354 protein-coding genes, 17 tRNA genes and 2 pseudogenes (1 of these 373 cut by a window edge) are annotated in these 379,755 nt (G+C 59.1%); 123 read left to right on the forward strand and 250 right to left on the reverse strand.

Going from position 1 to position 379,755, the window contains the following annotated elements:
• The 8 genes from ytfR to pcsA form a co-directional block, all read right to left on the reverse strand.
• Positions 1 to 23: the 5' portion of a galactofuranose ABC transporter, ATP-binding protein YtfR gene (gene ytfR / locus GDN47_RS21065; RefSeq protein WP_152094189.1), read on the reverse strand. 1,501 nt of this gene lie to the left of the window's left edge; the window shows 23 of its 1,524 coding nt (coding positions 1–23); its start codon is at positions 21 to 23; its stop codon lies off the left edge, out of view.
• Positions 24 to 154: 131 nt separating this feature from the next.
• Positions 155 to 1,117 carry a galactofuranose ABC transporter, galactofuranose-binding protein YtfQ gene (gene ytfQ, locus GDN47_RS21070; protein WP_069612140.1) on the reverse strand — a complete coding sequence of 321 codons (963 nt, stop codon included), beginning with the start codon at positions 1,115 to 1,117 and terminating at the stop codon, positions 155 to 157.
• Between the two features lie 144 nt (positions 1,118 to 1,261).
• A complete protein-coding gene (locus tag GDN47_RS21075) occupies positions 1,262 to 2,338 on the reverse strand; it encodes a BMP family ABC transporter substrate-binding protein (RefSeq protein WP_069612139.1) in 1,077 nt (358 codons plus the stop codon).
• 53 nt (positions 2,339 to 2,391) lie between these two features.
• Entirely contained in the window at positions 2,392 to 3,312 is a 921-nt protein-coding gene (locus tag GDN47_RS21080) for an ABC transporter permease (RefSeq protein ID WP_113352558.1), read from the reverse strand.
• Positions 3,309 to 4,394 carry an ABC transporter permease gene (locus tag GDN47_RS21085; RefSeq protein WP_145320113.1) on the reverse strand — a complete coding sequence of 362 codons (1,086 nt, stop codon included), beginning with the start codon at positions 4,392 to 4,394 and terminating at the stop codon, positions 3,309 to 3,311. The genes GDN47_RS21080 and GDN47_RS21085 overlap by 4 nt, the downstream gene beginning before the upstream one ends.
• Positions 4,384 to 5,958 (reverse strand): ABC transporter ATP-binding protein, encoded by a 1,575-nt coding sequence (locus GDN47_RS21090; protein WP_152094190.1) that lies wholly within the window; start codon positions 5,956 to 5,958, stop codon positions 4,384 to 4,386. Before GDN47_RS21090 ends, GDN47_RS21085 begins: the two co-directional genes overlap by 11 nt.
• A 41-nt stretch (positions 5,959 to 5,999) precedes the next feature.
• Positions 6,000 to 6,983 carry a quinone oxidoreductase family protein gene (locus GDN47_RS21095; protein ID WP_152094191.1) on the reverse strand — a complete coding sequence of 328 codons (984 nt, stop codon included), beginning with the start codon at positions 6,981 to 6,983 and terminating at the stop codon, positions 6,000 to 6,002.
• 12 nt (positions 6,984 to 6,995) lie between these two features.
• Complete coding sequence (gene pcsA, locus GDN47_RS21100; RefSeq protein ID WP_145320117.1) at positions 6,996 to 7,721, reverse strand: phosphatidylcholine synthase; 726 nt, start codon at positions 7,719 to 7,721, stop codon at positions 6,996 to 6,998.
• 212 nt (positions 7,722 to 7,933) lie between these two features.
• Here pcsA and GDN47_RS21105 point away from each other — a divergent pair, with 212 nt between their 5' ends.
• Positions 7,934 to 9,136 carry a UbiH/UbiF family hydroxylase gene (locus GDN47_RS21105; protein WP_145320119.1) on the forward strand — a complete coding sequence of 401 codons (1,203 nt, stop codon included), beginning with the start codon at positions 7,934 to 7,936 and terminating at the stop codon, positions 9,134 to 9,136.
• Here GDN47_RS21105 and GDN47_RS21110 read toward each other — a convergent pair.
• On the reverse strand, positions 9,113 to 10,075 hold the full coding sequence (locus GDN47_RS21110) for an AEC family transporter (RefSeq protein ID WP_113352562.1): 963 nt from the start codon (positions 10,073 to 10,075) through the stop codon (positions 9,113 to 9,115). The two genes, GDN47_RS21105 and GDN47_RS21110, sit on opposite strands and share 24 nt — an antisense overlap.
• Positions 10,076 to 10,138: 63 nt before the next feature.
• Positions 10,139 to 10,906 carry a cytochrome c biogenesis CcdA family protein gene (locus GDN47_RS21115; protein ID WP_145320121.1) on the reverse strand — a complete coding sequence of 256 codons (768 nt, stop codon included), beginning with the start codon at positions 10,904 to 10,906 and terminating at the stop codon, positions 10,139 to 10,141.
• 282 nt (positions 10,907 to 11,188) lie between these two features.
• Between GDN47_RS21115 and GDN47_RS21120 the strand changes: the two genes are divergently transcribed.
• Complete coding sequence (locus GDN47_RS21120) at positions 11,189 to 11,467, forward strand: PsiF family protein (RefSeq protein ID WP_113333747.1); 279 nt, start codon at positions 11,189 to 11,191, stop codon at positions 11,465 to 11,467.
• 818 nt (positions 11,468 to 12,285) lie between these two features.
• On the opposite strand, the gene GDN47_RS21125 is transcribed toward GDN47_RS21120, so the two are convergent.
• The 3 genes from GDN47_RS21125 to GDN47_RS21135 all read right to left on the reverse strand — a co-directional run bounded on the left by GDN47_RS21125 (position 12,286) and on the right by GDN47_RS21135 (position 14,217).
• The gene (locus GDN47_RS21125) at positions 12,286 to 12,489 is read right to left on the reverse strand and encodes a hypothetical protein (RefSeq protein ID WP_113333746.1); all 204 of its coding nucleotides are present in this window, start codon (positions 12,487 to 12,489) and stop codon (positions 12,286 to 12,288) included.
• A gap of 494 nt (positions 12,490 to 12,983) precedes the next feature.
• Positions 12,984 to 13,460, reverse strand: a complete 477-nt coding sequence (locus GDN47_RS21130; protein WP_113333745.1) for a hypothetical protein — start codon at positions 13,458 to 13,460, stop codon at positions 12,984 to 12,986.
• Positions 13,461 to 14,141: 681 nt separating this feature from the next.
• A tRNA-Lys gene (locus GDN47_RS21135) sits at positions 14,142 to 14,217 on the reverse strand.
• Between the two features lie 377 nt (positions 14,218 to 14,594).
• On the opposite strand from GDN47_RS21135, the gene GDN47_RS21140 reads away from it, so the two are divergent.
• The 3 genes from GDN47_RS21140 (at position 14,595) to GDN47_RS21150 (ending at position 16,062) form a co-directional block, all read left to right on the forward strand.
• Positions 14,595 to 14,852 carry a GlsB/YeaQ/YmgE family stress response membrane protein gene (locus GDN47_RS21140; RefSeq protein ID WP_095434844.1) on the forward strand — a complete coding sequence of 86 codons (258 nt, stop codon included), beginning with the start codon at positions 14,595 to 14,597 and terminating at the stop codon, positions 14,850 to 14,852.
• Between the two features lie 191 nt (positions 14,853 to 15,043).
• Positions 15,044 to 15,250 carry a hypothetical protein gene (locus GDN47_RS21145; protein ID WP_095434843.1) on the forward strand — a complete coding sequence of 69 codons (207 nt, stop codon included), beginning with the start codon at positions 15,044 to 15,046 and terminating at the stop codon, positions 15,248 to 15,250.
• A 197-nt stretch (positions 15,251 to 15,447) separates the two neighbouring features.
• Positions 15,448 to 16,062, forward strand: coding sequence for a GntR family transcriptional regulator (locus tag GDN47_RS21150; protein ID WP_113352566.1), 615 nt, complete (start codon positions 15,448 to 15,450; stop codon positions 16,060 to 16,062).
• A 53-nt stretch (positions 16,063 to 16,115) separates the two neighbouring features.
• Here GDN47_RS21150 and GDN47_RS21155 read toward each other — a convergent pair whose 3' ends face one another.
• The 5 genes from GDN47_RS21155 to cysG all read right to left on the reverse strand — a co-directional run bounded on the left by GDN47_RS21155 (position 16,116) and on the right by cysG (position 21,149).
• Positions 16,116 to 16,928 (reverse strand): ferredoxin--NADP reductase, encoded by an 813-nt coding sequence (locus GDN47_RS21155; RefSeq protein ID WP_069612125.1) that lies wholly within the window; start codon positions 16,926 to 16,928, stop codon positions 16,116 to 16,118.
• Between the two features lie 245 nt (positions 16,929 to 17,173).
• Positions 17,174 to 17,686, reverse strand: coding sequence for a DUF934 domain-containing protein (locus GDN47_RS21160; protein WP_145320127.1), 513 nt, complete (start codon positions 17,684 to 17,686; stop codon positions 17,174 to 17,176).
• A gap of 11 nt (positions 17,687 to 17,697) precedes the next feature.
• Positions 17,698 to 19,377: a nitrite/sulfite reductase gene (locus GDN47_RS21165; protein ID WP_152094192.1), complete on the reverse strand. Its 1,680-nt coding sequence runs from the start codon at positions 19,375 to 19,377 to the stop codon at positions 17,698 to 17,700.
• 17 nt (positions 19,378 to 19,394) lie between these two features.
• A complete protein-coding gene (locus GDN47_RS21170; protein ID WP_015339836.1) occupies positions 19,395 to 19,709 on the reverse strand; it encodes a DUF2849 domain-containing protein in 315 nt (104 codons plus the stop codon).
• A gap of 3 nt (positions 19,710 to 19,712) precedes the next feature.
• Positions 19,713 to 21,149, reverse strand: coding sequence for a siroheme synthase CysG (gene cysG / locus GDN47_RS21175; protein ID WP_152094193.1), 1,437 nt, complete (start codon positions 21,147 to 21,149; stop codon positions 19,713 to 19,715).
• 295 nt (positions 21,150 to 21,444) lie between these two features.
• Here cysG and GDN47_RS21180 point away from each other — a divergent pair, with 295 nt between their 5' ends.
• Both GDN47_RS21180 and mazG read left to right on the forward strand, forming a co-directional pair.
• Positions 21,445 to 22,032 (forward strand): deaminase, encoded by a 588-nt coding sequence (locus GDN47_RS21180; protein ID WP_145320133.1) that lies wholly within the window; start codon positions 21,445 to 21,447, stop codon positions 22,030 to 22,032.
• 22 nt (positions 22,033 to 22,054) lie between these two features.
• Complete coding sequence (gene mazG / locus GDN47_RS21185; protein WP_152094194.1) at positions 22,055 to 22,903, forward strand: nucleoside triphosphate pyrophosphohydrolase; 849 nt, start codon at positions 22,055 to 22,057, stop codon at positions 22,901 to 22,903.
• 5 nt (positions 22,904 to 22,908) lie between these two features.
• Here the strand turns inward: mazG and hflX are convergent, their stop codons facing one another.
• The 8 genes from hflX to dusB all read right to left on the reverse strand — a co-directional run bounded on the left by hflX (position 22,909) and on the right by dusB (position 33,124).
• Positions 22,909 to 24,243 (reverse strand): GTPase HflX, encoded by a 1,335-nt coding sequence (hflX, locus tag GDN47_RS21190; RefSeq protein WP_113352571.1) that lies wholly within the window; start codon positions 24,241 to 24,243, stop codon positions 22,909 to 22,911.
• A gap of 78 nt (positions 24,244 to 24,321) precedes the next feature.
• Positions 24,322 to 24,564, reverse strand: a complete 243-nt coding sequence (gene hfq, locus GDN47_RS21195) for an RNA chaperone Hfq (RefSeq protein WP_003539403.1) — start codon at positions 24,562 to 24,564, stop codon at positions 24,322 to 24,324.
• 107 nt (positions 24,565 to 24,671) lie between these two features.
• Positions 24,672 to 25,535 carry a D-amino-acid transaminase gene (locus tag GDN47_RS21200; protein WP_152094195.1) on the reverse strand — a complete coding sequence of 288 codons (864 nt, stop codon included), beginning with the start codon at positions 25,533 to 25,535 and terminating at the stop codon, positions 24,672 to 24,674.
• A gap of 49 nt (positions 25,536 to 25,584) precedes the next feature.
• A complete protein-coding gene (ntrX, locus tag GDN47_RS21205; RefSeq protein ID WP_113352573.1) occupies positions 25,585 to 26,949 on the reverse strand; it encodes a nitrogen assimilation response regulator NtrX in 1,365 nt (454 codons plus the stop codon).
• Positions 26,939 to 29,212, reverse strand: a complete 2,274-nt coding sequence (locus tag GDN47_RS21210; RefSeq protein WP_113333736.1) for a sensor histidine kinase NtrY-like — start codon at positions 29,210 to 29,212, stop codon at positions 26,939 to 26,941. Before GDN47_RS21210 ends, ntrX begins: the two co-directional genes overlap by 11 nt.
• A gap of 281 nt (positions 29,213 to 29,493) precedes the next feature.
• The gene (gene ntrC / locus GDN47_RS21215) at positions 29,494 to 30,945 is read right to left on the reverse strand and encodes a nitrogen regulation protein NR(I) (RefSeq protein WP_113352575.1); all 1,452 of its coding nucleotides are present in this window, start codon (positions 30,943 to 30,945) and stop codon (positions 29,494 to 29,496) included.
• On the reverse strand, positions 30,942 to 32,099 hold the full coding sequence (locus GDN47_RS21220) for a two-component system sensor histidine kinase NtrB (RefSeq protein WP_113352576.1): 1,158 nt from the start codon (positions 32,097 to 32,099) through the stop codon (positions 30,942 to 30,944). The genes ntrC and GDN47_RS21220 overlap by 4 nt, the downstream gene beginning before the upstream one ends.
• Positions 32,096 to 33,124 carry a tRNA dihydrouridine synthase DusB gene (gene dusB, locus GDN47_RS21225; RefSeq protein WP_152094196.1) on the reverse strand — a complete coding sequence of 343 codons (1,029 nt, stop codon included), beginning with the start codon at positions 33,122 to 33,124 and terminating at the stop codon, positions 32,096 to 32,098. The genes GDN47_RS21220 and dusB overlap by 4 nt, the downstream gene beginning before the upstream one ends.
• Positions 33,125 to 33,342: 218 nt before the next feature.
• Here dusB and GDN47_RS21230 point away from each other — a divergent pair, with 218 nt between their 5' ends.
• The gene (locus tag GDN47_RS21230; RefSeq protein WP_152094197.1) at positions 33,343 to 34,563 is read left to right on the forward strand and encodes a bifunctional 2-C-methyl-D-erythritol 4-phosphate cytidylyltransferase/2-C-methyl-D-erythritol 2,4-cyclodiphosphate synthase; all 1,221 of its coding nucleotides are present in this window, start codon (positions 33,343 to 33,345) and stop codon (positions 34,561 to 34,563) included.
• On the forward strand, positions 34,563 to 35,057 hold the full coding sequence (locus GDN47_RS21235) for a CinA family protein (RefSeq protein ID WP_371865525.1): 495 nt from the start codon (positions 34,563 to 34,565) through the stop codon (positions 35,055 to 35,057). Before GDN47_RS21230 ends, GDN47_RS21235 begins: the two co-directional genes overlap by 1 nt.
• A gap of 12 nt (positions 35,058 to 35,069) precedes the next feature.
• On the opposite strand, the gene GDN47_RS21240 is transcribed toward GDN47_RS21235, so the two are convergent.
• The 15 genes from GDN47_RS21240 to GDN47_RS21310 all read right to left on the reverse strand — a co-directional run bounded on the left by GDN47_RS21240 (position 35,070) and on the right by GDN47_RS21310 (position 48,328).
• Entirely contained in the window at positions 35,070 to 35,516 is a 447-nt protein-coding gene (locus GDN47_RS21240; RefSeq protein ID WP_113333733.1) for a type II toxin-antitoxin system RatA family toxin, read from the reverse strand.
• Between the two features lie 9 nt (positions 35,517 to 35,525).
• Positions 35,526 to 36,119, reverse strand: a complete 594-nt coding sequence (locus GDN47_RS21245; protein ID WP_152094198.1) for a P-loop NTPase family protein — start codon at positions 36,117 to 36,119, stop codon at positions 35,526 to 35,528.
• Between the two features lie 9 nt (positions 36,120 to 36,128).
• The gene (locus GDN47_RS21250; RefSeq protein WP_152094199.1) at positions 36,129 to 36,722 is read right to left on the reverse strand and encodes a P-loop NTPase family protein; all 594 of its coding nucleotides are present in this window, start codon (positions 36,720 to 36,722) and stop codon (positions 36,129 to 36,131) included.
• A gap of 154 nt (positions 36,723 to 36,876) precedes the next feature.
• Positions 36,877 to 37,848, reverse strand: a complete 972-nt coding sequence (gene lipA, locus GDN47_RS21255; RefSeq protein ID WP_113333730.1) for a lipoyl synthase — start codon at positions 37,846 to 37,848, stop codon at positions 36,877 to 36,879.
• Between the two features lie 36 nt (positions 37,849 to 37,884).
• Positions 37,885 to 38,133: a GlsB/YeaQ/YmgE family stress response membrane protein gene (locus GDN47_RS21260; RefSeq protein WP_092715509.1), complete on the reverse strand. Its 249-nt coding sequence runs from the start codon at positions 38,131 to 38,133 to the stop codon at positions 37,885 to 37,887.
• 68 nt (positions 38,134 to 38,201) lie between these two features.
• The gene (locus GDN47_RS21265) at positions 38,202 to 38,456 is read right to left on the reverse strand and encodes a GlsB/YeaQ/YmgE family stress response membrane protein (protein WP_152094200.1); all 255 of its coding nucleotides are present in this window, start codon (positions 38,454 to 38,456) and stop codon (positions 38,202 to 38,204) included.
• Positions 38,457 to 38,511: 55 nt separating this feature from the next.
• Entirely contained in the window at positions 38,512 to 39,957 is a 1,446-nt protein-coding gene (gene lpdA, locus GDN47_RS21270) for a dihydrolipoyl dehydrogenase (protein ID WP_152094201.1), read from the reverse strand.
• A gap of 52 nt (positions 39,958 to 40,009) precedes the next feature.
• On the reverse strand, positions 40,010 to 40,651 hold the full coding sequence (locus GDN47_RS21275; protein WP_069612108.1) for an SGNH/GDSL hydrolase family protein: 642 nt from the start codon (positions 40,649 to 40,651) through the stop codon (positions 40,010 to 40,012).
• A 25-nt stretch (positions 40,652 to 40,676) separates the two neighbouring features.
• A complete protein-coding gene (locus GDN47_RS21280; protein ID WP_145631277.1) occupies positions 40,677 to 42,035 on the reverse strand; it encodes a pyruvate dehydrogenase complex dihydrolipoamide acetyltransferase in 1,359 nt (452 codons plus the stop codon).
• A gap of 15 nt (positions 42,036 to 42,050) precedes the next feature.
• A complete protein-coding gene (locus tag GDN47_RS21285; protein WP_113333725.1) occupies positions 42,051 to 43,433 on the reverse strand; it encodes a pyruvate dehydrogenase complex E1 component subunit beta in 1,383 nt (460 codons plus the stop codon).
• Positions 43,434 to 43,449: 16 nt separating this feature from the next.
• Positions 43,450 to 44,493, reverse strand: a complete 1,044-nt coding sequence (gene pdhA, locus GDN47_RS21290; protein WP_113333724.1) for a pyruvate dehydrogenase (acetyl-transferring) E1 component subunit alpha — start codon at positions 44,491 to 44,493, stop codon at positions 43,450 to 43,452.
• 157 nt (positions 44,494 to 44,650) lie between these two features.
• Positions 44,651 to 44,962 carry an FtsB family cell division protein gene (locus GDN47_RS21295; RefSeq protein ID WP_113333723.1) on the reverse strand — a complete coding sequence of 104 codons (312 nt, stop codon included), beginning with the start codon at positions 44,960 to 44,962 and terminating at the stop codon, positions 44,651 to 44,653.
• A gap of 218 nt (positions 44,963 to 45,180) precedes the next feature.
• The gene (gene eno / locus GDN47_RS21300) at positions 45,181 to 46,455 is read right to left on the reverse strand and encodes a phosphopyruvate hydratase (protein WP_152094202.1); all 1,275 of its coding nucleotides are present in this window, start codon (positions 46,453 to 46,455) and stop codon (positions 45,181 to 45,183) included.
• Positions 46,456 to 46,604: 149 nt separating this feature from the next.
• The gene (gene kdsA, locus GDN47_RS21305) at positions 46,605 to 47,444 is read right to left on the reverse strand and encodes a 3-deoxy-8-phosphooctulonate synthase (protein WP_113333722.1); all 840 of its coding nucleotides are present in this window, start codon (positions 47,442 to 47,444) and stop codon (positions 46,605 to 46,607) included.
• Positions 47,441 to 48,328 carry a VOC family protein gene (locus GDN47_RS21310; RefSeq protein WP_152094203.1) on the reverse strand — a complete coding sequence of 296 codons (888 nt, stop codon included), beginning with the start codon at positions 48,326 to 48,328 and terminating at the stop codon, positions 47,441 to 47,443. The genes kdsA and GDN47_RS21310 overlap by 4 nt, the downstream gene beginning before the upstream one ends.
• A gap of 419 nt (positions 48,329 to 48,747) precedes the next feature.
• On the opposite strand from GDN47_RS21310, the gene lexA reads away from it, so the two are divergent.
• Positions 48,748 to 49,470, forward strand: a complete 723-nt coding sequence (gene lexA / locus GDN47_RS21315; protein ID WP_112338327.1) for a transcriptional repressor LexA — start codon at positions 48,748 to 48,750, stop codon at positions 49,468 to 49,470.
• On the opposite strand, the gene GDN47_RS21320 is transcribed toward lexA, so the two are convergent.
• Positions 49,451 to 51,928 (reverse strand): ComEC/Rec2 family competence protein, encoded by a 2,478-nt coding sequence (locus tag GDN47_RS21320; protein WP_233790047.1) that lies wholly within the window; start codon positions 51,926 to 51,928, stop codon positions 49,451 to 49,453. The genes lexA and GDN47_RS21320 overlap by 20 nt on opposite strands.
• 281 nt (positions 51,929 to 52,209) lie before the next feature.
• Between GDN47_RS21320 and gltA the strand changes: the two genes are divergently transcribed.
• Positions 52,210 to 53,499 carry a citrate synthase gene (gene gltA, locus GDN47_RS21325; RefSeq protein ID WP_015339806.1) on the forward strand — a complete coding sequence of 430 codons (1,290 nt, stop codon included), beginning with the start codon at positions 52,210 to 52,212 and terminating at the stop codon, positions 53,497 to 53,499.
• 27 nt (positions 53,500 to 53,526) lie between these two features.
• On the opposite strand, the gene lpxB is transcribed toward gltA, so the two are convergent.
• From lpxB to GDN47_RS21415, 18 genes are all read right to left on the reverse strand, one after another.
• Entirely contained in the window at positions 53,527 to 54,708 is a 1,182-nt protein-coding gene (gene lpxB, locus GDN47_RS21330; RefSeq protein WP_152094204.1) for a lipid-A-disaccharide synthase, read from the reverse strand.
• Entirely contained in the window at positions 54,705 to 55,586 is an 882-nt protein-coding gene (locus tag GDN47_RS21335) for an LpxI family protein (RefSeq protein ID WP_152094205.1), read from the reverse strand. The genes lpxB and GDN47_RS21335 overlap by 4 nt, the downstream gene beginning before the upstream one ends.
• 1 nt (position 55,587) lies before the next feature.
• Positions 55,588 to 56,403, reverse strand: a complete 816-nt coding sequence (gene lpxA, locus GDN47_RS21340) for an acyl-ACP--UDP-N-acetylglucosamine O-acyltransferase (protein ID WP_095434809.1) — start codon at positions 56,401 to 56,403, stop codon at positions 55,588 to 55,590.
• Positions 56,400 to 56,873 carry a 3-hydroxyacyl-ACP dehydratase FabZ gene (gene fabZ, locus GDN47_RS21345; protein WP_069612095.1) on the reverse strand — a complete coding sequence of 158 codons (474 nt, stop codon included), beginning with the start codon at positions 56,871 to 56,873 and terminating at the stop codon, positions 56,400 to 56,402. The genes lpxA and fabZ overlap by 4 nt, the downstream gene beginning before the upstream one ends.
• A complete protein-coding gene (gene lpxD / locus GDN47_RS21350) occupies positions 56,866 to 57,933 on the reverse strand; it encodes a UDP-3-O-(3-hydroxymyristoyl)glucosamine N-acyltransferase (protein ID WP_152094206.1) in 1,068 nt (355 codons plus the stop codon). Before lpxD ends, fabZ begins: the two co-directional genes overlap by 8 nt.
• Before the next feature lie 51 nt (positions 57,934 to 57,984).
• Positions 57,985 to 60,318 carry an outer membrane protein assembly factor BamA gene (bamA, locus tag GDN47_RS21355; protein WP_113333716.1) on the reverse strand — a complete coding sequence of 778 codons (2,334 nt, stop codon included), beginning with the start codon at positions 60,316 to 60,318 and terminating at the stop codon, positions 57,985 to 57,987.
• Positions 60,319 to 60,515: 197 nt separating this feature from the next.
• Positions 60,516 to 62,189, reverse strand: coding sequence for an RIP metalloprotease RseP (rseP, locus tag GDN47_RS32760; protein WP_113333715.1), 1,674 nt, complete (start codon positions 62,187 to 62,189; stop codon positions 60,516 to 60,518).
• A 125-nt stretch (positions 62,190 to 62,314) separates the two neighbouring features.
• The gene (locus GDN47_RS21365; protein ID WP_113352593.1) at positions 62,315 to 63,148 is read right to left on the reverse strand and encodes a phosphatidate cytidylyltransferase; all 834 of its coding nucleotides are present in this window, start codon (positions 63,146 to 63,148) and stop codon (positions 62,315 to 62,317) included.
• Positions 63,148 to 63,936 carry an isoprenyl transferase gene (locus GDN47_RS21370; RefSeq protein ID WP_267904831.1) on the reverse strand — a complete coding sequence of 263 codons (789 nt, stop codon included), beginning with the start codon at positions 63,934 to 63,936 and terminating at the stop codon, positions 63,148 to 63,150. The genes GDN47_RS21365 and GDN47_RS21370 overlap by 1 nt, the downstream gene beginning before the upstream one ends.
• Before the next feature lie 67 nt (positions 63,937 to 64,003).
• Positions 64,004 to 64,564, reverse strand: a complete 561-nt coding sequence (gene frr / locus GDN47_RS21375) for a ribosome recycling factor (protein ID WP_095434804.1) — start codon at positions 64,562 to 64,564, stop codon at positions 64,004 to 64,006.
• A 56-nt stretch (positions 64,565 to 64,620) separates the two neighbouring features.
• Entirely contained in the window at positions 64,621 to 65,340 is a 720-nt protein-coding gene (gene pyrH, locus GDN47_RS21380; RefSeq protein ID WP_113333713.1) for a UMP kinase, read from the reverse strand.
• 238 nt (positions 65,341 to 65,578) lie between these two features.
• Positions 65,579 to 66,505 (reverse strand): translation elongation factor Ts, encoded by a 927-nt coding sequence (gene tsf, locus GDN47_RS21385; RefSeq protein WP_069612087.1) that lies wholly within the window; start codon positions 66,503 to 66,505, stop codon positions 65,579 to 65,581.
• A 272-nt stretch (positions 66,506 to 66,777) separates the two neighbouring features.
• Positions 66,778 to 67,545 (reverse strand): 30S ribosomal protein S2, encoded by a 768-nt coding sequence (rpsB, locus tag GDN47_RS21390; RefSeq protein WP_047633284.1) that lies wholly within the window; start codon positions 67,543 to 67,545, stop codon positions 66,778 to 66,780.
• Between the two features lie 189 nt (positions 67,546 to 67,734).
• Complete coding sequence (locus GDN47_RS21395) at positions 67,735 to 68,841, reverse strand: substrate-binding domain-containing protein (protein ID WP_113389600.1); 1,107 nt, start codon at positions 68,839 to 68,841, stop codon at positions 67,735 to 67,737.
• The gene (locus GDN47_RS21400; RefSeq protein ID WP_152094207.1) at positions 68,841 to 69,458 is read right to left on the reverse strand and encodes a 5-bromo-4-chloroindolyl phosphate hydrolysis family protein; all 618 of its coding nucleotides are present in this window, start codon (positions 69,456 to 69,458) and stop codon (positions 68,841 to 68,843) included. The genes GDN47_RS21395 and GDN47_RS21400 overlap by 1 nt, the downstream gene beginning before the upstream one ends.
• A 109-nt stretch (positions 69,459 to 69,567) precedes the next feature.
• The gene (locus tag GDN47_RS21405; RefSeq protein WP_152094208.1) at positions 69,568 to 71,142 is read right to left on the reverse strand and encodes a substrate-binding domain-containing protein; all 1,575 of its coding nucleotides are present in this window, start codon (positions 71,140 to 71,142) and stop codon (positions 69,568 to 69,570) included.
• Positions 71,143 to 71,146: 4 nt separating this feature from the next.
• Positions 71,147 to 72,226 (reverse strand): toxic anion resistance protein, encoded by a 1,080-nt coding sequence (locus GDN47_RS21410; protein WP_152094209.1) that lies wholly within the window; start codon positions 72,224 to 72,226, stop codon positions 71,147 to 71,149.
• 203 nt (positions 72,227 to 72,429) lie between these two features.
• Positions 72,430 to 73,257 carry a cell envelope integrity EipB family protein gene (locus GDN47_RS21415; protein ID WP_113333708.1) on the reverse strand — a complete coding sequence of 276 codons (828 nt, stop codon included), beginning with the start codon at positions 73,255 to 73,257 and terminating at the stop codon, positions 72,430 to 72,432.
• Positions 73,258 to 73,392: 135 nt separating this feature from the next.
• On the opposite strand from GDN47_RS21415, the gene GDN47_RS21420 reads away from it, so the two are divergent.
• From GDN47_RS21420 to GDN47_RS21435, 4 genes are all read left to right on the forward strand, one after another.
• Entirely contained in the window at positions 73,393 to 73,860 is a 468-nt protein-coding gene (locus tag GDN47_RS21420; RefSeq protein ID WP_092715564.1) for a RidA family protein, read from the forward strand.
• Positions 73,860 to 74,579, forward strand: coding sequence for a glycerophosphodiester phosphodiesterase (locus tag GDN47_RS21425; RefSeq protein ID WP_112721370.1), 720 nt, complete (start codon positions 73,860 to 73,862; stop codon positions 74,577 to 74,579). Before GDN47_RS21420 ends, GDN47_RS21425 begins: the two co-directional genes overlap by 1 nt.
• A 123-nt stretch (positions 74,580 to 74,702) precedes the next feature.
• Positions 74,703 to 75,890, forward strand: coding sequence for a GNAT family N-acetyltransferase (locus GDN47_RS21430; protein WP_113333707.1), 1,188 nt, complete (start codon positions 74,703 to 74,705; stop codon positions 75,888 to 75,890).
• A gap of 41 nt (positions 75,891 to 75,931) precedes the next feature.
• Positions 75,932 to 76,360: an HIT family protein gene (locus GDN47_RS21435; RefSeq protein WP_113333706.1), complete on the forward strand. Its 429-nt coding sequence runs from the start codon at positions 75,932 to 75,934 to the stop codon at positions 76,358 to 76,360.
• A gap of 108 nt (positions 76,361 to 76,468) precedes the next feature.
• Here the strand turns inward: GDN47_RS21435 and clpA are convergent, their stop codons facing one another.
• The 5 genes from clpA to cysE all read right to left on the reverse strand — a co-directional run bounded on the left by clpA (position 76,469) and on the right by cysE (position 81,563).
• Positions 76,469 to 79,003: an ATP-dependent Clp protease ATP-binding subunit ClpA gene (clpA, locus tag GDN47_RS21440; RefSeq protein WP_113333705.1), complete on the reverse strand. Its 2,535-nt coding sequence runs from the start codon at positions 79,001 to 79,003 to the stop codon at positions 76,469 to 76,471.
• A 10-nt stretch (positions 79,004 to 79,013) separates the two neighbouring features.
• The gene (gene clpS / locus GDN47_RS21445) at positions 79,014 to 79,367 is read right to left on the reverse strand and encodes an ATP-dependent Clp protease adapter ClpS (RefSeq protein ID WP_069612294.1); all 354 of its coding nucleotides are present in this window, start codon (positions 79,365 to 79,367) and stop codon (positions 79,014 to 79,016) included.
• Positions 79,368 to 79,653: 286 nt separating this feature from the next.
• Entirely contained in the window at positions 79,654 to 80,019 is a 366-nt protein-coding gene (locus GDN47_RS21450; RefSeq protein ID WP_069612075.1) for a phasin family protein, read from the reverse strand.
• Positions 80,020 to 80,371: 352 nt separating this feature from the next.
• On the reverse strand, positions 80,372 to 80,575 hold the full coding sequence (locus tag GDN47_RS21455; RefSeq protein WP_015339784.1) for a DUF3126 family protein: 204 nt from the start codon (positions 80,573 to 80,575) through the stop codon (positions 80,372 to 80,374).
• 124 nt (positions 80,576 to 80,699) lie between these two features.
• Positions 80,700 to 81,563 (reverse strand): serine O-acetyltransferase, encoded by an 864-nt coding sequence (gene cysE, locus GDN47_RS21460; RefSeq protein WP_113333704.1) that lies wholly within the window; start codon positions 81,561 to 81,563, stop codon positions 80,700 to 80,702.
• A 76-nt stretch (positions 81,564 to 81,639) separates the two neighbouring features.
• Between cysE and GDN47_RS21465 the strand changes: the two genes are divergently transcribed.
• Positions 81,640 to 82,440 carry an enoyl-CoA hydratase-related protein gene (locus GDN47_RS21465; RefSeq protein ID WP_113333703.1) on the forward strand — a complete coding sequence of 267 codons (801 nt, stop codon included), beginning with the start codon at positions 81,640 to 81,642 and terminating at the stop codon, positions 82,438 to 82,440.
• Position 82,441: 1 nt separating this feature from the next.
• On the opposite strand, the gene GDN47_RS21470 is transcribed toward GDN47_RS21465, so the two are convergent.
• Positions 82,442 to 83,227 carry an alpha/beta fold hydrolase gene (locus GDN47_RS21470; RefSeq protein WP_113333702.1) on the reverse strand — a complete coding sequence of 262 codons (786 nt, stop codon included), beginning with the start codon at positions 83,225 to 83,227 and terminating at the stop codon, positions 82,442 to 82,444.
• Between the two features lie 201 nt (positions 83,228 to 83,428).
• On the opposite strand from GDN47_RS21470, the gene GDN47_RS21475 reads away from it, so the two are divergent.
• Entirely contained in the window at positions 83,429 to 83,674 is a 246-nt protein-coding gene (locus GDN47_RS21475; RefSeq protein WP_047454665.1) for a zinc-finger domain-containing protein, read from the forward strand.
• Positions 83,675 to 83,703: 29 nt separating this feature from the next.
• Entirely contained in the window at positions 83,704 to 84,867 is a 1,164-nt protein-coding gene (locus GDN47_RS21480) for an FAD-dependent monooxygenase (protein WP_152094210.1), read from the forward strand.
• Here the strand turns inward: GDN47_RS21480 and GDN47_RS21485 are convergent, their stop codons facing one another.
• Positions 84,868 to 86,058, reverse strand: a complete 1,191-nt coding sequence (locus GDN47_RS21485) for a cystathionine beta-lyase (protein ID WP_113333700.1) — start codon at positions 86,056 to 86,058, stop codon at positions 84,868 to 84,870.
• Positions 86,059 to 86,430: 372 nt separating this feature from the next.
• On the opposite strand from GDN47_RS21485, the gene GDN47_RS21490 reads away from it, so the two are divergent.
• The 5 genes from GDN47_RS21490 (at position 86,431) to GDN47_RS32100 (ending at position 91,096) form a co-directional block, all read left to right on the forward strand.
• Positions 86,431 to 87,456 (forward strand): amino acid ABC transporter substrate-binding protein, encoded by a 1,026-nt coding sequence (locus GDN47_RS21490; RefSeq protein WP_112721375.1) that lies wholly within the window; start codon positions 86,431 to 86,433, stop codon positions 87,454 to 87,456.
• A 94-nt stretch (positions 87,457 to 87,550) separates the two neighbouring features.
• Entirely contained in the window at positions 87,551 to 88,744 is a 1,194-nt protein-coding gene (locus tag GDN47_RS21495; protein ID WP_069612068.1) for an amino acid ABC transporter permease, read from the forward strand.
• Position 88,745: 1 nt separating this feature from the next.
• Positions 88,746 to 89,900: an amino acid ABC transporter permease gene (locus GDN47_RS21500; protein ID WP_113333698.1), complete on the forward strand. Its 1,155-nt coding sequence runs from the start codon at positions 88,746 to 88,748 to the stop codon at positions 89,898 to 89,900.
• Between the two features lie 19 nt (positions 89,901 to 89,919).
• Positions 89,920 to 90,693, forward strand: coding sequence for an amino acid ABC transporter ATP-binding protein (locus GDN47_RS21505; RefSeq protein WP_095434785.1), 774 nt, complete (start codon positions 89,920 to 89,922; stop codon positions 90,691 to 90,693).
• A gap of 241 nt (positions 90,694 to 90,934) precedes the next feature.
• Positions 90,935 to 91,096, forward strand: coding sequence for a hypothetical protein (locus GDN47_RS32100; RefSeq protein ID WP_173002538.1), 162 nt, complete (start codon positions 90,935 to 90,937; stop codon positions 91,094 to 91,096).
• A gap of 80 nt (positions 91,097 to 91,176) precedes the next feature.
• On the opposite strand, the gene GDN47_RS21510 is transcribed toward GDN47_RS32100, so the two are convergent.
• The 5 genes from GDN47_RS21510 to GDN47_RS21530 all read right to left on the reverse strand — a co-directional run bounded on the left by GDN47_RS21510 (position 91,177) and on the right by GDN47_RS21530 (position 93,144).
• Positions 91,177 to 91,253: transfer RNA gene (locus GDN47_RS21510), tRNA-Arg, on the reverse strand.
• An 88-nt stretch (positions 91,254 to 91,341) separates the two neighbouring features.
• Positions 91,342 to 91,647: an ETC complex I subunit gene (locus tag GDN47_RS21515; protein ID WP_069612065.1), complete on the reverse strand. Its 306-nt coding sequence runs from the start codon at positions 91,645 to 91,647 to the stop codon at positions 91,342 to 91,344.
• Between the two features lie 179 nt (positions 91,648 to 91,826).
• Positions 91,827 to 91,903, reverse strand: a tRNA-Pro gene (locus GDN47_RS21520).
• Between the two features lie 148 nt (positions 91,904 to 92,051).
• Entirely contained in the window at positions 92,052 to 92,564 is a 513-nt protein-coding gene (locus tag GDN47_RS21525; RefSeq protein ID WP_152094211.1) for a DUF192 domain-containing protein, read from the reverse strand.
• Position 92,565: 1 nt separating this feature from the next.
• Positions 92,566 to 93,144, reverse strand: a complete 579-nt coding sequence (locus GDN47_RS21530; RefSeq protein WP_112721378.1) for a cold-shock protein — start codon at positions 93,142 to 93,144, stop codon at positions 92,566 to 92,568.
• A gap of 198 nt (positions 93,145 to 93,342) precedes the next feature.
• Between GDN47_RS21530 and GDN47_RS21535 the strand changes: the two genes are divergently transcribed.
• The 5 genes from GDN47_RS21535 to GDN47_RS21555 all read left to right on the forward strand — a co-directional run bounded on the left by GDN47_RS21535 (position 93,343) and on the right by GDN47_RS21555 (position 95,395).
• Positions 93,343 to 93,783: a VOC family protein gene (locus tag GDN47_RS21535; RefSeq protein ID WP_069612062.1), complete on the forward strand. Its 441-nt coding sequence runs from the start codon at positions 93,343 to 93,345 to the stop codon at positions 93,781 to 93,783.
• 203 nt (positions 93,784 to 93,986) lie between these two features.
• On the forward strand, positions 93,987 to 94,784 hold the full coding sequence (locus GDN47_RS21540) for a hypothetical protein (protein ID WP_152094212.1): 798 nt from the start codon (positions 93,987 to 93,989) through the stop codon (positions 94,782 to 94,784).
• A gap of 174 nt (positions 94,785 to 94,958) precedes the next feature.
• A tRNA-Glu gene (locus GDN47_RS21545) sits at positions 94,959 to 95,033 on the forward strand.
• Positions 95,034 to 95,117: 84 nt separating this feature from the next.
• A tRNA-Glu gene (locus GDN47_RS21550) sits at positions 95,118 to 95,192 on the forward strand.
• Positions 95,193 to 95,320: 128 nt separating this feature from the next.
• Positions 95,321 to 95,395, forward strand: a tRNA-Glu gene (locus GDN47_RS21555).
• A 75-nt stretch (positions 95,396 to 95,470) separates the two neighbouring features.
• Here the strand turns inward: GDN47_RS21555 and recJ are convergent.
• The 4 genes from recJ to GDN47_RS21575 all read right to left on the reverse strand — a co-directional run bounded on the left by recJ (position 95,471) and on the right by GDN47_RS21575 (position 100,603).
• Positions 95,471 to 97,276, reverse strand: coding sequence for a single-stranded-DNA-specific exonuclease RecJ (recJ, locus tag GDN47_RS21560; protein ID WP_371865526.1), 1,806 nt, complete (start codon positions 97,274 to 97,276; stop codon positions 95,471 to 95,473).
• A 54-nt stretch (positions 97,277 to 97,330) separates the two neighbouring features.
• Complete coding sequence (locus GDN47_RS21565; RefSeq protein WP_113333694.1) at positions 97,331 to 98,650, reverse strand: homoserine dehydrogenase; 1,320 nt, start codon at positions 98,648 to 98,650, stop codon at positions 97,331 to 97,333.
• 57 nt (positions 98,651 to 98,707) lie between these two features.
• Positions 98,708 to 99,928, reverse strand: coding sequence for an LL-diaminopimelate aminotransferase (locus GDN47_RS21570; RefSeq protein ID WP_095434780.1), 1,221 nt, complete (start codon positions 99,926 to 99,928; stop codon positions 98,708 to 98,710).
• Positions 99,929 to 100,150: 222 nt separating this feature from the next.
• Positions 100,151 to 100,603 (reverse strand): gas vesicle protein GvpG, encoded by a 453-nt coding sequence (locus GDN47_RS21575; protein WP_152094214.1) that lies wholly within the window; start codon positions 100,601 to 100,603, stop codon positions 100,151 to 100,153.
• Positions 100,604 to 100,763: 160 nt separating this feature from the next.
• Here GDN47_RS21575 and GDN47_RS21580 point away from each other — a divergent pair, with 160 nt between their 5' ends.
• The 7 genes from GDN47_RS21580 to GDN47_RS21610 all read left to right on the forward strand — a co-directional run bounded on the left by GDN47_RS21580 (position 100,764) and on the right by GDN47_RS21610 (position 108,470).
• Entirely contained in the window at positions 100,764 to 102,611 is a 1,848-nt protein-coding gene (locus tag GDN47_RS21580) for a PHA/PHB synthase family protein (protein WP_152094215.1), read from the forward strand.
• Between the two features lie 11 nt (positions 102,612 to 102,622).
• Positions 102,623 to 103,369, forward strand: coding sequence for a DNA/RNA nuclease SfsA (sfsA, locus tag GDN47_RS21585; protein ID WP_113352610.1), 747 nt, complete (start codon positions 102,623 to 102,625; stop codon positions 103,367 to 103,369).
• A gap of 2 nt (positions 103,370 to 103,371) precedes the next feature.
• Positions 103,372 to 104,208 carry a type I methionyl aminopeptidase gene (gene map / locus GDN47_RS21590; RefSeq protein WP_106997750.1) on the forward strand — a complete coding sequence of 279 codons (837 nt, stop codon included), beginning with the start codon at positions 103,372 to 103,374 and terminating at the stop codon, positions 104,206 to 104,208.
• A 42-nt stretch (positions 104,209 to 104,250) separates the two neighbouring features.
• Positions 104,251 to 105,066: a RadC family protein gene (gene radC / locus GDN47_RS21595; protein ID WP_233790049.1), complete on the forward strand. Its 816-nt coding sequence runs from the start codon at positions 104,251 to 104,253 to the stop codon at positions 105,064 to 105,066.
• Positions 105,067 to 105,327: 261 nt separating this feature from the next.
• Positions 105,328 to 105,924 carry a dual specificity protein phosphatase family protein gene (locus tag GDN47_RS21600; protein ID WP_113333688.1) on the forward strand — a complete coding sequence of 199 codons (597 nt, stop codon included), beginning with the start codon at positions 105,328 to 105,330 and terminating at the stop codon, positions 105,922 to 105,924.
• 107 nt (positions 105,925 to 106,031) lie between these two features.
• Positions 106,032 to 107,435 (forward strand): Si-specific NAD(P)(+) transhydrogenase, encoded by a 1,404-nt coding sequence (gene sthA, locus GDN47_RS21605; RefSeq protein WP_113333687.1) that lies wholly within the window; start codon positions 106,032 to 106,034, stop codon positions 107,433 to 107,435.
• 225 nt (positions 107,436 to 107,660) lie between these two features.
• Positions 107,661 to 108,470, forward strand: a complete 810-nt coding sequence (locus GDN47_RS21610; RefSeq protein ID WP_113352685.1) for a phytanoyl-CoA dioxygenase family protein — start codon at positions 107,661 to 107,663, stop codon at positions 108,468 to 108,470.
• A gap of 141 nt (positions 108,471 to 108,611) precedes the next feature.
• Here GDN47_RS21610 and tig read toward each other — a convergent pair whose 3' ends face one another.
• From tig to GDN47_RS21630, 4 genes are all read right to left on the reverse strand, one after another.
• Positions 108,612 to 110,102 (reverse strand): trigger factor, encoded by a 1,491-nt coding sequence (gene tig, locus GDN47_RS21615; protein WP_113333686.1) that lies wholly within the window; start codon positions 110,100 to 110,102, stop codon positions 108,612 to 108,614.
• Between the two features lie 279 nt (positions 110,103 to 110,381).
• A tRNA-Leu gene (locus tag GDN47_RS21620) sits at positions 110,382 to 110,466 on the reverse strand.
• Positions 110,467 to 110,611: 145 nt separating this feature from the next.
• The gene (locus GDN47_RS21625) at positions 110,612 to 111,226 is read right to left on the reverse strand and encodes a GDYXXLXY domain-containing protein (RefSeq protein ID WP_113333684.1); all 615 of its coding nucleotides are present in this window, start codon (positions 111,224 to 111,226) and stop codon (positions 110,612 to 110,614) included.
• Positions 111,223 to 112,362 carry a DUF2157 domain-containing protein gene (locus tag GDN47_RS21630; protein WP_152094217.1) on the reverse strand — a complete coding sequence of 380 codons (1,140 nt, stop codon included), beginning with the start codon at positions 112,360 to 112,362 and terminating at the stop codon, positions 111,223 to 111,225. Before GDN47_RS21630 ends, GDN47_RS21625 begins: the two co-directional genes overlap by 4 nt.
• Positions 112,363 to 113,234: 872 nt before the next feature.
• On the opposite strand from GDN47_RS21630, the gene GDN47_RS21640 reads away from it, so the two are divergent.
• The 4 genes from GDN47_RS21640 to trmFO all read left to right on the forward strand — a co-directional run bounded on the left by GDN47_RS21640 (position 113,235) and on the right by trmFO (position 116,019).
• A complete protein-coding gene (locus GDN47_RS21640; RefSeq protein ID WP_081615319.1) occupies positions 113,235 to 113,381 on the forward strand; it encodes a DUF1127 domain-containing protein in 147 nt (48 codons plus the stop codon).
• 302 nt (positions 113,382 to 113,683) lie between these two features.
• Positions 113,684 to 113,827: a DUF1127 domain-containing protein gene (locus tag GDN47_RS21645; RefSeq protein WP_069611985.1), complete on the forward strand. Its 144-nt coding sequence runs from the start codon at positions 113,684 to 113,686 to the stop codon at positions 113,825 to 113,827.
• 281 nt (positions 113,828 to 114,108) lie between these two features.
• Positions 114,109 to 114,465 carry a VOC family protein gene (locus tag GDN47_RS21650; RefSeq protein WP_113333681.1) on the forward strand — a complete coding sequence of 119 codons (357 nt, stop codon included), beginning with the start codon at positions 114,109 to 114,111 and terminating at the stop codon, positions 114,463 to 114,465.
• A 117-nt stretch (positions 114,466 to 114,582) separates the two neighbouring features.
• Positions 114,583 to 116,019: a methylenetetrahydrofolate--tRNA-(uracil(54)-C(5))-methyltransferase (FADH(2)-oxidizing) TrmFO gene (gene trmFO, locus GDN47_RS21655; protein WP_152094219.1), complete on the forward strand. Its 1,437-nt coding sequence runs from the start codon at positions 114,583 to 114,585 to the stop codon at positions 116,017 to 116,019.
• Positions 116,020 to 116,052: 33 nt separating this feature from the next.
• On the opposite strand, the gene GDN47_RS21660 is transcribed toward trmFO, so the two are convergent.
• The 5 genes from GDN47_RS21660 to yajC all read right to left on the reverse strand — a co-directional run bounded on the left by GDN47_RS21660 (position 116,053) and on the right by yajC (position 120,909).
• Positions 116,053 to 116,514 carry a hypothetical protein gene (locus GDN47_RS21660; RefSeq protein WP_152094220.1) on the reverse strand — a complete coding sequence of 154 codons (462 nt, stop codon included), beginning with the start codon at positions 116,512 to 116,514 and terminating at the stop codon, positions 116,053 to 116,055.
• A 75-nt stretch (positions 116,515 to 116,589) separates the two neighbouring features.
• Entirely contained in the window at positions 116,590 to 117,450 is an 861-nt protein-coding gene (locus GDN47_RS21665) for a phytoene/squalene synthase family protein (protein ID WP_152094221.1), read from the reverse strand.
• A 17-nt stretch (positions 117,451 to 117,467) separates the two neighbouring features.
• The gene (locus GDN47_RS21670; RefSeq protein ID WP_069611981.1) at positions 117,468 to 117,854 is read right to left on the reverse strand and encodes an Mth938-like domain-containing protein; all 387 of its coding nucleotides are present in this window, start codon (positions 117,852 to 117,854) and stop codon (positions 117,468 to 117,470) included.
• Positions 117,855 to 117,858: 4 nt separating this feature from the next.
• Complete coding sequence (gene secDF, locus GDN47_RS21675) at positions 117,859 to 120,402, reverse strand: protein translocase subunit SecDF (RefSeq protein WP_152094222.1); 2,544 nt, start codon at positions 120,400 to 120,402, stop codon at positions 117,859 to 117,861.
• A 159-nt stretch (positions 120,403 to 120,561) separates the two neighbouring features.
• Positions 120,562 to 120,909: a preprotein translocase subunit YajC gene (yajC, locus tag GDN47_RS21680; protein WP_047634659.1), complete on the reverse strand. Its 348-nt coding sequence runs from the start codon at positions 120,907 to 120,909 to the stop codon at positions 120,562 to 120,564.
• Between the two features lie 206 nt (positions 120,910 to 121,115).
• Between yajC and GDN47_RS21685 the strand changes: the two genes are divergently transcribed.
• On the forward strand, positions 121,116 to 121,988 hold the full coding sequence (locus tag GDN47_RS21685; RefSeq protein WP_152094223.1) for an ATP-binding protein: 873 nt from the start codon (positions 121,116 to 121,118) through the stop codon (positions 121,986 to 121,988).
• 77 nt (positions 121,989 to 122,065) lie between these two features.
• Here the strand turns inward: GDN47_RS21685 and GDN47_RS21690 are convergent, their stop codons facing one another.
• The 13 genes from GDN47_RS21690 to GDN47_RS21750 form a co-directional block, all read right to left on the reverse strand.
• On the reverse strand, positions 122,066 to 123,754 hold the full coding sequence (locus GDN47_RS21690) for a peptidoglycan DD-metalloendopeptidase family protein (RefSeq protein ID WP_152094224.1): 1,689 nt from the start codon (positions 123,752 to 123,754) through the stop codon (positions 122,066 to 122,068).
• A 170-nt stretch (positions 123,755 to 123,924) separates the two neighbouring features.
• Positions 123,925 to 124,578, reverse strand: a complete 654-nt coding sequence (locus GDN47_RS21695; protein WP_069611978.1) for a protein-L-isoaspartate(D-aspartate) O-methyltransferase — start codon at positions 124,576 to 124,578, stop codon at positions 123,925 to 123,927.
• A 4-nt stretch (positions 124,579 to 124,582) separates the two neighbouring features.
• Positions 124,583 to 125,347: a 5'/3'-nucleotidase SurE gene (surE, locus tag GDN47_RS21700; protein WP_069611977.1), complete on the reverse strand. Its 765-nt coding sequence runs from the start codon at positions 125,345 to 125,347 to the stop codon at positions 124,583 to 124,585.
• A 15-nt stretch (positions 125,348 to 125,362) separates the two neighbouring features.
• Positions 125,363 to 126,646, reverse strand: coding sequence for a serine--tRNA ligase (gene serS / locus GDN47_RS21705; protein WP_152094225.1), 1,284 nt, complete (start codon positions 126,644 to 126,646; stop codon positions 125,363 to 125,365).
• Between the two features lie 107 nt (positions 126,647 to 126,753).
• The gene (tatC, locus tag GDN47_RS21710; protein ID WP_113333673.1) at positions 126,754 to 127,575 is read right to left on the reverse strand and encodes a twin-arginine translocase subunit TatC; all 822 of its coding nucleotides are present in this window, start codon (positions 127,573 to 127,575) and stop codon (positions 126,754 to 126,756) included.
• Positions 127,572 to 128,297, reverse strand: coding sequence for a Sec-independent protein translocase protein TatB (tatB, locus tag GDN47_RS21715; RefSeq protein WP_152094226.1), 726 nt, complete (start codon positions 128,295 to 128,297; stop codon positions 127,572 to 127,574). The genes tatC and tatB overlap by 4 nt, the downstream gene beginning before the upstream one ends.
• A gap of 54 nt (positions 128,298 to 128,351) precedes the next feature.
• Positions 128,352 to 128,558, reverse strand: a complete 207-nt coding sequence (locus GDN47_RS21720) for a twin-arginine translocase TatA/TatE family subunit (protein ID WP_069611973.1) — start codon at positions 128,556 to 128,558, stop codon at positions 128,352 to 128,354.
• A gap of 244 nt (positions 128,559 to 128,802) precedes the next feature.
• The gene (gene scpB, locus GDN47_RS21725; RefSeq protein ID WP_152096194.1) at positions 128,803 to 129,495 is read right to left on the reverse strand and encodes an SMC-Scp complex subunit ScpB; all 693 of its coding nucleotides are present in this window, start codon (positions 129,493 to 129,495) and stop codon (positions 128,803 to 128,805) included.
• 46 nt (positions 129,496 to 129,541) lie between these two features.
• Positions 129,542 to 130,339, reverse strand: a complete 798-nt coding sequence (locus GDN47_RS21730) for a segregation and condensation protein A (RefSeq protein WP_069612288.1) — start codon at positions 130,337 to 130,339, stop codon at positions 129,542 to 129,544.
• Positions 130,340 to 130,413: 74 nt separating this feature from the next.
• On the reverse strand, positions 130,414 to 131,427 hold the full coding sequence (nagZ, locus tag GDN47_RS21735; protein ID WP_152094227.1) for a beta-N-acetylhexosaminidase: 1,014 nt from the start codon (positions 131,425 to 131,427) through the stop codon (positions 130,414 to 130,416).
• Positions 131,428 to 131,551: 124 nt separating this feature from the next.
• A complete protein-coding gene (locus tag GDN47_RS21740) occupies positions 131,552 to 134,323 on the reverse strand; it encodes an SPOR domain-containing protein (protein ID WP_152094228.1) in 2,772 nt (923 codons plus the stop codon).
• A 61-nt stretch (positions 134,324 to 134,384) separates the two neighbouring features.
• Complete coding sequence (gene argS, locus GDN47_RS21745; protein ID WP_152094229.1) at positions 134,385 to 136,145, reverse strand: arginine--tRNA ligase; 1,761 nt, start codon at positions 136,143 to 136,145, stop codon at positions 134,385 to 134,387.
• 55 nt (positions 136,146 to 136,200) lie between these two features.
• Positions 136,201 to 137,418, reverse strand: a complete 1,218-nt coding sequence (locus GDN47_RS21750) for a deoxyguanosinetriphosphate triphosphohydrolase (protein WP_152094230.1) — start codon at positions 137,416 to 137,418, stop codon at positions 136,201 to 136,203.
• 310 nt (positions 137,419 to 137,728) lie between these two features.
• Here GDN47_RS21750 and erpA point away from each other — a divergent pair, with 310 nt between their 5' ends.
• Positions 137,729 to 138,061, forward strand: a complete 333-nt coding sequence (gene erpA / locus GDN47_RS21755) for an iron-sulfur cluster insertion protein ErpA (protein ID WP_113333492.1) — start codon at positions 137,729 to 137,731, stop codon at positions 138,059 to 138,061.
• Positions 138,062 to 138,190: 129 nt separating this feature from the next.
• Entirely contained in the window at positions 138,191 to 138,982 is a 792-nt protein-coding gene (gene xth, locus GDN47_RS21760; protein WP_152094231.1) for an exodeoxyribonuclease III, read from the forward strand.
• Between the two features lie 63 nt (positions 138,983 to 139,045).
• Here xth and exoR read toward each other — a convergent pair whose 3' ends face one another.
• The 5 genes from exoR to GDN47_RS21785 form a co-directional block, all read right to left on the reverse strand.
• The gene (exoR, locus tag GDN47_RS21765) at positions 139,046 to 139,849 is read right to left on the reverse strand and encodes an exopolysaccharide production regulator ExoR (RefSeq protein ID WP_069611965.1); all 804 of its coding nucleotides are present in this window, start codon (positions 139,847 to 139,849) and stop codon (positions 139,046 to 139,048) included.
• A gap of 683 nt (positions 139,850 to 140,532) precedes the next feature.
• Positions 140,533 to 141,792 (reverse strand): OmpP1/FadL family transporter, encoded by a 1,260-nt coding sequence (locus tag GDN47_RS21770; RefSeq protein WP_145320243.1) that lies wholly within the window; start codon positions 141,790 to 141,792, stop codon positions 140,533 to 140,535.
• A gap of 471 nt (positions 141,793 to 142,263) precedes the next feature.
• Entirely contained in the window at positions 142,264 to 145,107 is a 2,844-nt protein-coding gene (locus tag GDN47_RS21775) for a valine--tRNA ligase (protein WP_113333495.1), read from the reverse strand.
• Positions 145,108 to 145,229: 122 nt separating this feature from the next.
• The gene (locus GDN47_RS21780; protein ID WP_173002539.1) at positions 145,230 to 146,102 is read right to left on the reverse strand and encodes a DUF2497 domain-containing protein; all 873 of its coding nucleotides are present in this window, start codon (positions 146,100 to 146,102) and stop codon (positions 145,230 to 145,232) included.
• 258 nt (positions 146,103 to 146,360) lie between these two features.
• Positions 146,361 to 147,011: a protein-L-isoaspartate O-methyltransferase family protein gene (locus tag GDN47_RS21785; RefSeq protein WP_152094233.1), complete on the reverse strand. Its 651-nt coding sequence runs from the start codon at positions 147,009 to 147,011 to the stop codon at positions 146,361 to 146,363.
• A gap of 450 nt (positions 147,012 to 147,461) precedes the next feature.
• Between GDN47_RS21785 and GDN47_RS21790 the strand changes: the two genes are divergently transcribed.
• Complete coding sequence (locus GDN47_RS21790; RefSeq protein ID WP_113333497.1) at positions 147,462 to 147,902, forward strand: Rap1a/Tai family immunity protein; 441 nt, start codon at positions 147,462 to 147,464, stop codon at positions 147,900 to 147,902.
• Between the two features lie 888 nt (positions 147,903 to 148,790).
• On the opposite strand, the gene GDN47_RS21795 is transcribed toward GDN47_RS21790, so the two are convergent.
• Positions 148,791 to 148,864: transfer RNA gene (locus tag GDN47_RS21795), tRNA-Cys, on the reverse strand.
• Between the two features lie 181 nt (positions 148,865 to 149,045).
• Between GDN47_RS21795 and GDN47_RS21800 the strand changes: the two genes are divergently transcribed.
• From GDN47_RS21800 to GDN47_RS32615, 3 genes are all read left to right on the forward strand, one after another.
• Positions 149,046 to 149,240, forward strand: a complete 195-nt coding sequence (locus GDN47_RS21800; protein WP_197044209.1) for a GNAT family protein — start codon at positions 149,046 to 149,048, stop codon at positions 149,238 to 149,240.
• Positions 149,241 to 150,075: 835 nt separating this feature from the next.
• Positions 150,076 to 151,182: a porin gene (locus GDN47_RS21805; RefSeq protein ID WP_069611958.1), complete on the forward strand. Its 1,107-nt coding sequence runs from the start codon at positions 150,076 to 150,078 to the stop codon at positions 151,180 to 151,182.
• A 369-nt stretch (positions 151,183 to 151,551) separates the two neighbouring features.
• A complete protein-coding gene (locus tag GDN47_RS32615) occupies positions 151,552 to 151,686 on the forward strand; it encodes a hypothetical protein (protein WP_267904833.1) in 135 nt (44 codons plus the stop codon).
• A 198-nt stretch (positions 151,687 to 151,884) separates the two neighbouring features.
• Here the strand turns inward: GDN47_RS32615 and GDN47_RS21815 are convergent, their stop codons facing one another.
• The 3 genes from GDN47_RS21815 to GDN47_RS21825 form a co-directional block, all read right to left on the reverse strand.
• On the reverse strand, positions 151,885 to 152,070 hold the full coding sequence (locus GDN47_RS21815; RefSeq protein ID WP_069611956.1) for a hypothetical protein: 186 nt from the start codon (positions 152,068 to 152,070) through the stop codon (positions 151,885 to 151,887).
• A gap of 311 nt (positions 152,071 to 152,381) precedes the next feature.
• Positions 152,382 to 152,786 (reverse strand): DoxX family protein, encoded by a 405-nt coding sequence (locus GDN47_RS21820; protein WP_152094234.1) that lies wholly within the window; start codon positions 152,784 to 152,786, stop codon positions 152,382 to 152,384.
• A 297-nt stretch (positions 152,787 to 153,083) separates the two neighbouring features.
• A tRNA-Asn gene (locus GDN47_RS21825) sits at positions 153,084 to 153,158 on the reverse strand.
• Positions 153,159 to 153,274: 116 nt separating this feature from the next.
• On the opposite strand from GDN47_RS21825, the gene GDN47_RS21830 reads away from it, so the two are divergent.
• A complete protein-coding gene (locus tag GDN47_RS21830; protein WP_152094317.1) occupies positions 153,275 to 153,586 on the forward strand; it encodes a hypothetical protein in 312 nt (103 codons plus the stop codon).
• Positions 153,587 to 153,596: 10 nt separating this feature from the next.
• Here the strand turns inward: GDN47_RS21830 and GDN47_RS21835 are convergent, their stop codons facing one another.
• Positions 153,597 to 154,154, reverse strand: coding sequence for a sugar O-acetyltransferase (locus GDN47_RS21835; protein WP_113389583.1), 558 nt, complete (start codon positions 154,152 to 154,154; stop codon positions 153,597 to 153,599).
• 326 nt (positions 154,155 to 154,480) lie between these two features.
• On the opposite strand from GDN47_RS21835, the gene GDN47_RS21840 reads away from it, so the two are divergent.
• The 3 genes from GDN47_RS21840 (at position 154,481) to GDN47_RS21850 (ending at position 157,738) form a co-directional block, all read left to right on the forward strand.
• Entirely contained in the window at positions 154,481 to 155,833 is a 1,353-nt protein-coding gene (locus GDN47_RS21840) for an extracellular solute-binding protein (RefSeq protein WP_113389582.1), read from the forward strand.
• Positions 155,834 to 155,931: 98 nt separating this feature from the next.
• Positions 155,932 to 156,816, forward strand: a complete 885-nt coding sequence (locus GDN47_RS21845; RefSeq protein ID WP_152094235.1) for an ABC transporter permease subunit — start codon at positions 155,932 to 155,934, stop codon at positions 156,814 to 156,816.
• 7 nt (positions 156,817 to 156,823) lie between these two features.
• The gene (locus tag GDN47_RS21850) at positions 156,824 to 157,738 is read left to right on the forward strand and encodes an ABC transporter permease subunit (protein ID WP_152094236.1); all 915 of its coding nucleotides are present in this window, start codon (positions 156,824 to 156,826) and stop codon (positions 157,736 to 157,738) included.
• 333 nt (positions 157,739 to 158,071) lie between these two features.
• On the opposite strand, the gene GDN47_RS21855 is transcribed toward GDN47_RS21850, so the two are convergent.
• On the reverse strand, positions 158,072 to 159,184 hold the full coding sequence (locus GDN47_RS21855) for a sn-glycerol-3-phosphate import ATP-binding protein UgpC (protein ID WP_113333504.1): 1,113 nt from the start codon (positions 159,182 to 159,184) through the stop codon (positions 158,072 to 158,074).
• 249 nt (positions 159,185 to 159,433) lie between these two features.
• Between GDN47_RS21855 and GDN47_RS21860 the strand changes: the two genes are divergently transcribed.
• Positions 159,434 to 160,891, forward strand: coding sequence for a cryptochrome/photolyase family protein (locus GDN47_RS21860; protein WP_152094237.1), 1,458 nt, complete (start codon positions 159,434 to 159,436; stop codon positions 160,889 to 160,891).
• 3 nt (positions 160,892 to 160,894) lie between these two features.
• On the opposite strand, the gene GDN47_RS21865 is transcribed toward GDN47_RS21860, so the two are convergent.
• Entirely contained in the window at positions 160,895 to 161,725 is an 831-nt protein-coding gene (locus GDN47_RS21865) for an SDR family NAD(P)-dependent oxidoreductase (protein WP_152094238.1), read from the reverse strand.
• 295 nt (positions 161,726 to 162,020) lie between these two features.
• Here GDN47_RS21865 and GDN47_RS21870 point away from each other — a divergent pair, with 295 nt between their 5' ends.
• From GDN47_RS21870 to GDN47_RS21890, 5 genes are all read left to right on the forward strand, one after another.
• Positions 162,021 to 163,061 carry a cysteine synthase A gene (locus GDN47_RS21870; protein ID WP_152094239.1) on the forward strand — a complete coding sequence of 347 codons (1,041 nt, stop codon included), beginning with the start codon at positions 162,021 to 162,023 and terminating at the stop codon, positions 163,059 to 163,061.
• A 4-nt stretch (positions 163,062 to 163,065) separates the two neighbouring features.
• Positions 163,066 to 163,803, forward strand: coding sequence for an alanyl-tRNA editing protein (locus GDN47_RS21875; RefSeq protein ID WP_113333508.1), 738 nt, complete (start codon positions 163,066 to 163,068; stop codon positions 163,801 to 163,803).
• A gap of 60 nt (positions 163,804 to 163,863) precedes the next feature.
• Positions 163,864 to 164,721 carry a 3-mercaptopyruvate sulfurtransferase gene (sseA, locus tag GDN47_RS21880; RefSeq protein WP_152094240.1) on the forward strand — a complete coding sequence of 286 codons (858 nt, stop codon included), beginning with the start codon at positions 163,864 to 163,866 and terminating at the stop codon, positions 164,719 to 164,721.
• On the forward strand, positions 164,676 to 165,290 hold the full coding sequence (locus tag GDN47_RS21885; protein ID WP_145631801.1) for a GNAT family N-acetyltransferase: 615 nt from the start codon (positions 164,676 to 164,678) through the stop codon (positions 165,288 to 165,290). The genes sseA and GDN47_RS21885 overlap by 46 nt, the downstream gene beginning before the upstream one ends.
• Positions 165,291 to 165,371: 81 nt before the next feature.
• Positions 165,372 to 165,881 (forward strand): DUF1203 domain-containing protein, encoded by a 510-nt coding sequence (locus GDN47_RS21890; protein WP_113333548.1) that lies wholly within the window; start codon positions 165,372 to 165,374, stop codon positions 165,879 to 165,881.
• Between the two features lie 17 nt (positions 165,882 to 165,898).
• Here GDN47_RS21890 and ald read toward each other — a convergent pair whose 3' ends face one another.
• The gene (ald, locus tag GDN47_RS21895; protein WP_152094241.1) at positions 165,899 to 167,017 is read right to left on the reverse strand and encodes an alanine dehydrogenase; all 1,119 of its coding nucleotides are present in this window, start codon (positions 167,015 to 167,017) and stop codon (positions 165,899 to 165,901) included.
• 152 nt (positions 167,018 to 167,169) lie between these two features.
• Here ald and GDN47_RS21900 point away from each other — a divergent pair, with 152 nt between their 5' ends.
• Positions 167,170 to 167,631 carry an Lrp/AsnC family transcriptional regulator gene (locus GDN47_RS21900; protein ID WP_075852386.1) on the forward strand — a complete coding sequence of 154 codons (462 nt, stop codon included), beginning with the start codon at positions 167,170 to 167,172 and terminating at the stop codon, positions 167,629 to 167,631.
• 6 nt (positions 167,632 to 167,637) lie between these two features.
• Here GDN47_RS21900 and GDN47_RS21905 read toward each other — a convergent pair whose 3' ends face one another.
• A complete protein-coding gene (locus tag GDN47_RS21905; RefSeq protein WP_152094242.1) occupies positions 167,638 to 168,441 on the reverse strand; it encodes an endonuclease/exonuclease/phosphatase family protein in 804 nt (267 codons plus the stop codon).
• A gap of 159 nt (positions 168,442 to 168,600) precedes the next feature.
• Between GDN47_RS21905 and GDN47_RS21910 the strand changes: the two genes are divergently transcribed.
• Together GDN47_RS21910 and GDN47_RS21915 are read left to right on the forward strand one after the other, a co-directional pair.
• Positions 168,601 to 168,960, forward strand: coding sequence for a PilZ domain-containing protein (locus GDN47_RS21910; protein WP_145320271.1), 360 nt, complete (start codon positions 168,601 to 168,603; stop codon positions 168,958 to 168,960).
• A gap of 137 nt (positions 168,961 to 169,097) precedes the next feature.
• A complete protein-coding gene (locus GDN47_RS21915; RefSeq protein ID WP_152094243.1) occupies positions 169,098 to 171,086 on the forward strand; it encodes a bifunctional 2',3'-cyclic-nucleotide 2'-phosphodiesterase/3'-nucleotidase in 1,989 nt (662 codons plus the stop codon).
• 46 nt (positions 171,087 to 171,132) lie between these two features.
• On the opposite strand, the gene GDN47_RS21920 is transcribed toward GDN47_RS21915, so the two are convergent.
• Entirely contained in the window at positions 171,133 to 172,101 is a 969-nt protein-coding gene (locus GDN47_RS21920; RefSeq protein ID WP_113333513.1) for a LysR family transcriptional regulator, read from the reverse strand.
• 136 nt (positions 172,102 to 172,237) lie between these two features.
• Between GDN47_RS21920 and GDN47_RS21925 the strand changes: the two genes are divergently transcribed.
• Positions 172,238 to 172,852: an FMN-dependent NADH-azoreductase gene (locus GDN47_RS21925; protein ID WP_113333514.1), complete on the forward strand. Its 615-nt coding sequence runs from the start codon at positions 172,238 to 172,240 to the stop codon at positions 172,850 to 172,852.
• A 53-nt stretch (positions 172,853 to 172,905) separates the two neighbouring features.
• On the opposite strand, the gene GDN47_RS21930 is transcribed toward GDN47_RS21925, so the two are convergent.
• Positions 172,906 to 173,487, reverse strand: a complete 582-nt coding sequence (locus GDN47_RS21930) for a TetR/AcrR family transcriptional regulator (RefSeq protein ID WP_113352691.1) — start codon at positions 173,485 to 173,487, stop codon at positions 172,906 to 172,908.
• 105 nt (positions 173,488 to 173,592) lie between these two features.
• On the opposite strand from GDN47_RS21930, the gene GDN47_RS21935 reads away from it, so the two are divergent.
• Entirely contained in the window at positions 173,593 to 174,369 is a 777-nt protein-coding gene (locus tag GDN47_RS21935) for an SDR family NAD(P)-dependent oxidoreductase (protein ID WP_152094244.1), read from the forward strand.
• A gap of 106 nt (positions 174,370 to 174,475) precedes the next feature.
• Here the strand turns inward: GDN47_RS21935 and GDN47_RS21940 are convergent, their stop codons facing one another.
• Together GDN47_RS21940 and ilvA are read right to left on the reverse strand one after the other, a co-directional pair.
• Positions 174,476 to 174,814: an HlyU family transcriptional regulator gene (locus GDN47_RS21940; protein ID WP_152094245.1), complete on the reverse strand. Its 339-nt coding sequence runs from the start codon at positions 174,812 to 174,814 to the stop codon at positions 174,476 to 174,478.
• 37 nt (positions 174,815 to 174,851) lie between these two features.
• Positions 174,852 to 176,066 (reverse strand): threonine ammonia-lyase, encoded by a 1,215-nt coding sequence (ilvA, locus tag GDN47_RS21945; protein WP_233790059.1) that lies wholly within the window; start codon positions 176,064 to 176,066, stop codon positions 174,852 to 174,854.
• 391 nt (positions 176,067 to 176,457) lie between these two features.
• Between ilvA and GDN47_RS21950 the strand changes: the two genes are divergently transcribed.
• Positions 176,458 to 176,799: a hypothetical protein gene (locus tag GDN47_RS21950; RefSeq protein ID WP_069611935.1), complete on the forward strand. Its 342-nt coding sequence runs from the start codon at positions 176,458 to 176,460 to the stop codon at positions 176,797 to 176,799.
• 88 nt (positions 176,800 to 176,887) lie between these two features.
• Positions 176,888 to 176,973, forward strand: a tRNA-Leu gene (locus GDN47_RS21955).
• An 80-nt stretch (positions 176,974 to 177,053) separates the two neighbouring features.
• Here GDN47_RS21955 and wrbA read toward each other — a convergent pair.
• Positions 177,054 to 177,653, reverse strand: coding sequence for an NAD(P)H:quinone oxidoreductase type IV (gene wrbA / locus GDN47_RS21960; RefSeq protein ID WP_152094247.1), 600 nt, complete (start codon positions 177,651 to 177,653; stop codon positions 177,054 to 177,056).
• Between the two features lie 240 nt (positions 177,654 to 177,893).
• Here wrbA and GDN47_RS21965 point away from each other — a divergent pair, with 240 nt between their 5' ends.
• From GDN47_RS21965 to GDN47_RS21990, 6 genes are all read left to right on the forward strand, one after another.
• Positions 177,894 to 178,667: a competence/damage-inducible protein A gene (locus tag GDN47_RS21965; protein ID WP_152094248.1), complete on the forward strand. Its 774-nt coding sequence runs from the start codon at positions 177,894 to 177,896 to the stop codon at positions 178,665 to 178,667.
• 115 nt (positions 178,668 to 178,782) lie between these two features.
• Positions 178,783 to 179,628 carry a universal stress protein gene (locus tag GDN47_RS21970; RefSeq protein WP_152094249.1) on the forward strand — a complete coding sequence of 282 codons (846 nt, stop codon included), beginning with the start codon at positions 178,783 to 178,785 and terminating at the stop codon, positions 179,626 to 179,628.
• 314 nt (positions 179,629 to 179,942) lie between these two features.
• On the forward strand, positions 179,943 to 180,440 hold the full coding sequence (gene gpt, locus GDN47_RS21975) for a xanthine phosphoribosyltransferase (RefSeq protein ID WP_069611931.1): 498 nt from the start codon (positions 179,943 to 179,945) through the stop codon (positions 180,438 to 180,440).
• Positions 180,441 to 181,212: 772 nt separating this feature from the next.
• Positions 181,213 to 185,010 (forward strand): vitamin B12-dependent ribonucleotide reductase, encoded by a 3,798-nt coding sequence (locus tag GDN47_RS21980; RefSeq protein WP_152094250.1) that lies wholly within the window; start codon positions 181,213 to 181,215, stop codon positions 185,008 to 185,010.
• Between the two features lie 378 nt (positions 185,011 to 185,388).
• The gene (locus GDN47_RS21985; RefSeq protein WP_113352651.1) at positions 185,389 to 186,123 is read left to right on the forward strand and encodes a phosphotransferase enzyme family protein; all 735 of its coding nucleotides are present in this window, start codon (positions 185,389 to 185,391) and stop codon (positions 186,121 to 186,123) included.
• Between the two features lie 266 nt (positions 186,124 to 186,389).
• Positions 186,390 to 187,388 (forward strand): acyltransferase family protein, encoded by a 999-nt coding sequence (locus GDN47_RS21990; protein WP_233790052.1) that lies wholly within the window; start codon positions 186,390 to 186,392, stop codon positions 187,386 to 187,388.
• A 52-nt stretch (positions 187,389 to 187,440) separates the two neighbouring features.
• Here the strand turns inward: GDN47_RS21990 and GDN47_RS21995 are convergent, their stop codons facing one another.
• Entirely contained in the window at positions 187,441 to 188,910 is a 1,470-nt protein-coding gene (locus tag GDN47_RS21995) for an alpha/beta fold hydrolase (protein ID WP_233790054.1), read from the reverse strand.
• On the opposite strand from GDN47_RS21995, the gene GDN47_RS22000 reads away from it, so the two are divergent.
• A complete protein-coding gene (locus tag GDN47_RS22000) occupies positions 188,872 to 190,494 on the forward strand; it encodes an ABC-F family ATP-binding cassette domain-containing protein (RefSeq protein ID WP_152094251.1) in 1,623 nt (540 codons plus the stop codon). The two genes, GDN47_RS21995 and GDN47_RS22000, sit on opposite strands and share 39 nt — an antisense overlap.
• Positions 190,495 to 190,512: 18 nt before the next feature.
• Here the strand turns inward: GDN47_RS22000 and GDN47_RS22005 are convergent, their stop codons facing one another.
• The 5 genes from GDN47_RS22005 to GDN47_RS22025 all read right to left on the reverse strand — a co-directional run bounded on the left by GDN47_RS22005 (position 190,513) and on the right by GDN47_RS22025 (position 196,801).
• Positions 190,513 to 191,526, reverse strand: a complete 1,014-nt coding sequence (locus GDN47_RS22005; protein ID WP_152094252.1) for an OmpA family protein — start codon at positions 191,524 to 191,526, stop codon at positions 190,513 to 190,515.
• Positions 191,520 to 192,452: a hypothetical protein gene (locus GDN47_RS22010; protein WP_152094253.1), complete on the reverse strand. Its 933-nt coding sequence runs from the start codon at positions 192,450 to 192,452 to the stop codon at positions 191,520 to 191,522. The genes GDN47_RS22005 and GDN47_RS22010 overlap by 7 nt, the downstream gene beginning before the upstream one ends.
• Entirely contained in the window at positions 192,452 to 193,270 is an 819-nt protein-coding gene (locus GDN47_RS22015; protein WP_113352658.1) for a hypothetical protein, read from the reverse strand. The genes GDN47_RS22010 and GDN47_RS22015 overlap by 1 nt, the downstream gene beginning before the upstream one ends.
• On the reverse strand, positions 193,248 to 194,696 hold the full coding sequence (locus GDN47_RS22020) for a hypothetical protein (protein WP_152094254.1): 1,449 nt from the start codon (positions 194,694 to 194,696) through the stop codon (positions 193,248 to 193,250). Before GDN47_RS22020 ends, GDN47_RS22015 begins: the two co-directional genes overlap by 23 nt.
• Positions 194,697 to 194,887: 191 nt before the next feature.
• A complete protein-coding gene (locus GDN47_RS22025; protein WP_152094255.1) occupies positions 194,888 to 196,801 on the reverse strand; it encodes an AfsR/SARP family transcriptional regulator in 1,914 nt (637 codons plus the stop codon).
• Positions 196,802 to 197,031: 230 nt separating this feature from the next.
• Here GDN47_RS22025 and GDN47_RS22030 point away from each other — a divergent pair, with 230 nt between their 5' ends.
• From GDN47_RS22030 to GDN47_RS22055, 6 genes are all read left to right on the forward strand, one after another.
• Complete coding sequence (locus tag GDN47_RS22030) at positions 197,032 to 198,048, forward strand: ketopantoate reductase family protein (protein WP_152094256.1); 1,017 nt, start codon at positions 197,032 to 197,034, stop codon at positions 198,046 to 198,048.
• Between the two features lie 181 nt (positions 198,049 to 198,229).
• A complete protein-coding gene (locus GDN47_RS22035) occupies positions 198,230 to 198,457 on the forward strand; it encodes a hypothetical protein (protein ID WP_152094257.1) in 228 nt (75 codons plus the stop codon).
• Positions 198,458 to 198,467: 10 nt separating this feature from the next.
• Positions 198,468 to 199,409 carry a 4-hydroxy-tetrahydrodipicolinate synthase gene (dapA, locus tag GDN47_RS22040; RefSeq protein ID WP_152094258.1) on the forward strand — a complete coding sequence of 314 codons (942 nt, stop codon included), beginning with the start codon at positions 198,468 to 198,470 and terminating at the stop codon, positions 199,407 to 199,409.
• A 144-nt stretch (positions 199,410 to 199,553) separates the two neighbouring features.
• Positions 199,554 to 199,748, forward strand: a complete 195-nt coding sequence (locus GDN47_RS22045) for a hypothetical protein (RefSeq protein ID WP_152094259.1) — start codon at positions 199,554 to 199,556, stop codon at positions 199,746 to 199,748.
• Between the two features lie 32 nt (positions 199,749 to 199,780).
• Positions 199,781 to 200,050, forward strand: coding sequence for a hypothetical protein (locus GDN47_RS22050; protein ID WP_113352664.1), 270 nt, complete (start codon positions 199,781 to 199,783; stop codon positions 200,048 to 200,050).
• Positions 200,051 to 200,145: 95 nt separating this feature from the next.
• Positions 200,146 to 200,454 carry a DUF1883 domain-containing protein gene (locus GDN47_RS22055; protein ID WP_113333532.1) on the forward strand — a complete coding sequence of 103 codons (309 nt, stop codon included), beginning with the start codon at positions 200,146 to 200,148 and terminating at the stop codon, positions 200,452 to 200,454.
• A 32-nt stretch (positions 200,455 to 200,486) separates the two neighbouring features.
• Here GDN47_RS22055 and GDN47_RS22060 read toward each other — a convergent pair whose 3' ends face one another.
• Complete coding sequence (locus GDN47_RS22060) at positions 200,487 to 201,803, reverse strand: replication-associated recombination protein A (protein ID WP_112341028.1); 1,317 nt, start codon at positions 201,801 to 201,803, stop codon at positions 200,487 to 200,489.
• Positions 201,800 to 203,203, reverse strand: a complete 1,404-nt coding sequence (locus GDN47_RS22065) for a DegQ family serine endoprotease (protein WP_113333533.1) — start codon at positions 203,201 to 203,203, stop codon at positions 201,800 to 201,802. Before GDN47_RS22065 ends, GDN47_RS22060 begins: the two co-directional genes overlap by 4 nt.
• A 174-nt stretch (positions 203,204 to 203,377) precedes the next feature.
• Between GDN47_RS22065 and GDN47_RS22070 the strand changes: the two genes are divergently transcribed.
• Complete coding sequence (locus tag GDN47_RS22070; RefSeq protein WP_113333554.1) at positions 203,378 to 203,725, forward strand: lysozyme inhibitor LprI family protein; 348 nt, start codon at positions 203,378 to 203,380, stop codon at positions 203,723 to 203,725.
• A 194-nt stretch (positions 203,726 to 203,919) separates the two neighbouring features.
• Here the strand turns inward: GDN47_RS22070 and ilvD are convergent, their stop codons facing one another.
• Entirely contained in the window at positions 203,920 to 205,758 is a 1,839-nt protein-coding gene (gene ilvD / locus GDN47_RS22075; RefSeq protein ID WP_113389571.1) for a dihydroxy-acid dehydratase, read from the reverse strand.
• A 338-nt stretch (positions 205,759 to 206,096) separates the two neighbouring features.
• Here ilvD and msrP point away from each other — a divergent pair, with 338 nt between their 5' ends.
• Both msrP and msrQ read left to right on the forward strand, forming a co-directional pair.
• A complete protein-coding gene (gene msrP, locus GDN47_RS22080; RefSeq protein WP_145320306.1) occupies positions 206,097 to 207,047 on the forward strand; it encodes a protein-methionine-sulfoxide reductase catalytic subunit MsrP in 951 nt (316 codons plus the stop codon).
• Positions 207,044 to 207,700, forward strand: a complete 657-nt coding sequence (gene msrQ, locus GDN47_RS22085) for a protein-methionine-sulfoxide reductase heme-binding subunit MsrQ (protein WP_152094260.1) — start codon at positions 207,044 to 207,046, stop codon at positions 207,698 to 207,700. Before msrP ends, msrQ begins: the two co-directional genes overlap by 4 nt.
• A gap of 27 nt (positions 207,701 to 207,727) precedes the next feature.
• Here msrQ and GDN47_RS22090 read toward each other — a convergent pair whose 3' ends face one another.
• From GDN47_RS22090 to rpsL, 36 genes are all read right to left on the reverse strand, one after another.
• Positions 207,728 to 208,618, reverse strand: a complete 891-nt coding sequence (locus tag GDN47_RS22090) for an efflux RND transporter periplasmic adaptor subunit (protein ID WP_113333537.1) — start codon at positions 208,616 to 208,618, stop codon at positions 207,728 to 207,730.
• Positions 208,615 to 208,824: a DUF1656 domain-containing protein gene (locus GDN47_RS22095; protein WP_092715835.1), complete on the reverse strand. Its 210-nt coding sequence runs from the start codon at positions 208,822 to 208,824 to the stop codon at positions 208,615 to 208,617. The genes GDN47_RS22090 and GDN47_RS22095 overlap by 4 nt, the downstream gene beginning before the upstream one ends.
• A gap of 4 nt (positions 208,825 to 208,828) precedes the next feature.
• Positions 208,829 to 210,901, reverse strand: a complete 2,073-nt coding sequence (locus GDN47_RS22100; RefSeq protein WP_152094261.1) for an FUSC family protein — start codon at positions 210,899 to 210,901, stop codon at positions 208,829 to 208,831.
• Complete coding sequence (locus GDN47_RS22105; protein WP_113352670.1) at positions 210,898 to 211,368, reverse strand: MarR family winged helix-turn-helix transcriptional regulator; 471 nt, start codon at positions 211,366 to 211,368, stop codon at positions 210,898 to 210,900. The genes GDN47_RS22100 and GDN47_RS22105 overlap by 4 nt, the downstream gene beginning before the upstream one ends.
• A gap of 188 nt (positions 211,369 to 211,556) precedes the next feature.
• Positions 211,557 to 211,967 carry a ribosomal maturation YjgA family protein gene (locus tag GDN47_RS22110; RefSeq protein ID WP_113333540.1) on the reverse strand — a complete coding sequence of 137 codons (411 nt, stop codon included), beginning with the start codon at positions 211,965 to 211,967 and terminating at the stop codon, positions 211,557 to 211,559.
• A gap of 171 nt (positions 211,968 to 212,138) precedes the next feature.
• Positions 212,139 to 212,561: a 50S ribosomal protein L17 gene (gene rplQ, locus GDN47_RS22115; RefSeq protein WP_069611907.1), complete on the reverse strand. Its 423-nt coding sequence runs from the start codon at positions 212,559 to 212,561 to the stop codon at positions 212,139 to 212,141.
• 48 nt (positions 212,562 to 212,609) lie between these two features.
• Positions 212,610 to 213,620, reverse strand: a complete 1,011-nt coding sequence (locus GDN47_RS22120; protein ID WP_047634789.1) for a DNA-directed RNA polymerase subunit alpha — start codon at positions 213,618 to 213,620, stop codon at positions 212,610 to 212,612.
• A 103-nt stretch (positions 213,621 to 213,723) separates the two neighbouring features.
• Entirely contained in the window at positions 213,724 to 214,113 is a 390-nt protein-coding gene (gene rpsK, locus GDN47_RS22125) for a 30S ribosomal protein S11 (protein ID WP_004118426.1), read from the reverse strand.
• A 131-nt stretch (positions 214,114 to 214,244) separates the two neighbouring features.
• Positions 214,245 to 214,613, reverse strand: a complete 369-nt coding sequence (gene rpsM / locus GDN47_RS22130) for a 30S ribosomal protein S13 (RefSeq protein WP_004118424.1) — start codon at positions 214,611 to 214,613, stop codon at positions 214,245 to 214,247.
• Between the two features lie 217 nt (positions 214,614 to 214,830).
• Complete coding sequence (locus GDN47_RS22135) at positions 214,831 to 215,481, reverse strand: adenylate kinase (protein ID WP_113333541.1); 651 nt, start codon at positions 215,479 to 215,481, stop codon at positions 214,831 to 214,833.
• Positions 215,478 to 216,818, reverse strand: coding sequence for a preprotein translocase subunit SecY (gene secY, locus GDN47_RS22140; RefSeq protein WP_069611905.1), 1,341 nt, complete (start codon positions 216,816 to 216,818; stop codon positions 215,478 to 215,480). Before secY ends, GDN47_RS22135 begins: the two co-directional genes overlap by 4 nt.
• A gap of 226 nt (positions 216,819 to 217,044) precedes the next feature.
• The gene (rplO, locus tag GDN47_RS22145) at positions 217,045 to 217,515 is read right to left on the reverse strand and encodes a 50S ribosomal protein L15 (RefSeq protein WP_069611904.1); all 471 of its coding nucleotides are present in this window, start codon (positions 217,513 to 217,515) and stop codon (positions 217,045 to 217,047) included.
• A gap of 17 nt (positions 217,516 to 217,532) precedes the next feature.
• Entirely contained in the window at positions 217,533 to 217,745 is a 213-nt protein-coding gene (gene rpmD, locus GDN47_RS22150) for a 50S ribosomal protein L30 (protein WP_007690786.1), read from the reverse strand.
• Positions 217,746 to 217,758: 13 nt separating this feature from the next.
• Positions 217,759 to 218,328, reverse strand: coding sequence for a 30S ribosomal protein S5 (rpsE, locus tag GDN47_RS22155; RefSeq protein ID WP_004118414.1), 570 nt, complete (start codon positions 218,326 to 218,328; stop codon positions 217,759 to 217,761).
• A gap of 130 nt (positions 218,329 to 218,458) precedes the next feature.
• The gene (gene rplR / locus GDN47_RS22160) at positions 218,459 to 218,821 is read right to left on the reverse strand and encodes a 50S ribosomal protein L18 (protein WP_113333543.1); all 363 of its coding nucleotides are present in this window, start codon (positions 218,819 to 218,821) and stop codon (positions 218,459 to 218,461) included.
• Between the two features lie 12 nt (positions 218,822 to 218,833).
• Positions 218,834 to 219,367, reverse strand: coding sequence for a 50S ribosomal protein L6 (gene rplF, locus GDN47_RS22165; RefSeq protein WP_069611902.1), 534 nt, complete (start codon positions 219,365 to 219,367; stop codon positions 218,834 to 218,836).
• Positions 219,368 to 219,410: 43 nt separating this feature from the next.
• Positions 219,411 to 219,809, reverse strand: coding sequence for a 30S ribosomal protein S8 (rpsH, locus tag GDN47_RS22170; protein WP_015339607.1), 399 nt, complete (start codon positions 219,807 to 219,809; stop codon positions 219,411 to 219,413).
• 12 nt (positions 219,810 to 219,821) lie between these two features.
• A complete protein-coding gene (gene rpsN / locus GDN47_RS22175; protein ID WP_004118406.1) occupies positions 219,822 to 220,127 on the reverse strand; it encodes a 30S ribosomal protein S14 in 306 nt (101 codons plus the stop codon).
• A 33-nt stretch (positions 220,128 to 220,160) separates the two neighbouring features.
• On the reverse strand, positions 220,161 to 220,718 hold the full coding sequence (gene rplE, locus GDN47_RS22180) for a 50S ribosomal protein L5 (protein WP_069611901.1): 558 nt from the start codon (positions 220,716 to 220,718) through the stop codon (positions 220,161 to 220,163).
• Complete coding sequence (gene rplX, locus GDN47_RS22185) at positions 220,711 to 221,019, reverse strand: 50S ribosomal protein L24 (RefSeq protein ID WP_069611900.1); 309 nt, start codon at positions 221,017 to 221,019, stop codon at positions 220,711 to 220,713. Before rplX ends, rplE begins: the two co-directional genes overlap by 8 nt.
• An 11-nt stretch (positions 221,020 to 221,030) precedes the next feature.
• The gene (gene rplN, locus GDN47_RS22190) at positions 221,031 to 221,399 is read right to left on the reverse strand and encodes a 50S ribosomal protein L14 (protein ID WP_003573790.1); all 369 of its coding nucleotides are present in this window, start codon (positions 221,397 to 221,399) and stop codon (positions 221,031 to 221,033) included.
• A 227-nt stretch (positions 221,400 to 221,626) separates the two neighbouring features.
• Entirely contained in the window at positions 221,627 to 221,866 is a 240-nt protein-coding gene (rpsQ, locus tag GDN47_RS22195; RefSeq protein ID WP_069611899.1) for a 30S ribosomal protein S17, read from the reverse strand.
• Between the two features lie 12 nt (positions 221,867 to 221,878).
• The gene (gene rpmC, locus GDN47_RS22200) at positions 221,879 to 222,079 is read right to left on the reverse strand and encodes a 50S ribosomal protein L29 (RefSeq protein ID WP_007690763.1); all 201 of its coding nucleotides are present in this window, start codon (positions 222,077 to 222,079) and stop codon (positions 221,879 to 221,881) included.
• A gap of 11 nt (positions 222,080 to 222,090) precedes the next feature.
• Positions 222,091 to 222,504, reverse strand: a complete 414-nt coding sequence (gene rplP, locus GDN47_RS22205) for a 50S ribosomal protein L16 (RefSeq protein ID WP_004118395.1) — start codon at positions 222,502 to 222,504, stop codon at positions 222,091 to 222,093.
• A gap of 36 nt (positions 222,505 to 222,540) precedes the next feature.
• Complete coding sequence (gene rpsC, locus GDN47_RS22210) at positions 222,541 to 223,266, reverse strand: 30S ribosomal protein S3 (RefSeq protein ID WP_004118393.1); 726 nt, start codon at positions 223,264 to 223,266, stop codon at positions 222,541 to 222,543.
• Entirely contained in the window at positions 223,266 to 223,655 is a 390-nt protein-coding gene (gene rplV / locus GDN47_RS22215) for a 50S ribosomal protein L22 (RefSeq protein WP_004118391.1), read from the reverse strand. Before rplV ends, rpsC begins: the two co-directional genes overlap by 1 nt.
• Before the next feature lie 2 nt (positions 223,656 to 223,657).
• Positions 223,658 to 223,936: a 30S ribosomal protein S19 gene (gene rpsS, locus GDN47_RS22220; protein ID WP_037199970.1), complete on the reverse strand. Its 279-nt coding sequence runs from the start codon at positions 223,934 to 223,936 to the stop codon at positions 223,658 to 223,660.
• A 15-nt stretch (positions 223,937 to 223,951) separates the two neighbouring features.
• Positions 223,952 to 224,788 (reverse strand): 50S ribosomal protein L2, encoded by an 837-nt coding sequence (rplB, locus tag GDN47_RS22225; protein WP_069611898.1) that lies wholly within the window; start codon positions 224,786 to 224,788, stop codon positions 223,952 to 223,954.
• A gap of 11 nt (positions 224,789 to 224,799) precedes the next feature.
• A complete protein-coding gene (locus tag GDN47_RS22230; protein WP_015339600.1) occupies positions 224,800 to 225,093 on the reverse strand; it encodes a 50S ribosomal protein L23 in 294 nt (97 codons plus the stop codon).
• Entirely contained in the window at positions 225,090 to 225,710 is a 621-nt protein-coding gene (gene rplD / locus GDN47_RS22235; protein WP_015339599.1) for a 50S ribosomal protein L4, read from the reverse strand. Before rplD ends, GDN47_RS22230 begins: the two co-directional genes overlap by 4 nt.
• A 13-nt stretch (positions 225,711 to 225,723) precedes the next feature.
• Positions 225,724 to 226,365: a 50S ribosomal protein L3 gene (gene rplC / locus GDN47_RS22240; protein WP_075852342.1), complete on the reverse strand. Its 642-nt coding sequence runs from the start codon at positions 226,363 to 226,365 to the stop codon at positions 225,724 to 225,726.
• Between the two features lie 39 nt (positions 226,366 to 226,404).
• Positions 226,405 to 226,713, reverse strand: coding sequence for a 30S ribosomal protein S10 (gene rpsJ / locus GDN47_RS22245; RefSeq protein WP_003547547.1), 309 nt, complete (start codon positions 226,711 to 226,713; stop codon positions 226,405 to 226,407).
• A 308-nt stretch (positions 226,714 to 227,021) separates the two neighbouring features.
• On the reverse strand, positions 227,022 to 228,197 hold the full coding sequence (gene tuf, locus GDN47_RS22250; RefSeq protein WP_152094262.1) for an elongation factor Tu: 1,176 nt from the start codon (positions 228,195 to 228,197) through the stop codon (positions 227,022 to 227,024).
• 66 nt (positions 228,198 to 228,263) lie between these two features.
• Positions 228,264 to 230,363, reverse strand: a complete 2,100-nt coding sequence (gene fusA, locus GDN47_RS22255; RefSeq protein WP_106997622.1) for an elongation factor G — start codon at positions 230,361 to 230,363, stop codon at positions 228,264 to 228,266.
• A 30-nt stretch (positions 230,364 to 230,393) separates the two neighbouring features.
• Positions 230,394 to 230,864 carry a 30S ribosomal protein S7 gene (gene rpsG / locus GDN47_RS22260; RefSeq protein WP_069614847.1) on the reverse strand — a complete coding sequence of 157 codons (471 nt, stop codon included), beginning with the start codon at positions 230,862 to 230,864 and terminating at the stop codon, positions 230,394 to 230,396.
• 81 nt (positions 230,865 to 230,945) lie between these two features.
• Positions 230,946 to 231,317 (reverse strand): 30S ribosomal protein S12, encoded by a 372-nt coding sequence (gene rpsL / locus GDN47_RS22265; protein ID WP_003507760.1) that lies wholly within the window; start codon positions 231,315 to 231,317, stop codon positions 230,946 to 230,948.
• A 508-nt stretch (positions 231,318 to 231,825) separates the two neighbouring features.
• Here rpsL and GDN47_RS22270 point away from each other — a divergent pair.
• On the forward strand, positions 231,826 to 232,119 hold the full coding sequence (locus GDN47_RS22270; protein WP_152094263.1) for a transcriptional regulator: 294 nt from the start codon (positions 231,826 to 231,828) through the stop codon (positions 232,117 to 232,119).
• Positions 232,120 to 232,233: 114 nt separating this feature from the next.
• Here the strand turns inward: GDN47_RS22270 and rpoC are convergent, their stop codons facing one another.
• From rpoC to GDN47_RS22330, 12 genes are all read right to left on the reverse strand, one after another.
• Positions 232,234 to 236,442 carry a DNA-directed RNA polymerase subunit beta' gene (gene rpoC / locus GDN47_RS22275; protein ID WP_113353738.1) on the reverse strand — a complete coding sequence of 1,403 codons (4,209 nt, stop codon included), beginning with the start codon at positions 236,440 to 236,442 and terminating at the stop codon, positions 232,234 to 232,236.
• A gap of 176 nt (positions 236,443 to 236,618) precedes the next feature.
• Entirely contained in the window at positions 236,619 to 240,761 is a 4,143-nt protein-coding gene (rpoB, locus tag GDN47_RS22280; protein ID WP_152094264.1) for a DNA-directed RNA polymerase subunit beta, read from the reverse strand.
• A gap of 262 nt (positions 240,762 to 241,023) precedes the next feature.
• Positions 241,024 to 241,407, reverse strand: a complete 384-nt coding sequence (rplL, locus tag GDN47_RS22285) for a 50S ribosomal protein L7/L12 (protein ID WP_069614844.1) — start codon at positions 241,405 to 241,407, stop codon at positions 241,024 to 241,026.
• 58 nt (positions 241,408 to 241,465) lie between these two features.
• Entirely contained in the window at positions 241,466 to 241,984 is a 519-nt protein-coding gene (rplJ, locus tag GDN47_RS22290) for a 50S ribosomal protein L10 (protein ID WP_047637052.1), read from the reverse strand.
• A 329-nt stretch (positions 241,985 to 242,313) separates the two neighbouring features.
• Positions 242,314 to 243,012: a 50S ribosomal protein L1 gene (gene rplA, locus GDN47_RS22295; RefSeq protein ID WP_069614843.1), complete on the reverse strand. Its 699-nt coding sequence runs from the start codon at positions 243,010 to 243,012 to the stop codon at positions 242,314 to 242,316.
• A 4-nt stretch (positions 243,013 to 243,016) separates the two neighbouring features.
• Positions 243,017 to 243,448 carry a 50S ribosomal protein L11 gene (gene rplK, locus GDN47_RS22300; RefSeq protein ID WP_069614842.1) on the reverse strand — a complete coding sequence of 144 codons (432 nt, stop codon included), beginning with the start codon at positions 243,446 to 243,448 and terminating at the stop codon, positions 243,017 to 243,019.
• Between the two features lie 213 nt (positions 243,449 to 243,661).
• Complete coding sequence (gene nusG / locus GDN47_RS22305) at positions 243,662 to 244,192, reverse strand: transcription termination/antitermination protein NusG (protein ID WP_004123460.1); 531 nt, start codon at positions 244,190 to 244,192, stop codon at positions 243,662 to 243,664.
• 18 nt (positions 244,193 to 244,210) lie between these two features.
• Positions 244,211 to 244,411 carry a preprotein translocase subunit SecE gene (gene secE, locus GDN47_RS22310; RefSeq protein WP_069614841.1) on the reverse strand — a complete coding sequence of 67 codons (201 nt, stop codon included), beginning with the start codon at positions 244,409 to 244,411 and terminating at the stop codon, positions 244,211 to 244,213.
• A gap of 195 nt (positions 244,412 to 244,606) precedes the next feature.
• Positions 244,607 to 244,682, reverse strand: a tRNA-Trp gene (locus GDN47_RS22315).
• Positions 244,683 to 244,893: 211 nt separating this feature from the next.
• Positions 244,894 to 245,772: a 3-deoxy-manno-octulosonate cytidylyltransferase gene (locus GDN47_RS22320; protein WP_173002540.1), complete on the reverse strand. Its 879-nt coding sequence runs from the start codon at positions 245,770 to 245,772 to the stop codon at positions 244,894 to 244,896.
• A 5-nt stretch (positions 245,773 to 245,777) separates the two neighbouring features.
• Positions 245,778 to 246,464, reverse strand: coding sequence for a glycosyltransferase family protein (locus tag GDN47_RS22325; RefSeq protein WP_069614840.1), 687 nt, complete (start codon positions 246,462 to 246,464; stop codon positions 245,778 to 245,780).
• Between the two features lie 329 nt (positions 246,465 to 246,793).
• Complete coding sequence (locus GDN47_RS22330) at positions 246,794 to 247,687, reverse strand: NAD-dependent epimerase/dehydratase family protein (protein WP_152094265.1); 894 nt, start codon at positions 247,685 to 247,687, stop codon at positions 246,794 to 246,796.
• A gap of 155 nt (positions 247,688 to 247,842) precedes the next feature.
• On the opposite strand from GDN47_RS22330, the gene GDN47_RS22335 reads away from it, so the two are divergent.
• The gene (locus GDN47_RS22335; protein WP_152094266.1) at positions 247,843 to 248,373 is read left to right on the forward strand and encodes a GrpB family protein; all 531 of its coding nucleotides are present in this window, start codon (positions 247,843 to 247,845) and stop codon (positions 248,371 to 248,373) included.
• Positions 248,374 to 248,386: 13 nt separating this feature from the next.
• Here GDN47_RS22335 and GDN47_RS22340 read toward each other — a convergent pair whose 3' ends face one another.
• From GDN47_RS22340 to GDN47_RS22360, 5 genes are all read right to left on the reverse strand, one after another.
• Positions 248,387 to 248,896 carry an ATP-binding protein gene (locus GDN47_RS22340; RefSeq protein ID WP_152094267.1) on the reverse strand — a complete coding sequence of 170 codons (510 nt, stop codon included), beginning with the start codon at positions 248,894 to 248,896 and terminating at the stop codon, positions 248,387 to 248,389.
• Positions 248,897 to 248,967: 71 nt separating this feature from the next.
• The gene (gene tuf / locus GDN47_RS22345; RefSeq protein WP_095434658.1) at positions 248,968 to 250,143 is read right to left on the reverse strand and encodes an elongation factor Tu; all 1,176 of its coding nucleotides are present in this window, start codon (positions 250,141 to 250,143) and stop codon (positions 248,968 to 248,970) included.
• A gap of 400 nt (positions 250,144 to 250,543) precedes the next feature.
• Positions 250,544 to 250,972, reverse strand: a complete 429-nt coding sequence (locus GDN47_RS22350; RefSeq protein ID WP_113328929.1) for a DUF3597 domain-containing protein — start codon at positions 250,970 to 250,972, stop codon at positions 250,544 to 250,546.
• A gap of 202 nt (positions 250,973 to 251,174) precedes the next feature.
• Positions 251,175 to 251,248: transfer RNA gene (locus tag GDN47_RS22355), tRNA-Gly, on the reverse strand.
• 25 nt (positions 251,249 to 251,273) lie between these two features.
• Positions 251,274 to 251,358: transfer RNA gene (locus GDN47_RS22360), tRNA-Tyr, on the reverse strand.
• 199 nt (positions 251,359 to 251,557) lie between these two features.
• Here GDN47_RS22360 and rlmB point away from each other — a divergent pair.
• Both rlmB and GDN47_RS22370 read left to right on the forward strand, forming a co-directional pair.
• Positions 251,558 to 252,466, forward strand: a complete 909-nt coding sequence (gene rlmB / locus GDN47_RS22365; protein WP_152094268.1) for a 23S rRNA (guanosine(2251)-2'-O)-methyltransferase RlmB — start codon at positions 251,558 to 251,560, stop codon at positions 252,464 to 252,466.
• A gap of 40 nt (positions 252,467 to 252,506) precedes the next feature.
• Positions 252,507 to 253,196, forward strand: a complete 690-nt coding sequence (locus GDN47_RS22370) for an AprI/Inh family metalloprotease inhibitor (RefSeq protein WP_152094269.1) — start codon at positions 252,507 to 252,509, stop codon at positions 253,194 to 253,196.
• A gap of 58 nt (positions 253,197 to 253,254) precedes the next feature.
• On the opposite strand, the gene GDN47_RS22375 is transcribed toward GDN47_RS22370, so the two are convergent.
• The 3 genes from GDN47_RS22375 to GDN47_RS22385 all read right to left on the reverse strand — a co-directional run bounded on the left by GDN47_RS22375 (position 253,255) and on the right by GDN47_RS22385 (position 254,173).
• Positions 253,255 to 253,548 (reverse strand): hypothetical protein, encoded by a 294-nt coding sequence (locus tag GDN47_RS22375; RefSeq protein ID WP_152094270.1) that lies wholly within the window; start codon positions 253,546 to 253,548, stop codon positions 253,255 to 253,257.
• A gap of 146 nt (positions 253,549 to 253,694) precedes the next feature.
• Complete coding sequence (locus GDN47_RS22380; RefSeq protein ID WP_069614918.1) at positions 253,695 to 253,964, reverse strand: hypothetical protein; 270 nt, start codon at positions 253,962 to 253,964, stop codon at positions 253,695 to 253,697.
• Positions 253,965 to 254,097: 133 nt separating this feature from the next.
• Positions 254,098 to 254,173, reverse strand: a tRNA-Thr gene (locus tag GDN47_RS22385).
• 158 nt (positions 254,174 to 254,331) lie between these two features.
• On the opposite strand from GDN47_RS22385, the gene GDN47_RS22390 reads away from it, so the two are divergent.
• Positions 254,332 to 255,105 carry an NAD kinase gene (locus GDN47_RS22390; protein ID WP_113351540.1) on the forward strand — a complete coding sequence of 258 codons (774 nt, stop codon included), beginning with the start codon at positions 254,332 to 254,334 and terminating at the stop codon, positions 255,103 to 255,105.
• A 106-nt stretch (positions 255,106 to 255,211) separates the two neighbouring features.
• Here GDN47_RS22390 and prfB read toward each other — a convergent pair.
• From prfB to GDN47_RS22405, 3 genes are all read right to left on the reverse strand, one after another.
• Positions 255,212 to 256,343 (reverse strand): peptide chain release factor 2 gene (gene prfB / locus GDN47_RS22395; RefSeq protein WP_152094271.1). Its coding sequence is split into 2 segments (ribosomal slippage): positions 255,212 to 256,273 and positions 256,275 to 256,343, totalling 1,131 coding nucleotides; the frame shifts between segments, so codons are not numbered across the junction.
• Between the two features lie 122 nt (positions 256,344 to 256,465).
• A complete protein-coding gene (locus GDN47_RS22400; RefSeq protein WP_152094272.1) occupies positions 256,466 to 258,928 on the reverse strand; it encodes a penicillin-binding protein 1A in 2,463 nt (820 codons plus the stop codon).
• Positions 258,929 to 259,185: 257 nt separating this feature from the next.
• Positions 259,186 to 260,436, reverse strand: coding sequence for an N-acetylmuramoyl-L-alanine amidase (locus GDN47_RS22405; RefSeq protein ID WP_371865527.1), 1,251 nt, complete (start codon positions 260,434 to 260,436; stop codon positions 259,186 to 259,188).
• A 640-nt stretch (positions 260,437 to 261,076) separates the two neighbouring features.
• Here GDN47_RS22405 and GDN47_RS22410 point away from each other — a divergent pair.
• Complete coding sequence (locus tag GDN47_RS22410) at positions 261,077 to 263,986, forward strand: Rne/Rng family ribonuclease (protein WP_152094274.1); 2,910 nt, start codon at positions 261,077 to 261,079, stop codon at positions 263,984 to 263,986.
• Positions 263,987 to 264,156: 170 nt separating this feature from the next.
• Here the strand turns inward: GDN47_RS22410 and GDN47_RS22415 are convergent, their stop codons facing one another.
• Complete coding sequence (locus tag GDN47_RS22415) at positions 264,157 to 265,314, reverse strand: pyridoxal phosphate-dependent aminotransferase (RefSeq protein ID WP_113329126.1); 1,158 nt, start codon at positions 265,312 to 265,314, stop codon at positions 264,157 to 264,159.
• Between the two features lie 212 nt (positions 265,315 to 265,526).
• On the opposite strand from GDN47_RS22415, the gene GDN47_RS22420 reads away from it, so the two are divergent.
• From GDN47_RS22420 to GDN47_RS22450, 7 genes are all read left to right on the forward strand, one after another.
• Positions 265,527 to 266,294 (forward strand): DsbA family protein, encoded by a 768-nt coding sequence (locus GDN47_RS22420; RefSeq protein ID WP_152094275.1) that lies wholly within the window; start codon positions 265,527 to 265,529, stop codon positions 266,292 to 266,294.
• A gap of 208 nt (positions 266,295 to 266,502) precedes the next feature.
• The gene (aroQ, locus tag GDN47_RS22425; RefSeq protein ID WP_069614924.1) at positions 266,503 to 266,940 is read left to right on the forward strand and encodes a type II 3-dehydroquinate dehydratase; all 438 of its coding nucleotides are present in this window, start codon (positions 266,503 to 266,505) and stop codon (positions 266,938 to 266,940) included.
• Positions 266,941 to 266,964: 24 nt separating this feature from the next.
• Positions 266,965 to 267,438, forward strand: a complete 474-nt coding sequence (gene accB, locus GDN47_RS22430) for an acetyl-CoA carboxylase biotin carboxyl carrier protein (RefSeq protein WP_069614925.1) — start codon at positions 266,965 to 266,967, stop codon at positions 267,436 to 267,438.
• 10 nt (positions 267,439 to 267,448) lie between these two features.
• Positions 267,449 to 268,801 carry an acetyl-CoA carboxylase biotin carboxylase subunit gene (gene accC, locus GDN47_RS22435; RefSeq protein ID WP_173002541.1) on the forward strand — a complete coding sequence of 451 codons (1,353 nt, stop codon included), beginning with the start codon at positions 267,449 to 267,451 and terminating at the stop codon, positions 268,799 to 268,801.
• 3 nt (positions 268,802 to 268,804) lie between these two features.
• On the forward strand, positions 268,805 to 269,449 hold the full coding sequence (gene aat / locus GDN47_RS22440) for a leucyl/phenylalanyl-tRNA--protein transferase (protein ID WP_152094276.1): 645 nt from the start codon (positions 268,805 to 268,807) through the stop codon (positions 269,447 to 269,449).
• Between the two features lie 49 nt (positions 269,450 to 269,498).
• On the forward strand, positions 269,499 to 270,458 hold the full coding sequence (locus tag GDN47_RS22445; protein WP_145320339.1) for a DUF2167 domain-containing protein: 960 nt from the start codon (positions 269,499 to 269,501) through the stop codon (positions 270,456 to 270,458).
• A gap of 337 nt (positions 270,459 to 270,795) precedes the next feature.
• Positions 270,796 to 271,431 carry a DUF1062 domain-containing protein gene (locus GDN47_RS22450; RefSeq protein ID WP_152094277.1) on the forward strand — a complete coding sequence of 212 codons (636 nt, stop codon included), beginning with the start codon at positions 270,796 to 270,798 and terminating at the stop codon, positions 271,429 to 271,431.
• Positions 271,432 to 271,497: 66 nt separating this feature from the next.
• Here GDN47_RS22450 and GDN47_RS22455 read toward each other — a convergent pair whose 3' ends face one another.
• The 6 genes from GDN47_RS22455 to GDN47_RS22480 all read right to left on the reverse strand — a co-directional run bounded on the left by GDN47_RS22455 (position 271,498) and on the right by GDN47_RS22480 (position 275,644).
• The gene (locus GDN47_RS22455) at positions 271,498 to 271,938 is read right to left on the reverse strand and encodes a DUF2155 domain-containing protein (RefSeq protein ID WP_069614929.1); all 441 of its coding nucleotides are present in this window, start codon (positions 271,936 to 271,938) and stop codon (positions 271,498 to 271,500) included.
• Positions 271,939 to 272,041: 103 nt separating this feature from the next.
• Positions 272,042 to 272,440: an NADH:ubiquinone oxidoreductase subunit NDUFA12 gene (locus GDN47_RS22460; protein WP_152094278.1), complete on the reverse strand. Its 399-nt coding sequence runs from the start codon at positions 272,438 to 272,440 to the stop codon at positions 272,042 to 272,044.
• A gap of 106 nt (positions 272,441 to 272,546) precedes the next feature.
• Positions 272,547 to 273,014, reverse strand: a complete 468-nt coding sequence (locus GDN47_RS22465) for a GNAT family N-acetyltransferase (protein ID WP_152094279.1) — start codon at positions 273,012 to 273,014, stop codon at positions 272,547 to 272,549.
• Positions 273,015 to 273,034: 20 nt separating this feature from the next.
• Positions 273,035 to 273,538: a GNAT family N-acetyltransferase gene (locus GDN47_RS22470; RefSeq protein WP_113351548.1), complete on the reverse strand. Its 504-nt coding sequence runs from the start codon at positions 273,536 to 273,538 to the stop codon at positions 273,035 to 273,037.
• A 3-nt stretch (positions 273,539 to 273,541) separates the two neighbouring features.
• Positions 273,542 to 275,047, reverse strand: a complete 1,506-nt coding sequence (gatB, locus tag GDN47_RS22475) for an Asp-tRNA(Asn)/Glu-tRNA(Gln) amidotransferase subunit GatB (protein WP_152094280.1) — start codon at positions 275,045 to 275,047, stop codon at positions 273,542 to 273,544.
• 87 nt (positions 275,048 to 275,134) lie between these two features.
• Complete coding sequence (locus tag GDN47_RS22480) at positions 275,135 to 275,644, reverse strand: GNAT family N-acetyltransferase (RefSeq protein WP_152094281.1); 510 nt, start codon at positions 275,642 to 275,644, stop codon at positions 275,135 to 275,137.
• Between the two features lie 300 nt (positions 275,645 to 275,944).
• Here GDN47_RS22480 and GDN47_RS22485 point away from each other — a divergent pair, with 300 nt between their 5' ends.
• Entirely contained in the window at positions 275,945 to 276,202 is a 258-nt protein-coding gene (locus tag GDN47_RS22485; RefSeq protein WP_152094282.1) for a YjhX family toxin, read from the forward strand.
• Between the two features lie 61 nt (positions 276,203 to 276,263).
• Here the strand turns inward: GDN47_RS22485 and GDN47_RS22490 are convergent, their stop codons facing one another.
• The 4 genes from GDN47_RS22490 to GDN47_RS22505 all read right to left on the reverse strand — a co-directional run bounded on the left by GDN47_RS22490 (position 276,264) and on the right by GDN47_RS22505 (position 281,105).
• Positions 276,264 to 278,264 carry a DUF4139 domain-containing protein gene (locus GDN47_RS22490; protein ID WP_152094283.1) on the reverse strand — a complete coding sequence of 667 codons (2,001 nt, stop codon included), beginning with the start codon at positions 278,262 to 278,264 and terminating at the stop codon, positions 276,264 to 276,266.
• Positions 278,265 to 278,480: 216 nt separating this feature from the next.
• Positions 278,481 to 279,962, reverse strand: coding sequence for an Asp-tRNA(Asn)/Glu-tRNA(Gln) amidotransferase subunit GatA (gene gatA, locus GDN47_RS22495; protein WP_152094284.1), 1,482 nt, complete (start codon positions 279,960 to 279,962; stop codon positions 278,481 to 278,483).
• A 57-nt stretch (positions 279,963 to 280,019) separates the two neighbouring features.
• On the reverse strand, positions 280,020 to 280,307 hold the full coding sequence (gene gatC / locus GDN47_RS22500; protein WP_015339557.1) for an Asp-tRNA(Asn)/Glu-tRNA(Gln) amidotransferase subunit GatC: 288 nt from the start codon (positions 280,305 to 280,307) through the stop codon (positions 280,020 to 280,022).
• An 87-nt stretch (positions 280,308 to 280,394) separates the two neighbouring features.
• Complete coding sequence (locus GDN47_RS22505) at positions 280,395 to 281,105, reverse strand: metal-dependent hydrolase (protein ID WP_113328949.1); 711 nt, start codon at positions 281,103 to 281,105, stop codon at positions 280,395 to 280,397.
• A gap of 117 nt (positions 281,106 to 281,222) precedes the next feature.
• Here GDN47_RS22505 and ruvX point away from each other — a divergent pair, with 117 nt between their 5' ends.
• Positions 281,223 to 281,720, forward strand: a complete 498-nt coding sequence (ruvX, locus tag GDN47_RS22510; protein WP_152094285.1) for a Holliday junction resolvase RuvX — start codon at positions 281,223 to 281,225, stop codon at positions 281,718 to 281,720.
• Here ruvX and GDN47_RS22515 read toward each other — a convergent pair.
• The 5 genes and pseudogenes from GDN47_RS22515 to GDN47_RS22535 all read right to left on the reverse strand — a co-directional run bounded on the left by GDN47_RS22515 (position 281,654) and on the right by GDN47_RS22535 (position 285,377).
• Positions 281,654 to 281,989 carry a DUF6105 family protein gene (locus tag GDN47_RS22515; protein WP_152094286.1) on the reverse strand — a complete coding sequence of 112 codons (336 nt, stop codon included), beginning with the start codon at positions 281,987 to 281,989 and terminating at the stop codon, positions 281,654 to 281,656. The genes ruvX and GDN47_RS22515 overlap by 67 nt on opposite strands.
• 299 nt (positions 281,990 to 282,288) lie before the next feature.
• Entirely contained in the window at positions 282,289 to 282,945 is a 657-nt protein-coding gene (locus tag GDN47_RS22520) for a TetR/AcrR family transcriptional regulator (protein ID WP_152094287.1), read from the reverse strand.
• Positions 282,946 to 283,099: 154 nt separating this feature from the next.
• Positions 283,100 to 283,321: pseudogene (locus tag GDN47_RS22525) on the reverse strand (type II toxin-antitoxin system RelE/ParE family toxin); the annotation flags it as partial.
• 67 nt (positions 283,322 to 283,388) lie between these two features.
• On the reverse strand, positions 283,389 to 283,634 hold the full coding sequence (locus GDN47_RS22530) for a type II toxin-antitoxin system ParD family antitoxin (RefSeq protein WP_152094288.1): 246 nt from the start codon (positions 283,632 to 283,634) through the stop codon (positions 283,389 to 283,391).
• Between the two features lie 84 nt (positions 283,635 to 283,718).
• Positions 283,719 to 285,377 (reverse strand): acyl-CoA dehydrogenase family protein, encoded by a 1,659-nt coding sequence (locus GDN47_RS22535; protein WP_145320363.1) that lies wholly within the window; start codon positions 285,375 to 285,377, stop codon positions 283,719 to 283,721.
• 185 nt (positions 285,378 to 285,562) lie between these two features.
• Here GDN47_RS22535 and GDN47_RS22540 point away from each other — a divergent pair, with 185 nt between their 5' ends.
• From GDN47_RS22540 to rpmG, 10 genes are all read left to right on the forward strand, one after another.
• Positions 285,563 to 286,519, forward strand: coding sequence for an aspartate carbamoyltransferase catalytic subunit (locus GDN47_RS22540; RefSeq protein ID WP_069614943.1), 957 nt, complete (start codon positions 285,563 to 285,565; stop codon positions 286,517 to 286,519).
• Positions 286,516 to 287,805 carry a dihydroorotase gene (locus tag GDN47_RS22545; protein WP_152094289.1) on the forward strand — a complete coding sequence of 430 codons (1,290 nt, stop codon included), beginning with the start codon at positions 286,516 to 286,518 and terminating at the stop codon, positions 287,803 to 287,805. Before GDN47_RS22540 ends, GDN47_RS22545 begins: the two co-directional genes overlap by 4 nt.
• Before the next feature lie 34 nt (positions 287,806 to 287,839).
• On the forward strand, positions 287,840 to 288,457 hold the full coding sequence (gene plsY / locus GDN47_RS22550; RefSeq protein ID WP_113328955.1) for a glycerol-3-phosphate 1-O-acyltransferase PlsY: 618 nt from the start codon (positions 287,840 to 287,842) through the stop codon (positions 288,455 to 288,457).
• Entirely contained in the window at positions 288,457 to 289,605 is a 1,149-nt protein-coding gene (gene dprA, locus GDN47_RS22555) for a DNA-processing protein DprA (RefSeq protein WP_152094290.1), read from the forward strand. Before plsY ends, dprA begins: the two co-directional genes overlap by 1 nt.
• Before the next feature lie 279 nt (positions 289,606 to 289,884).
• Positions 289,885 to 292,557, forward strand: a complete 2,673-nt coding sequence (topA, locus tag GDN47_RS22560; RefSeq protein WP_152094319.1) for a type I DNA topoisomerase — start codon at positions 289,885 to 289,887, stop codon at positions 292,555 to 292,557.
• A gap of 92 nt (positions 292,558 to 292,649) precedes the next feature.
• The gene (rnr, locus tag GDN47_RS22565; RefSeq protein WP_371865528.1) at positions 292,650 to 294,932 is read left to right on the forward strand and encodes a ribonuclease R; all 2,283 of its coding nucleotides are present in this window, start codon (positions 292,650 to 292,652) and stop codon (positions 294,930 to 294,932) included.
• Positions 294,933 to 294,964: 32 nt separating this feature from the next.
• On the forward strand, positions 294,965 to 295,420 hold the full coding sequence (locus tag GDN47_RS22570; protein WP_152094292.1) for a DUF983 domain-containing protein: 456 nt from the start codon (positions 294,965 to 294,967) through the stop codon (positions 295,418 to 295,420).
• Positions 295,421 to 295,455: 35 nt separating this feature from the next.
• Entirely contained in the window at positions 295,456 to 295,734 is a 279-nt protein-coding gene (locus GDN47_RS22575; RefSeq protein WP_113328959.1) for a hypothetical protein, read from the forward strand.
• The gene (locus tag GDN47_RS22580; RefSeq protein WP_069614950.1) at positions 295,727 to 296,911 is read left to right on the forward strand and encodes an MFS transporter; all 1,185 of its coding nucleotides are present in this window, start codon (positions 295,727 to 295,729) and stop codon (positions 296,909 to 296,911) included. Before GDN47_RS22575 ends, GDN47_RS22580 begins: the two co-directional genes overlap by 8 nt.
• A 96-nt stretch (positions 296,912 to 297,007) precedes the next feature.
• A complete protein-coding gene (gene rpmG, locus GDN47_RS22585) occupies positions 297,008 to 297,175 on the forward strand; it encodes a 50S ribosomal protein L33 (protein ID WP_003587245.1) in 168 nt (55 codons plus the stop codon).
• A gap of 824 nt (positions 297,176 to 297,999) precedes the next feature.
• Here the strand turns inward: rpmG and GDN47_RS22590 are convergent.
• A complete protein-coding gene (locus tag GDN47_RS22590) occupies positions 298,000 to 299,373 on the reverse strand; it encodes a PleD family two-component system response regulator (protein ID WP_113328961.1) in 1,374 nt (457 codons plus the stop codon).
• Positions 299,374 to 299,389: 16 nt separating this feature from the next.
• On the reverse strand, positions 299,390 to 299,761 hold the full coding sequence (locus GDN47_RS22595; RefSeq protein WP_028754034.1) for a response regulator: 372 nt from the start codon (positions 299,759 to 299,761) through the stop codon (positions 299,390 to 299,392).
• 131 nt (positions 299,762 to 299,892) lie between these two features.
• Here GDN47_RS22595 and GDN47_RS22600 point away from each other — a divergent pair, with 131 nt between their 5' ends.
• Together GDN47_RS22600 and GDN47_RS22605 are read left to right on the forward strand one after the other, a co-directional pair.
• On the forward strand, positions 299,893 to 300,201 hold the full coding sequence (locus GDN47_RS22600) for a DUF3572 domain-containing protein (RefSeq protein WP_069614952.1): 309 nt from the start codon (positions 299,893 to 299,895) through the stop codon (positions 300,199 to 300,201).
• Between the two features lie 2 nt (positions 300,202 to 300,203).
• The gene (locus tag GDN47_RS22605; RefSeq protein WP_152094293.1) at positions 300,204 to 300,851 is read left to right on the forward strand and encodes a hypothetical protein; all 648 of its coding nucleotides are present in this window, start codon (positions 300,204 to 300,206) and stop codon (positions 300,849 to 300,851) included.
• A gap of 17 nt (positions 300,852 to 300,868) precedes the next feature.
• On the opposite strand, the gene GDN47_RS22610 is transcribed toward GDN47_RS22605, so the two are convergent.
• On the reverse strand, positions 300,869 to 301,447 hold the full coding sequence (locus GDN47_RS22610; protein WP_069614954.1) for a GNAT family N-acetyltransferase: 579 nt from the start codon (positions 301,445 to 301,447) through the stop codon (positions 300,869 to 300,871).
• A gap of 83 nt (positions 301,448 to 301,530) precedes the next feature.
• Between GDN47_RS22610 and GDN47_RS22615 the strand changes: the two genes are divergently transcribed.
• The 3 genes from GDN47_RS22615 (at position 301,531) to GDN47_RS22625 (ending at position 305,520) form a co-directional block, all read left to right on the forward strand.
• Positions 301,531 to 302,820 (forward strand): DNA polymerase IV, encoded by a 1,290-nt coding sequence (locus GDN47_RS22615; protein ID WP_152094294.1) that lies wholly within the window; start codon positions 301,531 to 301,533, stop codon positions 302,818 to 302,820.
• A 190-nt stretch (positions 302,821 to 303,010) separates the two neighbouring features.
• Entirely contained in the window at positions 303,011 to 304,054 is a 1,044-nt protein-coding gene (locus GDN47_RS22620; RefSeq protein WP_113328963.1) for a glycoside hydrolase family 25 protein, read from the forward strand.
• A 194-nt stretch (positions 304,055 to 304,248) separates the two neighbouring features.
• A complete protein-coding gene (locus GDN47_RS22625) occupies positions 304,249 to 305,520 on the forward strand; it encodes a L,D-transpeptidase family protein (protein ID WP_152094295.1) in 1,272 nt (423 codons plus the stop codon).
• A 62-nt stretch (positions 305,521 to 305,582) separates the two neighbouring features.
• On the opposite strand, the gene dnaE is transcribed toward GDN47_RS22625, so the two are convergent.
• Positions 305,583 to 309,077: a DNA polymerase III subunit alpha gene (gene dnaE, locus GDN47_RS22630; protein WP_152094296.1), complete on the reverse strand. Its 3,495-nt coding sequence runs from the start codon at positions 309,075 to 309,077 to the stop codon at positions 305,583 to 305,585.
• A 356-nt stretch (positions 309,078 to 309,433) separates the two neighbouring features.
• Here dnaE and GDN47_RS22635 point away from each other — a divergent pair, with 356 nt between their 5' ends.
• Positions 309,434 to 310,021, forward strand: a complete 588-nt coding sequence (locus GDN47_RS22635; protein ID WP_145631379.1) for a hypothetical protein — start codon at positions 309,434 to 309,436, stop codon at positions 310,019 to 310,021.
• A gap of 79 nt (positions 310,022 to 310,100) precedes the next feature.
• Entirely contained in the window at positions 310,101 to 310,568 is a 468-nt protein-coding gene (locus GDN47_RS22640; protein WP_152094297.1) for a DUF5680 domain-containing protein, read from the forward strand.
• A 7-nt stretch (positions 310,569 to 310,575) separates the two neighbouring features.
• Here GDN47_RS22640 and GDN47_RS22645 read toward each other — a convergent pair whose 3' ends face one another.
• The 26 genes and pseudogenes from GDN47_RS22645 to GDN47_RS22770 form a co-directional block, all read right to left on the reverse strand.
• A complete protein-coding gene (locus GDN47_RS22645; RefSeq protein ID WP_113328967.1) occupies positions 310,576 to 311,259 on the reverse strand; it encodes an ABC transporter ATP-binding protein in 684 nt (227 codons plus the stop codon).
• A gap of 14 nt (positions 311,260 to 311,273) precedes the next feature.
• Positions 311,274 to 312,584, reverse strand: coding sequence for a lipoprotein-releasing ABC transporter permease subunit (locus GDN47_RS22650; protein WP_152094298.1), 1,311 nt, complete (start codon positions 312,582 to 312,584; stop codon positions 311,274 to 311,276).
• A gap of 26 nt (positions 312,585 to 312,610) precedes the next feature.
• On the reverse strand, positions 312,611 to 313,933 hold the full coding sequence (gene proS / locus GDN47_RS22655) for a proline--tRNA ligase (RefSeq protein WP_152094299.1): 1,323 nt from the start codon (positions 313,931 to 313,933) through the stop codon (positions 312,611 to 312,613).
• A 622-nt stretch (positions 313,934 to 314,555) separates the two neighbouring features.
• Entirely contained in the window at positions 314,556 to 314,831 is a 276-nt protein-coding gene (locus GDN47_RS22660; RefSeq protein WP_069614963.1) for a DUF1467 family protein, read from the reverse strand.
• 146 nt (positions 314,832 to 314,977) lie between these two features.
• Positions 314,978 to 315,382: a methylmalonyl-CoA epimerase gene (gene mce / locus GDN47_RS22665; protein WP_113328970.1), complete on the reverse strand. Its 405-nt coding sequence runs from the start codon at positions 315,380 to 315,382 to the stop codon at positions 314,978 to 314,980.
• A 24-nt stretch (positions 315,383 to 315,406) separates the two neighbouring features.
• A complete protein-coding gene (locus tag GDN47_RS22670; RefSeq protein WP_113328971.1) occupies positions 315,407 to 317,080 on the reverse strand; it encodes a ribonuclease J in 1,674 nt (557 codons plus the stop codon).
• A gap of 14 nt (positions 317,081 to 317,094) precedes the next feature.
• Positions 317,095 to 317,859, reverse strand: coding sequence for a biotin--[acetyl-CoA-carboxylase] ligase (locus GDN47_RS22675; protein WP_113328972.1), 765 nt, complete (start codon positions 317,857 to 317,859; stop codon positions 317,095 to 317,097).
• Positions 317,859 to 319,301: an NADH-quinone oxidoreductase subunit NuoN gene (nuoN, locus tag GDN47_RS22680; RefSeq protein ID WP_113328973.1), complete on the reverse strand. Its 1,443-nt coding sequence runs from the start codon at positions 319,299 to 319,301 to the stop codon at positions 317,859 to 317,861. The genes GDN47_RS22675 and nuoN overlap by 1 nt, the downstream gene beginning before the upstream one ends.
• An 18-nt stretch (positions 319,302 to 319,319) precedes the next feature.
• Positions 319,320 to 320,831: an NADH-quinone oxidoreductase subunit M gene (locus tag GDN47_RS22685; protein ID WP_152094300.1), complete on the reverse strand. Its 1,512-nt coding sequence runs from the start codon at positions 320,829 to 320,831 to the stop codon at positions 319,320 to 319,322.
• Positions 320,831 to 322,825, reverse strand: a complete 1,995-nt coding sequence (nuoL, locus tag GDN47_RS22690; RefSeq protein ID WP_113328975.1) for an NADH-quinone oxidoreductase subunit L — start codon at positions 322,823 to 322,825, stop codon at positions 320,831 to 320,833. The genes GDN47_RS22685 and nuoL overlap by 1 nt, the downstream gene beginning before the upstream one ends.
• A 7-nt stretch (positions 322,826 to 322,832) precedes the next feature.
• Positions 322,833 to 323,141, reverse strand: coding sequence for an NADH-quinone oxidoreductase subunit NuoK (nuoK, locus tag GDN47_RS22695; RefSeq protein ID WP_007689961.1), 309 nt, complete (start codon positions 323,139 to 323,141; stop codon positions 322,833 to 322,835).
• A 31-nt stretch (positions 323,142 to 323,172) separates the two neighbouring features.
• The gene (locus tag GDN47_RS22700) at positions 323,173 to 323,787 is read right to left on the reverse strand and encodes an NADH-quinone oxidoreductase subunit J (protein ID WP_152094301.1); all 615 of its coding nucleotides are present in this window, start codon (positions 323,785 to 323,787) and stop codon (positions 323,173 to 323,175) included.
• 149 nt (positions 323,788 to 323,936) lie between these two features.
• Positions 323,937 to 324,428, reverse strand: coding sequence for an NADH-quinone oxidoreductase subunit NuoI (nuoI, locus tag GDN47_RS22705; protein ID WP_112511122.1), 492 nt, complete (start codon positions 324,426 to 324,428; stop codon positions 323,937 to 323,939).
• Positions 324,429 to 324,468: 40 nt separating this feature from the next.
• Complete coding sequence (gene nuoH / locus GDN47_RS22710; protein WP_047627053.1) at positions 324,469 to 325,512, reverse strand: NADH-quinone oxidoreductase subunit NuoH; 1,044 nt, start codon at positions 325,510 to 325,512, stop codon at positions 324,469 to 324,471.
• Between the two features lie 12 nt (positions 325,513 to 325,524).
• Positions 325,525 to 327,606, reverse strand: coding sequence for an NADH-quinone oxidoreductase subunit NuoG (gene nuoG / locus GDN47_RS22715; protein ID WP_145631399.1), 2,082 nt, complete (start codon positions 327,604 to 327,606; stop codon positions 325,525 to 325,527).
• 242 nt (positions 327,607 to 327,848) lie between these two features.
• Positions 327,849 to 328,607, reverse strand: a complete 759-nt coding sequence (locus GDN47_RS22720) for a helix-hairpin-helix domain-containing protein (RefSeq protein WP_113328978.1) — start codon at positions 328,605 to 328,607, stop codon at positions 327,849 to 327,851.
• Positions 328,608 to 328,616: 9 nt separating this feature from the next.
• A complete protein-coding gene (gene nuoF, locus GDN47_RS22725; RefSeq protein ID WP_069614974.1) occupies positions 328,617 to 329,921 on the reverse strand; it encodes an NADH-quinone oxidoreductase subunit NuoF in 1,305 nt (434 codons plus the stop codon).
• 10 nt (positions 329,922 to 329,931) lie between these two features.
• On the reverse strand, positions 329,932 to 331,053 hold the full coding sequence (locus GDN47_RS22730) for an NADH-quinone oxidoreductase subunit E (RefSeq protein ID WP_152094302.1): 1,122 nt from the start codon (positions 331,051 to 331,053) through the stop codon (positions 329,932 to 329,934).
• 15 nt (positions 331,054 to 331,068) lie between these two features.
• Positions 331,069 to 331,386: a hypothetical protein gene (locus GDN47_RS22735; protein WP_113328980.1), complete on the reverse strand. Its 318-nt coding sequence runs from the start codon at positions 331,384 to 331,386 to the stop codon at positions 331,069 to 331,071.
• On the reverse strand, positions 331,386 to 332,576 hold the full coding sequence (locus GDN47_RS22740) for an NADH-quinone oxidoreductase subunit D (RefSeq protein WP_152094303.1): 1,191 nt from the start codon (positions 332,574 to 332,576) through the stop codon (positions 331,386 to 331,388). Before GDN47_RS22740 ends, GDN47_RS22735 begins: the two co-directional genes overlap by 1 nt.
• A gap of 60 nt (positions 332,577 to 332,636) precedes the next feature.
• Positions 332,637 to 333,031 (reverse strand): annotated as a pseudogene (locus GDN47_RS32225) (four helix bundle protein).
• A gap of 30 nt (positions 333,032 to 333,061) precedes the next feature.
• Complete coding sequence (locus tag GDN47_RS22750; protein ID WP_152094305.1) at positions 333,062 to 333,664, reverse strand: NADH-quinone oxidoreductase subunit C; 603 nt, start codon at positions 333,662 to 333,664, stop codon at positions 333,062 to 333,064.
• Between the two features lie 18 nt (positions 333,665 to 333,682).
• Positions 333,683 to 334,264, reverse strand: a complete 582-nt coding sequence (locus GDN47_RS22755) for a NuoB/complex I 20 kDa subunit family protein (RefSeq protein ID WP_015339504.1) — start codon at positions 334,262 to 334,264, stop codon at positions 333,683 to 333,685.
• Complete coding sequence (locus GDN47_RS22760; RefSeq protein ID WP_028754004.1) at positions 334,255 to 334,620, reverse strand: NADH-quinone oxidoreductase subunit A; 366 nt, start codon at positions 334,618 to 334,620, stop codon at positions 334,255 to 334,257. Before GDN47_RS22760 ends, GDN47_RS22755 begins: the two co-directional genes overlap by 10 nt.
• A 258-nt stretch (positions 334,621 to 334,878) precedes the next feature.
• Positions 334,879 to 334,955 (reverse strand) — tRNA-Asp (locus tag GDN47_RS22765).
• Between the two features lie 48 nt (positions 334,956 to 335,003).
• Positions 335,004 to 335,080 (reverse strand) — tRNA-Asp (locus GDN47_RS22770).
• Positions 335,081 to 335,471: 391 nt separating this feature from the next.
• Here GDN47_RS22770 and GDN47_RS22775 point away from each other — a divergent pair.
• Positions 335,472 to 335,547, forward strand: a tRNA-Val gene (locus GDN47_RS22775).
• Between the two features lie 362 nt (positions 335,548 to 335,909).
• Here GDN47_RS22775 and GDN47_RS22780 read toward each other — a convergent pair.
• The 7 genes from GDN47_RS22780 to GDN47_RS22810 form a co-directional block, all read right to left on the reverse strand.
• Positions 335,910 to 337,205, reverse strand: coding sequence for a capsule polysaccharide biogenesis protein (locus GDN47_RS22780; protein WP_152094306.1), 1,296 nt, complete (start codon positions 337,203 to 337,205; stop codon positions 335,910 to 335,912).
• A complete protein-coding gene (locus tag GDN47_RS22785) occupies positions 337,202 to 338,779 on the reverse strand; it encodes an LTA synthase family protein (protein WP_152094307.1) in 1,578 nt (525 codons plus the stop codon). Before GDN47_RS22785 ends, GDN47_RS22780 begins: the two co-directional genes overlap by 4 nt.
• A gap of 131 nt (positions 338,780 to 338,910) precedes the next feature.
• Positions 338,911 to 339,765: an SDR family oxidoreductase gene (locus GDN47_RS22790; RefSeq protein ID WP_152094308.1), complete on the reverse strand. Its 855-nt coding sequence runs from the start codon at positions 339,763 to 339,765 to the stop codon at positions 338,911 to 338,913.
• Positions 339,766 to 339,783: 18 nt separating this feature from the next.
• A complete protein-coding gene (locus GDN47_RS22795; RefSeq protein ID WP_233790062.1) occupies positions 339,784 to 341,142 on the reverse strand; it encodes an aminotransferase class I/II-fold pyridoxal phosphate-dependent enzyme in 1,359 nt (452 codons plus the stop codon).
• A gap of 62 nt (positions 341,143 to 341,204) precedes the next feature.
• A complete protein-coding gene (locus GDN47_RS22800; protein WP_152094310.1) occupies positions 341,205 to 348,668 on the reverse strand; it encodes a type I polyketide synthase in 7,464 nt (2,487 codons plus the stop codon).
• 342 nt (positions 348,669 to 349,010) lie between these two features.
• The gene (locus tag GDN47_RS22805; RefSeq protein ID WP_152094311.1) at positions 349,011 to 350,189 is read right to left on the reverse strand and encodes a polysaccharide biosynthesis/export family protein; all 1,179 of its coding nucleotides are present in this window, start codon (positions 350,187 to 350,189) and stop codon (positions 349,011 to 349,013) included.
• A 103-nt stretch (positions 350,190 to 350,292) separates the two neighbouring features.
• A complete protein-coding gene (locus GDN47_RS22810; protein ID WP_145320417.1) occupies positions 350,293 to 350,526 on the reverse strand; it encodes a hypothetical protein in 234 nt (77 codons plus the stop codon).
• Positions 350,527 to 350,828: 302 nt separating this feature from the next.
• Between GDN47_RS22810 and GDN47_RS22815 the strand changes: the two genes are divergently transcribed.
• From GDN47_RS22815 to GDN47_RS22845, 7 genes are all read left to right on the forward strand, one after another.
• Positions 350,829 to 351,665: a class I SAM-dependent methyltransferase gene (locus GDN47_RS22815; protein ID WP_152094312.1), complete on the forward strand. Its 837-nt coding sequence runs from the start codon at positions 350,829 to 350,831 to the stop codon at positions 351,663 to 351,665.
• 140 nt (positions 351,666 to 351,805) lie between these two features.
• On the forward strand, positions 351,806 to 352,870 hold the full coding sequence (locus GDN47_RS22820; RefSeq protein WP_069616301.1) for a hypothetical protein: 1,065 nt from the start codon (positions 351,806 to 351,808) through the stop codon (positions 352,868 to 352,870).
• Position 352,871: 1 nt separating this feature from the next.
• Complete coding sequence (locus tag GDN47_RS22825; protein ID WP_152094313.1) at positions 352,872 to 354,152, forward strand: KpsE/RkpR family capsule polysaccharide export protein; 1,281 nt, start codon at positions 352,872 to 352,874, stop codon at positions 354,150 to 354,152.
• 13 nt (positions 354,153 to 354,165) lie between these two features.
• Positions 354,166 to 354,819, forward strand: a complete 654-nt coding sequence (locus tag GDN47_RS22830) for an ABC transporter ATP-binding protein (RefSeq protein ID WP_069616299.1) — start codon at positions 354,166 to 354,168, stop codon at positions 354,817 to 354,819.
• 95 nt (positions 354,820 to 354,914) lie between these two features.
• Positions 354,915 to 356,114 (forward strand): KpsE/RkpR family capsule polysaccharide export protein, encoded by a 1,200-nt coding sequence (locus GDN47_RS22835; protein ID WP_233788738.1) that lies wholly within the window; start codon positions 354,915 to 354,917, stop codon positions 356,112 to 356,114.
• 17 nt (positions 356,115 to 356,131) lie between these two features.
• Positions 356,132 to 357,238, forward strand: coding sequence for a hypothetical protein (locus GDN47_RS22840; protein WP_113328990.1), 1,107 nt, complete (start codon positions 356,132 to 356,134; stop codon positions 357,236 to 357,238).
• A 56-nt stretch (positions 357,239 to 357,294) separates the two neighbouring features.
• The gene (locus GDN47_RS22845) at positions 357,295 to 359,478 is read left to right on the forward strand and encodes a glycosyltransferase family 2 protein (RefSeq protein ID WP_113328991.1); all 2,184 of its coding nucleotides are present in this window, start codon (positions 357,295 to 357,297) and stop codon (positions 359,476 to 359,478) included.
• A 17-nt stretch (positions 359,479 to 359,495) separates the two neighbouring features.
• Here the strand turns inward: GDN47_RS22845 and GDN47_RS22850 are convergent, their stop codons facing one another.
• Positions 359,496 to 362,951, reverse strand: coding sequence for an ATP-binding protein (locus GDN47_RS22850; RefSeq protein ID WP_152094314.1), 3,456 nt, complete (start codon positions 362,949 to 362,951; stop codon positions 359,496 to 359,498).
• On the reverse strand, positions 362,951 to 364,186 hold the full coding sequence (locus GDN47_RS22855) for a metallophosphoesterase family protein (RefSeq protein ID WP_113328993.1): 1,236 nt from the start codon (positions 364,184 to 364,186) through the stop codon (positions 362,951 to 362,953). Before GDN47_RS22855 ends, GDN47_RS22850 begins: the two co-directional genes overlap by 1 nt.
• 219 nt (positions 364,187 to 364,405) lie before the next feature.
• On the opposite strand from GDN47_RS22855, the gene GDN47_RS22860 reads away from it, so the two are divergent.
• Positions 364,406 to 365,392: an aldo/keto reductase gene (locus GDN47_RS22860; RefSeq protein WP_113390755.1), complete on the forward strand. Its 987-nt coding sequence runs from the start codon at positions 364,406 to 364,408 to the stop codon at positions 365,390 to 365,392.
• A gap of 146 nt (positions 365,393 to 365,538) precedes the next feature.
• The gene (locus GDN47_RS22865) at positions 365,539 to 366,276 is read left to right on the forward strand and encodes an SDR family oxidoreductase (RefSeq protein WP_113351597.1); all 738 of its coding nucleotides are present in this window, start codon (positions 365,539 to 365,541) and stop codon (positions 366,274 to 366,276) included.
• Between the two features lie 144 nt (positions 366,277 to 366,420).
• Here GDN47_RS22865 and GDN47_RS22870 read toward each other — a convergent pair whose 3' ends face one another.
• The gene (locus GDN47_RS22870; RefSeq protein ID WP_113390754.1) at positions 366,421 to 366,939 is read right to left on the reverse strand and encodes a winged helix-turn-helix transcriptional regulator; all 519 of its coding nucleotides are present in this window, start codon (positions 366,937 to 366,939) and stop codon (positions 366,421 to 366,423) included.
• Between the two features lie 89 nt (positions 366,940 to 367,028).
• Between GDN47_RS22870 and GDN47_RS22875 the strand changes: the two genes are divergently transcribed.
• Positions 367,029 to 367,670 (forward strand): dihydrofolate reductase family protein, encoded by a 642-nt coding sequence (locus tag GDN47_RS22875; RefSeq protein ID WP_145631435.1) that lies wholly within the window; start codon positions 367,029 to 367,031, stop codon positions 367,668 to 367,670.
• 217 nt (positions 367,671 to 367,887) lie between these two features.
• On the opposite strand, the gene hupB is transcribed toward GDN47_RS22875, so the two are convergent.
• From hupB to clpP, 4 genes are all read right to left on the reverse strand, one after another.
• Complete coding sequence (gene hupB, locus GDN47_RS22880) at positions 367,888 to 368,163, reverse strand: DNA-binding protein HupB (protein WP_015339480.1); 276 nt, start codon at positions 368,161 to 368,163, stop codon at positions 367,888 to 367,890.
• Between the two features lie 203 nt (positions 368,164 to 368,366).
• Positions 368,367 to 370,787: an endopeptidase La gene (lon, locus tag GDN47_RS22885; protein ID WP_113328997.1), complete on the reverse strand. Its 2,421-nt coding sequence runs from the start codon at positions 370,785 to 370,787 to the stop codon at positions 368,367 to 368,369.
• Between the two features lie 420 nt (positions 370,788 to 371,207).
• Complete coding sequence (gene clpX, locus GDN47_RS22890) at positions 371,208 to 372,485, reverse strand: ATP-dependent Clp protease ATP-binding subunit ClpX (RefSeq protein WP_047627083.1); 1,278 nt, start codon at positions 372,483 to 372,485, stop codon at positions 371,208 to 371,210.
• A gap of 298 nt (positions 372,486 to 372,783) precedes the next feature.
• Entirely contained in the window at positions 372,784 to 373,416 is a 633-nt protein-coding gene (gene clpP / locus GDN47_RS22895; RefSeq protein WP_015339477.1) for an ATP-dependent Clp endopeptidase proteolytic subunit ClpP, read from the reverse strand.
• A 403-nt stretch (positions 373,417 to 373,819) separates the two neighbouring features.
• Between clpP and GDN47_RS22900 the strand changes: the two genes are divergently transcribed.
• Positions 373,820 to 375,073 carry a GGDEF domain-containing protein gene (locus GDN47_RS22900; protein ID WP_173002543.1) on the forward strand — a complete coding sequence of 418 codons (1,254 nt, stop codon included), beginning with the start codon at positions 373,820 to 373,822 and terminating at the stop codon, positions 375,071 to 375,073.
• A 139-nt stretch (positions 375,074 to 375,212) separates the two neighbouring features.
• Here GDN47_RS22900 and pstB read toward each other — a convergent pair whose 3' ends face one another.
• The 5 genes from pstB to GDN47_RS22925 form a co-directional block, all read right to left on the reverse strand.
• Positions 375,213 to 376,049: a phosphate ABC transporter ATP-binding protein PstB gene (pstB, locus tag GDN47_RS22905; RefSeq protein WP_095434490.1), complete on the reverse strand. Its 837-nt coding sequence runs from the start codon at positions 376,047 to 376,049 to the stop codon at positions 375,213 to 375,215.
• A gap of 29 nt (positions 376,050 to 376,078) precedes the next feature.
• Positions 376,079 to 376,930 (reverse strand): phosphate ABC transporter permease PstA, encoded by an 852-nt coding sequence (gene pstA / locus GDN47_RS22910; RefSeq protein ID WP_113328999.1) that lies wholly within the window; start codon positions 376,928 to 376,930, stop codon positions 376,079 to 376,081.
• A 10-nt stretch (positions 376,931 to 376,940) separates the two neighbouring features.
• On the reverse strand, positions 376,941 to 377,912 hold the full coding sequence (pstC, locus tag GDN47_RS22915) for a phosphate ABC transporter permease subunit PstC (RefSeq protein ID WP_113354732.1): 972 nt from the start codon (positions 377,910 to 377,912) through the stop codon (positions 376,941 to 376,943).
• A 76-nt stretch (positions 377,913 to 377,988) separates the two neighbouring features.
• The gene (pstS, locus tag GDN47_RS22920; RefSeq protein WP_113329001.1) at positions 377,989 to 379,014 is read right to left on the reverse strand and encodes a phosphate ABC transporter substrate-binding protein PstS; all 1,026 of its coding nucleotides are present in this window, start codon (positions 379,012 to 379,014) and stop codon (positions 377,989 to 377,991) included.
• A 263-nt stretch (positions 379,015 to 379,277) separates the two neighbouring features.
• Positions 379,278 to 379,622: a cupin domain-containing protein gene (locus tag GDN47_RS22925; protein ID WP_113329002.1), complete on the reverse strand. Its 345-nt coding sequence runs from the start codon at positions 379,620 to 379,622 to the stop codon at positions 379,278 to 379,280.
• Between the last annotated feature and the right edge of the window lie 133 nt (positions 379,623 to 379,755).

Here is a 379,755-nt window from a genome sequence, read left to right on the forward strand (position 1 = left end):
AGTCGCTCTACGTCGTGAGCCATGAAGCGCGAATTTCCTTGGAATGAATCAAATTGCGAAAGCGATAGCCGGCGCATTCTACGGGTGCGCCGGCATCTTGCACACGATATCGCACCGGCGCGGCATTGCCGATTCGGTGCGATGGGCTTTCGTCTTAGTAGCCGAGGTCCTTCTTCTGCTCGTAGACCTTCTGCGGATCATCGGCCTGCGTGTAGAGCTTGGATTCCGTCTGGATCCACTTCGGCGGCTCTTTCTTGGTCTTCAGGTAGGCATCGAGTGCATCGAAGGCCGGACCAGCCATGTTCGGCGTCAGCTCCACGGTTGCGTTGGCTTCACCGGCAGCCATGGCCTTGAAGAGATCCGGAACCGAATCGATCGACACGGTCAGGATGTCCTTGCCCGGCTTCAGGCCGGCTTCCTTGATAGCCTGAATGGCGCCGACGGCCATATCGTCGTTGTGAGCGTAGAGCGCGCAGATATCCTTGCCGCCGTTTTCAGCCTTCAGGAAGCTTTCCATGACTTCCTTGCCCTTGGCGCGAGTGAAATCGCCGGTCTGGCTGCGAACGATCTTCAGGTTGTCATGACCCTTGATGGCTTCCTCGAAGCCCTTCTTGCGGGCGATGGCCGGCGAGGAACCGGTCGTGCCCTGCAACTCGACGATGTTGCACTTCTTGTCGCCGACTGTCTTCACGAGCCAGTCGCCGGCAACCTTGCCTTCATGAACCAGGTCAGACGTGACAGCCGTCAGATAAAGGTCCTTCGGCGCGGCGACCGTGCGGTCAAGCAGAATGACCGGGATCTTTGCTTCCTTGGCTTCCTTCAGAACGGCATCCCAGCCGGTTTCGACGACGGGCGCCAGCAGGATCGCATCGACACCCTGCGCGATGAACGAGCGGATCGCCTTGATCTGGTTTTCCTGCTTCTGCTGCGCGTCAGCGAATTTCAGGTCGATGCCGCGCTTCTTGGCTTCCTGCTTGGTCAACGTGGTCTCAGCCGCGCGCCAGCCAGACTCCGAACCAATTTGCGAGAAGCCGACAACCAGGTCTTTAGCCGACGCCGACGTAAACATGCAGGCAGCGAGAATCGTAGCACTAACGAGTGCGGTCTTAAACTTCATGATTATCTCCCAAAGGCCATCTCCTCAGGCCCGCCGTCAAAAAATCATATAGTAATACTTTTGTAAATCGACATTCGATGATGCAGCGCAACAAAAAAGGGCGCCCGAGGCACCCTTTTCTCAACTTTAACTATTCGCCTGAGATTACTTCGAAGCCGGCAGCTTGTCGTCCACGCCTTCGATGTAGAAATTCATGCCGAGCAGCGTGCCGTCGTCAGCCTTTTCACCGGCCTTCAGCCAGGGCGTGCCGTCCTGCTTGTTGATCGGGCCGGTGAAGGGCGCGAGCTCGCCGGATTTGATCTTGGCTTCGGTTTCCTGGGCCATCTTCTTCACGTCGTCGGGCATGTTCGTATAGTCGGCCATCTTCAGGATACCGTCCTTGAGGCCGTCCCAGCTCTGTTCGGACTTCCAGGTGCCGTCGAGCAGTGCGTGAACGCGCTTGGAGTAGTAGTTGCCCCAGGTGTCGACAATCGCCGTCAGCTGTGCCTTCGGGCCAGCCTTGATCATGTCGGAGGCCTGGCCGAAAGCATGGATGCCGCGCTCTTCAGCCACCTGCATCGGCGCCGTCGTATCGGTGTGCTGCGTCAGGATATCGACGCCCTGGTCGACCATGGCCTTGGCGGCGTCAGCTTCCTTGCCCGGGTCGAACCAGGTGTTGACCCATACGACCTTCAGCTTGAAGCTCGGGTCGATCGAGCGGGCGCCCTGTTCGAAGGAGTTGATGCCCATCACGACTTCCGGAATCGGGAAGGACGCGATGTAGGCGGCACCATGGTTTTTCGACATCTTGGCGGCGATCTGGCCGAGGATATAGCGGCCTTCATAGAAGCGCGAGTTATAGGTCGCGAGATTCGGACCGCTCTTGAAGCCGGTCGCATGCTCGAACTTCACTTTCGGGAACTTGGCGGCAACCTTGACGGTCGCGTCCATAAAGCCGAACGAAGTGGAGAAGATCAGCGAGCAGCCGGAGCGAGCGAGACGCTCGATGGCGCGCTCGGCATCAGGGCCTTCCGGTACGTTTTCGAGATAAGGCGTCTCGATCTTGTTGCCGAATTCCTTCTGGATCTGCTGACGGCCGAGATCATGCGCCTGCGAATAGCCGCCGTCCGTGTGCGAACCGACATAGACGAAGCAGACCTTGGTCGGTGCTGCTTCTGCAGCGGCAGCGAAACCAACGATGGCGGCCGCTGTCGTTGTGAGGGCGAGTGCTAGTTTTTTCATGGTTACCCCTACTGGTTTGACATGTTTTGCAGAAATCGGTCCGGCCGTTGCAATCAACGCTCCGGAACGAAGGCCTTGCCGAGCGACGCTGGCGTGTTGATCAAGGTCGCACGGCGATTTTGAGAGATGATGACGAGAACCACAATAGTCGACGCATAGGGCAGCATCGACAGGAATTGCGAGGGAATGCCGACGCCGAAGCCCTGCGCATGGAACTGTAGGATCGTTACGGCGCCGAAGAGATAACCGCCGGCCAGAACACGCATCGGCCGCCAGGAGGCGAAGACGACGAGCGCCAGCGTCACCCAACCGCGGCCGGCCGACATGTTCTCCACCCATTGCGGCGTGTAGACGAGCGATAGCTGCGCGCCGGCAAGCCCGGCGCAGGCGCCACCGAACATCACAGCGAGATAGCGCGTGCGAATGACGTCGATGCCGAGCGCATGGGCGGAGCCATGGCTGTCGCCGACGGCACGCAGTTTCAGGCCGGCGCGGCTGCGGAAGAGGAACCAATTCACGCCGATCAGAAGCGCGATTGAGAGGTAGAAGGTCAGATCCTGCTTGAACAGCACCGAGCCGATCAGCGGAATATCCGACAGGAACGGGAAGACGATCTCGTGCAGCTGGACGCCAGGCACGCTGACATAGCCTTCACCGATCATGCCGGAAAGGCCGAGCCCCAGGATGGTCAGCGCCAGACCGGTCGCCACCTGGTTCGTCACCAGCGTCAGAGTGAGGAAGCCGAACAGCAGCGAGAAGAGCGCACCGGCAATGATACCGGTCAGCAGGCCGACATAGGGCGATCCGCTCATCTGCGCGCCGACAAAAGCGGCGACGGCGCCGATAATCATCATGCCTTCGACGCCGAGGTTGAGGACGCCCGAGCGCTCCACCACCAATTCGCCGAGGCCAGCGATAACGAGCGGCGTCGATGCGGTGATGATCGTCAGGAGGATTGCTTCGAAAACGCTCATGCCGCACCTCCACGGACTCGCGACCAGATCACACGGATTTTGTAATAGATCAGTGTGTCGCAGGAGAGCACGAAAAATAGCAAGAGGCCCTGGAAAACGCTGGCCGCCTTGGCTGATATCCCCGGCGATAATTGCGCGGCTTCACCACCGAGATAGGTCAGCGCCAGCACCAGACCGGAAAGGATGGCTCCGAGCGGATTGAGGCGCGCAAGAAAGGCGACGATGATGGCGGTGAAACCGTAACCCGGCGAGATCGCCGGCTGCAGATGGCCGATGGATCCCGAAACTTCGGATATGCCGGCCAATCCCGAGAGCGCTCCCGAAACGAGGAAGGCGAACCAGACCATTTTCCGCGAGGAAAAGCCGGCAAAACGCCCTGCCCGCGCCGACTGGCCGAGGACGCTTATCTCAAAGCCTTTCAGCGTATATTTCATAACGAACCAGGCAAGGATCGCCGCGATAACGGCAAAGACGATGCCCCAATGCGCGCGCCCGGAATCCTCCCAGATCGCCGGCAGAACGGCTTCCGGCGGAAAATCGATGCTCTGGGGGAAATTATGGCCCTGCGGATCGCGCCACGGCCCGCGCGACAACCAATCGAGGAACAGTTGCGCAATATAGACAAGCATCAGGCTTGTCAGGATCTCATTGGTATTGAAATGCGCCTTCAAAAGCGCGGGAATGGCGGCATAGAGTGCACCGCCGATGGCGCCGGCGATCAGCATCAAAGGCAGGATCATCGGCGAATGCCAATCAGTGAAGACGATCGGGATGAATGATCCGGCGATTGCGCCCATCGTGAACTGGCCTTCGGCACCGATATTCCAATTGTTGGAACGGTAGCAGAGGCATAGGCCGACGGCGATCAGGATCAGCGGCCCCGCCTTGATCGCCAATTCGTGCAGCGACCACACTTCCAGCAGAGGCTCGACAAAAAAGGCGTCGAGCGCCTCGACGGGATCCTTGCCCATGACGGCGAACATGATGGTGCCTGCGATCAGCGCCAATGCGAGAGCAAGTAACGGCGACAGGAAGCCGAACAGCTTCGAGACCTGCGGGCGCTTTTCGAGTTCAATGCGCATGTGCAGGCTCCGAATGCGTCTTCGATTCATGCAGCCCGCCCATCAGCAGGCCGATCTTTTCGCGCGTCAACTCGCCGGCCGGATAGGACGGTGACAGCCGCCCTTCCGAAATGACGGCAATATCGGTCGCGACTTCAAAAATCTCATCCAGATCCTGGCTGATGACGAGCACGGCCGAGCCGTCGCGGGCGAGATCGACCAGTGCCTGGCGGATGCGGCTCGCAGCGCCGGCATCGACGCCCCAGGTCGGCTGGTTGACGACGAGCACGCTTGGCTGGCGATCCAGTTCGCGGCCGACGATGAACTTCTGCAGATTGCCGCCGGACAAGGCGCCGGCAGCCGGATCCTCGCCGCTCTTGCGCACATCCATCGCCTCGCAGATGCGCTTCGTCGCCTGCTTGACCGCGCCGTGCCTGATGACGTTGAAGAAGCCACCACCCAGAAACGACTTGCGGTCCGACTGATGCCTGGCGAGCACGAGGTTATCCGACAGCTTCAATGCGGATACCGCAGCATGACCGTGGCGTTCCTCCGGCACGAAACCTGCGCCGATCAGTCGGCGCGCATTAATGCCCTTGGTGCCGACGGACTTGCCGCGCAATTGGACGAGATCATCTGCCGCGACTGTATATTCGCCGGAAATAACATCGAACAATTCGCCTTGGCCGTTACCGGCAACCCCGGCAATCGCCAGGATCTCGCCGGCGCGCACACGCAGGGAAACGTCCTTCAGTGCCATGACAAACGGGGTTCGCGCAGGTGCCGAAAGACCGGCAATCTCCAGAAGAATATCTCCCTTCGCACCGAGGCCCTCGTGCTGCACGCTGGCGACATCGTTGCCGACCATCATACGAGCGAGCGAACCGGTCGTTTCCTGGCGCGGATCGCAGGCGCCCGTAACTTTGCCGTGGCGCAGGACGGTGGCGCGCGAACAGATGCGCTGCACCTCCTCCAGCCGATGGCTGATGTAAAGCACCGAGCGTCCTTCGTCTCTCAACTTAAACAGGGTCTCGAAAAGGCGATCGGCTTCCTGCGGTGTCAAAACGGAGGTTGGCTCGTCAAGAATGATCAGTTTGGGGTTTTGCAGAAGCGCCCGCACGATCTCGATGCGCTGGCGTTCGCCAACCGAAAGATCGGCGACATGTGCATTCGGATCGAGCGGCAAGCCATAGGCGTGAGAGAGCTTTGCGGCTTCCTCGGAAATTTTTGCGAGCGGGATATTGCTGTCGAGCGAGAGCGCTATATTTTCCGCGACAGTCAGCGCTTCGAACAAAGAAAAATGCTGAAATACCATGCCGATGCCGAGCTTGCGCGCCGTGCCCGGCGCGTCGATCGACACAGGTTGCCCTTGCCAGACGATCTGTCCATGCGACGGTTCGAGCACGCCGAACAGCATCTTGACGAGCGTGGATTTCCCTGCGCCGTTTTCTCCGAGGAGAGCGTGAATTTCTCCCGGCTGGATTTCAAGATCGATTTCGTTGCAAGCAGTAAAACTGCCGAACAGTTTCGTCAGTTTGCGAACCGACAATAGTGCACCGGTTGCCGGCGCATCGGATGACGACACGTTCCCCTCATTTCCTTCCCACCGTCCTGCCCTTTACGGATCTATGGGATCAGTAGTGTAGTTCCACTCGTTTTCCTGGCTTCCAAATCCGCGTGCGCGCGCCCTGCATCAACAAGCGGATAAGTTTGATGAATATTGATACGCACTTTGCTGCTTTGCACAACAGCAAATAACGCCTTTGCACTGGCTCTCAACTCCTCAGCTGTGCCGACATAGGCAAAAAGGCTCGGCCGAGTGGCAAAGAGCGAGCCCTTCTGATTGAGGATGGCAAGATTGAAATTCTCGATCGGGCCGGAAGACTGACCGAAGGTGACCCACATCCCGCGCGGCTTCAGGCAATCGAGCGACTGCGGAAACGTGTCCTTGCCCACCGAGTCATAGACGACATCGACACCCTTGCCTCCGGTAATCTCGCGGACACGCTCGGCAAAATTCTCTTTGCTGTAGTCGATGACGTGGTCGTAGCCGTGCGCCAGCGCTAGTTCGACCTTTTCGGCGGAACCGGCAGTGCCGATGACGGTTTGGGCGCCGAGAGCCTTAGCCCATTGGCCGGCAATCAGGCCAACACCGCCTGCAGCCGCATGAAACAACAGCGTCGTTCCAGGACCAACCTTGAAGGTGCGGTTCAGCAGATACTCGGCCGTCATGCCCTTCAGCATCATGGATGCCGCGGTTTCAAGCGGAATATCATCGGGCACTTTGACCAGATGCCGGGTCTCGATGTTGCGTTCGATGCTGTAGGCGCCATCACTGCCGGCATAGGCAACGCGATCGCCGACGGCAAAATCGGTTACGCCAGGCCCGACTTCGGTGATCGTTCCCGCAGCTTCCTTACCGAGCGGCAATGGAAATTGAGGCGCCTTGTAAAGGCCTGAGCGAAAATAGACATCGATAAAGTTGAGGCCGATCGCGGCGTGACGAAGCTGCACCTCACCCGCGCCGGGAGGCGGCAAATCCACCTCCTCCAGCTTCATGACCTCCGGACCGCCATTTTCATGAATACGGATAGCCTTGGTCTTCTTCATGATGCACAATCCTTACTGACGTCCGAGGGACGGGAAAAACTGCAGCACGGCACCGATGCAATAAAGATAAATCCCGCTGACGATGAACAGGACAACCGCCCATTGCGGCATGACGAAATGCATCAGCAGCGAATAGATGCCAAGCGCCGACCAGAAGAGAAATATGCCAAGGTTCAACGGCCGCAAGCGCTTGACGCGCACGGGATGAAGAAAATTGATCGGCAGGAAGGTCAGGACGACGGAAACGCCGACGAGGATGATGGCTGTCGTGGCGCTGGCGCCGATGACGAAAAGCGTGAAAATCACCATGTTCCAGACCACCGGAAAGCCGGAGAAGAAATATTCGTCCGTCTTCATGCCGGTATCGGCGTAATAGATGGCACTGGAAACCACGATCATGCCGGCGGCGACAAACGACCAGGGCTCGCCGATCATACCGCTCTCATAGAGCGCGAAGGCCGGCAGGAGCACGTAGGTGACGTAATCGATGATGTTGTCGAGCGTGTCGCCGGACCAGTTTGGCAGAACTTCCTTCACGCGGACCTTGCGCGCGATCGGCCCGTCTATGCCATCGACCAGCAGCGCCAGGCCAAGCCACCAGAACATATCGACGAAGCGATGTTCCGACGCCGCGACGACACCGAGAAAGGCGAGAAACGATCCGGATGCCGTCAGTATATGAACGGAGAAAGCACGCATCTCCGCATAAGGCACCCGCTTGTAATTGAAGATTTTCATCCGCCCCACGACTCGTCAGCTTATTCACCTGCCCCGGCAGGCGGTTTTTCTTGCTAATATGCATCCTTTGGTCGGCATCGCCAGCGCAAAAGCGTTCATTGCGGCACGCTAGCGCGACTCACTGTCATTTTCACCCGTTGCGATGTTTCATCCCATGGATTTCAACAGGCTAAGCGCTTATTTTCAGAACCAAAGGCAATTGAGGCATCGATATGAAGCAGATTGAAGTGGCCGTTATCGGCGGTGGACTCGCCGGCATGATCACGGCTTTCGCGCTGGCACGCGGCGGAAGATCCGTCGCCCTTGTCGTGGCGCCGCACAGCAAGGCCGACAAGCGGACGACGGCGCTGATGGATCAGTCGATCCGCTTTCTGGAACGCCTGACGCTGTGGGACAGGATCGTACCTTCAGCCGCGCCGCTGACGACGATGCGCATCATAGACGGCACATCGCGACTGTTGCGGGCGCCGACCGTCTCGTTCCGATCGTCCGAAATCGGCCTGGATGCCTTCGGCTACAATATTCCGAATTCCGTGTTGCTCGACAATCTCAGCCAAGCCATCGAAGCGGAAGGCAATGTCAGCCGCATCGAAGCCACGGCTTCCGAGATCACCTTCGGCGATGATGGCGTATCGATTACCCTCGACAATGGCGATTCGATCGATGCGGCATTCGTCGTCGGCGCGGACGGCCGCAATTCGATGGTGCGAGAGACGCTCGGAATCAAGACCAAGGGCTGGTCCTATCCGCAATCGGCAATGGTTCTGAATTTTTCGCATAGCCTGTCGCATCAGAACATCTCCACGGAATTCCATACCGAAAGCGGTCCGTTTACGCAGGTGCCTCTGCCCGGCCGGCGCTCCAGCCTCGTCTGGGTTCAGAAGCCGGCCGAAGCGGCAGCCAACGCAGAGAAGTCGCTCGAAGAACTCGGCCGACTGGTCGAGGAGCGGATGCAATCGATGCTCGGCCAGGTCACGATCGAGGACAGCGTGCAGGTCTGGCCCCTTTCAGGCATGACAGCCTATCGCTTCGGCAAAGGCCGCGCCGCGCTGATCGGCGAAGCAGCCCATGTCTTCCCCCCAATCGGCGCGCAGGGCCTCAATCTCAGCCTTCGCGATATCCTGGCGCTGACGGATATTCTCTGCACGCGGGGGGACCAGCCGATCCCGGCCACATCGGGCGATAGTTTCGACCGCAAGAGACGTGCTGACATCATCAGCCGCACGGCAAGCGTCGATCTTCTCAATCGTTCGCTGCTGTCGGACTTCCTGCCGGTACAGATGCTGCGCGCGGCAGGCCTGCATGTGCTTTCGGCCATTGCTCCGCTGCGCAACATCGTCATGCGCGAGGGTATCGAACCGGGTGGCGGCCTGCGCAACTTTTCGTCGGCATTACGGGAAAAGCTGCGCCGGTAAGGTGCCGGACTTTATCAGATAGAGCACCAGCGAAACCGTCACCACGGAACAGGCCGTGGTGATCAGGATGGTAGCGGAGGCCCGCTCCTGCCAGACACCATATTGCTGGCCGATGACGAAGACGTTCGTTGCCGTCGGCAACGCCGCCAGCAATACGGCCGCCTCGATCCAGATCGGATCGAAGCCGCCGACAGCTTGCAGGACGACATAGACGACCAATGGATGCAGGATGAGCTTTGCCGGCACGATATAGCCGATCTCGACTGGAACCCGCTTCAGCGGACGCAGCGCGAGCGTTACCCCCATGGCAAATAGTGCACAAGGTGCAGCCGCTTGTGCGAGATAATTGACAAATCGCTCGAAGGCGATCGGTTGGTGCAGCGATAACGCAGCCACGACAAAACCCAGCGCTGTCGACAGGATGAAAGGGTGCAGCAGTACCTTCCGGGCGATATCGGCAGCAACGCGCCATGGCGATCGCTTGTCGCCGCCTTCCAGCGCCATCAGGGCAGGCGCGACAATGAAATGCAGTGCGTTTTCAAAGCACACGATCAGCGCTACCGGAACCGCGGCCCGTTCGCCGAGCGCCAGTAGCGCAAGCCCCGGCCCCATGTAGCCGATATTGCCATAGGCGCCGGCAAAGGCCTGGATAGTGCTGTCGGCAAGCGAATTGCGGCGCAGGAAGTGGCCGATCAGGAACAGCAGCAGGAAAATCGAGTAAGTCGCGGCGATATCGGTGGCGATGAAGTCGATCCGAGTCAGCTGTTCGATCGGCGTCTGCGAAACGAGCCTGAAGAACAGCGCCGGCAATGCTGCGTAGATAATGAACGTATTCAGCCAGCCGAGCGCTTCTGCCGGCTGCTTTGTAATGCGCGCGGCAACATAGCCGATCAGGATCAGACCGAAGAATGGCAGCAGCAGACCAACAATATCAGCCATGGGGGTCAGCCATCGGGCATATTCCATTTGCCGGGAAAAAGAAGGCGGAAGGTATTGCCCGACTTAGCCGATTTTCATCAGGATTGGAAAGGTTTGCTGAAACCAGATCGCCATGTCGCTCACATAGCCGAAGATGAAAGCGAGACCTGTCAGCACTAGAAGCCCGCCCATGATCTTTTCGACCGTGCCGAGATGGCGGCGGAAGCGGGAGAGAAAGCGCATGAAGGCGCCGGAAAAGCCGGCGGCGATCCAGAAGGGGATGGCAAGCCCGAGCGAATAGACGGCAAGCAGGCCCGCACCGGCTCCCACCGTTTCACGCGAGGCGGCAATGCCGAGGATGGCGCCAAGCACCGGGCCGATGCAAGGCGTCCAGCCGAAAGCAAAGGCAAGGCCCATGATATAAGCGCCCGTCAGTGTCGCCGGCTTGCCGCCGCTCTGGAAGCGCGCCTCCCGGGCGAGAAGGCCGATGCGGAAGACGCCGAGGAAGTTCAGCCCCATGATGACGATGATCAAACCGCCGATCTTGGCGAGAATATCGAGGTGCTGGCGCAAAAGCATGCCGATCGAGGACGCACCGGCGCCGAGCGCGACAAATACGGTGGCAAATCCCAAGGTGAAGAACAGTGCCGACATCAGCACATTGCCGCGAACGCTCGGGCCAGGAACACTCGGGCCTCCCGCTACCGCTGCACCGCCTCCGCGAAACTGCTCGACCGAGATTCCCGCCATGTAGCAGAGATAGGGCGGCACGAGCGGCAGCACGCAGGGTGAAAGAAACGAAAGCGCTCCGGCGAGCAAGGCACTCAGAAGCGAGATATCGGCAAGCGACACGATGGACTCCGGCTATGTCATTCCGGCTCCCTTCCTAACGGTGCTGGAATCGGAAAGCCAATCACCTTTTCGAGCAGGCCCTGTCTTGCCTTAAAGTTGACGGAATTGAGAGACCTTCAGACTATTGCAAAATCTCGATTTCGCCCGATTTTCCGGGCGTGACCAAGGGTCGCGGAGCCGGCTGATGAACGAATTGCTTTTGTAAAAATATTGGTTCAAGCTGTTGATGTTCGTCGAACAACGTACATTCCACCCCAGCTACTCAGCGGAGGAAAAGCCCCCATGCGTATTGCTACTATGTTCACGACTGCAGCCTTTGTCGCACTCTTCAGCGTAAGTGCCATGGCACAAACGGCGACCACCCCCAGCACGACCACGACAACCCCGAGCGCAACGACGTCGACCCCGTCGACGACAAATACGATGAAGCCGAAGGCAACGAAGCCTGCCCAAACCGCCGTTTCAAAGGCATGTTCGGCTCAGGCTGACGCCAAGGGTCTGCATGGAAAGGCACGTGCCAAGTTCCGAAGCGATTGCAAGAAGAACGGCGGCAAGGCCTAAAACTCGTTTCATTCTCGAATCGTGGTCAACTTTGCCGTCCAGCTGGCGGTAGAGTTGACCACTACGGCGCTCCCATCAAATAATCCCGACGGAAAGACCGAGCTGCGGCGTCTGAACGCTGTTTGCTTGCGACGATCGCTTGTGCTGCGATCCTTTAGTCGGACATATCCTGTTGTTCTCGCCGAATTCCGGACGGAAAACCGTTGTCGCCTTTTCTAAGATGACCTTGCAGGCTAGTGCCATTGATGCCGGCCGGCGTGAGTGTGCGTTATCCGGCTATCACCCGCTCATTGTCGACTTCGATTGCGGGCTTGGCTCTCTCGCAGCCATAGCAACGTTCTGCAATAAACGAGACAAACCCGGGAAACCGACTGACATTACAGTCCATCCCTATCCGGTCAAATCAATAGACGGAGCAGGAAGTTGAGACCCGCCATAAACCCTCCCCCTTCGGAAGCAGCATCGCAGACTAACTATCTGACAGCCTGTCTTTTCGCCCTGGAACCCTCCATCGAGAGCCTGGTTGCTGCGGCGATGAAATCCGGCTGGAAGCGCGAATATGTTCTTCTTGCCATCATGGCCATCGCGCTGAACGACGGCGGCACAAACCCATCGTCACCTAAGTCGTTGCATTCATGAATGATGGAGAATGAAGTCGGTGACGCAAACAGCAACGTCACTTCAGAAACGATGATCGTATCGCGATCGTCGCTGCGCTACTTTTGCCGGACTGCGCGATTATCTTTCCATGAGAAACGGCGCATGACGCGCGCGAGCAGCCATCCGACATCGGTGTATCGCTCAGACGTCCCTGGGGCTCATGCGTCCCTAGGCTTACGCTCTTTTGTCACCGGATCGACTTTACCCTCGGCAAGCCTGTTGCGGGGATCGGCAACGAGCGAAGCCTCGTCCTTTTCTTTATTCAGCCGGTCGTCCTTACGGATCTCGCTATGCTGTATCTTCGCCAGGGCTTGCTTCTTCTCACGTCCACCATGCGATTCACTTTGTCGATCCTGTGCCAAGATGCGCCTCCTGTCTTTTCAAAAGGGAACTCACTTGATGCGATTAGGTTCCGATGGAAATAACGACACCATCATAGTCAGCGATCTCTCATCCGACTGCCGAGCGAATTTCGGAGGATTTTCGTCTTTGGAAGCGGCAAAGCGCCACCTCACTGTACTTTTAGCGACAGATAATATAATAATGCGACGATAGACGTGAAACGAATCATGAATTTCATGCGTTTAAGCTTCACTGCCATGTGAGGAAGCTGATCATGACGTCGGTCGAACGGAAGAAGCTCGCGCGGCTTGTTATGTTGAAACTGCTACCGATCTTCGGTGGCCTCACCGCGGTTGCGGTCGTCGCACTTTCCACAATCGCATAATCCCGCAATCGCACTCATAATCCCGCAATCCTATAGGCATTGGCCACGGAACATGCATCGACGTTGCTCGACCATAAGCGATCGCCGATCTTGAATCAGGGTGCTCTTAATATTTCGCCTGCCCAAAGGTCAGGAGCAGTCGGTGCTGTCGACTGAAAATGAATAGTCCCTGCCCTTCAGCTGATAAATGTAATTCGCCAGAGATGCTTCGCCGGAACTGAACTTCGGTAACAGGAAGTCGCAGAGGTCAGTGAGCTGTGCGGATTTGACGAGAGGCGGATCGAAATCGTCATCATCGTCGAGATCGTAGAAATAGCTGTAGATGTGATCGGTGAGATCTATCTTTGTCAGCGTGGTCTTTTGATCGATCTTCTTAGGTAAATCCTTGTTGGCGAAGATCACCGGATAGCGCTCCGAAAGGAAGGGAACCACTAACCGCTCGGTCACCGGTGTGGTCATCGCGATTCCTAAAAGCGGCAGCAGCCTCAAGGCTATCGGAAGCCTCCTGCCCGCGATCAATCCGGCCAAAAGTCCCAAGGATACCAGCAACCCACAAACGGTCGCATAAATCTCCCATAGTGACAGCTCTGCCACGAATTCCATCATTCGCCTGTAGTCTTCACCAACAATCTTATTGATGAAGCTATGGTACTACCAAATCGAGATTCGTCACCAGCCAATTCCGGCCAAATCTCATCAACAACCTGTGCGTTATGCCTGAAAAACGAAAGCACGTCGCGAGCCGAGGCCATCAATCCATGAGATTTGGCAATGCGGAAACGACTGCGAAGGCTGCCGGGCCGTGCGGCCTTCGGCTCGCCTCATGAGCGATCTAATGAATCAGCTTCGCGACCTCGGGGACCGTTTGGATCGCGCTCTCGTGCCGTCCGGAAGTCAACCCGATGATTACAGCAACTGCGGCGACCATTATGTAAATAATCGTCCCTTTCGGCTTTCGATCCGATAAGCAACGCCTCGTCGACTCTAATGAACGCGGATGGTCAGACATCTTGATCCTTTGGTATTAAGAGCGCTCATTTAGTAGATCAGCGGCGCCGGATAAATATCTCGATTCGCGCATCTCCCCTGCAGGCAGCGAATACCGGGCTATTCTTGCGTCTGGGTTGCACGGCAAAATTGGCTGTTCCTGTCTGTGTGCCGCATCTGGCCAGGTGCTTTATCCGCGTAACGTCGATATCACTGGAAAATCGAGCAATACAAAAGCCCGCGACCTTCGTCCTAGGGACGTTCGGTTACCTATCTCTTCGGGCTGGACAATCGGATTTTTGGTGAGAGCGATGGGATTCGAACCCATGACCTACTGATTAAAAGTCAGTTGCTCTACCGACTGAGCTACGCTCTCCCTCTCCGCTGGCAGAAGCTGCCCCGGTTGGAAGTGCGCGGAACATATGCAGACGCCCTATTGCGGTCAACCCATAAAATTGCGGTTGTCAGTGGCCGAGGATGCTTTTCCTCACCTCACTACCCCTGAACGACGGCATCGAGCCGAGGAAGTTGCCTATTATTAAGGAAAATCAGAAATCCGGCACCGTACGCGGATGAGCTCCAACAAGGCAAACGCTTCTCAAAGACCCAAACAACCGTAACAATTTCCCATAATAATCAGGGTTGCAATGAACGGATCGATCGGCTCGCCATCCGCAACAGTTGGGGTGCGAATCGTTTTTGGTGTATATCAGTTATTGTTAACAACCTGTCGGGCCCTCAGGAGGTTCTTTTATGGAAGACGCAAACGTCGGTTGGATTGCAGCAATTATCATCGGCGGCCTAGCTGGCTGGTTCGCCGAGATGATCATGAAAAGCAACACGGGCATAATCATGAACATCATCCTCGGCATTGTCGGCGCGCTCGTTGCCAGCTGGCTTTTCCGTACGCTCGGCATCGTCCTGCCGTTCCATGTATGGCTGAACTACCTGATTACAGGTTTCATCGGCGCCTGCATCCTGATTTTCGTCGGCCGACTGATCAGACGTTAGCAGCGCATCGGGCTGCGAAAACCCGAATTGGGAAGAGGAAAAAAGGGAAGGCGGGCCAAACCGCCTTCCCTTTTTTGTTGCGCTCACTCGGTGAGACGCAAGACAGCGAAAATGCGCCGAGGCTTTTGAGGCCTTTCCAAGCGCGACCTCGACGCTATCTACCAAAAGGGAACCGAAAGGAGGTTGGAAACATGACGGAAAACGCCAATCGGACAACCACCCGCAAAGTCATCCGCGGCCGCCCCTACAGCATTGCCGAGTTTGCACGGAAATATCGCCTCGATGATGCGGAGGCAAAACGCCTCTTCTACAAGTTCGGCCCGTCGTCCACCGAACTGGACCTGCTCATGGCTGCCAAACGAAGGCCGCCCAGCCTTGCAACCGCAATCGGTCGATAACGCACGGCTTTCCCAGCCAGGCTTGCGAAATGCCCCCGAGATCGGCGACTGCAAAGCGACGAGCCCGCAGACACGATAGTCAGCGGCACGGCCATGACGCATGGCTTTGCAATATACTGATATATCACGTCCGGTTGCCTTCGGAGATGCTAAATGACACTGTGTGCCACTCAAGCATAAGCCGGACGCAGCCTCGAATGCAGAATTCGCTTAGCCATCTTGCCTATCTCGCGTTGGAATACGCGATCGTGACGCTTGCGTTGAAGCCAGGCGCCCTCGTCACCGAAAAGCAGCTGATCGAAGTGGCCGAGCATGGGCGAACACCGGTGCGCGAGGCAATCCAGAAACTTGCATGGCAGGGATTGATCCATGTGCGGCCGCGCGTCGGCCTGCAAATCGCGGAGATTCGCCCCGAAGACCATCAATATGTCATGCAGGTGAGACGTGAATTGGAGCCAATTGCGGCCGCGCTCGCCGCCACCCATGCCGATCAGCAGCAGCGCGAGCAGTTGGAGGAATGCGCCCGCCTGATGACGGAGTGTGCCGTTACCGGCGACCTTCCCGGCTTTTTCGCTGCCGATAAGGCCTTCGATGAAATTCTCGAAGCCGCCTGCCCCAACAACTTCATCACAGCGGCGCTCGCAACCGTGCAGACGCACGCACGCCGTCTGTGGTATTCCACTGGAACGCATGATCGCATGGGCCTGGCGATCGCCATGCATGTCCAGGCCATCGAAGCCATTCGGGGCGGTGATGCCAAGGCGGCCGAGACTGCAATGGCATCACTCATCGATTACCTCAGCGGCACATGAAAAAAGGCGACCCCGTTACCAAAGCCGCCTTTCATTCCGGATTTAGGGGCCGATCAGCCGACGAAAGCGCGCTCGATGACGAACTCGGCCGGATTGTTGTTGGCACCCTCGTTCAGGCCAGCCTTTTCGAGCAGCGACTTGGTGTCCTTCAGCATGGCAGAGGAGCCGCAGATCATGCCGCGATCGATCGCGGGATCCAGCGGCGGCACGCCGAGATCGCTGAAAAGCTTGCCGTTCTCGATGAGATCGGTAATGCGGCCCTTGAAGGGGAATTCCTCGCGGGTCACGGTGGCATAATGACGTAGCTTGTCGCCGACGACTTCGCTCAACAGCTCGTCGTTGCGGATTTCCTCGACGAGATCGAAGCCGTATTTCAGCTCAGCAACATCGCGCGTGGTATGGGTGAGGATGACCTCCTCATACTTCTCATAGGTCTCCGGGTCGCGGATGAGGCTCGCAAATGGTGCAATGCCGGTGCCGGTGGAGAACATGTAGAGACGGCGGCCAGGGGTCAGCGCGTCCAGAACCAGCGTACCGGTCGGCTTCTTGCGCATCAGTACTTCATCGCCCGGCTTGATGTTCTGCAGGTGCGACGTCAGCGGACCGTCCGGCACCTTGATGGAAAAGAATTCAAGCTCATCGGCCCAGGCAGGGCTCGCGATCGAATAGGCGCGATACAGCGGCTTGCCCTCGACCATCAGGCCGATCATGGCGAACTCGCCTGAACGGAAGCGGAAGCCCTGCGGCCGGGTCATGGTGAAACGAAAGAGCCGGTCGGTATAATGCGTGACGCTCAGCACCTTCTCGGCGAAGACGCCTGCGGGTACTGCTGAAGCAAATTCATCTGTCTTTGCGGGGGCGTTCATTCTGTCTCGGATCCCGTATTAGTCTTACGCGTTTTCCTGGGCACGTTTTTCCCGGCAGGCTCATTTCGCGACGCTGATATAATAATATAGCCGGTTTTGAAAGGCATTCCATTCCAACCGGCAGTACAGGACTGAAATATGCATTTTTCAGTCAAGTTTCCAGATTGCCGACATTATATCCTTCGAGAGGCTTGAATACGGCAATCCGACACTGTCAAATTGCCGCAACAGTGAGCCTTTCCACATCAGGCCGACTTTGCCGGCAATCGCCGCCAGCTATAGGCCTGTCCGCCTTCGGCACGCCGAGCGGTCGGCTGATAATAGTGCGGAATGCCCGGAAGGCGATTTTCCGACAGGCGCTTCAGCGCTGTTGCGTTGGTGACGGCGAAACTATCGATACCCACGCGCAGCATCAGCGGAATCTGATCGATCAGCACGTCGCCAACCGCACGCAGCTCATTGGCATAGCCGAGGCGCTGACGCAGCAGCGACGCATGGCTGAAGGCGCGGCCATCGTTGAATGCCGGAAACGCGACCGCGACGATATCGAGACGGTCGAGATAGGGCTGCAGCCGGGTTACGTCATCGGCAGGCTTGATGAGAACGCCGAGGCCGGCTTCGTTGCTCTCTTCCGCCTTCGCGATCAGTGCATCAAGGCTAAGCAGAGGCTTCTGCGTCTCGGTCGCCTTGACCTCATCGGTCTCGATGACCCACGGATCATTGTCGACGAAACCTGTTTCACGCCAGATCTTTGTCACGGTCAATCTCCTTACGCCGCTTCCGCTGCCGACGAGGACGCGCCGTAGAGCGCCGTCTTGAACGGCTGCGGCCCGACACGACGGTAGGCGGTCAGGAAGGTTTCGGAGGGATCCAGACGAAGACCGAGATAGGTATCGACGATGGTTTCGATGGCGTCGGTCACCTTGTCGGGCTCGAAGCCGCGACCGATGATCTCGCCGATCGAGGTGTTTTCGTCGCCGGAGCCGCCGAGCGTGATCTGATAGAGTTCCGCACCCTTCTTCTCGACGCCGAGCAAGCCGATATGGCCGACATGGTGGTGGCCGCAGGCATTGATGCAGCCGGAAATCTTGATCTTCAGCTCGCCGATCTCCGCCTGGCGCTCTGCCGAACCGAAACGCCTGGAGATCTCCTGCGCGACCGGAATGGAGCGGGCATTGGCAAGAGCGCAATAATCGAGACCGGGACAAGCGATAATATCCGTGATCAGGCCGGCATTCGCCGTTTCCAGGCCGTTGGCCACCAGACCGCGATAAACGGCCTCGAGATCGGCCAGTGCCACATGCGGCAGGATGAGATTCTGCTCATGGCTGACGCGGATTTCGTCGAAGGCATATTCCTCGGCGATATCCGCGACAGCTTCCATCTGGACATCCGTCGCATCGCCAGGAATGCCGCCGATCGGCTTCAGCGAGATTGTCACCATGCCGTAATCGGGGTTCTTGTGGGGCTGCACATTCTGCTGCACCCAGCGCGCAAAAGCCGGATCGGCCTTCTTCCAGCGTGCCAGGCTTTCCCAACCTTCTGGGCGCTCTGGCAGCGCCGGTGGTGCAAAATAGGCTGAGATTGCCTGAACGTCGGCTTCCGGCAGCTTCAGTTCGGTGTCTCGCAGCTTGTCGAACTCGGCCTCGACCTGACGCGCCAGTTCTTCGGCGCCGGTTTCATGCACGAGGATTTTGATACGGGCCTTGTACTTGTTGTCGCGGCGGCCATGCAGATTGTAAACGCGCATGATCGCCGTGGTGTAGGATAGGAGATCCTCTTCCGGCAGGAAGTCACGGATGAGCTTGGCAACCAGGGGCGTGCGCCCCTGCCCGCCTCCGACGTAAACGGCAAAGCCGATCTCGCCCTTCTCATTCTTCTTCAGATGCAGGCCAATATCATGCACCTGGATCGCGGCGCGGTCGCGCTCGGCGCCGGTGACGGCGATCTTGAACTTGCGCGGCAGGAAGGAAAATTCCGGATGAACGGACGACCACTGGCGGAGGATTTCGGCGTAGGGTCTGGGATCAGCAACTTCATCAGCCGCAGCGCCGGCGAAATGATCGGCCGTCACGTTGCGAATGCAATTGCCCGAAGTCTGGATCGCGTGCATCTCGACGGAGGCCAAATCGGCCAGTGCATCGGGCATCTCGGAAAGTTTCGGCCAGTTGAACTGCAGATTCTGGCGCGTGGTGAAGTGGCCATAGCCGCGGTCATAGGTGCGCGCGATATGGGCGAGCATGCGCATCTGACGCGAGCTCAGCGTCCCATAGGGAATAGCGATCCGCAGCATATAGGCATGCAGCTGCAGATAGACGCCGTTCATCAAGCGCAACGGCTTGAAGGCATCTTCCGAAAGCTCACCCGAGAGGCGTCGCTCCACCTGATCGCGGAACTGGGCAACCCGTTCCGCAACAAAGGCGTGGTCGAATTCATCGTAACGATACATGACTTCCTCGGGACTTCTCAGACTGCAATGAAATCGGGATCGGCCGCGGCATAGCCCGGCGCATATTCCATGGTGGGGCCTTCGGCGCGGATGCGCTCGCGCAGGCGCAGCGGCCAAAGCTTGCCGCCGGTTTCCTGCACGTCGATCAGATTGACATCGACGACCTTGTTGTCAGCATAGGCCTGCTTGCCGATCGCTTCCAGTGCGGCTTCCGCTTCCGCATGGCGAGCGACCAGCGCCTCCTGCAGCGATGTCACCCACTCACCATTTGCGTTCAGCCAGACGGCGACGCCATCGGTGAGCCGGTTTGCGGTCAAAACCTTGTCGACCATCAATCAGTTCCTTGCATAGTCTTGAGCAGCGGTCTCGCGACGGACCAGCGGCTCGGATTGCTCAAAATTCGCACCGGCGACGGCATCGCCGATGATGACCATGACCGGCCCGCTCAACTCATCGCGGTGCTCGAGATCAGGAAGATCTCGTAAAATACCATGCATCAGGCGACGATCGCGCCGGCTTGCATTTTCGATGATGGCGACGGTCGTCTCGGGCGGCAGACCGGCTTGCATCAGGCGGCCGGCAACGGAAGCAGCAACGGTGCGTCCCATATATACAGCGATGGTGGCGCCAGATACGGCCAAACTCGCCCAATCGGGCAACACATCGCCTGTGAGATCGTGACCCGTTGTGAAGACCAAGGACGACGCAACGCCGCGCAACGTCAGCGGCAATTCGAAATCGGCAGCAGCGGCGAAAGCCGAGGTGATGCCGGGAACAATCTCATAGCCGATGCCGGCAGCGCGCAGAGCCGCCATTTCTTCGCCGGCACGGCCGTAAACCAGCGGATCGCCGGACTTCAGCCGCACAACGCGCTTGCCTTCACGGCCGAGCTGCACCAGCAGATCGTTGATCTCTTCCTGCGACTTGCTGTGGCACCCCTTGCGCTTGCCAACGGAGAGGCGCTCCGCATCGCGGCGGCCCATGTCGACGATCGCCTGCGGCACCAGCGCGTCATAGACGATGACATCGGCTTCCATCATGACGCGCTGTGCGCGTAGCGTCAGGAGATCTTCCGCGCCAGGACCTGCGCCGACCAGCCAGATACGGCCCTCGATTTCACACGACGACCGCAGCAACTCATCCGCCGCCCGCTCCGCCTGCGCGACATGGCCTGCATTGACGGCATCGGCGACCGGTCCGGAAAAGAACTGCCGCCAGAAGACGCGGCGAGCAACGCCACGCGCCACGAAACGCTCAACCGGCTTGCGATAGCGCGTCGCCAGTTCCGCCAGCTTGCCGAGCGACGGCGACAGCATCTGGTCGATCTGCGCGCGGATCATCTGCGCCAGGACAGGACCGGCGCCTTCCGTGCCGATGGCAACGGCCACAGGAGCGCGATTGACCAGCGCAGGCGTGTAGAAATCGCAATAGTCGGGCTGGTCGACGGCGTTTGCCGGGATGCGCTCAGCGCGAGCCGCATCGACGATCGCACGATCCGCCTCGGCATCGCCGGTGGCGGCAAAGACAAGCGTCGCGCCTTTGACCTGATCGGGTGAAAAATCGCCGCGTACGGTTTCGATGCGGTTGGCGATGAGGAAAGCGTGATAATCAGCCTCCGGCGCCTGCGCAAAGGCAACGACTTTCGCCTGCGTGTTCAAAAGCAGCCGCACCTTGGCAAAAGCTTCGTCACCATTGCCGAAAACAGCCGCCATCCTTCCTTCCACGCGGAAGAAAGCGGGAAACACCGAAAGCTGTTCAGTCCTGGGAGGCATCACTATTCCACTTCGAGATTTGGCGAATATCGCCCCTGCGGCCAAGAGATTGAAGAAACAGAAATTCTAATGCCCATGCATGCGCGTATTCTTTTGCTCGACACGACAAGGATTTGAGCAAAACTCACCAGGCGAGCAGATTGCAATAAGCCTATAAAATCTATAGATTTTTATGACTCGGCCCCGTTGCCGAGCTGCTTTATTGCTTGTGGTAAACATAGTCTTTAAGTTATTTACGCATACCGCAGCATTTGCAATCCCGATAGACTGCAGCGAAAATCGTTGGAGAAAACCCTTGTCTGACAATAGCATCGCTGCACGCCTCCTCAACGTCGTCGAGCATGACATCCTGCCCCTGACCCGCAAAGGCGTCGCGGCCGGCAACAAGATTTTCGGCGCAGCCATCCTGCGCAAGTCCGATCTCTCGCTCGTCATCGCGGAAACCAACAATGAACTGGAAAACCCGCTCTGGCATGGCGAGGTTCACACCCTCAAGCGCTTCTACGAACTCGGCGAAAAGCCCGCGACCAAGGATTTAATCTTCCTGTCCACGCATGAGCCCTGCACCATGTGCATGTCGGCGATCACCTGGGCGGGCTTCGACAATTTCTACTATTTCTTCAGCCACGAGGACTCCCGGGATGCCTTCGCGATCCCGCACGATCTCAAGATCCTGAAAGAAGTCTTCGGTCTGGAGCCGGGTGGCTATCGCCGCCAAAATGCATTCTGGAACAGCTTTGCCATTTCCGACCTCGTGGAGACGGAAGACGATCCGCGTAAAGGCGAGCTGAAGGACCAGACGGCGCGCATCAAGCAAGCCTATGCCGATCTTTCCGAGAACTACCAGGCATCGAAGAGCGGCAACGACATCCCCTTGAAGTGACAGAGCAAAACTTGAGGCAACGATGGAAGCATCGCGAGACATTTCCCGTCTGATCGAGATCATGGCGGCGCTGCGAAACCCGGAGAGTGGTTGCCCCTGGGATATCGTCCAGACCTTCGAGACCATCAAGCCCTATACGATCGAAGAGGCCTACGAGGTCGCGGATGCGATCGAGCGCAAAGATAATGACGATCTTTGCGACGAGCTCGGCGATCTCCTTCTGCAGGTCGTTTTCCATGCGCGGATCGCCGAGGAGGCCGGCGCATTTTCCTTCGGGGATGTCGTGCATGCGATCACCCGCAAGATGATCCGCCGCCATCCGCATGTCTTCGCCGTCTCGGACGCCAAGACCGAGGATGCGGTGACGCTGCAATGGGATCGGATCAAGGCCGAGGAGAAGCGCGAACGGGCCGAACGGCGGGCGACGAGTGGCATCACCGAAGATTTCAAGGCCGGCTTCCTGGGCTCGGTGCAGCGGACCTTCCCTGCCCTGACCGAAGCCTTGAAACTGCAGGAGCGCGCCGCCAAGGTCGGTTTCGACTGGTCTGCGCCGGAGCCGATCCTCGACAAGATCGAAGAGGAGATCGGAGAATTGCGGGCAGCCCTTGCAAGCGGCGACAAGGCCAAGGTCAGTGATGAACTCGGCGATCTGATCTTCGCCGTCGTGAATATCGGCCGGCATGTGAACGCCGATCCAGAACAGGCGCTACGCGGCACAAACACCAAGTTCCGCCGCCGCTTCCATCATATCGAAACGACGCTCGAGGCTGAAGGCGAGACGCTGGAAGGCGCCTCGCTGGAGCGGATGGAAGAGATCTGGCAGTCGGCAAAAGCTATCGAGCGGCAGCTTGCCGGAGTCAAAACGGCCTAAAACACCTATTCCCAGTCTTCGCGCTGCGGCTTCGGACCGTTGCCCATGCGCCGTTCCAATTCAGCCGCTTCGGTCTCTGTCAGGCGAACGTCGAGCGTGACCGTGCCGTCCTCGTTGTCTTCGCGGTTGTCGACGACGGCATGATTGTAAAGCCAGGGCAGCAGCGCCAGCTTTTCGACGGGCAAGGTGATCGTCGTTTCCGTCAGCACGCCGGAGAGGCGCCGGCTGATTTCGTCCATCAGACGATCGACGCCCTCGCCTGTTATCGCTGAGACGGCAATGACGTTTTCCGCGGTCGACGCCTTCTGGACGATGGCGTCATGCGCTTCCGGCTCAAGGCGGTCGATCTTGTTCCAGACCTCGAGGATGCGCTCGGCGCCTTCGGCCTCGCCAATGCCGAGATCGCCGAGAATACGCATGACATCTGCACTCTGGGCCTGATTGTCATCATCGGAGAGGTCCCGCACATGCAAGATCAGGTCAGCTTCCAGCACCTCTTCCAGCGTCGCGCGGAAGGCGGCCACCAGGTGAGTCGGAAGGTCGGAAATGAAGCCGACGGTGTCTGAGAGAATGACGGTACGGCCATGCGGCAGCTTCATGCGGCGCAGCGTCGGATCGAGCGTCGCAAACAGCATGTCTTCCGCCAGTACGCCGGCGCCGGTGATGCGGTTGAACAGCGTCGATTTGCCGGCATTGGTATAGCCGACGAGAGCCACGATCGGATGCGGCACCTTTTTGCGCTTGGCGCGATGAAGCTGGCGGGTACGAACCACCTGCTCCAGTTCCCGCTCCAGCCGGATGATCCGCTCCTGCAGCATGCGCCGGTCGGCTTCGATCTGGGTTTCACCCGGGCCGCCCATGAAGCCCGCACCGCCGCGCTGGCGTTCAAGGTGGGTCCAGCTTCGAACCAGCCGGCCCTTCTGATAGTTCAGATGCGCCAGCTCGACCTGCAGCGTACCTTCCTTGGTGGAGGCGCGGCGGCCGAAGATTTCGAGGATGAGGCCGGTGCGGTCGATGACCTTGGCGTTCCATGCCTTTTCAAGATTGCGCTGCTGCACCGGCGTCAGAGGATGATCGACGATGACGAGGCCGGCGTTGAACTCATCGAGCAGCGCGAGGATTTCTTCGATCTTGCCGGTCCCCAGCAGGGTTGCCGGTCGCGGATCGTTGATCGGAACGATAGAGCCGTTGACGACATCGAGGTCGATGGCGAGCGCAAGGCCTTTGGCCTCTTCCAGCCGGCTTTCGGGCGGTCGAGTGACAGAGATGGCATTGTCGGCTTGAGCTGTCCGTGCAGCACGCGCCTGCTTCAATACAGGCACGACGACAACAGCGCGCATATCATCCCGGTGTTTTACGGTCTCCGGAATGAGGGAATCATTTTTGGTATCGCGTGTCGTGATAACGGCAAGTCCCAGTTAGGATGCGGCTTCTTCGCTCTCGAACATCTGCATCGGCTGACCCGGCATGATCGTCGAGATCGCATGCTTGTACACGAGCTGCGAATGGCCATCACGGCGGAGCAGGACGCAGAAATTGTCGAATGAGGTTACGACACCTGTGAGCTTCACGCCGTTAATCAAGAAAATCGTGAGTGAAATCTTTTGCTTGCGAACAGTATTGAGAAACAAGTCCTGCAAGTTCTGAGAACGTTCCGCCATCGCGCCGCTTCTTTCTTTTTTGCCGACCTGAGCCGGTTGAATGTCATGGTATACAGAGGTCCCGGACGGGAGATACCCTCATTCTCTCCCCCCAGCGAATGTTGGTATCAAATCGCAGTCTTTTCCGCAACGTCGAAAAAGGCTTCACGAATTTTCTGTGACATGCTGCCCGGATGACCGTTCGCTATCGTCTCTCCATCGATAGAAACGACCGGAAAACAGATACTTGTCGCCGCGGTGATGAAGACTTCGCGGGCCTTCATCATCTCCTCGACCGAGAAGAATCGCTCGACGATCGTCACATCGAGCTTGGCTGCGACGTCCATTAGCGTCGTCCGGGTGATGCCGCGCAGGATGCCGTGCTCGGCGGGGCGAGTAACGAGATTTCCGTCATGATCGACGATCCAGACGTTGGTGGCCGCACCTTCCTTCACCATGCCATTGTGGTCGATATAAATCGCCTCCTGGGCGCCGGCCTCCTTCGCCTGCTGGCGGGCCATGGCGTTCGGAAGCAAGCCCACGGACTTGATATCCACCCTATCCCAGCGATTGTCGCGGATGGTGATCACCTTGATGCCGTTGGCGTTCTTCTTGGCAATCACGGACTGATCGGTGCTCTTGGCAGTGACGACGATCGAGGACGGCGTGCCGGCCGGCGGAAAGACGTGATCGCGGCGGGCGACGCCACGCGTCACCTGCAGGTAGAACAGGCCATTGCGGACATGATTGCGGCGCAGCGTCTCGCGAATCACCAGCACCAATGCCTGACGCGTCATCGGCCAGGCGATTCGTAGCTCGCTCAGCGAACGGTTGAGGCGATCGAGATGGCGCGTCAGGTCGACAATCACGCCATGGCGGACCTCGCAAACCTCGTAGACCCCATCGGCGAACTGATAGCCGCGATCCTCAATATGCACCATGGCATCGCTGTGCTTGACGTAGCGACCGTTGACATAAGCTATTCTCGGCATGGAAGCCCCTGATCCGAATTCTGTGATGTTTGAAATGTCGGGCGGCTGATCAGACGCCCAACGACTTCAGCTTGCGATGCAGCGCCGAGCGCTCCATGCCGACAAATTCTGCCGTGCGCGAGATATTGCCCCCGAAGCGGTTGATCTGAGCGATGAGATAATCGCGCTCGAACATTTCGCGGGCTTCGCGCAGCGGTAATGTCATGATGTGATAATCGTTCTTGGCGGAGACCTTCGGCAGCATATCGCCAAGGTCGGTCGGCAGCATTTCCGCCGTGATCGGCGTTTCCGCCCCATCGGAACGCGCCAGGATCATCAGCCGCTCGATATTGTTGCGAAGCTGGCGGATATTGCCTGGCCAGTCGTGCGCCTGCAGCACGGCCATGGCATCGTCGCCGATCCGGCGCGGACGGATACCCGCCTGTTCCGAAATTTGGCGCATAAGCTGATCGACGAGGAAGGGGATATCTTCGCGGCGCTCGGCAAGAGCCGGCACGCGCACAGGCACGACGGCGAGGCGATGATAGAGATCTTCGCGGAACAGCCCCTCGGCAATGCGGCTCTCGAGGTTATAGGCGGTAGACGAGATGATGCGCACATCCACCTTGACGCGCTTGGAACCGCCGACGCGCTCGAACTGCTGGTCAACGAGCACGCGCAGGATCTTATTCTGCGTCTCGCGCGGCATTTCACCGACTTCGTCGAGATAAAGAATGCCGCGATGAGCCTCCTCCAAGGCACCGATCTTGCGCGCCTGGCCCGGCGAGCCTTCGGTGCCGAACAGGGCGATTTCCATGCGCTCCGGCGTAATGGTGGCGGCATTCAGCGCCACGAACGGACCATTGGCACGCGCCGACTTCTTGTGGATCATGCGGGCCACGAGCTCCTTGCCGGAGCCTGACGGGCCGAAGATCATGATGCGGCTGTTGGTCGGCGATACCTTGTCGATCGTCTGGCGCAGCTGCGAAACGGCGACCGAGGTGCCGATCAGTTCCACAGCGTCGCCGGTGCGGCGCTTCAACTCGGAAACCTCACGCTTCAGCTTGGAATTTTCGAGCGCGCGCTCGGCGATCAGGATCAGGCGATCGGCCTTGAACGGCTTTTCGATGAAATCGAAAGCGCCGCGCTTGATGGCGGAGACGGCCGTCTCGATATTGCCGTGACCGGAGATCATGACGACTGGCAGCTCTGGATGGCGCGCCTTGATCTCGTCCAATAGCGCCAGACCATCGAGCTTGCTGCCCTGCATCCAGATATCGAGGAAGATGAGCCGCGGCGCACGATCGGAAATCGCGGCGAGCGCGCTGTCGCTGTCATGCGCAGTGCGGGTTTCGTGGCCCTCATCCGAAAGAATTCCCGAAACGATTTCGCGAATGTCTTCCTCGTCATCCACTACGAGAATGTCAGATGCCATAGACGCTTTCCTTGTCACTTGCTGTCGGGGCGACGGCGGCTTGCTCACGGCGCGGCAGATGCACGCGGATCATGGCCCCCCTGCCCTGGTCGAAATCGGCCGGCGCGTCGTGGAGTTCGATCTGCCCGCCATGGTCTTCAATGATCTTCTTGACGATGGCGAGGCCGAGGCCGGTGCCCTTCTCGCGCATCGTCATGTAGGGTTCGAGAATGCTGTGCCGGTTCTCGACCGGCAGACCGCGGCCATTGTCGATGACATCGACCGTGAAGCGGTCGCGATCCGGGTCCAGAGACGAACGCACCAGGATTTTCGGCTGCTCGCGCGCTTGATCGCTCGGTACACCCTCGATCGCCTCAACGGCATTCTTGATGAGGTTGCCGAAGGCCTGGCCGAGCATACGGGCATCGAACATGCCTTCCAGCCGTTCGTCGCCCAACTCGCGCTCGAATTTGACGTGATTGTTGCCCATTTCGCGCAGGAAGACGGCATCGCGCAGAATATCGCGCAGATCGGTTGGCTCCATGGTCGGCTTCGGCATACGGGCGAAGGAGGAGAACTCGTCGACCATGCGGCCGATATCGCCTACCTGCCGGATGATAGTATCCGTGCATTGGTCGAAAACCGGGCGGTCGGCGTCGGCGATATTCTTGCCGAAACGGCGGCGGATGCGCTCGGCCGACAGCTGAATGGGCGTCAACGGGTTTTTGATCTCATGCGCGATACGGCGTGCAACGTCGGCCCAGGCCGTCGAACGCTGCGCGATAACCAGATCGGTGATGTCGTCGAGGGTAATAACATAGGATTCATTGGCGTCACGCGATTCCTCGCGCGTCACCTGAACACTAAGCGTGCGTACCGTTCCGCCGCGAACAAGACTGATCTGCTTGCGGAAATCGCTGCGATGGCGCGTTGTCGCCTCGGTAACGACCTGCTCGACCTCGGGGGCGATCTCCGACAAGTTCTTGCCGATTAGTTCGTCGCTTTTGAGCGTCAGCAGATCTTCGGCGGAGGTGTTGACGATGGTGATACGCCGATCATGCTCGACGCCGATCACCGCTGCCGTCACACCCGAAAGCACGGCTTCAATGAAGCGGCGGCGATCGTCGACTTCATCCTTCGCTTCCAGAATCTCATCGCGCTGGGTACGAATTTCGGAAATCATCTTGTTGAAGGTGCGCGAGAGACTGCCGACATCGCCATCGGCCGAGCGTACCGGCACCAGCACGTTCATGTTGCCCGAGGCAACATTGTCTGCGGCGCTGATGAGAAGGCGGATCGGCCGCACAATGCGGTCAGCGATCGCAATCGCGGTCCAGATTGCCGCCAAAAGCACGATCAGAGCAAAGCCGATATAGAGGACGGCGAAGGCAATCTGAAGCGACATGCGGCCGGCTTCCATCGCCTTGTATTCGACGGTGTTGTCTTCAACCATACGCATGGCATTCATGACGCGTGGGTCGACAGCGCGCACGGTGTAGAGGAACGAACCCGGAAGCTCGTCCAGCTTGATGACCGCGCCGACGAGGTTGGTCACACCGGGCGGGATGAGCGTCGGCTGGCCATTGGCTGAAGAGTCCAACGCATCCTTCGGGATGGCCGGCAGTGGGCGTTCGGTCTTGATATCGGCCTGGACGATAGCGGTGCCATCGCGCCGCACCAGAAAGGCGCCCAGCAAGCCGCGTCCCCGCGCCTGCCGGGTCATCAGATCGGCAAAACCGGTGCGATCGAGGTTGAAGAGCGAGCGATTCCGTTCCAGATCGTTCGCCATCGAGACGGTCTGGCCCTGAAGATAGCTCGCATTCTCCATCAAATAGGCCTGCGCGACGTTCTGCGAGGAGCTGATGATCTGCTGCGTGCGCACGCCGAACCAGCGATCCAGACCGACATTGAGCGTCAGGCTGGCAACGATGGCGACGAGGATCGCCGGCGTGATCGCGACGATCGAGAAAAGAACGACGATGCGTATATGCAGGCGGGCTGCCGCACGGCCACGGCTGCGCGCCTTCATCAGCCGCGCCACTTCACGAGCGATCAGAGCAATCAGCCCCAGCACGAACAGGCCGTTAATGACGACAGAGGTGAAGACGACCGAGGAGGTCGGGGCAATCGGGGTCAACCCGAGAAGCATCAACAAGGTCGCGATAGCGCACAAAAGCGCACCGCCGGCCAAGATCAGACCAGGTAGGGCAAAGGAAGCACGACGGTCCGTCACCTTAACAACCGTCTCGTCGCTCGCCGCCGGCGACACCGCGTCCTGCATCATTCCCATCAATCTCCACGCCCGAGCGACGGTCGGCGCCCTGGTCGAATCGCACAGCGCTATGGCACGGGTGCGAGAGACAGGCAGAGGCGGAAACTGTCGTTCGGTTTCGCGCTGAAGCGAAACCTTTATTTCACGTCACTTCTGCAACATGTTGAAAAACCAGACGAACTCCTGTTCCTACAAGAGCGGCCAGATGAATCGCCACCGCAAAAACGACGAATCTGCTGCGTGACCTTTAAGCAACGCATTGTGGCGAAAATGCAACGCATGGGATTGCATTGTCAAGCCGTGCGGGAGCTTCTGTAAACCGAAACACCCAGTTCTCTGATCTTTTTGCGCAGCGTATTGCGGTTGAGGCCCAAAAGATCGGCCGCCTTGATCTGATTGCCGCGTGTGGCGGTCAAGGCGGCGAGAATCAACGGGTATTCCATTTCGGTCAATACGCGGTCGTAGAGGCCCGGCGGCGGCAGGTTCTCACCGAAACTGGCGAAATAGGTCCGCATGTTCTCCTCCACCGCCTGCGCAATGGTCATGGAGCCGGTGCGGACCGGGCCTTTCTCGATCGGGCTGTCGGGCACGTCGGCACGCAGCTCCGCTTCGATGATCTCCTTGGTGATGACATCCTGCGGGTAAAGCGCCATCAGCCGGCGGATAAGATTTTCCAGCTCGCGAACGTTGCCGGGCCAGGGATAGGCCTTCATGAGTTCGAGCGCTTCCTGATCGAAACGCTTGGAACCAAGCCCCTCTTTCTCAGCCTGCTGGATGAAATGACGCACCAGATCGGGAATATCCTCGGCACGATCGCGCAGCGGCGGCAGACGTAGCGGCACGACGTTGAGGCGGTAATAGAGATCCTCACGGAAGAGGCCTTGATTGATCGCCTGCTTCAGGTCCTTGTTGGTGGCGGCAACGATGCGGACGTCAGTGCGGATCGGGGTACGGCCGCCGACGGTGGTATATTCGCCCTGCTGCAGCACGCGCAGCAGGCGCGTTTGCGCATCCATCGGCATATCGCCGATTTCGTCGAGGAACAGCGTGCCGCCTTCTGCCTGCTCGAAGCGGCCCGTCGAACGGGTCTGCGCGCCGGTGAAGGCACCCTTCTCGTGGCCGAACAGTTCGGATTCGATCAGGTCGCGCGGGATGGCCGCCATGTTGATGGCCACAAAGGGACCGTTACGGCGCTTGCCGTAATCATGCAGAGCGCGCGCCACCAGTTCCTTACCGGTACCGGATTCGCCGGTGATCATCAGCGTCAAATCGGTCTGCATCAGGCGTGCGAGCACGCGGTAGATTTCCTGCATCGCGGCGGATCGGCCGACGAGCGGCATACCGTCCTGCATGTCGTCATCGATTTTTGCCGGCTTGCGCTTCGGCTCCGACAGCGCGCGACCGACGATCGCGATCAGCTCGGTCAGGTCGAAGGGCTTCGGGAGATAGTCGTAGGCGCCCTTCTCCGATGCCTTGATGGCCGTCATGAAGGTGTTCTGCGCACTCATGACCAGAACAGGCAGATCCGGCCTCGCTTTTTTGATGCGCGGCAGCAGATCGAAGGCGTTTTCGTCGGGCATGACGACGTCGGTTACGACAAGGTCGCCTTCGCCGGCGGAGACCCAACGCCAGAGCGTGGCGGCGTTCGATGTGATGCGTACATCGTAACCCGCGCGGCTCAAAGCCTGGTTGAGCACGGTGCGGATGGCCGCATCGTCATCGGCGACAAGGATCGTGGCTGTCATCGAGTAGTCCCTGTAGAGTTCGGAAGTGGGGCATCTTCTGAGGTGATGCCCTTGGAGGCAGGCATCAAAACACGGAAAGTGGTACGATGGTTCTGGCTGTCGCATTCGACGATGCCGCCGTGGTCGCCGATGATCTTGGCAACCAGCGCAAGGCCGAGACCGGTTCCGTTCGTCTTGGTGGTGATGAACGGATCGAAAAGATGCGGCACGAGATCGGCCGGCACGCCCGGACCATTGTCGATGACGCAGAATTCCAGCGGCAGCGAGATCTTCTCGCGCGTGCCGGCGACCGAAAGCCGGATGCCGGGGCGATAGGCCGTCGTCAGCATGATCTCGCCATCCTGACGGTCGCCCACCGCTTCAGCGGCGTTCTTTACCAGATTGAGGAAGACCTGCACGAGCTGATCCCGGTTTGCGAAAACCGCCGGCAGAGAGGGGTCGTAATTCTCCGAAATCTTGATATTTCGGGCAAAGCCGGCCTTGGCGACGGCCTTCACATGATCGAGCACGGAATGGATATTGACGGGAACGCGATCGACGGGCCGTTCATCGGAGAAAACCTCCATACGGTCGACCAGCGAGACGATGCGATCCGTCTCGTCGCAGATGAGGCGCGTTAGCGCGCGATCGTCGTCCTCGACCGATTGTTCGAGCAACTGCGCGGCGCCGCGAATACCTGACAGCGGGTTCTTGATCTCATGCGCCAGCATGGAGGCAAGGCCCGTGACCGAGCGGGCTGCGGCACGATGTGTCAGCTGCCGGTCGATCTTGTCGGCCATGGAGCGCTCCTGGAACACCACCACCACAGAGCCGGGGTCGCTGGAAACCGGCGCAACATAGAGATCGACCAGCTTGTCCTGTCCGAGACGTGGCGAGCTCAGATCGACGCGATATTCATTCACTGGTGCGCGGCGTTCGCGCACCTGATCGATCAGCGCCAGCAAAGGGCTGCCGAAAGGGATGAAGCTGGAGATCTTGTAGCGCGACAGATGCGACGCGCTGGCACCAAAGAAAGCTTCCGCCTCCCAGTTGGCAAAGGCAATGAGGCCGGCCTCGTCGACCATGACGACGGGGTTCTGGATCGCATTGAGAACGGCCATGGCCACGGAGTTGGCCGGGCTATCACCGGCACCGGAGCTGGATTTCGAAGTCATGCAGCCTCCTGAATGCGGTGAGCGAGATCAGCGCCTGCCTGCAGCGCGGCTCGGAAGGATACAGCAACCTCGCCGCTCTCTTTCGACGTCATGATCTTTGCCTTGTCGGCGCCCATTGTCGCCGGCGCATAGCGGTCGAGATACCAGGCGAGATGCTTGCGGGCATGGCGAATGCCGACCGCCTCGCCATAGAACTCCAGCATCATGCGATAATGTTCGAGCGCGATCTCGACGATCTCATCGCGGCTGGGCTCGCGATGCCCTGCCAGCACACCCGCATGCCATGGACGGCCCTGGCAGCCACGGCCGATCATGACGGCGTCAGCGCCGGAGCGACGTAGGATTTCCTGCGCGTCCTCAACCGTTTCGACATCGCCATTGGCGACAAGCGGAATGGAGATCGCGTCGCGCACGGCGCGGATCGCATCCCAATCCGCCCTGCCCTCGTAGAACTGCATGCGCGTGCGGCCATGAATGGTGACGAGTTGAACACCGGCCTCTTCGGCGCGCCGCGCGATATAAGGCGCATTGACGGAATTCTCGTCCCAGCCCAGCCGCATCTTCAGCGTCACGGGGATGTCCACCGCACTTACGGTCGCTTCTATCAATGTCAGCGCATGGTCCGGGTCACGCATCAGCGCCGAACCGGAATAGCCGCCAATCACCTTCTTGGCTGGACATCCCATATTGATATCGATGATATCGGCGCCATTATCCGCGGCGATCTTTGCAGCCTCGGCCATCCAACGCGCTTCACGGCCCGCGAGCTGCACCATATGCGGCTTCAAGCCGGCGCTCTTCAAACGCGCCCAGGATTCGGCAGTATCCTGAACTAGCTCACGACTAGCGACCATTTCCGTGACGACCAGGCCGGCGCCATAGCGTAAAGCCAGCTGCCGGAAAGGAAGATCGGTCACGCCCGACATCGGCGCCAGGATCACGCGATTCCGGATGGATACGGAGCCGATGGAAAATGGAGCTGCAAGCTTGGAAGAAAGCAAATGATTATCTTTCGGGCACACCATACATCTGCACTATTTTTAGACACGCTTTGAAAGTTTGCCAAGGGGTTTCGAAGAATCCCGATATTTTTTGGGCAGATGCTGGAAAATAATCGGTCGAGGCGATAGACCCTGCTGGAGCAGGATCCCGTTTTGGCGATCTATTTAGCATGTGCTTATCCAAAAGCTCTACGCTTTTCAAAGCCATGCCGCAGACGGAGCCTTTCATCCTTCGGGGGTTTATGACGCAAATGCATTCAAAGCAACCGCTGTCGGTGGGAATCGTGATCGTTGCCGCCGGGCGCGGCGAGCGGGCTGGCTCTCCGGAAGAAGGCCCCAAGCAATATCGCCCGATCGGCGGCAGAGCGGTTATTGCGCATACGCTTGAAAAATTCGTGACATGGCCGCAGGCATCAAAGATCGTCGTCGTCATCCACCGCGATGATGAGGGGCTGCTGGGCGCGGCGCTGAAGCAGGTTTCAGGCCTGCCTGAGATCAAGATCGCCTTCGGTGGGGCGACTCGCCAGCAATCCGTGCTTGCCGGGCTGCGCGCGTTGAGAGATAGCGATGTCACACACGTGATGATCCACGATGCCGTGCGCCCGTTCTTCGATCATGATCTGCTCGACCGAGTGGCCTCAGCGCTCGCGGGTGGCGCGCCAGCGGTGCTGCCGGCCATGCCTGTCACCGACACGCTGAAGCGCGGCAACATGGAAGGGCTCGTTGTCGACACCGTGCCTCGCGCCGGGCTTCATGCCGCCCAAACGCCGCAATCCTTCCGCTTGGCCGATATTCTCGCCGCGCATGAAAAGGCCGAAGCCGACGGCAAGATTGATTTCACCGACGATGCGGCAATCGCGGAATGGTGTAACCTACCGGTGACATTGGTGATCGGCAGCGCCGACAATGTGAAGCTGACGATCAAGAGGGATATTGCCATGGCCGATGAAAAGCTCAGTGCCGCGCTGCTGCCGGACGTGCGCACCGGCAACGGCTATGACGTCCACCAGCTGGAGCCCGGCGATGGCGTTACCCTCTGTGGCGTGTTCATTCCGCATGACCAGAAGCTGAAGGGGCATTCGGACGCTGATGTTGCCCTGCACGCGCTGACGGACGCGCTTCTTGCCACCTGCGGCGCCGGCGATATTGGCGATCATTTTCCGCCCTCCGATCCGCAATGGAAGGGTGCACCGTCGCGCATCTTCATCGAGCACGCGGCAAAGATCGTGCGCGAACGCGGCGGCACTATCATGAATGCGGATGTCTCGCTGATCGCCGAGGCGCCGAAGGTCGGGCCGCATCGTGACGTCATGCGCGCCAAGCTTTCCGAATTCCTCGGCATCAGCATCGATCGGTGTTCGGTCAAGGCAACGACAAACGAGAAGATCGGCTTCGTCGGCCGCCGCGAAGGCATCGCCGCCATTGCGACAGCCACCGTCGTCTATCGCGGAGGCAAGGCATAATGCACTTTCCCGATGAGATTATCGCGCTTGCGCAAAAGATCGTGGCTGACTTCACCGCAAAAGGCTGGATGGTCGCGACGGCAGAATCCTGCACCGGCGGGTTAATTGCTGGCGCTCTCACCGAGATTCCAGGTTCGTCTGCCGTGGTCGATCGCGGCTTCGTCACATACACCAATACCGCCAAGATGGAGATGCTCGGCGTTCAGGAGCAGACGCTAGCGCAATTCGGTGCGGTGTCGAAGGAAACGGCGCTGCAGATGGTGCATGGCGCCCTCTTCCGCTCTCGAGCCGATTTTGCTGTAGCGGTCACGGGTATCGCCGGTCCCGGCGGCGGCTCCGCGGAAAAGCCCGTCGGGCTCGTTCATCTGGCCGCCAAGGCGCGAAGTGGCGGGATCATCCATCGTGAAATGCGCTACAGCGACATCGGCCGCGACAAGGTTCGGCTCGCCACGTTACGGACGGCATTGGAGATGCTTGTCACGCTCGCTCAATGAGCGGGAGCGGCTTCAAGCATAGATTTTGTTCGCGCGCGTCTCAAAGGCATCCGTGAACATGCGGAAGGCCCGATCGAACATCGATCCCATCAAAGCACCGAGAATACGGCTCTTGAACTCGTAGTCGATGAAGAAGTCGATGACGCTGCCGCCATTCTCCGCCGGCTGAAAGCGCCAGCGATTGTCGAGATACTTGAACGGTCCATCGATGTATTTCACGTCGATCGCGCGATCCGCTTTGTTCAGCAGCACCTGTGTGGTGAACGTCTCGCGGATGGCCTTATACCCGACCGTCATATCGGCAACGAGCAAGGTCTTACCGTCCCGTTCCTTGCGGCTGCGAACCGTGAGCGCGTCACAAAGCGGCAGGAATTCCGGATAACGCTCCACATCGGCGACGAGGTCGAACATCTGGTCGGGCGAATGCGGAACGGGGCGATGGGTTTCGAACTGAGGCATGAGCCGCAATTAAGCAGGACGACAGAGAAGATCAAGAAGCTGACGCATTTCACCACGGGATTTCAGCTGTAAAACCGGCACATTGGGGCCGTGCTCGGCAAGCCCGGCAAGGACTCTAGGCGTGAATTTTTCCTCAAATGTCCAAATAAAGCGCAGAAACTCCCAATCGACTTTCTCGATGCAGCCCGGTGCCATTTCCGGGCGCGTGCGGCCCATCCACTTGATCCAGCGAGAAACAGCACCCCAGATGCATAGTAGGCGAGGCATCCGCACCCATATGACCAAATCAGTACGCGGCAGGCGTATGTCGAATGTCGAGGGATTGGTCCCGTCCATGATCCACCGTTCGCCCTGCACCTTGGCGACGATGATGGCGCGCTGCTCGTCCCTATCGCGCTGAACCCAGCCCGGCAGCCACAGAACGTCACGATCGATCGAGACATAGGCAAGGCCAAAGCGGGCGGCAATCTTCTGCGAGAGGGTTGATTTGCCACCGCCGGAGCAGCCCATGACAAGGATGCGATTTGCACGGCGGATATGCTCAGCGGCTACCTCAAGGTCGCGTATCTCGCTGCGCAACGGCGGCACCAAAAGCTGATCCATGACGGCCTCTCAGATATTGCTTCGGAGACGCGAAAGCAGGTCTTCGCCGTCGCGGTAGGATTTCAGCGTCACGACAGGCACATTGCGGCCGTGTCGTTCGAGCATCTCCTGAAACTGCGGCGCTTCGTCATGCTCGAATGTCCAGATATAACGAAGGAATTTCCAATCCAGCCGCTCTGGGCATCCGGGCGCCATCTCGGGCCGCGACCGGCCGCGGTAGCGCAGCCAGCGCGAAATCACACCGCGGAGTGCCACGTATCGCGGTGAGCGTCGCCATATGACGAGGTCGGTGCGCGGCAGCCGCAAGGGCAAGGTTCCGGGGCTGTTGCCGTCCATGATCCAGCGCGGTCCGGCAACCGCCTGTTCGATCAGCGCGATGGCTTCCGGGCGCGGGCGCGATTTCCAGCCGGGCAGCCAGAAGATATCGCGATCCATCGAAACATAGGTCAACCCACGCAGCGACGCGATGGCCTGCGCGAGCGTGCTCTTGCCTGTGCCGGAACACCCTATGATGAGAATACGATCTGCTTTTTCGAAGATGCGTGCCGCCTCATCGATATCGACGGCACGGACGAGCGCATGCGGCGCGACGATCTGCTCCACGGTCCAGCTCCATAATCGAATCGAAAGTGCCAATACCGGTAACAAACGGCGGCGTGTTCCCTAGGTCGCGTCGATGACAAATAAATGACGGAACAACGAAAAACCGCGGCGCACTCGCCGCGGCTCGATCAAAGGCAAATTCATCCGGCCGGGCTTATTCGGCGGCCAGCAGCAGCTTCTTTTCGCGAGCAGCGCGCAGCCGCTCGAAATCATCGCCGGCATGATGGGACGAGCGCGTCAGCGGGCTGGAAGCGACCATCAGGAAGCCCTTGCTGTAGGCCACCGTCTCATAGGACTTGAACTCTTCCGGCGTGACGAAGCTCATGACCTGATGATGCTTGCGCGTCGGCTGCAGATACTGGCCGATGGTCAGGAAGTCAACGTCAGCGGTGCGCAGATCGTCCATCAGCTGCAGCACTTCATTCCGCTCCTCGCCGAGACCGACCATGATGCCGGACTTGGTGAACATGGTGGGGTCCAGTTCCTTGACCCGCTGCAGCAGGCGGACGGAATGGAAGTAACGAGCACCAGGGCGAACCGTCAGGTAGTTGCCGGGCACAGTTTCTAGATTGTGGTTGAAGACGTCCGGCTTGGCGGCGACGACGCGCTCCAAAGCGCCCGGCTTCTTCAAAAAGTCCGGCGTCAGGATCTCGATCGTGGTCGAAGGCGAAGCGGCGCGGATCGCCCAGATGACTTTCTCGAAGTGCTCGGCGCCGCCGTCTTCCAGATCGTCGCGGTCGACGGAGGTGATGACCACGTGGCTAAGGCCCATCTGCTTGACGGCCTTGGCGACGTTTTCCGGCTCGGCCATATCGAGCGCATTCGGCTTGCCGGTCGCGACATTGCAGAAGGCGCAGGCACGTGTGCAGATCTCACCCATGATCATGAAGGTGGCGTGCTTCTTATCCCAGCACTCGCCGATATTCGGGCAGCCGGCCTCTTCGCACACCGTGACGAGCTTGTGCTCCTTCACGATCGAGCGGGTTTCGGCATAGCCCTTCGATGTCGGCGCCTTCACGCGGATCCAGTCCGGCTTGCGCATGACTTCCGTATCCGGCCGATGCGCCTTTTCCGGGTGTCGCACGCGCTTTGCGTCCGGGTTGATCGTGTCGAGAATCGTGACCATGGAACGTCTACTTTCCGCCGCTTGAAATACGGCCCTTCATCGCCGAGCGAATTTGGCGAGGAATATCAGAATGCATGCACCGATGAAACCGGTGATGAAAAAGCCGAGCCGGCCGCCGGGAACGCCGACATGCAGGGCCACCAAAAGCCCCGCAGCAACGACCGAACCGGCAATGCCGAGGATGATGTTCAGGATGATGCCGTAGCGCGCATCCATCAGCTTGCCCGCGAGCCAGCCCGCAAGACCGCCGATGATGATCAGACCCAGCCAACCGACACTTTCCATTAAACCCTCGTTTCAAGCGCCCTTCAGGACAATCCTGCCGAACACCACGTGCCTCTTACGACGATGCCCTAGACGATCAATCTCGCCAACAGCGCCACGATGATCGCGCCTACCGTGGCATGGATGATCTCCACGACAAGCGCATTTTGAATGCCGAGCGATATCCCGAAATAATGGAACAGGAAACCACCCACGAAAGCGCCGATCACGCCGCTCACCAGGCAACTGATGAGCCCACCGCCTCCAACGATCAGGCTCGCGAGAAAACCCGCGACCAGGCCGATGAGAAGAAAGACGATCCAACCTTCCGCCGTGATAGACATGTTGATTTCCCTTCCTGTTTTCCACCCCTTGGATAAAGGGCATGGCAGGAAATTATCAAGCGTTCAGCACCCGGCCGTAGGCGTCCAGTACGGCTTCCTTCATCGTTTCCGAAACGGTCGGATGCGGGAAGATCGTGTGCATCAGCTCTTCTTCCGTCGTCTCGAGGTTCATGGCGACCACGAAGCCTTGAATGAGTTCGGTCACTTCTGCACCGACCATATGCGCACCAAGCAGTTCGCCGGTCTTCCTGTCGAAGATGACCTTGCAGAGGCCCTGATCCTCGCCGAGAGCGATCGCCTTGCCGTTGGCAACGAAGGAGAAGCGGCCGACGCGGATATCGCGGCCGAGTTCCTTGGCCTTGGCTTCGGTCAGGCCGACGGAGGCAACCTGCGGCTGGCAATAGGTGCAGCCCGGAACCTTGCCCTTGTCGGTGGGATGAACATTCGGCAGACCGGCGATCTTCTCGATGCAGACGACGCCCTCGTGTTCAGCCTTGTGGGCGAGCATCGGCGGGCCGGCAACGTCGCCGATGGCGTAAATGCCGGGGACATTAGTCTTGCCGTAGCCATCGATGACGACGCAGCCACGGTCGGTCTTCACGCCGAGCGCCTCGAGGCCGAGGTTCTCGATATTGCCCTGCACGCCAACCGCGGAGATCATCCGGTCGGCAACGATCTGCTGCACCTTGCCGTCTTCCGTCTCGACATGAGCGGTGATGCTGTTGGCCGCCTTATCGACCTTCGTGACCTTCGCCTTGGTGAAGATCTTCAGGCCGCGCTTTTCGAGCTGCTTGCGAGCGATGCCGGAGATTTCGGCATCTTCAACCGGCATGATCGTCGGCATGACTTCGACGACGGTAACGTCGACGCCCATGGAGCGATAGAAGCTCGCGAATTCGATGCCGATCGCGCCCGAGCCCATGACGAGCAGCGACTTCGGCAGGAAATCCGGTTTCAGCGCTTCGAAATAAGTCCAGATCAGCTTGCCATCGGGCTCGATGCCGGGCAGCGCGCGCGGACGGGCGCCGGTCGCGACGATGATGTGCTTGGCGGTGTAGGTGCCCTCGCCCTTGACGTTCTTCGGCACCGGATGCTGCGGCTCGACGACCGGCTTGGTCGACTTGCCGACGACGATTTCGCCGGGCTTGGTGATCTTGGCTTCGCCCCAGATCACATCGACCTTGTTCTTCTTCATCAGGAAGCCGACGCCGGTGTTCAAGCGGGCGGAAACGCCGCGCGACCGGGCGACGACTGCCTTCACATCCGCGCTCACCTTGCCTTCGAGAACAAGGCCGTAATCTTTCAGATGGTTGGAATGATCGAGAATTTCGGCCGAACGGAGCAGCGCCTTTGTCGGAATGCAGCCCCAGTTCAAGCAGATGCCGCCCAGGTGCTCACGCTCGACGATCGCGGTCTTCAGGCCAAGCTGGCCGGCGCGCACGGCGGCGACATAACCGCCCGGACCGGAGCCGATGATAATGACGTCGTAATTCTCAGCCATGTGTTTCCTGCCTTAATCGTGGCGGCGGATCGGAGCCGGCGCCTTAAATCTATTAGAGACCGAGCATCATCCGCACGATCGGCTCGAGGCCGCGACCGAGCGCCCGGGTGTTTTCCGCATCGAGATGGACGCCATCGAGCGGCGTGGTGACGGCGACCGTATTGGCATCGAAAAAGCCACAGCCCAGTTCGTCTGCCAGATCGCTGTAGAGCGTCGGCAGCTTGCTGGATTCCTTGACCGCGCCCAGAAAACTGGCCGCAAAAGCGGCATTGGCTGTCTCGGTGATTGCCGGCGGGGCGACGATGAGGATATCGGGCACCTCGTAGTCGAACCCCCAGGCATGATTGCGCACGAGCTGGACCAAGCGGCTGATGCCCTGCAGAGCGGCAAAGGCCGAACCGGCGACAACCGGCTTCATGTCGTTGGTGCCGAGCATGATGATGACGAGATCGAGCGGATTGTGGGTCTGCAGGATCGTCGGCAGGATTCTCGCGCCATTGCGGTCGCAATCGGCGAGATGATCGTCGAACGCCGTCGTGCGGCCGTTCAATCCTTCCGGGATCACGCGCACTTGGTTGCCGAGCGCCTTTTGCAAGACACTCGGCCACCGATCTTCATAGGCATGACGGCCAACCGTTTCGGCACTGTAGCCCCATGTCAGCGAGTCGCCGTAACACAGAACAGTCTTGGTCATTCATGCCTCCGTGTCACAACAAGGCTCAGACGAGCATCCCCATCGGATTTTCGATGTAGCCCTTGAAGGCTGCCAGAAGCTCGGCACCGAGCGCACCGTCGACGGCGCGGTGGTCGGTCGACAGCGTGACGGTCATCACGTTGGCAATTACCATTTCGCCCTTCTTGACGATGACGCGCTGCTCGCCAGCGCCGACAGCCAGAATGGTCGCATGCGGCGGGTTGACGACGGCGGCGAAGTTCTTGACGCCCATCATTCCCATGTTCGACACCGCAGTCGTACCGCCCTGATACTCCTCGGGCTTCAGCTTGCGCTCCTTGGCGCGCTTGCCGTAGTCCTTCATCTCGTTGGAGATGGTGGAGAGCGTCTTCTGCTCGGCGCTGCGAATGATCGGCGTGATCAGGCCGCCCGGAATGGAGACGGCTACGCCGACATCGGCATGCTTGTGCTTAACCATGGCGCTGTCGGTCCAGGAGACGTTGGCATCCGGAACGTCGCGCAGTGCCAGCGCCAGTGCCTTGATGACCATGTCGTTGACCGAGAGCTTGTAGGCCGGCACGCCGTCCTTCGACTTCGGAGCGGAATCATTGAGCTGCGTACGGAGCGCCAACAGCGCGTCGAGTTCGCAATCGACCGAGACATAGAAGTGCGGGATCGTCTGCTTGGATTCCTGCAAGCGCTTGGCGATCGTCTTGCGCATGCCGTCATGCGGCACGAGCTCGTAGGAGCCCTGCTCGAACAGCTTGAGCACAGCATCGTCGGACATGCCCTTCGCAGCGGCCGGAGCAGCAGCGGCCGGCTGTGCAGCCGGTGCGGCAGCAGGAGCAGCCTTTGCCGTGCCGCCGGAAACGGCAGCTTCGATATCCTTCTTGACCACACGACCATGCGGGCCGGTGCCGGAAACTGCGGTCACATCGATGCCGGCTTCCTTGGCAAGACGGCGAGCGAGCGGCGAAGCGAAGGTGCGATGACCGTCGTTCGCTGCCGCAGCCGATGCAGCGGGAGCCGGGGCGGGTGCGGCAGGAGCAGAAACGCTTGCCGAAGCCGGGGCCGCAGCAGGTGCTGCTTCCGCCTTCGGAGCTTCCTTCGCAGCCGGAGCAGCAGCGGCGCCAGCGCCAGACGCAGCAGCGGCGACATCCTCGCCATCGGCGGCCAGCACGGCGATCAGGGCATTGACCTTGACGCCTTCGGTGCCGGCAGGAACGACGATCTTGGCGACGGTGCCCTCATCGACAGCCTCGACTTCCATCGTTGCCTTGTCAGTCTCGATCTCGGCGATGACATCGCCGGACTTGATCTTGTCGCCTTCCTTGACCAGCCATTTGGCGAGGTTGCCCTCTTCCATGGTCGGCGAGAGGGCAGGCATGGTGATGTTGATAGGCATCGATGAGCCCTCCCCTTATTTGTAGCAAACGGCCTTCACCGCATCGACCACTTCGGCGACGCTCGGAAGCGCCAGCTTTTCGAGGTTGGCGGCGTATGGCATGGGTACGTCCTTGCCGGCGATCGTCAGGATCGGCGCATCGAGATAGTCGAAAGCCTGCTGCATGACGCGAGTGGCGATTTCCGTGCCGACGGAGGACTGCGGGTAGCCTTCCTCGACGGTGACCAGGCGGCCGGTCTTCTTGACCGATTCGATGATCGTCGGAAGATCCATCGGGCGAATGGTGCGCAGGTCGATGAGTTCGACATCGATGCCCTGGGCTTCCAGCTCGGCGACGGCCTTGGTGGCATAGGTCATGCCGATGCCGAAGGAGACGACGGTAACGTCCTTGCCCGGGCGATGAATGCGGGCCTTGCCGATCGGCAGAACGAAATTATCCAGCTTCGGCACATCGAAATGCTGACCGTAGAGAATTTCGTTTTCAAGGAAGATGACCGGGTTCGGATCGCGGATGGCAGCCTTGAGCAGGCCTTTGGCGTCGGCTGCCGTGTAGGGCATGACGACCTTAAGGCCCGGAATGTGGCTGTACCAAGCGGCATAATCCTGGCTGTGCTGAGCGCCGACGCGGGCAGCAGCACCGTTCGGACCGCGGAAGACGATCGGAGCGCCCATCTGGCCACCGGACATGTAGAGCGTCTTGGCGGCGGAGTTGATGATCTGGTCGATCGCCTGCATGGCGAAGTTGAAGGTCATGAACTCGACGATCGGGCGGAGGCCGGCCATCGCAGCACCGACACCGATACCGGCAAAGCCGTGCTCGGTGATCGGGGTGTCGATCACACGGCGTGCGCCGAATTCCTGAAGCAGACCCTGGGTCACCTTGTAGGCGCCCTGATATTCGGCGACTTCTTCACCCATGACGAAGACGTCCGGGTTGGCGCGCATTTCTTCGGCCATGGCATCGCGCAGCGCTTCACGCACCGTCATCGACACCATTTCGGTGCCGGCCGGAATTTCCGGGTCAGCAGGAGCAGCGGTCTTCGGCTGAGCCGGAACCGGTGCAGCAGGTGCCGGAGCAGCAGCGGCAGGCGCCTCGGTCTTTGCCGGTTCGGCGGCAGGTGCAGCCTTGGCGGACGAAATGGCGTCAGCGGATTCGCCGTCCTGCAAGAGGATGGCGATCTTGGTGTTGACCTTGACGCCTTCGGTGCCGGCGTCGATCAGCAGCTTGCCGATCGTGCCTTCGTCGACGGCTTCCACTTCCATGGTGGCCTTGTCGGTTTCGATTTCGGCAATGACGTCACCGGAAACGACCTTATCGCCTTCCTTCTTGAGCCATTTCGAAAGGGTACCCTCTTCCATCGTCGGAGAAAGGGCGGGCATGAGAATGTCGATGGGCATAGTGTCCCTCCCCGATTTAGAGCAGAATGTCGGTGTAGAGCTCGGATGCATCCGGCTCTGGATCGTTCTGGGCGAAATCGGCGCTGTCGGCGACGATGTCGCGGACATCCTTGTCGATATCCTTCAGATCGTCTTCGGTTGCCCAGCCCTTTTCGAGCAGGCGGATACGGACCTGCTCGATCGGGTCGTGCTCGGAGCGCATCTTCTGCACTTCATCCTTGGAACGGTACTTCGCCGGGTCGGACATGGAGTGACCGCGGTAGCGGTAGGTCAACATTTCCAGAATGATCGGGCCTTTGCCGGAGCGGCAATGCGCAACGGCTTCGTCAGCCGCAGCCTTGACGGCGCGAACGTCCATGCCGTCGACCTGGATACCGGGAATGCCAAAGGAGGCGCCGCGCTTGGAGAAATCGGCCTGCGCGGTGGCGCGAGCCGTCGAGGTGCCCATGGCGTAGCGGTTGTTTTCGATCACGAAGATCACGGGCAGCTTCCAGAGCTGCGCCATGTTGAAGCTTTCGTAGACCTGGCCCTGGTTGGCGGCGCCGTCACCGAAATAGGCGACGCTGACATTGTCATTGCCGCGGTACCAATTGGCAAAGCCGAGACCGGTGCCAAGCGAAACCTGGGCGCCGACGATGCCGTGGCCGCCGTAGAAATTCTTTTCCTTGGAGAACATGTGCATGGAGCCGCCCTTCCCTCGGGAATAGCCGCCCTGGCGTCCGGTGAGCTCGGCCATGACGCCACGGGCGCTCATGCCGGTCGCCAGCATATGGCCGTGGTCGCGATAGCCGGTGATGACCTGATCGCCATCCTTCAGCGCCATCTGCATGCCGACAACGACAGCTTCCTGGCCGATGTAAAGGTGACAGAAGCCGCCGATGAAGCCCATGCCGTAAAGCTGGCCGGCCTTCTCTTCGAAGCGGCGGATCAGGAGCATCTCACGATAAGCCTTGAGCTCCGCATCACGATCGAAATCTGCGATCGGGCCGCCATTGGTTTCCTTGGCAGGCCTTGATGCTGTCTTACGGCTGGAAACGGTCGCGTTTTTTCGCGGCGCCATTCAACCCTCCCTGTGTGAGTAGCCTCGTTTTATGGTGAGGCGTAACATAGGGAAGATTGCCCGCCACAGCAATGCTATAATTGCATGGCTCATATTCTTCGCAAGTCATTGATATAACTTACAAAAACGCGATTAACCGAAATTCGGTTAATTATGGCTATTTGTTGAAGATGACGATCTCGTTCGCTTTGGAATAGGTCAACTGATAGCGTGCATACTGATCGAGCATATCCTTATCCAGAGAGCCGTCACTCAACAGCGCGACCTCCTTTTCAAGGTGTTCGCGTTTGGCGACGAGATCAGCCAATTCCTTGGCGCGGTCGAGGCGACGCTGCTCGAAAACTTCGGTCGCCTTCAGGCCGTAATCACCATGAATGCAATGATAACCGAAGTAGCTCACGAAAGCGATGGTGATGGCGGGAAGGATGAGACGGCCGAACCTTCTCTTCTTATGATACTTTGTCCACATACTCGCTCGTCACGCTCTGGCTTTACGCGATCTCCCCAAAGCCAATGCGCTTCGAACAAGATCACATCAAATCAAACACCTAGAGCTAATTTAACCCGTAGAGATTAACCGTCCGTTGACTCTAACAGTCGGGACCAACAAAAAACCGCGCCCGAAGGCGCGGTTCAATCCAAGTAATAATTTTGCCGTGGATCCGGATGGATCCTACAGGTCAGATATCAGCCACGAAGGATGGAGCGGCCGGCATATTTTGCCTGTGGGCCGAGTGCTTCCTCGATGCGGATGAGCTGGTTGTACTTGGCAAGACGGTCGGAACGCGACAGCGAGCCGGTCTTGATCTGGCCGCAGTTGGTGGCAACGGCGAGATCGGCGATCGTGGAATCTTCCGTTTCGCCCGAGCGGTGCGACATGACGGCGGTGTAGTTGGCCTTGTGTGCGGTTTCGACGGCGTCGAGAGTTTCGGTCAGCGAGCCGATCTGGTTGACCTTGACGAGGATCGAGTTGGCAACGCCCATGCGGATACCGTCGCGCAGGCGAGCGGAGTTGGTGACGAACAGGTCGTCGCCGACGAGCTGGGTCTTCTTGCCGATCAGGTCAGTCAGGGTCTTCCAGCCTTCCCAGTCGTCTTCAGCCATGCCGTCTTCGATCGATACGATCGGGTACTTGGCTGCCAGTTCTGCGAGGTATTCAGCCATGGCGCCGGATTCCAGCGTGCGGCCTTCGCCTTCGAGAACGTACTTACCGTCCTTGAAGAATTCGGTCGAGGCACAATCGAGGCCGAGAGCGATTTCGTCGCCCGGCTTATAGCCCGCCTTTTCGATGGACTTCATGATGAAGTCGAGAGCTGCCGGCGCGCTGGAAAGGCCGGGTGCGAAACCGCCTTCGTCACCGACGTTGGTGTTATGGCCCTGCGATGCCAGTTCCTTCTTCAGAACGTGGAAGACTTCCGAACCCATGCGGACGGCTTCGCGGATCGAATCTGCACCGATCGGCAGGATCATGAATTCCTGGAAGTCGATCGGGTTATCGGCGTGAGCACCGCCGTTGATGATGTTCATCATCGGGACCGGCAGCAGACGGACGTGAGCGCCGCCGACATAGCGGTAGAGCGGCAGGTTGGCGCTCTGGGCAGCAGCCTTGGCGACGGCGAGCGAGACGCCGAGGATAGCGTTGGCGCCGAGGCGCGATTTGTTCGGCGTGCCGTCAAGCTCGATCATGATATTGTCGAGCTGGATCTGGTTTTCGGCGTCCATGCCGCCGATGGCGTCGAAGATTTCCGAATTGACGGCTTCGACGGCCTTCTCGACACCCTTGCCATGGTAGCGCTTGCCGCCGTCGCGAAGCTCGACGGCTTCATGCGCGCCGGTCGATGCGCCCGACGGAACCGCCGCGCGGCCCAAGCTGCCATCTTCGAGGTAGACATCGACTTCGACAGTCGGATTGCCACGGCTGTCGAGTATCTCGCGGGCGATAATGTCGGTGATTGCGGTCATGATAGCTTCCTGCTCGCTGGTTTATAAATCGATTTAAATCGTCTTAATCGAAGGCGCGGAAATTACAATGGCGATCCGCGCCGCGATTTGGCATTCCTGAAGGCCGCGTAAAGCAAATTCATGTCAGCCTGTTGAATGCCTGATATTTCTTAAGCCTTAGCCACGGCGTCAAAGGCCAGAAGCTTCTCCAGAAGCCGCGGCATATCCTTCAAATAGACCATGTTTGGGCCGTCGGACGGTGCATTGTCGGGATCCTCATGCGTCTCCACGAAGAGACCGGCAACGCCGACAGCGACGGCCGCGCGCGCCAACGTCTCGACGAAGCGGCGGTCGCCGCCGGTCGAACCGCCCTGCCCGCCCGGTTGCTGCACGGAATGGGTCGCATCGAAGATGACGGGCGCGCCCATCGCCGCCATGATCGGCAGCGAGCGCATATCCGAGACCAGCGTGTTGTAGCCGAAGGAGGCACCGCGCTCGCAGAGAAGAATATTCGGGTTGCCGCTATCGTTCAGCTTGGCAAGCACGTTCTTCATGTCCCACGGCGCCAAGAACTGGCCTTTCTTGACGTTGACCACGCGGCCGGTCTTGGCGGCTGCAACCAAAAGATCGGTCTGGCGTGACAGAAAAGCAGGGATCTGCAGGATATCGACCGTCTTGGAAACGATGGCGCACTGCTCTTCCGTATGGATATCGGTCAGAACCGGAAAGCCATATTCCTTCTTCAGGTCTTCAAAGACTTCCAGCGCCTTTTCCAGGCCGATGCCACGCTTGCCTGACAGCGATGTGCGGTTCGCCTTGTCGAAGGAGGACTTGTAGACAAGGCCGATGCCCAGCTTGCCGCAGAGTTCCTTCAGGACGCCGGCAACCATGAACGCATGGTCGCGGCTTTCCATCTGGCAGGGGCCGGCAATCAGCGACAGCTTTGCAGTATTGGAAAAGAGGACCTTGGAGGCACCCTCGCCGACGGTGACTTCCGAATTCGTGCTCATATTATCTCCTCAAAGGCGAACAATGCGCCCTGACCGGGTGCCAACCTCGCCAATAGACGATTGTTCTTACGCGTATAGGTGACGCCGTTAGCAGTGAAATGCGACGATGTCACGGAAAGATCGCGCGTTTTGAAAAGGATTGCACGTGCTCTGAGCCCCGGATCATTCGTGCGAACAGGTAGATCATAGAATGCCTCCATTCCTTCCGGCGTCAAAATCTCCAGATCGGCATTGGCAGCCTTGATCGTCAGGCCAAAGGAATGCTCCATAATGCGCGGGCCACCGACAAGCTCCTCGAAGAAGCCGCGATAGGCCGCCGGCTTCGGCGCGCAAAGCGCTACCCGCGCGATACCAGTCACGCCGTTTTCGTGACGCTCGAGCACGCTGCGGTCAGCCGGCAGCGGATTGATGCGCTGACAGCAGAAAGCGAGAAAATCCGGCGCGCGCAGGTCGGCGGCGAAGGCAAGACGAAAGCCGGCCGTGGTTTCCGTCCCATCCGGCATCTTCATGGGACGGGAGAAATCCAGCATCTGCCCCGCAGAAATCGCAGCTGCTTTGAAGCGCTCGTCATCCGCCACCGCATCATCCGTACCGAATACCACGGCCGAAAAGCCATTTTCGCCGACCCGGAAGCGATAAGCCTGGTCACGAGCAACGAAAACGTTGCCATCTAAGATGCTCTTTTCGCACTGCTCCGTCGATGCCACGCCCAGAGGCTCTAAATAGGTTTTATCGGCAAGAAAGACGCAGGCATTCTGTGTGCCAAAGGGATGGCGCGCATCCGGAGCCACTGTAAAACCGAGCTTGCCGAGGCGCTCGCGTGCCAGAGCGATATCGACGGTCGGCAGCACGAGATGATCCAGCGGATGCGGAGACGAAATCATGGCTTCTCCTGTTTGCTTGCCGAAGCAGATTTGCGCCCATCCCCCGCGCAATTCAAGATGGAAGCATGGAACACCCGGAGCACACGACATGGATCGAAGGCAATCTCGCAAACGTGATTGCTGATTCTCTGCCATGGCCGGCTCATGCAGTCGCGCGGCATGTCCATCCAAATGCTCGGCGCACGGGCTCAACGACAAAGTCTTGGAAGCGAGTAGAACGACATTTCTCTTATTTTTCTGGAAGTTAACGGAGCTATAGCGCGCCGATGTTCCGAGCCGATCCATTCGCAAATCGTAATTATTTAACTGACCCTACAAGGCTTTACCGAAATTTAAGTGCTTGCGGAACACATATGGAACATATAGTGTCCGTTCTGGATTTGTTTCACGGCTTTTCTTGATTCTGGGGTTCCAAGACGATGTTGACGCGCAAGCAGCAGGAACTGCTTCTCTTCATTCACGAACGCATGAAGGAATCCGGTGTTCCGCCATCCTTCGACGAGATGAAGGATGCACTGGATTTGGCATCCAAATCCGGCATCCATCGCCTGATCACGGCGCTGGAGGAGCGGGGCTTTATCCGCCGGCTGCCGAACCGGGCCAGAGCGCTCGAAGTCATCAAGCTTCCCGACGCCTATAATCCGAGCCTGCAGCAGCGCCGCGGCTTTTCTCCGAGCGTTATCGAAGGCAGCCTCGGAAAGCCGCAGCCCGTTGCCCCGCCCGCTCCGTCGAAGGTGGCAAATGACGATCACAATGGCTCGGCGTCGGTGCCCGTAATGGGCCGGATCGCTGCCGGTGTTCCGATTTCTGCCATCCAGAACAATACGCACGACATCACTGTTCCCGCCGACATGCTCGGCTCCGGCGAACATTATGCGCTTGAAGTTCGTGGGGATTCGATGATCGATGCCGGCATCTTCGACGGCGATACGGTCATCATCCGCAATTCGACGACGGCCAATCCCGGCGACATCGTCGTGGCGCTGGTCGATGACGAAGAGGCGACACTGAAGCGCTTCCGTCGCAAGGGTGCTTCCATCGCGCTTGAGGCCGCAAACCCGGCATACGAAACCCGCATCTTCGGACCGGATCGCGTGAAGGTCCAAGGCAAGCTCGTTGGCCTTATTCGCCGCTATCACTGACCGGTGAATTGTCGATGGCGGGTGACGTGGGCGCAATTGCCGCGTCGAATTTGCCGGTGCGCCAATCGTAGGTTCGATGCCTGGTCCAGGGACGCTGCGGGTTCTCGAATGCGGCTGAGATAATGGGCTTGTCTGCGGTAAGCACCATTTCGATGGAGCCGGTTTTGCGCAATGTCGCACCGGTTATGAGCATCGCTCCGGAACGGCAATGGTCGAGCCGTAGCCGGATTGGCGTCACGATAATGTTCCCCGTGTCGCAAGCCGCTGGCAGGTAGGCCGCGTTTTCGATAGTGACCAATATCGCGCCGTTTTCAAGCATGGCCGCGCACCATGCTCCTTTCTGGCAGGCGAAACTGCCTTGCATGGTGCGGTCCAAGGCTTCTTCCATTGCGATACGGACCGCCTTCTGTTCTTCACTGTTCAATCGCTTATAACGATCTGCCTTGCCGATTTGTGGAAGTCGGCTGTCAGCCGGGAGCATGGTCGGAGGCTGATGGTCCGCCGCAACCAGTGCCTTTTGCCATTGTTCGAAAATGAAGGCCTGCGGTCTCTCGCGATTGGTCGCGAGTATATCGTCCTGGCGCAATGCGACCAGAACGCCATCTTCGGAGATCATCAGGTCGGGTTTCGGTACGCCAGATCCGAATGCCGCCAAGCCCATGGACAAGAGCGATAATAGCAGGCCCAGATGACGAAGCCGGGTCCGCAATATGCTCATGATCAGGAAGCCGATAATGAATGTCGGCATCAGCCAGGCCGGCTGGCGACCGAAGGTAATGTCGCCTCCCCAACCAGCTACGGTTCTTGCGATCATGATAACGAGTTCCAGTCCCTCGCCGGTTACTTTCCAGAAAGGCCCGTCGAGACCGAGCGGCATGAGCAGCATCGCCGCCATGCCGAATGGCATGACGATAAAGGAGACGATGGGCATAGCAGCGAGATTGGCGGCGAGCCCATATGTCGCCAATCGGTGAAAATGCTCGATCGAGAAGATAGCCGTCGACGCGCCGCCGATGAACGAGGTCGACGTCACGCCTGCGAAGAAGCGCATGACGAACAATAGCGGACTTAATAGACGGACGCGCGGCAAAATGTTTTCGCGATGTCGCCGCCGCTTCCATAGCGAATAGCCCGACACCAGCGCCAGTGTCGCCGCATAGGACATCTGGAAGCTCGGACCGAGGACTTGCGACGGCGACAGTACAAGAATGATGATCGCTGAAAGTGCGACATTGCGCAGACTGATCGATGGCCGATCGAAAAGCACGGCCACAAGCATGATCGCCATCATGATGAAGGCGCGCTCGGCGGATACACCGAAGCCGGAGATGAGATAATAGGCCGTTACAGTGAGAAGCGCGCCGAGGGCTGCGAACTTCTTGGTCGGCCAAGCCTGCGCGACACCGGGAAACAGGCTGAACAAGTAGCGTAGGCCAATGTAGAAAATGCCGGCCGACAACGCCATGTTCAGACCGGAAATTGCAATGATATGGGTCAGGCCGGCAATTCTCAGCGCTTCCGTCGTATCCTTGGAGATTGCGCGTCTCTCATCGGTGACAAGCGCCGCGGCAAAGGGGCCGGTATCTCCCGGCAAGGTTTGCCTGATCCTGTCGCCTATGCTGTTGCGCAGGCCAGCAAGCCAAATATCGGCCGCATCCAATAAGGAGCCGGCCGCGTTGTCACCGGATGGCGACAGCAATTCCGGTGTTCCGTAGGCAAAGCCGTTCGCACCGATACCGTTGAAATAAGAACTGAAGGCGAAATCGTTGAGACCAAGCAAGGCCGGTCCGGCCGGCGGCGTCAACCGCGCCCTACCCTGGATGCGATCACCGAGATCGAACGGCTCCGCCTGCTTGCGCACGAAGATCGTAACCCGCTGCGGCGCGCGGCGAATGGAAGGTTTTTCCGTTGCCTCGACGCGAACGACATAGCGCCAGCGTCCATTGTCATAGGATTCCCGTCGTTCGATCTGACCGGTCACGGTCGTGGTCACGGCCGAATCGAGCATGACGGTAGAAACCCGCCAGCTCTCGCATTGCGCCAGCGCCATGCCCAGGCAAAGGAGCATGCCTGCAAAAAGCAGATGGCGAAACAGCCTGCCTGCCTCCCGCATGAGCGCAAAGCCACAGGTGAAGACCAACAGGCCTGCAAGAACAGCCTGTGGAGGCGGATCGCTGCCAGCCTTGAACCAGAAAATTGCACCAAGGCCCATATAGATCGGCGCAAGCAGGACCGCGCGACCATGGGCCGCCTCCTCTTCGATCAATCTGAAGGTGCTAAGCCGAATGCGGCTTGATACCCGCAATAGCCGGGATGTCAGCCGCGTCTGGTCCTGCGTCCGTTCCCGTCGCTGCACTTCGGCGGGCAACATATTCGTGGCAACAACAGGGCGAGGCTGCGAGAGCGCAGCAACGTCCCCACCCTCTTTCCGCTGCTCGGATGCCTCCAAATTAGGCACTCGCCGCCGTCCCCACGCAAAACTACAGCTTTTGCGCGATTTTTGCCGTTAGCAGGCGATGAATTCAACCAAAATCGACGCAAACAGGGCTCAATTGGGCCGGTTTCGCCGCCTAGCATAATTAGAGGCGCTTCTGCAGTGCCCAAAAGTTGATACTGCATTGCACAATTCAGCGTTAGGATAACTTGGCATTAGGCTCGGGATCATATAGCTAGTCGGTAGTCGCTTAACCTTTTGGCGCTTTTTATGGCGTCAATCCCGCCAAATCTTGGAGGATCAGCATGACGGAACAAAGCGCGAAACTAACTTGGGGTGAAAAGACGGTGGACCTGCCGGTCAAGACCGGAACCATCGGCCCGAGTGTCATTGATATTGGTGCCCTTTATAAGAACACCTCCACTTTCACTTACGATCCTGGTTTCACCTCCACCGCGTCGTGCGAGTCGAGCATTACCTACATCGATGGCGACGAAGGCGTTCTGCTGCACCGCGGCTATCCGATCGATCAGCTGGCCGAACACGGCGATTTCCTCGAAGTTTGCTACCTCCTTCTCTACGGTGAACTGCCGACGGCAGCGCAGAAGAAGGACTTCGACTATCGCGTGACCCACCATACGATGGTGCACGAGCAGATGTCGCGCTTCTTCACCGGCTTCCGCCGCGACGCACATCCGATGGCCGTCATGTGCGGCTGCGTTGGCGCGCTTTCCGCCTTTTATCACGACTCGACCGACATTACGGATCCGCACCAGCGCATGGTCGCAAGCCTGCGCATGATCGCCAAGATGCCGACGCTCGCCGCCATGGCGTACAAGTACCATATCGGCCAGCCCTTTGTTTACCCGAAGAACGACCTCGACTACGCGTCAAACTTCCTGCGTATGTGCTTTGCGGTTCCGTGCGAAGAATACGTCGTCAATCCGGTGCTTGCCCGCGCCATGGACCGCATCTTTATCCTGCATGCCGATCACGAGCAGAACGCTTCGACGTCGACGGTTCGTCTGGCAGGCTCTTCCGGCGCCAATCCGTTTGCCTGTATTGCTGCAGGCATTGCCTGCCTCTGGGGACCGGCTCACGGCGGCGCCAACGAAGCTGCGCTGAACATGCTGAACGAAATCGGCACGGTCGACCGCATTCCGGAATTCATCGCCCGCGCCAAGGACAAGAACGACCCGTTCCGCCTGATGGGTTTCGGCCACCGCGTCTACAAGAACTACGACCCGCGCGCCAAGATCATGCAGAAGACGGCGCACGAGGTTCTCGGCGAGCTCGGCATCAAGGACGATCCGCTGCTCGACATCGCGATCGAACTGGAGCGTATCGCTCTGACCGATGAATATTTCATCGAGAAGAAGCTGTATCCGAACGTCGATTTCTATTCCGGCATCACGCTGAAGGCTCTCGGCTTCCCCACGACCATGTTCACCGTTCTTTTTGCTCTTGCCCGCACCGTCGGCTGGATCGCACAGTGGAACGAAATGATCGAGGATCCGCATCAGCGCATCGGCCGTCCGCGCCAGCTCTACACCGGCGCTCCGCTGCGCGAATATGTACCTGTTTCCAAGCGCTAAGCTTCGGTATTGAAACAAAAAAACCGGTCAGAGATGACCGGTTTTTTTATGGGCTAGAACGTCCAGAACAATCTGCGCAGCCTTGTCGCCAGGCGGCTCCTCCGTCTGCATCCGTTCCCAGACCAGATCGTAGCCAGCAAGCATCGCCGCACGCTCCGGCGTATCGCTCGACAGGCGCTCCATATAACGAGCCAGCATGCCCGGCCGCAGAACATCGTTGATGAGCTCAGGCAGTACAGCATAGTCGGCGATGAGGTTCGGCAAGGCGGCCGTCCAGATCTTGATGCGCGACAGCACGAATTTCGCCAGCCATTCCGTCTTATAGGTCGAGACGACCGGAACGCCCGCAAGCCCCAGCTCCAGGATTACGGTTCCGGAGGCTGCCATAGCGGCATCCGCCTTAGCAAAGGCACTCCATTTGGCATCCTGGCCGACGAGTATATCCGGCTTGACCTGCCAATTGGCGGTCAAAGAGCGAACCACCGCCTCCTGCCGCGGCACGGTCGGTAGCAGAAAACAAACACTATCATTTCTCCGGCTAAGTTCTTCGGTAGCCCGCTCAAAAACCGGAAGGAGTTGCCGGATCTCCGATGCACGCGATCCAGGCAAAAGCAGGATCGTCTTCACCACATCGGCGCCGGCCAGACTGCGCAAGGCGCGCTGACGTCGTGTCTCCACAAGATTGGCATCGACCGTCAAGCGGTGGCCGACATAAGTGGTTGCGGGACCGCCCAGGCGCTTCATGGCAGCAGGCTCGAACGGCAAGACGGCCAGCACATGGTCGACATAGGCGAGCATCTGCTGCGCGCGATATTCCTTCCACGCCCATACGCTGGGGCAGACGTAATCGATAACTGGCAGATCGGGCAAAGCCTTGCGCACCCGCTTGGCAACGCGATGCGTGAAATCGGGGCTGTCGATGATCACAAGCACGTCCGGCTTTGCAGCAATAATCGCATCCGCCGTCTGCCGGATGCGGGCCAGCAGCTTCGGCAATCGCTTGATAACCTGAATGAAACCCATGATCGAGAGTTCGGAATAATCGAAGAGCGAGCGCAGCCCCTGCGCCTCCAGCGCCTCGCCGCCGACCCCCACCAGCTCGACCGGACCATCATGGCGTCGCTTCAGGGCCGCGACGAGATCGCCGCCCAGCAGATCGCCGGAGACTTCACCGGCAACAACGGCAAGCTTCAAGGGCGCGCTGCTCACATGAAGCCCTCCGCGCTCAGGCCACGATCGATGCCGCAGACGAAAATGCCGGCCTCATCGGCAGCGGCGATCACAGCCTGGCGATCGAGAATCAAAGCTCGGCCAGCTTCGACGGCGACACCAGCCAACCCTGCCTTCTTGGCATTCAACATCGTGGAGACGCCGATGGACGGCAAGTCGGCCCGGATATCCTGCTGCGGCTTGCAGAGCTTGACGAGCACGCCGCGCCGACGGGTTGAAATGCGCCCAGCCGCGCGCAGCTCGGCAACCCGCTCGATCATCTTGTCCGTGCCTTCGGCACCTTCAAGCGCAACGACACGGCCGCCGACGCTGACCGCGCCCTGCCCCACATCCAGAAATCCCAGCGCATCGGCCGCCTTCGCACCCTGTGCAATATCGTGCAGATCCTCTTCCGCTGGCGAGAATTTTCCAAGCGGCCCGGTCGTCGCCAAAAGGTCGGGCGCGATTTCATGCGCGCCAACGACGCGAACGCCACCGGCTTCGATCAGGCGAATGACCATCTGCAGGACGGCATTGTCACCGCCCGAAAGAAGAGTGCGGATGGTCGAGGGCAATTCCCTAATGACGCGCCAGGTCGGATGCACCTGCCGCCAGGAGGGGCGCCGCGCCACGCCGCCCGACATGACGACGCGATCGACGCCATGTCGGCGGAACATTGCTTCGAGACCGGCAAAATTGCCGACACCGAGATTGGCATGATCGAAGGTGGACCAATCGCGGTCCGCCTCGTCAGTCAAAGCGATGATGACGGGGTTTTCACCGGCCTGCCGGGCGGCGTCAGCGACATAAACCGGCAAAAGGCCGCTCCCCGCGATGATCGCCAGCCTGCCTTTTTCGTTTTGGCCGGTCGAAACCACCTCAGGCCTTGCCGCGATTGGGCGACGATAGTGCGCGATCGCTATCGGCAGCGATGAAATCGAGAATCTCCATCGCTTCCTTGCAGTCCGCATATTCATCACGGATGGAGGCTGCATTATCGCGAACCGAACCTTCGGCCTCAAAGATGCTCTTGTAAGCCCGTCGAACCCGATGAATGACAGCGCGATCTATGCCCGCGCGCGTCATGCCGACGACATTCAGCCCGGAGAGCACGCCCGGATTTCCGTTCAGCATGCCATAGGGAATGACATCATAGCTCGCAGCCGTAAGACCACCAATGAAGGCCTGGCGGCCGATACGGGTGAACTGGTGCACCGCGCAGCCGCCGCCAAGAATGGCGCGATCTTCGATGGTGACATGTCCGGCCAACATGACGTTATTCGACATGATGACATTGTTTCCGACGCGGCAGTCGTGAGCGACATGCGAGTTGGCAAGGAACAGGTTGTTGTTGCCGACAATCGTCCTGCCGCCGTAATCGGCCGTACCGGTATTGATCGTCACGCCTTCGCGGATCGTGCAGTTCTCGCCGACATCAAGCGTCGTTTCCTCGCCGTGATGATGGACGCTCTGCGGATCGCCACCGACAACAGCCATCGGAAAGATCTTCGTTCCCTTGCCGATTGTCGTACGACCGGTCACAACGGCATTATTGAGCAACTGAATATCGTCATGCAACACAACCTTGGGACCGACATAGCAGAACGGGCCGACAACAACATTCTCGCCGATGACCGCGCCGTCTTCGACAACCGCCAGCTTATGGATGCGGGCGCTCTTTGCGATGCTGCTCATGCCTGTTCCTGATCCTTCCGTACGATCATCGCACCGATATCGGCCTCGGCGACCAGCGAACCGTCAACCTTGGCATCGCAATGGAACTTCCAGATGGTCCCACGCTGCTTCTGCTTGACGACGTGGAATTCGACACGGTCGCCCGGAACGACCGGCCTGCGGAAGCGGGCGTTGTCGATCGTCATGAAGTAAACGAGGTTACCGCCGATGCCGTCCTTGCGGGCGCAGATCGCACCGGCCGTTTGCGCCATTCCCTCGATGAGCAACACGCCCGGCATGATCGGCGATTCCGGGAAATGTCCGGTAAATTGCGGCTCGTTCGCCGTCACGTTCTTGATGCCGATCGCGGAATTATCGCTATCGATCTCGATGATCTTGTCGACCATCAAGAAGGGGTAGCGATGCGGCAAAAGCTTCATAATTTCAATGATGTCAGCCGACGACAGCGACGTCTTGGCTTCCTCAGTCATGCTCCGCACTCCCGTCTTTCTTGTCTCTGGCTCCTGACCGCTTCGCGATCTCCGCCGATTCCCTTAGAAAATCCCATAGCGGCCGCGCAGGAAGACCCGCATAGCGCTCGCCCGCCGGGATGCTGTTCATCACGCCGCTCTTGGCACCGATCTGCACGCCGTCGCCAATGTGGATATGCCCGTTGAGGCCCGCCTGCCCGCCGATCTGCACGCCATCGCCGATCACCGTGCTGCCGGCAATGCCGACCTGGCTGACGATAGCACAGTGGCGACCGATGCGGACGTTATGTCCGATCTGGACCTGATTGTCGATCTTCGTACCTTCGCCGATCACGGTATCATCCATGGTGCCGCGATCGATCGTTGTATTGGCGCCAATCTCGACATTGTCCTGGATGATGACGCGGCCGATCTGCACGATCTTGACCATGCCGCGCGGTCCCGGCGCATAGCCAAAACCGTCCTGGCCGATGCGCGTGCCATTGTGGATGATGACGCCATTGCCGATATAGGCACAGAGCACGCTCGCTCCGCCGCCGATACTGCAATTGCGCCCGATCTTGACACCCGGCCCGATGAGGGCGTTAGGCCCGATATAGGTCCCCTCGCCGATCTCCGCACCAGGGCCGACGATCGCACCGGGCTCGATGCCGATATTGGCCTCCAGCTTAGCGGTCGCATCGATGGTCGCAGCGGGGGAAATCACGAGCGGATTCGCCGTGAACGTAACCGGCCGCATGGCTTGAGGATGCAGCAGCGCACCGGCAATGGCGAAATCCGTATGCGGCTTCTTCGACAGAAGGACCGGGATGTGATCGGGAACGAAAGACTTCAGTGCCGGAAGGCAAATGATGGCTGAAGCCTTGCAAGTCTCCAGCTCGGCGCGATTCTTTCGGGAAAGGATATAACAAACGTCACCCTCGCCTGCCCGATAGACGGGAGCGATAGATCTGATGACGACCTCGGAAGAGGCCGTATCAGCCAGTTCCGCCCCAAGATGCTCAGCCAGTTGTTTCAAGCTGACGCCACCATGGGGCGGGAAAAAACCAGTATGTTCCATAAGCACCAGCTCCAGAACGGTGTTCAAGCCCGCAGTTCTGGACTGCCGATATCAGAACTGGTTGGCGATGCCAAACCGGAAATTCTCGGTCTTGTCGTAATCTTCCTTCAAGACCGGCACGGCGTAGTCAACACGGATGACACCGAACGGCGACGACCAGATCAGACCGGCACCGAGCGATGCACGGATCGAGCTGTCGTTATGAAGCGTATCGCCAAAGAGATTCGCCTTGTTGCCGTAGAGCGTGCCTGCATCAGCGAAGGCTGCGATACGCAGGCCGATATCCTGGGGAACGCCCGGCATCGGCATGCTCGCTTCAGCCGAAGCGGTGAAGTAGGTCGTACCACCGAGCGGATCGCCATGCGACGAACGCGGACCGATACCAGCATTCTCGAAGCCGCGGATTTCACGGCCGCCGAGCGTAAACTGATCGAAGACGTTCAGCTTGCCATTCGTCGGCATCACGTAGCCGGCACCCACCGTCAGCGAGCCGATGATATCGGCTTCGTCGCTGATCATCTGGTAGTAACGAGCCTTACCGCTCAACTTGTAGAAGTCAGAATCGCCGCCGAGGCCCGCAAATTCATGCGTGAACTTGGCGATGATGCCTTCACGCGGAAGGTTCTGATCATCAAGTGTGTTGTAGGTGAAGGTCTGCGAAACCGTCGACTGTACCCACGGACCGTTCTCAACAAGGTTGAGATACGGAGCCGAAAGGTTGTTCTGCCAATCGTTCGTGCCGTCGTAAGTCAAGCGCTTGTAGTTGTAGCGCAGTGTCGTTGCCAGGTTCTCGGTAATCGGCGCGGTGACGCGCAGCGAGAAGCCTTCTTCCGAATAGTCGTAGTAATCGTCGCTCGACGTCTGGTTCTTGAAGATATCGAAACCGGCAGCCAGACGATAACCGAGGAAATAAGGCTCAGTGAACGAGATGTTGTAGGTACGATTACCTTCCGTACCGGCACCTGCGGCGAGGCGGATATACTGACCGCGACCGAGGAAGTTCTTTTCTTCAACTGAAGCTTCCAGAAGCAAGCCGCCATTGTTGCCAACGGCGTAACCGGCGCCGATACCGAAGGAGCCCGTCGGCTGGTCTTCGACGTTGACGATGACGACGACGCGGTCCGGAGCACTGCCCTGAGCCGTCGAGATATCGACCTTGGTGAAATAGCCGAGCGCGTCGAGGCGACGCTTCGCACGCGTGATCATTTCCTGGTTGAAGGCATCGCCTTCGTTCAGGTCGAACTCGCGGCGGATGACGTAGTCACGCGTGCGGGTGTTGCCACGGATTTCGATACGCTCGACATAGGCGCGCTCGCCCTGGTCGACCAGATATTCGATGCCGATGGTGTGGCCGGACAGATCGCGGTTACCGCGCGGCGTGATGCGGGCGAACGGATAGCCGGCAGCCGCGACGCGCTTGGAAATGTTCTCGATCGAAGTCTGGATATCCTTGGCGCTGTAGACATCGCCCTTGTGGGTGATGACAAGGCCTTTCAGCTCGTCGGCATTGATACCTTCGACGGTCGAGATGACGTTGATATCGCCGTAAGTATAACGCGGACCTTCGTCGACGTTGAAATTCAGCGTGTATTCGTTGCTCTGCTCGTTCAGCGTCGCATCGGCACTGACGACACGGAAGTCGGCATAACCGTGATTGTAGTAGAACTGACGCAGCTGATCCTGGTCGGCCTGCAGACGTTCGGGGCTGTAGACGTCCTTGCGCGTCAGGAACGACAGGAAGTTGCTCTTTTTCGTGCCGATGACCGAAGCAAGGCGACCGCTGCCATAGGCCTGGTTGCCCGAGAAATTGATTTTGTCGATCTTGGTACGCTCGCCCTCGTTGATGACGAAAGCCACGTTCAGACGACCTGGCGCGACCTCGGCGGTCTGCGTCGTCACCTGCACATCGTTACGACCGATGGATGCATAGGCATCCTTGATGGTCTTGACGTCAGCCTGAACGGTCGCCTCGTTATACGGGCCGGCAGCGTGCGTCTGGACGATACCCTGAAGCTTGTCGTCCTTGATCTTTCGGTTGCCGTTGAAGACTACGGCGTTGATGAGCTTGTTTTCGCTGACCGATACAACCAGCGTGCTACCCGAAACGGTAATGTGGACATCAGAGAAATATCCGGTGGCATAGAGCTGCTTCACCGAAGCATCAATGTCACTGGCGGAGAAGCTCTTGCCGGGCTTGATCGTGATATTATCGCGAACGGCTGTCTCGCCGACGCGTCCAGCACCGCGAACGTCAACCCGCTGAATAACAGCTGCTTCAGCGACAGAAGCAGAGGCAAGGGTGATCACACCAGCGCCCGACGCAACAACACCTGCAGACAGCGCTACCGCCGACACTGCGTTCAAAAATTTTGAACCAGCCTTCATTTCACTTCTTACCTTTTTTCAATCGTCCCCAGCCCCGAGCGAACCCGATTCCGGCCACGTGTGTCGTTTTACCCGCTTTTGACATACAAGCAAGGGAGCACGTTAATTTCTGTTTACTTCATTTCAAAGCGTGGCTCATTCGCCACTACGGCTTTGAAACATCGTAAATAAATCGTAATTTTCCTCTCGTCGCCCCACTAGCCTATTCTGGAACTAATATCGTTCCAGGTTGCAAACACCATGAGTGATAGCACCATCGCAAATCCAATCCGGAAAGCGATATCCTGCGCTCGTGCACCCAGAGGTTTTCCCCTTACGGCTTCAATCGCATAGAACATCAGATGGCCGCCATCAAGTACCGGGACGGGCATCAAATTTAATAACCCTATTGAAACAGAAAGTATGGCGGCGAATTGGAGCACCGCGGCAAAACCCAGAGTTGCCATTTGCCCGGAGAGTTGTGCAACCCGGATCGGCCCGCCGAGCTGATCGGCCTTCATATATCCGCCGATGACGTTGCCGAGATATTCGAAAGTGCCGGAAACGATACTGCCAGTCTGCTTCACACCTTCGGTAAGCGCCTGCAGCGGCCCATAAGCCTCGTAACGCAGCCTGATCGGCTTCTGACCATCGCTGATGCCGATCGTGGCAATCTCCGTCCGTGCGCCGAAGACATCGGTCTCCTCCGACTTTCTCGGCGTCACCGATACGTCACGGGTCTGGCCATTACGCTCGATCGACAGTGCCATGGGCTTGTCGGCATGGGCAGCCGCATAACGCTGCACTTCGCCGATAGAGCCGATCTCCCGTCCATCCACAGAAAGAATGCGGTCACCAAGTTCCAAGCCCGCCGTCTGAGCCGGACTGTCAGCCCCAATCGACGCGATCAACGGATCGATCGGGGCGATGCCGATGCTGCCGACATCCTTCTTGTTTCCGGATGCGTCCGTATCCGTCAATGTTGCGGTCACGATCGGCAAATCGCGGATCACGCCATCGCGCTGGATAGTCAGCACGATGCTCTTGCCGGGGCGCTCGGCGATATGACGGCCGATATCGTAATAAGTAGCGGCATTATTGCCATCGACAGCAATCAGACGGTCTCCTGCCTGCACACCGGCCTTTGCCGCCGGTCCGGCCGGTTCCACCGCAGTCACCACCGGATCGACGAGCGCGATACCGATACGACCCATTTCCATCTTGTTGCCGAACTGATCGGTGTCCTCGACCAGTTTCGGAACGATCCGGAAATCGCGATTCTGGCCGTCGCGGTCGACGGTCAGTACGATAGTGCGGCCCGGGCGCAGGCCGACATAGCGCTGCACTTCATCGAAAGTCGTCACCTTGTTGCCATCGACGGCGATCAGGCGGTCGCCTGGCTCGATGCCAGCCTCCGCGGCAGCACCGTCGCGCGTCACCATGGCCACGACCGGATCGGCAACCGTGCGGCCGTAAACGCTGAAAAGGACTGCGAAGATTACAATGGCGAGCAGGAAATTGGCGATCGGTCCGGCCGCAACGGTTGCAGCCCGCTTCCAGAGCCTGGCTCCGGCGAAGGATTGGGCGCGCTCCTCCTCCGTCATCGCCGAGAGCTGATCCACATCGGTCTTGCTGGAGGCGTCCTCGTCGCCGAAGAATCGCACATAACCGCCGAGCGGAATGAGGGAGAGCTTCCAGCGCGTACCGTGTGTATCGGTAAATCCGGCAATCTCCGGCCCGAAGCCGATCGAAAAAGCCATGATGCGAATGCCCGACCAACGACCGACCAGATAGTGGCCCATCTCGTGCACAAAAACGAGCAACGACAGCACAAAGACAAATGTGATGACGTTGTTCGTCAAGAAACCGATGAAGCCAGCCGCGCTACCCATGCAACGATCCTGTTCGTGTTAGAGCGGTTCAGCTTTCACGGAAGCTCCGAACCATTCCATCTTTCTGTTTTCTCGCAATTCCAGACGGAAAACCGCTGCGCACTTTTCCTGGAATTGCTCCAGTATCAGACCCCGAGCAGAACGCCGCCCAATGAAAAGGTCTCGCCGCTCATTGTCAGCGTTATTACGATAGCCAACAAAAACGCTGCAAAACAAGCAAAAATTAGTCCATCGACCCGATCCATGACGCCGCCATGTCCGGGAATCAGATGGCTCGAGTCTTTCACACCAAACTTGCGCTTGACGAACGATTCGAACAGGTCACCGATCTGACTGCAGACGGAAAGCACCAGGGCAAGAAGAGGAATCCACAGGTCTTCGGCTGAAAAGAAGCTCCACACGACCGCCGTTCCCGCGATGACGGCCGCGATAGCACCGCCGATGGCGCCCGACCAGGTCTTGCCCGGCGATATGCTCGGCGCAAGCTTCGGCCCCCCGATAGCGCGGCCGACGAAATAGGCAAAGATGTCCGTCGCCCATACCGTGGCAAAGACGAACAGCATCAGCACGAAGCCGCGAAAATCGTCATCACGGATCTCGGCAAGGGCAATTGCCGTCAATCCGGAATAGAATATGCCGCCCGGCAGCCACCAGCTCTTTCCACGTATGGCGACCATGATCGCGGTAACAGCAACGAAGGCGGCCAGAACCTCGATGGAGTAGACGGATTCGCTCAATGCCGTCGCACCGGCGATCAATACGAGCCCAAGCCAGCCGAGCGCGTTTCCCTGAGGATCGCGGCCATGCAGATCCGATATCGTCGACCATTCATAATAGACGAGCAGACCGATCACGGCGGCCAGCAGACGAAAGCCTGAGCCGCCATACCAGGTGGCAGCAAGAACGATGGCAGCGAGAATGATGCCGGAAATAATGCGCAGCCTGAGTTCGCGGCTCATCAGGACCCCACGGCCGCCGCCTGCTTGGCGGAAAGGCCGCCGAAACGCCGGTCGCGCGCAGCATATTTCTCCAGCGCGGAGAAGAAGAGCTCGCGGCTGAAATCGGGCCAATAATCCGGCACGAACATGAATTCCGAATAAGCGGCCTGCCAGAGCAGGAAATTCGAAAGCCGCTCCTCGCCGCTCGTGCGGATGATGAGATCGGGATCAGGAATACCGGCGGTGTCCAGACGGGCATCGACCAGCTCCGGAGTGATATCCTGCGGGCGCAGCCGCCCGGCCTCGACATCCTTTGCAAGGCCGGCAAAGGCACGTGTGATTTCGTCGCGCGAGCCGTAATTGAAGGCGATGACCAGAGTCAGAGCCGTGTTGTTCCTGGTGGTCTCCTCCGCCTCGATCAGCAAGGGCAGGATATCACCGCGCAGGCCGCTGCGATCGCCGATGACGCGGATGCGCACATTCTGGCGATGAAGCTCGGCAAGGTCCCTCCGGATGAAGGCCTTGAGGAGGCCGAGGAGATCGCTCACCTCCGCCTCGGGCCGGCGCCAGTTCTCCGAGGAGAAGGCGAACAGCGTCAGATATTTTATGCCGATATCGCCGGCAGCCCGCACCGTCTCCCGAACCGCCTCCACGCCCTTGCGGTGGCCCATGGTGCGCGGCAGACCGCGCGCATTGGCCCAGCGTCCGTTGCCATCCATGATGATGGCAACGTGTTCAGGTACGACAGAGAACGTAGGAGCTGACATATGGGTCCGGTTTCGTTCGGCGGAAAGATGCTCTGGCCTCATAATCTAGGGCGCAGCCACCGCTTTCAATATTGCGAAAATCGAAAGCGCGATACTCCCCAGCATGCGATCAGACGTGCATGATTTCCTTTTCTTTGTCGGCTAGCAAGCGGTCGATTTCCGAAATCGTCTCATCCGTCATCTTCTGCACACGTTCAGAGAGAGAGCGGCTCTCGTCCTGACCGATTACGCCATCCTTTTCGGCCTTTTTGAGGCCATCCATGCCATCGCGGCGCACGTGGCGAATCGCCACCTTCGCCTTTTCGGCGTATTCATGCGCGACCTTCACCAGCGAACGGCGACGCTCTTCGTTGAGTTCCGGCAGCGGGATGCGCAGGTTCTGGCCATCGACGATCGGATTGAGACCGAGATTGGATTCGCGGATGGCACGCTCGACAGCGCTGACCATCGATTTGTCCCACACCGACACAGTCAGCATGCGCGGCTCCGGCACGGTGATATTGGCCACCTGGTTCAGCGGCATGCGCGAGCCGTAGGCTTCGATCGTCACAGGATCGAGGATGTTGGCGGATGCGCGCCCGGTGCGCAGTGATGCGATATCGCTCTTGAATGCCGCAATGGCGCCATCCATGCGGCGCTTCAGTTCCTTGAGATCGCTGGCTTCACTCATGTCTATACTCCCCTGTAATGAGGCGACACCGGGGCTGACCCGGCGTCACAGGAATGTCAGTTGTCTGATACGATGGTCTTGCGGCCGCCGCCGGTCAAGATTTCCGCAAAGCCGCCCTTCTCGTGTATGGAGAAGACGACGATCGGAATGGAATTTTCGCGTGCAAGCGCCACGGCGGCGACGTCCATGACGGCCAGTCCCTTTTCGAGCACCTGACTATGGGTCAGATGATCGAAGCGTTCTGCATCGGGGAACTTCTTCGGATCGGCGGAATAGATGCCATCGACCTGCGTTCCCTTGAAGATCGCTTCAGCGCCCATTTCGGCGGCGCGCAGCGCGGCTGCGGAATCCGTCGTGAAGAAGGGATTGCCGGTGCCACCGGCGAAGATGACCACGCGGCCGAGCGAAAGATGGTAGAGCGTGGCGCGCTGCGAGAAGCTTTCGCAGATTTCCGGCATGGAGATGGCCGAGAGCACGACGGTATCGATATTGAGCTTGCGCAGCGAGGTCGCCAGCGCCAGCGCATTGATGACCGTGCCGAGCATGCCCATGTGGTCGCCGGTCACCCGGTCGCCGCCCTTGGAGGCCACGGCTACCCCGCGGAAGATATTGCCGCCGCCAACCACGACGCCGACTTCAACACCCATTTCGCGCGCCTGTGCGATATCACCGGCAATCCGGTCCGCGACCGTGACATCGATACCAAAACCCTGGCTGCCCATCAGAGCTTCACCAGAGGCCTTGAGCAACACGCGCTTGTAGATCGGCTGGGACATCGTAGCTCCTTGAAGTGATCACCGGGGGAATGATTGTGAAAGCCGGATACACGAAGGGCACCGCGTTGTCACGCGATGCCCATACGTTTTCCCTGATATGGTTTCACCAAACCGGAATATGTCCCTTTTCGACCGTGCTTTTCCGCACTTCTTCAAATTGCGGAAAAGCCCTATCGTTTTGTTTCCTTACGCATTCCGAACGGAAAACCGCTACGCACTTTTCCTGGAAATGCTCAGATCAGCCCTTGGCGACAGCCGCAACTTCTGCGGCGAAGTCGCTTTCTTCCTTTTCGACGCCTTCGCCGAGCAGCAGACGGGCCATGCCGGTGATTTCGATCGGGGCACCGGCGGTCTTTTCAGCTTCCTTGAGGGCAGCACCGACCGTCAGGTCCGGATTGATGACGAAAGCCTGCGAGAGAAGAGCGACTTCCTCGAAGAACTTGCGCATACGGCCTTCGACCATCTTTTCGATGATGGCTTCCGGCTTGCCGGATTCGCGGGACTGTTCGATGAAGACGTTGCGTTCGCGCTCGGCGACGGCTGCGTCGACTTCTTCGGCGCGGATAGCCAGCGGGTTCGTAGCAGCGATGTGCATGGCGATCTGGCGGCCGATCGAGGTCAGAACAGCCTTGTCACCGACCGACTTCAGGGCGACCAGAACGCCGAGCTTGCCGATACCGTCGCCAGCAGCGTTATGGATGTAGGTCGCCACAACGCCATGCTCGACTTCCAGCTTGGCGGCACGACGGAGCGTCATGTTCTCGCCGATGGTAGCAATCGCGTCCTTGATGGCGTCGGCGACCGGCTTGCCGGATGCGGGATAGGTCGCAGCCGAAATGGCTTCAACGGTACCGTCGGTGGACAGCGCAACTTCGGCAATGCCGCGAGCGAGGTCCTGGAAGGCATCGTTACGGGCAACGAAGTCGGTTTCGGAATTGAGCTCGACAACAACGGCCTTGTGACCAGCGCCGGCAATGGCGATCAGGCCTTCAGCGGCGGTGCGGCCGGACTTCTTGTCGGCCTTGGAGATGCCCTTGGCGCGCAGCCAGTCGATCGCGGCTTCGATATCGCCGTTCGTCTCGGTCAGCGCCTTCTTGCAGTCCATCATGCCTGCGCCAGACTTTTCGCGCAGTTCTTTCACCAGTGCAGCCGTAATCTCGGTCATAAGCTTCCTCTTGTCGGTTCATACGGTGCGGCAAACGGCTTGAGCCGAAGCGGCACCGATTTGAGGGACGAAATGTACCCGTAAGTATGACAGCGTTATGAAACCGCGTCATACTGTGGAATTCTTGATTGGAACATGCCTGGATTTTCCGCCCAGGCGAGGCGTTATCAAAAACGCGATAAGGCCGCTCGAACTTCTTGAAGTCGCAAACGGCCTTATCCCGGATATCAATGCGCTTGGGCGGGCAATCTTCTGCCCGCCACTTGGCGCGATCAGGCTTCGGTGCCGTCCGCCAGGGTCGGCTCGACCGGAGCTTCTTCGGAAGCGCCGAGGTCACGGCCCGATGCGCTCTGCTGGCGAGCGATACCGTCGATGGCAGCGCGCGAGATCAGGTCGCAGTAAAGAGCGATGGCGCGCGAGGCGTCGTCGTTGCCCGGGATCGGATAGTCGATCAGGTCCGGATCGCAGTTCGAGTCGATGATGGCGACGACCGGGATGCCGAGGCGCTTGGCTTCGTCGATTGCGATCTTTTCCTTGTTGGTGTCGATGATGAACATCAGGTCCGGCGTGCCGCCCATGTCCTTGATACCGCCGAGGGCCTTGTCGAGCTTTTCGCGCTCGCGCTCGAGGTTCAGACGCTCCTTCTTGGTGAAGCCCTGGGCTTCGCCGGAGAGGATTTCGTCGAGCTTGCGCAGGCGCTGGATCGAGTTGGAGATCGTCTTCCAGTTAGTCATCATGCCGCCGAGCCAGCGGGCGTTGACGTAGTACTGAGCCGAACGCTTCGCGCTGTCGGCGATCAGTTCGGACGCCTGGCGCTTGGTGCCGACGAACAGAACGCGGCCGCCGCGGGCAACGGTGTCGCTGACAACCTGCAGAGCGCGGCTCAGCATCGGAACCGTCTGGGCGAGGTCGATGATGTGGATGTTGTTACGATCGCCGAAAATGTACGGCTTCATCTTCGGGTTCCAGCGGTGCGTCTGGTGGCCGAAGTGAACACCTGCTTCGAGAAGCTGGCGCATAGAAAAATCGGGCAATGCCATGCCTTTGTATCCTTTTCCGGTTGAACCTCCGCAAGGCGAACAGCATCCTCTTCGAGAATGCCACCGGGCGGAAAAATCCGGATTTCTCCCGGACAATCCCATGCCTTACGTGTGGAATGCGGGTGCCCATACCTTCGATTCGCTTGGAATGCAAGGCTTTTGGATCAAAAAAACAATCTCGCCATGCCCTCAGCTGGCCAATTTATCAAGAAGCGCCAGCATGACATTGGCATCCGGCATAGGCAATACGGCATCGATCTCGGCCGGCAGCAGGCCGGCGATGGCATTGTCGGCATCGCCGGTCGCGGTGCCGAGCGGTCCGCGGAAACCGTGCCTGGTCCAGGCGAGCTCCTGCAATCGCGGGCTGACGAGAGCTTCGATCATGCGATCGACCTGTTCGTCGATCGCGATCAACGGATGCGCGGAATAGACGGTTGGATGCGGATAGAGCACGACGGGCTTGGCGCTGTTGCTCGCCTGAACCCTCTTCCAACGCTGCGGATCGGCGATGATCCATTCCACCAGCTGATTCTCATAGCCGACGATCATCGGTTCGCCGCCAATGCCGCCCGCGAGATACTGTTCGAACAACTTGCCCGACGAAGACGACTTGAAACCCATGTTGCGGAAGATCGCCTGGGCCTTGTCCCCGAACTGCGCCAGAGCGTCCGGACTCGCGACGTTGCCGCTCAGGAGGCTCAGTACCAGGCCGGAAAACATGAAGCCGGAATTGGAGCGATTCGGATCGGTCGACACGATTCGGGCCTGGCCATAGAGCGAGTTGACACCGAGCTTCGACCAGTTCGTGCCGGCAAGCACGGCATCCAGCAGCGCCTTGAGATCAAGCTGGTGCTGCCCCTCCGGCGTCGTGTTGACGAGCCCCGCCTTGGTCAATCCATCGACGACCGGCTGCCAGGAATAGACGACGACGGGCGTGTTGAGGATGACGCGGTCGTTGCGGATCTTAATGCTATTCTGCCGGGCGATATCGACCATGATCGACGAGGATGGCCAGAGGAAGGCGGGATTCTGCGACAGAAGCGCCTGCTCCCGCACCATTTCCACGGAGCCTGCGACGCGGCTGTTGATCTCAAGGCCATGACTGTGCAGTGCCGATACCACGTCGGCATCGGCAAGGAATGCCTCCTTCTCGCCGCCGATGAAGCCGAAGAGCTTGGTGCTGTTGCCGAGCAGCCCTTGCAGCTCCGGCCTGTCCTTGACGGCGAAATAGCCTCCGGTCCCTGCGACCCCGGCGGCAAGAAGCCCTACTCCAAAAGCGCGGCGAGAAATGGCCATCAGCGTCCTATATCCTCTTTGAGTGAGGCCTGTATGAGGCGCAGCTCCGTATCAAGCGTATCGAGCCTGTCTTCGATCAGGCTGTCGGAATAGTGTACGAAAGCATCTTCCAGTTTGGTCAGAACGAGACCGACCTCCTGAAGGCGCGCAACATCCGGCTGGCGTTTCGCTTCGATGACGGCAAAGCCCTCCGCCACCTCCGCGGCCCGCGGCAGATAGTAGCTGAGGAACCGCCTGACGGTGCCGGCGCTTTCCGGATTGGCTTCCACCTTCGCAAAGACGTCCGCGGCGATCTCCGCCAGATGCCGCACCCGTTTTGCCACATCCTTGCTGCCGATCTGGTTCGCCGATGCTTCCAGCCTTTCGGCCGCGGGAGCAGCCGTGCTCAACAGGTCGCGGGCGAACTCCAGACGCCCCCTGCCGATCGCCTTCGCATCCAGCCCCTCGAACATGCGCTTAGGTGCAAGGATGAAAATCAGGCCGACGAAGACCAAAAGACCGATGATGGCGGCAATCCATATCGGCATGCCGGCAAGAAAGCTGAGCACGGGAACGACGATCGCGGCAGCAAGCCCCGCCACGATCCAATTCCAGTCATTGCCGAACCAATTGCGCATTATCGTCCTAGAGCAATTCCAGCAAAAGTGCGAAGCGGTTTTACGTCCGGAATTGCGTGAAAACAAAGAGATAGAGCATTTCTGTGACTCCGTTCAGAACAGAAATGCTCTAGTTATAGCCGCGCACCGCCCGGAATGCGCTGACCAGATCACCACGGCCGTCGAAGACGCGCGCCGAGGTCTCCTGCGCGAGGGCATCGAGCTGCCGCTTGTCGGCATCGCCGAAGGTGATGCCGAACACTGGCACATGCGGGCTTACAGATGCCCAGCGGCTCATGAAATAGCCATTCCCATCATCGGATTTTCCATCCGTCATGATGACGATCGCGGGCAAGTAGGATGACAGCTCTTGCGTCGACTTCATCCAGTCGAGCGCCTTGCTCGCACAGGCATACATATCAGTACCTCCACCCGCATGCTGACGCGAGACCCTTTCGACCAACATCTTTTGCTGATCGGGCCTCCCCGTCGCCTCGATCGTGGTGCGCACATTGGCGTCAAAGGGAATGACGATGATGCGATCGGCTGGCGTCCATTGCGCCAGGACCTTGCCTGTTTCTTCCGGGTTGAACAGGAATTGCATGGCCGCCTGAAGCTGTTCTTCGCCCTTGCCCGCCATCGAGCCCGAAAAATCGAGGCAGAGAGCCGTCAGCGAAGGCTTGCGCAGCCCCACCTGATAAAGATCAAGCGCCTGGCGGATCATGGCAGGCTCCGGCATGCGGATGGCCGTCACGATCCGGGTCGGATCGAAATTCCATGTCAGGTCCGGCTTGGCGGCAATATCGGAGAGCGGGATGCGGCGACCCGTATCGGCAATGCGTTTCTGCACTGGCGCGGAACGCAGATAGTCGACGAGCTGGTTGAAGAAGGTCTCGACCTCCTGCCCTCGCCCATGATCGACAAAGCCGATAGGCGAATCGGCGACGACGACGCCATCGGCGGGGTAGATGGCATAGAGTGGCTCCCTGCCCATGCCGGCAAGCTTGTCGTTGGTTTCCTTCAGGATCGCTTCGTAATTCCACATGGCGTCGTAAAGCACATCCTTGCCGGCGGAGTCCGTATAGAGATCCGCAAGCCAGCCCGACGAGCCCGAAGAACGCTCCACACCGCCAAGCAGCGCGCGAACCGTGCTCTGGACATCCGGCTTGTCGAGATCGCCCGGCTCTATCACCGGCTTGTTGCCGAGCGCACTCGACAGCATGGCAAGATAGGCACTGGCGCCGGAATTGGATTGCGTGGCCGATGTCATGAGAAACTTCAGCGAACCGCTTTTCACTGCCGCCAGTATGTCCTTCATATAGACCGGCTTGCCGACCCAGCCGAGCGCCTCGGCTTTGGATTTGCGCACGCCGAGAATAACAGGCATCTGTGCGACCGATGTCAGCGACTTGACGCGACGCTTGGTGTCGAACATATCGACCCAGACGCTCGACGCCGGCCAGACGGCATCCTGTTCGACGCCCTGTTCGCTCTGGAGTGCCAGACCGATATCCAGCGTACCCTCATAGGTGAAGCTGCAAGTCGCCTTCTTCTCCTTGCAGAACTCTTCGACGATCGGCTGCAGGACGGTGTTTTCAGAGCCGGAAATGATCGAGAATTTCGAGACCTGTCCGCCGACATTGCAGCTGCTCAACAGGAGTGTGCCTGCCAGCGTCAGCGCGGTAGCAAAAGTGCGGATTGCCATGGGTTCACCGCGCCTCGATCATCGCCTTCTTGAGCTCAATGGTCATTTTCTGCATTCGCTGCTCGGCCTCGGCCCGCTTGGCGCGGCCATCCTCCTGCACCTTCAGGACGCCACCGATCGTGTCGATCAGATCGCGGTTGGCGGCAGCAAGCGTGTCGATGTCGACGATACCGCGCTGCGATTGCTGTTCTATGGCAATCGCCTGGTCCTTCATCATTTTCGATGCCTGGCGGATCATGTCGTTGGTGGCGTCGGTGACGGTCTTCTGCAGTTCGAGCGCGGACTTCTGCTGGGTCAGACCCAGAAGGATCACCATCTTCTGCTTCCAGGCCGGCACGGTCAGTGCCGACGTCGCCTGCAGGTTCTCGATCAGGGTTTCGTCACCGGCCTGAACGATACGGATCTGCGGCAATTGCTGAATGCCGAGCTGGCGTGCCTGCTGCAGATAGAAGACCCGCTTTTCCAGACGATCGAGGGCCTGTAGGCTATCCTGATAGACCTGCGCCTCCAGCATGCCGCCGCCAGGATTAGCCGAAGCCGCATCTGCGGAACTTTTCAGGCGCGGAAGCTCGGTCGCACGAAAACGCTCGGCGAAATCCTTGCCGGCCTGCACATAGGCATCAAGCTGCACGATGGACTGCTTTGTCTCTTCATGCAGATCGTCCAGAAGGGCGATGTCCCGGCGCAGAATATCCTTGTGACGGTCAAGCTCGAGCCCGATGCGATCGATCTGGCCGGCTACGTCTTCGAACTGCTCTTTGAAACGCTCCAGCTTCGCCCTGAACGAGGAAAACATCCGCGATAGGAAGCCCTCGTCCTTCAACGAGGCAGGATCGAGCTTCTTCGACTTGACGATGATATCGGTCAGCAACTTGCCGACTTCGCCGAGATCGCGGTTGCGCACCTCGCGCAGGATACGATCGGAATAATCGGAAACGGCCTGCTGGGCACGGTCGCCGTAGACGGAAATGCCGGCCCTGTCGGTCAGATCTATGCTGTCGCCGATGCGGGCGATTTCCGCCGGATCGGCCGCGACGACCGGCAGCGTGTTATTGGAACTCGTGGAGATACCGGTATTGCTCATAGGTCGTGCTTTCTCGTCCATAGACTCGGGAGCCGACCGCAAAAATTGTCAATCGCCCCAAGACGATGCCCCCGCGCGCCCCACTACAATTTCAGATCGAAGCAGAGGGAATCTGCACTTACTTCTGCGTGTCGATCGTTTCACACAATAGTGAAACTTGGATCACAGTTTTATGACAGAGGTTTTGCACGTTGAACGAGAGTCTATTGGCACGCCTTCGTACCGAGAACTTCAAGCTTGGTGAGCTTGCCGGTCAGCACGAAGTCACCATAATCCATGGTGAGGTCGCGCGTGATGCCGTTCTCGTAGAGTTTAAAGGACATCCGGTAGACGGGCATGGCGTCGCCGGTGGACTTTTCGTTGAAATAAGCCACGGTCACCGGCCAAAAAGGCGTCTTGGAGAAGGCGCCAGCCTTGTCGGCATCGGGATCATCGGTCGCCGGCGTCTGTTCCTTGCCGACGACGGTGGTGGCGATCAGCGGCTTGTCCCCATCGTCGGAACCGTCGAAAACTTGCGCCTCGAAGAAATTCTTGCCGAGCTTCGCATTGTGGATAATGTCGAGCATATGCTCCGTCGGGAAACGGCTCTCGATGATCTGGACCTGCTTGTTCTGCGGCTGGGTGAGGTCGACCTTGATGCCCTTCTGGTCGTCGCTTGCGGCGCCGCGCACATCCTTGTCGAGCTGGCTGTCAGTATAGGACTTGGTCTCGAAGCGGAACAGCCGCTTGCCGAGATCCTCGAAGGTCGTCGTCTGTTGGTCGCTGACGCGCGTTGAGTCCCCCGTATCGATCTTCGTCACGAAGCGGAAATTGGTGGTGAATCCGGTGCAATCGGAGCCTTCGAACTCATAGACCATGCGGCCGACCATGCCGGAGATGCCGGAGCGATCGGAGGCATCCTTCAGTTCAAGATCATAGACGGCGCGATGCGCGATCAGCCCGCTCGGACCGGCAGCATGGGCTGCCGAGGTTCCCAGTGACAGAATGCTCAGGCCCGAAACGACGGTAGCAGCAAGACTCGAGCGGAACATTCATTATCTCCTGTTGGACTCGCACGCGATGTTATAAGAACGCTTTCGGCTGAACGAGGCTGCCGATCCTAAGTGACCGAATTTAGTCTTGATGCCGGATTTTTGAAGTTTTTACAACAAAACGGGAGATGAATAATGTCCGACGCTATCGAGGGCCGCCTGAAGGAACTCGGCATCGTTCTGCCGCAAGCTGCAGCACCGGCCGCCAACTACGTTCCCTATGTCATCAGCGGCAATCTTCTCTATCTGTCGGGACAGCTGCCGATGGAAAACGGCAAGATCGGCGTCACGGGTCATCTCGGCAAGGATGTCGATGTTGCCGGCGGACAGCGAGCGGCCGAGCTTTGTGCCATCAATATTCTCGCCCAGGCGAAAGCTGCCCTCGGCGGCGATCTCGGCCGGATCAAGCGGCTGATCAAGCTCAACGGCTTCGTCGCCTCGACGCCCGATTTCGTCGAACAACACCTTGTGATCAACGGCGCATCCAATCTTCTGGCAAACGTGCTTGGCGAAGCCGGCAAGCATGCCCGCGCCGCCGTCGGCATGGCCGCCCTGCCGCTCAATGCCGCCGTTGAAATCGATGCTATTCTGGAAATTGCATAATGAGCAAGCTTGCCTGGTTGACCGAGCGTCCGGTCGCTCACCGCGGCTATCATGACATGAACAAGGAAGTCTGGGAAAATACACTCTCCGCCTTCAGCCGTGCCATCGAGGCGGGCTTTGCCATCGAATGCGACCTACACTACGCCTCCGACGGCGTTCCGGTGGTCTTTCATGACGACGACCTGCAACGCGTCTGCAATCTGCCGGGCGAAGTGCGCGAACGCACCTCGGCCGAGCTCGGGCTGCTGTCGGTCGGCGGTACCAAGGACAAGATCCCGACGCTGAAGCAGCTCCTGCGGCTCTGCGACGGCAAGGTGCCGCTGGTGCTGGAGCTCAAGGGACGCGAAGGCGATGACGATGGCTTTGCCGAATCCGTGCTCGAAGTACTGGAAGGCTACAAGGGGCATGTGGCGCTGATGAGCTTCGATCATTGGCTGCTCAAGGACCTCAAGGCGCTGGAAGCGCCCTACCCTGTCGGACTGACGGCTGAAGGAAACAAGCCTGAGACGTTTTTTCAGCATGACGAAGCCATGCATCTTGGGCTAGACTTCATCTCGTACTTCTACGGCCACCTGCCGAACCCCTTTGTTACGGCGCAACGCCAGCGTGGTATTCCGGTCATCACCTGGACCGTGCGCGACGAAGCAGCCCGCAAACATACATTTGCCAATGCAGACCAGATGACCTTCGAAGGTTTTGATCCGCGCCTGGCCTCATAAATCGGCATCGATTGAAGAAGAGGCTTTGCGCATACCCAAATTGCCGCTGCGCCGACAGTGCGCCCTTCGGGCGGATGGCGCGGCGGTGAGAGCCCCTTCTTTCCTTCCAAGCGCAAGAGTTTGATGACAGACGAATTATCCATTCGAGTCGAACGATCCTTCAAGAATATCGCCCCGGAGAGCTGGTCGAAGCTGGCCGGAGCGTCCAGAACCGGCAGCGTCCTGCCCTACAATCCCTTTGTCTCGCACGCCTTCCTCTCATCGCTTGAGGAGTCCGGTTCCGCCACCGACAAGACCGGCTGGCTCGGCAATCACCTGCTGCTGGAAACCGAAAGCGGCGAATTGCTTGGTGCCGTCGCCGGCTACCTCAAGAGCCATAGCCAGGGCGAATATGTCTTCGACCATGGCTGGGCCGATGCCTTCGAGCGTGCCGGCGGACGCTATTATCCGAAACTGCAATGCTCCATTCCCTTCACGCCCGCCACCGGGCCGCGGCTGCTGGTGGCCGAAGGGCAGGATAGGAGCGTGCTGCAGCCAGCGCTCGCCGAAAGCCTGAAGGAAGTCACGCGGCAGCTCGGCGTTTCCTCAGCGCACATCACCTTTCTGCCTGAGGAGGAAGCCTCGGTCTTCGAAGGCGACGGCTATCTGCATCGTACCGATCAGCAATTTCACTTTATCAACGAGGGCTATGCCGATCACGACGCCTTTCTGGAGACGCTGGCATCGCGTAAACGCAAGGCGCTTAAGAAGGAACGGCGCGCGGCGGTCGAGCGTGGTATCACCATCGACTGGCTGACCGGCAGCGACCTGACGGAAGGCATATGGGACCAGTTCTTCGCCTTCTATATGGATACCGGCAGCCGCAAATGGGGCCGCCCCTATCTCACCCGAAAATTCTATTCGCTGATCGGCGAGCGCATGCCTGACGACATCCTGCTCGTCATGGCGAAGCGCGAAGGACGTTATATCGCCGGCGCCATCAACTTCATCGGGGGCGAAACGCTTTATGGCCGCCATTGGGGCTGCATCGAGGATCACCCCTTCCTGCATTTCGAGGTCTGTTATCACCAGGCAATCGATTTTGCGCTGAGCAAGGGGCTGAAGCGGGTGGAAGCCGGGGCGCAGGGTGAACACAAGCTGGCACGCGGCTATCTTCCAGTGATCACGCACTCGGCGCATTACATTGGCCATCAGGGCCTGCGGCGCGCCGTTGCGGACTATCTGAAGCATGAGCGGGAACAGATAGAGGAGATGAGCGAAATTCTCACCGAGCACAGCCCCTTCCGCAAAGGCGAACGGCAAGATATCTAGCCGTATGGGATAACCATAAACGCAAGACGAGGAGATACCGGATGACCATCCCCGCCTATGACGACAACAATATCTTCGCAAAGATCCTGAAGGGCGATATTCCTTCCTATCGCGTCTACGAGGATGAGCACACGGTCGCCTTCATGGATGTGATGCCGCAGTCGCCTGGCCATACGCTTGTCGTGCCGAAGGCACCCTCGCGCAATATTTTCGATGCCGACCCGGCTGCATTACAGCAGGCAATCACTGTGGTGCAGAAGATCGCTGTCGCCGTTCGGGAAGCCTTTGATGCCGACGGCGTCTATATCGCGCAGTTTAACGAGCCCCCCGCGGGGCAGACCGTCTTCCATCTGCATTTCCACGTCATCCCCCGCATCGAGGGCGTCGCGCTGAAGCCGCATTCGGGCAAGATGGAAGACGGCTCGGTATTGGCGGAAAACGCCAGGAAGATCGTCGAAGCCTTGGCCTGATCCCGACAACCTCATCTCATTTATGAGATATTCCTTATAACCATATAAAAACGGCTGCATTGTCTCCAATGCAGCCGTTTCATTTTTCCTCAAATCACCGATCGGTGATTACTTGCGCGGAACCTTCGGAACCGTGCCGCCGCCCTTGCGCGGTGACTTGCCGTCAGACTCGCCGCTTTCGCTCGAAGTCGAGGCCTTGGCCGAGCGGCGGCTGTCGGCTGCCGTCGCAGCCCTGCCGACGCGGCTTCTGGCCTTGACGGTGACGTCGCCGTCATCCTCTTCCACCTCGGCCGGCACATCACCCACTTCGGCTTCCGGCTTCGGCCGGATCGGAGCGGTGTCGGCGATCGCCTCGAGCAAGATGCCGGTCGAGCCGTCCTCCTTCTTGCCGACTGTGACGTTGACGACGCCGCCCTTCTTCAGCTTGCCGAAGAGGATTTCGTTCGCCAGCGGCTTCTTGATGTTTTCCTGGATGACGCGCGCCAGCGGACGGGCGCCCATCTTGTCGTCGTAACCCTTCTCGGACAGCCAGGCGATGGCGTCCTCGTGCAGATCGAAGGTCACGTTCCGTTCGGACAGCTGCGCTTCCAGCTGCATGATGAACTTCTGCACGACCTTGTGGATAACGGTCGTCGGCAACGGCGCGAAAGGAATGACCGCATCCAGACGGTTGCGGAATTCCGGGGTGAACAGGCGGTTGAGCGCCTCTTCATCCTCGCCCGTACGCCTGGACGAGCCGAAGCCGATGGCGGCCTTGGCCATTTCCGAAGCGCCCGCATTGGTCGTCATAATCAGGATGACGTTGCGGAAATCGATCTTCTTGCCGTTGTGGTCGGTCAGCGCGCCATGGTCCATGACCTGCAGCAGGATATTGAAGATATCCGGATGCGCCTTCTCGATTTCGTCGAGCAGAACCACGCTGTGCGGATGCTGATCGACGCCGTCGGTCAGCAGGCCACCCTGGTCGAAGCCGACATAGCCGGGAGGTGCGCCGAGCAGACGGGAAACCGTGTGACGCTCCATGTATTCCGACATGTCGAAGCGCAGCAGCTCGACGCCGAGCGACGAAGCAAGCTGTTTGGCGACTTCCGTCTTACCGACACCGGTGGGGCCGGAGAAGACATAGCAGCCGATCGGCTTGTTCGGTTCGCGCAGGCCGGCACGTGCCAACTTGATCGAGGTCGAAAGCGCTTCGATAGCCGTATCCTGGCCGTAGACCACAGAACGCAGTTCCTGTTCGAGGTTGGCGAGAACCATCTCGTCATCCTTGGACACCGTCTTCGGCGGAATGCGGGCCATGGTCGCAATCGTCGCTTCGATCTCCTTTTCGGTGATCAGCTTGCGGCGCTTGGACGGCGGCAGCAGCATCTGGGCGGCACCCGTCTCGTCGATCACGTCGATCGCCTTGTCCGGCAGCTTGCGGTCGGAGATATAGCGAGCCGACAGCTCGACAGCCGTCTTGATGGCGTCGTTCGAGTAGCGCAGGTGGTGATACTCTTCGAAATAGGGCTTCAGGCCCTTCATGATTTCGATGGCATCCTCAATGCTCGGCTCGTTGACGTCGATCTTCTGGAAGCGGCGGACGAGCGCCCGGTCCTTCTCAAAGAACTGACGGTATTCCTTGTAGGTGGTCGAACCGATGCAACGGATCGCACCCGAGGAAAGGGCCGGCTTCAGCAGGTTCGACGCATCCATCGCGCCGCCGGAGGTGGCGCCCGCACCGATGACGGTGTGGATCTCATCGATGAACAGCACGGCGCCCGGATACTCCTCGAGCTCCTTGACGACCTGCTTCAGGCGTTCCTCGAAGTCGCCGCGATAACGGGTGCCGGCAAGCAGCGTGCCCATATCGAGCGAAAAGATCGTCGCATCGGCCAGCGCTTCGGGAACCTTGCCCTCAACGATGCGCTTGGCAAGACCTTCGGCAATCGCCGTCTTGCCCACGCCAGGGTCGCCGACATAGAGCGGATTGTTCTTCGAGCGGCGGCACAGCACCTGGATGGTGCGATTGACCTCGGAGTTACGACCGATCAACGGATCGATCTTGCCGTTCTTGGCCTTCTCATTGAGGTTGACGCAATAGGCCTTCAGGGCGTCCTGCTGCTTCTTGCCATTACCCTCCTCCTGCTCGCCGCGGGAGGTCGGCTTGCTTTCGGATTCGCTTTCCTCGGCGCCGCGCGGCGTGCGGGTCTGGGAGGAACCCGGGCGCTTGCCGATGCCGTGAGAGATATAGTTGACCGCGTCATAGCGGGTCATTTCCTGCTCCTGCAGGAAGAAGGCAGCATGGCTTTCCCGCTCCGCGAAAATCGCGACGAGAACGTTGGCGCCCGTCACTTCCTCGCGGCCGGAAGATTGCACATGGATCACGGCGCGCTGGATGACACGCTGGAAGCCGGAAGTCGGCTTCGAGTCCTCATCGTAGCCCGTGACCAGGTTGGAGAGTTCATTATCGACGTATTCAGTCAGAGTCTTACGGAGCGCGTCGAGATCAACATTGCACGCGCCCATGACAGCTGCGGCATCGGCGTCGTCTACCAGCGCCAAAAGCAGATGTTCCAGCGTGGCATACTCGTGATGCCGCTCGTTCGCGTAGGTCAGTGCCTGATGCAGCGCCTTCTCAAGACTAGGCGAAAATGTTGGCACGTTCAGATCCTCACTTCTTTTCCATAACACATTGCAGCGGATGCTGGTGCTGCCGGGCAAAGTCCATCACCTGGCTCACCTTCGTTTCGGCTACTTCATATGTATATATCCCGCACTCGCCCACGCCATGATTGTGGACATGAAGCATGATGCGGGTGGCACTTTCGAGATCCTTTTGAAAGAAACGCTCCAGGATATGGATCACAAAGTCCATGGGCGTATAGTCATCATTCAGAAGCAGCACGCGGTATAGATTGGGTTTCTTGGTTTTGGGCTTGGTGCGCGTAATCACCGAGGTCCCGCGATTTCCGTTGTCCCCGTTCCTTTCGCTATTGTTTTGCATCCGGATCGGCTCAGCGATCATTTCATTCATTCCTCAAATCATCCGGCAGAAGCTATCGCATTCCGACTTGGCACTGGGTTGGATTCTTCACTTGGTCGGGCCGGATATCCGAACCTCTAACTTAGTTCATATTGGCGTGATTTTAAGCCCCTTGCGGGACACTGCAATCACAATTCGCTGACAAAGGGGGCTGCGGTCAAAAAAGTCGCTGCATATCGCCATGTCGGGTCCGGTGCGCCAAAACGCAAAAGACCGGCCGCGCGTCGCGCAGCCGGTCCTTCCGGAAATTTTGCCTTTCGGCGAAAGTTTAAGCGGCGGTCGCCGTTGCCGCTGCCTTGCTGGCAGCCTTCGTTGCAGCCGCGACGGGCGCTTCGTAAGGCTTGTAGGCCACCTTGGCGAGATCGGCATACATTTCGCCGAGCTTAGTGGCTTCGGCAATGAAGTTTTCATAGGAAGACTTCACATAGCTGCTCTGCAGTTCGAAGGCAGCTTCGAAGCTCTTGACGCCGGCGAGCGTTTCGAAGTGTGCAACACCATCCTGGAAAGACTTCTTGGAGTATTCAGCGGCTTCGGCAGCAATCGCCTGAAAGCCCTTGGTGACATCGGAATAGCTCTTCAGCGCCGTGTCCATGGCTTCCTTGCCCTTCTTGTTCGCTTCATCGAAATTGAACATGCTTCTCCGTCCCTTGTTGGCCGGCCGGCGGCCGGTTTACAGGGATAAAGGTTAAATGCGGCGCACAATTAGTCAAGTAGTCTTGTGCGACGCAATATCACCTTTCGGTTGCATTTTGGATGACGGCGCGGTGTCGATAGTGATGATTGCGCCGCATCATTCTGTTTTTCCTAATATATATCATCCCCCCTGCAACCACAGGCTTTGATTAAAATATTGGCATTTGGACAGAAAGAAGCCGAAAGAGATCAGAACGGCAGTGGAATGATCAAATTGATAAACGTCAAAGAAAAAGGCCGCATTTCAATGAAATACGGCCCAAATATTCGATCACTATACGAGATCGATATAATCAGAGATCGACGTCCAGAATAGCCATCGAGAAATTATAGGAGCGGTCGCCATCTTCGTCGTCGATATAGACGACACCCAGAAACTCTTCGCCGAGGTAGACTTCCGCAGAATCGTTCTTGCGCGGGCGGGCCTTCACCACGACCTGCGGGTTGAACGTGCGCTTGAAATAGGCGTCGAGCTTCTTGATTTCTTCGGGCTTCACAATGCTTCTCCGTGAGGATCTCTGTTGGCCGCTTCTTGCATAGGAAAAGCGGCGGTGTAAAGACCGGAACCGCGCATAGCTATCCGGCGACAGCGCAAGCCTCGGAAAATCGGACTGGAATTTCCTAGATTCCTGCACCCATGATCTGGTCAACGATCAATTGCTCGGCGAGCAGCTGATCCATCGAGCGAGAGGGCTCGGAGCACCCTGCTTCTCCGACCACCTTGGCCGGAACGCCGGCAACGGTCGTCTTGGCGGGCACCTCCTTCAGCACCACGGAGCCAGCGGCAATGCGCGAGCAATGGCCGACCTGGATATTGCCGAGGATCTTGGCCCCCGCACCGATCAGAACACCGTGGGCGATCTTCGGATGGCGGTCGCTGCCTTCTTTGCCGGTACCGCCGAGCGTGACCCCATGCAGGATGGAGACGTTGTCGCCGATGACGGCCGTCTCGCCCACGACGAGGCCGGTTGCGTGATCGAGGAATATGCCCTTGCCGATGCGCGCCGCCGGGTTGATATCGGTTTGGAAGACGCTGGAGGAGCGGCTCTGCAGATAGAGCGCGAAATCGCGGCGGCCACGATTATGCAGCCAGTGCGCCAAACGATGTGTCTGTAACGCATGGAAACCCTTGAAATAGAGGACAGGTTCCAGGAACCGCAGGCAAGCGGGATCGCGATCATAGACTGCCTGGATATCGACACGCAGAATCGATCCCCATTCCGGCCAGTCGGCGAGCATTTCCTCAAAGGTCTGCCTCAGGAGAATAGCCTGCATGTCCGGATGGTCGAGGCGCTCGCAAATGCGATAGATGACGCATTCTTCCAGCGAACGATGGTTGATGATCGTCGAATAGAGGAAGGCGGCAAGGAGGGGATCCTTTTCGGCAGCGGCGCGTGCTTCCTCGCGCATGCTGTCCCAGATCGGGTCCATGACCTTCACTGCGCCCAAGCCTTCAACCTGGCGAATATCCGTTGCTGCGACCATTGGCGGTCTCCCGATTTTCTGTCAGGGGTGCATTATATAGAATAAAAGCCAGACAAGACAAATGGGTTGATCGCGCATGAATTTCGAGCATGACTTTGCCGGCGGTCTCATTCACGCGACATGCAGCGACGCGATCGGTACGATCGCCATCGGCAACCCTGGCAGAAAGAATGCCGTGACGGCTGCCATGTGGCGTGCCATCCCGCAAGCCGTGCGCATCCTGACCGATGAAGCCCATGCGCATGTCATTGTTCTGCACGGCGCGGGCGCGGATTTTTCGGCCGGCGCCGATATCAGCGAATTCGACAGCGTGCGCAAGAATTCCGAGACCGCGGTCGCCTATGAGGCGCTGAACAGCCAGGCTTTCGAGGCTATCCGTCACTGCCGCGTGCCGACAATCGCCGCAATCCGCGGCATTTGCTATGGCGGCGGCTTCGGCTTGGCAGCGGCCTGCGATCTTCGCATAGCCGAACGAGGCGCGCGATTCTGCGTCCCCGCCGTCCGCCTCGGCATCGCCTATCCCGCCGACGCCGTGCAGGACATCGTCAACGCGCTCGGAGCGCAGATGGCCAAGGTCACGCTGTTTACCGGCGCACCCATGTCTGGCGAGAAGATGGTTGCCGCCGGCTTTCTTCTGGAGGAAATCGACGCAGAGGCATTCGATGGCGAAGTCTCCGCCCTCGCCCATGCCATCGCCGCCAATGCACCGATCGCGCTGCATGCCTCGAAACTTGCGATCCGCGCCGTCATCGAGCAGAACGGCGATCTGCTGCGCGAAGCGGAAGTGATCGGCGCCGAGACGTTCGACAGCGCCGATTATGCCGAGGGCCGCGTTGCCTTTGCAGAGCGACGGAAACCACACTTCACCGGCAAGTGACTTAGCGCTGGCCGAGGCGCTGATAGAATTCGAGAACCGCCGCTTTGAAGATCTTGTCGCCGACGGCGAGCATGTGATCGCGGTTCGGTATGTCGATGGCCTCGGCGTTCGGCATCAATGCGGCCAGCTCCTGGCCCGAGCCGGCGATATCGTCCTTGGTGCCGACGGCGATCAGGGTCGGCGCCTCGATCCTTGCAACATCCTCCCTCGACGCCAGATCGCGTGAGCCTTGGATGCAGGCGGCCAGCGCCTGCCGATCGCTTTTCGTCTGTTCGGCAAACGCGCGGAACATGCGCCCGCGTGCATGGGTGACATCATCGAGCGATGGTGCCACCAGTGCGTCCGCAATTGGATCCCAATCGCCGACGCCCTCGACCATGCCGATGCCGAGACCGCCGAGAACCAGCGAGCGGACGCGATCCGGATGAGCGATCGCCATGAAGGTCGAAACACGCGCACCCATGGAATAACCCATGACATGCGCCTCGGGGATGCCCAGATGATCGAGAAGGGCGACGGCATCCTCTGCCATGATCCACGGATGGTAGACATCGGCATCATAGAGCTTGTCGCTCGAGCCGTGGCCACGGTTGTCGATGGCGATCACGCGATAGCCCGCCTCGCCGAGCGTCTTCAACCAGCCCGGATTGACCCAGTTGGCAATCGCCGTTGAAGCGAAGCCATGAATCAGCAGCACCGGCGGGCCGCTCGGATCGCCGTTATCGAAAAAGGCAAGCTTCAATCCGTCTCTGATAAAATGGGACATCGGGGGAGCATTGAGATTCATGGCGTCGTCTTCACAAACTGGGTCCTGCTGGCGCCGGACCATATTTTATCGGCGATATCAAATGAACCCTATGCCTGCGAAAATCTCTGCCTCAAGCCGGACTTTCGCACTACACAATCGAGAAGAAGGATTATAAAGAGGGGCGACCAAGTCTGGCGCAACCATCATGCCGCTTAAGGCAAGACGCATTCGGAGATCATCATGGCCGGCCACAATATTCCCCATTTCCAGAACGACGGCGGACATCGCGTCATCGAAATCGGCGTGAAGGAATTCATGTGCACTGGCGCTTCGGTTCCCTATGATCATCCGCACATCTTCATCGACCTCGGCGACGAGAGCGAAAAGGTCTGCTCCTACTGCTCGACGCTCTATCGCTACAATCCGTCGCTGAAGGCGGATCAGACGAATCCGGCCGGCTGCGTCTTCCATTTCAAGGCGGCCTGACGCCATAGCATCCGATCGGACATAAGAAAATGCCGATCAAAGCAGCCGCAATCATCGGCGCCGGAATAGCCGGATTGACTGCGGCTCTGGCGCTGGCGAGACACGGGATTGCCTCCGACATCTTCGAACAAGCAGAGGTGCTGACCGAAGTCGGTGCGGGCCTGCAGATTTCGCCGAATGCCTCCCGCGTCCTCGATGCGCTCGGCGTGCTCGAGGCGCTCAGACCGGTTTGGCTGGAGCCGGAGGAAGTCCGACTCGTATCCGGCTCGTCGCTGCGGCCGGTCGCCTCTATTCCCTGTGGGAAATTTGCCCGAGAGCGATGGGGTGCCCCCTATGGCGCCGCGCATCGCGCGACCCTGCAAAAGGCGCTCCTCAATGCGGTGAAGGCCAATGATTTATGCCGGCTGCACCTCGGCCGGCACATCGATATCAAGGACAAGCAGACACTGGAAGAGCGCGCCGGAAGGAGATACGATCTCGTCATCGGCGCAGACGGCGTATGGTCGAAAGTGCATGCGATGGTGCCCAGTGCGCCCTCGCCGCTCTTCTCCGGGAATATTGCCTGGCGCTTCTCCATTCCGCAGGCGGCGGCTCCGGCCCTGCTGGACAAGGCGAACGTCACGGCATTCCTCGGTCCTTCCAGCCACCTCGTCTGCTATCCCATCCTGGAAAATGCCGCCTTCAATATCGTCGCCATCGTCTCCGGCAGCAGCACCAGCCGCGATTGGGGTGCGACCGGCAGCAAGGCGCAACGCGAGCAGATGCTGCGCGGCTTTTCCGGCTGGAACAGTGCGATCCTGCAAATGCTGGAGGTACAGGAGCAGACAAGCTTCTGGCCGCTCTACGAGATGAAGGACGGTCGGTGGCATAATGGCCGCGATACGATCCTGATCGGAGACGCTGCGCATGCGATGATGCCGTTTGCGGCGCAAGGCGCAGCCATGGCGATCGAGGATGCCTTCGAGCTTGGCGGGCTGCTTTCTGCGCGCTCGCCGGCGGAAGCCTTCGAACTCTATGAAAAGCATCGGGCACCACGAATTGCGCGCCTGAGGCAACGCGCCGCCTTCAATCAGTTCGCCTATCATGCCCGCGGCCCCATCCGGATCGCGCGCGACCTCGTTCTCTCCCTCCGTCCGCCGCAAAGCCTCGCGGCGGACATGGACTGGATTTATGGCTACCGCGCCATCGGTTGATCAAACCTCTTTGGCGGCGACAAAGCCCTTTTCGATATCCGCCTTGAGATCCGGCACGTCTTCGAGACCAACCTGCAGGCGGATGACCGGCCCTTCCGTCGGGACCTTGGTGACGCGCCGGTCGTTGAGGTTGACGTGCAGGGCCAGACTTTCGAAACCGCCCCAGGAATAGCCCAGAGCGAAAATCCGCAAGGCATCGAGGAAGGCATGCGCCTTCGCCTTGAATTTCTGAGGATCGTCGACGGCCAGAACGAAGGAGAAAATCCCGCTCGCACCCTTGAAGTCGCGCTTCCAGAGTTCGTGGCTGGGGAAGCTCGGCAAGGCCGGATGCAAGACTCGCGCGACCTCCTCCCTGCCCTCGAGCCACCGGGCGATCGCAAGCGCGCTTTCCTGATGGCGATCCAGGCGTACGCCCATGGTACGCAGGCCGCGCAGCACCTGATAGGCGTCGTCGGGCGCCCCACAAAGGCCGAGCTGACCGTGAGCGTCCAGCAACCGCTTCCAATGCGTCTCGTTGGCGGAAACCGTGCCCATCAAAATGTCGGAGTGGCCGGCGGGGTATTTCGTCACGGCATGGATGGAAACGTCGACGCCATGGTCGAGCGGCTTGAAATAGAGCGGCGTTGCCCAGGTATTGTCCATGGTCACGACGCAGCCGTGACGATGAGCCGCCGCCGAAATTGCGGGGATATCCTGCACTTCGAAGGTGTTTGAACCCGGCGATTCCGTATGGACCAGCTTGGTGTTCGGCTTCATCAACCGCTCGATATCGGCGCCAATCGACGGATCGTAATAATCGACCTCGACGCCGAGGCGCTTCAGCATGGTATCGCAGAAGAAGCGCGTGGGACCGTAGACCGAATCAACGATCAGTGCGTGATCACCAGCGGAGAGGTAGGCAAGAAGCGGCACGGTGACCGCAGCAAGCCCGGACGGCACGATGATCGTTCCCGCCGAACCTTCCAGCGCGTTCATTGCTTCGCATAGCGCATCCGTCGTCGGCGTGCCGCGCGTGCCGTAGGTATATTTCTGGTCATGCGTCTCCATAACGCGCGCATTGGGAAACAGCACCGTCGAGGCACGCACGACAGGTGGATTGACGAAGCCGTGATAGTCGAACGGCGAATTGCCGATATGGGACAAGCGCGTGTTGATGCCGGCGTTCGGCAGGTTTGTGTCTTTGTCTTTCATGTCAGGATATGCCTTTGGCGCTGTTGGAAGCTGGATTTGTGGCGACCAAGTCCAGTGGGGTCAACCCCGATCATTCCAACGCCACACATTATTAGAAGGCTAAAATAACAAAAATAGCGACCAAAACCGCATTTTCGCGCAGATTTTTGGCAAAATGCCGCTCATTTTGGCGCCAAATGCCCATTTTTCGTCCCCGAAAAGCAAAAATGCCGAATAAAACCGCAATAATTGGGGCGATCTCTTGACCGCTACACCATTTGCGACTGTGATAGCGGCACTCGCACCGAGAAAGGGAAGGAACACGGTTCTCCAGGAACCTGCTTCGGACGCGATACAGTTTAACTATAAAACAAATAGACAAAGGTAGGGAAAATGAAAAAGATTGCTCTCTCCGCATTCCTCGGAGTCGCAGCCTTGGCTTACACCGCGTCCGGCGCTTCGGCTTCGACGCTGAGCGACGTAAAGGCCAAGGGCTTCGTCCAGTGCGGCGTGAATACCGGCCTTCTCGGCTTTGCACAGCCGGACGCATCCGGTAACTGGGCCGGTTTTGACATCGACTTCTGCAAGGCTGTCGCTTCCGCTGTCTTCGGCGATCCGACCAAGGTGAAGTACACGCCTCTCAGCGCCAAGGACCGCTTCACCGCGCTGCAGTCCGGCGAAATCGACGTACTTTCCCGTAACACCACCTGGACCATCAACCGCGACACCGCGCTCGGCCTAAAATTCCGTCCGGTCACCTATTATGACGGCCAGGGCTTCATGGTTCGCAAGGAGCTGAACGTAAAATCGGCACTCGAACTTTCCGGCGCGGCAGTTTGCGTTCAGTCCGGCACGACGACCGAGCTGAACCTTGCCGACTACTTCAAGACCAACAACCTGCAATACAACCCGGTCGTCTTCGACAAGCTCGAAGAAGTCAATACGGCCTATGATTCCGGCCGTTGCGATGTCTACACCACCGACCAGTCGGGTCTCTACGCTCTGCGCCTGACGCTGAAGAACCCGGACGATAACGTCGTTCTGCCCGAAATCATCTCCAAGGAGCCGCTCGGCCCGGCCGTTCGCCAGGGTGACGATCAGTGGTTCAACATCGTCAGCTGGACGGCCTATGCGCTGGTGAACGCCGAAGAATTCGGTATCACCCAGAAGAACGTCGACGAGATGAAGAGCTCGGCCAATCCGGACATCAAGCGCTTCCTCGGCGTAGAACAGGGCTCGACGATCGGCACCGACCTCGGCCTGACCAACGACTGGGCCTATAACATCATCAAGGGCGTCGGCAATTACGGCGAAGTCTTCGACCGCAACATCGGCGCAGGCAGCCCGCTGAAGATCGCTCGTGGTCTCAACGCTCTGTGGAGCAAGGGCGGCATTCAGTACGCACCGCCGGTGCGCTAAGCCGCAAAGAGCCTAGCTTTAAGAGAGAGGCGGCTTCGCCTCTCTCCCCTCAAGAAAACAAGCCTGAAACAGGCACATTGGGGAAAAATTCTATATGGCAATTACTGTAAACTCGCCTGAAGGCGGGCGCTCGGCACTATCGGCGGCGCTATACGACCCCAAAGTTCGGGGTGCCTTCTATCAGGCGCTCACGATCATCATTCTCGCGGGACTTTGCTGGTTTGTTGTCACGAACACCATCGACAATCTGCGCGCATTGAACCGCTCGTTCGGCTTCGGCTTTCTCGAAGGACGCGCTGGCTTTAACCTGGGGCAAGCGCTGATTCCCTACTCCAGCGATTCGACCAATGCGACTGCCCTTCTCGTCGGCGTACTGAACACACTCCTGATTTCGGTGGTCGGCATCGTCGCGGCGACTATCGTTGGCTTCCTCATTGGCATCGGCAGGCTTTCGCATAATTGGCTGATTGCGAAACTTTCCCAGGCCTATGTCGAGATCTTCCGGAACATCCCGCCTCTGCTCGTCATCTTCTTCTGGTATAGCGGCGTTCTGGTGCTGCTGCCGCAGGCGCGCGATGCCGTGCACCTGCCATTCTTCAGCTATCTCAGCAATCGCGGCCTCGCCTTTCCGAGCCCGATCTTCGGCGCGGGCATGTGGGCCGTCGGCATTGCCTTTCTCATCGCCATAGCCGTCGTATTTTTCGTGGCGCGCTGGGCGCACAGGCGTCAGGCGGCAACCGGTCAGCAATTCCATACGATCTGGGTGTCGATCGGCATCCTGATCGGCCTGCCGTTGCTGGTCTTCCTGGTAACGGGCATGCCGCTTTCCTTCGACTATCCCATTGCCGGCAAATTCAACCTGACGGGTGGCACGGTCATAAGTCCGGAGTTCCTTGCGCTTCTGCTTGCACTATCCCTTTATACCGCATCCTACATTGCCGAGATCGTACGCGCCGGTATTCGTGGCGTGCCAAAGGGTCAATCGGAAGCAGCGGGCGCACTTGGCCTTCGGGCGTCGGCCATCAACCGGCTGATCGTCATACCGCAGGCCATGCGCATCATCATTCCGCCGCTGACGAGCCAATATCTCAATCTGATCAAGAACTCGTCGCTTGCCATCGCCATCGGCTATGCCGATCTCGTCGCCGTCGGCGGCGTGATCCTCAATCAGTCCGGCCGAGCCGTCGAAGTCGTCATCATCTGGATGATCATCTATCTCGCCTTGAGCATCGTGACATCGCTGTTCATGAACTGGTTCAACGCCAAGATGGCTCTGGTGGAGAGATAGAATGTCCAGCGTAGATCAACACTTCGTCAGTAAGGCGCTTCTCACAGCGCAGCCGGCACCCGCCAGTGAAAGAGGCGCGTGGCACTGGTTGAAAAAGAACCTGTTTGCCACGCCCAAGGACATTGTCCTCACCGTGCTTGCCATCACCTTCCTTGCCTGGGTGATCCCGCACCTGATCAATTGGCTATTCCTAAATGCGGTCTGGAGCGGGACCGACCGCACCTTCTGCGCTACCACTGTTCAGGGCGGAACGCAGCCGGATGGCTGGAACGCCGCGTGCTGGGCCTTTGTCCGCGCAAAATTCGCCATCTTCATGTTCGGCCTTTATCCGCCGGACGAGCGCTGGCGGCCGATCCTCGTCTGCATCCTGATGATCGCCAGCTTCGTTCCGTTGCTGATACCGTCGGTTCCCCGGAAGGGATTGAACGCAATCCTGGCATTCTTCGTGCTGCCAGTTGTTTCGTTCTTCCTGCTCCACGGAGGCTTCGGCCTTGAGACGGTGGAAACGGAACGATGGGGGGGCCTGCTGGTAACGCTGGTGATCGCTTTCGTCGCCATCGCAGTCTCATTCCCGTTCGGCATCGTGCTTGCGCTGGGACGCCGGTCGAAACTGCCCATCCTTCGCATGCTGTGTGTGACTTTCATCGAAATCATCCGCGGCGTACCGTTGATCACCGTGCTGTTCATGGCGAGCTATATGCTGCCGCTGTTCATGCCGCAGGGCTGGACTGTCGATAAGCTTTTGCGTGCCGTGGTCGGTGTCGCGATCTTCACCTCGGCCTATATGGCCGAAGTCATCCGCGGCGGTCTGCAGGCGATACCGAAGGGCCAGTTCGAGGGCGCCGATTCGCTCGGCCTCGGCTACTGGCAGAAGATGCGGCTGATCATTCTGCCGCAAGCGATCAAGCTGGTCATTCCCGGCATCGTCAACACCTATATCGGCATGTTCAAGGACACGTCGCTGGTTGCGATCATCGGCATGTTCGACTTGCTCGGTATCGTTCGTCAGAACTTTTCGGATGCCTCTTGGGCGACGGCGGTGACCCCCGTAACGGGTCTTGTATTCGCTGGATTCGTTTTTTGGCTGTTCTGCTTTGGCATGTCGCGCTATTCAGGTTTCGTGGAACGCCATCTCGACACCGGCCACAAGCGATAAAATTGAGGGAAATTACAAAATGGCTGAAGCCCAATCGAAGAAAATGACCGTCTCCGAGACCGAGGTCGCGGTCGACATGATCAACATGAACAAGTGGTATGGCGATTTCCATGTGCTGCGCGATATCAACCTGAAGGTCATGCGCGGCGAGCGCATCGTCATTGCCGGCCCATCCGGCTCGGGCAAATCGACGATGATCCGCTGCATCAACCGCCTGGAAGAACACCAGAAGGGCCAGATCATCGTCGACGGGGTCGAACTCACCAACGATCTGAAGAAGATCGACGAGGTGCGCCGCGAAGTCGGCATGGTGTTCCAGCACTTCAACCTCTTCCCGCACCTGACCATTCTGGAAAACTGCACGCTGGCGCCGATCTGGGTGCGCAAGATGCCGAAGAAGCAGGCGGAAGAGATCGCCATGCACTTCCTCAAGCGCGTCAAGATCCCCGAACAGGCCAAGAAATATCCCGGCCAGCTTTCCGGCGGTCAGCAGCAGCGTGTGGCAATCGCCCGCTCGCTCTGCATGAACCCGAAGATCATGCTGTTCGACGAGCCAACCTCAGCGCTCGATCCGGAAATGATCAAGGAAGTGCTCGACACCATGGTGGGCCTTGCTGAAGAAGGCATGACCATGCTGTGCGTGACCCACGAAATGGGCTTTGCCCGTCAGGTCGCCAACCGCGTGATCTTCATGGACCAGGGCCAGATCGTCGAACAGAATTCGCCGAAGGAATTCTTCGACAATCCGCAGCATGAGCGCACGAAGCTGTTCCTCAGCCAGATCCTGCACTGATACGGATCGATTGAATGAACAAGACCCGCCGCTGCATCGCTGCCGGCGGGTTTTTTATGTGCGGCCGGGTTCAGCAGTCGTAATCGGCGTCAGGACGCGGATCTCGCAGGCCGTCTCCTCCTGATTGCTGCCTGACAATTTTGGCAGCGTTAGCAAGCCCTATAGCGCTTCGCAAAAAACGAGATATATTCTTTATCACCGCGAATAATGCGGAATTCACGAGACGTCGGGGAAGCGGGCCGTGAAAAAAAGCGACAGGATCATCGGCGGATTAGCTCTTCTGAGCGTCGCTATCATCGTCATCAAGTTGGCCGGAGCAATGTACGGCTACGACCTTATCCAGATGGCGGTCGACGCTACGCGGCCAAAAGCTGCCGGCGGCTGGCCGATGGCGGCGAACTGAATGCTGATAGCCAGAATGAAGTCTGCATGACGGAAAGCGGCGCCGCGCACGCGAAATCAGATCTCTCCTTCTCGGGAAAATGGCGACCCCTGCAGGATTCGAACCTGCGACCACATGCTTAGAAGGCAAGTGCTCTATCCAGCTGAGCTAAGGGGCCATGAGCCTTGCCGCGCTTTGCGCGGCGGGCAACACATGCCTGAAACCGCCGCCAAACTCAATGGCCGGCGTTCAATAAGTGCCTGGTTTCAGTGCGTCCAGGGCTGGATGCGGTTGAAGCGGAAGTTGTCGGAATAGGATACCGTCTGCCGGATGGGATCCTTCGGCGGGATGACGCGGTAGTCGATGCCGTTGCGCTTGGCGTAATCTTCCGCCTGTTCCTGCGTCTCAAAGGTCAGCTTGAGCTGCTGGCGCATATCGCCCGACGAGGTATAGCCCATGATCGGATCGATCTTGCGCGGCATTTCCTGATCGAACTCCAGAACCCAGATATTGGTTTTGGCCTTGCCGGATTGCATGGCGGTTTTTGCAGGACGATAAATCTTGGCAGGCATTGCTGCAGCGCCTCCGAATCAAGCGGGAATGATCCGCTTACTTGCTTCTCTTGCCGCGACGCGATCCTCTGCGGGCCGCGCGAACACGACTTTTGCTTAGCTGCGAATCCCTTTGTTTTCAAGCAAAAAGGCAGCCGCCACCAGGACGAATTCAACGACATCAATGAGGGGATTTTAAATGGTCGGAGTGGAGAGATTCGAACTCCCGACCCTCTGGTCCCAAACCAGATGCGCTACCAGACTGCGCTACACTCCGTACCCGTCAGCATGACCAAAATGCGGTCATGAGCTGATTTTGCGTACCGCCGAACGCTTAGTCCTGCGGAACGAGTGGGGAGATACACGGTTCATCTGCCCGCTGCAACAGATAAAATCCTGCTTAGCACATCTTCCCCGATGAAAATTTACTTGCCGAGCTTTGCCGAAATGGTGGCGCTCGTCACCGTATCGCCGACGGCAAGGCCGAGTTTGCGAACAATACCGGCGTTCAGCTCGATGACATAGGCAACCGGCCCGCCGGAGCTGATGATCGCTTCGGAATAGGGCACGGCGTTTTCCTGAATATGGGTAATGACACCCTTTTGATCCAGAAAGAGCATGTCGAGCGGCAGCTCGGTGTTCTTCATCCACATCATGACAGGCCGTGTCGTGCCGAAGTCAAACAGCATGCCCTGATCGGCGGGCATCTTGTCGCGGTACATAAGGCCGAATTCGAGCTGTGCCGGCGTCAAAGCCAGTTCCACGGTGAATTTATGCGTCTGGCCTTTGGACGATGCGATCGAAAGCGGTTCGGAATCGAAAGCCATCAACTGTTGCCCTGCGGTCTGTGCCGCGAAAGACGATGGGGCGATGGCCCCAACGAGAAAAAGCGCCAAAATGGCGCTTTTCAAAATTTCAAGAAATCCGGCTTTGTTCATATCAGTGCGGCCGTGTCGCTGGGCTCGGCGCATCCGGGTGAATTTCTGCCGCCATCAGGCCCTTTTCGCCAGGCCCGAAGCGGACGAGCACCACCTGCCCCGGCCGCAGCTCGGCCAGACCGAAGCGACGCAGCGTTTCCATATGCACGAAGATATCCTCGGTGCCTTCTCCACGTGTCAGGAAGCCGAAGCCCTTGGTGCGGTTGAACCACTTGACCAGCGCGCGCTCCAGGCCGCTCGTCGCAGTCACCTGCACATGCGTGCGCACGGGCGGCATCTGCGAGGGATGCACGGCCGTCGATTGATCCATGGAGAGGATCTTGAAAGCCTGGTAGCCGCGCTCCCGGCGCTGGATCAGCGCGACGATGCGGGTTCCTTCGAGAATCGTCTGATAACCGTCACGGCGCAGACACGTCACATGCAGCAATACGTCCTGCATGCCATTGTCAGGCACGATAAAACCGAAGCCCTTGGCGACATCGAACCACTTGACGACGCCTGAGATTTCGATGAGCTCGACGGTATCGCCCGACATCTCCTCGAAGTCGACAACTCCCTTCGATGAAATTCTGTCACCCATCCTAGCCAGCCCTCGATTACGCGTCACACTGTTACGGTTAACTGATTCCCTGATATCAAGATTAACATCTTGGTAACGGAAAAGCGCAAGTCCTAGTTTTCGTTTATTCCCACCCTAAGATTATTGCTCCAATGACTTGCGCGAAGCTGGCGCCCCGACCAAAGATCCGCCCAGCTCAACATTAAGAGAGGAAATAGAATGCGTTATCTCCATACGATGGTCCGCGTCACCGATCTCGACGCCTCGTTGCATTTTTATAGCACCCTATTCGGGCTTACCGAAACCCGCCGCTACGAAAACGAGAAAGGCCGCTATACGCTCGTTTTCCTTGCGGCCGACGAAGATGCCGAATCATCCCGCAGCAACGGTGCCCCCAGCCTGGAACTAACCTATAACTGGGACCCGGAAGAATATAGCGGAGGACGCAATTTCGGCCACCTCGCCTATGAGGTCGACGATATCTATGCGACCTGCCAAAAGCTGATGGACAACGGCATCACGATCAACCGGCCGCCCCGCGATGGTCACATGGCTTTCGTGCGTTCTCCGGACGGCATCTCCATCGAAATCCTGCAGAAGGGCGCCAATCTTCCTTCGGCCGAGCCCTGGGCTTCCATGGCCAACACCGGCTCTTGGTGAGGCCTAAGCTTTCGCGAGGCTTACGGCACGCGCGGAGCCATCCGTTTCGCGCTTGCCGCCCATGCCCATCCTCCGGCATGCTTGGACGACTCGAAGCATCATGCATCGGATATCGCGCAGTCATCGTTCCCAGTCGGCGCGCGGTATCGTCGTCCCTCGCAGGAGGCCGTTCCGATGCAAGCCTTTTTTGCAGGGAACGTCCTATGTGCGATCAAGAGATTTTATACGGCAGGAAGAAGCTAGCAAGCACAATTGCCGTTCTTGCCTCATTTGTGATGATTGCGGGCTGCGCTACCACGGCCAAAAAGCCGATCGAGACCTCGCAGGCTGCCCCTGTCGTGCCATTGACCGTGGCAGAACAGCTGGCAGCCGATATGAACAGCAAGGCCGATGCCCGGCGCCGCAAAGCCGATGTCGCCTATCGTGATCCGATGGTCCACAGCGTCAATGGCACACGTCAGCAGATCGTCGCCCAGCAGAACCAGGCACTCTATCCTGCGCCTACGGCAGCCCCGACTGCGGACGGGCAGACCGGCATCGGCGGCCTGGTCACGCAGCCGACGGCCGTCAATGCGAACAGAAGCAGCATCTTCTCCGCTCCGCCGCCGATCGCCGTCAATCCGGACGGGACGCTTGCCAAAACCCAAGCTGATGGCGGCCAGGCGATCACGCCGATGATGCGCAGCGTTTACAGCGCGCCACCAGCGACTATGCAGACGACGGCGCCGCAGACGATGGACACCGCCGCCGTGCCGAACGGCCGCACATCGGCCGACATGCTGCCACCACCCGTCATTCGCAATGCAACCTTGCCGGCTTCGGGTTCGCCGCAGCCGATTGCCCAGGTGACCGCGTCGGGTGTTGCAGCAACGCCGAATCCGAATGTCCACGAATTGAACGGCAGACAGGCCGCCGCTCTGGCGCAGTTCATCGCATCGAAGAACCAGCCGCAGAACGGCAAGCTGCTGGTGCAGCCCGTGCCGGGTGCAAATGGGCAATAAAAACGCCCGCGTTTCCAGAGAATCTTCGATATCGCCAGCAAGAGCCTGTTAAGTCTCACTTATTCAGCACCGGCGGCGGTTTCACCCATTTGTCATTTTTTCCACAAAAAAGCAAAATTGCCGCTTGCGGGAATGAAATCACCCCGCTATAAGCGCGCCACACAACAGCTGAACGCGCCCTTCGTCTATCGGTTAGGACGACAGATTTTCATTCTGTAAAGAGGGGTTCGACTCCCCTAGGGCGTGCCACTGTTGTTCTTCTCCCCGTCTTCAATTCATTTAAGCTACCGCTTGCGGACGCAATAAGCTATTCCTATCTAGGCCGTGCAGCATGCGCCCTTCGTCTATCGGTTAGGACGACAGATTCTCATTCTGTAAAGAGGGGTTCGACTCCCCTAGGGCGTACCAAAAGCGTGTCCCGAAGTTTTCCACAAGCACCTCGAAAAATCTTTGCTTAGTCATCGATTTTTCTGCGATTTTTCTCGTTTTTCCGCTTGCGGGAATGAAAGGTGCTGACTATAAGGGCGCCACAGCACGCGCCCTTCGTCTATCGGTTAGGACGACAGATTTTCATTCTGTAAAGAGGGGTTCGACTCCCCTAGGGCGTGCCACTGCCCCTTCCCCTTAAATTGATGTTTTGGCTCGCTAAACGCTGTTATGCAGACGCGTATCGGGCGTAATCTGCGTTACGGAGCTTTCGCCGCGTCTGTGACCCGCAACTGCACGCGCCGGCTGCCCTGCCAGTGATCGGCGCCGAGCGTGCCGGCGACATGGATCTGCGCCCCGCGCGACGACATCAGCAGCTCGCCCAAAGGCGTCTCCGCCGCGCGGAAGGCAATGCCATCCACCCGGCCGCCGTCCTGCGCCTCCAGCGTGATCTTGATGTGCGACTGGCCGACAAGGCGGGAATCGCGCAGGCGGTGGCTCGGAAGCGCGAAGACGGGCTGTGGATGGCCTGAACCATAGGGACCGGCCGTCTCGAGCCTGTCGATCAACTCCACGGTCGCGCCGCTGGCGCCGAGCGCACCGTCGATCTTCAAGGTTTCGTTGGCAACGAGCCCGGCTACCTGCTTCTCCGCCTTCTCCGTGAAGAAGGCCCGCAGCTTTCCGAGGTTATTCCTCTCCACCGTCAGGCCGGCCGCCATGGCATGGCCGCCGCCTTTGACCAGCAGACCGGCATCGACGGCGGCGCGCACCATGCGGCCCATGTCGAAGCCATTGATGGAGCGGCCGGAGCCGGTGCCCTTGCCCATCGGATCGAAGGCAATGGCGAAGGCCGGCCGGCGGAATTTGTCCTTGAGGCGCGATGCAATGAGGCCGACGATTCCCGGATGCCAGTTCTCACGCGCCGTGACGATGACGGAGGCGCCGTCGCCATTGCCGTACTCCGCCAGGGCCTCGGCCTCGGCCTCCTGCAGCATGGCGGCCTCCATGGCCTGTCTCTCGCGATTGAGCTCATCGAGCTTCGCGGCGATGGTTTCCGCTTCGCCGCCGTCGTCCAGCGTCAGCAGGCGTGCGCCAAGGGCCGCATCGCCGATGCGGCCGCCGGCATTGATGCGCGGACCAATCAGGAAACCGAAATGATAGGGCGTGACAGGACCGTTAAGGCCGGCCTTGCGAAAGAGGGCAGCAAGCCCGAGATTGCCCTGGTGGCGGGCGGCAATAAGCCCCTTAACCACATAGGCGCGGTTGAGGCCCTTCAGCGGCACGACATCGCAAACGGTCGCGAGCGCAACGATATCGAGCCAGGCAAGCAGGTCGATGGAACGCACGCGGGAATCGCCGGTCTCGCGCAGCAGCCGCAAGGCCGCGACCAGAACCATGAAGACCACACCAGCGGCACAGAGATGGCCCTGCCCCGAAAGATCATCCTCACGGTTCGGATTGACCAAGGCATGACAATGCGGCAGCTCGTGCGCCACCTGGTGGTGATCGATGACGACGACGTCGATATTGCGCGCCCTCGCCGCTTCAAGCGATTCGAAGCTGGTGGAACCGCAATCGACGGTCACGATCAGCGTCGCGCCATTGTCGATCAGCTGATTGATGGCTGTGGGATTGGGGCCGTAACCTTCGAAGATGCGATCGGGGATATAGATGCTGGCCGGAACGCCGAAATGGGTCAGGAATCGATAGAGCAGCGCCGAGGAGGCCGCGCCGTCGACGTCATAGTCGCCGAAGATCGCGACTGTCTCGCCCTTCCTGATGGCGTGCAGGAGGCGCTGTGCTGCCTTCTCGCAATCGGTCAGCAGATGCGGGTCTGGCATCAGGCCGCGGATCGTCGGGTCGAGGAAAGCCATGGCTTCGTCCTGCCCGACGCCGCGCCCGGCAAGCACGCGGGCAATCAGCTCCGGCAGGCCATGGGTCTGCGCAATGGCGAGCGCCCTGTTCTGGCCGGCCTGATCGAGCCTGGATATCCAGCGATTGCCGGATACCGAGCGCTCGACACCTAGAAATGCCCGCTGAACTGGATCGACCGGTTGCTCCACCATCTCTCCCGGAATTTAAGAGCGGCATCCCTTTGATGCACGCCGTCGCTGGTCAGACTATTCTTTCGGCCGCTCGATGCGGATGACCTGCGGTTCGCCGACGAGATAGCCTTCGTTCTTGATTGCCGCAACCGCCTTGCGCACCGAATCTTCCGTCGTCGCATGGGTGACGAGGATGATCGTCTGGTGATCGGAGGGTGCCAGATGCTGCTTGGAACGCTGGACGATCGATTCGAGCGAAATGTGGTTTTCCGCCATGCGGGTCGCGACACTCGCAAAAACGCCGGTGCGGTCGAGAACCGTGAGGCGGATGAAATAGCCACCTTCGTGGCTCTGCATCTGCGCTTTGCGGTAGGGCTCCAGCGCCTTGGCCGGATGACCGAGCACCGGCACGCGCTGCTCGCCCGGGCGGCTCTTGGCGATATCGGCGATATCTCCGAGCACAGAGGAAGCCGTTGCGTTGCCGCCGGCTCCGGGGCCGACCATCAGCAATTCGCCGAGAATATCGGATTCGATCGCCACGGCATTGGTGACGCCATCGACCTGGGCGATGACCGAATCGAGCGGCACCATGGTTGGGTGCACGCGCTGTTCGATGCCGCTTTCGGTGCGCTGGGCGACGCCGAGCAGCTTGATGCGGTAGCCGAGATCGGCAGCAGCGCGGATATCCTCGATGGAGACGTTGGTGATGCCTTCAAGATAGATGTCGTCGGCCGCGATGCGATTGCCGAAGGCAAGCGTCGTCAGGATGGCAAGCTTATGAGCCGTATCATTGCCTTCGATGTCGAAGGCCGGGTCGGCCTCGGCATAGCCGAGACGCTGCGCTTCCTTGAGGCAATCGGCGAAAGACAGGCCTTCCTTCTCCATCCGGGTCAGGATGTAGTTGCAGGTGCCGTTCATGATGCCATAGACGCGAGAAATCGTATTGCCCGTCAGCGATTCGCGCAGGGCCTTGATGACCGGAATGCCGCCGGCAACGGCCGCTTCGAAGTTGAGCAGGACGCCCTTTTCTTCGGCGATTTGTGCGAGCTCGACACCGTGATAGGCGAGCAGCGCCTTATTGGCGGTGACGACGTGCAGGCCGCGGGCAAGCGCTGCGCGCACCGCTGCGTTGGCCGCGCCTTCGGAACCGCCGATCAGCTCGACGAAGACGTCGATATCGGCCTTCTGCGCTAGATCGACAGGACCGCCGAACCATTCGATGCCCGTCAGATCGATGCCGCGATCCCGCGTGCGATCGCGCGCTGTGACGGCGACGATCTTGACGGGACGACCACAGGTAACGGCAAGCTCGTTAGCGCGGCTCTGAATGATGCGGACGAGCGAGGCACCAACGGTACCTAAGCCCGCAATGCCGATTTTGAGGGCATCTGCCATGGAAAATTCCTGATCAGTATTTGGGACGGCAGCCGCGGGAACGGCTGCCGCGCGATATTATGAACGATGAGCGTTCAGCGAAATAACATTATGCATCGTCTCATCCGCGGTGGAGAGGAAGCGCTTCAGATTGCGCGCCGCCTGGCGGATGCGGTGTTCGTTTTCAACGAGCGCGATGCGGACATAATCGTCACCCTGCTCGCCGAAACCGATGCCCGGAGCAACGGCGATGTCAGCCTTCTCAACCAAAAGCTTGGAGAACTCAAGCGAGCCGAGATGACGGAATTTTTCCGGGATCTTCGCCCAGGCGAACATGGTCGCGGCCGGCGGCGGCACGTCAAAGCCGGCTTTGCCGAAGCTGTCGACCAGAACGTCGCGGCGACGCTTGTAGATGTTGCGCACTTCGGCGATGTCGGAACCGTCGCCGTTCAGCGCGTGAGTTGCCGCCACCTGGATCGGCGTGAAGGCACCGTAATCGAGGTAAGACTTCACGCGCGTCAGCGCTGCAATCAGCCGCTCGTTGCCGACGGCAAAGCCCATGCGCCAGCCTGGCATGGAGAAGGTCTTCGACATCGAAGTAAACTCGACCGTCACATCGATTGCGCCCGGAACCTCCAGCACCGACGGCGGCGGCGCGTCGTCGAAGTAGATTTCCGAATAGGCCAGATCCGAAAGCACGATGATGTCGTGCTTCTTCGCGAAGGCGACGACTTCCTTATAGAAATCCAGCGTCGCGACATAGGCCGTCGGGTTCGACGGATAGTTCAGGATGAGCGCGAGCGGCTTCGGGATCGAGTGGCGCACGGCTCGTTCCAGCGGCGGGAAGAAGCTGTCATCCGGCTCGACCGGAATCGAGCGGATGACGCCGCCTGCCATCAGGAAGCCGAAGGCGTGGATCGGATAGGTCGGGTTCGGGCAGAGGATCACATCGCCCGGCGCCGTGATCGCCTGCGCCATATTGGCGAAGCCTTCCTTCGAACCGAGGGTGGCAACCACCTGCGTATCGGGATTGAGCTTCACACCGAAACGGCGGGCGTAATAGGCCGCCTGCGCGCGGCGAAGGCCCGGAATGCCCTTGGAGGAGGAATAGCGATGCGTGCGCGGATCCTGAACCACTTCGCACAGCTTGTCGACGATCGCCTTTGGGGTCGGAAGATCTGGATTGCCCATGCCGAGGTCGATAATGTCCGCCCCGCCCGCTCGCGCGCTCGCTTTCAAACGATTGACCTGTTCGAAAACGTAGGGCGGCAAACGCCGGACTTTATGAAACTCTTCCATTTCTTTCCCCATGGGACAGCGGCCCTCAAAACCGCACTGAAGTTCGTTGATCTCCCGGCCAGCCGCGATACGAACTTGGGACTCGCGGCGCCGTACTCATGCTATCTCGAAAGATAAGGTGAATCTTGGGCGCTTATGCACGCAAAATGCAATCCGCCGGTCAGATACATCCAATTTCGGCCTATCCGAACGCTTTGCGTCCAAATCGCCTGAAACGCAAGGCTAATTCTGCGTTGGGGCCGGCTGGGCGCTGCCCTCTTTCTGAATTTCCTGCAGCGTATCCTGGCCATGTTCGGCAGCGAGCTTGCGCATCTCGGCAACACGCCTCTGATATTCGGCCTCGGAGATCGTGCCGGCTTTGCGCTGCGATCCAAGTGCCGTCAGCTGCTTGACCAGATCGCCAGCCTGCTGATCGTTGATCTGGACGTTTGCAGCGGTCGGCGGCGCGTTGAAGGAAGGATAGCCGTCCTTGTAAAATTGCTGCGTGCTGGTTTCCACGACCGGCGTGCCCTTGGCGGGCTTTACGATGACAGCCTGAGGCGGCTGCTTGCGCTTGGCGAAGGCCGCCTTTTCCTCGGGCGTCGAGCAGCCCACGAGCGTCAATGCGAGAAATCCGCACATTGCACCGCAGAGTACGGAATACCGGTTCAGTCTTGCCACCATGCCGCCGCCCATAATTGTCTTCCTGCGCTATTCCTTGCTGTGGGTTGCGACTGTTAAATTTGTCGCAGCAGCAAAGCAAGAGCAGGGTTGCGTTTCATTCGACTTGTATTCCTTTTCCCGCAAGATGTACAAATGGAAAACAAGACACGAGCTGCCGCCGGGAGGATGATGCGTGACCGACAGCAAGCGGGACAAGAATGAAGGTAATGGCGGCTTTCCCGGCTTTGATCCAAAGTCAGTCGAGCCTTACTTCGTCAGGGATCCCGAAGCGATGGCCGTCAACTTTGCCCGTGCGCTGGAAAATCTCGGCAAGGCAGCCTCGGCCTGGCTTGCACCGCGCGAGCGCGGTGAGAAGGTCGATACGGTTGCCGATCCTTTCACCGACATGGTCAAGACGCTGTCCAAAGTCGGCGAATACTGGCTTTCCGATCCCCGCCGGACACTGGAAGCGCAGACTCACCTGCTTTCCGGCTATTTCGGCTTGTGGACGAAAACCATGCAGCGCCTCAGCGGCGATTCGTCCGCCGAGGCTGAAGCCGAGCCGGTGAAGGACAAGCGCTTCGCAGACGAGGATTGGCAGAAGAACCCCTTCTTCGATTTCTTGAAGCAGACCTATCTTCTGACGTCGAACTGGGCGGAAAAACTGGTCGGCGACGCGGAAGGGCTGGATGAACACACCCGCCACAAAGCGGCATTCTACACGAAGCAGATCACCGCCGCCTTTTCGCCAACCAATTTTGTCGCGACCAACCCGCAGGTCTATCGCGAGACTATCGCCTCCAATGCCGAGAACCTGGTGCGCGGCATGAAGATGCTGGCCGAGGACATCAGCCTTGGCCATGGCGAGTTGCGCCTGCGTCAAACCGACATGACGAAATTCGCCATCGGCCGCGACATGGCGCTGACGCCAGGCAAGGTGATCGCGCAAAGCGATGTCTGCCAGGTGATCCAATATGAGCCGGCGACAGACAAGGTGCTGAAGCGGCCGCTGCTGATCTGCCCGCCCTGGATCAACAAATTCTACATTCTCGATCTCAACCCGCAGAAATCCTTCATCAAATGGTGCGTGGAGCAGGGTCACACCGTCTTCGTGATTTCGTGGGTCAATCCCGATCATCGGCATGCGGCGAAGGATTGGACCTCTTATGCCCGCGAAGGCATCGATTTCGCACTCGAAACCATCGAAAAGGCGACGGGCGAACAGGAAGTCAATGCTGTTGGATATTGCGTCGGCGGCACGCTGCTGGCGGCGACGCTCGCCCTCCACGCCAAGGAAAAGAACAAGCGTATCCGAACGGTAACCTTCCTGACGACGCAGGTCGATTTCACCTTTGCCGGCGACCTGAAGGTTTTCGTCGACGAAGAGCAGATTGCAGCACTCGAAGAGCAGATGAACGTGCTCGGCTATCTCGAAGGTTCGAAGATGGCGACGGCCTTCAACATGCTGCGCGCCTCCGAACTGATCTGGCCCTATTTCGTCAATAATTATCTGAAGGGTCAGGAGCCCCTACCCTTCGACCTCCTGTTCTGGAATGCCGATTCGACCCGCATGGCCGCGGCCAATCATTCGTTCTACCTGCGCAACTGCTACCTCAACAACGCCTTGAGCCAGGGCAAGATGGTGCTCGACGGCAAGACATTGTCGCTGAAGGACGTACGCATCCCCGTCTACAATCTGGCGACGCGGGAGGATCATATCGCGCCGGCCAAATCCGTCTTCGTCGGCAGCCAGTATTTCGGCGGTCCGGTGGAATTCGTGGTGACCGGCTCCGGTCACATTGCCGGAGTCGTCAACCCGCCCGACAAGCATAAATATCAGTTCTGGACCGGCGGGCCGACCGGCGGTGACTATGAGGATTGGCTCGCCGGGGCAAAGGAGACACCTGGCTCCTGGTGGCCGCATTGGCATGCCTGGATCCTCGCGCAAGACCATCGCATGACGGCTGCGCGCAAACCCGGCGGCAAGGCCCTCAATGCGCTGGAAGAGGCACCCGGCAGCTATGTCCTGGAACGGGCATAAGTCACCCGATTATGCAATTTCCTTCGCCTCTCCTCCCTGCCCGCCTGATTTCCCGCTACAAGCGCTTCCTCTTCGATGCCGAGCTGGAAGACGGGACATTCGTCACCGGCTCCTGCCCCAATACTGGCTCGATGCTCGGCCTTACGACACCTGGCTCGCGCATATGGCTCTCAGAGCATGAGGGCGCGAAGCGAAAATACCGCCATGTCTTCGAATTGATCGAGGCAGACCGCACGACCGTCGGTGTCAACACCGCCATGCCGAACCGCATTGCAGCGGAAGCGATCGCGCTTGGGCAAATCTCCGATCTCGGTGAGTATACAATGATCAAGCGCGAGCAGAATTACGGCCGCAACTCGCGTATCGACCTGCTCTTGACCGACCCTTTGCGGACAACCACCTATGTCGAGGTGAAAAACGTCCATTTCATGCGACGGCCAGGTCTTGCGGAATTCCCAGATACGGCGACGGCGCGCGGCGCCAAGCATCTGGAAGAACTCGGCGATATGGCCGAGGCCGGCTATCGCGCCATCATGCTGTTCGTGATCCAGCGCAACGATTGCCATCGCTTCCGCATCTGCGGCGATCTCGATCCGTTCTACGCCACGGCCTATGATCGCGCTTTGAAGCGTGGCGTCGAGGTCTATGCGCTGAAATGCAGGGTTTCGCCGACTGAAATCGCGCCTGCCGGGTTGATCCCGATAGACGAACCCGGCATAGCTGCATTAGAACAGTTTAAGATCTCTACCAAAGGCTAGTTATGGTGAACTACATCGAAGCGGCAACGGCGCCGGCGAAAAATACGGGTGCTATCCGCATCTACGGAGAGGACGCCTTTGCCGGAATGCGCAAGGCGTGCCAGCTGACCGCCCGCTGCCTCGATGAACTCGCCGCGATCGTCAAGCCTGGCGTGCCCACCGATGTCATCGACCGTTTCGTTTTCGAATTCGGCATGGATCACGGCGCCTATCCCGCGACGCTGAACTATCGCGGCTACATGAAATCCTCCTGCACCTCGATCAACCACGTCGTCTGCCATGGCATTCCCAACGACAAACCGCTGCGCGAAGGCGATATCGTCAATATCGACGTGACCTATGTGCTCGATGGCTGGCACGGCGATTCCAGCCGCATGTATCCGGTCGGAGAAATCAAGCGTTCGGCCGAGCGGCTGCTGGAAGTCACCTATGAATCTCTGATGCGCGGCATTGCCGCCGTTCGTCCGGGTGCACGCACCGGCGCCATCGGCGAAGCGATCCAGACCTATGCCGAAGGCGAGCGCTGCTCGGTCGTGCGCGACTTCTGCGGCCACGGCGTCGGCAGCCTCTTCCATGACTCGCCGAATATCCTGCATTATGGCCGGGTCAATGACGGCCCGGAACTGCGTGAAGGCATGATCTTCACCATCGAGCCGATGATCAATCTCGGCAAGCCGCATGTGAAGGTGCTCGGTGACGGCTGGACGGCCGTCACGCGCGACCGCTCGCTCTCGGCACAATACGAACACACGGTCGGCGTCACTGCGACGGGCTGCGAGATCTTCACCCTGTCGCCCGGCGGCCTAGACCGCCCCGGCCTGCCGCCGCTGCAGGGATAATTCATGGCAAAACGTCCCGCTTCTTCTAACGGACATGGTGACATGCCCCTCGATAGAGGCGGGAAGACGGAGGCGTTGGAAGATGCGCCGCTACTCGACGAGCGGCTGTTCTTCCCTCAACAGGTCGCCAAACCCGCCTCGACATCCAAATCCGCACCGATAGCCAAATCCGCGACAACCAACGTCGAAGCCCATTATCATGGCCACCGCGAACGGTTGCGCAATCGCTATCGCGACGGCGGCGACGCGGCATTGGCGGACTACGAAATCCTCGAACTCCTGCTTTTCCGGCTGATCCCGCGCCGAGACACGAAACCGATCGCGAAGGCCCTGCTCGCCCGTTTTGGCACGCTTGGCGGCGTATTCGGCGCTCCGGTCAACCTGCTGACGGAGGTCAGTGGCGTCGGCGATACCGTCGCTCTCGACCTGAAGCTCGTGGCAAGCGTCGCGCAGCGCATGCTGAAGAGCGAATTGACGGGTAAGCCGGTGCTCTCCTCCTGGAAGGCGCTCATCGATTATTGTCATGCCGCTATGGCGCATGAAGCACGCGAGCAATTTCGCCTGCTGTTTCTCGATAAGCGCAACGCCTTGATCGCCGATGAGGTGCAGGGTTTAGGCACGGTCGATCATACGCCGGTCTATCCGCGCGAGGTCGTCAAGCGCGCGCTCGAACTCTCCGCCTCCGCAGTAATTCTAGTGCACAATCACCCGTCAGGAGATCCAACACCTTCGCGTGCCGATATCGACATGACCAAGACCATCATAGACACTGCCAAGCCTTTGGGCATCACCGTTCACGACCATGTTATCATTGGAAAAAACGGCCATGTCAGCTTCCGCGCATTGCGGCTGATTTGAAATTGTCACAGATGCGATAATCCAGTACTTCAAATCTATATTGTATGATTTTGATTTTACGTGATCATTATCGAATGTCATCCATTCGATCATGGCGAAATATCCCGAATTCGTCGTGGCGATCTCCGCTTTCACTTTTCAGCTCGGCGTCAGGATCATCTGGCAGAAGGATCTCCGCGTTCCTGTCGGCTGATCCGCCCGCGGAAGCTGTTGTTTGATTTGGCCTTATCCGCTTGCATGCGCCGGCCATCTGGAGATCGAATGCCGAAGATGTCGCCCAAGCTTGCTCATCGCCTCCTTTCTATCGGTCGCGGCGCGCTTGTCGCGGCAGGCGCTTTTCTAGTGGCCGCCAGCGGCTTCTATGCTCACATGCTCTGGACGACGAACTTTCATCCGGTCATTGCCGGCGAGCTTTACCGTTCTTCGCAGCCCTCGGCCACCAACATTGCTGAGTTTCAGAAGCAATACGGCATCAAGACCATTATCAACCTGCGTGGCTACAATAGCGGCCACCATTGGTACGATACCGAAGTTGCCGAGGCGAAAGCGCTCAACATCGACCATATCGATTTCCATATGTCTTCGGCCCGAGAGCTGACACAGGAGCAGGCGGCGCAGCTTGTCGAGATCATGCGGAATGCGCCGAAGCCGATCCTCATTCATTGCCAGGCCGGAGCCGACAGAACTGGCCTGGCCTCGGCACTTTACCTTGCCGCCATTGCCAAGACGAATGAGGCTACCGCGGAGGGCCAGATGTCGATCATCTATGGTCACCTACCGTTCTCCTTTACGCGTGCCTATGCCATGGACCGTACTTTTGAGAAGCTGGAACCCTGGCTCGGTCTTTCGGCCTCGTGAACACCAAACTTCCCGTTAGATAATCTGTAACATTGAGACGCTACCGGTTGACGGAGCATGTTGCATTGCGACATTGATTCCCCATTCCAGTCATCCGAGGCTTCCCGATGGACCAATTCGATCTCCTAGTCGTAGGTAGCGGCCCCGCCGGCCGCAGAGGCGCTATTCAGGCTGCCAAGCTCGGCAAGAAGGTACTCGTCGTCGAGCAAGGCAAGCGGGTCGGCGGCGTCTCGGTCCACACCGGGACCATTCCCTCCAAGACGCTGCGCGAAACCGCGCTCAACCTTTCGGGTTGGCGCGAACGCGGCTTCTACGGTCGCGCCTATCGCGTCAAACAGGAGATCAGTGCGGAGGATCTCCGCCGCCGCCTGCTAATCACCCTCGACCACGAGGTCGAAGTGCTTGAGCATCAATTCGCGCGCAATCGCGTCCAGCACATCAGAGGCAAGGCAAGCTTCGTCGATCCGCAGACGATGCAGATCGTCAAGGATGATGGCGAGGTCGTCACCGTGTCCGCCGCCAGCATACTGCTTGCAGTCGGCACCAAGCCTTTCCGTCCGGATTACATGCCGTTCGACGGCAAGACGGTTCTCGACAGCGATGAACTCCTAGAGATCGAGGATTTGCCGCGATCGATGGTCGTCATCGGCGCCGGCGTCATCGGCATCGAATACGCCACAATCTTCAGCGCGCTCGACACGCAGGTGACGCTGATCGATCCGAAATCCACCATGCTCGATTTCATCGACAAGGAGATCGTCGAGGATTTCACCTATCAGCTTCGCGATCGCAACATGAAGCTGCTGCTCGGTCAAAAGGCCGAGAAGGTGGAGCGGCAGAACGGCAAGGTCGAGCTGACGCTCGACAATGGCCGCCGCATCACGACAGACATGGTGCTCTTCGCCGCCGGCCGCATGGGTGCCACCGACACCCTTAATCTTGCCGCTGCCGGCCTTGAGGCCGATGCTCGCGGCCGCCTGAGCGTCAATCCGGAAACCTTCGCCACCAAGGTTCCGCATATCTTTGCCGCCGGCGATGTCGTCGGTTTCCCGAGCCTTGCCTCCACGTCGATGGAACAGGGCCGCATTGCCGCGCGCGTCGCCGTCGGCGCGATCGCCAAGGAGCCGCCGAAATACTTCCCCTATGGCATCTATGCCGTGCCGGAGATTTCCACCTGTGGCCTCTCGGAGGAAGAGGTCAAGGAACGGCACATCCCCTATGAGTGCGGCATCGCCCGCTTCCGCGAGACGTCGCGCGGCCACATCATGGGCCTCGACACAGGCCTCTTGAAGATGATCTTCTCGCTGAAGACCCGCCGCCTGCTCGGCGTCCACATCGTCGGCGAAGGCGCCACCGAGCTCGTGCACATCGGACAGGCCGTGCTGAACCTTAAGGGCACCGTCGAATATTTCGTCGAAAACACCTTCAACTATCCGACGCTTGCCGAAGCCTACAAGATCGCCGGCCTCGACGCCTGGAACCGCATGGGCGATATCAAGTCGGAACTCTAATAGGTCAATATTGACCATGCCGGCGGAGCTCACTACTCTGCCGGCATGATGAACATTCTCAACATCGCTTCGGTCTTCTTCATAAGCCGCTAATCCCTAGGCTTTCAGCCAAATGAAGACGAGACCGCCTCAACGGCCGCGAGGCCGCGGGTAGGTCTTTGCCGAAACAGCCGTGATGCCCGCACAGGAAGGGTGAAAAACGGCGCGATGATCGAGAGAGATTTCATGCCATCCCAAAAACAGTATCCGGCTGCGCTTTCCGACGCGCAGGTGAACGATTTCATTGAACATGGCTTTATACGCATCGATGATGCGTTTTCACAGGAACAGGCTGCCGAAGCCCGCGCCATCATGTGGCGCGATATTCCATGTCGCGAGCACGATCCGGCAAGTTGGAGATTTCCGGTCGTGAGGCTGCCAGGCTATGGCGGCGAGCCATTCCGTGCCATCGCTAATATGCCCATTTTGCACGCTGCTTTCGATCAACTGGTCGGGCGTGGGCGATGGTTGCCAAGAGATGGGCTTGGGACCTTCCCCGTGCGTTTCCCGCATCCGGACGATCCCGGCGACGCCGGCTGGCATGTCGACCTCAGCTTTCCTGGGGACGATTGCGATCCGAATGAGCAAAGCGACTTCTCCGCCTGGCGCGTGAATGTCACCTCGCGAGGGCGCGCTCTGCTTACGCTATTCCTGTTTTCCGATGTTGGCGAAGACGATGCGCCGACCCGCATCCGCGTCAGCTCTCACATGGATATGGCGCGCTATCTCGAGCCTGCCGGAGAGCACGGGCGTTCTCATATGATGCTCGAGCAGATGGGAGCCGACCGCCCTCACGCACTGGCAACGGGAAAGGCTGGTACGGTCTACATCTGCCATCCCTTCATAATCCACGCCGCCCAGAAGCATCGAGGCGCCACGCCGCGATTTATGGCGCAGCCTTCGATCGGCCTTGCTGAGCCCTATCGATTGGAACGGCCGGATAATGCCTATAGCCCGGTCGAGACAGCCATTCGCCGCGCTTTGGGTAAGGAATAATCGCGCCGAACTGATTGCTGATAGCCTGGGGCCCCTCGCCCCAGCCCTCTCTCCGCTTGCGGGGAGAGGAAGCATTATGACGAAACAACAAAAGCCCCACCGTTTCCGGTAGGGCTCAATGTCAGTCCAGAAGAAAGACGATTATTCGGCGCTGTCTTCAGCAGCCTTCTTCTTCGGAGCGGCCTTCTTCTTCGGAGCCGCTGCTTCTTCGCCTTCAGCGGCAGCTTCGGTTGCTTCAGCCTTGGCAGCAGCCTTCTTCTTCGGAGCGGCCTTCTTGGCAGCCGGCTTGTCTTCTTCTTCGTCGTCAGCCAGCAGCGCTTCCTTGGAAACGGTCTTGTCCGTGACGTTGACCTCGGTCAGCAGATGGTCGATGACCTTTTCTTCGAAGATCGGGGCGCGCAGGTTGGCGGAGGCGCCCGGCGTCTTGCGGAAGAATTCGAGGATTTCCTTTTCCTGGCCCGGGAACTGCTGGAGCTGTGCGTAGAGAGCGCGCTGCAGTTCGTCTTCGCTGACTTCGACGCCGGCCTTTTCGCCGATTTCGGAGAGAACGAGGCCGAGGCGAACGCGACGCTCGGCGAGCTTGCGGTATTCCTCGCGAGCCTTTTCTTCGGTCGTGTCTTCGTCTTCGAAGGTCTTGCCAGATTCGCTGAGATCGGTTTCGATCTGGCGCCAGATGCTGGCGAATTCGGCGTCGACGAGCTTCTGCGGCGTGTCGAACTGATACATTTCGTCGAGCTGGTCGAGGATCTGACGCTTGACTTTCTGGCGGGTGACAGAGCCGTACTGGCTTTCGATCTGACCGCGAACGATCTCCTTCAGGCGATCGGCGGATTCGATGCCGAGCTTGGAAGCGAGTTCGTCGTTGATTTCGATTTCACCGGGAGCTGCAACTTCCTTGACGTTGATGTCGAAGGTGGCTTCCTTGCCAGCGAGGTTCTTGGCCGGATAGTCGGCCGGGAAGGTTACGGTGATGACCTTCTCATCGCCAGCCTTGAGGCCGACGAGCTGCTCTTCGAAGCCCGGGATGAAACGGTTGGAGCCGAGAACGAGCTGTGCGTCTTCGTCCTTGCCGCCGTCGAAGGCAACGCCGTCGACCTTGCCGAGGTAATCGATGGTGACGCGGTCGCCGTTGGCAGCCTTGCCCTTCTTGGTCTCGTAGCTACGAGCGCTTTCAGCGATCTTGAGGATCTGCTCGGTCACTTCGTCTTCACTGATTTCAGCGACTTCGCGGGTAACCTTGATGCCATTGACCGGCTTCAGTTCGATCGCCGGGATGACTTCATAAGACAGCGTGAATTCGAAATCGGCCTGAGCGGAGAGGATCTTTTCTGCCTCGTCCTGGTCTTCCGTCATCGCGATTTCCGGCTGGGTGGCCGACTTCTCGCCGCGCTCGGTCAGGATCGCCGGCGGCTGGTCGCGAACGATTTCGTTGACGAGGTCAGCCATGATCGACTTGCCGTAGACCTTCTTCAGGTGCGAGACCGGAACCTTGCCCGGACGGAAGCCGTTGATGCGGACCTTGTCCTTGACCTCGGCCAGGCGCTCGTTCATGCGCACTTCCATGTCCTTGGCCGGGATGACCACCTTGATTTCGCGCTTCAGCCCTTCAGCGAGCGTTTCGATAACCTGCATTGTCCTACCTTCATTCATGGCGGCCGTGCCCAGCCTGCCGTTCGTTTCGATGAGCACGACGCCGGAAAATCCCGAGCGTGGCTTGGATGCAATTCTCTTTCACCTTGCAAGAGCGCCGCGCCTTCGAACGAACGCGCAAAAGGCAGCTCTATCCCGTCACGAGCCAAAACATCTTATCCCCTTTCCTCATCGAAAGCGGGGTGCTTTGGGCAAGATGCGCGTCCTGCGGCATATCGGAAGACAGGCTTCGTGAGCCTCCCCCCGTCCACAAGACAGTGTTGGTGCGGGTAGAGAGACTTGAACTCCCACGCCTTGCGGCACCAGAACCTAAATCTGGCGTGTCTACCAATTTCACCATACCCGCGTTCCCAAAACCGCATGGCGATGCCTGCCCATGGGGCCTTCCGGAGCGCGGCGTCTCTATATCACCCGTTTTAAACCACGCAAAGGAAAAATGACGGCTCCGCGACAACGCTTAAAGCTTATCGGAGCCATTAGCGCAGATATCGTCAGTAAAGCGGCTCCTCGTAGACGGATTTGCCGTCTAGAAGCAGGCTTCTAATATGGGCAACGCCATCCGAAGACACCCGCGCCGCAATGGCGACGCGATTGGCGTTGCGGGCGCTTTCGATATCGTGTCCCTGCCCTTCGGGCACGTAGTAGCGCTCGATGCCATAAGCGACCCCGACAATCGCCTGCGACGGGTCGGCGGCATCGCCATAGAAAACATAGTCGACAGGCAAGCTTTTGAGCACGACCGTATCGGGCTTCGGATCGAGCTTTCCAAATGATGATTCGACGATCCCCCAGTAACCGTCGTCCTGCTTCTTCAGGCGAACGGACAATAGCGCGCCACTTCGGCTCGCTTTCGGCGGTCCTTCAACCATCGTCGAGAACGGAACCCGCGAGATGTCGTAGTTTAAGGTCACGTAGTCGCCGCGCAAAAGATCGCGCGGATCGACTGGCGCAGTCTTCAAAAGAATCTCGACGCCGCTCCGCAAGCCCCAGGCCCGCTCGCCAACCATGTAGCCAAGAACCGCCGTCTGCAGAGCGGCAACGACGATAGCGGCAATCCACAGGCGGCGGGAACCCATGCTCAGACTCCTCTCAGCGATATCGGTCATGCCCGCGTCCCCTGCCCGCGATTATCGGAAAAACGCCGTTCCAGCTGGATGACCAGCCAGGCGGCAATCGCCACCAGCAAGCCGGCAACGAGGAAGAACCCGGCCGTGCCGATGATCGAGCCGATCGTCTCGCTGGCGAGGTAAAGAATCTCGCAGGAAAAGACGAAATAGGCGAGATAGCGCACCGCGCCGTTGTCGCGGCCACTGAGCGCGATTGCGATCACGCAACTCGCCAGTGTCGCTGCCGCCACGATGACGAGCGGCAATTTGTCTTCCACCCAGACATTGTTCTCAAAGGACCCGTTGCTGATCTCGGCATGAACCAGGAAGAAGCCGATCGATGCGATCAGAAAGGTGTAGAAGGCCGGCGCGGCACCAGCTGTGCGGGCAAAAGGCATCAGCGGCGAAGCGGGAACACTAACGACGAGAAACGCCGCCATGCCGAGAGCGGCAAACAGGATCGCGGTATTCAATCCCTCATGACGGCCAAATAGCCATGTAAGCCAGCCGACGAGCATGAGATAGGCCAGATGCCGAGCCATGGGCGCATCGACATAGCGGACAAGCACAATCAGGACCATGGCCATCAGAGGCGGCATCCAGGGCATGATCCCATACCATTCGTCGAAATGCCCCCAGAGATAGGCGCCGCAAAATGCCCAGGCGAGAAAACCGGCGAGCCCGACCTGCGCCGAGGAACGAAACAACGCCGCAACAATGCAGGCCGCGGCGAACCAGACGAGCATCATTCTGAGCTCGTCGCCGGACAGATTGTACATCTGGCCCACCAGCCCCATGGCGCCGCCGAAACTCAAGGTGCCGAGGATCAACATAGCGGCGGCGAGGATGGAGCGACCCTGAGCTAATAAATATGCCGCCGCGAGATAGAAGGCCCATATCGTCGCAACCAGCCCCAGCAGACGGGCAATTCTCGGAAGAGCCTCCCAGTTTGCGGAGATGAACAGCAAGATGGCAAGGCCGAGAAGCACGGCGGCGATGATGGTCAGCACCCGGCCAGCGCTGAAACTCGTCTGACGACCGTCATACTCGTTGAGGATGGCTTTCGCCGTCCCCGCGTCGACCAGCCCCTTGTCGGTCCAGATCTTGAGATCCCGCTCCAGCCTTCCCCTGTACATGCCCGGCTCCCCTCGCTGCGATTCTGCTCGCGACAGAGTTAGCACAAATCGCCGCCCAATCGATGCGAGCCGAGCGTTCTGGCAGAGGCTTCGGCTCACAGGAATGTGTGCCATATTAATACGGAATTAAGGGATCATGCAGTATCCTGACGGCCGGTAAAGAGATACCAACTAAAGATATGCGCGCAGCTCATGCCTCCCATGAAATTATTGCGCTGCACAAATTCGAAAAGTCATACTATTTATCAAACAACAAGACGGCGGTGGCGCGCCGGACCGATACAGATCGGACCAAGCCTGGGGATAGCATCCCGACACGATATTCGGAGCCGCACACTCCTCCTCCCAGTGCGCTTCGATAGATTGACGACACTCCTCCTCCCAGTCGTCAATCATCTCAAATGACGCCCACCGCATCCTCCTCCCGCGGTGGGCGTTGTTTTTTACCCCCTAAATCGGTTTATGCTGAACGGATACCCATGCCGGCCATCAGCCGGCAATTGCCAGTATGGGAGGAGTCTCAAGCTCACTTCTGAACCGCCGCACGGCAGTTCGCGGCAACATCGGCCCCTCCAAAACAGCAGGGCTGGCGAAAAGGTGGCTAAGAGCGGGCGGCTACCGACAAACGCTTCGGAATGGCTGACACTGGCGCGGAATTGGCTTCCGGCGACGGACCAGCTTTGGCCGCGATATGCACACAAAGCAGCCACCATCTTAGGCAAAACCCCCACAAGACTTGCGCATTATGCATAGGTGGCATGAAGCTTTCGCGCTTTTAGTTTTCGCGGCGCAGCATATATTTAAATCCATTAGATCGACGACGGAACCAATCACGGAACTGCTCGATCCCTTGATCCTCGAAAGGGACTACAATGAACCTGACCCGCTCTTTCAACAACTGGCGCAAGTATCGTCAGACCGTTAACGAACTCGGCCGCATGAGCGCTCGTGAACTGCACGACCTCGGCATCGATCGCGCCGACATCCATCGCGTTGCTCGCGAAGCCACCGGCCGCTAATCGCCGGATAGGCTTCGCCACTCGCGAAAGCCTCTCAACGCCCGTTGCGGACCTCCGCGGCGGGCGTTCTTTTTTGCCTCCCGACTGAGCAAGCGCAGCATAACCGATCCGCCGCGAGCTATTCCTTATCTGCAAAGCACACAAATTTTGAGCATCGACTGCTTTTTGGGCGTCATATTGCACAAATGCATAGCAGACGCATCTTCTTTGCACTGCACAATCAACCTCTTCGCGCCTATATAGAGTGCAAGCGCTGAGGCGGTAATCACACCGCCCGCAAACAAGATACCGAGGAAAAGATCATGAACCCGATTCGCATTGCAAAGAACTGGATCAGCTACCGCCGCACTCTGAACGAACTTGGCAACCTCTCCAGCCAGACCCTTTCGGACATCGGCGTCAGCCGCTACGAAATCCGCAATATCGCTGCTCGTTCTTTCCGTTAATAGGAACGGACTGGGCAGACTGCTTCAAGACGGCGCCTTTTGGCGCCGTTTTTGATTCTGGCGATTAGAAGCCCCGTACAATTTAACCGTCTCGCAGAGCTTCCGTTGATCACTGGCGAGTCGCTCGCCCTTATCGGACATCAATGCTGCCACCCGCCCAGCCTCGCAGCAGCCCGTGCACAGCAGGCGAAGATAGCCCCTGCCGCCATCACGCGCGGTATTGGAACGGAACCGCCGGTTTCTCATTTACAGGTGGAGATCTTTTAGCAGGGAGGCGGAGAATGCAAATCCAAGGAATTTACGCCGCGCTCGCGACGGCCAGCATGGACAGGGCGGAAACGTTCTATACTCAACTTTTCGACCGAGGACCTGACGATCGTCCCATGGATGGGTTGATCCAATGGCGCAATATTGCCGGCGCGAACATTCAAATCTTCCACGACAAGGAGAATGCGGGACACGGCAGACTAACCATTGTGGTGCCGAAATTGGATGAAGCTCGCAAATTGCTCGAAGACTTTGGCGTAAAGCTCACGGGTGAATCGCAAGGCAACTATGGAAAGATCGCCCAATTGATTGACCCGGACGGAAACCGCATCACTCTTGCAGAACCGCCTTCAAGACCTTTCGATAGGTAGCTCGCACTAAGCTGGCGGACCAGAGACTAAGTTTGCCGTAAGACCGCTGCGCAGTTTTGCGCGGCATGCTTTAGCAAAGCATTGGATCGCCGGCCTGCCCGTGATAATGACGCGCGCATGACACAGATCACTTCTTACTCCCCTATCCACGTCATCGGTGGCGGCCTCGCCGGCTCGGAAGCCGCATGGCAGATCGCCAATGCCGGCGTTCCGGTCATTCTGCATGAAATGCGCGGCGTGCGCGGCACCGAAGCACACAAGACGGACGATCTTGCCGAGTTGGTGTGCTCCAATTCGTTCCGCTCCGACGATGCCACCAGCAATGCCGTCGGCGTCATCCATGCGGAAATGCGCATGGCGGGTTCGCTTATCATGGCATGCGCAGATAAGCATCAGGTACCGGCCGGCGGCGCGCTTGCTGTCGATCGGGACGGCTTCTCGGCAGCCGTAACACACGCGATTGCAAATCATCCGTTAATCACCGTCGTCCGAGAAGAAATCCAGGGGCTGCCGTCCAGGGAATGGGATCAGGCAATCATCGCCACCGGCCCACTGACCGCGCCCGGGCTTGCCAGCGCCATCCAGGCTGAAACCGGAGCGGATGCGCTCGCCTTCTTCGACGCCATCGCGCCGATCGTCTATCGCGACAGCATCAACATGGACATTTGCTGGTATCAGTCGCGCTACGACAAGGTCGGCCCCGGCGGCACCGGCAAGGACTATATCAACTGCCCGATGGACGAAGCCCAGTACAATGCCTTCATCGATGCCCTAATCGCCGGCGATGCCGTCGGCTTCAAGGAATGGGAAGGCACGCCCTATTTCGACGGCTGCCTGCCGATCGAAGTCATGGCGGAGCGCGGGCGCGAAACACTGCGCCACGGGCCGATGAAGCCGATGGGGCTCACCAATGCCCATAATCCCACGGTCAAGGCCTATGCCGTCGTACAGCTGCGCCAGGACAATGCGCTCGGTACGCTCTACAACATGGTCGGCTTCCAGACGAAGCTGAAATACGGCGCGCAGGCGGAGATCTTCCGCCTGATTCCCGGCCTCGAAAATGCAGAATTCGCCCGCCTCGGCGGCCTGCACCGCAATACCTACATCAACTCGCCGACCCTGCTCGACCGCTCGCTGGTCTTGAAGTCGCGCCCGGGCCTGCGTTTCGCCGGCCAGATCACAGGCTGCGAAGGCTATGTCGAGAGCGCCAGCATCGGCCTGCTCGCCGGCCGCTTCGCCGCAGCCGAGCGCAAAGGCGAAGCGCCTTTGCTGCCTCCGGATACAACAGCGCTCGGCTCATTGCTGAACCACATCACCGGCGGCCACATCGTCTCCGACGAGGAGCCGGGCAAACGCTCCTTTCAGCCGATGAACATCAATTTCGGGCTTTTCCCGGAGCTGGAGCCGGGTTCGATCGTCAAGCCGGAAGGCGTCAAGCGCTTTCGCGGCAAGGACAAGACCATCATGAAGCGCCAGCTCATCGCCAAGCGTGCGCTTGCCGATTGCGCCGGATGGCTTGGTGTGCCGGCACCCGTGTTCGCGGAAAGCGCCTGACAATCTGAGCTGAGGACCGGGCTTTCGGGGTTTTCAAGCCTTGGCCGGCGACGCCTGCTCCTGTAGTTTGGCGTCGTCACCCGCCACATAATTGCCGAGCAGCCAGAGCGACACTTCCGCGGCTTCGGCAGGTGTCTTGAATTCGAATGTGCCGTTGTGGTGGGGCACATCCAGAAAATCGACGATCAAGCCGCGTCCGGTTACCGAAATCTTGGCACGCGCCCTGCCCGGCTCGATCAGATGAACACTGAAATGATTGCGCACATTGCGCATGAACCCCGCCTTGTCGTCATGCAGACGCACGAAGACCGCCTGCCCGTCGGCGGTCGTCTGCAGCTGGCGAATGGCCTCCGTCGGAAAAGCGCGGCCGAATTCCAGAATCGCAAGGCCGGTATCGTGCAGGCCGTCTTCCTTGTTCTGCGATGCCATGCGCGTCGCGTAATAGGCAATGAAGATGACAATCGCAAACAGTATGCACCAGACGACAATACCCACGGCAGATCCCCCTGAAATGCAAATCAAGTGCCGCCATCTCCATAGACGCCGAGACTTGCGCGAGCTTGGTGTATTTTAGATTTTCTTTGTGATCGACGCTATCGCCATGCGCAGCTGCCGGCGCCATTGCGGCAGCACCAGCGATTGATCGAAGATGCCGGCTCCGAGCTTCTGTGTCTTCTGCAACACAGGCTCGGCCAAGGTGACAGGCAGAAAGGCTGGGAATATGGCCTGCGGTATGGCGCCTGCCGCCCTCGCCTTGGCGAGATGCTCGCGACCGAGACCGGCGAAGGCCTCGATCGCCGCCGAAATGCGTGGCTTGTCCTCGCCGGCGAGAAAACCGTCGCGATCGAGCCCGGTTGCCGCCAGGATCTCCAGCGGTAGATAGAGCTGGCCGCGATGGCGGTGCAGCGGCATTAGGAGCAGCAGACCGGCAATTGCCTGCGCGACACCGGCATGGCCGGCGGCATCGGCCGAGCGCTTCGCCTCGTCGGCGGACAAGACCAGGCTCGCAAGCTGGATGACGGCCGAAGCCGTCTCGCCGGCATAGCCTTCCAGACTGCTGCGGCTTTCCATAGGGTCATCGTAGAGATCGAATATGCGCGCATCGATCATGTCGATCAGCGTCTGGCGCGGCAGGCGATACTCTTCAATCGCGGTGAGAAGTTCGGAAGCTAGCGGATTGGCCTCGCTCGAGCCGTGGGACTGCCCTTCGAGGAGATCGCGCCAGTATTGCATCCGCACTTCGCCGGGCAGCGGCTCATGCACGAGATCGCGTACGCGCGCCAGCTCGGCGTTGAAGGCATAGAGCGCGGCAAGTGCCGGGCGCTTATCCTCCGGGGCCAGCAGGCAGGCGAGATAGCGATCGCGATCGGTGTCGCGAAGCGTGGCGAGGCAGATGTCCCGGTTGCTCCGAGGCGCAGCTGGTGTTGTCATACGCTTGGATCCGAAGGTCAGACGGCGATCAGCGCCGCGGCCACGGCACGCGATTCAGAAAGCATGATGTTGAAGGTGCGCACCGCTGCCCCCGTGCTCATCGGGTCGGAGGAAATCTGCTTTCCACGCAGGGCGGCCTTCAGCTCGGCGGGAAGCGGTCGCAGCTCCATGCCGGTGCCGACGAGCAGCACTTCGATCTCGGCGGCTTCATCGAGAACCTTCTGGAAGCGATCCGGCGTCAGCGCATCGCCCTGCAGCATATCCCAGCCGTAGATGCCCGAAGGCAGGCATAGCAGCGAACCGCGATGCGACATGTCGGCGAAGCGAAAGCCGCCATTGCCGTAAGCGTCGATCGGTGCGCGTCCGGGGAAATGCGCGTTTCGGATTTCTATACCTTTAGCCACTGTATCACACCGCTGGTTTGCCTGACTGGATGTTGCCGGCCGCGGGTCCATTGTTTTCGCCGCCGGTCTGAAACTTGTCCGGCCGCAGCTTGAACAGGATCAGCACGGGCGCCGCAATATAAATCGACGAGAAAGTGCCGACAGCGACGCCGAAAAGCAGGACGAAGGTGAAGGCACGGATCACCTCGCCGCCGAAGATGTAGAGGGCAAGCAGCGCCAAAAGCGTCGTCGCCGATGTCAGAATGGTACGAGATAGTGTCTGATTGATGGAAGCATCGATCAGAATCGGCAGCGGCATCTGTGAATAGCGCTTCAGATTCTCGCGCATGCGGTCATAGACGACGACCGTGTCGTTCAGCGAATAGCCGACGATGGTGAGGATCGCGGCGATGCTCGTCATGTTGAATTCCATGCCTGATAGCACGAAGAGGCCGAGCGTCAGGATGACATCGTGCAGCGTCGCAATGATCGCGCCGACGGCAAACTGCCATTCGAACCGTACCCATATGTAGATCAGGATTGCCGCCAGAGCCGCAAGGACGGCAAGGGAAGCCGTAGTGGTGATCTCGCCCGATACGGCTGGACCGACCACTTCGACGCGGGCGAAATTGTAATCCTTGCTCAGCTCGTCCTGAACGAGCGAGACGGCGGATTGTTCGGCGTTTTCACCGCCCTCCTGAGCATGAACGCGAACCACTGCGCCAAGACGATCGGCGAGCCGTTCGACGCGCACGTCGCCCGGAATGACGGCGTCAAGACGGGTTTGAATGTCGACGGGATCTGCAACGCCCTGTTTGGCCCGGACCTCGATGATCGATCCGCCGGCAAAATCGATGCCGAGGTGCATGCCGACAGTCGCGAAGGCAATGAGAGTGACGACCGAAAGAGCCGCAGAGACCGTAAAAGTATAGCGGCGGATGCCCATGAAGCGGATATTGGCATTGTCGAAAATGCCGCTGCGCACACCAACAAGCAAAGTGCGCGGCTTGCGGCGCGAGATCCACATATTCACCAGCGACCGTGTGACGAAGCAGGAAGTGAAGAAGGTGGTGACGACACCCACCATCAACGTGGCGGCAAAGCCGCGCACCGCGCCGGTGCTTGCATAAAAGAGAATGGCCGCGACGATCAGAACCGTCAGATTGGCGTCGGCGACAGTCGCAGCTGCCCGGTTGAAGCCGTGGCGCAGCGCATCGACGAGAAGATGGGTCTTCTTCTCCTCTTCGCGCACGCGCTCGTAGATCAGCACCAGCGCATCGAGACCAATGCCGATAATGAGGACGATGGCAGCGACACCCGGCAGGGTGAGCGTAATGCCGAGCAGGCCCATGAGGGCCGCGACCATGATCATGTTGATGACGAGCGAGATGGTCGCGATGATGCCGAGCAGGCGGTAGAAGCCGATCATCAGGGCCGCAACGAAGACGGCGGCCGCAATGCAGGCAATCAGACCATAATGCGCCGTTTCGCCGCCAAGGCCCGGCTGAATGGTGCGCTCTTCGACCGTCGTCAGGGTTGCCGGCAGCGGACCGCTCTTGACCATGACGGTCAGATCCTGCGCGCCCTGGGCGGTGAAATCTCCGGGAACGTCGATCTCGCCTGTTGCGATGACCGTCTTCAGAGAGGCAGCGGAGATGACCTGATCGTCAAGCACGACGACGATGATCTTGCCGAGATTGCTGGCCGTCGATTGCGCGAAGCGGTGAGTTGCCTCCGGCGTCAGCTTGACGGAAACGGTGCCTTCGCCTTTCTGATTGTCAACGACCGCGACGGCATCGGAAAAATCGACGTTCGAGAGCAGTGGCTGCCGCTGTACGAGATAGCCAACGGGCGGATCATCTTCGGAAAACAGCACGTCGGATCCGGCCGGCGGCTGCTTGTCCATGGCGTCCTGAACCGACATCGACTGATCGATCAGGCGGAAGCTGAGCTTAGCGGGCTGGCCGAGAAGGTTTTTCAGCCGCTGCGCATCGGCAAGGTCGGGCACCTGAACGATGATACGATCGGATCCCTGCCGGCGGATCAGTGGTTCTCCAACACCGAGTTGCGCAATACGGGCATGAATGACCTTGATCGCGCGTGCGATCGCCGATGAGACATGGCTGTTGATATCCGCATCGGTGATATCGAGCGTCAGCGCACCATTGTCACCTTGAGACAGAACAACGGACGGCTGATCGGATCCCGCCGTCAGCGGCCGCAATGCCGTCAAAGCGGCCTGAACCTGCGAGGGATCGCCGATGCGAAGCTGGATTTTTCGGCCGGTGCCGGTGAGGCCCGAATAGGCGACATTGACGGTGCGCAACCGGGTGGCGATATCGCCGACAATGCTTTCCAGGCGATCCTTGTCGACGTCACCCCGTTCGATCTTAAGCAGCAGATGCGATCCGCCGCGAAGATCAAGGCCAAGCTCGATCTTTCGATGTGCCCACCATGCTGGAAACGATGAAAGCGAGCGCTCACCAAGCAGGTTGGGAGCGGCCAGAAGCACGCTCAAGAGAACGACGAACCAGATCAGGGCGGTCTTCCACCAGGAGACGTGCAGCATCGCTCTCTCGAATTAGGGCTTCCCTACCGCGCCCTCCCTTTCGACGGAAAATGCAAAGGGCGCAGTAACACCTTGAATTTGTGCACAGTCCTTCAAGAAAGTCGATCTCGAATTTCGAAGATGCGCAGCGGCGGCAGGCGCCGCCTCTCGGGAGGAGCCTTACGCGGCGTCCGCCTTGACGGGTTCGCCCTTGACGCGAACCTCGGAAATGGCGCTGCGGACAACGCGGATGCGCACGCCTTCAGCGATCTCGACTTCCAGTTCCTTTTCGTCGATGACCTTGGTGACCTTGCCGACGATGCCGCTGGTGACGATCTGATCGCCGCGGCGGATGTTCTTCAGGATCTCGTCACGCTTCTTCGCCTGCGCGCGCTGCGGACGGATGAGGAGGAAATACCAAACGACCATCAGCGGCACAAACAGGATGATCATTTCAAAGCCGGAACCGCCGAAGGCACTCGCGGCCGAATCTGTCGCGCTCTGCGCATATGCGTTGGTGATAAACATCGAGAACTCCCTTGAATTCCGAGCGGGAACGGGCCCCGCGTCAGGTGGCCGGAATATAGTTACGCGTATGGCGAATGCAACAAAAACAGCCGTCAACCGTACCGTTTTCCCGGTCTGTTAGCCTTTCAGCCCCTAAAGGAGCATGATACCCGGCAAGACAGCGCGCGCATTTTACGACTTTCTTGTTCAATATTCAGGAGGAAACGGTGACTGAAGACCAAAACGCCCTGATCCTTGCCGAAGTCCGTCGCCTTGCCGACGCTGTCGAACGTCTGGCCGGCCCGGCCCCTGCCGTCAATGACTGGAATGCCGCCGACTGCTTCGTCTGGGCCCCTGCCCGACTTCATCTGCAACCGGTGCCACGGCCGAACCGTGTGGCGCTGACCCTCATCCGCGGCGTCGATCACGTGCGCGACATTCTGCACGAGAACACGCTTCGTTTTGCCGAAGGTTTCGCCGCCAACAACGTGCTACTGTGGGGCGCGCGCGGCATGGGCAAATCCTCGCTGGTCAAGGCGGTGCATGAAGACGTGCGTCGGGCGACCGGCGTGTCGCTGAAGCTGATCGAAGTGCATCGCGAGGATATTTCCTCGCTGCCGGTGCTGCTCGATATATTGAAGGCAACGCCGCATCGCATCATCATCTTCTGCGACGACCTTTCCTTCGATCATGACGATACCGCCTACAAGTCGCTGAAGGCGGCATTGGACGGCGGCGTCGAAGGTCGGCCTGATAATGTGCTGTTCTATGCCACATCCAACCGTCGCCACCTGCTGCCGCGCCACATGATGGAAAACGAGCAATCGACCGCGATCAATCCCTCGGAAGCCGTTGAGGAAAAGGTATCGCTCTCCGATCGCTTCGGCCTCTGGCTCGGCTTCCACAAGTGCAGCCAGGAAGACTATCTGCAGATGATCGACGCCTATGCCGATCACTTCAAGTTTGATCTGGATCGCGCCCAGATTCATCACGAAGCCTTGGAATGGGCAACGACCCGCGGCGCCCGTTCCGGCCGTGTCGCCTGGCAATATATCCAGGATCTCGCCGGCCGGCTGCGCATCGTGCTGGAGCGTGATTGATCTTCGATCAACTCGCCATAAACGACAAAAAGCCCGGCTGTGACCGGGCTTTTTGCAGAGTCCTTGAGACGCACTACCTATTCAAGGAACATCATTGGGTTGACCGGAGCCGAATTCTTGCGGACTTCGAAGTGCAGCTGCGGCTGGTTGACATTGCCGCTCATGCCCGACGTCGCGAGCGTCTGACCACGCTGGACCTTCTGGCCGCGAGTGACGCTGAGTGCGTCCGCATGACCGTAGACCGTGACGGTACCGTCGTCGTGGCGGACGAGAACCGTGTTGCCGAGTTCCTTCAAGCCATTGCCGGCATAGATGACGACGCCGTTTTCGGCCGCCTTGATCGGCGTGCCCTCGGGAACGGAGATGTCGATGCCGTCGTTGCGGCTGCCGTTGACGTTGGCGCCATAGCCGGCGACGACAGCGCCGCGAACCGGCCAGCGATATTTGCCAATACCGGTCGCCTCGGGCGCATCGGCCTGCGCATCCGACTTTGCGGCATCGTTGATGGACTGGCTCGGCGAAGCGGAGGCAACTTCCTTCGGCTTGGCAGGGGCATCAGCTGCCGCGTCGGTATGGGCAACCGCCTTGGGTGCCTGCTTGGCGATCGGGTCTGCGGCGGCCTGCTTCGGCTCCACAGGCAACGCGCCCAGCTTGGCGGAAGCCTTCTGAGGCTCTATCGAGGCAGTCTTGACCGGGTCTGCAGCAGCGACGGAACCGTGTGGCAACGCGAGTGCCTGCCCGATGCGAATGCTATCGCCGGCCTGCATGTTGTTCGCACGCTTCAGTTCAGCGACGCTCACGCCGCTTTCCTTGGCGATTCTTGCCAGCGAGTCACCCGGCTTGACGACATAGGTGCCCTTCGGCGTCGGCCCCTTGCCATTACCGGCTGCGAGCTTATTGGGGTCAGCGAGGCCAGCTTGGGACTTGCTGCGCATCTGGTTGCCGGAGGGCAATGCGAGCGCTTCCTGCTGCGGCGCCTTGGCAGGACCAGGCATCTTGCCGCCCTTGGAAAGATCAGTCGCTTCAGCGGCCATCTTGGCCGGGCCTGAAACACCTGCCCCATTCATCGTCGGTATGACGATCTGCTGGCCAGGCTGCGCGGCAGCGCCATTGCGCAGGCCATTCGCACGCAGAATTTCCTTTTCCGGAACGCCATAGCGGCGCGACAACAGCGCAATATTTTCACCCTGATGCAGCGTCACGCTCGGAGCATTGACCGTGGTCCAGCCGGGAGACATCTGCTGCGCGGCGGCAGTCTTGATCGTGCCCGTCGACATGGTGTCGGGAGCAAGTGCCGGCGCGGCGCGGGAGCCGTTATTGCTGCGAGATGCGGGGAACGGCTGCGCCATTGCCTCAGATTCCGCCTGCGGCATCCGACGAGAATTGCTGGCGGAAGCACTCGGAGGAGCGAGATCGGTGCGCTGAATTGCGACGGGAGCGGTCGAAGCCCGTGCGCTGGAATAGGACGGGTTATAGCGAGCCGGCGAGTTGGGATAGGGTTGCGATACCGGCGCACTCTGCTGCGAATAATCCTGCTGGCCGTAACCGCCTGCTTGAGCAACGTCTGCGCGCGGTACGGGATCACCGTTCGGACCGTTCAGGCTGCGACGATTGATCGAGCCGGTCGTTACATTGTCCGTTTTATTGAAGAGACCACTGAAACGGGTCGTGTCCGAACTACAAGCTGTGGCCGTACTCGCCAGAAGAATGGCCACCAGGACCTTCCCTGCCGATTTGCTGACGTTTGAAGAAAGACTGAAACCCATGACTCGACCCACTTAAGACGCAACCGATTATGGGTCGATTAAAGCGCGTTAATCTTACCATGCGGTTAAAGCACTGGTGCGGCATGTGTTTTTTTGAGGAATTGCTAACCATAGAGAATGAAACGGCGCCAATGCGCCCGTTTCATAGGGGCATCAGCCCGAATTGAGCCTCAAAGATAGGAGGCGAGCATCGGCACGATGGGCTGATAGGGAACGTCGAACAATTCTTCGCGCTCGAATCGGCTTCCCGTCTTCGTCAGTCGCACCAAGCGACATGTACGCTCATCAATAATAAGCGGGGCTATCATCGAACCGCCGGACACGAGCTGTTCGGCATAAAAGCGCGGCATTGTCGTGAAAGCTGCCGTCACCAGGATGCGATCGAAGGTGCCCTCGCCCGGCAGACCGGCGCTGCCATCAGCCTGACGGATGATGACATTGCGCAGCCCAAGCGTATCCATGCGCTGCTGCGCCGATGTCGTCAGCGTCTTGTAGCGATCGACCGTCAGCACGCGCTCGACGATTCGTCCCATAACAGCCGCAGTGAAACCGCTTCCCGTGCCGATCTCGAGAACGCGATGGCCAGGCTTGATCTTCAAGCCATGGAGAATACGCACCACAAGATCGATGCCTTCCATGAAGGCACCGCAATCGATCGGAATCGTGCGGCTGGAATAGGCATCATCGGCAAATTGCGCCGGCACGAAAGGCAGGCGCGGCGTCTGCTCGACCGCCGTCATCAGATCGATGTCCAATATGCCTTCCGCCCGCAGCCGCAACACCACGGCCGCAAAGCCTTCCTTTTCCACCAAACGAGGTGTCAATCCGCTACTCCATACCGAGCGCCCGCGCCACGCGGTCTTGCGCCGAATAATCCGTCAGATCGAGTTTCAAAGGCGTTACCGAAATACGATTTTGTTTCAACGCCTGAATATCGGTCCCTGGACGGAAGATGCCGCTCCGCTCACCGAAGCGAAGCCAATAGTAAGGGAAGCCGCGGCCATCGGCCCGCTCCTCGACCTGCACGTTGAAGGCAAGATTGCCCTGTGCGGTCACTTCCGCTCCGTCGACCTCTTCGGGGCGGCAATTCGGAAAATTCAGATTGAGGAAGGTACCGTCAGACAGATCGACGTTCATGAGCTTGTTAAGCAAAGCCGGAGCATGTGCTTCTGCCACTTCCCAGGGCACGACGCGCGCGCCGTTTTCATAAAGATAGGCCTGGCTCAAAGCAAAGGAGCGCACGCCTTGCAGCGTGCCCTCGATGGCTCCGGCGATGGTGCCGGAATAGGTGACGTCGTCAGCGACATTCGATCCGGAATTGACGCCGGAGAGCACGAGATCCGGCTTGATATCCAGAACCTTGCGGATCGCCATGATGACGCAATCGGTCGGCGTTCCCCGCAACGCATAATGCCTGTCGGAAACCTTGCGCATGCGCAACGGCTCGGAAAGGCTTAATGAGTGAGCAAGGCCGCTCTGATCCGTCTCAGGCGCAACGACCCAGACATCGTCAGACAGCGTGAGGGCGATGCGCTCTAATGCCGCCAGACCTTCGGCGTGAATGCCGTCATCATTGGTCAAAAGAATACGCATCGCCCCACCACCTGATTATGCTGCTTTTTCGATCCTCTTCAGACCACCCATATATGGCAGGAGTACGTCGGGGATAGTGACCGAGCCGTCAGCATTGAGATAATTCTCAAGCACGGCGATCAGGCAGCGGCCGACGGCCGTTCCCGAGCCGTTCAGCGTGTGAACGAACTTGGTGTTCTTGTCGTCCTTGCCGCGATAGCGCGCATTCATGCGCCGGGCCTGGAAATCACCACAGACGGAGCAAGAGGAAATCTCTCGATAAGTATCCTGCCCCGGCAGCCAGACTTCGAGATCATAGGTCTTGCGCGCGCCGAAGCCCATGTCGCCGGTCGAAAGCGTCATGACGCGGTAATGCAGGCCGAGGCGCTTCAGCACTTCTTCTGCGCAAGCCGTCATCCGCTCATGCTCGGCAATGGAGCTTTCGGCGTCGGTGATCGACACCAGCTCGCATTTCCAGAACTGATGCTGGCGCAGCATGCCGCGGGTATCGCGACCGGCCGAGCCTGCTTCCGATCGGAAGGACGGCGTGAGTGCGGTGAAGCGCAGCGGCAGCTTCTCCTGATCGAGAATTTCGCCGGAGACGAGATTGGTCAGCGATACCTCAGCCGTCGGGATCAGCCAGCGACCGTCCGTGGTCTTGAACGAATCTTCTGCGAATTTCGGCAGTTGACCTGTTCCGAACATCGTCTCGTCGCGTACCATCAGCGGCGCGCTAACTTCGATATAACCGTGCTCGCTTGTGTGCAGATCGAGCATGAACTGACCGAGTGCGCGTTCAAGACGAGCAAGCTGCGAGGTCAGCACCGTGAAGCGCGAGCCGGACAGTTTTGCCGCGCGTTCGAAATCCATATAGCCGAGTTCTTCGCCAATCTCGAAATGCTCTTTCGGCTGATGGTTCCAGGTCGGCTTGGCGCCCCAGACATGCTTGACGACGTTGTCGTGCTCGTCCTTGCCGACGGGCACGTCTTCGAGCGGTATGTTCGGAATGCGTGACAGCGCATCATTGAGCTCGGCCGTCAGCGTGCGCTCTTCTTCCTCCGCAGCCGGAAGCGACAGCTTGAGGTCGGCAACCTCCGCCTTCAGCTTCTCGGCAAGCTCGCTGTTTTTCTGCGCCATCGCCGCGCCGATCTCCTTGGAGGCGGCGTTGCGGCGGGATTGCATATCCTGGACGGACTGAATGACGGATCGGCGCTTCTCGTCGAGCGCTATGAGGCTTTGCGACAGAGGCTCCGCACCGCGCTTGGCAAGCGCTGCATCAAAAGCCTCGGCATTCTCACGAATCCATCTGATATCAAGCATCTTCGTTCCAGGTCGTTTGACATAAGTACAGCTCCGACCGAGGCTTCGGTCGGAGGTCGAACCGGCAAATACCTGAGAAACGAGGCGAAGGCCTCCCCGCCTGGACGTTAATCCGTCTTGGCGATATCGGAACTTCCGCCACTCTCTTCGAGCGCTTGCCGGGTACGCTGGCGTTCTACGAGTCGCGCCGCGTAGATGGAAATCTCGTAGAGAAGGATTGTCGGCAGTGCAAGGCCGATCTGGGACATCGGATCCGGCGGCGTCAGCACAGCAGCGACGATGAAGGCGAAAACAATGGCAAACTTGCGCTTTTCCGCGAGCCAGGCCGACGTCAGCAAGCCGACACGTGCCAGCAGCGTGGTAATGACGGGAAGCTGGAAGACGAGCCCGAAAGAGAAGACCAGCGTCATGATGAGGCTCAGATATTCCGAGACCTTCGGCATCAGCGCAATGCCGATCTGACCGTCGCCACCCGTCTGCTGCATCTTCAGGAAGAACCACATCACCATGGGCGTGAAGAAGAAATAGACGAGTGCTGCCCCCATGAGGAAAAGTACGGGCGAAGCGATCAAAAACGGCAGAAAGGCATTACGCTCGTTCTTATAGAGGCCGGGCGCGACGAACTTGTAGATCTGCGAAGCGATGATCGGGAAGGAAATTACCAAGGCGCCGAACATGGCGACTTTCACCTGGGTGAAGAAGAACTCCTGTGGCGCGGTGTAGATTAGCTCTGACTTCGCGAGATCGAGATGAGCCCATTCGACGGCCCACTTATAAGGATAGACCAGATAATTGAAGAGATGCTTCGCCACTGCGAAACAGCCAATGAAGGCAATGAAAAAAGCCACGAGCGACCAGATGAGCCGTGTGCGCAATTCCATAAGGTGTTCGATAAGCGGTTGCGGCTTATCGTCGATGTCACCCGTCATGCCTGGTCCTTCTTCTTGGGCGTTTTAGGCGTCGCCTTGCTGGCTGTAGCAGTCGGACGCTTCCTGGGAGCTGGGGGCGTCTTCTCTACGGCAGCAGCGACCGCGACCTTGCGCTGGGCTCGCTTTGGTTTTTCCGTGACGACGGGCGTCTGGACGGCGGCAGCCGCAACATCCTCGGTCTTTGCCGGGGCTTTAGCGCGAGGTTTACGAGGGGCCTTCGGCTTCTCTACTGCGTCATTCACAGCGGCCACCGGCTGAGGGACGACTGCTGCCACCGCCTCTGGAGCCGCCGCTGGCGACGGATCGCTCGAAACGGCAGGCATTGTGGATGTGGCCGCAAGTGCTTCCGGCAGGCCGGACGTCACACCCGGAACCGGCTCGGACGGCAATGGTGTCGCGGCCGGGGCCGCTTTATCCGGTGTTGCCGCACGCTGCAGGTCAGCCTTTATCTCATTGCCCATTTCGCGCAGCGGGTTCATGGCTTCCCGCAACGAATTGACCGGATTGAGCTTCTGCGCATCGGCAATCGTCTGGCGCACATCATCCAGATCCGCCTCGCGCATGGCTTCGTCGAACTGAGCGCGGAATTCGCCAGCGACCTTCCTGGCCCGCGCCGTCATCTTACCGATGGTCCGCAATGTCGACGGCAACTCCTTGGGGCCGATCACCACCAAGGCCACGACGCCAATAACCACCAGCTCGGACCAGCCTATATCGAACATGCAAAGGCTCCTGGGCTAACGGCAAGCCTTTCAGCTTGCGCCTGCCCGACATGATTACTTCGTTTCGTCAGCCTTATGCTCGACCGTACGGGACGCCGTCGACGCGGATGTCGACGTATCTTCGTCGTCGTTCATGCCCTTCTTGAAGCTCTTGATGCCCTTGGCGACATCACCCATCAGCTCCGGGATCTTTCCACGGCCGAACAACAACAGCGCGATGGCCAGGACGATGAGCCAGTGCCATATGCTTAGAGAACCCATTGCTTTAACTCCCAATTACAGTGTCTTTTCGATGTAAGACGTTTGCGGATGTTTTTCAAACACCAAAATGCAATGCATCCACGCATATCGGGATGACAAGCGCCGATGCGGGCGATCAAGCGTCTCCAAGCCGAGAGGATGATTGTTATATTCGCACCCGCTGATGGCGAAAGAGAGACTTTGCCGGCAGTTTCGCGAAAATCCGCAGATAGGGTTGCAACCCCTTGAACGAGCCGGCCAACGCTCAATCGCTGGAGCTTGCGCCGCTCGGCGGCAGGATGCCGAGTTCCTCCAGATCCATCTGCGTGATCGGATCTTCGTCTTCGGTCAACTCGTCGCTCATCAACGGCGAGGGAATGTTGAAATTGGCCGGAATCCGGCCTGACAACAACCCCGCCCCCTTCAACTCTTCGAGACCGGGCAGATCGCGCAGCTCTTCGAGACCGAAATGATCGAGGAAATCGCGCGTCGTGCCAAGGGTCACCGGTCGCCCCGGCGTGCGGCGACGGCCACGGAAGCGGACCCAACCAGACTCCATAAGAACGTCAAGCGTGCCCTTGGAGGTCTGCACGCCTCTGATATCCTCGATCTCGGCGCGTGTGACAGGCTGATGGTAAGCGATAATGGCCAGCACCTCCAGCGCCGCACGCGACAGCTTGCGCACCTCGCTCTCGTCGCGCCGGATCACGAAGGAGAGATCCGCGGCCGTGCGAAAGGCCCAGGCGCCATCCACCTGGACGAGATTGACGCCGCGCATGGCGTAATCGGCCTTGAGTTTCTGCATGATGGCGGGAATATCGACCCCACGCGCCACGCGCTCCGCAATGAAGGCCTCGGAAACCGGCTGCGCTGAGGCGAAGACCAGCGCTTCGGCAATCCGCTCGGCCTCGCTCAGTCGACGATCGTCTACATCGGGCGCTTCCGCCTCGTGCTCCACATGCTGCTGCTGCTCGTCGTCCGGTTCAGTCACGCGCTTTCCTGCCCTATTCCGCTGCTTCCAGTGACGAATGCTTCGGCCCGCGCCGCATGTAAAGCGGCTGAAACGCGCCTTCCTGGCGAATTTCCAGCTGCCCTTCGCGCACCAGCTCCAGCGATGCCGCAAAGGCGCTGGCAATCGCCGTCACCCGCTCGCTCGAAGTCGTCATGTAACTCAGCAGGTAATGTTCCAAGGCCGTCCAATCGGTGATTTCGCCGATCATTCTGTCCAGAATAACGCGGGCATCGGCCAGCGACCAGACACGGCGCTTCTCGATCGTTACCTGGGTCACGGCCTGACGCTGACGCAGGCTCGCATAGGCGGTGAGCAGATCATAGAGGCTGGCATCGAAGGCGGATTGGCGTCGATCCGGAATATGTTCCGGCGCGCCACGCGCGAAGATATCGCGGCCGAGGCGGTTGCGATTGACAAGATCGGTAGCAGCATCGCGCATGGCTTCCAGCCGCTTCAGGCGGAAGGCGAGCGTCGCCGCCATCTCCTCGCCGGTCGGTCCGTCTTCCTTGCTCTGCTGCGGGATCAGCAGCTTGGATTTCAGATAGGCGAGCCAAGCGGCCATGACGAGATAATCGGCCGCAAGCTCGATGCGGATACGCCGCGCACTCTCGATGAACTGAAGATACTGTTCGGCCAGCGCTAGAACGGAGATACGGGACAGATCGACCTTCTGGTTGCGTGCCAAATGCAGCAGCAGATCAAGCGGTCCTTCAAAGCCGGCGAGGTCGACGACAAGCGACGGCTCGTGCGAGCCGCGCTGTGTCTCACCCTCCTGCCAGAGCTTGTCCATCGGCGTTGCCGCCTGCTGAAGCTTGTCCGTGCTGCCGCTCACTCTGTCACCCGCCCGTTCCTCGAAGTCCGGTTTTACGCCACTGCGAACATCGCGTCGAATTCCGCCCGAATAGAGGCTTCATCGGCGCCATCACTTCTGCCGAATGCCGCTTCGACCGCCTTGGCCCGTTTCAGCGATATCCCCGCCAAAGCGGGAACATTGCGAACCACCTGCTGCATTTCGTCCATGACGCCATTGCAATGCAGCACGATATCGCATCCGCCCGCAATAATATTTGCTGCACGTTCGCCGATCGTGCCCTTCAACGCATTCATGGAGGTATCGTCCGACAGGAGCAGGCCCCTGAAGCCGATATGCCCGCGGATGATCTCCTCGATCACCTTGCGCGACGTCGTGGCCGGGTTTTCCGGATCGATATCGGTAAAGACGACATGGCAGGTCATCGCCATGAGTTCGTCCTTCATTGCAACGAAGGGAGCGAAATCATGCGCCTCCAGCTCCGCGCGTGGCACCGAGACGACAGGCAACTCGTGATGCGAATCCGCAAAACCGCGGCCATGGCCAGGCATGTGCTTCATCACGGGCAGCATACCGCCGGCTTTCAGACCTTCCGCCGCAGCACGCCCCATCTCGGTCACTGTTACCGGATCGGAGCCATAGGCGCGATTGCCGATGACGTTGCTCGATCCCTCCACGGGCACGTCCAGCACCGGCAGACAATCGGCATTGATGCCGAATTTCAGCAGATCGAAGGCATGAAGCCGCGACATCAGCCACGCGGCACGGAGGCCTCGTTCGCGATCCTGACGATAGATGTCGCCGAGTGCCTGCCCCGAGGGATAATGCGGCAGGATCGGCGGGCGAATGCGCTGCACCCTGCCGCCTTCCTGGTCGATGAAAACCGGAGCGTCGCGTCCGACGCTATCGCGCAGAGACGCAACGAGATCGGCGATCTGTGCCGGTTCGGAAATATTGCGTCCGAACAGGATAAAGCCCCATGGCTGCTCCCCCTTATAGAAGGATCGCTCTTCGGGCGTGATGGTGTGGCCGCTACAGCCGAGGATCATGGATTTCGATTCGGTCATACCCGAATCATAAGGCTTGCGCTGGGAAATGCGAGTGAGGTCAAGCTGGGATACACAGGAACAGCACCCTACAAATGAAAACGGCGAGCCAATGCCCGCCGTTTTCCAATATTCATATCCGATCTCACTTCGAGATCAGGCAGGTGCCGCCGGCTGCGCGATAGCGGGTGCAGATGGCCGCGGCCTCATCCTTCGAGCCGGCGACGACGCGGACGCGATAGTAGGTGCCTTTGCCGGCGATATCCGCCTTGCGGATCTCCAGCGGATGGTTACCGATGACGCTAGCGAACTTGACCTTGAGGTTCGCCTGCGACTTCTGCGCGTCGGCTTCGGTCGGCAGGGATGCGATCTGCACGCCGTAAGCGCCGCCGCCCGCGGCAGAGGTCGCAGCCGGGGCTGCCGCCGGGCTAGCCGATGCGACCTGCTTCGGCTGAGCCTTGGGCTGAGCTTGTGCTTGAGCTTCCTGGGTCGGAGCAGCCGTATTGGCCTTGGCGGCGGGCTCCGGACGTGCCGTCGGGACCGGGTTCGTCTTGACGACGCGGATCGGCGTGCTCTCAGCGCTGGCAGCATCGGTATTATCCGACTGGGCCGCTGCCGGGGCATTTGCCGGAGACGGGCGCGAACTTGTAGATGCGACCTGATTGTTCGCCGGCTTGGCCGCTGGCGCTGCCGTATCGGCAACCGGCTCGTCGCGCGGCACCAGCGAGCCATCAGGCTTGACGATCATCGTGCGCACCTTGCGCGGCGAGACCGACGGCACCTGATCGTCGTTGTTGGCGGCGACGTTGGTGTTTCCACCATTCTGGTTCGGCAGCAGGCGCGGATCTTCGGTTTCACCGACCGGCGTCGACGTCACCTGATCGCCATCGCTATCGTCAGGCGATACCGCCTCAGGGATCAGCGTCTTCTGGACGACATCAACCGGCTGCTCGTTGGAGGAGACAAGCTCCTTCTGCTTCGGCGCCGCCGTACTATCGCCAGCGACGCGATCGTAGACGGCTTTGTCCTGATTCGGAACGACGGTGCCACCCGGATTTTCCGGAGCGACCTTGACAGGATCGCTGTCGGCCGCAATCACGCGCGGCTCTCCGGAGAAGCTGGAGATCGGCGCGCCGTGACGGACCCAGCTGTAGGCGCCATAGGCACCGACGCCAAGAACAACGATGACGGCTGCAGTCGTTACCATGCCGCGCACGGAGCGGACCGGGCGACGGTTGGCCGCGGGGTTCAACGTCATCCTGGCTACGTTCTCGACAGGCGTAGCCGCCTCGCGATAGCTGCGGCGGAAGTCTTCTTCCAGCGCACGCTCGAACTCGTCGAACTCCTCGATCGGCTGCTTTGCGACGGGCGCAGCAGGCTGGGCTGCCGCATTTTTGGACCAGGAAGCGGCGGCGGCAGCACCGCCAAGTGCGGCGGCAACGGCCGGCTTGATCGGCTCGGGTGCGGCTTCCTTGGCAGGCGTACCGAGCAGGCTCGCCATTTCCGAATCGAGATCGAAATCAAATTCCGGCGGAACAGCGATCGGCTCCTCCGGCTCGATCGCCGGCAGATGCGGAACGTGCGAACCCTCGAAGGTCTCGACACGATCCTCCGTCTCGGAGATTTCCGTGGGATCGAACGGCAGAGGCTGGTCGGCCTCAAATACGGGCGCTGCCGTGGTTGCGGCATGAGCAACATTTGCGGCAGGCGCAGCCGGAGTCGGTGCGGGTCGCATCGGCTGCGGCGCTGCGGCGGCAATCACCGGAGCGGCGGGGCCTGGAGCGACCGGCGTTGCGCGAGAAAGGATCGGCTCTGCGATCGGAGCGGCCGGAGCCGGCTGATGAGCAGCGGGAGACTTTTCGGCTTCAGCGAAATCGAGGCCGGCAAGTTCCATTTCGATATCGGCCAGATCGAATTCAAAGTCCTGACCGGCAAAAGGATCCTCCGCACCGAAGGTAATCGGCTTCGGCTCTTCATGCCGTGCGGCTGCCACGGGAGCGGCGGACAACTCTGCAGGCTCGGAAAACGACGCACTGAAATTGCCGAAATCCGGCTCTTCCTTCGCTGCAGGCGCATTGGCTCTGGATGGAACCGGATAGCGATTCACATCGGCCAGCAGAGCGTCGATCTCGGCGGAAAGCGCAGCCGGATCGGCCTTCGCGACCTTTGGCGGCTCTGATGCCTGGAAGACGGCCGCAGCCGGCTGGGATGCAGCAGGCTGCGAGACGGCTTCCGGAGCGCGCGGAGGCTCGACAGGATCAAACGCCTCGAAATCAATGGCATCATCGAACAGCGCTTCGTCAGACGTGGCTTTCGGCGCCGGCTGAGCAACAGCAGGCGCGACCGGCGGCGTGAACTGCTCATGCGAGGCGGCAGGCGTTGCCAGGGCAAAGTTGGCAAGCGGCAACCGTATGGTGGCGGCAGCAGATTGCGGCGTCGGCTTCGGCACTGGCGCAGCCGCCTGCGGCTCGACAGGTGCGGCCTTCGGCGCTGGCTGCAGAACCGGCGCGATCGACATTTCCAGCTCGTCGATCAGATCGCGAGCGCCGATCGTCGGCTTCACGGGAGCCACAGGCTGCGGCGCAAGTTCTTCGAGCTTCGGCTCTTCAAACTTGGGCTCGGCCTGCACCGGCTCGGCGGAGAGCGCAACGTCTTCATGGCTCGGCGGTGACACCTGCTCGACCGGAGCGGCGATGTCATTTGCCGGACTCATTCGCGGCGTATCGTAGCGTTCGAATTCGCGAAGAAGCTCGTCTTCCAGGTTGAAGGCCGGCTCCTGCCGTTGAGCCGCAGGAGTTGCCTGAGCAGCGGGGCGCGGCTCAAAACCCACGATACGAGCGAGTTCTGCGAGCGGATCATCATCCGCAAAGAACTCGTCGTTTCCGCTTGCGCGATACGCCAACTGTTTTTCTGCCATCACCCGTTCCACTCGCAAACACTACAGTTAATGCCAGCGCAATGTGGGTAAATGGTGACGTTTATCGCATTTCGTCCGGTGCTGCGGTCCCGGTTATACCAAGACCCGACTTCAAAACCGACGCGACAGCGTACACCAGCCCAAGTCTGGCAATGCTCAATTCTCGGTTCTTATCGTTAACAAAACGTAATTCCGGTAAATCTTTACCTTTATTCCAGTGTCCATGGAAGGAACTGGCCAGATCGTAAAGATAAAAAGCAATGCGATGCGGCTCCTGCGACTGTGCTGCAGCTTCGATGATTCGCGGGAATTCCGCAATCTTCGCAACCAACTGCAATTCAGCCGGATCGGAGATCGCGCCAATGACAGCTTTCGACAGATCAAGCGAGGCGATGTCGAGATCCGGGAAGGCTTCCTTGGCCTGACGGAAGACGGACATGCAGCGGGCATGCGCATATTGCACGTAGAAGACCGGATTGTCCTTCGACTGCTCTGTAACCTTGGCGAAATCGAAATCCAGAGGCTCGGAATTTTTCCGGTAAAGCATCATGAAGCGCACCGAATCGCGGCCAACTTCATCGACGACTTCGCGCAGCGTGACGAAATCGCCCGAACGCTTCGACATCTTCACCGGCTCGCCGTTGCGGTAGAGCTTGACGAGCTGGCACAGCAGCACAGTCAGCTTCGCAGCACCGTCGGAAACGCCGCGGGCGACCGCTTCCAGCCGCTTGACGTAGCCGCCATGGTCGGCGCCGAGGATATAGATCATCTCGTTGAAGCCGCGGTCGAACTTGTTCTTGAAGTAAGCAACGTCGGCAGCAAAATAAGTATAGGAGCCGTCCGACTTGATCAGCGGGCGGTCTATATCGTCGCCCACTTCCGTCGAGCGGAAGAGCGTCTGCTCGCGATCCTCCCAATCTTCCGGCAGCTGTCCCTTCGGCGGCGGCAGCGCGCCCTTGTAGACATAGCCCTTGAAGGTCAGGTCATTGATCGCGGTGCGGATCAGTGCCGCGCCATTGGCATGCAGGGTGCGTTCGGAGAAGAAGACGTCGTGATGAACGTTCAGCGCCTCCAAATCCTCCTTGATCATCGCCATCATCGCATCGATGGCACGATCCTTGACGATCGGAAGCCACTGCTCTTCCGGCATGCCGCGCAGCTTGGTGCCGAATTCCTTGGCCAGCGCCTCCCCGACCGGAACGAGGTAATCGCCGGGATAGAGGCCAGCCGGAATTTCGCCGACCTGCTCGCCGAGCGCCTCGCGATAGCGGATGAAGACGGAGCGCGCCAGCACATCGATCTGGGAGCCGGCATCGTTGATGTAATATTCCTTCGTCACCTCATAGCCGGAGAAGGCCAGCAGGTTTGCCAGCGCATCGCCGACCACGGCGCCGCGGCAGTGACCGACATGCATCGGTCCGGTCGGATTGGCCGAAACATATTCGACATTGACCTTCTGCCCCGCGCCGAGCTTGGAGCGGCCGAACTTCTCGCCCTCGGAGATCATCGTTGCCAGCAGCTGCTGCCAGTAGCCGACCGAGAGGCGGATATTGATGAAGCCTGGACCTGCGACCGAAACCTCGGCAACGTCAGCATCTTCCTTCAGCTTGGCGACGATGATTTCGGCAAGCGCACGCGGATTCGTGCCCAGCGGCTTGGAGAGAACCATGGCCGCATTGGTGGCGACATCACCGTGGCTGGCATCGCGCGGCGGCTCTACGCCGATACGTCCGAAGTCGAGCTCAGATCGCTTTTCTCGCACAATATCAATTTGTTCGAGAGCGTTCTTAATTCTTACTTCGAAGTCGGTGAAAAGGTTCATCATATCGTCCACGCATGAGCTTCGCGAGCCGCTATCGGCCCGACGCCGCCGCTGCCTACCGCAAATCGGGAGTCTGGTCAAACAGGCGCTTGTGGGCGCTGATGGCGTAGGTGTCCGTCATGCCGGCGAGATAGTCGCCGACATGCCTTGCCTTGGGGGCGATCGCCAGGCCCTCAATATGATCGACCCAGTAATGGCTCTGCATCTCCCTGGGATTTTCCATATAGGCGCCGAAAAGGTCCGTGACGATCTGCGCCGCGCCGGCACGGATGCGCATGATGTCCGGATGACGGTAGATACGCTTGAACAGCATCTGTTTGATCAGCTTGTCGGTTTCGGCCATCTCGGGCGAGAAGGTTGCGATGATCCGTCCGGCAGCACGGATGTCAGCGACATTGCCCGGCTTGATTTCGGCGAGCGCCTGCTGCGAAACGGCGATCACGTCCTCGACCATGCGGGTGATCTGCCGGCGCATGATCTCGTTCGTGAAGCGGCTCGCCTCCAGATGCGGGTAGCGTGCCCTGACCTCGGCCATCAGCTTGGCGAGAAAGGGCACCTCCTCCAGCATATCGAAGGTCAGATAACCGGAGCGCAAACCGTCATCGATGTCGTGCGTATTGTAAGCAATGTCATCCGCGATCGCGGCGACCTGCGCTTCAAGGCTGGCATAGGAGGCAATTTCGAGATCGTGAATCTCGCAATAATCGAGGATTGGCTGCGGCACAGGCCCACGCGTGCCCTTGCCGTCTGGCGTCATCAGCGGGCCATTGTGCTTGACCAGGCCTTCCAACGTTTCCCAGGTGAGATTGAGTCCGTCGAAATCGGCATATCGGCGCTCAAGCTTGGTGACAATGCGCAGGGATTGGGCATTGTGATCAAAGCCGCCATAGGGCAGCAGCACTTCATGAAGCGCATCCTCGCCCGTATGGCCGAAGGGTGTGTGGCCGAAATCGTGAACAAGTGCCACACCCTCCGCCAGATCCTCGTCGAGTTTCAGGGCTCGCGCCAGGGCGCGGGCAATCTGGGCAACTTCGATCGTATGCGTCAATCGAGTGCGGTAATGATCGCCATCCTGAGCAATGAAGACCTGCGTTTTGTGCTTCAACCGACGGAAGGCGGTCGCATGGACGATCCGGTCGCGGTCGCGCTGGAATTCGGAGCGTGTCGGGCTCGATCCTTCTTCGTAGAGCCTTCCACGCGATTCCCAGGGATTTGTCGCATAGGCTGCCTTTTCCCCATACCCGAAACCCAATGCATGCGTATCAATCGTCATTATCAATCCATTCCGGCATTTGGCTCCCGCACCGCCATCGGCGCGACAGTCGTTTCCCTGCAATCGGTCCCCGGCCCAGTCCGGCAGTACGGAGATATGCCCGCTCTTCGTACATTCCAGCCCATTGACGCCGCCTTGCGGCCTTCATACCTATAGACAAGAAAACAGCAAAATGGTGTGTGGCTCAACCACGAAACCATAGCTGTCAACGGCCTGACTTTCATGATAAAGGCTACGGATATCAGCCGTTTGAAAGTTCGACGGCTTATTATTGGTTCTCTCCGGATCTTGACCCCGGCAGGAGGAAAATATGACTGAGGCAAGTGTTACCCTATCGGATGCTGCGGCCAAGCGAATCGCTGCTATCGTCGGCGCGGATGCCGGAAAGCGCGCTCTTCGCGTTGCCGTCGAAGGCGGCGGGTGTTCGGGTTTTTCCTATAAATTCGATCTCGTTGAAGGCCCTGAGGATGACGATATCGTCGTCGAAAAGGACAATGCGACCGTCCTGATCGATCAGCTGTCGCTGGTCTATATGGCGGGCTCGGAGATCGATTTCGTCGACAATCTTCTCGGCCAATCCTTTCAGATCAAGAATCCGAATGCAGTCGCAAGCTGCGGATGCGGCACCAGTTTCGCGATCTGATCCCTACCCTCTTTTTCCACAATTTGATGACCGGCCGGGAGCCTTCGCTCCGGGCCGGTTTTCATGTGGGCTGTAGTCAAGCCGATCGGCTGCGGATACAACAAGGCGAAGCAAAGGAATGAGCCGCCCATGAAAATCGCCACCTGGAACATCAACGGCGTCAAAGCGCGTATCGAGAACCTCTGCCAATGGCTGAAGGACTCGAACCCGGACATCGTCTGCCTGCAGGAAATCAAAACGGTCGACGAAGGCTTTCCACGTCTGGAGATCGAAGCGCTCGGCTATCACGTAGAGACACATGGGCAGAAAGGCTTCAATGGCGTTGCGATTCTTTCCAAGACGAAACCGGATGAGGTGAGGCGCGGTTTACCCGGCGACGGCAGCGACGAACAGGCCCGCTTCATCGAGGCTGTGTTCTCCGTTGAAGGACACGGCGCCCTGCGAGTCTGCTGCCTCTATCTGCCGAACGGCAATCCGGTCGATACTGAAAAATACCCCTACAAGCTCGCCTGGATGGAGCGCCTGCGCAAATTCGCCTTGGATCGCCTGGCCTTGGAGGAGCCTCTGATACTCGCCGGCGACTACAACGTCATTCCGGAGCCACATGATTGTTTCGACCCGAAGGTCTGGGAGAGCGATGCCCTCTTCCTGCTGCAGACGCGCCAGTCCTTCCGTCAGCTCGAACATCTCGGCTTTACCGATGCGGTGCGCGCGACGACGGATGCAATCAAGCTTTATTCATTCTGGGATTATCAGGCCGGCGCATGGCCGAAGAACAATGGCATTCGCATCGACCATCTGATGCTGTCACCCGAGGCTGCCGATCGCCTCACCGCAACGGCAATCGAGAAACATGTGCGCGCCTGGGAAAAACCGTCGGACCACGTGCCCGTCATCGCGCATCTTGATTTCGGGAGCTAGTCCGTTCGGCTGCAAGCACACCGCGCGGCCCGAGCAACAACAGCGTCAGTAAAGCCGGCGCGATCAATCGGAGCCGGCAACATCAAGCTGATGGGCCATGGAGACCGCTACGCGGCGGTCGTTCTCGTTGGCAACGGAGAATGCCTGCTCCTGCAGGTCTTCCATCCAGCTGCAGTCCTTCGGCTTGCACTTGTCCAGCGCCGCCGTCATGAAGGCGAGACCGCGGATGGATTGGCCTTCCTGGAACAGGATATTGCCGAAGACGGCCATGGCGCCCGGATGGCCGCTCTTGCGGGCCTGGTTCAGCCATTTCTTGGCCTGCTGAACATTGGTGGCGCCGCCCTCGCCGGACAGCATCATCTGCGCCAACTGGAACTGCGCTTCCGGAACGCCGAATGTCGATGCCACCTGGAAATAGAGCTGCCGGGCCTGGTTGAGGTCGATCTTCACCGGGCTGTTGGGAATGCCCGTCTTGTAGTAGCTCGCGAGCGCCAGCAGCGCATTGATGAAGAAGCCGGTGTCTTCCGAGCCCGGTTCCACACCCTGCTGGGCAATCTCGCTATAGATCTTGAAGGCTTCGAAATCGTTCTGCGCCACGCCGTCGCCATCGGCATACATATTGGCCAAGGCCCAGCGTGAGCCGGTATGGCCTTTTTCGGCGGCATAACGATAGGCTTCGACTGCCTCTTCCTTCTGTCCGTTCTTGTAGGCCTTAAAGCCGAACTTGAAGAGATCGAACGGACCTGATTCCTTGGTGACGCCGGCATTGATATCGAATGCCTTGGCTTGACCCGCCAGTACCACCGCGGTGGCAAGGGACAGGCTGAGCATCATGACTCTCGCTGATATGAACTCGGACTTAAACATAACAGTCGATTTCTTTCGCTCCATTCGGACCTGTCACGGCACTTGCATAATCGCCGCCAGCTTCACGAATGTTTTCCCTGATGGCGCACGAGACTGGATCGTCCTTCGAAAAGGCATTTCCTGTGGCATCCAACCGATGCTGTTTGCCACAATTGCGAGCATAGCTTGCAATTATGTCCAAACCAGCATTTGCGCGGCCGCTATCGCATCCCACCATCGAAGCAGCACCTTCGTTCGCCTTCCGATGATGGAGCCCAAAGATCGGCCGGCTGACGACTTCCCTTGGCAGACAACGCGTTTTCGGCTGCGTCGGAAGCATCGCAGCTCCGATCCCGAATTGTTGCTTATGCCAAAGTGGAAGTTCACCCATCGACCGCTTACGCACTTTCTACAAGGCTTGCCCCTGTGCCCACGTAATCGCTGCTCCCCATTTGTGGCGGGAAATGGACAAATTGTAATCTGATCACGTGGCTGCAATGTCTTGAAATAGAGTGTTGCTAATTCGTCACAAAGATTTTATCGAACTTGAGATTTCTTTAACCATAAATCAGGCAAAAGAGGCGGTTTGCGTTCCGCCTTTTGCCGTTCAGACAAAGAAACGTCGCGAGACTCGGAAAAGCTCGCGACGTTGATGATAGAGTGAAGGATCAGTCAACTAGCTCCTTCAATTCAATGGCTTATCGTCAGAAGCTGACTTTCACCGATGTCTGAAGAGCGGCGACCAAGTCATTGCCGAAGCTATAGGTCGCATCATTGCCGTAGACGACACCGCCGCGCGTGACCGGTCCGGATTTGCCTGATGTCATGAGGCCGAGAGCGCCGCCGAAATTGAACTGAACATGCTCTGTCGCCTTATAGGCCACGCCCGCGCCGAGGGTCCATGTATCGGAGTTCATGCCATAGCCATCGCTTGTACCGCGATCCCAGGTCAGGCTGACGGCGCCGCTCCACTTGTCATTGAACTTGTGCCCGACACCGCCGGTGATCGTCCAGCCGTCCCTGTACAGCAGATCAAGCGAGGTAAGCTCTGTGGGGCCATTGGCTCTGCAGGATATGCTGCGCGTGGAGCTCGGGCAGAGCGCGATGCTCTGAAGGATACTCCAGTTGGTCCATTTAACCGATCCGAAGGCCAGCCAATCAGGCGCGATGCCGGTCTGTACCTTCCATTCCAGGGAGTCGGGAGCATCGGCCGAGCCGAAAACAGACGTTACCTTGCCACCGAAGCCGGGGACAACAGGTGGCGGTACTTCGGTCAGGTCGACGCTGCCCTTCAGGTTGTCGTATTTGACCCGGCTGTTGTAGACGAGGCTCGTGCGGAAGGCATATTCCGGAATTTCGTAGGCGATACCCGCGCGCCAGCCCCAGCCGTGACCGTCGATGTCAAGCGAACCCATGCCGTTGTAAATGGCTGAAATCGGAGCCGGAGTGGCGTAGACGAGGCGCGACTTGTAGCCGCTGACTTCCTGATAGAAACCGCCGCCGATCAGACGCAGCTGACCCGGACCTGCATCGAACTTGTACGAGCAGGTGGCCGAATAGTTGTTCGTGCGAACCTTGACTTCGGTTTCGTTATTGGCGCCGGCCCAATTTGAACCTTCGTTGAGATGGCCACCGAAAGGCTGCGAATAGTCGGCCATGCAGTCGAGATCATCAGTGATGCCGATCTTGAAAGCGGCATAGGGAATGGCGTAATTTTCCGCCGCATCCGTCGAACGGCTACGGTTGTTGAGGTTGCCGTCAGCCGGGTTGATGTCCTTGGCGTTCTTCAGTTTACGGTCGGGCATGACGTAAGTAACGCCTGACTCGAATACATAACGGCCTTTGTCGAAAAGCAAATCAATATCATAGCCGCCACGATCAAGGCCGCCCGCAAAGGCAGCGGTGGCGAAAGACGAGCTGATAACGAGTGTAACTGCGCTCCTCAACGCAACAGAAAATGCCATTGTATCTCCCCCACATGTGCATTCAGTGGTTTGATTGTTGCGATGATCGCGTGAATTGGCAATGTGGCCCACAAGAGCACTGCCTATGTAAGAGAGTGGTTGATTTACGTAAGAAAACGAACGCCGCCTCTGAAAATCCATCGGTGTAGGTAATTTTTTCTTTCGAAATAGCATTTTTAGCCCCTAATAGAATCTCATTCTTCACGGCAACAATTCTGTTACAATATGACAACAGTTTTGCTTTTCGAGCGCGTCCCGCAACTTTAGGGGTAATCTGTTTCGCCTGTGCGAAACTGACGGCGGATCCAGGGTGTTAGATCCCGTCAATTCTATCGATTCGAGAGAAATAAACGAAAAGGCACGCGGCGAACACCGCGTGCCTTTTTCGATCCCAGATCTCTACTTCCTCAAGCGAATCGCGATTTCTCAGTTTCGCTTCTTGTGCTTTGCACCTTCGATCGCACGCATGTCCTAGCCGGCCTCGCTGACGCGGGCCAGCGCCACCTTGAGGCTCGACTGCTGCCCCTCGAGCTCGCCGAGGCGCTCGCGCTCGGCGGCGACGACGTCCGGATTGGCGTTGGCAACGAACTTCTCGTTCGAAAGCTTGCCGGCAATGCGGGCAATTTCCTGATCGTTCTTGGCAATCGCCTTTTCGAGGCGCGCTTTCTCGGCGGAGAGATCGATGAGGCTGCCAAGCGGCAGGCAGATCGTCGCCTCGCCGACGACGATCTGAGCGGCACCCTTCGGTGCGGTATCGGCAAGCGAAACCGCTTCCACGCGCGCTAGCCGCTTGATGGCGGCATCGTGGCGGAAGAGGCGCTCGCGCGTCAGGCTATTGGCATCGACAACAACCAATGGCGCCGTCGCGGCCGGCGGCACGTTCATTTCCGAACGAACGGAGCGAATGCCGGAAACGAGATCGATCAGCCAATTGATTTCATCGGCGGCGACATTGTCGGCATAGGACGGTGCCGGCCAATCCGCATGGCAGATCAGGCCCTCACGCTCCTGCCCCTCGCCTGCCGTGTGCGCCCAGAGCTCCTCGGTCATGAAGGGCATGAACGGGTGCAAAAGCTTGTAGGTCTCTTCGAGAACATAGGCTGCGCAGGACTGAGCCTCCGCCTTGGCATTCTCGTCTTCGCCATTGAAGATCGGCTTCAAGAGCTCAAGGTACCAGTCACAGAACTGATTCCAGATGAAACGATAGAGAGCGCCTGCGGCATCATTGAAGCGGAAGCTTTCCAGCGCTTCGGTAACGTCACGCTCCGCACGCGCCAGCTCTGTCAGGATCCAGCGGTTTACGGTGAGCTCGGCCGCTTCGGGCACGAAATGCGGATCGCTCTTGGCACCGTTCATTTCGGCAAAGCGCGTGGCGTTCCAGAGCTTGGTGCCGAAGTTGCGGTAACCGGCGATGCGGGCCGGATCGAGCTTCACGTCTCGACCCTGCGCGGCCATGATCGCCAGCGTGAAACGCAGCGAATCGGCACCGTACTGATCGATAAGTTCCAGCGGATCGATGACGTTGCCCTTGGACTTCGACATCTTCTGCCCATTCTTGTCGCGAACGAGAGCATGAATATAGACCGTGCTGAACGGCTCGACGGGATTGCCATTCTCGTCCTTCATGAAATGCAGGCCCATCTGCATCATGCGAACGACCCAGAACGGGATGATGTCGAAGCCGGTCACGAGGAGGTTCGTTGGATAGTAGCGCGCCAGTTCCGGCGTCTCGTCCGGCCAGCCGAGCGTGGAGAACGGCCAGAGTGCGGACGAAAACCAGGTGTCGAGCACATCTTCATCGCGCGTCAGAATTTCGTCGGGCTTGAAATTCTCCAGCAGGTCCTCGACATAAGCCTTCATCGGCCCTTCATGCGAGAGATAGTGCTGGATCGCGGCCTGCAGCGCTTCTTCCTCGGATTTTTCGACAAAGACCTGCCCGTCCGGGCCATACCATGCCGGAATCTGGTGACCCCACCAGAGTTGGCGGGAAATGCACCACGGCTCGATATTTTCGAGCCAGTTGAAATAGGTGTTCTCCCAATTCCTGGGCACGAACTTGGTTCTGCCCTCGCGAACGGATTCCAGCGCGGGCTGCCCCAACGTCTTGTTGTCGACGAACCACTGTTCCGTCAGGCGCGGCTCGATCGGCACCCCGCCACGATCGCCATGCGGCACGGCATGCGTATGCGGCTCGATCTTGTCGAGCAGGCCCGCCTCTTCGAAGATACGAACGATGATCTTGCGAGCCTCGAAGCGGTCCTTGCCTTCCAGCTCGTCCCAGGCGCCATGCAGCGCTGCCGGATGATCGAGATCCTGGAGGAAGTCCTCGTTATCCTTGATGGTGATCGAGGCATCGACGTCCATGACGTTGATGGCACGCAGTCCGGCGCGCTTGCCGACTTCGAAGTCGTTGAAATCATGCGCCGGCGTGATCTTTACCGCGCCAGTGCCGGCAGTCGGATCGGCATAGGAATCGGCGACGATCGGGACCCTGCGGCCAACGATCGGCAGGATGACATGCTTGCCGACAATACCCCGATAACGCTCGTCTTCCGGATTGACCGCGATGCCGGTATCGCCGAGCATCGTTTCCGGACGCGTCGTCGCAACGACGATATAATCGCGCGTTTCGAATTCGGTCGGCTTGCCTTCCTCGTCGAAGGCGATCGGATATTGATAGGTAACGCCGGGCTCCAGCGGATAGCGCAGGTGCCAGAGATTGCCCTTCACCTCATGCTGCTCGACCTCCATATCGGAGATCGCCGTCAAGAGCTTCGGGTCCCAGTTGACGAGGCGCTTGTCCTTGTAGATCAGGCCTTCCTTGTAGAGCGTGACGAAGACTTCGAGAACGGCCTTGGACAGGCCCTCGTCCATAGTGAAGCGTTCGCGCGACCAGTCGCAGGACGCACCGAGGCGCTTCAGCTGGTTGAAGATCAAACCGCCCGATTCGGCCTTCCATTCCCAGATCTTCTCGATGAAGGCTTCGCGGCCCATCTTGCGGCGATCCGGCTGCTGGCGCTCGGCGAGACGACGCTCGACGACCATCTGCGTGGCGATGCCGGCATGGTCCATGCCCGGCTGCCAGAGAACATCCTTGCCGCGCATGCGCTCGAACCGCACCATGATGTCCTGCAGCGTGTTGTTCAGCGCATGACCCATGTGCAGCGAACCGGTCACGTTCGGCGGCGGGATAACAATGGTGAAGGTTTCCGCGCCCGGCTTGGCGTTCGCACCGGCGCGAAAGGCGTCGGCCTCATCCCATTTTTGGGCGATCTTCGGTTCGACGGTGGCGGAATCATATGTTTTGTCGAGCATTTTATGACCGGATCTAGAGGACTGGGTGATGCGGGTTGTAAATAGGATGGCCGTGGGCAAGTCAATAAAAAAGCCGCCCCGGAGCCCGGAGCGGCGGATCAGCTACCCGAAGCTCAGGCTTGTCAGCGGCGCGGACCGCGGGCCACTCGTTCGATTTCTTCACGCACGAGACGTTCCACAAGGGTCGGCAAGTTGTCGTCGAGCCATTCCTGAAGCATGGGCCGGAGCATCTCTTGCGCCAGTTCATCGAGAGAACGGCGCGGGCCGCCATCGACGATGGCAGCCAGCTCTTCAAACGAGCGGGAAACCTGTGCGCCGGCGGCTTCCGACATCAGCGGCGATGCGGATACGGCCTGGGCCGATGGCGAGGATGCAGCCTCCGCTTGCACGGCAATGGTTAGTTCTGACGCCTCAAAAATCGGTGTCTCGGCGGGTGCTGCGACCTGAGGCACCGCAGAGGCAGCCGTCGGCCTCTGCGCTTCCATCTCAGGTTCAACCTGGGCCACCGCCGGCATAACAGGCGGAGCGACCGGCGCGGCAACATCCGCAATGGCCTGTCTCAGGGGGGTGTCGGCGATCGGCTCGACGTGCACCTCGGCAAGGCGCGCAGCCATGGCGGGCGGCAGCTCGCGCGGCTGTGGCGGCTCACGCCCCGCATTCAGCAATGCGGCGGTATTACGCTCGGAAGCAGCACGCACACGCGCGGCAACATCGGCCAGCGACAGACCGCGGCCGCCAGCTTCCGGCTCTGCAACCGGCACCTGGGAGTTTGCCGCAACGAAACGAGGATCCTGTTCCGCTGCGCGCGCCCGATCGGCGGCAGCGAACTCTTCATCCACAGTCAATTGAATATCGTCATCACGCATGCCGGTGCCGGCGAAATGCGTTGAGGGAACCGGCTTGGCGCCTACGGGTTCGTTGCTTTCGATGATCCTGCGGATCGACGCCAGAATCTCTTCCATGGACGGTTCACGCACTACATTTGGCTGAGCCATATTCATCCCCGTTTTCCCATATTCAGCGACCGGAAACCCGCACCACAAACTCGCCAGGCGGCACCCGAATCAGGGCCACCCTAGATGACTGCCTTCGGGAAAAAAATCACCTGAAAAGCACTAAACCCGGTGATGCACAGTTTTGTTACGATCACGACGAATCGCTTTGCTAAGCACGATTCTGCCACAGGCGGCGACAATAAAAAACAGGCGCCAAAAGGCGCCCGTCGCAAGCTCAAAAATAGCTCGTCCAGAAAATCAGAAGACGAATTCCTTGGCCTTGGCAAAGCCCGGAAGCGGCTTGATCGAGGCGTTGAAGAAGACGTTTTCCGAGAAGGCACCGCGCTCGCGCATGAAAACGGTCGCTCGGGCGGCGTGACCATAGCCGATGACCGTGATCAGGCGGCCGTCTTCGCCGAGCTGGTCAAGCAGGCCCTGCGGCAACTGCTCGATCGAGCCGTTGAGGAAAATCACATCGTAGGGTGCATCGGCGGCATGCCCCTTTTCAAGGTCACCGCCAACGACCGTCACGTTATCGTAGCCAAGCGCGGCAAGATTGGTCTTCGCCTGAGCCGCAAGCTCCTCGTTGGATTCAAGCGCGATAACCCTGCCGGCGAGAAGCGACAGGACAGCGGAGACATAGCCCGTGCCACAGCCGACATCGAGAACCTTGTCGTCCTTGGTGATCGCGCCGAGCTGCAGCAGCTTTGCAAGCGGCGAGGCTTCCATGAGGAAGCGCCCGGGAGCGACCTCGATATCGCAATCGACATAGGCCAGGAGCTTCGACTTCTCCGGTACGAAGTTTTCGCGCGGTACGGCGAAAAATGCATTCAACACGGAATGGGAGGTGACATCCGTCGTCCGGATCTGGTTCTCGACCATCTTCACGCGCGCTGCTTCGAAATCCATCTTATCCTCTTGCGCCCTTGGTGCCCGAACGGGCTGGCTCTACTTTCTGTTACGCGTGTCTTAATCGCCTGACGCTGCGCTTTCAAGGCATTGCCGCAACAGGCGCCGAGATTCATGGTGAGGCGTCGCCGACGAACAACAATCGACCCCTTAAATTCGAGCCAGCGCCTTTTGATACTCGGGATTCTGCAAGAATTGCGAATCCGCCATGTCCCAGACCGGAACGCTCGTTAGCAAAATGTTAACTTCACGCGACCACGCTTTGGGATATTGGACCCGCCCGGGTGGGTGACCAATCGACCTTCCGGCCCGAAGCTGTTCGGCCCAAACATTAAATTTGAATAGAAGGTGGCCGGGATGCCTGTTTCTCTCGTTCTTTTCGTCGTAACGTCGCTGCCGCTGGTGGTTTTTCTGGCCGCGAGCCTTTCCTCGATGATGTAGGTTTTCCGAATGAGGCTTTCGCTCTTCGCTGCCGCGCTTCTCCTTCTCTTACCCCAGGTCGCGTTGAGCGAGGAAACGTCAAGCGAGGATGAGCCGAAAGAGACAGCCCCGATCATCGGACATGTCGTTACCGGAAAACAGCTCGACGAATGGTGCGAAGAGGACCGAACGCTCGCGTCTGTCTATATTCAGGGCATTCTCGACGAGGCCCAGCGGACGAAGAGTCTGACAATCCGAGCCACGAAGCAGACTCCGAAAAACTCATCGCGCTACGAGCGCTACCTTCAACAGTTCGTCGGCGCTTTCTGTCTGCCGCCCGAGCTCAGCAATACAAAGGCGACGACGATAGCCTGCAAATGGATGGCGGAGCACTCCTGGCAGCTCGAGCGGCCTGCCAGTTCGTTGATCGCACGCGCCTACAAATTCGCCTTTCCTTGCCTTGAGGAATAGTCGTTCTTCCGCAATGGCGGCTAAGAACCGACACGAGACAGCTAAAACTTTCGCTGAGGATTGAGAATCATCCGAAGCGACCACGCCCCTGCCCGTCTGCGGACCAAATACGCAACGGAACCGGTAGCTCCAGCGAAGATCTCAGTCAGGCCGCAGAGCGCGAGGCTTGATGCGCGAAGACGTCACATCGCATTTGCGTTGACAATTACTAAGTACGACTTATAATTAGGATGCTGAATTTGATTGACCTCTAGTCCAGCGAAAGGCGGCCCAGTTTTTTCCCTAGACTGGACCGCTTTTGCTTTTGTGGAAGCACGAATTCTCTATTCATTTGCTTCGCACTTTCAGCACCGAACCGGATCGGCGTTCGATTGCATTTGTCACTTGGGCGATGCCCGAAGCTGAAACGCCGACACCCGCCATCCTCAACTCCCGTAAGTCCTCAGTACCTTAAGCGTCATTTCAGTTTCGAATGCGACGCTGAGACGGGGATAGGGAGTATCAATGTCGTTACCGAAGTCGCAGTGGCTTGCGCTGACACCGGTCGAGCGCAGGAAGCTTGCTCGCCTAATTATGATTCGACTGCTGCCAATCTTCGGTGCTTTGGCACTGCTCGGTATCGTGTCGCTTATGATGTTTGCTCAGTAGAGAATTTCGAAAGATCGAACGCGCCACCGCCGTCCTGCACACTGGGTAGTCAGATGCCGGACTACCCATGAACAGAGCAAATGGAATAGGCACCAAATCACTGCTGGCAGCCAATGAGACAGAAAACCGAACATAGAACGGATTGCCACATTTAACTTCGGTATAGCTGGATGCTTCAGGCCCAAATCACGCTGAAATTCCGCAGAAAAATCAATTTCTTATTGGGGATCTAAGGGAAATTGGAGGCCTCGCCCGGAATCGAACCGGGGTGCAAGGATTTGCAGTCCTCTGCGTAACCACTCCGCCACGAGGCCATCCGAAAGCAATTTGCGTTGTGGTGGCGCGGATTTAGAATGATCCAAAGAAAACCGCAAGAGGCTTATTCTGAATTCTGTCCTTTTTTCACTCTGAAGAGAGAATTGCCCGCTGCTCGTGTGTAAGCCTTCAATGCGGGTGATGAAATGCATTGCGCCCAAGACGGCAGGAGCGTCGCAGATGTGCCAATATCGGCCGAACGGCTTTCATGCTGGAAAAGATGTCGTCACCGTCGACGTAAACGAGCAGAATGCGGGCGCTGTCGGCTTTTACGAGCGGCTCGGATTCAAGGGGACGGGGCGCGCCGATGTCGACGATCAGGGCCGCCCCTACCCGATCCTTCATTTGCGATGGCAAAGACCGACCGCGCCATGAGGCGCTGCTGCCGATGACGCTTCATTTCAGATGCTGTGGCGACCATCTTGGATTTTGGCGAACCGATGGAAACTGAGGGCGAAAATTCATTGCTGGATCGCGACGCAGCCATCCTATCGGGCGCCTGGAGCTGCCAGCCCATTCAGGTAGGTTATGGAAACCTGTGGTGGCTGCTAGCATTCGTACTACCGGTTTGTAAGCCACCCACGGACCGGACAGTGCCGCGTCCGACGAGACTACGCCCCCAGTAATGTCGTCGGACGCACCATGGCCAAGCGCCCATCAACCGCATCGCAACCAAGCGCGATTCCAGACGGTCTCTCACCTTCTCTTTTATAGAGTGATGCGCGTGCGCCACCACGGGTTTCGTTGCCGGGAATCGTTTCAATAGTTGCGACTCAGAAGAACCGCGACTCGGGCGGCCATCCGGATTGAGGGGCAATCGGCTGCGCCCGGCCTCAGGAGTGCCCATAATCATATGGCGGCGGCTTCCTGCCCTCGCCCGCCCCAAATCAGCGCGCGTATCGCCTTAACAGCCGGAGACGTAAACGCTTTCAGGACTTATAGAAGACAAGCCATCCAAACGAGATGGCAAACAGGCTGGGATCAGACGCCCCGTGAATTGCGTCATTTTTGCAACAACGCCGGTTTTCGAGTAGTGCACATATAGTTCCGTCCCCTTAGTATCTTGCCAAATCACTGAAGCAGGTTCAGGAAATAGTTCGCGAAGCTTATTACTTCGCACCTACTGATAGGGAACATGAACGGGATGGGGTTGGGCACGTCGTTTCTCGGCGCGATATCTCATGCCCAATCAAGAAAGATTGGAGTTATTATGAACATCAAGAGCCTTCTTCTCGGCTCCGCTGCTGCTTTGGCAGCAGTATCCGGTGCTCACGCTGCTGACGCTATCGTAGCAGCTGAGCCCGAGCCGCTGGAATACGTCCGTATCTGCGACGCATACGGCGCTGGCTACTTCTTCATCCCGGGCACCGAAACCTGCCTCAAGATCGGCGGCAAGGTTCGTACGGAAGGTGAATGGTACAACGCTTACAACCGCGACAGCCATCAGGGCACGCTCTGGCACACCCGTGCTGAGTTGAACGTCGACACCGCGACCGACACCGAGTACGGTCCGCTGAAGACCGAAACCATCGTTCGTTGGGACTGGAACGACGGCGGCTCCACATCCACCAACCTGCTGTGGTCCTACATCAGCCTTGGCGGCTTCACCGTTGGTAAGAAGGACTCGCAATACAACCTCTACATCGGTTACGCCGGCGACGTCATCAACGACGACGTGATCTATGACGGTCCGTACGAACTCAACCAGCTGACCTATGAATATGATGCCGGCAACGGCTTCTCGGCTGTGATCTCGCTCGAAGATTCCAACTCCGCCACGACCGGCTCGGCATCCTACGGTGCAAGCTGGTGGACGGACGACAAGACGAACCACTACGCTCCTGACGTCGTCGCCGGTGCCGGCTTCAAGTCTGGCGCATGGGGCTTCAAGGTCGTCGGCGGTTACGACTCGATCGTCGAAGAAGGCGCCATCAAGGCTCGCGTCGATGCTGACTTCGGCGCATTCACGGCCTTCTTGATGGGCGGCTGGAACACCGATGGCGACAAGCTCAACAAGTACGCAGGCACCAACCAGGACGTCTCCGCTTGCACGGCACCGAACGGTACCGTCAATGCATCGAAGTGCGGCTGGGGTGACTGGGCTGTCTGGGGCGGCGTTGGCGTTCCGTTCAACGACAAGCTGAAGTGGAACCTCCAGCTCGCCTATAGCGACTCGAAGATCTTCGAAGCAACCACGAACCTGAAGTTCAACCCGGTCAAGAACCTCCTGGTCGAGCCGGAACTGACCTACGTTCACTATGACTATGCCCACGACGACACCGTTTCGGGCATCCTGCGCTTCGAACGCAACTTCTAACCTGATCAGACTTGACCTCCGATCAGAGAAGGAAGGGGGCCGGCTTTCCCTGCCGGCCCCCTTTTTTTGTAACACCTGCAATCAGCGGCTCCCTCTGCGATCAATACGCGTGTCATAAGGATCTCCAGTCAACGAAAAGGGGAACCTAGTCGCTGCGCTGGCGTTTAGCGATGAAAGGGACATGGCTGAATACAGGAGTTAGAATCTTGAAACACCACCTTGCCTCACTCGCCTTGAGCGTGACGCTGGCCATAGGCTCGGCGCTACCCGCCGCCCTGCCCGCAATGGCCGCGCCGCCGAGCAGTCCATCCATATCGCGCGCTTCTGATGTTATCCTTGTGCAAGAGCGTGGATCGCGCCGATGGGGCGATGACGACCGTCCCCGCTGGCGCGATCGCGATCGTCGTCATTGGCATGGTGACCGCGGCTGGGATCGCCGCCGTCATTGGGATGACAGATGGCGGGACGACCGTCGCTATCATCATCGCCGCCATGGCGGCGTAATATTCGAGATTCGGCCCTAGCGTACCGGCGCTGCGGGCAGTTGGCACATCGCAGCTGATGTGCCGGCTGCCAAACTGCCGCCACACGCGGGCAACCGGTCACTTCGAGGTATAACGCAAACGATACGGCCGCCACCGGAACTCCGGCAGCGGCCGTATGGGTTTAAGAGGAACCTGCGCCGGCCCTTAAGTCTTCCGATCAGCGGCAGACGCGCACGTGGCGCACAACCCAGCGCCCATGAATCTTGCGCTTTACCTTCTTCACATGGCAGTGATGATGATAGTGGTGATGACGATGATGATGCATCGGAGCGGCCTCGGACGGCACGCTGAAGGCAAAGACCGACGCCACAGCTACTGCAGAAGCAAGAATCAGATTTTTCATGTCGAACCTCTAAAGCATTGGGGGACTATGCTGCGCGGATCGCGCATTACGTTCATGCGCCGCATGGCATTAACGACACATGAACATGCTCTCACATTCGCGAGAGCAACCATACCTTGAACTAATTTTTTCAGAAAGACCACATATATCCACCCGAGAGATCCCTTGGCGGGCTCTCGACAATCACGAATGCATCATTTTGGCACGATCTCATTAGCCCGCTACCATTCGTCATCCCATGGGAAGAAAAGTGCAGCGCAAGATATTGTTATTGCACCGCAAAAAGTCTGAATGAGTCATGCGCTCGATTTTCAGTCGTCCACCGAACGAAGGGGCAGCAGGCACCGAATACGTTCGTCGCGAAGATAAAGGCCACCCCACGCCATGACGCCGAGTAATAAACTTATAAGTTGTGGAGGCGACCCGATTTCTCCGAGACGCAGATGGGCGCAAATTGCACCGCCGAAGAACCCGGTCGTCAGGATCGCTCCAAGGACTGCCGTGCGCGGAATTGCGTAAAGAATGACGCAGACGAAGATGATCAAACCCACCACCGTAGCTAGATTGGCGGGAAAGCCCGTCTCCGCCATCTGCGCGCTGATCAAGGCCGGCGCAAACAGATCAACCGCCCCATCGGCCACCAATGCAAGAATCACAATTACGCTAAGAACCCATCCCACCGCCACTCCACCACGAAAGCTCGCATTCTCGGCCATCTTATCCCCCAAATGTGCCAGATTTGGCCCACATCCCCGATTGCCCACCGGCATTGACGCCTGGCTGACAGGTGGCGGCAATCTGGCATGAATGGGAAAGACCGGTCAACGAAGATACCGCTGTCGAACCAGGCGAGCCTCGGCCGAAGTTAGTGCTGCGGGGCATGCGCAATAAAACTGCAAAAATGTGCTGCTATAAGCCTGGCCGCACTCATCAGCTTAGAGAATTACGGACACAGCATTAAGTCAATCGGGCACGCTTGCTCCGATATCAGCTTCAATTCTGTAGAAGAAGAGTGGCTCCCCGGGCCGGATTCGAACCGGCGACCTGTCGATTAACAGTCGAATGCTCTACCGCTGAGCTACCAGGGAATGCGCTTGGCGCGGTGTGAGCGGGGTAATACAAATGCTTTCCCGATTTGCCAAGCGGTTTTTTCAAAAAAAATGCATTCTCTTGCATTATTTCCTCGCGCCACCATTTCCTGTGGATGACCGATCAAAGCGAAACGACAGCAAATGCCGATCGGAATGGCCGGAAAACCCGCCGTTTTGGCATTGATCCCTCGACCCGCGAGCTGGTTTTCGGCTCCGTGAGAATCCCCCTGCCCCGATCGCGCCTTGCCCGCGTCGGCGTGGGGATAGCCCTCATTTTCGGCGGACTGCTCGGCTTCCTGCCGGTGCTCGGCTTCTGGATGCTGCCACTGGGCTTTATCGTGCTCTCGCACGACATGCCTATGGTGCGCCGTTGGCGCCGCCGCTTCGTCGTATGGTGGACGCGAAAACGCCGCCCGGCAAACTAACTCTTTTATCCTATCCCGCACGAACGGGACGAGCCGGATTGCCGACCACAGTCGCGCCGGCGGCAACATCCCTGGTGACGACCGCGCCGGCGCCGATGATCGCGCCGTCCCCCACCGACACGCCGCCGACCAGGATCGCGCCGCCGCCGATCCAGACGCTTCTGCCGATCGTCACCGGTCGGGCGACTTCCAGACCCGCCCCGCGCAATTCGGCATCCCTATGATGTTCGGCGCAATAGATATGGACGCCCGGTCCCAGCATGCTGCCGTCACCGATGCGGACGCTGGCGCTATCGAGGATCGTGCAGCCGGCATTCATATAGACCCGACGGCCGAGCGAGATATTGATGCCATAGGAGCAATGAAACGGCGCCTCGATGAAGACGCTCTCGCCGATCTCGGCAAAGAGCGCAAACAAAGCCGGCGCAAGATTGCCCCGCTGGGCGGGCAGCATCGTGTTATGTGCATGCACAGCCTCGCGCGCCTGCCAGCGCAAGGCATCGAGCTCCGGATCGAAACAGCAGTACCACTCCCCCGCCGCCATTTTCTGCCGCTCGCTGAGACCCATATTCTCATTCCTCCAATGCCATCCGAACGTCCTGCCGGTAATCTTGCAACACGGCTCGGGGCACAGGCAAGGAGGACCATCGCGTCTTCCCGACCGACCAGCAATCTGTGGGCGAACAGGCGCAGCCCACACCTTTTGATCAGCAGAACCTCAAATGCACGATCCTGCGATAAGCGCTGCTCCGCAAAGCCGCTACCCGTGTGAAAAAGCCCGTCAATGCGGGATTCTTGCTCTCAACAAACTGTCACACAGCTTGTCTATAACGCCGCTACCGCGGACTTGCGCAAGGCCACCGGTTCCGAGCTTTCAAAAAGGAAATAGGGATTATGTCGAAACTTAAAAACTTCATTTCGGCTGCTACTGCCGGCGTCATGAGCGTCGCTTTGGCGATGCCGGCCGCTGCTGCTCCGACCAAGTTCGATTTCTGGTTTGGCCTTTCGGGCGACCTGGAACGCGTCGTCCAGACGCTCTGCAAGAACTTCAACGATTCCCAGAAGGATTATGAAGTCTCCTGCGTCAGTCAGGGCAATTACGACGCCGCGCTGCAGAACACGATTGCCGCCTTCCGCGCCAACAAGCAGCCGACGATCGTCCAGGTCTATGACGTCGGCACCGCCACCATGATGCTTTCGGGCGCCTACTACCCGGTCAGCAAGCTGATGTCCGAAAACGGCTACAAGGTTAAGTGGGACGACTATTTCCCGGGTATCGCCCGCTACTACGCCACCTCCAAGGGCGAACTGCTTTCCTTCCCGTTCAATTCTTCGACCGCCTTGCTCTACTGGAACAAGGACGCCTTCGCCAAGATCGGCAAGACCGCCGCTCCGAAGACCTGGGAAGAAGCTGCCGAAGACATGAAGGCGCTCAAGGGCGCTGGCTATGATTGCCCGATGGCGATCAACATCTCCGGCAATGAAAGCTGGCAGCTGATGGAACAGTTCTCTGCCATCCACGACCAGCCGGTTGCCACCAAGAACAACGGCTATGACGGCCTCGACGCCCGCCTGACCGTCAACAAGACGAAGTTCGTCAAGTATGTGACGGATCTCAAGAGCTGGTACGACCAGGGCCTCATCAAGATCAAGTCCAAGGACCTCGGCCAGGACATGGTTCAGGCCTTCGCCGCCGGCGATTGCCAGATGATCATGACCTCGGTCGGCGACCACGGTACGGTCGGCAAGACGCAGAAGGCCGGCATGAACTGGGATGTCGCCGAGCTCCCGGTTTACGCCGGCACCGAGCGCAAGAACTCGCTCGTCGGCGGCGCGTCGCTCTGGGTCCTCTCCGGCAAGTCGGCTGACGAGTACAAGGGTGCCGCAGCGTTCCTCGACTTCATCGGCAAGCCCGAAACCGCTTTGTTCTGGTCCACCAACACCGGCTACATCCCGGTCAAGAAGTCCGGCTTCGACTTCATGAAGTCCTCCGGTTTCTATGACAAGGCTCCATACAAGGGCCGCGAAGTCGCTATCGCCAGCCTGACCGCTTCCGAGCCGACCCCGATCACCCGCGGCGTCCGCCTCGGCAACTTCACTCAGATCCGCGCCGAATTCGGCAACCAGATGCAGGCCATCTTCGCCAATAAGGTCAGCGTCCAGGAAGGCATCGACAACCTGGTCAAGAACGGCAACGCCGTCCTCGACCGCTTCGAAGCCACCTACAAGGGCAAGCAGCTGCCGTAAGCAGCGCAAGCTCGCGACAGACAGCGTCCGCCGGGAACCCCGGCGGACGTTCGTTATGAGAGCAAGCGTGGCATCGGGATACCAAGCCGGAAGAGACAATGGAAAAGCGTATAACTTTCAGCAAATGGAGCGTCGGCATTCTATTCGCGGTGCCGCAGCTGCTCCTCATCTTCACCTTTTTCTATTGGCCGGCCGGTCAGGCGGTCTTCTGGTCACTGACGCTGCAGCAACCCTGGGGCGGCGGCAACATCTGGGTCGGTCTCGACAATTTCAAGTCCATTCTTGCCAATGCCGACTATTGGAACTCAGTCACGATCAGCATCATTTTCGCGGCCATCAGTACCGCCATTTCCATGGGAGCCGCGCTGATACTCGCGGCTCTGACCGATCGGCAGCTGAGAGGCTCAAAATTCTATCGCGTGGTGCTGATCTGGCCCTACGGCATCGCGGCTCCCGCGTCGGCAATGGCCTTCCGCTTCATCCTGGCGCCAGAAGCAGGCTTCATGTCCGTCGTCAACCACTATTGGCCAGGCTTCTGGGACCCGGGCCTCGATGGCACGGCCGCGATGGCATCGATCATCGCCGCTTTCTCCTGGAAATATATCGGCTACAGCTTCATCTTCTTCCTCGCGGCCTTCCAGAGCATTCCCCGCTCTCAGATCGAGGCGGCTGCCATGGACGGCTCCGGCGTGCTTCGTCGCTTCTGGGATATCCAGCTCCCATTGATCACACCGACGATCTTCTTCTTGCTGGTCATCAACATCACCGAGAGCTTCCAGGATTCCTACGGCGTGGTCGACATTATGACCTCCGGTGGCCCGCACAACTCAACCAATCTCATGGTCTACAAAATCGTTTTCGACGGCTTCAAAGGCCTCGATTACTCAGGTGCGGCGGCGCAGAGCATTGTCCTGATGTTGCTGATCATCGTGCTTACCGTCTTCCAGTTCCGCTTCATCGAGAAGCGCGTGCATTACCGTTGAGGCCGACATGATCGAGCGCACACCCATTCTTAATTTCTTCACGCACCTGATCCTGTTCATCGGCTTCGTAGTCGCGGTGGGGCCCTTGGCCATCGTTGCCATCGCCGCGTCCCACAATCTCGCCGACGTCAACAAAGTGCCGATGTCACTGGTCCCCGGCTCAGACTTCTGGGCCAACATGCAAACAGCCTGGACGACTGCCAATCTCGGCCCCAAGCTGCTGAACAGTTTCATTTTCGCTGGGGGTGTCGCGATAGGAAAGGTGTTCATTTCGGCGATCACCGCCTTTTCGCTGGTCTATTTTCGCTATCCGGGCCGCCATTTCATTTTCTGGCTGATCTTCATAACGCTAATGCTGCCGCTCGAAGTGCGTATCGTGCCGACCTACGCAGTCGCGGCGAACGTCCTATCGCCCTTTCAAGGGCTTCTCGACATCACCGGCGTCATCTGGCTCATTCAAAAACTCACAGGCATCGAGGTCTCGCTGAATCTCGGCCTGCTCAACTCCTACCCTGGTCTGATCTTGCCATCGATCGCGACGGCGACGGGCACGTTCCTGTATCGCCAGTTCTTCCTGACGATACCGGATGAGCTGACGGAGGCCGCTCGCATGGACGGCGCTGGAGCGCTGCGTTTCTTCATCGACGTCCTCATACCGTTGTCGCGCACAAACATGGCCGCGCTCGGCACTATCATGTTCCTATGGGCCTGGAACCAGTATCTGTGGCCGTTGCTGGTCACAACAGATCCGGCATATATGACTGCTGTGATCGAGCTCAAATCGCTCATCCCGAACGTCGGTGGCCTTCCGGAGTGGCATATCGCCATGGCCGGTACGCTGATCATCATGATCCCACCGCTTGCCATCGTCGTGCTGATGCAGCGTTGGGTGGTTCGCGGCGTGATCGCCACCGAGAAGTGACCTTGCTAACCTGCCGCGCGGCATTTGTGAGCGCGGCAGTTTTTTAACGAGAGCATATCGATCTGCATCGTGCAGTAACATCCCGAGCTAGACCGAGCCTTCTCTCCTCTTTGTAACAGATCAAAACCCATGATGCATCGACTTGGCTCCCGTCCGATGCCTTGCAATGCCTGCTTTCGTGTCATTGCCCGCAATCGCCGCCGGCTGACATTCCACGGGATATCCGCTCGTGAGCGGTCTCTGCCATCGGCAAGCTCCGTCGACCTACACAAATAAAAAGCCCGGAAGTCGGGAAAACTTCCGGGCTCAACTACTGAAAATTTATGTTTGAAATCAGCTCGCCAGCACTTTGAGCGGCGTGACGGAGGCAACGGCGTCTAGCCGCAGCCCGGTATCCTGGGCAAATAGATGCGTGTGCTGCTGCGGCAGTTCCAGCGCGACCGACTGACCGGTCTGGCCCGTCGTATGATCGGCAACGGCGACGGCGAAGCTCGAACCGTTGATATCGCAATGGATGACGCGGCCGGCACCGAGTTCTTCGACGAAATCGACCGTTGCCGGGATAGCACCGGGCGTGCCGGCAGGAACGAGGCGTGCATGTTCCGGCCGGATGCCGAGGGCGACCGGCTGGCCGGCATGGCGCTTGCCGATGTTGGCGTCGATGGCGATCGGAATGCCGTCGAAGATGAATTGCTCGCCATTGGCCGCGAAGGTGCCTTCGAGGAAATTCATGGCCGGAGAGCCGATGAAGGAACCGACGAAACGGGTGCGCGGCGTGTTGTAGACCTCGAGCGGCGTGCCGACCTGCTCGACATTGCCCTTGTACATGACGACGAGCTTGTCGGCGAGCGTCATGGCTTCGACCTGATCATGCGTCACGAAGACCGATGTTGCCGACAGGCGCTTGTGCAGCCGGCGGATTTCGACGCGCATCTGCACGCGCAGCTTGGCATCGAGATTGGAAAGCGGTTCGTCGAAGAGAAAGACCTTCGGCTCGCGGATGATGGCACGGCCCATGGCGACGCGCTGGCGCTGACCGCCGGAGAGTTCGGCCGGCTTGCGGGCGAGGAAATCCTCGAGGCCGACGATCTTGGCGGTTTCCTTGATGCGGCGATCACGCTCTGCGCGCGGCACGCCGGCAACCTTGAGCGCATAGCCCATGTTGGCGGCGACATCCATGTGCGGATAGAGCGCGTAATTCTGGAAGACCATGGCGCAGCCGCGCTCACGCGGCTCGAGCTTGTTGACAACCTTGCCGTCAATAATGATCTCGCCCGAGGTGATGTCCTCAAGGCCGGCGATCATGCGCAGCAGCGTGGACTTGCCACAGCCGGAAGGTCCGAGGATGACGACAAATTCGCCCGATCGGAAATTCAGGTCGACGCCATGAACGACCGGGTTGCGTCCATAGGCCTTGCGAACTTGTTCGATGCGGATTTCCGCCATTTTAATCTTCCCCGCCTGTCCATTCTCGGCACGTCAATCGGGTGGACTGCTAGCGAATTTGCATTACAGAACAGTGACAAGCATTCCTTATATCATAAGCGGCATCCAGTTTTCCTTACGAGAGTTGCGTGTGGCATCCGCTTATGTAACGCGCGGTAGTGGAACCATTTGACGGCTGGCACCGTATAAGGGTTTTCGCCTTTATAAGACATGCGAGACACAACAGAGGATGGGCGATCGGCCAGGACCATGACGACACCGACAAAAGAGCCGAGCCCCGTTCTCCTATGGTTTCGCAAGGATCTCCGCCTCGACGACAACCACGCGTTACAGGCGGCGGCAACTTCAGGCCGCGCGGTAATTCCCGTCTATATTCGCGAGCCGGGCGTGACGGAGCGCGGGCCGCTTGGCGGAGCGCAGGAATGGTGGCTACATCATTCGCTCGCCGCCCTGCAAACCGCCCTCGATGGCCTCGGGAGCAGGCTTATCCTCCGCCAGGGCAATGCGCTGACGGTGCTCGAAAAACTTATTGAGGAAACCAAGGCTGAGGCCGTCGTCTGGAACCGTCGATACGACCCGGCCGGGATCGACGTGGACACCCAAATCAAGAAGGCGTTGCGGAGCAAGGGTATCGAGGCCAACAGCTTTGCCGGCCAGCTGCTGCATGAACCGACACGCCTGCGCACGGGCGCAGGCGACCATTACAAGACTTACACGCCCTTCTGGCGCGCATTCGAGCAATCCGGCGAACCGCCGTTTCCGATAGAAGCGCCGGCAAAGCTCCTCGCACCCGGCCGCTGGCCGCAATCGGACACGCTCGCCTCTTGGTCAATGCTGCCCACCAAGCCGAACTGGGCATCAGAATTTACGGACATGTGGAAGCCGGGCGAAGCCGCGGCGCAAGAGAAGGTGAAGGACTTCATCGATGGCGCCATCGATGATTATGCGGTCGGCCGCGATTTTCCGGACAGACCGGCAACCTCCCTGCTCTCGCCGCATCTGGCGCTCGGAGAGATTTCGCCTGCCCGTATCTGGCATGCGACGCGCCGACTGGCCGACAATATCGCCAAGGACAACGTCGTCCGCTTCCGCAAGGAGCTGGTCTGGCGCGAATTCTGCTATCATCAGCTCTTTCATTTCCCGAAGCTCAGGACAGAAAACTGGAACGATCGCTACGATGATTTTCCCTGGCTATCCGATACCAAGCTGCTCACAAGCTGGCAGCGCGGGCAAACCGGTTATCCGATCGTCGATGCCGGCATGCGGCAGCTATGGCGCCATGGCTGGATGCATAATCGCGTCCGCATGATCACGGCTTCCTTCCTGATCAAGGATCTGCTGATCGACTGGCGTAACGGGGAAGCCTGGTTTCGCGATACGCTCGTCGATGCCGATCCGGCCGCCAATGCGGCAAACTGGCAATGGGTTGCGGGCTCCGGCGCCGATGCCTCGCCATTCTTCCGCATCTTCAATCCGGTGTTGCAGGGAGAGAAATTCGATCCGGATGGCGGCTATGTCAGGACCTTCGTGCCGGAGCTCTCCAAGCTCGACAGCAAATATATCCATCGGCCGCTCGAGGCGCCTGATGACGTGCTCAAGCGTGCGGGCATAGAACTCGGCAAACACTATCCTCGGCCGATCGTCGATCATGCCATGGCGCGGCAGCGCGCACTCGCTGCACACGCATCGCTTAAAGATGGCAGATAGGCGCTATTCGGCCGGATGCGCGGTTATGTGCGGCCCTACCGATCTGCGCTTGCTGCCGCTCCCGAGAAAATACCTGAGCGCCTTGAAATAGAGGCCGTAGGGCAGCAACTTCAACAGTTTTGCCCGATAGACCAGGCTCTTCGGGAAACTGATGTCGAAGGATGGGGATTTCAATCCGGCAGCGATCGCATCAGCCGCCTGCTGTGCCGACACGATATCAGGCATCACGACCTTGTTCTGTGCCGTCAATGGCGTGTCGACATAGCCTGGAGTTATGAGCTGGATGTGGATGCCCATGCGGTCGAGCTCGAAGTTCAGGCTTTCGGCCATGTTGATCAATGCAGCCTTGCTGGCCCCATAGGCCGCACCGCCGGGCAGACCGCCATAACCGGCCACGGAGGATACGAGGGCAACCTGGCCATATCCCCGAGCCCGCATATGCCGCACCGCCGGAACGAGACAATTGACGACACCGTGAAGATTGACGGCAAAGCTGCGCTCGAAGACTTCGTGATTGAGATCTTCGCCCCGCGCGGGCAGATAGATGCCGGCGTTCAAAACCGCCAAGGCAATAGGGCCGTGCTGATATTCGATCGCGGCGACAGTGTGCTCCATATCCTCCGTGTCGGATACATCGCCATCGAGCACGACGATGCTGCCGGCAAGCGCGCTGGCCTCTGCCTGCAGCGCCAGAAGCTTATCGTGGCTGCGAGCCGTAACGGCAACCTTATATCCCTCTTCAGCCAGTTTCAGCGCAAGCGCGCGGCCGATACCGGAACTGGCGCCGGTGATCCAGACCACTCCATGTTCAGGACGTGCGATGAACGGGCTCATGGCTCTTCTCCTTGGCTGGCGGCCGCCTACATCAAACGCTTTCAACAGCGACCGTCGTTGCATTTTAGAAATAGCGTATCATTGTGGCCGCTTTCGGCCAGACTGACGGCTTCATCGGGAAAACAATGTCACCAATTGGAGACTGCGGGCTTGGATGAAAGAGAGAGGCCAAGAGACCCGCCAAGTCGAATTTTGCGAGGCAAAGGAGTAGCAAGGAACAGAATTTCTTGCCTATGCCGCCTTGTGAAGGGAAAAGACCGTTCTTACAGTAGTTGCGAACAGAAGGCAGATTCCGATGACCGTCCATCCCTCCGTCCTAGAAGCAATTGGCAATACGCCGTTGATCAAGCTCAAGGGCGCCTCAGAGGCGACGGGCTCGACCATTCTCGGCAAGGCCGAATTCCTGAATCCCGGTCAATCGGTGAAGGATCGCGCCGCGCTCTACATTATTCGCGATGCCGAGAAAAAGGGGCTACTGAGGCCGGGCGGCGTCATCGTCGAGGGTACGGCCGGCAATACCGGTATCGGTCTGACGCTGGTTGCCAAGGCACTCGGCTACCGTACCGTCATCGTTATTCCTGAGACACAGAGCCAGGAAAAGAAGGATGCGCTGAAGCTGCTCGGCGCCGAATTGGTTGAGGTTCCCGCCGTTCCCTACAAGAACCCGAACAACTACGTGAAGGTCTCGGGACGGCTCGCCGAACAGCTCGCAAAGACCGAGCCGAACGGCGCGATCTGGGCCAACCAGTTCGACAATGTCGCCAACCGTCAGGCCCATATCGAGACGACCGCCAAGGAAATCTGGGCCGACACCAACGGCAAGATTGACGGATTCATCTGCTCGGTCGGCTCCGGCGGCACGCTCGCGGGCGTCGCCATGGGGCTGCATGCCTTCAACAAGGACATCAAGATCGGCATTGCCGACCCGGAAGGTGCCGCGCTCTATGAATTCTACAAGAATGGCGAGCTGAAATCCTCTGGCTCCTCGATCACCGAAGGCATCGGCCAGGGCCGCATTACGGCGAACCTGGAAGGTTTCACGCCCGATTTCGCCTATCAGGTTACCGATGCCGAGGCACTTCCCTATGTCTTCGATCTGGTTGAACACGAGGGCCTGTGCCTCGGCGGCTCTACGGCCATCAATATTGCCGGCGCGGTTCGTCTCGCCAAGGATCTTGGTCCCGGACATACGATCGTGACCATCCTATGCGATTACGGCAATCGCTATCAGTCCAAGCTCTTCAATCCCGACTTCCTGAAGTCGAAGGGTTTGCCGCTGCCAAGCTATTTGGAAAAACGGGCTGAAATCGCCGCCCCATACGAAACAACAGCGTGATCATATGACCGTCCATGCCCTTTATCGTGACGATTTCTATCTCTCGACTGCGGAAGCCGTCGTCACCGCGATCCACGAAGATGGGGGCATCGAGCTCGATCAGACCTGCTTCTACGCCACCTCGGGCGGTCAGCCGGGCGATACAGGTTTCCTGGAGCGCGGCGACGGCTCTAGGATCATGCTCGGTCAAACGAAGCATGGGCCGATCAAGGACATCATCATCCATGTTCCACTCGAAAATCAGCCCTTGCCCATCGTCGGCGAAAAGCTGGTGCTGCACATCGACTGGGCGCGGCGCTATAAGCTGATGCGCATGCATACGGCCTGCCATCTTCTTTCGGTGGTCTGCCCCTATCCGATCACGGGCGCGGCAGTCGGCGAAGATGAAAGCCGCGTCGATTTCGACATGAGCGAGACGATCGACAAGGATGAAGTAACGGCGAAATTGATGGCGCTCGTCAACGAAAACCATCCGGTTTTCGTCCGCTGGATCACGGATGAAGAACTGATTGCCAATCCCGGCATCGTCAAATCCAAGAATGTGCGCCCGCCAATGGGCCTCGGTCGTGTCAGCCTTGTCTGTATCGGCGAGGATTCGGCCATCGACAGCCAGCCTTGCGGCGGCACGCATGTGTCGGAAACGCAGGAGGTCGGCGCGATCCACATCGCCAAGATCGAGAAGAAGGGCAAGGAAAACCGCCGCTTCCGCATTCGCTTCGGCGCGCCGACCGACGAGAATTGACCGGGCAAGCGCCTATATCTCGATATCAAGACCAATAAACCATAGCAGGGAGTGATCATCATGGCAGCGGACAAGAGCCGTTTCGTCGTATCCGCCGACTGGCTGCAGGGCGAGCTGGGTGCCAAGGACCTGCGCATCCTCGACGCGTCCTTCTATCTGCCGGCCCAGAAGCGCGATGCCGATGCCGAATATGCCAGCGGCCATATTCCCGGCGCCGTCCGCTTCGACCAGGACAAGATCGCAGATCATTCGACCAACCTGCCGCATATGGTCCCCTCGCCCGAATTCTTCGCGTCCGAAGTCAGCAAGCTCGGCATCAGCGAGAGCGATCGGATCGTGGTTTATGATGGCCCGGGCCTGTTTGCTTCGCCGCGCGTCTGGTGGCTGTTCCACATCGTCATGGGTGCGCCGAATGTTTTCGTGCTCGACGGCGGTCTGGATGGTTGGAAGGCCGAAGGGCGGCCGCTGGAGACGACGACGCCCAGCTTGGCGCCGGCAACGTTCAAGCCTAAGTTCAACGGCAGCCGCGTCGTCTCGTTTGAAGAGATGCGAGAAATCGTCGACAGCCATTCCGTGCAAATCGCAGATGCCCGCAGTGGCGGCCGTTTCGCAGCGACCGAGCCAGAGCCGCGCGAAGGCATGCGCTCGGGCCATATGCCGGGCGCGAGAAGTCTGCCATCCGGCGTCTTTGCTACGAATGGCAAGTTCAAGTCGCTACCGGAATTGAGGGAAACCATCGAGAAGGCCGGCATCGATCTCGACAAGCCTGTGGTGACGACCTGTGGGTCCGGCATTACCGCCGCCATCATCACGCTGGCGCTCGAATCCCTCGGCCACGGCAACAATAAGCTCTATGACGGCTCCTGGTCGGAATGGGGCAGCCGGGCGGATACGCCCATCGTCACCGGTCAAGATTGAGCATCATAGCCGTGAAGACGCCCTCCTCCATCAAGGTTCATATCACGCGCCTGGAAATGACCGCGCCGCCCAAGACAAGTTTGCCGGTGCCGGTCAATATCCAGACTGCGATCATGCGGGCGCCCGGCATTCCGCTGCCCTTCTATCGCTATCTCTACCGACAGGTGGGTGCGCGCTGGCACTGGGTAGAGCGTCTGCGCCTCTCCGACGAGCAATTGGCCGCTATTCTTCACGACCCGCGCAACGATATCAGCGTGCTTTACGTCAATGGCGCGCCGGGTGGATTCTTCGAATATTTCCGCCAGGACGAGGAAACGATCGAGCTCAGCCATTTCGGCCTCATCGAACACGCACTCGGCCTCGGTATCGGCAAATGGTTCCTGCTGCAATCGCTCTACGCCATATGGACGCTGAACCCGCAACGGATCATCACGACCACGAACAATCTCGATCATCCCAGGGCGCTGCAGCTCTATCAGATGTTCGGCTTCTCACCGATTTCGACCGGCGAAGGCATCGTCCGGCCGCTGAGTGACAAGGAACTGCTTGAGCTCGCCAAGAAGAGCTAAGGGTTAGCTTTCGGCAGGAATCGGGTGGTTTCGCTTCTTGTTCGGGCGCATCACATGGCAAGTCTCGAAAGGAGCCTTGCCATGCCTTCCATCGCCTTTGCAGCCATGCCCACCTCCGATGCCGAAGTTCTGTGGAACGGCGGCGTCGATGCCTATGGTCACCGGCCGGAGACCATGATTTCCGATGGCCCCGGCCATCCCTGCCGCCACTGCCTGCGCAATATCGATGCCGGCGAGGAGCTGCTCGTCTTCGCCTATCGCCCCTTCCCGGAATTGCAGCCCTATGCGGAGACGGGACCTATCTTCCTGCACAAGACGCCATGTCAGCGCTACGAAGCAGAAGAAATCCTGCCGCCGGTGCTGACGACCAGCAAGGATTTCATCGTGCGTGGTTATGGCAAGAACGACCGCATCGTCTATGGGACCGGTGCTGTGACGCCGACCGGCGATATCCCAGCCTATGCAGCTTCGCTGCTTGAGCGGCCCGACATAGCCTATGTCCATGTCCGCTCGGCCCGCAACAATTGCTACCAGTGCCGGATCGATAAAATGGGAGCGCCGGCATACGCGGATGCCGGCGCCTCCATCTGACGTGCACGCGTTGGGCTTTACGCGACGTTCAGAATGCTTTCGGGTGCAACGGCTTCATAGCCGAGCGCCTCGGCCACTGGCCGGTTGGTGATGCGGCCCTTGTGGACATTGAGGCCATTGCGGAGGTGCTTGTCTTCCGCGATGGCGCGCAGGCCACGATCGGCCAAGGCGAGACCGTGATAGATCGTGGCGTTGTTGAGCGCATGGGCCGAGGTGACGGGAACGGCACCCGGCATATTGGCGACGCAATAGTGTACGACGCCTTCCACCACATAGGTCGGATCGGAATGCGTCGTCGCATGCGAGGTTTCGAAACAGCCGCCCTGGTCGATGGCGACATCGACGATAACAGAATCCTTCTTCATGCCTGAGAGCATTTCGCGCGTCACCAGCTTCGGCGCGGCGGCACCGGGGATCAACACGGCACCGATGACAAGATCGGCGGAAAAGACCTCTTCCTCCAGCGCCTGGATGCTGGAATAACGGGTATGGACGCGGCCGTTGAAGATATCGTCAAGCTGGCGCAGGCGCGGCAACGAGCGATCGAGAATGCTGACATCGGCGCCGAGGCCGGCTGCCATCTTGGCCGCATGCAGACCGACGACGCCGCCGCCGATAATCGCGACCTTTGCCGGCAGCACGCCGGGCACGCCGCCGAGCAGGATGCCGAGGCCGCCATTGGCCTTCTGCAGAGCGGTTGCACCCGCCTGGATCGACAGGCGGCCGGCGACTTCGGACATCGGCGCAAGCAGCGGCAGGCCGCCGCGCTCGTCGGTCACGGTCTCGTAGGCGATAGCGGTCACGCCCGAGGCGAGCAAGCCCTTGGTCTGTTCCGGATCAGGGGCCAGATGCAGATAGGTGTAAAGAAGCTGGCCTTCGCGGAGCTGTGCCCATTCCGAGGGCTGCGGCTCCTTGACCTTCACGATCATGTCGCACTTCTCGAAAATATCCTTGGCGCTTGCGGCGATCTTGGCGCCGGCAGCCGCATAGGCGTGGTCATCGGCACCGATGCCGGCACCGGCCTTTGTCTCGACCCAGACTTCGTGGCCATGGGCGACATATTCGCGAACGGATGCCGGCGTCAGCCCGACGCGGTACTCGTGGTTCTTGATTTCCTTGGGGCAGCCAACGCGCATTTCATTCCTCCTCGAATGCTTTTGCGTCTTTCATTTTCTCCAAGGGAAATCAGACCACCTCCGCCCCGCAATGTCCTTGCAAAGACGATTTGCGCTGCAGTCATTTTTCGTGATTTATTGCGCAATTAGGAATTTCTTCGAAAGATTTTCGAATGTCCGACCTCGATGCCATCGATCATTCGATTCTGCGGATGCTGCAGCAGAACGCCAGGATCACCAATGCGGAACTGGCCGAGAAGGTCGGTCTTTCACCCTCCGCCTGTTCGCGGCGGCTCGATATCCTGGAAAAGAGCGGCGTCATCGACGGCTATCACGCGCATCTCTCGCACAAGGCGCTGGATTACAAGATGATCGCCTTCGTGCACATCTCTCTATCCGGCCAGTTCGCAAAGACGCTTTCGGAATTCGAGACCGCGGTGAAGCGCTGCCCCAACGTGCTCTCCTGCTACCTCATGTCGGGCGAATATGATTACATATTGCGGGTCGCCGCGCGCGACCTCGAGGACTATGAGCGCATCCATCGCGACTGGCTCTCCGCCCTGCCCCATGTCGTGAAGATCAATTCCAGCTTTGCATTGCGCGAGATCATCGACCGGCCGAATGTTGGCCTGTGATCTTCGTCAGCACATATCCAGCAGCAATGCGCGATGATCGGACACTTCTGGCTCCGCGACAGGATCGAAACGGATGACCTCGACATTCGACGTCACGAGCATGTAGTCGGCAAAACGCGGCTGCTTCTTGTAATGCGAGGTGCGCGTGTCGTCATGTCCCCGCGAAGTGACGAGGTCGACAAGCCCCAGGCTGCCGAGGATCTCGAAGGTCTCGCTATCCGGCAGCACGTTGAAGTCACCGCAAACCACCAGCCGATCGCCCTCTTGCCGAACCTGGCGAATGATCTCAACCAGCGCTTGCGCCTGATGGCGCCGGGCCGGCGTATCGCCCTTGCCTTCCAGATCCCGAAGGCCATGCATATGAGCAATGGTGACGGGATAGCCGCGCTCATAGTCGAAAAGGCGGATGCAATGAGCATTGCGGGAGCGCGGATGCGGTCCGTAGCCATCGGCCGAGAATTCGCCGTGGACGAAGCCGGCTGCCTGGCCGATGATCGGATAGGTTCTGCGCACGAAAGTTGCCAGTCCGAACTCAGAGTCCAATCGCACGTCACCGTCGAAGAGATCGCCTCGCGCGACGGGGAGGAAGAAGGCATCATAAGCCGGCAAAGCAGCTTTCAGCTCCTCGAAGAGATTGGCGCGCTGCGGGAGCTCGATCCCGTGATCGCGATAAACCAGCCATTCGGATTTTGCGTCGTGCGTGCGGACCACTTCCTGCAGGCACAGAACATCCGTCTCGACATCGACGAGATAGGGCATCAACGGCTCATGCAGCCGGCCACCCCATGCATTCAAAGAAACGATACGCATATCCCGCACCTCTCATAGTCACATGGCCGATCGCAGCGGCCATCTCGATGCGGTACCGATTCGGGACGCCCGGCTACAATTTTAGCGATTATGCTAAACATCCCGCAAGGCACATCTGATATCCAAACCGAGAAAAGACGGATGAGCCGGGATAACATCATGCAGTTCTCTTCGAAATCTCCCGTTCAGGGCAATCTGAAAATAAAGACACGCGGCTCGCCGCGCCATCATGCGCGGCTCACGGGCCAGGTTCGATATTTCACCAAGCTTGTCGCCGGCCGCGTCGTCGATATTTCGACAAGCGGCATCGCGCTCGATCTGCAGGCGCCGCTCTATGCAGCGGCGGGCAGCAAGGTTCGCGTCGAATGCGACGATATCGGCCTGCTGGATGGTTTCGTGCGCTGGGCTCATAACGGCCGTATCGGCATCGAGTTCGATCGCTCGTCCAATGCCTCGGCCAAGGTCGCGTCCTATTTCCGCTTTTTCCACAAGGACATAAAGCCGGTTCTCAAGCGCTGATCGAATGTCGGCGCAAGCCGGCTACGATCCACAATAAGCCTGTCACATTCCTGGTGCACACCTTCAAAAATCGTCCTAATCTCGCTCGCCCGAGAGATGATCGACGGACCATAGCCCCATCGTTGAAGGAGTGCCTTATGTCTTCCATTCTGGATTTGCCCAGCATGTCGCGCCGTTCCCTGCTGCAAGGCCTCAGCGCCACGGCGGCGCTGATCGTGCTGCATCCTTTCGCAGCCCGCGCTGCGAGCAATCAGGCGCATCTGCGCCTCATGGAAACGACCGACATTCACGTCAACGTCTTCCCCTATGACTACTATGCCGACAAGCCGAACGACACGATGGGCCTGACGCGTACCGCAACGATCATCGACAATATCCGCGCCGAGGCCACAAACTCGCTCCTGATAGACAATGGTGACGTGCTGCAAGGCAATCCGATGGGCGATTACATGGCCTATCAGCACGGCATGAAGGATGGCGACGTCCATCCGGTCATCAAGGCGATGAACACGCTCGGCTACTCTGTGGGCACGCTCGGCAACCATGAATTCAACTATGGCCTCGATTTCATGTTCAAGGTCTTGGCCGGCGCGAATTTCCCGTTCGTCTGCGCCAATTTAACCAAGGGCCAGCTGGCCTCCGATCCGACCAAGGACGACCTGTTCTTCAAGCCCTATCTGATCCTTGAAAAGAAGATCAAAGACGGCGCCGGCAATGAAAGCCCGATCAAGATCGGCTTCATCGGCTTCGTGCCGCCGCAGATCATGCTCTGGGACATCAAGAACCTCGAAGGCAAGGCGCAGACCCGCGATATCGTCGAAGCCGCCAAGGCCTGGGTTCCGGTCATGAAGGCCGAAGGCGCCGATATCATCATCGCCCTCTCCCATTCCGGCATCGACGGCAGCGGCCCGACCGAGAAGATGGAAAACGCTTCGCTTTACGTCGCTGCGGTCGACGGCATCGATGCCGTCTTCACTGGCCACCAGCATCTTGTCTTCCCCGGCCCGAAGACCTGGGATGGCATCAAGGACGCCGATCCGGTCAAGGGAACGCTGCACGGCAAGCCTGCCGTCATGGCCGGCTTCTGGGGCTCGCATCTCGGCCTCATCGACCTGCTGCTCGAAAAGGATGGCAAGAGCTGGAAGATCGTCGACTTCACCTCCGAAGCACGCCCGATCTACCATCGCGACGACAAGAAGAAGGTCATCGCTGACGTCACCGACAAGAAGGAAGTCGTCGAAGCCGCCAAGGCCGAGCATGAGGCGACGCTGACCTATGTCCGCACGCCCGTCGGCAAGACGTCTGCGCCGCTCTATTCCTACTTCGCGCTGGTCGCCGACGATCCCTCTGTGCAGATCGTCAGCCAGGCGCAGATCTGGTACATCAAGAACATACTGAAGGAGACGCAGTACAAGGACCTGCCGGTTCTTTCGGCTGCAGCACCCTTCAAATGCGGCGGGCGCAACGGCGCCGACTATTATACGGACGTCCCCGCGGGCAATATCGCCATCAAGAACGTCGCCGACCTCTATCTCTATCCGAACACCGTCCAGGCCGTTGTTATCAACGGCGCGCAGGTCAAGAACTGGCTGGAAATGTCGGCCGCCATGTTCAACCAGGTTCAGCCGGGTGCCAAGGATGCGGATCTGATCAACAGCAGCTTCCCGTCCTATAACTTCGACGTCATCGACGGCGTCACCTATCAGATCGACCTCTCGCAGCCGCGCCGATTCGGCGATGACGGCAAGGTTCTGAATGCCGACGCAAACCGCATTCAAAACCTGCAGTTCGACGGCAAGCCGATCGACCCCGCGCAGAAGTTCCTGGTCGTCACCAACAACTACCGCGCCGGCGGCGGCGGCAACTTCCCGGAAATCGCGGCTGACAAGGTGGTCTATCAGGCACCAGACACCAATCGCGACGTCATCGTGCGCTATGTCCACGAGCAGGGCACGATCAATCCGACCGCCGACGGCAACTGGACCTTCAAGCCGCTGCCGGGCACGACCGCACGGTTCCAGAGCTCGCCGAAGGCCAAGGATTTTCTCGATCAAGTCAAGAGCGTGAAGATCGAAGACGCCGGCGAAGGTGCCGACGGCTTCCGCAACTACCGGCTAGTGCTGTAAGCACGAACGCTATCGTCCTCTCCTCTCATTTGGGGAGAGGACTTTTTCACTCCGCCGCCAGACGCTTGTCTCCCGGATGGAACATCTCGACAGCGGACTTGAAGTCCTCCTGATTCGGGCATCGCGACAGACGATCACGGAAAGCTTCGATCATCCAGGCAGCCGCAGGGCCAGGGGGATTGTCCACCTTACGGATGGCATAGAGCGGATATTCACTCTGGTCGTAGGCATCGAGAGCCAAAGGCACCAGCCGTCCCTTCTGCAGATCCTCCATGATGAACGAGGCCGGCAGGCCGCCCCAGCCAAGACCACCGCGGATCAGCTGATGCTTGGTGGCGATATCGCTGAGATGCCAGATCTTGTAGGACAGGACGTTGAAATCCTTGCCATTGGTGAGATTTGACGCGTCGGTGACAACCAGTTGCACTTCTTCGCGCACATCGGCCAGCGTCAGCGGCCGCCCCAGCAGAGCGAGCGGATGCGTCGGAGCGGCAACCGGCATCATGAAGGAATGTCCGATGCGCTCGATAACCAGGGCATCATCCTGCTTCAACACCGAGCCGCCGATACCGATCGTCGACTTGCCGCTGGCAACCAGCTCCAGCATCGAACCGAGTTCGCCGGTGTCGAGGCGCAGGGAAACATAAGGGAAGCGATCGCGAAATTCCCGCAGCACATCGACCGTGGCATGCACCGGCACCATGACGCTGATGGCGACGGCCACCTCCGCCTCAAGGCCGCTCTTCAAGCCCTTCACGCGTGCGCGCATTACCTGCAGATCGGAAAGAATGCGGCGGGCATCCTCCAGCATTACCCTGCCCGCGTCCGTCAACTTCGGCTGGCGCGAGCCGGAGCGCTCGAACAGCGGCATTTCGAGCTGAGCCTCCAGATTGGCAATCGTGTAGCTGATGACCGACTGAGCGCGGTTGAGCATTCGTGAAGCGGCCGAGAAGCTGCCTGACTCGGCGACGGTCAGAAAGACCTGCAATTGGTCGAGGGTGGGATTGGGGAGCATCTGCCATCCATTCTATCGATAATTCCGATCCATATTATCACAGTTTTTCTCGATAGCACTGACGACTTATTTATGGAGGCGAACGTGATCGGACTCTCCCAGCCGATTTAGCAACTCATTGAAAAGGAAAACGGATATGTCCTCCATTCTGCTTCTGACCTCCAGCCCGCGTCCGGACTCGCTCTCCACGAAGATCGCCACCGAACTGGCCGAGAAGATCAAGGCCAACAACCCGGGTAAGACGCTCGTCAAGCGCGACCTCGCTGCCGACAACCTGCCGCATATCGATGGCCCCTTCACCGCCGCCATCCGCACGCCGGCCGACGCCCGCACGCCCGAGCAGCAGGAACTGGTCAAGGTTTCCGACGCACTCGTCGACGAGCTGCTGGCAGCCGACACGCTTGTTATCGGCACCGGCCTCATCAACTTCAATATCTATTCCTCGCTGAAGACCTGGATCGACAACATCGCTCGCGCCGGCCGCACCTTCACCTACACGGAAACCGGCCCGAAGGGTCTGGCGACCGGCAAGAAGGCCTACATCGTGCTCGCCTCCGGCGGCGTCTACTCCGAAGGCCCGGCTGCCCCGCTGAACCATGCCGTTCCCTACCTGAAGTCCGTACTTGGTTTCATCGGCATCACCGATGTCGAGACCGTTTACATCGAAGGCGTTGCCTTTGGTCCGGAAGCTGCCGAAAAGGCCGTCGGTGCCGCCCAGGCCCGCGCCTCTGAGCTGGCTCTCGCCGCTTAATCGACAGCATTATTTCGATAATGATGGGCGGCCGGCATCAGCCGGCCGCTTTGCTATTCCGCCTGTGGCAACTCCTTCACGAATGACCTCACGGTCTCCAGAATTTCATTGGAAAACGCCTCGTCATTCGCCACGCGCGCAAGGCCGAGGGCTCCGGTTATCAGGCAGGAGGCGATGATCGCCTTGCGCCTGGCTTCGGCTGTCTCCGGCTTCGGCATGCGCGCCGTCATGGCATCGAAATTCCTTCGCAGGCCATCCGTCGCGACGGTACGGACCGCATCGCTGCTGCGCGCCATATCCGCCGTCAGCGCGGCATAGGCGCAGCCCTCGCCGCAATGATCGCGGTGACGCTCGCTGAGATAGGTATCGACATAATCGTCGAGCGAGATGCTTTCGGGATCGATCCCCTTTTCCTCCTGCTGTCGCCGCCACGACCCGATCGCCGATTCCACGGCTTCCGCCACCAGTTCATCGCGCGAGGCGAAATGCTTGTAGAAGCCGCCTACGGTAAGCCCCGCCTCCTTCATGAGGTCGGCGACACCTATCCCCTCCAATCCCTCCTCACGCAAACGCTTGGCGGCGAGCGTCACGATGCGTTCGTGCGTCTTCTGCTTTTCCAATTGTGAGCGGCCCATCGAAAATCCTTTCGTACCCGGCTTGACAAAATGGATTACGATCATAATCCTTATAGATAACGATCATAATCCAGATCGTGACAAAAGCCAACAGGAGCTACGAGCATGCGTCTCAAGAACAAGGTTGTCGTCATCACTGGTGGAAACAGCGGCATTGGCCTCGCCACTGCCCGCCTCTTCCTCGCCGAAGGCGCGAAGGTCGCCATCACAGGTCGCAATCCCAAGACACTGGCTGCGGCGGCCGAACAGCTCGGCGGTGGCGTGCTGGCCTTGCAGGCCGACACCACCGATATCCCGGCCATGGAAAAGGCCTTTGCCGAGGCTGCGGAGAAACTTGGGAAATTTGATGTGGTCTTTGCCAATGCCGGTATTGCCGGGGATACGCCGCTCGGCAAAACGACGCTTGAGCAGTTTGAAACCATCGTTCGCGTCAATTTTACCGGCGTCTTCTTTACCGTGCAGGCCGCCTTGCCATATCTGAACGACGGCGGTTCCGTGATCCTGAACGGCTCCGTCCATGCCGTTCTCGGCATTCCCGGCGCTTCGGCCTATGCCGGCACGAAGGGCGCCGTTCGCGCCATGACGCGCAATCTCGCTTCCGAACTGGCGCCCCGCGGCATCCGCGTCAACCAGGTCACACCGGGCGCCACCAAGACCCCGATTTGGGAACCCCGCGCCAGCACGCCGGAGGCTCTGGATGCGCTACAAGCCCGCTTTGGCAGCCTCAGCCCGCTCGGCCGCATGAGCGAAGCGGATGAAATCGCCAAGGCAGCGCTCTATTTCGCCTCCGATGATTCCGCCAACGTGACGGCCATTGAGATCACGGTCGACGGCGGCGCGATCAACGCTCCGTCCGGCGCGAAGATATTCCGCGCGGCTTGAAGCCTGCGAATTATCAGCCATCAATTGTCAATGAGTGTTATGGGCCGCCAAAGCAGATGCAGAGGCGGCCCTTGCATCTGACGCATGTTAAAGGAGTTTGGCTGCTTCAGACCTGGCGAACCTTTTCGCCGTCGCCAAAGAGACCGGCGCCGTTCTGGTCGATGATCTGCTGCCCCTTGCGGAAGGTCGATTCCACCGCGTCATCCGACGAGGTGAAGACATCGGCGCGGATGAAATTGCGCACCAGGATCTCGCCGTTCACATCCTTTTCGATCCGGCCCATCAGGCGGAACTGGTTGCCCTCGCGCTGCGGCGTTGCATAGATCGTGCAGCCGGCATGTACCTGAGGTTCGACGCTAACAGTCGGGCCGCCGGATTTTTCAGTGCCAGCCTGCGATGCGCCACCGGTGAAAATCGAAAGGATATTTGAAAAGAACGAAGCCATGGATCGCCTTTAGCATGAAGGTTGCAAGGTCGCAAAGTCAAATGATCAGGTTTGCCAGGATCTCGTTTTCGGTGATGTCCTCGTAGCCCATGCCTGAACTTTCAAAATTGGCGATAAGCTGCTTGAAATTATCCGGATTTTTCGTCTCGATACCGATCAGGATGGAGCCGAAATTGCGGGCGCTCTTCTTCAGATATTCGAAGCGGGCGATGTCGTCTTCCGGGCCGAGCATGTTAAGGAAATCGCGAAGCGCGCCGGGGCGCTGCGCCAGGCGCAGGATGAAGTATTTCTTCAAGCCCGCATAGCGCATGGCGCGCTCCTTGACATCAGGCAAGCGCTCGAAATCGAAGTTGCCGCCGGAGACGACGGCAACGATGGTCTTGCCGCGGATGCTGTCGCGATCGAGCTTTTCCAGCGCCGTGATCGCCAGGGCGCCGGCTGGCTCCAGCACCACGCCTTCCACATTCAGCATATCGGTGATGGTGACGCAGATGGCGTTCTCCTCGATGAGCTTCACCTGCTCGGCCGCAAAGTCCTTCAGGGCCGCGAAATTCAGCTCGCCGATACGACCGACGGCAGCGCCATCGACGAAATTGTCGACCTTGGCGAGCGTGATCACCTTTCCAGCTTCGATGCTGCGGCGCAGACTCGGCGCTCCGGCCGGCTCTGCGAAGGTGAATGCCTCACGCGGGAGCTTATCGGCAAAATAGCCGGTGATCCCGGCAGCTAGGCCACCACCGCCGACGGGAAGAAGGACGTGATCGGGGATAACGCCATCAGGCAGCTGCTCGGCGATCTCGGCAGCGACCGTCGCCTGTCCCTCGATGATATCGGCATGATCGAAGGGAGGCACCATGACGCCGTCAATGCTCTCGACGTGATCGCGCGCGGCCTGATAGCATTGATCGAAGAAATCGCCGAAGAGCTTGATGGTGATGAACTCACCGCCGAAGATGCGGGTCTTGTCGATCTTCTGCTGCGGCGTCGTCACAGGCATGTAGACCACGCCGGGCACACCGAAATGGCGGCAGACGAAGGCGAAGCCCTGGGCGTGATTGCCGGCGGATGCGCAGACGAAGGTCTTTCCCGTACCACCCTCGGCAATCACCTTGCGAAAGAAATTGAAGGCGCCGCGGATCTTATAAGAGCGAACCGGTGTGAGATCCTCACGCTTCAGCCAGATGTCGGCGCCATAGCGCGCGGAAAGATGCTCGTTCTGCTGCAGCGGCGTTGCGGGAAAGAGGCCACGCATGGCCTCTGTGGCTTCGAGAACAGTCTGGTTGTCCACGGCTTGTCCGTCCTTCTTCAATCACCCCCGCTATGACACAGGAAAGATGAGCAAAGAAAGCCTCTTTATCGCGCTTTCGGTCCTGCAATGGCAAGATTGGCCGCACCGAACAAGTCATTAACCATTTATGCCCCTGACTGTCGAAACCCCTAAATCTGTGAATTGACAGCCAAGCTCCCCCTGCGTCCAATATGACACAGCCATCATGATGATGGTTAGAGGCCCGCCTTAAATCCGATCGTCGGCTACGGCGGGCTTCGCTTATCCATGCTGGCATTAACTTATACTTGCACATAGGATTGAGAATCGCGCGAAAGATGTGTATCCCAGTTTTGTTCAAGGGGAGAACATCGTCATGCGCCTTATGCGCCCAGCTATAATCGCTTTCACTCTTGCGGTGCTTGCTTCCTGCGCCTCGCAGGAAAAAAGCTTCGAGAAGAACATCCCCATTATGAAGGAAAGCCCGACGGCACGAGCGCAGGTCATCGACAAGTGCATGTCGCAGCGCCTGCCACCAGAAACGCTGGATGAAATCGCTTTCTACGTCAAATCTCAAAGAAGCGACGCAAAGCGGCTCTTTTGTCAGCGACTGATGAACGGTGTGGTATCGGGAAAGATCAGCTATGCCGATTTTAAGGCCATGTTCCAACAGAAGAAGGTGACACCGGCGCTTGTCAGCGTTCTCAAGGGTCGCTGAGCCGAGCATGTCAGGCTGACGCCGATCGGCTCCCTCCTGCAAAACAATCCTTGACTGAATCGCTCAAGTGCTTGATGGGGAAAGGCACGCGGACGTGGCGAAACTGGTAGACGCAAGGGACTTAAAATCCCTCGGCCTTTGGCTGTACGGGTTCGACCCCCGTCGTCCGCACCAAAAATCAAACTTCATCAAAATCCCAATGAAAAGAGGCGCAGCCTTCGCCGCGCCTCTCTCAATCGATATGCGGATTCAAATCAAGCCGTGAGCTTGGCAGCGATCTTGGCGACGTGTGCGCCCTGGAACTTTGCTGCTTCCAGTTCGATTTCGGATGGCTGGCGGGAGCCGTCGCCGTTGGTGATGGTGGAGGCGCCGTAGGGCGAACCGCCCTTGACTTCTTCTGTGCCCATCTGGCCCTGGAAGGCGTAAGGTAGCCCAACGACGGCCATGCCGTGGTGGAGAAGCGTCGGGATGAAGCCGAGGATGGTGGATTCCTGGCCGCCGTGCTGGGTCGCGGATGAGGTGAAGACCGAGCCGACCTTGCCGACGAGCTTGCCGCCGAACCACAGGCCGCCGGTCTGATCCCAGAAATTGCGCATCTGCGAGGCGACCGTGCCGAAGCGCGTACCGGCGCCGACGATGATGGCGTCATAGTCTGCCAGTTCATCCGGCGTTGCGATCGGAGCTTCCTGATCGAGTTTGAAATAAGAGGCCTTTGCGACTTCTTCCGGAACGAGTTCCGGCACGCGCTTGACGGTGACGTCGGCGCCGGTGGACTTTGCACCTTCTGCGACGGCATAGGCCATCTTCTCGATGTGACCGTAGGAAGAATAATAGAGAACCAGAACCTTAGCCATAAGAACGTCTCCCGTTTGTTGGACGCGTTGAATGTCGGGGAATGTTGTATCAGCGATGCGACAAGGGCGCAGCCCCCACGCTCAGAACGCACTGTTCAACCTGCGTAGACGCAATTTCATTTGCAATATTTGCCGGGACCTGCGGTCGAGTGAAAACGAGCGTTTGCAATCGCTGCAAACAGCGCTACCTATCTCGAACACTTTTGAACGCGCCGACTGCGCATTGTCCTGGATATCTTCATGTCGAACGAAATCATTGTCACAGCCGCCATGCTGGCCATCGGCGACGAACTGCTCTCCGGCCGGACGAAGGACAAGAATATCGGCCATCTTGCCGATGTGCTGCTGCTGGCCGGCATCGACCTGAAGGAAGTTCGCATCGTCGCCGATGATGAGGAGGCGATCGTTTCGGCGCTGAACGCCCTGCGCGCTCAGTATGATTACGTCTTCACCTCAGGCGGCATCGGCCCGACGCATGACGATATCACCGCCGATGCCGTCGCCAAGGCTTTTAGCGTGCCCTGCGAGCACGATGCCGAAGCCATGCGGATCATGGGCGAAATGTACGCACGGCGCGAGATGGAATTCACCGAGGCTCGCCAGCGCATGGCCCGGATGCCTGTGGGATCGAAGCATATCGCCAATCCGGTCTCGACTGCGCCCGGCTTCAACATCGGCAACGTCTACGTCATGGCCGGCGTGCCGCAGGTTTTTCAGGCGATGCTCGACAATGTCATACCGACGCTAAGGACTGGCGCAAAGGTGCTATCAACAGCGATTTCCTGCCCTTATGGCGAAGGTGAGATCGGCACGCCGCTCGGCCTTATCCAGAAGGCACATCCAGATACCAGCATTGGCTCCTACCCGCGTTATGTCGGCCAATTCTTCTCGACCGAGATCGTCGTCAGGGGCCGCTCGGCGGAATTGGTCGAAAGTGTCGCAGCGGAAGTACGCGCAATGATCGAAGCCATCCGACAGTCGAAAGCCAAGGAAAATCAGTCAGCTGAGGCCTGACCTTTAACGAAGGTGTGTACTTTCCAGGGAACTCTGAGACCATTCGGAGCATTATCTTGTAGCGGAATGCTGATATCATGATCCGATCCAACCCTTCCGCATGGGAGATCTCTTCATGTCCTACAAAACGATAGTGACCGTTCTCGACAATCCCGACAATACGCGCATCGCTGCCGCGTTTTCGGCGGCGCTCGCAAAGGAGCACGGCGCCCATATCGTCGGGCTTCATGCGGAAATCGTCTCGACCGTGCCGCTGGTGGCGCCGATGGAGATTCCGGACCCCGTTGCGGTTCAGGCGCTTCAGGATGTCGCCCATAATCAGGCGGTCGAAATCGAACGGGTGTTCCGCTCAAGGATGGAAGCCGCTGGTATCGACTATGAATGGCACAGCTTTGCCAGTACGGTCGGCTACGGCACCGAACCGCTGATCGAAAGTGCCCGCAGTGCCGATCTGCTGGTGGCCGTGCAGCCGGACCCGTCGAAATATGCCGATACCCAGGTCGATGTCGAAACCTTCCTGTTCGACAGCGGCCGGCCGGTCCTGTTGATCCCCTATATTCTCAAGGAGCCGAAGCCCGTCCGCCGCGTGCTGATCGCCTGGAACGGCTCCAAGGAAGTGGCCCGCGCCACCTTCGACGCCCTGCCCTTCCTCAAGGCTGCGGATTCGGTCGAGATCCTTTCCGTCAGCACGTCGGAAAAGGACCCTCATCCGTCCAAGGAGACCGGCGTCCGGATAGCCGCGGCGCTGACGCGCCACGGCGTGCGCGCCAAGTTCGAAACGGCAGCCTGCAGCGGCAAGTCGACGCCGTCGCAGGTCATCGAAAACCGCCTGGCGGATGACAGCATCGACCTGCTTGTTATGGGCGCCTATACGCATTCCTGGCTATGGCAGATGATCTTCGGTGGCACGACGCGCACTCTGCTGCAATCGATGACAGCAATGACGCTGCTGGCCCGCTGAGCGGCTGAAAGCTCAAATCCTGTGTCAACCGGTGCAAATGTGCATCGGTTGGCCGCTTCGCGGCTATTGCCTTTTGCCCGTAAATCCAGCAGAAAGCAGCGACCGATGACAGAATTCCCGCCAGGGAACCGTTCGCGCGGTCGAAGGGGCATGATCCCGAAAAGCCCAGGCTTTCCCGGATAAGATCCCGTTCAGGCAGATAGCAAGCGAATCGCGTTCCGGATTTGGTTCTTGGTCCGCGCCCGCCGCGGGGTCTGCTCAGGGTCACCGGCGCTGCCGGTGCGTCGTTATTCCATGCCCCGGAGCTTTCTGCCATGTCCCTGCCCGATAAAGCCTTTCCCGTATCCTGGGATCAGTTCCATCGCGATGCGCGCGCGCTTGCCTGGCGGCTTGCCGGCCTGAACCGTGAATTCAAGGCAATCGTCTGCATTACCCGCGGCGGCCTCGTGCCGGCTGCCATCATCTCTCGCGAGCTCAATATCCGGCTGATCGAGACGGTGTGTGTCGCTTCCTATCACGATTATTCCAGCCAGGGCGAAATGAACCTGCTCAAGGGCATCGCACCGGAACTATCGGTCAATGGCGGCGAAGGCGTCCTTGTCATCGACGATCTCACCGATACCGGCAAGACGGCTCTCGAAGTCCGCGCCATGCTGCCCAAGGCGCATTTCGCCTGCGTCTACGCCAAGCCGACCGGCGTTCCCACGATCGACACCTTCATCACCGAGGTTAGCCAGGACACCTGGATCTACTTCCCCTGGGACATGGGCTTCACCTATCAGGAGCCAATCGCCAAGGGCCATCGCGGCTGATCTCCCGCTGCCGGCACGCGAATCAGTCACGATTCATGCGCCGTCGCGAAATGTGATTCGAATAGTGGTAATAGAGGTGGGCGCTACGGCGCCCACTAGATTTAGTGGGCATCACAAAGGCGAGAAAGCGTGAGATTCAAGGCTTTCCGCGCGAATCATGATGCGCCACGGCATGAATTTGCGGCGCTGCCAATGGCATCGAGGTCACGGTCACAATTTTGTCGCTTTCGACACCGCCGGTGATGATACTTGCTGCACCAACGGTCGCGCGAAGGGCGAGCATCCCTCCTCAAGCTCTTGAATCTCTTAGCCTACTGGCATTTCCCCAGTTTCCACAGGCGAGCCCACAAGATATTGTGGTTAGCAATCCATTACAAACCACCCCTTGACGGAATCGGGTCTTTCAAAGTTAATGGACGACGTTGCGGCGGCGACTGGACCAGGCGGGGTTACGAGGACTGGTTCTCAATTCGAAATCGGATTTGGATTCAACGCGATTCACCTGTGCAGGTGGCCCGCCGTGAGGGTTTTTGTGTCGATCTCGAGCTGCCGAAAAAATACATGCGGGGACTGGCGGCAATAAGCTGTTAATACTATATTTAGTGTTTGCAGCCACCATCACCACAAGATACAGGAAAGACATCTCCGGGTGACACCTCCTGTCAAAGAGCGGATCGGAAGCTGGCTGCGCGTTGAATTCGCAATGCCGGAATGAGAATTTTTGCGCCCTGTTTTCATGCAGGCGCATACCAACGAATGAAGGATTGGGACCATGCGCATCGAACGTCGTTTTACGAAGGCCGGCCAGTCACCCTATGCGGACATCGAATTCCGCAAGGCGACGAGCGAGATCAAGAATCCTGACGGTTCGATCGTGTTCCGCCTCGAAAACATCGACGTACCCGCGCAGTTTTCGCAGGTCGCGGCCGACATTCTGGCGCAGAAATATTTCCGCAAGGCGGGCGTGCCTGCCAAGCTGAAGAAGGTCGAGGAAAACGACGTTCCTTCCTTCCTGTGGCGTTCCGTGCCCGACGATGCGGCCATGAAGGACCTGCCGAAGGATCAGCAGAGCGGTTCCGAAACCGATGCGCGCCAGGTCTTCGACCGCCTCGCCGGCACGTGGACCTACTGGGGCTGGAAAGGCGGCTACTTCTCGTCCGAAGAAGACGCCTCCGCTTTCCGTGACGAGCTTGCCTATATGCTCGCCACCCAGCGCGTCGCGCCGAACTCCCCGCAATGGTTCAACACCGGCATGCACTGGGCCTACGGCATCGACGGCCCCGGCCAGGGCCACTATTATGTCGACCCCTTCACCGGCAAGCTCACCAAGTCCAAGTCGGCTTATGAGCATCCGCAGCCGCATGCCTGCTTCATTCAGTCCGTCGAAGACGATCTCGTCAACGAAGGCGGCATCATGGATCTGTGGGTTCGCGAAGCCCGCCTCTTCAAGTATGGCTCCGGCACCGGCTCGAACTTCTCGATGTTGCGCGCCGAAGGTGAAAAGCTTTCCGGCGGCGGCCGTTCTTCCGGCCTCATGAGCTTCCTGAAGATCGGTGACCGCGCTGCCGGCGCTATCAAGTCGGGCGGCACGACCCGCCGCGCCGCCAAGATGGTGGTCGTCGACATCGACCATCCCGATATCGAGGACTACATCAACTGGAAGGTCAAGGAGGAGCAGAAGGTTGCCGCCCTTGTGACCGGCTCGAAGATCGTCGCCAAGCACCTGAAGGCGATCATGAAGGCGACGGTCAATTGCGAAGGCGACAATGACGATTGCTTCGACCCGGCCAAGAACCCTGCCCTGAAGCGCGAGATCCGTGCTGCCAAGAAGGATCAGGTTCCGGAAAACTACGTCCAGCGCGTCATCCAGTTCGCTCGCCAGGGCTACAAGGATCTCGAATTCAAGACCTACGACACGGACTGGGACTCGGAAGCCTACCTCACCGTATCCGGCCAGAACTCCAACAACTCCGTCTCGATCAAGGACGACTTCCTGCGTGCCGTCGAGAATGACGGCGATTGGAACCTGACCGCCCGCAAGGACGGCAAGGTCGTCAAGACGCTGAAGGCTCGCGACCTCTGGGAGTCCATCTCCTACGCCGCCTGGGCATCGGCCGATCCGGGTCTGCACTTCAACACGACGATGAACGACTGGCACACCAGCCCGGCTGCCGGCCCGATCCGCGCATCTAACCCGTGCTCGGAATACATGTTCCTCGACGACACGGCCTGCAACCTCGCTTCGCTGAACCTGATGACCTTCAAGGACGCAGCGACGAAGCGCATCAACATCGCCGACTACGAACATGCCGTCCGCCTCTGGACCGTCGTTCTCGAAATCTCTGTCATGATGGCGCAGTTCCCCTCGCGCCGCATCGCAGAACTTTCCTACGAATACCGCACGCTCGGCCTCGGCTACGCCAATATCGGCGGCCTGCTGATGTCGTCGGGCATTCCCTACGACTCGGACGAAGCCCGCGCCATCGCCGGCTCGCTGACGGCGATCATGACCGGCATCGCCTATGCGACCTCGGCCGAAATGGCGTCCGAACTCGGGACCTTCCCGATGTTCAAGCCGAACCGCGAAAACATGCTGCGCGTCATCCGTAACCATCGCCGCGCCGCTTACGGCGAGACTTCGGGCTATGAGAGCCTGTCGGTCAATCCGGTGGCGCTGATCCATTCCGACAATCCGGACCAGGATCTCGTCGCCCATGCCAAGGCGGCCTGGGACAAGGCGCTGGAACTCGGCGAAAAGCACGGCTACCGCAACGCGCAGGCAACCGTGATCGCGCCGACCGGCACGATCGGCCTCGTCATGGATTGCGACACGACCGGCATCGAGCCGGACTTCGCCCTGGTGAAGTTCAAGAAGCTCGCCGGCGGCGGCTACTTCAAGATCATCAACCGCGCCGTTCCGGAAGCCCTGCGCACGCTCGGCTATTCCGAAAGCCAGATCGCCGAAATCGAGGCCTATGCCGTCGGTCACGGCAACCTGAACCAGGCTCCGGCCATCAACCCATCGGCGCTGAAGGCCAAGGGCTTCACCGCCGAGAAGGTCGATGCCGTCAACGCTGCGTTGAAGAGCGCCTTTGACATCAAGTTCGTCTTCAACCAGTGGACGCTCGGCGCCGACTTCCTGAAGGGCACGCTGAAGGTGTCCGACGAGCAGATGGCCGATATGAGCTTCAACCTGCTTGAGCACCTCGGCTTCTCCAAGAAGGATATCGAAGCCGCCAACATCCATGTCTGCGGTGCGATGACGCTGGAAGGCGCTCCGTTCCTCAAGAACGAGCATCTGGCCGTCTTCGATTGCGCCAACCCCTGTGGCAAGATCGGCAAGCGTTATCTCTCGGTCGAGAGCCATATCCGCATGATGGCTGCAGCCCAGCCGTTCATCTCGGGTGCCATCTCCAAGACGATCAACATGCCGAACGAGGCAACCGTCGAGGATTGCAAGAATGCCTACATGCTCTCCTGGAAGCTCGGCTTGAAGGCCAACGCGCTCTATCGCGACGGCTCCAAGCTCAGCCAGCCGCTGAACGCTTCGCTGATCGAGGATGACAGCGATGAGGATGCGCTGGAGGAATTCCTGCAGGCTCCGGCAGCCGCGCAGGCCGTGACCATCACGGAAAAGATCGTCGAGCGGGTGATCGAAAAGGTCGTCCGCACGCAGGAAAAGCTGCCGAGCCGCCGCAAGGGCTATACTCAGAAGGCCAAGATCGGCGGTCACACCATCTTCCTGCGTACCGGCGAATATGACGACGGCCGTCTCGGCGAAATCTTCCTTGATATGAATAAGGAAGGCTCGGCTCTGCGCGCCTTCATCAACAACTTCGCGATCTCCGTCTCGCTCGGCCTGCAGTATGGCGTGCCGCTCGAGGAATATGTCGACGCCTTCACCTTCACCAAGTTCGAGCCGGCGGGCATCGTCACTGGCAATGACGCCATCAAGAATGCGACGTCGATCCTCGACTACGTGTTCCGCGAACTGGCGATCTCCTATCTCGGCCGCCACGATCTCGCTCACGTCGACACGTCCGACTTCAACAACACGGCGCTTGGCCGCGGCGTTTCCGAAGGCAAGGCCGATGTCGTCTCCAAGGGCCTGACCCGCGGCTACAAGCCGACGCTGGTTCCGACATCGGGTGATCGTTCGGCAGACGCCAAGGGTTCGGCAACGGCCACCCCTGCCCGCGCCGCCTCGCTTTCGACTGTTACCGCCTTTGCCGGCAACACGGTCCGCAAGCTGGAACCGGCAAGCTCGGTCTCGACCTCAGAAGTCGTCGCCTTCAAGCGCGATTATGAGGAGCGTGCGAAGGAACTGGCCGAAGAGATCGCAGAGGAAGTCATCTCCGAATCCGCGACGGGCCTTTTCACCGATAATGCAGCAAGCGAAGCTGCCAATGCCAAGACGGAAGCCAAGAAGCTGGAATCCGAACGCCGCGCCCGCTCCATCATGCAGGGCTACACGGGCAACATGTGCACGGAATGCCAGAACTTCACGATGGTCCGGAATGGAACTTGCGAGAAGTGCGACACGTGTGGAGCAACGAGCGGCTGCAGCTGAGTGTTCAATGGATCGTCTAGGATGACGTGAACGTTGGGGTATCGGCATTACGTTTATCGCAAAGTCAGTAGCATCATCCAAAAGCTCACCGGGTCCGCAATGGCCCGGTGAATTCGTTTCGGAGCTATCATCGCGAGCGTCGCTACAGTGCTTCCTGATGGAGCGAGACGCTGACTGCGCGCAACCGCACCCTGTCAGGAAATATTCGATCCGATAGCGAGGAATCGCGGCTTTGAGGGGCACTACAAACGCCTGGATGTCCCTGGAGTAGACGTAACAACACAACTTGCCGAGTTTGCCAAACTCGCGTTAATTGGTGATGTCCGCGCCTGCGGCCGAGGCCAAATCAGCACCAATAACGCGCCAAGGGTATCGCCAATGGGATGGGAAGCACTCGGGCAATGGGGTGAGGACGCAGTTCGCATCGAACCACTGACTGGCGGAGTTGCCAACGACGTATGGAGTATTCGCGTCGACGGGCAGATTGCGGTCGGACGTCTCGGCTTCAGAACCGACGCTGATCTCGCCTGGGAAACGGAGCTACTCCAATACCTCGACCGCGAAGGCATGACCGTTCCGACGCCGATCCCGACGACGGATGGCCGACTCTTCGTGGATGGTCTGATGGTAATGAAATACATGGAGGGCGGGCCGCCCGAAACGGGGGCCGATTGGCGTCGCGTTGCCGAGACGCTCCGCAAGCTGCACCGATTGACGCGAGGCTGGCCGCAGCGTCCCGGTTGGAGATCGTCAACCGACCTTCTGCATGTCGAAACCGGAACGAGGGTCAACCTTGCCGCAATGCCATCCGAGGGCGTCACCCGATGCCGAGCAGCTTGGGCGCGGCTTGTCGGGCGTCAAACATGCGTCGTCCATGGAAATCCTAACAACCCTGGCAACATCCGCATGACTGCAGATCGCGTCGCTTTGATCGACTGGGATGAGTCACATGTCGACGTTCCAGACCTCGACCTCGTGTTGCCCGACAACGCTGCCGATCTTGACGATGGTGCATATGATATCGCCGCACAGGCATCAGCCGCATGGGAAGCTGCTGTCTGTTGGCAGGACGAATACTCGGTCAAGCGGCTTGCCGAAGTTCGAGCGGTCTAAGCGGTTTCGGCGGATTGCGAAGCTCCTGCACAAGCGTTCGGCTTTATGAGCACTCGTCCCTACATCCAATTGCCCGATTTCGGCCACGAAACCGGCGGGAAATGATCCATTTTCATTGAAATTGTTGCTGCAGCAACATGCAGCAATATTCGGTCTGCCGAGCCTCAAACCCGTCATGCACGGTGCCCGGCCTTTCGACGCATTTTATCGCTGAATCTGGCCCTCGGGGCATCGGAGATAGCAGTTCAATCGTGTGAGGCACCGCTTTGAAAATCGGCAGCGATATCGCGAGCATTCAATATCTGCGGGCCATCGCCGCGATTTCCGTTCTTTGCTTCCATGTCTGCGAAACATATGGCCTGGAGTTCAAGAGCGGAGCAGCTGGGGTCGATATATTCTTCGTCATCAGCGGTTTCATCATGTGGGTCACGACCGACGGAAGATCGCTCGGCCCGCAGGAATTCATGTGGCGCCGGCTCATCAGGATCGTGCCGCTTTACTGGATCGCGACGGCGGCAACCTTCATCGTTGCCGTGCTGAAGCCGCAATTCTTCTTCGACACGAATTCGAGCATCGAGAACTTGATCGGCTCGCTGTTTTTCGTGCCCTTCATGAAGGACGAAGCCCTGCACCCTGTCGTCGAGCAGGGATGGACGCTGTCCTACGAGATGTTCTTCTATCTCATTTTTTCAATTTCGCTGCTTGTGCCGGAATTCAGGCGGCTATGGTTCCTGATGGTGGCCCTGGTGACCATTGTGATTGCGCATTACCTGCTGCCTCCCGGCTACCTCAGTGTTTTCACACAGCCGGTCATTCTGGAATTTGCCGCCGGCATCATCATCGGGCGCCTGTGGAAACAGGGTTTTCGACTGCCTTTTCCCGCCGCCGTCGGCTTGATGATCGTCGGCGTTGTGCTGCTTGTGGCGAGCGACCCGCTGATCCATTTGGAGCGGGCGGTACGCTGGGGCATACCGGCAGTGTTGCTGCTGTCAGGCGCTGTTTTTGCCGAGCGGGAACGAGGCGTGCCACAGCTGGCGTTCCTGCATTTCCTGGGGGATGCCTCCTATTCCATCTATGTTTGGCACGTCCTGACCGGCATCCTGGTCACTGCACTGCTTTTGCGCATCGGAGTGCCGCACGATATGCAGCCGATGCCTATCGCATTGGGTTCGCTGGCCTTTGCCGTCGTTTGCTACCTGGGCATCGAGCGCCCGATACAGCGAAAAATCCGATCATCGCGCCCGCAGCCGGCCTATCGCAGCTGACGCATGAAAGTAGACGGCGGGATCACGATGGGGATCGACCACTCGAGAAAACTTACGGTACCGCTCCGGATAGTTTTGCAGTCCCATCGATAACCGGGCAGGACGGCGGCACTGGTCGATCGAACAGAACGGTAATGCCGCAATCCGAGGCGAACATCCCTTCATCATCATGCCCCACGCCGGGTACCTCGACGACCTTCTGATCGAGATCGGAAGGATGCCGCTTCTTCATATAGTCAAAATAGGTGAGCCCGCGCGCAAGCCGATACGGCCCTTGCGCCATCGCCCCGCAGGAGCGGTCGATGAAATGGGTATAGGGATTCGTGTCCGCCTGCCCCAGCAGATAAACCACGTTGCGCGCGGCATATCTCGTTTCGAGAAGCTTCGGGTCCTGCGAGGATACGTATGGTGGAGCGCCGGCGAGTCCGTATCGCCATTGCGTCGCCTTCGGGCAGGAAGCCAGCCCTGCCTGCTGATCCGGTAAGGCCGGCCGCTCGTTGTCGAAATAAAGATAGCTCGAGGGATTGGCCACGAGATAGCGGACGGAGATGCCGGCGCTCGTCAGATTTTCCGCCTCCCGTCCGGCGACGGCATAGCGCTGGACCAATTGTGCCCCGGCCGAATGCCCCATCACGACAATGGTCTTCAGCGAAGGGTACAGGCGACGGTCAGCGAAATGCTGCAGCAGGGCATCGAGCGCGGCGAAGGAACTGATCGGCGCCGGCTGGCGGGCGGCTTCTCCGCCTTTCCAGCCATTCTGCGTCCAGGCCAGCGTCTGCGCAGACAGCGAGAAAGCGTTCAAATCCGGTCTTATCAGGAATTGCGGCGCAACCACCATAGTACCGTCAGCGAGATCGCCTGCCTTTGCGAGCACCTCCTGCCCGGTCGCATAATAAGCATCGGCGTTTCGAAGCGTGCCGTGGACGATGATCAGCACCTTCGTCACGTCGGGCGACGCCGCTTCGATCGCATGATCCGCGTAGACGGGCAACTCACCCATCCCCTCGGGCGTATTAAGAAGCAGGCGCTGATCCGCAATCTCCTTGACTGGCTCATTGAGCCGCTGGTGTTGGGAAGCCGCATTGGCTAATTGAGCTTCGCTCGACATCCCGATGGCGACTAATGCTGCGATCGACAGTCGGAAGAAAACCCGGCTCCGAATGCTTTTCAGAATTTTCATCTGCAAAACTCGGCTGAGAGGAATGACAATGAATATAGCGGCTTCCGATCGAGCGGAAAGCAGCCGGCGATCCGACCGCGCGCCGGTCCTCCCGGAAGCCATGTTGATTGAACGGGCGTGTGGGCCAGAATCCGTCGTCCCGTCAAAAGTTTCTTTTCCGTAGGGCAAGTAGGCTTGGCGGAAATTGTCGCCCTTGAACGTCAGTTCGCTATTGATCTCACATCTCCGCTCGAAAACTTGCGACAGAGCGCCCCACCCATGGCATAAGGCCCCCGAAAAACTTTCTTTGGGCCTCGCGTAACCATGATTCGTATCGAAAATATCAGCAAGCAGAATAGCCATCGCATCCTCTTCATCGAGGCATCCGCGGCGCTCAACAGGGGCGAGAGCGTCGGTCTCGTCGGGCCGAACGGCGCAGGCAAGACGACGCTTTTCAGGATGATTACCGGCCAGGAGCAGCCCGACGAGGGGCAGGTTTCCGTCGATAAGGGCGTCACCATCGGTTATTTCAATCAGGATGTCGGTGAGATGGAGGGACGCAGTGCCGTCGCGGAAGTGATGGAGGGCGCCGGTCCCGTCAGCGCCGTTGCCGCCGAACTTCGCGAACTCGAAGCAGCAATGAGCGATCCGGACCAGGCCGACAGGATGGATGAGATCATCGAGCGCTATGGCGAAGTGCAGGCGCGCTATGAGGAACTCGATGGTTACGCGCTTGAGGGCCGCGCCCGTGAAGTGCTTGATGGCCTGAGCTTCAGCCAGGAGATGATGGACGGCAATGTCGGCGGGCTGTCTGGCGGCTGGAAGATGCGTGTGGCACTTGCCCGCATCCTCCTGATGCGCCCCGACGTCATGCTGCTTGACGAGCCGAGCAACCATCTCGATCTCGAAAGCCTGATCTGGCTCGAATCCTTCCTGAAGGGCTACGAAGGCGCGTTGCTGATGACCTCGCACGACCGCGAGTTCATGAACCGCATCGTCACCAAGATCATCGAAATCGATGGTGGCAATCTCACCAGCTATTCGGGCGACTATGAATTCTACGAGCAGCAGCGCGCGCAGAACGAGAAGCAGCAGCAGGCGCAGTTCGAGCGCCAGCAGGCGATGCTCGCCAAGGAAATCAAGTTCATCGAGCGCTTCAAGGCACGTGCCTCGCATGCCTCGCAGGTGCAGAGCCGCGTGAAGAAGCTGGAAAAGATCGATCGCGTCGAGCCGCCGAAGCGCCGACAGACCGTCGCCTTCGAATTCCAGCCGGCGCCGCGCTCGGGCGAAGACGTGGCCGTGCTGAAGAACGTCCACAAGAAGTATGGCAGCCGCACCATCTATGAAGGACTGGATTTCATGGTGCGACGCCGCGAGCGCTGGTGCATCATGGGCATCAACGGCGCCGGCAAATCCACACTCCTGAAGCTGGTTGCGGGCTCGACGCAGCCGGACGAGGGCAGCGTTGCGCTCGGCGCCAGCGTGAAAATGGGATATTTCGCCCAGCACGCCATGGATCTGCTGGATGGAGAGCGCACCGTGTTTCAGCAGCTCGAGCATGATTTTCCGCAGGCCGGTCAAGGCTCGCTGCGGGCGCTGGCCGGCTGCTTCGGCTTCTCTGGCGACGATATCGAAAAGAAATGCCGGGTGCTGTCGGGCGGCGAGAAGGCGCGGCTCGTGATGGCGATCATGCTCTTCGATCCGCCGAACCTGCTGGTGCTCGACGAGCCGACCAACCATCTCGATCTCGACACCAAGGAGATGCTGATCGAGGCGCTTTCGCAATATGAAGGCACGATGCTGTTCGTCTCGCACGACCGGCATTTCCTGGCGGCGCTCTCCAACCGGGTACTGGAGCTGACACCCGAAGGCATCCATCAATATCCCGGCGGCTACACGGAATATGTCGAGCGCACAGGTTACGAGGCACCCGGCCTCAGAAGCTGATGCCTTGCCGATTGGGCACTATTGCGTATTCACTGATGGGGCGGCACCGGCGTTGATGACGGCGACGGGCGTTGTCCTGCCGCGCACGCGGATTTCGATGCGGCGTCGTGCCTCGACGGCGCCGCTTTGGCCAGACGTGACGGTATCGCCGGGCAAGATCAGCTGTGCGGCGGACATCGGCAGGATAGTGGCGCTCTTCAGCTTCGGATTGGCCTTGAGCACATTGGCAACAGCAATGGCGCGGGCGAGGCCGAGGCCGGCATTGTCAGCCGGCAGCAGGGCGGAAACCGGCAGCTTGCCGTCCATCGCGCCGATGATCGTATCGTCGAGATTGGATTTTTCGCGCGCCACCGGTTGCTCGTCCGTGTGGCCGATCACTTCGACGATATTGGCGCCATAGAGGCTCAGATTGCTGGCGATTTCATCCGTGATGGTCGTGCTGAGGAGCTGGGAGAAGGTGCCCGTGAGTTCGGCGCTCCCCGACTGGAAATAGTTCTTCTTGGCATCGTCGAGATTGATGATGGGCGGCCAGTCGTGTGCGCCCTTCCCGCCCGCGTTGCCGGCCAAGAGCTTGTTGACCTCATCGGGTGCCGCCGCCAGCGAGACGCCATGTTCTTTTAGAACGGCGGCAACCTTGGAAAGCGATTGCAGATCGGCCGTTGTCGCCCCCTCATCCGCCATGCTGTCGAGTGTTTCTTTCGCCAGCACCAGTTCCCGCCATTGCTTGTCCACCACGGCCTTGTCGGCAGCGGAGAGATCGCCGGAGACGACCTTGGACTGGAGAAGCACGATCTCAGCCGCCTGCTCAGCTCGCTTCTTCTCCAGCGCAGCGACTTGCTGCTCGACCTTCTCAAGCTTCCGCTCGACCTCGTAGCGCTTGTTTCTCTCAGCGGAAATCATGGCGGCAGCCACGAGCAGCAGGCAGAAAACCAGAAGCAGCATGGATTCGGCCATCGTCAGGCCAAGGATGAGGCCACGATTATAGCCCTTGTGCTCCAGTTTCGGCTTGTTGTCCGGGCCTCCAGCTACCATAGATGCCACCAGCGTTTTCGCGGCACGGCCTCCGGCTCAGCCGCGATATCGCCATCGGGCTTCGGCAGCGGCGCTTGCCCCATCGCTTCGGCCACACGACCGAGCGCCAGCTCGATATTGCGCAATGGCTGTAATTGCGCCTCCGACATCTCCTTGATGGCGGCAATCGCTGGTGCCAGCTCGGCGCGTACGACGTCCTCCGGCGCGCGGATTTCCTCGAGCTTCTTGCCGACATTCTCGACGGCAGTACCGAATGTGCCGATGATCTCCGAAAGCTGCGATGTCGTCGTCGTCAACTGGGCGGCTGCGTCGTTGATCGGGGTTACCGCCTGCTTCGCCAGCAATTCCAGGATCTTGTTGATCTCCTGGCCATTGCGCTCGGCCTGCCGCGCGATCTCCTCGAACCCTTCCGACAGCATCTGATTGCTGACGCGGCGGTAATGGGAGAATTCGCGCGAGGAGGAATCGAGTTCCGTGCGGACACGCCGCGTCATCTCGGCAAGCTCATGGCGTACGCTGCGTTCGATGTCGATCGGATCGCGCCGCATCTGGTTGAAGAGGATGCGCAGCGTCACGCCGGCAATCGTCGAGGTAACCGCGATGCCGAAATTGCGGACGATGGTTTCGATCGATGTTTCCCCGGCAAAGAGATAGAGCGATACGCCGAGACTCGATAGGGTGAAGAGAAAACCCATGTAATAGAGGTTGTCGCCCGCCTGCTCATTGTGCAGCCGGAACCCGGCAACGGCCAGCGATACGATGAAGTAGATCCCCATCAACACCAGCGGCACGCCGGTCACGACAGGCAGTGACCAGCCCATGAGCTTCGACGACCAGATGAAAATCATGCCGCCAATGGTGATGGAGGCGAATAGCACCATCGGCCCATAATCCCGGACGAGATATCTGGCGTCGGTATTGGCCATCAGCGTATCCCCTCCAGCCGCACGAAGCCGCCAAAATCACCTTTGTTGTTCTTGATCCATTGCGCCCAGAAGTTCGCAAGATCCTCCATGCTGAACTTCATGTTGGGCCTTTGAAAGGCAAGGATCTTGACCGTGACACCGTCCAGTGACGTGCGGAAACGGTCATTTGCCGGGCTTTGCTGGTATTTCTGATAGGAGACCCCATCTCGATAATTCGAGAAGGCGGCCGTGTGCTCGATCATGTCGGAGGCAATGTAGAGCCGCTTCGAGATGCCGATCGGTGCATTTGCGAAAACCTCCAGATTGATCTTCTGAATGGCGGCCATGATCGGCGACAGTCGGCCGGACTCGCCCGCCGTCAGCTTGCCGGCGATATCGGCGAGCGGCTTCTGGAAACCCTTCTCCCATCGCGCCTGCGCCAGCCGCGGATTGCTGGTCCATTCGTCGACGTTCGCGCCACTTCCGGGATTGCAGCCATGGAAGGTCTGGATCAGCTCACCTTCCTTTTCGGTGAGCGCATAGATATCGATGGCGCCGCCGATCGGCACGTCCGCGACGATCTTCTGGAATTGGTTGCGCAGATCGAGCGCCGTCGTATCTGATATCGGATCGGTGACATCGAGCAGGATAGCCGTTTCCGCCTTCGGGCCATCCACGGGGCAGAGCGAGGCCTGGTCGACGGCGACATTGCCGCTTGCCTTGTAGCGCAGCCAACCATAGGCGCCGACGATCCCGAGGGACAGGACGGCGAGACAAACCGTTGCGATGATGAGACCGGCGGATCCGCCGCGCCGGCTACGCCGCTTGCGTCGCGCCAAGGATGCTCTCCGGGAAAAGATTATCGAGCTGATGGTATTTTTCGATGGCGCGCTCGAATTCGTCGCCGATCCGCTTGATCTGCTCCGAAAGCTCCGCTTGGGCGCTCTGGATACGCGAGCCCAGCACTTTGTCGTCCCATTCCTCTTCCGTGCGAATAACGGGCGTCAGGCGCTCCATCTTGTAAGCGGCTTTGAAGTATGACGGCTCCGGCTCGGTGCGCACGGCCCGGTTCGCATCGCGATAAGAGGTGAGCAGCACATTGGCGGCACGCTCGAGATGGTTCTGGTGTTCGGCAAAGAGGCCTGCGGTCCTGGCGCGATGCGCGATGATGGCAGCCGTTTCCTGCCGGCGCAGCGAGAGGTCGCGGATGATCTCCTCGATCTTGCTGTTGTGCTCGTCGCGGATCTCGCGAAGATCTTCGATCAGATCAAGCTTGCGGTCGATGTAGTTGTCTCTGGCCGCATCGAGACGCTTCTGGACGCCGGCAAAGCCGGGATAGGGGTCGGTGAGATAGCAGCCATCGATGAAGGCGACGAGCGAGAACATCAGACCAATGGCAAAGAGCATCCAGGAGTTCAGCTCCTGCAACCCGAGCGGTGCGGTCTTGAGCCGCTGGATCACCTCGGCACCGGCTCCGCTCAGGATCGTTGCAGAGACCTCGCGATAATGCGCTAGCGCGATATTGATGCCCAAAGCCACGGCGACATAGGCGACAAGCCCCAGCAGGCCGAGCAGCTTCAGCGCAAAGGAGCGATGCACCAGAAAACGGACGCAGAAGAAAGAGAACATCAATGCCGTGCCGATGTTCAGGAAGGCGAAGGCGGCCGCCTCGGTTACACCACCGACGAGACCCTGCTCGCTTCCTTTGGCGAGAAAACTGCCGTTCATCACCATTTCGATGAGCACGAGGAAGACGATCAGCGAGACCTTGAAGCCCCAGGCTGCCCTGCTTGAAACCTTGGCGGCCCGCTGCAGCTTATGTCTGGCCTTGAAGCCCACCATTTCATCCTCGGCCGTCTTCAGCTTGCGGCGCAGGCCATGAAGCTCGTCCACGCCGCTTGCCACTTCCGCCTTGAAATCCGAAACGCTTGATGCGTTCGCCTGGCGGATCAGTCCGAACTGGCCCTCGAAATCGAGGTTGCGCAAGCGGCTGTCAAAAGTCTGGAACTGATCTTCGAGGATTTGGTAGGAGCTTTTCTTTTCCGCCTCGACCCAGGCGATGATGCGCTGCTCCGTCTCGTCATGCGATTGCGCATCCGGCGGCGGCCGGTTCTGACGCCCGGCAGCGGCACCCTTTTCCTTCAGGTCGAGAGTCGTGCCCAGCTTTTCGATATCGACGACGGGAAACACATCCGTCGAGGCACGGAAATCATGGCTGGTCTCCCGAACGCTATCCCAGAGACGGTTGAGGGCTTCGAAACGCAACGATCTTCCCCGGCGAATTCATCAACTTAGAAAGGACAATTAACAAATCGATACCGCACCGGTTGTCCACGGTCCAGAGCGATATGGCAGAGGTTAGGATGCGATTGTGGTAAAGACTAGCCCGACCCCGTGTCGATCGGAAAACACTGACGTGAGTAAGGACGACACTTTCATCCGATGGCGGACTGCTGCTATGCCATGGTCACGTTCGGGATTGCCTTCCAGAAACCTGCCCGGCGCAGCCCTTCCCGATAGATGTCACGCTGCCATTGCTCCTTGAACGGCACGACGGAAAGCCATCGATCAACATCGAAATCCGGGTTGGTTCTTTGGACGCGCCGAACGAAAAAGCCTGCCTTTTCCTCATGCCCGAGCATCGCCCAGCTGGCCGCGGAAATCCTGTCCGCCAGGCGTGCATTCGCCATTCGGCCAATATAATCGAGGGCAGCTTCGAAGCGACCGAGCGTATAGCTCGCCACGGAAGCAGTCCAAAGATAGGTATCGGGGCTTACCGGATTGAGCGCCATGGCGCTTTCAATCTTCGTCAGCGCCAGATCCGGCCGGGACGCATGAAGCAAAGCCTCTGCATGGTCGGCAATGATGCCGGCATGGCCCGGATTAAGGGCTTCAGCCAGTTTCAAGGCCTCGATGCTCTCCTCACTCGCCTTCCGGAAGACCTTCGTCATGCCAAGCTCGCGATAGCCGTCGGCGATATCGCGCCGCGCTGCGATGGCCTGCATCGCATAGCTTTCCGCCTCGTCCAGCAAGGCCGCATCGCCACCGAAGGTCAGTACCCATTCTTTGGAGTAGGTGCGGGCCATTGAGCTCAAGGCAGGCGCGAAGTGGCCGCCGATGCGCAGCGCCATCTCAAGCTCCCCACGCGCCCTCTGCAGATCGGGTACGGAGAGGCGCTCGATGTAACGCTTGCCGGCGAGATAGCGCTGATAGGCCGCTGGATTTTCCTCGAAATGCGACCTCATCATCTCCCGCCTTTCGATCTGCCCTGCAAGCGACAGCACGATATGACGTGCGACCGCCTGTCTCCGCTCTTCGGGCGAGGATTGTCCGAGGCTGGTGCGCTCGGCCCAGATGATTTCATCGCTTGCGGCGTCGACCAGTTGCGAAAACAGCAGCGGTCCGTTGTCGCGAAGGCTAAGCCGCATCTCGAGAAGGTAGGAGCGATCCCATTGGTCGAAAGTTGCAACGGCACGTTCCCCAGCCCTGCCAACCCGGACCGCCGTGTAACGATCCGCAATCTGAAGACTGTCCAGCGCGCAGAAACCGATTGTGATATCGTTCACGAGGGATGAGGCATCATAATCTTTCCCTTGACCCTCCGTGGAAGGCAGGAGCAGGAGGGGTATCTTCACCCTCGCTCGCGCAGCTGAAATCCGTTCATGGTGGGCATCCCCGGCTCGAATTTCCGAAGCATAATCCCGCTGCGCCGACCATGAGGCCAGCAGCGCGGCACGCTGCGCGAAAATCTGCCTGAAGTGCTCCACCTCACCTTCCGCATCGAATATCCGCAACAGGATGCGATGAATATCGCGATCTTCGGGATCTATACCAAAGACCAGGAGTGCCGCCTCTCTCACCAGAGCGACATCCGCCATACCATTGGCTTCGGCGGCAGCGGCATTCAGCGCCGCCTTCAGTGCCGACAGATGCCTGCCGCTTTGCGCCTCCCGCCAATGAAAGAAAACCGCGCTCTGGCAATCGGTGCCCTGCAGGAATTCCGCCGCGAGCGTCCTCACCAGCGATTGCAATCTTACAAAGATCGGTCTGCCATCATCCGTGCGCGCGAACCAGAGATCGGAGGTGGTTGGAGGCGCGTCGAGTTCGACGGCTGTCTCGCTGAAACGCAGAAATGATCTCCCGAGTGCTTCCTGACGAACCCTGACACGCGAAACCAGCTTGCGCAGATTGACCTGCGCACTGCCATTGTCGTCTCCCCACAAAAACCGGGCGATCGCGCTGCGCGACGCGCGCGACGTTGGTTCCAGCATCAGATAGACCAGGATCAACAGACCCTTTTCGGGAAAGGCGACCTCGTGACCATCGCCGTCCAAAAGCTTCAAACCGCCAAATGTATGGAGTGAAAACATAATCTGTTCACAAAATCCGGGTGAAGCAGCGACGGCTGAGAAGGTATTTCCTTTACCTGTTAACCCCATTCGCGCTCGGACGAGTATGGTGAAATTTCGATAAGACTGTAGTGTGTCGGAAGGTCTGGCGATTTTCAATTCCAATTGCCGACAATCTGATAAACCACTCGCTAAATCACGGGCACGCCATATCTTGGCAGAGCATGCGACTTCATTCGGAGCATCAAATCATGACGCCCTCTCCCTTCAAGAATATCTGTGTCTACGGCGCCGGCGCACTCGGCGGGGCGATCGCGGCCAAGCTCGCCTCCTCCCATGAGGGCCAGACAAAGGTTTCCGTCGTAGCGCGCGGAGCCCATCTGGAGGCCATTCGCGCCGGCGGCATAAGCCTGTGGGAAGCCGATGCGGATAGTCCCCTCGTCGCGCAGATGACCGCAACGGCCGATGCTGGCGAACTTCCGCCGCAGGATCTTGTCATCACCGGCCTCAAAGGCCATCAGCTTGCGGCAGCTGTCCCCGGCATTGCGAAACTGCTGCATTCGGGCACCCGCGTCGTCATGATCCTCAACGGCGTTCCATGGTGGTATTTCCATCGGGACCGTCAAAGCGGCCATGCCGAGTACCAGATGGAAGAGCTCGATTCGAACGGTGATCTCTGGCGCCTGATCGGGCCGGAGCGCGTCATCGGCTGCGTTGCCTATCAGGGAGCGGAAGTCGTCGCACCCGGCGAGGTCAAGCTCGCCAACAACGGACATTTCATTCTTGGCGAACCTTCCGGCGAGACGACCGGCGATATCGAAGCCATCGCAGCACTGCTGCAGCGGGCCGGCGTCAATGTCTCGATTTCCTCGCGCATACGCGACGATATCTGGAGCAAGCTCATGGGCAACGCCGCCTTCAATCCGATCAGTGCGCTGACCCGCGGTTTGATGTCCGATATCATGGACGATCCCGCGCTCGCGACCATGGTCGGTCAGGTGATGAGCGAGGTAAAAGCCGTTGCCGAGGCTTTGGGATCGAACATCGCCATGTCCGTGGAGGAACGTCTTGAGCGTTCCCGTCAGATCGGCCCTGTGCGCACCTCGATGCTGCAGGATCTGCTTGCCGGCAAGGCGCTGGAAATCACGCCCCTCGTCGGGGTCGTCGTTTCGCTCGGCAAGCTCGTAAATGTGCCGACTCCGGTCTCGGCGACGATCCTGGCGCTGGTAACGCAGCTCGACCGCAAGAACCAGCAAGGCGCCGAGTAAGCGGCGGCAGACTACACCAGATAATTTTTCGATGCTCCGGCAGCGGTCCGCAGACCAGTCTCCGGGGGAACTCCGGGCATGTCGGTTCTTTATATTTCACTTACGCCTTCGTCCTTGGCCCCGAATGGATTTCCTATGGGAGCCGGCGTTACGCTTACGGTGGAATATGGAGACAGATCCCATGCTCGACACGCACGCCCCCAATCTTACGGAATCCATCCGCGTCCTCGTTCACAACAGCGATGAGAAGCATCATCGTGTTGCGGCATCGGCAGCAACAACGAAAAGATCACGCAAGCGCCCGCTTCATTCGCGCCAGGTCCGGGAAAAGCGCACCTTTCAGGCGATGTTCGCCTTCGGGCTGCTGCTCGGCGCCCTCGAGCTGTACATCGTGCTGCATTACCTCTGAGATTTCACAGATGAGTAGACCGACTTTTCGAAGGCGCATCGGCGGTGCGATCACCGCCCTTGTCACGCCTTTCCGCGACGGCGTTTTCGATGGCGTCGACATGATGGCCCATATCGAGTGGCAGCTGCTAAGCGGGATCGATGGGCTTCTCGTCTGTTCGCTGATTGGCGAAGGCCCGACGTTGACTGAGGCCGAGCGCATTCGTGCCATCGAAATCTGCATCGAACTTTCGGAAGACAAGGTGCCCGTCATCGTCGCGACCGGAACCAACGACACGAAGACGACCCTGGAGGAAACGATACAGGCACAGCGCCTTGGCGCCGATGCGGCCTTCGTGACGGTCCCCTATTATTCCAAGCCGACGCAGAAGGGGATCATCCATCATTTCGAGCAGCTGACGGCGCAGACCGAGCTGCCCATCATCGTGCATAACCAGCCATCGCATACCGCAGTCGATCTCGCTCCCGCAACCGTCGCGCGGTTCGCCGAAATTCGGGGGATTATCGGGATCGCCGATAGCAGTAGCGACATCTCGCGCGTCGACCTCTGGCGCCCCCTTCTGCCGGAGCGGTTCGGCCTGTTTACCTCGAATGACGCCAGCGCATTCGGCTTTACGGCCGCAGGCGGTCATGGCTGCTTCTCGGGTGCGGCCAATATCGTTCCGCGGCTCTTTCAATCGATGCAGCATTCGGCTGCCTGCGGCAATGTCGGCGCGGCACAATCCATCGACGAGCGGTTGCAGCCATTGTTCAGCGCGCTCGCCCGCGAAAGCGAGCCGGCGACGGTCAAGCACGCCCTGTCACTGGTGAGAGATATCGAGGCGGAGGTTCGCCTGCCATTGATCGGCGTCGGCATAGAGACGGCTGCGGCCATCCAGGCGGCAATCACCCCGTTTCAACTCGACGGCAGTGGCCGGTTTGCCTCGCGTCATGGCTATCGCCTAGGATTGTGAAATCGCCTCATCCCTATGAGATTTTTATATTTTTGCCATTTCAGGCAAATGGAAAACCTAGCAACTCCCCCATAGATTCAACAGCGTAGCACCGGAAATGGTCTTATCGGACCCATGGTGCTGGTGACACTGAAAGGAACTATGATGTCACGCTACAGGCATGTCGGCCTATCCGCCGACCCTCTCCAACGCCTTCGTGCCGCCGTGTTTGCGCGCAACGAGCGGCTCTTCTCTTCGGACGCATTGCTGGACGGAATTCGCTCCGTCGCTCCGCGCCTCGGACTTGTCCTTCTGATCGCTGCCGCTCTGCAAATGGCGCTGTATCTGACCGGACACTGAGTGAAATCGAAGAGATCCAAGAGGAAATAACAATGGCAAACGCACAGCATATTCAGCGGCGCTCGGCTCACAGCACGATTTCCCCGGCTCCGGCCCGCTTCATCATCGGCCGCGACCGCCGCGGCAGCTGGATCGTTCAGGACCGGCAAGGCCTTGTCGGCGGCCTGTTCCGCAATGAAGCAGCTGCCCTGCACTTCGCAGCTGAAGAATGCAACCACAATCCGGCTGATATCTGCCTGGCGCCCGAAGGTGCTGTCCTCGATCTGGACAGCTTCGTCCAAGCCGCTTCCAATCTGCACTGAATTGACCCTTGGCAGGCTTCGACAGCATCTCGCCCAACGCTTCCTTAACCGCCCTTAGGTAAGCTTTCGGCCAGATATCCAAAGAACAGAAAGCCATGTCGAAGCCTGCCTTCCGCTACAGCCACTACGATCTCGGGGAACAGCGCGCCGGAACGGTGATCGAAATCACGCTCTCGGCCGTTGCCAATGTCAGGCTGATGAACGGCTCGAATTTCGAGCGCTTCACCGAAACGCTGAAGCATCAGTTTCTCGGCGGTGTCGCCAAGAAATCGCCGATACGGCTGGTCATTCCGGAGGCCGGCCATTGGCATCTGGTGGTCGATATGGAAGGTCATAAGAGCCTGGCGGAATCGAGCGTCAAAATGGTGGACAGGGTAACCGTTCCACGCATGCAAAAAGCATAGCGGCAATCCGTCACCGTCAGGTGATATATGGACTAGCGTTCACCGCGTTCCTTGCGCAGCTTCGACCACCAGTCCAGCCGCTTGCGGATCTCACGCTCGAAACCCCGCTCCGGCGGATCGTAGAAGGTCTGGCGACCCATCTTCTCCGGAAAGTAATTCTGGCCTGAAAAGGCATCTGGCTCGTCGTGATCGTAGCGATAACCATCGCCATAGCCTTCGGTACGCATCAGCTTGGTCGGTGCATTGAGGATATGCTTGGGCGGCAGCAGCGAGCCGTTCTGCTTGGCGGCCTGGGTCGCGGCCTTGAAGGCCGTGTAGACGGCATTGGATTTCGGGGCGGTGGCGAGATAGACGCAGGCCTGGGCCAGCGCCAGCTCACCTTCCGGCGACCCCAGATAATCATAGGCGTCCTTGGCAGCATTGCAGATGACAAGCGCCTGCGGATCGGCAAGACCGATATCCTCCACCGCCATGCGCACCAGTCGGCGTCCAAGATAGAGCGGATCCTCGCCGGCATCGAACATACGGGCGAGATAGTAGAGAGCGGCATCGGGGTCGGAACCGCGGACAGATTTATGCAACGCCGATATCAGATTGTAGTGACCGTCCTGCGCCTTGTCATAGACGGGCGCGCGGCGCTGGACAATTTTGACCAGCATGTCGGGATCGAAAAGCTCGTCCTTGCGGGCAGCACGCCAGACTTCTTCCGCCAGCGTCAGCACCGAGCGGCCATCGCCGTCGGCCATGCGGATCAGGCTGGCGCGAGCATCCTCCGTCAGCGGCAGCGGCTTGCCTTCCACCGTTTCGGCGCGGCGCAGCAGTTCTTCCAGGCTTTCCTCATCATGCGAACGGAAGGTCAGAACGCGGGCCCGGGAAAGAAGAGCCGCGTTGAGTTCGAAAGACGGATTTTCCGTGGTTGCGCCAACGAGAATGACGGTGCCGTCTTCCATAACGGGCAAGAAGCTATCCTGTTGGGCGCGATTGAAGCGATGGATCTCGTCAACGAACAGCAGGGTCTGGCGGCCATCCATGCGGCGCAGCCTTGCCGCCTCGAACACCTTCTTCAGATCGGCAACGCCGGAGAAGATCGCCGAAATCTGTTCGAAGGCGAGACCCGCCTCGCCCGAAAGCAGTCTTGCAACGGTCGTCTTGCCGGTGCCTGGCGGCCCCCAGAAGATCATCGATCCCAGCGAGCCCGCCTCGATCATCCGGCGCAATACGCCGTCCTCGCCCGTCAGATGTGCCTGACCGGTGACTTCGGCCAATGTTTGCGGCCGCAGACGGTCGGCGAGAGGCCGCTTATTGGCAACCTCCTCCGGTATCCGCGGTGCAAACAGGTCATCGCTCATCGGAAGAACTGCCTGATACGCTGGCCGTCGCGCTCGATCTCGACGCGCCAGAAGCTGGGGTTTGACGTGACGGTCTTCTGAAGGATTTCCGTCGTGTTGATCGCCACCCCATTTATGGAAATGACGATATCGCGGGCGGCAAATCCAAGCCGGTCGGCCGGCGAATTCGGCTTCAGGCTTTCGATGACGACACCTGTGGAATCCGGCGGCATATGCAGGTCATCGGCAACGCGCGGTGAAAGATTGGCAACGGTCGCGCCGGAGAAGGGATTGTTGCCTTCGATCACCCGCTCGTCGCGCGGCGTGGATTCGGGCGCGGCGGCGAGCGTCATCGTGGCCTGATGCTCCTTCCCATTGTCGAGCACCGTCAATGCCACCGTCGCACCAAGGCCAGCCGTTGTCAGGCGATAGCCGAGCGCATCGGGGTGTTCGATGGAGATGTTGTTCAGCGCCGTAATCACCTCTCCAGGCTTGAGGCCCGCCTTGGCAGCCGGGCCGCCATCGACCACTTTCGTCACCAGCGCACCGCGCACCTTGTCAAGGCCGAGTGCTTCGGCAACATCGGATGTCACCGGCTCGAAGGAGGCGCCGATATAGGGCCGCTCGAAAGACTTGTCGCCACGATCGGCGGCGGCGAGGAAGACCTTGACCAGATTGGCGGGGATGGCGAAGCCGATACCGTTGGAGCCGCCGCCCTGGGAGAAGATCGCCGTATTCAGCCCGATCAGCTCGCCAGTCATGTTGACGAGCGCGCCGCCCGAATTGCCGGGGTTGATCGAAGCGTCGGTCTGAATGAAGAAGCCGACCTCGTTCTTGACCTGATTGCGGGCAAGCGCCGAAACGATGCCGCTCGTTACCGTCTGTCCCACGCCGAAGGGATTGCCGATCGCGAGAACGAGATCGCCGACCTCGATGCCATCGGAATTGCCGAGCGGCAGAACCGGGAAAGTCTCATTCTTCGACTGGATCTTCAGGACGGCGAGGTCCACACGATCGTCCTTCAGCACGACCTTGCAGGGAAATTCGCGGCCGTCCGAAAGCGCGATCTTGATGTCGTCAGCGCCGTCGACAACGTGGTTATTGGTGATGACGGTACCATTCGCCTCCACGATGACGCCGGAACCGAGCGAAGACTGCTTCTCGGTGCGATTCGGCATGCGCTGTCCGAAGAACTGTTCGAAGAACGGGTCGCCGGCAAATGGAGACTGACGCTGCACCACACGCTCGGCATAGACGTTCACGACAGCGCCCGCCGTCTGTTTGACCAGCGGGGCGAAGGAAAGCTGCATCTGAGTCTGGCTTTGCGGCAGCGTCTTCGCTGTCTGAGCCTCAGCGGAAAGCGGCATTGCCATGACGAGGGCAATCATCGAAACGGCAGTGCGCTTTAGGAGGAGGTGCATGAAATTTCCCTTTTTAATTCTCTTTAAACAACGTTGTAGCGCCCGAAGCTAGAAAGAAAAGGGGGCGGAACCATGAAGCATAAATGGAGTTTTGCAGCGATAAAAAACAGGCTCGATGAACAAAAACATGCTGTCATGCATTTCGAGTTGGGAATCGTCAAAAGGGAACCAGACATGCGATTGATCCATCTTGCCGCCGCCACTTTTCTCGTCTCTCTGGGTATGGCCGGCACTTCCCGTGCCGCCAGCTTCGATTGCGAGGCGCAGAATCTGAAGCCGGACGAGAAGACGATATGCGACGTTCGCGCCCTTAACGATGCCGATGTGAAGATGGTGACGACCTTCGACCTGCTCTCGGGCCTCCTCGCCATGGGTGCACGGGGCACGATGCAGGACCAGCAGACGGAGTGGCTGAAGAAGCGGCAGGCTTGTGAGGCAGATGTCGCCTGCTTGAAGGCGTCCTATGAGGAGCGCCTGAAGGTGCTGAACGACACCTACAAGCAGATCAATCGGCCGCTGTAAGAGTTTGATTTGCTGTGATTTAGAGGCTTGCCCCAACAAGTCCCCTCCTGCGGGGAGAGGGGCAAGCGCAACGACAGCCAAACTCCGCCGCTGCGATAAAGCTCGAAAAGCCCCTCATCCGTCCTCTCGCGGCCGAGCTATGCTCGACCGTTCGAGTCCACCTTCTCCCCGCTGTGCGGGGCGAAGGGGTCTAGTTACTTCCCACCCAGATCGCGAACCGCGCCACGATCCGCACTGGTCGCAAACGCAGCGTAAGCCTTGAGCGCCGTGGTGACATTACGCTTGCGCACTTCGGCCGGATGCCAACCCCTAGCATTCTGGGCGTCGCGGCGAGCAGCAAGTTCCTTGTCGTCGACGCGCAGGCTGATGATACGGTTCGGGATGTCGATATCGATCATGTCGCCCTCGCGCACGAGGCCGATCGTGCCGCCATTGGCTGCTTCCGGAGAAACGTGACCGATCGACAGACCCGAGGTGCCGCCGGAGAAGCGGCCGTCGGTGATCAGCGCGCAGGCCTTGCCAAGGCCTTTCGACTTCAGATAGCTCGTCGGATAGAGCATTTCCTGCATGCCGGGGCCGCCCTTCGGGCCTTCGTAGCGGATGACGACGACGTCGCCGGCCTTGATCTCATTGCTGAGAATGCCCTTGACGGCAGCATCCTGGCTTTCGAAGACCTTGGCCGGGCCGGAGAACTTCAGGATCGATTCATCGACGCCGGCCGTCTTCACGATGCAGCCATCGAGCGCCAAGTTGCCCTTGAGAACGGCAAGACCACCATCCTTGGAGAAGGGATGCTCGACGGAGCGGATGACGCCCTTCTCGCGGTCCGTGTCCAGCTCTTCCCAGCGGGCGTTCTGGCTGAAGGCAACCTGGGTCGGAATGCCGCCCGGAGCCGCGCGGAAGAATTCGCGCACCGTTTCGCTGTTGGTGCGGGTGATGTCCCAGCGATCGATGGCATCGCCGATGGTCTCGGAATGCACGGTCGGGCAATCGCGGTTGATGAGACCGCCCTTATCGAGCTCGCCGAGAATCGACATGATACCACCCGCGCGATGGACGTCTTCCATGTGAACGTCGCTCTTTGCCGGCGCAACCTTTGAGAGGCAGGGAACACGGCGCGACAGCGCATCGATGTCAGCCATGGTGAAATCGACTTCGCCCTCATGCGCGGCTGCCAAGATGTGCAGAACCGTGTTGGTCGAGCCACCCATGGCAATATCGAGCGCCATGGCATTCTCGAAGGCCTGCTTGGAGGCAACGGAACGCGGCAGGATCGATGCATCGTCCTGCTCGTAATAACGGCGGGCGAGATCGACGACCAGATGGCCGGCTTCGACAAAGAGGCGCTTACGGTCGGCGTGGGTGGCGAGCGTCGAGCCGTTGCCCGGCAGCGACAGGCCGAGCGCTTCGGTCAGGCAGTTCATCGAATTGGCCGTGAACATGCCCGAGCACGAGCCGCAGGTCGGACAGGCGGAGCGCTCGATGACCTGAACGTCTTCGTCGCTGATCTTGTCGTCAGCGGCGGCAACCATGGCGTCGACCAGATCGAGCGCATGCTTCTTGCCGTGCAGGACGACCTTGCCGGCCTCCATCGGGCCGCCGGACACGAAGACCGTCGGGATATTCAGGCGCAGCGAGGCCATCAGCATGCCGGGGGTGATCTTGTCGCAGTTGGAGATGCAGACCATGGCGTCGGCGCAATGCGCATTGACCATATATTCGACGCTGTCGGCGATCAGCTCGCGCGACGGCAGCGAATAGAGCATGCCGTCATGGCCCATGGCGATACCGTCGTCGACGGCGATGGTGTTGAATTCCTTGGCAACACCGCCGGCGGCCTCGATTTCGCGCGCGACCAGCTGGCCGAGATCCTTGAGGTGAACGTGGCCGGGCACGAACTGAGTGAAGGAGTTGACCACCGCAATAATGGGCTTGCCGAAATCGCTGTCCTTCATACCCGTCGCGCGCCAAAGGCCGCGCGCACCGGCCATGTTGCGGCCGTGGGTGGTTGTTCTGGAACGATAAGCTGGCATGGTGTCTTCCTCGTCATCCTGGAAATTGTGCGGCGTCGGGCATCGGCCAAGGGTTTCAGGCCAAAGAGCGCCGGCAACTCCGCTTTTTGGAATTGTCCTAATCCAATCGTGCAGTACTGTCACTATCAACTCAAGCGAATCCGGTACGCTGCCGGGCAAGGGCCACGTCCGGGCAAACAAGTCGCTCGACCAAAGTTGGGAACGAAACAGCCCGATCACAAGCGCACACAAAAAGTTGCTTTCACTTCCAAAGAAATGCCGGCCTAAGAGTGTAACAAAATCTGCATCCACTGCGTATCGCTCATATCGAAGCTGCTATCGCATAGAGGAATTGCTCCATGACCGCCTATCGCCCGCCGAAAATCGCATCCTCCGAGATCACACCCCGCTCGATCTATCTGAAGCGGCGCGAGTTCCTGACGGCGGCCGCGGCCGGTATCGGCGTGGCGGCTATCGGCGGCAAGACGGCGCTGGCCGAAGCCCTGACGGCGACCAAGAGCAATTACACGGTCGATGAGAAGCTGACGCCGCTCAAGGACGTCACCACCTACAACAATTTCTACGAATTCGGCCTCGACAAGTCCGATCCGGCCAGCCTCTCAGGCAAGTTCAAGCCGCGTCCCTGGACGGTCAAGGTCGATGGCATGGTCAACAAGCCCGGCACGTTCGATGTCGATGCGCTGCTCAAGGAGTTTCCGCCGGAAGAGCGGGTCTATCGCATGCGCTGCGTCGAAGCCTGGTCGATGGTGATCCCATGGGACGGCTTCCAGCTTTCCGCCCTGCTCGACAAGGTGGAGCCGCAGGGCAGCGCCAAATATGTGGCCTTCGAGACTGTCGTGCGGCCGGAAGAAATGCCGGGGCAATCGGGCCTCCTGCAATCTCTCAACTGGCCCTATGTCGAGGGGCTGCGCCTGGACGAGGCGCGCAATCCGCTGACGCTGCTTGCCGTCGGCCTCTATGGCGAGACCCTGCCGAACCAGAACGGCGCGCCGATCCGGCTCGTCGTGCCGTGGAAATATGGCTTCAAGGGCATCAAGTCGATCGTGCGCATCACGCTCACCGACAAGCAGCCGCTGAATACATGGCAGGCGACCAACAGCCAGGAATATGGCTTCTACGCCAACGTCAATCCGGCTGTCGATCATCCGCGCTGGAGCCAGGCGACGGAACGGCGCATCGGCGAAGGCGGCTTCTTCGGCTCCAATCGTCACCCCACCCTGCCCTTCAACGGCTATGCCGATCAGGTTGCCAGCCTCTATAGCGGCATGGATCTTAGGGTGAATTTCTGATGGCCCTCTCCTTCGCTCTCCCAAAACGCTGGCAACCCGCCTCCGTCTGGGCGCTCTACTTTGTCGGGCTTTTACCGGCCGCCTGGGAGTTCTATCTCGGCGCGACGGATCAGCTCGGCGCCGACGCTGTGAAGACCTTCGAGCTCTTCCTGGGACTGTGGGCGATCCGCTTTCTGCTGCTGACGCTTGCTGTCACGCCGCTTCGCGATCTCTTCGGCTGGAACTATCTGCGCTATCGCCGCGCACTCGGCCTGCTCTGTTTCTACTACGCCCTGATGCATCTGACGGTCTATATGGCTCTAGACCAGGCGCTGGACGTACAGGCCGTCATCGACGACGTCCTGAAGCGCCCCTTCATCATGTTCGGCATGGCAGGACTTGTCATGCTGCTGGCCTTGGCCGTGACGTCGAACAATTTCTCGATCAAGCGTCTCGGCAAGAAATGGATCTGGCTGCACCGCCTCGTCTATATTATCGCCGCCTGCGGCGCTCTGCACTTTGCGCTATCGACTAAGGTGCTATCCGTAGAGCAGTTCATCTATATCGGCCTGCTGATCGCCATGATCCTCTACAGATCCTACCGGCCGATCATGATGGAGAGGCGGCGGGCAGCACGCAAGCCAGCTGCGGCCTCTAGTTCCAGAGCGGCCTGAGGGAGGCCGCTCTCCCTTCAAGCAAAGTCATTCCGCAGCGCTGGCGATCTTGGCTTGACCCTGTTCCTGCACTTCGACGGTCGCCGTGAGGCCGGCGATGAGCTTCGTGCCATCGGGTACCTTGTCGAGCGCGATGCGCACCGGCACACGCTGCGCCAGGCGTACCCAGCTGAAGGTTGGCGTGATATTGGCAAGCAGGCTGCCGGAGGTGCGCTCGCGGTCCTCGATGCCGTAAGCGATGCTCTCGACATGACCGGTCAGCTTCTCGGCCTGACCCATCAAGTGGATATGAACTTCGTCGCCGATCTGGATGCGCGGCAGCTTGGTTTCTTCGAAATAGCCTTCGACGCGCAGGGAATCGCTGTCGATGAGCGCCACCTTTGCGGTCCCGGCGGAAACATAGTCGCCCGGACGCAGGCTGAGGTTCGAGATCGTACCGTTGACGGTGGCGCGAACCTCGGAGCGGTCGAGATTGAGCTGGGCGAGTTCGCGATTGGCAGTCGCCTGACGGACGGCAGCTTCATCCTGCTGCACGGTGGTCAGCGCCTGCTCCTTCTGCTGTAGGGAAGCGGCATCACCAAGGCGGGCCTGCCGCGCGCTTTCGCGCTGAGCCTGCTCGAGAGCCGCCTTGCTGCTTGCAAGGGCTGCATCCGCCTGTTCAAGCGCGATGGCGAAACGATCGCGATCGACGCGGAAGAGGATATCGCCCTTCTTAACGGTCTGGTTGTCCTTGACGAGAACCTCGCTCACGAGACCGGAGACATCGGGGGCGATGCCGACGACATCGGCCCTGAGGCGCGCATCGCGCGTCCATGGTTCATCCATGTAATGGCCCCAGAGCTGGCGGCCGACATAGACGGCGGCAATAACGAAGATGAGAGTGACGGCCACACGGCCGATGAGTTTGAACGCGTTCATGTGAAATACCAACGGGAGACTGAGGAGACGGCGCCGAGCAGCAGGACGTAAAGCGCGAGATCGAAAAGACCGCGATGCCAGACCAGAGTGTAGACTCCGATCCATGCCAGCAGGCGTCGAACGACAATGACGACAAACAGCGTCAGGAGCATGAGAACGAGAAGGCGCGGGATATAGACGCCATAGAGATCGAATTCTGCGGGCATGATATTACTCGGCGGCAATGGGAAGAGGTTGAGTTGTATCGGATATTGGTGGCCGCCAGCTCGCTGGCGGCTCGGCATGGGGGAAGAGCGCCCGGCGAAGGCCGACGAGCGCATCAAGGCTCGCCCGACCGGAATCTCGCTTTTCCTGTGCGACGGCTTCGAGGCTATGGTCGATCGACACACGCAGTTCCTCGGCCGGATCCACGGCCCGTTTTGCCTTCAGCCGCGAACGATAGAAATCCGATACGCCGATCAGGACTTCGCTGACCGATGCAGCGGCAGCCGGCTTCAGCTGGCCACGCTCTTTCTGAAGCATCAGCACGTTGAAGCCGAGACGGACATCGGCGTAACCGTCGACCTTTTTCAGTTCGCGGTCCTCGATGCCTGCAAGACGGGGGACGAGCTGGCCCAGGCGGTCGAGGATGCGGCCTGAGAGGCGTTCATGATCGGCACGGCGGATGCCGGCGGCAGTTTCGGCCAGATCTCTCCAGCCGGCCCGCACCAGCCGCCAGGCGGCAAGCTCGGATCCGAATGGGCGGGTAAGCAAAGTCCAGACCAAGGCGAAGCCAACACCGGCCAGAGCGGCGATCGCACTGTTGGTGAAGCTGGCGAAATCGGCGGTGTAACGATCCTGCAGCGCGATGAAACTTGCACCGTTCACCGCCAGCAGCATGCCGAGCATGTTGGTCTGCGGGCGGGTAATCAGGATACCCATCACCAGGAAGGGCGGCGCAAAGACCAGCACCAGCATTTCAAAGCCGGAAATCGACGGCAACACGCCAAAAATATAGACGCAGGCGATGACCAGGCTCACCGCAGTCCAGATGAACATGGTGGTGATGAAGGGCGCGGGACGATCGAGCGCGGCGAAAAACGAGCAGGCAACGGCCACCATGGCGATGAAGCCGGCACCATCCGCCCAGCCGGAATAGATCCAGAAGAAGCAGGCGACGGCAATTCCGGCGATGACGCTACCGGCCGAGAAGGCAAGCAGGGCGTAATCATAATGCCTGCTGCGACCGACGACATTGCGGTAGCGGAAGGCGGGGCGCCAGGTGCCGACCTGCTGCCCCGAGACGATCTGGGCACGCAGCGTCAGGCAATCCTGCCACAAGTCGACAATTTCCTTAAGGCGAGCGAGAGCGCTCGACCGGACGAGGTCGTCCCAACCGATATCGAGGTCGTTCTCCTGCAATTCCTCGATCTTCCGCGACAAGGTCTCAGCGGTGTCATCGGCCTTGCCGCGACCACCCTGCCCCAGCCAGTCGGCCACCTCGTTCAAAACAACGACCAATTCCTGCGGCAGCGGCTTGCCACCGGCCTTCAAGGCGTGCAGGCGATCGGCAAGGGAGGAGAAGAGCGGCAGCAGCATCAGCAGACGGCCGCGCAGTTCGCGCGAATGCCTGACGATGTCGCGGCTGCCGGCATCATAGCGCAACTGGCTGATGACGAGATCGAGGCCGGAAACGTCGGCGGCAAGCTTCTGTCGCTTCAAGGGCGTTGCCGGCGAAGCGCCCTCGCCGCGCAGGATCTCGTCGGCCCAGGTGCCGGCGTCGTCCAGCCAGGAACCTATACGCTGGCCGAGGACGGTGCCGACGCTGCTCGGAAAGACGACGGCGCTAACCACGCTCGCACAGACGATGCCGATGAGAATTTCCTCAGAGCGGGCAAGCGCGACATCGAAAATGGTTTCGGGCGAGCCGACGGTCGGCAGCGCGATCAGCGGCAACGTATAGCCGGCCAGCATGAAGACATAGCTGCGCGACGTGCGGTCGAGCATCGAGATGAACAGCAAGGTGCCGGTCCATAGCGCGACAACGATCGAAAGCAGTTCCGGCGCGTTGACGAAGAGCGGGATGAAGATCACCGATGCGGTGGCACCGATAAGCGTGCCGAGCGCGCGGTAAAGCCCCTTGGAGCTGGTCGCGCCGGCAAGAGGATTGGCGACCACATAGACGGCGGCCATCGCCCAATAGGGACGCGGCAGATCGAGCGACAGGGCGATGAACAGCGCCATAATCGCAGCGATGAAGGCTTTGACGGAAAATAACCACTCGCGCCAGGATGGAATGCTCATGAGACCTTCTCCGGCTCCGGTTCGACGGCTTTGGATGCCTCAAACTCCTCGAAAGCCTTCAGGACGCGAACCGCAGCTTCGATATCCGCGGGGTCGACATTGGCGAGGATCTTGCCACGCAGCTCATCAAGTACGTCTTCCATACGGGAGGCCAGCTTTTCGCCTTCCGGCGTCAGCCACAGGCCTTTCGCGCGTCGATCCGTCGGATCATCCTTGCGGATGACAAGATCCATGCTTTCGAGCTGATCGATCAGCCGAACCAGAGACGGGCCTTCGATGCCGACATAAGTGGCGAGCACCACCTGCCGCACGCCTCCTCCCAGGCGACCGATCCAAAGCAGCGGCGCGGCCACCGCCTCAGATATGCCATGGGAGCTCAGCGCGAGATCGACCGCCCGTCGCCATTGGCGGCCGGTCGTCAGCAGGTTTGCGGTGAATACGCGTTGCAGGGCATTGGACGAGTTCATGAGAACCTATTAGCACTAAACTAATTAGGATTCAAATTATTATTATCGAAAGCGCTATATGGAATGCGAAATGCAGCTATGCAGATATCGAGAGAGCCGTGGTAACCGGCCCGGATCGCAAGCGACCGATAGTCTAATAAATCACTTAGTAATGATCGACGTCGCCGAGATAAAAGTGGGCAAGAACATCATGCTGAGCGCTTCGGCCCGAATAGGATGCGATGAAGCGCCAACGCCAGCGCGATGCCGGCGGCATAGGCGACGATATTCCAGAGCGAGAATACCCTGCCCAGCAACAGGGCTCCGGCGGCAGTCAATCGAAAGGCGTCAAGATCAGGCGTGTGCCAAAGCCTGAAAAACTCTACGGCGATCGCGACGAGCAGCGCCGCCACGGCAATCCTGACACGTCCCGAAGACACGAATATTGTCGCCAGGAGCCAATAGACCATCGCTCCCCACAATAACGAGCCGCCATATTTGACGATCGCGAAAGGCAGATCGAGCGCATAACCATAGCGCCGCAATGCAAGACCGGCGGCGATGGTCACCAAGAGCGCGAGGAACAGAAGCGGTCTCTCACGCGTCAATTTTCGCTGCATGTCCCACGACGCTCCCTGCTCTAACGCCACCTGAGCCGAATGCGACTCAGCAAGGCTGATTGCGATACTCCAAAGCAATCAGGGAGATTGAAAGGCCGCTCCAGTCGCGGAAACGACAAAAGGCCGGATGATCGCTCATCCGGCCTTCAATTTCTGATCCGAAGCTTAGCCTTAAGCGGCTGCGGCTTCTTCTTCAGCGGCAACGCGAGCCTTGTCGGCTGCGCCCTTGGCATTGACGTCGCGATCGACGAATTCGACAACTGCGAGAGCGGCATTGTCGCCCTGGCGGAAGCCGGCCTTCATGATACGCAGGTAGCCGCCATTGCGGGTGGCGTAGCGGGTTGCGATCGCGTCGAACAGCTTCGAAACGACGGCGACGTCGCGGATCTGCGAGATGGCCTGACGACGAGCGTGCAGGTCGCCGCGCTTGCCGAGGGTTACCAGCTTCTCGACGATCGGGCGAATTTCCTTCGCCTTCGGGAGCGTGGTGACAATCTGCTCATGGGTGATGAGCGAAGCCGCCATGTTGGCGAACATCGCCTTACGATGGCTAGCGGTTCTATTCAGCTTGCGGCCGGCTTTACCGTGGCGCATGGCTATTCTCCTTCACTTGCAGGCATCGTTCGCCCGCAGTTTGATTGGTTAGTATTGGTCTTCGTATCGCTTGGCGAGATCTTCGATGTTCTCAGGCGGCCATGCCGGCACCTCCATGCCGAGGTGCAGGCCCATGGAAGCGAGAACTTCCTTGATTTCGTTCAGCGACTTGCGACCAAAATTCGGCGTGCGGAGCATTTCTGCTTCGGTCTTCTGAATGAGGTCGCCGATGTAGACGATGTTGTCGTTCTTCAGGCAATTTGCCGAGCGAACGGACAGTTCCAGCTCGTCCACCTTCTTGAGGAGCGCCGGGTTGAAAGCGAGTTCGGTGACTGCTTCTTCTTCGGCTTCCTTCTGCGGCTCGTCGAAGTTGACGAACACGCCAAGCTGATCCTGGAGGATGCGAGCCGCAAAAGCGACGGCATCTTCACCGCTGATCGAACCGTCGGTTTCGATCGACATGCTCAGCTTGTCGTAGTCGAGAACCTGTCCTTCGCGGGTATTTTCAACCTTGTAGGACACCTTCTTGACCGGCGAATAGAGGCTGTCGACCGGGATGAGGCCGATCGGAGCGTCTTCCGCACGATTGCGCTCGGCGGGCACATAGCCCTTGCCGTTGTTGACGGTGAATTCCATGCGGATTTCGGCGCCCTCGTCGAGCGTGCAGATGACATGCTCGGGGTTGAGGATTTCGATATCGCCGACCGTCTGGATGTCGCCAGCCGTTACAACGCCTGGGCCCTGCTTGCGGACGACCATGCGCTTGCTGTCATCGCCGTCCATCTTGATGGCGATTTCCTTGATGTTCAGCACGATATCCGTCACGTCTTCCCGGACGCCCGGGATAGAGGAGAACTCATGCAATACGCCGTCGATCTGCACGGCCGTCACAGCGGCGCCACGCAGAGAGGACAGCAGAACGCGACGCAGCGCGTTGCCGAGGGTGAGACCAAAGCCACGCTCCAGCGGTTCCGCCACGAGCGTTGCCTTGGTGCGGCCGCTCGAGGTGAACTCGACCTTGTTGGGCTTGATCAGTTCCTGCCAGTTTTTCTGAATCATGTTTTTGCCTTCCGTTCGTTGCCACCATCCAATCGTGGCAACCGAGCTTGAGTAACACCAAGCCGGGCGCATCTACCCCGGCCGGTGTCGTGAGTGGCGATGATCAGACGCGACGCTTCTTGCGCGGGCGGCAACCATTGTGCGGGATCGGGGTCACGTCGCGGATGGACGTGATCATGAAACCAGCAGCCTGGAGCGCGCGCAGAGCGGATTCACGACCGGAGCCCGGACCGCAAACTTCAACTTCGAGCGACTTCATGCCGTGCTCCTGAGCCTTCTTGGCGCAATCTTCGGCAGCGATCTGGGCGGCGAACGGGGTCGACTTGCGCGAACCCTTGAAGCCCTTGGCACCAGCGGACGACCAGGCAATCGCGTTGCCCTGTGCGTCGGTGATGGTGATCATCGTGTTGTTGAAGGTCGAGTTGACGTGTGCGACGCCCGACGTGATATTCTTGCGCTCGCGACGACGAACGCGGACGGCTTCCTTGGCCATGTTAGTCCTTTCTTGGATCTCTGCACCGCCGTAATCCCAGCGGCTACACCGAAGCGGCACCCACGGAGCACCGCTTCAAACTCAAAAGAGGCCGGCGGACCGCCAGCCTCCCAAATCCGGTTGCCCGGAAATTACTTCTTCTTACCAGCGATCGCCTTTGCCGGACCCTTGCGGGTGCGGGCATTGGTGTGCGTGCGCTGGCCACGAACCGGCAGGCCGCGGCGATGACGCAGGCCACGGTAAGAACCCAGGTCCATGAGACGCTTGATGTTCATCGCGGTTTCGCGACGCAGATCACCTTCGACCTGATAGTCACGGTCGATGGTTTCGCGGATCTGCAGAACCTCAGCATCGGTCAACTGGTTGACGCGACGCTCGGCCGGAATACCGACCTTCTCGCAGATTTCCTGTGCAAACTTCGGTCCGATCCCGTGAATGTAACGAAGCGCAATAACTACGCGCTTTGCAGTCGGGATGTTGACGCCAGCGATACGAGCCACGCCTGTTCTCCTTGCATTCCTTTTGCCTTGGCAAAGGGTCTTGTTATGCAGCCCGGGAGCTGCTTGTTCAATGTGTGTCCGCCACATGTCAAAACGACCGTACCCGGACTTCCCGTTGGAAATCCGCGCCGATCGCATGGCATGTCGCGAGTTGGCGCGGTGTTTAGCGGAATCAGCGCAAAAAAGCAACCGCTCCGGCAAGTTTATTTTAGGCTATCTAAAGCTTAGCCAGGATAGCCTCTATGCTCTCAGTCACATGCTCGATATCGGCCATGCCGTCGATGCTCTGCAACTTGCCCTTGGCATAGTAGTAACCGATCAGCGGCGAGGTCTCCTTGTAGTAGACCTGAAGACGGGTCGCCATGGTTTCGGCATTGTCATCCGGGCGGCGCTTGAAATGCGTCGAGCCGCATTTGTCGCAGACACCGGCATTTGCCGGAACCTTGTCAGTGTCGTGATAGACGCTGCCGCAATTCGAGCAGGAATAGCGGCCAGAGACGCGGCGAATCAGTTCGGCGTCGTCCACTTTGAGCTCAATCACGACGGAGAGCTCGAGGCCCTTCGCGCTAAGCATCTTCTCCGTGGCATCAGCCTGTACAAGAGTGCGCGGGAAACCATCGAGAATGAAACCCTTGGCACAATCCGGCTGATCGATGCGTTCGGAAACGATCGCGTTGACGATCTCATCCGAAACAAGCTTGCCGGCGTCCATGACAGCCTTGGCGCGCTTGCCAACTTCCGTGCCGGCCTGAACGGCCGCACGCAGCATATCGCCAGTGGAAAGCTGCGGAATGCCATGCTTTTCCACGATGCGCTGGGCCTGGGTCCCCTTACCTGCTCCCGGCGGCCCTAAAAGTATGAGTCTCATCGCCCCCTCTTTCCTCCACGCAACTTCGATTTCTTGATCAGGCCTTCATATTGCTGTGCGATCAGGTGACCCTGAATCTGCGCCACCGTATCCAGCGTTACGCTAACCACGATCAGAAGCGAAGTGCCACCCAGAGACAAGGGAATACCTGTCTGGGATACGAGAATTTCGGGCAGGATGCAGACGAAGACAAGATAGATCGCGCCGATGACCGTGATGCGGGTCAGCACGTAATCGATATATTCGGCGGTGCGCTCACCCGGACGGATACCGGGAATGAAGCCGCCGTGCTTCTTCAGATTGTCGGCCGTGTCCTTCGGATTGAAGACAAGCGCCGTGTAGAAGAAGGCGAAGAAGGCGATCAGAGCGGCGTAGAGCACCATATAGACGGGCTGTCCGTGGCCGAGCGCTGCAACGATGGACGTTACCCAGGCCGGAAGCGCGGTGTTGTTGCCGAGACCGGCGACGGTTGCCGGCAGCAGAAGCAGCGACGACGCGAAGATCGCCGGGATGACGCCCGAAGTGTTCAGCTTCAGCGGCAGGTGCGACGTATCGCCCTGGAACATGCGCGTGCCAACCTGGCGCTTCGGATATTGGATCAGCAGGCGACGCTGCGCGCGCTCGACGAAGACGATGAGCGCGATGACCAGAATAGCGACGACCAGCACGGCGAGAATAAGAGGCGTGGAAAGCGCGCCCGTGCGGCCAAGCTCCAGGGTACCGGCGAGCGCGGTCGGAAGACCGGCGGCGATACCCGCGAAGATGATCAGCGAAATGCCGTTGCCAATACCGCGCGACGTCACCTGTTCGCCAAGCCACATCAGGAACATGGTGCCGCCAAGCAGCGTGATGACGGTGGAAATGCGGAAGAACCAGCCGGGATCAACGACGACGCCGTTGCCATGCTCCAGGCCGATCGCAATGCCATAGGCCTGCAATGCGCCGAGCAGCACCGTGCCGTAGCGGGTGTACTGGTTGATGATCTTACGGCCCTGCTCGCCTTCCTTCTTCAGGTTTTCGAGCGAGGGAACAACCGAGGTCATCAGCTGAACGATGATCGAGGCGGAGATATAGGGCATGATGCCGAGCGCGAAGATCGCCATGCGCTGCACGGCGCCGCCCGAGAACATGTTGAAGAGACCGAGAATGCCGCCCGACTGATTCTGGAAAGCCTGGGCATAGGCGGCAGGGTTGAGGCCAGGAAGCGGAATGTGGGTGCCGAGCCGGTAGACGAGGAGAGCGCCGAGGGTAAACCACAGGCGCTTCTTGAGATCCTCGGCTTTGGCAAAGGTCGAAAAATTGAGGTTGGACGCCAATTGTTCCGCTGCAGAAGCCATGCAAATCTCCGCATCACCAATTCCGGCATAGTCGGCCAAGTCCGGAATCGGTCTGTAAATTGTTCAAAAGCCGGGCTTCGGACGGATTGCGCTGCAATCGGGCGCCTCACCCTTGGTTCCCGTTATCGATCGGAAAGACACTTGCCGCATCGATCAGATTCGTGAGGCTCACATATGGGAGCAAAATCGCCCGAAGTGAAGTCACTTCGGGCGATTGTTGATAATATTATTCTGCGGCAGCAGCGAGCAGCTTGACGGAACCGCCAGCCTTTTCGATCTTCTCGACTGCGGACTTGGAAGCGCCTGCAACTTCAAGAGCAAGCTTCGCCTTCAGTTCGCCGTCCGAGAGAACCCGAACGCCGTCCTTGACGCGGCGAATAACGCCGGCAGCCTTGAGAGCTGCTGCATCAACAGTGCTCTTGGCATCGAGCTTGCCGGCATCGACGGCAGCCTGGATGCGTGCCAGCGATACGACAACGTAGTCGGATGCGAAGATGTTGTTGAAGCCGCGCTTCGGCAGACGACGGTAGATGGGCATCTGACCGCCTTCGAAGCCGTTGATCGCAACGCCCGAACGGGACTTCTGACCCTTCACACCACGGCCACCGGTCTTGCCGGAGCCGGAGCCGATGCCGCGGCCGAGGCGCTTGCGGCTGTGGGTCGAGCCTTCGTTATCCTTGATTTCATTCAGTTTCATAGCGAATTACCTCCGGCTCACTTCTCGTCGACAACGCGAACGAGATGCTGGACAGCACGGATCATGCCACGAACAGCCGGAGTATCTTCCAGCGTGCGGCGACGGTGCATTTTGTTCAGTCCGAGACCGATCAGCGTCTTCTGCTGAACATCCGGACGGCGGATCGGGCTGCCAATCTGCTCGACCGTAACGGTCGCCTTAGCTTCAGCCTTCTTGGTCGTCTTGGCCATAGGTCAAACTCCCTTATTCTTCGGAGGCGTTGCCCGAAGCGGCGCGGCGAGCCTGCAGGGTGGCATACTTGATGCCGCGCTGAGCTGCGATGTCCTTCGGGTGAACCTGGTGCTTCAGGGCGTCGAACGTGGCGCGAACCATGTTGTACGGGTTCGACGAACCGGTCGACTTGGCAACGACGTCATGAACGCCGAGCGTTTCGAAAACGGCGCGCATCGGGCCGCCGGCGATGATACCGGTACCGACCTTGGCCGAGCGCAGCAGAACCTTGCCGGCGCCATGACGGCCATGAACGTCGTGATGCAGCGTACGGCCGTCGCGCAGCGGTACGAAGATCATGTCGCGCTTGGCGCTTTCGGTTGCCTTGCGGATGGCTTCCGGCACTTCGCGTGCCTTGCCATGGCCGAAGCCTACGCGGCCCTTCTGGTCGCCAACGACGACGAGAGCGGCGAAGCCGAAGCGACGGCCACCCTTAACAACCTTGGCGACGCGGTTGATCGCGACCAGCTTGTCGACGAATTCGCTATCGCGCTCTTCACGGCTCTGACGGTCTTCCCGCGGAGCCCTCTTTTCCTGTGCCATTGTCCTCTTCCTTTTTCTTTTCCGGGTGCAACGGGCAAACAAAACGAAGACCGCATGAACCTCCCAACGGAGATTTGCGGTCCGGTGAATATCCGGCCGGCATCCTTGAGATCACCGGCCGGAAATCTGATTAGAAGGTCAGGCCGCCTTCGCGGGCTGCTTCAGCCAGGGCCTTGATGCGGCCGTGGTAAATGAAAGCGCCGCGATCGAACACGACTTCCTTCACGCCGGCCTTGGAGGCGCGCTCTGCAACGAGCTTGCCAACGAGGGCTGCGGCTGCGGTATCGGCACCGGTCTTCAGAGAACCGCGCAGATCCTTGTCGAGGGTAGAGGCAGCCGCGAGGGTCTTGCCAGCCACATCATCGATGATCTGAGCGTAGATGTTCTTCGACGAGCGATGAACCGACAGGCGCGGACGGCCATTGGCCACCGCCTTGATTTGACGGCGCACGCGGTTGGCGCGACGCGCAAGTGCTTCTTTCCTGCTAGCCATTTCGCGTGTTCCTTACTTCTTCTTGCCTTCTTTGCGGACGATCCGCTCTTCGGCATACTTAACGCCCTTGCCCTTGTAGGGCTCAGGACCGCGATATTCGCGGATTTCAGCGGCAACCTGACCAACTTGCTGCTTGTTGATGCCGGTGACGACGATTTCCGTCGGCTTCGGCACAGCAATGGTGATGCCCTGCGGCGGCTGATAAATCACGTCGTGGCTGAAGCCGAGCGCCAGCTGCAGGTTCTTGCCCTGCATGGAGGCACGGTAGCCGACACCGTTGATTTCGAGCTTGCGCTCGTAGCCGTCCTTAACACCCTTGAAGATGTTCTCGATCATGGTGCGGGACATGCCCCACTTTGCGCGAGCATCCTTGGAGTCGTTGAGCGGCGTCACGACGATTGCATTGTTTTCCAGCTTGAGACCGATTTCGTCGTTAGCGACGAAAAACAGCTCGCCCTTGGGGCCCTTGGCAGTCACTTTCTGGCCATCAACCGTGGCCGTGATCCCTGCAGGTACCTGAACGGGCTTCTTACCGATACGAGACATTTTTCAAACCTGTCTGTTTCGAAGGAGATATCTCTGTTCGATCTTAGAAGACCGAGCAGAGAACCTCGCCACCAACATTCTGTTCGCGAGCCTGGTGATCGGCCATCACACCCTTCGGAGTCGAAAGGATGGTAATGCCGAGACCGTTCGCGACCTGCGGAATGGACTTGACCGAGACATAAACCCGGCGGCCCGGCTTGGACACACGGCCGATCTCGCGGATCACCGATGCGCCTTCGTAGTACTTGAGTTCGATGTTGAGCTCAGACTTGCCGTTGCCGAAATCGACGACGGAATAGCCACGGATGTAGCCTTCAGCCTGGAGCACATCGAGAACGCGTGCACGGAGCTTGGACGCAGGCGTCGAAACCGACGACTTGCGGCGCGAAGCGCCATTGCGGATGCGGGTGAGCATATCGCCCAAAGGATCAGTCATAGACATCTAATCTGCTCCTTACCAGCTGGACTTGACGATGCCCGGCACCTTGCCGAGATTGCCGAGTTCACGCAGCGCGATACGCGACATGCGCAGTTTGCGGTAGTAGGCGCGCGGACGGCCAGACACTTCGCAACGGTTGCGAATACGGGTCTTCGATCCATCGCGCGGGAGCGATGCCAGCTTCAGAGTGGCCTTGAACCGGTCTTCGATCGAGAGAGACTGGTTCATGATGATTGCCTTGAGAGCAGCCCGCTTCGCGGCCTGGTTGGCAACCGTATTGCGGCGGCGCTTGTTCTTTTCAACTGCGCTTGTCTTCGCCATATCAGGGTTCCTTTTCTACGCTCGTCGTTACGGTTATTGACGGAACGGGAAGTTGAACTCTTTCAGAAGAGCCCGTGCTTCGTCGTCGGTCGTCGCCGTCGTGCAAACGATGATGTCCATGCCCCACATCTGATCAACCTTGTCGTAGTTGATCTCAGGGAACACAATGTGCTCCTTGATGCCCATGGCAAAATTGCCACGACCGTCAAAGCTCTTCGGGTTCAGGCCGCGGAAGTCGCGAACGCGCGGAAGCGCGATGTTGACCAGACGATCCAGGAACTCATACATGCGGGCGCCGCGCAGGGTAACCTTCGCGCCGATCGGCATATTTTCGCGGACCTTGAAGCCAGCGATGGAGTTGCGTGCGCGGGTGATGACCGGCTTCTGGCCAGCGATGGCCGCCAGGTCGGCAGCAGCAACGGTCGGCTTCTTCGAATCAGCCGTCGCTTCGCCAACACCCATGTTAATCACGATCTTGTCCAGCTTCGGGATCTGCATCTCGTTAGCGTAGGAGAACTGCTCCTGCATGGCTGCACGGATGCGAGCAACATATTCCTTCTTGAGCCGCGGCTCGTACTTTGCCTCAGCCATCGATCACTTCTCCCGAGGTCTTGGCCACACGGACCTTCTTGCCATCCACAACCTTGAAACCGACGCGGGTCGGCTTGCCGTCCTTGTCGACGATCGCAATGTTGGACAGGTGAAGCGGGGCTTCCTTGCTGATGATGCCGGCTTCCTGGTTCTGCGTCTGGCGCTGATGGCGCTTGATGACGTTGACGCCACGAACGACCGCACGGTCTTCCTTCGGCAGCACTTGAATGACTTCGCCGGTACGGCCCTTGTCCTTACCGGTCAATACGACAACCTTGTCGCCTTTACGGATCTTCTGCATCGCTCCGCTCCTTACAGTACTTCTGGAGCCAGCGAGATGATCTTCATGTGGTTCTTGGCGCGAAGTTCGCGCGGAACCGGTCCGAAGATACGGGTGCCGATCGGCTCTTTCTTGTTGTCGATGAGGACTGCTGCGTTGGTATCGAAGCGGATGACGCTGCCATCCGGACGACGGATGTCCTTGGCGGTACGAACAACAACCGCCTTCATCACGTCACCCTTCTTCACACGGCCGCGCGGGATAGCTTCCTTGATCGAAACGACGATAACGTCGCCGATCGAGGCATACTTGCGCTTCGAGCCGCCCAGCACCTTGATGCACATGACACGACGTGCGCCGGAATTATCCGCCACGTCGAGGTTTGTTTGCATCTGAATCATGTCAGGTCGCCTTCTTGTTGTTACCGGAATGGTTGGGCCAATCGACCCCCTACCCCGGCTTATGGACTAGTGTCTTGTCTGATTATGCCTGGGCTTCGGAACCGCAACGGGTCGCCTCTGCCGGCCATCAATAAAGCAAAAGAACGCCCGTTCGCGAGCGTCCTGCTTCCAAGCTCGTGCTTCATACAGATATTTCGCCCAAGCGCAAGGGCCTGAGCGAAATTCTGTTACTTGGACTGGGCGGAAACGACCGTCCAGGTCTTATCCTTGGAGATCGGCGCGCATTCCTCGATGGAAACGACGTCGCCGGTCTTGTACTGATTGTTTTCGTCGTGAGCCTTGTACTTCTTGGAACGACGAACGGTCTTCTGGAGCAGCGGGTGAGCGAAACGACGCTCAACGCGGACAACTACCGTCTTCTCGTTCTTGTCGCTGACCACGACGCCCTGCAGAATGCGCTTCGGCATGTTATTCTTCCTTTAGGCCTTTGCTTCTGCCGCCTTCTGGCGGGCAATGGTTTTTACGCGAGCGATGTCCTTGCGGACTTCGTTGATGCGCGAGGACTTCTCGAGCTGGCCGGTCGCCTTCTGAAAGCGCAGGTTGAACTGCTCCTTCTTCAGCTTGGCAAGCTCGTCCTTGAGTTGGTCGGCGCTCAGGGCGCGAACATCTGCGGCTTTCATGAGCTTCTTCCTTACTCTGCAATGCGCTGAACGAAGCGCGTCTTGACCGAGAGCTTGGCAGCGCCGAGGCGCAGGGCCTCACGAGCGATTTCTTCGCTCACACCGTCGATCTCGAACATCATACGGCCGGGCTTGACCTTGCATGCCCAGTATTCGACAGAGCCCTTACCTTTACCCATACGGACTTCGGTCGGCTTTGCGGTTACCGGAACATCCGGGAACACGCGGATCCATACACGGCCGGCGCGCTTCATATAGCGCGTGATCGCGCGGCGGGCCGCTTCGATCTCGCGAGCGTTGACACGGTTAGGCTCCTGCGACTTCAGGCCGAATTCGCCGAACGCCAGATCAGAACCACCCTTGGCAACGCCCTTGATGCGGCCCTTGAATTGCTTGCGGTACTTCGTACGCTTTGGCTGCAACATTTTCTTATTCTCCGAACTTATCTGCCACGTACGCTATCAAGCGTTGTCGCGGCGACGGTCTCTATCGCGATCGCGGCTAGCCGGACCCTGGGCGTCGCCTTCGAGCGCACGGCGTTCGGAGGCCATCGGATCGTGCTCAAGGATTTCGCCCTTGAAGATCCAGACCTTGATGCCGCAGATACCGAAAGCGGTTTCTGCTTCAGCCGTACCGTAGTCGATGTCGGCGCGCAGCGTATGCAGCGGCACGCGACCTTCGCGGTACCATTCCGTACGAGCGATTTCAGCACCGCCGAGACGGCCGGCGCAGGTGATCTTGATGCCTTCGGCGCCAAGACGCATCGCGGACTGAACGGCGCGCTTCATAGCGCGACGGAAAGCGACACGGCGTTCCAGCTGCTGAGCGATCGACTGGGCAACCAGCGTCGCGTCGATTTCCGGCTTGCGAACTTCAACGATGTTGAGGTGCGTTTCGGAATTCGTCATGTCCGACAGCTTCTTGCGGAGCTTGTCGATGTCAGCGCCCTTCTTGCCGATGATCAGGCCCGGACGAGCCGAGTGGATCGTGACGCGGCACTTCTTGTGCGGACGCTCGATGACCACCTTGGAGATACCAGCCTGCTTCAGTTCGTTCATGACGAACTTGCGCATCTTCAGGTCTTCGTGGAGGAGCTGGCCGTACTCGGCATTGTCCGCGAACCAGCGGCTATCCCAGGTACGGTTGATGCCAAGACGAAAGCCGATCGGATTGATTTTCTGACCCATTATGCGGCCTCCCCTTGAGCTTCCACTTCACGAACGACGATCGTCAGGTGCGCAAACGGACGCTCGATGCGAGATGCGCGGCCGCGGCCACGAGCGTGGAAACGCTTCATGACGATCGACTTGCCGACGTAAGCTTCCGCAACGACCAGCGAGTCAACGTCGAGATCGTGATTGTTTTCTGCATTGGCGATCGCAGATTCGAGCGTCTTCTTCACAGCGCCAGCGATACGCTTGCGCGAGAATTCCAGCTCTGCGAGCGCGCGGTCAACCTTCTTGCCGCGGATCGAAGCCGCGACCAGGTTGAGCTTCTGCGGGCTGACGCGGAGCGTGCGCGCAACTGCCTGCGCCTCGTTGTCCTTCAGCCGGCGTTCGGTTTTTGCCTTGCCCATTGTTACTTCCTCTTCGCCTTCTTGTCCGCACCGTGACCATAATAGGTACGGGTCGGGGCGAACTCGCCGAACTTGTGTCCGACCATGTCTTCATTGACGCTGACCGGAATGTGCTTGCTGCCGTTGTAGACGCCGAAGGTGAGACCAACGAACTGCGGCATGATGGTGGAGCGACGGCTCCACATCTTGATTACTTCGTTACGTCCGCCTTCACGCACCTTCTCAGCCTTCTTGAGAAGATAGCCGTCAACAAACGGACCTTTCCATACTGAACGAGCCACTTGAGACTTCCTCTCTTACTTCTTGCGCTGATGGCGCGAGCGCATAATCATCTTGTCGGTCGACTTGTTCGACCGCGTACGCTTGCCCTTGGTCGGCTTGCCCCATGGGGTCACCGGATGGCGACCACCGGAGGTGCGGCCTTCACCACCGCCGTGCGGATGGTCAACCGGGTTCATGACAACGCCGCGGTTATGCGGCTTCTTGCCACGCCAACGCGAACGACCGGCCTTACCGTCGTTGATGTTGCCGTGATCCGGGTTCGAAACCGCACCGATCGTGGCAAGGCAGGTGCCGTGCACGAGGCGCTGTTCGCCCGAGTTCAGGCGAAGGATCGCCATGCCCTGGTCACGGCCGACGAGCTGAGCGTAGGAACCGGCGGAACGAGCGATCTGACCGCCCTTGCCCGGCTTCATTTCCACATTGTGGATGATGGAGCCGACCGGGATGAACTGAAGCGGCATGGTGTTGCCAGGCTTCACGTCCACTGCCTTTTCCGAAGCGATGACCTTGTCGCCCGAAGCGAGACGCTGCGGAGCGAGGATGTAGGCCAGTTCGCCGTCCGTGTACTTCACCAGAGCGATGTAAGCGGTACGGTTCGGATCGTATTCGATACGCTCGACGGTTGCTTCGACGTCGAACTTGCGACGCTTGAAGTCGACCAGACGATAGCTGCGCTTGTGACCACCGCCCTGGAAACGGACGGTGATGCGGCCGGTGTTGTTACGGCCACCCTTGGAGGTGAGGCCTTCGGTCAACGACTTGACCGGCTTGCCCTTGTAGAGCGAGGAGCGATCGACAATGACCAGCTGACGCTGGCTCGGGGTCGTCGGATTGAATGTTTTCAATGCCATTTTCTTATTCCTCAGAGACCGGTGGAGACGTCGATCGACTGGCCTTCGGCGAGCGTCACAACAGCCTTCTTCACGTCCTTCTGCTTGCCGACAAGACCCTTGAACCGCTTGGTCTTGCCGAGGCGCAGCAGAGTGTTAACGGCCGTAACCTTGACGCCGAAGAGCGCTTCGACGGCAGCCTTGATTTCCGGCTTCGTCGCGGTCTTCGCAACGTTGAAAACAACCTGGTTATTGTCCGACAGCAGCGTGGACTTTTCGGTGATCGCCGGAGAAACGATCACATCATAATGGCGAAGATCCGTCACTTGAACCGCTCCTCTAGAGCTTCAACTGCAGCCTTGGACAGCACGAGCTTGCCGCGGCGCAGGATGTCGTAAACGTTGATGCCCTGAACCGGCAGAACATCGATGTTCGGGATGTTCTGGGCTGCGAGCTTGAAGTTGCTATCGAGCTCAGCACCGCCGATGAACAGAGCGTTCGTCAGGCCGAGCGTCTCGAAAGCGCCAGCGAGTGCCTTGGTCTTGGCTTCGGTAGCGACGAGATTGTCGATGACAATCACGTCTTCAGCCTTGAACTTGGCAGAGAGAGCGTGACGCAGGCCGAGGGCGCGAACCTTCTTCGGCAGATCATGCTCGTGGCTGCGAGCGACCGGGCCGTGAGCCTTACCACCGCCGCGGAACTGCGGAGCGCGAGCCGAATGGTGACGAGCGCGGCCCGTACCCTTCTGCTTGTACATCTTGGCACCGGTGCGCGCTACGTCTGCGCGGCCCTTGGCCTGATGCGTGCCCTGCTGCTTCTTGGCAAGCTGCCAGCGAACGACGCGAGCGAGAATGTCTTCACGCGGCTCGAGGCCGAAAATCGCATCAGAAAGGGAAACCTTCCCGGCGTCTTTGCCCTCAAGGGTCTTGACGTTGAATTCCATTGGTTTGGCTCCCTTACTTCGCTGCCGACTTGACGGCGTCGCGCACGATGATCCAGGCGCCCTTGGAGCCGGGAACCGCACCCTTGACAAGGATCAGACCGCGATCTTCATCGGTCGATACCACTTCAAGGTTCTGCGTCGTGACGCGGGTCTGGCCCATGTGACCAGCCATCTTCTTGTTCTTGAACACCTTGCCCGGGTCCTGGCGCGAGCCGGTCGAACCGTGCGAGCGGTGCGAAACCGACACACCGTGCGTGGCGCGCAAACCGCCGAAGCCGTGGCGCTTGATGGCGCCGGCAAAGCCCTTACCGATCGTCGTGCCGGTCACGTCGACGAGCTGACCCGCCGTGAAGTGACCTGCGTTGAGCTCGGTGCCAACTGCGAGCAGATTGTCTTCCGTGACACGGAATTCTGCGAGCTTGGCCTTCGGCTCTACGCTTGCGACGGCGAAATGGCCGCGAAGAGCCTTCGTCGTGTTCTTAACTTTAGCCTGGCCGGCACCGAGCTGAACTGCGGTGTAGCCATTCTTTTCAACTGTGCGCTGGGCTACGACCTGGCAGCCTTCCATACGCAATACGGTAACCGGGACATGCTCGCCGGCGTCGTTGTAGACGCGGGTCATTCCCACCTTTTGTGCAATCACACCTGAACGCATCGGTTCAATCCTTCTCACTCAGCTCGAGGACCGGAGGCCTTAGAGCTTGATCTCAACATCGACACCGGCGGCGAGATCAAGCTTCATCAGCGCGTCTACCGTCTGCGGGGTCGGGTCAACGATGTCGAGGAGGCGCTTATGCGTGCGCATCTCGAACTGCTCGCGGCTCTTCTTGTCGATGTGCGGGGACCGGTTTACCGTAAACTTCTCGATACGAGTCGGAAGCGGAACGGGGCCCCGGACGCTTGCACCGGTGCGCTTCGCCGTCGACACGATCTCGCGCGTGGAAGCATCGAGAATCCGGTGATCGAACGCCTTCAGGCGAATGCGGATATTTTGGCCGTTCATTCGACGTTATCCTTGTGTTTGTTATCTCGCGTGCCCTTCGAAAAGGCACGGTTTGTTCTGTTTCCTAAGGCGGACCACCGGTTTCAAAGATCGAGAGGGACGCCGGCTACGGCATCCCCATCCACTCTTTAGGCCTTTCGGCCCACCTTATTGTTAATTTCATTGGCCGCTTCGTCATCCGAAGCAGCGCGCAAATCGCGCTCGCGCGCCATTTGCAACATTTCTATGTCATAAGCAAGCGGCTAGAGCCGCTTGCATCATAATATTGTCATCGAATCGGCCACTCGGATGGAGTGGCCGTCTTCGAATTACTCGACGATGGAGGCGACGATGCCTGCACCGACGGTGCGGCCGCCTTCGCGGATCGCGAAGCGCAGCTTTTCTTCCATCGCGATCGGAACGATCAGCTCGACGTCAACCGTGACGTTGTCGCCCGGCATAACCATTTCCGTGCCTTCCGGAAGCGTCACGATGCCGGTCACGTCAGTCGTACGGAAGTAGAACTGCGGACGGTAGTTCGTGAAGAACGGCGTATGACGGCCGCCTTCTTCCTTCGTCAGGATGTAGGCTTCGGCCTTGAACTTCTTGTGCGGCTTGACAGAACCCGGCTTGCACAGGATCTGACCACGCTCGACGCCGTCACGGTTCACACCACGGATCAGCGCACCGATGTTGTCGCCGGCCTGACCCTGGTCGAGCAGCTTGCGGAACATTTCAACGCCGGTCACCGTCGTCTTCGACGTCGGACGAATGCCGACGATTTCGACTTCTTCACCAACCTTGATGATACCGCGCTCGACGCGGCCCGTCACAACCGTACCACGGCCCGAGATCGAGAACACGTCTTCGATCGGCATCAGGAACGGCTGGTCGATCGGACGCTCAGGCGTCGGGATGTAGGCGTCAACCTGAGCCATCAGCTCGCGGATCGCGTCTTCGCCGATCTTCTTGTCCGAATCTTCAAGAGCAGCAAGCGCCGAACCCTTGACAACCGGGATGTCGTCGCCCGGGAAGTCGTAGGACGACAGAAGTTCGCGAACTTCAAGCTCGACGAGCTCGAGAAGCTCAGCGTCGTCAACCTGGTCGACCTTGTTCAGGAACACGACGATTGCCGGAACGCCAACCTGGCGGGCGAGCAGGATGTGCTCGCGCGTCTGCGGCATCGGGCCGTCGGCAGCAGAGCAAACCAGGATCGCGCCGTCCATCTGAGCGGCACCCGTGATCATGTTCTTCACGTAGTCGGCGTGGCCGGGGCAGTCAACGTGCGCATAGTGACGGTTCGGCGTCTCGTATTCAACGTGGGCCGTCGAGATCGTGATGCCACGAGCCTTCTCTTCCGGAGCCGCGTCGATTTGGTCATACGCCTTGAACTCGCCGAAGTACTTCGTGATCGCTGCCGTCAACGACGTCTTGCCGTGGTCAACGTGACCGATCGTCCCGATGTTAACGTGCGGCTTATTGCGCTCAAACTTACTCTTTGCCATTTTCGGCTCTCCGTTTTCCTGTCCCCTGAGGGATCAATTCTTGTTATCGGTCAATTGGTATTCCGGTCACTTCTGACCGGAATACTTTGCCTGGATTTCCTGTGCGACGTTCGACGGAACCGGCGCATAATGATCGAAGGTCATCGTGTACTGTGCACGACCCTGAGACATCGAGCGCAGGTTATCGACGTACTTGAACATGTTCGCCAGCGGAACGTTCGCGCTGATGACGACGGCGATACCGCGGCTCTCCTGGCCCTGGATCTGACCACGGCGAGAGTTCAGGTCGCCGATAACGTCACCGACGTAGTCTTCCGGCGTTACGACTTCGACCTTCATCATCGGCTCGAGGAGCTGAGCACCGGCTTCGCGAGCTGCTTCACGGAAGCAAGCGCGAGCGGCAATTTCGAAGGCCAGAACCGACGAGTCGACATCGTGGAAGGCACCGTCGATGAGCGTCGCCTTAACGCCGAGCATCGGGAAGCCTGCCAACGGGCCCGAAGACAGAACGCTTTCGATACCCTTCTGAACGCCCGGGATGTATTCCTTCGGAACAGCACCGCCAACGATCTTGGATTCGAACTTGAAGTCTTCGCCTTCCGGGTTCGGCTCGAATACGAGCTTGACGCGTGCGAACTGACCGGTACCGCCGGTCTGCTTCTTGTGCGTGTAGTCCTTTTCCGTCAGGCGCGTGATGGTTTCGCGGTAGGCAACCTGCGGCGCGCCTACGTTTGCTTCAACCTTGAACTCACGACGCATGCGGTCGACGATGATGTCGAGGTGCAGTTCGCCCATGCCCGCGATGATCGTCTGACCGGATTCCTGGTCGGTCTTGACGCGGAAGGACGGGTCTTCTGCAGCCAGGCGATTGAGCGCAAGGCCCATCTTTTCCTGGTCACCCTTGGACTTCGGCTCGATCGCGATCTGGATGACCGGTTCCGGGAATTCCATGCGCTCGAGGATAACCGGCTTCAGCGGGTCGCAGAGCGTGTCACCCGTCGTGGTTTCCTTGAGGCCGGCGAGAGCAACGATGTCGCCAGCATAGGCTTCTTCGATGTCTTCACGGGAGTTGGAGTGCATCTGCAGCATGCGGCCGACGCGCTCGCGCTTGTCCTTGACCGTGTTCATGACCGAAACGCCCTTCTCCAGCTTGCCGGAATAGATACGGGCAAAAGTGAGCGAACCGACGAACGGGTCGTTCATGATCTTGAACGCGAGCATCGAAAGCGGCTCGTTGTCGTCAGCGTGACGCTCGATCTCGGCTTCCGTCTTGGCATCGATGCCCTTGATCGCCGGAATGTCGAGCGGCGACGGCAGGTAATCGACAACGGCGTCGAGGAGCGGCTGAACACCCTTGTTCTTGAATGCGGTGCCGCAGAACATCGGATGGAACTTGACGTCGATCGTGCCGCGACGAACGAGTTCGCGGATCTTGTCGTTGTCAGGCAGGTTGCCTTCGAGGTAGGCTTCCATCGCGGCTTCGTCGATCTCGACAACGGTCTCGATCAGCTTTTCGCGATATTCTTCAGCCTTGGCCTTCATGTCTTCCGGGATTTCGACGACGTCCCACTGGGCGCCGAGCGACTCGTCGCGCCAGATCAGAGCGTTCATCTCGACCAGGTCGATAACGCCCTTGAAGTCGCTTTCAGCGCCGATCGGCAGCTGCATGACAACTGCGGTCGCGCCGAGGCGGGTCTTGATCATCTCAACCGAGCGATAGAAGTCGGCGCCGGTCTTGTCCATCTTGTTGCAGAAGATCATGCGCGGAACATGATACTTCTCAGCCTGACGCCAGACGGTTTCCGTCTGCGGCTCAACGCCGGCGTTGGCGTCGAGCAGCGCGATAGCACCGTCGAGAACGCGCAGCGAACGCTCGACTTCGATGGTGAAGTCAACGTGGCCGGGAGTGTCGATGATGTTGAAGCGGCGGGTCTTGCCGTCACGGCCCTTCCAGAAGGTCGTGGTAGCAGCAGAGGTGATCGTGATGCCACGCTCCTGCTCCTGCTCCATCCAGTCCATCGTGGCAGCGCCATCGTGAACTTCGCCGATCTTGTGCGACTTACCGGTGTAGTAAAGAATACGCTCGGTCGTCGTGGTCTTGCCGGCGTCGATATGCGCCATGATACCGAAATTGCGGTAGTCTTCGATTTTATATGCGCGAGCCATTGTGGACTGCCTTTCCGAAACCGTTCGGGATTACCAGCGATAATGCGAGAACGCACGGTTGGCATCAGCCATCTTGTGCGTGTCTTCGCGCTTCTTGACGGCAGCGCCGCGGTTGTTGGAGGCATCGAGAAGTTCGCCGCACAGACGGTCGATCATCGTCGTCTCGTTACGCTTGCGAGCAGCGGTGATCAGCCAGCGGATGGCCAGAGCCTGGCGACGCTCAGGACGCACATCCACCGGAACCTGGTACGTAGCACCACCAACGCGGCGCGAGCGGACTTCAACGTGCGGAGCGATGTTATCCAAAGCCTGATGGAACACGCCGAGCGGTTCCTGCTTTGCCTTGCCCTGCACGGCGTCAAACGCGCCATATACGATGTTTTCCGCTACGGACTTCTTGCCGTCCAGCATGATGGCATTCATGAACTTGGTAACAACCAGATCGCCGAACTTCGGGTCCGGATTGATCTCGCGCTTTTCTGCTCTATGACGTCGGGACATGTAACTTCTCGTCTCTCAACTGTTGCGACGCTTAACCACGCGGAGAACCTCGCGCAGCGCCGGATTATCTAAAAATCCGAATTACTTCGGACGCTTTGCACCGTACTTCGAACGGCGCTGCTTGCGGTTCTTGACACCCTGGGTATCGAGAACGCCGCGGATGATGTGGTAGCGAACACCCGGAAGGTCCTTAACGCGGCCGCCACGGATCATGACGACAGAGTGTTCCTGAAGGTTGTGACCTTCACCGGGGATGTAACCAATGACTTCGAAGCCGTTGGTCAGGCGGATCTTTGCGACCTTACGCAGAGCCGAGTTCGGCTTCTTCGGCGTCGTGGTGTAGACGCGGGTGCAAACGCCGCGCTTCTGCGGGTTCTCCTGAAGAGCGGGAACCTTGTTACGCTTTACCTGCGCCTGGCGAGGCTTGCGGATCAGCTGGTTTACGGTAGGCATTCAACCATCCCTTGTAAATCTATCTCGACACCCTTGCGGGCATGACTTTCGCCGTCACCGGCACGACACACGTTCGTCTCAATGCGCAAAACGTGGCCCGATCCGCTCTCGCAGATGGACCACAGAAAAGCAGAGGACACCGAAGGTGGCGTCGTGCGAGCAGCATTCGTGTCTTCAACGTGCGTTTAGAACCTTGTTTGAGGTGAACTCCAGGGCGCGTCGCCCCGAATAGCCATGCCTCACATGGGTTCCGATGGCGGCGGTACTACTGGTTTCCCACCGGTTCGTCAAGGCCGGTTAAGAAATTATCTTTGTCATAAAGCCCGGAAACCCCGGCCAAACCAGCCATTTGGCGCATTGGATAGGGAAATGCCGCCCCTTCGGCAAGATGGACTTTGGTATTTCGGCAAAATCCCTATAAGGAATCACGGAAGAACATTTCCATCTGACGGACCCACGCGGCGAAAAGGAATCGCCGGGTCGATTCGATACTCCCGAAGGAAGATCCATGATTACTGCGCCAGACAATGACAACAATTCCGACGGCCCCATGGTCTTCATCATCATCGGCAAGGGTTATGAGACCGATGGCGGCGAAGGCACCGACCTGCACGTCATGCTGAAAGCGCCCGACGATGATACCGCCGTGCGCGAGGCACTGAACGCTCTTGCCGAAGAGGGCTTCATCGAGGCCGACCTCGACCAGATCGGACTCCTGACGGATATTCCGGACGAGGAACCGCATGCCTCCGCCTATCAAGGCGCACTCGAAGGCGAAGTCGCAATCATCCGCTTCCGCTGATCGGACAACCGTCTGAGGAAGGCGGCCCCCCTCACCTTGCCGATTTCATTATGCACAAAAAGAAACCGCCCGGATCGCTCCGGGCGGTTTTGATTTTTGTCAATTCAGACCAGCTTATTCAGCCGGGCTGTTCTCGCTAGCGAGATCCTGCAGCATCGGCGTTGCAACGCCGGCGCCCGTGCCCTTGCGACGCTCTTCGAGGATGAGCTCGTCGCGGGCCGTAGCGATGCGGCGGATCTGCGTCATGGTACCGCCGGTACCGGCCGGGATCAGGCGGCCGACGATGACGTTTTCCTTCAGGCCCTGCAGACCGTCGGTCTTGCCGGCGATTGCAGCTTCGGTGAGCACCTTCGTCGTTTCCTGGAAGGATGCAGCCGAGATGAAGGACGGCGTCTGCAGCGATGCCTTGGTGATGCCGAGCAGAACCGGATCGCCATAAGCAGGCTTCTTGCCTTCTTCGATCAGGCGGTCGTTGGCGTCTTCCAGCTCGATACGGTCGACGTTGTCGCCGACGATGTACTGGCTGTCGCCCGCATCGGTGATTTCCACCTTCTGCAGCATCTGACGGACAATCACTTCGATGTGCTTGTCGTTGATGACAACGCCCTGCAAGCGGTAGACTTCCTGGATTTCGTTGACCAGGTAAGAAGCCAGAGCCTCCACGCCCTTGATCGCCAGAATGTCGTGCGGAGCCGGGTTACCGTCGAGGATGTAATCACCCTTTTCGATATAGTCGCCTTCCTGAAGGTGGAAGGGCTTGCCCTTCGGGATCAGGTATTCGACCGGCTCGACACCGTCTTCCGCCGGCTCGATGATGACGCGACGCTTGTTCTTGTAATCGCGGCCGAGGCGGATCGTACCATCGATCTCTGCGATGATGGCGTGGTCCTTCGGACGACGAGCTTCGAACAGTTCGGCAACACGCGGCAGACCACCGGTGATGTCCTTGGTCTTGGCGCTTTCCAGCGGCGAACGGGCGAGAACGTCACCCTGAGACACCTTCTGCCCCGGCTCGACCGACAGAATCGCGTCGACCGAAAGCAGGAAGCGTGCTTCACCACCGCGCGAGAGCTTGGCGACATTGCCGCTGGCGTCCTTGATGACGATCGCCGGCTTCAGATCCGAGCCGCGCGGCGTCGAGCGCCAGTCGATAACCTGACGCTTGGTGATGCCGGTGGATTCGTCCGTCGCTTCGAGGACCGAGAGACCGTCGACGACATCTTCGAAGTGAACCGTACCGGCCACTTCCGTCATCATCGGACGGGTATAGGGGTCCCACTCTGCGAGACGCTGACCGCGCTTTACCTTGTCGCCATCGTCGACATAAAGCTTCGAGCCGTAGGCAACGCGCTGCGAGGAGCGTTCAACGCCACGTTCGTCCAGGATCTGCACCGTCATGTTGCGGCCCATGGCAACGAGGTTGCCTTCGGAGTTGCGCAGCATATTCCGGTTCTTGATCTGAACCGTGCCCTCGTAAGAGGCTTCCAGGAACGACTGGTCGACCACGGTCGCCGTGCCGCCCAGGTGGAAGGTACGCATGGTCAGCTGCGTGCCCGGCTCACCGATCGACTGTGCGGCGATGACGCCGACAGCTTCACCGATGTTGACAGGTGTACCGCGAGCAAGGTCGCGACCGTAGCAGACCGAGCATACGCCCGTCTGGATTTCGCAGGTCAGAGCCGAACGGATGCGGATGGACTGGATACCAGCCTTCTCGATCTCGATGACATCGGGCTCGAGGATCATCTTGCCGGCATCGACGATGCGCTCACCCGTGACCGGATGATCGATGTCGTCCAGGGCCGTACGGCCGAGGATGCGGGCGCCGAGCGAGGCAACGACCTGACCGGCATCGACGATGGCGGTCATGGTGAGGCCGTTTTCGGTACCGCAATCGATCTGCGTGACGATGCAATCCTGCGCGACGTCGACCAGACGGCGGGTCAGGTAGCCCGAGTTCGCGGTCTTCAAGGCGGTGTCGGCCAGACCCTTACGGGCACCGTGCGTCGAGTTGAAGTACTCGTTAACGGTGAGGCCTTCCTTGAAGTTCGAAATGATCGGCGTCTCGATGATTTCGCCCGACGGCTTGGCCATGAGGCCGCGCATGCCGCCCAGCTGGCGCATCTGGTTCGGAGAACCACGAGCACCCGAGTGGCTCATCATGTAGATCGAGTTCATCGGCTTCTGACGACCGGTCTTTTCGTCGAATTCGACGGCCTTAATGCGGGCCATCATTTCTTCGGCGACCTTTTCGGTGGCCTTACCCCAAGCGTCGACAACCTTGTTGTACTTTTCGCCCTGGGTGATCAGACCGTCGTTATACTGCTGCTCGTATTCCTTCACGAGCGCTTCGGTATCGCCGACGATCTTGGCCTTGGTGTTCGGGATGACCATGTCGTCCTTGCCGAACGAAATGCCGGCGCGGCAGGCATGGGCAAAGCCGAGCTGCATGATGCGGTCGCAGAAAATGACCGTGTCCTTCTGGCCGCAATGACGGTAGACCGTGTCGATCATCTTGGAGATGTTCTTCTTGGTCATTTCCTGGTTGCAGATGTCGAAGGTGACCTTTGCATGCTTCGGCAGAAGTTCGCCGATCAGCAGACGGCCGGGGGTCGTTTCATAGATCTTCGAATATGGCTTGCCATCTTCGCCGACCGACTTGAAGCGGCCGCGGATCTTCGAATGCAGCGTCACGACCTTGTTCTCAAGTGCGTGATGCAGCTCGCCGAGATCAGAGAAGGCCATGCCTTCGCCCGGCTCGTTCTGGTTCAGGATCGACAGATAGTACAGGCCGAGAACCATGTCCTGCGAGGGAACGATGATCGGCGCGCCGTTTGCCGGGTGCAGAATGTTGTTGGTCGACATCATCAGCACGCGGGCTTCAAGCTGGGCTTCCAGCGAGAGCGGAACGTGAACGGCCATCTGGTCACCATCGAAGTCGGCGTTGAAGGCCGTGCAGACGAGCGGGTGCAGCTGGATGGCCTTGCCTTCGACCAGCGTGGGTTCGAAGGCCTGGATGCCCAGGCGGTGCAGCGTCGGTGCGCGGTTCAAGAGAACCGGATGCTCGCGGATGACCTCGTCGAGGATATCCCAGACTTCCGGCTTTTCCTTTTCGACCAGCTTCTTGGCCTGCTTGACGGTCGAGGAGTAACCCTTCGCATCGAGACGGGCATAGATGAACGGCTTGAACAGCTCGAGCGCCATCTTCTTCGGCAGACCGCACTGATGCAGCTTGAGCTCCGGACCGGTCACGATGACCGAACGGCCGGAATAGTCGACGCGCTTGCCGAGCAGGTTCTGACGGAAGCGGCCCTGCTTGCCCTTGAGCATGTCGGACAGCGACTTCAGCGGACGCTTATTGGCGCCGGTGATGACGCGGCCGCGACGGCCGTTATCGAACAGCGCATCGACAGATTCCTGCAGCATGCGCTTTTCGTTGCGGATGATGATGCCCGGAGCGCGCAGTTCGATGAGACGCTTCAGACGGTTGTTACGGTTGATGACGCGACGGTACAGATCGTTCAGATCCGAGGTCGCGAAACGGCCGCCATCGAGCGGAACCAGCGGACGCAGGTCCGGCGGGATGACCGGGACGACCTTCATGATCATCCATTCCGGGCGATTGCCGGATTCCATGAAGTTCTCAACGATCTTCAGGCGCTTCATCAGCTTCTTCTGCTTGAGATCCGACGTCGTGTCGGCAAGCTCGGAGCGCAGGTCGCCGGCGATCTTTTCGAGATTCATGCTGGCCAGCATCTCGTAGATCGCTTCAGCGCCGATCATGGCGGTGAACTGGTCCTCGCCATATTCGTCGACGGCGAGCATGTACTCTTCTTCCGTCAGGAGCTGATGCTCCTTGAGCGCGGTGAGACCCGGCTCGGTGACGATGTAGTTTTCGAAGTAGAGAACGCGCTCTACATCCTTCAGCGTCATGTCGAGCAGCGTCGAAATGCGCGAAGGCAGCGACTTCAGGAACCAGATGTGGGCAACGGGAGCGGCGAGCTCGATATGGCCCATGCGCTCACGGCGAACGCGCGACAGCGTGACTTCGACGCCGCACTTTTCGCAGATGATGCCCTTGTACTTCATGCGCTTGTACTTGCCGCACAAGCATTCGTAGTCCTTGATCGGTCCGAAGATTCGCGCGCAGAAAAGACCATCACGTTCCGGCTTGAACGTACGATAGTTGATCGTTTCCGGCTTCTTGATCTCGCCATAAGACCAGGAAAGAATCTTCTCCGGCGACGCAATCGAAATCCGGATGGAATCGAAATTCTGCGCAGGCACCTGCGGATTGAAAAGATTCATGACCTCTTGGTTCATGCCTATCTCCTTTAGGGGCGAAACGCCCTCGAATTGCGTGCAGTGCCGGCAAATCCCGGGAACCGGACTGACGCTTTAAAACCGCCTTGCGGCGCCATGCATCCAAAGGGACGCCAACGGCGCTGCAATATTCCAAGCGGTGCGCGCTGACCGACAGCGCGCACCCTGACAGGCTATTACTCGGCTGCGTCCGGAAGCTGGCTTGCCGTCTGCAGATCGTCGACCTTGGAATTTTCCAATTCGACGCTGAGACCCAGCGAGCGCATTTCCTTGACGAGAACGTTGAAGCTTTCCGGAATGCCCGCCTCGAAGGTGTCGTCGCCACGAACGATGGCTTCGTAGACCTTGGTACGGCCGGCCACGTCGTCCGACTTGACCGTGAGCATTTCCTGCAGCGTGTAAGCTGCACCGTAAGCTTCGAGCGCCCAGACTTCCATTTCGCCGAAGCGCTGGCCGCCGAACTGCGCCTTACCGCCCAGCGGCTGCTGGGTGACCAGCGAGTACGGACCGATCGAACGGGCGTGGATCTTGTCGTCGACAAGGTGGTTCAGCTTCAGCATGTAGATGTAGCCAACCGTGACCTGGCGGTCGAACTGCTCGCCGGTACGTCCGTCGTACAGCGTCGACTGGCCGGTTTCCTTGAGACCTGCCATTGCCAGCATCTTGTTGACGTCGACTTCGCCAGCACCGTCGAAGACCGGGGTTGCGATGGACACGCCACGCTTCCACTGGTCGGCCAGACGCAGAACCGATGCATCGTCGTACTCGTGAACGTCGTCGCTCTTCGGGCCATCGCCAACGACCAGGTCGATCGTCTTGCGCAGAGGCTCGATGTTGCCGCTTGCCTTGTAGGCTTCGATCAGTTCGCCGATCTGACGCCCCATGCCGGCGCAAGCCCAGCCCAGGTGCGTTTCGAGAATCTGACCGACGTTCATGCGCGAGGGCACGCCGAGCGGGTTCAGCACGATATCGACATGCGTACCGTCTTCCAGGAACGGCATGTCCTCGACCGGAACAATGCGTGAGACCACGCCCTTGTTCCCGTGACGGCCTGCCATCTTGTCACCCGGCTGGATCTTGCGCTTCACAGCAACGAAGACCTTGACCATCTTCATGACGCCCGGAGGCATTTCGTCGCCACGCTGGACCTTCTCGACCTTGTCCATGAAGCGCTGTTCGAGGCGCGACTTGGATTCGTCGTACTGGCCACGCAGGGCTTCGAGCTCGCTCTGGACCTTTTCGTCCTCGACGGCGAACATCCACCACTGCGAACGCGGATACTCGGAAACGACGGCGTTCGACAGTTCCGTGCCCTTCTTGAAGCCCTTCGGACCAGCAAGAGCAACCTGACCACGCAGCATCTCCACCAGGCGGCCGTAGACGTTACGATCGAGGATCGCCTGTTCGTCGTCACGGTCCTTGGCAAGGCGTTCGATCTCTTCGCGCTCGATCGCCATGGCACGTTCGTCCTTTTCGACGCCGTGACGATTGAAGACGCGAACTTCGACGACCGTGCCGTAGGTGCCGGGCGGCATGCGCATGGAGGTATCGCGAACGTCCGATGCCTTTTCACCGAAGATGGCGCGCAGGAGCTTTTCTTCCGGCGTCATCGGGCTTTCGCCCTTCGGCGTGATCTTGCCGACGAGGATATCGCCCGGCTGAACTTCGGCGCCGATATAAACGATGCCGGCTTCGTCCAGGTTCTTCAGCGCTTCTTCCGAAACGTTCGGAATATCGCGGGTGATTTCTTCCGGACCGAGCTTGGTGTCGCGCGCCATCACTTCGAACTCTTCGATGTGGATGGAGGTGAACACGTCGTCGGCAACGATACGCTCGGAGAGCAGGATCGAGTCTTCGTAGTTGTAACCGTTCCAAGGCATGAACGCGACGAGCACGTTGCGGCCAAGAGCCAGATCGCCGAGATCGGTCGACGGACCGTCCGCCAGGATGTCGCCCTTGTTGACCACGTCACCGACTGTCACCAGCGGACGCTGGTTGACACAGGTGTTCTGGTTCGAACGTTGAAACTTCATCAGGCGGTAGATATCGACGCCGGACTTCGACGGATCGAGGTCTTCGGTGGCGCGGATAACGATACGTGTTGCGTCGACCTGGTCGACCACGCCGCCGCGGCGGGCGCCGATAGCAGCACCGGAGTCACGCGCCACGACCGGCTCCATGCCGGTACCGACGAACGGGGCTTCGGCACGCAGAAGCGGCACGGCCTGACGCTGCATGTTCGAGCCCATGAGAGCGCGGTTGGCGTCGTCGTTTTCCAGGAACGGGATCAGAGCGGCAGCGACCGAAACCAGCTGCTTCGGCGACACGTCCATCAGGTTGATGTTGTCGCGCGGAGCGAGCATGACTTCGCCGGCATGGCGGCAAACGACGAATTCCTCGATGAAGGAGCCGTCGGCGTCGAGCTCGGCGTTGGCCTGAGCAACGTAGTACTTCGCCTCTTCCATAGCGGAGAGGTAGAGCACGTCGTTGGTCACCTTACCGTCGATGATGCGGCGATAAGGGCTTTCGATGAAGCCGTACTTGTTGACGCGGGCAAAGGTCGCCAGCGAGTTGATGAGGCCGATGTTCGGACCTTCCGGCGTTTCGATCGGGCAAATACGACCGTAGTGCGTCGGATGAACGTCGCGGACTTCGAAGCCGGCACGCTCGCGGGTCAGACCGCCTGGGCCGAGAGCCGAAAGACGGCGCTTGTGGGTGATTTCCGAAAGCGGGTTCACCTGGTCCATGAACTGCGACAGCTGCGAAGAGCCGAAGAATTCGCGGACAGCGGCGGCAGCCGGCTTTGCGTTGATCAGATCCTGCGGCATGACCGTGTCGATTTCGATCGAGGACATGCGTTCCTTGATCGCACGTTCCATGCGCAGAAGACCCAGACGATACTGATTTTCCATCAGCTCGCCGACCGAACGGACGCGGCGGTTGCCGAGGTTGTCGATATCGTCGATCTCGCCCTTGCCGTCGCGCAGCTCGACGAGCATCTTGACCACGGCCAGGATGTCGTCCTTGCGCAGGATGCGGACGGTGTCTTCGACGTCGAGGTCGAGGCGCATGTTCATCTTCACGCGGCCGACGGCGGAGAGATCGTAGCGCTCCGCATCGAAGAACAGCGAGTTGAACATGGCTTCGGCCGATTCCATGGTCGGCGGCTCACCCGGACGCATGACGCGATAGATGTCGAACAGAGCGTCCTGGCGGTTCTCGTTCTTGTCTGCTGCGAGCGTGTTGCGGATGTAGGCGCCGACATTGATGTGGTCGATGCCGAGAACCGGGATCTCGTCGAAGCCCGCGTTCAGGATAACCGGCAGTGTCTTCTCGTCGATTTCGTCGCCGGCTTCGAGATAAATCTCACCGGTCTGGAAGTTGACGATGTCTTCTGCCAGGAAGAGGCCATACAGCTCTTCGTCGGTCGCCTTCAGAGCCTTCAGGCCCTTGTCCTGCAGCTGACGCAGCAGGCGCGGCGTGAGCTTCTTGCCGCCTTCGACAACGACTTCGCCGGTGTCGGCGTCGATCATGTCGGCAACGGTCTTGGCGCCCTTCAGAGTTTCCGGCTTGAAGGGAATGCGCCAGCCATCGCCGTCGCGCTGATAGAGCGACTTCGTGTAGAAGGTCGACAGGATGTCTTCGCCATCCATGCCGAGCGCCATCAGCAGCGACGTCACCGGAATCTTGCGGCGGCGGTCGATACGGGCGTAGACGATGTCCTTGGCGTCGAATTCGATATCGAGCCAGGAGCCGCGATACGGGATGACGCGAGCGGCGAAGAGCAGCTTGCCGGAAGAATGGCTCTTGCCCTTGTCGTGATCGAAGAAGACGCCCGGCGAACGGTGCATCTGCGACACGATCACGCGCTCGGTGCCGTTCACGATGAACGTACCGTTGTTCGTCATGAGCGGCATGTCGCCCATGTAGACGCTCTGTTCCTTGATGTCCTTGATGGACTTCGCGCCCGTATCCTCGTCGATATCGAACACGATCAGACGGAGGGTCACCTTCAGCGGCGCGGCGTAGGTCAGGTCGCGCTGGCGGCACTCATCGACGTCGAACTTCGGCGGTTCGAACTCATAGGAAACGAACTCCAGCATGGAAGCGCCGGAGAAATCGGTGATCGGGAAAACCGACTTGAAGACAGCCTGAAGACCTTCGTCCGGGCGGCCGCCCTTCGGTTCTTCGACCATGAGAAACTGATCGTAGGATGCCTTTTGAACCTCGATGAGGTTCGGCATCTCTGCGACTTCGGGAATCTTACCAAAAAACTTGCGTACGCGCCTGCGACCGTTGAACGAAAGGGTCTGAGCCATCGTCGCTCCTTTAAAATCCTGCACCCGGGCCTGCAACGGATGGGAACCGCTGGCCAGGCGACCCCATCAATCAATGAGTAGTTCAATCTCGTCTATCTAACCGAAAACCGCTCAGCCGGATTGCGTCGCGGTTCGGTTTGAGACCATCCTCTTGAAGAACCCATTACCCAAAAGCCGTTTTGCCCGCGGCTTTTGGGTAATTCGTTCAGAAAAACGGCAAATGGGAGGTAGCAAAAAGCCACCTCCCAAAGCAGTTTCAAGCTTACTTAACGTCGACCTTAGCGCCGGCGTCTTCGAGCTTCTTCTTGATGTCAGCGGCTTCAGCCTTGGAAACGCCTTCCTTGACAGCCTTCGGAGCGGCTTCAACGAGGTCCTTGGCTTCCTTGAGGCCGAGGCCGGTGATGCCGCGGACTTCCTTGATGACGTTGATCTTGTTCGCGCCGGCATCAGCGAGGATGACGTCGAACTCGGTCTTTTCTTCTTCAGCAGCTGCAGCAGCGCCGCCAGCACCACCAGCAACGGCAGCAACAGCTACCGGAGCAGCGGCGGAAACGCCCCACTTTTCTTCGAGAAGCTTCGACAGTTCTGCGGCTTCGAGAACGGTCAGCGAGGAGAGGTCTTCAACGATCTTTGCGAGATCAGCCATTTTAGTAGTTCCTTTTGTTCGGTTCGAACTGGTTGGTTATGAACAGCGAAAAACCGCCTTACGCGGCTTCGTCCTTCTTGGCGTAGGCCGAGAACACGCGAGCAAGCTGGCTTGCCGGCGCTGCAACAACACCTGCGATGCGGGTAGCCGGAGTCTGGATCATGCCCAGCAGCTTCGCGCGCAGCTCGTCCAGCGAAGGCAGGGTCGCGAGCGACTTGACACCTTCGGCGTTGAGCGTTGTTGTTCCCATGGCGCCGCCCAGAACAACGATCTTATCGTTGGTCTTGGCGAAATCCACGACGACCTTCGGAGCGGTAATCGGGTCATTGCTGTATGCGATCAGCGTCTGACCGGTGAAGAGATTGGAAATCCCTTCCGCATCCGTGCCCTGAAGAGCAATTTTGGCCAGGCGGTTCTTCGCGACTTTGACGGTGCCGCCAGCAGCGCGCATCTTGGAACGAAAATCGTTCATCTGAGCGACTGTAGCACCAGCATAGTGGGCCACGACAACCGAGCCCGAAGCCTTGAAGACTTCGTTCAGTTCCGTGACGAATTCGCGTTTTTCCGCTCTTTCCACTGCTTTTCTCCAGTTGACAGGACCGGGTTAGCGGGCCTGCCGGGTTGCCTTTTGCCTCCTGGGATCAATGAGATCCCAAGCGACGCTTGAGGATCCTGTCCCCTCGCGCTCGAGCCTGACGGCTCCAAGGCACAAGGCATCCAAGGCTCGAACCGAGTTCATCGAAGCGAAGCTTCTTCAAAATTCGGGTCTTACCCGTCTCATGCAGGCTTGAGTGATTAAGGGATAACCACCTGCAATCTCGGACAGGAATTCCGGATTTCTCCGGAAATCCCGGCCCCGAAAGGCCGGGAATTCTTAAATGCCGGGCACAAAGCCCGGCATAATCATTAGGCGCTCGGCGCCGTAACCGTCGACGGCTCGATCTTGACGCCCGGCCCCATGGTCGAGGAGATCGCTACGCGCTTGACGTAGTTGCCCTTGGCGCCAGCCGGCTTAGCCTTGATGACGGCGTCGGCGAAAGCGCGGATGTTTTCTTCCAGAGCCTTGGCGTCGAAGGAAGCCTTGCCGATACCGGCATGGACGATACCAGCCTTCTCGACGCGGAACTCGACAGCGCCGCCCTTGGAAGCTTCAACAGCACCCTTGACGTCCATCGTAACCGTACCGACCTTCGGGTTCGGCATCATGCCGCGCGGGCCGAGAACCTTACCGAGACGGCCGACGAGCGGCATCATGTCCGGGGTGGCGATGCAGCGATCGAAATCGATCTTGCCGCCCTGAACGATTTCGACCAGGTCTTCCGCACCGACGACGTCAGCGCCGGCAGCCTTGGCTTCGTCAGCCTTGGCGCCACGAGCGAAGACGGCAACGCGAACCGTACGGCCGGTGCCGTTCGGCAGGTTGACGACGCCGCGAACCATCTGGTCGGCGTGACGCGGATCAACACCAAGGTTCATCGAGATTTCGACGGTTTCGTCGAACTTGGCGACGGCACGTTCCTTGACCATGTTGATGGCCAGATCCAGAGCATAGAGCTTGGTCGGATCAACGCCTTCACGAATCTTCTGAATACGCTTTGCTACCATGGTCTTAACCTACCACTTCCAGGCCCATGGCGCGGGCAGAGCCCTCGATCATGGCCATTGCGCCTTCGATATCGGCGGCGTTCAGATCCTTCATCTTGGCTTCGGCGATCGCCTTGACCTGAGCCTTGGTCAGGGTGCCAGCCTTGGCACCCTTGCCAGGGGTCTTCGAGCCGGACTGGATCTTCGCTTCCTTCTTCAGGAAGTAGCTGACCGGCGGCTGCTTCATGACGAAGGTGAAGGACTTGTCCTGGTAGTAGGTGATGACGACCGGGATCGGCATACCCTTTTCCATTTCCTGCGTGGCGGCATTGAACGCCTTGCAGAATTCCATGATGTTAATGCCACGCTGACCAAGCGCAGGACCGATCGGCGGCGACGGATTCGCCGAGCCGGCCTTGACCTGCAGCTTGAGCTGGCCTGCAACTTTCTTAGCCATTTCTCTCTGCCTTTCTACATGACCGGTTGCCCGGCCTACTATGCCGGATCGCTCCGGCGGCTGCGGTTGCGTGGTGCGGATCGCCAGGCCCGGCTAAGACCCTACCCTTCCACGCGGATTGCGGCTTGGCCGCGAGACATAAGCAAGCATTTGCTTATATCCAAACTCGAACAAAAGGCCAGCCGCCAGGCCAACCTTTCGTAGAAATCACAATCAGACCTTCTCGACCTGGCTGTATTCCAGCTCGACCGGCGTAGCGCGGCCGAAAATCGACACTTCCACCTTCAGGCGCGAACGCTCTTCGTCCACATCCTGAACCGTGCCGTTGAACGATGCGAACGGACCGTCGGATACGCGGACCTGCTCGCCAATCTCGAAGGATACAGAAGCCTTCGGCCGCTCGACGCCTTCCTGGACCTGACCGAGAATGCGCTCGGCTTCATAATCCGGAATCGGAACGGGCTTATTGTCGGAGCCGAGGAAGCCAGTGACCTTCGGCGTATTCTTGATCAGGTGGTAAGCCTCATCCGTCAGGTTGGCGCGCACGAGCACGTAACCCGGGAAAAACTTGCGCTCGCTGTCGACCTTGCGGCCGCGACGAACCTCAACAACCTTTTCGGTCGGCACAAGGATCTTCTCGAACAGATGCTCGAGACCCTTCTGCCTGGCCTTCTCCTCGATGGATTCAGCCACTTTCTTTTCGAAATTAGAATAAGCGTGGACGATGTACCAACGTGCCGCCATGTTCATCTCCACCCGATATCAGTTGCCGGTATTCAGCACGTAGCTGAGAATCCAGCCAATGAGCTGGTCGGCAGCAAAGAAAAACAGCGAGGCGAAAACGACCATGACGAGCACCATCACCGTCGAGATCATCGTCTCGCGACGCGAGGGCCAAGTGATTTTCGACGTCTCGGAGCGCACCTGCCGCAGAAACGCTAGTGGATTCGTTTTGGATGCCATTGACTGCCCACGCAATTACGGCGCGTAAAGCTGAACATATCAGCCCCACGCACCGCGTGTCTGTTAAACCCTACATAAACACCGATTCCCGATTTAACAAGAGGCAATACGGTGTTTTCTAAAATTTGCCGACAAACCGGCATGACCCTCAACCCAAGAAGCTGCGAAACGACGCGCCAGTCAAATCAAGGAAAATGGCAGGGGCAGCAGGGCTCGAACCTACGACCTGCGGTTTTGGAGACCGCCGCTCTACCAACTGAGCTATACCCCTTCTTCCTTCGAATATTCGCTCCAGGCGGTGGACCGCCCGAGCAGTTCGAAGACATGGCGCTCCCTTTAAGGCGGGACGAAACGATTGGCAAGAGCGTTTTTTGCTTTTTCCCAATCGAACCCGCGACTTCACATAGGACATGCCCAATCGGACAGATCTGCCGGACGTGCAAAGCCGCGGCAAATGCTGCAGAAAGGATGCCCCCTCGCCCTCATTGCTCTCCGGGAGAACCTTTCGGCTTGCGCTTGAGAAATTTCGGCCTGAGGCGACGCATAAAATTATCCGCAGAGCGAATCACATTGGTCAGGGAGATCAGCTTGTCTATTTCGGCGTCGGTATTTCCGAGCCGCTCAGACAAAACCTCGGCGGCGGCCAAGGCAATCTCGTCCGGAGGCACCTCCGTGAAGCGCTGAGCAAGGCTGATATAGGGGTTCAGTGCAACCCCACCATGGATGGTGATCTTTCCCAGCCGGGCAAACAAGCGCAGGAAGGTCTGCTCGAAACTCCAATCGTGGGCGGAAACCACCCTCCACTTCTGACTGCGCCGGGCCGAGAAGCCGGCAAGTACGATCTTGCCGGGCAATTTCAGATCGCTGAGCCACAGAGCCATGGCAAAGCCGCTCGTCGGCGTCTTGCCCTCCGTATAGAAATCGGAGCAGAAGCCGACGAGATCGAGATGGCCAGTCGGCGCCCCCTGAAAATCGGCGGCGGGATTGAGCTTCTCTTCCGCACCGAGGCGGATATTCATGATGCCGAGGAAATATTCCTTCGGAAAGAACTTGACCACCTCGCCCACTTCGCCGCGATAGACGATGTTGGCGCCACGCGGCTGGCCACGAGAGATCAGCAGTGAATGCCCATGGAACGGGCGATCCAGAACCTTGTAGACCTTGTTGAAGAAGACGAAGAGCGCAGTCTCAGGAAACTGCGCCTGCAGGCTTGAGATATCGACCGCATCGCTATTGGCGACCAGGACGATATGGGAAAACCCCATCAATATGGTCCGCCATTCGTCGGTGCTGCTCAAACCAGCCGCGGAACCCGCGGCCGGTATGCCGACCTCAATATTTCCGGTCGTCTTATGATCCAAATCGCTCACTTCTGCTGGACGTGCAGCATGCGGTCGCGCATGGCGAACCATTCTTCGGCGTAGTCGTCGTTGCGGTATTCGTCGAAATACGGGCCGCCATCGGTGAAGTGCACGAGCTTGGCATCTTCGCGATAGTCGTATTCATTGACGAGATAGTTCCAGACGACCGGCACCTCACCGATCTGATCGTCGTTCTCCAGCCACTTGAACTGATGAAGCTGAAGGCCCGTCGCCGTATTGACGAAATCCTTCGTCAACGCCGTGCACTTGGCGTTGTTGAACAGGATCATGCTGGACCAGTTCTTCTTTTCATACTTCGTCTGCGTCTGGCCGAGGAACTTGGTTTCGATCTTTGGCTGGTAGTCGTGCTTGACGCACATGGCGGCATAACGATCGTCACGCAGCGCCCAAAGCTCGGCGATATCGGCGCGGGCGAGCATGTCGCAGTCCATGAAGATGCTCCAGCCCTGGTAATCGCTGAGGTAAGGCACGAGAAAGCGCGAGAAGGAAAATTCTGTCGACTGCAGCGGATTGCGCTCGCGGGTGAAGATGCCCTCGAGATTGTTGAGCACGATCGGCGAGAAGACCACCGGAATAGACGAGCGCTCGATGATGCTCTGGGTCAGGACGTGATAGGCCACGACCTCCTTGGAATCGAACCCGACGAAAATACGTGCAACATTATCCTTCATGATACCTCCGAAACGGCTAAGCGCCTGCAGGCCAGCCGGCTATTATCTTTCGTCGCGACGCAAATCGCACGCTGCTCACCCTCAAGGCCCATCAGCCGGAGGGCGCTGGTTCGAAACAGGCGCGCGGATATACCGAACCATGCGCTGCAATCTCTAGGAGATGCTTCGCGAACGCAACCCTACTTAAATAAACGGCTGTATTTGTCGAGTGTTTGGGGAAGCATTTTTGGTTTTGTTGCGTAACAAATGGAGAGGCACCCTACTCTGGATCGATGCCTTTGCCAGGCGCCAACACAAAGCGCCCGGCCGATCGCATGAGCTGCGCGCCCTCAAACCTTCACATATTTCCGCCAGTCGTGCTCTTCCTTGAAGCCCAGGATCTCTCGGATCTTGCGATTGGACAGCAAGCCCTCATATTCGCCGACCTCGCGGGTGAAAGGCACATTGGGAAAATGCTTCGCGGCAAGTTCGCGCGACGGCGTATTGGCCGAAACCGTGTCGTTGGCGGCGTTGAACACCTGGAAGCCGAGGCCGTTCTTCTCGATGCAGAGATGGACGATCTGGCCGAGATCGCGGGCGTCGATATAGCTCCAGGCAATGCGCTTGCGGATTTCGCTGTTGGCGAAAAACTCGGGGAACCGCTCATATTCATGGGGCTCGATGACATTGCCGATACGCAGCGCGTAGATATCGATGCCGAAACGCTCGGCAAAGGCGCGGGCCGTCTTCTCGTTTACGACCTTGGACAGGCCATAGGAATCCATCGGATTGACATCATAATCCTCCTCCAGCGGGAACTGATGGAAGTCGCGATGACCTTCGGCGAAACAGACTCCATAGGTCGTCTCGCTGGAGGCGATAATGATCTTCTTCACGCCGAGCTTTGCCGCCGCTTCGATGACGTTATAAGTGCTCATCGTGTTGATGCGGAAGGTCTCATTGTCCGGCTTGATCAGAATGCGCGGAATGGCGGCGAAATGCACGACGGCATCGAAAGGCTGCACACCCTTGCCTTCATCGAGATCGGGAAAATCACGATGCATGGTCAGGACATTATAGACCTGTCCCGCATCGGTGATATCGGCCTGCAGGTTGGTGACGCCAGGGCTATTCAGCGGCACGAGATCGACATTGTGGACCTCATAGCCGGCATTGATCAGCCAGGGAACCGTGTGACGTCCAGCCTTGCCGCTGCCGCCCGTGAACAAAATACGTTTCTTCATGAAATCTCCTCCAGATAAAATCGAGCGATAAATAGGCCCTTGCCTCCGTTTCGCAAGACACGGCTTGGTGAGCTGACGCTTTCCTCGCAAAATAAACGGGACGACTCGGTAAAGCATATGCCGCGTGGCAAACAGGACGAAAGGAGATGAGTGGGATGCGGCCGATCACGCTTGTTGAATATGATCCGCAATGGCCCTTTCTCTTCGAAGACAGAAGCAGGGCAATTGGCCTGCTGCTTGGCCATCCCGCCACGTTTCATCATATCGGCAGCACTGCCATCGCCGGACTATGCGCCAAACCGAAACTCGATATCGATGCGGTCCTTTTCTCGGAAGACGCAAGACTCGCCGCGACGGAGCGTTTGAGAGAAGACGGATATCGCTTTCACGGCGATCTTCACAGAGCCGGCCGATGGGCTTTCACCAAGGATGAGATGCCTTACGGCACGCGACTTTATCTTTGTCTGCCTGATAACGAGGCCCATCGGGAGCGCCTTCTATTTTGCGATTATTTGCGCACCCATCCCGAACGTACGGCGGATTATGCGACCTTGAAACGGCGTCTGGCCGAAGAGGCCAATGGCGACTGGAACCACTACACCGGCGGCAAAAGCGATTTCGTTGCCGATATCGTGCGCCGCGCGAAGGCCGAATTCGGATCAACGAAAAATATCACCGGCGGGTGACAATATCCTCCGACTAATCGAGCAGGTGCCTCAGCACATTATCCACACTCTGCCTGAGCGAAAGATGGCTCGTATCGAGAATCTCAAGACCGGACGCTTGGGCCTCGCGGCGCAGATAAGCGGCCCAATTCATCATGTTCGCATCGGCAAGTTCCGGCTGGCCTCTCTCAGCGGACAAGCGATGTGTCCTCGTTGCATCATCGCAATCGATCAATATGAGGCGATAGTCATCGGCCCTGACAGCCGCTGCAGCTTCGATAACGAAGGATGGGCGCATCTGCCCCTCGAAAAGAACGCCCCTGCCCTTCTGCGCTTGCGGCACAAGCCGTTCCAGCCATTCGATGGTCTTGTCGCGCTGCCAGGCCTCGGGCGAACCATGATCCCTGACCATAGCATCAAGCGACGGTACGCCGATGCTGTCGAAATGATAGACGGCTAACCTTCGCGCATGGTCCCTGGCTATTGCCTCCGCGATAGCAGTCTTTCCCGAACCAGATGCGCCGGTCAGAATGATCAGGCTCATGCACCATCTCCCAATGCAAAAAGGCCCCGCTGTTTCCAGCGAGGCCCTCTTATAAAGGAATAATCCTGGGATTACTCGACGATGGAGGCAACGATGCCTGCACCAACGGTGCGGCCGCCTTCGCGGATAGCGAAGCGAAGCTTTTCTTCCATCGCGATCGGAACGATCAGCTCGACGTCAACCGTGACGTTGTCGCCTGGCATAACCATTTCCGTGCCTTCCGGAAGCGTCACGATGCCCGTCACGTCAGTCGTACGGAAGTAGAACTGCGGACGGTAGTTCGTGAAGAACGGCGTATGACGGCCGCCTTCTTCCTTCGTCAGGATGTAGGCTTCAGCCTTGAACTTCTTGTGCGGCTTGACAGAACCCGGCTTGCACAGGATCTGACCACGCTCGACGCCGTCACGGTTCACACCGCGGATCAGCGCACCGATGTTGTCGCCGGCCTGGCCCTGGTCGAGCAGCTTGCGGAACATTTCAACGCCGGTAACCGTCGTCTTCGACGTCGGACGAATGCCGACGATCTCGACTTCTTCACCAACCTTGATCACGCCACGCTCGACGCGGCCCGTCACAACCGTACCACGGCCCGAGATCGAGAACACGTCTTCGATCGGCATCAGGAACGGCTGGTCGATCGGACGCTCAGGCGTCGGGATGTAGGCGTCAACCTGAGCCATCAGCTCGCGGATCGCGTCTTCGCCGATCTTCTTGTCCGAATCTTCAAGAGCAGCAAGCGCCGAACCCTTGACAACCGGGATGTCGTCGCCCGGGAAGTCGTAGGACGACAGAAGTTCGCGAACTTCAAGCTCGACGAGCTCGAGAAGCTCGGCGTCGTCAACCTGGTCGACCTTGTTCAGGAACACGACGATCGCCGGAACGCCAACCTGGCGGGCGAGCAGGATGTGCTCGCGCGTCTGCGGCATCGGGCCGTCGGCAGCAGAGCAAACCAGGATCGCGCCGTCCATCTGAGCGGCACCCGTGATCATGTTCTTCACGTAGTCGGCGTGGCCGGGGCAGTCAACGTGCGCATAGTGACGGTTCGGCGTCTCGTATTCAACGTGGGCCGTCGAGATCGTGATGCCACGAGCCTTCTCTTCCGGAGCCGCGTCGATTTGGTCATACGCCTTGAACTCGCCGAAGTACTTCGTGATCGCTGCCGTCAACGACGTCTTGCCGTGGTCAACGTGACCGATCGTCCCGATGTTAACGTGCGGCTTATTGCGCTCAAACTTACTCTTTGCCATTTGAATGCTTCCTGTGAACGTAATGAGTGACCCCGGCGAACCGGTTTAGTGCCGCCGTTTAAGGCTTTCGTTGCGTTTGCGCAAGACTTAATTGCAGGCCCTATTCCCGGCAAAGTCCGGCCGATGGCGGATGATCCGCAACGCTCGGCATTCCTTCGCCGCGCAAGGTTCGCCGGCCGATCCGGAAAGATGTAAAAGCATTTGCCGGTTCAAGCGCTTAGATAGGAACGCTGAGGAGGAATTCCAGATGTTCCGCCTTAGAGCCTCGGAGATCTGGCCACTGCACAGCAAAACGCGCCCTCGCCCATCGGCGGGAGCGCGCAACTATCGGACGCAATCATGGTTGATTTGGCATGCTATCCGGCGGCGAGCGCATTGCCAACCGCCGGACGAAAGACAATCAATCGAGAAGATCGGCCGGTACCTTGCCGCCATTGTCCGCGAGCTTCTTCAGAAGAGCCTTGTGGAGGAACATGTTCATCTTGGCGGAATCGCCGGCATCGCCGGTATAGCCGAGTTCCTGCGCCAATTCCTTGCGCTCGGAAAGGCTCGCATCCATGCCGAGTGCCTTCATCAGGTCGACGATGGAATGTTTCCAGTCCAGCTTCTGTCCGCTCTTCTTGACGGCGGCATCGAGGATCGAGGCGATATCCACTGGAGCGGATGGCGCGCTGGTCGCCGGCGACGTTGCTGCCGTCGTCGCTGAAGGAGCCGGCGTCGGCGCAGGTGCCGGATTGTCAGTTGCAGCTGTCGTCGTCGGTGCAGGAGCAGCCTCTGCAGCCTTCGCCTCACCCCAGATTGCACCCTTGATCTTGTCGAAGATACCCATTTTCGCTCTCCCGTTTCGGTTGCCCGAGCAATATGTATCGCTCGCGCGAATATAAGCAACCCTTCATGTCAAATATGCAAAGACTGCACCAGAGCGAGTATGGAAATGAAAGGCGCATTTGCACGAGGGGTAACCGGGAGGCAAACAACAGGATCGCTCAACCACGAGGGGAGACAATCAGCAAGCAACGATTTAAAAATCTTGGAGCGGGTAGCGGGAATCGAACCCGCGTATTCAGCTTGGAAGGCTGCTGCTCTACCATTGAGCTATACCCGCGGGATGGTCAAGATCCGGCTCGGAATGGTGGAGGGAGTTGGATTTGAACCAACGTAGGCTGAGCCAACGGATTTACAGTCCGTCCCCTTTAACCACTCGGGCATCCCTCCAGTTTTCCGACTGGATCTTGCGACCAGGCTTGCTAGACGTTGGCGTCGCCGCCGTCATCTGCGCCGCGTATATGACCGGACGATTTCCGTCTGTCAACACAAGGAATTGCCAAAAATGACGAAAAAAATTTCAGCCTGTGGGAAAAGCCCGGCACTGAAAGAGGCTAGGCGCTCAGGAAGGCGCTGGTTATAAAGCCGCATGAGCAAAGACAAATCATCCGGCCGTCAGGGCCAAGACAGCACCGCCGGCGACCGCTCGGCCAAGGACACTCATTATGCAACGCTGCGCCGCGCGCATCGCGATGCCAAGCGCGAGCGTGGCGAGATACCGACGCCGACGCCACAGAAGCGCAAGAAGGCCGGCGCTGACGATTGGAAGCCGCCGGCGCTCGCGCCCGACCAGGTCTTTCTCTATGGCCTGCATACGGTTCGCGCGGCGCTGACCAACCCACAGCGCAAGAACGTCAAGCTGTCGGCCACCCAGAATGCGCTGGTACGGCTGGAAGTCGGCCCGGCCGAGCAGCTCGGCATCCCGGTCGAGATCGTCTCGCCGCAGGATATCGACAAGGTGCTTGGTCCGGAGGCGATCCATCAGGGCGTCATGCTGGAAACGCGCCCCCTGCCCGTGCGCCGCCTCGAGGCATTGAAAGACAGTCCGCTGCTGCTCGTTCTCGATCAGGTGACGGACCCGCACAATGTCGGCGCCATCATGCGTTCGGCCGTCGCTTTCGATGCGGGTGCGGTCATTACCACGCAGCGCCACAGCCCGACCGAATCAGGCGTAATGGCAAAATCGGCCTCGGGCGCGCTCGAGCTCATACCTTATATACAGATCACCAATCTTGCCGATGCGCTCGAAGAACTGCATCGTCTCGGCTTCACGACCATCGGGCTCGATTCGGAAGGTCCGGCTCCGCTGGAAGGCACCTTTAGCGGCGACAAGATCGCCCTCGTGCTCGGCTCCGAGGGCAAGGGCCTGCGCCAGAAAACGCGGGAAACGGTGAATGCGCTCGCTCGGCTCGATATGCCAGGCGCCATCAAGTCGCTGAATGTCTCGAATGCAGCCGCGATCGCGCTATATGCGACGCGGTCCTATCTCAAATCATAGTGGCGCCTTTGGCGGCCGCAGCACGTTGGGAGAATTTGCTTTGATCCGTCTTCTTGGTCCTGCGGCGATTGCCGCCGCCCTTGCCTTGACAATGATCCAGCCGGCACGCGCCGCCGATGACGAAATGATCCAGGCGCAAGCCGGCGTCTGGCTGGTTGCGCCGGAAAACGGCGCCAAGGGCTGCCGCCTTACCTTCGGCACGAATACCGTGTCTGGCGGCTACGAGGTTACGGGGGCGGACGCCTGCGCGACGCCACTTCCCGCGCTCGCCGCAGCCAAGATCTGGAATTTCACCGATGACGGGTCGCTGGCGATCGCGGATGGTGGGGGCAAGCCTCTCATGCGCTTCCAGCAGGAGGAAGGCTCGCCATGGGAAAGCGAAGGCGGCGATCGGACGTGGCTGCTGCCGGCGCTCGGCGATGTCGATCACGTGCCGACCACCGAAAGCCTTGCCGGCGCCTGGCGCATCCAGACGCCGGACGGCAAGCCCGTCTGCGATATCACGCTCACCACCGAAAAGGATCAGGACGGCACCGCCAAGATGTCATCGAGCGGCAACTGCGCCGGCGAAGTCGGCGACCTCAAGCTTTCCCTTTGGGCGACAGAAGGGTTCGGACTTGTCATGCTGGGCAGCGATGGCTCCTCGCTCTCTTTTGATATGAAGCCCGACGGCAGTTTCCAGAAGTCCGAGGAAGAGGAAGGCGAGCCGCTGCTGCTGGTCCGCAAATAAGCCGGCTGAAGCATATCTAAGCACGCTCACCGCGAGCGCCAAATCAAGCGCGTAATGCTCATCGTACGATCATCGGCGCCGGGTGCCAGGCCGATTGGCGCCAAAGCACCCTCTCGGTAACGGGGCAGCCATCCTGCAGCTTCGCCCAGGAGGTGACATTGAGGTTCATCTCGCATTGCGCAAGGTAGCTCCGCCCCCCGACGGTCATACAGGCGACCTCGCCGACCGCATGCTGCTTTCCATCCGCATTTTTACAGTAGCAGTTTTCGCCAGCCAACGCTGATGCGCCTGTGAACGCCGTGATCATGACAAGCGGCAATCCCAAGACGACATGCCGCGATATCTCGCGCATGAACGTATCCTCCCCACCACAGATGGATGAAGTGTATGCCGATTTCCGACGTTGTAAATGCGTCTACAATCCCGAGCAGGCAGGCGAATGGATGCATGAAGAACCGGGGGACGATTTGATGCGCTCGCCAGGACCCATCGGTAGGTTCAGTGAACCATAGGGTCCGCTTCGTCGAAGAACGACCGGATGCCGTCGCGCGCAATCGTCGCCAGGAACTCGTCGAATGCCTCGCGGTCGGTCGCGAAGGGCTCTTCCCATTCGATCAGGTCTTCCTCCGGCGTGATGACCTCCATCCGCCAGTCGGCATTGGTGCCGGCCGGGCGAAAGATATCGACCAGGACAGTCACGCCATCGTCGGTGAATTCACCCGAAAGCTCGGAGTGTTCGAGTTTAGGCTTCTTGGGCTTGCTCGGCATATGGTTCCAGGCACACGAATATGGGATGGATGACTGTGACGAGCGTTCGGAGCCCGTTAGCAAAGAGATATTATGTCGTTGCCGCCGGTTTTCCATACCGGAGATGAAACGATCGACGATATTCAGGAAAAAATGGTGCCCCCGGCAGGGTTCGAACCCGCGACCCCCTGATTACAAATCAGGTGCTCTACCAACTGAGCTACAAGGGCGTATGGGCATGCCAAATAACAGACTTTGAAATCCTGTAAAGGGAAAATCGGCCGATCCACGTTAAAGCTGGGGATCGACCGATTCACCAGTTCGAGCGAAACGTCTTGTCGCGGCAGGGGAATAACATTACGAAGAATCGCTATTCAGAGGACATTGCATGCCGCGCAATCTTCAATCCGTTTGTTTTCTCGCCTCCACCGCGCCAGAGGCCCAAGCGGCGCAGGAGGAGCTTATTCGCCTCTACGGCCAGGCACCGCAGGAAAATGCGGATATTGTCGTGGCTCTCGGCGGCGATGGCTTCATGCTGCAGACGCTGCATAAGACGATGAACACCGGCAAACGCGTCTATGGCATGAATCGCGGCTCCATCGGCTTCCTGATGAACGACTACCGCACGGATGGCTTGGCCGAGCGCATCGAAGCAGCTGTCGAAAACGCATTTCACCCCCTGCAGATGACGACGCGCAATGCAGATGGCAGCTCCTGTGTCGCGCTCGCCATCAATGAAGTCTCACTGTTTCGTCAGTCCTATCAGACGGCAAAGCTGAAGGTGGAGATCGACGGGCGGGTCCGCCTGCCGGAACTGATCTGCGACGGGCTGATGGTGACGACGCCGGCTGGCTCCACCGCTTACAATCTTTCCGCGCACGGCCCCATCTTGCCGCTGGAAGCGCCGCTGCTTGCCATGACGCCCGTCAGCGCTTTCCGTCCCCGCCGCTGGCGCGGCGCGCTGCTTCCGAACAAGGTGACGGTCGACATCACCGTGCTCGAAGCGGAGAAGCGTCCGGTCAACGCCGCCGCTGACAATACCGAAGTCAAGTCGGTCCTCGGCATTCAGATCCGCCAGAGCGAAGATACGACGGCCCGCATTCTGTCCGATCCGGACAGGTCTTGGTCCGATAGGATCCTGGCGGAACAATTCTCGGACTGAGCGAGACATCTGCGCCAAGCCCAGGAGGGCAGAGGCAGCCAGGCAGGATGTACCATGAAAAAAGCCCCGGAGACGGGGCTTTTTTCATGCGTGAACGAATGCGACCTTATTCGACGTCGTCGATGACGGCATCGGCAGCACCGCTGATGCGATGCGCAAGGGCTGCTTCCATGAACTCGTTGAGATCACCGTCCAGAACATCGCCGGGGGCGGTGCTGGAAACGCCGGTGCGCAGGTCCTTGACCAACTGGTAAGGCTGGAGGACATAGGAGCGGATCTGGTGACCCCAGCCGATATCCGTCTTCGAAGCGGCTTCGGCATTGGCAGCCTCTTCCCGCTTCATCAATTCGGCCTCATACATGCGGGCGCGCAGCATATCCCACGCCTTGGCGCGGTTCTTGTGCTGAGAACGCTCCTGCTGGCACTGCACGACGATACCCGTCGGAATGTGCGTGATGCGCACGGCCGAATCGGTCGTGTTGACGTGCTGACCACCAGCGCCCGATGAGCGGTAGGTATCGATGCGGCAGTCGCTTTCGTTGATCTCGATCTGGATCGAGTCGTCGACGACCGGGTAGACCCAGATCGACGAGAATGACGTATGACGGCGCGCATTGCTGTCATAGGGCGAGATACGCACCAGGCGATGCACGCCCGATTCGGTCTTCAGCCAACCATAGGCATTGTGGCCCTTGACGAGCAGCGTTGCAGATTTGATGCCCGCTTCTTCGCCGTCATGAACTTCCAGCAGCTCGACCTTGAAGCGCTGGCGTTCGGCCCAACGGGTGTACATGCGCAGAAGCATATTCGCCCAGTCCTGGCTCTCGGTGCCGCCTGCGCCGGAGTGGACTTCGAGGTACGTATCATTGCCGTCGGCCTCGCCCGAAAGCATGGCTTCCACCTGCCGGCGCGCGGCTTCCGCTTTCAGGCCCTTGAGCGCTTCTTCAGCCTCGCGGACGACATCAGCGTCGCCTTCTTCCTCGCCAAGCTCGATCAGCTCGACATTGTCGGCAAGCTGCTGCTCCAGCGCGCGCACGCCACTGATGCCATCATCAAGCTGCTGGCGCTCGCGCATCAGCTTCTGCGCTTCAGCGGCGTCATTCCAGAGGGTCGGATCCTCTGACTTATTGTTCAACCAGTCCAGTCGTCTTATCGCCTGGTCCCAGTCAAAGATGCCTCCTCAGCAGGGTGATAGCCTGCTTGGTTTCATCGACTACTTTCTCGATTTCGGCTCGCATAGTCCCACTTCTTCATTTCACCGCTCGTTGCGAACGGCCATCCAATTCAAAGAGTGCTGGTGACATAGATATACATGCCGCTGCTGTAAAGCCCCGCGGCATGATGATCAAATAGGCCAGTTTCAGAAAAGACCGCCCGCTCCGGAGGTAACAGCCTGGTTCGCCTGAGGCGAGGTGCGCAGGATTTCCTCTGGCGCCACCTGCGCTGCGGCATCCCCGCCGCCGATGACCTGCAGGCTGGTAGCCGGACCGGTGCCGGGCTTGAAGGCTTCCATAATGGCGTTCGGCTCGCCGGGCTGTGCGGCCATGCCGGTCGCGCGGTTGACCGCAACCATCGTCATGCCGGCCGGAACCTGGAACTTCTCCGGCGCCTCATCCTTCGTGGCGGCCTGCATGAATTCGTTGAAGATCGGAGCGGCGAGCGCCCCACCCGTACCGCCGCGGCCGAGCGTGGCGGGCGTATCGTAGCCGATATAAAGGCCGGCGACGAGGCTAGGCGTGTAGCCGACGAACCAGGCATCCTTCTCATCGTTGGTGGTGCCGGTCTTGCCGGCGACGTCAGTGTTGAGCTTGATCTTGCCGGCCGCCGTACCACGGATGATGACGCCTTGCATCATCGACGTGACCTGATAGGCCGTCATCGGATCGAGCACCTGTTCGCGATTGTCGGCGATGACCGGCTCGTCCTGATTCTGCCAGGCGCTGACGTTGCAATTGTCGCAGACGCGCTCCTCATGCCTGAAGATGGTCTTGCCGTAGCGGTCCTGAATACGGTCGATGAGCGTCGGCTTGATCTGCTTTCCGCCGTTGGCGATGACCGAATAGGCCGAAACCATGCGCAGCACCGTCGTTTCGCCGGCGCCGAGCGACATGGCCAGTACCGGGTTCATATGATCGTAGATGCCGAAGCGCTCGGCATATTCGGCAACCAGCGGCATGCCCATGTCGGAAGCGAGACGCACCGTCATCAGGTTGCGCGAATGTTCGATCGCGAAACGAAGCGTATGGACGCCACCGCCCTCGCCTTCGTAATTCGTCGGCTTCCAGACATCGCCATTGCTGAGCGTGATCTGCAGCGGATCGTCCAGAATGACGGAGGCCGGCGTATAGCCGTTATCCATGGCGGCCGCGTAGACGAAGGGCTTGAAGGACGAACCCGGCTGGCGCTTAGCCTGCGTGGCGCGATTGAATTCTGATTGCGCATAGGAGAAGCCGCCGACCATGGCGAGCACGCGGCCGGTATGCGGGTCCATGGCAACAAGACCGCCCTGCACCTTCGGCGGCTGACGCAGGCGATAGCTGCTCGAATCGGCATTGCCGCTCTTCTGCACGTAAATCACGTCGCCGGGGCTCAAAACGCCGCTTGGCGATTTGACCGATTTGCCGCCGGCCGAGCGATAGGCCCAGCGCATGTCGGCGGGAGCGATCGTACCGCGCGTCCGCTCCGTCGATACCTTGCCTGCGGCATCGACGCGCGGCTGCAGTCCGATATCGACACCCTGATCCGATACGGAAAGAACGACGGCGACCTGCCATTCCGGCACATCGCTCAGGCTTGGAACCTTGGCGAGCTCGGCACCCCAATCCTGCGAAGTGGCAATCTGCTTGATTGGGCCGCGATAGCCGCGGCGCTCGTCATAATCGACCAGACCATCCTGCAGCGCCTTGCGGGCTTCGAGCTGCATCTGCGGGTCGAGGGATGTGCGAACGGAAAGGCCACCTTCGTATAGGGTCTTTTCGCCATATTGGTCGATGAGCTGGCGGCGAACCTCTTCGGCAAAATAGTCGGATGCAAACAGCGAAGGGCCGCTCTTTGGTGGCACGACGCCGAGCGGCTGCTTCTTCGCTTCTTCGCCGTCGCTCTGGCTGACATAGCCGTTCTCGACCATGCGATCGATCACCCAGTTGCGGCGGGTGAGCGCTGCTTCGGCACGGCGGAACGGATTGTAGTTTGACGGGCCTTTCGGAAGCGAGGCCAGATAGGCCGATTCAGCGATGGTCAGCTCGTTGACCGATTTGTCGAAATAGGTGAGCGCGGCACCAGCGATACCGTAGGAGTTCAGGCCGAAATAGATCTCGTTCAGGTAGAGCTCGAGGATCTTGTCCTTGCTGTAGGCCTGCTCGATGCGGAAGGAGAGAATCGCTTCCTTGATCTTACGGTCAAACGTCTGGTCGGCGGACAGCAGGAAGTTCTTGGCGACCTGCTGCGTGATGGTGGACGCACCGACGAAGCGGCGGCCGGACCCAATATTCTGCAAGTTCACGGCCACGGCGCGGATAAGGCCGCCGACATCGACACCGGGATGGTTGTAGAAATTCTTGTCTTCGGCAGAAAGGAAGGCGGCCTTGACGCGATCGGGAATGGCCTGGATCGGCACGAAAAGCCGGTTCTCGCGCGAATATTCCTTCATCAGCGCGCCGTTGCCGGCGTGAATGCGGGTCGTTACCGGCGGCGCGTATTTGGCAAGCACCTCATAATCGGGCAGTTCCTTCGAGACCACGCTCAGATAGATGGCCGCCGCAGCCGCAGCACCCAGAAACAGGAGGCAGCCCAGGCCAAAGAAATATCCAATCAGTCTGATCATCTGATACTACCGGTGCTTGTTCTTCATGCTGCACGTGCGCGAGATCATCGCATAATCACGGGCGTTTTGCACGCTCGCGGCGTGAATGCAAGACGGCAATGGGACAAAGCCGTGCTTCATACGCGAGCAAATGATACTTCGCTGTAACGGCGGGAATGTGAGCAAAATAGGGCCCGACGCCAGCATTCCAATTTCATCCAGTTCTAAAGTACATCGCTGTTACATGGAAGCCACGGCGGATCGCCCCTTCGGAGCCGTCAGCCGCCATTTGCGATAATCGATACGCGATACTGCTTCACCGCTTCCGTCAGCCGGTCGGCGACCTTCTGCCGCCAGTCGGCATCGAGCAACAGCTTTTCGTCCTCCTTGTTGGAGAGAAAGCCGAGTTCAAGCAGGATCGAGGGCACGTCCGGCGCCGTCAGAACCTGGAAGCCGGCATGGCGATGCGGATTGTTGATCATGGCGATCTGACCGTTGAACGAGGACAATACGTCCTGCGCCAGTGAAATGGAGAAGGCCTGTGTCTCGCGGCGCGTCAGATCCATCAGAATGTCGTTGACGGCGGCCGGCTGCGTCTGAGCCTCGGCGCCGGCGATCTGATCGGAATTGTTTTCACGATCGGCTACTTCGCTGGCGAGCCGATCCGACGCCTTGTCCGAGATGGTATAGACGGTCGCGCCGCGAATATCCTTCTGCTTCAGCGTATCGGCATGCAGCGAGATGAAGAGCGAGGCGCGATTCTGGCGGGCGATCGTCACGCGTTCGGACAGGGACAGATACTGATCCTTGTCGCGCGTCAGGAAGGCCTTGATCCCAGGCTGCGCGTTCAGCTTGTCGGCAAACATCTTCGCAAATGCGAGCGTGATATCCTTTTCCTGCGTGACGCCATCCGTACCGGTTGCGCCTGCGTCGATACCACCATGACCGGCATCGACGGCAACGAGGAACACATTCGGATCGGCCCTCTGCGCCGGCTGGACCGGACCGACATCCTTGGCGGTATCGTCGCTCGTCCAGTTCTGCTTCTTCACCAGTTCTGCGAATTGTTCCGCCGGCAGCATCTCGGCATCCAGCACGAGGCGCTGCCCCTTGCCGCTTTCATCAGCCTGAACCTTGGCCGTGACCAGCTTTACTGGTTTCTTTGCCGTCAGCACGATGCGGGCGCTGTCCGCATCCATCGTGCCGTAGCGAATATCCTTGAAGAGGCCGGTCGGCTTGAGATTGGCGGTCGGAAAGCCGAATGCGGTCGCCGGAAGATCGACGACGATGCGGACGGGATTGTCAAGATAATGAACCGTGAAGGTGGGAGCGCGGTCCATGTCGATGACGATACGTGTGCGGGCATCATCACCGGCAATGCGGGCACCATAGGCGAGCACGGAATCATCCGCCGCCGCGGCGGGCGCAAATGTCGAAACCGAACCCAGAATCACCAGAGCGAAGGCCGCTGCCGCAAATCGCAAAGCCCTCACGCCACTCTCCGCCACATGCCGCAATCCCTTTACCAAGTGACCAACGCGCCCCATATTGGTTTCGACGTTGTTTTTGAAGTCCCAATAACGGGAACCAGGTTTGACCTGATGGCCGCATCGATGATGTGCCGGGAGACGAATCGACCAGACACCCTCCCGCGTCCTCATCATCCGACGAATCCATCAATATTATGGCATACTTGGCTTTTCCCTTGCTATTGTGACAGATAAAACATACAACGCATATTAGGGTAGAAGTGTTGACGGGATAGAGTCGTCGCAAAGGCAGCCGCCTCGAGTACCAGGCGCCAATAAGCGGCATTCATCCGCCGTCTGCAGTACTTTTGCTCGAAACAGTGGATATCTGAATTTCCGGCTTCAAACGGGAAATTCATCGGTGGAGAGCCACCAAACGCTCTTTAGAGAGCACATTCATCGGACCCTTTTGGGTCTAAGGCATAGTCGATCTCGCTTGGTTACGGATGTTACCGCAGCAGCTTTTTCAGAAAGTCAACAGACCCCAGGGAACTGATGCCCCGGCTGCCGTCTGGATGCTGTCATCGCCGAACCAATCGCGACTTTCATTATCCGGTGCAACAATTGCGGATCATATCCGGCCTGTCCCAGCGACAGGCAGGCCCCCATCCGGTTGTCTGCGCCGAGGAGCACAGCTTTCATGGCAGACAAAATGCTTATCGATGCGTCTCACGAGGAAGAGACGCGCGTCGTTGTCGTTCGCGGGAACCGCATAGAAGAGTTTGACTTCGAGTCACAGCACAAGAAGCAAATTCGCGGCAACATCTATCTTGCAAAAGTAACGCGGGTAGAACCTTCGCTTCAGGCCGCCTTCGTTGACTACGGCGGCAACCGGCACGGCTTTCTGGCCTTTGCCGAAATCCATCCCGATTACTACCAGATCCCGCTCGCCGATCGTCAGGCGCTGCTGAAGGCCGAGGCCGAGGAGCATCGCCGCGACGATGATGTCGAGCATGTCGAGACAGCGCTCGATCTTTCGCAGCAGGAACAGCCCGATATCGGCATCGTGGCGAAGGAAGGCGAAGAAGCCGAGGTGCCGGCTGCGATCGGCGAAGAGGCCCCTGCCGCAGAGGCAGCCGCGGCCGCCGAAGAAGCAGCTCCGGCCAAGAAGGCAAAGCCGCGCCGCAGCCGCAAGAAGGCAGTAGCGGACGCGCCCGCCGAAGAGACGCCAACTCCCGAAGCTACGGCTGCCGTCGATGCGCCGAGCGAGGAAGAGGAAGGACCGTCCGGCGAAATGGCTGCAATGGTCGAAACCGATTCGATCTCAGAAGACGTCACGACCTCCAAGCGCCGCCACGATGACGACGATGATGATGACGATCATGACCACGAAGAGGAAGTGATCGAATCCGTCGGCGCCGAAGACGCGATGGAAGAAGTTCCCGATCGCGCCCAGCGCAAGCCGCGCAAGCAATACCGCATCCAGGAAGTCATCAAGCGCCGCCAGATCCTGCTGGTGCAGGTGGCCAAGGAAGAGCGCGGCAACAAGGGTGCGGCGCTGACCACCTATCTCTCGCTCGCAGGCCGTTATTCGGTTCTTATGCCGAACACGGCACGCGGCGGCGGTATCTCCCGCAAGATCACCAATCCGCAGGACCGCAAGCGCCTGAAGGAAATCGCCAAGATGCTCGAAGTGCCGCAGGGCATGGGCGTCATCCTGCGTACTGCCGGTGCCAACCGCACCAAGGTCGAGGTCAAGCGCGATTTCGAATATCTGATGCGCCTTTGGGAAAACGTCCGCACGCTGACGCTGGCTTCGACTGCGCCGTGCCTCGTCTACGAAGAAGGCAGCCTGATCAAGCGCTCGATCCGCGACCTCTACAACAAGGATATCGGCGAGATCATCGTTGCCGGCGAAGAAGGCTATCGTGAAGCGAAAGACTTCATGAAGATGCTGATGCCGAGCCACGCCAAGGTGGTTCAGCCCTATCGCGACATCCATCCGATCTTCTCGCGCTCCGGCATCGAGGCACAACTGGACCGCATGCTGCAGCCGCAGGTGACATTGCGTTCTGGCGGCTATCTGATCATGAACCAGACGGAGGCGCTGGTCTCGATCGACGTCAACTCCGGCCGTTCGACCAGGGAACATTCGATCGAGGACACCGCGCTCCAGACGAACCTTGAAGCCGCCGAGGAAATCGCGCGCCAGCTGCGCCTGCGCGACCTTGCCGGCCTGATCGTCATCGACTTCATCGACATGGAAGAGAAGCGCAACAACCGCGCGGTCGAGAAGAAGCTGAAGGAATGCCTGAAGAACGATCGCGCCCGCATTCAGGTCGGCCGCATCTCGCATTTCGGTCTTCTGGAAATGTCGCGCCAGCGCATCCGGGCCTCGGTTCTGGAAAGCACGACGCAGATCTGCTCGCATTGCGGCGGCACCGGTCACGTGCGCTCGCAGTCTTCCGTTGCCCTGCATGTCCTGCGCGGCATCGAGGAATATCTGCTCAAGAACACGACGCACGACATCACCGTGCGCACGACGCCGGACATTGCGCTCTATCTGCTCAACCACAAGCGGCAGACGATCATCGATTATGAAAGCCGCTTCGGCGTCGCGATCGTCATCGATGCCGACAATGCCGTCGGCACACAGCATTTCGCGATCGACCGCGGGGAGCCGGTCGCCAATCCGGTGAAGATCGAAAGCCTGTTCAACTTCGCAGCCATCCCGGACGACGATGACGACGATATCGTCATCGAAACGGACGAGGAGGAAGACGAAGAGCTGGAAGAAAAAGCTGCGAGCACCGAGCAGCAGCCATCGGCTCGCTCCGAAGGCAATGACGGCAACCGCAAGCGCAAGCGTCGCCGCCGGCGCCGCGGCCGTGGCAACGATACCCAAGCCGCTCAGGCTTCCGAGGCAGGCTCAGCGGCCAGTGTCGCTGAGGATGCGGACGGCGAAGAAGGTGACGACGACGAAGCTGATGTTGGTGCGGAAAACACCGCATCCACCGGCAGTGACGATGACACACAGCAGAAGCGCAAGCGCCGTCGTCGCGGCAAGCGTGGTGGCCGACGCAATCGTGAAAACGAAGGCAACGAACAGGCTGCAGCAGGCGAGGAAGCCGGTTCCGGCGAAGTTGATGAGAACGATGCAGAAGAGGGTGGCGACGCAACCGTAACGGTGGCCGAGATCGCGGTTGCCGAAGGCGAAGCCGCCGTCGAGGCGCAGCCCGCCATGGCAGCGGTCGAAACGGCAGCCGTCGTTACCGAAGACGTCAAGCCTGCCAAGGGCCGCGGTCGCCGCAAGGCGAAGGCTGTCGAGGCATCGCCGGTCGAGACGCCCACTGTCGAGGAAGCGCCCACAGCGGATGTCGAAATCGAGGCTGTTGCCGAGATCGCCGAAGTTATGGACAATTCGGCAGACACGGCGGCGCCCGAAGCGTCTGAGGATGCAGCCAAACCGGCCCGCGCCAACCGCGAATCCAACGTTTCCTCCTCTGCTCCGGTGGTGAAATCCACCCGCGCTAACGAAGGTAGCGAGAGCGACGGAGAGCCGACCAAGCCGAAGAAAGCTGGCTGGTGGCAACGCCGCGGCTTCTTCTAAGAAGATCAATTCGTGATGAACTTAAAATCCGGCTGTGGCAACGCGGCCGAATTTTTCGTTTCCGTTGCGCGATTTATTCGTCATTCACGCTGCATAAGAAGCCAAAGCGCAGCGGTTCCACGCTTGCGAAAATGCTTCCGCAAGCTCGCGCAAACCATTGATTGCGGATTCTATTTCAGCCAAGCGGCCATACGTTCGATGGCTTCCTCGATCTCGGCATTCGAGCCGGCATAGGAGAAACGCATCGCGCGATGTCCTTCCACAGGATCGAAATCGAGGCCGGGCGTGGCGGCGACGTTGATTTCGGCCAGCATCTTTTGCGCAAAGACCATGCTGTCGTTCGTGAAGCCGCTGACATCGACATAGGCGTAGAAAGCGCCATCCATCGGCGAGGCAATACGGAAGCCGATTTCCGGCAGCCGACGCATGAGGAAATCGCGGTTGCGGCCGTAGCTCTCGCGATAGACATCCAGTTCCGCGCCTGCGTCGAGTGCCGCTTCGGCGGCAATCTGCGACAGTTCCGGCGCGGAAATGTAAAGGCTCTGGGCCACGCGCTCGACGGGACGAACGAGCCGTTCCGGTAAGACCATCCAGCCAATACGCCAGCCGGTCATGCAGTAATATTTCGAGAAGGAATTGATGACAATCGCCTCGTCCGTCAGCTCCAGCGCACTCGTCTCCTCACCGACGAAAGTCAGCCCGTGGTAGATCTCGTCGGAGATGAAGGCGATGGAACGATCCGCGCAATAATCAGCCAGCGCCTTCAAGGCCGCCCTGCCCGTCACCGTGCCTGTGGGATTGGCGGGGCTTGCTAGCAGCACGCCCTTCAGGCGCTTGCCGCTTGCCGCCTGCACTGCCTCGAGGCTCTCGGGCGTTAACGTAAACTCCGTCTCCTCTGTGACCGGCACCTCGACGACATCGAGACCGAGTGCGGCGAGGATATTGCGATAGGCCGGATAGCCCGGCCGTGCGATGGCAACGCTATCGCCGGCATCGAACAGAGTCAGAAAGGCAAGATTAAAGCCCGCCGACGATCCGGTCGTGATCGCAATGCGCTTCGGATCGATGCTGAGGTCGTGGCGTACCTGGTAATGGGCGGAAAGCGCCTGCCGCAGGGCTAGAGTGCCGAGCGCATCCGTATAACCGATCCGGCCATGGCCAAGAGCTACGCGCGCCGCCTCCAACGCCGCTTGGGGCGCGGGATGCGAGGGCTGTCCAACCGCCATGGAAATGACGGAATGTCCTGCCTGGCGACGCCGTGTCGCTTCCGCCAGCACATCCATGGCATGAAAGGGTTCAACATCGCTGCGCTTGGATAGGGAAAACAAGGTCAATTCTCTCTCGGATCGGATTGGCAAGCGACATTTGCCGCAATATCGGCGCGTTCACAATCCTGCGATTGCGGCTTTGTCGTGAAAATTCCTGTTTCTGGAAGTAAGGACGCACCGTAAATTGTCGATGCTTATTTGCGGATGTTAACCCGACGATGTTATTGCGCATCCGAGAATGACGTCTCCGCCCAGATCCAAACGAGGACCCCATGACCTTTTCTCTCAAAAGCCTGCTGACGGTTTCGGCGATTGCCCTGACAGCGTCCTTCGCCACGATCCAGCCGGCCGCCGCGCTGGACGACCAGCAGAAGAAGGAAATCGGGGATTTCATCAAGGAATATCTCGTCGAGCACCCGGAGGTATTGCTGGATGCACAGGCCGCACTCGAAAAGAAACAGGATGAAGCCCGCATTGCGCAGTCGGCCCAGGTGATCACCCAGAACAAGGATGCGATCTTCAACTCCAAGGATGACGTGGCCATCGGCAATCCGAAGGGCGATATCACCGTCGTCGAGTTCTTCGACTATAACTGCACCTATTGCCGCCATGCGCTCGGCGATATGGACAAACTTCTGCAGCAGGACAAGAATGTTCGTTTCGTGCTGAAGGAATTCCCGATCCTCGGTCAGGATTCAGTTGCCGCTTCCCGGGTCTCCAGCGCGTTCCGCCTGCTCGCGCCGGAAAAATATGCCGAGTTCCATCACAAGCTGCTGGGCAGCGACGGCCGCGCCTCCGAAGACACCGCCATCGATGTCGCCACCTCGCTCGGTGTCAGCGAAGCGGCCATCCGCGCCGAAATGGCAAAAGCGCCGAACACTGACATGATCAAGGCGACCTATCAGATTGCCTCCGATCTCAACGTGACGGGCACGCCGGCCTATGTCATCGGCAACGAGATGGTTTCGGGCGCGATCGGCCTCGATGCTATCAAGGAAAAGATTGCCAACGTTCGCAGCTGCGGCAAGACGAGCTGCTGAACGGCGCAAAAGCCTACTCTCAAAAGCGGATAAGTAAGTGGCCTATTCGCTTTTTTAAGAGCTTCGGAACGGCGCCGCGACGCAGCATGGCGCAAAAATGCCAAAATCGCGGCGTTTCCACACCTAGAGGCACGCAACCTTCGTGCCAGGGCTTTCCTACAGAGCCTTGGGAGTCTATAGGTTGCGCTGCACTTTGACGGAACCTCTAATGGCGCAAACTATTTTCGTCCTGAACGGACCCAATTTGAACGCTCTCGGCAAGCGCGAGCCGGGCATCTATGGCGGCAAGACGCTCAAGGATATCGAAGCCGACTGCAAGGCCGCAGGTGAAAGCCTGGGCTTCATCGTCGATTTCCGCCAGAGCAATCACGAAGGTGTGCTGGTCGACTGGATGCACGAAGCCGGTGACAAGGCCGCCGGTGTCGCGATCAATCCCGGTGCCTACGGTCATACGTCCATCGCGCTGCATGACGCGATCCGCGCCATTTCCATTCCCGTCGTGGAGGTACATATCTCCAATATCCACGCACGCGAAGAATTCCGGCACAAATCGATGATTGCGCCCGCAGCAAAGGGCATGATCTGCGGTTTCGGACCTCATAGCTACATCCTGGCGCTTCAAGCGCTGAAATCCATCACCCAATAACAAAAATACAGGGCAAGAAATCCAATGGCTGAAAAGAAATCGGGTATCGACCAGGCGCTGATTCGCGATCTCGCCAATATTCTCAACGACACGGATCTCACCGAGATCGAAGTCGAGCAGGAAGATTTGCGCATCCGCGTGTCGCGCGCCGGCACGACGCAGTATGTTCAGGCGCCGATTGCCGCCCCGGCCGCTTACGCCGCTCCTGCTGCCGCGGCAGCAGCGCCGGCCGCCGCCGCTCCCGCCGGCAAGACCCGCAACCCCGACAATGTCGTCAGCGCGCCGATGGTCGGCACAGCCTATCTGGCGCCGGCTCCGGGCTCGGCTGCCTTCATCCAGGTCGGCGCATCCGTCAAGGAAGGTCAGACGCTGCTGATCATCGAAGCAATGAAGACGATGAACCAGATCCCCGCTCCGAAATCCGGCACGGTGACTGAAATTCTCGTTCAGGACGGCCGTCCGGTCGAGTACGGCGAAGCCCTGGTCGTCATCGAGTAAGGTCGGCCCGATGCCCATGATTTCGAAGATTCTCATAGCCAATCGCGGAGAGATCGCTCTGCGCGTGCTGCGCGCCTGCAAGGAGCTCGGCATTGCGAGCGTTGCGGTGCACTCCACGGCCGATGCCGATGCCATGCATGTACGGCTTGCGGATGAGAGCGTTTGCATCGGCCCGCCGCCGTCGCGCGAAAGCTATCTCAATATCCATCAGATCGTCGCCGCCTGCGAGATCACCGGCGCGGACGCCGTGCATCCCGGCTATGGGTTCCTGTCGGAAAATGCCAAGTTCGCCGATATTCTCGAGGCGCACGGCATTACCTTCATCGGTCCGACGGCGGAACATATCCGCATCATGGGCGACAAGATCACCGCCAAGACCACGGCGCAGCAACTCGGCATTCCGGTCGTTCCCGGTTCCGATGGCGAAGTGAAGACCGAGGCGGATGCGCTGAAGACAGCGCGCGAGATCGGCTATCCGGTGCTAATCAAGGCAACTGCCGGCGGCGGCGGCCGCGGCATGAAGGTCGCCCGCACGGAAGAAGACCTGATCGAGGCCTGGTCGACGGCACGCACGGAAGCGGCAGCCGCCTTCGGCAACGAATCCGTCTATATGGAAAAGTATCTCGGCAAGCCGCGCCATATCGAAATCCAGGTTTTCGGTGACGGCGAAGGCAATGCGATCCATCTCGGCGAACGTGACTGCTCACTGCAGCGCCGCCACCAGAAGGTCTGGGAAGAGGCCAACTCCCCAGCCCTCAACGTCGAGCAGCGCATGAAGATCGGCCAGATCTGCGCCGACGCGATGAAGAAGCTGAAGTATCGCGGCGCCGGCACCATCGAATTCCTCTATGAGAACGGCGAGTTCTACTTCATCGAAATGAACACCCGTCTGCAAGTGGAGCATCCGGTCACGGAAGCCATCACCGGCATCGACCTCGTGCACGAGCAGATTCGCGTCGCTTCCGGCGGCGGTCTTTCGGTCACGCAGGACGAGGTGCATTTCCAAGGCCATGCCATCGAATGCCGTATCAATGCCGAAGATGCCCGCACCTTCGTCCCCTCGCCCGGCACGATCACGCATTTCCATGCGCCCGGCGGCCTTGGCGTTCGTATCGATTCCGGTGCCTATCAGGGCTACAGGATCCCTCCCTACTACGACAGTCTGATCGGCAAGCTCATCGTACACGGGCGCACCCGCGTCGAATGCATGATGCGCCTGCGCCGTGCGCTTGACGAATTCGTTGTGGACGGCATCAAGACCACCCTGCCGCTCTTCCAGGATCTGGTTTCCAATCAGGATATCGCCAACGGCGATTACGATATCCATTGGCTGGAAAACTACCTGGCAAAAACATCGGCCTAGCCTGTGCCCGGAGCGCGCGGCAAACGTCCCGGCATTACCCCGGAGATTTTGCTGCGCGCCTATTCCATCGGGCTTTTTCCGATGGCTGAATCGGCAGACGATCCGGAGATCTTCTGGGTCGAGCCGGAATTGCGAGGCATCATCCCTCTGGATACGTTTCACGTCTCCAAGAGCCTCGCCAAGAAGATCCGTCAACACCCTTTCGATATTCGCTTCGACACGGATTTCGAAGCGGTCATCGCCGCCTGCGCTGAAGAGACGAGCGATCGCCCCAGCACCTGGATCAACGACACGATCCGCACGCTTTATGCCACCCTGCATCATATCGGCCACGCCCATTCCGTGGAGGCCTGGGACGGCGACCGGCTGGTTGGCGGGCTCTATGGCGTTTCGCTGGGATCCGCCTTCTTTGGCGAAAGCATGTTTTCCCGTCGCACGGACGCCTCCAAGATCTGCCTCGTCTATCTGGTGGAGCGCCTGCGCGAACGCGGCTTCACCCTACTCGACACGCAATTCACCACCGAGCACCTGAAGACATTCGGCGCCATCGACGTGCCTAAGGATGCCTATGCCAAGATGCTGGAGAAAGCGATGGAATCGCCCAATCTCAGCTTCTCCGATGGTGGAAATCGGCCGGAAATGAATTGATTACGAAACGGATTGCCCTAAGTTCGGCACAACAGCCGAGGGTAGAATCGTGAAGAATCATATTGCAATTGCATTTCTCGCCGCGCTGACCATCGCGACGCAGACCAACGCCAAATCATTCCACGACATGTTCGGAGTCGAGCCGCCGGTAGGCGACGAAGGCGCCGTGCTTAAAACGCTGGATTTCCAGCAGGGCGCGATCAAGATCCCCACCGCCAATGCCACACTGACTGTCTCTGACCAGTTCTACTATCTCAATCCGCAGGATTCGAAGAAGGTGCTGGTTGAGCTCTGGGGCAATCCGGAAAGTTCGGTGGGTAATCCGCTCGGCATGATCTTCCCGGCCAAATATCCGCCGACCGACCCACATTCCTGGGGTTCCGTCATCGACTATGACGGCAGCGGCTATGTCTCCGATGAGGATGCAGCATCGACAGATTACGACGATCTTCTGAAGAAGATCCAGGACGCGATCAAGGAAGCGAATCCCGAACGTGAACAGCAGGGCTTCGACCCGATCACACTGGTCGGCTGGGCAGAACCGCCACATTACGATAAGGCGACCCATGCCCTCCACTGGGCGCGCGATCTGATTTTCGGCAAGGATCCCAATGCCGGTCACACGCTGAACTATTCCGTGCGCGTGTTGGGACGCGAGGGCGTCACCGAGCTCGATTTCGTCGCCGGACTGGATCAGCTGCAGGAAATCAACGCCGCTATCCCCAACGTCATCAACACCGTGCAATATGATAGCGGCAAGCGCTATGCCGATTTCACCAATGGCGACAAGATCGCCGCCTATAGTATGGCGGGCATGATCGCTGCCGGTGCGGGCGTAAAGGTTGCGGCAAAGCTTGGCCTGCTTGCAGTCGTTCTCGGCTTCTTCAAGAGTTTTGGCGTCGCCCTTCTGGCATTGAAGAAAGGCCTCATCGTTGTGCTGGCGGGTGCCGTAGCGGCCGGCCGCAAGATCCTGAGTCTGTTCCGCCGCAAAGGAAATAGTGACGCCTGAAGCAATCCACGCCTGAAGTTTTTTACCACTTCAAATCCTGATTGTGGTCTGCTATCTCTGCAAGCGAAGAGCGTTGGTGCATAGAGGTTCCACTTTGCCGTCGTAAATACCGGTCTCATCCAAATCACCCAGTGCATCGGGACGGTTCAATGCCGTCCGACGCATATTCATGTCCATCGGGTGATGGCCTGAGACCGGTTTGGCATTGTCAAAACGCGCCTAATGCAGCCACCGCTGTCTCAGCTCTTCAGCCGTCCCGCAATATCGCCATACCGCGCCCTGACGGGCTTGTCTCACCGCCAGCTTGGTGGACTTCCAGACGGAAGACCAAGACGGTATGTGCAATATTCTTCAGGTCCGTTGGACCCTTACGCCTAAAACATCGCCTCAACCATGGATCGCCTGCAGCGGCTGCGGATCTCCAAAACCCTTCAGATCGAGCGGCAAGATCAGGCTCAACGCCAATGGCAAGCGGCTCGATGCCTGGCTTGTCTATAAGTGCATCGATTGCGACAAGACATGGAACCGAACGCTCTTCGAGCGCCGGACCGTTCACGACCTCGCCCCTTCCACGCTCGAGGCACTGCAGCGCAGCGATCCGGACTGGGTACGCGCGCAGGAATTCGATCTCGACGGGCTGAGGCGGAAAGCCAAACGTATTGAGGAGCCGCCCGATGTCTCCATCCTGAAAGAGGCTATAGGTGTGGCAAGCGGCTGGACTTTGCTTGATATCGGGATATCAGCTCAATTCCCGACAAACCTGCGCCTTGATCGGCTGCTTGCATCGGAGTTGGCAATCTCGCGCTCGCGGCTTCAGGGCTTTCGGGATGGAGGCAAATTGAAAGCCTATCCGGACCGCAACGACTTGTTGCGGCACAAGATCAAAGACGGCGTGCGGATCGTACTCGACTTGTCGGAGGTGGCCGATCGTCTGGCGATAGGTGAAGCGGCGGCAAATACCGAGCGAGAATGAAACTATGCCCGCAGGAGAAAGGCTTCTGCGGGCTACATAATCCTGCTGTGAATGTCTCGAAACCGATTACTTCGCGCCGGCAGTATCCGGCGCCGGAACGTCAGACTTCTGCTTGCACTCTTTCAGCCAGACGTCATAGATCGGATGCTCGACGGCGTTGAGGCCGGGGCTGTCGGCGAACATCCAGCCGGTGAAGATGCGGCGGATACGGCGATCGAGAGTGATCTCGTCCACCTCGACGAAACCGTCCACCTTCTGTTGCTCGGTATCGTCTCGTGAATAGCAGGCGCGCGGCGTCACTTGCAATGCACCGAACTGCACGGTTTCGTTGACATAAACGTCGAAGGTGGTGATGCGGCCGGTGATCTTGTCGAGGCCGGAGAAGACCGCAACTGGATTTGATATGCGGGCAGCCTCGGCAGTAGGGGCTGCCATGATGCCGGCGAAGAGGGTGATTCCCGCTGCAGCCACCGCACGCAAAGAAGCGCTCCGCGTGAAAAACATCATATCCGCCAGTCTCCGCTTGGTCTCGGTCAAGGCGCCGAGCTCGCGCCGGCATATGTCGCGCCTAAAGCCCAATTGTGGCCAAAGGACGAGCCGGCTGTCGCGCTCAGCTGCCCGGGGTCCAGGCGTCGTAGTCGCCGGTCACGCGCGGACGCTCGCCGGCAACGGCGAGAGAGCCAGGCGGGCGGTAAGCCTGCGGCGAGCCTGTGGGATTGGCGCGATGCTCCTTCTGCCAGTCCTTGGCGACATAGTTTTCCTTGGTCGGCGGAACGTCGGTGCGGTGATGCATCCAGCCGTGCCAGCCCGGAGGAATGGCGGAGGCTTCGGCATAGCCCTTGTAGATCACCCAGCGCTTTGGAAGGCCGTAAGAGGACGTGCCGCCTTCGTAATAGACATTCCCGAACTCATCCTCGCCGACACGCTTGCCAAACCGCCAAGTCGCGAAGCGCGTCCCCATGGTCTGACTGTTCCACCAGGTGAAGGTCTGTACGATGAAATTCCACATGTCTTTTCCTCGATACCCGCTGAGGGGCAAGCGATACCAGAATTCGATAGTTTGCTTATGCCGCCCCTGATCCTGCTTGTCCAGTGATTCCAGCAGGCAAACGGCTTCATTTCAATGTCATCTTGAAGCCCAGATGTGTCGGCTTGAAACCGAGTCTTTCATAGAAGCGATGTGCATCCTTGCGAGCCGCATTCGAGGTCAGCTGTACCATCCGCATGCCGCGGCGTTTCGCCTCCTCGATGCAGAAGTTGATCATCGCCGCCCCGATCCCCTGCCCGCGCATGTCGCCACGCGTCTGGACGGACTCGATGATCATCACGGACGATCCCCGACCGTGCAGCGAGGTGACGACAATTGTCTGAAAGGTGCCGACGACCTCGCCGGCAAACTCAGCGGCGTAAAGCGTCTGGTTCGACGATGCGGCAATCACGCGAAAAGCATTGGCATAGTCGTCATAGGCCGAAGGCTCGGCGGTATCGCCATGACCGCCCATGGTGTCGGCGGCGAAGAGCGCGATCAGGGCATGAAGGTCGGACTCTTTCGCTTCGCGGATTAGCAGGCGGCCGGCTTCCATGAATGATCTCGCCTATTCTTTCAGTGGCCCGCCAGCGGCTTCTCGAATATCAGCGCCGGAATGCCCGACTGCCCATTGCCGCAGTTTTCCGTGCGGCCAACCTCGACAAAGCCGTGGGCCTGGTAAAAGGCGATCGCAGGCGCGTTCTGCGGATCGACCTCAAGGCGCATGATCTCCGCATCCGGGAAGCAGGTCTCCAGCTCAGCGAAAATATCGCGGCCGATACCCTCGCGCTGATGCTCCGGACTGACATAGAGCATGTGAAGCATGACGGTTTTCGTCATCTCTTTGGACATGGCGGCATAGCCCATGCCGCCGATCGTCTTGCCGTCGTCGGCCACCAGGAATTCGGAATTCTTATTCGCCAACCGCGCCTTCAGCGAGGCAAGCGAATGCCAGGAGGCGTGCAGCTCGCCGACCTTTTCCGGCCCGTAGATCCGGTCATAGGTCGCATGCCAGGTTTCGCCGAGCAGAGCGCGGACCTTTTCCAGGTCCTGCTCGCTGGCGGTGCGGACGAAGAACACCGCTTATTCCTCTTCGATGCCGAGCTTGGCCTTGACCAGCGCCTGCACCGCCTGCGGGTTGGCCTTGCCGCCGGTCGACTTCATCACCTGGCCGACGAACCAGCCGGCAAGGGTCGGCTTGGCCTTAACCTTGGCAACCTGATCCGGGTTGGCGGCGATGATCTCGTCGACAGCCTTTTCGATCGCGCCGGTGTCGGTGACCTGCTTCATGCCGCGCGCCTCGACAATCTCCGCGGGATCGCCGCCCTCGGTGAGCACGATTTCGAACAGATCCTTGGCGATCTTGCCGGAGATGGTTTCCGCCTTGATGAGGTCGATGATCGCGCCGAGCTGGGCGGGCGAAACCGGAGTCTCTTCAATGTCTTTGCCGGTTCTGTTCAGAGCGCCCAGCAAGTCGTTGATGATCCAGTTTGCCGCCATCTTGCCATCGCGGCCGGCGGCAACTGCTTCGAAATAATCGGCAATCGCCTTTTCCGAGACGAGCACGGAGGCGTCGTAGACCGAGAGGCCGAGTTCGCGGACGAAACGCTCCTTCTTATCGTCGGGCAGCTCAGGCAGATGCTCGGCAAGCTCCGCGACGAAGGCATCGTCGAACTCAAGCGGCAGCAGATCCGGATCGGGGAAATAGCGGTAATCATGCGCATCTTCCTTCGTGCGCAGAGACCGCGTCTCGCCCTTGTTCGGATCGAACAGGCGGGTTTCCTGATCGATCGTACCGCCGTCTTCCAAAATGCCGATCTGGCGGCGTGCTTCATATTCGATCGCCTGACCAATGAAGCGGATGGAGTTGACGTTCTTGATTTCGCAGCGCGTGCCGAATTCGCCGCCGGGACGGCGAACGGAAACGTTGACGTCGGCGCGCATGGAGCCTTCGTCCATATTGCCGTCGCAGGTGCCGAGATAGCGCACGATCGAGCGCAGCTTCGTCATATAGGCCTTCGCCTCGTCGGCGGAGCGGATATCCGGCTTGGAGACGATTTCCATCAGCGCGACGCCGGAGCGGTTCAGATCGACATAGGACATGGTGGCGTGCTGGTCGTGCATCGACTTGCCGGCATCCTGTTCCAGATGCAGGCGCTCGATGCCGATCTCGATATCCTCGAACTGGCCCTGACGGTCCGGACCGAGCGAGATGACGATCTTGCCCTCGCCGACGATCGGATCCTTGAACTGCGAGATCTGATAGCCCTGCGGCAGGTCCGGATAGAAATAGTTCTTGCGGTCGAAGATCGAACGCTTGTTGATCTTGGCCTTCAGACCGAGACCGGTGCGCACGGCCTGCTTGACGCATTCCTCGTTAATGACGGGCAGCATGCCGGGCATGGCGGCATCGACGAGCGACACGTTGGAATTCTGAGGATTGCCGAACTCCGTCGAGGCGCCGGAGAAGAGCTTGGACTTGCTCAGTACCTGGGCGTGGACTTCCATCCCGATAACGACTTCCCAATCACCCGTGGCACCGGGAATGAGGCGTTTCGGATCTGGCGTACGGACGTCGACAATGGTCATGGGAAGCTCTTGTATAATGCTGTTTTCTGCTTTGGTGAGGTAGAGCAATTGGCGAGGCGGCGCAAGGCTTTCGGCATCGGCTGCGTGCTATATGCCCGGGCCATAGGCGCCATCGCTTTCATCGACCAGCGATTTCGAAAGCCCGACTGTGGGAACATCGCTGTCGAGCTTGGGGGAATAGACGATCGACAGCCAGCGGATCTCATAGCCGCGCGCCCTGAAGAAGGCGATGGCATCGGTATTGGCCGCATGGCTCTGCAGCGAAACCTTCTCCAGCCCCTGCCCGTGCACATCCGCTTCGATCCGCGCCAGAAGCGCCGAGCCGAGACCGCGTCTGACGAAATCCGGATCGATCCAGAAATCGGAAATCGCCTCGTCAAGCGCCTCCCGCGCCGCCCATCCCACAGCTTCGCCGTTGAGCTCTATGACTGATATTGTCAGCCAGAGATTGCGGGTGAAATTTTCAAAGGCTTCGCTGGCGCTCTCCAGCAGTTCACCCGTGCCGCCGATCGCGCTCATCGCCTTCTGCCAGGAGCGCAGGCCGATGCTTGCCAACACCGCCGTTTCACCTTCATGGGCATTGCGAATATGGATCATCAGGCCCCCGCCATTTGGAGACAGTAAAGCACCCATAGAAAGCATTTGCCAGCGGCGGGATTCATCATTTTAGGGGGTGGTGAAAGGCGAAGTCGGGTTGAAGCTTGACTATGGAGCGCAACCTGTTTTAGAGAGGCGCATCGACGGAGTTTTTATGTCCACCTTTTGTCAGACCCGGTAAAGGCCTTGCTCGCAAGTTCTCTTGCGTGCCAGGCCTGAAAAACGAAGCCCCGACCTCCCTCAAGGGAAGCTTCGGATCGTTTTGTTGCGCCCAATGGCGCATTACGGATTCTGACTCCAATGGATATTTCACGCGCGGAACAGCGCATTCTCCACCTGCTCGCTCAGGGCGGGCGCATCGAACTCGAACGCACCGAAAAAAAGAAAATCGAGACCGCCAGCTGCTACACACGGGATGGCTGGCTCTATCCCGATTTTAGTCTTGAACTCTTTCGCAGGCTCCGACGTCTGAAGGCCATCCGGTCCACCGACGGCCAACCCTACCGGATCACGGAAAAGGGGCTGAAGCTGGTGAGGGCGCAGCTGGACAATCGATAAAACAAAGACGAGAGCCGCCCGACAAGGCGGCTCTCGGCAATAACTGCTGCCGACGTGGCGATCAGAATGTTCTGATGATGTCAGTCACCTTGTCGCCGCGACGATCGCTTTCCTGCTGCACCGTATCGCGCCTTTCGTTCATCGAGGAAATTTGGTCCTCGCTGTCCGCCAGAGCCTTCAAATAGCGCTTCTTCAGATCGCTATTGTCAGGAACGGCGCCGAGATTGCGTCTTATCCGCTCCTGCTCGTTGACGGTTTTCTCGATTTCGCTATCGAGGCTCGCCAGTTCGTTCTGGATGGCGACATGTCTTTTGCGCGCATCGGCGAGATTTGCGAGCTTGTCCGTCAGTGCCTTGTCATTGGTCGAGGCCGACCATCCCAGCAGCATGTCCGGCTCGACATCGACCAGAGCGTAGCTGTTGCTCTGAAGCTGCTCGTCGACCGCCGTCAACGTCTTTTCCGCGCCTGCGTGCACGACCACCTTGAGCCGCTGGTGCGTTGCGGTCTTGCCGAAGCTCTCAGCCGAAGAAAACGACCAGCCGTCCCGGATCGGATGCTCGATGATGACGGTCCTTTCGCCGTCAAGCGCGCCTGACACAGTGTATGTCGTCGTCTGACGATATTTGACGGTGGCGTTCATCACGCCATCGGCAACCTTCAGCGAGGCAATCTCCTCCGTCGGCGTCTGCTGTTCGCTGATCGTTACCTTGCGATCGGTTGCAAAGCTGGCGAGGCGCGTGTCGTCCTTCGGCAACGCCGATAGCTGGGAGTCGCCGATATAGCCGGTCTTGCTATCGTAGAGGGTCAGAATTCCCGCCGGCATGCTGACCCCGGTGGTGTTCTTCAGCATCACGGCAGCGATAGGATTCCGATAGGCACTGCCGGCCCGATACATATCCACCATATCGGCCTCCACCTCCGCATCCATGATCGGCACCGACAAGGTATCGCCATTGGCCAGATCGTAAGCTTCCGGAAGTTCGAAGGTGGCGGAGATATCGCTTTCGGTCACGGCCGCCCGGTTTCCGGCAGCAACCTGCATCGGCTCTGCCGGCCGCGCCAATTCGTCGGCTTCATAGGCCGGCGCATCCGCTGCCCTTTTGGCCGCGTACTGCATTGCCCCTGCCGGTGCAGGCGCCGCGGCGCCCGATGCCAGACGCCGCCTGTTGGACAGATCGCCGCTATCGGGATCGGGGACATTGTTCGACGCCGTGTTGACAGGCACTTCCTGCCGCTCTCTCCAATAAAGCTGGTGCAGGCCCTGCTTCAGCGTCACCGGCTCGGCCGAGGTCAGCGTCAGCTTGATGCCCTTCCAGTCCTCGCCGCTGGCGTTTTCCAGCACCGTCCATGCCTGCAGGCGCGCCCTATTCTTTTCGTCGATCACAACCTTGTAAGCCGTTTTCCAGATCGGAGACGGCACGACATAAGTCAGGCCGACGGCGCTGCCGTCCTTCACACCGTTCACCTTGATATCGATGGCACGCGTGCGATCGTTCTTGCCGCGGGAGATGGCTGCTGCTGCTTTGGCGAGCCTTGCTCTCGTGTCGGGGTCGTCAAACCGGACGGAGGCATCTTCACCAAGTGTCAGCGTCTCCACCGCTCCATCCTTGTCGATTACAGTCAGCAGGTAAGTCGGGGCCTTCTCGTCGGTTTTTCTCGTCTCAATGCCAAGAATGCTTCCCTCGACGGTCTTTCCACCACTGGTGACGGACACCCTTGCGCCCTGCATCGATGTCAAAAGCGACGGTACGGACGAAAGCGCTTCGGGCGTGAACGGCAGGCCCTTGAAGGTCTCCTGCAATGGCCGCGGCCCCGCCAGCGACATGCCGGCCACCGAGCCTGCAGCTCCATCGACCACAAGGCTCTTCAGGATGTCATCGACCTGATCGAGGGGAACCTCGATCCGGATCACGCCGTCGCTATTAATATCGGCTGATCGCGAGACCTGGGCCAGGCCGCCCGAGGACAGGGTAATGGATCGAATGGCCCCATTGTCGGCCGCCAGCGCGATCGCTGGAAAGGACGCGCTGAGGAGCAGGATCGCCGAGACTTGCTTGAGCATGAAGAGACCTTCCGATTCGGTTGCAGAGGACGAGACCAAGCGGCCGGCTGCAATTTATGATCGTATTTCGGTCCAAAGTGTGATGGCGCGCGGGCGGAATATTGGCACATGCAAAAAGGGCCGTCCGGATATCCGGACGGCCCTTTTTCTATTGGCTTTAAACTCCGCGAAGCTTGACGAGATCGTTCATCAAGCCCGCTTGTGCGAGTGTAGCGCTTACCACCACTTCGCAGGCGTGAACTTGCCGGCGGCCTGTTCGATGACGTGGGCGGTCTTGAAGAGGGTTTCTTCTTCGAACGGCTTGCCGATGAGCTGCAGGCCGAGCGGCAGGCCCCTCGGGTCGAGGCCGGCGGGGACGGCGATGCCCGGCAGGCCGGCCATGTTGACCGTCACCGTGAAGATATCGTTCAGGTACATCTTCACCGGATCCGAAGCCAGGTCCTCGTCGGCGATGCCGAAGGCCGAGGATGGCGTGGCGGGAGTGAGGATCGCGTCGACGCCGGCGTTGAAGGCCAGCTCGAAATCGCGCTTGATCAGCGTGCGGACCTTCTGCGCGCGCAGGTAATAGGCGTCGTAGTAACCGGCCGACAGAACATAGGTGCCGATCATGATGCGGCGCTTCACTTCCTGGCCGAAGCCGGCAGCGCGCGTCTTTTCATACATGTCGACGATGTCCTTGCCGTCGACGCGCAGGCCGTAGCGGACGCCGTCGTAGCGGGCGAGGTTCGAGGATGCCTCGGCAGGGGCGACGATATAGTAAGCCGGCAACGCATATTTCGTGTGCGGCAGGGAGATGTTGACGATCTCGGCGCCGGCATCCTTCAGCCAGGCGATACCCTGCTGCCAGAGCGCTTCGATCTCTTCCGGCATGCCATCGACGCGATATTCGTTCGGAATGCCGATCTTCATGCCCTTCAGCGACTGGCCGAGCGAGGCTTCATAATCCGGCACCGGCAGGTCGACGGAGGTCGTATCTTTCGCATCGACGCTTGCCATCGACTTCAAAAGGATGGCGGCATCGCGCACGTCGCGGGCGATCGGGCCGGCCTGGTCGAGCGACGAGGCGAAGGCGACGATGCCCCAGCGCGAGCAGCGGCCATAGGTCGGCTTGATGCCGACGGTGCCGGTGAAGGCTGCCGGCTGGCGAATGGAGCCACCCGTATCCGTGGCCGTTGCGCCGGCGCAGAGATGCGCTGCAACGGCTGCGGCCGAACCGCCGGACGAGCCGCCTGGAACCAGCTGCTGGTTCGAACCCTCGGCACGCCAGGGGTTGATCACCGGGCCGTAATAGGAGCTCTCGTTGGAGGAGCCCATGGCGAACTCGTCCATGTTGAGCTTGCCGAGCATGACGGCGCCGTCGTTCCAGAGGTTCTGCGTGACGGTCGATTCATAGCGCGGCTTGAAGCCATCAAGAATGTGGCTGCAGGCCTGGGTGTGGATGCCCTCGGTGCCGAACAGGTCCTTGATGCCAAGCGGAATGCCTTCGAGCGTACCGGCCTTGCCGGCGGCAAGACGCGCATCCGAGGCCTTGGCCATCTCGCGCGCCTTGTCGGGCGTGACAGCGATATAGGCATTGAGCTGGCCATTGGCTGCATCGATCGCCGAGATATAGGCCTCGGTCAGTTCGGTGGCGGTAATCTGCTTGGCGCGCAGCTTGTCGCGGGCTTCGGCAATGGTCAGGCTGGTCAGTTCGCTCATTTTGTTTCGCTTCAGATCTGGAATTGGGCAACGGGTCGGAAAGGCTCGAAAGAACCGTTATTCGACGACTTTGGGCACCAGGAAGAAATTCTGATCGGTATTCGGCGCATTGGCGACGATGTCGGCAGCCTTGTTGCCGTCGGTGACTTCGTCGGTACGCTTCTTCATCGCCATCGGGGTTACCGAGGTCATGGCTTCGACGCCATCGACATTCACTTCGGAGAGCTGCTCGACGAAGCCAAGAATGCCGTTAAGCTCACCCATCATCCGCTGCGCTTCGTCTTCATTGACGGCGATGCGGGCAAGATGGGCGACGCGTTTGACAGTGGCGAGATCGACGGACATGGCATTCTCCGGATAGCAAGATTATCCACCGAAAGTGGATTTGCTTCACGCTATAAAGGCCATGCCCGCCATACGCAACGGGTATCGTCAGGCAGAAACGCTCTCGCCCACCTTCGGCGCGGCAACCGCAGTCTTCGAGCCTTCCATGCCGGCTACGAACTTTTCCGGGGTCTGGTCGATGATCGGGAAGGTGCCGTAGTGGCAGGGAATGGCCGTCTTGAAGTTGAAGAAGCGCTGGCAGGCAAGTGCTGCCACCGCGCCGCCCATCGTAAAACGGTCGCCGATCGGCAGGATGCCGATATCGGGCTGATGCAGTTCATTGATCAGCGCCATATCCGAGAAGATATCCGTATCACCCATATGGAACAGCGTCGGCTCGTCATCGAAATGCAGCATCAGGCCGTTCGGATTGCCGAGCGCATGGGAAACGCCGTCTTCGGTGATCTGGGCGGAGGAGTGCAGCGCATTGGTAAAGGTGGCCGAGAAGCCGCCGAGGCCGACCGTGCCGCCGGTATTACCCATTTCCAGCTTCTCGACGCCCTTGGTGCCGAGCCAGGAGGCGAGATCGGCATTGGCGAGAACGACGGCGCCAGTATCCTTGGCGATCTGAACCGTGTCACCGACATGATCTGCATGGCCATGCGTCAGCAGGATATGAGTCACCCCCTGCGCAACGTCCTTGATGTTGAGACCGGCGGCCGCAAAGGAAGAATTGTAAGACAGAAATGGATCGATCAGTATTTTTGCCGTCGCCGTTTCAATGCGAAAAGCGGAGTGGCCGAGCCAGGTGATCTTCATTGGATTTCTCCTTATGACTTGATTTGAAATGTGAAGCTGGTGTCTAGGAGATATCTCAAACCGCAACAAAGAAAAGCGGTTAGGACTTCAATTTGTTTTGACAGGAGCAGTACCCTGATGACGACGCTGACCATCGAAGATCTAGCCGTGATGCTCCTGCCCGGTCAGCCGATTGCCGGTCTCGACCTCGGCACAAAGACAATTGGATTGGCCATGTCGGATCTCGGGCGGCGTTTCGCCACGCCTCGCCCTGTCATTAAGCGCGTGAAATTCACCCAGGATGCCGAAACATTGCTCACCTTCGCCGAGAAGGAAAAGGTGGCGGCCTTCGTCATAGGACTCCCGATGAACATGGATGGCTCTGCCGGACCGCGCGCGCAGGCGACACGCGCCTTCGTGCACAGCATGTCGGAAAAGACCGCCCTTCCCTTCGTCTTCTGGGACGAGCGGCTTTCGACCGTTGCCGCCGAACGGGCGCTGCTGGAAATGGACGTCTCGCGGGCCAAGCGCGCCGAGCGCATCGACTCGGCGGCGGCAAGCTTCATTCTTCAGGGAGCCTTGGACAGGCTATCGGCGCTCGGCAGGGCCGCCTTGCCCGATTCGGACGCCTCCTGACGGCGCTTCCACCATCCGATGATGGCTGCCCGTCGGCGAAAGCCGTAGATCGCGAAGACCAGAAAGCTGTCGAAAGCGATGGCGCGCGCCACCAGCGGCGGAATGGTCTCGGGTGGAATGCCGAGGATCTTGCCGTAGATATCGAAGACCAGGTCATGCATCTGCCGCGTCAGCATGAAGATGCCGAAGCTCATGTCGTAATACGACAGGTAATACCATGCCCCGAGAAACGAGACCGGTCCGGCCCAGCAAATCAACAACCACTTCATGCGGTACCCCTTCGACGCTGAAATTGCGTCGTGCCAGCCGAAAGGACAAGCCAGTTCGACAGCGCCATGGCGCTCAACACCATCGCGGGCAGCGTTATATCTAGTGCAAGGACGGCGAAGAACATCGCCGCCGTGACGAGAAATGCTAATTTAGCGGGTTTCAACCCCATGGCCGCACGCTTGATGGTTAACTAATCGTTCTCCGACAGTGACGAGTTAACCGCTGCGGCGCAATGTAAACCATTTGTTAAGGTTAATGGCGAAGCGAGCCTGTGGATATCCCTGCCCGACGGCTGGCATCAGCCGTAAACGCCGCGCACGATCCGCTTCAAGGCCGTCGCCGCCTTCTCCCAATCCTTGCCGTTCTTCAAGACAAGGCCGGCGCATTGTTCGCTGACGGCCGCAGCCAGGACGATATGCTGGATGGCCGCAAAGATCATGGCATTGACGGCCTGAGCATCGACGCCCTTGGGAGGCACGAGAGAGCCGCGCATGCGCTCGATCCAGCCGGCGAGCGCCTTGGATCGAGCCTCGGACAGGCGGCGCACCTGCTCGCTATTCTCGGAGACTTCCCAGGCGACGATGCGGCGCATGAGGGGATCGGCGCGCAAAGCATCGAGAAACAGCATCGAAAGCCGCTCCATCAGATCGCCATAGGTCAAAAGGAACATGCCGCCGGTATCGTCGGGGATGCGATCGGTGACCCAGCTGCCGAGATCGGTGCCGATGGCCTCCACAAGGCCATTCAAGCCGCCGTAATAGCGGTAGATCAGCTGCTTGTCGCAGCCGGCACCGCGGGCCACCGCATTGATACCGAAATTCTGGAACCCCTGCTCCGCCAGCAGCCGTTTGGCGGCGTCCAGGATTGCCTGTTCCGTCGCGGCACGATTACGCACACGCTTTTCCACGACAGGCATTTCCACCGGGATTTTAACGGCAGTATTTGCGACGGCCATCGACTCGACTCCAATCTGTCACCGAGCGGTGAATAGCAAGCCGGATCGCCTCGAACAATGAAGTCATCAGGGCTCTTGTCCGTCAAATCGCGCGAATCCACAGATTAGAAATGTTGACCAAACCACACTGCCGTTCCGGATGCCAGACATCTCTTCAAAGATGCCGACCGATATCCATTCGCCGGTGCAATATGCGAATGATCGCGACCTCGCCATCCCGTAAAAGATAGTAGATCACGTGAGAGCCTACGGCATATTTGAAATAGCCGTCACGGATGTCAGTCGCGCGACCAATTTTCTCCCCGGACGCTAACCCCTCGAAAGCTGCAACGATTTCAGCATGGTAAATCTCGGCCTGCCTTACAGACCAGTTCTCGACCGTATATCGTCAGATACCCTCAAGATCCGCCACCGCAAGAGGCGAAAGACCTTACTTGCGAAGCCTATTCACCATAGGTCGCGCGCATTCGCTTGAGGAATGCGGCGTTATCGAAGGAAGCGACCTCCCCGGACTCTTCCCCGGCGATCAACGCATCCTGCAGAGCCTTGACCTTTACCTCGTGCTCTTCAAGCAGGCGCAAACCTGCGCGAACAACATCACTGGCAGAGCCATACCGGCCTGTCTTTATCTGCGCTTCGATGAAGGCGCTGAAATGATCTCCCAGCGAAACGGATGTATTGCGAGCCATGAAGCCCTCCTACGGATACCAATAGATAATAAATATTGGTATCGCATCAATCAAGGATACTGCTACGCAGCCGAAAGCATGGTTTTATGTCGCCGGCGGATACAGCAGATCGACGATGTAGCTGGCATCGAAGCGCGAATCGAGCATGCCGTAGGTGGCGCGCCAGCCACCGGCGAGACGAGTTTCGATAAAGGCATCGGCGATCTTGCCGGCGCCCAGACGATAAAGCTCGGCGGCACCGGCCGCGAGCGCCATCTGCTCGACCAGCAGGCGGGCGGCACCCTCATCCTGTTCGCAAAGCGCCATGGCGGCGCGCAGGACATCGATGGTCTTCTTGCCGGCAGGCCCGAGATCACGGGCAAGGCCGGCAAAGACAGTCTCGAACAGGTCCCTGCCCCGGTTCAACACGCGCAAGACATCGAGCGCCATGACATTGCCGGAGCCTTCCCAGATCGCGTTAACGGGGGCTTCACGGTAATGGCGGGCGATCGGGCGCTCCTCGATATAGCCGCTACCGCCGATGCACTCCATGGCTTCGTAGATCAGCGCCGGCGCGATCTTGCAGCACCAGTATTTGGCAACCGGCGTCATGACGCGCGCATAGGCGGCATCTTCGCTGCTGCCGCTTGCCTTGTCGAAGGCCTCGGCCAGGCGAAAGGCGAGCGCGGTTGCTGCGGCGACATCGAGTGCCATATCGGCGAGCACGCGCGTCATGATCGGCTGATTGACCAGCATCTTACCGAAGACGCTGCGGCCGCGCGCATGATGCACAGCTTCGGCGAGCGAGGCGCGCATGATGCCGGCGGAGGCCAGCGCGCAGTCGAGCCGCGTCAGCGTCACCATATCCAGGATCGTGCGGATGCCCGCATCGGGCGCGCCGAGCAGGAAGCCGAAGGTGTCGGTGAACTCGACTTCCGACGAAGCATTCGATCGGTTGCCGAGCTTGTCCTTCAGCCGCTGGAAATGCAGGCCGTTGGCCGAACCATCCTCGAGCAGCCGCGGCACCAGGAAGCAGCCCATGCCGTCCTTGGTCTGGGCGAGCATGATGAAGGCATCGCTCATCGGCGCCGACATGAACCACTTGTGGCCCGATAGGCGATAAATGCCTTCGCTGACCTTGTCGGCACTTGTCTTGTTGGCGCGCACATCCGTGCCGCCCTGCTTTTCCGTCATGCCCATACCGATGGTGACGGCGCTCTTCTGCATGGCGGGCTTGTTGGACGAATCATATTTGCGCGACAGGATCTTCGGTGCCCAGTCCTTCTGCACCGCCGGCGAGGCCATCATGGCGGCAACCGAGGCGCTGGTCATCGTCAGGGGGCAGAGGTGGCCGCATTCGAGCTGAGCCGTCAGATAGAAGCGAGCGGCGCGCACCTTGTGCGAGTGACCCTTCGCCTCCGGATCGGCCTGCGCATCCCAGATCGAGGAATGCAGGCCCATCGCCATGGAGCGGCGCATCAGCGCATGCCAGGCCGGATGGAATTCCACGACATCCAGACGCTCGCCGCGCGGCCCATGGGTGCGCAGCTGCGGCGTGCCCTGGTTCGCCATGCGCGCCAGTTCCTGCGCCTCGTGCGAGGTGACGAAACGACCATGCTGCTCCAGCTCTTCCCGGATCGAACGCGGCAGGCCGGAGGTGAGATCGACGATCAGCGGATCGGAACGATAGGCATTGATGCCGGTCCAGAGGCTCGGCTGGTTCAGGTCGGCAAAGGGGTCGTCAGTCCGGGTCGGTTGGGTCATGAATCGCTTGTAGAGCAAGTAGGTTGCAAAGGGAAACTGGAAGTTACGTCTCCCACCGGCATAGCTCCTGTAGCGGGATTCGGGCGAAATTGCATGGGGAACACGCAGCCTCGGCGCACGCCGCCGCTTGCCCCATCGGCGCTCCCTCTTTATAGACCGCCTGACGAAATCCAGAGGGCAGGTTCATGGTCTTCTTTCCCCACCGCCACCTCATCGGCATCAAGGGCCTCACCGAGCAGGATATTACCTATCTTCTCGACAAGGCTGACGAGGCGGTCAAGATCAGCCGCCAGCGCGAGAAAAAGACGTCGACGCTTCGCGGGTTGACGCAGATCAATCTCTTCTTCGAAGCATCGACGCGCACGCAATCCTCCTTCGAGCTTGCCGGCAAACGGCTCGGCGCCGATGTGATGAACATGTCGGTCGGCAATTCCTCGGTCAAAAAAGGCGAGACGCTGATCGATACGGCGATGACGCTGAATGCGATGCGACCCGATGTGCTTGTCATCCGCCATTCGAGCGCGGGTGCCGCAGCACTTCTGGCGCAGAAAGTCTCCTGCTCCGTCGTCAACGCCGGCGACGGCCAGCATGAGCATCCGACCCAGGCCCTGCTCGACGCGCTGACGATCCGCCGCGCCAAGGGCAAGCTCTCGCGCATCATCGTCGCGATCTGCGGCGACGTGCTGCATTCGCGCGTGGCCCGCTCGAACATCCTCCTTCTCAACGCCATGGGTGCGCGCGTCCGCGTCGTCGCACCCGCCACACTGCTGCCGGCAGGCATCGCCGACATGGGCGTGGAAGTCTTCCACTCGATGAAAGAAGGGCTGAAGGATGCCGATGTCGTCATGATGCTGCGACTGCAGCGCGAGCGCATGTCAGGCGCCTTCGTGCCCTCGGTGCGTGAATATTATCACTTCTACGGGCTCGACGCCGAAACCCTCAAGGCCGCCAAGGAAGATGCGCTCGTCATGCATCCCGGTCCAATGAACCGCGGGGTGGAAATCGCCTCCGAAGTGGCCGACGGCCCGCAAAGCGTCATCGCCGAACAAGTGGAGATGGGCGTCGCCGTGCGCATGGCCGTGATGGAGACCTTGCTCGTTTCGCAGAACCAAGGCCCCCGCACCGAGGGAGTGGGCGCATGAGCAACTCGATCGTCCTCCAGAACGTCCGCATCATCGACCCCTCGCGCGATCTCGATGAAGTCGGCGCCATCGTCGTCGAAGACGGCGTGATCGTTGCCTCAGGCAAGAATGCGAAGAACCACGGCATTCCCAAAAGCGCGACCGTTCGCGATTGCAATGGCCTCGTCGCCATTCCTGGCCTCGTCGACGCGCGTGTGCATGTCGGCGAACCCGGCGGCGAGCATCGTGAAACCATCGCGTCCGCCAGCCGTGCGGCAGCAGCGGGCGGCGTCACCTCCTTCATCATGATGCCGGACACGGATCCGGTCATCGACGATATCGCCCTGGTCGAATTCGTCCGGAAGACGGCACGCGATACCGCCGTCGTCAATGTCTATCCGGCAGCGGCCCTTACCAAGGGGCTTGCCGGCGAGGAGATGACGGAAATCGGCCTGCTGCGGGAAGCCGGAGCCGTCGTGTTCACCGATGCGCATTCCAGCGTCCATGATAGCCAGGTTCTGCGCCGCATCATGACCTATGCGCGTGAATTCGGCGCTGTCATTTCCTGCGAAACGCGCGACAAATATCTCGGCGCAAACGGCGTCATGCATGAGGGCCTGCTTGCAAGCTGGCTTGGCCTTTCGGGCATCCCGAAAGAAGCCGAACTGATCCCGCTGGAACGCGACCTTCGCATCGCGACGCTGACGCGCAGCCATTACCATGCCGCGATGATTTCGGTGCCGGAATCGGCAGAGGCCATCCGCCTCGCCCGCTCGCGCGGCGCCAAGGTCACCTGCGGCATCTCTATCAACAATCTCGCGCTCAATGAGAACGATATCGGCGAGTACCGGACGTTCTTCAAGCTCTATCCGCCGCTGCGCTCCGAGGATGACCGCACGGGCATGATCGAGGCGTTGGCGGATGGCACGATCGACATCATCGTCTCCTCGCATGATCCGCAGGATGTCGATACCAAACGTCTGCCGTTCGGCGAGGCTGAAGACGGTGCCGTTGGACTCGAAACCCTACTTCCGGCGGCGCTCCGGCTCTATCACAGCGGTCAGGTCAGCCTGATGCGGCTCGTCGATGCGCTCTCCACGCGGCCAGCGCAGATCTTCGGGCTCCCCGCTGGTACGCTGAAGCCCGGCGCTAAAGCGGATATCGCTCTCGTCGATCTCGACGAGCCTTGGCTTGTCGCAAAAGACATGCTTTTGTCGCGCTCGAAGAATACGCCCTTCGAGGATGCGAGAATGAGCGGCCGGGCGGTTGCAACCTATGTCGCCGGTAAGCTGGTTCACAGTCTCTGAGGCAAGCGCCAGGGTTTACGGAGAATAAGACGCGATGGCTGATTTCTGGACTTGGCAGCTTACCCTGCAGACCGCGCTTGCCGCGCTCATCATCGGCTATCTGCTCGGCTCCATCCCCTTCGGCCTGTTGCTGACCCGCATGGCCGGTCTTGGCGATGTGCGCAATATCGGTTCGGGCAATATCGGCGCAACCAATGTGCTGCGCACTGGCAATAAGGGGCTTGCAGCCGCGACCCTACTGCTCGATGCCTTCAAGGGTACCGCAGCAGTCCTGATCGCGGCGCATTTCTTCGGGGAGGATGCCGGCGTGCTGGCCGGCTTCGCCGCCTTCATCGGCCACATCTTCCCGGTCTGGATCGGCTTCAAGGGCGGCAAGGGTGTCGCCACCTATCTCGGCATCTTGCTCGGCCTCGCGCCGCTGATGGCTTTGATTTTCGCCATCGTCTGGCTGGCGATCGCCTTTACCACGCGCTATTCCTCACTTTCCGCACTGGTTGCAACTCTTGTCATCCCGGTTGTATTGTGGATATTGGGCGTCGACAAGATCGCCGCTGTCATGGCGCTGATGACCGTCATCTCCTGGTATAAGCATAGGGCAAATATTGCCCGGCTGACTGCGGGAACGGAAGGCAAGATCGGAGCAAAGGGATAATGGACACAGGCAGCGCAAGACGGACGGGAGTTGCGCTGACCGAAAAACAGAGGATCGCCTGGCTCAGGCTCATCCGCTCCGACAATGTCGGTCCCTCCACCTTCCGCGATCTCATCAATCACTATGGTTCGGCCGAAGCGGCTCTGGCCGCTCTGCCGGAGCTTTCGCAGCGTGGCGGCTCGACGCGCACGATCCGCATCGCCGACGAGCGGGATGCATTGCGAGAACTGGAAGCAGCGCATCGTTTCGGAGCGCGCTTCGTCGGCATCGGTGAACCGGACTATCCCCCTGCCCTTCGCGAGATCGATGGCGCTCCACCGCTGCTGGCCGTCAAAGGCAATGTGCCGACAGCGACGCGCCCGGCCATCGGCATGGTCGGCTCGCGAAATGCATCGATCAGCGGCGTCAAATTCACCGCCATGATCGCACGCATCTGTGGCGAGGCCGGCTATGCCGTGGTCTCGGGCCTGGCACGTGGCATTGATACGGCCGCCCACCGCGCCAGCCTCGCGACCGGCACGATCGCAGCCATGGCCGGCGGGCTGGACCAGCCTTATCCACCCGAGAATATCGGCCTGCTCAACGATATCTGGGACGGTAACGGACTTGCCGTGAGCGAGATGCCGTTCGGCTGGGAGCCTCGGGCGCGCGATTTTCCGCGCCGCAATCGACTTATCGCAGGCATATCGCTCGGTGTCGTAGTCGTCGAGGCGGCAACGCGATCCGGCTCGCTGATAACAGCGCGTCTTGCCGGAGAATTCGGCAGGCTTGTCTTCGCAGTTCCCGGCTCGCCGCTCGATCCTCGCTGCGAAGGGACGAACGGCCTGCTGAAAGACGGCGCGATGATCGTCACGTCACCGGACGATATCGTTGAGGCGTTGCGACCGCTTGCCGAGCCGGACCTCTTTCGCCCGCGCCCCGCCGCGCCGCCCGTTGAAAGAAGCGGACCGCTCTCCGCGCCGCCCGATCACGCCGAGCGCGACCATATCGTCGAAACACTCGGGCCGACGCCGGTCGAGATCGACGATATCGTCCGCCACACCGGCTTATCGATATCTGCCGTTCACTCCGTTCTTCTCGAACTCGACATGGCTGGTCGGCTGCATCGGCACCCCGGCGGACTTGTGTCGATCTCCATGCTGGATTGAAAACTGTGACGGGCATACCGATTCTAAGCATCGCATCGTCGCGCCAAGCGCAAAAATCGCATTACAGTGCCGCGCGTCACATATGACGCGCAAAGGTCGCTGTAACACGTTAAAGGTGCTGCATAATTTTAGCCTTCAATCGATTCCGATTTAAGGAATTATGCAGTAGCCTCTTGACCGCGACGATTTCCCTGTCCATGTCGGAAGGCCGGGAAGACGGAAAAACCCGGTATCTCCCGCGTCTTATACCGGCGCGACCTCGTATTCAGAGACTTGATGATGAACGTTGTAGTGGTGGAATCGCCTGCCAAGGCCAAGACAATCAATAAATATCTGGGACCCGGATATAAGGTTCTTGCATCCTTCGGCCATGTGCGCGACCTGCCCGCTAAAGACGGTTCGGTGCTGCCGGATCAGGATTTCGAAATGCTGTGGGAAGTCGATGGCGCCTCACAAAAGCGCATCAAGGACATCGCCGACGCACTGAAAACCTCCGACGGCCTGATTCTCGCGACCGACCCGGATCGCGAGGGCGAAGCCATTTCCTGGCATGTGCTCGACGTGCTGAACAAGAAGCGTGTCATCAACGGCAAGCCGGTGAAGCGCGTCGTCTTCAATGCCATCACCAAGAAGGCGGTGCTCGACGCCATGGCCGAGCCGCGCGACATCGACGTGCCGCTGGTGGACGCCTATCTCGCCCGCCGCGCGCTTGACTATCTCGTCGGCTTCAATCTATCTCCGGTCCTGTGGCGCAAGTTGCCAGGCGCCCGTTCGGCTGGTCGCGTACAGTCCGTCGCCCTTCGCCTCGTCTGCGATCGCGAGTCGGAGATCGAACGCTTCATCTCGGAAGAATACTGGAACCTCTCGGCGATCCTGAAGACGCCACGCGGCGACGAGTTTGAAGCGCGTCTGGTCTCCGCCGACGGCAAGCGCCTGCAGCCGCGCGCGATCGGCAACGGCGAAGAGGCCGGCAAGCTAAAGGCCCTGCTCGAAGGCGCCTCCTATGTCGTCGACACGGTCGAGGCGAAGCCGGTCAAGCGCAATCCGAGCCCGCCCTTTACCACCTCGACGCTGCAGCAGGCAGCCTCCTCCAAGCTCGGTTTCTCGGCCTCGCGCACCATGCAGGTGGCGCAAAAGCTCTATGAGGGCGTCGATATCGGCGGAGAGACCGTCGGTCTCATCACCTATATGCGTACCGACGGCGTGCAGATGGCCCCGGAAGCGATCGATGCGGCACGCCGCGCCATCGCCAATCAGTTCGGCGACCGCTACCTGCCGGAAAAGGCGCGCTTCTATTCCACCAAGGCGAAAAACGCCCAGGAAGCGCACGAAGCGATCCGCCCGACCGATTTCGACCGCGTGCCGGATCGCATCCGCAAATTCCTCGATGACGACCAGCTGAAGCTCTATGACCTGATCTGGAAGCGCGGCATCGCCAGCCAGATGGCTTCGGCCGAAATCGAGCGCACGACCGTCGAGATCCTGGCCGATAACGCCGGCAAGAAGGCCGGCCTGCGCGCCGTCGGCTCCGTCATTCGTTTCGACGGCTTCATCGCCGCCTATACCGATCAGAAGGAAGATGGCGAGCAGAGCGACGACAGCGAAGAAGGCGGTCGTCTGCCGGAAATCAATGCCCGCGAAAACCTCGCCAAGCAGAAGATCAACTCGACCCAGCATTTCACCGAACCGCCGCCGCGCTATTCGGAAGCATCGCTGATCAAGAAGATGGAAGAGCTCGGCATCGGCCGCCCCTCCACCTATGCGGCAACGCTCGCAACGCTGCGTGACCGCGATTATGTGACCATCGACAAGCGCAAGCTGGTGCCGCAGGCCAAGGGACGGCTGGTGACGGCTTTCCTCGAAAGCTTCTTCACCAAGTATGTGGAGTATGATTTCACGGCCGATCTCGAAGAGAAGCTCGACCGCATCTCCGCTGGCGAGCTGAATTGGAAGGACGTGCTGCGCGACTTCTGGCGTGATTTCTTTGCCCAGATCGAGGACACCAAGGAACTCCGCGTCACCAATGTGCTCGATGCGCTGAACGATGCGCTGGCACCGCTCGTCTTCCCGAAGCGGGAGGATGGCAGCGATCCGCGCATTTGCCAGGTGTGTGGCACGGGCAACCTGTCACTGAAGCTCGGCAAATACGGCGCCTTCGTCGGCTGCTCGAACTATCCGGAATGCAATTATACCCGCCAGCTTTCGTCGGAAGGCGGCGCGGAAGCCGAATCCAACGGACTAAACGAGCCGAAGGCGCTCGGCGCCGATCCGGTAACGGGCGAAGAGCTGACGCTGCGTTCGGGCCGCTTCGGTCCTTATATCCAGCGCGGCGACGGCAAGGACGCCAAGCGCGCCTCCCTGCCGCGCGGCTGGAAGCCCGAGGATATCGATTATGAGAAGGCGATGGCGCTGATCTCGCTGCCACGCGATATCGGCAAGCATCCGGAAACCGGCAAGATGATCTCTTCCGGCATCGGCCGCTACGGGCCTTTCCTTCTGCATGACGGCAGCTATGCCAACCTCGAAAGCGTCGAGGACGTCTTCACCGTCGGTCTCAACCGCGCGGTGACGCTGATTGCCGAAAAGCAGAGCAAGGCAGCTGGCGGCAAGGCACGCGGCGGCACACCGGCAGCACTGAAGGAACTGGGCGAGCATCCGTATGGCGGCGGCGCGATCACCGTTCGCGACGGCAAGTACGGCCCCTATGTCAACTGGGGCAAGGTCAATGCGACGCTGCCGAAAGGCACGGATCCGCAGGCGATCACGGTCGAGGAAGCTCTGGCTCTGATTGCTGCCAAGGCGGGCAAGAGCGGCGGCACCACCAAGAAGGCGCCCGCCAAGGCAAAGACCGCGGCAGCCAGCGCAAAAGCGACGAAAACGACCGCCAAGCCGAAGGCTGCTGCAAAGAAGCCTGCGGCCAAGACGGCAGCGAAAAAGAAGAGTGCAGAGTGAGCAGAGAACCGCGCGGCAAGATTTCATCGTCGGAGCGACGCCCCGGCAAGTCTGGTCGCGCGATCAAGCGGGGCGAGAGTGCAGAGCCGATGATGGCCATCATGCACGGCGTTCTGCCGCCGCGCGAGGTCATCCTGCGCTTTATCGCTGATCATCCGCAGCAGGCGTCCAAGCGCGAGCTTGCCAAAGCCTTCGGCCTGAAGGGTGAGAGCCGCGTCGCGCTGAAGGACCTTTTGCGCGAGCTCGAAGAAGAAGGCATGGTGCAGAAGAGCCGCAAGTCGCTCATCCGCCCCGGCGCGCTGCCACCGATCGCCGTGCTCGACATCACCACCCGCGACAAGGATGGCATGCTGATCGGCCGTCCCGCCGAATGGGCTGAGGAAAATGGCGTCGCGCCTGCCGTGTTGATCAAGCAGTCTTCCTCGCCGGCCGGCCGCAACGGCAAGGGCAAGGCGCCGGTCGCCGGCATGGGCGACCGCATTCTTGCGAAGATCTTCTCAGCCGTCGATCGCGGCGGGCCAGCCTATACGGCTCGCATCATCAAGGTCATCGACAAGCGGCAGGGCGCCTCCATGGGCGTCTTCCGCGAAACGCCTGGCGGCGGCGGCCGCCTGATGCCGATCGAACGGCGCGGCGAGGAGATGGTGATCGACCCGGATTATACCGGCGGCGCCAAAGACGGCGACCTGGTCGAAGTCGAAGTGGCGCGTCTCGGCCGCTTCGGCCTGCAGCGCGCCAAAGTTCTGTCGGTCATCGGCTCCGTCGCCTCGGAAAAGGCGATCTCGATGATCGCCATTCACGCGCACGGAATTCCACACGTCTTCCCCCCCGCCGTGATCGCGGAGGCCGATGCCGCAAAGCCGGCCACCATGTCCCATCGCGAGGATTGGCGCAACCTGCCGCTGATAACAATCGACCCGGCCGACGCCAAGGACCATGACGACGCTGTCTACGCCGAAATGGATCCCTCGCCCGACAATCCGGACGGCGTGATCGTCACCGTCGCCATCGCCGACGTCTCCTGGTATGTGCGTCCGAACTCGCCGCTCGACCGCGAGGCGCTGAAGCGGGGCAATTCGGTCTACTTCCCCGATCGTGTCGTGCCGATGCTGCCCGAGCGCATCTCCAATGATCTTTGCTCGCTCAAGGAAGGCGTCGATCGCCCTGCCCTCGCGGTTCGAATGATCTTCTCCAAGGAAGGCCGCAAAGCCGGCCATACCTTCCATCGCATCATGATGAAGAGCGCGGCCAAGCTTTCCTATCAGCAGGCGCAGGCGGCGATCGATGGCAAGCCCGACGACAAGACCGGTCCGATGCTGGAACCGATCCTGAAGCCGCTCTGGCACGCCTACAACATTCTTAAAAAGGGCCGTGACCGGCGCCAGCCGCTCGAGCTCGACATGCCCGAGCGCAAGATCCTGTTGAAGCCGGACGGCACCGTCGATCGCGTCTTCGTGCCGCCGCGCCTCGATGCGCACAAGCTCATCGAAGAGATGATGATCCAGGCGAATGTCGCCGCTGCCGAGACGCTGGAAAAGCGGAAGCAGGTACTGATCTATCGTATCCACGATGGCCCGACGCTCGCTAAGCAGGAGGTGCTGCGCGAATTCCTCGCCACCCTCGGCATATCGCTTGCCAAGGGCGGCAACGTGCGCGCCAACAGTTTCAACGGCATCTTGGCGAAAGCCGAGGGTACGGCGCATCAGACCATGGTCAACGAGATGGTGCTGCGCTCGCAGAGCCAGGCGATCTACAGCCCCGACAATATCGGGCATTTCGGCCTGAACCTGATGAAATACGCCCACTTCACCTCACCCATCCGTCGCTATGCCGACTTGATCGTGCATCGTGCGCTCGTCGGCTCGCTCGGCCTCGGCGAAGGTGCGATCACACCGGACGAAGAGGCGTCGCTCGACGATATCGCAGCTGAGATCTCGACCTTCGAGCGCCGCGCCATGGCCGCAGAGCGTGAGACGGTCGACCGGCTGATCGCCCATCACCTCGCCGGTCAGGTCGGCGCGGAATTTGAGGCCCGGGTCGGCGGCGTCACCAAGTCGGGACTTTTTGTCACCCTGCCGGAGTATGGCGCCGACGGTTTCATCCCTATATCTACACTCGGCACCGATTACTTCATTTATGACGAGGCGCATCAGGCGCTGACGGGTGAAAGAACGGGGCTCGGCTATCGTCTCGGCGACGATGTGACGGTGAGACTGGCGGAAGCCGTGCCGCTTGCCGGAGCCCTGCGCTTCGAAATGCTGAGCGACGGCAAGCCTATGCCGACGGCGGTGCGCTCCTTCCACAAGGCGACCCGCCGCAACAAGAGCCTGGCCCGCAAGGCGCCGGGCACGAGACCGCCGCGCGGCCGCAGGTAAAGAACGGCTGCCGGCACGGAGGAAGCGTATTCATGACGGGCAGCCCATCCGACTCTCCCATCCGCTTCGGCGGTTCAGACGAGAGCGAACGTCCGCTCGGACGGTCGATTTCCCGCGGCATGCTGAACCGCTGCCCGCGCTGCGGCACCGGCAAGCTCTTTCGCGCCTTCCTGAAGCCTGTCGACCGTTGCGCGGTCTGCGACGAAGATATTTCCCACCAGCGCGCCGATGACCTGCCGCCCTATCTGGTGATCCTCGTTCTCGGCCACCTCATCGTCGGCGGCTACATGCTGACTGATATGACCTTCAAGCTGCCGCTCTGGGCGTATCTCGCCATCTGGGCACCGATCACCATTATCGCGGCACTTGCCATCATCCAGCCGATTAAGGGTGGCGTCATCGGCCTGCAATGGGCGCTGCGCATGCATGGCTTCGGCGGCCATGATGACAGCCCGGAGGAATGGGATCAGGGGAACGATCGTTCGTGACGATAGGTGCCCGCCCCCGCAGCCGGCCAGCGCCCATGGCCGAAGTTGTCTTGCCACATCGCACTCTTCTATCGGGAATCGTCGTCGATTCGACCAATATTCGCCATTCGCGCGAGCTCGTTAATCAGCAACGGCTTGACATCGGCAACATTTCTTGTCTGAACATGCCCCGCGTCAAGGGGACCATTCCGGAGGGTTTGACCGATCTCATGAAAGCCGACCCGTCACCTGAATTTGGCCGAGCCGTGCCTTTCTATGTTCCGCGTCCGGATCGATTCGACCGTCTCATGCTCCAGGAATCAGTTTATGCTTGAACCGACGAACGACAAGGCCGGCCATGTCGAAGAAATTCACTGGCCTTCGCTCGTCGCAGCCATAGCGTCCGTATCCGCCGTCGGCATCGCCATCGGCCTTGGCCTGCCGCTTCTGAGCATCATTCTCGAAAAACGCGGCGTTCCCTCAAGCCTGATCGGGCTCAATACAGCGATGATGGGCGTCGCTTCGATGCTGGCAGCGGTCGTCACGACCAAGCTCGCGCACCGCTTCGGCGTCGTGCAAACGATGATCTGGGCCGTCTTCCTGTCGGCACTGAGCTCGCTCGGCTTCTATTATGCGGAAAATCTGCTGCTGTGGTTTCCGCTGCGCATCGTCTTTCATGGGGCGACGACGACGCTGTTCATACTGTCGGAGTTCTGGATCAATGCTGCTTCGCCGCCTTCGAAGCGCGGCTTCGTGCTCGGGCTTTACTCCACCGTGTTCTCGCTCGGTTTTGCGGCCGGCCCCCTGCTCTTTTCCGTTGTCGGCAGCGAAGGCTTGATGCCCTTCATCATCGGCGCCTGCATCATTCTGGCTGCTGCCATCCCGATCTTCATCGCCCGCAACGAGAGCCCGATCGTCGACGAGAAGCCGGAGCTGCACTTCGTCCGCTACATCTTCCTGGTGCCAACGGCGACAGCCGCAGTCTTCGTGTTCGGCGCGGTCACCGTCGGCGGCGGCTCGCTCTTCACCAGCTATGCGACACGTCTCGGCTTCAACGAATCACAGGCCGCACTGCTGCTGACCGTCATGGGCGTCGGCAATTTCGTCTTCCAGATTCCACTCGGCCTGCTTGCCGACCGCATGCGCGACAAGCGGCCGTTGCTGTCGATCATGGCCACGATCGGGCTTGTCGGAGCGCTTCTGCTGCCCTCCCTCGCATCGAACTGGATCATTCTCGCGATCATCCTGCTCTTCTGGGGAGGCTGCGTTTCCGGCATGTATACGGTCGGGCTCAGCCATCTGGGCACGCGGCTGACCGGCGTCGATCTGGTGGCGGCCAACGCGGCCTTCGTCTTCTGTTACGCCGTCGGCATGGTTCTAGGGCCGCCGACGATCGGTACCGCCATGGATCTCGCCAATCCCAGCGGCTTTGCCTGGGCTGTGGCCTTTTTCTTCGGCCTTTATGTCCTGCTTTCGGGGATACGCCTGCTTTTCATGGGCAACAGAGGTTGACTTTTCGGGCGCGATTTGTATTTTCGCGCCAGAATTCGCCGTGGACCTCCGCACTGGCCGTCCACGGCGTTCATTTTTATTAAAGGCAGGACGACCATGGCCAAGGCTACCACCATCAAGATCAAGCTGCTGTCGACGGCCGACACCGGTTTCTTCTACGTCACGACGAAGAACAGCCGTACGATGACGGACAAGATGACGAAGACGAAGTACGACCCGATTGCTAAGAAGCATGTCGAGTTCAAGGAAACGAAGATCAAGTAAGTTTCCTAAACTTTAGGTTACAAAAAGGTGCTAAATCCTCGGGTTGGCGCCTTTTTTGTTTTGGCGGCATCGTCTCGATCGTTGTCCGATTTTGCGACGTCAGTTAGAAAACTCCCGCGTGGAGCAATGGCCTGCCGTGTCGGCAGAAAAGAAAAACGCCGCCTTCGACGAACGAAGAGCGGCGTTATAAAATTGGGGGCCGGCTAGCCTGCAAAACGGCACGAGGAACCGTTATCTTTCTGCCTGCCAGCCGACCGACCCCACGACCCAGGAGATGCGGCGGACCTGAGCATCATGGGGTATCTCGGAACCCTTGCGGGTTGTCCATCTACGAGACTAAATTCGCGCGAAACCGAAAGAAAATCAACAAATTCTTAATGATAAAAAATGCCTGTCTGCTCGGATGGTTAAAATTCATGACTTTGGTGGAAAGGAATGTCCGATAGTCTTAGTGAAATTAACTCAAGAAACTATCAAGAATAAAGTGATAGTGCCTCCTTTGTTAGAAAAGATCGAATACAGATATTCAAGAGCATTTGAATATACAAATTACATTCAGTTAATCGGTCAACTTTCAACAGACATCTCATCAACACGCCGCCAACAAAACAAAACTATATGCCGATAAGACAAGAATATTTCGAAAGTACCCGAAAAGCGAAGGTATCTGGCGAATTCAAAAGTATAAGTATGCAGCGTTTCTTTAAAACAAGGCTATGCGACGATGCGCGCAGGATAAAGAACAAAAAATTTTGAACTGTTGTTCAAAACCTGAAAAATACCCTCAATATTCATGGGCGGCCGCATTTCTCCGCCATTCATCCCTAGGCCGCTGAAGCTACAACCCTGTTGCGTCCTGCTCTTTTGGCCTCGTAAAGCGCAAGGTCCGCCTGCTTCATCAACTGCTCCGGCGTCTCGATCGTCTCCAAACGGCACGAAATTCCGAAGGATGCGGTGATGTTAAGCGCAACACCGTTTTCGCGTAATTTCACCGGCATATTTTCTACCGCAGCGCGTAGTCGTTCCGCGACCGCGGCGGCCGTATCGGCAGGCGTATCCGGCATAACCACAACGAACTCCTCGCCCCCATAACGGCATGCGAGATCTGCGCCGCGTACCGTGGAACGGATTCTCGCGGCAAATTCCTTGAGAACTTCATCGCCGGCATCGTGGCCATGGGTGTCGTTGACGGTCTTGAAGCGATCGATATCGGTAATCAATATCGAGAGCGGCCGGCCCCGCGCCAGGGAACGGTCGAAAAGCACCTTGAGGTGATTGTCGAGATAGCGCCTGTTATGCAGGCCGGTGAGCGCATCGGTGACGGCAAGCTCGATCGTCTGCTGTACGCTGGCGCGCAGGCGATCATTATAGCGTTTGCGGCGTATCTGAGTGAGGCAGCGCGCGACGAGTTCGTTCGGATCGATCGGCCGGACGATATAGTCGTTGACACCGAGATCCAGCGCGCGGACGATCATGTCGTCTGCGCCCTGCTCCGTCACCAGCAGCACGGGCAGAAAACGCGTGCGCTCCAGCGAACGAAGCTGCGAGCAGAGCCGCAGCGGGTCGTAGTCGTCGAAATTCGAATTGACGATGACCAGTTCGAACGCCCGTTCAGCAGCCTCGAACAGAGCGGCCTGCGGATCGGACATTGCGACGACCTGGGCGATCGGCTTGAGCGTGCGGATGATACGCTCCTGCGAATTGGCGCGGCCATCGACCAGCAGTACCTGGCCGGCTTCCTCGGTGCGGCCGTCGCCAGCCCGCATCAGATCGTCAATACCGAAATTGCGCGCAGTCTCGTTGCGCATATGCAGCTCATCGCTCAATGTCTTCAAGCGAAGCAGGCTCTTGACGCGCGAAATGAGCTGCAGGTCGTTGACGGGCTTGGTCAGGAAATCGTCGGCACCGGCCTTCAGGCCGCGCACACGGTCGGCAGGCTGATCGAGCGCCGTGACCATTACGACGGGTATATGGGCGGTGCGGGGATCGGATTTCAGGCGTTCGCACACCTCAAAACCATCCATGCCGGGCATCATAATATCGAGGAGGATGAGATCGACCTGCGTGCCCGCGCAAATGGCGAGCGCCTTCAGGCCGTCTTCGGCTGTCAGCACTTCGAAATATTCGGCAAGCAGCCGCGCTTCCAGAAGCTTCACATTGGCCGGAATATCGTCGACTACCAGGATGCGTGCGGTCATCAGCTCTTCCCCATCATCAGGCGTCGCCCAGATAGGTCTTTATGGTCTCAATGAATTTCGGTACCGAAATCGGCTTCGAGACATAGGCCTCGCAGCCACCTTGGCGAATGCGCTCCTCATCGCCCTTCATGGCGAAGGCCGTGACCGCGATCACAGGGATCACGTGAAGATCGTCGTCTTCCTTCAGCCATTTGGTGACCTCCAGACCGGAAACTTCCGGCAGCTGGATATCCATGAGGATCAGATCGGGACGGTGCTTGCGCGCGAGATCGAGCGCTTCCATGCCGTTGCGGGTCTGGATCGTCGTGTAGCCGGACGCTTCGATCAGATCGCGAAAGAGCTTCATATTGAGCTCGTTGTCTTCTACAATCATTACCTGCTTAGGCATGGAAAGCTGTCCCTGCATCCGGTATTGCATCCATTCTCTCGAAATATAGGGTCGCGAGGAACCGATTCCAGAAATACTTGAATCGCAAACTACCGGCATTTGGTTGAAAAATAGGTAACTCACCCGTCAAAATGCAAAGTAACTTCAAGAACCCGAAGAAGAGCGCGGCCGACCCGCAAGAGACTGCCATTGCCGTACTCGGCTGGCTGGCCAATGAACCGGATATGTTCGGCCGCTTCTTGGCGCTGACCGGCATAGAGCCGGCACAGGTGCGCAACGCCATCAACGAGCCGGCCTTTCTTGCCGGTATGCTCGATTTTCTCATGAACCACGAACCGACATTGCTGGCCTTCTGCGAGGCCAGCGGCATTGCGCCGGAGGCCGTCGCCGCTGCATCGGCGCATTTTTCGCCGCCAGGCCTTGCCTCTGGAGAATACTGATCATGGATGCCCCGATCGAATTCGACGTATCGCATATCCGGCTGCAGGAGCGGCCGCTGATCGTTTGCGATGTCGACGACGTCGTCTTGCACTTCTTTGCGCCCTTCCTGACCTTCATCGAGGCAGAAGGCCATGAATTCCTGCCGCGTTCCTTCCGGCTGACGGGCAACATCGTCTCCAAGGCCAACAGCTCTGCGCTGGAAGAAAAGGATGTTCATCGGCTGATCGGAGCCTTCTTCGAGGCACAGGAAAAATGGCAGACACCACTCGATCGCGTGGTCGATACGCTCGGCGAATTCTCGAAAGACGCTGACATCGTTTTCCTCACCGCCATGCCGCCGCAGTTCTGGGAACAGAGGCGGCGACTGCTGGACAGACTCGAGCTTACCTATCCACTGCTCGCGTCGCTGCAGCCCAAGGGGCCGATCGTGCGCTCGCTGCATCGGCGGCGCGAGATGCCCCTCGCCTTCGTCGATGATATGGCCCACAATCTGCATTCGGTCAGCGAGCATGTTCCGGAGTGCCTCCTCATCAATCTGAAACCGGATTCCATCGTCCACCGCATGGCACCGGCAGCGGCCGCGGGTATTCCAGAAGCCAACGAATGGAGCCAGGCAGCGCCGCTGATCCAGGCCCATATCGCGCGCTGACGCCGCCCAAGCTGCCCTCAGAGCACGAGGCGCATCAGAGGCCTGCCATCCTTGCGCTTTGCAACTTCCAAAAATCCGGCGGCCTCGAAGATGCGCTGCGAACCGACATAGAGACCGACGGATTTCGACTGCTTGGTACGCTCGATCGGACAGCCTTCGAGCAACCGCGCGCCTGACGCACGGGCAAAATTCACGGCCTCCGACAACATGCGGTGGCTGTGTCCCTTGCCGCGATCCTTCGAATTCATGAAGAAGCAGCTCACCGCCCAGACGGAACTGTCTTCCGCATCGGCGGGATCGAGCGGACGCGACACCGTTTTCGGCGAGTTCCATTGCGGCAGCTCTGCACGCGGACCGACCTGCACCCAGGCGATCGGTTGTCCATCATTATAGCCTAGAAGGCCGGGCGGCGGCCCAGCCGAGATTCGCTCGCGGATCAACTGCTTCTTTGCTGCTGCATCCATCGTCTTGCGCTGCGATGTCGGGACGCGGAAATAGGTGCACCAACAGCCATAACAGGCGCCGCTTGGTCCAAATAACGTCTCGAAATCGTCCCATCGGTCCGGCGTCAACGGCTGCACGATTAAATTCTGCACTCCCACCTCCCCGGCAGTTTTCCAGCTTGAGACTCGCAAGCTTAGAACATAAAGTGGCGATGTTCAATTTTTGTTCTCGTTCCATGACCCATGCGCCCGACAAGATCTCCGGCTTCTGTCGCGATTGCTTGAGCGAGCAATCGGCCATGCGCACGCGCTGTCGGAGCTGCGGCAGCCCCCGCCTCGTTTACCACCGGGAGCTCTATGGGCTGACGTTGGCGCATATCGATTGCGATGCCTTCTATGCCTCCATCGAAAAACGCGACAATCCGGAGCTCGCCGATAAGCCTGTCATCATCGGCGGCGGCAAGCGCGGCGTCGTCTCCACCGCCTGCTATATCGCCCGCATCCACGGGGTGCGCTCCGCCATGCCGATGTTCAAGGCGCTGGAAGCCTGCCCACAGGCTATCGTCATCCGTCCAAACATGGAGAAATACGTCCGCGTCGGCCGCGAGGTTCGAGGCATGATGCAGGACCTGACGCCGCTGGTTCAGCCGCTTTCGATCGACGAAGCGTTTCTTGAACTCGACGGCACGCAGCGGCTCCATCACGATCCGCCGGCTCGCATTCTCGCCAAGTTCGCCAAGCGGGTGGAGCAGGAAATCGGCATCACCATCTCCGTTGGGCTGTCGTACTGCAAGTTCCTCGCCAAGGTGGCCTCCGACCTGCAGAAGCCGCGAGGCTTCTCCGTCATCGGCAAGGAAGAGGCCCTCTCCTTTCTGAAGCCACGGCCAGTCACGACGATATGGGGTGTCGGCAAGGCCTTTGCCGCGACGCTCGAAAGCGATGGCATCCGCACTATCGGCCAATTGCAGGCCATGGAGGAAGGCGATCTCATGCGCCGTTACGGCGTTATCGGGCAGCGGCTTTTCCGTCTCTCACGAGGGATCGACGACCGAACCGTGCATCCCAACGAAGCGGCGAAAAGCGTGTCTTCCGAAACCACCTTCTTCGAAGATATCGGGCGCCATGAGGATCTCGTGCCGATCCTGCGCGATCTCTCCGAGAAGGTTTCACGGCGTCTGAAACGCAGCGGCATTGCCGGCCAGACCGTCGTGCTGAAGCTCAAAACCTCGGATTTCAAGATCCGCACGCGTAACCGCCGTCTGGAGGACCCGACCCAATTGGCGGACCGGATTTTTCGCACCGGCTTGCGGCTGCTCGAGCCCGAGACGGACGGCACGAAGTTTCGCCTCATCGGCATCGGCGTCACCGATCTTGGCGATGCCGGACGCGCAGATCCACCCGATCTTATCGACGTGCAGGCTGCGCGACGGGCTGCGGCGGAAGCAGCCATGGACAAGCTGCGAGAAAAATTCGGCAATAAGACAGTCGAAACCGGCTACACGTTTGGCGACAAAAACCACAAATAACAATTATTTAGCACAAGTCACCACATGGTGATTTTTGGCTGTGTCGCAAATAATCGCGCCACGCGCGCGATTCTTTCGCGCGAAAAAGCTCGGATTCAAACTTTTTTGGTAAATTTCCATTAGGACTTGGATTCTGTAACTTTTCGGCGGCGTGAACTCGTCGCCGAGTGTGTTTTGCGTACGGGTTCCTATGCGTCTATCGGCTGTATCGACCATTTTTCTCGCCTGCCTGACGATTTCAGGCTGCGCCGCCCGAGGTGAGCGCGAAGCCGCGCAAGCCGCACCGCCTTCGAAAGAATTGACGAGTTCCATTGCAAAGACCAGCAGGCCGGTGCCGTCGGTCGAAATCGGCGAAACGGTTTCGCGCGTCGAGCGACAGCAGGCTCTCGCAGTCGCCATGCCGACGAACCTCCGTCCGGAGGGGATCATGCCTTCCGATCAGAGCGACGACGGTGACGCACCCGTGCCGCTGCAGCGGCCGCTCGCCATGCTCTCTCCATCAAACCCGATGCCCCGCGCCCTGAGGCAGCAGCCGATGCAGATCTACAGCCATCGCTTCCGCGATGCCAAGCCGATCAACTTCGGTACGTCTACCTCGCCCCGGAAGCTCGCCGTCCATGGCGTCGACGTCTCGCGCTGGCAGGGCGAGATCGACTGGGATACGCTGCGCACACAGGGTGCGAACTTCGTCTACATCAAGGCAACGGATGGCGGCGATCATCTCGATCCCATGTTCAAGAAGAACTGGCGTGCCGCCCAGCAGGCCGGCCTGAAGCACGGCGCCTATCACTTCTTCTATTGGTGCCGGACTGCGGGAGAGCAGGCCGACTGGTTCATCCGCAACGTGCCCAAGGAGGCCGGAGCGCTGCCGCCTGTCATCGACGTCGAATGGAACGGCGAGTCGAGCTGCAAGCGGCGTCCTTCGCGAGAGCAGGTTCTCGCCAAGATGCAGGTCTTCATGGACAAGCTGGAAAAGCATTACGGCCAGCGTCCGATCGTCTACACCGCACCGGATTTCTATCGCGACAATCTGAGCGGCGAGCTGCTCGACTATCCCTTCTGGCTGCGCGCCGTGGCTCAACATCCATCCAAGGTCTATCCGGGCCGTAAATGGCTGTTCTGGCAATATTCCGGCTCCGGCGTATCCCACGGCGTCGAAGGCAGGATCGACCTCAACGCCTTCCACGGCAGCGAGCAGGACTGGCACAACTGGGTGGCCTCCAACGTCCACTGATCGCACATAAGCCGCAGATTTCATTCATCGCCGAAGCAGAGTGTGGCCGCTCCGCTTCGGCGATGCTGTATTGGGCTGGCATTCGGCGAACTCACGTTTTCATGGACGCGGAAAGGCATGAGTTTTCGGCAAGTCTTCCTTAAACTTCGAAGTCTAACCTTCGGCACAACGAGTATTGCGTTTTGGTTGTGTCTATGAAGCCATTTTTGTTGCTGGGGCTCGCGCTGTTGTCAGCCACCGCCCTTTCTCATCCCGTCTTTGCTGCGCCGGATGCCCGCACCCTGCAGATTGTGGTGTCGAAGGACAGGCAGTCGCTTGCGGTCTATGACGGCGACAAAGTGATCGCGACTTCGAAGGTTTCCACCGGCAAGCGCGGGCACACGACCCCGAGCGGCATCTTCTCCATTCTGGAAAAGAAGGTCTATCACGAGTCCAACCTCTACTCGGCCTCGCCTATGCCCTTCATGCAGAGGCTGACCTGGTCGGGAATTGCGCTGCACGAGTCCAACTCGGTGCCGAATTATCCGGCGTCCCATGGCTGCGTGCGCATGCCGAAGGCCTTTGCCAAGACGCTCTATCAAATGACCGAGCGCGGCGTCCATGTCGTCATCGCCGATCAGCCGCTCGTGCCGCAGCCATTCGAAAACGCGACGCTGTTCCAGCCGCTGCCAGCTCCACCACCGGCGCTGTTTTCCGGCATCGAACTGCGCCCCATGACCGCGAGCTTCCTGCCGCAGGCACAACCGTTGCAGGTCGCGACGAATGACGTAACCTCGATCAAGATACCAAAGGCACAGGAGACTCTAGCGCCACCGGCCGATCCAGCGCCGCTCAGCATCCTCATCACCCGGCGCGGGCTGCGCGAAAACGTGCGCGACCTACAGGGCATCCTGAATGGAATGGGCTTTATCACCGGAACACCCGACGGGATGCTCGGGCCGGCGACGGTACAGGCGATCGAAGACTTCAAGAAGGCACATGATATCAAGACGACGGGCGGCCTTGTCAGTCCCACGCTGATGAAGGCGGTCTATGCCGCCGCCGGCAAGGGCGAACCGCCGAACGGTGCGATCATGGTCCGCCAGAACTTCAAGCCGCTCTTCGAAGGCCCCGCAATTATCGCCGAGCCGCAAGAAGCGCTCGGCGTACATTTCTTCACCGCCAACGCGATCGACCGGATCAGCGGAAAGGCCGACTGGTTCGGCATGACGCTCGAAGAAGATTTGAGCAAGCAGACGAAGAAGCGCTACGGCATCACCAGCGAGGAGCAATCGCAATCGTTCGACGCAGCCGGACAGGCGCTCAATCGCATCACCATTCCCGACGATATCCGTCACCGCATCGAGGATTTGCTGACAGCCGGGTCGTCACTGACGATTTCCGATACCGGTGTGGGACCGGAAACCGGCAACGAGACCGATTTCATCACCATTACCAACAATGGCGCGCTGGGTAAGAAGGGCTAGAGCCTTTTTGTTTTTACGCAATTCCGGACGGAAAACCGCTATCCACTTTTCCTGGAATTGCTTCAGACCAGCTCCACGTCGATCACGCCGGGTGCCGTGCGCAAGGCAGCAGCGATTTCGGGCGTGATGCGATATTTCTCCGGCAGTGCCACCTCGACCTCGCACATTCCTTCCTCCTTGATGACGATGAAGGAAACCAGGCCATCGCCCTTGGCGTTCAGATGCGCGGCGACGGCTTTCAGCGGGCCGGAATCGCGGACATAGACGCGCAGTGCCTTCTGCATCTGCAACGACTTCTCCTCCAGCGACTGCGCCGTCTGCAGGCGCAGGCTGATGCCTTCCGGGCGCTCATCTGCCTGGGCGGTAATGACGAAGGATTTGCCGACTTCGAGAACGTCGCGATACTGGTTGAGCGTTTCCGAGAAAAGCACGGCTTCGAACTGGCCCGAGGCATCAGAGAAGACGAAGATGCCCATCTTGTTGCCGGTGCGCGTCTTGCGCTCCTGCTTGGAGATCACCGTGCCGGCGAGACGGCCGTTGCTGGCGCCCTGCTTTACGGCGGCGGAGAACTCGGCAAACGGCTGCACCCGCATCTTGTCGAGCACGCTCTTATAAGTATCGAGCGGATGTGCCGTCAGATAGAAGCCGAGCACCTGGAATTCGCGCAGCAAACGCTCCGAGGCGAGCCATGGCGTATAGGGCGGAAACACAATCTTTTCCGGACCGGAGGCTGCACTTCCGAACATGTCATGCTGGCCGCTGCGCTTGTTTTCCTGCGCCACCTGGGCATAGCCCATGATGCGGTCGAGGCCGGCGATCAGCTGGGCGCGATCGATTTCGAAGCAATCGAAAGCGCCGGCACAGATCAGGCTTTCCAGAACGCGGCGGTTGATCTGCTTGGGATCGATGCGCAGGCAGAAATCCTCGATGCCGGCGAAGGGTTTGTCGCCGCGCACCTCGACGATATGGTCGACGGCGGATTCGCCAACACCTTTGATGGCGGCCAGAGCATAATAGATTCGGTTATCACCCGTCTCGAAATGACGGAACGAGGTCTGCACGGAAGGTGCGATGACCTCGATGCCCAGCCGCTTGGCATCCTGACGGAAGTCGTTGACCTTTTCGGTGTTGGACATATCGAGCGTCATCGACGCTGCCAGGAACTCCACCGGATAGTGCGCCTTCATATAGGCGGTCTGGTAGGAGACGATGGCGTAGGCAGCGGCATGCGACTTGTTGAAGCCGTAATTGGCGAATTTCGCGAGCAGATCGAAGATGACGTCGGCCTGGCCCTTCGAAACGCCGTTCTTGATGGCTCCGTCGACGAAGCGCTCGCGCTGCTGGTCCATCTCCGCCTTGATCTTCTTACCCATGGCGCGGCGCAGAAGATCCGCTTCGCCGAGCGAATAGCCGGAAAGCACCTGGGCGACCTGCATCACCTGTTCTTGGTAGACGATAACGCCCTGGGTTTCCTTAAGAAGATAGTCGATCTTCGGATGGATCGATTCGATCTCTTCCTCGCCATGCTTGCGGGCATTATAGACCGGGATATTCTCCATCGGGCCGGGACGATAGAGCGCTACGAGCGCGATGATATCCTCGATGCAGTCGGGACGCATGCCGATCAGCGCCTTGCGCATGCCCGCACTTTCCACCTGGAACACGCCGACCGTCTCGCCGCGCGAGAGCATCTCATAGCTCGGTTTGTCGTCGAGCGGTATGCTGGCAAGATCGATCGAGATGCCGCGCTTGGCAACGAAATCGACGGCCGTCTTGAGGACAGTCAGCGTCTTCAAGCCGAGGAAGTCGAACTTCACCAGCCCGGCCTGCTCCACCCATTTCATGTTGAACTGGGTGACCGGCATGTCGGAGCGCGGATCGCGATACATCGGCACGAGCTTCGACAGCGGACGGTCGCCGATGACGATACCGGCGGCGTGCGTCGACGCGTGACGATAGAGGCCTTCGATCTTCTGGGCGATGTCGAGAAGTCGGGCGACGACCGGCTCCTTGTCCGCCTCCTCCTGCAGGCGCGGCTCCTCCTCGATCGCCTTGCTGAGCGGGGTCGGATTGGCGGGATTGTTCGGCACCAGCTTGCAGATCTTATCGACCTGGCCATAAGGCATTTCGAGCACGCGACCGACGTCGCGCAAGGCTGCGCGCGCCTGCAGCGAACCGAAGGTGATGATCTGCGCCACCTGCTCGCGGCCGTATTTGGCCTGCACGTAACGGATCACCTCTTCGCGCCGGTCCTGGCAGAAGTCGATATCGAAGTCCGGCATGGAGACGCGTTCCGGATTGAGGAAGCGCTCGAACAGCAGCGAGAAGCGCAGCGGATCGACGTCGGTGATGGTCAGAGCGTAAGCGACCAGCGAACCCGCACCGGAACCGCGGCCTGGGCCGACAGGGATATCGTGACGCTTGGCCCACTTGATGAAGTCCGCGACGATCAGGAAGTAGCCGGGAAACTTCATGCGCTCGATAACGCTCAGTTCGAATTCCAGCCGCTCGCGATAATCCTTTTCCGCATAGCCCGGCGCCATGCCGAGCGAGGCGAGACGCTGGTCGAGCCCCTCAATCGCCTGAGCGCGCAGCTCGGCGGCCTCGGCGCGTTCCGCCTCCTCCGCATCGTCCGTGGCGCCGGTGAAGCGCGGCAGGATCGGCTTGCGGGTCTTCAGGATGAAGGAGCAGCGGCGAGCGATCTCGACCGTGTTCTCCAGCGCTTCGGGCAGATTGGCGAAGAGTTTCGCCATGTCGGCACGGCTCTTGAGATAATGATCCGGCGTCAGGCGGAACCGCGTATCGTCCGAGACAATGGCATTGTGGGCCACCGCCATCAAAGCGTCATGCGCATCATAATCATCCCGCGTCGGGAAAAATGCTTCGTTGGTGGCAACGAGCGGGATGTCATGCTCATAAGCAAGCTTGATCATCTTCTGCTCGTGACGACGATCATAGGTGCCATGGCGCTGCAATTCGACATAAAGCCTGTCGCCGAACAGCTGCTTCAGCCTCAACAACCGAGAGAGCGCCTGGGCGGCGTGCCCTTCTTTCAACGCCATATCGACGGGACCGGTGAGCGAACCGGTGAGTGCAATCATTCCTTCCGTGCCGATTTCATCCAGCCATGATGCTGCAATGTGAACGGCGCTGTTGCCCTCGCCGCCGAGATAAGCGCGGCTGACGAGATCAACGAGGCGCTCATATCCCCGCTCGGTTGCGGCAAGCAGAACGATGGATGGCAGCTTCGCCAGAGCCTGCTGCGGCCCGCGCTTCTCGCCCTCGCCGCCATCCTCCATATCGATCGACAGCTGACAGCCGATGATCGGCTGCAGCCCCTCATCCATCGCCTTTTGCGAGAATTCCAGGGCAACGAACAGATTGTTGGTATCGGTGATGGCAATAGCCGGCTGACTGTCCCCGGCAGCCTTGGCCAATATCTTCTTGAGCGGCAATGCGCCCTCTAGCAGAGAATAGGCGGAATGAACCCTGAGGTGCACGAATTCCGGCATTTCGCCGACCGGCGCTGCCGCGCCGCTGCCACCTGCATCCGCCATTTCATACCCTTCCGCACACCTGAATGAATCAGCGGCATTTTCGGCATTGCGGACCGTAAAGTCCAGAAGTTTGCTCCCATCAAATATGGGAACAGCATGTGCAAATGGGGGACAAAACTTACATCGCCATCATGATGAGGGAAAAGCTGGCAACGAACATGACGATGGAAGTGAATGCTGCAACGTCTCGAATAATGTCGGTCATTTAGGCGCTCCTTACTCGTTATGTTTCTTTTTTGTTCCATTTTTGTTCGAGAGTCAATAGACACATCAGGAAATTTCATTGGACGGTTTTCTGCCCTCAGATGGACGCCGGCACAACCGAGCGTTATGCAAGGGCAAACAGGGAGATCACGATGAAATCACTTGCCTGCGCTCTCGCCATTCTTTTGACCGCAACTGCGGCTCAAGCAGAAAATACATCTGCACCCGAGCGCATCGTCGACGCTGCAATCGGCGACTGGAACAAGGACGGGAAACCGGACCTTGCCATTCTGGTAGCTCCCCCGGCGGACAAGCAGGCCGAAACCTCCATCGGCATCTACATCTATCTGCGTGACAACGAGCATTCCCTATTGCAATTGGCAGCAAGCGCTCCTGACAAGATCTGGGGTAGAGCCAGCGGTGTTTACGGCCAGGAACCTTCGATCGCCGCGCTGCCGAACGGTTCGATCGCAATCACCTCACAGAACGATGCAATCGGCCGCGATCGTTGGCATCAAACGCTAACACTTGCCTATCGCAACAACGGTTTCGTGGTGGCCGGCTACACTTACGATGCTCGCGATACGCTCGAACCGGATAATAGCCAGACCTGCGACTACAATGTATTGACCGGTAAGGTGACGAAAGGCAGCAAGACGCTGAAGACCGACGCCAAGACCATCAACATTCAGGATTGGCAGGATGAGATCGGGGAGAAGGCCTGCGGGCTCGGCCATTAACAACACATGTTCACTTTTTGTTCTTTACACTTCTTCGGATCCATGGCATCTTGGCCGCTCACCAAAATTGGAGAGGGTCATGCCGGATCTTGCCGAGCTGAACGATTTTATTGTCGCCGCCAAAGCCGAGACCTATGTTGGTGACGGCGAGCGGCTGCCGTCCTGCCGAAGCGGCTCGCATGACATCGGTTATGCGAGCGGCCGCTGGCGCTATCTCGACAGCTATTTCGGCGGCACGGATTTCGCGGGGCAGGAACTCGTCTGGCACGACGACGAGCCGGTCTGGGCCATGAACTATTTCGGCCATATCGTCGAGCCCGATCTGATCGACGGAACACGAGCCGGCATGGTTATCAAGGCTGCACTCCTGCGCCTCTATCAGGATGAAAAACGTTTTCTAGGCGGCTTCGAATTCGAACATGTCTATGGCCGCTATATCGACCACAGCACCGGATCGTGCGACCACTTTATCGGGCACGAAGCCATCATGGTGAAAGAGCGCAAGGCCTATGAGCTGGATTATCGCGGTGGCCTGATCGTCCCGTAACAGCCAATCAGACTTCGACCACCTTGCCTTCACTCAGCGTGACACGGCGATCCATCCGGGCCGCAAGCTCGTGATTGTGGGTGGCGATCAGAGCAGCGAGGCCTGACTGGCGTACCAGAGCCTCAAGTGCATCGAAAACGTAATGCGCCGTTGCCGGGTCGAGGTTGCCGGTGGGCTCATCCGCCAGCAGCACCAGCGGGGCATTGGCGACAGCACGGGCGATCGCGACGCGCTGCTGCTCGCCACCGGAGAGCTCGGCGGGGCGGTGATCGCCACGATGGCCAATGCGCATGTAGTCGAGAAGCTGAGAAGCACGCTCGCTCGCATCTTTACGCGAGAGCCCGGAAATAAGCTGCGGCATCATGATATTCTCGAGAGCCGAGAACTCAGGCAGCAGGTGATGGAACTGATAGACGAAGCCGATTTCGCTGCGACGCACGGCTGTACGCCTATCGTCAGACAAGCCTTCGCAGGCCTGACCGTTGACGAGCACCTCGCCGCCATCCGGATGCTCAAGCAGCCCGGCCACATGCAGAAGCGTCGATTTACCCGTGCCTGACGGCGCAACAAGCGCGACGATCTCGCCGCTGCGCAAAGTGAAATCGGCGCCTTTCAGGATCGACAGCCGCGTCTCGCCCTGCCCGTAGTGACGCTCCACGCCAGAGAGCTGGAGAACGACGTTGCGTTTCATCAAATGGAATATCCTTATTCGTAGCGCAGCGCTTGCACCGGATCGAGCCGCGATGCGCGCCAAGCCGGAAAGATGGTGGCAAGGAAGGATAGAGTGAGCGCCATCACAATGACAGAGATGGTCTCGCCGAGGTTCATCTCGGCCGGCAATTTGCTGAGGAAATAGACCTCCGGATTGAAGATCACCGTGCCTGAAATCCAGGAGAAGAACTGGCGGATGGATTCGATGTTGAGGCAAACCAGAACACCGAGTATGACGCCGGCGAACGTTCCGACGACGCCGATCGCCGCACCCGTCATGAAGAAGATGCGCATGATCGCGCCCGATGTCGCCCCCATGGTGCGCAGGATGGCGATGTCGCTGCCCTTGTCCTTCACCAGCATGATCAAGCCGGAGATGATATTCAGCGCGGCGACCAGAACGATCAGCGTCAGGATCATGAACATCGTGTTGCGCTCGACCTGCAGGGCCGAGAAGAAGGTAGCGTTGACCTGCCGCCAGTCCGTCAGGAAGATCTGCCGCCCGGCCGCCTCTTCGATTTTCGGCCGCAGCTGATCGACGTCATCGGGATTGGTGATGAAGAGCTCTATCTTCTCGACAATGCCCTCGGCATTGAAGAAGACCTGCGCTTCTTCGAGCGGCATGAAGACGACGGAGGAATCATACTCCGACATGCCGACCTCGAAGATGCCGGAGATCGTATAGGCTTTGACGCGCGGGTTAACACCAAAAGGCGTCACATCGCCATCCGGAGCCGTAAGGGTGATCTGATCGCCGACCGTCAGGCCCAATTGCCGGGCCAATCGGCTACCGACCAGAACGCCCTGTCCGGAGGCGAAACCAACCATGTCGCCGGACACGATGTGATCGGAGACTGATTTGAGCTTGGTCAGATCTTCCGGGCGGATGCCGCGCACCAGCGCGCCGGTGCCGGAGCCGCTGCGGCCGGAGGCGAGCGTTTCGCCCTCGACGAGCGGCAGGGCCATGGTGACGCCCGGAACGGCAGAAAACTTCTTGGCCAGATCGGCATAGTCGTTTAGCGGCGAATCAATCGGCTGAACGACGACATGACCGTTGAAGCCAAGAATCTGTTTGAATAGCTCGGCACGGAAACCGTTCATTACGGCCATGACGATGATCAGCGCCGCGACGCCGAGCATGATGCCGACCAAAGAGAAGCCGGCGATGACCGAAATCGAGGCTTCCTTGCGCCGGGAGCGCAGATAGCGCCAGGCCACAAGCCGTTCGAAACCGGAAAACGGGCGAGACGATGGGCCGGCCTTGAACGAATTTTCCTGCTGTTCCACTGCCGCGCTCACCGCCATTCGCCTTTCATCCCTTGTATCGTCAATCAGCCTGCCAGCCGATTGATCGCTGCCTCGACCGTCATCGTTTCGCGAGCGCCGGTCTTGCGGTCCTTCACTTCCACTTCGCCGTTCGCAATCGAACGCGGTCCGACGATGATCTGCACGGGTACGCCGATCAGATCGGCCGTTGCGAACTTCGTTCCGGCGCGATCGTCGCGATCGTCGTACAGCACGTCCTTGCCGGCCTTCGACAGCGCGGCATAGACAGTTTCGCAAGCTTCGTCGCAGGCCTGGTCGCCAGCCTTCATGTTGATCACTACGACGTCAAAAGGCGCGACCGAAGCCGGCCAGATGATTCCGTTCTCGTCATGCGATGCTTCGATGATGGCGGGAACAAGGCGTGTCGGGCCGATACCGTAAGATCCCATGTGGACAGCATGTTCCTTGCCGTCAGGACCCTGCACCTTCGCGCCCATCGGCTCGGAATATTTCGTGCCGAAATAGAAGATGTGGCCGACCTCGATGCCGCGCGCCGACAGGCGATCGCCTTCGGGAATGGCATTGAAGGCGGCTTCGTCATGCATTTCCGAGGTGGCGGCATAGACCGAAGTCCACTTGTCGAAAATCCCCTTCAGGCCAGCAACATCATCAAAATTGGTGTCTTCGCCGGGAATGTCGAAATTGACGAAATCCTTGTGGCAGAAAACTTCCGACTCGCCGGTGTCGGCGAGAATGATGAATTCGTGGCTGAGATTGCCGCCGATCGGGCCGGTATCTGCCCGCATCGGGATGGCTCTCAGGCCGAGACGATTGAAGGTGCGCAGATAGGCGGCGAACATCTTGTTATAAGAATGCACTGCTCCTTCCTGCGTCAGATCGAAGGAATAGGCATCCTTCATCATGAATTCGCGCGAGCGCATCGTGCCGAAACGCGGACGGATTTCGTCACGGAATTTCAGCTGGATATGATAGAGGTTCAGCGGCAAGTCCTTGTAAGACTTGATGTAGGACCGGAAGATATCGGTGACCATTTCCTCATTGGTCGGGCCATAGAGCATAGGCCGATCCTGCCGGTCCTTGATGCGCAGCATCTCCTTGCCGTAGGCGTCATAACGGCCGCTTTCCTGCCAGAGCTCAGCCGACTGCAGCGTCGGCATCGACAGCTCGATGGCGCCGGAGCGGTTCTGCTCCTCGCGGATGATCTTGTTGACCTTGTCCAGCACGCGTTTGCCCAATGGCAGCCACGTATAGATACCCTGCGACTGCTGCCGGATCATGCCGGTGCGCAGCATGAGCCGATGGGAAACGATTTCAGCCTCCTTGGGATTTTCCTTCAGGATGGGCATGAAGTAACGAGACAGACGCATGACGCTTGTTCCAGATGGTTTGACGTTCCGCTGGCGGCGGAATCGTTAGCAAATTATGTACTGGAGGCAGTTCATAACTGCTTCGGCGCAGGAAGGAAACCCGCATTCTTCAATAGAAGAATTTGACAAAAGCCTGAGAATACAGGGGATAGAGCCCATTTTCGATGTTTCGAAAAAGCGCACGTTTATAAGGATTTACGACGGAAATTCGTCAACAGAAAAATTCTGCGCGGCTGTAGCAAAAAAGCAAAAAAAAGGATGACAAAGCTCAATGTTTGAGCTAATTTTAGCTCACAAAAGAGGCAGGAAGGCTAAATTCTTGCCGTTTCGCGGTCAAGTCTTGGGAGGATCAGATCTTAGGCGCGCTCGTTCGCTGCCCCGGTAACGGATAAGGATCACGCGATACTTTAAAACAAGGCTTTTAGCCTTGTTTTTTTTTGCTTTCTCAGCTCAGCCTCGACGGTCCACGGATTTGCCCGAAACACTCGGCTCGTGCTTCTGCTGAAATAATATACATAGACTGTAAATTCTTTGCTCCACGCTCATGACAAGCGTGTGACGAATTGATGGCGATCGCAAGGCACCCGCACTCCGGGCACCTTTAATCTACAGCTGCCACAGATCACTTGTAGCTTGGAACGATCTGCGGAATGGAATCTATACTCAGCCCGAAATAACGCGAGGCGATATACCACGCGCCATAAATAAGGGCCGATACCAGCGTTGTAGCAAGCACGACCCGCCAAGCACGAAATTTCGTCGGCGCACTTTCGACCGTACCCAGAATGACATGCTCATCCTCGGCCTGAGTACGCAAGCCAAAGGGCAGGACGGCGAAAAGCGTAATCCACCAGATGACGAAATAGACGGCGAAACCGGCGGCAATCTGCTGTGCCATTGTGCTCCCTTCGAGACGAGCCTGCTCGCCTCCTCCTCCAAACTGCTTATAGGGGCAAAGCAGTTGTCTTTCAAAGCGCCGATCAGCGCACTTAAAGCAGATTCAGATTTTAGGCCAGTTCCGCCAAAAATCATCCGGCTCTGATGTCACACCTGCTCAAGCTCGATGAGCGTGCCGAAGAAATCCTTCGGATGCAGGAAGAGTACAGGCTTGCCATGCGCGCCGATCTTAGGCTCGCCATTACCAAGCACGCGTGCACCGCTGGAAACCAGGTGATCGCGTGCCGCCAGGATATCCGCAACTTCGTAACAGATATGGTGCATGCCGCCATCCGGGTTCTTGGCGAGGAAGGAGGCGATGGGCGAAGCCTCGCCCAGGGGCTCGAGCAGCTCCACCTTGCTGTTCGGCAGCTCGACGAAAACCACGGTTACGCCATGCTCCGGCAAGGATTGTGGCGCGGATACAGTGGCGCCGAGCGTCTCGCGATAGGCTCGGGAAGCCATGGCGATATCGGGAACGGCGATCGCAATGTGATTGATGCGTCCCAACATGACCCTCTCCTCCCCGCTCAGACCTCAGCCGCCGGTACGCGTGACGAATACGGTCACGACCGGCTTCTTGCCCCAGCCCTGATTGGCGGCGGCACGCACCGCGCGGCGTACAGCCTCCTGCAGCATGTCCAGATCCTTGCGGCGCGCGCGCGGAATGCTCTCGATGGCACTGACAATGGCGTCGAAGAGCGTATCCTCCATCTCCTCGCCCTCGTCGTCATAGGCCGGCAGGCCGATCGGTACGAGATCGGGATCGCCGACGATGTCATAACGGGCATCGAGCACGACATTGACGGCGACGTGGCCGACATAGGAGAGCTTCTTGCGCTCCCCGATGCCCATCTCGTCAAAATCGCCGATCAGAATACCGTCCTTGAAGATGCGCCCATGCGGCGCCTCGCCGATGACCTCGACGGGACCGGGCGCAAGGCGCACGACATCGCCGTTGCGCACCCGCGGCACGGGGGCAATGCCGCTCTGTTCGGCCAGTTCCTTATGGGCGGTCAGATGCGTCGCCTCGCCATGTACGGGGATAACGACCTTCGGGCGCGTCCACTCGTACATCTTCTGCAGTTCGTTGCGCCGGGGATGGCCGGAAACGTGCACGAGCGCTTCGGCATCCGTCACCACATGCACCCCCTGCTCGATCAGGCCGTTCTTGATGTCCTGAATCGCCTTTTCATTGCCCGGAATGGCGCGCGAAGAAAAGACGACGATATCGCCAGCGGCCAGTGCGACATTGCGCATCTCATCCCGGGAGAGCTTGGCAAGCGCTGCGCGCGGCTCGCCCTGGCTGCCGGTCAGGATGACCACGACCTTGTCGCGCGGGATATAGCCATACTCGTCTTCAGCGATGAAGGGTTTAATACCTTCCATAAGGCCGATATCGCGGGCGACGTCTACCACACGCTTCAGCGAGCTGCCGAGCAGCAGCACTTCGCGGCCGGCGGCTTCGGCAGCCTCGGCAATGGTACGGATGCGGCCGACATTCGAGGAGAAAGTGGTGATCGCTACCCTGCCCTCGGCATCCTCGATAATCTTGCGCAGGCTTTCCGAAACGTCCTTTTCCGAAGGCGAAACGCCATCACGCAAGGCGTTGGTGGAATCGCACATCAACGCCAGCACGCCTTCGTCCCCGAGCTGCCGGAAGCGGGTCTCATCGGTCAGCGGCCCAAGCGAGGGTTCGTGATCGATCTTCCAGTCGCCTGTATGGACGACATTACCGAGCGGCGTGCGGATCATCAGCGACATCGGCTCGGGGATAGAGTGATTGACGGCCACGCCCTCGATCTCGAAAGGGCCGACATTGATGCGATCACCAGCCTTGAAGAGCGTCACCGGGATTTCACCCATCGACTTCTCGTAATCGCGCTTGGCTTCAAGAAGGCCGGCGGTGAAGGCAGAGGCATAGATCGGAACATTCAGGCCCGGCCAAAGATCGTTCAATGCGCCATAGTGATCCTCATGGGCATGGGTGATGATGATACCCTTGAGGTTCTTGCGTTCCTTGGCGAGGAAACGGATATCCGGCAGGACGAGATCGACGCCAGGCAGATCCGGCCCCGGGAAGGTGACGCCGCAATCGACCATGATCCACTGGCGCTGTTCCGCCGGGCCGTAGCCGTAGAGCGCGAGATTCATGCCGATTTCACCGACGCCGCCGAGGGGCAGAAACACCAGTTCGTCTTGCTTCGCCATGTGATCCCCAACCATTATCTAAAGAAAACGTCGCCCGCCGCGATCGGCATGATCCTGCCGTCCTCGGTTTCGAGCATCAACAAGCCATTATCATCGATTCCCGAGAAATGGCCCGAAATCGAGCGATCCGGCAAATTTACCGTGATCTTTTCCCCGATGCCGCATGCAAATTCGCGCCAACGCGCGGTGATCTCGCGAACACCCTTGCCGCGGTTCCAGACACCGAGCGCCTCGGCCATATCGGCGTAAAGATGGGCAAACAGCTCGTCCGGCGACACCATCGAGCCCTGCTGCCTGAGGCAGGTGACTGGATACATCGGATTGTCAGGCATGACTGCAATGTTGATGCCGATGCCGATGACCAGCGCATAACGCCCATCCGGCAAAGCCTCGCCTTCGATCAAAATACCGCAGGTCTTCTTGCGGCCGATCAGGATATCGTTCGGCCATTTGATCTCTGCAGGTTCGGCGGCCAACGGCAGCACGCCGCGCACCGCCTGATGCACCGCGACCGCGACCGCGAGCGGCAGCGAGCCGAGGCGGTCCATCGGAGCGGGATCGATCAAAAGGAGAGATGCATAGAGATTGCCGGCTTCCGAAACCCAAGGGCGACCGCGGCGGCCGCGTCCACCCGTCTGACGCTCGGCGGTCACCCAAAGGTTCCCGGGATCGCCGGCACGTGCACGCTCGAGGCACACGCTATTCGTAGACGACGTCTCTTGAAGGGCATCGTGCCGGAAGTCGGCGAGCGACTTCCGGCTGTTCATGTCAGACGCCATCAAAACAGTGTCGCAGCAGCGAGATCGGCCGCTCCGCCGATTGCACCGCCGAAGAAGACATAGGTGATGACGAACAGGCCGGAGAGACCGAAGACGAGGCGCAGCGAACCGGCCGTGCGCGTGAATTCGTCCTTGGCTTCATCGAACCACATTACCTTGATGACGCGCAGATAGTAGTAAGCGCCGACGACCGAGGCCAGAACGCCGATGATGGCGAGCGCATAGAGATGCGCCTGGATGGCGGCGACGAAGACGAAATACTTTCCGAAGAAGCCTGCGAGCGGCGGAATACCAGCCAGCGAGAACATCAGCGCCGTCAGAACGACCGCCATGAACGGATTCGTCGTGGAGAGGCCGGCGAGATCGTCGATGCTTTCGACCTGACGGCCATCCTTGCGACGCATCGCCATGATGATGGCGAAGGAGCCGAGCGTCATGACCATATAGATGACCATATAGAGCATGACGCCGGATACGCCGGTCTTGGTACCGGCGGCGAGGCCGACGAGCGCATAGCCCATGTGACCGATCGACGAATAGGCCATCAGTCGCTTGAAATTGCGCTGACCGATCGCAGCGAAGGAGCCGAGCAGCATCGAGGCGATCGAGATGAACACGATAATCTGCTGCCAGTCGGCGAGCACCGGATGGAAGGCGGTGACGACGATGCGGGTCAGGATCGCCATGGCGGCAACCTTCGGGGCAGCCGCAAAGAAAGCGGTAACCGGCGTCGGCGCACCTTCGTAAACGTCCGGCGTCCACATGTGAAACGGCACGGCGGAGATCTTGAAGGCGAGGCCCGCAAGCACGAAGACCAGACCGAAGACGAGGCCGAGCGAACGGGTCTCGGCGCTGAGTGCAGTCGCGATCGCATCGAAGGTCGTGTGGCCGGTGAAGCCGTAAACCAGCGACATGCCATAGAGCAGCATACCGGAGGACAACGCGCCGAGCACGAAGTACTTCAGGCCAGCTTCGGTCGACTTGATGCTGTCGCGGTTGATGGCGGCCACGACGTAAAGGGCCAGCGACTGCAGTTCCAGCGACAGGTAGAGCGAGATCAGATCGTGTGCGGAGATCATCAGCAGAATGCCGAGGGTCGCGAGCACGAGCAGAACCGGGAACTCGAAGCGATCGAGCTGCTGCTCGCGCGCCTGGCCCATGCTGAGGAACATGGCGACGATCGAGCCGACCAGCGCGACGATCTTCATGAAGCGGGAGAAGCCATCGGCGAGATAGGCACCGCCATAGGCAAGCCCCTCGCCCGGCACGAAGATGATCCAGAGACCTGCCACCGCGAGGACCGCGATGGCAAGACCGGTGACCGTGGGTCCCGACCGCTCGCCCGAGAAGACGCCGATCATGAGCAACGCAAGCGCACCGACCGCGAGGATGAGCTCCGGAATGGAAAGATGCAGGCTTGCAAGAATTGTGTCAGCAGTCATGTCGAATAGGTCCCGTCATCAATTCATCGACAGCGCAACATTCTGCGCAGCGTGCAGGGCAGCGGTATAATTGTTCACCAGCAGATCCACCGATGCCGCCGTGGCATCGAAAATCGGAGCCGGATAGACGCCGAAGAGGATCGTCAAAGCGATCAGCGGATAGAGGATCAGCTGTTCACGCGGCGACAAATCCAAAAGCTTCTTCAGGTTTTCCTTTTCCAGCGCGCCGAAAATGACGCGGCGGTAGAGCCAGAGCGCGTAAGCCGCCGACAGGATCACACCGGTCGCGGCAAAGAGCGCAACCCACGTATTGGCGCGGAAGACGCCGATCAGGGTCAGGAATTCGCCGATGAAGCCGGAGGTGCCGGGCAGACCGACATTGGCCATGGTGAAGACCATCATGGCGACGGCATATTTCGGCATGTTGTTGACCAAGCCGCCGTAAGCCGCGATCTCGCGGGTGTGGGTGCGGTCATAGATCACGCCGACGCAGAGGAAGAGCGCCCCCGAGACGATGCCGTGCGACAGCATCTGGAAGATCGCACCCTGGACGCCCTGCTGGTTGGCCGCGAAGATACCCATCGTCACGTAGCCCATGTGGGCGACCGACGAATAGGCGATCAGTTTCTTGATGTCGTCCTGCATCATCGCCACCAGCGAGGTGTAGATGATGGCGATGACCGAGAGTGCGAAGACGAGCGGAGCGAAATATTCCGAGGCGTTCGGGAACATGCCGAGCGAGAAGCGGATGAGGCCGTAGCCGCCGAGCTTCAGGAGAACGCCTGCCAGGATGACCGAGCCTGCCGTCGGCGCCTGAACGTGTGCATCCGGAAGCCAGGTGTGAACCGGCCACATCGGCATCTTCACGGCGAAGGAGGCGAAGAAGGCGAGCCATAGCCAGGTCTGCAGCTGCGGCGGGAACTTGTAAGCGAGCAGCGTCGGGATGTCGGTCGTACCAGCCTGCCAGTACATCGCCATGATAGCGAGCAGCATCAGCACGGAGCCGAGCAGTGTGTAGAGGAAGAACTTGTAGCTGGCGTAGACGCGATCCTTGCCGCCCCAGACGCCGATGATCAGGAACATCGGGATGAGGCCGGCTTCGAAGAAGACGTAGAACAGCACGATGTCAAGCGACACGAACACGCCGATCATCATCGTCTCGAGGACGAGGAAGGCGATCATGTAGTCCTTCAGGCGCTTTTCGACCGAGAGCCAGCTCGCGAGCACGCAGAAGGGCATCAGGAAGGTCGACAGAATGACGAACAGCATGGAGATGCCGTCGACGCCCATGTGATAGCTGATGCCACTCGTCAGCCATTCATGCTTTTCGACGAGCTGGAAGCCAGGATTGGCGTTGTCGAACCAAATCCAGATGAAGAGCGACACGATGAAAGTGACGATAGTCGTCGCCAGCGAAATGTTCAGGACATTCCGGCGGCCGTTGGCGCCGTTCTCCTGCGTAAACAGCAGAAGGAGAACGCCGACCAGCGGCAGGAAGGTGACCGTTGAAAGAATGGGCCAATCGGTCATCAGAGGGAACTCCCGAGCATCATCCAGGTAACGAGGGCTGCGATACCGAGCAGCATCGCGAAGGCATAGTGATAAAGGTAGCCGGTCTGCAGGCGCACGACGCGGTTGGTGACATCGACGACGCGGGCGGCGATGCCGTTCGGGCCGATGGTGTCGATGACCCCGATGTCGCCCTTCTTCCAGAGGAAGCGGCCAAGCGCCTTGGCGGAGCGGACGAAGAGGAAGTCATAGAGTTCGTCGAAGTACCACTTGTTCAGCAGGAACTCGTAGAGGACGCGCTGCTGCTGAGCGAGGCGGCGCGGCGTTTCCGGCGACCGGATGTAGAAGTACCAGGCGGTGACGAGGCCGAGGAGCATGGCGATGAAGGGGCTGAGCTCAACCCAGACAGGCGCATGTTCCATTTCCTCGAGGATCTTGTTGTCCGGGAGCGTGAACAGCGCATGCTTCCAGAATTCCTCGTAGGCGTGGCCGACGAAATCGGCGTTGAAATACATGCCCGCAGCAACGGCGCCGATCGCCAGCAGGTAAAGCGGGATCAGCATGACATTCGGCGATTCATGCACGTGGTGCATGACCTCGTGCGAAGCGCGCGGCTTGCCGAAGAAGGTCATAAAGATCAGGCGCCAGGAATAGAAGCTGGTAAACATCGCGGCGATGACCAGCAGCGTGAAGGCGAAGCCGGCGGCTGCGTTGTGCGAGGCGAAGGCTGCCAGGATGATCGCATCTTTCGACAGGAAGCCAGCGAAACCGATATGGGTCAGCGGAATGCCGACGCCGGTGATCGCCAGCGTGCCGATGATCATCATCCAGAAGGTCTTCTGAATATGCGGGCGCAGGCCACCCATATGGCGCATGTCCTGCTCACCGTCAACGGCGTGAATGACCGAACCGGCGCAGAGGAAGAGCAGAGCCTTGAAGAAGGCGTGGGTGAAGAGATGGAAGATCGCAGCACCGTAAGCGCCGACGCCGAGGGCTACGAACATGTAGCCGAGCTGCGAACAGGTCGAGTAAGCGATGACACGCTTGATGTCGTTCTGCACGAGGCCGACGGTCGCGGCGAAGAAGGCCGTGATCGCGCCGATGATGGTGACGAAGGTCAGCGCATCCGGCGACAGTTCGAAGATCGGCGACATGCGGGCGACGAGGAAGACGCCTGCGGTGACCATGGTTGCAGCATGGATGAGCGCCGAAACCGGCGTCGGGCCTTCCATGGCGTCCGGCAGCCAGGTGTGCAGCAGGAACTGCGCCGATTTACCCATCGCGCCCATGAAGAGCAGCAGGCAGACCGCCGTCAGCGCGTGGCCGCGATCGAGATGCATACCGAGGAAATTGAGCACGATATCGGTCGGCTGGCCGCCCTGCCCGGAAGCGAAGCTCTGCGCATTGCCGAAGATCACATCGAAATTGATCGAGCCGAAGAGGACGAAGACGCCTGCGATGCCGAGAACGAAGCCGAAGTCGCCAACGCGGTTGACGATGAAGGCCTTCATCGCGGCGGCCGAAGCGGACGGCTTCTTGAACCAGAAGCCGATCAGCAGATAGGAGGCGAGACCGACGCCTTCCCAGCCGAAGAACATCTGGGCGAGGTTGTCGGAGGTCACCAGCATCAGCATGGCGAAGGTGAAGAGCGAGAGATAGGCGAAGAAGCGCGGACGATGCGGATCGTGATGCATGTATCCGATCGAATAGACGTGAACCAGAGTCGAAACCGAGTTCACGACGATCAGCATCACAGAGGTCAGCGTGTCGACGCGCAGCGCCCAGGAAACGTCGATGCCGCCGGACTGGATCCAGCGCAGGACTTCGACCTTGATCGGGCCATCAGTATGGCCAAGCGCCACCGTAAAGAAGACGATCCATGAAAGGACGGCCGCGATGATCATCAGGCCGGTGGTAACATATTCCGAAGCCTTGGCGCCGATCGCGCGGCCGAAAAGGCCGGCGATAACAGCGCCAATCAGGGGAAGAAAGACGATAGCCTTATATAAGAACATAGCTTTATCAGCCCTTCATCACGTTGACGTCTTCGACCGCGATCGAGCCGCGGTTACGGTAGAAGACGACGAGAATTGCAAGACCGATTGCAGCTTCAGCCGCAGCGACGGTCAAAATGAATAGCGCGAAAACCTGGCCGACGATGTCGTTGAGGAACGACGAGAAGGCGACCATGTTGATGTTGACGGCGAGCAAAATAAGCTCGACCGACATCAGGATGATGATGACATTCTTGCGGTTCAGAAAGATACCGAAGACGCCGAGCACGAAGAGGATGGCGCTAACCGTGAGGTAATGGGAAAGTCCGATGACCATGTTCTTGTTCCTTTGATCCTCGTGCCTCGCCTCAGACGCCCTGCCCCGGCTTGACCTTGACCACCTCGACGGCGGTCGCGGGCGTGCGGGCGACCTGTTGGGAAATGTTCTGGCGCTTGATGTGCGTGCGATGCTTCAGCGTCAGCACGATTGCGCCGATCATCGCGACCAGCAGAACGAGGCCAGCGATCTCGAAGAAATAAACGTAATTGGTATAGAGCACATCGCCGAGGGCGGCGGTGTTCGTCCGCTGCGTCAGAGCCGGGATCGGCCTGGCGACGGTCTTGGCAACGGTCGGCGAGATGACGCTGCCGCCGATGACGACGATCAGTTCGGCCGCCAGGATAACGCCGATCAGCGCGCCGATCGGTGCGTATTCCAGAATGCCGGCCCTGAGCTCGGAGAAGTCGATATCGAGCATCATGACGACGAAGAGGAAGAGAACCGCCACGGCGCCGACATAAACGACCAGCAGGATCATCGCCAGGAACTCAGCCCCCATCAAGAGGAAGAGGCCGGCCGCGTTGAAGAAAACCAGGATGAGGAACAGGACCGAATGGACCGGATTCCGCGCCGAGATGACCATGAACGCCGACGCCACAGCGACAAAGGCGAAGATATAGAAAAAAAGAGCCTGCAGACCCATGTTGGTGCCTTTTTCGTCTTCCCCCGGGCAGCCGGGAGTTTCCCTGCCCGATGGAGCTCGGCCGGACGACAGGTCCGACAAAACTCCGGTCTAGATTCAACCGCGACGGCGACAATCGGCCGCCCGTCGCGGCATATTCAGAATTCCGCTCAGCGGTATGGCGAATCCATCGCGATGTTGCGCGCGATTTCGCGTTCCCAGCGGTCGCCATTGTCCAAAAGCCGCGCCTTGTCGAAATAGAGCTCTTCGCGGGTCTCGGTGGCGAATTCGAAGTTCGGCCCTTCGACGATGGCGTCGACCGGGCAGGCTTCCTGGCAGAAGCCGCAATAGATGCACTTCACCATGTCGATGTCGTAACGCACCGTGCGGCGGGTGCCGTCGTTGCGGCGCGGCCCGGCCTCGATGGTGATGGCCTGGGCAGGACAGATGGCTTCGCAGAGCTTGCAGGCGATGCAGCGCTCTTCGCCGTTGGGATAGCGGCGCAGCGCATGTTCGCCGCGGAAGCGCGGGCTGACCGGCCCCTTTTCGAAGGGGTAGTTGATCGTTGCCTTCTGCTTGAAGAAGTAACGCATCGACAAAAAGAATGCGCCGACAAATTCCTTGAGGAACAGCGAGCTGACGGCGTTGGAAATTCCGGCCATCTTCAACCTCCAAATCTGCTTGAAGCGAGGATCGACATCATCATGCCCATCCCGTCAGCTTCAGCACGAATGCAACGATAACGACCATGGCGAGCGACAGCGGCAGGAAAACCTTCCAGCCAAGGCGCATGAGCTGGTCATAGCGGTAGCGCGGCACGAAGGCCTTCACCATCGCGAACATGAAGAACACAAAGCACGACTTCAGCAGGAACCAGATGATGCCCGGAACCCAGTTCAGGATCCAGATATCGACCGGGGGCAGCCAACCGCCGAGGAATAGGATCGTCGTCAGCGAGCACATCAGGACGACGGCGGCATATTCGCCGAGCATGAACATCATGTAGGGCGAAGAGCCGTATTCGACCATGAAGCCGGCAACCAGCTCCGATTCCGCTTCCGGAAGGTCGAAAGGCGGACGGTTCGTTTCAGCGAGTGCCGAAATGAAGAACACGATGAACATCGGGAAGAGCGACAGCCAGTGCCAGTCGAGGAACGAGGCCGGCAGGCCGAGCTTGGTGCCGAGGCCGGTCTGCTGCGACAGCACGATATCCGTCAGGTTCAGCGAACCAACGCAGAGCAGAACGGTGACGATGACGAGACCGATCGAGACTTCATAGGACACCATCTGCGCCGCCGAACGGAGCGCGCCGAGGAACGGATACTTCGAGTTCGAAGCCCAGCCGCCCATGATGATGCCGTAAACTTCGAGCGACGAGATCGCCAGAATGTAGAGGATGCCGACGTTGATATCGGCGACGACCCAGTTCTGCGCGACAGGCACGACGGCCCAGGTCGACAGCGCCAGCACCACGGAAACCAGCGGAGCCAGCAGGAACACGGTCTTGTTGGCGCCGGCGGGGATGATCGGCTCCTTGAACATGAACTTCAGCAAGTCAGCGAAGGACTGGAACAGACCGAAGGGGCCGACGACGTTCGGGCCGCGGCGCAGCTGGACGGCTGCCCAGATCTTGCGGTCGGCAAGCAGAATGTAGGCGATGAAGATCAGCAGGCAGACCAGGAGCAGCAGGGACTGGCCGATCATGATCAGCGCCGGCCAGAGATAGGTCGAAACGAATGAATCCATAGTCCTCTGCCCTTACTCTGCCGCAACGCGGAAATTGTTGCGGGCCAATGCCGAGCATTCGGCCATGACAGCCGACGCGCGCGTTATCGGGTTCGTCAAATAGAAGTCTTTGATCGGCGAAGCAAATGCCGATTTGCCCATCGTGCCGGCTTTTTTCGCAAGTGCGGCAATTTGGGCGCTATCGCCTTCCGCAATCTCGTCGATCCCGGCAAAATGCGGGAAGGCTGCATAGAGCTTGGCCCGCAATTCTCTCAGCGAATCAAAGGGAAGCTTCTTGCCGAGCACGTCGGAAAGAGCACGGATGATCGCCCAGTCCTCGCGGGCGTCGCCCGGTGCGAAACCGGCACGGTTGCCCATCTGGACGCGGCCTTCGGTATTGACCCAGGTACCCGACTTTTCGGTATAGGCGGCCGCCGGAAGGATGACATCGGCGTTCTGAGCGCCGTTATCACCATGCGAGCCGATATAGACCGTGAACTTCGCGCCCTTGCGGCTGAAGTCGAGTTCATCGGCGCCCAGCAGGAAGAGGACGTCCATCGACGACAGCATGGTGGCGGCATTGACGCCCTTTGCGCCCGGCACGAAGCCGAGATCAAGGCCGCCGACGCGCGCAGCTGCCGTGTGCAGCACGGCAAAACCGTTCCAGTCTTCCTTGACGACGCCAACGGCGGCAGCGAGTTTGGCGGCATTTGCCAGAACCTCGGCACCATCTTCACGGGTGAGAGCGCCCTGGCCGATGATGATCATCGGCTTCTGAGCGTTCTTCAGGACGTCGGCGAAGCTGTGCGAGCCACTGACGAGATCGGCCAGCGTGTCCGGGCCTGCGCCGAGATAATCATAGGAGTAGCGAAGATCTGCAGCTTCACCGATCACGCCGATCGGGAACTTGCCGCGGCGCCAGCGCTTGCGGATGCGCGAATTCATGACGGCCGCTTCGAAGCGCGGATTAGCACCAACGATCAGCAGCGCGTCAGCGGCTTCGATACCCTGGATGCTCGGGTTGAAGATGTAGCTTGCACGGCCAAGCGACGGATCAAGCGCCGTCCCGTCCTGGCGACAGTCGAGATTTTCCGATCCCAACGACTTCAGCAGCTCGCCGAGGGCGTACATTTCCTCGACCGAAGCGAGATCGCCGGCGACCGCGCCGATCTTGTCGCCGCTGGTGGCGGAAACGGCCGACTTGATGGCGGCGAAAGCGTCGCTCCAGGTCGCCGGCTGCAAGCGGCCGTCCTTGCGGACATAGGGCTTGTCGAGGCGCTGCGTCTTCAGGCCGTCCCAGATGAAGCGGGTCTTGTCGGAGATCCACTCCTCGTTGATCTGCTCGTTGACCCTCGGCAGAACGCGCATGACTTCGCGGCCGCGGGTATCGACGCGGATCGCCGAGCCGAGAGCGTCCATGACGTCGATCGATTCGGTCTTGTTCAGTTCCCACGGACGAGCCGTGAATGCGAAAGGCTTGGAGGTCAGCGCACCGACCGGGCAAAGGTCAACGACGTTGCCCTGCAGCTCGGAGGTCATCGCCTGCTCGAGATAGGTGGTGATTTCAGCATCCTCGCCGCGGCCGATGAGGCCGAGTTCGGAGATGCCGGCAACTTCCGTCGTGAAGCGGACGCAACGCGTGCAGTGAATGCAGCGGTTCATCACGGTCTTGACGAGCGGGCCGATATACTTGTCTTCGACCGCGCGCTTATCTTCCTGATAACGAGAGGAGTCGATACCGAAGGCCATGGCCTGGTCCTGCAGGTCGCATTCGCCGCCCTGGTCGCAGATCGGGCAATCCAGCGGGTGGTTAATCAGCAGGAATTCCATCACGCCTTCGCGGGCCTTCTTGACCATCGGCGTGTTGGTAAAGACTTCCGGAAGCTCGCCGTTCGGGCCGCCGCGAATATCGCGCACGCCCATGGCGCAGGATGCCTGCGGCTTCGGTGGGCCACCCTTCACCTCGACGAGGCACATGCGGCAATTGCCGGCCACCGACAGTCGTTCATGGAAGCAGAAGCGCGGGACTTCGGCACCGGCTTCCTCGCACGCCTGGATAAGCGTGTAGTGATCCGGAACTTCGATCTCTTTACCGTCAATCTTCAGTTTAGCCATCGTCCACTCAGTCCTATGTCACGTCTCCAGCCCAACCTGGCCGCAGACAATTTCATGATCGCAAACCGGGTTGCCATCGGGGCGGCTGAAACGCCTGATAGCACCGGCTTGCTCACAATAAGCTTTGCTGAATCTTGTCCCCGCAAGACCAGCTTTGCGACCGAAACACTGCGGACATCTCCACAATGATCTCACCCGCATTCATTCACCCTCCCCGGCAGCAATCTAGCCGAGGAAAAATCTCAGCTCCGGCCCTTCGGCAGCAGCGCCTTCGCCTGGCCAACCCAGTCGTCGCGCCGGATGCGGCCGTCGAAGCCAAGCTCCGTGTCGATCCGCTCGATATCGGCATCGCTCCAGGCGGCAATATCGGCAAATCGCTTGATGCCCCGTCCGTTCAGCACCTGCTCAAGCTTCGGACCTATGCCGGAAATCCGCTTCAGGTCGTCAGCCTTCTCAGCCGCCTTGCGGCCGCGCGCAGGAGCCGCCTTTGGGGCAACCGGTGAAGCGGCTTCAGCCTTCGCCGTCTTCTTTGCAGTTGTCGTCGCGGCCTTGGGCGCGGCAACTACGGGCTTCGGCTCAGCCTTCTTTAAGCCAACCGCCTTCTGCTTGGCAGCAGCCGGCTCCGATGCGACTGGCTTCGGCGCAGCTGTCTTGACAACGGGCGCTGGCTTTACAGGCTTTGCGTCCCCTGCCCCGCCATTCGCAGCAGTCGGCTTCGCAACGGCTTCAGCCTGATGCTTTTCGTCTTCCAGGGCTTCGGCCAATTTGGTGGTCGCTTCAACGGCACCCTGGAAAGCGCCAAGAAATGCGCCGGCCAGTTGCGAGGTAAAGCCGAAACCGATTGCGGTCGCAGCGGCTATGGCCGCGGCCGGATGGGCCATCAGCGGATGGATCGGCATGATCGGCGCATTCCCAAATATATCGGCAGCGGCGCGGCCGAGATCGGCCGATGCACGATCGGTCGCTCCGCTGTCCTGCCTGATATCGTTGGTCTTCGCCATCTTCGATCCTTATTCGGCTGCTTCCAGAACCGCGCCGTGGCTCGTCGCGTTGGCGGTGTACTGGTCGATGCGCTTTTCGATCTCGGGACGGAAATTGCGGATCAGGCCCTGAACCGGCCATGCGGCTGCGTCACCGAGCGCACAGATGGTATGACCTTCGATCTGCTTCGTCACCTGGAACAGCATGTCGATTTCGCGCTTCTGGGCGTTGCCGCGAGCCATACGCTCAAGAACGCGCCACATCCAGCCCGTACCTTCGCGGCACGGCGTGCACTGGCCGCAGCTTTCATGCTTGAAGAAGGCCGAGATGCGGGCAATCGCCTTGATGATGTCGGTCGACTTGTCCATGACGATCGCCGCAGCCGTGCCGAAGGATGACTTGACTTCGCGCAGGCCGTCGAAATCCATCGGGCAGTCGATGATATCGGCCGCCGGAACGACCGGACACGATGCGCCGCCGGGGATGACGGCAAGCAGGTTGTCCCAGCCGCCGCGGACGCCGCCTGCATGCTTGTCTACCAGCTCGCGGAAGGTGATGCCCATGGTTTCTTCGACCGTGCAGGGACGGTTGACGTGGCCCGAGATCATGAAAAGCTTCGTGCCGACATTGTTGGGGCGGCCGAAGGAGGAGAACCAGCCGGCGCCGCGGCGCAGGATCGTCGGTGCTACGGCGATCGACTCGACATTGTTGACCGTCGTGGGGCAACCGTAGAGACCCATATTGGCCGGGAATGGCGGCTTCAGGCGCGGTTGGCCCTTCTTGCCTTCCAGGCTTTCCAGCAGCGCGGTTTCCTCGCCACAGATGTAAGCGCCGGCGCCGTGATGAACGAAAACATCAAAATCCCAGCCGAGCTTGTTGTTTTTGCCCAGCAATCCGGCATCGTAGCACTCGTCGATGGCAGCCTGCAGAGCTTCGCGCTCGCGCATGTATTCGCCGCGCACATAGATATAGGCAGTATTCGCGCCCATAGCGAAGCCGGCGATGACGCAGCCTTCGATCAGCGTATGCGGATCGTGACGCATGATGTCGCGGTCCTTGCAGGTGCCAGGTTCGGACTCGTCGGCGTTAACGACGAGATAATGCGGGCGCCCGTCGCTTTCCTTCGGCATGAAGGACCACTTGAGACCGGTCGGGAAGCCTGCACCCCCGCGGCCGCGAAGGCCGGAAGCCTTCATCTCGTTGATGATCCAGTCACGGCCTTTTTCGAGGATTTGCTTCGTGCCGTCCCAATGGCCGCGCGACATCGCGCCCTTCAGGGATTTGTCCTTAAGGCCGTAGATATTGGTAAAGATGCGATCCTGATCCTGTAACATGCTTCACCTCTTACCGCGGCTTCTTGCCGAAGACCTTGATATATTCCGCTTCGCCACCCTTAGCGAGTGCCTCAGCCTGCCTGACCCAGTCGTCGCGCTCGATCCGGCCCTTGAAATTCAGATAGCCGTCGACCCAATGACGCTCGGCCTCATTCCAACTGGCAATCTGCGTGAAGGTGAAGATACCGAGCTCATGCAAGGTCCCTTCGATCTTCGGGCCAACGCCTGAAATGAGCTGCAGATTGTCCGGCTGCGCGGGTCTTTCGACACCGGCGGGACGATTTTTGTCGTCGAGCGACGGCTTTCCGGCAGCGGGTTCCGCGGCTGCAGTGCCCGAAAGCGGCTGCGTTTCGGCCGCTTTGGCATTCTTGGCTGCTTCCTTCGGCGCCGTCGCCGGCGTCTTCAGGCTGGGATTGGTTTCGGCATCCGTGCTTTTTGCGCGGCCGGCTTCCGACGGCGGGATCGATACGGCGTCGGCAGTGGCCTTGGCCGTCTTGCTTGCGACACTCTTTGCCTTCGCCTCATCCGAAAGCAGCGACGTCAAGCCGCCTTCCGGAGCGGAGAAAACGCGATCGATCTGCGGGCCGGTCTGAATCTCATGGCCCTTGCCTGCGGCGAATGCATCGATGATTTCTTCGAGACGTGCCGGCGTCAGATCCTCATAGGTATCTTTGCCGATCACCACTATCGGTGCGTTGACGCAGGCGCCCTGACATTCGACTTCTTCCCAGGAGAGCGTACCGTCGGCATTGCGCTCGAAAGCGTGATCGTTGATCCGGCTCTTGCAGACCTTGATCAGCCCCTCGGCGCCGCGCAGCATGCAGGGCGTGGTGCCGCAGACCTGAACGTGGGCGCGCGTACCGACCGGGTGCAGCTGGAACTGCGTATAGAAAGTCGCGACTTCGAGCGCGCGGATATAGGCCATGTCGAGCATGTCGGCGATCGTTTCGATAGCCGCCTTGGTGACCCAGCCTTCCTGCTCCTGCGCACGCATCATCAGCGGGATGATCGCGGATTGCTGACGACCATCAGGATATTTCTGAATCGTCTTTTCAGCCCAGACCGCATTCTCCGCATTGAAAGCGAAGGCGGCAGGCTGGAATTGATCTTCGGCTAGTCGACGAACGGACATCTTTCACGCCTTATCTCAGTTTAAGGACCCACACCGCGTATTCGTCAGAGACGAGAATTCGCAGGCATAGGCCGACTGGTCTTTCTGCATAAACACAACAAACTTACCGCCATTCGGCACAGCGGCCTTGATCTCGTAACCGCGGGAAAGGAGGTCACCCATGGTCGAATCTCCGCCCGACGTAACCTCGCTTCCACTTTTCGCAGAATTCGAATTGATCGAATTCGAATTCTGCAGGTTGATGCTCGGCAGGCCCTGCGTCTTGCCGGTCTGCTGTGCCGAAGCACCGCAGGCGACGAGAAGCGCTGGAATGAAGACCTGCCAGGCTCGCATCAACGATCCACCTCACCGAATACGATATCGAGCGAGCCGAGCACGGCCGCGACGTCGGCGAGCTGGTGGCCGCGGCACATGAAGTCCATGGCCTGCAGATGCGCATAGCCCGGCGCACGGATCTTGCAGCGATACGGCTTGTTGGAACCGTCCGAGACGAGATAGACGCCGAATTCGCCCTTCGGCGCTTCGACAGCCGCATAAACCTCGCCGGCGGGCACGTGATAGCCTTCGGTGTAAAGCTTGAAGTGGTGGATCAGCGCTTCCATCGAGCGCTTCATCTCGCCGCGCTTCGGCGGAACGACCTTACCATCGAGCGACGAAACCGGCCCGGTCTTGGCATCACCCAGCAGGCGATTGACACACTGCTTCATTATGCGGACGGCTTCGCGCATTTCGATCATGCGGATGAGGTAACGGTCGTAGCAGTCGCCGTTCTTGCCGATCGGAATGTCGAATTCGAGATCGGCGTAGCATTCGTAAGGCCGTGCCTTGCGCAAGTCCCAAGCAGCACCCGAGCCGCGGACCATGACGCCGGAGAAGCCCCAGGCCCAACAGTCTTCCAGCGAGACTACGCCGATATCGACGTTACGCTGCTTGAAGATACGGTTACCGGTCAGGAGGTCGTCGATATCGTCGAGCGCCTTCAGGAAGGGATCGCACCAGTCGCCAATATCCTGCACGAGCTTTTCGGGAAGATCCTGGTGAACGCCACCCGGACGGACGTACGCTGCGTGCATGCGCGAGCCGGAGGCACGCTCATAGAACACCATCAGCTTTTCGCGCTCTTCGAAGCCCCAGAGCGGCGGCGTCAGCGCGCCGACGTCCATTGCTTGGGTCGTGACGTTGAGGAGATGCGACAAGATACGGCCGATTTCCGAATAGAGCACGCGGATCAGCTGACCGCGGATCGGAATATCGATGCCGAGCAGCTTTTCGACGGCCAGCGCATAGGCGTGTTCCTGGTTCATCGGCGCCACGTAGTCGAGGCGGTCGAAATAAGGAACGGCCTGAAGATAAGTCTTCGATTCGATCAGCTTTTCAGTGCCGCGATGCAGCAGGCCGATATGCGGATCGACGCGTTCCACAATTTCGCCGTCCAGTTCGAGGACAAGACGCAAAACGCCGTGCGCAGCCGGGTGCTGCGGGCCGAAATTGATGTTGAAGTTGCGAACGTTATGTTCTGTCATTGCAATGCGCTCCGCTTATTGCAGGCATTAGCCAGTGGGCAATAGGCAATAGTGTAATCGTTAGCTTTCATATCCAGGTCGCTCGTCTTGCAATCGGCGCATGAGAGACCGCAGCATCTTTCCAACTTCATCGCTCATGGACATCGCAGGTTTGACTTGCTCAAAGGTGACGATGCCTATTCGCGTCGAAAGTATCAGGTGCGTCTCCAACTCCTTCAGCGAACCTTGGGCGATCTTCAGATGATGGACGTAAGCCCTGTGACTTCGCGCCCATAACCCTCCGCTATGTTTGCCGCGATCGATACGGATGCCCGCCTTATCTGCGAAACCAAGCCGTAAATCTCTTCCTTCGGAAACCCCCTGGTAAGAGCATAACATTCAACCGCAAGATCCATGGCGCGCTGCCACACCGTAAGGTCCTGATAGGAATTAATTGCCGTTTGCCATTCTCCTATTGCCTATTGGCTAATGCCTATTGCCTCAGCTTACTGTTTCGCCTTCTCGTCGCCGGGCAGCACATAATCGGTGCCCTCCCATGGCGACAGGAAGTCAAAGTTACGGAATTCCTGCTTCAGCTCTACCGGCTCGTAGACAACGCGCTTGGCGGCGTCGTCATAACGAACCTCGACGAAACCGGTCGTCGGGAAGTCCTTGCGCAGCGGATGGCCTTCGAAACCATAATCCGTCAGCAGGCGGCGCAGATCCGGGTGGCCGGTGAAGAGAACGCCGTACATGTCCCAGGTTTCACGTTCGAACCAATCGGCACCGGGATAGACGCCGCAAGCGGAGGGAACGGGCTGATCTTCGCCGACGGGAACCTTGACGCGAATGCGCAGGTTCTTCTTGGGCGACAGCAGATGGTATACCACGTCAAAACGCTCGGCGCGCTGCGGCCAGTCGACGCCGCAAATATCCGTCATGTTGACGAAACCGCACTTGGCGTCGTCACGCAGAAAGGTCAGCAGGGCGATAACGTTTTCGGTCGTCGTCGTCACGTTCAGCTCGCCGTACTTGATCTCGCTCGAGGAAATCAGGGCGCTGCGAACTTCCGTGAGGTAGGCGGCGAGTTCGTTCAGGGCTTCACTCATAGTACCTTGTCCCCTGCCTTACCGTTCGATCGTGCCAGTGCGCCGGATCTTCTTCTGCAGCAGAAGCACGCCGTAAAGCAGTGCCTCCGCCGTGGGAGGACAGCCCGGAATATAGATGTCGATCGGAACGACACGGTCGCATCCGCGAACGACGGAATAGGAATAGTGATAGTAGCCGCCGCCGTTGGCGCAGGAACCCATCGAAATGACGTAACGCGGCTCAGGCATCTGGTCATAAACCTTGCGAAGCGCGGGCGCCATCTTGTTGGTGAGCGTGCCGGCGACGATCATGACGTCGGACTGGCGCGGCGACGCGCGCGGCGCAAAACCGAAGCGCTCCACGTCATAACGCGGCATGGAAACCTGCATCATCTCGACAGCGCAGCAGGCAAGTCCGAAAGTCATCCACATCAAGGAACCGGTACGGGCCCAGTTGATCAGCTCATCGGTGGAGGTGACCAGAAAACCCTTGTCGGCGAGCTCGTTGTTGATTTCGCCGAAGAACGGATCGTTGCTGCCGACCGGCCGGCCGGTTGCGGGATCGATGATCCCCTTCGGCTGTGGCGCCACGAGCGTCGTGTTGCTTGGGGCTACTCCCATTCCAGGGCTCCCTTCTTCCATTCATAGATAAAGCCGATGGTCAGCACCGCGAGGAACACCATCATCGACCAGAACCCGAACCAGCCGATGGCGCCGAAGGATACGGCCCACGGGAAAAGAAAGGCGACTTCCAGATCGAAGATGATGAAGAGAATCGATACGAGATAGAAGCGGATATCGAACTTCATGCGGGCATCATCGAATGCATTGAAGCCGCATTCGTAAGCCGACAGCTTTTCCGAGTCGGGCGCCTTGAAGGCGACGGCGAACGGCGTGATCAACAGCGCCAGGCCGATTACCACGGCAATACCAATGAAAATCGCTATCGGAATATAGGAACTGAGCAGTCCAGTCATCATGTCCATCCCTGCTTGCGATCAGCGCCGGGGCGGCGCATCTGAGCAAATGCCCAGCAAGCGAAAGAGCGTTGCAACAGAGCCGTGGTTAGCGCAGGCGGAGCGCGCACGCAAGCCTTTTGAATCTGTCTGTTAGGGTACTACCGAGCGGTAGATATCAATGTGTTGCGACGGCAACGCGACAAATCAGCGCTGGCGCGAAAAGGCTTCTTCGCAATCGCAATAAATTGATGTTTGATTGTAATGGCTTGGAGAGAATGGCGCGAGTGACGGGGCTCGAACCCGCGACCTCCGGCGTGACAGGCCGGCACTCTAACCGACTGAGCTACACCCGCGCATTGTTTGGCCTTTCAGCCGGTGCAGATCCGAAATTTGCCTTGAAATGGCGCGAGTGACGGGGCTCGAACCCGCGACCTCCGGCGTGACAGGCCGGCACTCTAACCGACTGAGCTACACCCGCATTTCATTTCAAGCATTCCAGATGCTTCCGCACCCATCAAAGCGGCCCTCGCCGTTCGATGAGCGGCTAACTACGGGGTTCGTGTTTGGGTGTCAAGCAGGTTTGAATACAAATCGATGACAGAGTGCGAATTGTTTTGGACAAGCTCGCCCGCAACTTTCCGTTCCGGCGATTTAACATGGCAGGTTCCCGCTCCACGCATTTCATTGGCGCCTGATATGCACAGGAGCAATCCAGCAAGCCTCACATCTGCTCATGTGGATGACGACGGCCGGAGAGGTGTAAAATTCAAAAAAATCAAAAAATCTTCACAAACACTCTTGCGGTTTGTCGTCGTTCCGCATAGATCACGGCCACCGAACGCGGCGGGCCAACGACCCGCTTCGCAGAAGGGCGATTAGCTCAGTTGGTAGAGCGCCTCGTTTACACCGAGGATGTCGGGAGTTCGAGTCTCTCATCGCCCACCATTATTCACATATTTGATTGTCAGTTTGAATGATCTGCGGCTGTAGGCAGCAATCACGATGAGCGCCTTTGTGTGCCCGACATCTGTGGCTCAGTAGTTGCCGAGAATGATGACGGCCAGAAGCACGACGGAAACAAGCACGAGGGCTGCTATAATAACAAGCAGCTCCTTCAACATGAATCGTTCCATCTTGCTGTCATCCATGGCGTTTGCTCCCGGCAAACCGTTATCCACATTCATTCCCAGTGTCGAATCGCTGCGCTGAGTTCCGTATCAGTCCACATGTAAGTGGCCTCGTTGTCAATTTCAGCCTGAAGACCCTCGCAGGGGCAACAATTCCTCTTCCATCCCATTGCGCCTTCATTACGGCACATGAAATTTTATCGGTCGCTGCCTTGGCGGCGGCTCGATGTAGGCATCCGGCAGGTTGACCGTCCGCGACAACAATCTCTCGGCGATCTGAGCGGCGGCGGCGCGCGCGCCCTCGCGCGAGCAAAAGTTGCCGCGTACCTGTACCGCCGCTGCCAGCAGGCGAAAAAATGCGCTGCATAGCTCCGGCGACGGCGGTATCGGCTCCCACCAGAATCGATCCAGGCTACCTTGATCGCTCAAACCATCGATATCGTAGATCGCCGCTCCCAGCGCTTTGACCGGCTTCCCAGCCTGCAGCGCGGAAAGCGCCGCCGTCGAGTTAACCGTCACCATGCCCTGGCTGGCGGCAATCAACCGATCGAGATTGCCACCATCGATCAGATGAATGCGCGCCGACAATCCGCATGAGGCGCCGATGCGGTCGACATAGGCGCGCCAATCCACCAGCCCGTGATCGAGCGGATGCAGCTTGAGGACGAGATGCGCGTCGGATGCCGCATTCTCCGCGAAAGAACGAAGAATCAACCGGATAGCATCCTGCTGCTGATGGAAGGGCGAGTGCGCTCGCAACTGAAAATCGGTCTGAAGCTGTAGCGGATAGACGAAGAAGCGCTTGCCGGCGGCAATCAGATCCTTGATCACACCCTCTGCCTCTCGTGCCCTCCTGCCCCTGAAAGGAAGTTTCCCCAGCCAGCCGGCGTATTCCATTAGAGGATGGTAGAGCCCGTGCCGCCGATAGCCTGGATAGAGGAACCACAGAAAGACGGTCGGGAGATAATAAGCGAGATCGTAAAGGGCTTCCGCCAGGAAAGTTTGATTGTAGCGGCGTTTCCAATCCGGTTCCGGCAGCTTGGACGCTGCTTTCAATATATGAGCAGGATCGGCCGGAAAGTGCGAATTGGAGGAGAGGCCATCTCGCTCGAGCGTCACCCAGTCAGGCCGCAAATATCCCATTTCGACGACATTGACGGTGACGCCGGCACGCCGCGCCTCCTCGATGGCAACCTTATGGTAGGGGCGCTCCTCGCCGTGCAGGATCAGGTCGGTGACGTTCTCGGCCTCGATTCGCTGCCTGACATAGGCGCGCCATCCGGCAAAACCGCCGCGATAATTGGAGGCGCCGCGGCAGCGCCAAGAAATCCAATCCCCGGCATTCAAGTTGATGCGGATGCAGCGGCCGCCAGCCTTTTCCAATATCCTGGCAGTCTCAACGAACAAAGGCGAGGATGGGCCCTGCAGGAAGAGGAAGACGCGCGGGCGCGTGACCCCTTCCCCACTGGGCATCATTCCGCGACCTCGGTGGCAAGCCCGGCATAGTGCAGCAATGTGCCGATCAGATTCCAGGGCGCCTCTTCCTGTGGTGGCTGCGGCCTTTGCGAATGGGCGCGCGCGCGGCCTAGCGGAACGATGACGTAATCGGTGCGCGGATCGGGGAAAGGATCGGCAAAGGCTTTCAGCAAGGGCGCATGATCACCATAGAAGAGCAGCCAGACCGGGCGATCCAGCCTGTCGAGGTGATGGGCGAGATTGCCGAGCGCATGATCGGCGCGCATCAGGAGCTCGCCATAGATATCCACCGGATTGACGAGGTCGCCGCAGCGGCCCGGCTCCCAGGGGCCATGATTCGCCATGGATGCGACGAAGAGGAAATTTTTGCCCACGCCATCGTCGTCGATCGTCCGAATCACACTCTTGGTCAGCGAGAGATCGCTGACATAGGGTCCATCGCGTTCCGGATTGTGATCAAACTCGTCCAGCATCATCATCCGGTCGAAGCCGAGCTGCGGCAATGCCTTGTGGCGAAGGAAGAATGTCTTGTCGTAGGGATGGATGAACTGCGTCCCCCAGCCCGCCTTCTTCAGCCGCGCCGGCCAGACCACATCCTTATAGTGGCTGGCGCGCAGATAGGGGTAGCTGGCATCGATATGCACATTTTCGGGCAGTAGCCCACTCAAGACGGCAAATTCGGTTCGCAGCGTATAACCACCCTCGAAGACGCTGGTCATGCGGCCCCATTGCGCGGCCTGCTCACGCAGGCGGTCGAGATTGGGAAGCTTGATATTGTCGACGCCAAAATGTCTGAGGTCGATGAAGGATTCGGATTGCCAGACGACGATGAGCGGTTCGTCTTCACCATGGTCCCAAAGCTCCTGAAGCGCCGACATGAAGCGCCCGGACAATTCCGAGACGATCGCCTCGCGCCGGACACCAACCCAGATGACGAAATGAAAGACGACGGAAGCGAATGTGCCAAACCGCACTGTATCGATCTTCACATCAACCCTACCGAGAAACTTCTGTGTGAAACGGCAGACCGGTTCGCTGACGACCCTGCTGAACAGCGCGAGCCATGGCGCGAAGGCGACCACCAACATCAACAGGACCCACAGCAATTGGTTCGACGAAGGCAAAACCGACGGCTCGAGATACATGTAGAGGCCGCTGAGGCCGAAAACATAAGCGAAGGCGATGATCCAGAAGAGGATGTTCAGCGAAGTCGCGTAGAAGATCTCCTTGTATTTGAAGACATCTACGACGAGCGCGATGTCCGAAAAAACCAGAGGCTCACGGATAAACTCGAACTTCGCCCTCGATATGCCCGTGAAGATGACGAAGAAGCTGATGACAGCCTGCGTGCTGTAGAGCGGGCGCCAGGAAATGGCGAAGAAGGCGACATAGATCAATATGATAACCGGAATCCTCGCCGCCCAGTCGCAGGCTACCCGCCGCCAGCTTCTTTTCGGGCGATTCTCGGCGGTGACGGCAGCCGGCATTGCGAAAGGATCAGTCAGCAGGACGATGACGCAGGAAAACGCGAAGCAGGCGAGCGTCAAGAGAACTGGAAAATCATGAAGCTTCAAGATTGCGCCATCCAAATGCCCGCCGCCTCTATGACATTTCTCATATCCGCGAGGAACGGGCCGCCAATTCCCTGACTTACCTTCTCTTGCACGTGTTTCACCGACAGCGCAACACCGGTAGTTGTTTCGTATTACTTATCACTATCAAAGCGTTGCTCGGCGGTATCGGCAAGACCGCGCGCCCCCTCCCCACCAAATATTTTTCGCGTCGTGCGCGAAAACCACCATAGCAGCGGCGGTTTTATCAATGGTCCGAAAAATGCAAGCGCCGTCAGCGAAAATCCGAAATGGATTCTCCGCTTGCCGCGATCCAGTCCGTGGACGATTTTTGCCGCGACCGCCTCCGCGCTCCACGGTTTGACTGCCCCCATCACCACCTCCGCCTCGCGAGGCCTGAGCGAGATTTCCCGGCGATATTGCGGCGTCATCGTATCGGGCGGAAAGCAGATTGAAATCTTTACGCCCGAAGCACCAGCCTCGGCACTCAAAGCTTCGGCAAAACCTTCCAACGCAGATTTGGATGCGCAATAGGCGGTGTAGCCGAAGATACCGATCAAGGCAGCGCCCGAAGAGATCATCATGATCCGGCCGTTGCGCCGGCTCTTCATGCCTTTATAAACAGCGCGAACCGCATTGGCCGTCCCGAGGACATTGATGGAGATCTGCTCATCGAAAACCGATGCCGGCATCGCATCGAAGGCGCAGGGCTCGACGATGCCCGCAGAAGTTATGAGGATATCACACGGACCGAAGGACGCCTCGCAAAGCTTTACCGCCTCCGCAGTCTGTCCGGCCGAGGCCACATCAGCGGAAGCCGCCCGAATGAAGGCGCCGTCGACACCGGGAAGCGCTGCGATTTCGGCGCGCGCCGCTTCGAGCCGCCCCACATCGCGGGCAAGAAGCGAAACTCGAGCGCCCCTGGCCGCATAAAGCTTCGCTACCGCCAGACCAATTCCGCTTGAACCTCCCGTGACGATAACGTGCATGAGACGACCGCCCCGAACTTATGAGCCGCCTGGAGCCTGAGCCAGGGGCAGCAGCTGCATCATCTTGTCCATATCCAGCGAGGCAAGACCGAAATTGCGGTCCTCCAAACTCTTGAGTTTTTCGGCCGTGAGCGCGACCGCCCGCCGGATCTGTTCCTCGGTGTGATTGCAGGTGATGAAGAAGCGGAGCCGCGCCATGCCTTCCGGCACCGCCGGATGGATGATAGGCAGCACATTGATGCCTTCGGCGAGCAGGTCGTTCGAAAGCTGCGCCGCACGAAGCGAATCGCCGACGATCACGGGCACCACCGAATGGCCCATGCTGAGGCCGGTATCGAGGCCCGCCGCCTCTGCTTCTTCGAGAAAAAGATGGCCGTTACGCCGGAGGCGTTCGGTTCGTTCCGGTTCGGATTTGAGGATATCGAGGCCAGCAATGGCGGCGGCGGCGAGAACCGGTGAGAGACCGACGCTATAGACGAAACCGCCGGCTTCCGCTTTTAGAATATCGGCAAGTGCGCTGCTGCCGGCAATATAGCCGCCACAGCTGGAGGTCGTCTTCGACAGCGTGCCCATCCAGATATCGACATCACGCGGATCGAGATCGAAATGCTCGAACGTGCCGCGGCCCGTCTTGCCCAGAATGCCAAGCGCATGCGCTTCGTCGACCATCAGCCAAAAACCGTAGCGTGCCCTCAATTCCAGCAGGGCCGGCAGATCGGCGATATCGCCATCCATCGAATAGATGCCTTCGACGATAACGAGGATGCGCCGAAAATCCGATGAGAGCGTCTTCAGGATATTTTCGAGATTCTCGACATCATTATGCTGAAACAGCCGGCGTACCGCGCCGGAAAGCTTGATGCCGGCAAGCGCACTGTTATGAATGAATTCGTCGTGGATCACGAGATCCTGCGGCCCCATCAGGCAGCCGATCGCGGCAACATTGGTCAGGTAGCCGCTGACGAAGCAGACGGCGGCATCGACGCCATAGACTGCGGCGAGCCTGCGCTCGAGCTCGACGTGACCAGGTCGCTCTCCTGCCACGAGGCGACTTGCCGACGCCGAAATTCCGAAGCGGTCGATCGCTTCTTTCGCACGTGCGGCGACATGCGGATCGGTATTGGTCGCCAGATAGTCATAAGAAGCAAAATTGACAAACTCGCGCCCGCCGATGCGCGTCGTCGCGCCCGCAGCGGCATCATGCGAGCGGTAGAAGGGATTGGCAACGCCAAGCAATTCCCCCGCAATGCGCTGCGTTGCGACGCGCTTGTATTCCGGCAGATCCTCGAAGCGCGTCACCTGGCGTGGCTGTGCCTGCGGTTGCCGGTTCAGCCGTTCGGTCCGATTGCGGCCGGAGGATTCGCCAACTCGGCGCATCTGTTCGAGCAGCTTGCTCTTCTTCCGCTCCGCCGGATTGCCATCATCGGCATTATACGTGGTCACTGGACGGCCCTTTTTTCTTGGTCTGAGGCATGGCTGCGCGCCAGACGCTCGACCACGCCGTCATCACCCGCTGCGTCACCATTAGCATCATCACCATTGCGATTCATGACACGATCACGCAAGCGGCTGACGACATCACCCACGGTGGTACCCTCGCCTACGCCGCTCAGAGGAATATCGAAGCCGGTCTTCTGCTGGAAGCTCATGCCGAGCTCCATGGCCATCAGGCTATCGAGCCCGATATCCTTCAACACCTTGTCAGGCGTCACCGTGTCTTCCGTCACGCGCAGGATGGCGGCAATCTCCGCAGCGATGAGCGCATGCAGTGCGGCCTGAGCCTCCCCTTCCGATTTCCCCCTGATCAGCTCCCTGAGATCGACGTTGTCTCCCTCGTTGAAGACCTGATGACTGCCTGCATGGCGCATCAGCGGCTCGAACAGCGACCGGCCTGAGATCGGCAGCAGGCGCACGGCATTCCAATCGATCTCGGCGATCATGACCGCCGCTGCATCGATCGCGCCTCTATCCGCCAGCATATAACGCTCCACCTGCTCCAGAGCATCGCGTGCCTTCAGCGCAGCCTTGCCGATGCGCTTGGAAAGGAGATCATTGACCTCGATATTGCGGGCAAGAAAGCCCTTGTCGGCGATGGCGCCGAAACCGACGGCGAGCGCGGGCTTGCCGGCAGCGCGGCGCGCACGCGCCAGGCCCTCCAAGTAGCCGTTTGCCATCACATAATTCGCCTGGCCGGGATTACCGAGCATGGTCGTTGCCGAGGAGAACAGCAGGAAAAGCTCCAGCTTGTCGTCTCGCGTCGAGCGATCCAGGTTTTCGGCGCCACGGATCTTGACCTCGAGAACGGGACGATTGCGCTCCGGCGTCAGGTTGGCGAGCAGCGCGTCGTCCAGAACCATGGCGGCATGAACGACACCCTTGAGCGCTCCTTCGGAGCGAAGCGAGGCAAGCAGCGTCTCAACCGCGGCAGCATCGGTGATATCGCAGGCATGCAACGTCGTCACCACACCCCGCCTGGCCCAATCGGCTATCGCCTTTTTCGTTTCCGCATCGGCAATGCCTCGGCGCGAGCACAGAGCTATGCGGCGCGCACCCCTGGAAACAAGCCAATCGACGGCGGATAGGCCGAAGCCGCCAATGCCGCCCGCAACGAGAAAAACGCCTCCGGCATCGAAGCGCAGAGATTTCTCAGGCGCTCGCAAGACGCTGTCGACACGCGCAACAGGCGGGCGCACCACGATCTTGCCGATATGGCCGGCATTCTGCATCAACCGGAAAGCGTTGCCGATCTCGTCATAAGCGAAGGCGCGATACGGCAGCGGCGTCAGCTTTTCTTCGGCGAAAAGCTGACCCATCTCCCTGAATATGCGCCGTGTCAGGTCGGGTACATTGACCAGAAGCTGATCGGCATCGATACCGAAATAGCTGACATTGCGCCGGAATGGACGCAGGCCGATCTTGCGGTCGGCGTAATAATCACGCTTGCCAAGCTCCAGGAAACGGCCAAAAGGCTTGACCAGCTCGATGCTCCGTTCCATCGCTTCCGAAAAGAGCGAATTCAGAACGAGATCGACACCCTCGCCGCCCGTAAGCCGCCGCACGCCGGAAACGAAATCCAGAGAGCGGGAATCAAGCACGTGATCGGCGCCGAGCATTTCAAGGAAGCCGCGCTTCTCGACTGTGCCGGCCGTGGCGATCACCTTCGCTCCCCTGTGCTTGGCGATCTGGAGTGCAGCCAGACCGACGCCGCCGGCAGCTCCATGGATCAGGATGGTCTCGTCAGGCTGAATGCGTCCAAGCTCGACCATGGCATAATAGGCGGTCAGAAAGGCAACCGGCACAGTGGCGGCAGCAACGGTTTCCATCTGCTCCGGCAGCTTTGTCACGCCATCGCGATGGACACGCACATGAGTCGAGAATGCTGCAGGCCCGATCCCCATCACCTTATCGCCCGGCTTGAGATCATCGACCGCATCGCCCACGGCAAGAATTCGCCCGGCGAATTCCATGCCGATCGTGGCACCGGCAAAGCCATCTTCCAATGCTTCCTCAGGCAGAACGCCCATAGCCCACATGACATCCCGGAAATTGAGGCCGGTGGCTTCGACGGAGACGACAACTTCGCGCCCGTCGGCCACGGGAAGACTCGCCTCCTCCCAGGCTACGCTGTCCAGACGCCCGCTCACATGCTGGCGGATCGTTGCTGCTGTGAAATCACTACGGCTCGCTTCGATGGCATCGAAGGGACCAGCCACAGCTCGGACTTCCCGGACCCTTCCGGTCGCGCGATCCAGGAACCATTCCCTATTGTCCGTTTCCGCGACCATCAGGGTATCGACCACCAATAGCGCTCGACTGCCAGCCATATCGGCATCCAGCAGGTGCACGTCAAAGGCATCATATTCATTCTGAAGGACGCGTCCGAAAGCCCACAGGCCGGCATTGGCACCATCGAGAGAGCCAGCCGACAGCGGAGAGCCGCCAGGCGCCACGATGACCATTCGAGGCCGTGCTCCATCGGCGTGCTGGGACAGCAGGTTCGCCAATTGTGTGAAGGCGGAGAGACGTGACAACGAGAGTTCCGCTGCATCGCCGCGCTTCATATCCGCAAGATAAACGACGCGGCGCGTAGCCGGGTCAATGGCATCGAGAGCGTCGACAATATCCGGAGACGATGCGTCGAGATCGATGATCGTTATATTCTTGCCCAGCTTGCCGAGACCCTTCCGGCCTTGCTCCGACAAGATCAGGATCGGATCGACGGCTTCCGCTACAATATCCTCTGCCGGCTGCCGCTCAGAGACAGCCGACACCGTAATCAGCGCGCCTTCGGGGAAAGTCTGTTCCTGGATCAGAGGCTTGGCAAAGCCCAGAGTTCCGAGGAGATCGGCAATCTGCTGGGGCGTACCGAGCCGTCCGACCGGGAATTCCGGCGACTGGCTATCGGCAAACCAGCTTTCGGAAAGACCGAAGACGAAATCATTGAAGGCGCTCGGTGCGCGATCGACGAGCAGCAGCTGCGCGCCGCTGGCGGCGACCGACCGGACCATCCGCTTGATCTCGTCATTGTGGCGCATCAGATGCTGGCTCTGATCGCCGGAGACGACCACGATGTCGGCGACACGGTGATCCGTCAGCCTGACAGGATCGGCAACGATAACATGCGCGTCACGCTCAAAGGCGATCTCCAATGCTCGACGGGCTTGCTCGCGCGGCTCAGCGATCACGAGACATGCACCTGAGGCTGCGGCGATCGTTGCCAGCTTTCGACTGAACGCAACCGATATCGAGCCGACCTCAAGAACGTGCCCGATCGGCCCGTCATTTGCCTCGATGGAGGAAGCCAATGCCTCTGCCAACATCGAAAGCCGTCTCTGGCTCAACGGAGAATGTACAAGCACATGCTCCAGCGTCGCCCCACCCGGCATATTTGCGCCCTGGGCCGCAGGCTCTCGCCCCAGCACATGCGGGCGTATCGTCGCCAGATGCTCGAGCGTCTCGCGATAGGCATCGCCAACGAGGACACTCTCGGCCACGCGCCCGGCGTCCTCGCGATAGATTTCCTGCAGCAGCTCCGCCACCGGCGGCAGCGTCGGCTCCAGGGGAACATGCCACCTGCCGTCTCCCGTCTCCGCGATGCCGGCGTCCTCCAAAATGTAGAGGCAATTGACGAGGAAAGACCTGAACTCGGGATCGCCGGGAAGGCCGGAGAATGTGACGGTACCGTTGCGGTCCGCAACCTTCAGCGCGATATCATGGCAGGCCCGATAGATCGCGGCATCAAGAAGAAGACTTGCATTGTTGAGTGCATGGTTCCCATCGGAGCTGCCGTATGATGAAATTCGCCGTATGCCGGCGCCGGTTCTGTCTCCGCCGGCGAAAAGAGCCGAAGGCACGCCCTCGTAATGAAAAGCGACGGAATCCAGCGTTGCCCTGCGGCGCAGCTGTGTGCGGCGGAAACGGCTATCGTCAAGAACGACGACCGGCATGGCATCTGTATCGAACAGGTTGAAACGGGCCTTGATCGAATTCGCGCTGAACCGCTCGATCTCGATAACGGCTTTGACGATCGGCCTTCCCTTGCCGAAAGCTCTCACCGTGCCGAAATGAACGGGAATATAGGGAGCACCGGTTTCGTCGCCGGAGAATTGATCGAACAATGCGACGAGTCCGTGAAACGCCGCATCGACCGACATGGGGTTGAGATTATAGCTGGCGAAGGGATGAGACGGCGGGGCAGCCGGCTTCAGATCCACTTCGATCGCATGATGACCGAATGCCACGGCTTTCGACAGAAGCTGGAAATGCGGGCCATAATGCAATCCGAAACGATCCGCCGTTTCGTAGGTCACGTCGGAGGTCAGCGTCGATTTGCGCTCTGTGCCCGATCGCTCGAGGGATCCGCTGTATCCCTCGCCGACCAGCGGCTTGCGGCAACGTCCAACCACGTGAACCGTCCATTCGTCATGGCTCAGGCGTTCGCGCGACCGGATCTCGATATCTCCGGTCTCAGGCGACAGGACGGTCGACAACTCGACCATTCGATCTTGGGATAATTCCAGCGGCCGGATGATTTCGAGATTGCCGATTTCAACCTCATCCGTCCCGTAATAGCGTTGCGCCGCCGTTACTGCGATCTCGACGAAACCACTACCTGGCATGATAGCCTTGCCGTCGACCACATGTTCAGCAAGGTCCGGGAAGAGACGGGCATCGAGATGGTTCTTCCAATTCGAACCATTAAGATCGGCGCGCCAACCGAGCAGCGTATATGGGCTCTTGCGATCCCGACCGAAGATATCGATCTCGTCCGTCGTCGGAGGGGTGCGAAGCTCCACTGGCTCGAAAGGCAGAGACGGAAGTTTGACGAAGGCGTTGCGGGTTGCGCTGCCGCGGGCACGCAGCGCAGGCGCTCCATTGGCGACTGCCCGCGCAAATGATTGCGAAACCGGATCATGGTCGGCGACAGGCGCTTCCCGTAGCAAGGTCGGTATCGCAATGACCTGAACCGATGCCTGTTTGGCGATCTCCGCCACATAGTTCGACAGGATCGGGCGCGGCGAAATCTCGATGAAGAGGTTGCATCCCATTGCCATCGCGGCCTGACAACCAGCCTTGAAGAGCACAGGATCGCGAACATTGCGCCACCAATATTGCGTGTCCAGCAGGCGCCCGTCGCGCAATTCGCCTGTTACCGTCGAAATGAAGATCCCCGTGCCGCTATCCGGCGCGAGATCGGGCAAGTCCGCGAAAAAAGCCTCTTTGGCGCGGTCGATGATCGGATGATGGAACGGATAATTGATATCGAGAACATGCGCGACGATCTGGGATTTGCGCGCAGCGTCCCTGTAGGCTTCTATCTCATCGGCCGGACCGGAGATCGTTACCGAATTCGGAGCATTGATCGCAGCGATACATATATTGTCGAGACCTTTGGATTTCGCAAAGGCCAGCGCGGCATCCTCGCCAAGCACCACGGCAGCCATCTTGCCCTCGCCGGCGAGGAGATCCTGATGCAGCGAGCGCTTGGCGACGATTGCAACCGCTTCGGCTGCCGTCAGCGCCTTGGCGGCATAAGCGGCTGCGATTTCGCCGACCGAATGGCCGAAGACCGCATCGGGCTTGACCCCCATGGACCATAGACAATCCGAAAGAGAAGCCTGGATTGCAAACAACAGCGGCTGCGCGATCTTGGTATCGGCCAGGCGTGCGGCAAGATCGGAAGCGACGAGCACATCGGTCAGCTTCTCGCCGAGATAATATTCAAAGAGCGCGCTGAAGGATTGGAAGCATTGCCGGAAATGGCGGTTTTCCTGATAGGCACCAACACCCATTCCCGCCCATTGCGAGCCGTTGCCGGAAAAGACGAAGGCGATCTTGGCAGCCTGCGCCGGAGCTTCACCTGCCTCGCCGACTGAATTTCTGCCTGCAAGATGCGCATCGATCGCGGCAAGCACGGCCGCGCTGTCCTTAGCGCGGGCAGCAAAACGATGACGCATGGGTTCGCGATTGGCAGCAGCGGAAGCAACGATCTGACGAGCCTCCTTGGGTTCGGCAGTTTCAAGACGGGTCCTGTAGTCTTCGAGCAGCGTCGAAAGAGCGGACGCCGTATGAGCGCTGACGGCAAAAACGATCCCCTCACCTCGCATTGGCGGCTCCGGTGGCGCGATCGGATCGGGATCGCTGATGACAACGTGAGCGTTCGTTCCGCCGAAGCCGAAGGAATTGATCCCGGCAAAGCGTGCCTGCTTGGCCGGAAGAAGCTCGATCGTTGATGTGTTGACCCGAACGTTCAATCCCTCGAAGTCGATGGACTCATTCGGATGATCGAAATGCAACGACGCCGGCAGGAAATTATTTTCGAGCGCGATGACAGCCTTCAATAGGCCGAAAAGGCCGGATGCCGGTTCGGTATGGCCGATATTCGTCTTTATGGAGCCGATCGGCACAGGCGCCCGGCGATTGCGGCCTATGACTTCGCCGATCGCCCAGATTTCGGCGGGGTCGCCGACCTTCGTTCCCGTTCCATGGCCCTCGATGAAAGCGATGCGATTGACATCGATATTGCGGCCTTCATAAATCGACTGAAGCAAGGCGGCCTGCGCCTCACGGGACGGCATGGAAATGCCGTTGGTGCGTCCCGAGGAATTGACGCCTACAGCATGGATCCTGGCATAGCTGCGGTCCTTCTCGCGAAGCGCAACGTCCGTCCGGCGCAGTACGATCGCCGCACCGCCCTCTGCGCGGACATAACCGCGGCCATTATCGTCATACGCGCGGCAGAGGCCTTCTGGGGAGAGCATGCGTGCCTGCGCAAACCCCACGAAGGACATGGGGTTGAGCAGGATATTGATGCCGCCGACGATTGCCGTATCGATCTCGCCGCTCTCCAGCGCCTTCACCGCCTGATCGAGGGCGACCAGCGACGACGAACAGGCCGTGTCGATCGTCATGCTCGGTCCGCGCAATCCGAATATGTGCGAGATGCGGTTGGAAACGATGGAAAGCGTGTTGCCCGTCATGAAATACGGACTGCCCGAGGCGGGGTCTTCCAGCGTCAGATTGCCATATTCAAGGGAGGATGCCCCGACATAGACGCCGACGCGCTGCCCCTCGAATCCATCGAGCGGCAAGTTTGCATCTTCCAAAGCGCGCCAGACTATATTCAGAAGAACGCGCTGCTGCGGATCCATCTGCATCGCTTCGCGCTGGGAAAGGCCGAAAACCGCTGGATCAAAGGCGTAGACATTCTCGAAGACGCCAGCTGCAAAACTGTAAGTCTTCCCTTGAATACCAACAGCCGGATGCCAAAAGCGCGCAAGATCCCAGCGCTCCTCTGGTATGCGGCTTACGGTACAACGCCCCTCCTTGAGGACAAGCTGCAGTTCTTCAATCGAACTCGCCCCTGGGGCAACGCTTGCGCGTCCGATAATTTCAACTGTCATGTTCTCTCAGCAATACTCGAAGAAGTGCACCAAACTGCTAAATTCAATATTAGCTGCGCACGTTATTATCTGTGGTTGTTATCGACAAAAAATTTGCGTGTGCAACCAATATGCGGCAGCGCAACAACCGATGCAATATGCGATCTCTTACACCCTTCAATCCAAGTCGAAGATCGCAGCTATTGCTTGCGACGATTGTCGCGTTTTCGACAAGTCAGTTCGCGATGAATTTCCGTTGCCGACAAGGCACGATCCGTCACAATCATACAGATGTCGGCATCCGCCGACGAATAGGAACACAGGGAGACCAGATGGCACCGCCGCTCCTTCATTTTTCCAGGATTACTGCCCCAGATTCACCGCTGTTGCTGCTCCCTGGGACGCGATGCCTAGCGGCGTACCGATAAGATTCAAGAACTTCCTGATGTCGACGGAAGGATGGCGCGACACGTAGATGACGTCGCGGCTCTTGACCGGGAAGGTCTGCCCTACGATCAGGCTGTCGGGATTGGACATATCGAACCGATAAACGATCGGATAGCGTCCCTTGGCATCCGGCACCATTCCCTTGCGCAGCAGCTCCTGGAAACGGGCGGGGCCGAGCAGAATCTTCGCGATTTCAGGCTCTTCGTAGCGGAACAGGAAGAAGCCCTTGGCATTGCTCGAATCGTCGATCGCGCCATGACCGAGGGCAACAGCCTCGAGCAGATTCAGATCGTTCGCCCCGAACTCGATACGGCCGTCTCCACGAACAGAGCCGAGCAAGGTGAAGGTTCGCGGATCGCGGACGAGGAAAATCTGGTCGCCCGGCTGTACATAGATATCTTCCGAAGGATGCTCGATGATCGACTTCAGCAGAACCGTGCCGGTCTTGCTGCCGCGAACCAGCGTAACATAGGTTTCATAGGGTTGCGTCGAGGGGCCACCGGCCTTGGCGATGACTTCGGTGATCTTTTCCCTGGTCAGATCCAGCGGCACCATGGAAGGACGGCCAACGGCGCCCGAAACCGTAACGGTGCGCGACGGCGTACCCATGCTCGTCACGATGACATCGGGCTCGACGGCCTTTGTAGCCAGCGCCGCCAGGATCGCCTTGCGAGCCTGGTCAAGCGTCTTGCCCGCGAATCGAACCGAGCCGGCATACGGGATTGCCGCCGTGCCGTCCGGCTGCACGACGATATCGAGCGATACCTGCTTCGATTGCGCCGTCGAAAACAGGCCATCGGCACCAGCTTCGAAAATCGTGACCTTCAATGCGTCGCCGACACCGATAACAACCGGACCGACGCCGCCGCCCATGCCAAAACGGCGATTGAGGGTGGAGGAAACATAGTCAGAAACCAAGCGCGCACTGCGGCTGTCGATGTCGATAATGTCGAAAACTGCGGCATTCCTGCGACCTAATTCAACACTGGATTGACCGGCATCTTTTACAATAGCGCCAGCCAGCGGACCTTCGCTCGAAACGGAATTACATCCCGCAAGAACCACGCAACAAATCACGGCGCCAATACGAAACAATTGAAACCCTCAAACCAATTAGCTGCCGTGATTACCTGATGGCATACATCGACATAGAATGCATCAAATCTATCGACGCCTTGAAAAGCATAACGGGCGCGCGTCAACAAGCCCAAACGCCGGGAATACAATCAAAAATATCAGGTGCGATCATCTGAACACACCCGGGTTTAAAGAAGCGCCCCATCAGATCGAGTTTATAAGGGGCAAAAGCGGTTAAAGCAATTTGGACGAGTATTATTTGCGGTTTAAAATTAAAATTTTCTGAAAAATAAAAAGGAGCCGTTAAGTAACGGCAATAGTAAAAAAGCGCCCGAACAGCGACATAAAGTTCCACAGAATCGCACTTGTGCCGCTTTTCATAAGATTGCTATTGCCTATAAAGGAGTTGAGTCCTGACCCGCAACCCATGCAGAAATGACAGACCACAACAATCGGTACTTGCCGAATTTCTGCCTCCAGCGAGATAGCATCAATGGCTCCTCGAATCAGTCTCGGCAATCCTCGATTGTCCACCGGCACTTATAAATTCCGCCAACTTGCTGCGAGGCAAAAAGCGGTTTTTGGGGGCTGCGATACGCCAAAGCGAGAACTTCTCCGGATCGGCGGGATGCCGATTGAAATGAAGGTTATGTATTAATGCTTGGTTTTTCAAAGCGCTCCCAGAAGAAAGCATCGAAAAGTCCTCTGGAGATATTCGATCAGTACGAGCAAGGCAGGCCAGCGCACCAAAATGCCATCGATGCGCTTCAAGGATGGAACTGTGCGTTCCCGCCGGAATTCGGTCTTAAGGCCGGCAACCTGCCTCTTTACGCCGACGACCGCATCGATTGGGCGTTGCACACATTCGGATCGATAGAAGGCAGGACCGTTCTCGAAGTCGGGCCGCTTGAAGGGATGCATACCCATATGCTGAATTGCCATCGCCCGGCGCGGATCGATGCGATCGAAGCGAACCGTCTCTGTTTTCTAAGGTGTCTGGTCACCAAGCAGATTCTGAACATCGACACCGCCTCTTTCATGCTCGGCGACATTCAAGCGTGGCTGACGGAAGGCGAAGAAATCTACGACTTAACGCTTGCATCGGGGGTTCTCTATCATATGGCCGACCCCGGCGAGTTTCTTCGTCTGCTCGCAAAGCGGTCTCATACGGTTTTCATCTGGACGCACTTCGTCCTTGAGGACGCAATGCCCGAGGGCGATGTGCGTTGGCTGCCTTTCAGCGGTAAAGTGGAGACGAAACTGATAGATGGCATTGCTGTGCGTTATTACGAACGTAGCTATCACCACGCCAATGCCAATGCGTCTTTCTGCGGAGGCATGAAGGACCGGCACTTTTGGATGCACAGGGATGACATCTTGATGCTGCTGCGTACATTCGGCTTCAATGACGTTGTCATCCGAGATGAAAATCTAAGCCATCCAGGCGGCCCAAGCTTCTCGCTGCTGGCACGAAAAGCGCCCAGCGAAGTCTGACGAGGTTCGAATGCAAAGGCCCGACATCTGCGATATCGATAGGCATCTTGATAGATGTGATACTATGCAGGGCGTAATGACGTCATTCCATCACCAATTTCGGCGCTGTGCCGATCTGGTAGAAGCGCCGGAGCAACTCCGTGCTTTTTAACCTCGAATATGATCATGGCAATGTTATCGAGGGCTATCTGATCCCGGATGGTTTTTCCGACAAACCGCAAATCAGAATCTCGGACGCCGCCGGCGATCTGATGATCCTGCCGTGCGACCAGCTCAAACAGGCGGTCATCGACTCGGGACGGCACGAAGATGGCTATGTCGGATTCAGGCTCGACACAACAATCATGCCGGACCTCATGGAACGTACGTCGCTGATGATCCATGACGCCAAGTCGGGGCTACTGATCTACCGCCGGCCTCAGGTATCGAACACGATTCCGTTAAAGATTGTAAGGCTCGAGACACAGCTGCTGCCAATGGTCAAATTCGACTACTATTGCGGCCGCAATTTTCAATACGAGCTTTCATCCGTTGAGCGCTTCGGTCACGAAACGACCCTTCAGGCCTTTCATCTGAACGCCATCCAGTCAATCTATCTTAGCGGCCGGCTGTTGATGCGCAATTACGAAGAGTTTCTCGACAAGGGATTCAAGGCCATCGTTCTGCTTACCGATCCCTATTACGAACTTGCTCTGCGGATATTCCTTCTGAAACGGATGGCGAAAACTCAGATTTCCTTCTTCGGTGATCGCGACAAGATCATCCTGGCGCCTGCTGCGGAGCATTTCGCCGAGGTGAGCCTTGAAAACGAAGCCTCTCTCAAGACCGCCCTGAAGAAGGCGCCTCAGAGCGTCAGAAACGTCCTCGTATCGCCGGTCACCCGGCAATTGGCCACGACCATACCGGAACAGACGGTGACACGTGCCGATGTCGCCAGCGCCATCGATCTTCTCTCGCGCTTTGCAATTGTCGGTTTCGATACGGACAGTCTTTATTTTCAACAGGCGCTCAGCGAGCTCATCGGGATTTCAGTTGACGATTTTCCATTGCCACCCAGACACAGCACCCTTGAAGACGTTGCGACAAGGTTGCGTTCATTGCATATTGCCGAGCTCATGCTCGAAGAGGATTTGATTTTCGACCACTATGTGCGTCAGGCGATGAAACCAACCGCGCCCGGACTGCCGGAAACGATTGCAAGCTGACATGCCGAAGCCAGTCATTGAAGACGCGATAATTCAGGACTCTCCGCGGGTAAAAACGAGCCGGCATATCCTGCCTTCGCTGTTTCGGCGCAGGCTGCCGGCGCAGCGTGCGCGCACCGATCTCGAGGACATCGAATACATCCCGGTGCATGACAGCAACGAGCCCGAAACACAGTCGGGCGGTAAGCCGCCGCTGAGGCTTATCGGCTTCGTATTGCTCGTTATCCTGCCTTTTCTGGCCAGTTCGGTGTATTACGCCTTCATTGCCTCGAACCAATATGTGGCGGAAGCACGTTTTGCCGTTCGTGCCGTGTCGGGAGCAGGCGACACCAGCGATGCCGGCGACCCCGGCGGAGCCACCAGCGCTCTGAACATGCGCTCGGCTTCGCAGGACGCCTATGTCGTCACCAGCTTCATTCACTCGACGGAAATTCTGAACCGGATCGGCAAGAAACTCGATTATCGGGCCATGTTTACCCGGCAGGATGCGGATTTCCTGTCGCGATTCAGCTCGGCGCGATCCGACGAAGAGTTCCTGAAGTACTGGAACGACCATGTCAGCGCCTATATAGACGTCACCTCCGGCATCATCACACTGAAGGTCAGGGCTTTCACGCCCGATGATTCCGTCAAGCTCGCTGACGCCATCATCGAGGAAAGCGAAAAGCTCATCAACGAGCTTTCCGAACGGGCGCGCAATGACATCGTGCGGAGCATGAAGGCCGACGTTCAGAAAAGCGGCAAGGCCTATGGCGACACGCTGATCGCCCTCAACCAGTTCCAAAACGCATCGGGCCTTCTCAGCCCGCAGATGCAAGCCAGGAACAGCGGCACGCTTCTGACAGGGCTGCTTGCGCAAAAACTGGAATTCGAAACGCGTCTCTTCGTCATGCGGCAATCCAATGCCCAGAATTCTCCGACCTATCAGCAGCTCAATCTCGCTAAAGACAGTCTCGATGCACAGATCGAAAAGATGAGATCGGAGTTGACAGGCCCTGAGAATGCAAGCCTTGCAAAGGCCCTGCTGGACTATTCCAGGCTGGAGACCGATCGCATGATCGCGGAAAAGCTCTACGAAAGCGCGCAGAAGAACTACGATGCCGTGCTAGCCGAAGCTCTGCGCAAGACGCTCTATCTCGCCGTTTTCGTCAAGCCGGTGCTGCCAGACGAATCGATATTTCCGCGTCGCGTCAGCACACCGCTGATCATATTGCTTGCGCTTGTTGTCACTTGGGCGACCCTTTCTCTCATCTGGGCATCCGTCGAGGATCACCGGATATGAGTGGGAAAGCACCATGATCAGCTTCAAGAACGTCTCGAAATTCTTCAAGACACAGAGCGGCAAGAAGATCATCCTCGACCGGGTGCATTGCGAGTTCGAATCCGGCTATTCCTACGGCCTGCTCGGCGTGAATGGTGCCGGAAAATCGACAACGATCCGCATGATTGCAGGCACGATGCTGCCGAATTCGGGCAAGATCAGCAAAAATGTTCGGGTATCCTGGCCGCTGGGCCTCGGCAGCGGCTTCAATCCCTTCATGACGGGGCGGGCCAATGTTCATTTCGTTGCGCGCGCTTACGGCGAGGATGTCAGGCGCGTCTCCCGCTTCGTCGAAGAGTTCGCCGAATTGGGCGACTATCTCGATGCGCCGGTACGCACTTATTCCTCGGGCATGAGCGCTCGATTGGCATTCGGGCTTTCGATGGCAATCGAATTCGAATGCTATCTCGTGGACGAAGTTCTGGCGGTCGGCGATGCGCGCTTCCAGGAGCGCTGCCGCATCGCGTTCGAGAACAGGCGCAAGAATTCCGATATCATCATGGTGTCCCATAGCATGAGCATGATTAATACACATTGCGACAGGGGTATTGTACTTGTCGATGGCAGACTTATCGTCTTCGATAAGGTAGAGCAGGCTATCGAAGCCTATTATAGATTGAATCGATAGAAGATCAGGAATCGACAGCAAGGCCCAATATGGCTCATGATACCGAAAACGCGCCAAAAACGCTTCAGCTCAGCGCGACGGAGCGTAGCCGGAACGTGGCCACGAATCTGTCGGTGACCGCGCGGAAACTGCGCTTCTCGACATCGAGGCGCAGCCAGCTGTTCAAGGCCGTCGGCCTGCGGCCGCGGCCGATGCAGCAGATCATCGGCAAGGTCATGCTGGCATCGACCTTTCTGCTGATTGTCGTCCCCAATGTTGCTTCGATCTACTATTTTACCTGTGTCGCGTCCGATCAGTATCAATCGGAAACGCGCTTTACGGTCCGCACCTCCACGCCCGCACTCGGCAGCAATCAGATTACCAAGGTGACCGGCCTGCCGCCGGCACAGATCGTCCAGAACACCCTGATCGTCACCAACTTCATCAAGAGCAAGGACATGGTTACCGCCCTCGAGGAAAGGGTCGACTTTCAAAAGATCTACGGCAACGACTCGATCGATCGGATTGCGCGCCTAAAGAAGGATGCGAGCTCGGAAAAGCTGCTCAATTACTGGGAAGACATGGTTTCGGTCAAAATCGATGCGAACAGCGGCATCGTGACGGTCAAGGCACGGGCTTTCACCGCGGCCGATGCTCAGAAGGTATTGCGCGAGGTTGTCGCCGCGTCCGAGGTCGTTGTTAACGACGTCAACACCCGCATCTGGCGTGACGTCATCGCAACCGCCCAGGCGAATCTCGACAATGCTAGGGATCAGCTGCAGAAGGCGCGAGATCAGCTTTTGATTGCGCGCAACCAGACAGGCGTCCTCAGCGTCGAGGGATCGTCGACCGTTATCACGAACCTGATCTCATCCGTGCAGAAGGAGAGGATAGAGCTTCAACAGAAATATGACGCGCTGCTTGGGACCGTCTCCGCCGATGCACCGCAGATGCGCGTGTTGAAACGCGAGATCGACAGCAGGCAGAAGCAGATCGATCAGCTCAACAGCCAAGTCGCCGGGCAGAACAAATCCGAACAGAATCTCGCGGACGTTTCCGTGGATATGTCGCAGCGCGAACTGGAACAGAGCCTTGCCGAGCAGCAATTTGCCTCGAGCATGAAGACGCTGGAGCAGGTCAAGTTCGTCAGCAAGCAGCAGTTGCTCTACCTCGATACGTTCCTGGCGCCCAGCCTGCCCGACGAGGCGGAGTATCCTCAGCGGGCACTCTGGATCGGCGGGATCTTGGGTGTGACGCTCCTTGCCTGGGGTGCCGTTTTCGGCATCCTCGCAAATCTCCGAAGTCGCCTGGCGTGATTTTGCGCGGAAGCCCCATGCAAGTTTTGCGCGACATCGTCTATCAATTGCTTCCAAGACCGCGGCCATCCAGTGCGTTGGCGGGAGATGGTGAGCGCGTTGCCAGGCGTCTGCTCATCTTGTCGCGCCACCCCAATCCGAGCTTCAGCTACTATCTTGCTGAGCGGGCCAAGACACTCGGCCACATTCCGGTCATCATGAAAGGCCTCGACGACCCCCTCGACGCCATCGATAGCGACGGACTCTTCGTCATCATTTGCCGCTACATTAAGCAGCCGCAATTGCGCTGGCTGGAGGAAAGGCGAGGCACGCTTGCCGGGGTCGCCTATTTCGTCGATGACGACATCCCCGCCGTCGTGACCGGCAACGAAGCCGGTTGGCTCTATAAGTTCAGGCTGATCAAATTGGCGGTCCGCCCAATGCCGAGGGTCAATAGGCTCCTTACTCATGTCTGGACTTCGACCGAACCCCTGGCAAACGCGCTCGCGATGAGAAGCCATCGGATAGATATCCTGCCGCCGCTTCCAGCGGATGCAGCAGAAATCGTGGTCAATGGCAGGGATGACGGAGGCACGCCGCTGAGGATGGTCTACCATGCCACCGGCGTCCATCGCCGCGAACACGAGTTCCTCATGCCGATCGTCAAAGCCGCGATGGAAAAACACGGCAACCTGCATTTCGAGGTTTTTGCCGCCGGCACTCTCGCTCGACGCTGGGCTTTGCAAGGGATCGACCCGGCGAGAATGGCGATCATTCCGCCGCTCCCGTGGCCGGCCTATCTCGCAAAGACAGCACATCATCAAGCCGATATCGCTCTGGCTCCTCTTCTGTCCGGAAAGACCAATGCGAGCCGCTCGGATACCAAGCGGATCGACATCAGCCGCCTGCAGGCAGCAGCCATATTTTCCCGATGCCCGACTTTCGAACGATGCGTCGTCGCCGGGGAACTTCACATCGGCAATACCGCCGACGAGTGGCTTGCCGCTATCGACCTGCTCATCGGCGACCGCGCGCGACGGCTTTCTGCTCGCGATGCCACACGACATTCGATCGAGAAAATGCGGCTGTATGCCAGTCCGACATTTCCAGGCATACGTTTTGAACCTCTCAGCGGCGCGGGCTAGGCCAGGAATTTCTCAGGCAATGCCTCTGCTCGCATTTAGAAGAAATCAATATTTTGATGACACTCAAAATTATACCGAACGCCGATCTCGAACGGGAAATCTCCGTTGACGCCGATCCCAGCCTATGGAAATCCATGGGGGATGATCCGGCTTTCGAGATCAGATTTTCGCCGGTGCGAAAGAAGCTGATCGTCATCCATGTAGTCGCAACCGACGAGCCGCTAGATCCCAAATTCTATATCAATCGCGGCTACGGCTTCCGCGAGAAGGATACGGTCTCTCTTCCGGAAGGGCATCGTTTCGTCATCACCGCGGACATCGGTTCGGTCGGCTCCATCTGCGCCCTGCGTGCCGATCCGGCCAGCTTCCCGACGACGTTCCAGTTCGCCGCCAGGGCCTTTGCGTCCGAAAAATCGGCTGAAAGATATATTGCAACCCTTCTTCGAAGCGAGGAACGAACCAAACGTGTCGATCTCGGCAGGCTGCCCCAGTATTGGCTGAAATTGCCCAGACTGCGCTTGGGGCGCCGCGCGCCTAACCTGACGATACAATATGCCGAGGCGAGCTATAGGCTTGCTGCAGAACTGGAGACAGCATCGGTACCGGCGGTGGGAACCTGGCTCAGTGTGGTAGTTCCCGTCTATAATGCTCCGCCCCGTTATCTGGACGACCTCGCCAAATCCTTTGAAGAACAGGGTGAAACAGGCACCGAGCTCATCCTGAGCGATGATGGCTCGACGTCGCCGGAAACGCTGCAGTGGTATCGGAGCCAACAATCGAAAGACAATATCCGTTTTGTGCTGAATGAGCGCAACGGTGGCATCGCGGCCGCTACCAATGCAGGTCTGTCCCAGGCACGAGGGCAATGGATCGCCTTTCTCGATCATGACGATGTCATCGCACCGCATGCCTTCAAGCTCATCCGGCATACGCTGGAGCAAAATCCGGACGCGAATTTCCTCTATACAGACGAACTGGTGGTCGACGACATCTTGAAGCCGACCGGCGTCATGCTGAAGCCTGCTTATGATTCCGTGCTGCTGACGGGCGTCAATTACATCAATCATTTTTCTATCTACCGCCACGACCGCCTCCGGGAGATCGGCTATCTCCGCATGGGCTACGACGGCTCGCAGGATTACGATCTGTTGCTGCGTTATCTGGAGGGCGTCCCCGAGGAGAGCGTCCTCCACCTGCCCTACCCGGCATATTGGTGGCGGCGCAATGGCAAGACCTTTTCCCGCAAGTTCATGGAGGCCGCTACCACGAACGCCAGGAAAGCGCTGGTCGAACGATTTGAGCGGCTAAAGCAGCCGATCGCCGTCGAGGGCGCTCTCACCACGACGCTGCACCGGATCATCTTTGAAGCCCCGCATGCGTGGCCGAAAATCTCGATCGTCATTCCGAGCAAAAACAATTTCGATCTCATTTCACGCATCCTCGGCGATCTCTTTGAAAAGACGGATTATCCGAATTTCGAAGTTCTGGTCGTCGACAACGGTTCCACGGATCAACCAGTCCTCGATCTCTACAAGCGCTACCGCCAGAGCGAGCCGCGATTTTCGGCAACTGTCACACCGGAAGCCTTCAACTTCTCGCGCTCGGTCAATCGAGGCCTGAGCGCGGCGACGGGGGAGCACTATCTCATCCTCAATAACGACATCGAGGTCATCGAAGCGGATTGGTTGAAGGAGATGGTCTCCTGCTTCGCCTATGACAGAGCCGGCATCGTCGGCGCCAAACTGCTCTTCGCGAACGACAAGATGCAGCATGCCGGTGTAGTCATCGGTTTCGGTGGACTTGCAGGTCACTGGTATTTGAACAAGCCCAAGGAGTTCGGCGGACCGATGAACCGGCTGCATGTACGCAACACCATGACCTGCGTGACCGGAGCGGTGATGCTGATCTCGGGGGACTGCCTAAGGAAAATCGGCCTTTTCGACGAGGAGAATTTCGCGGTCGCCTATAATGATGTGGATTATTGTCTGCGGGCTCACAAAGCCGGCTATCGCATCGTCTGGACGCCCTTCGCCTGTCTTTATCACCATGAATCGCTGTCGCGCGGCTCGGACAAATCCGGCGAGCGGAAAAAGCGTTTCGAGCAGGAAAAGCAGAACCTGCGCCGGCTCCACGCCACGCAGGGTTTCATCGACCGCGCGCTCAATCCAGCCTACAGCCGGGACAAGTCGGACCCGAGGATCGTGATACCGACGCAACTGCATATCCCGTCGATGCCGTAGCGCGATCTGCGAGCCGGTCAGAGCTGGATCAAGTCGAGATCCTTGCCGATTTCCCTTTTGGCAATGTCGACCACGCTTCTCTCATGGGTAAAGAGGATCGTCTGGAAACGATCGGCCGTTGCGGCCAGCACCTGCAAACCGGCCCGAACGCGCTCGTCATCGAAGGTCTGGAAGATGTCGTCAACAATCAACGGCGCAGGCTCGTTGCGGGCGGAATAATCCTCGAGAAACGCCAGCCGTAGCGCGAGATAAAGCTGGTCGCCCGTCCCTTCGCTCAAGCCGTCGAGCGGCACGCGTTCGCCGGCCGCTCGTTCCGCCAGCAACTGCAGCGCATCGCTTTCATCGTGGGCTTCGACCAGGCGGGAGAAGCGGCCACCCGTCAGCTGCGAGAACAGCTCACCGGCACGCCGGATGACCGGATCGGCCTGCTTCTCGCGATAAGCCTCCATCGAGCCGGCAAGCATGCGGGCTGCAATCTTCAGCACGACCCATTGTCGCGCGAGATCCTTTGCATCCTGCTCGGCCGAGAGCTTCTCGAAAACCGCGTATTCGGCGCTAACGCCTGTTTCCAGCGCCTGCCGCTGGCGGCGGTTCTCCGCCAGCCGTGCGGAAAGTTCGCCATGCACGGCGAACTGCCGCTGATCTTCCTCCGTCAATCGCTCGATTTCGAGATCGGCCGCAACCCGTTCGAAGCCGGCAAGCTCGGCGCGAAGATCGTCTTCGGTCTTGCCGTCGGCTTGCTGGCGGAAGCGATCACGGCTTTCGACGAGCCGGGCAGTCAGACGCGTGCGTTCGCGCAGTCGAGAGAGGAGTGCAGGCAGATCTTCGACCCCGCCGAGATCGGCGGTCAGTCCTTCCAGATCGGCGGCGATGGCGGCAAGCGCAGCCTCCTGGCGGACGACGAGCCCTTCCCCACGCTGCCGTTCCTCCTCCAGGGCGTCGCGCTTCTTCAGTTCGCCGCGCATGGCGTTGACGCGGGTATGCAGTGCCTCGGCAGCGGCATCTGGCGGCAGATGATCCAGCTCATAGCCGCTATTGGCGCCAAGGGTCGCCAGCCGCCGCTCGAAATCCGCCATGTCGCGCCGCATGCCATTGACCCGGCGCAGGCGGTTTTCGCGCTCCGCCAGGACATCGGGCAGTTCCTGCCATGCCTTCAAGGCGGCATTGGCCATGTCCAGGGTCGTGTCGGATGGCAGACCGAGCAGTTCCACGGCTTTGGCGAATGCGCCGCGCCAATCGGCGTACTGTCGTTCCAAGCTCTTTTGCTGGTCGTCGAACCGGCTCAGCCTTTCACGCGCCGCGCCGATCTCCCCTTCCCGCGTGCGGCTTTCGCTCCAGCGTTCGGACAGAAGGCGCAGATGCTTGCGCAGGCCTTCCGCAATCGCTGCCGGCGGAAGGCGGCCGCTCTTGTAGCCGCTTGCCTCGACGATATCCTGCAGCGCGGGCAAGACGCGGTTTTCCGCCAACGCATTCTCATCCCGTTGATCGATTAGATCCCGCAACGCTTTGCGCTCACGTCGCAGCAGCTCCACTCCGCGGCGCCATTCCAGCATCGTCGATGGATCGAGGGCATCGACACCGCAAGGCTCAAAAAGGGCTGCGAAGGCTTCCTGTGTATCCTTCAGCGCCTTCTCGAAGCCCTTGAGCCGACCGGAAGCCTCCTCCCGCTCCTGCAGCAAACGTGCCTGCCGCAAACGATAGTCGGCGTGGCGCGCGACCCGATCCGCATCGCTCAGGGCGGCATCGGCCAGACGGTCCGCCTCGGCCACGCTGACAGTCAGTGCCGCAAGGATCTTCGCTTCCGGAGCCGCGCCGTCCTTCCACTTTTCCTGGATGGAGGCCCATTGCGCATCGCGGCTCTTGCGTGCAGCGGCGATCTGCTCGCGCGTGACAACTGGCCCGGTGCGCTCGGCATCCGCGAGGATTTGCACTATCTCAGCCAGCTGCTCATCATAGGTCTGCAGCTTGCCGGTAGCGTCGCGCACCCTCGATCGCGCGGCGTCGATCGCATCGCGATGTCCCGTAATCTCCGTCATTTCCGGAAGCGGTACCGAGAAGAGCAGTTCAATGTCACCGACCGGTGGCTGCAGCCGTCCGGCCGCCTCGTGGAGATCGGCATCGGTGCGACGTATCTGGGTTTCCAACCCATCACGGCGAGCCAAGGCGGAGAGATCGCTGCCCAAAGCCTCAAGCTGGTCAATATAAGGTCGCGGATCGATCAGCCGCCCGTTAAGGCTGTCCTTCTGGAGCGTGGCCAACTGCCTGCGCTCGCTGTCGGATTGTTCGGCAAGCGACTGCATCTGCCGCGCAAGCTGCCTGCCCTGCTCCACCAATTCGGACAGACGCGCGCGATCGATATCGCTCGGCTGCTGCCGTTCCAGCTCGGCTTCGGCAAGACCGAGGCGACGGGCAAGCTGCGAGAGCGTCGTGTCGTAACCGGCAAGTTCCTGATCGACGCGCGGCAGATCGTGACGCTGGGCGCGGTAGTTGCCGGTATCGGCAAAGAGCTGCGTGATATCGCCCGACATCTGCAGTAACGCTTCATCCACCTGGATGCGCGAGAGATCCTCTTCCGCGCGCAGAACGGCTTGCCGCGCGCGTCGCAGTTCCGCTTCGCTCGCCTCTTTATCCCGCAGTCTCTGTTCTAGTTTATCGGCAAAGCCGTCCGGTATGGCGGCAAGATCGGAAAGGCCATCGAGCGCAAGAGTTTCCGCATCGATTTCTGACAGCAGAGGCTGCAGGGTCTTCAGCCGCTGGAGCCGATCCAGCGCCTCACGCGTGCTGCGGCGCTCCGCCTGCAGGCGTTCCAGCGCCGTCTCCAGCTCGGCCGCTTCGGCAAGCAGCTTCTTCCAGTCGCCGGATTTCAGCTCGTTGTCCTTCTCGGCCTTGCGGGCATCCTCATAGCGGTCGAGAGCCTGGTAGAAGCCACGATCCTTCGAGCGCCTGGCCGCATAGATGCTGTCCGCCTCCGCTTCCAGCGACTGGCGCAGACGTGACAGGCCCGTCAGACCGGACGCCGCCGAAAATAGCAGACTGCCGATCTCGCCGCCGCTACGCAGCATCGCAGTCGCGCCCTGCCGCAGTCGCTGCGAATCGAGCCCGAAGGCGCGCTCGAAGACATCGCGGCTCAAATTGCCAAGGAAGGGCGAAAGCGCATCTTCGGCGAGCGCCGTTTCCTTATCGTCGGGTGCGAGAAGCGTCCCCTTGCGGCCACGGCGGCGGCGGAAGCTCAGCTTTGCACCATCACGCGCGCTGATATCGGCGCCGATCCTCAAGGTATTTGGTTCATGCAGGAAGCTTTGCTCGGCAGCGGTTGGGAAACCAAAGAGAAGATCAGAGATCGCGCTCAAAGCCGAGGATTTGCCCGCCTCGTTCGGACCATAGATCACATGCAGCCGTGCGTCGCGACGAAAATCGATCGCTCGATCGGTCAGCGCGCCATAGCGGAGAATATCGAGGCGGGTGAAGCGCATCAGCCTGCCCCCTGCCCGCGCGCCAGCAGCAATTGCCGCGCCTCTTCTATGAGGGTGTCCATGCTGTCGTCAAGCGGCTGTTCCGTCGCGCCGAGGCCGCCCGGCAGCCGCACCGCAATCTCATCGATCAACCGGGCCGCCTCTGCTGCAATATCCGTATCGCCGGTATGGTCTGCCAGTAACTGGCGCAGATCGAGCGCGCCGTCCGCCTCCGCCGATCTTTCCGGCGGCGGCTCAAGGCGCAGTTCCAGCTTTTCCAGCCAGATATCCTCATGCATACGGTGACAGGCAGCTTCCACTTCGTCGCGCCATTGCTGGCGATTGGCAGCTATCGCACCCTGCAGCGGCGTTACGCCGGAAAGCCGCACGCGCAGTGCTGTCATGCGCCCGTCCATCTCGTGGGCCAAGAGCTGCACTGCGTGCTCCACGCGTCGGAGGATCGCCGCCTGATCGTCCTCCGGATCGACGACAATATCGGCCTGCGCAAAACGGGCCTCATCGACGATGATGCGCTCATGCACGATGCGTCCGTCTTCGACGGTCACCAGCACCGCGCCCTTGGCACCGCGTTCACGGATATTGCGGCCCTGCAGATTGCCGGGAAAAATAACGAGCGGGTCCTGCGCCACCACTTCAAAATCGTGCACATGGCCGAGCGCCCAGTAGTCATAGCCGCGCGAACGCAGGTCATCCACGGAACACGGCGCGTAGGGTGCGTGCGGCTCGCGCCCGGTCAGCGAGGTATGGAGAATGCCAATATTGAACCAGCCGGAAACGGGCGCGGGATAGGTGATCGCCAGATTGTCGTTGGCGGAGCGTTCGGCAAAGCCCTGGCCATGCAGCGCCACCTTCAGCGCCTCCAGCCTGACACTGCCCGGTTTGCTAGTCGGAAACTCATGAACGTTTGACGGCAAGGTGATGGTCTTGGTGATGACGCTTGCCGCATCGTGATTGCCGCGCAGCAGGTAGACCGGAATGCCCGCCCGCTCCAGCCGCGCCATCTCGCGATTGAAGAACAAGCCGATCTTGTTGTCCTTCCAGTCGCCATCATAGACATCGCCGGCAATGACGAAGAAATCGACGCACTTTTCGATCGCCAGGCCCACCAGCGTCGAGAACGCTTTGCGGCTCGCTTCGACGAAGACAGCAGCGACGGCGGCATCCTTCAGGGCCAGGCCCTGAAAGGGGCTGCCAAGATGGAGATCGGCGGCGTGGATGAAGCTGAAAGAGGACATGGGCTCCGATAGCGGTCAGAAATCCGGCCTTTCCTTTTAAGGAAATAGAGGCGCAATGAATACCGCGCCGGCTACTTCATCCAACGGTTTCGTAAGCCGGCCCGTCCTGCCGTGTTCAGTCACGCGATTGCGATCCTCGATCGCCAATGTGCGCTTGTGGCCCTGTCGGGCGGCTGCTACTGCGCTATCATCTTATGAATAAAAGAGAGGAGACTACTCATGAGACATCATGCCTTCGGACGGACGCCCTTTATCGTGACCGATGTCGGCTTCGGCGCCTGGCAGATTGGCGGCGCGTGGGGCGATGTCAGCGAGGCCGACGGCCGCGCGGCGCTCAACGCTGCCCTTGATGCCGGCATGACCTTCATCGATACCGCCGACGTTTATGGCGATGGCCGCTCGGAAAAGATCATTGCCGATGTGCTAAAGGCGCGCGGCGGCGAGCGCCCGATGGTGGCGACGAAGGCTGGCCGCCGGCTGAGCCCGCATGTGGCCGACGGCTATACCAAGGCCAATCTCGAAGGCTTCATCGATCGCAGCCTCAAGAATCTTGGCGTCGAGAGCCTTGATCTCGTGCAGCTTCATTGCCCGCCGACCGAAGTTCTCTATCGTCCAGAAGTTTTTGCCGGGCTCGACGAATTGCAGAAGGCGGGCAAGATCAAAGGATACGGCGTCAGCGTCGAGAAGGTCGAGGAAGCGCTGAAGGCGATCGAATATCCGGGCGTGCTCAGCATCCAGATCATCTACAACATCTTCCGCCAGCGTCCCGACCATCTGTTCTTCAAGGAGGCCAAGCGCAAGAACGTCGCCGTCATCGCCCGCGTGCCGCTCGCCTCCGGTCTACTGTCCGGCAAGATCACCCGCGATACGCAATTTGCCAGCGACGACCACCGCAATTTCAACCGTCATGGCGAGGCCTTCGATGTCGGCGAAACCTTTGCCGGCGTGCCGTTCGAAGTCGGTCTGCAGGCCGTGGAAGAGGTGCGCAGGCTGGTTCCAGCCGGTACCAGCATGGCAGCCTTCGCGCTGCGCTGGATCCTGATGAACGATGCCGTCACCGTCGTCATTCCGGGTGCGCGCAATGCCGAGCAGGCCAAGGCCAATGCGGCGGCGGCCGATCTCGCTCCGCTTTCCGCCGATGTCATGGCGGCGACGCGCGAAATCTACGAGCGCCTGATCGCGCCGCATGTTCATCATCGCTGGTAACATCCATATCTGAAATGGATGGCCGGAACGTGCTTTCGGCCACCATGGACATATTGTTCCATAGATGCAGAGACAGCATCAATGTGCTGCTGCCCAAGCTTGACACCATTGAGGAAAAGGGCCGGACAGGCCCAAGGAGGAATGCCATGAAAGTAGCGCTGGTAACGGGCGCCTCTCGCGGTCTGGGTGCGGTGATCGCCTTGGAGCTTGCCGAGGCTGGCTGGGCCGTCGCCGTCAACTATGCGAGCGACACTCAGGGGGCCGAGAAGATCGTCGATACCATTCGGCAGCGTGGTGGACAGGCTTATGCCGCAAAATTCAGCGTGATCGACAAGGACCAGCTTGCAGACGGTTTGGAAAAGATCAGGGCAGCGCTCGGGCCGGTCGATCTCATCGTCAACAACGCGACCGGCCCTCAGCCGGATATGCCGCTCATGGAGCAATCCTGGCGGACTTACCTCGATCAGCTCGAATTCTTCGTCAAGGCGCCGCTGGAACTGCTGCAAGCCGTGCTGCCGGACTGGCGCGCCCGCAAGTCCGGCCGCATCATCAACATCGGTTCCGAGATCGCTGAGCTCGGCAATCCGAATTTCGGCAATTATGCTGCCGCCAAGGGCGCTATGCTCTCGATGACGCGCTCCTGGGCGAGAGAGCTCGCGCCGGAAGGCATTACCGTCAATCTCATCGCGCCTGGCTGGATTCCGGTCGAGCGCCATGCCGATGCTTCCCAGCAGGCAAAGGAAGGCTATCTCGCGCAGACGCCCATGGCCCATTTCGGCAAGCCGGAAGACATCGCCGACGCCGTCGTCTTTCTCGCCTCGAGCAAGGCGGATTTCATCACGGGGCAGAAACTTGCCGTCAACGGCGGCCGGACGCTGCTCTGACGCCGCCAAGCAGAGAAACGGATTCGATAACAGACGACTTGAACCGAAATAGCGGCGATTGCCGCTATTTTGCACCTTTTCTGGACGGTTCCTGCGCAAAGTCGCCGAAGCGGAGCATTCCGCCGTTAGCGGCGCAAAATGATCTCACTCTTTGCGCTCCATTTTTGCGCGGACCTCGAGAAAGGCGTTTGTAAGACCTATCAAGACAGGCGATGTGACGCTCCCATTTGCTCCGCCGATCGGGTCCGCAATGTGAATATTTCTAAGATCGTTCATGAAGTCATCCCAAAGGGCGGGTCCGCCTTTCTCAAGAAGTTCGGCACGGATGCTCAGGTCTTCACTGACGGGCAGATGCCGCCTACCCCAGGCGCCGATCATGGCGATCATCGGCACGAGCTGAATCGCCGGTTCCGTCAGACTGTAAATCGCCTTCTGACTGTGGCTGGGATCGTCCAGCTTGGTGATCAAGCCGAGTGAAACAAGACGCTTCAGACGCGCGGCGAGTATGTTGGAGGCAATCCCCTCCTCGGACCGATTGAGCAGTTCGCGAAAATGCCGCCGATTGCCGAACATGATGTCCCGAATGACGACCAGACTCCAGCGATCCCCCAACACCTCCATTGTCAGGTTGATCGGGCATCCCGACCGCCGCTCGATATCCATATTCGCTTCCTTCGGTGAATCGATTGCAATGTAAGACGAGCCATGCTACCACACAACCAGTTGCAAATTGCAATTGGATGGAGGACAGAATGTCGAAAGTTCGTGTCGCAGGATTCTCGCTCTCGATTGATGGCTTTGGGGCTGGACTGGAGCAAAGCCTGAATGACCCCTTGGGCAAGCGCGGGCCGGAATTGTTCGAGTGGTTTTTCCTGACCCAGACATTCCAGGCGATGTTCGGCAAAGAGGGTGAAACCGAAGGTGCCGATGCGAAATATGCAGCATTGGCGAATACCGGTTTTGGCGCCTTCATCCTCGGCCGCAATATGTTCGGCCCCATTCGCGACAAATGGCCCGATGAAAACTGGAAAGGCTGGTGGGGCGACAATCCGCCCTATCACGCGCCGACCTACATCCTGACGCATTATCCCCGCAAGCCGATCGTCATGGAAGGCGGTACGACCTTTTATTTTGTCACGGGCGGGATCGAGGACGCGCTCATGCAGGCCAAGGCCGCGGCCGGAGGCAAGGATATCAAGATCGGCGGCGGTGTCAGCACGGTGCGGCAATATCTCCAGGCGGGCTTGGTCGACGAGATACACTATGCCGTTTCACCGGTTGTGCTCGGGAGGGGAGAGGCAATGTTTGCCGGCATCGACCTGCCTTCGCTTGGCTTTCAGGTTGCCGCCCATGAGGCGACGGCGAAAGCCACGCACATCGTCCTGAAGAAATGACGGCCATCATATCGTTGGTCATCCACGCACACTGGAGCCATCCGCTTTGACGGCGTTGCGAATGTTCGCATCTCCTGTCGATCACTCGCCCGGCCCGGCATTGAACGTTCAGCGCGTAATGCTGTAATGCTGCATGAGACCATAAAAAGGGCCCGCTTTTGCGGGCCCCAATCTTGTCCACCCGCAAGGCTAAAGCCTCGCAGCGGGTGAAAACGAATTAGCTGTTGACCGAGTCCTTCAGGCCCTTGCCGGGCGTGAACTTCGGTACGTTACGGGCAGGAATATCGACCTCGGCGCCGGTGGACGGGTTACGGCCCTTGGTGGCTGCACGGTGAGAAACGGTGAAGCTGCCGAAACCAGCAAGGCGAATGTCGCCGCCCTTCTTCAGTTCGGCCTGGACAGTATCGAAAACAGCGTCGACAGCGGAAGCAGCGTCAGCCTTCGTGATACCGGCCTTCTCGGCCACTGCGGACACGAGCTCATTCTTGTTCATGTTTCCACCCCTTTCTCTGGTATGAAACAACTTATCAGTAAGCGGGGCGCAAAATAGCAATGCTCTTACCCGCCGCAACCCCAAAAGCCCTGCAAATCAAGGAAAAGCAAGCGTTGCCATGCGCTTTTCACAAAAAAAGACCGGCAAAAATGCCGGTCTTTTCGTCCATTTACGTCAATTCGACAGAATTGAGGCGAAGGGACTCAATGAGCGATGGCAGAACCCACTTCGTCGACGCCTTCGACCGTTGCGATCACAGGCGTTTCCACGGTGCCATCCCACTCGATCGGTTCGGGACGACGAACAAGCGCGTGCTTGATCACCTCGCCCATGCGCGACACGGGGATGATTTCCATGCTGTTCTTCACGTTGTCCGGAATCTCCGCCAGATCCTTGGCGTTTTCTTCCGGAATCAGCACCTTCTTGATGCCGCCGCGCAGTGCCGCGAGCAGCTTTTCCTTCAGGCCGCCGATCGGCAGCACACGGCCGCGCAACGTGATTTCACCCGTCATGGCGACGTCCTTCGAGACCGGAATGCCGGTCATGATCGAGACGATCGCGGTTGCCATGGCGACACCGGCCGACGGACCATCCTTCGGCGTCGCACCTTCCGGTAGGTGCACGTGGATGTCGCTCTTGTCGAAGCGCGGCGGCTCGATTCCGAAATCGACAGCGCGCGAGCGGACGTAAGAGGCCGCCGCCGAGATCGATTCCTTCATGACTTCCTTCAGGTTGCCAGTGACCGTCATGCGGCCCTTGCCCGGCATCATCACGCCTTCGATCGTCAGCAGCTCGCCGCCGACTTCAGTCCAGGCGAGACCCGTGACAACACCGACCTGATCGTCGCGCTCGGCTTCGCCATGGCGGAAGCGCGGCACGCCGAGATAGTCCGGGACATTCTCAGCAGTGACGGCAACCGACTTCACCTTGCCCTTGATGATCTCGGTGACCGCCTTGCGGGCGAGCTTCATCAATTCGCGCTCGAAGTTACGCACGCCGGCTTCGCGGGTGTACTGCTGGATGATGACCATCAGGGCGCCGTCGGTGACCGAAAACTCGTTCGGCTGCAACGCATGTTCCTTGATGGCCTTCGGCAGCAGGTGCCGCTTGGCGATCTCGCGCTTTTCGTCTTCGGTGTAGCCGGCGATACGGATGATCTCCATGCGGTCCATCAGGGGCGCAGGGATATTCAAGGTATTCGCTGTCGTGATGAACATCACGTCCGACAGGTCGTATTCGACTTCCAGGTAGTGATCCATGAAGGTCGAATTCTGCGCCGGGTCGAGCACCTCAAGCAGTGCCGAAGACGGATCGCCGCGATAGTCCTGGCCGAGCTTGTCGATCTCATCGAGCAAGAAGAGCGGGTTGGACTTCTTCGCCTTCTTCATCGACTGGATGACCTTGCCGGGCATCGAGCCGATATAGGTGCGGCGGTGACCGCGGATCTCGGCTTCGTCACGAACGCCGCCAAGCGCCATGCGGACATACTCACGGCCGGTCGCCTTGGCGATCGACTGGGCGAGCGAGGTCTTGCCGACACCCGGAGGGCCGACGAGGCACAGGATCGGGCCTTTGATTTTCGTCGCGCGGGCCTGGACGGCCAGATATTCGACGATGCGCTCCTTGACCTTTTCCAGGCCGAAGTGATCCGCTTCGAGGATCTTTTCGGCGTTGTTCAGGTCAGCCTTGATTTTCGACTTCTTGTGCCAGGGGATACCCAGCAGCCAGTCGAGATAGTTGCGCACCACCGTCGCTTCAGCCGACATCGGGCTCATCTGCCGCAGCTTCTTCAGCTCGGCATCGGCCTTTTCCTTGGCTTCCTTCGACAGCTTGGTCTTGGAGATGCGCTCTTCCAGTTCGGCCATCTCGTCGCGGCCTTCCTCGCCGTCGCCGAGCTCCTTCTGGATCGCCTTCATCTGCTCGTTCAGATAGTATTCGCGCTGCGTCTTCTCCATCTGGCGCTTGACGCGCGAGCGGATGCGCTTCTCGACCTGCAGAACCGAAATCTCGCCTTCCATGAAGCCGAGCGCCTTTTCCAGGCGAGCCTTCACGCTGGTGGTTTCCAGCATTTCCTGCTTTTCGGTGATCTTGATCGAAAGATGCGATGCGACGGTGTCGGCCAGCTTCGAATAATCGTCGATCTGGCTGGCGGCGCCGACCACTTCCGGCGAAATCTTCTTGTTGAGCTTCACATAGCTCTCGAATTCGGAGACGACGGAGCGGCTCAAAGCTTCGAGCTCAACCTGGTCTTCTTCCGGCTCATGCAGGACATGGCCAAGGGCTTCGTAGAAGTCTTCACGGCCGGTATATTCGTCGATCTCAGCACGCGCACGGCCTTCCACCAGCACCTTGACGGTGCCGTCGGGCAGTTTCAGCAGCTGCAGAACATTTGCAACGGTACCGACCTTGTGGATGGCATCCGGCGCGGGATCATCATCGCTGGCATTGATCTGGGTGACGAGCATGATCTGCTTGTCCGAACCCATGACCTCTTCCAGCGCGCGAATGGATTTCTCCCGTCCGACGAACAGAGGCACGATCATGTGGGGGAAGACCACGATGTCGCGCAACGGCAATACCGGATAGGCAATGCTGTCGTGTGTCGCAGACGTTTTCTTACTCATGTCATTTCCTTTCCGTCGTCCCGTTTCCGGGCTCTCTGCCGGCTGGGGGGAGTTAGCCGGCTCTCTCACTTGGTAAACAAGTGGAGCTTCACACTGCCTATTTCAAGTCACAGGAAACGCCCGCCACGAGGCAACGATCCCGCATGTCTGCAAGAAGGAACGCAACAACAAAACACCAAAGCCCGACAACTCGAACACTGCCGGCGACGCTAAGATCCGAAGAAAAAACGCCGGGCCTGCGCCCCATCCGCCTCATGCTCCAGAATCATGCCATCATGGCCGCAGCAGGGGCTCTTCACAACCGGTTTCGACGGCATTCCCATAAGCTTATCCAAGACTTTATCAGCAAACCGTGCGATTTTTCAAACAGAAAGGGGCCCGTCGATGACGAGCCCCCGATTCGTGATCACGGATGACGGATCAGGCCGTTGCGTTGGCCTTTTCCTCCTGCCGGTCGGCATAGATGTAGAGCGGACGGGCGGAGCCACGAACCACTTCCTCGGAAATGACCACTTCGCGCACGCCTTCCAGGGCGGGCAGCTCGAACATGGTGTCGAGGAGGATCTTCTCCATGATGGAGCGCAGACCGCGGGCGCCCGTCTTGCGAACGATCGCCTTACGGGCGATTTCGCGCAGAGCATCCTCGTGGAAGGTCAGTTCGACGTCTTCCATCTCGAACAGGCGCTGATACTGCTTCACCAGCGCGTTCTTCGGCTCGGACAGGATCTGGATCAGCGCGTCTTCGTCGAGGTCTTCCAGCGTCGCCAGAACGGGCAGACGGCCGATGAATTCCGGGATGAGGCCGAACTTCACCAGATCTTCCGGCTCCAGCTCGCGCAGCACTTCACCGACGCGGCGGTCATCCGGCGCCTTGACGGTCGCGCCGAAGCCGATCGAGGTCTTCTCGCCGCGGGCAGAGATGATCTTGTCGAGGCCGGCAAACGCGCCGCCGCAGATGAAGAGGATGTTGGTCGTGTCCACCTGCAGGAATTCCTGTTGGGGATGCTTGCGGCCGCCTTGCGGGGGAACCGAAGCCACCGTGCCTTCCATGATCTTCAGAAGCGCCTGCTGCACGCCCTCGCCCGAGACGTCGCGCGTGATCGACGGATTGTCCGACTTGCGGGAAATCTTGTCGACTTCGTCGATGTAGACGATACCGCGCTGTGCGCGCTCGACGTTGTAGTCGGCGGCCTGCAGCAGCTTGAGGATGATGTTTTCGACATCTTCGCCGACATAGCCAGCTTCCGTCAGCGTCGTCGCATCGGCCATGGTGAAGGGAACGTCGATGATGCGGGCGAGCGTCTGGGCAAGATAGGTCTTGCCGCAGCCGGTCGGGCCGACGAGCATGATGTTCGACTTCGCCAGCTCAACGTCACCGTTCTTCGATGCGTGAGCGAGCCGCTTGTAATGGTTGTGAACAGCCACGGAGAGGATCTTCTTCGCCTGCCGCTGGCCGATGACGTATTCGTCAAGAACCTTAATGATGTCCTGCGGGGTCGGAACACCGTCACGAGACTTCACCATCGAGGATTTGTTTTCCTCGCGGATGATGTCCATGCATAGCTCGACGCACTCGTCGCAGATGAATACGGTCGGTCCGGCAATCAACTTCCGGACTTCATGCTGGCTCTTACCGCAGAACGAACAATAAAGTGTGTTCTTTGAGTCGCCGCCGTTGCTGCCGCTGACTTTGCTCATATCACTTTCCTTCCAGCACGCCGCAAATTTCCAAATTGAAATCGCGGTCCACTCTATGCGCCCGCCGGACCTGCCCCTCGTTTGCAGATCGCGGCGCCCTTCAGGGTACTGAACGCAGGCCAGGCAACCAAACCGGAACTGCGTGGCAACGAATCCCCCTTCGAATGCCGAATGCTATGTCACAAAAACGCTACATAGCATTAATGCGTACTATTACCGCGTTCCGCTCCACATTAAACCCCTATTCGATCACAAATGGGATAGAACTGTGGCGTAGAAGTCACCGCCTAGTGGATAATCACGAGGCGGTTTCACCTTCTATTTCAGTACGCGACGTCAGCACCTTGTCGATCAGACCCCATTCCTTGGCCTCATCCGAAGACATGAAATGGTCACGATCGAGCGTCTGCTCGACCTCTTCATAGGTCCGGCCGCAATGCTTGACGTAAACTTCATTGAGACGGCGCTTCATCTTGATGATGTCGCGCGCGTGGCGCTCGATGTCCGAAGCCTGGCCCTGGAAGCCGCCCGAGGGCTGGTGAACCATGATACGGGAATTCGGCGTTGCGAAACGCATGTCCTTGTCGCCGGCGGCCAGAAGCAGCGATCCCATCGAGGCAGCCTGGCCGATGCAGAGCGTCGAAACGGCCGGCTTAATGAACTGCATCGTATCGTAGATTGCCATGCCGGCGGTCACGACGCCGCCCGGTGAATTGATATAGAGCGCAATTTCCTTTTTCGGATTTTCGGCCTCAAGGAAGAGAAGCTGTGCGCACACCAGCGTCGCCATATGGTCCTCGACCGGTCCGGTCAGGAAAATGATGCGTTCCTTCAGCAGGCGGGAATAAATATCGTAAGACCGTTCCCCGCGGTTGGTCTGCTCGACAACCATCGGCACCAGAGCCATAGCTGTATCGACTGGATTTCTCATGTGCGTCCTTTATCAAACTTGTCCCGGCGACGGAAACGCCGGGAATCGGAGTAAAAATCCTTTACTCCTACATAGAGTGTCCCTGCCCTGCACTTCAAGACGCCCGAAAGCATAACGTCAAAAAGCACTCATGCCCCACGAAGCGTTCACAAAGCATTTCTAACCACGGCTCCTCGAATTCCAAGGTGCCGTAGCGACGGACCATCCGCTACCCACTACAATTCGCGGTCGCAAGGTGAAGGAAGCATGAAGGTCTGTGCCCATCGGGCGGAGATCTCCACCACAGGCAAAATTTACCAACTCATTTAAGGAACTTGCCATCTTATTGGGCAAGGATGAGCCGATCGCGGAAATCGTCGTGCCGCTCGCGCCGACGGCCCCCAAAAAGCGGAGACGTCCGATCGTGCTGAATATGACCACAGGCCTGACCATCTGGTGCTCGGAAGCCATAACCCTGGCGACCGTTCTCCTTCTTGCCTGGAGGCATGATCGCAAATCCCCAGCCTATTTGATCTGGGCACTCGGCTTCACGGTCAGCGCTGTGGGATTCGCCTTGGTGGCTGCCCGAGGCCTCATTCCCGACATTTGGTCGATCCAGATCGGCAATGCCGTGGCCCTGCTCGGCGAGAGCGCGTGGATCGTCGGATTTCGCGTCATGGACAAGCGCAAGCTGGAATGGTCGGCATTCCTGCCGCCAGCCATCTGGATCGTCGGCGTCAGCCTTCCCTGGGTCACCGGCAATTTCGCTAATCGCGTCGTCGTCTATGACCTAGCCGGCGCAGTCGGCGCGACCTTGCTTGCCTTCGCTGTGCATCCCGGAGACGGCCGACGGGAGCCGGCACGCGGACAACTCGGCATCGTCTTCGTGGCGCTCGCCTGCTTCTGTTTCGGTTCGGCTCTCTGGATGGTGCTTGCTGCCCCTTCGCTGGACGAGGCCATGATCTATCGTGGCTACATGGCGCTTGGCTACGGGCTGCTCATCATCATCGCCATCGTTCTCAATGGCAAGCTTCTCATGGAACGCGCCGAGCGCCGTTGGCGGGCAATATCCATCACCGATACTTTGACGGGAGTTCTGAACCGGCGCGGGCTTCAGGAAAGCTACGAGATTCTCGTCGGCAAGGGGCAGCAACAACCGCAAAAGCTTGCCGCCCTGTTATTCGATCTCGACCATTTCAAGAAGATCAACGACCGCCATGGCCACCAGGCAGGCGATGCGGTTCTGGTCGAGTTTGCCCGCATCGCGCGTCAGTTCGTGCCTCGCACTGGCGCATTCGGCAGAATGGGCGGAGAGGAATTCGTCGCCTTCGTTCCGATAGACGAGCAATCGCAGGCCGAAGCGCTGGCGGAAACCATCCGCGCCGATTTCTGCCGCGTGCCGCTGCTTGCTGGTCGCTCGCTGGTGCCGGCAACCGTCAGCATCGGCGTCTCGATCATGCCCCACGATACCGTCAGCTGGGATCGATTGGTCTCTTTCGCAGACCGTGCGCTTTACGCCGCCAAACGCGCAGGCCGCAACTGCACTATCGTCTTCAATGAAATGGAGACTGCGAGGGAGCCCGACGCGGCGACCGCAGCGGATGAAGGCGAGCTTGTGCCGACGCTCGACGACCAGATCCACGCCTTGCGGCGCATGGGCACGCTCGCGAGGATGTGATCGGCTCATTCGGCACACCCATCCTATAAGCTTTCTCTTGACCAAATGGTGCGAGTGCCGAACAAGGCCGCCATTCTCAAACGAAAAGACGCGCCTGAAAGGCGCGCCTTCGCAAATTGTGCGGCAATGTCCAGCCGTATCAGCCGTAACGACCGGTGATATAGTCTTCCGTGCGCTTGACCTTCGGCGCCTGGAAGATCTGTTCGGTCGCGCCGTATTCGATCAGCTCGCCCAGATACATGAAGGCGGTGCTGTCGGAGATACGGCTTGCCTGCTGCATATTGTGCGTGACGATGACGATGGTGAAATCGCCCTTCAGCTGCGACACCAGTTCCTCGACCTTGGCGGTCGAGATCGGGTCAAGAGCCGAGGTGGGCTCGTCGAGCAGGAGGACTTCGGGACGAATGGCGATGGCGCGGGCGATACAGAGGCGCTGCTGCTGGCCACCGGAAAGGCCAAGTCCGCTCTGGTGCAGCTTGTCCTTGACTTCGCTCCACAGTGCCGTTTCCGTCAGCGCCGCCTCGACGCGGGCGTCCATTTCCGCCTTGGAGATCTTCTCATAGAGGCGGATGCCGAAAGCGACGTTCTCGTAGATGGACATCGGGAACGGCGTCGGCTTCTGGAACACCATGCCGACCTTGGCGCGCAGATCGTTGAGATCGACGTCCTTGGTGAGGATGTTGCGGCCATCCAGCAGAATTTCGCCAGCCACGGTCTGACCGGGGTAAAGATCATACATGCGGTTGAAGGTGCGCAGCAGCGTGGACTTGCCGCAACCCGAAGGGCCGATGAAGGCGGTGACCGCGTTCTTGCGGATATTCATATTCACACTCTTCAGAACGCGATGGCCGTTCTGATAGGTGAAATCGAGGTTCTTCACCTCGAGCTTCGCGAGCGCACCGAGATCCGACTGGGAAGCGGCGTCCTTCCCCTGTTGTGCGTTGACGCTCTGAAATTTGCTGTCGCTCATGTTCATGGTCTCATTCCTATCGTTCGACGGCTGCGTCATTGACGGCGCCCACTCAAGACACGGGCAAGGATGTTCAGGGCAAGGATGGCGACGGTGATGATCAGCGCACCGGCCCAGGCCAGTTGTTTGAGATCCTCGCCAGCATCGGCGGCAAGCGTGTTGATGGCAACCGGCAGCGTGGCGATCGGACCGGTCAGGCCCGTATTCATGAATTTGCTATAGCCGGCAGTGAAGAGAAGCGGTGCGGTTTCGCCGCTGATGCGGGCGATGGCCAGCAGAATGCCGGTGAGAATACCGGTCCAGGCGGAACGGTAGATCACCATCATCATGGACTTCCAGCGCGGCGCACCGAGCGCGGCAGTCGCCTCGCGAAGCGCATTCGGCACCAGTAACAGCATGTCCTGCGTCGTCCGGTTGACAACCGGAAGAGCGATCAGCGCCAGCGCTAGAATGCCCGCGATGGCGGAATTGCCGTGCATGGGCACGACCACGGCGCCGTAGACGAACACGCCGACGATGATCGAGGGTGCTGACAGCAGAATGTCGTTGATGAATTTGGCGACCTCGGCAAGCTTGGTGCCGTTGGCATATTCCACCAGGTAGGTACCGGCTAGAATGCCGATCGGCGCTGCGATCAGAATGGCACAGCCGGTGACCAGCACCGTGCCGTAGATTGCGTTTATCAGACCGCCGCGCGAGCCCTGAGCCGGGATCGACATGGTGAACACGTCGAGGCTGAGCGCCGATACACCGCGATAAACCAGGCTGACAAGGATCACGCTGAGAAAGAATATGCCGAGAATGGCCGCGAGGAAGGACAGGGCCATCATCACCTTGTTCTTCGTATAACGCCTCGACACGAGATTCTGACGAACTGCATTTTCCATGGTTTTTTCCTCAGAGCGAGTCGCCGCGGCCGATCATCCATCTCGCCACTGCAAGCACGCAGAAGGAAAGGACGAACAGGAGCAGGCCGAGCGCGATCAGGCTCGACAATTGCAGACCGTCGGCATCGCCGAAGTTGTTCGCGATCTGGGCGGAAATGGTCGTGGACGGCGAAATGATCGACGATTGCAGACGGCTTACCGAGCCGACGACGAAGGTCACAGCCATGGTTTCGCCAAGCGCGCGGCCAAGGCCAAGCATGATGCCTCCGACGAGGCCACGGCGTGTATAAGGGATCAGGATGTGGCGGGCCACTTCCCATGTCGTCATGCCCATGCCGTAGGCGGATTCGCGCAGCATCGGCGGCACGGTGCTGAACACGTCGCGGGAGATTGCGGTGATGAACGGCAGGATCATGACGGCGAGCACGAGGCTTGCCGTCAGCAGGCCGACGCCCGGGGCCGGCGGCTGGAACAGCAGACCGATCACCGGCACCTGGCCGACCGTAGAGATAAGGAATGGCAATATATAGTTCTGCATGAGCGGCACGAGAATGAACAGGCCGACGATGCCGTAGATAATGGAGGGAACGCCTGCCAGAAGCTCGATGGCCGTACTGATTGGACGGCGCAGGCTGCCGGGGCAAAGTTCCGTCAGGAATATGGCGATGCCGATGCCGAGGGGAACGGCAATCAGCATGGCGATGAACGAACTTACAAGCGTACCGACCACGGCGGGCACGGCGCCATAAATATCAGCCGGCGCGCTCCACTTGGTGCCCCAGAGAAACGACAAGCCAAAGGTCTGAAATGTGGGCAAGGCATCGATGACAAGAACCACGAGGATTGCCAGCAGCAGAAGCACGACAAGAACAGCCGAGCCAAGCGTCATCAAATAGAAAATCCGATCCTGGATTCGGAATTTTCTGGTCGCGGCGGAGGTATTCACAGCCTGGAAGCCCGCCATTTGAGTCGCGTCAGCCATCGATTTCCCCTTGTCCTGTCACGAAAGGCGGACAGGGAAATACCCTGCCCGCCGCAACTTTCTCGCCTAGCACAAATTACTTCGTGCCAAAGTCCGTCTTCCAAGACTTCTCAACGATCTCGACAACATTGTCCGGGACCGCGAGATAAGACAGGGCGGTCGCGTCCTTCTGGCCATGCTCATAGGACCACTTGAAGAACTTCAGTGCCTCTTCGTTCTTAGCAGCATCGGCCGGCTTCTTATAGAGCAGAACCCAGGTCGAGGCAGCAATCGGCCAGCTCTTTTCGCCCGGCTGATTGGTGATGATCAGGTTGAAGTTCTTGGCCTTGGCCCAGTCGGCGTTGGAAGCGGCAGCCTTGAAGGTTTCCAGGCTCGGCTCGATAACCTTGCCGGCAGCATTCTTCATCTTCGCGAAACCGATGTGGTTGGCGACGACGTAGGAATATTCAACGTAGGAGATCGAACCAGCCGTCTGGTTGACGGTCGTGGAAACGCCTTCCGAACCCTTGGCGCCGAAACCGACCGGCCATTCAACAGCCGTGTTCGAGCCAACCTTTTCCTTCCACTCCGGCGAAACCTTCGACAGGTAGTCGGTGAAGTTGAAGGTCGTGCCCGAGCTGTCGGCGCGGTAAACGACCGAGATCGGCGTGGACGGCAGCTTTACATCGGGGTTGAGAGCCTTGATGGCTGCATCGTCCCACTTGGCGATCTTGCCAAGGAAGATGTCAGCCAGCGTCTTGCCGTCGAGAACGAGTTCGCCCGGCTTTACGCCTTCGACATTATAGGAAACGACGATGCCGCCGGAGATCATCGGGAACTGGGCAATGCCGTTCTTCTCGAGGTCGGCGTCGCTCATGGGCTTGTCCGAAGCGCCGAATACGATGGTCTTGTCGAGAAGCTGCTTGATGCCGGCGCCCGAACCAACCGACTGATAGTTGACGACATTGTTCGTCGCAGCCTTGTAGCCTTCAGCCCACTTGGACAGAACCGGTGCGATGAAGCTCGAGCCGGCGCCCGTGATGTCGGCAGCGGAGGCCGAAGCGGACATAGCCGCGATGAGGCCTGCAGTCAGGCAAAGCGAACGGAGTTTCAGGTTAAGCATAGTAGACTCACTTCCTCAAGTGAATGAAAGGATGGCGAGCAGAAGATCGGCGCGAGGTCCCCATGGTAAACGAACCTCCCCGCCTGAAATCTCCCGGCGACAGACTTGGCTCTAAAGACGCATTGTTTCAGTTTGATGACAGTTTAATGAAGCGGCAGTGACACAACCTGCGGCAATCATCACGGCCATCGCGGAACGGCAGGAAATGAAGCGCGCCAAAGGGCGCATGAACGCGAACTTCATGTTCTAATTCAAGAGCATCGTCAAAGACGGATCACATAATCCTTGCGAGTCGTTTCAATCACTTCCCAGGTCCCCTTGAAGCCCGGCTTCAAGATAAGGCGGTCGCCCGCACGCAGATGAAAGGCCTCGCCATCGTCTGACGTTACAACGGAGTAGCCGGAGAGGATATGGAAGTATTCCCACTCGTCATAGACGACCTTCCATTTGCCAGGCGTCGCCTCCCATATGCCGACGTAAAGGCCGCCATCGGCCTCTTCAACATTCCATGTGCGAAAGATTGGGGCTCCCGAAACGAGGCGATCAGCTGCGGGCGCGCCCGTTTCCGGTTCGATGTCGCTGATGTCCACTGCCAGATAGGTCGTCACAAATGTCTCCTGTCGATTGCCTTATGTGGCTCTCCGCGAACCCAATAAAACGCGAACCCGAAAAGCATATCATCCTGACCTGCCGCCCCATGCCAAGCTCCCACCTTTCAGGGAAACGTCAGAAAACAATGCC

The organism is Martinezella dioscoreae (assembly GCF_009176305.1).
Classification (GTDB): domain Bacteria; phylum Pseudomonadota; class Alphaproteobacteria; order Rhizobiales; family Rhizobiaceae; genus Rhizobium; species Rhizobium dioscoreae.

Bases quoted from the DNA above. Each gene is read 5' to 3' on its own strand.
- GDN47_RS22670 (WP_113328971.1), bottom strand. From the start codon at position 317,080: ATGGCGAAGCAAGACGAACTGGTGTTTCTGCCCCTCGGCGGCGTCGGT.
- GDN47_RS21240 (WP_113333733.1), bottom strand. From the start codon at position 35,516: ATGCCTCAGTTCGAAACCCATCGCCCCGTTCCGCATTCGCCCGACCAG.
- GDN47_RS22605 (WP_152094293.1), top strand. From the start codon at position 300,204: ATGGATGCCCCGATCGAATTCGACGTATCGCATATCCGGCTGCAGGAG.
- mce (WP_113328970.1), bottom strand. From the start codon at position 315,382: ATGTTGGGACGCATCAATCACATTGCGATCGCCGTTCCCGATATCGCC.
- pstA (WP_113328999.1), bottom strand. From the start codon at position 376,930: ATGGAAAATGCAGTTCGTCAGAATCTCGTGTCGAGGCGTTATACGAAG.
- accB (WP_069614925.1), top strand. From the start codon at position 266,965: ATGGCTGAAAAGAAATCGGGTATCGACCAGGCGCTGATTCGCGATCTC.
- GDN47_RS21885 (WP_145631801.1), top strand. From the start codon at position 164,676: ATGGGGCAGCCGGGCGGATACGCCCATCGTCACCGGTCAAGATTGAGC.
- lpdA (WP_152094201.1), bottom strand. From the start codon at position 39,957: ATGGCTGAGAATTACGACGTCATTATCATCGGCTCCGGTCCGGGCGGT.
- GDN47_RS22460 (WP_152094278.1), bottom strand. From the start codon at position 272,440: ATGTGGAATTTCATCGTACAGACCTTCACCTGGTGGAACAGTCAGACC.
- rpsB (WP_047633284.1), bottom strand. From the start codon at position 67,545: ATGGCATTGCCCGATTTTTCTATGCGCCAGCTTCTCGAAGCAGGTGTT.
- GDN47_RS21650 (WP_113333681.1), top strand. From the start codon at position 114,109: ATGCAAATCCAAGGAATTTACGCCGCGCTCGCGACGGCCAGCATGGAC.
- GDN47_RS21930 (WP_113352691.1), bottom strand. From the start codon at position 173,487: ATGGGCCGCTCACAATTGGAAAAGCAGAAGACGCACGAACGCATCGTG.
- GDN47_RS21120 (WP_113333747.1), top strand. From the start codon at position 11,189: ATGCGTATTGCTACTATGTTCACGACTGCAGCCTTTGTCGCACTCTTC.
- GDN47_RS22540 (WP_069614943.1), top strand. From the start codon at position 285,563: ATGGTCTTCTTTCCCCACCGCCACCTCATCGGCATCAAGGGCCTCACC.
- GDN47_RS21950 (WP_069611935.1), top strand. From the start codon at position 176,458: ATGCGCCTTATGCGCCCAGCTATAATCGCTTTCACTCTTGCGGTGCTT.
- pdhA (WP_113333724.1), bottom strand. From the start codon at position 44,493: ATGGCGCCGCGAAAAAACGCGACCGTTTCCAGCCGTAAGACAGCATCA.
- fusA (WP_106997622.1), bottom strand. From the start codon at position 230,363: ATGGCTCGCGCATATAAAATCGAAGACTACCGCAATTTCGGTATCATG.
- rplV (WP_004118391.1), bottom strand. From the start codon at position 223,655: ATGGGCAAGGCAAAAACCGAACGCCGGCTGAAGGACAACGAGGCGCAG.
- trmFO (WP_152094219.1), top strand. From the start codon at position 114,583: ATGACACAGATCACTTCTTACTCCCCTATCCACGTCATCGGTGGCGGC.
- GDN47_RS21405 (WP_152094208.1), bottom strand. From the start codon at position 71,142: ATGGCAATCCGCACTTTTGCTACCGCGCTGACGCTGGCAGGCACACTC.
- GDN47_RS21245 (WP_152094198.1), bottom strand. From the start codon at position 36,119: ATGGATCAGCTTTTGGTGCCGCCGTTGCGCAGCGAGATACGCGACCTT.
- GDN47_RS22535 (WP_145320363.1), bottom strand. From the start codon at position 285,377: ATGACCCAACCGACCCGGACTGACGACCCCTTTGCCGACCTGAACCAG.
- GDN47_RS22530 (WP_152094288.1), bottom strand. From the start codon at position 283,634: ATGGCTCGCAATACATCCGTTTCGCTGGGAGATCATTTCAGCGCCTTC.
- GDN47_RS22650 (WP_152094298.1), bottom strand. From the start codon at position 312,584: ATGGCGGTGAGCGCGGCAGTGGAACAGCAGGAAAATTCGTTCAAGGCC.
- GDN47_RS22110 (WP_113333540.1), bottom strand. From the start codon at position 211,967: ATGCAGCGAAAATTGACGCGTGAGAGACCGCTTCTGTTCCTCGCGCTC.
- GDN47_RS21850 (WP_152094236.1), top strand. From the start codon at position 156,824: ATGATCGAGCGCACACCCATTCTTAATTTCTTCACGCACCTGATCCTG.
- rpsC (WP_004118393.1), bottom strand. From the start codon at position 223,266: ATGGGTCAGAAAATCAATCCGATCGGCTTTCGTCTTGGCATCAACCGT.
- GDN47_RS22865 (WP_113351597.1), top strand. From the start codon at position 365,539: ATGAAAGTAGCGCTGGTAACGGGCGCCTCTCGCGGTCTGGGTGCGGTG.
- GDN47_RS22600 (WP_069614952.1), top strand. From the start codon at position 299,893: ATGCAAAGTAACTTCAAGAACCCGAAGAAGAGCGCGGCCGACCCGCAA.
- rplX (WP_069611900.1), bottom strand. From the start codon at position 221,019: ATGCAGAAGATCCGTAAAGGCGACAAGGTTGTCGTATTGACCGGTAAG.
- GDN47_RS21410 (WP_152094209.1), bottom strand. From the start codon at position 72,226: ATGAGCAATACCGGTATCTCCACGAGTTCCAATAACACGCTGCCGGTC.
- tuf (WP_152094262.1), bottom strand. From the start codon at position 228,197: ATGGCAAAGAGTAAGTTTGAGCGCAATAAGCCGCACGTTAACATCGGG.
- GDN47_RS21220 (WP_113352576.1), bottom strand. From the start codon at position 32,099: ATGACTTCGAAATCCAGCTCCGGTGCCGGTGATAGCCCGGCCAACTCC.
- GDN47_RS22465 (WP_152094279.1), bottom strand. From the start codon at position 273,014: ATGGAAGCCGGCCGCCTGCTAATCCGCGAAGCGAAAGAGTCCGACCTT.
- GDN47_RS21940 (WP_152094245.1), bottom strand. From the start codon at position 174,814: ATGGCTTCGTTCTTTTCAAATATCCTTTCGATTTTCACCGGTGGCGCA.
- nuoH (WP_047627053.1), bottom strand. From the start codon at position 325,512: ATGGATTCATTCGTTTCGACCTATCTCTGGCCGGCGCTGATCATGATC.
- GDN47_RS22105 (WP_113352670.1), bottom strand. From the start codon at position 211,368: ATGAACTCGTCCAATGCCCTGCAACGCGTATTCACCGCAAACCTGCTG.
- GDN47_RS22375 (WP_152094270.1), bottom strand. From the start codon at position 253,548: ATGCGCGAGATATCGCGGCATGTCGTCTTGGGATTGCCGCTTGTCATG.
- GDN47_RS21140 (WP_095434844.1), top strand. From the start codon at position 14,595: ATGGAAGACGCAAACGTCGGTTGGATTGCAGCAATTATCATCGGCGGC.
- GDN47_RS22095 (WP_092715835.1), bottom strand. From the start codon at position 208,824: ATGCCCGCAGAATTCGATCTCTATGGCGTCTATATCCCGCGCCTTCTC.
- GDN47_RS22815 (WP_152094312.1), top strand. From the start codon at position 350,829: ATGCTTGGTTTTTCAAAGCGCTCCCAGAAGAAAGCATCGAAAAGTCCT.
- GDN47_RS21155 (WP_069612125.1), bottom strand. From the start codon at position 16,928: ATGAACGCCCCCGCAAAGACAGATGAATTTGCTTCAGCAGTACCCGCA.
- rpsQ (WP_069611899.1), bottom strand. From the start codon at position 221,866: ATGCCGAAGCGCATTCTGCAGGGCGTCGTGGTCAGCGACAAGAACGAG.
- rplE (WP_069611901.1), bottom strand. From the start codon at position 220,718: ATGGCTGAGGCAAAGTACGAGCCGCGGCTCAAGAAGGAATATGTTGCT.
- gatB (WP_152094280.1), bottom strand. From the start codon at position 275,047: ATGACCATTGTCGACGTCCGTACGCCAGATCCGAAACGCCTCATTCCC.
- GDN47_RS21170 (WP_015339836.1), bottom strand. From the start codon at position 19,709: ATGGTCGACAAGGTTTTGACCGCAAACCGGCTCACCGATGGCGTCGCC.
- rplN (WP_003573790.1), bottom strand. From the start codon at position 221,399: ATGATTCAGATGCAAACAAACCTCGACGTGGCGGATAATTCCGGCGCA.
- GDN47_RS21730 (WP_069612288.1), bottom strand. From the start codon at position 130,339: ATGGACAAGCTCTGGCAGGAGGGTGAGACACAGCGCGGCTCGCACGAG.
- recJ (WP_371865526.1), bottom strand. From the start codon at position 97,276: ATGGTGGAGCAACCGGTCGATCCAGTTCAGCGGGCATTTCTAGGTGTC.
- GDN47_RS21095 (WP_152094191.1), bottom strand. From the start codon at position 6,983: ATGAAGAAGACCAAGGCTATCCGTATTCATGAAAATGGCGGTCCGGAG.
- rplA (WP_069614843.1), bottom strand. From the start codon at position 243,012: ATGGTAGCAAAGCGTATTCAGAAGATTCGTGAAGGCGTTGATCCGACC.
- rpsG (WP_069614847.1), bottom strand. From the start codon at position 230,864: ATGTCCCGACGTCATAGAGCAGAAAAGCGCGAGATCAATCCGGACCCG.
- gatA (WP_152094284.1), bottom strand. From the start codon at position 279,962: ATGAGCGAACTGACCAGCCTGACCATTGCCGAAGCCCGCGACAAGCTG.
- GDN47_RS21285 (WP_113333725.1), bottom strand. From the start codon at position 43,433: ATGCCCATCGACATTCTCATGCCCGCCCTTTCTCCGACGATGGAAGAG.
- GDN47_RS21230 (WP_152094197.1), top strand. From the start codon at position 33,343: ATGACGCAAATGCATTCAAAGCAACCGCTGTCGGTGGGAATCGTGATC.
- GDN47_RS21575 (WP_152094214.1), bottom strand. From the start codon at position 100,603: ATGGGCGGCGGCATGGTGGCAAGACTGAACCGGTATTCCGTACTCTGC.
- frr (WP_095434804.1), bottom strand. From the start codon at position 64,564: ATGAGTGAAGCCAGCGATCTCAAGGAACTGAAGCGCCGCATGGATGGC.
- GDN47_RS21465 (WP_113333703.1), top strand. From the start codon at position 81,640: ATGAATTTCGAGCATGACTTTGCCGGCGGTCTCATTCACGCGACATGC.
- GDN47_RS21985 (WP_113352651.1), top strand. From the start codon at position 185,389: ATGGGATGGGAAGCACTCGGGCAATGGGGTGAGGACGCAGTTCGCATC.
- GDN47_RS22840 (WP_113328990.1), top strand. From the start codon at position 356,132: ATGCAAGTTTTGCGCGACATCGTCTATCAATTGCTTCCAAGACCGCGG.
- GDN47_RS21835 (WP_113389583.1), bottom strand. From the start codon at position 154,154: ATGGGTCTCAGCGAGCGGCAGAAAATGGCGGCGGGGGAGTGGTACTGC.
- GDN47_RS21295 (WP_113333723.1), bottom strand. From the start codon at position 44,962: ATGTGGACAAAGTATCATAAGAAGAGAAGGTTCGGCCGTCTCATCCTT.
- GDN47_RS21530 (WP_112721378.1), bottom strand. From the start codon at position 93,144: ATGGGTGACAGAATTTCATCGAAGGGAGTTGTCGACTTCGAGGAGATG.
- rpsH (WP_015339607.1), bottom strand. From the start codon at position 219,809: ATGTCTATGACTGATCCTTTGGGCGATATGCTCACCCGCATCCGCAAT.
- GDN47_RS21665 (WP_152094221.1), bottom strand. From the start codon at position 117,450: ATGACAACACCAGCTGCGCCTCGGAGCAACCGGGACATCTGCCTCGCC.
- rpsK (WP_004118426.1), bottom strand. From the start codon at position 214,113: ATGGCCAAGGAAGCCGTCCGCGTTCGTCGTCGCGAGCGCAAGAATATC.
- GDN47_RS22730 (WP_152094302.1), bottom strand. From the start codon at position 331,053: ATGTCCGTTCGTCGACTAGCCGAAGATCAATTCCAGCCTGCCGCCTTC.
- GDN47_RS21910 (WP_145320271.1), top strand. From the start codon at position 168,601: ATGCAGTTCTCTTCGAAATCTCCCGTTCAGGGCAATCTGAAAATAAAG.
- GDN47_RS21165 (WP_152094192.1), bottom strand. From the start codon at position 19,377: ATGTATCGTTACGATGAATTCGACCACGCCTTTGTTGCGGAACGGGTT.
- GDN47_RS22065 (WP_113333533.1), bottom strand. From the start codon at position 203,203: ATGCACCTCCTCCTAAAGCGCACTGCCGTTTCGATGATTGCCCTCGTC.
- yajC (WP_047634659.1), bottom strand. From the start codon at position 120,909: ATGTTTATCACCAACGCATATGCGCAGAGCGCGACAGATTCGGCCGCG.
- GDN47_RS21865 (WP_152094238.1), bottom strand. From the start codon at position 161,725: ATGAGCCCGTTCATCGCACGTCCTGAACATGGAGTGGTCTGGATCACC.
- GDN47_RS21395 (WP_113389600.1), bottom strand. From the start codon at position 68,841: ATGGCCATTTCTCGCCGCGCTTTTGGAGTAGGGCTTCTTGCCGCCGGG.
- GDN47_RS22875 (WP_145631435.1), top strand. From the start codon at position 367,029: ATGTCGAAAGTTCGTGTCGCAGGATTCTCGCTCTCGATTGATGGCTTT.
- GDN47_RS22120 (WP_047634789.1), bottom strand. From the start codon at position 213,620: ATGATTCAGAAAAACTGGCAGGAACTGATCAAGCCCAACAAGGTCGAG.
- nuoG (WP_145631399.1), bottom strand. From the start codon at position 327,606: ATGGCTAAACTGAAGATTGACGGTAAAGAGATCGAAGTTCCGGATCAC.
- hupB (WP_015339480.1), bottom strand. From the start codon at position 368,163: ATGAACAAGAATGAGCTCGTGTCCGCAGTGGCCGAGAAGGCCGGTATC.
- GDN47_RS22735 (WP_113328980.1), bottom strand. From the start codon at position 331,386: ATGCGAGCCTGGCAGGTCTTCATTCCAGCGCTTCTCGTCGCCTGCGGT.
- GDN47_RS21935 (WP_152094244.1), top strand. From the start codon at position 173,593: ATGCGTCTCAAGAACAAGGTTGTCGTCATCACTGGTGGAAACAGCGGC.
- GDN47_RS21905 (WP_152094242.1), bottom strand. From the start codon at position 168,441: ATGCGTATCGTTTCTTTGAATGCATGGGGTGGCCGGCTGCATGAGCCG.
- GDN47_RS22660 (WP_069614963.1), bottom strand. From the start codon at position 314,831: ATGGCACAGCAGATTGCCGCCGGTTTCGCCGTCTATTTCGTCATCTGG.
- GDN47_RS22795 (WP_233790062.1), bottom strand. From the start codon at position 341,142: ATGCGCCGAGTTGGCGAATCCTCCGGCCGCAATCGGACCGAACGGCTG.
- bamA (WP_113333716.1), bottom strand. From the start codon at position 60,318: ATGAAGGCTGGTTCAAAATTTTTGAACGCAGTGTCGGCGGTAGCGCTG.
- GDN47_RS21535 (WP_069612062.1), top strand. From the start codon at position 93,343: ATGCGTTATCTCCATACGATGGTCCGCGTCACCGATCTCGACGCCTCG.
- GDN47_RS21800 (WP_197044209.1), top strand. From the start codon at position 149,046: ATGTGCCAATATCGGCCGAACGGCTTTCATGCTGGAAAAGATGTCGTC.
- exoR (WP_069611965.1), bottom strand. From the start codon at position 139,849: ATGTTTAAGTCCGAGTTCATATCAGCGAGAGTCATGATGCTCAGCCTG.
- GDN47_RS21900 (WP_075852386.1), top strand. From the start codon at position 167,170: ATGTCCGACCTCGATGCCATCGATCATTCGATTCTGCGGATGCTGCAG.
- rplK (WP_069614842.1), bottom strand. From the start codon at position 243,448: ATGGCTAAGAAAGTTGCAGGCCAGCTCAAGCTGCAGGTCAAGGCCGGC.
- GDN47_RS21515 (WP_069612065.1), bottom strand. From the start codon at position 91,647: ATGCCTGCCAAGATTTATCGTCCTGCAAAAACCGCCATGCAATCCGGC.
- erpA (WP_113333492.1), top strand. From the start codon at position 137,729: ATGACTGAGGCAAGTGTTACCCTATCGGATGCTGCGGCCAAGCGAATC.
- rplO (WP_069611904.1), bottom strand. From the start codon at position 217,515: ATGAAACTGAATGAAATCAAGGATAACGAAGGCTCGACCCACAGCCGC.
- GDN47_RS22505 (WP_113328949.1), bottom strand. From the start codon at position 281,105: ATGAAGATCACCTGGCTCGGCCACTCCGCTTTTCGCATTGAAACGGCG.
- rplP (WP_004118395.1), bottom strand. From the start codon at position 222,504: ATGTTGCAGCCAAAGCGTACGAAGTACCGCAAGCAATTCAAGGGCCGC.
- GDN47_RS22590 (WP_113328961.1), bottom strand. From the start codon at position 299,373: ATGACCGCACGCATCCTGGTAGTCGACGATATTCCGGCCAATGTGAAG.
- GDN47_RS22340 (WP_152094267.1), bottom strand. From the start codon at position 248,896: ATGAGCCTGATCATTCTGACCGGCGCATCTGGTTCGGGAAAGACTGCT.
- GDN47_RS21640 (WP_081615319.1), top strand. From the start codon at position 113,235: ATGAACCTGACCCGCTCTTTCAACAACTGGCGCAAGTATCGTCAGACC.
- plsY (WP_113328955.1), top strand. From the start codon at position 287,840: ATGGCTGATTTCTGGACTTGGCAGCTTACCCTGCAGACCGCGCTTGCC.
- GDN47_RS21565 (WP_113333694.1), bottom strand. From the start codon at position 98,650: ATGGCAGATGCCCTCAAAATCGGCATTGCGGGCTTAGGTACCGTTGGT.
- GDN47_RS22350 (WP_113328929.1), bottom strand. From the start codon at position 250,972: ATGGGTATCTTCGACAAGATCAAGGGTGCAATCTGGGGTGAGGCGAAG.
- GDN47_RS22330 (WP_152094265.1), bottom strand. From the start codon at position 247,687: ATGAAGAAACGTATTTTGTTCACGGGCGGCAGCGGCAAGGCTGGACGT.
- GDN47_RS21915 (WP_152094243.1), top strand. From the start codon at position 169,098: ATGTCTTCCATTCTGGATTTGCCCAGCATGTCGCGCCGTTCCCTGCTG.
- GDN47_RS21770 (WP_145320243.1), bottom strand. From the start codon at position 141,792: ATGGCATTTTCTGTTGCGTTGAGGAGCGCAGTTACACTCGTTATCAGC.
- rnr (WP_371865528.1), top strand. From the start codon at position 292,650: ATGGCCATCATGCACGGCGTTCTGCCGCCGCGCGAGGTCATCCTGCGC.
- sseA (WP_152094240.1), top strand. From the start codon at position 163,864: ATGGCAGCGGACAAGAGCCGTTTCGTCGTATCCGCCGACTGGCTGCAG.
- rpoC (WP_113353738.1), bottom strand. From the start codon at position 236,442: ATGAACCAAGAGGTCATGAATCTTTTCAATCCGCAGGTGCCTGCGCAG.
- GDN47_RS21490 (WP_112721375.1), top strand. From the start codon at position 86,431: ATGAAAAAGATTGCTCTCTCCGCATTCCTCGGAGTCGCAGCCTTGGCT.
- GDN47_RS22545 (WP_152094289.1), top strand. From the start codon at position 286,516: ATGAGCAACTCGATCGTCCTCCAGAACGTCCGCATCATCGACCCCTCG.
- GDN47_RS21435 (WP_113333706.1), top strand. From the start codon at position 75,932: ATGACCATCCCCGCCTATGACGACAACAATATCTTCGCAAAGATCCTG.
- GDN47_RS22390 (WP_113351540.1), top strand. From the start codon at position 254,332: ATGCCGCGCAATCTTCAATCCGTTTGTTTTCTCGCCTCCACCGCGCCA.
- GDN47_RS22700 (WP_152094301.1), bottom strand. From the start codon at position 323,787: ATGGGTCTGCAGGCTCTTTTTTTCTATATCTTCGCCTTTGTCGCTGTG.
- GDN47_RS21690 (WP_152094224.1), bottom strand. From the start codon at position 123,754: ATGGGTTTCAGTCTTTCTTCAAACGTCAGCAAATCGGCAGGGAAGGTC.
- pcsA (WP_145320117.1), bottom strand. From the start codon at position 7,721: ATGAAAATCTTCAATTACAAGCGGGTGCCTTATGCGGAGATGCGTGCT.
- tatC (WP_113333673.1), bottom strand. From the start codon at position 127,575: ATGACGGGTGACATCGACGATAAGCCGCAACCGCTTATCGAACACCTT.
- surE (WP_069611977.1), bottom strand. From the start codon at position 125,347: ATGCGTATTCTTTTGACCAATGATGACGGCATTCACGCCGAAGGTCTG.
- rplQ (WP_069611907.1), bottom strand. From the start codon at position 212,561: ATGCGCCACGGTAAAGCCGGCCGCAAGCTGAATAGAACCGCTAGCCAT.
- GDN47_RS22845 (WP_113328991.1), top strand. From the start codon at position 357,295: ATGACACTCAAAATTATACCGAACGCCGATCTCGAACGGGAAATCTCC.
- GDN47_RS21280 (WP_145631277.1), bottom strand. From the start codon at position 42,035: ATGCCTATCAACATCACCATGCCTGCCCTCTCGCCGACCATGGAAGAG.
- GDN47_RS21815 (WP_069611956.1), bottom strand. From the start codon at position 152,070: ATGAAAAATCTGATTCTTGCTTCTGCAGTAGCTGTGGCGTCGGTCTTT.
- GDN47_RS22625 (WP_152094295.1), top strand. From the start codon at position 304,249: ATGAAGCCATTTTTGTTGCTGGGGCTCGCGCTGTTGTCAGCCACCGCC.
- GDN47_RS22010 (WP_152094253.1), bottom strand. From the start codon at position 192,452: ATGGCCAATACCGACGCCAGATATCTCGTCCGGGATTATGGGCCGATG.
- rpmG (WP_003587245.1), top strand. From the start codon at position 297,008: ATGGCCAAGGCTACCACCATCAAGATCAAGCTGCTGTCGACGGCCGAC.
- GDN47_RS22485 (WP_152094282.1), top strand. From the start codon at position 275,945: ATGGATATTTCACGCGCGGAACAGCGCATTCTCCACCTGCTCGCTCAG.
- GDN47_RS22755 (WP_015339504.1), bottom strand. From the start codon at position 334,264: ATGGGAGTAGCCCCAAGCAACACGACGCTCGTGGCGCCACAGCCGAAG.
- clpS (WP_069612294.1), bottom strand. From the start codon at position 79,367: ATGATCGCTGAGCCGATCCGGATGCAAAACAATAGCGAAAGGAACGGG.
- mazG (WP_152094194.1), top strand. From the start codon at position 22,055: ATGGAAGCATCGCGAGACATTTCCCGTCTGATCGAGATCATGGCGGCG.
- dusB (WP_152094196.1), bottom strand. From the start codon at position 33,124: ATGGTGTGCCCGAAAGATAATCATTTGCTTTCTTCCAAGCTTGCAGCT.
- GDN47_RS22055 (WP_113333532.1), top strand. From the start codon at position 200,146: ATGTCGAAGCCTGCCTTCCGCTACAGCCACTACGATCTCGGGGAACAG.
- GDN47_RS21890 (WP_113333548.1), top strand. From the start codon at position 165,372: ATGCCTTCCATCGCCTTTGCAGCCATGCCCACCTCCGATGCCGAAGTT.
- tig (WP_113333686.1), bottom strand. From the start codon at position 110,102: ATGCAGGTTATCGAAACGCTCGCTGAAGGGCTGAAGCGCGAAATCAAG.
- rseP (WP_113333715.1), bottom strand. From the start codon at position 62,189: ATGGGTAGCGCGGCTGGCTTCATCGGTTTCTTGACGAACAACGTCATC.
- GDN47_RS22750 (WP_152094305.1), bottom strand. From the start codon at position 333,664: ATGAGTGAAGCCCTGAACGAACTCGCCGCCTACCTCACGGAAGTTCGC.
- GDN47_RS22760 (WP_028754004.1), bottom strand. From the start codon at position 334,620: ATGACTGGACTGCTCAGTTCCTATATTCCGATAGCGATTTTCATTGGT.
- GDN47_RS22380 (WP_069614918.1), bottom strand. From the start codon at position 253,964: ATGCCGAGCAAGCCCAAGAAGCCTAAACTCGAACACTCCGAGCTTTCG.
- GDN47_RS21875 (WP_113333508.1), top strand. From the start codon at position 163,066: ATGACCGTCCATGCCCTTTATCGTGACGATTTCTATCTCTCGACTGCG.
- ytfQ (WP_069612140.1), bottom strand. From the start codon at position 1,117: ATGAAGTTTAAGACCGCACTCGTTAGTGCTACGATTCTCGCTGCCTGC.
- rpmD (WP_007690786.1), bottom strand. From the start codon at position 217,745: ATGGCCAAGACGACCAAGAAGGCTGAAGCTAAGGCGACCGTTACGGTC.
- GDN47_RS21750 (WP_152094230.1), bottom strand. From the start codon at position 137,418: ATGACGATTGATACGCATGCATTGGGTTTCGGGTATGGGGAAAAGGCA.
- GDN47_RS22790 (WP_152094308.1), bottom strand. From the start codon at position 339,765: ATGCACGTTATCGTCACGGGAGGTTCAAGCGGAATTGGTCTGGCGGTA.
- GDN47_RS21075 (WP_069612139.1), bottom strand. From the start codon at position 2,338: ATGAAAAAACTAGCACTCGCCCTCACAACGACAGCGGCCGCCATCGTT.
- lpxD (WP_152094206.1), bottom strand. From the start codon at position 57,933: ATGGAACATACTGGTTTTTTCCCGCCCCATGGTGGCGTCAGCTTGAAA.
- GDN47_RS21365 (WP_113352593.1), bottom strand. From the start codon at position 63,148: ATGAGCCGCGAACTCAGGCTGCGCATTATTTCCGGCATCATTCTCGCT.
- ald (WP_152094241.1), bottom strand. From the start codon at position 167,017: ATGCGCGTTGGCTGCCCCAAGGAAATCAAGAACCACGAGTACCGCGTC.
- GDN47_RS21845 (WP_152094235.1), top strand. From the start codon at position 155,932: ATGGAAAAGCGTATAACTTTCAGCAAATGGAGCGTCGGCATTCTATTC.
- GDN47_RS21145 (WP_095434843.1), top strand. From the start codon at position 15,044: ATGACGGAAAACGCCAATCGGACAACCACCCGCAAAGTCATCCGCGGC.
- GDN47_RS22825 (WP_152094313.1), top strand. From the start codon at position 352,872: ATGCCGAAGCCAGTCATTGAAGACGCGATAATTCAGGACTCTCCGCGG.
- GDN47_RS22570 (WP_152094292.1), top strand. From the start codon at position 294,965: ATGACGGGCAGCCCATCCGACTCTCCCATCCGCTTCGGCGGTTCAGAC.
- GDN47_RS21110 (WP_113352562.1), bottom strand. From the start codon at position 10,075: ATGGCTGATATTGTTGGTCTGCTGCTGCCATTCTTCGGTCTGATCCTG.
- GDN47_RS21785 (WP_152094233.1), bottom strand. From the start codon at position 147,011: ATGGATTTCGAAGCAGCGCGCGTGAAGATGGTCGAGAACCAGATCCGG.
- GDN47_RS21485 (WP_113333700.1), bottom strand. From the start codon at position 86,058: ATGAAAGACAAAGACACAAACCTGCCGAACGCCGGCATCAACACGCGC.
- GDN47_RS21425 (WP_112721370.1), top strand. From the start codon at position 73,860: ATGAGCAAGCTTGCCTGGTTGACCGAGCGTCCGGTCGCTCACCGCGGC.
- GDN47_RS22090 (WP_113333537.1), bottom strand. From the start codon at position 208,618: ATGAACGCGTTCAAACTCATCGGCCGTGTGGCCGTCACTCTCATCTTC.
- GDN47_RS22050 (WP_113352664.1), top strand. From the start codon at position 199,781: ATGGCAAACGCACAGCATATTCAGCGGCGCTCGGCTCACAGCACGATT.
- GDN47_RS22620 (WP_113328963.1), top strand. From the start codon at position 303,011: ATGCGTCTATCGGCTGTATCGACCATTTTTCTCGCCTGCCTGACGATT.
- GDN47_RS21200 (WP_152094195.1), bottom strand. From the start codon at position 25,535: ATGCCGAGAATAGCTTATGTCAACGGTCGCTACGTCAAGCACAGCGAT.
- clpP (WP_015339477.1), bottom strand. From the start codon at position 373,416: ATGAGAAATCCAGTCGATACAGCTATGGCTCTGGTGCCGATGGTTGTC.
- GDN47_RS21840 (WP_113389582.1), top strand. From the start codon at position 154,481: ATGTCGAAACTTAAAAACTTCATTTCGGCTGCTACTGCCGGCGTCATG.
- accC (WP_173002541.1), top strand. From the start codon at position 267,449: ATGCCCATGATTTCGAAGATTCTCATAGCCAATCGCGGAGAGATCGCT.
- GDN47_RS22870 (WP_113390754.1), bottom strand. From the start codon at position 366,939: ATGGATATCGAGCGGCGGTCGGGATGCCCGATCAACCTGACAATGGAG.
- GDN47_RS22855 (WP_113328993.1), bottom strand. From the start codon at position 364,186: ATGTCCTCTTTCAGCTTCATCCACGCCGCCGATCTCCATCTTGGCAGC.
- GDN47_RS22325 (WP_069614840.1), bottom strand. From the start codon at position 246,464: ATGAAGGATAATGTTGCACGTATTTTCGTCGGGTTCGATTCCAAGGAG.
- nagZ (WP_152094227.1), bottom strand. From the start codon at position 131,427: ATGACCGAATCGAAATCCATGATCCTCGGCTGTAGCGGCCACACCATC.
- GDN47_RS21105 (WP_145320119.1), top strand. From the start codon at position 7,934: ATGAAGCAGATTGAAGTGGCCGTTATCGGCGGTGGACTCGCCGGCATG.
- secE (WP_069614841.1), bottom strand. From the start codon at position 244,411: ATGGCATCCAAAACGAATCCACTAGCGTTTCTGCGGCAGGTGCGCTCC.
- rplF (WP_069611902.1), bottom strand. From the start codon at position 219,367: ATGTCTCGTATCGGTAAGAAGCCCGTTCAGGTACCTGCAGGGATCACG.
- GDN47_RS22575 (WP_113328959.1), top strand. From the start codon at position 295,456: ATGGCCGAAGTTGTCTTGCCACATCGCACTCTTCTATCGGGAATCGTC.
- GDN47_RS22720 (WP_113328978.1), bottom strand. From the start codon at position 328,607: ATGGCGAAGACCAACGATATCAGGCAGGACAGCGGAGCGACCGATCGT.
- GDN47_RS22005 (WP_152094252.1), bottom strand. From the start codon at position 191,526: ATGGTAGCTGGAGGCCCGGACAACAAGCCGAAACTGGAGCACAAGGGC.
- rpmC (WP_007690763.1), bottom strand. From the start codon at position 222,079: ATGAAAGCCGCAGATGTTCGCGCCCTGAGCGCCGACCAACTCAAGGAC.
- ilvD (WP_113389571.1), bottom strand. From the start codon at position 205,758: ATGCCAGCTTATCGTTCCAGAACAACCACCCACGGCCGCAACATGGCC.
- secDF (WP_152094222.1), bottom strand. From the start codon at position 120,402: ATGCTGCACGTCTCCTGGTGGAAGACCGCCCTGATCTGGTTCGTCGTT.
- GDN47_RS21830 (WP_152094317.1), top strand. From the start codon at position 153,275: ATGACCGATCAAAGCGAAACGACAGCAAATGCCGATCGGAATGGCCGG.
- GDN47_RS22030 (WP_152094256.1), top strand. From the start codon at position 197,032: ATGACGCCCTCTCCCTTCAAGAATATCTGTGTCTACGGCGCCGGCGCA.
- GDN47_RS22740 (WP_152094303.1), bottom strand. From the start codon at position 332,576: ATGACAGAACATAACGTTCGCAACTTCAACATCAATTTCGGCCCGCAG.
- GDN47_RS21805 (WP_069611958.1), top strand. From the start codon at position 150,076: ATGAACATCAAGAGCCTTCTTCTCGGCTCCGCTGCTGCTTTGGCAGCA.
- ruvX (WP_152094285.1), top strand. From the start codon at position 281,223: ATGACGACGCTGACCATCGAAGATCTAGCCGTGATGCTCCTGCCCGGT.
- GDN47_RS22025 (WP_152094255.1), bottom strand. From the start codon at position 196,801: ATGTTTTCACTCCATACATTTGGCGGTTTGAAGCTTTTGGACGGCGAT.
- nuoN (WP_113328973.1), bottom strand. From the start codon at position 319,301: ATGACTGCTGACACAATTCTTGCAAGCCTGCATCTTTCCATTCCGGAG.
- GDN47_RS22335 (WP_152094266.1), top strand. From the start codon at position 247,843: ATGCGGCCGATCACGCTTGTTGAATATGATCCGCAATGGCCCTTTCTC.
- rpoB (WP_152094264.1), bottom strand. From the start codon at position 240,761: ATGGCTCAGACCCTTTCGTTCAACGGTCGCAGGCGCGTACGCAAGTTT.
- GDN47_RS21525 (WP_152094211.1), bottom strand. From the start codon at position 92,564: ATGAACAAAGCCGGATTTCTTGAAATTTTGAAAAGCGCCATTTTGGCG.
- GDN47_RS21130 (WP_113333745.1), bottom strand. From the start codon at position 13,460: ATGATGGAATTCGTGGCAGAGCTGTCACTATGGGAGATTTATGCGACC.
- lpxA (WP_095434809.1), bottom strand. From the start codon at position 56,403: ATGAGCAGCATCGCAAAGAGCGCCCGCATCCATAAGCTGGCGGTTGTC.
- GDN47_RS22780 (WP_152094306.1), bottom strand. From the start codon at position 337,205: ATGATGCCCAGTGGGGAAGGGGTCACGCGCCCGCGCGTCTTCCTCTTC.
- GDN47_RS22455 (WP_069614929.1), bottom strand. From the start codon at position 271,938: ATGATGTTTTTCACGCGGAGCGCTTCTTTGCGTGCGGTGGCTGCAGCG.
- GDN47_RS21500 (WP_113333698.1), top strand. From the start codon at position 88,746: ATGTCCAGCGTAGATCAACACTTCGTCAGTAAGGCGCTTCTCACAGCG.
- GDN47_RS21470 (WP_113333702.1), bottom strand. From the start codon at position 83,227: ATGAATCTCAATGCTCCCCCGATGTCCCATTTTATCAGAGACGGATTG.
- rplD (WP_015339599.1), bottom strand. From the start codon at position 225,710: ATGGAATTCAACGTCAAGACCCTTGAGGGCAAAGACGCCGGGAAGGTT.
- GDN47_RS22060 (WP_112341028.1), bottom strand. From the start codon at position 201,803: ATGAGCGATGACCTGTTTGCACCGCGGATACCGGAGGAGGTTGCCAAT.
- GDN47_RS21870 (WP_152094239.1), top strand. From the start codon at position 162,021: ATGACCGTCCATCCCTCCGTCCTAGAAGCAATTGGCAATACGCCGTTG.
- GDN47_RS22580 (WP_069614950.1), top strand. From the start codon at position 295,727: ATGCTTGAACCGACGAACGACAAGGCCGGCCATGTCGAAGAAATTCAC.
- GDN47_RS21150 (WP_113352566.1), top strand. From the start codon at position 15,448: ATGCAGAATTCGCTTAGCCATCTTGCCTATCTCGCGTTGGAATACGCG.
- gatC (WP_015339557.1), bottom strand. From the start codon at position 280,307: ATGTCCGTCGATCTCGCCACTGTCAAACGCGTCGCCCATCTTGCCCGC.
- tatB (WP_152094226.1), bottom strand. From the start codon at position 128,297: ATGTTCGATATAGGCTGGTCCGAGCTGGTGGTTATTGGCGTCGTGGCC.
- GDN47_RS22100 (WP_152094261.1), bottom strand. From the start codon at position 210,901: ATGAGCATTCCATCCTGGCGCGAGTGGTTATTTTCCGTCAAAGCCTTC.
- aroQ (WP_069614924.1), top strand. From the start codon at position 266,503: ATGGCGCAAACTATTTTCGTCCTGAACGGACCCAATTTGAACGCTCTC.
- GDN47_RS22860 (WP_113390755.1), top strand. From the start codon at position 364,406: ATGAGACATCATGCCTTCGGACGGACGCCCTTTATCGTGACCGATGTC.
- GDN47_RS21600 (WP_113333688.1), top strand. From the start codon at position 105,328: ATGCCGAAGATGTCGCCCAAGCTTGCTCATCGCCTCCTTTCTATCGGT.
- GDN47_RS21610 (WP_113352685.1), top strand. From the start codon at position 107,661: ATGCCATCCCAAAAACAGTATCCGGCTGCGCTTTCCGACGCGCAGGTG.
- GDN47_RS22000 (WP_152094251.1), top strand. From the start codon at position 188,872: ATGATTCGTATCGAAAATATCAGCAAGCAGAATAGCCATCGCATCCTC.
- GDN47_RS21860 (WP_152094237.1), top strand. From the start codon at position 159,434: ATGACGACACCGACAAAAGAGCCGAGCCCCGTTCTCCTATGGTTTCGC.
- GDN47_RS22850 (WP_152094314.1), bottom strand. From the start codon at position 362,951: ATGCGCTTCACCCGCCTCGATATTCTCCGCTATGGCGCGCTGACCGAT.
- nuoK (WP_007689961.1), bottom strand. From the start codon at position 323,141: ATGGTCATCGGACTTTCCCATTACCTCACGGTTAGCGCCATCCTCTTC.
- rplR (WP_113333543.1), bottom strand. From the start codon at position 218,821: ATGGCTAGCAGGAAAGAAGCACTTGCGCGTCGCGCCAACCGCGTGCGC.
- GDN47_RS21570 (WP_095434780.1), bottom strand. From the start codon at position 99,928: ATGGAAGAGTTTCATAAAGTCCGGCGTTTGCCGCCCTACGTTTTCGAA.
- GDN47_RS22640 (WP_152094297.1), top strand. From the start codon at position 310,101: ATGCCGGATCTTGCCGAGCTGAACGATTTTATTGTCGCCGCCAAAGCC.
- GDN47_RS22270 (WP_152094263.1), top strand. From the start codon at position 231,826: ATGATTACTGCGCCAGACAATGACAACAATTCCGACGGCCCCATGGTC.
- GDN47_RS21210 (WP_113333736.1), bottom strand. From the start codon at position 29,212: ATGATGCAGGACGCGGTGTCGCCGGCGGCGAGCGACGAGACGGTTGTT.
- GDN47_RS21645 (WP_069611985.1), top strand. From the start codon at position 113,684: ATGAACCCGATTCGCATTGCAAAGAACTGGATCAGCTACCGCCGCACT.
- serS (WP_152094225.1), bottom strand. From the start codon at position 126,646: ATGCTTGATATCAGATGGATTCGTGAGAATGCCGAGGCTTTTGATGCA.
- GDN47_RS22645 (WP_113328967.1), bottom strand. From the start codon at position 311,259: ATGAAACGCAACGTCGTTCTCCAGCTCTCTGGCGTGGAGCGTCACTAC.
- rpsN (WP_004118406.1), bottom strand. From the start codon at position 220,127: ATGGCGAAGACAAGCGCAGTTGAAAAGAACAAGCGCCGCCGCAATACG.
- pstC (WP_113354732.1), bottom strand. From the start codon at position 377,912: ATGGCTGACGCGACTCAAATGGCGGGCTTCCAGGCTGTGAATACCTCC.
- tsf (WP_069612087.1), bottom strand. From the start codon at position 66,505: ATGACCGAGATTACGGCTGCACTGGTGAAAGAACTGCGCGAAAAGTCT.
- GDN47_RS21920 (WP_113333513.1), bottom strand. From the start codon at position 172,101: ATGCTCCCCAATCCCACCCTCGACCAATTGCAGGTCTTTCTGACCGTC.
- argS (WP_152094229.1), bottom strand. From the start codon at position 136,145: ATGAACCTTTTCACCGACTTCGAAGTAAGAATTAAGAACGCTCTCGAA.
- GDN47_RS22595 (WP_028754034.1), bottom strand. From the start codon at position 299,761: ATGCCTAAGCAGGTAATGATTGTAGAAGACAACGAGCTCAATATGAAG.
- dapA (WP_152094258.1), top strand. From the start codon at position 198,468: ATGAGTAGACCGACTTTTCGAAGGCGCATCGGCGGTGCGATCACCGCC.
- GDN47_RS22685 (WP_152094300.1), bottom strand. From the start codon at position 320,831: ATGACCGATTGGCCCATTCTTTCAACGGTCACCTTCCTGCCGCTGGTC.
- ilvA (WP_233790059.1), bottom strand. From the start codon at position 176,066: ATGCGTGGCCTCTTTCCCGCAACGCCGCTGCAGCAGAACGAGCATCTT.
- GDN47_RS21630 (WP_152094217.1), bottom strand. From the start codon at position 112,362: ATGTACAGGGGAAGGCTGGAGCGGGATCTCAAGATCTGGACCGACAAG.
- proS (WP_152094299.1), bottom strand. From the start codon at position 313,933: ATGCGTCTGTCTCGTTACTTCATGCCCATCCTGAAGGAAAATCCCAAG.
- msrP (WP_145320306.1), top strand. From the start codon at position 206,097: ATGACCGCCTATCGCCCGCCGAAAATCGCATCCTCCGAGATCACACCC.
- GDN47_RS22615 (WP_152094294.1), top strand. From the start codon at position 301,531: ATGACCCATGCGCCCGACAAGATCTCCGGCTTCTGTCGCGATTGCTTG.
- GDN47_RS21980 (WP_152094250.1), top strand. From the start codon at position 181,213: ATGCGCATCGAACGTCGTTTTACGAAGGCCGGCCAGTCACCCTATGCG.
- GDN47_RS21820 (WP_152094234.1), bottom strand. From the start codon at position 152,786: ATGGCCGAGAATGCGAGCTTTCGTGGTGGAGTGGCGGTGGGATGGGTT.
- GDN47_RS22520 (WP_152094287.1), bottom strand. From the start codon at position 282,945: ATGGCCGTCGCAAATACTGCCGTTAAAATCCCGGTGGAAATGCCTGTC.
- dnaE (WP_152094296.1), bottom strand. From the start codon at position 309,077: ATGGCGGATGCAGGTGGCAGCGGCGCGGCAGCGCCGGTCGGCGAAATG.
- GDN47_RS21415 (WP_113333708.1), bottom strand. From the start codon at position 73,257: ATGTTCCGCTCGAGTCTTGCTGCTACCGTCGTTTCGGGCCTGAGCATT.
- GDN47_RS21540 (WP_152094212.1), top strand. From the start codon at position 93,987: ATGTGCGATCAAGAGATTTTATACGGCAGGAAGAAGCTAGCAAGCACA.
- GDN47_RS21790 (WP_113333497.1), top strand. From the start codon at position 147,462: ATGAGGCTTTCGCTCTTCGCTGCCGCGCTTCTCCTTCTCTTACCCCAG.
- GDN47_RS21970 (WP_152094249.1), top strand. From the start codon at position 178,783: ATGTCCTACAAAACGATAGTGACCGTTCTCGACAATCCCGACAATACG.
- lon (WP_113328997.1), bottom strand. From the start codon at position 370,787: ATGAGTAAGAAAACGTCTGCGACACACGACAGCATTGCCTATCCGGTA.
- GDN47_RS22830 (WP_069616299.1), top strand. From the start codon at position 354,166: ATGATCAGCTTCAAGAACGTCTCGAAATTCTTCAAGACACAGAGCGGC.
- GDN47_RS21430 (WP_113333707.1), top strand. From the start codon at position 74,703: ATGACAGACGAATTATCCATTCGAGTCGAACGATCCTTCAAGAATATC.
- GDN47_RS22800 (WP_152094310.1), bottom strand. From the start codon at position 348,668: ATGACAGTTGAAATTATCGGACGCGCAAGCGTTGCCCCAGGGGCGAGT.
- GDN47_RS21995 (WP_233790054.1), bottom strand. From the start codon at position 188,910: ATGGCTATTCTGCTTGCTGATATTTTCGATACGAATCATGGTTACGCG.
- fabZ (WP_069612095.1), bottom strand. From the start codon at position 56,873: ATGACTGAGGAAGCCAAGACGTCGCTGTCGTCGGCTGACATCATTGAA.
- GDN47_RS22410 (WP_152094274.1), top strand. From the start codon at position 261,077: ATGGCAGACAAAATGCTTATCGATGCGTCTCACGAGGAAGAGACGCGC.
- GDN47_RS22400 (WP_152094272.1), bottom strand. From the start codon at position 258,928: ATGATCAGACTGATTGGATATTTCTTTGGCCTGGGCTGCCTCCTGTTT.
- GDN47_RS21740 (WP_152094228.1), bottom strand. From the start codon at position 134,323: ATGGCAGAAAAACAGTTGGCGTATCGCGCAAGCGGAAACGACGAGTTC.
- GDN47_RS21310 (WP_152094203.1), bottom strand. From the start codon at position 48,328: ATGATTTCGTCTCCGCATCCGCTGGATCATCTCGTGCTGCCGACCGTC.
- sfsA (WP_113352610.1), top strand. From the start codon at position 102,623: ATGCAATTTCCTTCGCCTCTCCTCCCTGCCCGCCTGATTTCCCGCTAC.
- gpt (WP_069611931.1), top strand. From the start codon at position 179,943: ATGTCCCTGCCCGATAAAGCCTTTCCCGTATCCTGGGATCAGTTCCAT.
- GDN47_RS21855 (WP_113333504.1), bottom strand. From the start codon at position 159,184: ATGGCGGAAATCCGCATCGAACAAGTTCGCAAGGCCTATGGACGCAAC.
- sthA (WP_113333687.1), top strand. From the start codon at position 106,032: ATGGACCAATTCGATCTCCTAGTCGTAGGTAGCGGCCCCGCCGGCCGC.
- tuf (WP_095434658.1), bottom strand. From the start codon at position 250,143: ATGGCAAAGAGTAAGTTTGAGCGCAATAAGCCGCACGTTAACATCGGG.
- GDN47_RS21235 (WP_371865525.1), top strand. From the start codon at position 34,563: ATGCACTTTCCCGATGAGATTATCGCGCTTGCGCAAAAGATCGTGGCT.
- xth (WP_152094231.1), top strand. From the start codon at position 138,191: ATGAAAATCGCCACCTGGAACATCAACGGCGTCAAAGCGCGTATCGAG.
- secY (WP_069611905.1), bottom strand. From the start codon at position 216,818: ATGGCTTCTGCAGCGGAACAATTGGCGTCCAACCTCAATTTTTCGACC.
- GDN47_RS22135 (WP_113333541.1), bottom strand. From the start codon at position 215,481: ATGAGACTCATACTTTTAGGGCCGCCGGGAGCAGGTAAGGGGACCCAG.
- GDN47_RS22515 (WP_152094286.1), bottom strand. From the start codon at position 281,989: ATGAAGTGGTTGTTGATTTGCTGGGCCGGACCGGTCTCGTTTCTCGGG.
- cysE (WP_113333704.1), bottom strand. From the start codon at position 81,563: ATGGTCGCAGCAACGGATATTCGCCAGGTTGAAGGCTTGGGCGCAGTG.
- hfq (WP_003539403.1), bottom strand. From the start codon at position 24,564: ATGGCGGAACGTTCTCAGAACTTGCAGGACTTGTTTCTCAATACTGTT.
- map (WP_106997750.1), top strand. From the start codon at position 103,372: ATGGTGAACTACATCGAAGCGGCAACGGCGCCGGCGAAAAATACGGGT.
- GDN47_RS21720 (WP_069611973.1), bottom strand. From the start codon at position 128,558: ATGGGTTCTCTAAGCATATGGCACTGGCTCATCGTCCTGGCCATCGCG.
- radC (WP_233790049.1), top strand. From the start codon at position 104,251: ATGCCCCTCGATAGAGGCGGGAAGACGGAGGCGTTGGAAGATGCGCCG.
- GDN47_RS22035 (WP_152094257.1), top strand. From the start codon at position 198,230: ATGCTCGACACGCACGCCCCCAATCTTACGGAATCCATCCGCGTCCTC.
- rpsJ (WP_003547547.1), bottom strand. From the start codon at position 226,713: ATGAACGGCCAAAATATCCGCATTCGCCTGAAGGCGTTCGATCACCGG.
- pstB (WP_095434490.1), bottom strand. From the start codon at position 376,049: ATGAACATGAGCGACAGCAAATTTCAGAGCGTCAACGCACAACAGGGG.
- rpsE (WP_004118414.1), bottom strand. From the start codon at position 218,328: ATGGCACAGGAAAAGAGGGCTCCGCGGGAAGACCGTCAGAGCCGTGAA.
- nusG (WP_004123460.1), bottom strand. From the start codon at position 244,192: ATGGCGGCACGTTGGTACATCGTCCACGCTTATTCTAATTTCGAAAAG.
- nuoI (WP_112511122.1), bottom strand. From the start codon at position 324,428: ATGGCCGGAATTTCCAACGCCGTCAGCTCGCTGTTCCTCAAGGAATTT.
- GDN47_RS21450 (WP_069612075.1), bottom strand. From the start codon at position 80,019: ATGTTCAATTTCGATGAAGCGAACAAGAAGGGCAAGGAAGCCATGGAC.
- nuoF (WP_069614974.1), bottom strand. From the start codon at position 329,921: ATGTTACAGGATCAGGATCGCATCTTTACCAATATCTACGGCCTTAAG.
- GDN47_RS21925 (WP_113333514.1), top strand. From the start codon at position 172,238: ATGTCCTCCATTCTGCTTCTGACCTCCAGCCCGCGTCCGGACTCGCTC.
- GDN47_RS22070 (WP_113333554.1), top strand. From the start codon at position 203,378: ATGCGATTGATCCATCTTGCCGCCGCCACTTTTCTCGTCTCTCTGGGT.
- GDN47_RS22450 (WP_152094277.1), top strand. From the start codon at position 270,796: ATGTGCAATATTCTTCAGGTCCGTTGGACCCTTACGCCTAAAACATCG.
- GDN47_RS22635 (WP_145631379.1), top strand. From the start codon at position 309,434: ATGAAATCACTTGCCTGCGCTCTCGCCATTCTTTTGACCGCAACTGCG.
- GDN47_RS21625 (WP_113333684.1), bottom strand. From the start codon at position 111,226: ATGACCGATATCGCTGAGAGGAGTCTGAGCATGGGTTCCCGCCGCCTG.
- dprA (WP_152094290.1), top strand. From the start codon at position 288,457: ATGGACACAGGCAGCGCAAGACGGACGGGAGTTGCGCTGACCGAAAAA.
- nuoL (WP_113328975.1), bottom strand. From the start codon at position 322,825: ATGTTCTTATATAAGGCTATCGTCTTTCTTCCCCTGATTGGCGCTGTT.
- rplL (WP_069614844.1), bottom strand. From the start codon at position 241,407: ATGGCTGATCTCGCAAAGATCGTTGAAGACCTCTCCTCGCTGACCGTT.
- rpsL (WP_003507760.1), bottom strand. From the start codon at position 231,317: ATGCCTACCGTAAACCAGCTGATCCGCAAGCCTCGCCAGGCGCAGGTA.
- lexA (WP_112338327.1), top strand. From the start codon at position 48,748: ATGTTGACGCGCAAGCAGCAGGAACTGCTTCTCTTCATTCACGAACGC.
- GDN47_RS21420 (WP_092715564.1), top strand. From the start codon at position 73,393: ATGTCCGACGCTATCGAGGGCCGCCTGAAGGAACTCGGCATCGTTCTG.
- GDN47_RS21400 (WP_152094207.1), bottom strand. From the start codon at position 69,458: ATGCGCAATTGGTTCGGCAATGACTGGAATTGGATCGTGGCGGGGCTT.
- pstS (WP_113329001.1), bottom strand. From the start codon at position 379,014: ATGCTTAACCTGAAACTCCGTTCGCTTTGCCTGACTGCAGGCCTCATC.
- clpX (WP_047627083.1), bottom strand. From the start codon at position 372,485: ATGAGCAAAGTCAGCGGCAGCAACGGCGGCGACTCAAAGAACACACTT.
- eno (WP_152094202.1), bottom strand. From the start codon at position 46,455: ATGACCGCAATCACCGACATTATCGCCCGCGAGATACTCGACAGCCGT.
- hflX (WP_113352571.1), bottom strand. From the start codon at position 24,243: ATGCGCGCTGTTGTCGTCGTGCCTGTATTGAAGCAGGCGCGTGCTGCA.
- lipA (WP_113333730.1), bottom strand. From the start codon at position 37,848: ATGGTCACGATTCTCGACACGATCAACCCGGACGCAAAGCGCGTGCGA.
- GDN47_RS21475 (WP_047454665.1), top strand. From the start codon at position 83,429: ATGGCCGGCCACAATATTCCCCATTTCCAGAACGACGGCGGACATCGC.
- GDN47_RS21965 (WP_152094248.1), top strand. From the start codon at position 177,894: ATGTCGAACGAAATCATTGTCACAGCCGCCATGCTGGCCATCGGCGAC.
- GDN47_RS21780 (WP_173002539.1), bottom strand. From the start codon at position 146,102: ATGGCTCAGCCAAATGTAGTGCGTGAACCGTCCATGGAAGAGATTCTG.
- GDN47_RS21275 (WP_069612108.1), bottom strand. From the start codon at position 40,651: ATGACCAAGACTGTTCTGTGTTACGGCGACTCGCTGACATGGGGCTAC.
- ntrX (WP_113352573.1), bottom strand. From the start codon at position 26,949: ATGGCATCTGACATTCTCGTAGTGGATGACGAGGAAGACATTCGCGAA.
- rlmB (WP_152094268.1), top strand. From the start codon at position 251,558: ATGAGCAAAGACAAATCATCCGGCCGTCAGGGCCAAGACAGCACCGCC.
- GDN47_RS22480 (WP_152094281.1), bottom strand. From the start codon at position 275,644: ATGATCCATATTCGCAATGCCCATGAAGGTGAAACGGCGGTGTTGGCA.
- GDN47_RS21480 (WP_152094210.1), top strand. From the start codon at position 83,704: ATGCCGATCAAAGCAGCCGCAATCATCGGCGCCGGAATAGCCGGATTG.
- GDN47_RS21505 (WP_095434785.1), top strand. From the start codon at position 89,920: ATGGCTGAAGCCCAATCGAAGAAAATGACCGTCTCCGAGACCGAGGTC.
- pyrH (WP_113333713.1), bottom strand. From the start codon at position 65,340: ATGTCCCAGCCGATCTACAAGCGCGTGTTGCTCAAGGCCTCTGGTGAA.
- GDN47_RS21265 (WP_152094200.1), bottom strand. From the start codon at position 38,456: ATGTCTATCACGGCGGAAGGTTGGATCGTCTTTCTTCTCATCGGCCTG.
- rplC (WP_075852342.1), bottom strand. From the start codon at position 226,365: ATGCGTTCAGGTGTGATTGCACAAAAGGTGGGAATGACCCGCGTCTAC.
- GDN47_RS21775 (WP_113333495.1), bottom strand. From the start codon at position 145,107: ATGCTCGACAAAACATATGATTCCGCCACCGTCGAACCGAAGATCGCC.
- kdsA (WP_113333722.1), bottom strand. From the start codon at position 47,444: ATGAGCACGAATTCGGAAGTCACCGTCGGCGAGGGTGCCTCCAAGGTC.
- GDN47_RS21495 (WP_069612068.1), top strand. From the start codon at position 87,551: ATGGCAATTACTGTAAACTCGCCTGAAGGCGGGCGCTCGGCACTATCG.
- GDN47_RS22490 (WP_152094283.1), bottom strand. From the start codon at position 278,264: ATGCTCAAGCAAGTCTCGGCGATCCTGCTCCTCAGCGCGTCCTTTCCA.
- rplB (WP_069611898.1), bottom strand. From the start codon at position 224,788: ATGGCATTGAAAACATTCAATCCGACGACCCCGAGCCAGCGTCAGCTG.
- cysG (WP_152094193.1), bottom strand. From the start codon at position 21,149: ATGCCTCCCAGGACTGAACAGCTTTCGGTGTTTCCCGCTTTCTTCCGC.
- GDN47_RS21370 (WP_267904831.1), bottom strand. From the start codon at position 63,936: ATGAGGCCAGAGCATCTTTCCGCCGAACGAAACCGGACCCATATGTCA.
- GDN47_RS22420 (WP_152094275.1), top strand. From the start codon at position 265,527: ATGACCTTTTCTCTCAAAAGCCTGCTGACGGTTTCGGCGATTGCCCTG.
- topA (WP_152094319.1), top strand. From the start codon at position 289,885: ATGAACGTTGTAGTGGTGGAATCGCCTGCCAAGGCCAAGACAATCAAT.
- GDN47_RS21085 (WP_145320113.1), bottom strand. From the start codon at position 4,394: ATGCGCATTGAACTCGAAAAGCGCCCGCAGGTCTCGAAGCTGTTCGGC.
- GDN47_RS21260 (WP_092715509.1), bottom strand. From the start codon at position 38,133: ATGGAAAGTGTCGGTTGGCTGGGTCTGATCATCATCGGCGGTCTTGCG.
- GDN47_RS22675 (WP_113328972.1), bottom strand. From the start codon at position 317,859: ATGGCGTCTGACATGAACAGCCGGAAGTCGCTCGCCGACTTCCGGCAC.
- GDN47_RS32615 (WP_267904833.1), top strand. From the start codon at position 151,552: ATGACGACCGTCCCCGCTGGCGCGATCGCGATCGTCGTCATTGGCATG.
- ntrC (WP_113352575.1), bottom strand. From the start codon at position 30,945: ATGACAGCCACGATCCTTGTCGCCGATGACGATGCGGCCATCCGCACC.
- wrbA (WP_152094247.1), bottom strand. From the start codon at position 177,653: ATGGCTAAGGTTCTGGTTCTCTATTATTCTTCCTACGGTCACATCGAG.
- GDN47_RS21080 (WP_113352558.1), bottom strand. From the start codon at position 3,312: ATGAGCGTTTTCGAAGCAATCCTCCTGACGATCATCACCGCATCGACG.
- gltA (WP_015339806.1), top strand. From the start codon at position 52,210: ATGACGGAACAAAGCGCGAAACTAACTTGGGGTGAAAAGACGGTGGAC.
- GDN47_RS22045 (WP_152094259.1), top strand. From the start codon at position 199,554: ATGTCACGCTACAGGCATGTCGGCCTATCCGCCGACCCTCTCCAACGC.